The sequence below is a fragment of the Pedobacter sp. SG908 genome (genome assembly GCF_011759615.1).
GTDB classification, from domain to species: domain Bacteria; phylum Bacteroidota; class Bacteroidia; order Sphingobacteriales; family Sphingobacteriaceae; genus Pedobacter; species Pedobacter riviphilus.
On the sequence record NZ_JAAOYY010000003.1, the window covers coordinates 1 to 461,373 of the forward strand.

The following is a 461,373-nucleotide window of genomic DNA, read 5'->3' on the forward strand; positions in this document are numbered from 1 at the left end:
CCATGACAGTGTACCCTGCACTGCCCCTGCAACATAAACCCGATTGCAATGGAAAGCCGCCGCTCCTTCTGCGGCGCTTGGAACGGAAAGCGGGAACAAACCTATATAGTAGCACGAAACCTGATTTACGGAAAAACAAACAACACTATAGTATATAAGCAATACTTATATATGTTAAAATTTGTTAACTGTATATTTGTACTGAATTGCTTTGCATAGCTTTTTTGGGCGCCATGACGGTGTGCCCTGCACTGCCCCTACAGCATAAACCCGATTGCAATGGAAAGCCCGCAGCGCAGCGAGGACTTGAAATGGAAAGCGGGAACAAACCTATATAGTAGTACGAAACCTGCTTTTCCTAAAAAACAAACAACACTATAGTATATAAGCAATACTTATATATATGTTAAAATTTGTTAACTGTATATTTGTACTGAATTGCTTTGCATAGCTTAGCGGCCAATTGTTTTTATTGATGTTATCGTATTATTAATTATCTTTGCAGAATGTTTAAAGTTAAACACTTAATTATTTTAGTATTTGTTGCCGCTTTAGGTATTGCGGGTTGTAAAAGTCGTTTCGAGAAATTGAGAGCGAGTAATGATGTTGCAAAAAAATACCAAGAGGCTCTTCGTTTGTATAATAAACGTGATTACAGCAAAGCTTTGGTACTTTTTGAAGATCTTTCTCAAAAATATAGGGGCCGTGCAGAAGCTGAGGATCTGAACTATTATTATGCTTATACGCTATACAGATTAAGTGATTATACAACTGCAAGATACCAGTTTAAAAGTTTTGCAGAAACCTATCCAGCAAGTAAAAATGCAGAAGAAGCTAGATACATGGGGGCTTATTGTTTCTATTTAGAATCTCCAAATTTCTCGTTAGACCAGGAAAACACTTATAAAGCTATTGATGCGCTACAATTATTTATCAACTTATACCCTACCAGCGATCGTGCTGCAGCTGCTGGCAAATATATTGCCACACTAAGGGGCAAGTTAGAGGATAAAGCATTTGAAAATGCTAAAATGTACTTAACTACAGGGCCTAGTAATGTAGATAACTATAGAGCAGCTGTTATTGCCTTAAAAAATGCGCAGAGAGATTACCCAGATATTAAATATGCTGAGGAAATGGACTACCTGATGATTAAAGCGCAATATTTATACGCAAAAAACAGTTATGTCATTCGCCAGGAAGACCGTTATAATGAAGCACTTGCTTTATATACTGAGTTTACTGAAAACCACCCTGACAGTAAATACACTAAAGACGCAAAGGCGCTTAAGGATGATGTTGAGGCAGGAATTGCGGCTACTAAACAAGAATTGGCATTATATGCCGCTGATCAAGAAAAATACAAGCAGATGCTGATCAGAACCGGGAAGTTAAAAGATACTTCTGCTACAATTAATAAAACGGATATTAAAAACAAGTAATACATGAATACTAACAAACCTGCTGTACCCAATACTACGGTAACCAGAAACGTACACGATTTAGATAAAACTACAGATAACTTATACGAATCTTTAGTGGTAATTGCTAAAAGAGCAAATCAGATTTCGAACAACGTTAAAGAAGAGTTACACGGTAAATTGGCAGAATTTGCTTCAAGCAACGACAATTTAGAAGAAATTTTCGAAAATCGTGAGCAGATTGAAATCAGCAAACATTACGAGCGTATGCCGAAACCTGTTTTGATTGCTATTGATGAATTTTTGAACGAGAAAATCTATCACAGAAATCCTGCTAAAGAACAAAAGTAACTGGCATAGCGCATAGCGTTTAGGGCAAAGCGTTTAATACTACGCTCTATGCTTTATGCCCCATGCCCTAAACACTATGCTCAAAAATAAAAACATAATCCTTGGCGTTTGCGGTAGCATCGCGGCATATAAGTCGGCTATTTTAGTTCGGCTCCTCGTAAAAGCTGGTGCAAACGTAAAGGTTATTCTTACTCCTGATGGTGCTAATTTCATTACACCACTTACCCTTGCTACGCTTTCTAAAAATCCGGTTTATACGCAATACTTCGAAGAAGAAACTGGCGTATGGAGCAACCATGTTGAACTGGGTTTATGGGCCGATTTAATGATCATCGCTCCAATAAGTGCCAATACACTGGCTAAACTGGCAACCGGCATCTGCGATAATTTATTAACCGCTGTTTACCTTTCGGCCAAATGTCCGGTTTATGTAGCCCCGGCAATGGATCTGGATATGTGGAAGCACGAAACTACCCAGGGCAATATCGAACGTATTACTAGCTACAGTAATACAGTTATAGCACCTGCTAATGGCGAACTTGCCAGTGGGCTCTGGGGTGAAGGTCGGATGGCCGAACCTGACGAAATTGTTTCTTTTCTGGATGGTGCCATAAAAAAATCGATGCCACTATTTGGCAAAAAGGTAATGGTTACCGCTGGTCCAACTTACGAGGCCATTGACCCGGTACGTTTTATAGGCAATCATTCATCAGGAAAAATGGGCTTTGCACTGGCTGATGAACTGGCAAGGCTTGGAGCTGATGTTACTTTAATTGCCGGACCAACAGCACAAAAATCTACTCAAACTTTAAAAAGGATTGACGTAATAAGTGCACAGGATATGCTCGATGCTTGTTCATCGGTGTTCCCCGAAACAGATATTACGGTAATGTGTGCAGCCGTGGCAGATTATCGCCCTAAAGTAATTGCCACTCAAAAAATTAAAAAGCAGGACAGCGGATTGGTTTTGGAACTGGAAAAAACAAAGGATATACTCGCCTCCTTAGGTGCGGCAAAAAAAGCACACCAGATTTTGGTTGGTTTTGCTTTAGAAACCAATGATGAAGAGAATTATGCCAAAGGCAAACTAGAAAAGAAAAATCTAGATCTTGTTGTTCTAAATTCTTTAAATGACAAGGGTGCAGGTTTTAAATCAGATACCAATAAAATTACTATTTTTAACAAAGCTTTGGAACGGACTGTATTTGAAATGAAATCGAAAACGGATGTTGCCAAAGATATTTGTACTGCCATTTTAAAAATTGCGAAATGATAAAAAAGATTGTTTGGATATTGATATTGGTTGGTTTCGGAAAACTGCAGGCGCAGGAGTTGAATGCAAGAGTAACTTTGCTGGCGCCCCAGGTTTCGAACATCAGCAAGCCAACTTTAGATGCTTTGCAGAAAACAATCCGCGATTTTTTAAACAATAACAAATTCAGCAACGAAAGTTATCAACCACAGGAACGTATCAATTGTAGTTTTATCATCACCATCAATTCGTGGGATGGTGGTTCTGGATATACTGCAGAAGCACAGATCCAAAGCAGCCGCCCGGTTTTTAACAGCTCTTACAACAGCACTTTGTTAAATATGAGTGATAAGAATTTCGATTTTAATTTCAACGATGGTGCTACAATCGACTTTTCTGATCAGAATTACATTTCCAATATCAGTGCCCTCCTCACCTATTACGCTTATACCATCATCGGAATGGATAAAGATAGTTTTAGCAAGATGGGCGGAACTCCTTTTTATAAAAAAGCACAGAACATCATTAACCTGGCGCAAGCCTCAGGCAATACCGGCTGGAGAGCAGCTGATGGTTTGCGCAATCGCTTTTGGTTTAATGAAAATGTTTTGAATCCTATTTTTAGCGAACTGCGCAATTTCATCTATAGTTACCATTTAAGTGGCCTGGATCAGCTAACCGATAATGATAAGGGCTTAACACAGATTGTTGCTGCCTTACCTGCCCTCCAACAAATGGATAAGCAGAAACTGGGTTCTATTTTCCCTAATGTTTACTTTGCGGCTAAAGCCGAAGAAGTAACGAATGTACTTTCTAAACTAAACGGCCAGGAACGCATGAAAGCTTACAATATGTTGGCAGAAATCGATCCGGCGAATATTGGCAAGTACGAAGTGCTGAAGAAAAATTAATTTTTTGGTTAAGCAGTTAATTGTTTTAATCGGTTAGTTGTACATAATATGGCTAAACAGTTTCAATGGTTAAGCGCTAAGTAGTTTCTCTATTCGTTGCGATTAATTAATTTTAGAAAAGCAATCTCAGCATTTCAATTAAAGCTAGTCCTGCTTTTGTTCATACGCCTACAGGCCTTACACACAGGCCGGTATCCACGTCAATCAGGTTTAATAACTAGAGTCAGTTTTTCATAGGCGGGGTTTTCCTTTCCAAAGCCTAATAGGCATGCAACATTCTACCTGCTCATGCGTCTTATATCACAGTTAACCGGTTAATCAGTTTCAACAATTAACCAATAAAGTTAAAAATTTGTTAAAATATTTTGATTTTACGAATATCTTCGTACATTTGAATACGAAATAATTCGTACAACTTGTAACATATGACTAATCATAACATCAAACCAACAGAAGGTGAAATGGAAATCCTCCAGGTGCTTTGGCAAAAGGGGAATGCGACGGTAAGAGAGGTTCATGAAGCACTGAATAAAAAAGACTCTGGCTATACCACAACTTTAAAACTGATGCAGATTCTGCACGAGAAAGGAATGGTAGAAAGAGATACCAACCAAAAAACGCACATTTATAAAGCGCTTGTTAGTCGGGATAAAACTGAAAAACAATTGGTAAACAAAATGATCGATAACGTATTTAACGGATCGGCAGCGAGATTGGTGATGCAGGCTTTGGGTAACCACAGTGCAAGTGCTGATGAAATTGACGAAATAAAAAAATATTTAGATAGCCTAAAGTAAGGTTAGTGTTGAAGGTTGAAAGGTGTAGGGTTTTGATCCCTAATAAACAGTAAAATTTTCGGATTGTCTCCGTATAAAAAATTAAAATCACCGTTATGGAAACTTTATTACAACAGTTCATCAAAGCATTTGGCTGGAGTATTTTAAACTCACTTTGGCAAAGCGCCATCATTTATGGCATCCTATTTATCGTAATGCTTAGCATTCCGAAGCTGGCGGCAAAACATAAGCACAACCTAGCCTTTGGTGCCATCATTTTAATGTTTATTGGCTTTGGCTATAATTTCATTCATCAATTAACTTTAAATGCAAATAATCAGGCTCCCGCCATTAATGCACAAAATATACAGGTTTACCAATATTTTAACAACCTTCCGCCAAGTTTTAGCAGTAAGGCAGAGCAGTATTTCCCTATAGTAGTTATATTTTATGCCATTGGCATCTTGCTTCAGTTATTCGTTATTATTAAAGGCTATAGTCAGCTTTCAAAACTTAAAAAAGAAAGTTTAAGCGCTATTCCAGATAGTTGGAAAACCATTTTTGAGCAGGTAATTGCTCACCTTAAAATCAACAAAGTTATCCAGTTCCACCTCTCCTCTATTGTTAACGTACCTTTGGTAATCGGTTATTTAAAACCTGTGGTATTATTTCCACTGGCCCTGGTAAACCAATTAGACAACGATCAGGTAGAAGCGATATTAATCCATGAGTTATCACACATCAGAAGAAACGATTTTTTATTAAACCTGATTAAAACCGCCATAGAAACATTATTATTCTATAATCCATTTGTGTGGATGGCAGGTAGATTTATACATATTGAGCGCGAGCATGCCTGCGATGATCTGGTATTAAAAATTACCGGGAAACCGTTGAATTATGCCCATGCCCTACTTAAACTCGAACTATTAAAAGACAAAAACAGTCCGGCTTATGCACTGGCAGCAACAGGCAAGACCCAGAATTTATATCAACGCATAAAAAGAATAACCAACATGAAAACAAATTATTTAAACGCCAAACAACAAATGGCAGCCTTAACTTTAGGCGTAGCCTGCTTGTTTTCTATTGCTTGGATCAATCCAACGGAAAAGAAAAAAGAAACTAAAAAAACACCGAAAACTGAAGTTTTGAGTTTGATTGACCACCATAATGTGAAAACCATCGTTTGCACAGACACCACAAAAAAACGCAAAATTAAAATTGTAACCATTGATGCGGATGGTAAGAAAACAGAGTATAACTCCTTAAAAGAAATGCCTGATAGCTTAAGAAAAGACTTTTATAGAGATGAACTTTTCGCAGGAAAAAACATTTACAGACTGCATACTGATAGTAATTTTAAATTTAAGTTCAACGATTCGTTATTACTGGCCAAAATACATAAAGAGTATAATTCACCAGAAGCGCAAGCTAAATGGAAAAAATTTGGAGAAGATATGGCCAAACAATATAACTCACCAGAGGCACAGGCTAAATGGAAAAAATTCGGTGAAGATATTGCCAAACAATACAATTCGCCGGAAGCACAGGCCAAGTGGAAAAAATTTGGAGAAGAGATGCAAAAGAAAATGAATTCTCCTGAAGCCCAGGCCAAATGGAAAAAAATGGGTGAAGATATGGCGAAAGAGTTTAGCAGCCCCGAAGCGCAAGCAAAATGGAGAAAGATGGGCGAAGAAATGTCTGCCAAAATGAATTCACCTGAGTTTAGAGCGCAGATCGATAACATCAGGATGCAAGCTTTAAAATCTGGAGATATTGCAAAATTATCTGGTTTAAGCAAATTACATACCGATTCTTTATTTAAAACCAAAGGTTACCAGCTTTCTTCAGATGGTGTAATTTTTAAATACAATGATAACTCGAACAGTAAGGTGAGACAAACTGAGGAGTATAAAAAATTGAAAGAAAAATTCGACAACGAAGTAAAAGAGCTGAAAGAAAAGTTGGAGAAAAAAGAGAAAAAAGAAAAGGTAGAAGGTGGTAACAAAAGTTCACAGGTAACTCCCGCAGTAATGTTATACAATAATCAAAATTTTACCAGTGCTGTTAAACCACTGAACACCCTAAATGCGGTAGTAACGTATAAAAAATCTGATTTTACCAATGCCGATCAAACAGCAATAAAAAGTTATGTTCAGGCCGTTAACTTAAAAGTTGATAATGGTAATGTAATTAACATTTCGATAAAATAACAACACATAAACCAAACAGATCATGAGCAGCGAAGATTATTCTTCGCTGTTTTTGTTTTGTATGCACCTGTTGAATAAATTTTAATATTTTTGCTTAGCATGCTACAAAAACTTTCTATACGTAATTACGCATTAATTGATAGTCTCGATATCGAATTCGATAAAGGCTTAAATATTATAACTGGTGAAACAGGAGCTGGTAAATCTATTATTTTAGGAGCATTATCGCTAATTTTAGGACAGCGAGCAGAAAGCAAATACTTTTTTAACCAGGATAAAAAATGTGTTATTGAAGGAAGTTTTGCACTGGCAGATGAAAACCTGAAAGAACTTTTCGAAGAAAATGATTTAGATTTTGCAAACGAAAGTATTTTACGTAGAGAGATATCCATAGATGGTAAAACCAGATCGTTTATTAACGACACCCCGGTTAATTTATCAATTCTTAAACAAATTGGCGAAAAGCTGATCGACATCCATTCTCAGCATGCCACCCAGGAGATTAACGATACCGATTTTCAATTGTTAATTGTCGATTCATTAGCTAACCACCAGTCGCTATTGTTTAATTACCGCAGCGGGTTTAAAAAGCTAAAGCAAGAAACCAACCTATTGAAGAAATTAGTGAGCGAGGCAGACGAGGCAAGAAATAAGCAAGATTATGAGCAGTTTCTATTTAACGAACTCGAGCAGGCAAAACTACAAGATGGTGAACAGGAAGATTTAGAGCAAGAGTTAGAACGTTTAACGCATGCCGAAACCATAAAAAGAGCATTACTTACCGCTTCGGGCTTAATTAACGAAAGTGAACCTTCTGCCCTTCAGATTTTAAAAGAAGCTTCCTTACAACTACAGAATATAGAAAAATTCGATCCTGCAATTAATGTACTGTACGAACGTTTGCGCTCATCAATTATCGAAATAAAAGATATTACCGACGAGGTTTCTGGCATTGAAGAGAATACCATACACAGTGCCGATCGGTTAGAAATTGTAAACCAAAGGTTGGATCTGTTTTATACCCTGCAGCAAAAGCACCGGGTTGCTAATAATACCGAATTACTGGTACTTCAAAAACAATTGGAAGAGAATCTTAACAAACTGTTATCTTCCGATGAGCATATAGAAAAACTACAGAAAGAAATAGATCAACTTAATAAAGAATTGCATAAACAGGCCGAGCAATTAAGTGCCAACCGCAAGAAAGCAATTAAAATGGTTGAGGAACAGACCAGTATTACTTTGAAACAGGTAGGTATGCTTAATGCTAAATTGGTGTTAGAACAAAAAAGCTTGAACGAATTGAATAAAGATGGATTGGATGAAATCAACCTACTCTTTACAGCCAATGCTGGCCAAGCCCCTGCCCCGGTAAATAAAGTAGCATCTGGTGGTGAATTATCACGGCTGATGTTAGCCATAAAAGCTTTATTGGCCAAACATACTTCGTTACCAACCATTATTTTCGATGAGATTGATACCGGGATTTCTGGCGAGACCGCTTTAAAAGTTGGAGAAGTAATTGCCGATTTAGGCCAGAACATGCAGGTAATTTCGATTACACACCTACCACAAATTGCCGCCAAAGGCATATCGCATTACTTTGTTCACAAAAATGAAGACCGTGGAAAAACCACAACCGGCATTCGTAAACTTAAACAAGAAGAACGTATTGGTGTTATTGCCGAAATGTTAAGTGGTAAAAACCCGGGTACATCGGCTATAGAAAATGCACGGGAGTTGCTCGCTTAGTTTATCAATCGGTCGTCGTCACCTTGATTTCATTTCGGGGTCTTGTCATTTGTAAATTTACTGCTAGATTTTACCATTTGGCTATAAGACATATTAATTCCATGGCCTATATTACCACAGGACCATCTTGAGTTGAATAGTATTTAGCCGTCTGTGAGGACACAGACCACGACGATAAACCGAAAAATTTCAAAAAGCACTAATAATTTTACATTCGAGTCTTATTCAAACTAATAAATTAGTTTATATTTAAATAATGAAATCTTTTATACTTCTACTTTCATTATTAATCATCGGTAACTTTTGTGCTGCTCAACAAAGTTATATTCTTTCGGGTATAGTTAAAGATAAACGGGGTGAGGCTCTACCAGGTGCAGGCGTATATGTAAGCGGTTATAAAATTGCGACCGTTTCTAACAATGATGGTGGCTATAGCTTACCGCTAAAACCTGGCAATTACGATATTTTGGTACAGCTTATTGGCTATAAAGCGCTAAATAAAAACGTTATTATTTCAGATAAGGCCATAAAACTCGATCTGATTTTGGAAGAAAGCATTACCCAATTAAATGAAGTAACCATTAAGCCAGATCCGAACAGGGAACATTATATTGCCATGTTCAAAGATTTTTTTATTGGTACTACACCAAATGCCGCACAATGTAAAATGATTAATCCAAATGTGCTGATAATCGATTACGATCAGGACAATGCTTTACTTACTGTAAAATGCAACCAGTTTCTCATCATCGAAAATAAGGCATTGGGCTACCGAATCAAGTACCTGGTTAATAATTTCGAGTACAGCCGTAAAACCAACATTGTTTATTACCAGGGCTTTCCTACCTACGAAGATTTAAAAGGTTCTAAGCACAAAAAGGAAGTTTGGAATAAAATGCGTTTAACAGCCTACCTTGGCTCTCCCCAGCATTTTTTTAAATCGTTATACCATAAAAAGATCACCGAAGAAGGTTTTATCATCAACAAATTAAAAAGTATCCCTAATAGCAACAGGCCCAAAGACAGCCTAATTAATGCTAATATCAGGCAATTTACCCAGGCTCAAACCTTTACAGGTAATATTCACCTCACCATGGGCGATTCGCTAAATTACTGGATCAAAAAGAAAAATCTACCTAAGGAGGTTTCGGTATTGAGCAAAGTTCCTGTGTTGCAGGATACACTGGCCAGACTAACAACCGAACCTGCCATTCAGGAAATTAATTTTACTGATAAACTTTATGTGGTTTATACTAAAGAGCCCGAGAATCCCGCATTTACAGGAAGGATTGGTTTCGCTATTAGCAGGCCACCCGATTATTTTGGCTATCAGGTATCAACTATCACCTTACAGCAACCTCCTATTTATTTTTACGAAAACGGAGGCATTTACAACCCACGATCGATGCTTTTTTCGGGCTATTGGGCCTGGGAAAAAATAGCGGATAGCGTGCCGATGGATTATTTACCTCCTGCTAATTTAGAAGAGAAAAAGTAGAAATGGCATCAGCCCGATTTAAAGCACAACTACGGTAGATTATTTTTTTCCTTTTTTTGGAAAGCAGGCAGTGCTATTGGGTTCAAACGGTCCCGCATTTCGTTACAAATCCTTGCCTTCATGCTTCAGGCAGGGGTTTAGCTGGCAATACCAGTAATACTATTTAGGTACCATGCAAACCTACCTTTGTTAAATAAACGCGACAGAGCGGGTAGCCCACAGTGAAGCCTAGCGCAACGAGGACTACAAGCGATGGCGGGACTGCTCTAGCCATGAAAAACAGGCCTTTCGTTTTCAGAAAACAATATTTGCTATTCACTTGACTTACTTTAATCAAATTTTCTTCTTAAAGATCTTTCGATACACTCAGGATTATAAATTGTATTAGCCCGCTCTCAGCTCAAAATGACGATTATTTGCAAATGTTAAATTTGTTAAAAATCTTGTGCGTTTTTAATAAATATTACGCCTTTTGGTTACATTCGTCTCTATGATTAAAAGCCTTTTAGTAGCCCTTACGCTGATCATATTGGGTACTAATGCCATTGCTCAAAACACCTTCTCAATTAGTGGTTTGGTTAGGGATCAAAAAGATGGATTACCTGGCGCAAGTATCTATTTAAGTGGGTACAAGATTGCTACTGTGGCTGATAACGATGGTCGATTTAAATTATCTAATCTAAAACCGGGCAGTTACGATCTGCTCGTTCAACTGGTTGGTTATCTCCCCTATTCTAAAAGTGTAATCATTTCCGATAAATCGGTACAGGTAGAACTGGTTTTGAAAGAAAATGTTGCGCAACTGGAAGAAGTTGTAATTAGGGCCGATCCCAACCGTCAGAAGTATATCAACCAGTTTAAAGATTTTTTTATTGGGAAAACCCCAAATGCTTTACAGTGCAAGATATTAAATCCGCAGGTGCTAAATATAGATTTCGACATAACCAAAAGTACCTTAACGGTTTCTACAACTGAGTTTCTGATTGTAGAGAATAAAGCTTTGGGTTATCGGCTTAAATATATGCTTGACCGTTTCGAGTATAATTCGAGAACACATATCATTTATTATTCTGGTCACCCGTTTTTTGAAGAATTAAAAGCATCGGCGGCTAAAAAGAAAAAGTATATTGCTGCCAGAGAGGTTGCATATTATGGTTCGTCGCAACATTTCTTCCGTTCGCTTTATGCCAACAAAACGCAAGAAGAAGGGTTTATCATTAATAAGATGATTAAAGTACCCAATCCTAACCGTTATCCTGAATATTTAATTAATGCCAATTTAGAAAAGATTAAGGCTGTACCGGAGAAAACAGGTATCAGACAGAATAAAGGTAAAATAGATACCGCACTGCTCGCTTTTTGGACCAAACAAAAAGAAATGCCCCGAACCATCGACAAATTTTCGAGAGCAGAGGTACTTACCGATACTTTAGTGCACTATTTTAACCAGAATTTGAAATACTTGAGCTATACCGATGCTCTTTTGATTCAATATACAAAAGAAAAAGAATCACTTGCTTATTCTAAAACAGGTTTCTGGATTTTCAGGCCACTGGATGTTCCGGAAAATGAAATTTCAGTAGCGAATTTAACCGGCGAAGGTGTGCGTTTCTACGAAAATGGTGGCATTTATGATTCCCGATCATTGCTTTATGAAGGTTACTGGGCATATGAAAAAGTGGCCGATATGGTACCGATGGATTATGTGCCCCTCCCAAAGAAGTAAACGAATAAGGTTGCTAGTGAAAATAAAAATGTTGAAAAGTAGGCATTCGTAGAAATTAAAATTACTAAAAATATTAGTAATTTTAATTTATGATCGGCGAAGAAGAAAAACAATATTTTAAAGGACGGGGCGCTCAAGTTAATCCACACAATAAATTTTTAAAGGATGTTTATGTAAAGGAACATGATGAAGGAATAGATGACTGGGAGGAGAGCGATCGAAAAACTTCCTTTATTTTTGAAAATTCGAAAACCATTGTAAACAAAGTTGACAGCCCCGATGTAGGCATGGCTTATTCTTTAAATCCATACCAGGGCTGCGAACATGGCTGTACTTATTGTTATGCGCGCAACTCGCATCAATATTGGGGTTATAGCGCAGGAATTGAGTTTGAACGGAAAATAATCGTTAAAAAAGATGCCCCAGCACTATTTAAAAAGTTCTTAGAGAAAAAAGGCTGGGATGCCACCACTATTTCTCTTTCTGGCAATACCGATTGTTACCAGCCTGCTGAAAGAAAGTTTAAACTTACCAGGCAGCTGCTCGAAATTGCATTGGCCTACAAACAGCCCATCGGTATGATTACCAAAAATTCACTTATTCTTCGCGATCGGGATATTCTGCAAGAAATGGCGAAGCTGAATCTCTGCATGGTTTACGTTTCCATCAATAGCTTAAATGAAGATTTGAGGCAGGTGATGGAACCCCGTACAACAACTGCTAAACAGCGCTTAAAGGTTGTGGAGGAACTTAGTAAAGATGGAATCCCTATGGGGGTTATGGTTGCTCCACTTGTGCCTGGTTTAAGCGACCATGAAATTCCTAAAATTTTAAAGGCTATAGCAAATGCTGGCGCTATTAAGGCGGGTTATACAGTGGTGAGGCTAAATGGAGCGATTGGACAAATATTTGAAGACTGGCTACAGAAAAATTTCCCAGATCGTTTTGATAAAGTTTGGCATATGATCCAAAGCTGCCATGGTGGGCATGTTAACGATAGCAGATTTGGCGATAGAATGCGGGGAGATGGTAATATTTCTCAAATGATTAGAGATAATTTTAGGCTGCATTGCCGTTTAAATGGCTTAAATATGAAGGACATTATTTTAGACCACACTTTGTTCAAAATTCCAAGTAACCAGGTGAGTCTGTTTTAAAATTCGGGGAGAAAAATCCCTAGCGCTCAGGCCGTGGTTTTATCATCACGGCCATCTCAATATTTTGGTCCTGATTTGCAATCGGGATGTTAGAACAATCAAAATATTAGATTCTTTATAAACCCAAATTTGTAATCCACATTGATTAAACTTAGTTTTAACCTTATGAATATTGCCTTAATAACCTACCTAGATAAAGGTGCTTACGATACAACTACCGTTGAAAGTGAGGATGATAAACTCTTATATTTTTTAAAAGATAAAGGATTAAATATTGAAAAAATCATCTGGAATGATACAAACATTAAATGGGAAGATTACTCGCTTGCCATTTTAAAATCGCCGTGGGATTACTTTGACCTGATTGAAGAATTTTACGCCTGGCTCGACCTTTTGGAAGCTAAAAAAGTGAGGCTGCTTAACCCAATCGATGTGGTGAGGTGGAATTCGAATAAAAAATATCTTCAGGAGATTGAAACTGCCGGCTTAAAAATTATACCCAGCGCCTTTATCAATAAGCAGGAAGATGTAACGCTTAAACACTTCTTTGAAAAATTTAATACCAATAAATTAATTGTGAAGCCCTGTGTGAGTGGCGGCGCAAAAAATACCTTCAAGGTGACAGCAGAAAATGTTGAAGAAGTAAACCAAAAGCTAAATAAACTTATTCAGGAAGAAGATTTTATTGTTCAACCGTTTTTGCCAGAAATCCTGGAAAGTGGCGAATGGTCTTTCATTTTCTTTAATGGTGTATATAGTCATTCGTTAATCAAACAGGCTAAACCTGGCGATTTCAGGGTACAACCGGCCCACGGTGGCACTGTTCACCCACAAAAACCTAGCGAAGAAGAGGTTGCTACGGCACAGCAATATGTAACGTTGTTTGCTAAAGATTGCCTATATGCACGGGTTGATGGTACTTTTGTTAATGGCAATTTTTTATTGATGGAACTGGAATTGATAGAACCTTTCCTGTTTTTAAATACCGAACCCGAAAATTATATTCGGTATTATAAGGCATTGAAGGAGCTGATGTAAAGAGAATCGTCATTTTGAGCGGAGTGCAACCGAGTCGAGAACCACATTAGTGCTCAGCGAAGCTGAATCTACTGTAAATAGATCTCTCCCCGCCTACACTGGTAGGTATTCCACTACGTTCCAAAAGATGACGATTGTTAGTTTTAGATTACTTAGCGGCAAAAACCTGTACCCAATAGTTATCTGTTTTGGCTGCACCCATTTCTTTAAAAGATGCTGTCATGATGTTTTTGCAGTGACTTTCGCTGGCAATCCAATCATTAAAAACCTGTGCTTCTGTAGTTTGCCCAAATGCAATATTTTCACCCACTGTTGTCCAGTTATAGCCAGTAGCCGTAACCCTCGAACCAACTGTTTCGCCATTTGCAGAGGTATGTACCATGCTTTTAATTGATGCCATGTATTTACTTTGATAAATTGCAGCCGAGGCCAGATTGGCATTCCAGGTTAAAGCTGCAACAGGTGGCATTTTAGTAGTACCGCAATTACAACCGGCCAAACGGGTATCGTTAACCAGTTTTAACAGCACATCGTTGTTAATGTTCGTAGCAGTAGAGTTTTCTATTTTTAATGTTGTATCTGGTGTATTGGAATCAGTTCCTTTTTTACAGGACAATGCACAACATAGCGCTAAACACGCTAAAGAAAAGGTAATTAGTTTCATTAATAAGGAATAGTTTAAGGAAAGGTACAACGATTTTCTTTATAAAAATTAATTTCTACCTATTTTTTTATATTCCAAAAAACAGCTAAGTAGTAGTCTAGTATCCTAAACAAAAAAAACTCCCGATTTTTATCGGGAGTTTCTTACTTATTTACTTGAAGAATCTTCTTCTTGTTTTGGCTCTTCTTTTTTCTTTTCGCCTTTTTTGTGGTTGATCAAAATCTGTTCGGTAGTTTTATCATAATCAATTTCTAAAACGTCACCTTCAGCCAATTCGCCTTTAAGAATCTCTTCAGCAATTGGATCTTCTAAATATTTCTGAATGGCTCTTTTTAACGGACGAGCACCAAAATTACTATCAAAACCTTTATCAGCAATATATTCTTTAGCATTTTCAGTTAATGCAATTTCATAACCAAGGGTATGAACGCGACCAAATAAGGCTTTTAATTCGATATCGATAATTCTGAAGATTTCTTCTTTACCCAAGCTATTAAATACCACTACATCATCAACACGGTTTAAGAACTCAGGAGCAAAAGCACGTTTTAAAGCACTTTCGATTACACCACGGCTGTGAGAATCGGCCTGATTTGTTTTCGCTGTTGTAGAGAAACCAACGCCTTGACCAAAATCTTTTAGCTGACGGGCACCAATATTAGATGTCATAATGATGATTGTATTTCTAAAATCAACTTTACGGCCTAAACTATCGGTTAATTGTCCCTCATCTAAAACCTGTAATAAGATATTGAATACATCAGGGTGCGCTTTCTCAATCTCATCCAATAAGATTACGGCATAAGGTTTTCTTCTAACTTTTTCAGTTAATTGTCCGCCTTCTTCATAACCTACATATCCTGGAGGCGCGCCCACTAAACGTGACACCGCAAATTTCTCCATATACTCACTCATGTCGATCTGGATCAAAGAATCATCACTATCGAACATAAAACGGGCCAGCTCTTTTGCCAATTCTGTTTTACCTACACCAGTTGGGCCTAAGAAAATAAATGAACCAATTGGTTTTTTAGGATCTTTTAATCCAGCTCTTGTACGTTGTATTGCTTTGGTTAATTTTTTGATTGCATCATCCTGACCAATAATTTTCTCGGCCACTTTATCGTACATGTTCAACAGTTTTGCACTGTCTGTTTGCCCCACACGTTGTACCGGAATACCAGTCATCATCGAAACCACTTCGGCTACGTTATCTTCTGATACTTCGTAACGTTTAGTTTTGGTTTCGGCTTCCCACTCCGCTTTAGCTTTATCTAATTCTTCAATTAAATTTTTCTCTGTATCGCGTAGTTTTGCAGCTTCTTCGTATTTCTGGCTACGTACAACCTTGTTTTTCTCTAATTTGATATCTTCAATTTTAGCTTCAATATCAATAATGTTCTGAGGAACGTGGATGTTGGTTAAGTGAACACGTGAACCTGCTTCATCTAAAGCATCAATGGCTTTATCAGGTAAGAAACGATCAGAGATATAACGCGATGTTAAAGTAACGCAAGCTAAAATAGCTTCATCAGTATAAGTTACACCATGGTGTTCTTCGTACTTATCTTTTATACGTGTTAAAATTTCTACAGTTTCATCCGGTGTAGCCGGTTCTACCATCACTTTTTGGAAACGACGGTCTAAAGCACCATCTTTTTCAATGTACTGACGGTATTCATCTAATGTTGTAGCACCAATACATTGAATTTCGCCCCTTGCCAAAGCAGGTTTGAACATATTGGATGCATCTAATGAACCTGATGCGCCACCAGCACCAACAATGGTATGAATCTCATCAATAAATAAAATTACATCTGTAGATTTTTCAAGCTCGTTCATCACGGCTTTCATACGTTCTTCGAACTGGCCACGGTATTTTGTACCGGCCACCAGTGATGCCAAATCTAATGTAACTACACGTTTGCCAAAAAGCACACGCGAAACTTTACGTTGTACAATGCGTAAGGCAAGGCCTTCTGCAATTGCCGATTTACCAACTCCTGGTTCTCCGATTAAAATCGGATTGTTCTTTTTTCTGCGGGATAAAATCTGCGATACACGCTCAATTTCTTTCTCGCGGCCTACAATAGGATCTAAACGACCTTCTTCAGCAGCTTTTGTTAAATCACGGCCGAAGTTATCCAAAACAGGGGTTTTAGATTTTATATCTGAAACCTTTTTAGGCGTACTAAAGCTTTCTTCTTCGCGATAATCATCATCGCCTCCTGTAGAAGCACTATTTGAGATATCATCTCTGAAACCATTTTTATTCACTTCAACCTCCTGTTTAAAAACATCGTAAGTAACACCATACTGCAATAAGATTTGCGAGGCGATGTTATCATCATCTCTCAAAACCGATAATAGCAAATGTTCGGTGCCAATTAAATCGCTTTTAAATATTTTGGCTTCTAAATAAGTGATTTTTAAAACTTTTTCTGCCTGTTTTGTTAATGGAATATTGCCTAAGTTTACTGTAACACTCGAAGTACCGCGAACGGCATCTTCAATTGAGCGGCGCAATTTACCGGTATCAACCCCTAACGATCGTAAAATTTTTATAGCCATGCCATCGCCTTCGCGGATGAGGCCCAATAATAAATGCTCGGTTCCGATGTAATCGTGCCCTAAGCGGAGCGCTTCCTCCCTACTAAAAGAGATTACATCTTTAACCTGTGGTGAAAATTTTGCTTCCATAATACCTTTCTTAACAGCTACGTCCCTAAACTATAAAATAACTTTATAAAAACGAACGTACTGTTTTCTTTATTTTATCAACAATTGCGCCATATGGGTGGATAAAGAGGCTTTTGAATGCCTGAGAACCCAAAATTCAATGTAAGACTATCGCTTCGACAAATATTATTTTATTTATATCTATCTACGTAATAAGTGTTCTATAGGTTTTAAAGGGACATTTGCCAAAAACATCCGATTACAAATATTACATTGTCGGTTTATTGTAAGGATTTTTTCGCCATCAAAAACTGACAATATGTATCTTTTTACTAAGGCAATTTACAAGTTTTGACAGAAAAACAAAAACAACGTGACATCATTTAACAATTTCATTAGATAAAAATCAACAAACGAATCCAATAGACCTACCCTATAATAATCTTAATACGAAATTAACTGTAATTAGGTTGTTTTTGTTTTTTAACATAGTAGTTTATTGTAATTCATTTATCATAAAGAATAAGTATATCCTTTGGTACGTAGCTTTAACAGTTTGGGCTATAAAAACGTTTCAGCAAATTGCGCTTTATTGTTGGAGGATAACTTCTGCAAAAACTGCAACGGAACATCAGTAGCACCAAGTTTATTACATCGTGAAACTAAATCATTTAAATCGAAATGGCCAGATAGCGATTGATAAAGTTCTCCGGCAGCCTGCTCAAACCCCACACTCCAATCTGTAAAACAACGTCGGTCATATTTGCCAATTTGCAGTAAAGCAACTGATTCATGGCGTTCATCATTTACAATTTTTTTAAAAAGTCTGCGGATGATCCGTTCATCCCCTTCCAGCAATTGCATAAACCTTCCTTTACTCTTTGTAATTTGCTGACCTCTTACATACAATAGTATTCCGGTAATATTATTCCGGTTATTAAAATCCTTACACTGATTAAGCAAGACTTTAAGTTCATCGTGATTAAACAAGTCACTCTCTACACTTGTATAAATTAAATAAAAGATGGGTTTTAAAATTTCATTCTCAAATTTCATAGGGATAATTAACGCTATTTTTTATATCTCCGATAAAATACGCCAATTATCTGATTATTCTTAAAAAATTAAATAAAAAAACAACCTCAATCGCTTAAATTCAAGTAAAAAACTATTAATAAACCAATTATTCACCTTCATAGACTAATGAATTAAAAAATTACAAGCATAATTTTCGTTTTTATTTTAGCCACCAAGAAAAAATCGTCTATTTTCTTTAAAACATGATCTATAAAACAAACATTGTTTTGATGATGATAAAACATAAAAGAACATGGGCTTCTCTATACGCTGATGTACGAGTTTTAGATTTTCCCAGTTGCAAAATGGCAACCGGGAAAATCAAAAAATCAGGAAGCTTAAAAATGAATACTAATTTTCATTGTACGATGGAAAATTGACAGATATTACCATTATATCAAATGTAATCATTATGGGATATAGGCACCGCTGAATTCCGTTAAACCATCTTTACGCATGGCTTCGATAATTAAACAGGTATAGGCAAAATCCCAGCTTGAAGTAACCTCTGAATTCTGATTAAGACCATAAGGCCAGTAATGTTGGCTATCACCACTGAGTTGGGCTGTATTGTCATTTGTGATCTGCCTCAATATTGCGGTTACGCTTGGTGCCTGCAGTTTACCATTAACAAGCGTACTCCACCACCACGAAGAAGTTCCGGTACCTAAAGTGTGCGAACCTTCATGAAGCATTGTTCTGAGGTTTTGATAGGAAGAATTGGTTCCAAACCGCATCCAGCCTTGGTTGTTGGCATCGGCCGTTGGTACACCGTCAACATAATTTAAATACACGTGTTTCGTAACAGAGGTATAGTTGTTAAAATACCAAAGTGCACTATCAATGGCCACCTGCAACCTACCATATGCCGCAAGCTCTTCTGCACCAGGGTTTTGAGATTTGTTAAAGGTGTAGGTGAAATTACCTTTTGCAATGGTTTTAAAGGTAATTTCATTACTATAACTCACACCCTTCGCATTAATGGCATAAGCCCTGGCATAATAGGTGGTTTTTGGTGTAAGGTTCTTTAAGCTCACCCTAAACTTACCAAGTCCGGCGTTATTATGCTTCACTTTGCTATTGCTAATGGTAGGATTTGGCGAGGATGCATAAACAATACCTCGTTCTGTAATGGCATCTCCACCATCTGTTAACACTTCAATATCTGCTGCTGCTACCGTTGAGCCTATAATATACATAGGCGAAAAACCAAATGTAGAGCTGGCTATACTGGCTGTGGTGAGTTCGATTTCATTACCGTAAGCAACTCCTGCTTTATTAATGGCGAAGGCTCTGACATAATATTTAGTGGAAGCCGTTAAGCCCGTAAGCTGACTGGTAAAAACACCTGCCCCGTTAATGCTAATAACACCAACCTTCTTGCTGTCAATAGTTGGTTTCGGTGAGGTACTCCAGCAAATTCCCTGATCGGTAACAGCAGAACCTCCCTTATCGGTAATGGTTCCGCCGCCTGTTGCACCAGTGGTTGTAATGGAAGTAAATTCGGTAGTAGTTAAAGTAGCGACAGCACCAGTTACCTCCGTCTTAGTAGTTGTAGGTTCTGCTACTTTTTCAGTTTTTTTACAGCCAACGAATAAAGTAAGAACCATAAACGCCGGGATGAGATATATTTTAGGTTGGTTATTCATTTTTTTTCGTTATCAGAAGTTAATGCCGATAGATTTAAGCACTAATAATTAAGAGGAATGATCATAATCTTACCTACGAATACCTTATTAAGCGTAAGTATTTTTTATAGAAAAACACCCTGGGAAAGTGACTAACCCAAGGTGTTTATTTAATCTATTTAGCCCACTTCAATAATTTGACGCTTTTAACTTTTATATATTGGCCAGAATTATCTATCGATACGCCGAAACCTATTGAGACAGTGGTTTGTTGCGTAAGTGAAAAATTCAATTCACCATCAGCGATATTAGCATAAGCAATAGCCGCAGCCGGAATATCAGTTACATTCGGTAGGGTATTACCGGCAGCAACAGCAATATACCTTGAACCTCCGCTATTCTGATCAATACCAGATAACCTAAAAGTATATCTGCCCGCGGGCAATGTGATGGTTTGATAAATAAGACCATTGGTAACAGGTGTATTGATTCCCCAGCCGGATTCGAAAGATAATACACCAACGCCACTTCTTAACTCATACCCACCATATTGATTGTTGTTGATATTCTTAGCACCTGAACTAGTGGTCCATCCTGCTAATGTTCCCCATCTTGATCCATCGTAAGCAGCTCTTGTAAATGGGCCGGTATTCGATAATAAGCTGGTCATATCTTCATCAACGGAGAGATTGGCCGAATAAGCTACTCTGAAAGTATCTACACAATTTGTATCGGGCAGAAACAAAGTACGGTACTTAAATGTAGAACCACTCTTGTAATTTTTAAGAATTGTTTTGGTAGAATCAATCGGTGTTCTAACCGTAACCAAGGTGTTGCTGGAATTGGTATACTGAAGTTCAGTGGTAAAAACACCGGTTAATTTATCCATACCTAACCACTGGATGGTTGCGTTGCCATCTGTTCCTTTAACCGCTGTGGAAATCCCGCGGTTACTTAGTGAAGCTTTATAACGATCGCCATAAGATCTGGCATTGGCATAAACCGGAATAGACTTATTACCCGCTTTATCATAAGTATATATGGTAAAATTCTGTAAACCTTCTGTACTGATGGGTATAGAGTAATTAAGTGTATCTACGATATTTTTTTTCACAACCGGGATTACTATTGAATCTTTTTTGTTGTTCCAAAATATTTTACAACTTACAACTTTAGGATCTGCCAGAAAAAGTCCTTTTAACACTACTCTCGAATCACCGGAATACATTTTCACAGAATCCAGCTTACCTGTATAAGAAATTTCACCACCTGCTACAAATTTCTTAAAGTCATCCTGTTTGGTACAGGCACTGTAAACACCTGCAACCAATATGAGCAAGGCAAAAACAGTTAACTTTTTATATTTTTTTGATTTATAATTATTCATCTTTATAATTTTTAAATGAAACTTAAATCGCTATCGCGGATCTCCATAACATTGAATCTCAGAAATGGATTGAAAAGTTGTGCCCTGCCAGTTTTTATTAGATTTAATGCGCAGATAACGGAATTTTTTACCAACAGCTCCAAAAGTATAACTGATACCGGCATTGGCAAAGGCATAATCTTCTGATGTTTGAACACCATAAGCACTACCTGATGGTTTTGTAGATTTATATGATCCAATCATTACCCAATTATTAAAGCTACCATCTGCAGGAGGGTTATCCGATGCCCAGATCTCAAAATCCTTTAAATTTCCACCATAATAATACATCCTTCCGGCATTCAGATATTCAGGATAGTTCCACACCACAATTCTGCTTAAAACAGCAGGTTTTCCGATATCGAAAGTTACCCATTGTGGTGTTATCTGTGTTACATCTGTAAGTGAACACCTTGGCCAGTCAATAAAGTTATTATCCCACATATTCTCTAATGCAGTTGAAGTGTAAGTCTGCACTGCATCTGTTGGAAGTTTTAACGCTTTATACAGCGATTTAGAAAGTGCTGTTTCATACAGTGGCTTTAAGGTAGTATATAAGGTATCACTATAATTTAACCACCTGTCGCGAATAGTAATGGCAAATTTACTGCTAAGTGTGTCCAAACCACGAATTGACTGGTTAATATCTGCCGCAGAAGTGTATATGTTTTTACCCAGCGATTCATATTTACCATTTTTCATGATCATTACTTCAATGGATAAATCGGCTTTGGCCGGATTGCTTGATGTAAAGTTAATCCCTGCAAAATCAGGTATCACTTTTAGGTTTCTGAACACCCCCCTAATTGGATTTTCCAAAGGTTTTATTTTAACAATTTTTGGTGCTGAAGCGACCTCACTTCTGTTTACAGCATAAATCATCACTTCATGTTCATTGGTATCGCCAAAGCCTTCTACCAATAGGCTGCTGCTATAATAAGATGCTTTAACTTCAGCCTGCGTACCATTTGCTAGTTTATATACCGCCTTAACATAAAGCAAATCCTTGTCAGTAGGTAAGGTATAGCTAATTTTTGCATTTGCCGGACCGTTCTCTACTAAAATGTTGGAAACCTGCCCTGGTGGCGTTTCATTCTTTTCGAATGGTATAAGTGCCTCCTGCTTACATCCTATAAATGATACTATCATCATTGATAGCACCCAAAAAAATAGTTTATTAATCTTTTTCATATTTTTCTATTGATTAATGATAATTTTACCATCCAGGGTTTTGTACCAGATTAGGGTTAACTGTCAAATCATAAGTTCTAATTGGCCACAAATAATCACGCGGTGCTATAAAATTCTGACTTAATACCGTTCTCACACGATAATAAGACTGCTCGTCAGGCTGGTTTACACTCCATGCTGTAATGGGCTGGTTAAACATCTCGGCTGCACGTTTCCACCTTCTGATGTCCCAATAGCGGCTACCTTCAAAAGCCATTTCAATTAAACGCTCCTGTTGAATAATCTGGCGCATACCATCTTTAGTGGTATATTTTGATGGATTGGTTGAATAGTTCGTCCATGATGTTTCTACACTTTGTAAACCTGCCCTGGTTCTGATTTTATTAATATAATTATATACATCAGAAGAAGGACTTGACAAAGTCTCATTTAATGCTTCCGCATACATCAGATATAAATCTGCTAAACGGACCTCCGGCCATGCATAAGTTCTGTATGTTGCCCCGCTGTTGCTTTGCGACATATTCCAATCCACCACTTTCTTAACAAAATAACCAGTTTCATTATACCAGCCAAAGTTATTTGCGCCGGCCAATTGTGTAGATTTTGCTTCAACTGTATAGGTATTTTCATCAGAGCCTGAAGGGCTGTCATATTTGTACCAGGTAGCGCCGTCAAATGCTAAATCGGCATAGAAACGTGGCTCTCTGTCAAAATTTAATCTTGCAGTATTATACCCTTCTTTGATGTAAAAACGCTCAGCTTTTACCGCTTTCCTAATAGTATAGCGATTACTGAAATCGAGTGTTTTATCTTCATTGATAGGTACTCCGTTTTTTGAATAAAACATCTCTGCAATCTTAATAGGCGGCGCTAATTGTTGTCTGGCTGATCCTACCGGGATCGGATCTGAACCTTTCATTAAACGTGGCATAGCTACCTGTTGCATAAATGATGATAAACTATTTGGGTTAGCCCAAACATGCTCAGAATTTTGAGCAACTCTTTCCGTCAAAGCTCCTCTGATGGTAAGCTGCCTCAATGTACTGTCAGATAATTTAAACTGTGACCCAGGAAATTGATATAATTTAAATCCTGCACTTTCGGCTGCATCTACCGCAGCTTTTGCCGCATCCTTAGCCTTTATCCATTTATTAGCATCGTATGTAGTATTAAAAAGGGCAACTCCATCTTTATCCCTGAAGCCTGCATAATCTGTATTTCCATTAAACAACGGGCTTGCCGCTGTGAGGAGTAATCTAGCCTTAATTGCAAGTGCGATAGGTTTTGTAATACGTCCCAGCTCATTGGTCCTATCGGTAATAATCATGGGTAAGTTGGTTGTCGCTTCATCCAACAAATTATTCACATAATTTACACAATCATCAAAAGGCATCCTTTTAATCCTTACTTCCTCAACAGATGCATCAAGATTCAGATTTTTATCTACGATTGGAATCGGGCCATACATACGCAGCAGCAAAAAGTTATAATATGCTTTTAAAAATTTTACTTCTGCAATCCAGCGCTGTCTTTCATCCAATTTAAGATCCGGAACTTTGGTTTGATCCTGTACATTATCCAAGAAAATATTACAAGTTCTGATCGCTTTGTATAAACCAAAGTTATCATTATATCCTCCTCCCTGATAACGTCCATTCCATGCATCCATTAATGGATTGTCGGCATTCTGGCTACCTCTGGCTATACGCCAACCATAAGAGATAAATTCCCGCTCTTCTATATTTGACCAGATTTCATCCCCAGCCATAAACCCCATATTATATAATGGTTCGCCGTCTTTAGGCAAAAAGGAATAACAGGTAAATAAATACTTTTCTGCCTCACTTCTTAAGGTAAATGCATTGTCTATTGTGGCCACGTTATCAGGAACGATATCCAGATACTTTTTACACGAGCCCAATAAAACTAAACTCAGCATTAAAATGGTGGCAAACCCCATTAAACCAGGCTTCTTTTTATTTTGAAATAATATTTCGGTACTTTTCATTGTATTTTCTTTAACAATCTTTAAAAACTTAAACTCACACCTAAATTGTATACCGTTTGTACAGGGTAACCTAAACCGTTTCCACCCATTTCGACATCCCATAAGCTAAATGAACTAAATGCGGTAGGATTACTGGCATTTAAATAAAACCGGGTAGCCTTGATTCCAAGTTTGTTTTGGATTCTAGTTGGAAGATTATAACCAATCTCTACCGTTTTTAATCTTAAAAATGATCCATTACGCATCCACCAGGTTGATGTTTGATTATTATTAGCAATAAATTTATCGCTCAATCGTGGCCAGAATGCATATATATCACGATTTTCTTCACTCCAATGGCTCTTGGCAATCACATCAAGAAGACCATTTTGCGAACCTCCGTTAAATACAAAAGGAGAAATATTTTGCGGATTGATAAAAAATGATGAACGGGCAGAACCTTGGAAAAAAGCAGAGATATCAAAACCTTTAAAGCCAAATGTTCCTCCAAAACCATAAATAATTTCTGGTGCTTGTGGTAGTCCGATAGGCACAGCATCCGCTTCTGATATGATACCGTCCCCATTTACATCTCTGTATTTGATATCACCACCACCGTAATCAAGTCCAGGTTTACCGGCAAACTGCACAGGTGAATTTTTGGCTTCAGCATCGTCAACAAATAGCCTTTCTGCGATATATCCAAAAGTTTGCGTACTTGGTAGTCCTACACGGGAGCGGTATGCCTCATTTGTATTATAAGCAGGCTCATCGTTGATTAAGATTTTATTAGTAGCATAGGTAAGATTACCTCTTAACTGCAAATACATACCGTTTCCAAAAGACTTGTTATAATTAGCCGAAAAGTCAACTCCCCTGCTTTCCATCTCATTGGTATTGGCCTTAACTGCCGCCTGAAGTCCCATTGTACTTGGCACATATACCCTATCTGTTAAAATATTTGAGCGGTTTTGTTTATATACATCAATATTGAGACTTAATGCATCAAACAGGGTCATGTCCAAACCAAGATTGAGTTGCTTAGATTTTTCCCATGTGATTAAAGGATTTGCATAACGAGAAATAGAGATACCATTTTTATAATAAAAGTTATTCTCTCCAAATGTTCCGCCAAAATCTCCATTATTCATGTTTACCTCTGAAAGATAGAAGAAACGATCCTGAGTTCTTCCAATTTGATCATTACCGGTTATCCCATAAGTGGCTCTTAATTTTACATTGCTTAATACTTTGCTCAATGGTTTGAAGAATTTTTCATTTGAGATCAAATAACCCAAACCAAAGGATGGGAAGAAACCAAAACGATTATTTGCAGCAAAACGCTCCGATCCATTATAACCAAAATTGAATTCTGCCAGATAGCGATTATCATATCCATAAGTTGCACGTCCGGACACGCCCTGATTACGGGATGGCAACGACAACTGAAGACTTCCTGCATTCGCAGCCAGATAATTCCTCATATTGGTAATCAACATTCCGGTTACCGCGTGTTTCTCTTTAAAAGTATGATTATAATTTACAGCTACTTCTGTATAAAAAGTAGAGTTTAAACTTTTAGTTCCTTCTGAATAATTAAGATATTCTGTTCCTGTAAGTCCATATGTTGGAGGTGCACCACTATTTAATAAGTTGAGCATAATATCTCCACCTGCCGGATTAGGAACAGCTGAATAGTAAAAAGGATTATAATTGCGCGCAATATCAAAATAGGAATACCGGATTACGTAAGACATCAGTCGCGCACTTAAACCTGGTAGTACCCCTTTTAAATCTTGCTTTAGTTCAATTTGTGTTTGTAAGGTTGAAGAATTGTTATCCTGATATCCTTTCACCATTTCTGCGTAAGGATTAATATAAAGTGATCCACTAGGAGAAATTGCGTTACCGAATAGAGGATGTTTGGAATAGGGCTGATAACTTGCAGGATAAACTGCAGGGAACATCACCGGATTTGACCAAAGTGCCTGATTAAAAATCTTCTGACCGCCATTGATTTTATTTCCCTTATCATCAAAACCGCCAACCGGGCCTCTGTAATCATCAAACTGACCATAGACCCTCACAATAGCTTCCGTAGTGTTGGTTAGGTTTATATTAACCGTAGATCTCAATGAATAGTTTCTAAGTTTGATGTTACTATTGAAATTATTGAGATCTGCCACTTTCAGTACCCCATTATCAATATTATAAGTACCCGAAATATAATAGCTTGCTTTACTTCCACCACCCGTTACGTTCATATTATAACGTTGGTTAAATGTATAATCCTTAATTAACTCTTTTATCCAGTTATTATTTGGATATAAAAGCGGATTCTCACCAGCCGCGGTAGCATCAATTTTAGTCTGCAGGTAAGGCAATATCGCCAATCTGCTCCTGGTCAAAGCTGCTTCGTTAGCCAATTTCATATAGGTAACATTATCGGCGAATTTGAAATTTTTCGTATTGCCGGATAATGAAGTTTCAGCACGGAAAAAATATTTGGTTTCTCCAGCCTGTCCTGCTTTTGTTAAAATCAAAAGTACACCATTTGCACCCCTGGCCCCATAAACTGCTGAAGCAGTTGCATCCTTCAACACGTTGAATGAGGCAATATCATCAGGCTGTAAACGTGCCATATCATTTTGAGTAGATTCTACACCATCAATCAAAATTAACGGATCTTGCTTACCTGCACCGAAACTACCCAACCCCCGAATAAAAAAAGACGCATTATCTGCACCTGGTTCACCACTACGTTGATAAGCAATCATACCAGCCACTCTTCCTGCCAGCATTGTTGTCAGGTTACTGGTTGGTCCTTTTAGCTCTTTTGGGTTAATGGAAGTGATGGAACTGATCACACTGGTTTTTTTCTGTGTACCAAAACCAACCACAGCAACGTCATTAAGTGTATTCGCATCCGGCTTTAATACTACGCTAATAGTATATACTCCATCACTTCCGCGTTCATAGTCAGCAATGCTTTTTGTTACTGCTTTGTATCCCACTAAGCTAAAAAGTAATTTTCCAGATTTTGCAACCTTAATGGTATAGCGTCCCTGATCATCTGTGGATATTCCACGGCTTGATCCAGATACCTTAACGTTTACCCCGGGTAAACCGCCTACAGTATCTCTCACCACCCCCTTAACAGTTACTTCACTTTGTGCAGAAGCAGAAAAACAAAAGCCCGTGAACATTATTATGCCCACAAGCGTTCGGAAAACGCTTCCACGGAAAAATAAACAGCCCGAATTTTGAGCCTTCTTTTTGTAGATTTTTCTCATTGTTTGATTTTAGTTTGATATAGTTTGTCGATTAGTTTATTCATGAGCATACCAATCACCATATGGTCAAACCTTATGATGGCAGATATTCTTACTTTGCAAAACTCAGCTGAAAGCTTTTCTAGTTAGTGAAAGAGCTTGATGATAAATTAGGCAAAATCATCTATTATAGAGATAACTATAAGCAGATGTTATTCTAATGTTTTTAATAGTTTGGTTTTCTTCATATGTGCATTATTATATTTGGTTGGTTGCAACAAATTAACTACTAAAATCCCTATCCGAGTGAGGGGCAATATGGTAATTTTTAGGGGCCAAATTAATATGAAAAGCCTTTCAACTACTCAATTAAACACATTTCATCAAATTAAAACGTTTAACTAACGTTTATTTTTTTTCGAAAAAAAATTATTACTAACGCACGAAGTTTTGAAGAATACAGCAAATGGTTATAATACTTGTTAAAGTTTAGATACCCTCTGGTTTCGATGACATTATAATATAGCAGGATTCTAAGTCCTTTAATTAGAAATTATGATCCAGCCATCGTCAAAAAGTTATGATATACTTCATAAACCACTTTGTAATGGGCTTGTTGTTCTTATCTTTGTAAGCAATTTTGGCGTTGCCATTATTTGGTTGGGCAAAATCAGTCTGTAAGAAAAACTGTTACCTTCCTTTAATATCAATCTTAGCATTAAAAACTACTTTAAAAACAATACAATTATAATGTCTGACGAAAAAATAATCTTTTCAATGGCAGGAGTAAATAAAATTTACCCTCCACAAAAACAGGTTTTAAAAAATATTTACCTTTCTTTCTTTTACGGGGCTAAAATCGGGGTTATCGGTTTAAACGGCTCTGGTAAGTCATCCCTTTTAAAAATTATTGCCGGTTTAGATAAATCTTATCAGGGCGAAGTAGTTTTCTCGCCAGGTTATTCGGTGGGTTATTTAGCACAAGAACCGATCTTAGATCCAGAAAAAACCGTTCGCGAGGTGGTTGAAGAAGGCGTTGCCGAAGTTACCGCCATTTTAAAAGAATACGAAGAAGTAAATGAGGCCTTTGGTTTGGAAGAAAACTATTCTGATCCTGACAAAATGGATAAGTTAATGGCCAGACAGGGCGAACTTCAGGATAAAATCGATTCTTTGGGCGCCTGGGAAATTGATTCGAAATTGGAAAGAGCCATGGATGCCTTACGTTGCCCTGATCCTGACACTAAAATAGGTGTATTATCGGGAGGTGAACGCCGCCGTGTGGCCATGTGCCGTTTATTGCTTCAGCACCCTGATGTATTATTATTGGATGAGCCTACCAACCACTTGGATGCCGAAAGTATCGATTGGTTAGAGCAATTCTTACAAAACTACGAAGGAACCGTTATTGCAGTTACCCACGATAGGTATTTCTTAGATAATGTAGCCGGATGGATTTTAGAGTTAGACCGCGGTGAGGGTATTCCATGGAAAGGGAATTACAGTAGCTGGTTAGATCAGAAAGCAAAACGTTTATCGCAGGAAGAGAAAACAGAAAGCAAACGCCAGAAAACTTTGGAACGTGAGCTGGAATGGGTACGTATGGCACCAAAAGCACGTCATGCAAAATCTAAAGCACGTTTAGCCAACTACGATAAATTAGCTTCAGAAGATGGCAGAGAAAGAGAAGATAAATTGGAGCTCTTTATTCCTGCAGGCCCACGCCTGGGTAATGTGGTAATTGAAGCAACAAATGTTACCAAAGCTTACGGCGATAAAGTATTGTTCGATAATTTAAACTTCTCCCTTCCTCCAGCAGGTATTGTGGGTATTATTGGTCCCAATGGTGCAGGTAAAACCACATTATTCCGTTTAATTACCGGACAGGAAGAAGCAGATGCCGGTACTTTCCGTGTTGGCGAAACGGTTGAGCTGGGTTATGTAGATCAGATGCATAATGATTTAGATGCCGATAAAACCGTGTACGAAAATATTACCGATGGATTAGACAATATACAATTGGGAAATAAAGCAGTTAACGGACGTGCTTATGTTTCAAAATTCAACTTTAATGGTGGCGATCAGCAGAAAAAAGTGGGTATTTTATCGGGTGGTGAGCGTAACCGTGTGCACTTGGCCATTACCTTGAAAAAAGGAGCCAATGTATTGCTATTGGATGAGCCAACCAACGATATTGACGTGAATACTTTACGTGCACTAGAAGAAGCCTTAGAAAACTTTGGTGGTTGTGCCGTAGTGATCAGTCACGACAGGTGGTTTTTGGATAGGATCTGTACACACATTCTTGCTTTCGAAGGTAACTCTGAAGTTTACTTCTTCGAAGGTAACTATTCAGATTATGAAGAAAACCGCAAAAAGCGCTTGGGCGATGTTACCCCAAAACGCATCAGATATAAAAAATTAAATTAATACAAAGTCCCGATTTTCATCGGGACTTTTTTGTTTGAGAAGCGTAATTTGAAATATATTTCCAATTTCACCGAAGTCAAGTTTAGCGTCATTTTACTATAAAACTTGACTTCTTTTATTGCCACTACATAGATGGTTGAAAAGGATTTGGCCTTTGGTTTTCTTTCGCTTTGCGTTTCCCCCTAAAAAAGAAGTACAGGTTAATAAACAGCATAATTCCAAGATAAATGGCAAAGCCACCAATTTTAGAGCCCAATGCCTCAATTAAATTACGGTAATCGTTAGCGCCAATCGTAATCTTCATAATGAGCAGTGCGAAACCAATGTTCAATAGATAAAAACCCGTTTCGAAGAGCTTGTTCGTCGCATTGGCAATCTCTTCTCTTCCCTTAAAAATATCTAACATATATACCTTACTGTTTTTGAACAGCGTTTTTGAAACATAAAAAGTCAAAAAAAGTGCAACTGGTAAATAAACTGCGTAGCCGATTAAAATTTTTGTCGTTTCCATAATTGAAAATTTTAGATTGTTACTTTATTAATTTATGAATGGTATTGGTAAGCAAATAGATATTTAAATAGTGAAGAACAGACAGGAGGCAAACAATGGTGGCCACTTTTACCGCCATCACTTCTACAAGCTGCTGCGATGAAAGGATTGTCTCCCACCCTATTAACGTCATGGCACAGTAGCCAATATTCACCAAGTAGTAAGAAACCAGTAACGATTTATTAATCTGCTGACAGAGATCGAGATGATCGGGAATGAGTTCGGCTACAAAGATATTTCCGTTACGGTAACATATTTTTCCTACTACTACGATGATGAATACGATAACCGTTATAAAGATGGCATATCCGAGTACATTGTAATCCATAACCAGCAATTTTAAATTATTTAATTTTCAGGAAAAACTGAAAGTATAGATTAAAAAAATACGCCCCTTTGGAGGCATTCTTAAAAATATAGTATACTCTTTTTCCTTTCACCATGTAAAAGTAAGTCAAATTTACTAAACTTTCAAATATTACTGAAAATTAATTACAAAAGATCACTTCGTTACCATTAACAAACTTAATATAAGAAACATCTTTCCTTTGGTTAAGCAAAGGAAAAATGTTTTGATTTACATTGGTCAAATTTCTGCATCATGTTAACTGATGAACTTATAATTAACAAGTGAACTAATGGCCAATGAACTTCTAGCGACTATTTTTCAAGGCTTTTTTCACCGCAGCATCCGTCACTTCCTCCATTATTTTATAACCTGCAAGGTTAGGATGAACACCATCAACTGTTAGTTCAGCCCGCTGTCCTTTCCTTTCGTCTACCAGCGGCGTCCAATAATCCAAAGTGGTGTAATTTCTATCTTTGGCATAGGCCTCAATTTTTTCATTTAAGTTCACAATGGAATCGGCCGCTTTAATACGCTTATTCCATGGATATTCGTAAACAGGCAGATATTTACAGAGTATTACCTTAATATGGTGCAACCGCGCCAGTTCTGCCATCGATTTAATGTTATCCATAATCTTATCAGTGGTAACATGACCAGTATTGCCCGCAATATCATTACTACCCGCCAAAATAATCACCACTTTTGGTTTAAGGTTAATTACATCCTGCCGGAAACGGATCAGTAACTGCGAAGAGATCTGTCCGCTTATTCCCCTATCCACATAAGAATTGTTATTAAAATATTCAGGATCTTTCTGTTTCCAGAATTCAAAAATCGAACTCCCTAAAAATACCACCCGCTTTTCTTTTCGGTTTGGAGGTGGCAAAAGTTCATTCTCTTTCTGGTACTTTGTAAGGGCCGCCCAATCATCGGCAAAGTTTTCTTTTTCAGGTTTATTGTTTAAAGAATCCGCTTTCTGAGCCTGGGCAAACAAACTGCCTGTAGAAATCAGCAAGATAAAAAACAAGAAATTACTTTTCATGGGGATATGTTATTGGTAAACGAGCGAAACGCTAAACTAAATAAACCGGGTTTAATTATTCTATTCGTCGACATTAAAGTTACCATTCGTTTTACCTTTTTTATTTCCAAACTGGCTCAGGTTATAACTCAAGGTAGCTTGTACAAAACGGCTGATAAACCTTGTCCTGTTCTCGGAAATGGAGTTATTGGTAATGCTGGTGCTAAAAAGTGCCCCCTGATTAAATAAATCGTTCGCCTGGACAGAAAAAAGGAGTTTGTTGCCCTTAAGGAACGAAGTATTTATTCCCATGTTTACCAGTAAAGGATTACCGGCATACAAACTATATCCAAAATTCAAGCTTTTAGAAGCCGACGCATTTACCCGAAAATGCTTGTCGGGGATCCAGCTGACACTTCCACTCAAAGCCACAACCTGTACATTTTTAATGTTTTGGTTCATTACCGAATAGGTATTTGAACTGAAACTATATGACGCACTGGTATTAAAAGAATATTTTTTCTGATTGAGGTTAAACCTAAATCCATTCGAAACGTTAATGCCGCTACTCCTGTTCAATACATTATCGGTATAAAAAACATTGTGGCTGTAAGCAACATTCCCATTTATAGATAAAGACAGTTTATTATCAAGCATTCTTTTGTTGAAAGAATAATTTCCTCCCACATTATAAATGCCGTTCACATTTTCGTAGGTGGTTTGTTGCTTTAAGCTGTTCAGCGTATCCCTGAGAAAAACTGTATTGCTTACCACGCTGTTAATGGCGAAAGTTCCCGATAAGCCAGCCATAATACTTAAGCCAGATTTCGTACTAAATTTGTTAAAACTCAGATCAGCAGTGTGGCTCGATGTCGCTTTCAGGTCGGGGTTACCAATAATAAGGTTCTGTACATCATTATTGTTCCTCACTGGCTGCAGTTTATTAAAATCAGGCGAATTGGTATAACCATTATAGCCAAAACTCAAGTTTCCGTTGTCTTTAATCTGATAGCTTAAATTGGCCGAAGGAGAAAAATTCAGCTGATAATTTTTGAGTTCCTGTCCGGTGTTCTGGTATTTACCAATAATGATGCTTGGCGAAAAATTAAGACCAAAATTATAACTGATCCGGTTGCTATTGGTATTGTAACCGATGCTGATGTTCTGGTTAATGAAATTCGATACATAATCCTGCCCTGATGAATCGACCACAAAACTATTTCCCAATGGACTGGTAACGGACGTAGTTTGCAGGTTCCTGCTCCTGCTTACCGAAAAGCGATAGGAAAAATTGATAAAACTGTATCCGCTACTATCATCTACCTTTTTTAAGGAGTTTGAAAACTGGATATTTCCACCAAAGTTCGAATTTGAAGTATTGTTATCTACCAAACGGTTTAATAACGAATCTTTAACCAGTACATTTGTAGTTTCGTTATAATAACGGATAATATCGTTAATGGTACTGTTGCTATTTCCGCCACTGCTGCCAAAATTGAAACCCATGGATAGCGAACGTTTATTATTGGCCAAACGTCTTGACCAGTTGATGCTTCCATTAAGATTTGGATTACTATTGCGGGAAGCCGAATTGGAAATAAGATCCTGTTTGATATAGCCTGTTTTATTGGAGGTGGAAAAAGCATCATTCCTGATATTGGCCAAAGAGCCGGCCAGCGAAGCATTGAAATAATTCTTTTTTGTAGCACCGTTTAACCCCAGGTTAATGTTATTGTTTAAAGAATTAGAGTTATTGGTACTTTCCCTTAAATCGTTAATGGTTCCCTGTGGGTTAAAAGTTTCGAGGTAATTGCTCTGAATGGATTTATTGGTGCCGCTGCTAAAATTATAACTCCCGTTAACGCTAAATTCTTTTGAAATTTTATCCCTGATATTACCATTCAAGGCACCATTATTCATCTGGCTGAACTCATTATTGGTAATGCCATAGCGACCGCTAAAACCAATCTGTTTTGTTTTTTTCCATATACTGCCGTTGGTTCCCAGATTATGCGCATTGTTGGTAGCAGAATTCACATTCATTCCCCCAAAAATACCCTTATCCATGCCAGGCTTGGTAACCAAGTTCAGCATTTTTTGAGGGGTACCGATTTTAATGCCGGTAAAATTAGCTTCATCGCCATAATCATCAATTACCTGTAGTTTGGCAATGATATCTGCTGGTAACTGCCTGATATAATCCTCTACATTGCTGGTAAAAAAATCTTCACCATTCACCCGAAGCTTGGTCATTTTTTTTCCCATTGCCGTAACAGCACCTTTTTCATCAACCTCAATGCCCTGTAACTGTTTTAAAAGGTCTTCAACCTTGTCGTTTTCCCTAATGGTATAAGCGCAGGCATTATACTCGATGGTATCTTTTTTGATTTTAATGGGATCAATCTTTACTTTAACCTCTACATCTTCGAGGCGGATGCTTTCGGTTTTAAGCATAATTGGATCCAGGTTGGAACTTTTTTTGGAAGATTCGACTTCGTAAATTGATGCATAAGGTTTATAGCCCAACGCCTTTATGCTAAGATAGAATTTGTTGTGTCCTACTTTTGGGAATGTAAAATTGCCTTTCGAATCTGAATTAGACCGTAGGGTATCCTTATCGGTAATCAATTGGATACTTACCCCCTCAATAGGCTTTCTTAAAGAATCGGTTACGTGGCCGCTTATTTTAAACTGAGACTGAGCGAGAGCGTTAAAGGAGAAAGTGATCAGTATAAAAAATAATAAAAAGCATAAATTATTGCTTTTTCTCATCCCTCGGACCTCTTTTATAAATTACCAGACCATTTAAAAAATTACGCAGGATCTGATCGCCACAGGGTTTAAAATTTTCGTGGTCTTCATTCCTGAAAATATCGCCCAATTCTGCCTTGGTTACCTTAAATCCAACGAGGTCGCAAATGGTTATAATATCCTCTGTTTTTAATGATAAGGCCACTCTCAGTTTTTTTAATATATCGTTGTTGCTCATTGCTAATTGTTGTAAAGTTATAATGTTGGAATGTTTTAAAGCTGCAGAATACTTAAAACTTTTAGTTGGCTACCCAGACTCCCGATTTCGGATTAATCTAACTCGCTACTTCTAATTTAAGTTTTTTCCCTTTAATTTTTTCGCCGCTTAATGCTTTTAATAATTTCTCTACTTTGCTTCTTTTAACCGCGACGTAACTCGTAGTATCTTTAACTTCGATCAAGCCAAGATCTTCCTTTGTTAAATTACCTTTCTGCAAAAATAAACCTACAATATCAATTTTGTTAATTTTATCCTTTTTGCCATGTGCAAGATATAAAGTTATCCAATCGCTGGCTTCTGGTAATGTATACTGCTCTGATAAAACTTCTTCTTCAATATCATCCGGTAAATATTTATAATGCTCTTCTGTAGTTAAAATAGCGTATGCTGTTCCTTTTGCATGCATCCTGGCCGTTCTACCATTGCGATGGATATAAGCATCTTCAGTGTAGGGCAATTGATAATGTACAATATGCTCTACTTCAGGAATATCTAGACCACGGGCGGCTAAATCTGTTGTAATTAAAATCCGATGGCTACCATTTCTAAATTTAAGCAATGCCTTTTCACGATCGAACTGTTCCATCCCACCGTGAAAAACATCGTGACCTAAACCATTTTCGAAAAGTAAGTCGCTTATCCGATCTACCGTTTCCCTATGGTTACAGAAAACCAATGTATTTTTACTACCTATTTTACTCAGTAATCTGAAAAGGTAATCTAGCTTATCGGCTGCAGGTGCAGTTATTTTTTTAAGCTTTAGATCTGGTTTTGCTTCGATATTTTTTGAAAAATCAACTTCAACAGGCACATTTAACTTTACAAAAGCCGGAATTTCCTCCATTTTGGTAGCAGAAGTAAGTATACGCTGTTTTAACGAAAGCAGTGAGCCGATGATGTAAGACATGTCTTGCTCAAAGCCAAACTCCAGCGCTTTATCAAATTCGTCTAAGATTAAGGTCTCGATAAAAGATTCGTCAAAGTTTTGATGTTCTAAATGGTAAGCTATCCTACCAGGTGTTCCGATCAGGACAGCAGGTGGATGTGCAAGATTATTCTTTTCTATCCGTACGGCATGCCCACCGTAACAGCAGTTTACTTTAAACGGAGTACCCATTTGTTTAAAAACCTGCTCTATTTGTAAGGCAAGCTCTCTCGACGGTACCAAAACTAAGGCTTGCACGCCCTTAACTCCGGCTTTTAGGTTGGAAAGTAATGGCAATAAAAAGGCCAGCGTTTTCCCCGAACCCGTTGGCGCAATCAATATCACATCTTTACCAGTCTTGGCTGCTTTTACAGAAGACTCCTGCATCTCATTAAGTGCAGTAATGTTTAATTTTTTTAAGGCATTTTCTATCATTCCGCCATAAAGGTAATCATTTCTCTTTAGGGCTAAAACGGCATCCTTTTTTAGGGCTTGAAAAATCTTTCCCTGAGTTTCCGCAGGGTAGAAAAGTTTAATCTTTTCTCGAGCAACATTAACATATTACCACGTTTAGACATTGATGATATCACTTTTTCGTTAACCGCATCAACTGATGATAAGATCTTGTCAGCCAGTTCATCTGCAAATTTATTCGCTCTGCTATTTTGTAATAACTGGAACTCTTGAATCAATTCTGCTCTCATAATTAAGATTTTTTAATGAATGTACAAATATTAACGGACCGAATAATAATTTGTTTCAAGAAATAATAAGTCCATCTAAACTATTATCACTAACTTGTTGATAACTAACTTTTTGTTAGCAAATAAACAATCTGCACTTAACACATATTTAATTTTTAGCGCCTATTTTTATAAAAACCTGATTACCATTCGTTAACCTCAAAAACTCAAATGTATGACGTGGAAAAAATTTAGTGGTGAAATTATTCAGTCTTCAATCCTCGAAGAAGTAGAAAATGCGATTATCAGAGAAACAGAAAATGGCTATAAGCTTAAAGTTTGCATCGGTACCGATTCGCAGGTTAAAGGGGCAGTAACCGATTTTGCAACCGTAATTGTTCTGTTAAGAGAACACCATGGTGGTTTTATGTACATCCACCAGGAAAAGAGCTCACAACAGGTAAGCATTAAAGAAAGAATGTTAATGGAAGTACAAAAATCTATTGAAACAGCTTACTCTATTTGCGATTTACTTGACATTTATGACGTAGCGCTTGAAGTACATGCCGATATCAACACGAGTCCATCGTTTAAATCGAACAAGGCACTTAATGATGCAATGGGATACATTTTAAGCATGGGCTTTATCTTTAAAGCTAAACCGGAAGCATTTGCCAGTTCTACCTGTGCGGATAAGATGGTACATTAGCAGAAAAGCTTTGACAAATTTCTTAGTCTAATACTAGAAATTTGTCAAAGCCGATCTTTTTTATAAATAACATATAGTTTTTTTTTGGAAAGCAGTTGCAGTAGCTTTTGATTATTGTAGTCCCGCTCCCGCTTCTGCCGATGAAATATCGGCATCTCGCTCTGATCGGGTTTAGGGGGCTTAAACAGTGCAGCTATCCGGGGTAAAATAAACATAGCCGATATCAATCTCCTTACAAATTATACTGCTAAGTCTTCGACTACGCTCAAACTGACATACATTTAGTATATTTCCCTAACTTTATGCCATCTAGTGGTCTTCGTGGTAAAAAAGATGTAAAATGGATAGCACACTCAACTCTGCGATCTCTGCGCCTTCATTCTGCGAACTTTGCGGTTAAACCTAAACTATTCTCAACAAAACTGCATCTTTGTTGTTGTGCTTTAAAACAAAAACTTGAAAACATATAGATTAGAATTTACCCAAAAACTCCCTGCCGATTTAGATACCGCATGGGACTTTTTCTCTTCACCATTGAATTTAGCCGAGATTACACCGAATAACATGACATTCGAGGTAACCTCCCCAAACATGGCCAATACCAAAATGTATCCCGGCCTGATCATTACTTACAAAGTTTCGCCCTTATTCGGTATCAAACTAAACTGGGTAACAGAAATAACGCATGTTAAGGATAAAGAATATTTTATAGACGAACAGCGGTTTGGTCCATTTTCATTCTGGCATCACCAGCACCATTTCGAAAAGGTACACGACGGTGTATTAATGCACGACATTTTGCATTACGGCATCGGTTGGGGACCAATTGGTAACATTGCAAATGCCTTGATCGTAAATCGTAAAATCAATGAAATTTTTAAATTTCGATCTCAGAAAGTAGAAGAATTATTTGGTAAACTTTAGGCTGAACCAACTACCATTGTTTAGTAGAAATGGTTTCGGCTTTCTTCTTGGCTTTTTCGACTCTGTTGGTGGCTAAATACTTTTTAAAATCATCGCCAAATTTTTCAACTTTAAGATAAGTGCTATTTAAAATATCTTTCCATGCACCTGCGTTCAGCTTACCTGGCGTACGCTCTAAAGGCACACCAATTTTTGTAGTTGGCACAAAATTCCCGTAACGATCTCTCTGGTATGGAATAAACAACATATTAGTTAGCCAGAATCTATATCTTCCATTACGTGCCTCAAAAACAAAACTATAACTTACCTCTCCACTGGGATGGCCAGCAACTAAAATTGTTTTATCAATTACTATCGTGCCTTTAGCTAAAACAGAAGAATCGGTAACACTTTCCTGAATCATCGATTTTTTATAAGCAACATTAACGAAAGCTTTTGCTCTTTGCAGTAAAGTATCTTTGCTCAGCAGTTGGGAATCTACAACCTTATAATAGATAAATTTACCGTTATCATCTTTTGAAAACTGTTTTTGCTGTGCAGATAATTGAATTGAAAAGGCGGCAAGAATAATAAAAAGAAGATATTTCATGTAAAATCGGTTAATAGATAAATCTAAATATTTAAAGGTAAGAAAAAGCCGTCCCGATTTCACATCGGGACGGCCTAATATTATTTATTTCCTTAAAAAGCGTAAACTGCCGCTAAAGAGAACTGACCTCCATTTGGTGCAGCAGCGCCACCTTCTTTAAAGAAAGGTTTATCGCTATTGTGGTCTAATCTTACCTCTGGAATAAAGGTTAAACCACCAGATTTAATGTTTGCGGTAAGTGTTACTGCCGTAAAGGCCGTAGCTGGAACTGCACCTGCTGCTTTAAATTTGAAATATTCACCTCTTAACCCTAAAGTTACCGCATCTAATACAGCGTACTGCGGGTATAAAGCAGCACCAGCATAACTTCCTGGTACAGCACTATCCTTAATATCATAATTAGCGGCATTTAAACCTAATTTAAACTTTTCCGTAATCTGATATGCAGTAGTTAAATCCACAATGGTTCCGTACCCACCGAAACCCGCGCCCGATAAAGCATTAATGTAGGCTGTCCAACCTTCTACCGGTGCAACCATTAACTGACCGCCAATAGCCGAAACACCTCGCGATGCACTGTAAACATTCCAATCATTAAATAAACCAGCCATTAAACTTACTTTATCGCTGAATTTATAAGTTGCTTTAATACCTGCATTTTGGAATGGACCATTAGTAAATAAGTATGAAGTTGAGTAGTTGAAGTTTCCAACCGGAGAAATTACCTCATATCCAATAAAGGTACCCATGTAACCAGCAGTCATGCTAAATTCATTTGTGAACTCGTAGTTAACATATAAATTCTGGATATTAAATGAAGAACCACCAGCAGCGGCATCAGGAATAGATTGCGATTGTCCTCTCGGGCCAAAAGAAAGCTCTCCAACAAATGAAGCCTTGCCTGTTTTTTTCTTCAGCGCAATATCGATCATCCCTAGCGATACTGAGTTGTGATCTGTTACAAAAGATGTCTTTGCATTTAATGGATTCTTAGCAAAATCATATTTAAAGTACGTATCTACCGACCCTGAAATTTCAAGTGGTGATGTAGTGGTTTCTTGAGCCTGGGCACACGTAGTGCTGGCCATTGCAAAAATAGCTGTTAAAAGTTTCTTCATGTTTGAGCTTGATTTGAGTTTAGATATATAAAGTCCTTAAGAAATTGATTCTGTTAATGGGCTGTTTTTTTCGATATAGATGGCTCTCTCTTCTACCAGTAAAGTACCTTGAGAGTATTTTTCATCATGCTGAGAAGCATCAAGACCTAGTTCTTCTTCTTCTTCAGAAACCCTGATTGGATTGATCAGATTTACCAGTTTGAAAATAACGAACGATACAACGAAACTGAAGATGATTACGATTACAGCACCTTTTAGTTGTGTAATAAAGAAAGCTGGGTTACCATAAAATAATCCGTCAGCACCTGCAGCATTTACTGTTTTTGTAGCAAAAACACCAGTTAACAACATACCAACAATACCACCTACACCATGACAAGGGAAAACGTCTAATGTATCATCCAAACTGGTTTTTTGTTTCCATGTAACTACAAGGTTAGAGATAACTGCAGCAATAGCACCAATAAATATACTTGATGAAATACTTACAAAACCTGCACCTGGTGTAATGGCTACCAAACCAACTACTGCACCGATACAAAAGCCTAAAACTGAAGGTTTTTTACCTCTTGCAACATCAAAGAACATCCACGATAAACCTGCAGCACCTGCAGCAGTATTTGTAGTTAAAAATGCCGAAACAGCTAAGCTACCTGCGCTTAATGCAGAACCTGCATTAAATCCAAACCAACCGAACCATAATAAACCAGTACCAATTAATACATATGGAATATTAGCCGGTGGAACTTCTTTATGCTCTAAGTGAGATTTTCTACGTTTTAAAACCAATGCTCCTGCTAAAGCCGCCATACCTGCAGAAATGTGTACTACTGTACCGCCTGCAAAGTCTAACACACCCATTTTAAACAAGAAACCTTGTGGGTGCCATGTCCAGTGAGCCAAAGGAGAATAAACAAATATTGCGAACAAAACAATAAACAGAATGTATGAAGTAAAACGAATACGTTCTGCAACTGCTCCAACTACCAAACCTGGCGTAATAATGGCAAACATTAATTGAAACACAGCAAATAAAGAAAGCGGAATAGTTAAATCCGATCCTCCTTGAAGATGTGGTGCTCCAGAATTTACACCTTTGAAGAACAAAAATGTTGATGGATTTCCGATAAAGCCACCAATAGTATCTCCAAAAGCCAAACTAAAACCAACAACTGTCCACAAAACTGTAATTACTCCTGCCGCTACAACACTTTTAATCATTGTGGATAATACATTTTTACGGTGAACCATACCACCATAAAAGAATGCAAGACCTGGGGTCATTAAAAATACAAGCGCTGCTGCGATTAATATGAATGCAATATCAGGTCCACTATACTTGCCTTCATCAAAATTAGGGAGAAGCGGAATAAATAGAGCGAAAATCGCGACGATCATTAAGATCGCGAAAGGCGCAAACTGTTTAAAGGAGAATTTACTCATAGTTTTTAGTTTAATTTGTTTGTAATATTTAATTATTAATCAAACGTTTGACAATAATTGATCAAACGTTTGATTTATTTTTATAAAAATACGATATATTGTAGTTTTTACACCATTAAATCAAAATATTTTAATAAAAACAAATGATTTTTATAAAATAGAGCAAAAATTAACCGTAAAATTAAAAATAACAAAAAATTCAACGGATTTTAATGTAAGTTTTTAATAAAAACAAAATCACATATTAACCATCATTTATCCAATTTTAGCTAAAATTTGTAATTTTTAACCTAAAAAACTCATCAATAACAGAAAAACCCATGAAATTTCATGGGTTTTTCTAAAAATTATTAAAAATTTTATCTTTTTAAGAAAAATAAGCAGATCCTTGAACTATCCCTCTTTTTTCTATTTCTTTATCCATATACGTTTGAATTGCCGATTTATTAAGCCCCCAGTTTGGTGCAATTAGCAAATCCCAGTCTGAAATACCAAAAAGACGTTGAATAACAATATCTGGACGCAAAAGCGGGATCAACTCGCAAAGCAGATCAGTATATTCTTCGAGTGAAAATAACTTAAAAGGCTCTTTTTTGTATTTAGCCCCCATTATAGAACCCTCTACAACATGAAGATGGTGAAATTTAACAAACTTAATTTGTGGAAAACGGTTAATTTCATGAATATAACCATACATCTGTTCTCTGGTTTCCCAAGGGAAACCAAAAATAGTATGTACACACAAATCAAGCTTACTGTCTTTTAAAAGCTCAACCGCAGCAACAAATTCGCCATGACTACAGCCCCTGTTAATCTGATCAAGGGTTTCATCATAGATAGATTCCATACCCATCTCCAAGTCTACGTCAAAACGATCGGTATAACTTTCTAATAAAGCTACCTTTTCGGCATCGATACAATCAGGACGGGTACCCACTGCAAACCCCACTATATCTTCGGTATTAATAGATAAGACCTCATCGTACATCATCTTTAAATAATGCACCGGAGCGTAAGTATTAGTGTTCGGCTGAAAATAAACAATATACTTATCAGCTTTATAAGAAGTTTTAGCCCTTAACATGCCTTCGGCAAGCTGATCTTTAATATTTGGATTTTTACGCGAAGGTTCTGGTGTAAAAGAATCTACATTACAATAAGTACATCCACCGTAACCCTTGCTACCATCGCGATTAGGGCAGGTAAAACCACCATCTACAATTACTTTAAACACGCGCTGCCCTTTATACTTTTCGCGCAAATACGTGCCGTAATTTTTATACCCCTTTATCCCTGAATCTACAAGTGTTCCCATTAATTGCAAAAATACGCTTTTTGTTCGAGACACGAGGTTAGATTTGAGATATTAGAGCGGAGATGTGAGATTAGGCCTACAATTAGGGTTAGGGGAAAACACACTGCTGCTCATTAAAGTTTAAAAATTCTATCTTTTTTTAGAAAATCAACACCTGTGTTTCATTTTCATGTCAGGCCCGCCGCAGGTGTCTGGCAGGTCTTACACCCAGGCCGGTATTTGCCATGTCGGGTTTAGAATAAGTTCTTACCTGCACAGACCTAAGCTAACTAAACCCGGTAGCAGCGAGCACGAGGCAATAGTTCATTGCCGAAGTAAAGCGGATAACGGGGCTTTCGGAACCTATTGATACAGAACCCTGCTTTTCAAAATGTAAAAATTAGATTTGGGGCGGTAAGATTTAGCATATATATAAGGTAGATGGTTTAGGGTTTAGGTAAACAACCAGCAACTCAACAGCGTTCAAAAATTTAGTTCTTTTTTTAGAAAAGCAAAACCTGTGGTTCTTCGCAGTGCCAGTCCCGCCACATGCTCATACGCCTGCAGGCCTTAGGCGCGGGGCCGGTATCCGCCATGTCGGGTTTAAAATAAGCTGTTACCTGCACAAACCTAAGCTAACTAAACCCGGTAGCAGCGAGCACGAGGCAATAGTTCATTGCCGAAGTAAAGCGGATAACGGGGCTTTCGGAACCGATGGATACCAACTCTTGCTTTTCAAAATCAGATTGAAGGGGTTAATATAAGATTGAGGTCTAAAAGCCGGGTTGACAAGCAGTATTCTTTAATGCAAAAAACCTCGCAGTTTTTAAAGTCTGCGAGGTTCCGTAATAAATTCTTCATCTCGTACCGTCATCCTGAACTTGTTTCAGGATCTATCCTATCACTAAGATGCTGAAACAAGTTCAGCAGGACGACCCTGGCTAACCTTACTGTTCTTTTTTGTTAATGAAAAAGTAGACCGGTACACCTAGCAAAACAATCACAAGCCCAGGCCAGGTATATTGTTGTTTATAAATGAGCAGTAAAATGCAAAATGCCGCCCCTATTAATAAATAAACAATTGGAGTAACTGGATATAACCAGGTTTTGTAAGGTCTTTCAAGTTTAGGTTGTTTTATCCTTAAATAAATAACCCCAAAAACAGTTATCATATAAAAGAGTACTATAACAAAAGAGATCATATCTAACAGATTGCCATACTGCCCACTTAAACATAAAGCAGATGCCCAGATCCCTTGCATCCAAAGCGATTTTTCCGGAACACCATTTTTATTGTTTTTAAGCGCTGCTTTAAAAAACATTCCATCTTTTGCCATAGTCTGAAAAACCCTTGCCCCTGCTAATACAATTCCATTAACGCAGCCAAAAGTAGAAATCATCACCAACAAGGCAATTACAATTGTACCAATTCCATTACCAAAAATTTGTTCTGAAGCGGCAACAGCAACCCGATCATTTAATGCAAAAGCAATACTATCTCTGTTTAGGGTATTGAGATAAATAAAGTTGACCAATAGATAAAGAATCATTACTGCCGAGGTACCTAAAACCATAGAACGTACTACATTTTTTTTAGGATTTTCAATCTCTCCTGAAACGAAAGTTACGTTTTCCCAGGCCACACTCGAAAATACTGAACCTACCATTGCCGCTGCAATTCCACCCATTATAGTCATCCCTGAAATAGATTCCCATCCAGATTTTAAGAAATTTCCACTCGAATCTGTTTTAAGATTATTAAAAGCACTAGACCCAAAACCTAAATTTTCAGTCCAAAAGCTATTTTTTACTAAGAAGAAGCCTAAAATAATTAAAGCAATTAAAGCAACAATTTTAGATCCTGTAAAAATATTCTGCAATATTTTACCACTTTCAACACCCTTTGTATTAATATAAGTTAAAAGCAGAATAACAGCAATGGCAAGAATCTGTATCCAGGTAATTTTATAACCGCCGCTTTGGAAAATCGGAGCAGCATCGTTTAATGCAGGGATTAGATAAGCCGTAAATTTACCAAAAGCAACGGCAACGGCTGCAATAGTTCCGGTTTGGATTACAGTAAACAAGCCCCAACCGTAAAGAAACCCCATCATTTTGCCAAAAATCTCTTTCAGGTAAGTGTATTGTCCGCCCGCTTTAGGAAACATAGAAGAAAGCTCCCCATAAGAAATTGCAGCTGCAACTGTCATCACCCCAGTTATTACCCATACCACAATCAACCAGTAACCAGAACCTAAGTTTCTCATTATATCGGCACTGACAATAAAGATCCCGCTTCCGATCATCGAGCCCATTACCAACATTGTAGCATCAAAAAGGCTTAATTTTCTCTTAGAAGGTCCATCTTCTTTTTCAATTTTCATCTTTAGTTTGGTTTAGTTTGTGGCTAATTTATTTAAAAAAAAGAAAATAGGAGCGCTTCAATTGTATTATTTTAATTGAGCAAAATTTTATTTGTCTTGGCAATGAAAATTTTAATCACAAGAAGAATATTTTATTATCTTGCTAATTATAAGTCCGAAGTCCATAGTAGATTAACGGATTAAAGAAGTTCGGAGTTTAAGCGGGATGCTTGGAGTCGATAAAACAATTAACCGATTTATACAGTTAAGCAATAACAACTAACCAAATATAAAACCAATTATTAACTATGGATTTTTTACAAAACAATTTAATTTACTGTATCCCGGCTCTGGGCCTTGCGGGGATTATAGTTATGATGATTAAAAGTGCCTGGGTAAACAAGCAAGATGCAGGTGATAAGAATATGCAAGAGCTTGCGGGCTACATAGCCGATGGTGCTATGGCCTTTTTAAAAGCCGAATGGAGGGTATTGAGCATTTTTGTCGTTTTTACGGCTGCACTCCTAGCCTACTCGGGAACAATTACTGAAATTAAAGGTGTTCCGATGCACTCGAGCTGGATTATCTCTATCTCTTTTATTATAGGAGCGGTATTTTCTGCAACTGCGGGTTATATCGGAATGAAATCGGCTACAAAAGCCAATGTTAGAACCACGCAAGCGGCCAGAACAAGTTTAAAACAAGCATTAAAAGTTTCATTTACCGGAGGTACGGTAATGGGTTTGGGTGTTGCCGGATTAGCTGTTTTGGGTTTAGGTGGCTTATTCATTGTGTTTTTAAAGCATTTTAACGTAGTATCTGTAAACAGCGTTGAAATGAAAACTGCTATAGAAGTTTTAACCGGATTTTCTTTGGGTGCCGAATCTATTGCCTTATTTGCCCGTGTTGGCGGTGGTATTTATACCAAAGCTGCCGATGTTGGTGCAGATTTAGTGGGTAAAGTTGAGGCTGGTATCCCTGAAGATGATGTACGCAACCCTGCTACCATAGCCGATAACGTTGGCGATAATGTAGGTGATGTTGCGGGCATGGGTGCCGATTTGTTCGGTTCATATGTAGCTACTATATTAGCTACTATGGTTTTAGGACAGGAAATTGATGTGAAGGATAATTTCGGAGGGATGTCTCCTATTCTTCTTCCAATGGTAATCTGTGGTTTGGGTATTATATTTTCGATTATCGGAACCTGGTTTGTAACCATTAAAGACGAAAAATCGAATGTTCAAAATGCGTTAAACCTAGGTAACTGGTCGTCGATTGTGATTACGGCGGTGGCTTCATTCTTTATTGTGAAATGGATGCTACCAGAAACCCTTAACCTTCGTGGTTATGAGTTTTCGAGCATCAATGTATTTTATGCCATTATAGTAGGCTTGGTAGTGGGCACCATTATGAGTATTGTGACCGAATATTTCACCGCAATGGGCAAAGGGCCCGTAAACTCGATTATCCAACAATCTTCAACTGGCCATGCCACCAATATTATTGCAGGTTTATCTGTAGGAATGAAATCTACCGTAATCCCTATCCTGGTATTAGCAGGAGGAATTATGGCTTCCTATCACTTTGCTGGTTTATATGGCGTGGCTATTGCAGCGGCAGGAATGATGGCTACAACAGCTATGCAGCTGGCGATTGATGCTTTCGGACCAATTGCGGATAATGCAGGCGGCATTGCCGAAATGAGTCAATTGCCGCCAGAGGTACGCGAACGTACCGACAATTTAGATGCAGTTGGAAATACAACCGCAGCAACCGGTAAAGGATTTGCTATTGCATCTGCAGCCTTAACATCTTTAGCTTTATTTGCAGCTTTTGTAGGTATTGCGGGTATTAATGCGATAGATATTTATAAAGCGCCAGTTTTGGCCGGACTATTTGTTGGCGGTATGATCCCGTTTATCTTTTCTGCACTTTGTATTCAGGCGGTGGGTAAAGCGGCAATGGATATGGTTCAGGAAGTTCGCCGCCAGTTCCGCGAAATCCCGGGCATTATGGAATACAAAGCTAAACCTGAATACGAAAAATGTGTAGCCATTTCTACCAAGGCTTCTATCCGTGAAATGATGATGCCTGGAGCTATTGCTTTAATTACCCCGGTAATTGTAGGCTTTACCTTTGGGCCAGAAGTTTTGGGTGGCTTATTGGCTGGAGTAACCGTTACTGGTGTATTGATGGGAATTTTCCAAAGTAATGCGGGGGGTGCCTGGGATAATGCCAAAAAATCTTTTGAGCAGGGTGTAATCATTAACGGCGAAACATTTTACAAAAAATCAGAACCGCATAAGGCTTCGGTTACCGGAGATACCGTTGGCGATCCTTTTAAAGATACTTCAGGCCCTTCGATGAATATTTTGATTAAATTAATGTCTATTGTTTCACTAGTTATTGCTCCATACATCGCAGTTAAAGCAATTGCAAGCGAACATAAGCAAGAAGTTCGGAAAGAAATCAGAATTGAGCAAAAAACCGATAGTTTGGGACATATAATTACCGACACTTTAACAAATACAACCGATACATTAAAGTTTTAGTTGTAAAATCATAGATATAATAAAAGTAAAAGGGATTTTTAACCAAAATCCCTTTTACTTTTCCGTAATTTTTAATTACGTTTGAGGCTGAAATAATCTAAACAAAAACTAAAATATGGGTTTATTTACTAAGAAGCCGATGCATTTACTGCTAGAAGAAGCGGGAGATTCAGCCAAAGGCTTAAAGCGTACACTTAGTGCTGGTGCATTAGTGGCATTAGGTGTGGGCGCAATTATTGGTGCTGGTTTATTTGTTAGAACAGCAGCAGCAGCAGCACAAAATGCTGGGCCATCTGTTACCATTGGCTTTATTATAGCCGCAATTGGTTGTGCATTAGCCGGTTTATGCTACGCAGAACTATCATCATCTATTCCGATCTCCGGTAGTGCTTACACTTACACTTATGCCACTATGGGCGAGTTTATGGCCTGGATAATTGGCTGGGATTTAGTGTTAGAATATGCTGTTGGGGCTGCAACAGTAGGTATTGCCTGGAGCGAATACTTAAATAAATTACTGGTCGAAGTATTGCATACCTCGCCCATACCTTACGAGTGGTGCCACTCACCTTTCCAGTCGCATCCAGATGGTACCGTAAATGGAATTATCAACCTTCCTGCATTATTTATTGTAGGCTTATTGAGCTTACTTTTAATTAAAGGAACTTCAGAATCTGCTTTTGTAAACGGTCTGATCGTAATTACTAAAGTAAGTATTGTAATCTTAATCATTGTTTTAGGTTGGGGCTTTATTCATGAAGCCAATCACCATCCATATATTCCAAAAGCAACTACTTATGTAGATCATGCAGGCATCAGCCATAGTTTTGGTGGTTTCTGGGGTGTTCTCGGTGCGGCCGGAACAGTATTCTTTGCCTTCATCGGTTTTGATGCTGTAAGTACTGCAGCACAAGAAACTAAAAACCCTAAAACAGCAATGCCAATTGGTATCTTAGGTTCATTAGCTGTGTGTACTGTTTTATACATCTTATTTGCACACGTTTTAACCGGTATCGCTCCTGTTGAATTCTTTAGAACTAAAGGTGGTGAAGCATCGGTTGTGGCTGCAATTAGCGAATACATGACAGGTTATGGCTGGTTAGCTAAATTGGTTACCGTAGCTATTTTAGCAGGTTTTTCTTCCGTAATTTTGGTAATGTTATTGGGCCAGAGCCGTGTATTTTACTCCATGAGTAAAGATGGTTTATTACCAAAAATGTTCAGCGATTTACACCCTAAATTCAAAACACCTTACAAAGCCAACCTAGTAATTTTGGTAATCGTAGGTTTATTTGCAGCTTTCATCCCTGGTGATGTAGTGGGTGATATGACCAGTATTGGTACTTTATTTGCCTTTATGCTAGTTTGTATCGCAGTAATTATTTTAAGAAAAACTGATCCTGATCTTCCACGTCAGTTCAAGACACCTTGGGTACCTTTAATCCCAATTTTAGGTGTAATTACCTGCGGATTAATGATCCTTGGTTTAGGCTGGACAAACTGGTTAAGGTTATTTGGCTGGTTAGCTTTAGGCTTTATTATCTATTTTGGATACAGCAAACAGCATTCTCATTTAAAAGATTCTAAATAAGCCGAATATTTAAAAAAAATTAAGCCTCGACCAAAAGTCGGGGCTTTTTTTATGTTAAATAATTGTTAATAAAACTACCTTTGCAAAAAATTGATAACATGTACCGCCATCCAGCCAAATTTAAGCGCGTTTATTTCTTCCTAACTATTGTTTTGTTATTCATTTCTGCTGCAGGATACGCACAAAGAACAATTAATGATGTAATGGATTCCACAACAGTAAACCATTTGCTCATTATCTCGAAGAAATATGGTTCATTATCTTTCAGTGGTTATTTACAGCCACAGTTCCAATTGGCGCAATCGAAAGGTACGCAGGCTGAGTTTCAGGGTGGAAATTTTGGCGATTTTACCAATAACAGGTTCAGGTTAAGAAGAGGCCGTTTGAGGGCAGATTACATGATGTTAACGGAAGATGGTGCTCCCTCTACCTACTTCGTACTTCAGTTTGATGGTACAGAACAAGGTGTAGCGATCCGGGATTTCTGGGGACGTTATTACGAGAATAAATGGAAAATATTGGCAGTAACTCTTGGTCTTTCGGGCCGTCCATTTGGTAATGAGCTCCAACTGTCATCATCAGTAAGGGAAGCACCTGAACGTGGTCGAATGTCGCAGATTTTAATGAAAACAGAACGTGATCTGGGTGTAACCTTTACTTTAAACCCACGCTGGAAAGATGCCAAACTCAAAAATTTTGTACTCGATTTTGGTGTTTATAATGGTCAGGGCTTAGCTGGTAACGGAGAATTCGATAACAGCAAGGATTATATTTTAAGGTTAAGCCATAAAACTTATGCATTTAAAAACTTTACCATTGCAGGCGGAATAAGTACGCTTCAGGGAGGCTTAGATCACCGCTTGCCTGTGAGCTATAAGATGGAGCAAATAAATGATACATGGAAAATGGTTAAAGATTCATCTACAGCTACCATAAACAAAGTGGCCCCAAGAAGATATTATGGTGCGGATATACAACTGGCTACCAAAACCAAAAGCTGGAAATCAGAGTTTAGAGCAGAAGTAATATCGGGCTTACAAACAGGTACCTCAACCACATCAACCACACCTGGCTCTTATCCTGTTGATAATAAGGCCGTGGCCTTGCCTTTTTATACACGTACTTTTAATGGTGCCTACTTTACCTTTGTACAAACCTTAAACAGTACAGATAACCAGCTAATTTTGAAATATGACTGGTACGATCCGAATGCTAAAGTAAAAGGCATGGATATTTCTGGCGATAAAGGGCTTTCTCCTGCTGATGTGCGTTTCGACACCTTTGGATTTGGTTTTTTACACCACTTTAATCCACATTTTAAAGCAGTGCTTTATTACGATATTATTAAAAACGAATCGACTCAAATTCAGGGCTATACAGCTGACAGAAAAGACAATGTGCTTACTTTAAGAACACAGTTCTATTTCTAATAAATAACTGTACAATTGAGGAATTGATACAAATTCCACTACCTTTGCTTAAAATTGCGCCGCTATGAAATTCGATTTTATGACGTTCAACTTAAGCCAGATCCTATCGACCACGATGGTACTCTTTGCTATTATCGATATTTTGGGCGCTATTCCCGTTGTGATCGAATTGCGTAGAAAAGCTGGCCATATCGAATCAGAAAAAGCATCATTAGTAGCTACGGGCTTAATGATCCTCTTTCTGTTTGTCGGAGAATCTTTATTGAAAGTGATTGGATTAGATGTAGAATCTTTCGCCATAGCAGGTTCATTTGTGATCTTCTTTATTGCCATGGAAATGGTATTGGGATTAACCATTTTTAAAGAAGAAGCGCCAGAAACGGTTTCTATTGTTCCATTAGCCTTTCCTTTAATTGCCGGAGCAGGTACTATGACAACTTTGCTATCATTAAAAACAGAATACCATACCCAGAATATTTTAGTGGGCATTATACTTAATATGTTGTTTGTTTACTTTGTATTGAAAAATACCAACAGGCTGGAAAAACTTTTCGGAAAATCTGGTTTAAACATCTTACGTAAAGCCTTTGGGGTAATTTTATTGGCTATAGCAATTAAATTATTCAGAAATAATACAGGGCTTTAAAGTACCATTTCAACGATTCATCACTCTGGATTTATTTCAGGGTCTATCTGCAAGAAAGATGCTGAAATAAATGCAGCATGACGATTAATTGAGAGAAATAACGTTTCTAAATGACAATCCTCCAATTTAACTTGTAACAATAATTCCGTATATTCATCTAAACATAAAGCTTACATTATGAACAGCTTTGAAGAATATACCTTAATTATCGGAGCAATAGCCGTTTTAATCGAAGCGGTAAAATACTTTAAAAAGAATTTCAAATCTTGGTTCGAACATACGTAGCGTTACATTATATCGACGTCACCCTGACCTGTAGCGTAGCGGAAAGCTACGAAGTAAATTTATTTCGGGGTCTATTTTACAGGAAAAATGCTGACCACGTAGTAGCTACAAGACCATTGAAAACACTACTTCTACTTGTAAAACAAATTCAGCACGACGATCGCTTTGAGAAAGCACGTTAAAAAATGACCGTTATAAATAAAAATTAGTCGAGCTCAGGTTAATAAGTCACACTTGATCTTAAAATCACAGAATCCTTTAATCTTGGCTATTCCTGACCTTTTTTAATCAACCTCGCTACAAACATCGTATCGGCGTTATTTTCATAACCTTTAATCAGTTCCATTTTTTCCAGCTCTAGCGGCAACTGCTCAATCATATGCTGCACAATGGCTTCGTTTTCTTCGGCAAAGGCGGAGCAGGTAATATAAATTAAAGGCTTACCAGGCTTTAAATATTTTACAATATTTTGGACGATCCCCCTTTGGATGTTTGCAAATTGATTGATTTTCCGTTCCTCAAAAAACGTAAGCATTTCGGGTGTTCTGCCCCATGTTCCGGAACCGGTACAAGGCGCATCCAAAATGATCCCATCAAATTGATAGTGGTGTAAAACCTGATCGTTGTTCTGTAAAAGATCTAGCTCTTTTTTATGGTATTTTTTGATCCCGGCTAAGCGGAAACGTTCATCTAGATTTAAGAGTACACTTTCTCTCAGATCGGAAACCAAAAGCTCGATAACAGGCTCCAAACTGTGCAAAAGCAATGTTTTTCCACCTGATGCCGCACAGCAGTCCCACCATTTATCCCATTTGTTAGGTTTAAAATAATGGCCCGTATGCTGAGAAGATAAATCCTGAACCTGGTAACTGCCTTCTTTTAAAACAGTTTCGAGCTTGGTTCCATTGGGCAAGGCCAAAGCAGTTGGGGAAATAGCTTTAACCTCAATTTTTTCATCTTCTAATTTGGAGATGATGCTTGCAGATTCTTCGGCCCCTACCCTAATAAACAGATCGGGTTGTTTGAAGAATGAGGTATAAAATGCCTCCCGGTTTAATCCATCAGATAGATTTGCATGAAACGGATATACCTCCTGAAAATTAAAATCCGGATACTTCGTTTTGATAATGGATATTTTTTCTTCAAGCTGCAGCGTAATGCTTTCTTTTAGTTCCGGCAAATTTTTCTCCACAATAAGGCTAAGCGTATCGTGGCACAAGAAATCGGCAATACTCAAACGTTCTTCCTGTGGAAGCCCTGATAAAGCCTTACCTAATCTAAAAAAGCTATATATATGACGCGTGGCCCATCTCCTATCGGATGATCCCATTTGTTTATGTTGCTTAAAATAGGTTGGTAGAAAACGATGCAAGGGCAAACTTCCATCATAATTATTCAAAATCTGTTCAAAGGCCCTTAACTGATGATCTGCTCTCATGCAATAATTAAAATGGAAGAAAAATAAATATAGAATTACTCAACTATGTTTAACGCAAAGTTTTTAAACTTCAATAACATTAAACTGGTGTTAATATAGCCTAATTTTTCATCATGGATAAATGAAAAGTTATTATGAAGACCTTTATATTTATCTTTTATCAGATAATCTCTATAATCCTCTCCGTATGTGGTTAACAGTTTACCGAAGTAGTAGCCAACATCAAAGCCCTTAAAAGCGTATTCTCCAGGCTCAAATCCGTATCTGTAGCGATATTTTTTAACAAAGGTAATAACTGCGCTGCTTTTGTAGTCTATTTTATAAGAAGAGCTGATAATCGTATTCAGATCCTGTAATTTATCGGTAGGATAATTCTGTTTTACCCAGTTAGGATGGCCAAACAGATTAATACTATAACCACCTGTAGGTAGATGCTTTAATTTATACAGTTTTTCTACTGTTGGCAATACAAAAGTCCTGTCCGATGAGGTAAGCACCACTACATACTCTTTACCTTTGATCATTTTTGTTTCAAAAGCATAGGCCGAAGCATACTCCTGTACCACAAACTTGGTATTGCTTTGAAAATAGTTCCTTATTGGTGCTGCAAACTGTTCGTCTTCTGTTTTCTTAGGGTTAATCAACACCACTATGGTATTAGCAGGATTATAGTTTTTAGCAATATATGTAGCTATTTTTTTTCCATGTAAGCCAATATTATTTACAATGGACACCAGGTTTGGATTATTAAATTCAGCAGGTTCGGAAGCGGCCAGAGGAGATACAATAATTGCATTATTTTCTTTGGCATAATTGGCGATAAACTTTAATCCATCAGGAAAAACGGGGCCAATAATTAAATTGCTTTGTTTAAACCGCTCATTTTTGTACAAGAGCGATATATGTGCATTATCATCTTGCGTATCGAAAACATTCAGTTTAAAATTTAAGCCCTGGGCCGCTGCAGAATCCAATCCCAATTTAAAACCCTGATAGAAATCAATAGGCATGGCATATTTCTCGATATCGGCTTTTGTGGCTGTTTTTAAATTCAGTTCATCCAATTTAAAGGGAACGAGCAGAGAAATACTTGCCTGCGAAAACTTTTTGATAGGCTTTTTATCTGCTGGCTTTTCTTTTTCAACAGGTTTACCGGCTTCGGGCTTGGGTGTCCTGATTTTAGGCGAACAAGCACCCAAAACTACCGCAAACAAAACCAGCAATCCATAAACCTTCTTGAAATTCATACCTATCATTTTTAACAAAATATGCTAGCAAAGGTTATTCCACCTTGCTAGCATCACCTTTATTTTATGCAGTTCGGACTGAAAATTCCAAACTGAAAACTCCCAACTCAAAACTAAACAACTATTCCCACTCAATAGTTGCAGGTGGTTTAGAGCTGATATCGTATACGACTCTATTGATGCCCTTAACTTTATTGATGATTTCGTTTGAGATTTTAGCCAATACCGGATAAGGTAGGTGGCACCAATCTGCCGTCATTCCATCAAGCGATTCCACAGCTCTTAGTGCAATTACATTTTCGTAAGTACGTTCATCGCCCATTACCCCAACAGATCTCACGGGTAAGAAGATTGCGCCTGCCTGCCACACTTTATCATAAAGGCCTGCTTCTTTTAAATTGTCGATATAAATTTTATCGGCATCTTGTAAAATGGCTACCTTTTCTGGGGTAACCTCTCCAATAATGCGGATACCTAAACCTGGTCCTGGAAATGGGTGGCGGCCTAAAATAAACGATTCTAAACCTAAAGCGGTACCTACTCTTCTTACTTCATCTTTAAACAAAGTTTTAAGTGGTTCTACTACTTTAAGTTTCATGAAATCTGGCAAACCGCCCACATTATGGTGCGATTTAATAGTTGCAGATGGACCTTTAACCGAAACCGACTCAATAATATCTGGGTAAATTGTACCTTGGGCCAACCACTTTACATCTTGAATAAGGTGAGATTCTTCATCGAAAACTTCGATAAACACACGGCCAATAATTTTACGTTTTGTTTCTGGATCTTCTACCCCAGCCAACTGACCCAAGAATTTGTCTTTAGCATCAACGCCTTTAATATTTAAGCCAAAATCTTTGTATTGCTCTAAAACACTTTCATATTCGTTTTTACGCAATAAACCGTTATCAACAAATATACAGTGTAGGTTTGTGCCAATAGCTTTATGCAAAAGCACTGCAGCTACGCTACTATCAACACCACCTGAAAGCGCCAGAACAACTTTATCGTTACCTACAGTAGCTTTAATATCGGCAATTGTAGTTTCAACAAAAGCAGCAGAAGTCCAGTCCTGGCTACATCCGCAGATATCAACCAAGAAGTTTTCTAAAAGAATTTTTCCATCAATACTGTGCGTTACCTCAGGGTGAAATTGGATCGCATAAGTATCAGAATCTTTGATGTGATAGGCCGCTACTTTTACACTATCGGTACTGGCAATCAATTCAAAGTTTTCAGGAATATCGGTAATGGTATCGCCATGGCTCATCCAAACTTGCGAGTCGATGTTTATGCCTTTAAATAATTTGTTCTCCTGATTTACAAAATTCAAGTTAGCACGGCCGTACTCGCGTGTTGAAGATGGCTGAACCGCACCACCCGAATGTTGGGCAATATATTGTGCACCATAACAAACCGCCAATAATGGATATTTTAAATGGTATTTCGATAAATCGATTTGAGGTGCATCTTCCTGACGGACAGAATAAGGACTACCCGAAAAAATAACCCCTTTTACGTCAGGTGTAACCTCAGGAAGATTGTTGTATGGATATATTTCACAGTAAATATTTAATTCGCGAACCCTACGAGCGATGAGTTGTGTAAATTGCGAACCAAAATCGACGATAATGATTTTTTCTTGCATCCGCAAAGGTACCAATTAGATATGAGATTTGAGACCGGAGATTTAAGATTTTTAGCGGAAAAAGTCCGAAGCTGGCAATCAGGAGTCTAAAGTCAAATATGGGGAGATAACTCAAGGAAACGAGCATCCATCTTAATATCAATTATTCGATCAAGCATTACGAGTTATAAGCTAAATTAGACCAAGTAGTTCCTCATCAGTCATGGCAAAATCTCCTCTGAAAATCACTTGAGCTTTTCCATCAAGTAGACCTATTTTTCTTTTTTTACCATTTTTAGATTTTTTAGAAACAAAATAATTGATGATTTCATTTCTCTTCCAATAACCGAAAACGATTCCTACACCTACAATTAAAAAAACCTTATTCATTTAGGTAAAGTACGAAAACTATTTAACCTTATCAATCATGTATTTTTTTCGTTTATGAATTAGCGGCCCCTTACTCTTAAACTTGCGAAGCTCTCCCCTGCTTTCCCTCTGTGAAACTTTGTAAGGCACCACACTATTCACCAATGAACCGATGACAAGTAAACTAATGAACCTCTACGATTCTATCAAAACCACCTCGACACCAAATTTTCTTAAAAAATCTACTCCCTCATCGCTAGGCAAACCTTTATAAGCCGCATATGATTTTGAATAATACACCAATTTAATGCCTGATGATAAAATTAAACGGGCACAGGCAATACAAGGCGACAATGTGGTGTATAAAGTACATCCTTCTATTTTCGATCCATTTTTTGAGGCATACAGTATAGCATTTTCCTCAGCATGTAAAGCCAAAGAACAACTTCCTTTACTATCGCGGGCACAGCCATGCTCTGGCCATTCCTCGTCACAGTTGTGGGTACCGGCCGGCGGGCCATTGTAACCGATAGAAATTATGCGCGTATCTTTTGTTAACACTGCACCTACATGGGCACGCACACAATGTGAGCGGGCAGCCAAATCGGTGGCCAGGTTCATAAATATCGAGTCGAAACTTGGTTTATCTGTCATTATAAAAATTAAAAAAGCCACAAAGAACTAAATCTCTGTGGCTGTAAAATTACTTTATTAAAAATTAATGTCCACCAGAAATTTTCTCATCAAAATTAATTCCCTGTGTCTTCAAAATGGCACTTCCTTTAATTGCATAAAATGCAAGGTATGCAAAACACAGCACCCCAACTAAGTAACTGTATTGGATACCTGTAAACTTTGAAAGGTATCCTTGCGCTAAACTCACAATACCACCACCCATAATCATCATAATTAAAAAACTACTTCCCTGACTGGTGTGTTTACCTAAGCCACTAACAGCCAAAGTAAAAATACATGGCCACAATGTACTGCAGAATAAACCCACGCTAGTAAACGCGTAAACACTAGTCATACCCGTAGTAAACATACCAATAAATAAGGCTATAATGCCCATTACCGAAAAAATTAATAGCATGCGTGCCGGGTTTCCTTTACTGGCCATATCGGCACCAATTAATACAACTATTACTGCTGCATATACATAAAATGGTGTTAAATCGTGTTTAGCGATAGCATTTGCAACTAAGAAAACACCAAAAGCTAAATAAGGTGCTACAAATCTCAATATCTTTTGTAAGGTCATATCTTCAGTAAAAGCTTCTACCGCCCCTGTCCAACGACCAATCATTAAACTAGCCCAATATAAAGAAACATATGGAGCAATATCTTTAATGGCAAATCCTAATTTCTCTTCCATATATGCAGGTAAATTACTGGCAGTAGATACCTCTACACCAACATATAGAAAAATAGCAATCATTCCCAGTACCAACTGGGGGTAATTCAAAGCAGATCCCTTAATCGATTTAGTATCATTTGCTGAAGCTTCTACTAAAGTAGGTCGATCAGGCAAAGAAGACATTTTTAAAAATACAGCTACTAAAAGAAAGGCTACTCCTAATATTAAATATGGAATTTTTACACTTTCGATGCTCACATTGGTAGTAGCGCTTGTAGCAACACCAAAAATAGCGAAGTTTACCAATAGTGGGCCAATGGTTGTACCAAAATTATTAATACCACCTGCAAGCGTTAAACGTTGTGAACCAGTTTTAATTGGCCCCAAGGCAATAGCCAAAGGATTTGCAACAGTTTGTTGTAAAGAGAAACCCAGGGCAACAATAAACAAGCCAGATAACATTAACGGAAATGAGTGCAGATTTGCTGCCGGGTAAAACAAAAGCGTTCCGGCTGCCGAAATAACAAGCCCCAAAGCTAAAGAGTTTTTGTAGCCTAATTTATTTACAATATCCTGGCCCATTACTACCGAAATGCCATTATAAATTAAAGCGCCAACCGTATATGCAATATAAAATGCAAACGATACCAACTGGCTTTGAAATTGAGTTAAATTAAAGGCCTGCTTAAATACCGGTATTAAAATGTCATTACTGGCGGCCACAAAGCCCCAGAAAAAGAATACCGTGACCAAAGGAATAAATTGCCCCCATTTGGTTTGTGTTTGTTCTGAACTCATTTTTTAAATTTAGTTTTAGTGGCTCTAAACATAAATAAAAAAAAATGAAAACCAGTAATTTTATGCAACCTATGCAACAAAAATAAATGTTATATGTTTAGGTATAAAGTTGCATATTCGCATATTATAAACAATACAATGCATGTTTGAAGCCATATTACTCGGTATAGGAGCAGGGATTATTTCGTCGTTTTTAACTGGGCCGGTATTTTTTGCAATGATCAAAACTAGCATAGAAAGGGGCTTCAAAGCTGGGTTTTCTTTAGCTATTGGCGTAATTATTAGTGATGTGATCTTAATTGGCCTGGTTCTTTTTGGTAGCCAGTTTGTTGATTATAAAGCCGAATTTGATAAATACGTTGGCAGCATTGGCGGTGTATTTCTGCTTGCAGTGGGTATTTATTACCTGCTTTCTAAAATTACCGTACATTACGATAGCACCACACTTCAAAAAGTGAGTAAACGGGGTTATGTACTCAAAGGTTTTTTAATGTGCATCCTCACTCCTTCTACCCTTATGTTCTGGATTATTGTAAGTGGGATCATTTCGGTTAAATTGAACAATATGCTGAACGAAAAATTAGTTTGCTTTTTTATCGCCATGGCTACTCAATTAAGCATCGATGGAGCAAAGAGCTTTTACTCCAGTAAACTCCGTTATAAAATAAAAGAAGATGCACTGAAGAAACTCAATAAAATAGCCGGGGTAGTGATTATCTTTTTCGCCTTCTGGCTCATTATTAAAACCTACCTGAAGTTTTACGCATAAAAATTGAACAGACTCAGTACATTAATGTCTGATGTCCGCTGTACCTTTGAGGTTAATATTATTTTTTGGAAAGCAACAGCACTGCTCCTATTAAACGCTAGTCCTGCCAATGCTGCATTCCTCACCCGATAAAAGATCGGGTTCCGGGCTTTCCGCGAATGTCAGGTTTAGATTAGGGAAGATCGTACTCGATCTTACGGTCACCCTGGCAGAAAATGAGCGCAAAAAAATAGCCCATATAAATATGAGCTATTTGTTATTCAAGTACCCTTTAGGGGGATAGGGGCCTAATAAGCCCTTTGGTTATTTCCTTCCTTCCAGTTAACAAAAGCTTTATTAACCACTTTGTTTCCACCTGGGGTAGGATAATTTCCTGAGAAATACCAGTCACCTTTGTTTTTCGGACAGGCTTCATGCAGGTTCTCTAAACTTTGATAAATGACTTCAACCTCAGCAACAGTACCTTTTGGTGTAATAATCTGTGCTATTTTAGCCGAAATTTCTTCTGGAGTAAACGGTTTATAAATTTCCTTAACGTGGTTTACAATTTCCTCTTTTGGTAAAAGTAACGAAGCTTTACATTTGGTGTAAACATCTTCTATTACCTGCCACATGCCACGCTCTGTTAACAACTGAATAGCAGCATCGAAAGCCACGAACTGCCCCATCCTACTCATATCGATACCATAACAATCAGGGTAACGGATCTGAGGTGCAGAAGAAACAATAATAATTTTCTTAGGATGTAAACGGTCAACAATTTTAATGATACTCTGCTTTAAGGTAGTACCACGTACAATCGAATCATCAAGTGCTACTAAAGTATCCTGGTGGTTATTGATAATACCATAAGTAGTATCGTAAACGTGTGCCACCATTTCGCTACGATCAGCATCCTGGGTGATGAAAGTTCTTAGCTTTACATCTTTAACAGCCAGCTTTTCTACACGTGGAGCTAAAGACAACAGGTCTTCAAGCTGTTGATCTGTTAGCGATTCTTTTTTATGTAAAAGTATATCTTTCTGGTGCCTGCGTACATATTGCTGAACACCATCAACCATTCCGAAAAACGCCACTTCTGCCGTATTTGGAATAAATGAGAATACTGTATTTTTTAAATCGTAATTAACGGCCTGAAGAATTTTATCACTCAATAAACGGCCTAACTGCTTGCGTTCGCGGTAAATCTCTACATCACTTCCTTTTGAGAAATAGATGCGCTCGAAAGAGCAAGATAACCTTTCGGTAGGCTCGCGGAATTGCTCCATGCTTACCTCACCATTTTTCTTGATAATTAAAGCATGGCCCGGATCGATCTCTTTAACATCTTTAAACTGAATATTAAATGCAGTTTGCAAGGCTGGTCTTTCAGAGGCCGCTACAACGATCTCATCATCATAATAATAATATGCCGGACGGATACCTGCCGGATCGCGCATAATAAACGAGTCGCCATTACCAACCATACCACAGATAGAATAACCACCATCCCAGGTTTTGGCCGAGCGGCGAAGGATATTGGCAATATCTAAATTATCAGATATTTTGTGTGTAATAGCAACGTTATCGTGCCCTTCTTTTTTATACTGATCGAAAAGCTCCTGGTTCTCATCATCTAAAAAGTGACCGATTTTTTCTAATACTGTAACCGTATCTGCTTTTTCTTTTGGGTGTTGACCTAACTCGTATAATTGTTCCAGTAACTCATCAACATTCGTCATGTTAAAGTTACCTGCAATAACCAGGTTACGTGTCATCCAATTATTTTGCCTTAAAAAAGGGTGGCAATTTTCGATACTGTTTTTACCATGCGTACCATAACGCAAATGGCCCATTAACACCTCGCCGATAAAGCTTACGTTGTTTTTGAGCCATTCTGTATCCTGCATTAATTCAGGCGTGTTTTCTTGGATATCAACAAATTTGTTCTGCACATATTCGAAAATATCGGCTACCGCATTAGATGCCATGCTCCGGTATCGGCTAATGTACCTACTGCCCGGTTTCATATCCAATTTAATGGTGGCAATACCTGCGCCATCCTGGCCCCGGTTATGCTGTTTTTCCATTAAAAGGTATAATTTGTTAAGGCCGTAAAGTGCTGTACCGTACTTTTGCTGGTAGTAAGAAAGTGGTTTTAACAGGCGAATAAAAGCGATTCCGCATTCGTGTTTTATCTGATCACTCATTGTGTGGGTTTGAAGCCGCAAAGTTATCCTTTTAACTTGTTACAACCTAAAGAAAAATACTTTCTTTTGTCACAACGGAGTTAATTTGGAATCATACAATTTAACCATTTAGAATTATTCAAAAATAGCTAAAAACGATAAGTTATTAAAAAGGTCCAAAAAAAGCGCAAAATTCCTTTACCCATCCTTTACCCTTTGTTTACCCTTTCTTGCTACCAAGTTAACCCCAGGGTTACCCCAGGCTTACCTATTCTTTACCTTTTGGTTACCTAAAAGGTAAAGCCAGGGGCTGCTTTGGGCCTTTCTTCGGTATGCCAGGGCCGATGCTGCCCGCCAGCAAGTACGAAGCGCACCTGTTCAAGAATGGCCTTGCAATACATTCCTCCCTGTTTTAAACGAGCATAGATTTGCTAAAGAAAATCTTCAATCCGTTAATATTTCATCTTAATGAAAAGTGCTAAACAGACATGGGTTGCCAGTTAGCAATTTGCAGTTAACCTATTTTAGCTGGCAATTGGCCGTCAACAATCAAAATAATCTGGCAATTTAACAATTCATATCCCTCATAGCTTATTAGATTTCAGCGACTCTCCAAAAAAAACAGAGGCATGTTCATCAAAAGCAATTGGATCGCCACTGGTATAAAAAGATTTCTCTCCCTGCTTACCTAACTTTTGTTCCATTTCAGGGTGTCTCTTTAAATAATCAGCTAAACTATTGGCTACAATCTCGCCTTGCGTTAAAACGCTTATATGATCTGGAAATACTTTCTTCAGTTTAGGCATTAACAAGGGATAATGCGTGCAAGCCAATAGTACACAATCGATATCTGCCGATTGGTTAAGTAATTGATCGCAATACTCACTTATAAAAAAGTCTGCACCAGGCTGTAAGTGTTCGTTGTTTTCGATCAGTGGAACCCACATTGGGCAGCTTTGCTGGTAAACCTTAATTTCAGGAAAAAATTTATTGATCTCTAAAAGATAAGATTGAGAATTAACCGTTCCCCTGGTTCCCATTACACCAACTTGTTTTGTGCTGGTATATCTGTCAATAACCTCTGCGGTAGGCCTAATTACCCCCAATACTCTCCTATCGGGATATTTAGCAGGAAGATCTATTTGCTGGATGGTTCTAAGTGCTTTTGCAGATGCGGTGTTGCATGCCAGGATAACCAAATGGCATCCTTTGGCAAAAAGCCATTCTACGCATTCTAAAGTATATTTATAAATGGTATCAAAAGAATGATCGCCATAGGGCGAACGGGCATTATCGCCTAAATAGATATAATTGTAATCGGGCAATTTATCAGCAATAGAACGGAAAACCGTTAACCCACCATAACCTGAATCGAAAATGCCTATTGGCGAAGAGTTTTGCATGCCTTTGATGTTGGAAAGTTGAAATGTAGGAATATTAGTTGAAATGTTAAAATGATCGCCTTCCTAAACTTGTTTCAGGATATTACCCACAGGAAAGTAGGGCATTAAAGATGCTGAAATAAATCCCAAAGCTCGGATCAGCATGACGAAACTGCGTAAACAAAAAAGCGGAACTAAGTTAGACTTAATTCCGCAGTATCTTTTTATGACTTGAGCCGTATAACTCAAGACTATAGATTGACAAAGGCTATTTCTTAGGAGCAGCTGTTTTTGCAGCGGTTGCTGTAATACCTAATTTAGATTTAACTGCAGCAGTAATATCATCACCACCATCCCAGAATACTAAATTGTTACCACCCTGTCCGTTTGCAATATCGAAAACGTAAGCTAAACCTTTTTCTTTAGCTACAGCAGAAATTGCGGTTGCAACTTTAGCCTGGATTGGTTGGAATAATTCACCTTGTTTAGTACCTATATCTTGTGAAGCTTTAGTGCGCGCATCAGTAATGCGTTTTTCTAAATCCTGTAATTCTTGACCTGCAGCTTGTAATTCTTTACCCACTGTTTCTTTATTAGCCTCGCTTAAAGTTTTTTGTTTAGCTTCTGCAGCAGCCATTTTACTTTGATATTCTTTGATCATTGCATCAATATCTGCTTGCTTTTGTTTTCCTAAGGTTTCTAAAGTGGTTTGAGCTGTTTTAGCTTCTGGTAAATTTGCAAATACCTCCTCAGAATTAATGTGACCCAATTTTTGTTGTGCATTTGCCATATTCGCTGTAAACAATAAACCTGCTGCTACAAAGAATACGTTAATTAACTTTCTCATCGTTTTATTTTACTTTTTTATTTTTTTCTAATTGTTTTTCTTCAAAAATCAGGGGCGAATATACTAATTATTTACAGTCCCCGGTTTATAACCTAATTTTACAATTACATCATTACTAACATCGTAACTGCTACTTGCATAAATCATCATTGTTGCTTCACTGCTCTTGTCGAAAATGAAGTCTAAATATTTAGATTTTGCAATCTGTTTAATCGCCTCGGCTACTTTATCCTGAATAGGTTTAATTAATTTTACCCTGCTTTGAAAAAGATCTCCATCTGGTCCAAACTTAGAACGTTGAAATTCTTTAGCCTGTTTTTCTTTTTCTATGATTTCGTTTTCACGGCGTTTGCGCATATCATCAGTTAACAAAACCTGATCGGCCTGATAAGCTTTGTACATCCTGTCTATTTCAGAAAAATTCTGATCTACTTGTTGTTGCCACTGTTTAGAGGCAACGTCTAATTGAGTTAATGCCGATTTATATTCTGGTAAATGCTTCAAAATATACTCCGTGTCTACATAAGCAAACTTCTGTGCAAAGGCACCAAAAGAAGTGCAAAGTAGGAATGCGATAAAAAGATATTTCTTCATTTTTTGTGTGTGTTAATGATATAGTTAATAACCTAAGCTTTGTTTAAACTCTTATTGCAATGATTTATTGCATAATTAGTTAATTTTTTGTTCTTTATCAATTAAAATCCACCTAATTGTTGTGCGATACTAAAATGGAACTGACCTTTGTTCGCGCTTGGTAAACCAGGAATAGCATCAAAGCCATATCCGTAATCAATACCCAACAAACCAAATATAGGAAGGAAGATCCTTGCACCAACACCAACTGATCTTCTAATGTTGAAAGGATTAAAATCACTAAACCTGTTCCAGGTATTACCACCTTCTGCAAAGGCCAAAACAAATGCAGTAGCTTGTTGACTTGCAATAACCGGATAACGTGCTTCCAATACATATTTAGTGTAAATTGGGCTACCAGACTGTTGTGCCACATTTGGATTAGAACCTACCGGAATTACCGTATTATTAGAATAACCACGCATTGCAATTAACTCAGATCCTTGTAAGAAATCGAATCCTTGCATACCATCACCACCTAGTTTGAAACGCTCGAATGCTGATTGACCAACTGCTTTATTGTATTGACCCAAGAAACCGAACTGTGCTTGTGCTTTAATTACCAGGTTACCTACAACACGTTGATACCATTGTGAATCGAATTTCCATTTATGATATTCTGTAAAACGGTATTTTTCTTTATCAGATGCTGTTGCATAATTCACCTTGTTAAACAGTGAATATGGTGGCGTTGCCTGAATAGTGAAACGTAAGAACGATCCCGATTTAGGAAAGATTGGCGAATCTCTTGAATCGCGGCTAATCTCTTGTGATAAGTTTAAGTTATAAGAAGTACCAGTACTAAATAAATATCCTGAATAATTATTTAAGATATATTGTTGCAGGTTAACCGCATGGCTTAACTGAAAATAGTTATCTGGCCAGTTTAATCTTCTACCCAAGCTAACCGTTACACCATTTAAACGTATTTTTTGGAACTGGGCATTATCAGAACTTAATCCATTAGATTGTAATGAGGTAAATGCACTCACCCCAAAACTTACCGGTTTCTCGCCACCAAACCAAGGTTGTGAGAATGAGAAACTATATGATTGGTAATATTTACCATTCGTCTGTCCACGTAAGCTTAATTTTTGCCCATCTCCTTTTGGCAATGGTTTGTAAGCTTTTAGATTAAATAAGTTACGTAATGAGAAGTTATTGAAAGTTAAACCTAATGTACCAATGATACGGCCACCACCAAAACCACCTGATAGCTCAATCTGATCTGAAGGTTTCTCTTCTACTGCATATTCAATATCTACAGTACCATCTGCCGGGTTAGGACGAGGTGTAGGTACAGTTTTAGACTCATCGAAATTACCTAATTGACCAATTTCGCGAATGGTACGAATTAGATCACTTTTATTAAATTTCTGTCCTGGTTTAGTGCGGATCTCACGTAAAACAACCTTATCGTTCGTAATTGTGTTACCTTTTAACGTAATGCGGTTGTTGGTATACTGTGGTCCTTCGTACATGCGCAATTCCACATCAACAGTATCGCCATAAATTTTGGTCTGTACCGGATCGATATTAAAAGTTAAATATCCGTTATCGGTATACATACTGTTAATGTCGCCACCGTTTTCGCCACCACCGTTTAATTTTTTATTTAATTTCTCTTCGCTAAAAACATCACCTTTTTCGATGGTTAATACTTTTTGCAAAATACTATCCGGATAAATGGCATTACCTGCCCAGGTAATATTACCAAAATAATACTTTTTACCTTCGTAAAGGTCCATTCTAATGTTAACCTTTTTCTTGTTATATTGGTAAATGGTATCTTTTAGTAATTCTGCATCACGATAACCTTTCTCGTGCATTTTAGCAATCATTTTTACCTTATTCTCTTCGTATTTCTCTTTCGCGAATTTTCCTGAGCCCCAAAAACGCCACCATGCAAACTGTTTAGGGTTTTTAAGGTATTTTCTCAGTTTTGCTGATTTGAAATCTTTGTTTCCGGTAAAATCGATATGCTGTACTTTAACACGGTGACCTTTATCTATATTAGCTTCTAATACCACACTGTTTTCTGCATTCGGATCTTTACGTGTTTTGTACTCGATCTGGGTAAAGAAAAAGCCCTTATCCAATAAGTATTTTTTAACAATAGCCGAGGTGGTATTGTACAAGTTATCGTTTACGATTTTACCTGTTTTATCATTTAACTTTTCTTGAATGGCAGTTTTTTCAGATTTGCGAATACCTTTTAAATCGATAGAACTTAAACGTGGGCGTTCTACTACTTCAATTTCAAAATAAACAGAATCCTGAACAATTTTTTCGATGTTAAGTTTAACATCATCAAACAAGCCCTGTGCCCACAACGTTTTAATTGCATCAGAAGTTGCCTCGCCAGGAAGAACGATTTTATCACCTTTAGCTAATTTAGACAAGGTAATTAATACTTCTTTATCTAAATATTGGGTTCCGGTTACTGTGGTACCGCCAATGATATATTCTTTTGGACTAAAATAATCGAGATCTAAGCCACCAACCTTTAAAGAAGGGGTTACCGGTGCCTGACCTTGTGGACGTATTTGAGCGAAGGCCGGAGCGGCTAAAACTAGTAGGATTAAAACTTGAAATATTCTTTTCATTAAAATTAGTTGTTCAGTAATGGCTAAAAGGTAACGATATTTTATAAAGTAAAATTTCTTTACGTTGTTCCCTTATTATGGTTTCATTTATCGTATAAAAGTGGTGCTAAGTTAGTTTAAACGCTTGTTAAAAAGTGTTAAAAGAAAAATTAGTTTAATTGTTCACTAATTTTACCAAAACGGCGTTCGCGTTTTTGATAGTCTACAATAGCCTCGAAAAGATCTTCACGTCTGAAATCCGGCCATAAAACATCAGTAAAATAAAACTCGGTATAAGCCATTTGCCAAAGCAGATAATTGCTAATACGATGTTCGCCACTTGTCCTGATCATCAATTCAGGATCGGGTATATTTACGGTTGTTAGTTTAGATGAAAACAGGTCTTCGTTAATATCATCCAAAGAAATGATATTGTTTTTTACTGCTGATGCAATTTTTTTTGCAGCCTCCAAAATCTCCCACTTTGCACTATAACTTAATGCCAGTGTTAATGTACATTTTTCGTTATGGGCTGTTTTCTCCATAGCTTCTTTTAAATCATCAATACACTCTTGGGGTAAAGATGCAATATTGCCAATTGCATTCAGCTTAATATTATTTTTATTAAGTGTTTCGGTTTCTTTGTTAATGGTAGAAATCAGGATCTGCATTAAAGCATCTACCTCTTCTTTGGGTCTGTTCCAATTTTCGGTAGAAAAAGCATATAAAGTAAGGTATTCAATACCTACTTCAACACAACCTTCTACAATGTCTTTTACAGAAAGCACACCTTGTTCATGTCCGAAAACCCGCACTTTACCCTGGCCTTTTGCCCATCTTCCATTACCATCCATGATTACGGCAATGTGCTTTGGCAGGCGGCTATAGTCTATTTGTTCTTTAAATCCCATTAATTATGTCAAAATCAGCTTAAAAGGAATAGCATTTTGAGGATACAAAGGTAAAAGATATGCCAACACTAACAAATAGATAAGTGTCCCTTTTTCGAAAATCGCCTCTTTGAGTCCCTGGCTGTCCGATTTGATAGCGTGAAGGATCGGATAAATTAACCTGATTTTGGCCTTCTCCAACAAATACAGGATTAACCGGATAACGGCCGCTCACATCGTCTAGATAATCGGTAAATGCTGTCCTATAACCCAATTCGGTAAAAACGCTCCAGGTGTTTTTGTAATTATACCTTAGCCCTAATCCATATGGGATAGTTAAAACAGCATTGTTATAACCATTTTCCTGACCTTCGGTTCTTAGTCGATCTAACCGATATCTTTCACCATCAATTTTTACCGTTGGTTTAAATATAAGTAAACCTGCACCCGTAAAAAGGTATGGTGTAAATTGTCTGTTTCCTCCACCAAGATTAAAATTGAAAAAATTGAAATCAATTAAGCCACTAAATTCGTTCAGCATCGTTTTAAAACGCAGGTTCCTTTCTCGGAACTGCTCATTACTCGAGTAAGAATCATCGGCTTTTATTTGCCCGTAAGTATAATTTAAACGTACGCCAAGGTATTGGTTAAAGTTCCGTTTTACATAAAGCCCGCCCGAGAGACCACTAATTAGCAAAGGATTGTTCTGATTAAGATCGCCCATATAACCTGCACCACCAGCCATAATCCCAACTTCCCAAGAGGGTTCGCCTATTACCGCACGCTGTGCATGAACAAGCTGCCCGCTAAAGATGAAAAAGAGGATAATTAATAACTGTTTGTTTGGCGTCATACTTAGTAGTTACGGGTATCGATGCCCCATAATAATTTATTTCTTAACGTGTTTAAGTAGGTTTCATTATTAAGGCGGATAAGATTTACACAAAAATCTGCCTTTTTTATACTAATTTTTACCGAACGCTCTACAGTAACAGTTCGGCTATCGCAGGAAACCAAAAATTTTGATTCTCTGGCTTCTACCTCAAAAGAGAGCTTATTGTTATCTGGTACGACTACTGGCCTCACATTCAAATTATGTGGCGCAATAGGGGTAATTACGAAGTTTTCAGAATCTGGATAAATAATCGGTCCGCCGCAACTTAATGAGTATGCTGTTGAACCTGTTGGGGTGGCAATAATTAATCCATCGGCCCAATAAGAGTTAATAAACTCATTATTCATTGAAGCATGGATAATCATCATTGCTGAATTATCGCGACGGTGAATGGTAATATCGTTCAATGCAAAATTTTCTTCGCCAAATAAACCATTATCAGATTCTAACGTTAAAAGGGACCTGGAATCTAAGGTATATTCTTTATTGATCAGCGCATTGAGGGCCGATCCAATTTCGTTTTTGTTTATACTGGCCAAGAATCCTAAACGGCCAAAGTTAATTCCGATTACCGGTATGCCCGAATTACGGATTAACGATAGGGTATCGAGTAAGGTACCATCTCCACCTAAGCTCAGCAATACATCGGCAAGTTCCTTTAATTCGGTATGATTGTGAAAAATAACGGTATTTGCAGGCAGTTTAATTTTACCATGAAGCGATGTTTTAAACTTAGAATATAAAACAGGCTGAATACGATGTTCAGCTAAATGATTAAAAACCTCTTGTACATAGGGCAAAACCGTATCATTAAAATCTCTGCCGTAAATTGCAATCCTCATAAAGTAGGTTTATACATTTAAATAGTTCATGAAAGAATCGTAACGCTCCTGCGATCCATCATCAATCTGGGTGTTATTGTATACCTCTTTAACCAGATAATCATATCTTTCGAAAGAGGCTACCAATGAAGTAATTTCTGTTTTGTTTACTTTGAGCGTTACTTCTAAACGTGTAGAATCTTCGAAAGAATTCACATATGAAGAGAGTACCTGCGCATTATCGGCTTCAACAATCTGCGCAATATGTGCCAGAGAATTATCGCGGTTACTAATCTCCAAAACAATAATCCCACCAGGTTCGTTTACCGCATACTGTTCGGCCACCGCATTTACCATGTTATTGATAGAAATTAAACCAACATAATTTTTCTGTTGATCTAAAACCGGAACAGCCGTTAATTTTAGCTGGCTCAATAACCTGATTACATCGTAAGCATGTGCATTACCCAATACGAAAACATTAAGTATGTTTACCGCACTATCGCTTAAAAGGGTATCGTGATTATCAATATTTAATAAATCATCTTCAGAAACCAAACCCAATAAAGTTACCTCGTTAACAACTGGCAAGTGCTTTAGTTTAAAATCGTTCATACGATCTAAAGCTTTCTGTACCGTGTCATCGGTTCTTAGTGATGGAATTGCATCTGATATGATTTCTGCTGCAAACATTTATTTCAACAATATTCTATTTAAAAATTTCTCTAAAAATGCATTAAATATTTCCGGATGCTCCATCATAGGTGCATGACCGCATTTATCAACCCAGTTCAATTCCGAATTCGGCAACAATTCGTGAAATTCTTCTGCCACTTCTGGCGGAGTAACCTTATCGTTTTTGCCCCATATTAAGGAAACCGGTATGGTAATCTTAGACAGTTCTTTAGCCATATTGTGGCGTATTGCCGATTTTGCCATGGTTAAGATACGAATAACCCTCGATCTATCGTTAACTGTTTTAAAAACATCATCAACCAGTTCTTTAGTTGCTGTGGCCGGATCGTAAAAAGTAAATTCTACTTTTTCCTTAATATAATCGTAGCTCTCTCTACGTGGAAAAGATCCTCCAAAAGCATTTTCGTATAAACCAGAGCTACCCGTAAGCACCAGGGCTTTAACAAATTCCTGGTGAGCAACCGTAAATACCAAACCTACGTGGCCACCAAGTGAATTACCAACAAGCACTACCTGGTTTAAATTTTTATATTTTAAAAAGCGATGAAGATACCTCGACAGTGCTTTTACGCCCAATGTTAAAATAGGCAAATCGTAAATTGGTAAAATTGGAATAATTACACGATAGCGATCTTTAAACTGTTCGATAACCAGTTCCCAATTGCTTAGTTCGCCCATTAGGCCATGTAGCAATACCAGTGTCTCGCCTGTTCCAGCTTCGATGTATTTAAATCCGTCTTCTTCTATTATCGGGTAAGTCATATATATTCTAGATGGTATTGTGCTACTAAGTTAGTAGAGTAAAATTAAATTTATGCATTTATATGCCATTTTTCTGAAATAAAATCGAAAACGGTATAAAAACTTCATTTGCAATGCGTAGAGCGATAAGCGACTGGCGATAAATTGGCCTTAAACCTCTTAATCCTCTACCTTTTACCTTAATTAAGCCAGTTTTTCTTTAACAATCTCTGCAATTAATTTACCATCAGCTTTACCTGCAAGTTCCTTATTTGCCATGCCCATTACCTTACCCATATCCTTAACCGATGTAGCACCAGATTGTTTGATTACGGCCTCGATAATTGTAGCAACCTCAGCCCTGTCTAACTGTTTTGGTAAAAATTGATTAATTACTTCAATTTCTTCTTCTTCTACCCGATATAAATCTTCCCGATTTTGTTGTTTGTAAATATCAGCAGATTCGCGGCGTTGTTTAATCAGTTTCTGAAGAATTTTAAGTTCAGCTTCTTCGGTAATTTCTTCCGAAGATCCTTTCTCTGTTTTAGCTAAAAGTAAGGCTGCTTTTATTGCCCTTAAACCTCTTAACTGTGCATTATTTTTAGCCAACATGGCTTTTTTTATTTCCTGATCTATTGTATTTGATATCATTTTTAAGCCCAAAGCCCTAAAGGGGCTTTCCTTTCATTAGTTTAAAATAAAAAAATTATATTGTTATTTCCTCCCCGTATTAATCCCCCCTTCAGGGGACTAGGGGGTTCTATTTATAATCGTTGCTGTAGCCTGTACGGTTGGCATAATCAGCATATCGTTAATATTAACATGCTTCGGCCTGCTTACTACATACCAAATCGCATCGGCAATATCATCGGCAATTAGCGGCTCCAGGTCTTCATACACCTTTTTCGCCCGGTCTTCATCACCTTTAAAGCGCACCACCGAAAATTCGGTTTCTACCATCCCTGGATTAATTTCGGTAACCTTTATGCCATGAGGCAATAAATCGATACGCATACCTTTGCTTAAAGCATCTACAGCATGTTTGCTGGCACAATATACGTTTCCATTTGGATAAACTTCTTTCCCGGCAATAGAACCAATGTTAATAATATGGCCCGATTGATTTGGGATCATCCAGTTGGAAACAATTTTGGTTACGTAAAGCAAGCCTTTTACATTGGTATCAATCATGGTGTCCCAATCGTTGGTATCGCCTTTATCAATGGGGTCTAAACCCTGACTCAAGCCTGCATTGTTAATCAAAACATCAACCTTTTTCCATTCTGCTGGCAAAACTTCTAAAGCATTGGTAAGACTTTCTTTATCGCGAACATCTGCAAAAACCTGTTTGATGGTAATGGCATATTTATCTTCCAAATGATGGGCAATTTTAGCCAACCGATCTTCTCTGCGGGCCAATAATATCAAATTATAACCTTTTTGGGCAAATGTATGTGCGCACGCCTCGCCAATACCAGAAGTTGCACCTGTAATTAATGCGATTTTAGACATTTTTATGAATTTTAAGTCTCGGTAATCCTTTAAGATATCATCTTTGATTTACCTACACCAACAAAGGTAAGTTTTTTTGGATTGCAGGACTATTGAAAAATCAAACTGAATGTTAATTGACGTAATTTCAACTTATCTATCGGATTGGCATAAACAGTATTGTCGTGCTGAAGCAAATCATTGGTTGAATACGAGAGTTTTATTTCGGGCGACATTTTAAAATACTCGAAATAAATATCGAAACCGATACCTGTTTCGTAAGACAGGTAATTTCTTTTATTTTTTAAAAACTTATTTACAGCTGTTTCTCCTTCATCGAAGGTTTTCTTTTTCGAAGCTATATCTATCGAATATTTAACACCGCCCAACCAATATGCCCTAAAATTGTTCATCCGGTTCGACTTTACCTTTATGCCTAACGGAAATTCGAACATCGTGGCCTGAACTTTTCTTTCTACTACTGTTTGAAAGTTTTTTGTTTGTCCGTTGCCAACATTAATCGGCGCCATGGGCTCATACTCGTAAGTTACCACCCTATCGCTAAAAATAAGGGAAGGTGTTGCCCTGATATCGAAGTTATCTGAGATCATCCTATTCATTACAAAACCCAACCCAAAACCCTGAGATGGTGGGCTAGAAATAGAATTTAATGTTGAGGTAACCGGAATACCAGAATTTGGATCGTAAGAGGGATCCAGGGAATTTGGCATCTCATAAAAAGGCGATCGCCAGTTTTGCTTTTTAAGAATTTTGTATTCAGCTGAGATATACTGGAAATTAAAACCAAAACTCCAATCTTCATCATCTATTCCGCCACCCCAATTTTGAGCAAAGGCGGTTGTAGAAATAATAAAAAGTGAAAGAATGAGGCTTAATTTTCTGATCATTTGGTTCCTACATATATCGAACTTATTCCAAACGTTAAAATTCTTTGTTTGGTACTTTTAAAGCCAACTTTTTCCATCAGATTGGTAAAATCTTCCCCGTCTGGAAAAGCTGCTACCGATTCTGGCAAATAAGTGTAGGCTCTGTGGTCTTTAGAAAATAGTTTTCCAAAGAAAGGCGTCACCTGTTTAAAATAAAAACTGTACAATTGTTTTACCGGAAAAACTTTTGGTTTCGAAAATTCCAATATCACCATTTTCCCGTTGGGCTTTAATACCCTGTACATATCTGCCAATCCTTTTTCGAGGTTTTCGAAATTACGCACACCATAAGCGCAGGTAATCGCATCAAAAGTATTATTTTCGAAATGCAGACCTTCGGAATCGCCTACCTGAACAGTAAAAACTTCGTTTAAACTACGCTCGTTAATTTTCTTCTTGGCTACTTCTAACATTCCTTCAGAAATATCAACGCCAATTACCTTTTCGGGATGAAGCTTTTTTATGGATTCAAAAGCAAAATCACCAGTTCCCGTAGCTACATCAAGTAAAGTTCTTGGATGGATGGAAACCAATTCTTTAATGGCTTTCTTGCGCCATAATACATCAATGCCTAAAGAAAGAAAATGATTTAAAAAATCGTAAGTGCCAGAAATGTTGTTAAACATGGTTGCAACCTGCTCTTTTTTAGTTGCATCTTCTACTTGGTATGGAGTGATATTCTGATTCATGATATGGAGCAAAGATAGAGAAAAGTCCGGAGTCTTTAGTCCGGAGTCCGAAGTCTTTGAGGCAAAGTATTCACCATAGTGTCAAAAATTAGATTTAAAATTTCAATTTGTACTTCAGACTTCGGACTTCGGACTTCGGACTCAAAACCCTACCTTTGCACTATGATTATCAAAACGGCAACATTTGTTTGCAGCAACACGCAGATTTCGGCGCTACCCGTACCAACCATGCCCGAATATGCATTTATTGGCCGCTCTAATGTGGGTAAATCTTCATTAATTAATATGTTGGTTAATCAGCATGGATTGGCCAAAACCTCGCAACGTCCGGGAAAAACACAGTTAATTAATCACTTTTTAATTAATGAGGCCTGGTATATTGTCGATTTACCAGGTTATGGTTATGCTAAGGTTTCTAAAACCAGCAGAGAGAAATGGGAGAAATTTATCCGCGCCTATATCACCAAAAGAGAAAGTTTGCAATGCGTTTTTGTTTTGATAGACAGCCGTTTAGAACCTCAGGGAATTGATATTGAATTTTGCTATTGGTTAGGTGAAAAGCAGATACCGTTTTCGCTAATTTTTACCAAAGCCGATAAACAAGGTATGACCACTACCCAGAAAAATGTTGCTGCCTTTAAGAAAAAATTAGGCGAATTTTTCGAAGAAATTCCAGCCACCTTTATCACTTCTGCAGAAAAAGGAAACGGAAAAGATGATGTTTTAAATTTCATCTACGAAGTAAATAAGGATTTTGTTGTACCAACAGATTATAAGAAGTTTTAACCAGTTCAATGGTTCATTAGTCATTAGTTCATGGTTTATAGTCGAATAGATACCTAAGCACCCTATCAATGAACCATTTAGCCATTAACCAAAATAACAAATTAACCAGTTAACCGATTTATACCGTTAACCCTTTCCAATAAATGAAAAAATACTTTTCACTCGTATTATTCGCCCATTCTGTTTTTGCCCTACCATTTGCCATGATTGGTTTCTTTTTGGGCGTAACCACAACAGAAAATCCATTTTCCTGGTATAAGCTGATTTTAGTTTTGCTCTGTATGGTTTTTGCCAGAAACTCGGCTATGGCTTTTAACCGTTATCTCGACAGAAATATTGACGCGAAGAACCCGCGGACTAAAATGCGCGACATACCTGCAGGTAAAGTTTCGGCAAATGAGGCGTTGATTTTCGTTATTGCCAATTGTGTACTTTTCGCCATTACCACCTACTTCATTAACCCGCTTTGTTTCTATTTATCGCCAGTGGCTTTGTTTGTGGTTTTGTTTTATAGCTACACCAAACGCTTCACTGCGCTTTGTCATTTGGTATTGGGTTTAGGCCTGGCGCTTGCTCCCATTGGTGCTTATATTGCCGTAACCGGGCATTTTGCGCTGGTTCCTGTACTTTACTCCTTAACCGTATTATTCTGGGTAAGTGGATTTGATATTATATATGCCCTACAGGACGAAGAATTTGACCGTGAAGAAAAATTACATTCCATCCCATCGGCACTTGGCATTAAAAATGCTTTGAATGTTTCGGTGCTGTTGCATATACTCTCTGCCACCTGTGTTATTTTGCCTGTGTTTTTTACATCCTTCAGTTGGGTTTATTACGTAGGTATTGTGTTTTTCTGTTCGATGTTGATTTATCAGCACTTATTAGTAAAACCAAATGATATTAGCAAAGTAAACAGGGCATTTCAAACCTTAAATGGTTATGCATCGGTAGTATTTGCCATATGCTTTTTAATAGACGCGTATTTGAGACATAAATAAAATGACTGAATTTTGAATGAGACAATATAGCATTGCGCAGTAAACCATTCACTCTTTCAATCATTCTATAATTCAATAATTAATTACTATGATAACTAAGAAACCTAGAACATATATTCCACAGGAATTAAACATTACCTGGGAAAATTTAGAACCACTTTTCACTGAACTGCAAAACCGCGAAATAACCAGCGCTGTGGAATTAGAGCATTGGTTAAAAGACCGTTCTGAGCTGGAAGCAGCTTTGGAAGAAGACTTTGCCTGGAGATACATCAGAATGAGCTGCGATACCGCAAATGAAGAGTTGGTTAAAAACTTTCAATATTTTGCGACTGAAATAGAGCCAAAAATTTCTCCATTAGCCAATGAATTGAACAAAAAATTTGTCGATAGTCCATTTATGGATGATTTGGACAAAGAAAAATATTTCGTTTACAGCCGTGCGATAAAAAAAGCATTAGAGCTTTACCGCGATGAAAACATCGAGCTGTTTACCGAATTACAGGTGAAACAACAAAAATATCAAGGCATTACCGGTGCCATGAGTGTTGAGTTAAATGGTCAGGAATATACTTTGGAACAGGCCTCGATTTTTATTAAAGATTTAAACCGTGAGGTACGCGAAAATGCATGGAAAACAATCCAACAGCGCCGTTTGGTTGATAAAGATGATTTAAATATTTTGTTTGATGAGCTGATTAAACTGCGTAACCAGGTTGCCTTAAATGCGGGTTTTGAGAACTACCGCGATTACATGTTTCAGGCTTTAGGCCGTTTTGATTATACCCCGCAGGATTGTTATGATTTTGCAAATGCCATCGAAAAAGAAATTGTTCCGATTTTAAAAGAACAGGCAGAAAAACGCCGAGAAGCTTTAGGACTAGAAGTATTAAAACCTTGGGATTTAGAAGTAAGCATTAGTGGCAAACCGGCTTTGAAACCTTTTAACAACGGCGAAGAGCTGATTGATAAAAGTATTGCCTGTTTTAATGCTATTGATGAAAAGTTAGGCTCAAAATTGGCAACCATGAAAGCCAATAACCTTTTTGACGTAGAGAGCAGAAAGGGTAAAGCGCCAGGTGGATATAATTACCCATTGGCCGAAACAGGAGCGCCGTTTATCTTCATGAACTCGGCAAATTCGTTGCACGATTTAACCACGATGGTTCACGAAGGCGGTCATGCGATCCATACCTTTTTAACCGCAAATTTAGAGCTAAACGATTTTAAGCACTGCCCATCTGAGGTAGCCGAACTGGCATCAATGAGTATGGAACTCATCTCAATGGATAAGTGGGATGTTTATTTCGATAACGAAGAAGATTTAAACCGTGCTAAAAAAGAACAGTTGGCTGATGTTTTGAAAACATTACCTTGGGTTGCCGTAATTGATCAGTTTCAACACTGGATTTACACCAACCCTAACCATACCGCAGCCGACCGTGAAGAAACCTTTAAGCAGATTTTTAACCGTTTTGGTGCTGGTTTTGCCGATTGGACAGATTTAGAACAACAATTTGGAAATGGCTGGCAAAAGCAGCTGCATTTATTCGAAGTTCCTTTTTATTATATCGAATATGCAATTGCTCAGTTAGGCGCCATTGCCGTTTGGAAAAATTATAAAGAAAATCCAGAAAAGGCTTTAAATCGATACTTGGCGGCACTTTCATTAGGTTATACCAAGCCAATGAACGAAATATATGAAACTGCAGGAATTAAGTTTGATTTCAGTGCAGAATATGTAAAAGAACTGGCAAATTTTGTAAAAACAGAACTGGAAAAACTGGGATAAGGCAGAAGGGTTTTTTCCCTTAAAATGATAAATTAGAAGTCGTGGCATTTAGCCACGACTTTTTTTGTTTGTTGTACTTTTTACCACGGAAACACAGAGGGCACGGAACCGTAATTTACATCACAGGTAATCAAAACCAATGTTTTATGTGCAGCACCCAACTGAATAGACCTGATGGAAGTGAAAATCCCTTTTGGGTATTGGATATATTGTTCTTCCCAAAATTCCCCCAAAAAGGATTGTAACAAACAGAAGGACTGAACCTTACCTATGTATAACAGGCTTTGCTCTCCAAAAAAATATGCTACTTCTTGAGGGAGAAAACACATAATCTCCTATAAATTACGCTTCATCCTTTTTCCTGATCCTTAGTATGACAAACATCACCAAAACCGATAATAGAATCATGATCAGATAACTGTAACTGAGGTTACTTTCATCTTTGGCAGGGATCAGGTTTACGATACCATAACTCAAAAAAGAAACAATCACGTAAGTAATCCCTCCTGTTAATCCACCTGCAATGCCCGCATTTTTCGGGAATTTGCTCAGGCAGAAAGTAAAGTAATTATTAAAGGTAAAGCCTGCTCCTACGTGGATTAAAAAGGCAAAGAAAATTAACGACCAGAGGTTAGAAACAAAATTTAAACTTATAATCATCAGCACAACAAAAGCCACCTGAAACAAAGAATTGATCATTAATCTTTTAAAGAAAGGCCTGTTAATGGTGGCCTTACCGATAAAGCCCCCTACCATCCAGGCGAAACCTAAAAACAGGGAACTATAACCTGCAGTAACCGGCGAAAAATTAAAGTGATGTTCAATGATAAACGGACCAGTCATATTGTAAACCATCACCATACAATAGGCTAAACCCAACATTACAATCCCCAATGTAAAGCTCGTTGTTTTAATCATTTCGATATAAATGCCCGTTATCTTTTTCAGTTGAAAATCGGTAAAATGTTTTAAGGTTTCACCACTGAACAATAATTCCAATACAGCAAAAACAAGTGCAAAACCGGCCAAAAAATAGAAATTAGATTCCCAACCAAATGCCGTTTGGAGATAACCGCCAATAAATGGTGCTACAATTGGCCCGGTAGACCAAATAATGGAAAACATGCTGAGATAGTGTTTTAGCTGGTCGCCTTCATAAAGATCGACAAAGTAAGCCCTTTTTGCCACTACGATTGCGCCTACCGTAAGTCCATGAACAATCCGCATCAGATAAATGAGATAAATGTTTTGGGTAGTGGCGATAATGATACTTGCAGCAGCGAAGATTAATAGCGAGTATAAACAGATCTTATACCTGCCAAAACTATCGAGTACACTCCCGATAAAAAGTTGTGCCACCCCATAACTAATTAAGAAAATACTTAATGTAAGTTGAACCTGAACGCTGCTTACCTGCATTTCGCCAGCCATTGTTGGTAAAGAAGGGATGTAAATATCGGTAGCAAAACCTGATAACGGAATTAAAGCAAAGGCCAGTAAAGTAGCCAAACCCTGGTGACGTTCTTTAATGTATTTTATTTGTGTTGTATCTGCATTCATATTGGTACTATAATCGTTAAAAATATTCAAATCAAACATCTATTTAAGGGCTCTTATATATCTGATTGATTATTGACAACAAAATTAGGGCTTTCACTTATCCGAAAATTATGCGAATCAAACAAAGGATTATTTAAGCCAAATAATTGCAAATTTTTACTTTAATCTAATAATTACCGTTCTTTTCGATGTCGTTATACCATCCAACGAGTAGTGAAATGAAAATTATATCCTGCTTTAAACGTTTTTAACCAAACTTTTTATAAGTTTGAAGAAACAAGCAAATAAAAGATGTTCGAAAAGCTATTCAGAAAGAAATCTATTTCCAAGATATTACAAGATGCGGCAAAAGGCTATGGCGACCATGAAAATACATTACATAAAACACTCGGTGTACGCGATTTAACAGCTTTTGGAATTGCAGCGATTATTGGAGCAGGAATTTTTAGTACGATTGGCAAGGCAAGTGCAGATGGTGGTCCGGCAGTAATCTTTTTATTTATTTTTACGGCAGTAGCCTGCAGCTTTGCGGCCTTTGCTTACGCAGAGTTTGCATCAATGGTGCCCGTTTCTGGTAGTGCTTATACCTATTCTTATGTGGCCTTTGGCGAACTGATTGCCTGGATTATCGGATGGTCGCTCATTATGGAGTATTCCATTGGTAATATTACGGTAGCCATATCCTGGTCTGATTACTTTACGGGACTACTCTCCACCATAAAAATACCTCCCCTGGGCATAGATGGCATCCATGTACCCGACTGGATGACAATGGATTACCTCAGTGCTTATAACGGACATAAACACGCTGAAGCGCTTCTGGCGGCAGGCAAAAACCTGGCAGATTTAGATTCGGCTACAGCTTTAGCCAATAATGCATGGCTTACCGCTCCTAAAATAGGTGGTTTTCACCTCGTTGCAGATATTCCTGCTCTAGGTATTATCATTTTAATTACCTGGTTAATTTACCGCGGTATGAAAGAGAGCCGCAATGCCAGTAACGCCATGGTGGTGGTTAAACTTGCGGTAATTCTTTTGGTATTGGCGGTTGGTATATTTTACGTAGACACAAAAAACTGGGATCCATTTGCGCCAAACGGAGTTTCTGGAATTTTAAAGGGCGTTTCGGCTGTATTTTTTGCATATATCGGTTTCGATGCCATTTCTACAACAGCTGAAGAATGTAAAAACCCACAACGCGATTTACCTCGTGGAATGATGTGGGCAATTATTATCTGCACCATCCTTTATGTAGCTATTGCATTGGTTTTAACCGGTATTGTTAAATCGAATACCTTAGCCGTTGGCGATCCCTTAGCTTTCGTTTTTGATCAGATTAACTTAAAATTAATGAGCGGTATTATTGCCGTAAGTGCGGTATTTGCCATGGCCAGTGTACTTTTGGTTTTCCAAATGGGACAACCACGTATCTGGATGAGCATGAGCAGAGATGGGTTATTACCTAAATCTTTTTCTAAAATTCATCCGAAATACAAAACACCTTCATTTGCAACTATTGTGGTAGGTTTTGTAGTGGCTGTACCATCACTGTTCATGAATCTGACCATCGTTACCGATCTCTGTTCTATCGGAACACTTTTTGCTTTCGTATTGGTTTGTGCAGGGGTTTTAGTATTACAGAACAGGCCTGATGTTCAACGTGGGAAATTCAAAATTCCTTATATAAATAGTAAGTTTATTATTCCGATTATATTAATTGCAACCATAATTTTTGCATTCACCAAATATGGGAAAGAAACAAAAGCATTCTTTTTCAATTCGCCTAAAACCATCCAAACCGTAACTTTTGTTACTTCTTTAAGTGGTGATGAACTGAAAATTGTTAAAGAGGAAATTGTTAAGAATGCTGCGCCACAAATTTTATTGGCGGAAAAAGTAGATGCAGAATCTTATCTAAGTGCATTGCCTGCTGATCGTTACGAGCAGTTTATTTCAGCCTCAAAAGTACCTGTGGAAAAGAAATACGAAAGTGGTTGGGGCTTATTTAAGCACAAAATTCCAATGTGGATTTTCTTGATCATCTGCGTAATCATTACCTACTATTGCATCACTAAAAACTTATCGTTAATTCCAGTTTTAGGGCTGATCAGCTGTTTGTACATGATGTGCGAACTTGGTATTTCAAACTGGATTGGTTTCGGCATCTGGCTGGTAGTAGGGCTTGTGGTTTATTTTGCCTATGGTTACAAGCATAGTAAATTGGCAAATCCGGAGGTTTAAGCTATAGATGAATGATATGACAATTTTTGAGAAAATAGAGAAACATCAGGCAGAGAAAGACTATGTCAAAATTAAAAGAGACGTTGGTAACAAATCTTATGTACTTTCTCATGGTTATATCTTAGATCACTCATTTGATTTTGTTCTCCTTAAAGTGAACGATGATTTTCTATTTAACGGATTTACCATTTTTCCAATATCTTCTATTACCAAAATCAGACACAACGACTATGACCAATTTTTCGATTCCATAATGGAACAGGAGGGCCAGAAAAAGCTGATCGAAATGCCTTACCAAATTAATTTAGAAAGCTGGGAAACCATTTTCAATTCTATAAAAAGCACAAACTTAAACTGTTCGGTAGAAAACGAAAACAATAAGAGATTCTTTTTTAAAATCGGTGAGATTGTAAAAGTGAAGAAAAGAAGTTTAAAAATTTTGAACTTCGATCCCGCAGGTTATCTGGATGATGAGCCGACAAAGATAAAGTATAAGGAAATTTCTGCTATAGACTTTGATGATAACTATGCCAATACAATGGCTAAGTACTTAAGGACAAAGCTATAAATTGTTACTTAATTACTCATTCTGCGTCACGCTGAAATCTATTCATAGTATCTTCTAATTCTTCTGTCAGTGAGACGCCAACCGATAGCCCTCGAGTGGTAAGATCATGAAACAAATTGAGGGTGACGATCTCGCAAATGTCCTTCTAACATTAAATCTTCTTTCTTTAATAAAAAGAAAATTATATTTACTCTATCGGTCGGTGTCTCACCGACCGAAAAAATTTGATAATAATTGTAATATCTGTATTTTGTATAAAAGTTGTCCCTGCAACTCAAATACGAATAAATTATGCACATTTTCCACAAAAGACAGGGACAAATGGATTATCATATTTTTATACCGATACCATCTGCAATTTTGCTCATTTATTAAGCGATGATAACTTGAAAATGATCATCATAAATTCACTTAAATTTTTAGTTTATCAAAAGCTTATTGAGGTATATGGTTATGTTATCATGCCCAATCACATCCATTTAATCTGGAATATGCTCAAATTAAATGGAAAGGAATCTCCAGCAGCCAGCTTTACTAAATTCACAGCACACAAATTTAGAAAGTATCTTTTGGTAAATAATCCTATACTTATAAATCAATACCGTTCTCAAAAGAACGACAGGATTTTTCAGTTCTGGAAAAGAGACCCACTGGCGATTCCTTTAAGTAAGGAAAGTATTATAATACAAAAATTAGATTATATCCATGATAATCCAATTAAAGAAAAATGGAATTTATGTACTCATCCTGAAGATTATAACTGGAGTAGTGCAAACTTTTATGAAACAGGGATTGATCAATTCAAGATACTCACGCATTTTAGGGATTAATCATTTCGGTCGGTGAGACACCAACCGATAGGAAAAATACCGTTCTCAAAAGAACGACAGGATTTTTCAATTCTGGAAAAGAGACCCACTGGCGATTCCTTTAAGTAAGGAAAGTATTATAATACAAAAATTAGATTATATCCATGATAATCCAATTAAAGAAAAATGGAATTTATGCACTCATCCTGAAGATTATAACTGGAGTAGTGCAAACTTTTATGAAACAGGGATTGATCAATTCAAGATACTCACGCATTTTAGGGATTAATCATTTCGGTCGGTGAGACACCAACCGATAGGAAAAAAATGGAATAAGGACAAATTTTATGGATAAAATAAAAATCCCCTTTCTTTAAAAGAAAGAGGATTATATTTATTTCTTCTTTATAAAAGCTAGCGCTGTAATCATCACCAGTCCCAATCCAGATGCAATCATGTAATTATTGGCATGGTCGAGATGATATATTTTAGCTATGGGGCCGGCTAAAAACAAGCCAATTCCCATTATCATGATCGCTTTTCTCATCAATTAAACTGGCAACCTGTTTAATTCAATATCATCTGGTGTAACGAAAATCAATGGAACTTTCTCTACATCAACATAACTGCTATCCAAACCAAAACTCCGCTCCTCAGACAAACTTAATTTCTTAAGGATAAAATAGTAATCCATAATCTGTCTCTCGTAGAAACTCAACTTGGTAAATTTAGATAAATGTTTTTCTAAAAGAACAAACCTGAAATCGCCAGCAATTTTATGTTTGTTTAACGAAGTATACTGGCTCGTAATATCGATCTCTCCATTTTTCACTAACTCTTCAACCACTTTACGGTACAATAAATTTACACGTTGTTCAATCCTGAAACCTAACCTAAAGTCGATCCTGATTAACTTGCCCGGAATTAGGAATTCAACTTTATAATCTAAAGTATATGGCTCATCCATTACATCAACGTGTACCAACCAGTACACATCAGCGCGTTTTGGTTCTTTTTGAATAATGGAATAGATAATCTTCGATTCGATCTCAGTTTTAAAGTTAGCACTCGTTAAATAAACCAGCTGAGACGAGTATTTCGGAACAGATTCATCGCTGCTTAATTCAGTTAAAATCTCATAATAATCTTCAATTTCGACATATTTAACAAAGCGGTTTTTGATTTTTCGGGCCACAAACCAACTCCACATCACTGTAAATAACAAGGACCCGATTAATACCGTTACCCAACCACCATGCAAGAATTTGGTTAAATTACTGATCAAAAATGTACCCTCAATAATAACGTACGTAAAAAAGAATAAGGCTATTAAATATTTCGGGAAACGTTTACTTCTCAAATAAAAACTCACCAAAATAGTGGTCATTAACATGGCTATCGTAATTGATAAACCATAGGCTGCGTCCATTTTCTCTGCTTTTTGGAACAACAATACAATGCCGCAGCAACCAATCCACAACATCCAGTTAATCGAAGGAACGTATAATTGGCCTTTAGAAACTGATGGGTAAACAATTTTAATTTTAGGCCAAAGGTTTAAGCGCACGGCCTCGGCAATTAAGGTAAAAGAGCCGCTAATTAAAGCCTGACTGGCAATTACTGCTGCCATTGTAGCCAGTATAACCATTGGAATCTGAAACTGATCAGGAACGATTTGGAAAAAGGGATTCATCTTTGCCCCAGGAACGTAACTCCCGCTGTTCTGCAAAATCCAAACACCCTGCCCCAAATAGTTTAGAATAAGGGTGAGTTTCACAAAAATCCAACTGATCCTGATGTTATTTCTACCACAGTGCCCCAAGTCAGAATATAAAGCCTCTGCCCCTGTTGTACATAAAAAGACACCACCCAGAATTAAAAATGCTAATTTATTGGTAACCAGTAAATGAATAGCATAGTATGGATTAAATGCCTTTAGGATGCTGAAATCTTTTACAATAAAAGACACGCCTAAAACACCCAAAACAGCAAACCAAACAAACATTACCGGACCAAATAGTTTCCCTACCAAATTGGTTCCGAACTGCTGGATAACAAATAGGATAGTTAAAATGGTTAGTACAATTGGAATAACCGGTACCTCAAATTTATTGGTAAGCCCTTCAATTGCTGATGTTACGGTAATACTGGGCGTGATAATACCATCTGCCAGTAATGCACAGCCACCTACAACAGCTGGAACCACCAGCCACTTAGCCTTTTTGCGCACCAGGGAGAATAAAGAGAAAATACCACCCTCGCCCTTATTATCGGCTCTTAGGGTAATAATAACATACTTAATGGTGGTTTGTAAGGTTAATGTCCAAATGATACAAGATAAAACGCCTAGAACATTTGTTGGATTGATATCTTGCTTGCCCCCTAAAATTGTTGTAAAAATTGCATTTAAGGTATATAGGGGTGATGTACCAATATCACCGAACACAATTCCTAAACTGATTAGAACACCGCCGGCGGTTAACGCGTTGACATTTTTATGATTTGACACTTCGTTGATTATTTTAGTGCGGCAAAAGTAAACTAACTATAACAATTTAACAACCAAATTATTGTGTATTTTCAACACTATGAAAATTAAATTTTATTGTTAAATTGTGTTAAATTATGGGTTTTAAACAAAATGTTTAATTTCTTTGTTTTAAATTAATACATTTGCTATACCAATTTGATGAAACTCTACACTAAGATAACGTTACTCACAAAACTCGCATGCACATTGTGCATCGTTTTGTTGTGCAATGTAAATTCTTGGTCGCAACAAACTGATAGCATTCACATCAGCTTAAAAAACAGAACAAAAAAAACAAGCCGAATTCCTGAAATTAAAGCCAATATTACACCTTACAAGCCACTTTATATGACTGTAGGTGGTTCTGGAATATTCAATACTTACGGTACAGCCCCTAAAAATGCAACAGTTGTAGCGAAAGATAAATTGTTAAGCATTGTAAAAATATATCCTAATCCAGTAGAAGATCAGTTAAATATTATTTTATCTATAGGAAAAGATGGCACCCAAACTACGATCAAAATCATCGATTTATTGGGAAATGAAGTGGCGACACTTCTAAATGAACGCTTAAATGCAGGTGAACAGACCAAAAGTTTTGTCATTCCGAATAGAATTAACCCAGGCATTTACTTTTTAAGGGTTATTGCTGGTTCTGAAAGCCAGGTAAAACGGATCTCAGTTTTATAACACCATTTTCTTTTCTATTTTTGATTGATGTGGATTTAATTCCCGTCTATTTTATCATATTTTATATTCTTAAAAATGAAAATCATCGCCATTGGCAGAAACTATGCCGAACATGCAAAAGAACTGAACAACCCGGTTCCAACCACACCAGTAATTTTTCTAAAACCTGATACAGCAGTTTTAAAAGATAATAAACCTTTTTACCTACCTGATTTTTCTGATGATATTCACTACGAACTAGAGGTGGTGTTAAAAATTTGTAAAGAAGGAAAACACATTGCCGAAAAATTTGCAGCTAATTATTATGATGAAATTGGATTAGGCATCGACTTTACAGCGCGCGATATCCAGAGCAGGCACAAAGAAAAAGGATTACCCTGGGAGCTTGCCAAAGCATTCGACAATTCTGCCCCCATTAGCGTTTTTCTTCCTAAAAGCGATTTTGAAGATCTTTACAATTTAAATTTCGAGTTAAAAATAAACGGCGAAAGCAGGCAGATTGGCCATACTAAAGATTTGTTATTCTCGTTCGAGAAGATAATCAGCTTTGTTTCCCAATATATTACTTTAAAAAAAGGCGATCTAATTTTTACCGGAACACCACAGGGTGTCGGAAAAATAAATAAAGGCGATAAACTGGAAGCCTGGTTAGAAGGAAAGCAACTTTTAAATTTTGATGTAAAGTAACGAATGATTAAAAACCCGATCCACTACAAGTTAAAATTTTCCATTTCAATTTACCTTTTATTTGCTTCAACCTTTGTTCAGGCACAACAGATTTTCAGCACGAATAAGTACCCGATTACAGATTTCAGGCAACCTTTAGATATTAGCCCCCCTGCCCTGGCAGGTTCTTTTGGAGAGATCAGAGGCAACCACTTTCATTCTGGAATTGATTTCAGGACCAACCAGCGCGAAGGTTATCCTGTTTATGCAGTTGCAGACGGATATATTTCGAGGTTAAGGGTTCAGAACAGTGGTTTTGGGCAGGCATTGTACATCAATCATCCTAATGGTTTTACCACGGTTTACGGCCACTTACAGCGTTTCGCCCCAAAAATTGCCACAATTGTTAAAAATCTCGAATATGAAAAGAAGTCTTTTGAGATTGATGAATTTCCTGATGCCACATTAATTCCGGTACATAAAGGCGAAATTATTGCCTGGTCTGGTAACCGTGGCAGCTCTGGCGGTCCACATTTACATTTCGAAATCAGAGATACCAAAACTGAAGAAACCATAAATCCACAGTTTTTCGGGATCATCATACCCGATAATATCCCCCCTGTTATTCATGGCTTATATGTATACCGCTTAAATGGCAAAACCTTTAATGAAAATATACCAAAACAGGCCATTAGCATTAGTGGAACAAATGGCAGTTATAAAACTACTGCACCTATTAGCTTAACTGGTGAGGTTGGCTTCGGTATCGTGGTAACTGACAGACATAATGGTTTATCAGGCACCAATGGAGTATATTCCATTCAGTTAGAGGTAGATGGAAAGAAAGTATATACTTCTGCTCTTGAACGTTTTGCTTTCGAAGACAGTAAAGCAATTAATTCGCATATCGATTACCCTGCTTACTTAAATACTAAAAGAAGTATCCAGAAAAGTTTTATTGAGCCTGGCAACCCTTTAAAAATTTACAGTGGTTTAGTCAATAGCGGACGGATTAATTTCAACGACGGTGCCACACATCAGCTTCGTTATATCGTTACCGATTCCAAAGGAAATTCAGCTGTATTACCTTTTACAGTAAATGCGGGTTTAGAGCCCATAGCAAAAGCAAGTGTTCCTGCAGGGATAATTTATCCGTATAATAAAGTGAATGAATTTAATACCGATGATATTAAGGTGGTTTTCCCACTCGGGACATTGTATAGTGATTTAAACTTCACTTATAAAAAATTGCCTAAACCGGCTGGTAATGCCTGGTCGGCTGTACATCAGATTCACAATAAGTATACGCCACTGCATGTCGGTTTCGATATCTCAATCAAAGCTAATAATCTGCCGGAGAACCTGAGGAGTAAAGCATTAATCGTAAATTCTAATGGTTCATCTCAAGGCGGTTTTTTCGAGAATGGGTATGTTAAGGCTACTCCAAAAAACTTTGGCAGCTTTTATATTGCCATTGATACCATTGCACCGAGGATAGTACCCGTAAATATCTCGGAAGGGAAAAATATGGCCGGTTTATCTAAAATATTTTTTAAGATCAGCGATAATCTATCCGGAATAAAAAGTTTTAATGGCTATATTGATGGCAAGTGGGCATTGATGGAATTCGATGCTAAAACGGCAACGCTATGGCACAGTTTCGACGAAAGAACAGCTTCAGGGAAACATACACTTGAATTGGTTGTGGCAGACATGAAAGAAAATACGCGGAAATACACGGTAACATTTTTTAAATAGATACAAGATTTTGAGGATTGATGGATTTAAAGATCAAGTCGACATCAAAATCCATGTTTTAAACCAAAAAATGTCATCTTTTAACATATATCGAACACTATAACAGCTTAAACTGTTTAAATTGCACTGCGGTTAACAATAGCGATTAACCGATTTAAACCGTTAACCGATTAACCAATAATTATGGCAGAGTTAAAAGAAGGTGATCAGGCACCAGCAATTACATCAAAAGATCAAAATGGTATTGATGTTTCTTTAAGCGATTATAAAGGCAAAACAGTTGTGCTTTACTTTTATCCGAAAGACGATACTCCTGGCTGTACCGCCGAAGCTTGTGATTTCAGAGATAACTATCAAGGTTTACAGGCCAAGGGCATTGTAGTTTTAGGCGTTAGTGTTGATGATGAAAAATCGCACCAGAAATTTGTAACCAAACATAATTTGCCATTTACCTTACTGGCAGATACTGATCAGAAAATTGTAAATGATTATGGTGTTTGGGCAGAGAAAAACATGTATGGCAAAAAATATATGGGTACAGTTCGCACAACCTTTATTATAGATGGCGATGGAAAAATTATCCATATCATCAAAAAAGTTGACACAAAAAACTCAACACAACAAGTACTCAATTTAATCAATAACTAATTATGATATAGCGGGTAAAATATTACCTTTGTTATATAACAACAACCTCTTATTTTAATGAAACATACAATTAAAGAGCTAGAAGATATTGCCTCTCAAATCAGAAGAGATATCGTAAGAATGGTTCATGGATGTCAGTCTGGCCACCCTGGTGCCTCACTTGGATGCGCAGATTTTTTTACTGCATTATACTTTGAAGTAATGAACTACAAAACCGACTTCACGATGGAAGGCGCTGGCGAAGATTTATTCTTCCTTTCGAACGGACATATTTCTCCTGTTTGGTACAGCACATTGGCTCATGCTGGTTTTTTCGATAAAAGTGAACTGGCAACTTTCCGTAAACTAGATTCCAGATTACAAGGTCACCCAACTACACATGAACATTTGCCTGGTATCCGCATCGCTTCAGGTTCATTAGGCCAAGGCTTATCAGTTGCCATTGGTGCTGCATTAGCTAAAAGGCTAAATGGCGATAAATCTACCATTTTTGCCTTATTGGGTGATGGAGAATTACAGGAAGGACAAAACTGGGAAGCAGCTATGTTCGCCCCATTTAATAAAGTTGACCATTTAATCGCATCGGTTGATTACAACGGACAGCAAATTGATGGTCCTACAAGTAAAGTTCTTGCCCTGGATGATTTACAAGCTAAATTCGAAGCTTTCGGATGGCATGTAATTAATACAGACGGTAATGATATGCAAGCTATAGTTGAAGGTTTACATTATGCTAAAACCTTAACCGGAAAAGGCAAGCCGATTTTGAATTTAATGAGCACGCAAATGGGTGCTGGTGTAGATTATATGATGGGTACGCACAAATGGCATGGTACAGCGCCAAATGATGAGCAATTAGCTGCAGCGTTAGCGCAATTACCAGAAACTTTAGGGGACTATTAGCTCCCCTCTCCCCTAAAAGGGGGAGTAAATAACTTTTAATTTTAACTACAAATAGAGCCCCTTTAGGGCTTTGGGGTATGAAAACCTGCGAAGCAATTTTGAACGCAGCTAATTAAAAATATAAAAAACGTGAAAAAATATACATATACAGAAAAAAAAGATACACGTTCGGGTTTTGGTGCTGGCTTGCATGAGGCTGGAAAGAAAAACGAAAATGTGGTTGCCTTATGTGCCGATTTAGTTGGATCGCTTAAAATGGATGCTTTTATTAAAGATTTTCCTGAGCGTTTTACACAAGTTGGTATTGCCGAAGCAAACATGATCGGTATTGCAGCAGGTATGACCATAGGTGGTAAAATTCCTTTCACCGGTACTTTTGCCAACTTCTCTACTGGCCGTGTTTACGATCAAATCCGTCAATCAGTAGCTTATTCTAACAAAAACGTTAAAATCTGTGCATCACATGCTGGTTTAACCTTAGGCGAAGATGGTGCAACACACCAGATCTTAGAAGATATCGGTTTAATGAAAATGTTGCCAGGAATGGTAGTAATCAATCCTTGCGATTACAACCAAACCAAAGCAGCAACAATGGCCATTGCAGAATATGAAGGTCCGGTTTATCTGCGTTTTGGTCGCCCGGTAATCCCTGTTTTTACAGATCCGGATCAAAAATTTGAGATCGGTAAAGCATGGATGGTTAACGAAGGAACAGATGTGACTATTATTGCTACAGGCCATATGGTTTGGAAAGCGATTGAGGCTGGTGAAAAATTAGCTGAATTGGGTATTGACGCTGAAATTATTAATATCCACACCATTAAACCTTTGGATGACGAAGCCATCTTAAAATCGGTTAAGAAAACAGGCTGTGTGGTTACCTGCGAAGAGCACAATAAATTTGGTGGCCTAGGCGAAAGCGTAGCACGTTTGTTAACTACTGAATTGCCAACTCCACAAGAGTTTGTAGCCACTAACGATACTTTTGGCGAAAGCGGAACACCAGATCAGTTAATGTCTAAATATGGCTTAGATGCTGTAAACATTGTTGAAGCTGTTCAAAAAGTAATTGGCAGGAAAAAATAGATTTGAGATAAAGATATGAGATTTGAGACATGAGATCGAATCTCATATCCAATTCTCATATCTCAATTCTCACATCTCAAATCTAGAGATAGAATGAAACAAGTTGAAGATTCAGAAATTCTTACCATGTTTGCTGTCGAGCGCACGCGTAATGAAGCCTTTAACCTGTTGTTAAAAAAATACCAGCAAAAAATATATTGGCACATTAGGAGATTGGTGCTAAACCACGATGACTGCGACGACCTTTTGCAGGAAGTATTTGTTAAAGTTTGGAAAAATCTAGATAAATTCAGAAGTGATTCACAATTGTATACCTGGATATACCGCATCGCTACAAACGAATCGATTACTTTTTTAAACAAGCAAAAACAAAAAAACAATACTCCTTTAGATGAAGTTTCATCTGAACTGGCCGACAATCTGGTGGCATCATCTTATTTTAACGGCGATAAGCTTGAGCTTAAACTGCAAAAAGCAATCCTTACCCTACCTGAAAAACAACGGATTATCTTCAATATGAAATATTTTGATGATATGAAATATGAAGAGATTTCTGAAGTTTTAGGAACCTCGGTAGGTGCGCTAAAGGCATCGTTTCACATTGCCGCAAAAAAAATTGAAGCTTTTATTACAAATGATGAAATAGACTATTAAACCTTTTCACTTTAATTGTATCATATATCTGTGATGAACGAAAATATAGAAAATAACGATTGGATGAACGAAGCCCCTGCACTTGCGGCAATGGGGAAACGCAATCCTTTCTCCGTTCCTGATGGATATTTCGAAAATTGTGATGAGGCCATTTTTTCTGCTGTCTTTTTAAATGGATTGAAACAGAAAACCAGTGACAATAATTTTGAAGTTCCGCAGAATTATTTTGAAGATTTAACGGAACGCATTCAAATCCGGATTGCCCTTTCCGAAATGCCTAAGGCAGAACAAGCCTTTGCAGTACCCGAAAATTATTTCGACACGCTGCAGACTAGAATTGCCGATAGGATTGCAGCATCAGCGCCTAAAAAGGAGGTTAAAGTTATTCCTTTATGGAGACGCAACATTGTTAAATATACAAGTGCAGCATGTTTCTTATTAATGGCCTCGATTGGTGTTTATTTTTACCAGAACAGCTCAATTACGACAACTCAACAGGTACAATCACCGGAAGCAATAAACGAACAACTATTATATGATATTGATGAAAGTACAATCATTGATCATTTAGAAGCGCAAAATACTACATCATCTAATATAAAAACTACTTCTGCCTCAGATACAGAAATGGAAAACTATATCTTGAGTAATTTCTCTTCAAGTGATTTATCTCAGGAACTAAATAATTAAGAAATGAAGAATTTACTTTTTGTTGCTTTAATGTTTTTATTACCTACAAGCCTATTGGCACAAAGACCAAAGGCAGAAGAAATAGAATCACTTAAAATAGCTTTTTTCACTCAAAAACTGGATTTATCGCCAGAAGAGGCTAAGATTTTCTGGCCAATTTATAACGATATGCAGGCAGAACAAGCTGCCTTACGCAAAGAACGGATGCAGAAAATGATCTCTTTCAGAAAAACGACTGAAATAGATAATCTAACCGATGCACAGGTACAAAGTTTAATTACCAGCGAATTCGATTTCAAGCAAAAAGATCTTAATCTTGATAAAAAATATTACAACAAACTTAAATCGGTATTGCCGATAAAAATTGTTGGAAAGTTTTACCGGGCGCAGGAAGGTTTTAAACGCGAGTTACTCAATAGATTTAAAGGCGGACAAAAGCAATAAAGAAAAAGACTTACAGCAATGTAGGTCTTTTTTGTTTTAAAGCACTCTTTCAATTCCGTACTTTTGTACCATGCTTACCCAACGTCAGTTGTTTTTACAACACAATGCACAAACCTCTCCAGAGCCGCTTATGCTCGAATTTGTAAGAGCAAAAGGAATCTACATTTACGATGCACAAAACAAAAAACACATCGATCTTATTGCCGGTATTGGTGTAAGTAATGTTGGCCATTGCCATCCTGCGGTAGTGAAGGCTATTCAAGATCAGGCAGAAACTTATATGCACCTGATGGTTTATGGCGAATATGTACAAACGCCTCAGGTAAATTTTGCCAAAGCCCTTGCCGATATTTTACCCGAAAGTTTAAGTTGCACCTACTTTTTAAACTCAGGAACCGAGGCTGTAGAAGGTGCCATGAAGCTGGCTAAACGGTATACTGGCAGAAAAGGGTTTATTGCCTGCAAAAATGCTTACCACGGCAGTACACAAGGAGCAGAAAGTTTAATGGAAAGTGATTTCTACTCTTCTGGCTATGGTCCTTTCTTGCCCAATGTAAGTTTTATTGAACATAACAAAGTTGATGATCTCGAAAAAATCACTTCAGAAATCGCTGCTGTTTTTATCGAGCCTATACAAGGCGAAGCCGGAATAAGGGTTGCCGATTTAAACTATATGAAGGCTTTGCGGGCAAAATGTATAGAAACCGGAACTTTATTAATCTTCGACGAAATACAATCTGGCTTTGGCCGCAGTGGTAAAATGTTTGCCTTCCAGCATTATAATGTAGTGCCTGATGTACTGCTCCTGGCGAAAGGAATTGGTGGTGGAATGCCAATTGGTGCTTTTATCAGTTCATTGGAAATAATGTCGGTATTATCGCATACACCAATTTTGGGTCACATGACTACTTTTGGTGGTCATCCGGTTTGTTGCGCTGCCGGTTTGGCAACCTTACGTACCTTGGTTGATGATCTCATTGTTGATGAAGTAGAAGAAAAAGGGCAATTATTTAAACAGCTCCTTCAACATCCTGCCATTAAGGAAATTAGAGGAAAAGGTTTGATGCTTGCTGTTGAATTTGAGAATTTCGAGATCAATAAAAAAATCATCGATGCCTGTATCTTAGATGGCGTACTGTCTGACTGGTTTTTACATTGCAGCAATTCTATGCGCATTGCCCCTCCTTTAATTATTACAAAAGAAGAAATTAAAGAAGCTTGCAAGACCATCTTAAAAAATATTAACTTAGTTGCAGGGTAAAAAGCATGGGGCATAGCTTAAAATGCTGAAAAATAGAACTACTAACTGTTAGCTGAAATGAATGTATTAATCGTTGAAGATGAAAAGAGCCTGGCGCTTGAAATGGATGAATTCTTGAGTAAAGAAGGATTTATTGTAGAACATGCCTGGAAAAAATCTTCTGCAGAAGAAAAGATATTTGTAAACAATTACGATTTCATTTTATTAGATCTGGGCTTGCCAGATGGCGATGGCTTCGACATTTTGAAACAATTAAAATCTACGAAAGACCGAGATGATGCCGTAATCATTTTAACTGCCCGTAGTGCTGTTGATGACCGCATTAAAGGCCTTGATGAAGGCGCAGATGATTATTTACCGAAGCCATTTTCGTTAAACGAACTTTTAGCGCGTATGCACGCGATTACCCGTAGGAAACACAAATTGGAGAAAAACGAGGTAAACATCCACAACTTCTTACTCAATATTCAGAATAGAACCGTTTCTTTTGGTGATGAAAGATTAAACCTTACCAAAAAGGAATTCGAAATATTTAACTATTTGGTGTTGAACAAAAACCGAGTGGTATCGAGAATGAGCTTAACTGAACATGTTTGGGGTGATATTTTAGAAGTTAATTCTGATTCGAACTTTGTAGATGTGCATGTTAAAAACCTCCGAAAAAAACTTGCAGGAATTAGCCCAATAGATTGGTTTGAAACCGTAAGGAGTATTGGATACAGGATTAATTGCTAATGAGTTAGAAAGTCGGAGGTGGAAGTTTAGTGAGTTGTAATTTTCAATCAGCAGTTTGCAGTTAGCAATTTAACAAATACAAAAATTTAGTTAACCGATTTAAACAATTAACCAGTTAACCCAACGCCCAATAAAGCATCATGTTAAACATCATCCATATAAATGAAGTTACAGGTTAAATTTTCTTTATATAATGCGATAACCAAAATTGCCATCATTTTGGTATTGGGTGCCATCATTTTATTCTCGCTTGACAGACTTGCCTACAACCAGTTTGATAACCGTCTGATCAAAAAAAAGAATAAAATTATTAAGCACTTAAATGATGATGAAATCGACAGCCTATTAAATAAACAACAATCTTTTACCGATTATAACATATTAAAAGAAGAATTTATTGTTTTAACAGACATTCCAGACAATCAAAAAGATTCTACAGCGAAGGTATTTACCGAAAAGAGGGAAATTGAAGGTGATATTGAGGTATACAGAATACTCAATTATAAATTTTCTTATCATACAAACTGGTATAACCTGGAGATCGGAGAAACAATGACCGCCCTCCAGTCCATTAAAAATTCGATCCGTTTTTACATGCTGATTGTACTGGTTGCGGCCTTACTGATTACCCTTGTAACCGACTTTACTTTTTCCAACTTCTTATTGAAACCCTTTTATCTAATTATCGATAAAAAAATTAATCTGGTTGACGACCCATCTCACTACAACTATCAGAATATACCAACCACTACCAACGATTTTAAAATCTTGGATAACAGCATAAATTCTCTTATGCGTAAAATAAACACACTTTTCGCCTTAGAAAAGCAGTTTATTGCTAACGTTTCGCACGAACTACTTACCCCAATTTCAATTTTAAGTACACGCTTCGAAAATATGCTCAACACACCTGGCATTCCTGTAGAGCACGAAAATAAGATATATGCATCATTAAAAACCCTGAACCGCTTAAAGGTGATCATTAACAGTTTGTTACTTATTTCGAAAGTAGAAAACAATCAATACCTAAAAACAGAAGAAATTAGCCTTAAACGCGAAATAGATGATATATATGAAGATCTGGAAGATCGAATAGCGGATAAAAACATCAGCTATAATGCCAACCTCTCGAAGGATTTTCATTTCACCGGAAATAAAGCACTGATACATACACTTCTAATCAATATTATCAATAATGCGATAAAGTACAATGTTGTGGGCGGTTCCATTACCATAACAGATAAAACCGAAGCAGAAAAATATATCCTTTCTATTAGCGATACCGGATCTGGCATGAGTATGGCACTTGTAGAAAATGCATTCGATCGTTTTAAAAGGGGAAATACCGAAGAAAATGGCTTTGGCTTAGGGCTCGCTATTGTACAAAGTATTGCCCGTTTCCATAAAATAGAGGTCGATATTAAATCTGAAGAGCACAAAGGAACCAGCATTTCGCTGTTTTTTTCAAAATAAAACCAGCTAAAATAAGGGGTACAAAGAAATAGTTTTTTTGTACTCGGTAGAGTTTCGTTAATAAAACAAAAGGTTACACCAATTAAAGATGCAACCTTTTTTAATTTTTTCAACTACTTTACAGCATCGGTTGCTGCTTTCGACCACTCCTCGCTTAACTTAAGCACGTAATCAGAATATTTTTGTATTTCATCTGGCTTTAGCTTACTTGCCCAGCCCGTTGCCTGATTTGCCCAAGCAGTGTATTTATCGCTTATGGCTTTAATTTCAGCAGCGTTTTTACTTTTTACCGCTACAGCATATTCATCTTTTAATTTGCTATATTCAGCAAGGCCTTTATTTACTTCTTCACTTGAGAAAGTCGGAACATCTGTTTTAACGGTTTCAGTTGTTTTTGTAGTTACTTTCTTAATGGTGTCTCCATTAGCAGAAATTTCGCTTGAGTCTTTGGTCGTTTCTGTTTTTTTAGTACTATCGCACGATACTAATGTAGAAGCCAGCAGACCTACTGCAGCAATTGATAAGAAGGTGTTTTTCATGATGGATTTAGTTTTTAGCCGAAAGATGACTAAATATTGTGCCAAATCATTAAAAGCCCGATTAATCAAGAGATAATTTTGTCTATAAATCCTCAAACCGTTCCCAAAACCCATCAACAGGTAATTTGGCGAATATGTTTACAGGTTCTTTTTTTACCGGGTGTATAAACTGTAGGCGCCGCGCATGTAGGCAAATACTTCCTTTTCTGCTTCCTCGCGGATAACCATATTTATTATCACCCATAATCGGGCAGCCCATTGATGATAGCTGAACCCTAATCTGGTGCGAACGGCCTGTTAAAGGATCAACCTCCAAAAGATAATAATCGCCAACCTTGGCTTTTACTTTATAAGAAAGCTCGGCCCGCTGGCTGCCAGTAACTTCTGTATTATAATAAGAAACCACATTTTTCTGTGGGTTTTTCACCAGCCAATGTACCAAAGTAGCCGATTCTTTCTCTGGCTTGTTCTTCACCACTGCCCAATAGGTTTTCTTTACTTCCCTGTTTTTAAAAACAGCATTCATCCGTTCTAAAGCCTTACTGGTTTTAGCAAACAAAATTACACCACTCACCGGTCGATCTAAACGGTGTACAACCCCTAAAAAAGCACCATTGGGTTTATTGTACTTTTTAGCGATATACTTTTTCACCTGTTCATCCAAAGGCTCATCGCCAGTTTCATCAACCTGCACAATATCACCTGCTCTTTTGTTAATAGCGATTAAATGATTGTCTTCAAAAAGGATGTCGTTATCGGTAATTGGCATTTAACCCCTCCGCCCCTAAAGGGGAACTTAAATTTAATTATATATTGATTTATTTTTTAGATATTAACCTCTTGTAATAAAGGCCCATTTAGGGGTTTGAGGTTAATATTGTTCTTTCTCGTTCGGGAAATCATTTCCTTTTACATCGCGGATGTACGATTGCGCCGCACCCAAAATTTCGTCGTAAAGATTTATATACTGGCGTAAAAAACGGGGCTTAAACCCTTTGGTTAAACCAATCATATCATTTACCACCAAAACCTGTCCATCGCAGTTTGGACCAGCACCAATACCAATAGTTGGGATATGCAGGCTTTCTGTAACTTCTTTACCTAGTGCAGCAGGAATTTTTTCCAACACGATTGCAAAGCAACCAGCAGCCTGTAAAGCCAAAACATCTGTTTTTAACTTATTGGCTTCTTCTTCTTCCTTAGCGCGAACAGTATAGGTGCCGAATTTATAAATAGACTGTGGTGTTAAGCCCAAGTGTCCCATTACAGGAATTCCCGCTGTGATGATGCGTTGAACAGATTCGATAATTTCTTCACCGCCTTCCAATTTAACGCCATGAGCCCCCGATTCTTTCATAATCCTTATTGCCGAGTTCAAAGCTTCCTTCGAGTTTCCCTGATAAGAGCCAAAAGGTAAATCAACTACAACGAAAGCCCGTTTAACGGCCCTTATTACGGATGCAGCATGATAAATCATCTGATCTAGGGTTATGGGCAAAGTAGTTTCATGACCAGCCATTACATTTGAAGCAGAATCGCCAACAAGTAAAACGTCTAATCCTGCATCATCTAGGATAGTTGCCATCGAATAATCGTAGGCCGTTAACATAGATATTTTTTCACCACGTTGTTTCATTTCCTGTAAAATGTGCGTGGTGATGCGTTTGATTTCTTTATGTACCGACATGGGATTTGTTTTGTGTTGCCAAAAGTATCGTTTTTTCTTTAAAAAGGTATAAGGTTTGAGGCATAAGGTTTAGGGTTGAGCCATCTTATCCCCTACAGCCTAAACCTTTCACCTTATTTCACTTTTCTCTTTACATTCCCAATCTAAAATCCTATCTTTGTACCCCGAAATGGAAGGGATATATTCATCTTTTTTTGCACCCTGCAAAAACGGCTTTAATGCCGAAAGCCATTCTTTTTTCAACTCTTTTTTAAATCAAAATCCATATTGTAATTACCATGACTAACTACACCAAGTTACCTGCGATTTTATTACTGGCCGATGGCACAGTTTTTTACGGCAAAGCTGCCGGAAAAATTGGCACCACTACTGGCGAAATCTGTTTTAATACCGGGATGACAGGTTACCAGGAAATTTTTACTGATCCAAGTTACTTTGGACAGATAATGGTTACCACCAATGCCCACATTGGTAATTATGGTATCCATAAAGACGAAATCGAATCAGGTTCGATCAAAATTGCTGGTTTAGTTTGCAAAAATTACAACATTGTTTATAGCCGTAAAGAAGCGACAGAATCTATTCAGGATTATTTCCAGAATGATAACCTGGTAGCCATTTCTGATATCGACACCCGTGCATTGGTTCGCCACATTAGAGATAAAGGCGCAATGAATGCAATTATTTCTTCTGAAATCACCGATATTGAAGAGTTAAAACAAAAACTGGCCGAGGTACCTTCAATGGAAGGCTTAGAGCTTTCTTCTAAAGTAAGTACAACTGAACCATATTTTTACGGTAACCCTGAAGCAAGCTTAAAAGTGGCTGCTTTAGATTTAGGTATCAAGAAAAACATTTTGCGCAATTTCGAAAACCGCGATATTTACGTTCAGGTTTTCCCGGCTAAAACTACTTTTGCCGAAATGGAAAAATTTAACCCTGACGGCTACTTTATTTCAAATGGCCCTGGCGATCCATCGGTAATGCCATATGCTGTAGAAACGATCACGGAAATTTTAGCGGCAGACAAGCCATTGTTCGGTATCTGCTTAGGTCACCAGTTATTGGCGGAGGCGAACGGCATTGGCACCATGAAAATGTTTAATGGTCACCGTGGATTAAACCACCCTGTAAAAAACATCATTAAAAATCATTGCGAAGTTACTTCTCAAAACCACGGTTTTGGGGTAATTCCTGATGAGGTTAGAAACTCCGATAAAGTAGAGATTACACACGTTAACTTAAACGATAAATCAATCGAAGGAATCCGTGTTAAAGGTAAAAAAGCATTTTCGGTTCAATATCACCCTGAGTCTTCTCCAGGCCCACATGATTCGCGTTACTTATTTGATGATTTTGTTGAAGTAATGAAAGGTGCGCTAGCGTGGTAGGGTTAAGGTTGAAAGACTAAAACTTAAAGACCAAAGTTTAAAGGCGAAAATACAATAATATGATCTGCGGATTTGCGGCAAAAACAAGCTGTTGATCCGCAGATTTCTTTTATAATCTATTTTCGCCTGTATAAAACATCATTTTACCGACATTTTCGGCTATGTATTCAAAAATTCATTTCCTATTCATTTAAAGCTCCTTACATTCGCAACATGGAAACAAAAAAAGCCATTATCAGTGTGAAAGACCTGGTAAAAAAATACGATGATTTCGTGGCCGTTCAAGGGCTTAGTTTTGAGGTATATGAGCATGAGATTTTCGGTCTGCTTGGCCCTAATGGCGCTGGAAAAACCACGACCCTCGAAATTATTGAAACTTTGAGAGCTAAAACATCGGGTGAAATTATTGTAGATGGTTTTTCTGTAGATAAACAACCACAAGACATTAAACAGATTATAGGTGTACAACTACAGGCTGCGGGTTATTATCCAAACCTAAACCTGATCGAACTGATCGAACTTTTTGCCGGTCTATATGGCGCCAACATCAAACCCATGGAGATGCTGGAGAAAGTAAACCTCCAAGATAAAGCCAAAGCTAAATACAAAGCACTTTCAGGCGGACAAAAGCAGCGTTTTTCTATAGCCACAACACTCATTAACCAACCGAAGATTATTTTTTTGGACGAACCTACAACAGGTCTAGATCCACAGGCTCGCAGAAATCTCTGGGACCTGATTACAGAAATCCGCGATGCAGGAACAACTGTGGTTATTACCACTCACTATATGGACGAAGCCGAACAGCTTTGTGATCGCGTAGCTTTTGTAGAACGTGGTCAGATTATCGCGCTGGATACTCCTGATAATTTAATAGATAAATTAGTGAGCAGCGGTTTTGAACGCAAAAAAGAGGTTAAAAAAGCCAATCTGGAGGATGTTTTCATTAATCTGACAGGTCAGGAATGGAGAGAATAATTTAAATTCTATTTTTTTTGAAAAGCAAGGGCAGCATTCCAATTAATGTTACTCCCGCTTTTCGTTACAATCTTTTTGTAAATCTTATGAACAGGTAATAAAAACATCTAGAACAAAAAGGATTTACACTACAATCGGGTTTAAGAACATAAAACAGCACAACTATTAATCAAATAGTAAATGAAAAAATATAACAACCTTACAGCAACCCTGGCTCTTGCCAAAGCGAGTTTCCGGTCGATTATGCGGAGTCCTTCGGCGGTGGTTTTTACCCTGGCTTTCCCTTTGATATTTATCCTCGTTTTTGGCTTTTTGGGTGGCGGCGGAACACGTATCGATGTAGGCGTTACCCCTGACTCAGACGTTAACAACCCAGTGATGGGCATGCTAGAAAAAACAGGCATGATCCATTTGGTAAAAGATAAATCAAAAGCCGAGTTTGATAAATTACTTGAAAAAGGCAACGTTGATGCCATGATTGATGTGCACAGAAAAGTAAATTCTGCTGCCTATTCGGTTAATGTAGTTTATACTTCTGCATCGAGAGATAAAGGCGGGATTTTAAAATCAGTTTTAAACAATATCTTTTACGATAAAACCTTAAAACCTACAGTAGCAGAAATTAAAGAAAGTACCATTACGGGCAGAGAATATAAAACGATTGATTTTATCCTTCCAGGCCAACTAGGCTTTTCGCTATTAAGCACAGGCGTTTTCGGAACAGCATTCGTATTCTTAAGTCTTCGCCAAACCCTGGTAATTAAGCGCTTTTTTGCAACTCCGGTAAAGCGTTCGAGCATTGTAATTGGTGAAGGGGTTGCCCGTATTGGCTTTGCCTTAATTGGTGCGTTATTTATTATTTTAATTGGCCATTTCTTTTTTGGCTTTACCCTTGTACATGGTGCACTCACGGTCGTCAACATGCTTATACTGGCCACACTTGGTGTTATTGTATTTATGGGCTTTGGTTTTATTATTTCGGGTATTGCCAAAAGCGAAAGCATGGTGCCTCCAATATCGAACATCGTTACTTTACCACAGTTTTTACTTTCGGGAACATTTTTTTCTATAGAAGCTTTTCCAAGCTGGTTACAACCCATTAGCCGGGCCTTACCGCTTACCTATTTAAACGATGCTATGCGCAAAGTAGCCTTTGAAGGTTTAGGTTTGTGGGATGTTAAATTCCAGATTATGATCCTATTAATTTGGGGTATTGGCATTTACGCAGTAGCGGTAAAAGTATTTAAGTGGGAATAAGCACTTTAAAAACATTTTGAAATGATAACATATATGTTATCATTTTTTTTTGGAAAAAAATTTAGTATCGGATATGTTTATTTTTAAGTCTAACCGATAATTATTACCTTTGGAAATGTGGGATTTTGATTTAAGCGATTTAGAAGAGCTATTACCGCAAATAGAAAGGTTATACGAAAAAAAGGCCAAGTTAGAAACTTCAAGGCCATTGCCTAATAGTGCCCTACACCGTATCAAAGAAGATCTTACCCTAGAGTGGACTTATAACTCGAACAGCATAGAAGGAAATACCCTAAGCCTGAAAGAAACCCAAATGGTTTTACAGGAAGGCATGACCGTTAAAGGCAAATCGTTACGAGAACATTTTGAAGCCTATAATCACGAAAAAGCTATTGATTACCTCTACACCTTAGTCAATAAAAACTATACGCTCAGAAGCATTGATATTCTATCGCTTCATGGCCTAGTGCTTAGAAGCATTGAAGATGATTATGCGGGCCGTTTAAGAAATGGCGGTGTGCGCATTGTGGGCGCAAACTTTACACCACCCAATGCCAATAAGGTTTCTGATTTATTAGATCAATTAATCAGCTTTGTAAATGATAACCCATTGGGCTTAAATGATATTCTATTATCTAGTATTTTTCATCATAAACTCGTTTGGATCCATCCTTTTTTTGATGGGAATGGGCGTACCGTGAGGCTTGCCATGAATTTATTGCTCATGCGAAATGGCTTCCCTCCTGCTATTATCCTTAAAAATGACAGAAAGAAATACTACGAAGCACTTAACCAAGCTAATAAAGGCAATTACCATAAACTTTGCTTATTAATGTTACAGGCCTTAGAGCGTTCGTTAAATATCTATGTAAATGCATTGCCTGGAAACAATTATGGCGATTATGAACCAATATCACATATCGTTTCTGAGCCTGATGTTCCCTATGGCCAAGAGTATGTGAGCCTATTGGCCAGACAGGGCAAAATAGATGCCTATAAAGAAGGCAGAGATTGGCTTACTACAAAGTCTGCGGTACAAAGCTATATCAAAACACGCAAAAGAAAACGTTAACCTTTTTTAACTTTTCGGTGGATGGTATTGGCGTAATTTTACCAAAAAAATTTAATGAAAAGTTTGATCATCTTTTGTGGTATTTTACTTATTGCCAATACTTCGGAAGCACAGTTTAAATTCTTGGCAAACAACAGCTCTGACCAATACAAGGCTAAAATTTTTGTTGATAAATGTGAAGGGAATGCCTGTAGTGGGAAAGCCACGATTATTATTTACGATATGGCCACAGATAGAGAAATAGATACTTTCCACTCCGAAGACCTAGATTTTAACTTAACTGAAACTCAAAATGCTAAACTTGGATGGCTGGAACTTGGCAAATACCAAACACCATTAATTTTTGGCGATTTTAATTTTGACGGCTTTGAAGATCTTGCCATCAGAAATGGTAATAATGGTGCTTATGCCAGCCCATCATACCAGGTTTATTTATCATCAAAAGAAAACAAATTCCTGCTTAGCAAGGAACTCACCAAACTGGCCAGCGAAAACCTGGGCATGTTTGATATTGATAAAAAAACAAGGCAAATTGCCATCCATCAAAAAGATGGCTGTTGTTTTGATAAAACCATCAATTACAAATTTGACGCAAAAAATGTATTATACGAAGACTCATCGGTAATTGAAGATTCGAGCATCGCCGATAACGTTACGGTGATTACTCAGAAACTGGTTGATGGAAAAATAAAAAGAACCGTGCAAAAATTCAAGATCAAAGATTATTACAATCAATAATAAGAATTCACTAACCACAGCTTAACACGGATTTCTGCCTTCGTTACCTTTTTATTTTAGCCGTAGCGTCTCGATACGACATACCAATAGTTTATTTTAGTGTCTTTTAATGGGATCCTAAGACCAGATTGTGATGTTATTACTGAGGGTCTATATCGCAGGAAAGATGCTGAAATAAATTCAGCATGACGATCGCTGTCTATGCAGCTCAATAAACTTAAAGGGCTGCTTTTACCAAAAATGGCAGTATTTCTTTCTGGAAACTTACAAAGTTTTTACGAACATCAGAATCGCTAACCGAAGTAAATGCAAAAGAAAACACAATGCTTTTACTTGCTTTTAATAAAAAGGCCAATCCTTCTCTTCTTGCAGGATTATTCTTAAAGTTATCCAATTGCAGATAGGCGGCTAATAATAAGGCCTCAAGCTGATCTGATAAATGCTTTAAAAACTCCTGCGAATTTGCATTTTCACGAACAAAATCCCAGCCGATAAATTCGTTACACGCGGTAAACGATAAGCGGCTTGTTTTCATTACCAGTGCTTTCAAGTGCTCTTCTTCTGAAGTGTAACTTACTTTATTGTGCAATATTTCATAAAGGTTTTGATCCAGGTAATCCATCAGGATACCATCTAAAACCTGTTCCTTACTCTCAAAATATTTGTAAATTGTAGCTTTAGCTATACGGGCCTTTTTTGCAATTTCGTTTACACTGGTTTTATGGTAACCGTATTTTCTAAATAGTTCTTTGGCAGCCTTTTTTACTGTTTCTTTTATTTTTTCAGCTTCCATTTTAATTGCTTACGTGTATTAGTGTGTTGCCTTGCAAAGAAACATTATATGCTTTCAAGCTTCTTTCTGCAGGTGCTTTTTGTGGGCTACCATCAAGCAATGAAAATTTTGCACCCGAACAGGGGTCGGTTGCAGTTACTCCGCTGTCATCAGGCGCTACTTTGCAGATTTTCTCCGGGTTCACAGTACTGCAGCGATCGAAGGCAACATATCCTCCAAGTGGTGTTTTTACAATTAGTAGTCCACCTACCCCATTATTCGAAACTACCAATACATTATTTACCGATTTAAGGCTAAATTCGGTTATGGTTACATTATAATTTACAGCCACATCAGGAATGTAACCTCCATCTTTACCGCAACCTGTAACAATTAGCAGTACAAACAATATGGTATATAGGTATTTCATCATTAAATTAAAGCAGATTTAAATTGCTTTAAGAAACGTGCGTCATTCTCAGAGAATAAGCGCAAATCTTTAATTACGTATTTCAGATTGGCAATACGTTCTATTCCCATCCCAAATGCAAAACCACTGTATTTTTTTGAATCAATACCGCAGTTTTCCAAAACATTTGGATCTACCATACCACAACCCAAAATTTCTACCCAACCACTGTATTTACAAAACTGGCAACCAGCACCTTTACAAATGGTACAAGAAATATCCATCTCTGCAGATGGTTCGGTAAAAGGGAAATATGATGGACGGAAACGCACTTTTGTGCCTTCTCCGTATAACTCTTGAACGAAATAAAACAAGGTCTGCTTTAAATCGGCAAATGAAACATTTTCATCAACATACAAACCTTCCACTTGATGGAAAAAGCAGTGGGCACGGGCAGAAATGGCTTCGTTACGGTAAACACGGCCTGGCATAATTGCCCTGAATGGCGGCTGGCCCTGCTCCATCATACGCACCTGTACCGAAGAAGTATGCGTACGTAAGGCAATATCGCCTTTCTCACCACCTTTTTTTATGAAGAAAGTATCTTGCATATCTCTTGCAGGATGCTCTTCAGGGAAGTTTAGTGCCGAAAAGTTATGCCAATCATCTTCAATTTCAGGACCTTCAGCTACGGTAAAACCTAGTTTAGCAAAAATCTCTACGATTTCTCTCCGTACCAAGGCTAAAGGATGGCGTGAGCCAATCTCGAAACCTTCGCCAGGTAAAGTTAAATCTTGTTGCGTGTTTTCAGTTTTTGCTTCAGAATTTTCAGTAGATTCTTTTAAGGTGAGGTATTTTGATTCAGCAAGTTGCTTAAACTCATTTAAAACCTTACCTAACGACCTTTTTTCTTCAACAGAAACCGATTTGAATTCGTCGAAAATTTCTTTGATTATACCTTTGCTCCCTAAATATTTAATACGGAATTGCTCTAACTCGTCTGCTTTTTCAGTTACGAAAGCATTAATTTTATCGGTATACTGTGCTATTTTATCCTGTAACATGGCTTCAAATATACAGCAAATTATCCAATAATTTTAGGGTTGGTGAGTTCAAATAATCTGTTTACAATACCATTATAAAAGAAAATGAACCCATAAACAACAAAAGCCGCTTAAGCGGCTTTTGTTGTAATCGTAAATCTATGGGTTTTAAATTACCCCCAATTCTTTACCTACTTTGGTAAATGCGGCAATCGCTTTATCTAAGTGATGTTGCTCATGTCCAGCTGATAATTGTACACGAATTCTCGCTTTGCCCTGTGGCACAACTGGATAAAAGAACCCGATTACATAAATACCCTCTTCTAACATTTTAGCAGCGAACTGCTGTGCAATTTTAGCATCATACAACATTACCGGAACAATTGGATGGAAACCTGGTTTAATATCGAAACCAGCCTCGGTCATTTTTTCACGGAAATATTTGGTATTGTTTTCCAATTTATCTCTTAACGATGTGGTTTCGCTTAACATATCCAATACTGCAATAGATGCACCTGCAATTGCTGGCGCTAAGGTATTAGAGAATAAATATGGACGTGAACGTTGGCGCAACATATCGATAATTTCTTTTTTGCCAGAGGTAAAACCACCAGATGCACCACCTAAAGCTTTACCCAAAGTGCCGGTAATAATATCGATACGGTCGATCACATTGAAATGCTCGTGTGTTCCGCGGCCATTTTTACCGATAAAACCTGTACAATGCGATTCATCGATCATAATCAAGGCTTCGTATTTATCAGCCAGATCTGCAATTTTATCCAGCGGAGCAACCGATCCATCCATAGAGAAAGCACCATCAGTAACAATAATTCTATGTCTGCAATCTTTGGCAGCAATTAACTGTTTTTCCAGATCTTCCATATCTGCATTTTTATAACGGAAACGTTGTGCTTTACACAATCTAACACCGTCTATAATTGATGCGTGATTTAACTCATCAGAAATAATAGCATCTTCTGCATTAAATAATGGTTCGAAAACCCCACCATTTGCATCAAATGCGGCAGCATATAAAATGGTATCCTCCGTACCTAAAAATTTAGAAATCTTAGCTTCCAGTTCTTTGTGCACATCTTGTGTTCCGCAGATAAAACGCACTGAAGACATTCCATAGCCATGATCGTCGATTGCTTTCTTAGCTGCTTCTATCACTTTTGGATGAGAAGAAAGACCTAAATAATTATTTGCACAAAAGTTGACTACTTCAGCACCACCACTTACTTTAATGTCGGCACCCTGAGGTGTAATAATTATACGTTCGCGTTTAAATAATCCAGCGTTTTCGATTTCTTCAAGTTCTTTTTGAAGAACAGGTTGTAATGTTTTATACATGGCCTTTTTATATGGTTGATTTTGGGTCCAAAGTTATAAAAAAAAGTCTTTTCCGACCTAAAAACGCAATTTCCATCATAAACCTTACAGACAAACGTTTGATCGATAAACTAATTGACGTTATGCATTTTATTATTATTATAAAACATTGTACCATCACTATTTTTTTTCGATCTTAACAAACTTTAACATGTAACTATGTGTATATGTTAAAAGATATTCGATATTTAGGGTATACTAATTAATTATGATAAGAATTTGCGCACTCCTGTTTTTTTGCGGCTTTACCAATATTATTTTTGCTCAACAATCTACCGTTACAGGTGTAGTTAAAGATAATAGCGGTCAGCCTATTCCTTTTGCCTCAGTTTATTTAAAAAATACAACTAGTGGAACATCTGCAAATATTGATGGAAAATACTCCATGAAGTTAAAAAACGGTGAATATACTTTGAGTTTTAGGGCTGTAGGCTATAAACAGCAAGATCATATCATTAACCTTTCGGCAGATCAATCGCTTAACGTAACATTAACATCAGAAAGTTATACTTTAGAAAACGTAAATATAAGGGCAAATGCTGAGGACCCGGCTTATGCCATTATCCGTAAGGCCATTAAACAGAGAAAAACACATTTAAATGAGGTGAAGGAATTTAGTTGTGATGTTTATATCAAAGGTGTGCAACGTTTAAGGGGTGCCCCTAAAAAGTTCTTTGGTCGGGATATCCAAAAAGTTTTAGAACTCGATACCAATAGAAAAGGCATCATTTATTTATCAGAATCGCAAAGCAAGTTCAATTTCAAAAGGCCCAACGATGTGCATGAAGAAATGATTTCATCAAAAGTTGCAGGCAGAAACAATTCATTTAGTTTTAACAAAGCTTCTGATTTAATTATTAATTTTTATGACAATTATCTACTTGAAAACAAATTAAGCGCCAGGGGGTTCATTTCTCCAATTGCAGACAATGCCTTATTTTATTATAAATATAAATTATTGGGCGAAAGCAAGGAAAACGGGGAGATTATCCATAAAATAGAAGTAATCCCCCGCCGTGAAAATGACCCGGTTTTTAGGGGTATTATTTATATTATTGATGATAGCTGGAGAATTTACAACACTGATGTTTACCTAACCAAGAACGCGGGAATCAATTTTATAGATACTTTAAACATCAGTCAGCAGTTTACCAAGGTTCAGGATATTTATATGCCAACCGCTATTAATTTTCAATTTGCCGGGAATGTGCTGGGCTTTAAAATTGCAGGTTATTATGTGGGTATTTACAATAATTATAACCTGGACCCTAAATTCCCTAAAAACTTTTTTAGCGGCGAGATCTTAAAAATTACCGAAATGGTAAACAAAAAAGATTCTCTTTACTGGAAAAACAACAGGCCTATTCCTTTAACTGAAGATGAAAAAATCAACTATGTTAAAAAAGACAGCATAGCGAAGTTAAAAGAATCGAAAAAGTATCTCGATTCGCTTGAAAAAGACAATAATAAGTTCGGCATAGCTAAATTGTTATTACACGGCTATAGCGTTAACGACCGCTATGATAAGGAATATTGGTCTTTTGATCCAGTACTTAGGGCTATATTTTACAATACCGTAGAAGGTTTTGCAGTAAAATACGGGGTTACCTATAGAAAGGATTTCGAGAACAGGAGATCTTATTACATCCGTCCTGAACTGAGGTATGGTTTTGCCAACCAAAAACTTACCGGAAGCTTAACGGGAAGCTACTACTACAATCCACTTAAAAGGGCTAGTATAGGTGCATCATTCGGAAATGGTATTTTTGATTTGAACAACTTAGGATCAATGACTGCATTGGGTAATACCATTAACTCGTTACTTTATGAAAAAAACTTCTCAAAATTTTATGAGAAGGGTTTTATTAACATTAATACAACCAGAGAACTGGCAACGGGCTTGCAGGGAAGTATAAGTGTAGATTATAGCAAAAATAAAAGCTTAACCAATAATTCTACCTTTAAATTCATCGACGCAAAAGATAGGGAATTCACCTCCAACAATCCTTTCAGCCCAGATACTGAAACGCCACTTTTCCCAACCTATAACTCTTTTAGTGCAACTGCAAGTTTAACTTATACTATTGGGCAGAAATACATTACACGTCCGGATGGGAAGTTTTACACCGAATCTAAATTCCCAAAGATGACCTTATTGTATAAAAAAGGGTTTAACGGAGTATTAAACAGTGATGTTGATTATGATTTTGTAAAACTTGAGGTTTCTCAGGACAGGATCGGGTTGGGCTTATGGGGTTACACTTCATTTTTGGCTGGCGTGGGCAAATTCCTGAACAACAAAAGCATGTTTTATCCTGATTTTAAACACTTTGCAGGTAACATTTCTACCATTTTCCCTCCAAATCTGCGGAAGTTTCAATATTTAGATTTTTACCAGTTCAGTACCAATCAACAATATTTCGAAGCGCATTTAGAACATAATTTCGCAGGCTTTTTCATGAATAAGGTTCCATTATTGCGTAAGGCTAAGTTGGAAGAATTTATTGGAGGCGGCTATCTTTCTTCTCCAGAAAAGCGGAATTATAAAGAATTTTACTTCGGTATCCAACGTTTGGTATTAAGGGCCAGTTATGGTTTTGCGTACGATGGTGCCCGCAAATTAACACAAGGATTTAGAATAGCTTACACCTTATAATAAAGTTTAGGGTTTAGAGGTTAGTGTTGAAAGTATATTTATAGGGCAAAACCTTACACCTTTATCTTTTTACCTTCAAGCTTTTTTGTTATCTTTGCACCGCTTTAAACGCCGTTTGCAACGGTATCAACAGCGTTATGAAAAAATATCAGACACTACTTTACTATTGCTATAGTTACATAGCGGAGGCAGAACAATTTGCTGCTGATCATCTTAAATTTTGTAAATCCTTAGGCCTAGTTGGCCGTATTATCGTTGCCGACGAAGGTTTAAACGGCACTGTTTCGGGAACAGCCGAAGCCTGCGAAGCTTATATGAAAGCAGTACATGCTGACGAAAGGTTTGCAAAAACTGAATTTAAAATCGATAATGTTGAAGAACTTTCGTTCTTGAAAATGCACTGCCGTTACAAATCGGAAATTGTACACTCGGGCTTAAGGGATACATCGATTATTGATCCGAACAAACAAACAGGTAAACACTTAGAGCCAGTCGATTTTATGAAAATGAAAGATGACGAGGATGTGGTTATCCTTGATGTGCGTTCTAATTATGAGCATAACCTTGGTAAGTTTAAGAATGCTGTAACGCTGGATATTGAGAATTTCCGCGATTTCCCTGAACAGATCAACCAGCTTGCCCAATATAAAGACAAAAAAATATTAACCTATTGTACTGGAGGCATTAAATGCGAAAAAGCTTCTGCTTTGCTTTTACACCATGGCTTTAATGATGTTTATCAATTACACGGTGGTATTATTAAATACGGAAAAGAAGCGGGTGGTAAAGACTTTGAAGGCAAATGTTATGTTTTCGATAACCGCATTGCAGTTGATGTAAATGAGGTAAATCCAACTATAGTTTCGGTTTGCTATAATTGTGGTAAAACTACTCCAAAAATGATCAACTGTGCCAATCCGGAGTGTAATGAGCACATTACCCAATGTGATGAATGCGGCGATCAGCTTCAGGGCTGTTGCTCAGTTGAGTGCACTACCAATCCACGCAAGCGCCCTTACGATGGTACAGGCTATTATGTAAAGGTTCCGCAGCCGGTTGCTGTGAAAAGTTAGGTTTTGGTATGATTTTCTATAGTTAATTAATGAAGCTTCAATTGTAGCGATTATACATCATAAGTTTTTTTTGGAGCGCAGTGTCATTGCAAACAACACGGGTTCCGTCCTGCTGTACGTTTTACTTCGCCAATGAAGAATTGGCTTCGTGCCACTGCCATCAGGGCTAGTTGGGGGGTTCCGGCATTCAATTCTTGAATTACTTGACTGCTTAATATTTCTTAATCTCTCAATGGCGAAGGCAATTAACCATTATAATATTGCATAACCACGATCTCTTTTAATAGTGCGATTATTGATCATTTATCAAAAAGCCTTCATTAAACTAATAGTCATGAACTATAGACCATTAACGATCGACTATTAAACAATTTTTCATTTACTTTGTGTATTAATGGCTTTACTTATTAACCATTTTATGCTAAACTATTTCCGGGTCCTTTTATTACTATCCTGCTTCGCTATAAATACCTATGCATCAGAAATTAAAAGCATAGGCGTTCCCTATATCGAAAACTATCCTAAATCTGTTTATTCATCGGGAAACCAGAACTGGAGCATAGCAAAAGATAAAAATGGTGTGATGTACTTTGGCAATGCAGAAGGGTTATTAACTTTCGATGGCCGTTACTGGCAGAAATACCAGATGCCCAACCGACAGATTGTAAGATCAGTAGCTACAGACAATAAGGGAAGAATTTATACGGGTAGTTTTGGTGAGTTTGGCTTCTGGTCTATTAAGAACAACAAACTAAGCTATAGCTCACTTACCAATCTATTACCAAAAGGCATCGAAATCAATGATGAGGTCTGGAAAATTTATGTAGACAAGGATCGGGTAATTTTTCAATCCTTTTCTAAGATTTTCATTTACAAAAACAACAAAATAGAGGTGATAAAATCACCGTCTTCATTTCTGTTCCTACATAAGGTAAACAACAGATATTTTATCGAAGTGCTTGAAAAAGGTTTGTTCGAGCTCGTTGGCAACAAATTAGTCTATATCCCAAACAGCGAAAAGCTAGGCAAAGAGGGTATATTATCCATTCTTCCCTATAAAAACAATGGCCTAATTATCGGAACCAGCAAACAGGGATTATTTACCTACGACGGTAAAGATTTTACACCTTTAAACACACCTGCCAATGCTTACCTAAAAACCTATCAGCTCAACAATGGAGTAAGTTTACTGGGTAAATATTTTGCCTATGGTACCATTCTCAACGGTCTGATCATTATAGATGAAAATGGAAAAGTTGTGCAACGGATCAATAAATCGAGTGGTTTACAGAACAATACTGTTCTAAGTTTATATGCGGATAATGAGCAAAACCTTTGGACTGGACTGGATAACGGAATTGACCGGATAGAACTTAATTCGCCCTTATATTTTTACTTCGATAAAACAGGCCAGTTTGGAACTGTCTATTCCAGTATTATCTTCAATAACAAAATTTACCTCGGCACCAATCAAGGGCTGTTTTATAGTGAGTGGTCGCCTGATAACCTATTGCCTTTTAATTTTAGACTGATCCCAAACTCACAGGGGCAGGTATGGGAACTTACCATTATTGATAACGAGTTAATATGTGGCCATAACAGCGGTACGTTTAAGGTAAATGGTGATAAAATTGAATGGCTATCAAGATCTGCAGGTGGCTGGACCATTAAAAAATTAAATTCAAATCCCAATTACCTTATTCAGGGTACCTATACCGGGCTTTCGCTCTTTATAGAAGCTCCGGCTTCGGGATTAAAGTTTACTACAAAAATTGCGGGCTTTGACGCTCCATCAAGATATGTAGAGCAGGATAACAAAGGCGATATCTGGGTCGCTCATGCCTATAAGGGTTTATATAAATTAAATTTAAGTCCCAGCTACACCAGCGTAATCAGCACTAAATATTTTGATGAAAAGAATGGCCTGCCCGGTAATTACAATATCAACATCTTCAATTTAGAGAATAAGATTGTTTTTTCTTCAGATGCAGGCTTTTACACCTACGATGAGTTAAGTGATAAATTTACCAAGTATGCCGCGTTAAATAAAGAACTTGGTTCGTTCCAGTCATCGAACAAAATCATCAATGCAGGTGGCAAAAAATATTGGTTTATCAATCACGGAAAAACGGCCCTGGTTAACTTTAGTGAGCCAGGTAAGGTGGAAATCGATTCGAACCAGTTCAGTATTTTAGATGGTCGGATGGTTCAATATTATGAAAATATTAGCCGCATAGGCAATTCCATTTACCTCATCAGTGTTGATGATGGTTTTGTGATCTACAGCTCCACTGCCCAACTCAATGCACAAAAGCAAAAACTTCCTGCAGTCTTGATCAGACGGGTAGAGGATATTACGGATAAGTTTTCGCTCATTAGTGAAGCTGGTAATGGTGAGGGAGCTACTGAGATCCAAAACAGCCGTAACAATATCCGCATTTCTTATGCCCTTCCCTATTACCGACAGGCTAAGGTTAAATACCAGTTCTATTTAGAAGGCTATTCGAGAGCATGGTCTGATTGGACTTATGCCACACAAAAAGATTTCACCAACTTAAGTGCAGGTAACTACGTTTTTAAGGTTAGGGCAAAAACGGATGACAGCTCAGTAAGTGAGGAAGCCGTTTACACATTTACCATTTTACGCCCTTGGTATTTAAACAACTGGGCCATTTTGTGCTACACTATATTATTTGTGGTGGTATTGATTCTGGGTAAGAAAATTTACGAAAGAAAACTCTACAGGGATAGTCAGAAAATAAGCGACCGTTTACAGGCCGAGCAGGAAGAAATATTAAGACAAGAAGCAGAAACCAACGAAAAGCAGATTATTAAACTCCAAACAGAAAAACTGCAGGCCGAACTGGCCTCAAAAAACAGGGAACTGGCCAATTCTGCTATGACATTGGTCTATAAAAATGAGCTACTCCAAAAACTTAGCGACGAGATCACCAAGTTAAAGGATGAGAACGGAAAAAAACTTTCTGATGATCAAACCCGCAAAATCCAGAAGGTAATTAATGACGGGATGAACGATGAACGTGATTGGCACCTCTTCGAAAATAGCTTTAACGAGGCGCATGAAAGTTTCTTTAAGAAACTAAAAGCTCAACACCCCGATCTTGTTCCAAACGATTTAAAACTCTGCGCTTACCTTAGGATGAACATGAGCAGTAAGGAAATGTCGTCGTTACTAAATATCAGTTTACGCGGGGTAGAAATCCGCCGATACCGCCTACGTAAAAAACTGGAAGTGCCACACGACAAAAATTTAACAGAGTTTTTGATGGAACTTTAATCTTACACCCCTAATCAAATTCAGCAATCAAAATTGCTTCAATCTGCCTCCGAAACGTCTACAGAAAAAACGGTTTTAGAAGCTTTTTCGTGTTATCTTACCAGATCAAGACTACATCATTACCTCTCATAACGAATTTCTGCACCCCACAAAACACTTAGTGTTATTAATACACTTATGCGTATGTTAATATAATGTTAAAATCCAAAAAAACTACGTTTTTAGGCCAAAATCGCATTTGGTTTTATTAAGTGAGATAGCCCGTCGCCTACTATGATGTATTAATGTTGAGGTAAAAACACTTGCACATCAGCAAAAACAACCCCACATTTAACTAACAATTAAACTAAATTTATAATAAGGCATGAAAAGAATTTTTACAAGAATTTCTGTTCTCGCTGCATTTTGTTTGCTAACAATTAACGTAGCATTAGCGCAAAACATTACCGTAAAAGGTAAAGTAATTGATGGTGGTGATAAGACATCATTACCAGGCGTAACTATCTTAATTAAAGGAACACAAAATGGCACGCAAACAGATGAAAACGGCAACTACTCAATAAGTGCGCCAGCTAACGCCACATTGGTATTTAACTTTGTAGGCTATACAGCATTAGAACAGGCTGTAAATAATCAAACTACACTTAATGTATCACTAACTTCATCAACACAACAATTAGAGCAGGTTGTGGTTGTGGGTTATGGCACGCAGCGGAAAATTGATGTTACTGGATCGGTAGGAACAGTAAAAGGTGAAGATATTTCAAAACAGGCATCAGTAAACCCGGTAAGTGCATTACAGGGTAAAGTTGCAGGTGTATCGATTACCAATAATGGAACCCCAGGTTCTTCTCCACAAATTACTATACGTGGTACAAGTACTATTTATGGAAAAACAGGACCTCTTTACGTGGTAGATGGTGTGTGGTATGATGACATTAACTTTTTAAATCCGGCAGACATTGCTAATATCAGTATTCTAAAAGATGCATCGTCACAATCGATTTATGGTATCCGTGCAGCAAATGGTGTTGTTCTGGTAACCACTGTAAAAGGTAAAAAGGGAAATGCAGTAATTAATTACAATGGATCCGTTGGCCTTCAAAAAGTAACTAACCAGGTAGAAATGGCAAATGCGAGTGAATATGCTACTGCGGTAAACGAAGCATATAGCCTTCAATCTCCACCAGCAGCACCATTATTTGCAAATACAAACCTAGGTACTGGAACCAATTGGTACGATCAGGTATTGAGAACTGCTATGGTTAACAACCACCAATTATCTATTAGTGGTGGATCTGAAAAATCGACTTACAACTTCTCATTAGGTTACCTTGATCAGGATGGTATTGTAAAAAATAATAATTACAAACGTTATACCGTAAGGTTAGCTAACGATTATCAGATTTTTGAACCTTTAAAAATCGGTTATAATGTTGCAGGAACTTATAGTAAATCAAAAGACGCGCCATCAACAATTTTCAGGGCCATGTATGCGGCATCTCCGGTTGTACCTGTTTTTAATGCAGATGGCAGCTACGGTGATCCAAATGCTTTCAACCTGGGTAATGGAAGTAATATGAATCCCCAGGCTACTTTAGATTTCTTTAACCAAAATACAACCAAGTACAAAATCAACGGTAATGTATATGCAGAATTAAAATTTCTTAAAAACTTCACTTTCAAAACCAGTATAGGTGGCGATTTCGGTCAGGAAGAAGTTAGGGGATATGTGCCAAAATACAAAGCTACAAACACCCAATTGAGCACGAACAGTAAACTTGATATAGACCGCATCGAAAACAGGAACTGGCTCGTTGAGAACACTTTAACATTCGACAAAAAGTGGAGTGACCATAGTTTAACAGTATTGGCAGGTCAAACAGCTCAGCGTAATAAAATGTATACTATAAATGCTGATGCACAAAACGTCCCTTATACTTCAGAGGGGGATCTTTATTTGGCTTTAGGTGATGCAGCAAGTAGAAGTATTATCGACAAAGGAGAATTAAGTACATTTTCATCTTACTTTGTAAGGGTTAATTATGGTTACAAAAACAAATATTTGTTAAATGCTTCAATCAGAAGAGACGGGGCATCTCAATTTTTTGGATCTGATAACGTTTGGGGTAATTTCCCTTCAATCGGTGCAGGCTGGGTAATCAGTAACGAAGAATTCATGAAAAACCAAAACATCTTCAGTAATTTAAAATTAAGAGGAAGCTGGGGTAAAGTGGGTAATGCGGGGGTTCCATTTAATCCGTCAACCCAAACTGTTGATCAAACTGCTGCTCTAATTGCAATTTTTGGCGGTATTCCTTACACAGGTGCGAGTATTAGAACCCTTGTACCTCCAACCTTATTTTGGGAAAGAAGTGCAGGAACTGACATTGGCCTTGAAATGGGTTTCTTAAAAAACAGATTAAATGTTGAATTGGATTATTATAACAGAAAAACAGAACAGGCGATATTTGATATTCCGGTTCTAGGAAGTTTAGGAACAGTAAACAGTTCTATCATTGCAAATCAGGCCGACATTCAAAATCGTGGTTTCGAATTTTTAGCAACCTGGGCTGATAAAACATCAGGTGGGTTGACCTATTCGATTAGTGGAAACTTAGGAATAAACAACAATAAAGTATTAAACGTTACTTCTGGAGCAAATCCTATTTACAAAGGTGGCGCTGGCTTAACTAGTGGATATGTATCTACGAGAACTGTTAACAACAGACCTATTGGAGAATTCTATGGTTATCAGGTTGCCGGCATATTCCAAACGGATGCAGAGGCCGCAGCATGGCCTGGATTTAAAAAAGGTGATTTTAAATATGCAGATATTAACGGTGATGGATTGATCGATTTAAGAGACAGGGTTGTTCTTGGTAATCCAAATCCTAAATTCACTTATGGATTAAATACCAACTTCGCTTACAAAAACTTCGATTTAACATTAGATATTCAAGGTGTAGCCGATGTAGATGTATTTAATGCTAACCTGAGTAGCAGATTTGGTAACGAAAACTATACTAAGGATTTCTTTGATCACCGTTGGACTGGTCCTGGCACTTCAAATACCTATCCTTCTGCAGATTTAGCTGGTGGCCTTAACAATGCTCCAAACTCATTTTATGTAGAAAAAGGCGATTATATCAGATTAAGAAATATCCAGCTCGGATATAGCTTACCATCAGCAATTGTTAATAAATGGAAAATGCAACGCTTAAGAATATTCTTAAACGCACAAAATGCGGTTAACATTTTTGGATACAAAGGATTTAGCCCAGAGGTAGGTGGAACACCAACTAATGCAGGTATTGATACTAATGTATATCCTTTGTTCGCTACCTACAACTTTGGAGTTAACGTAACTTTCTAATCGACTTAAAATGAAAAAATATATAAATACACAATCATTTTTTGCTGCAGCTGCAATTAGTGCAGTACTTTTAACGGCATCATGCAAAAAAGATTTTCTAAATGTTCCGCCTCAAGCTCAGCAGCCATCAGTAACCTTTTGGAAAACGCCTGAGGACGCTTTAAAAGGTGTAAACGCAATTTATGCTAACTTACGCAGCTGGAACAATGTTGCTTTTAATGCAATAGCAATTGAAAGTACGGGTTCTGATGAGGCAGACAAAGGGAGTACACCTACTGATGCAACTTTTTTTAATCTTTACGATCAATTTACAGTTACATCCACTCATGGCACACTTCTAGATTTCTGGACAGGTCAGTACCAAAATATTAACCTTTGTAATCAGGTTCTTGATAACATCCCTAATATCAGTATGGATGAGAGTCTTAAAAACAGATATCTTGCAGAGGCCAAATTTGTTAGGGCATATTCTTATTTCAGATTGGTGCGGGCTTATGGTAATGTTGTATTAAGACTGCATGTACCAAAAGATAATAGCGAATATAATCTGCCGCAATCGGATAAAGCTACTGTTTACGCCCAAATCGAGAAAGACCTGAACGAAGCTGCTGCTGTTTTGCCTCAATCTTATGGCGCAGCAGATCTAGGAAGAGCAACCAAAGGAGCAGCTATTGGTTTACATGCCAAAGTAGCCATGTACCAAAACAAATGGGCAGATGTTCTTTCGTTAACTAATCAGGTAATGACTATGGGATATGATTTATTCCCTGACTTCGAAAAAGGTTTCAGAACCCAGAACGAAAATAATATCGAATCGTTATTTGAAGTGCAGGCAGAATTGGTCCCTGGAAACGCTGACGCATCTAATTCGCAGTACAGCCAGGTACAGGGTGTAGCTGGTATTATGGGTTGGGGTTTCAATACGCCATCAGAAGTATTAGCCAATGCTTTTGAAATAGGAGACCCACGTAGGGACGCGACCATATTGTTTAAAAATGAAACTACTCCACAGGGTGATTTAATCCCTAGCTCAGTACCAAATGAAAGATACAATCAAAAATCTTACGTGCCTTTCGCTATGCGTATATCTGGGTTTAATGAAGGCGCGCAACAAAATTTCAGGGTATTAAGATTTGCAGATATTCTTTTAATGAATGCAGAGGCTGCCAACGAGCAAGGCAATACCTCACAAGCATTAACTTCACTAAATAGAGTTCGTGCACGTGCAAGAGGTGGAAATATCAACATTCTTCCAGATGTTACCACTACGGACAAAACTACTTTACGGAATGCGATCTGGAAAGAAAGACAAGTAGAGCTTGCGATGGAAAATGATCGTTACTTCGATGTTATCCGTCAAGGAAGAGGTTTAGCTGTTTTTGGCCCTAAAGGCTGGAAAGCAAATAAAAATGAAGTTTGGCCAATTCCTCAGAACGAAATTGAGCTAAGTGGAAATCTGCTAAAACAAAATCCAGGTTACTAAAATTTAAATCTTTTAATAAAGGTTGTCGGTTAATACTGACAACCTTTCTTTCCTTTGTTCCGTGATATGTTGAAAACCGCCCCAAAGAAAATTACACTTATACTGGTAGCCACGCTTTGCTCCTTTTTGCTTGTTAGCGCTTGTACAAAAACTAAGAACGGCAAGTATAATCCCGATCTCACTATCAAAAAAAACCTTTCCGACATTGAATTATTGGATCTCGTGCAAAAACAGACGTTCCAATATTTTTGGGATGGGGCTGAACCCACATCGGGTGCTGGTAGAGAACGTTTTCATGTGGATAACATATACCCGGAAAATGATAAAAACACCGTAGCTACAGGCGCTACAGGCTTCGGTTTGATGGCCATTTTAAGCGGGATAGATAGAGGTTATGTAACCAAAAAAGAAGGATTAGACCGTTTAAACAAAATATTGGATTTCCTTTCCAAAGCAGACCGCTTTCATGGCGCATGGCCGCATTGGATAATTGGTGAAACAGGAAAAGTACGTCCATTTGGACAAAAAGACAATGGAGGCGATCTTGTAGAAACTTCTTTTGTTGCACAGGCTTTAATCTGTATTAACGAATATTATAAAAATGGGGCCGAACCTGAAAAAGCTTTGGCAAAAAAGGCAGATGAACTTTGGAAAGGAATCGATTTTAATTGGTTCCGCAACGGACAAAATGTGCTATACTGGCATTGGTCGCCAGCGTACAAATGGGAAATGAACTTTCCTGTAAAAGGCTATAATGAATGTTTGATCATGTATGTAATGGCCGCCTCCTCCCCTAGGCATGGTGTTCCTGCAGAGGTTTATCACGAAGGCTGGGCGAGAAACGGGCAGATTAAAACTAATTTCAACTTTTATGGTCATCCTTTTACACTTGATTATCAAGGTCAGAAAAATTCAGTAGGTCCATTATTTTGGGCGCATTACTCTTATCTGGGTTTAAACCCTAGGGGATTGAAAGACCGTTATGCCGATTACTGGGGAAACAATGTAAACCATACCCTTGCCATACACGATTACTGTGTGGCCAACCCAAAGAAATTTAAAGGTTATGGAGAAAATAACTGGGGCTTAACAGCCAGTTATTCGGTAAAAGGTTATGCTGCGCATAACCCTAAGGAAGATTTTGGTGTAATCTCTCCTACCGCAGCTATATCATCAATCCCATACACGCCAAAAGAATCGATGAAGGTAATCAGACATCTTTACGAAGATCTGGGAGATAAAGTTTGGGGGAAATATGGTTTTTACGATGCCTTTTCAGAGCAAGAGAACTGGTATCCGAAAAGATATTTAGGTATCGACCAAGGTCCAATGGTAGTGATGATCGAAAATTACAGATCAGGCCTACTTTGGAAGCTTTTTATGGGAAACAAAGATGTTCAAAGTGGATTAAAGAAACTGGATTTCCAATTTAAGCCATAGTATTCAATAGTATATAAATGTTTAGCCATCATATATTTCAAATTAAATCTACAGAACCATGAAAAGAATAATTTTAATATTAACAGCAATAATAGGATTTGTGACCCTAAATTCGGGCTTCACTACCATACCGGGCGCTAAACATAAAACCATAAAATCAAAGTTTGCAACCGTAAATGTAACTGCAACAAATTCTACCAGCGATGGCGTGTATGTTAGACTAGAAAACAATACCAGTGGTGGTGTTTATTCTTTCTTTATCCCACCAAACTCGCCAAGCGGAACAGTAATCGGACAAATACCAGAAAACGGAGACATTTACACTGTAAAATTAACTTCAACAGGTGGGGCACATGACATGTGGGTTTACTGGGAGCATCAATCGCACGTTACCGGACTAAGCGTTAGCGGAATGGCCATTGGCTGTTCGAGCTGTGCACGAATAAACATTTTTAACTAATCCCCATACGAATAATGGCTAAACATTTATTCAAAATATTTTTAATTTCATTGCTGTTCAGCGGTACTTATGCTGCATACGCCCAGCAAAAAACATATTGCAACCCAATTAATGTAGACTATGGATATACCCCTTTCGAGTCTTTTACCGAATGGGGCAAACACCGCGCCACAGCCGATCCGGTGATCGTAAATTATAAAGGCGATTTTTACCTTTTCAGCACCAACCAATGGGGTTATTGGCACAGCGCCGATATGCTGAACTGGAAATTCCACGAAAGAAAATTTCTCCGTCCATGGAATAAAACCAAAGACGAACTCTGTGCACCGGGCGTTGGCATTATTGGCGATACCATGGTGGTTTTTGGTAGCACTTACACCAAAAACTTCACCTTATGGGGAAGTACCGACCCAAAAGGCAATAAATGGTTTCCATTAGTCGATTCATTAGAAATAGGTGGATGGGATCCATCCTTTTTTACGGACGATGATGGCAAATTTTATATGTATAATGGAAGCAGTAACAACTATCCGATGTATGGTGTAGAATTAGACCGCAAAACTTTTCAACCGAAAGGTACCCGTACCCCCATGTACCTACTCCAAAGCTGGAGATATGGCTGGCAGCGTTTTGGTGAATATATGGACAATACTTTCCTTGATCCTTTTGCCGAAGGTGCCTGGATGACCAAACATAATGGCAAATATTACTTTCAATACGGCGCACCGGGAACCGAATTTAGTGGCTATTCTGACGGCGTGGTAGTTGGAACCAAGCCTTTGTTTTACGATACGCCTACAACCCCACAATCCGATCCTTTAAGTTATAAAGGCGGAGGATTTTCGCGTGGTGCTGGTCATGGAGCGACCTTCCAGGATAATAGCAAAAATTACTGGCATATCTCTACCAGCATTATCTGTGTAAAAAACACCTGGGAACGCAGAATGGGCATTTGGCCAACTGGTTTTGATAAAGACGATGTGATGTGGACGAATACCGCTTTTGGCGATTATCCACTCTATTTACCTTCCGAAAGGAAAGAGGGCGGACCTGCCGGGCCTGGCTGGATGCTCATCAACTATAAAAAACCGGTAACCGTTTCCTCAACTTTGGGAAGCTTTAACGCTAACAACGCCGTTGATGAAAATATAAAAACCTACTGGAGTGCCAAAACCGCCAATAATGGCGAGTGGATCCAGACCGATTTGGGCAGCTTGGCAACGGTAAACGCCATACAGATCAATTATGCAGATCAGGATGCTGAATTTTTAGGAAAACAGATCGGAATTTACCATCAATATAAAATCCTTTCCTCAACAGATGGGAAAAAATGGACTACCTTGGTTGATAAAAGCCAAAATAAAACCGATGTTCCACATGATTACATCGAACTCCAAAAGCCAGTAAAAACCAGGTTCATCAAAATGGTAAACATACATATGCCAACCGGAAAATTCGCCATTAGCGGTTTACGCGTTTTCGGCAATGGAAATGGAGAAAAACCAATAACGGTTAAAAACCTGATTGTATTAAGGACTGAAAAAGACAAGCGCAGCGCCTACATTAAATGGCAGCCTGTTGATAATGCTTTTGCCTACAACCTTTATTACGGTACTGCACCCGATAAACTGTACAACTGCATCATGATCCACGATTTTAACGAATACTGGTTTAAAGCAATGGACAGTCAGAAAACGTATTATTTTGCCATAGAAGCAATAAATGAGAATGGTATATCGGCAAAAACCGAAGTGAAGAAAGTTGATTAATAAAGAATAAACACACATATAATGATAATGAAGAGAGCGAATATCCTGGTTGTTTTTTTAACCCTGTTTGTGCTGAACGGATCGGCACAAACCAAAAAGCCTGTTTCGACAGAAGAAGCGAAGATGAACACTTTCATCAGCAACCTGATGGCGAAAATGACCATTGACGAAAAAATTGGTCAGCTGAACCTGCCTAGTTCTGGCGATATCACCACTGGACAGGCCAACAGCAGTGACATTTCTAAAAAAATAAAAGCAGGACAAGTTGGTGGTTTATTCAACATCAAAGGTGTAGATAAGATCAAGGCTGTTCAAAAAATAGCGGTAGAAAACAGTCGCATGAAAATTCCTTTGCTTTTTGGAATGGACGTTATACACGGCTACAATACCGTTTTCCCGATTCCTTTGGGCGTAAGCTGCATCTGGGATATGGCAACTGTACAAAAATCGGCCCGTATAGCAGCAATAGAAGCCAGTGCGAGCGGCATTAACTGGACCTTCTCTCCTATGGTTGATATTTCGAGAGATCCACGTTGGGGACGTATCTCAGAAGGCAGTGGAGAAGATGCTTATTTAGGCTCGCAGATTGCTGCAGCCATGGTAAAAGGTTATCAGGGTAAACTTCAGGCCAATAATGAGATTTTAGCCTGTGTAAAACACTATGCGCTTTATGGTGCTGCCGAAGCTGGTAGAGATTACAATACCACCGATATGAGCAAAGTACGCATGTACAACGAATATTTTCCACCTTATAAAGCAGCTGTTGATGCAGGAGCTGCCAGCATAATGGCATCCTTTAACGAAGTTGATGGCATTCCTGCAACGGGAAACAAATGGTTAATGACAGATGTTTTACGCAATCAATGGGGTTTTAAAGGCTTTGTGGTAACCGATTATACAGGTATTCCTGAAATGATTGCACATGGTATGGGCGATTTACAGACCGTTTCAGCGTTGGCCTTAAATGCAGGTATTGATATGGACATGGTTGGTGAAGGTTTTTTAGGAACCCTAAAAAAATCATTGGCTGAGAAAAAAGTAGGAATCACGCAGATCGATAGAGCCTGCAGATTGGTACTTCAGGCAAAATACAAACTCGGCTTATTTACCGATCCTTATAAATTCTGTAACGCAGAAAGGGCAGAAAAAGAGGTTTTTAGTCCGGCTAATCGCCAAGTGGCGCGTGAAGTTGCTGGCGAAAGCTTTGTATTGTTAAAAAACAATAACAATATCCTCCCGTTAAAAAAATCGGGCACCATTGGTTTGATTGGTCCACTAGCCGATAATACCGCAAATATGTATGGTACCTGGAGTGTTGCTGCCCTTTTTGATCAATCGGTAACCGTGCTGCAAGGTTTAAAAAATGCTTTGGGTAATAATGCTAAAATATTAACTGCACGTGGTGCCAACTTCCTGTCCGATTCTACCATGGAGCACCGATATGTAAATATCCATAACCCTACTTACAAACGCGATCCACGTACAGAAGCCGAAATGATCAAAGAAGCTTTAGAAGTAGCGAAAAAATCGGATGTAATTGTGGCTACTGTTGGCGAAGGCTCCGAATTTACAGGTGAAAGTAGCAGTGTTACGGATATACAGATACCGGAAACACAGAAAAATTTGTTAAAAGCTTTGGCCAAAACTGGTAAACCAGTAGTATTGGTGCTCTTTACAGGCCGCCCATTGGCATTGAATTGGGAACAAGAGAACATCCCGGCTATTTTGAATGTATGGTTTCCGGGTAGCGAAGCAGGAAATGCCATTGCCGATGTTCTTTTTGGCGATGTGAATCCTTCAGGCAAATTAAGCGCAACCTTTCCTCAAAACGTTGGTCAGGTGCCATTGTACTATGCGCATAAAAATACCGGTCGTCCATTGGCTGAAGGCAAATGGTTCGAAAAATTCCGTTCTAACTATTTAGACGTAAGCAACGATCCATTATATCCATTCGGCTTTGGTTTAAGCTATACCTCATTTAATTATAGTGATGTTAAACTGAGCGCAAATACATTAACCAAAGGGAAATCGATCACTGCATCGGTTACATTAAGCAATACAGGCAAATATGAAGGTAAAGAGGTTGTTCAATTATATACTCAAGACCTTGTGGGTAGCATTACCCGACCGGTAAAAGAGCTAAAAGGTTTTCAAAAAATTAATTTAAAAGCTGGAGAAAGTAAAACCGTTATTTTCAATATTTCCGAAAACGACCTTAAGTTTTACAATTCTGATCTAAAATTTGTTGCAGAACCCGGCGATTTTAAAGTATTTATAGGAACAAATTCGCGTGATGTAAAAGAAGCATCTTTTACACTGAAATAAAGACAATTTGGTTTGGTTATAAACCCTGAGCTATTGTAAAATAGCCAGGGTTTTCTATTTTTGTTAAATGAAAAAGATTATTTTAACTACCTGCATTCTTTTTTCTGTACTCTTTTTAAACGCTCAAGACTTAAAAAAATACGACAGGGGAAGCTATATCAAAGGAAAGGACTCTATTTACTACAGAATCCTGTTTCCAGAGAATTTTAATCCCGACCAAAAATATCCACTCGTAATTTTTCTGCATGGTGTTGGAGAAAGGGGTATCGATAATGGCAATCAATTATTACACGGAGGAAAACTGTTCTTAAAGAACGATGTGCGTAAAAATTTCCCTGCTATTGTGGTTTTCCCTCAGTGCCCACCTAACGATTTTTGGGCAAATGCCAATTTTGAGAAAGATGCCAAAGGTAAAAGGAAAATCAGTTTTGTAGAAGGTGGCAAACCAACTAAAATTATGCATGCGCTACAAGGAATGGTTAGAAATTTCCTTAATAAACCTTATATAAACCAAGATCAAGTATACGTTGGTGGTTTATCTATGGGAGCAATGGGTACCTACGAATTGTTAAGGAGAGAACGCCGTAAATTTGCCGCAGCTATTGCTATTTGTGGTGGAGACAATACCAACAACATTAAAAAATATCAAAAAATACCACTTTGGATCTTTCATGGTGCAAAAGATGATATTGTAGACCCTGTATTTTCGATTGCCATTGCCGAGCGACTAAAAACCGTTGGCGATGAAGTGAAATTCACCCTGTATCCAAATGCAAACCACAATAGCTGGGACAATGCCTTTGCCGAACCGGAGTTGTTAAGCTGGTTGTTTTCGCATAAGCGGTAATAGATAAATCAAACTCTGCGGTTTTCTCGCTATCGTCGCCCTGAATTTATTTTAGGGTCTTTCTTAGATAGATGCTGACCACCTTGTAGCTGTTAGGTATTTAATACAATAGGAAATAACTACTAAAAATAAGTTCAGCATAACGACCAAATGCAAAAAAAGGTCCTGACAATAAAATCAGGACCTTTTCTATACATTTTCTACTTGATATTATTCTGCCATATTATGGTAAACGGCCTGCACATCATCATCTTCCTCCAACTTATCGATTAATTTTAGCACATCAGCAGCCTGCTCTTCTGTAACCTCGTGATGAGATAAAGCAATACGCTCCAATTTAGAGCTTTTTAACTCGATGCCTTTTTCTTCTAAAGCTTTTTGCAATGAACCAAAGTTTTCGAATGCACCCTGTGCTACTGCGATATCATTTCCTTCTTCATCGGCCTCAACATAAAGTTCCTCTAAGCCCGCATCAATTAATTCGAACTCTAGCTCTTCCAGATCTAAACCTTCTGCAGGTACGAAACGGAAAATAGATTTACGGTTAAAAACAAAATCCAACGATCCGGTTTTTCCTAAAGTTCCATTCGTTTTATTAAAATAACTACGAACATTTGCTACGGTACGGTTGGTATTATCAGTAGCTGTTTCAATTAAAACGGCTACGCCATGTGGCGCATAACCTTCGTATACAATTTCTTCATAGTTAGCCAAAGATTTATCAGATGCTCGTTTAATTGCTGCCTCTACCCTATCTTTTGGCATGTTTACGGCTTTCGCATTTTGCATAGCCGTACGTAAACGAGAGTTGGTTTCAGGATGAGGTCCTGATTCCTTAACCGCCATTACGATATCTTTACCAATACGCGTAAACTGAACCGCCATTTTGGCCCAACGCTTAAATTTTCTCTCTTTTCTAAATTCGAATGCTCTTCCCATTGTTTGGAGTATTGAGATATAAGATTTGAGTTGTGAGACCTTAAGCCTTCAACCTTCAAACCCTCTACCTTTACATTATTTTTTTAAATTATTTAACATATCAGTCGTCAGTTTCGATAAATCGAACTCTGGTTTCCATCCCCAATCTTTTGCTGCGTAGTTGTCATCAATAGAACGTGGCCAGCTGTTTGCAATTTGCTGACGAGGATCGTTAGCGCTGTAAGTTAGCGTAAAATCCGGAATATGTTTTCTGATCTCGGCTGCTAAAACCTCTGGTGTAAAACTTACCCCAGCAAAATTATAACTGCTGCGCACTGAAATCTGATCTGCAGGGGCATCCATCAGCTCGATTGTTCCGCGGATAGCATCATCCATATACATCATAGGTAATTCTGTTTCCGCATTTAAGAAACTCTGGTAGCTACCTTTTTTCAACGCATCGTGGAAAATGTGGATGGCATAATCTGTTGTTCCGCCACCTGGTGCAGCTTTCCAGCTGATTAATCCCGGATACCGGATGCTACGTACATCTAATCCGTATTTCTGGTTATAATATTCGCACCAGCGCTCACCTGCCAGTTTACTAATTCCATAAACAGTATTCGGATCCATTACACAATATTGTGAAGTATTATCTTTTGGCGAATTCGGTCCAAATACTGCGATAGAACTTGGCCAATATACTTTTGCAGTTTTATATTCTAAAGCTAAATCTAAAACATTCAATAAGCCATTCATATTCAAATCCCAGGCTAGCTTTGGATTTTGCTCGCCTGTAGCCGATAATAAAGCCGCTAAAAGGTAAACCTGTGTTGGTCTGTATTTATGGAAAATGCCATTGATCATTTCCTTATCAAGTACATTCACAAATTCAAACGGTGCAGAGTTTTTGATATCATAATCAGGCCTGCGTATATCGCATGCAACAACATGATCATCACCATATATTTTACGTAACATGGTTACCAACTCGGTACCAATTTGCCCGTTAGAGCCTAAAACAACAATTTTTTCTTGCATATTTTTTTTGAGATTGAGCAAAGGTAAAAAAATGAGATAAAAGGCGATAAAATATTTATACTTAGTGTATATAATAGTGGAGAATTATTTAAAATAAGCTAATTGGATAAACTGGTTAACTGTTAACTGCAAATTGCCAACTGAAACTTCAACATTAATTTTATACATTTACTACACTCGTACCGTATAACCAAGTAACAAATGACTCACCCTGAGCCTGAAAAATCTGAAGATTTAATTAAACGCCTGAAACTAGGCGATAAGCAGGCTTACGAAAAAATATATTTTACCTACAGTAATGAGCTTTTATTGGCGGCCTACAAAAAAACAGGCGATAAGGTAATTGCTGAAGAACTGGTACAGAATATCTTTATCTCCCTTTGGGAAAAGCGGGAGAGAACAGGAATCAATAACCTCCAGGCTTATTTGTTCGGCGCCTTGAAGTTAAGCGTAATCAACTACATCAGGAGTTTGGTTATGCAAAACAAATACATGGAGTACCAAACCCTAACCTATTCAGAAAACCATCAGGATACCGCAAATCTGGTCGATCTTCACGATCTATCTTCCATCATTGAAGAAGGTATCAACTCACTTCCAGAAAAAACACAAGAAGTTTTCAGGCTTAGCCGGTACCAACACCAATCTACTAAAGATATTTCTACTGGTCTAAATATCTCAGAAAAAGCCGTAGAGTATCATATCACCCAATCTATTAAAAGGATAAAAGAGTACATTAAAAATTTTTACATCTTTTTATAGCTGATTATCAGGTAATTAAAACTTATTTCATTTTTTATCACGCCTAGCTTTAGGGTTTCGCTCCTGTTGCGTTACTTGTGTAATATAAGACCAAATATTCTTTTTTATGGACCAGAAATCATTTTACGATTTACTAAGCCGTTACGAAAACGGAAATTGTACTGAAGCCGAAAGGCTATGGGTAGATAAATGGTACCATAACTTAAATAGCCAGAATTTTAAAGATCTATCGTCAACTGCGCTCGAAGAGATGCAGATAAATACCTGGTTTGGCATCAATAGCATTGGGCAGAAACCAACAAACATATTAAGGGTTAAAAAGCTTTGGCCAAAATTTGCCATTGCAGCATCTATTGTCATTGCATTTTTTATTGCTGGTTTATATTTAACCACTTACAACCATGCCGAACAATCTTTCATTGATGAAAATGATGGTTTAAGCTTAATCAGCAAAACAAATGAGGGCGACAGTAGTCTGGTTATCACACTTAGTGATGAAAGTACGGTAACACTTAAACCGCAGGCAAACATTATTTACCCTAAGGTTTTTGCAACTAACAAAAGAATGGTTTACCTAAAGGGAAGTGCATTTTTCTCGGTAAGCAAAAATCCTAAGCGTCCATTTTATGTATACAATCAAAAATTGGTTGTTCGGGTTTTGGGCACTAGCTTTTGGGTAAAATCATCAACTGATAAACTTCCAGCTCAGGTTGCGGTAAGAACTGGTAAAGTTCAGGTAGCCGAAAATCAGAAAAGTTCGCTGTTTACTTTCGCTAAAGAGAAATTGGCTAAACCAATTCTACTTACGCCAAACCAAAAGGGCATTTTTGCTGATCACAAATTAAACAAAACATTGGTAAGCAAGCCCATCCCATTGGCCGAAGCTTATAATATACCCACAAGTTTGAGCTACAATTTTAAAGAAGAAAGCGTTAAAGAAATTTTCAAAACCTTATCTGAAGCTTATGGGATAGAGATAAAATCGGATAATGAACAGATTTCGACCTATACTTTTACCGGAGATTTAAGCAAGAAAGGGCTATATGAGCAGCTCGACCTGATCTGCGGAACCATCTCAAGCAAATATTATATTCAGGGAACTAGTATTATAGTTTCCAATAAAAACTAACCAATATATAAACATGATGAAGAAGAACCACAACACCAACAGCCCGTAACCGCGGCTCCGCTTTCCATAATATTTTTCTAAAAACAAAGCCGACAATGTGGGGCATTGCCGGCGAGTTAAATACATCAGAAATGTATTCATGGTATTTCTATGTCCAATAAATCCAATCATTTAATGAACAATAACCAAATTTATGAAAAAAAATCAACTTATTTCGCTGGCGATATATGCAATGAGAGTTTCGATTTACCAAATACTTGCAATAATAATTTTTACTTGTGCTGCATTTGCAAATAATGTAGGCGCACAGGATTTTTTGAATATACCCATTTCGATCAAAGCCGATCAAACAGATATTAAAACCATTATTGAAAAAACAGAACACTTAGCCAATGTTAAATTTGTTTACAGTCCACAGTTAATAAACTCTAACCGTAAAGTTTCTATCAATGTGGTTAACCAAAAACTTAAATACTTTCTTGAGAATTCGCTAAAACGTTATGACGTGGGATATAGGATAGTTAAGGATCAGATTCTGCTCTATTCTATTCCCGCAAATAACAACCTCGAACTACTCAGAACCTTCGAAGGTATTGTTACCGGAAAAGTAACAGATAGTAAAGGCAATGCCATTCCCGGTGTATCGATTACCGTTAAGGGGAAATCAATAGGAACCACAACCGACGAAAATGGAGCCTTTGCATTAAAGGGCCTAACTGTTGATAGCCGAATACTCGTGGTAAGATACGTAGGTTTCATTTCTAAGGAGGTAAATCTATCACCAGGCAATGCAGATGAAAACCTGAGCATCAGCCTATCAGAAGATAACCTACAATTGGAAAGTGTGATGGTAACCGGCGGTAACCCAAAGAAAAAATTAGAAAGTAGTGTGGCTTTAACCTCAGTGAGCAATAAAGATATCACCAACAGGGCGCCATTAAACAGCACCGATTTATTAAAGGCGATACCGGGATTAACAGTAGAAAGTACAGGTGGCGATGGCCCAGGTAACGTTTGGGTAAGGGGCTTTCCGCAACAGGGCGGCTACATTTTCTTAGGCATACAAGAAGATGGTTTACCGCTTTTGCCAACAGGTTTCAACACTAACCCATCTGTAGATCAATATTATAAAACAGATTTAACCATCCAGAATATCGAAGCCATTAGAGGTGGTAATGCTTCAATTGTACAGGCCAATACACCAGGTGCTGTGGTAAACAACATCAGTTATGTTGGTGCAGATAAACAGTATGGCCAATTTAAGTTTACAACAGGTTTTTCGCAAGGTTTATACCGTTTTGATGGAAACACTGGCGGCAAAATAAACGATCAGATTAAATATAATATCGGTGGTTTTTACCGTACCGATAATGGCGTGGTAGATCAGGGCTTTAATCCGGCTAACCAGGGCGGGCAGATTAAAGGAAACATGACTTTCAATTTTAAGAACAATAAAGGCTTTATCAGAGTATATGGCAAATACCTGAATGATAAAGTCCAGTTCTTATTAACAAGTTATTATCCTTACGATGGTACCGGAAAACCAACTACTTACCGCGATTATAATATGGCAACGCAATCAATTACACCGATTCAAACCGATTGGAGCTACAATGATCCTACCAACGGGAGCCATAATTTTAGTTTAACAGATGGAATCCACACCAAATTAGGTTCAGGTGGTTTTCAATTCAACTATTTAACTGATAATGGCTGGCAGATTGTGAACAATTTCCGTTACCAAAATACACATACTAATTCTACTTATACTGCCCCTGCAGGAATTGTAGCGAGAACAGCAGCAACACCTTATTACTACCCTGGTGGTTCAGTAGCGCCTTTTGTAGCTGGAGATTATGTAATTACCTCTAATGCGCAGGGACAAATTAACAGTGATGTTCAGATCATTAATTACCTGGATTTAAGAAAAAAAGTAAAAGATCATAGTATTAACATCGGATTGGGCATTCACCAATATAACCGAGATGATTTACGTTATGCTTTCCGTTCATTTACCGAATTTAAAGAACATCCAAGCATTTTATTACAGTCACCAACAGCGGCAGAACGTACCATTCAAACCAAAAATACTTTCATTGGCGATACCAGAACGCTATCTGCTTATGCAGGCGATGAAATTAAAATATCAGAAAAATGGCGTTTGGATATTGGAGTAAGAATTGACAATCAGAATGTTAAAGGCGACCGGCCTTACTACGCACTAAATGCCAATGGTACAGTTAATACAACCGCCAGTGCAACCCCTACAATTTTAGGTTACACGCATTATGATGAAACTTTAACCAATTGGGCAGCTTCGTTAGGGGCAAACTACAAAATAAACACAACATCAAGTATTTTCGCTAGAGCAACCAAAGCTTACAATGCGCCAAACATTGGCGATTATAATGCATCGGCTTATAACGCAGCAAACATAAAAAAACGCCCTGTTTATTTGGGTGAAATTGGTTTTAAATATGCTAAAAACAATCTGGCTATCTTTGCCTCAGGCAGTTACTCAGCAATTAAAAACACATCATTAACCATTAATGTTCCTACAGTTGCATCAGGCTTACAGGCATTGGTGGCATTTGGTTCTACACGTACCTGGAGTGCCGAGTATGAGGTTTCTTACAAAATTGCCAAACCACTAAGCTTACGTTTAACAGGAACATTGCAAGATTCTAAATACACAGATTACGAAGCAAACACAAGTGGAAATGCCGCTGTTGCGGCCGAATTTGGCAATCGTATTTACAGTTTCACTGGCAATAGAACCGAACGTGTTCCGGTACTCAACACAGAACTTGGTGCCAATTACGACTACAAAAACTTTAACCTCTATGTAGCAGCCAATTATGTTGGAAACCGTTTCACTTCACCTAGCGAAAGTTATAAACTACCAAGTTACATAGTAATGAAAGCTGGTGCTGGTTATAACTTTACTAAGAAAATAGCAATAAGATTTTGGGCAGACAACTTGTTAAATGCAAAAGTGTTGACAGAAGGCGATGTTCGCGGAGATCAGTTTAGAGATTTCTCAACAGTAAGCCCTGGTCAATTAATGATTGGCAGAACTTTACTTCAACGTACATTCTGGGGATCATTAGCTTATTCATTCTAACAAATAAAACCGGAGTTTACACTCCGGTTTTTTTAATTCTAAAACATCATGACAACAAGAAGATCATTTTTACAACAGGTAAGCATTGCTGGTGCAACAGCTTTTTTAAGTCCATCTATTATTACAACAGCTTTAGCCCAATCTGCCAAAGTCTCAAAAATCGGAATCGGTCTTTTTACCCTACGCGAACAACTAACTGCAGATGTAAAAGCCACCATCGAGCAGGTTGCCAAAATTGGTTATAATCAGGTAGAAACCTATTATGGTTATCCTGGCAAATATGAAGTAAAAGGCTTTTGGGGTTTGGAGGCGAAAGACTTCAATGCGTTGTTAAAAGCAAATGGACTCTCCTCTCCCAGCGGCCATTACAACGTAACTGAGTTTTTATCCTCAGGTGATGATAAAGTGCTAAAATCGCACATTGAAACTGCGGCTACTGTTGGACAGAAATATTTCGTTATCCCAGCCTTGCCTGCAGATATCAGAGCCAATGGAACATTGGATGATTATAAACGTATGGCCGCAAAATTTAACCAGGCAGCTGAGCTTTGCCGAAAATCAGGTTTAAAACTGGCCTACCACAATCACAACTTCGAATTTAAAGACCAGGGAAACGGTGTTACCGGTTACGAAATCCTGCTCAACGAAACAGATACCAACCTGGTAGGTTTTGAACTCGATATTTTTTGGGCAGTAAATGCAGGCTTAAACCCGGTGGATATGTTCAAGAAAAATCCCGGACGTTTTAAAATGTTTCATGTTAAAGATATGGACAAAACTGATAAAGCGGTTTTTGTAGAAGTGGGTGCCGGAAGGATCGATTTCAAAAGTATTTTTGCAGTGTCGAAACTCGCGGGAGTAGATTATATTTTCACAGAGCAAGACATCATTAAAAAACCACCCTATGAGAGTATAACAGAAAGCTATAATTACATCAAAAAAAATTTACTTTAGGCCGATTTTCTCCCTAAAAAATCTACCTTTTTATATTTATTAGTAAATAATATGCTCGCCTATACTAAATGTACTTTTTACACCAAGTAAAATCCACATAAAAACAGGCTCTAAACCACAATAAAGCAATAAAATACCTGTTATTTAGAATAATTCTACTCAGTAACAATCACATTGCAGACTGATAATTTAACTAAAAAAAGTTATTCTTTCCGTTATATTTTTTCTAATATTACTAATTCAACACGTAAGTAACCAATATATAAAATCATAAAGACGATGCACAGAAGAGAAGCACTCAAAAACGTTGCATTTTTGCTGGGAGGAGCAATCTCGGCAAGTACAATGGGCGTTTTATTTGAAAGTTTTACGCTCCCGGAAAACGAAAAGAATTTTGTACTTTATTCGCTCGAAGATGAAAAGATCTTTGCTGAATTCGCTGATATTATTGTCCCGACGACCAAATCATCTGCTGGAGCCAAAGCTGCAGGCTTAGGAAAGTTTATTCCTATGATGATGAAAGATTGTTATCCTGCTACCATGCAAGCCTCATTTGCACAAGGATTTAAAGATCTTCAGGCTAAATCAATGAAAGATTTCGGAAAAAGCTACATTACCTTAACACCTGCCGACCGTAAAAAACTAATGATCGATTTGAGAACAATTGCACTTGCCCAAAAAGAGAGCAAATCGGAAGAGAACAAAGATTTAGCTTACTTTTTTATTACCGCAAGAGATTTAACCCTACTCGGTTATTATTCTTCAGAAATTGGTTGCACCAAAGCACGCGAATATGTGCTTATTCCAGGCCGATATGATGGCAACGCACCTTTAAAACCTGGCCAAAGATCTTGGGCAACGTAATTTCTAACAACAACTACAAAACATCATGAATTTAAATACTAATTTAAAAGCAGAAAATACTTACGATGCTATTGTTATAGGATCGGGGATTAGTGGCGGCTGGGCTGCGAAAGAACTTACTGAAAAGGGCTTGCGCGTATTAATGCTCGAAAGAGGAATGAACATCGAGCACATTACGGGTTACGAAACAGCTATGAAAAATCCATGGGATTTTAAACATGCAGGTAAACTTACTGAAGAGCAAAAACGTACCCACCCTGTACAAAAAAGAGATTATCCTTACCAGGAAGCAAATGAAAAATGGTGGGTAAACGATTTAGAATGTCCATATACTGAAGATAAACGTTTCGATTGGTACCGTGGTTTCCATGTGGGTGGAAAATCGTTAATGTGGGGTCGCCAAAGTTATCGGTTAAGTGATCATAACTTTGAAGATAATGCAAGAGACGGACATGGAAGCGATTGGCCGATTAGATATGCAGAACTCTCTCCATGGTATGATTATGCTGAGCGTTTTGCTGGGATCAGTGGTTCGAAAGAAAACTGGCCTACCTGTCCTGACGGACAATTTTTACCTCCAATGGATTTAAACATTGTGGAAAAATCGGTAAAAGCACGTATCGAAGAGCATTATAAAAGGGAACGGATTATGATGATTGGCCGTGTTGCCAATCTAACAGTTCCGCATAAAGGCCGTGGTAATTGCCAATACAGAAATTTATGTAGCCGTGGCTGTCCATTTGGTGCATATTTCAGCACGCAGTCTTCTACCCTGCCTGCAGCAATGGCAACCAAACGTTTAACATTAAGGCCATATTCTATCGTAAATCATATTATTTATGATAAAGATACCAAAAAAGCTAAGGGCGTAATGGTTATTGATGCGCAGACCAACAAAACGATGGAATTTTATGCTAAAATTGTTTTTGTAAACGGTTCTACATTAGGTTCAACATTCATTCTGTTAAACTCTACATCAGAAGCACATCCAAACGGACTGGGCAATGGAAGCGGCCAGTTAGGGCACAATTTAATGGATCACCATTTCCGTTGTGGAGCATCAGGCGAAGCAGAAGGTTTTGACGACAAATATACGTATGGTCGCCGTGCAAATGGCATTTACGTACCGAGGTACCAGAACATTGGTAACGATAAACGCGATTACTTGCGTGGATTTGGATATCAGGGCGGTGCAAGCAGGGCCAACTGGCAAAGTGATGTGGCCGAATTATCGTTCGGTGCTGATTTGAAAGAGAAAATGACCAAACCAGGCAAATGGACCATGGGCTTGGGTGGCTTTGGAGAAATGCTTCCTTATTACGAAAACAAGGTTTACATCGACCATAATAAAAAAGATAAATGGGGACAACCTGTATTGGCTATCGATTGCGAATACAAAGAGAACGAGAAAAAAATGCGTGTGGATATGATGAATGATGCAGCTGAAATGTTAGAGAAAGCTGGCATGAAAAATATCCAAACATACGATAATGGCTGTTATCCAGGTATGGCAATCCACGAAATGGGTACCGCTAGAATGGGTAACGATCCAAAAACTTCTGTGCTAAATAAATGGAACCAGATGCACGAAGTAAACAACGTTTTTGTAACTGACGGATCGTGCATGCCATCAATTGCTTGCCAAAACCCTTCATTAACATTTATGGCACTAACTGCACGCGCTGCAGATTACGCAGTAAAAGAATTAAAGAAAAAGAATATCTAGAAAGGTTTAAGGCAAAAGGTTTAAGGTGTAGGGCTGAATGTCTCTATGCCTTAAACCTTTAGCCCTATACCCCATACCTCAAAAATGAAAAGAAAATTAAGAATGGGCATGATAGGCGGCGGAAAAGACGCCTTTATCGGTGCCGTACACCGTTTGGCTGCCAATATGGACGGCCTAATCGAATTATCTGCCGGAGCGCTTAGTATAAATCCCGAAATTGGTTACGAATCAGGAAAGATCCTTTTTCTTCCCGACAATAGGATTTATACCAGTTACGAAGAAATGCTGACAAAAGAAAGTGAATTGCCAGCTGATGAAAGAATTGATTTTGTAACCATTGTTACCCCAAACTTTGCGCACTTTGCACCTGCAATGATGGCATTGGATAAAGGTTTCAATGTGGTAATAGAAAAACCGATGACTTTAACCTTAGAAGAAGCGAAACAGCTACAGGCTAAAGTACAAGAAACCGGATTAACCCTTTGTTTAACACACACTTACTCGGGTTACCCAATGGTTAAGCAGGCCAAACAAATGGTAAATGAAGGCGAATTAGGTGCCATCCGTAAAATTGTGGTAGAATATCCGCAAGGTTGGTTAAGTACGCTTTCTGAGCGCGAAGGCAATGCACAAGCAGCATGGCGTACTGACCCATCTAAAACCGGAAAAAGCGGTTGTATGGGTGATATTGGTACACACGCAGCACACCTTGCTGAATATATTTCGGGATTAAAAATCACTAAAATTTGTGCTGATCTGAATATTGTAGTGCCTGGAAGAGCCATTGATGACGACGGGAACGTACTATTGAAATTTGATAATGGAGCTAACGGTGTATTGGTGGCCTCTCAAATTGCTGCCGGCGAAGAAAACGCACTAAAAATTAGGGTTTATGGCGAAAAAGGTGGTTTGGAATGGCACCAGATGGAACCAAACACACTAATTGTAAGATGGTTAAATGCACCTGCCCAGATCTACAGAACCGGCAACGGCTATATGGGTAGTTTTGCAAAACACAATACCCGTACGCCAGGTGGTCACCCTGAAGGTTATTTAGAGGCATTTGCTAACATTTATAAAAACTTTGCACTTACCGTAAATGCAAAATTAAACAATGAGCAACCAACTGCAGAAATGCTCGATTTCCCTGGTACTTCAGATGGAATCAGAGGAATGGCATTTATAGAAAATGTAGTGGCTTCAAGCCAATCAGATCAAAAATGGTTCGACTTTAAAATATAATCATCAGGCATGACAACGATAAAAGGACCAGCAGTATTTTTAGCACAATTTATAAGCGACGAGGCTCCATTTAATTCACTTGATAGCATTTGCAAATGGGCTGCGGATTTAGGATTCAAAGGTATCCAGATGCCAACACTCGATACCCGCTTTATTGATCTTAAACAAGCAGCTGAAAGCAAAACCTATGCTGATGAATTAAAAGGTAAAATTGCAACTTACGGTTTAGAAATTACTGAACTTTCTACACACTTACAAGGACAGTTAGTTGCAGTTCATCCTGCTTACGACGACTTGTTTGATGCCTTTGCTCCAAAAGAAGTACACAAAAACCCAAAAGCCAGAACGGAATGGGCAGTACAACAGATGAAATATGCTGCCAAAGCATCTCAAAATCTGGGTTTAAATGCACATGCAACCTTTAGTGGTTCGTTATTGTGGCAGTATTTCCACCCTTGGCCACAACGCCCTGCCGGATTAGTTGAAGAAGGTTTTGCAGAATTGGCAAAACGCTGGACCCCCATCTTAAACGAATTCGACCAATGTGGTGTTGATGTTTGCTACGAAATACATCCAGGGGAAGATTTATTTGATGGCGAAACATACGAAATGTTCCTCGCTGCCGTAAATAATCATCCTCGGGCATGCTTATTGTATGATCCATCTCACTTTGTGTTGCAACAATTGGATTACATTCAATACATCGATTTTTACCACGAACGCATAAAAGCTTTCCATGTTAAAGATGCAGAATTTAACCCTACAGGCAAACAAGGCACCTTTGGTGGATACCAAAGCTGGGCAAATCGTGCTGGTCGTTACCGTTCACCTGGCGATGGTCAGGTTGATTTTAAAACCATTTTTAGTAAATTGGCGCAATATGATTTTAAAGGTTGGGCCGTTATGGAATGGGAATGTTGTATCAAAAACCAGCAGGATGGTGCCCGCGAAGGCGCAGCGTTTATCAAAAATAATATCATTAATGTAACCGATAAAGCATTTGACGATTTTGCAGCATCGGGTAGTGATAGCGCTTTTAATAAAAGAATATTAGGATTATAAAAACAACAAAACACACAAAAACCTGCATAAGCATCAACTAACAAACAATACTGCTTGTGCAAAGCTTGAATAGCAATAAAAACAATAAACACACATGAAAAAAACATTTTTAATTTTAGGCGCTGTAGTCATTTTTATGGCGTCGTTTTCAAAAGCAGATTTAGCGAAGGAGAAAACCGTGATTGCAACTGCAACAACAAACCATGCTGCTTTTCAATCAAATCCAGGCGAAAAACTGATCAATAAATCAGATTGTTTAGGTTGCCACAACAAGACCAACAAAATTATTGGCCCTGCTTACGTAGACATTGCAAAAAAATATCCAGCTACAGAGAAAAACATCAACATGTTAGCGGATAAGATTATTAAAGGTGGAACTGGAGTTTGGGGCAATATGCCAATGAGCGCTCATGCTACTCTTAAAAAAGACGATGCAAAATTGATGGTAAAGTATATTTTATCTTTAAAGAAAAAATAATCGAATTCCTTTAGCAACTCGATTTACTACATATGAAAACAGAGCAAGAAAATAAAAACACGAGTAACCGTCGTGATTTTATTAAAACTTCGGCAATCGCTGCCGCTGCCTTTATGATTGTTCCGCGCCATGTTTTGGGCGGAACAGGCTATTTAGCACCAAGCGATCGCTTATTGGTTGCCGGCATTGGTGTTGGCGGAAAAGGTCAAAGCGATTTAGACATGTTTTACAAAAGCGGAAAAGCAGATATCGCTTTTCTGTGTGATGTAGACGATCGCCGTGCAGCCAATAGTGTAAAAGCTTTCCCTAAAGCAAAATATTATAAAGATTGGCGCGAGATGTTGGATAAAGAACATAAAAACTTCGACGCGGTCTCTGTTTCAACTCCTGACCACAACCATGCCATCCAGGCTTTAGCAGCCATGCAGTTGGGCAAACATGTTTACGTTCAAAAGCCTTTAACACACGATATTTATGAAGCGCGTATTCTAACCGCAGCTGCAAAAAAATATAAAGTGGTTACGCAAATGGGTAATCAAGGTGCATCAAATGACGGTCCACGCCAAATGAAAGAATGGTACGAAGCTGGTTTAATCGGCGACGTACATACAGTTTATGCCTGGACTAACCGTCCGGTTTGGCCCCAAGGTATTCCTTGGCCAAGCAAAAAAGCAGAAATTCCTAAAGAATTAGATTGGAATTTATGGTTGGGAACGGCCCCTGAAAAGGATTTTGTAGATAAATTAGTTCCTTTTAACTGGCGTGGCTGGTGGGATTACGGAACCGGTGCCTTGGGCGATATGGGTTGCCACTTAATCGAAGCTCCTTTTAGTGTGTTAAACTTAAAATACGCCAAAGAAGTTGAGGCCAGTGTGGGCTCTGTTTATGTAGATGAGTTTAAACGCGGTTATTTCCCTGAAAGCTGTCCGCCATCAAGCCATGTTACCTTAAAATTTCCTAAAACCGATAAAACCAAAGGTGATGTTACTTTACACTGGATGGATGGTGGTATCCAACCAGAACGCCCAGAGGAGTTAGAAGCAAACGAAACTTTTGGCGATGGCGGTAATGGAACCTTATTTATCGGAACAAAAGGTAAAATGATGTCTGAGACATATAGTGCAAATCCAAAATTATTGCCTTTAAGTAAAAACAAAGACATTAAAGTTGCACCAAAATATGCTCGCGTACCAGATGGCGCAAACGGCCACTACAAACAGTGGGTTGAAGCTGCAATTGCAGGTTATGGCAAGCAAGAGGTGAGTTCGCCTTTCGAAATTGCAGGTCCATTAACAGAAGCTTTATTAATGGCCAACCTGGCAATCAGAAGTTTCGACATCCAAAAAACGGTAAACGATAAGATTACTTACCCAGGCAGGTACATCAAAATGCTATGGGATAACGATAATATGAAAGTGACCAATTTTGATGAAGCAAACCAGTTTGTAAAACGCGAATACCGTAAAGGCTGGAACAATTTAACGCTTTAATAAAAAGTACTTACAAACCTGATGGTTTTTTAAACGACGAAGTCTTCAATGAAGGCTTTGAAAACATTAAAAATCTCGAATTAAACCCATCAGGTTTAAATTTAAAAAAATGAAAAAAATCTTTCTTTCTGCTTTTATCATATTAGCAGTTACGCAAATATCAAAAGCACAAAAAGGCTTTAAACCATTGTTTGATGGTAAAACAACAACAGGTTGGCATACTTACAACAAAACTACTGTTGGTAGTGGTTGGCAAGTTCAGGATGGTGCATTACACTTAGATTTAGCTAAAAAAGGCACTGATGGTGGGGGCGATTTGGTAACCGACAAAGAATACGGCGATTTCCATTTAAAGTATGAGTGGAAAGTGGCTCCAAAAGCAAATAGCGGTTTGATTTTTTATGTTCACGAAGAACCTAAATACCATGCCACCTATTCTACAGGTTTAGAAATGCAGGTTATTGATAACGATGGCCACCCAGATGGAAAAATCACTAAACACCGTGCCGGCGACTTATATGACTTGGTGAAAAGCTCATCAGAACCTGTTAAAGCGGTTGGCGAATGGAATAAAGCAGAAATCATCAGTAAAAAGGGCAAACTAACACTAATTTTAAACGGTGTTGAAGTAGTAAAAACTACCCTTTGGGATGATAATTGGAAAAAGATTGTTGCAGGCAGCAAATTTGCAACATGGGAAAACTGGGGAACCTTTAAAACTGGTAAAATTGCCTTACAGGATCACGGAGATGAGGTTTGGTACAAAAACATTTCTATAAAAGAACTATAACCGAGGTAAAAGGCGTAAGGTAAAAGGTTGAAAGTTTTTCTTCCCTTATACCTTGCACCCTAAACCCTCCGTCCTAACCTAATAACTTTATATAACCAAATGAATAGCACTACCCGCTTCAAACTCTCTGCCATGATGTTCCTGGAATTTTTTATCTGGGGCGCCTGGTTTGTAACACTTGGGACTTTCTTAGGAAACAATCTTAAAGCTACTGGTTCAGAAACCGGAGCTGTATTTTCAACCCAATCGTGGGGCGCCATCATCGCTCCTTTTATTGTAGGCTTAATAGCCGACAGGTATTTTAACGCTGAAAGAATTTTAGGCGTACTTCATATCATTGGTGCTGTATTAATGTATCAAATGTACAACGCTACCGATGTTAGCATTTTTTACCCATACGTGTTGGGTTACATGATCCTTTTTATGCCAACACTAGCTCTGGTCAACTCAGTTTCTTTCAATCAAATGAAAGATCCGGAAAAAGAGTTTTCATCAATCCGCATCTGGGGTACTATAGGCTGGATTGCCGCAGGCTTACTAATCAGTTATTTCTTCCATTGGGATTCAAAAGAAGGTACAGAGGCTGGTTTATTGAAGAATACTTTCTTAATGGCCGGTATAGTATCTTTAGCTTTAGGTTTATTCAGCTTTACCTTGCCAAAAACGCCACCTAAAGTCTCTTCAGATGAAAAAATTACCGTTTCTGATGTTTTAGGCCTTGATGCTTTAAAACTTTTGAAAGACAGAAACTTCTTGATTTTCTTTATTTCATCTATTTTGATCTGTATTCCTCTTGCTTTTTATTATCAAAATGCAAACCCATTCCTTTCAAATATCGGTATGGATAACCCTACAGGAAAAATGACTATAGGCCAAGCTTCAGAAGTTATTTTCTTATTGTTTATCCCTGTATTTTTTAAAAGATTCGGTTTTAAAATGACCATCTTGGTGGGTATGCTGGCATGGGCAGTACGTTATGCATTATTTGCTTATGGTAACGCAGGCGAATTGAGCTTCATGTTAATTTTAGGAATCGCTTTACATGGCGTTTGTTACGATTTCTTTTTCGTTTCAGGGCAGATTTATACCAACTCGAAAGCTGGCGAACGTTTTAAAAGTTCAGCCCAAGGCTTAATTACCTTAGCTACTTATGGTGTAGGCATGTTGATTGGATTTGCTGTAGCAGGTAAAATTTCTGACGCCTACAAAGCTGCAGATGGGGTAATGGATTGGAAAATGATCTGGATTATACCTGCTGGGATTGCCCTGGTGGTATTTTTATTATTTGCACTAGTTTTTAACGATAAAACCAAGTCTGAAATAGACGCTAAAGCAGTTTAATATGGCCTCTAACATAAATAGGAGAAATGCATTAAAGAACATCGTCGCAGGGACCGCTGCGATTGGAGTTTCTTCAGGACTATCAGCCCTCGCAATGGATAAACGAGAATCAAACGAGCCGCTTAGGCTAAAAGGAAATATTAACCACGCCGTATGCCGCTGGTGTTTCAGTAGTTTCGAGGTAGAAGCACTCTGCATCGAAGCAAAAAAAATAGGTATTAAAGGCATTGATTTGGTGGGACCGAAAGATTGGCCTACTTTAAAAAAACATGGTTTGGAATCTACCATGTGTAATGGTGCAGAGATTAATTTAGTAGACGGTTTTAACGACGAAAAATTTCACGAAAAGTTAATTCAAAATTATACCGCAATGATTCCGCTTGTTGCCGAAGCTGGTTATAAAAACCTGATCTGCTTTAGTGGAAACCGTCGGGGTAAAGATGATGAAACCGGTTGGAACAATTGCGTTAAAGGGTTAAAACAGTTAATTCCTTTGGCCGAAAAGCACAATGTAGTATTGGTTATGGAGTTGCTAAATAGCAAAGTTAACCATAAAGATTATCAATGCGATAGAACATCATGGGGAGCTGAGCTTTGCAAACGTGTGGGTTCAGAAAACTTCAAATTGCTTTACGATATTTATCACATGCAAATTGATGAAGGTGACGTAATCAGAAACATCAGAGATTATCACCAGTATATTGCACACTATCACACTGCAGGCGTACCTGGCCGCAATGAAATAGACGATACCCAGGAGCTGTATTACCCAGCTATTATGAAAGCCATTGCCGAAACCGGCTTTAAAGGTTACGTGGCACAAGAATTTATACCTAAACAAGCAGATAAAATTGCCTCATTAAAAAAGGCTGTTGAGATCTGCGATATTTAATCTACATTATGATATCAAGAAGAAATTTTATAATCAACAGCAGCATGGCTGCAGCAGCGGCGCTTTTAGTTCCCTCATTTGTTTTTGCAGCAGCCGATAAAAGAGCAGTTGGCCTCCAATTGTATTCATTAAGAGAAGAATTGCCAAAAGATGTAAAAGGGACATTAGAAAAAATTGCCAAAGCTGGTTTTAAAGAAGTTGAAACATATGGCTTTTCAATAAAGGATCAGTTTTGGGGTTTAACACCTGCCCAGTTTAAAAAACTGCTAGATGATAATGGATTAAAAGCACCAAGTGGTCATTATGGTTTAGGCACTTATTTAAGCGATGGCAATACAACTGAATTAAAAGCTGCAATTGCAGCAGCTAAAGTACTTAAAAGCGAGTATGTAACCATTCCCTGGTTAGATTCAAGCATCAGAAAAAATGCTGAGGATTATAAGAAAATTGCAGCCAGAATAAATGAAGCTGGGAAAATGTGTAAAGCAGCTGGTATCCGTTTAGCTTACCACAACCACAATTTTGAATTCGAAAAAATTGGCAATACTACCGGTTATGAAATTTTGTTAAAAGGTACCGATAAAAAATTAGTTGATTTCGAACTCGATCTGTATTGGGTGGTACGTTCAGGAAACGATCCTATAAAACTGTTTAAAGAAAATCCCGGCCGTTTTACCATGTGGCATGTTAAAGATATGGATAAAGCTAATCCAGCCTTAAATGCTGAAGTAGGAACCGGCGCTATAAATTTCAAACCGATTTTTGCCAATGCTAAACTTTCGGGTATGAAACATTTCTTTGTTGAGCACGAAACCAACTACAAACCAAATCCAATGGCATCTGTTGCAGCAAGCTGCGCTTACATTAAAAAGGAGATCATTTAAAAAGAGATGAATTCAAGAAGAACATTCTTAAAGCAAGCAGGGTTAGCCGCTGGAGCAGCATTCTTAATCCCTTCTTTTGCCTTTGATAAAGCCAGTAAAAATATTGGTTTACAACTGTACTCTTTACGTAATGAATTGCCAAAAGATGTTAAAGGTATTATCGAAAAAGTAGCACAGGCCGGTTATAAAGAAGTTGAAACTTATGGTTTTTCTAACGGAAAATTTTGGGGCTTAACTCCAAAAGAATTTAAAGCATTACTTAATGCCAATGGTTTAAAAGCACCAAGCGGTCATTATGGCATGGATGATTTTTTAAAAACAGGCAAAACTGATAAGTTAAAGGCAGATATCGAATCTTCAGCAGCCATTGGCGGTAAATTTTTTACTATTGCTGGTGCACATGTAGACATGAGCAAAGGTGTGGATGGCTTTAAGAAAACTGCTGAAGCTTTTAACAAAGTTGCCGAAATTGCAAAAGCATCGGGTTTAAAATTTGCTTACCACAACCACGATTTCGAATTTAAAAAATTAGGCGATACCACTGGTTATGATGTTTACTTAAGCGAAACCGATAAAAATCTGGTCAATTTCGAAATGGATTTATACTGGGTTGTACGCTCGGGTAATGATCCGCTAGCTTTGTTTAAAAAATATCCAGGCCGCTTCCCAATGTGGCATGTTAAAGATATGGATAAAGCCAAACCTGAATGGAATACCGAAGTGGGTAAAGGTTCTATTGATTTTAAAAGCATTTTTGCCCAGGCAAAACTTTCAGGCATGCAACATTTCTTTGTCGAGCACGAAACCAACTATCAACCTGATCCTATTCGTTCAATCAAAACAAGCTGCGATTATATCAAAGCCAATTTGATTTAAAACTTATCCAAACCTCGCAGGTTTCTAAAACTTGCGAGGTTTAAATCTCTCCGATCGTCATGCTGAATTTAGTTCAGCATCTTTCTTGCGAAATAGACCTGAAATAAATTACCTTCTGTCAGCTCGGTTTACTTAGTAGCTTTCGTAAACTCAGGTCAGGGCGACGACTCACTCGAGTTGTTACGCGATCTACAACCTAAGGTCACCAAACACCTTCTCATTTAATACACTTCAAGTATAGCTAAATCGAATTATGCCTAATCTTTTTAATCTTATTTTCTATTGAAAAGGTAAGATTTTAAATATTAAAAGCAAATTAAATTGGCAACGATAGGGATATAAGCTTAATTTTTAGCATATTTGGACTTATATCAAATGTTTAATAAAAAATAATTAAAATTTAAAATGAAAGTAGCAGTAGTGGGTGCCACCGGATTGGTCGGCACTGTCATGTTAAAAGTATTGGAGGAAAGAAATTTCCCTTTAACAGAGTTAATTCCCGTAGCATCAGAAAAGAGTGTTGGCAAGGAAATTACTTTTAAGGGTAAGAAGTTCCCAATTGTTAGCATGGGTACTGCAATCAGCATGAAACCAGATATCGCTTTGTTTTCGGCAGGTGGAAATACTTCATTGGAACATGCTCCGCGTTTTAAAGAAGCCGGAACAACCGTTATCGATAACTCTTCTGCATGGCGGATGGATCCTGCAATTAAATTAATTGTACCGGAAGTTAATGCACACGAACTTTCTATCGATAACAAAATCATTGCCAACCCGAATTGTTCTACCATTCAAATGGTTGTGGTTTTAAAACCGTTGCACGATAAATACAAAATTAAACGTGTAATCGTTTCCACCTATCAATCGGTTACAGGTACAGGTGTTAAAGCCGTTGAGCAGCTAATGAACGAGCGTAAAGGCATTGATGGCCCTAAAGCTTATCCATACGAAATTGATTTGAATGTTCTTCCGCATATTGATGTTTTCACAGATAACGGATATACCAAAGAAGAAATGAAAATGGTTAAAGAAACGAACAAAATCATGAGCGATGATAGCATTAAAGTTACCGCTACTACAGTTCGTATTCCGGTTATGGGCGGCCACTCAGAATCAGTAAATATCGAGTTCGAAAATGATTTCGATTTAGCGGAAGTGCGTAGTATTTTAGAAAAAGCACCAGGCGTGATCGTTATTGATGATGTTGCTAACCTAAAATACCCAATGCCTAAAGATGCGCATGAAAAAGATGAAGTTTTTGTAGGCCGTATCCGTAGAGACGAATCGGCACCGAAAGCATTAAACCTTTGGATTGTTGCAGATAATTTGCGCAAAGGCGCTGCAACCAATGCTGTTCAGATTGCCGAATATCTAATTCAGAAAGAATTAGTTTAATCAATAATCCCAAGAAAAGTCTCCCGATGTAAAAAATCGGGAGACTTTTTTTATACCTGCGCTCCAACATGAAACATATTCCAATCGCTTTAATATATTCCAGATTACTGATTGGGTTTATAATAATACTATTAAGCTTTTTCCACACCAATCACTATTCTTTTCTGGCAATCACATTATTATCGATCGGTTTATTAACAGATGTATTCGATGGAATAATAGCCAGAAAACTCAATATCTCCACAGAAAAATTACGACGTTTAGACTCCAGCATCGATCAGGTATTTTTTATTTCAGTTGCGGTTGCTACTTATTTACAATGTCCCGATTTTTTCAAAGTCAACTTGGTAAAACTGATTGTCCTTGGCGCTTTCGAAGCTTCAACCTATACATTAAGCTATATCAAATTCAGAAAAGAAATCGCTACGCATTCTATCGGCGCCAAAATATGGACTTTGACTATATTTACCACTTTGGTTGAAATTATAGTTCATTGCGAATCGGTAATATTATTTGAGTTTTGCTTTTGGATCGGGCTGGCAACGAGATTGGAAATACTCGCCATTGTTTTCACCCTAAAAAAATGGACCAACGACGTACCAAGCATCTATCACGCATTAAAATTGAGAAAGGGAAAAGAAATTAAGCGCAACAAACTGTTTAATGGATAAACGGTATGAAATTAAAAACGTATAATTTGAAGATTATAATCATTAAGTGATGTATAAATTAGTGATTAGCCTTTTAATTTTATCTTTGTTAATCTTCAATGGATAAAATCTCTATGCGATTAAAAATATATTCTCTATTGTTTCTAGTTTTTGCTGCAAACATTACAATTGCCCAAAACCGAGTTCAGAACCTTGAAAAAGCCTTCGATAATTTATTAAATGATGAACAGGCAAAACATGCCATAGCTTCACTTTGCGTTTTAGATGCCAATACAGGCAAAACGCTTTATGCCAAAAATGAGCAAATCGGCCTGGCTACGGCTTCAACCTTAAAAACCATAACTGCAGCCACGGCTTTCAGTATTTTAGGGAAAGATTTTCAATTCCAAACCACATTGGCCTATACCGGAACCATTACTACAGAAGGAATATTAAAAGGAAACCTGATCATTATTGGCAGTGGCGACCCCACTTTGGGCTCCTGGCGATATCAAAACAAAGAGAATGCTGTTTTAACGCAATGGGTTGCTGCAATAAAATCGGCAGGTATCAAAAAAATTGAAGGTACAGTAATTGGAGACGATCGCATTTTCGGTACACAAACAACTCCTGAAGGCTGGGTTTGGCAAGATATTGGCAATTACTATGGTGCAGGAACTTCAGGTTTAGCCTGGCGGGAAAATCAATTCGATATTCAGCTAAGGCCTGGAAGTAGCACAGCAGATGCAGTAAAAATTGTAAAAACAGTTCCGGCTACACCTTATGTTCAAGTTGTAAATGAATTAAAAACAGGCGATCTGGGATCTGGAGATCGGGCTTATGCTTTTTTGCCTCCATATAGCAATACCGCTTATATCCGTGGTAGCTGGGGCATCGGCATAAGTAAATCGGGGATTTCAGTCGCAACACCCGATCCTGCTTTTGATTGTGCTTACCGCTTACAGGATACCCTTAAAAGATTGGGAATCCCGACCAACCAACAAGCAACAACGGCTCGCTTGATGACTTTAAATAACCAGGTAATTCCTTCTATTACACAGAAAATAAGCACCATAAGTTCGCCTAACTTAAGTGAGATCACCTATTGGTTTTTAAAGAAAAGCATCAATTTATATGGCGAATCGCTTTTAAAAACCATTGCGATAAAATCAGGCAAATTGGGTACAACAAGTAAAGGGGCAGAAACTGAAATCAGTTTCTGGGCCGATAAAGGCATTGAAAGAACAGCATTGAATATTATCGACGGCAGCGGGCTTTCTCCAGGTGATAGGATAACCACTTCGGCAATGGCCAGTATACTTTTCCAGATTCAAAAAGAAAATTGGTTTCCTGATTATTATAAAGCCCTGCCAGAATACAATGGCATGAAGATTAAAAGCGGAACGATAAATGACGTTTCGGCGTTTGCAGGTTACCATACTGATGCTGCGGGCAACAAATATGTGGTAGTGATTAATATTAATAATTATAGCGGAAGTGGGATTAACAAGAAGCTGTTTAGGGTATTAGATGAATTGAAGTAATATCAAAACATTACTATCCCATTCCATGATCTGTGTCTTCACAGAACTCCCGTAAAATTAATTATTTACTTTTTACAATATCGCACTCATAAATGGCAGGAAAAATGTTGGCCACACAGTAGCTACAAGGCAATGGAAAGTACTATTTCTACGTGTAAAATAAATTCAACATGATAATCGTGATAGACAAACCCTTACCTTAAATACCTCCCAAATTATCATTCAAATAATTTCTCCTAAACACCATCCAAGCCACAACCATATTTATCGGAATTAGGATTGAGCCTAAGCCAAACATAATAAAGATGTAGAAAAGAAAAAACAGACAAAAAACGCCTATTAAAAACCCTTTAACCCGAATCCCACTCGGTAAAAGCAAACTTCTAAATAACAAAATTGCAGAAAAGGCAAATGCGATTAACTCAAGCGATGTTAAAATACCAAAGTTGGTAAATATCCAACATATTTCGGGCAATAATAAAACGAGATAGTTTAAACAAAAGCTAAAGAATATCTTCGCTTTGGTAAATGGAAAATTTGAGAGGAAAGACAGATAGCGATCGTTAAAGATCTTTTCCTGATAAATGATGGCTACATGCGCCACAACAATACAGGAAGTAATCAGCTTGAGCAACTTATCATTATCTTTAAGATCAGTAAAAACCAAAAACACACTCGAAATCAATACCCATGAAAGCAGCTTGGTAAGCACGTAAGCCAGCTTCGATTGATTGAAAACCTGAAAACTGTATAACAAAAAGACTGGCTTATTCCATTTTCTGTTAATCCTGATCAACCAACTGGGTCTATTAGCCTCGATTAAACAATTATTTTCTTTTAAACAGATATAGGCACCAGCCATAATCAGTAGCAGCTGAAAAAGTAATATAACTATAGAGATAAAGTAGAAACCAAATATCAGTCCAACGGTTATTGCACATAACGTATAACTTAAAACCGGGATGAAAATATATACCTGTACTATAAACCAATTTTTAAACTGCTGTTTTTTACTTGATGCGGTAAAACTATAATAGAGAAACTCTTGTTGGGGCAAAGCAAGCTGGCTTAAAACATATTTTAAGCTTTTATAAGCATAAAATGAACTTCCTATCAGGTAAAAAGTTAAAATAAGTGGATTACTCACTATACTAATGGTAAAGAAAAACTGCCAGAAGTCAATTTGCTCCGGCCGAACAGTGCCCAAAGTATTAATAAACAAACAGTAACTGATCAGTATCACAAAGATGAATACCAACATACCTGCATGGGTACGGTAAAATCCATCAACAAATATTTTCTTTAAGGCAGTATTTGAAAGCAAAGACATTAAAAATTCAATGTTATTTTTTTATCGTCAATATTAATCTGTTTTAATCCAGGCAGTTTCGCTTCATCCAATGATTGATGTGAAGACAATAGAAAACTGATTTTTTCATTTTGATACTTTTCATTGATCCAACGGTATAATATTTCTAAAGATTCTACATCGATTGTATTTAAAGGTTCATCTAATAAGATCAATCTTGGTTGCCCTAAAAAAGCCAAAACCAACGACAGCTTTTTTAACATGCCACTAGAATATGAACCCACCGGGTTATGGATGTATGGCTTCATTCCCATATCAGTTATTAAAGTCTCTCCTTGACTGGAGATAGCTCCTTTTGCTTTAGCAAAAAGATCAACCATTTCAAATCCAGTTAAAAATTCAGGGTATAACGGTTCGGCTTCGGCAAAATTTACAAGCTTTCGATAAGAAACGCCATGATCTTTTAAGTAGACTGTACCAATTGCGATATCGCCCTTAAAAGACAATATTCCAGCAATTGCTTTCAGCAGCGTGCTTTTACCTGCCCCATTGCTACCTTTTATCCAGAAAATGCCTTCAGGAATTTTAATATTATCTATCTTTAAAATAAGATGATTGAAATAAGATTTTTCAAATTGATTGAAGTGTAACATAAAGCCATTTTATTTCTGACTTTAGTTTTAATAAAAAGTTACAATTCTTATTTATCTTGATAAAATTATAAACGATGCAATTAGTTTTACGCCCTTATCAACCTAGTGATGTTGAAAATTTGGTTAAACATGCCAATAATTTCAATATTTCTAAATACCTGACCAATAAATTCCCTTTCCCGTACGAAGAAAAAGATGGAAAGGCTTTTATCCAGTTAGCTTTGAGTCACGATCCCCTACAGATCAAAGCCATTGTGTTGAACGATGAAGTAATCGGATCGATAGGTGTGCATCAACTTGCAGATATCTACAGCAAAAGTGCAGAAATGGGCTATTGGATTGCTGAGGAACATTGGGACAAGGGCATTGCTCCGCTTGTTATAAAAGAAATGCTTAAATATGGTTTCGAAACATTTGATATCGAAAGGATTTTCGCCAGGACTTCACACACCAACCTGGCCTCACAACAGGTTTTAAAAAAAGCAGGTTTTGTTTTCGAGGCGGAGTTGAAAGGAACCATTTTTAAAAATGGCGAATATTTTGATGAATTAATTTTCGGGTTCAGGAAACATCAGCTAAGCTAAGGGCCAAATTAAAACATTTTGTTAAACTCAAAGCTTATTGCGTAAATTCGTACAAACCAAAAACAACAAAACAATGAAATTATCGATCAAATCAGTAGTGCTGTTTATTGCACTTTTAGGTGCAGTAGATCTTGCCAATGCCCAGGGGGTCAAATTCCCGCAAGCCAGTAGCGGACAAACCATTATCCAGGATTTTGGATTGGGCAAAATAACTTTAACCTACTCTCGTCCGAATGTTAAAGGCCGCAAAATTTTTGGCGGTATGGAACCTATGGGCGTAGTTTGGCGCAATGGTGCAAATGCAGCTACACGCATTAAATTTACCGATGATGTTAAAATTGAAGGCAAAGACCTGCCTGCAGGCGAATATGGCCTGTTCAGCATCCCGGGCAAAAACGAATGGACAGTTATTTTTAGCAAAACGCCAGATCAATGGGGTGCCTATACCTATAAAGAAAGTGATGATATACTGCGTGTAAAAGTAAAAACGACAGCTTTAAAGGATAAAGTAGAAACCTTAACCATGCAATTTTCGGCTGTTAGCGAAACTTCGGCTACTTTAAATATGATGTGGGAAAATAGTGCATACGCCATTAATATTACTACTTCTATTGATGAAAAAGTAATGGCTAATATTGCTGAAGCGATGAAAGGTGAAAAGAAACCATATTTTGCGGCCGCACAATATTATTTTCAAAATGGAAAAGATTTAAAACAAGCTTTAGAATGGATGACTGAAGCAGAGAAATCAGATCTAAAGGCACCTTGGTTTAAGCTATGGAAAGGCCGTATCCAGTTGAAAATGGGCGATAAAGCTGGTGCAGCAGCAACGGCGCAACAGGGAATTGAGGCTGCAAAAGCACAAAAGATTGATGAATATGTGCGCTTAAATTCTGAACTTTTGGCTGAAGCTAAAAAATAAGGAAATAAAAAGATCGTCATTGCGAGGAGAAACGACGAAGCAATCTTTCAACTACGGGTTTATAGCGACCGCATTAAGATTGCTTCGTCGGCTGAAAAAGCCTTCTCGCAATGCCGATTTATAGCAGACTATCACCATAATAGAATTCTTCTACAATTTATATTGATTTTTATATAATAAATTAAACCACAGCATTACAGACAGCTCGTATTAACTTAAAATTAAGCATCGGTTAACTCAGACAACTATCGTAACATTAACCCTTAAAACGCTTTATTTATTTAAAAATAATACTAACTTTGATGTTGCGCTTAGTAATTGTACTTTATACACTAAGCAGGTTAAAAAATCAATAAAAAATCAAATAAAAATGAGCATAATCGTTAATGTCCATGCCAGACAGATTCTCGATTCGAGAGGCAATCCAACAGTAGAAGTAGAAGTTGTAACAGAAGCAGGCGCTTTTGGCCGTGCTGCTGTACCAAGCGGTGCATCTACTGGACAATATGAGGCTGTTGAATTACGTGATGGTGATAAATCTACATATTTAGGTAAAGGTGTTTTAAAAGCTGTAGAAAATGTAAATACTAAAATTGCTGATGCATTAAGAGGTATTGATGTTTTTGAGCAAAATACAATTGATAAAATCATGTTAGACCTAGATGGTACCGAAAACAAAGGTAACTTAGGTGCTAATGCTATTTTAGGCGTTTCATTGGCTGCTGCTAAAGCTGCCGCTGACGAAATCGGCCAGCCATTATACCGCTATATTGGTGGTGTTAACGCAAACACTTTACCAATTCCGATGATGAACATCATTAACGGTGGTTCTCACTCTGATGCGCCTATCGCTTTCCAGGAATTTATGATTATGCCGGTTGGTGCTCCTTCTTTCTCTGAGGCTTTACGTTGGGGAACTGAAGTTTTCCATAGCTTGAAAAAAATTCTTCACGATAGAGGTTTATCTACTGCTGTAGGTGATGAAGGTGGTTTTGCACCAACTTTTGATGGTACTGAAGATGCAATTGAAACCGTATTAAAAGCAATTGAAACTGCTGGTTACAAACCAGGTTCTCAAATCTGTTTAGCTTTAGATTGTGCATCATCTGAGTTCTATAAAGATGGTAAATATGACTATACTAAATTTGAAGGCGCTACTGGAGTAATTCGTTCTAGCGAAGAGCAGGCACAGTATTTAGCTGATCTTTCTGCAAAATATCCAATTATCTCTATTGAAGATGGCATGGATGAAAACGACTGGACAGGCTGGAAAAGCTTAACGGATAAAATCGGCGACCATGTTCAATTGGTTGGTGATGATTTATTTGTAACTAACGTTACCCGTTTACAACGTGGTATCGACGAGGCTACTGCTAACTCAATCCTGGTAAAAGTAAACCAGATCGGTTCTTTAACTGAAACCATCAATGCAGTAACTTTAGCACAAAACAATGGCTATACTTCAGTAATGAGTCACCGTTCTGGCGAAACTGAAGATGTTACGATTGCTGATTTAGCCGTTGCATTAAACTGCGGACAGATTAAAACTGGTTCTGCATCACGTTCGGACAGGATCGCAAAATACAATCAATTATTACGTATTGAAGAAGAATTGGGTGAAAATGCACGTTTCATCGGTTCAAAATTCAAATACGCTAAAAAATAACCCATTATGCATTGGGTTTAAACCCAATACGATAGTGTTAACAAGTTGAAAAACTTATTTGCAGAACATCCGGAGATTTTAAATCTTCGGATGTTTTTATTTTAATACTATATTTGCTTGTTGAGATCTGGCTTTTTGCAGATCTCACATCTAAAACTCATATCAATATATGAAACGTTTAATAGACCTGTTCCGCAATAAATATTTCCTTGCAACTGTCGCTTTTGCGATGTGGATGCTATTTTTCGACAAAAACGATATGATGTCGCAATACGAGTACCGCAGTCAGGCCAATAAACTGCAGGAAGAAAAAGAATATTTCGAGAAAGAAACCGCCCAGGTTAAAAAAGATTTAAACGAACTAAATACCAATCTGAATACAGCTGAAAAATTTGCCCGCGAAAAATATTTCATGAAAAAAGACAATGAAGATGTTTTTGTGATTATCCAGGAAGAGAAAAAAGATTAATTTTCAGTTGGCAGTTGACAAGTTCAACTATTAAACAATTCGCCAAACAGTTAACCGATTAACCGATTCAAACAGTTAACCATTCGAATGCTCCACGTCCTTTACATTATCGCCATAACAGCCGAAGCTATGACTGCCGCGCTTTCTGCTGGCAGACGTGATATGGATTGGGTTGGTGTCTGCATTATTGCCTGGGTTACAGCATTAGGTGGTGGAACGGTTAGAAATGTACTGTTTGGGCATTACCCGATGAGTTGGGTAGAACACCCTGAATATCTAGTGATTACCGCTGCCGCAGCCTTACTTGCTGCATTTATTGCTTCGATCATGACTAAGCTTAAAAAGTTATTCCTTTACCTTGATGCTTTAGGTTTAGTGGTATTTACCATTATTGGCTGTCAGGTAGCACAGCAAATCCATTTACCTTATTTAATTGTACTTTTTAGTGGCATGATAACCGGTTGTGCAGGCGGCGTGCTTCGCGATGTACTCTGCAATGAAGTTCCATTTCTTTTTAGAAAAGAGATTTATGCCAGTGCAGCTATCGTTACCGGTGCCATTTATATCGGCATAGAGCATTTTCATGGTTCCGAAATGCTGGCTACTGTTTTGGCTGCCATAGTAGGCTTAACACTAAGGTTGCTTTCCATACGTTTCGAATGGCACATGCCCAAGTTTGTTTACCGGGACGAATGGCACTAGGTTAGTTGGGCGTTTTCAACTTAGCGCTTTTTTCCGTGGTGTCAGGTGTTACCACCTGATACTTTCAAATTATTGAACACCATTCATTATTCTCCGATTTAAGGAGTATTTATCAGTCAGATGGTAACATCTGACTGCACAATGAGATGATAACATATGACTGTACACCCAACTCCAAACTTAAAGTTCCCCGTTTCTTTTTCTTAAAAACCACTCAACTCCTAGCAGAATCATAATTAAACCGAACAGCCATTTCATACTAATCAGTTCGTCGTACTTACGATCTTCGTAGCTGATGGTTTTAATATTTTCGTTTTTAGTAATCTCCTCGGCTATTTTAAGCAGGTTTTCGGGCATAAACAATTTGCCATTGCTTTGTTTAGACATGGTATTTAAAAGCTGGTGATTGGCCGTTGTCTGCTGAAATTCTGCAATCAACGCATTTACATAGAAACTACCGGTAGCTGTGAATTTCTTGCCGCCCAGTTCGGTATTGGCGAGATAAGAATAATTTCCGGCAGGCATGGTTCCTGCATCTAGCTGATAACCATTTTCTGTTTTAGAAAAAATATAATTAAACACTTTACCCGCTTCATTTTTAACCTGAAGATTAACTTCCGACTCATTTACAGGCTGATAGCTATCGTTATAAAGGGTGCCGTTAAACTGGATAGTTTCATTTTCATCGTAAGCAGACTTTGAAGTAAACACCTTAAACCTCCGTTTATCATCTTTAACAGATAGGTATTGAACCGTTTTTGAAATCAGGTCATTTAAAACTGATTGATTGCTTTCATTTTCAGCTTCTGAAAGTTTCCATCTCCAAAGCCCCTCTCCCATCAAATAACCTACCTTTAAGCCATTTTCGTTCGCGAAGAACAGTAATGGCTGCTGCGTGCTTACTTTGCCTATACGCTGATTAAAAACAGGTATTGCGCCTGCATTTACGGTTAACCTTCCAAACGGACTTAGCAAAGGATCGAAAGATGAAAACTGCTTCTTGTTATCTTCCGTAAGATTAAAACTAGTAAATCCATTGGCAAAATCAGCATATACTTCCTGGAGCGAACCATTAGCAGCACTTAAATTCACCTGATTTTGGATTTGGTTAAAAGCATTTATATTACTCTGTGCACCTAAAATATACCAGATCGGTTTTTTTAGGCCAGTCAACTTCTTGAGGAAAGCTGATGAAATATTCTGCGCATCTGGCAATTGATACAATACAATTAAATCGAATTTAGAAGGATCTGTCGCATTTAAATCATCAGCAAGGGCTAGTTTAGCTTCATAATGTTTATTGAGCGAAATGGCCTCTTTTAATACACTTAAATCGGGATGTGGTGCAGCTGCTGCGAGCAATACCTTCTGCCGGCCATCAATAACCTCAACATAAAAAGTCTGGCTATTATTTCTGGTCGTAATTTCATTTTGCAGGGTTCCCAATTGCAATGTATATTTCTGAACGCCAATTTTACCTGTATGAATCTTAACGGGAATCGTTTTAACAAAAGCACTTCCATTAATGGCTATGTTATGTTGCTCAATCTTAGCGCCGTTTTGACTAACCGTTAAAGAAGTGTTTTCGCCGTTGCTTTGAAAAGCCTGCACTTGAACTTCAACCGTGAAGTCATCATCCAAATACACAATATTATTGTAATTCACATTTGAGATCAATATATCACGCTTCGGAATACTATCACCCAAGGCAACCGTGTATACCGGGGCATTGATCTGATTAACGCTATACAGCGGATTTCCACCATGATTAAAAATACCGTCCGTAGCTAAAATAATGGCACCAACATTTCTGTTGGCATATTCATCTCTAACTTTCTGAAAAAAAGCCGAAGCATCGGTTAATTTTCCTTGATTTTTAAAATCGAAACCATCTGCAACCTGATCGCCAAAATGAAGTGTTTTCACTTCGTACTTATCTGATAGTTTATCTTGTAAAGTTTTGAGGTTTTGCTCGTATAATTTTTGGTCGAAACCTGCTGCTTTAATCTGGCCAACAGACAGGGAATTATCCTGTCCGATAATAATTACGGGTTTATCTAACGTATAATTTAAGGTTTTGATGAGCGGTGCAAATATTAACCATGCAATAGTAGTCACTACAATAATCCGCAGTGCGGTTAAACCATACTGAAGTTTTTTATCCAAATTTTTGTTGCCGCGATACAGCAACCAGGCATACAACGCGCCTAAAGCCAAGCAACCGAGAAAAAACAAAATAGATGTACCCGAGAAAAAACTGTTCATACTTTTATAAAGATGGTAATTTTGAGGAAATTTTCAAGAGTATTAACCGCAAATGCGCAAAGAATTTACGCAAAGTATCGCAAAGCGAATGTGCATCCTGCAATTTCTAAACTTAGCGGCCTTTGCGCTATGGTAATTAGGAAATCTCAGCGAACTTTGCGGTTAAAAAAGATAATTTCGTTAGTTTTAACCAAACCAAAATTTATGAAATTAATCTGTTTAACCTTTCTAGTGTTTCTAAATCTTATGGTAAACGCCCAAAATAATTTTAAAGCCACTCAAATTAAATTTGAAAGAGTAGAAAAGGCCTATAATGAAAAATGGGAAACGCTGAAAAAATTTGTTCAGGCCGGTGGTTACGGAGATCAATTCTCGATGATAATCAATGCCTACAAAACAGAAGGAAAACTGGAAGTATGGTTAAAAAATAATTCAGCAAAAACCTATTCGTTGTTTAGAACATATGATTTCTGCGCACATTCTGGCACTATCGGCCCGAAAGTGATTGAAGGAGATGGACAAACACCTGAGGGATTTTATTACATAAATGTTTTCAACCCCATGAGCAACTTTCATTTATCCCTAGGCGTAAACTATCCAAATGCTGTAGATTATGCCAGAACGGGAAAAGATAGAAAATCTGGAGGTGATATCTACATTCATGGCAATTGCGTAACCGTTGGATGCATTCCGTTAACTGACGAAAAAATTAAAGAAGTTTATGTTTTAGGCGTTGAAGCTAAAAATGCTGGCCAGGAAATGATCCCGGTTAACATCTATCCGTTCAAAATGACAGATGGAAATATGAAGAAATACATTGCTCAATTCCCTGCTCAGGCCAGCTTTTGGAAATCGCTGCAGCCAGGGTATTTAGCTTTTGAGAAGAATAAAAAACAGGCTAACATAAGTGAGGTAAAAGGGAATTATGTTGTAAAATAGTTGAAATGTTAAAGGCTGGACTGTTGTAAGGTTCTGCTATTAAATAACGTAAAAACTAAAAGGCGTAAGGTTTAGGGTCATTACCCACCTTACGCCTTTACTATTTTATAGCTTTGGAAAGAAACCCTCCGCCTTAATACCTTATGCCTTCTATCTCCCTACAGCATTCCGCCGCAAACAGATAAAGTTTGACCAGTTACATAAGCGCTCATATCTGATGCCAAGAACACGCAAACATTGGCAATATCTTCAGTCTCACCAGCACGCTTTAACGGAATGTCTTTTTCCCAGCCTTCAACAACTTTAGGGTCCAAAACATCGGTCATTTCGGTGCGGATAAAGCCTGGTGCAACCACATTGGCACGGATATTCCTCGAACCTAATTCTTTAGCTACTGATTTGGTAAAACCAATAATACCTGCTTTAGAAGCCGCGTAATTTGCCTGACCTGCATTACCAGTAATGCCCACGACCGAGCTCATGTTGATAAAAACACCTTTACGCGCTTTCATCATCACTTTAGAAGCCGCTTTGGTTACGTTAAAGATCGATTTTAAGTTAATATTGATTACATCATCCCAGTTCTCTTCGCTCATACGCATTAACAAACCATCTTTGGTAATACCCGCATTGTTAACCACGATATCAATAGTACCAAACTCAGCTACGATATCATTGATCAATTGTTCAGCTTCAGCAAATTTAGAAGCATCAGAACGATAACCTTTTACCTTTGTTCCGAAGCTTTGTAACTCCTGTTCTAAAGCTTCACCTTTTTCTACTGATGATAAATATGTAAAAGCTACATTAGCGCCCTGCTCGGCAAATTTTTCAGCTATTTTACGGCCGATTCCTTTTGATGCGCCTGTAATTAATGCTGTTTTTCCTTCTAATAATTTCATTTGTTATTTTTATTGTTTGTCAGTCTGAGCCTGTCGAAGACCGAACATGTTATTTATTTTTATAGTTTGATAATCTTACAATTTCACTCCAATCTTCTTCGAATAAAGCTTCTTTTTTCTTTCTACTCCAGCCCTTAACCTGCTTTTCAAAATCTATTGCATCTTCTATTTGATAATACCTTAATAGAAGAGGTCGTCTTGCAAAAGTATAAGCAAAAACATTTTCACCATCATTATGCTGAGAAAGTCGAGCCTCTAAATCATTTGTTACTCCTACATAATAACTTTTATCAGCGCATTCCAGGATATAGACAAAATAGTTATGAACTCTTGCCATAGAATATTTTTTAGCAGCTTAAAGTTACAAAAAAATCTTTCTCCAGGATATCATGTTGAATTTATCGAAACGCTTTAAAAAGTCCTTCGACAGGCTCAGGATGACAACCATGCAAGATTGACTGCCAACTCCAAGCTTAAACCGCAGGTTCCTGCTGACTTAGACAATGGAAACTTCCCAATCCCCAGATAATATCTACTGAATTGATACCGATCACTTTTCGGTCAGGGAAACAACCTTGAATAATATCTAAGGCCTTCTGGTCGTTTACATCATCAAAAATTGGCACAATTACAGCCGAATTGGCTATGTAAAAGTTTGCGTACGATGCGGGTAAACGGGTATCTTCATAGATCACTGGAGAAGGCATCGGCAACTCTACAATATTTAACGGTCTGCCGTCTTTCAGTTTCATCGCCTTTAAAGTCTCCAAATTTTCCTGTAACAAGATATAATTTTCATCCAGCGGATTGCTTTCTATGACAGTTAAAACCGTATCCTCGTTTACAAAACGCGTAATATCATCAATATGACCGTCGGTATCGTCGCCAACAATACCATCTCCCAACCATAATACCTGATCTTGACCATAATATTCAAGCAAATATTGCTCAATCTGTTCTTTGGTTAAATGCGGATTACGGTTTTCGTTCAATAAACAGGCCGTAGTGGTTAAGACCGTTCCGGCACCATTAAACTCTACTGAACCTCCCTCCATTACGATATCGGGCGTAAACAAAGGTAAATCGAAATGTTTGGCAATTTTTGTCGGAATCACATCATCCAGGTCAAAAGGGGGATATTTTCCACCCCAGGCGTTGTAACCCCAATCTACAACAGCCTTTTCATTTCCTTTCAGCACAAATGCTGGACCATGGTCGCGGCACCAAGCATCGTTTGTTTCATTAAAATAAAATTCGATCTGGCTTAAATCCGCATCCACTTTTGTTAATTCAGAAACCGCAAAAGCTTTCATTTCTTCATCTTTCACATTGATGCGCACTTTTTCACCTTCGGCAACTACTTTGATGAACTGGCAATATGGTTTGTAAATGGTTTCGATTTTATCTGGCCAAGAGGCTTCTTTATGCGGCCAGCTTAACCAGGTTGCCTCATGTTTAGTCCACTCGGCAGGGAAAGCATAACCTTGCTTCTTCGGTGAGTAATCAAATTGATTGATATTTAAATCTTTTCTTGGAGGAAAGTTTGACATCTAATTTTAATTTATAAAATGAATGGTCCGTGAGCACACGAACCATGGATTTTTATTTATGGGTTTACGATTTAAGCTTTGGTCTTAGCTTAATCCCCGTCAATATATCTTTTCGTAATTGGCTGGTAAGAATCAATTCTTCTGTCTCTTAAAAAAGGCCAATGTTTACGGAAGAAATCAGATTCTGATAAATCCAGCTCAACTACCTCGGTTTCTTCCTGATCGTGAGAACCTAAATAAAGTATTTTGCCCTGTGCATTGGTAGCGAAACTGCCGCCCCAGAATTTCATGGCACCATTTTGCTCAAAACCTACACGGTTTACACTTACTACAGGCACACCGTTTGCAACTGCATGCGAACGTTGAATGGTTTGCCAAGCATTGTATTGATCTTGATTGGTTTCTTCATCCTGATCGGTAGCCCAACCAATTGCAGTTGGATAAAACATGATATCTGCACCCATTAAGGCCGTAATACGTGAAGCTTCAGGATACCATTGATCCCAACAGATCAGGATACCAATTTTAGCAAACTTGGTTTGAAAAACCTTGTAGCCTAAATCGCCTGGCGTGAAGTAAAATTTTTCGTAGAAAGCCGGATCATCCGGAATATGCATTTTACGGTATTTACCTAAATACGAACCATCAGCATCTAAAACAGCTGTGGTATTGTGATACAAACCTTCAGCACGTTTCTCAAACAAAGAAGCAATAATTACCACACCCAATTCTTTGGCTACCACTTGCAAAGCATCAGTAGATGGCCCTGGAATAGCTTCAGCTAAATCGAAATTGTCGTAATCTTCAACATCGCAGAAATACAAAGAAGTAAAAAGCTCTTGCAAACACACAATCTGTGCACCTTTTGCAGCTGCTTCCCTTACTTTAGCAATCGCTTTATCTAAATTCTCTTGTTTATCTTTAGTACAACTCATTTGCACTAAGCCAACTTTTACTTTCTTCATGTTTTTTGAAATGAGAGAATGAGCAAATGATTAATTGAGAGAATGTCGTAAACTGCATTCACTCTTTCAAAAATTCATTCATTCAAAATTAGGCTGCAAAGTTACTATTTTGTTTAAAAGTAGAACGGCATAATTATGTAATTGTTTTTGAAAAGCAAAGGCAGGGGTTCCTATTATTGTTAGCCGGGCTATCCATTATAGCTCCGATGAAAAATCGGAGGCTGCCATTCCTATCCCGTTTAGGTGGAAAAAGTTGTGCTCCTATTTAAGGTAAAACAAAAAGCCCCGATACTTATCGAGGCTTTCCATTCTAATTCAAAACCAGATTAAGGGTTGATATTATCCTTTTTAGGTTTTGCTTTTGTTTCTACAATTTCTGCAACGGCTACTACTTCTTTGCGTTTTTCTGGATCCATTAACTCCATCAATTTCAGTCCAAGTAGGCCATCCATGGCAGAGCCGCCATGATTACCACCATTGCCACCAATCAGCACATCAGGGATCAGTTTCACATTACCTTTTGATAACTCTTCGGTAATTTTGTAACGGGTAAAGTTTTCGCCGCCCAAAGCTTTCACAGCAAGTTCGTAAGCTTCGGCAGTTGATTTACCCACCGCTAAAATTTTACCTGCTTCGGCACTACCAGTTAGCGAAATCTGCTCTGCTTCTGCAGATGCGCGGAGTTTAATCGCTTCAGAATCGGCCTGTGCTCTTGCTTTGGTAGCTTCTGCCTCTGCATGGGCCCTCATTTTAGTAGCCTCGGCCTCTGCTCCCACTGCTAATTTTACACCAGCGGCATCACCTTCCGATTTTTTTACCGTTGCACTTGCAGTACGTTCAGCAATCTCTACACTTTGTTGTGCTTTCACAATATCTTTTTGCATATCTGCAATCGCAGTTTCTTTCTCCATACCCTGACGTGTTTCTTGGGCCTGTTTTTGAGTTTCGTAAGTAACCTTTTGCTCTTCCGCAATTTTACGGTCGGTTAAAGTTTTCATTAACGATTCTGGTGGAACAATATCACCAATTAGCGTATCAACAGCATTTACGTTATATTCGTCAAGCACTTTACGGATATGCTCTTTTGCCGATTCCTGACGCTCTTTACGGGTACTCAAGAAAGCAATCACATCACTTCCCTGTGCCGAGTTACGGAAATAGTTACCGATTGTAGGTTCTAAAACCTGCGAAACCAGATTCACCATATTACCAAAACGGGCAATTACTTTAGGTGCTTCGGTAGTAGGCACGTGGATAATCTGCGCCACATCTAAATTAAACGGGAAACCATCTCTCGAACGCACAGTAATGGTGGATAGGTTTTTATCCAGATTATGTGCTTCGCTGCGCGCTGATGCCCAGTTCAATACCAAATTGGTTGTAGGCACCAGTTCTACCTTCATAATGTATTTATTAATTGGGTATTTACCCGGGCCAAGTGGTTCCAGCCAAACACCTTTCGATCCTTTGGCCACAATATTTCCATGTTTAAAATCAACACCAGTTAAATCATCTCCTTCTTTACCAATGAATGAAATCACCACCCCTACATAACCAATGGCAATTTCGGTCATGGGAATTTCTTCTAACTGAATGGCCCAGGGATTGAGGTTATAAGAACCGGCCAAAATTACCTGCGGCTGCAAACCGCGGTTTCCACCCATTTTGATAAAAGCATCAAAATCCTGAAAGTTGTTATGTCCTTCTACCAGTTTACCCGCAATCTGGTTGGCTTCGATTGGTAAACCGTCCAATGTGGTTACAATGCCCACCATACTTTCCTGAATGCGGATCATATCGGTAACCGATACCTGAAACAGCATGGTATTGATACGATAGGAACCTGAGGTAATATAAGAGGTTTGCCGGCCTCTCTGACCGCCATTTTCGAGGAATTTCACGGCATCCTGAAAGTTATCAGACTCCACCTTTTGTCCGAGGATATTCCCCGTTGGGATCTCCGCCCCATCTTTCGCCATAATCAGCCCGATTTTACCTTCCGGAATAATGGTAAACTGCTCCATGGTTACACTGTACTGCCAGAACCACATCCCGAAATACAACCCTGGCGCCAGTGTTTTTCCCTGGAAACCAGCTTCGCCTTTTATGGCGATAATCCGTCCATCGGGCAGCTCCCGGTCGGAGCCAAAGAGCACGAATTTTTTGGTAATCAACCCAATTCTATCTTCGGGTACAATCACCATCCCGAATAAGAAACGTAAAATATATTTGTATAAAACCACGCACAACAGTGCCACTAAAACCCACCAATAATTAGAAATGAGCGCTTCCATAATGTTTTGTATTTTTCTGTTTTTTAACTCGATAAACCATTTATCAAGCACGATATAGATATCAAACGGTGTGCTTTGTTACTGTTTTTAACACTTATTTTTAAATTATTTTTTGTTGATTTTAAGGCCTAAAAGATGACTCAGGATCAATTATCGCAAGAATACCACCTGCAGATGACATTTTGAAGAATCCCCCAACTGAACGCTTATAAACGCCAAAAACTAACCATTTAGGTTTTACGAAATACCTTGGAGAATTTTAAATGTATAAATTACAATTAATCGAAAAAATATGTCCTTTTTTAGATCTATACAATTGACCAAAAAGGGATACACCGTTTTGTCAGTTCGGATTGCAAAAGAATAAAGATGAGCAAGAGTGAAGCGTTTCCAGAAAGAGCAGAACCCAGGTTAACTAAACCCGATTGCACGAATGCCGATTCTTTCCAATCGGTAGAAGGAAAAGTGGGACCGGAGCCAACCGAAAGGTATAGGAACCTGCTTTTCAAACAACATGATTGATGATGTTTTGATGATCAGAATTTACAAAATGTTAATAAGATCCGGTTTGTGGGCCACAGACCGTGGGAGTTGAGGAGAGTTACACGCCTATTTCTTCTCTATATTCCTGCTGTAATTCGAAAAGGCATTTGGCACATAAGCAACCATCGTAGAGTTCTGAAATGTACTGCACTTCGTTAATGCTAAGCTGCACCACACTACATTGGCATTTGGTATATGAATTTGCCTTGCACTCTATAGCAGTTCCGCATCTTTCGCAGGGAATGATTTCGTGTTTGCTATGTTTTAAAATTCCGTTCATTTGTTCAATGGTCATTAGTTCATTCGTGTTTGGCGCTTTAGAAACTAACGAACCAATGGCTGATGAACTACTGAACTAATACAAAAGTAGCGACAAAAAATAAGGTTTTGAGCGTTTGCCCAAAACCTTACGATATTATTAGATTCTTAAAAGTCCCCTTTAGGGGATTTAGGGGTTAACCCGAGCAGCTGATACAGCCTTCTTCCATCGAACAAACTGGTCCGTCAACGATTTCTTCTGCAACCTGATCTTGTGGAATTTCAGCTGGGATAACGGCTTCAATTGCTTTACCGCCCTGGTTCTCTACCGTAAATTTAACGGCCTGAGAAGCTGCTTGTGTACGCAGATAATACATACCGGTTTTTAAACCTTTTTCCCATGCATAGAAGTGCATTGAAGTTAATTTTGATGTATTTGGTGCGTTTACGAATAAGTTTAACGATTGCGACTGGCAGATATAGGCACCACGATCGGCAGCCATATCGATGATATTACGCATCTTGATCTCCCAAACGGTTTTGTACAATTCTTTAATATAATCTGGAATGGTATCAATAGCCTGAATTGAACCATTAGCCAATATGATCTGGTTTTTCATATCGTTGTTCCATAAACCTAATGCAACCAAATCTTTTAATAAGTGTTTGTTTACCACTACAAACTCTCCACTTAGTACACGGCGGGTGTAAATGTTAGAAGTATATGGCTCGAAACATTCGTTATTACCTAAAATCTGAGAAGTAGATGCAGTTGGCATTGGTGCAACGAGTAATGAGTTGTACACACCATCTTTAACTACTTTTTTACGTAATGCATCCCAGTCCCAACGGCCGCTATCTGGCGTAACATTCCATAAATCGAACTGGAATTTACCTTTTGATAAAGGAGAACCTTTAAAGGTTTGGTAAGGACCATGTTTCACAGCTAAATCATGCGAAGCTGTCATCGAAGCGAAATAAATCGTCTCGAAAATGTCTTTATTTAAACGTTTAGCCTCATCACTTTCGAAAGGTAAACGCAATAAGATAAAGGCATCAGCCAAACCTTGCACTCCTAAACCAACGGGACGATGGCGCATGTTAGAGTTTTCAGCTTCCTGAACAGGGTAATAGTTATGATCGATGATTTTGTTCAGGTTTAAAGTAGCCTGATAGGTTACATCGTATAATTTTTGGTGATCAAATTGTCCGTTGATTACGAAACGAGGCAATGCCAACGATGCTAAGTTACAAACCGCAACTTCATCTTTAGAGGTATACTCTATAATTTCGGTACATAGGTTAGAACTTTTAATGGTACCTAAATTCTGTTGGTTAGATTTGCTGTTCGCTGCATCTTTAAACAACATGTAAGGTGTACCGGTTTCGATTTGCGAATCTAAAATGGCAAACCAAAGTTCTTGTGCTTTAATGGTTTTACGGCCACGGCCTTCTGTTTCGTATTTTGTGTAAAGTTCTTCGAATTCTTTTCCGAAACAATCTGCTAAACCTGGTGCTTCGTGCGGGCAGAATAAGGTCCAATCGCCATTATCTTTAACACGTTGCATAAATAAATCATTAATCCAAAGGGCATAAAACAAATCACGTGCACGCATTTCTTCTTTACCATGGTTTTTACGAAGATCTAAGAATTCGAAAACATCTGCATGCCAAGGCTCTAAATAGATGGCAAAAGCACCTTTACGTTTACCCCCACCCTGATCTACATAACGCGCAGTATCATTAAATACGCGTAACATTGGGATGATACCGTTACTTGTACCATTTGTTCCACCAATGTACGATCCTGTTGCGCGGATATTGTGGATGCTTAGACCAATACCACCAGCACTTTGCGAAATTTTAGCCGTTTGTTTTAAAGTATCGTAAATACCCTCGATGCTATCATCTTGCATGGTTAACAAGAAACATGATGACATTTGAGGTTTTGGTGTGGCTGCGTTAAACAAAGTTGGCGTAGCGTGTGTAAACCAACGCTCGCTCATTAAGTTATAGGTTTTAATGGCGCTCTCGATATCTTCTTTGTGGATACCAACAGAAACACGCATAAACAAATGTTGAGGGCGCTCTACAATCTGACCGTTAACTTTTAAAAGGTAAGATTTTTCTAAAGTTTTAAAACCAAAATAATCGAAGCCGAAATCGCGGTCGTAAATAATAGAACTATCTAAAATATCCTTGTTTTTTTCTATGATCTCATAAACATCATCAGCAATAAGAGGAGCCTCCTTCTGCGCTTTCGGGTCGAAATATTCGTACAACATTTTCATCGTACCCGAGAATGATTTAGTAGTATTTTTATGCAAGTTCGAAACCGCTATACGTGATGCCAGCAAAGCATAATCGGGGTGCTTCGTTGTTAACGATGCTGCAGTTTCTGCGGCAAGGTTATCCAACTCCGACGTGGTTACACCATCATATAAACCTTCGATAACCTTTTTGGCTACATCGATTGGATCTACCAGATCTGAATTTAAACCATAGCACAACTTTTGAATACGAGCTGTGATTTTGTCAAATTGCACCGCTTCTTTGCGGCCATCTCTTTTTAGTACGAACATATTTTATGAGATTTTAAGTTAATATTTAGTAGCGAGTATCAAGCATCAACACTTAATGATCACTTTGTATTTTTTGTTATTTATTTATTAGTATCGAGCAGCAGGTATCAAGTAGCGAGATCAAAACCTTTTGTTTCCCGTCTTTTAACCTTCTACCTTAAAAGTCTTCATCTAAAGAAAACGCCTGTTTGTTATTATCAGCAGCGGTTAATACACCACTTTTCTGATAATCGCCCACACGTTTCTCGAAGAAGTTGGTTTTACCCTGCAACGAAATCATTTCCATAAAATCGAATGGATTGGTTGCATTGTAGATTTTTTTGTAACCTAACTCCTGTAACCATCTATCGGCTACAAACTCGATATATTGACTCATTAATTTTGCATTCATACCAATCAGTGCAACTGGCAAGGCATCAGTAATAAATTCTTTTTCAATTTCTACCGCATCGCTGATGATCGAATGAACCTGTTCTTCGCTTAGTTTATTGCTCAACATGCTGTACAACAAGCAGGCAAATTCACAGTGAGAACCTTCATCTCTCGAGATTAACTCATTACTGAAAGTTAATCCAGGCATCAAGCCACGTTTCTTTAACCAAAAGATAGAGCAGAAACTTCCGCTGAAGAAAATACCTTCAACGGCAGCAAATGCCACTAAACGCTCGGCAAAAGTTCCGTTTTCAATCCAACGTAAAGCCCATTCTGCTTTCCTTTTTACCGCCGGTACGGTATCGATAGCATGGAACAAACGGTCTTTTTCTTCAGGATCTTTAATATAAGTATCGATTAACAGGGCGTAGGTTTCGGCATGAATGTTTTCCATCATAATCTGGAAACCATAAAAACAACGTGCTTCTGGCAATTGAACTTCGCTCATGAAGTTTACGGCAAGATTCTCGTTCACGATACCATCACTAGCAGAAAAGAAAGCAAGGATGTGCGAAATAAAATGTCTTTCGCCATCATTTAAATTGTCCCAGTGTTTCTGATCGTCAGAAAGATCAATCTCTTCTGCTGTCCAAAAACTAGCTTCGGTCTTTTTATACATTTCCCAAATTGCCGGGTATTTAATCGGCAAAAGCACAAATCTATCTTTGTTTTCTTGTAGTAATAATTCCTGTTCCATACGCTGATATTTTTAATTCTATTTTTTTAACAGAGCCGACAAAGGCACGCATCCATCAATTTTATATGATGATTGTAATGTCTTTTATCAAAACGCTGTTGTGAAAGTGCTAACCCTATTGCCTGACAAACAACTGAGTTTTTAGTTAGGAAAATTTAAAATTGCAATCAGGATGATGTACATATAAATTACTAAAAACTAAGCTTTTATATTTGTTTTCAAGCGCAAGAAGTTAAAGAACTTTGTTATAACAAATATATATACGGTGGCCCTTTTTTGTGAACCAAAGTTGTTAACACCCTACCCAATTGATGGGGAAAAACGATCAGTCAAATATCATTTTCAAGCGAAAAAAAAGCTAATCGTTTCTTTTCAAGGGTTTAGCAAACCAAAATGAGTGTTAATAACTTAAATTTGAGGGCTATAATCGGCACTAAATAGCGCTAATAGGAGCATTACTCAACCGTGTAACTGAGTTTCACTTTGGCAATGCCTTTGCGAAAGATACCGATCTGTTTTGCAGCACGTTCAGACAGATCTATGGCCAGTCTTTTAGAAAAAGGACCACGGTCATTTACCTTTACCACTACTGATTTTCCGTTATCTGGATTGGTTACTGTAACCATGGTGCCGAATGGCAGGGTACGATGGGCAGCTGTTAGTTTTTTTGCCTGGTATTTGGCGCCGCTGGTGGTTCGGCGGCCTTCAAATTTTCTGTGATAATAAGTGGCGAGAACTGTTTTTTTGATGCTATCTGGTTCGTTTGATGAATCAGAATCTTGTGCTTTACCTTGTAAAAACAGGAAACAAAAACTTAATAACAGCAGATACTTCATAGGCCAAATTTTCTTTATCGAGCCTGCAAATATAAGTATTTAGTTTAAAATGAAGCTGTTAATTAGTATTCATCTGACTAAACAGGGCTATTTAACCCTATGCCGCGCCATTGCTTTACCCGCAAAATCGCTACATAACACCATGTCAGGTAAGGTTTTTGCCTGTTGAAAAAATTCTCAACACAATACGATAATTTATTTCATTTCCTGCTCTAAAACCGGAATTAAAAAGTTGGATAAAGCTGGGGTGCGGTGCTCCTGCTTACTGATTTTAATCATTTTTTCGACAATATCCGGATGCTTTTCAGCCAGGTCGTTTTCTTCTTTAATGTCGCTCTCCAGATTGTACAAAGCCCACTTGGCATTGCCTTTAAGCATATTGAGGCGTACTCCTTTCCAGTTGCCCAAACGGATAGCCTGCTGGCCACCATACTCAGGGTATTCGAAATACAAATAAGGATGCGTATTTTTCTGCGGTTGCCCAAGCAAAGTAGGCAAAATGCTGATGCCATCAACCTCTCTGGGCGTATTTAAACCAAGCAGATCGCAAAAGGTGGGCATCATATCCATGGTGGAAGCAATCAGATTACTGGTACTACCGGGCTTCACTTTTCCGGGCCACGAAACAATAAAAGGTTCGCGGATACCGCCTTCGTGAACAAAACCTTTACCCCAGCCATAACTGCCTTTAAACGGTCCTGCACTGTTGAAAAAGACAGGATCAACCCCGGCATTAAAAGCTACACCATTATCGGCCGAAAACAGGATGATGGTATTGTCATATACCCCTTTTGCCTTTAGCTCCTTAATCAATTCGCCCACCTGCCTATCAAGCAAGGTAATCATAGCTGCATAAGTAGCGCGCGGGTAACGGCAAGGAAAATAAGATCCATCGCCCAGAAAGGGTTTTTCATCACCAAATTTCTGATGGTAATAAGCGACCAGGTCTTTCGGTGCCTGCAAGGAAACATGCGGTAATGGCGTTGGATAATACAGGAAAAATGGCTTGGTTGCATTTTTATCAATAAATTTTAATGCTGCCTTGATCAAAAAATCTGGGCCATAATCTTTCTGTGCATATTTCTCGTAATTTTTCTCATCCTGGCTGTCCAAATCTTTAGGAAAAGTAGCTGTTGGCGCCTGAATTTTATTATCTAAAGGAACCCTGTTTTCGTTTTCCCACAGGTGACCACTATAATAGGTATGATCTTGCCGCTGGCAGATATAGCCATAAAAATAATCAAAGCCTTGTTGCGTTGGGAAACCAGCAGTAAAGGGTGCGCCTAAGCCCCACTTGCCTACCATACCCGTAGTATAACCTGCACTTTTTAACACTTCGGCTAAGGTAACTGTCGAATCGGGTATTGGATACTGCCCTTCCAGGTAAGGGTTTTCTTCCATGGCCTTAAAATCCCACACAGGTCCGCGTTCGCCCCACTCGTGGTTCCCACGTATAAAGGCTTTTCCGGAATTTTGCCCCGTCATTAAAATATAACGTGAGGGCGCACATACCGGATAGGCATAGTGCTGGGTAAAGCGCATACCGCGTTTGGCCAAAGCATCCAGATTAGGCGTTTCAATTTTCTCCTGCCCATAACAACCCAGTTCGCCATAACCCATATCATCAGCCAGGATATAAACGATATTAGGTTTGGGCCGATTAGCTTTTTTTACCGCTTTTTGGGCAAAGGCTGTGCAAAAAGCAAATAAGCTCAGGGCGAAAAGCAAGAGTTTACGTTTCATTATGGTTTCCTGATAATGGGTTTGTACTGATTAATGCAGCTAAAATAATGCATTCAGCAAACACTCGTATCTTTAAAAAATACGCAAACGATTGACCATTTGAATTATTACAAAAACCCATAAAAAAAGGCGTACAGCTTATCGCTATACGCCTCTACCTAACCCTTCTACATCTACCTTATTTTTTATCTGGCACGAAGTTCAGATTAATAGACTATAATTTAATACATTCCAATGGTATTTTCATATTGACTACCTGTTCCACTACTGATATTGACATTGGTAAAACTTGCATAAGTCCCTTCAATAGCACTTCTACTACCTACGTACATTCTACGTGAATTAGGTGCATTTATGACACTGATATAGACACTATAAATCCCTCCAGGTAATACTAATGAGGAAGAGCCAGGGTTGCATTGAAAGGACTTATTGTATCCGTCGCTTCTTGAAAAACTCACCCCGAAACTATCCGAGGTCGAATTGCTGAACGTGACCGTTACGTTAGGGGCACAAAGACCATTAGCATTGGCATATGCCTGTCCGTTAGCGTCAGCATATGCTTGAGCTTGGGCATCAGCATCTTCCTGAGAGATAATCGAACTGACTGTTTTAGCCGGAACCCGGTAATTTACTGCGTATGTAGTTGTATTTGCCGGGCAATTATTCCTTGTAAACCACTTATTAAAATCAGTATTATAATATACCTTATTACATGTACCATTTGCATTGGCATAAGTTTGCCCATTACCTCCATGCACATCACTCCAAGCTTGTGCATCGGCATCTTCCTGAGAGATTATAGAGCTATACTTACCAGCAGGAATGGTATAAGTTACAGGGGGACCAGGTGTGTAAGGAGCATCTCCAGGAATAGGGGGACAAGTATTTGTAAAACTACCAGACTGTGAAATGCTTAAAAAAGGAGGTTTAAATTGATAAGCATAATTTTTTACACCATTCCTATCCTGATCTTTAATATTTATAAGACGGGCGAACTCGTCATATTCAAAATAGCTGGTGTTCCCCTTAACATCTACGGTATTTTCTATATCATTCGTCTTGTTATAATTGGCAACTGTCATTTGCGCATTTTGCGGACTGAGTGCTACCTGATCAATTAAATTATTATTGGTATTAATACTTACCGAACTAATATCATTTAGATTCCATTTGTATAAGTTCCAACTGTTATTGATAGGTATACCTATGTTATTTACGGTTATGGTACCATTTCCTTTTGCCCATAAACTCACATTGTAATTTCCTAATAATAAATTATCTTTACTTATAGTAGATCCGTTATAACTTTTTGAGCCTGATTTACTTGATGAGGATGAAATGCCACTTGATCCATAATTCCAATTACCTAGATCTTCGGTTTCAAATCCGGTATAGGCAATAGAGCTAAAAGATGCATTATCTGCCTTTGCTAAAACATTCCCTGATTTATCTAAAATAATAGCTGTCCTTATACCTCCCTGATTTTCAAATTCAACTAGCCTACTCTTGTTATCATAAGTATTAAAGGTTAAAACCGGTTTAAAGTTATAATTGGAAGGCAATAAAACAGAATTGGAAAACATAGTACCTGCCGTTCCCAATAAGGGTAGTGCAAGACGGGCTGTATAGGCTTTTAAAGGTCTAATGGTACCATTATTTAGTGTTTGATATTCTATTAAGTCTGCTTGTGTTAAATAATCACTAGAAGCTTTATTTAACCATGTTTCAGTTAGTATGGGCTTATTAATTATATTATTGTCGGTCAATTTAGCTGTAAATGAGGAAGCCCCAAGATTATAGTCAAAAGGATAATAAAAATACTTTTTTACCATATCACCATTGGAATTTGGTTGCGAGGATGTTCTAAGAAAAAAATAATTTGCATCATATGTATTATATGTCGACTGTAATTGAGGAGTAGTTGAGCCTGCAATAGATGGGTAATTATACTCATGAGTTGTCTTTAATTCCACTCTTCCTATAATTGGATAGTAGTTTTTAAATTTATAAATGTACCTAAGTAAATTTGGGTCAGGACTTCCATTTGGTAACCAAACATGTACCTCTCCAATCGACGATATGTATAACGATCTATAATTATCATCAATCTTTTGCTGTTGAAATATATTGTATTCGTTTATAGTTTGCTTCACAATGGCACCTAACGAAGAAAAATAAGTTGTTTTTAAAGGCAGTCCAATAGCCCAATAGGGTCTATCAACAGGACGATAAGGATGGTAATCCTGCGGAGTCCACAGCGTTGTATAGCTCAAATCGGAATATTCATAAACAATTTTACCATTACTTTTATCGCCGTTCTGAAGCAGTTCCTCTACCCTACGGTAGCCGGCAAAACTTCCATCAATGCTGGATAAGGGATTAACTGGATAAGCATAAGAAGTTGTAGTGGTATAATATACATGGGGATTAGAAGGCCACCCTCCATCATCATAATAAGTATTTTGGATAAAAGTAAATTCTGGTTGTTCACCTAAAAAACCTGAAGATAACCCATCTGTTTCCACATACCGGTATTCTTTTATCATATCGTTTTGTGCATTTATTCCATCGTGCAGTATACGTTTCTTTATGCGCAATCCAGCTACAATAATTTTATTGTTTGTACCTTGTTTATCATTTAGCTCATATTCAAATTCTTCAGATCCACCGGTTGGATAGATAATTTTTTTTATGGAACCCAATTTTGCATAATTTAAATCTGGATTTCTATCTGCTGCTGGCCCGAATGCGGTTGCTACCAGATAAGGATGGGCATTATTTTTACCATTATAATAGCCCCAAAAATCATACCCATTCGGTACAGATTCCTCATTTAAGTTTTGATCTAAAAAATAATCAAAAGCATACATGGTCTGGCGATGGTTACTCCCAACAAGATCAATATGATTTAAGTAATTATTTCCATTTGCAGAAAATATGTTATCATTTTTTGTTTCGCGCACTGTATTGGTATAATAAGCTTTATTACCTCTCCAAATCTTATATGTCATATTATATGACTTAACTATTGTTTGCTCAGGATTAAGGATTTCAATTGATTTCAACAGGGGAATATTGGCTGGATAAGGATCGCTATCATCCAAGAAATATTTAAAATTGATTTTGCTCTGATCTGAAAAAACAATACGCTTAATATTTGCCCCTAATACTCCCACTCCACCAACACTTGGGTAATCATCTACTGGTATATCAGATCTTCTTACGTATACGCTATTTACCGGTGCGCCAGCAACAAGTCCCCCTCGTCGTATATATTCATAGGTTATACTTTCTTCGCCAAAAGGGGCTTCAATTTTAGTGAGTAGCCACGATGTTGGATATTGCTTATTTTGAGCCTCCCAATCAATATTTGAAGCATTAGGGCTCGTTACCTCAGTCTGGTTAAAAGAATACTTAATACCTGCTTCATCGATGATTAGGAACGAACCCAATTTAAATTCTGGCAATACACTACTGGTAAAATCAGGGATAATTTTCACTTTACTATCTGTTACTATAATTACCTGCTTGTCTTTGCCAATATAAAATTTGCCTGATTTTCCTGGAATATTAAACTCAAACACATCATGTTCCGAATCTCCATATCCTAAAGCCTGATTAGATACTGGGTCATTTAGGGGTATTCTTGTAACTCCATCAGGCTTATAACTTACAGTATTATATAATAAACCATTAAATCGCGTGTCTGCTGATCCATTATATGGTGTATTAGATTGATAATCATCCGGAACACCCCTTGTATGCCTAATAATAGCGCCGCCTGTATGAAGTAACCACCCCTTACCCACTGTCGAACTACCTGAACCTGCTTTTATCCCACCACCTCCTGTATAAGTAAGCGCCATATTAAAATTCAAAACAGACATTTTCTTCTCATACAAAGGCAGATTAATACTTGCCATACCCGTAAAATTATTCATCGGGATATTATCAATTTTGCTAAACGCAAAAGCCGTGGGAGAATGTATACTAAAATTGCGGGTGTACTCTTCTTTCTTATCTTGAGCATTAAGAGTACCGTTTATCACTATGATAAAAAATAATGCTAGTATTAAATGATAAGAGATGTTTGGTTTTAAAGTAGGCGAGAGAGTCTTTATCATGGTTTAAAATATTGTGGTTATTCAATTATAATCGTTATTATTTTTTATGGACATTTCCTTAAGCTTAATCAACCATCTTTTTAATATCGGATGGAAATTAATATTTTAAATACACCCTCCAAATTATTCTGATGATTTTTTCTATGCTTAGCTCAACCTACCATATTCACTTTTCACACATCTCAGGCTTGCACTAGCGAGGTCAGAACAAATTATTTAACTATATCATAAAAAGCTGCTACATTTAGCCATTTTTATACCGATACCATAGTAATACATCCTTCTAACCTCATAAACAGATCTGTTTATGACTTAGCAAAGCTGCCTTCAAATGTTCAAATAGTTATTAGCATATTGCTTTTGCCGAAGAACTTCATAAAATGAATTCTAATTTCTTACCTAATCTCTAGGAATAATTAGTAATAAATCCAGAAGTCCACTCATCCTTATCAAGTACATTTACAGATATCTCAAATCCTTCATGAAAATCTTTAAACCCATCTAATTGTTTAGCCCGTAGAAGTGCTTCTTCAGCTTTCGTCTCTGTAGAGTATACTCCAATTAATTTTACATCTTCTCCCCCCGAAAGACTTTCATCGTAGTGTGTATGCCATAATAAATAAACAAAAACCATAATTGTATTCTTTTAATATTTGATAAAATTATTTATACCTTCTATCTCCTGCTTTTTTTAGTTTGTTATATTCACTCCTAGGACCTCTATCACTCCAGTTTCCCTCTCCATAATGTCCATTTAACACTCTTTCGGCATATTCTTTACCCGATTCGTTCTCATTTGGTTTTTGCCCATTAGCCCACGACGGTGTATCATCAGCTTTTTCTTTTCCGCTTTTTTTACTTTTCTTTTTATTTGCCTTTTTCTTTACCTTTTTAGCATTATCTACGGTATAATTATCAGCTATATTATATTGGCTTGGTATATTAATATCTTCACCATGAAGTGGGTATTTTTTAAAATATTCAAATGCGGCCCAAGTTGCCAATATAGCTGCTGCTGGAGCTATTAATTCACCTAATTCAGGATTTGAGCTTAACGTTAATCCTCCTGCAACCAATCCGGCCTTTGCATTTTCCTCACCCCTAGGTTTTGCGGCGGTTCCGCTACTGTTGTAAAATATTTGAACTAATAGCTTTTCTCCGCCACTCATCATACGGAAAGCTTCGTTATCGCTACCATCCCCATCTTGATATCTAACTCCTCCACCATTTTCCTGGGCCCTCTGTAAAGCTGTGAAAAAATCCCTAGCTTCCTGAGTATTATCGGCAGTCCAACCATTTACTGTTTGTGTCCACATCCCATTGGGATCAATATTCACAATCGGATTGTTTAATCCATAATTATATGGAGATAAATCATCATAATGGCTGGCGTACGGATCCACAACATTCCATCTTCCAATTACAGGATCATAGAACCTTGCGCCGTAATCGTACTGCCCTAATTCCTCCTGCAACTCCTTACCATTGTAAAGATATTTATTTGTTCCACCAGCTGTAACTTTTCTTAGTCCAAAGGCGTAATAGTCATCACGCTGTATTACTTCTAACTGGCCAGTACTCGGATTTTTATAGAAAGTGGCCCTCACATTACCAAGATGGTCACTCAGGTTATATTCATAACTGTACCTTCCACTAATATTCCTCACAATGCCTTCTTCGGTCTGGATAATCTCAATGGTGCCATCTGGCTTATATTCTATACCATCAACATAGTTCCTAACCGAACCATTGCTGTTCTTCGCCAGTTTGTTACCAGTTGCATCGTAAGTGTACGACAGGTTAACAGGTGTACCCGTTGCACGTATTGCCGTTGCAGGCAGATTAAGATAATTATAGGTTAAACTGATCCCGTTCAGACCATCTTTGGTGGCATTGCCATTGGCATCGTACTCGTAATCCTGTAAGGTCAAACTGCTTACGCTCTGCAGCTTGTTGCTATTGCCCGAATTGTAATAGTTATAAACTTTGGCTCCGTCCCCGTCGCGGTTGAGGCTGGCAATATTGCCCATTACATCGTAGGTCAAGACTTCACTCATTGATACCCCGGCTACTGTAGCAGCCGTACCCAACCTGTTCAGTTTATCATAACCATAGTTGAAGGTGTTTGCCGTCGGGCTGACTGTATTTGTCCAGTCCCAGTATTGCTTGGTAATGTTTCCGTTATAGCCCTGCGCAACACCATCTTCATAATCAAGCTTCATACTGAACTGATCGGATATGCTGTTCTTCAGCCAGCCGCGCTCATTATAGGCAAGGGTTGTCGCCTGGCTATCGTTATGCAGGTTCTTCTTATGTAACTGACCGATCTCGTTATATTCAAGATGACTCAATACCACCTCTTCCTGGTTATTGATCTTCTCGAAAGTAGCCAGCTTACGCCCCATGTGATCGTACTCATAACGGCTTGCAATGATCGTTTCTACCGTGCCTACCGTATGGGTACGTTTGCTTGCTTCCAGGCTGCCATCAAAATTCCACTTATTATCCACTACATCGGTTCCGTTCAGGTGGTTGGTGCTTTTGCGCTGCACCACACGCCCATCAAGGTCGTAATAGTTTACCGTAAGCAGCATCGTGCCGGTCCCCAGGTTCTTTACCTTGGTACCCGTAAGCAGGCTTTTGGTCCGCTCCTTAGGCGCCTGGCTGCCTGAGGGCTGGCCAAAGGTGTTACCTACAAAATCATAATCGTCGTAGTAGTTCAATACATAGTAATCCCCGATACTGCCCTGTGGAATGGCATCGTTACTATAACCGATCTGCGTATTTGATGCATCAGGTTTTTCATAAGCAGCAGTTCCGTTTGCGATATCCTGAAAAGAAACCCTATAATTGGTGCCCGACTGTCCGTTATGAAGATCATCAATATAACGCCCGCTGATCACTATCCTGCCAAAGGCATCATATTTGGTAAAGTTCCACTCCTGCGGGCTCTTGTTACGCTGGTTGGCATCCTGGCTCATTACCACCTGGTCGAGTTTGTTGTACACCATAAACTCCCAGCCCTTGCCCGGTATCTTTTTCTCCACAACCCTTTTATAGCTATCATAACGATAACCATAGATAAAGTGATCGAAAACTGTTTGACTTTCGTCAAAAGTGCTTAATGTTGACTGGCCATTTTCGTTTACCGCAGGTGGAAGTACATAGCGCAGGTTGCCAAGATCATCATAAACATAATAGGTAGATAGGCTTTTAGCATCAGTCTCCCAAATCCGCTTCAGCACTACGCGTCCCTCAAAATCCTTAAACTCTTCTGTGGTGCCAGCCTTTCCATCAGTTGGTTTCCAGTTTTCGTCCTTACTGATGGTTTTGTACAGTTTCCCTGGCAGGTAAACACCTGCTGTTGCACCATTATTGGTACTGTTAATTATCCACACCTTCACCTCATTTTCAAGGTTTGAGCTATATTCTTCCTTTACAGTATGCCCACCACCAATCTGCCAGGCCTCACCGGGAGCGCCCTGCTGTTGTACACGGTTAAGGGGGGAGGCTTCGAACACCGTTTCTGCAAATGGAAAGGCTGTGGCCTTTATCCCGGCTGTTGGGGTATCATAAAAACCAGCCTGTTCGCTGATTGCTGCATCACGAAAACTCCCTGTAGTACCTGTCTGCGCTGCATAAGGTTGATACCTGAATTTTTCTCGTCCAAAAACATCGTAGGCTATAGGCTGTACAATATCCTTAAAACCTGGACTGCCCTGTACCTGAATGGTCTGTAATGGCCTGCCCAGGCCATCGAAATACTGGATGGTCTGGTTTTCATCGCATACATTACGGTTATTGCCGATAGTAGCTTCTGTAATCCCTCGCTGTTTAAAAGTTCGGGTAAGGATAAAGTTTTGGCTGGTACTTGGTGTTGAGGTCAAGGGCACGCAGTTTACATAGCTTAAGCCTGTGGTGAAAATGCGCACAGGGCCCATTGTATGGAAACCGTCGGTCAGCGTTACACTCAACGGTGCACTGATCTCGCTTTCCCCGTTATAAACCGAGACAACCTTTTGGGCAGAAGAGCGGCTGCAGAGCAATAACAGTGCTGCAGCACAGAAATATTTTAGATGTTGTTGCATGGAGGCGTTAATATAGAATGTTAAATATATAAATTTTAATTAAGCAAATATTTAAACAATGAATATTTTTTTTAAAAAAAGTCAACCCTACAAATTATAAAAATAATATACATAACATATTCTTTGCAAGAATAATTGATTGCCACAGAAAAAATATTTATACTTGAACATTTACAATAAAAAGGCGTACAGCTTATCGCTATACGCCCCTACCTAACCCTTCTACATCTACCTTATTTTTTATCTGGCACGAAGTTCATTGAGATCGAATTTACACAATGACGGGTGTCTTTATTGGTAAACCCTTCGCCCAAAAATACGTGACCTAAATGGGCACCACAGTTGGCGCAAACAATTTCTGTACGCGAGCCATCGGCATCAGGAATACGCTTTACAGCACCTTTAATTTCGTCGTCGAAAGCAGGCCAGCCACAATGTGCATCGAACTTGCTTTCTGAACGGTATAAGGCCGCATTACAACGTTTACAGGTATAAGTTCCTTTATCTGTTGTATGCTCATATTTACCTGTACCAGGGTATTCTGTGCCTTTATTTACAATTACTCTTTCTTCTTCGGGTGTTAATGGATTCCAGTTCATTTTCTTCTTTGGTATGATTTGTTCTGTTTCCTTTGGTTGTTTCGCAGCTTCCTTATCCTGTTTTTGAGCGCAGGCAGAAAGACCTGTTATTAAAACAACAGCGGAAAGCAAAAATAGTTTATTTAACATCGTTTTCATACCTCAATATACGCTATAGATTCTGTTTTGGTTTGCTGGTTTAACAGTTTGTATTAGTGTTTACAAAGGGATGATAAATGTGTCATTTTGGCTGGGAATTGAGCGTTTTCAATTGGGAGTTTTGGGTGCAGAAACCTCACCCTGACAAAGTTTTGGTGATATGTTCTTTCTCTGCAGAGGGAAAGGAGGGGTAGTAGTTTTAACTCTATAGTTAAGCTCAGCCAAAGGCATTAAGATTCCCGCCTACGTGGGAATGACGGCATAAGAAGAAAGATGGCAGTAACACCCCACTTTGTGTGCTTTGCGCCTTAGTGGTTGAACACATTCTTCGCGAACTTTGCGGTAAAAAAACAAAAAAAAGCGCCTCGAAATTAATCGAAACGCTTTTATATAAAAAGATTTTTAAATCTTATTTTGCTAATTCTTCTGCCATTGCAGCACCGATTTCAGCAGGACTTTCTACTACACGGATACCACACTCGCGCATGATTTTCATTTTAGCAGCGGCAGTATCATCAGCACCGCCAACAATGGCACCAGCATGTCCCATTCTACGTCCCGGAGGCGCAGTTTGACCAGCGATGAAACCAACAACAGGTTTAGTACCATGTTCTTTGATCCAACGGGCCGCTTCAGCTTCCATTCCACCACCAATTTCACCAATCATGATGATACCGTGCGTTTCAGGATCGTTCATCAACAATTTAACTGCTTCTACAGTTGGCGTTCCAATAATCGGGTCGCCACCGATACCGATAGCCGTTGTAATACCTAAACCAGCTTTAACCACCTGGTCTACCGCTTCGTAAGTTAAAGTTCCTGATTTAGAAACCACACCTACATGACCTTTTTTGAAGATAAAACCTGGCATAATACCAATTTTAGCTTCATCAGCAGTAATTACACCTGGGCAGTTAGGGCCGATAAGTGTAACATCACGGTCAGCAATATATTCTTTAACCTGAATCATATCCTTAGTTGGGATACCTTCAGTAATACAAACAATAACTTTAATACCGCCTTCGGCAGCTTCCATAATTGCATCAGCAGCAAAAGCTGGTGGCACAAAAATGATAGATACATTTGCACCCGTTTTATCAACGGCATCTTTAACAGTATTAAAAACAGGCTTTTCTAAATGCAATTGCCCACCTTTGCCAGGCGTTACACCACCAACTACGTTTGTACCATAGGCCAGCATCTGCTCAGCGTGGTAAGTTCCTTCGTTTCCGGTAAAACCCTGAACGATAACCTTAGAATCTTTATTTACTAAAACGCTCATGTATCAATATTTTTTTTGTGCAAAGCTAATATTATTGAACTGGAATTCAAATCTAAAACCATATTATTTAGTCCGTTTTTTCAGGAAAATGTAAGGAAATGGTTTATGGCTGCTGTAGCCCGCTATATAGATTGCAATAGCAAAATGAATAGGAAACATTTAGGCTAAAGACCAAAGCGGAAAGACTAAAGCTAAAGACGTGATGCAGAATTAACTATCGTGATGTTTCGCGCCTCCGTATGAATAAAAGATAATACCTTTTAGGCACTTCAACAGGAGCAAGCCCTTCGGCTATAAACCTGACAGGAACGGCAGCCTCCGATTTTTTCTATCGGAGCTACAGTGGATGGCAGGGCTTAAAAAGCCAAGAACTGCAAGCCGCTCCTTTTCGAATCAAAAAAAATTAACTTTAAGGATTAGGAAATGGCAGTCTAACGCTTTTGGAGGGCATCAGTCCCGCTCTCCGTTACTTCTGGTGAAGAACCAGAACCACTGCGATCGCGTTTAGTAACAAAGTGCTGGTGCTTGTGGCAACATCCATGCAAAAAGCCTAAATTTACCTTTTGAGCGGAAAGACTAAAGACCAAAGCTGAAAGTCTAAAAGCCCAGACGAAGCTTTAAGCCAATTATAAAACGTATATGATCAAGAAACTAATCCCAATCGTAACCATTTTTGCTGCAACTTTCATTTCCATTAATGCACGTGCTCAAGGTACCGATACGAGTAAATATATCCTTCAAAATGATGTTGATGTAGCGAAAGAAGAACCCGGCACGCACAATGGTGGAGGTACAACCATTGGTTTCAACTTTTTTGGTGAGGCTAAAAACTTAAAAACGGTATTTAAAAAACGTACTTTAAAATCAGGGTCTTCTATAGGTTACCATTTGCAAAAGGAGGATGAAATTTATTACGTGATCAACGGAAATGGCACCATGAAAATGAACGGAAAAACTTTTGCTGTTAAACCTGGTGATGCCATTTTAACCCGACCAGGCAGTTCGCATGGTATTGCCCCTAATGTGGGTAACGACTTAACCATTTTGATTGTTTACGAAAAGAAATGATGATATTAGGGTCTTGGTGAGATGTTATTCCCAGAGCCGGAGGATAAGGATTTTCGGCTACGCGCAAACTGACAACCCATTATAAAAGAAGAACAATGTAAACAATACAACCGCAGCAGTAGTCAGAATCTTACGATGGAATTAGAAAAACATTACACCAATAGAACGGGCTGGCTAAGGGCTGCTGTACTTGGTGCCAATGATGGCATTATTTCTACAACCAGTTTGGTTATCGGTATTGCTGCAGCCAGTGATACGAGGAGTCCGATTGTTCTGGCTGCCCTGGCTGGATTAGTAGCCGGTGCACTATCTATGGCGGCTGGCGAATATGTTTCGGTGAGTTCGCAAGCTGATATTGAAAAGGCAGATCTGGCCCGTGAGAAAATAGAACTCGAAACCATGCCTGAGGTGGAATTGAAAGAACTTGCCAAAATATATGTAGCACAAGGTTTGGATGAAGATTTGGCCATGCAAGTAGCCATAAAGTTGACAGAGAAGGATGCCTTAAACACACATGCCAGGGATGAATTGGGTATTAACGAAATTACGCAGCCAAAACCGCTCCAGGCAGCTTTTGCATCGGGTGCATCTTTTATCAGTGGTGGTATCCTCCCCTTTCTTGTGGCCTTTTTTGCCCCTATAAAATCGATGGTGTTTTATCAATATGGCTTTGCTATCGTTTTCTTAGCGCTATCGGGCGCAATTGCAGCAAAGGCCGGAGGCTCCAGTATCATTAAAGGGGTATTACGGATTTGTTTTTGGGGAACAGTTGCTATGGTAGTAACCGCTTTAGCAGGATATATTTTTGGGGCTAAGACCAGTTAATCAGTAGGTAGTTTACGATTTTCAGTAGGCAGTTCTATATTTGCAGTACTGTGAATTCAAAAGAAAAAGCCAGATTAAAAATTAATCCAGCTTTACTTTATTATTTATTTGAAACGATCGCTAGTCAACTAAAGACTCACGACTATTGGCTCCAAGACTTATTTCCATCCTTTTACCCACTCGGCCTGAGCTGCTTCATTATGGAAAGTCCAGGCTACAAAGCGACTTATTTTTTGTCCCTGGCTCATTTGCACCGTGCGTACTTCAAAGGCATTTTCTTTAACCAAATTTTTATAGATACTTTTTAGGTTTGCACTTTTAGAAACGAGTGAGCTGAACCATAAAACCTGATTTTTGATTTGTGCACTCTGGATAATGATCTGTTCTACAAAGGCACGTTCGCCACCAGGGCACCAAAGTTCGGCCTTGTTACCGCCAAAGTTTAATACATGTTTTACTTCTTTTTCATTTCCGCCCAAGTTACGCCATTTCTGACGGGTACCCTGTTCGGCTTCTTTTAACGATGAGTGAAACGGTGGATTGCAAACAACGGCATCAAAACGCTCAGTTCTGCCTACAATCCCTCTAAAAATACCCATTTTTGATGATTGCTGACGGATTTCTACAGCACCTTGTAAAGGCTTGTTGGCTTCGACAATACGTTTTGCCGATTCAACCGAAAGGGGGTCTATTTCTGAACCCACAAAGCTCCAGCCATATTCCTGGTGGCCAATAATCGGGTAAATACAATTGGCTCCAACGCCGATATCGAGTACATTAATTTTGGCACCTTTTGGATTTTTACCCTTATTACTCGACCCCAAAAGATCGGCTATATAATGGATATAATCTGCCCTGCCCGGAATAGGTGGACAAAGAAAATCTTGCGGAATATCCCACTGCTGGATATCGTAAAAATACTTCAACAATGCTCTATTTAATGCTTTTACAGCATTTTGATCAGCAAAATCAATAGAATCATCATTGTGCTCGTTTTTAAAAACGAAACGTTTTAATTCTTTTGAAGTTGCGGTAAGTTGTTTGAAATTGTAACGCGAACGGTGTTTGTTGCGTGGGTGTAACTCGCTTTTTTCTTTGCGGTTATTTTGTTCTTCTTGAGCCAATGTGCTATGGATTAATTAAACAAGCTGTGTTGCATGTTCCTGATGCAAAGATAGACAAAAAAGGTTGAAGGTGTGAAGGCCGAGGGTTGAAGGGTTATCGGGGTGTTCGTCATGCTGAATTTATTTTACAAGTAGAGACAGTATTTTCAACTGCCTTGTAGCTACTCCATGGTCAGCATCTTGCCTGCTATTAAGACCCTGAAATGAATTCAGGGTGACGCTTCGAGAGGATAGCTCCAAACTACACCTCTTCCGCTTTTTCTATCATTACGGGCTGTATGGCCTTCTTATACTTTTCTTCATCAAACTGGTTTTCGCTTTTAGCAATCACGATGGTAGCTACACCGTTTCCAATTACATTGGTTATGGCTCTGGCTTCACTCATAAAACGGTCTACACCGATTAAGATCGAGATATGTTCAATCGGCATAATTTTTAGAGCGGTTAAGGTTGATACCAAAACCATAAAACCACTTCCTGTTACGCCAGCGGCTCCTTTCGAAGTAACCATCAGGACGCCTAAAATGCTAATCTGCTGCCCCAGTGTTAAATCGACATGAAAAACCTGGCAAAGAAATATAACAGCCATGGCCAGATAAATTGCTGTTCCATCGAGGTTAAATGAATAGCCAGTTGGGATAACCAGGCCAACAACTGATTTATCGCAACCAATGGCCTCCATTTTTTGCATCATACTTGGCAAGGCCGATTCGGAAGAAGAGGTACCCAATACAATTAAAATTTCCTGTCGGATATACTTCAGATAAGCCCATAGGCTAAATTTGTAGTATCGGCAAATTCCATTTAAAACGATAAAAACAAACAGAATACAGGTTAAATAAACCGAGCCCATAAGCTTGGCCATCCCAACTATACTTTCCAGGCCATGAGTACCAATACTGAAAGCCATCCCGCCGAAAGCACCAATTGGCGCCAAACGCATAATCAGCTTCATAATTTTAAACAACACCTTCGATATTTTATCAAAGGCATTCAAAACTACGGTACCATCGGCACCCAGTTTATTCAGTCCATAGCCAAAAAGAATGGCAAATAATAAAATCTGCAAAATATTGCCTTCGGCAAATGAGGCAATAATATTATGTGGGATAATGTGCAGAAAGAACTCAGCCCAGTTCATATCTTTTGCTTGCTCGGCATAACCTGCAATTTTTGTAGCATCGCTGGCTTTAGCAATCATTCCCGCACCTGGCTTTAAAACATTGGCTACCAATAAACCAATTGCAATAGCTACTGTGCTTACAATTTCGAAATATAGCAGTGCTTTGCCACCTACCCTACCTACTTTTTTCATGTCGCCCATATGTGCGATGCCCAAAACAATAGTAAAAAAGATAATTGGCGCAATTAACATACTAATCAGGTTGATAAAACCCTGACTGATTAATTTAGCCGTAGGTGCAAAACCAGGAAAGTAAGCACCAACATAGATTCCTATTATGATGGCAAGTAAAACCTGAAAGGTTAAATTGGAGAATACTTTCTTTGCAAATTCTATAAATGTCATTTACTTGATATGAATAAGGAAATATATGAGTATTTTTCTATTAATAGTACAGTAACTTAAAGCTCAACTTTAAAATAGCCATTTCATTATTTATAAATACTGACTTCAATTTTCCCGTCGGCGGTAATTGCACCTCTATACATTCCCTCGGTATTAAAGGGCATAGTCATATTTCCTTTTTTATCTAAAGCAATTAAACCGCCATCGCCACCCATTTTCCCTACTTTATCTAAGGCAATTTTCGAAGCCTCAGCAACGGATAGGCCTTTATATTCCATTAAATCGGAAATGGTTTTGGCCACCACATTCCGGATATAAAATTCTCCCCAACCCGTACAGGAAATACCAGCCGTTTCATTATTGCAATAAGTACCTGCACCAATAATAGGCGCATCGCCCACCCGCCCGTATTTTTTGTTTGTCATCCCCCCAGTTGAAGTTCCTGCGGCTAAGTTACCTGCTTTATCTAAGGCTACACAGCCCACAGTACCGAATTTATAATCGTGGTTTTTGCTTCCGAGTAATTCCGATTTCTTGTTGCCATGGTCTAATACCGCTTTTGTAGAATCTTCTTTAATTGCTTTTTGCAGACCGTCCCAGCGCTCTTTTGTCCAGAAATATTTTGGATCTACAATTTCCAACCCCACTTCTTTTGCAAACTGTTCAGCACCAGCACCAACCATCATTACATGTTCCGATTTTTCCATTACTGCCCTTGCTGCAGAAATTGGATTTTTAATGGTGGTTACCCCGGCAACCGACCCAGCCATTAAAGTTTTACCATCCATTATTGCTGCATCAAGTTCGTTTCTGCCATCATGTGTAAAAACAGCGCCTTTACCTGCGTTAAAATGTGGATCATTTTCCATCACATGAATAGTGGCTTCAACGGCATCTAAACTGGTTTTCCCAGCTTTAATTTCCGCATAGCCCGCTTGTAAGGCTTGCGTTAAAACAGCAATATAAGAGGCTTCCTTTTCAGCAGTCATATTCTTTTTAAGGATGGTGCCGGCACCGCCGTGAATAACCATTACATATTTTTTCTGCTGTGCCGAAACTTGCAAGGTTAAAGCTAAAAACAAGAATAGGGTAAGTAATTTTAACAGTTTCATCTTCCTATTGGTTTAAGAAGCTGTTAAATTAAGAAAATCCTGGAGAATAAGTACGTCTAAACTTTGGCAATCCCTTTTGACGAGAATTGCAGATCGTAAAGCTTTTTATAGTAGCCGTTTAATTTTAAGAGCTGTTGGTGTGTGCCTTTTTCTTTGATTTCGCCCTTATCGAGCACTATAATCTGATCGGCCTTCTGGATGGTCGACAAACGGTGGGCAATTACAATCGAGGTTCTGCCTTCCATTAAATTATCAATGGCTTTCTGGATCAATAATTCTGTTTCGGTATCAACTGATGAAGTGGCTTCATCTAAAACCAAAATAGCAGGGTTGTGCACCAGCGCACGGATAAAAGAAATTAGCTGCGCCTGACCGGCTGAAAGCGTAGCACCTCTTTCCATCACATTATACTGATAACCGCCGGGTAAACGTTCGATAAAATCGTGTGCACCAACTTTTTTGGCCGCATTAACCACTTCTGCTATCGTAATTTCGGGGTTATTAAGTGTGATATTATTTAAAATGGTATCCGAAAACAAGAAAACGTCCTGAAGTACGGTGGCAATATGGCTTCTCAGGTAATCGAGCTCAAAATCGTCTATACGAATGCCATCAACGGTAATATCTCCTTTTTTCACTTCATAAAAACGGTTCAGGATATTAATGGTAGAAGATTTACCTGCGCCTGTTGCACCAACCAAAGCAACGGTTTCGCCAGCTTTTACCTCAAAATTGAGGTCTTTCAGCACATAGTGATCATCATTGTAAGCAAACCAAACATTTTGGAACTTGATATTACCAACCAATTTTGCAGGTTTTTGTATCCCGTTATTTAGTGTAGTTTCATCCGTATCTAAAACCTTAAAAACACGCTCGGCTCCCACCATGCCCATCTGTAGGGTATTAAACTTATCTGCCAGTTGGCGGATTGGTGTAAATACCATACCCAGGTACATAATAAACTGCGTAATGGTTCCGGGTGTTACATCCAAAGGTTTGGAAAGGATGCTTTTAGCGCCATACCACACCAATAAACCTAAAGACATAGCGGAGATTAGCTCCACTACCGGAAAAAATATAGAATAATACCAGTTAGAACGGATATTGGCATCGCGATAACGTTTATTAATAGCGTAGAATTTTCTGTACTCCTGTTTCTCTCTTGCAAAGTATTGAACAATAGAAACACCTGTTATATGTTCTTGTAAAAAGGTATTCAGATTGGAAACCTCATTCCTGATTTCCTGAAATGCAACCTTAATAGCCTTCTGGAATTTTCGGGTAGCCATAATTAACAGCGGAATGGGCAACAGCACTACTAAACTTAACTGCCAATCGGTGTATAACATTACGCCCACAATTACCAACACCTGCAAACTGTCGCCAATCATAGAAATTAAACCTTCCGAAAAGATATCTGCAATGGTTTCTAAATCAGAAACGGTTCTGGTAATTAATTGTCCTATTGGTGTTTTATCGAAAAATTTAAGGTGGAGTTTGGTAATGTGGTTAAAAACGTTAATCCGCAAATCGCGGATAACCGACTGACCTAGTGTATTGGTTAAAAGCGTATGGTTATATTGGATCAAAGTCTGTAAGATCAGCATAAAGATCATCAGCATGGTCATATTTACCAGGCCAGAATAATTGCCTGTTAAAATATAATGATCGAGTGTATACTTAATCAAAAACGGACGTACGGGCGAAATGGCCGCAAGCAGAATAGTTAAAATAACCGACCATACAAAAACAGCACGATAAGGCTTTACGTATTGAAAAATACGTTTCAGTAATCCGGTGTTATATACGTCGCCTGTAACTGCCATGCTTATGGTTTAAAGTGTAAGGTTTAGGGTTTAAGGCCTGTATGTCTTACACAAGTTTCAAAAAAGGAATAAGTTTATCTTGTAAAGCGGTCTCCAAACCCTTTACCTTACGCCTTCTACCTTATATAAGGATATTCTATCTTCACTAAATACAAACCGCAGGCAGGCACCGATTGCCCGGCGTTACTGCGATTTTTACTTTCTATAATTGCTTTAAAATCTGTTAAATTTATTTCTTTTTTACCAATCTGTACTAAAGTACCCATAATAGCTCTTACCATGTTCCGCAAAAAGCGATCGGCCTGAATGGTAAAAACCAATCCATCTTCTTGCTGTTCAAAAATGGCTTTTGTTACCTTGCAATTGTTGGTAAAAGTTTGGGTATTCGATTTACTAAAACACGAGAAATCGGTGTAATTTAATAAAAGGGCAGCCGCGTTGTTCATCGCTTCTATATCCAATTTATCTTTAACCAACCAAGATAGGTTAAGTTTGAAAGGATTCTTTTCGAAGTGCATATAATATTTATAGGCACGGGCAGTAGCATCAAAGCGGGCATGGGCATCATCATGTACCGGTATAATTTTTTTTACTGCAATTTGATAAGGCAACATGGCATTGATACCGGTTACCGCACTTAAAACCTTTGCCTCTTCTACACCTTCAACATCAAAATGGGCATAAAAATCAGTAGCATGTACGCCGGCATCCGTTCTGCCGCAGCCTAAAGTTTCGATAGGCTGCCTAAAAAAAACAGACATAGCCTTATCTAACAATTCCTGAACGGTAATTGCATTAGGTTGGGTTTGCCAGCCATGGTATAAGCTGCCATCGTAAGCCAATTGGATGAAATACCTTTTTTTACTCAAAGCGATGCAAAAGTACAGTTTAACGGGCAAAGAGCAAAGTGCTAAGGCGAGAGTTTGGCGTTTAGAGTTTGGCGTTCGGAGCAAATTTCAATCATAAACAGTAATTAATGCTTCTTATGAATTCCTGCTCCTATTTGGGAACTTTTATCTTTCTTTCTTTTCTCAAAAAAGGCTAGATTTGTTGCAATATATTTACATTCATGATACAAAGAATACAATCGATCTGGTTTTTTTTAGCCTTTCTGGTTTTAGCATTAATGACTTTCCTACCTCTGGCCACAAAAGAGATTAACGGCTCTGAATCTATTGTCTATACATACGGTTTAAAAAGCCAATTTCTGGCTAGGAGCGGATCTGGGTTCAAAGTAGCATTGTCTCTTCCTTTACTCATTACCAACATCGCTGTTGCACTTATCTGTTTCATCAACATTTTCAACTATAAAAAGAGGAGTTTCCAAAAACGCTTCGCCATTGTTTCAATCATACTGATCGGTGGTTTTGCTTTTTGGTGCAGCATTTACGCCAAAGAACTTCCTGGCGGCATTGACGGCGCTAATTTCGGCATTGGAGCTTATTTACCAGCTGTAGCCATCCTATTTGTTGTACTGGGTATTTTCGGCATTAATAAAGACGAAAGATTGATCCGTTCGGCCGAAAGGTTACGATAATTCTTTAATTTCAACAGGAAATTACCTCTCCATGCAGATTAAATTAAATCATGCTGTTTATGCTTTTACTGTGTTTTTCCTTTGCGGAATCTTATCATGCAACAAAAACATCCATACTTTTGGAAAAACCAAAATCGAAAAAAGTATCGATTCTATCTATCTTAAACAGAGAATAGCCGAAATAAAAAGTTTAAATACCGATGTTTTTGCCAAAGGGTCGTTCAAAGGAGCTGGTGATACACCAATTGTATACCGCTTATTAAAACCAAAAAGCACGAACAGGAAACTTCCACTGGTAATTGTATTTCATGGATCAAACGCGGTTGGAAACGATAATACGAGCCAGCTTGGCATTTTGGCAAAGCTATTTGCCACGGATGAAATACAGGCGAAATACCCAGCCTTTGTTTTAGCACCTCAGTTCCCTTCCCGTTCGTCTAATTATATATTGGATCAAAAAAGGAATGTACTTACTTCTGCACCACAACCTTGCCTAACAACTGCATTACAACTGGTCGACAGCTTAAAAAATACTTTAAATATTGATGAGGACAGGATTTACCTGATCGGTTTTTCGATGGGGGCTTCTTCGGTGATCAATGCCTTATCGTTAAAACCCAATTTATTTGCTGCGGGTATAAGCATTTCGGGAATACCGCAATTCGACAAAGTAAAAACACTAACGAGCATTCCGATTTGGTTGATACACGGAAATATGGATACCGAGAACCCTTTTAATAGTGACGAAAAGTTTTTTGAAGAGGTAAGATACAACAACAGAACGAGGTTTTGGGAATTCGACAATCTGGCCCACAACGATATTTTTGCTCCCGCAATTTTAACTGATGAACTGCCCAAGTGGTTATTCAAAAACAAACGTAAATAGTTGCATTCCCGCAGCCATCTAAACCCGGTTGCAGTGAAAATCCTTTTTAAAACCTGAAAGGGTTAAAAAGATTGAAACGGAAAACGGGACTGAATTAACCCAAGCCCCGCTGCTGCTGCTTTTCAAACAAAAAACACATGCTCCTATTATCGGCACGCTGTCAATCTATACCTATTCCATCCCACCTTTCCCCTCATCCATTTCACCTTCTTCCTTACATCCTTATTTTCAAATATTTAGCTTAAAAAACTATTTACTTGATTATCTGTGAAATACAAAATATTAACCTTACCTTTGCGGCTCAATTAAAAATAAAAAGACGAATGACAAACCCATTTCAATTATTGGGGATAAGTGATGACGTCGTTAATGCCGTAAAGGACCTTGGATTTGAAAATCCAACGCCGATTCAGGAGCAAAGTATTCCTGTACTGTTAGAAGGCACTAATGATTTTGTTGGTTTGGCCCAAACAGGAACAGGAAAAACAGCCGCATTTGGTTTGCCGCTGTTAGAACTAATCGATTTTAAAGTTAACAAACCACAGGCATTAATTTTATGCCCTACCCGTGAGTTATGCTTGCAGATCGCTAACGACCTTAAAAACTTTTCTAAAAACATTGCTAATGCCCACGTTGTTGCCGTTTACGGTGGCGCGAACATTATGCAACAACTACGCGAAATACGCCAAGGCATTCAGATCGTAGTGGCCACGCCCGGCCGTATGTTGGATATCATTGGCCGTAAAGCCATCGATTTTTCAAACGTTAAATATGTTGTGCTTGATGAAGCTGACGAGATGTTGAACATGGGTTTCCAGGACGATATCAACGACATTTTATCAACTACTCCTGATGACAAAAAAACCTGGTTATTCTCGGCAACCATGCCTGCAGAAGTTCGCCGTATAGCTAAAAACTATATGGATAACCCTGTTGAATTAACCATGGGCACAAAAAATACAGGTAACGTAAACATCGAACACGAATATTACATTGTTCGTGCACGTGATAAATATGCTGCCTTAAAACGTATTGTAGATTTTAACCCTGAAATTTTTGCTGTAGTATTTTGCAAAACCAAATTGGATACGCAAGATGTTGCAGAGCATTTAATTAAAGATGGTTACAATGCTGATGCTTTACACGGCGATTTATCGCAACAACAACGTGATAAGGTAATGCAACGTTTCCGTGAGCGTAACATGCAGTTATTAATTGCTACTGATGTTGCCGCACGTGGTATCGATGTAAACAATGTAACACACGTAATTAACTACTCTTTACCTGACGAAATTGAAAGTTATACCCACCGTTCTGGCCGTACCGGTCGTGCTGGTAAAACTGGTATCTCTATCTGTATCATCAACTCTAAAGAATTAGGTAAAATCCGTCAGTTAGAACGCATTATTGGTAAACAATTTACCAAAGCTGAGCTACCAACAGGATTTGACGTTTGTGAAAAACAATTATTCTCTTTGGTACATAAAGTACATAATGTAGAGGTTAATAACGAACAGATCGATCAGTACATCCCTCGTATTATGGATGAATTTGCTGATCTAAGCAAAGAAGACGTGATTAAACGTTTTGCATCTTTAGAGTTTAACCGTTTCTTGGATTACTATTCTAAAGCACCTGACTTAAATGCTGCGGTAGGCGATGATCGTGGTGAAAGAGGTGAGCGTGGCGAAAGACGTGGACGTGGTAGCGAAGGTTACACCCGTTTATTCATTAACTTAGGCTCTGTAGATGAGTTTACCCGTGGAGATATGTTATCATTTATCTGTAATAACGGTAAAATTGGTGGCAAAAGCGTTGGTAAAATTGATTTAAAAGGTGTTTTCTCTTTCTTTGAAGTAGAAGATGCTGTTGCCGACAAGGTTTTTGAAGGCTTTAAATCAGTTGAATTTAACGGTCGCCAGGTACGCATTGAAAAAAGCGGAGACGGTGGTCGTGGTGAAGGTGCTGGAGAGAGACGCGGCGGTGATAGACGAGGCGGTGGTTTCGGCGGTGAACGCAGAGGCGGCGGTGGCGGTGGCTACCGTGGTGGCGACAGAAGATCAGGTGGTGGTAGCGGCAGACGTGAAGGCGGAAACAGCGGTGGCGGTTTCAGAGATTTCTCTGGACGTAGCCGTGACGACAAAGGTGGCAACACCGGAGGTCCACGCAGAGAAGGCGGAAACCGTGAAGGTGGCGAACGCAGAAAAAAATGGTAAATTACTAAACCAAATATTTTATAGCCGTTCTGATTATTCAGAGCGGCTTTTTTATGGGTGAAAGTTTGTTGTAGTGTCAGATATCTCTATCAGACACTGAAAAGATAATTGGTAATGCTTACTTTTTCGAAACAATAATTACGGCTAAAATTAATTATAAAAGAGACATCAAAGTTATCCCTTCGGGAAATGCTTTTTAATTGCGGATGTACTGGAATATAACTGAACATATTGATTTTCAAGCAAAGAATAAGCCACTTTTATTAACCAGATGATAATACCTGTTTGCAAACTTTCTTACTAAATCAATCTCCAGTCAGGTAATATCAGACTTCACACCCAATTTTTGTTTAAAAAACAGCTCTAAAACATTATATTTAACGTTTAGATATACTAAACAACATCATGCGTTATTTTAAGTTTTTTATTGTTTTATTCCCTTTATTTATAGTGAGCAGGCTAAACGCTCAACAAAAAAATTCTGATCAAAAAATGCAATGGTTTGCAGATGCCAAACTGGGTATTTTCATCCATTGGGGCATTTATTCTGTTAATGGCATTTCCGAATCGTGGTCGTTTTTTAACAACTATATTAACCACGATGCTTACATGAAACAACTCAATGGTTTTACCGCCGCAAAATACAAACCAGAAGAATGGGTAAATTTGATTAAAGAAAGTGGTGCTAAATATGCGGTAATTACCACCAAACATCATGATGGCGTTGCCCTTTGGGACAGTAAAATGCCAAATGCCACCACTACAGTAAAGAACAGTGCAGCTAAAAAAGATTTAATTACACCATTTGTGGCTGAACTCAAAAAATCAGGCCTTAAAACAGGTTTATATTTTTCATTACCCGATTGGAGTTATACGGATTATGATGGTTTTACCCGCGATCGTAAACGGTATGATTACAAACAAGATCCTGCCCGCTTTAAAAAATTCCAGAACTATTTTCAGGGACAGTTAAACGAACTTTCTAATCAGTACAATCCCGATTTAGTATGGTTTGATGGCGATTGGGAGCATAGTGGCGAAGAATGGCAAGCCAAAAACATATTGGAAAATTTACGTAAGGTAAACCAGAGCATCATTATCAATTCGCGTTTAAATGGTCATGGTGATTACGATACTCCCGAACAAGGCGTGCCGGTGGTAAGGCCTACATCACCAGAGTGGGAATTGTGTTACACCATGAACGACTCATGGGGCTATCAACCTTACGACAATCACTACAAATCGTCAAATATGATTATCCGTACCCTGGTTGATTGCATTAGCATGGGCGGAAATTTATTGCTTGATATTGGACCAAAAGCAGATGGTACTATTGCGCCAGAACAAGTAAAGATTTTAAAAGATTTGGGTCGCTGGACCAACAAACATGCAGAAGCAATTTACAGTACACAAGCTGGAATTCCGAACGGGCACATCAATGGAAAGACTGCTTTATCCAAAAACAAAGATATATTGTATCTGTATCTCGATTATAAAACAAAAAATGGAATTTTACTGTCGGGAATAAAATCGAGAATCAACAAAATTGAAGTAATTGGGAGCAAAGCACAGGTATATTCGATTCAATTAAATGAAACAGATTATCTGCTTAATTTAAAAGATGCCGATTTTGACAGCGATGTAACCGTTCTAAAAGTATCATTAAACGGCCCTATTCAGCTCGCTGAAGACAAACAGGAAAGCCTTTCGCTGACAGACTTATATGCTGCGCCCAAGCAGCGGGGTTTAACCAACTTAAACCTGAGCAGGCTGGCCATTAACTTAAATGCAGGTACAAATATATTTCAGAATACCAGTTTACCTGCTGATGGCTTAGACTTTAACCCTGGAGTTAAAAACGTAGATCAAAAGATTAGTAACTGGGTAATCAAAAATGCCGAGGTCCTTTACAAAACAGGAAAAGGCATCCCCAGCGGACATTACCAGGGCAATACGGCACTTTCTGCAGATAAACAAACTCTTTACTTATTTGTAGAAGGCGCACCAACCGGCCCAATTGCCATTAAAGGTTTAAAAAATAATATCAGTAGGATTAGGATTGTGGGTGAAGGTACCATGCTTCCGCATGAAATTTATAACAAACTGTACTGGAGCAAAATACCAGGTATTGTTTACATTCCTGTGCCTAAAGATAAATTAGATCCAGAATTAACGGTAATTGCGGTGCTTTTAGATAGCCCGATTGATTTGTACCGTGAAAAAGTTGGTGCCATTGAAAGCAATCTATAATTATTTAACAATTGTAAAATAGTGGTTCAACTTTACGATTATCCTTAAATTGCATTACTTTCGCACATCATGCAGGCAAAATATATCTCATATAAGGAAACCGGATCATTTTCAAAACTGGTTTTAGATTATATTAACGACGAAAAACAGCTTAAATCTTTTTACAGCTATCGTCCTGATATGGAGGGCTTAGCAAAAGCAATTGAGCATAGAAATTTCCTTGGAAACCGGGCAACCCTAGTACAGGTTTTACAAGATCAATATCGGCATTTACAACCCAATAAATCAGTTACCAAAAACATAGAACTTTTAGGTTCAGCGAATACCTTTACAGTTACAACGGGCCACCAGTTGAACCTTTTTACCGGTCCGCTTTATTTTATTTACAAGATTGTAACCACCATTAATTTAGCCATCGAGTTAAAAATGGCTCACCCAGATAAAAACTTTGTTCCGGTTTATTGGATGGCAACAGAAGATCATGATTTTGATGAAATTAACCACGTAAGTGTTGATGAAAAAAACATTAGCTGGATACAAGCTACCAATGGCGCCACCGGAAGATTAAGCACCCAAACCGTTGCTGCTGCAGTAACTGCATATAAAGGATACCTTGGGATTTCTAAAAATGGAAAACGGATTGCCAAATTGGTAGAGCAGGCTTATTTGCAACACGACAATTTAGCCGATGCCACCAGGTTTTTAGTGAATAACTTATTCGAGAAATATGGTTTGGTAATTGTAAATGCAGATAATGCGCAGTTAAAAAAACAATTCGCGAATATCATTACCGAAGATATTATTCAGCACAACAGTGCGAAAAATATAGAAAGCAGCTCGAAAAACCTGGAGGATTTAGGCTATAAAACCCAGGTGAATGGCCGTGATATTAATTTCTTTTACCTGATTGATAATTTGCGTGAGCGTTTGATCTTCGAAAAAGGAAAATACATTGTAAATCATACAGACATTAGTTTTACCGAAGCGGAACTAAAAGCCGAAATCGAATCACATCCTGAGCGGTTTAGTCCGAATGTGGTGATGCGCCCCATGTACCAGGAAGTGATTTTGCCAAACATTGCTTATATAGGTGGCGGTGCAGAAGTAGCTTACTGGATGCAGTTAAAGGCAAATTTCGACTTTTATAAAGTTGATTTCCCAGTTTTATTACTTCGTAACTCAGCTTTATTGATTGATAAACGCAGTGCACAGAATTTATACCACTTAGGTTTTTCTTTAGAAGATATATTTTTACCAGTTGAAGAGTTAAAAAACATTTGGGTAAAGCGAAATACAACTGCCCAATTGAGCTTGGCCGATGAAACCAGGGCCATTAACAGCATATTCGATCAAATTAAGCTAAATGCCTATAAAATAGAGAAAACACTTTCTGTTTCTACTGATACGGCAAAACAACGAACCAACCATTTGTTAGCTAACCTAGAAAAGAAACTGTTCCGTGCAGAGAAAAGGAAACATGAAATGGCATTGCTGCAGATTGACAATGTCAAGAAAAGACTTTTCCCGAATGGAGCACTTCAGGAAAGAACCTTGAATATTGCGCCGATGTATGTGAATTATGGAGAAGATTTTCTTTCTTCATGTATAGAAAACTTTGAACCACTGGGCGGCGATTTTACTGTTTTATTGCCTTAATTTATTTTTAGATTCGTCATGCTGAACTTGTTTCAGCATCTATCAAACAAGCCCCTGAAATAAATTCAGGGTGACGACAAATAGTATATTATGAACTTCATCACTTTTACCGAAACCAACCTCAGAGCTTTTACTTATAACGTTTTTAAAAAAATAGGCTGTTCTGATGAGCATGCCAACTTAGCAACCGATGTATTGATCCGCTCAGATTTACGTGGAATCGACTCGCATGGTGTTGCGCGTTTAAGTGGCTACGTACGCCTTTGGGAAAAGAAAAGGATTAATGCCACACCAGACATTAAAATTGTACATGAAACCCCGACCACAGCAACAGTAGATGGCGATGCCGGATTGGGCCTGGTTGTGGCGCCTTTCGCGATGAAAGTTGCTATCGAAAAAGCAGAAAAATATGGCAGTGGATGGGTGTCGGTTAAAAATTCCAATCACTTCGGTATTGCAGGTTACCATGCTTTAATGGCGGTAGAAAAAGATATGATCGGTATCAGTATGACTAACGCCAGCCCTTTGGTGGCTCCTACTTATGCTAACGAACGTTTACTGGGTACCAACCCCATGTGTTATGCTTTCCCGGCAGGAAAATACCCACCAGTAATTGTAGATATGGCCACGGCAGCCGCAGCTAACGGAAAACTGGAAATAGCCCAACGTGCCAATAAAAGTATCCCTGATGGCTGGGTTCAGGATAAAAGCGGAGAAAATTCTACAGATCCGAACGAATTAAAAAACGGTGGTTCGCTTCTTCCTTTAGGCAGTGATAAAGATCATGGTAGCCATAAAGGTTATGGCCTGAGTGCTACAGTCGATATTTTATCAGCGGTGTTATCTGGCGCTAATTACGGTCCATGGGTGCCCCCTTTTGTCGCATTTTTAGAGCCATCGGCGAATCCGGTTGGAGAAGGACTTGGCCACTTTTTAGGTGCTATGCGTGTAGATGGCTTCAGACCAGCAGCAGACTTTAAAACTCATTTGGATAATTGGGTAGAACGTTTTAAAAGCGCAAAAACGATAGATCCTGATAAAAAAGTAATCATTCCTGGCGAACCTGAACATGAATTTGAGCAGGAAAGGAAAATCAGCGGTATTCCATTAATTGATGTAGTGGTAAAAGACCTGAATGAATTGGCTGTGAAATTGAGGATTGAAGAATTGAAATAATTCATCTTTATTTAACCGCAAAGAGCGCGGAGATAAAGGCGCCAAGTTCGCAAAGCTGGACGGGTAATTCTTTTTTTTACTTTAAAAACCCTTCGACTACGCTACATGACACCCAATCTGTCCGTAGAGTTCCGAAGGGCTCTACGGACAGGAGAATGACAATTTAACTCTTTGAGATTAGATCCTGAAATAAATTCAGGAGGACGGAATCAAGAGAACACACATAAAAAAGCCGCAGATTTAACCAGAATCTGCGGCAACTATTACTTGATATGGTTTATACCCAACCATAAAGGGTGTATTTTTAAGGTTTAACAGTTAAATTATCTTTTAGATAAAGTGTTTTGCTTGATGATCCAATCATCATTCTATATTCGCCTGGAGCCACTTCCCAAACATTATTGATATTTAGTGTTTGAAGCACCTCTTTATCCAGTTTGAATGAAATGATCTTTGTTTCACCGACCTTTAAATGTACTCTTTGGAAAGCTCTCAATGCAAGAACAGGCTGTGCTAGTTTGCTTAAAAGCGGCCTCATGTACAGCTGCACCACTTCTTCACCATCATAATTGCCTGTATTTTTAAGTTCGAAGCTTAAGTTAGCGGTTTCATTTTTAGCAATGCTTTTGCGGTCAAACTTCAAATTTTGGTAAGAAAAGTTGGTATAACTTAATCCATACCCAAACGGAAAAAGCGGTTCGCCACTTAAGTTGTTGTAATCATCGCCTCTTCCGGTAGGTTTGTGGTTGTAAACCAGGGGTAACTGCGATTCGTCAATCGGGTAAGTAATTGGAAGTTTACCCGATGGATTTACTTTTCCGAGCAATACATCAGCAACGGCAGTACCTCCTGCCTCGCCAGGGTACCACACATTTAAAACCGCATTTACTTTATTTAACCAGGGCTGCATGTTGATGGCACTTCCACCAGTTAATACAACGATAATAGGTTTTCCTGTTTTCGCAAGTTCTTCCAACAACAATTCCTGGTTGCCTGGAAGATTTAACATTGCCCGATCTAAAAATTCCCCCTCTTTTATACCCGCAACAAATACGATTGCATCGTTATTCTTGGCTGCAGCTACTGCATCAGTTATTTCGTTGGATTTCGTGATGCCATAATCCCAGATCAATTTGATTTTACCGTTGCCCTTAGGCTCGAAAAACTCGATTTTAATTGCATACTCCTTATTTTTCTCGAAATGAAAAGGAACTGTTTTGGTACTAAAAGACTTTTTGTCCCAATTATCGATCATTAATTGGTTATCGAGGTATAATCGGTAACCATCGTTTCCTTCCAATCCGATATTAACATCAGCATTTTGTGGCACTTTAATTTTACCATCCCACCGCACCGAATAATCATCCAGCTGCAGCTGCTCGTCTGGTGGGTATAATGTCCAACTGAAATTAACAGCTTTATCATTTACTTCTTTAACAGGTTTTCCGGAGAGGTAAAGCCCTTTAAAATAACTTCCGGTTAACCCTGCCTTTTGGTTGACAGAAAGAAACTGGCTATCTACAGGAATATAAGATTGAAGCTCTCGGGTACTGCCTTTTAAATAATTGATTTTAACTTCATTGGATACTGCATTTTTTAGCCCATCCAAAATATTTATTTTATTATTTCCAGTACCACTATATCCACCTAACCTGGCTTCTATTGCATCTTCACCTAATAATAAAATTTGTTTTGCACTTTTTAGCGGAAGTATATTGTTATCGTTTTTTAGGAGCACGAAAGATTTTAAAGCGGCCTCTTTGGCCAGATTGCGATTACTTTGATCGTTCAACATCTTTTCGGCAATACTTTCATCTACGTAAGGATGCTCAAACAGGCCCAATTCGAATTTAGCTTTCAGAACCCTTGCCAATGCATCATCTATTCTCGATTTTGGAATGCTGCCATCTAAAAATGCAGGAAGAAAAAGTTTGTAATGGTTATAATCTACCTGGAAGATTACATCAAGGCCTGCGTTAATTGATTGTGCCGTGGCATCTTTATAATCCTTAGCCGTAAAATGTAATACATTGGCACCTCCAACCGCACCTGCATCAGAAATTACGAAACCTTTAAAGCCCCATTCTGTTTTCAGTTTAGTAGTAAGTAGCCATTTATTTGAAGTTGCCGGAGAGCCAAAAACGCTGTTATAGGAAGTCATTAATGAACGGATGCCTACATTTTTAACTCCGTCTTTAAATGCTGGAAAGTGAATTTCTTCTAAAAAATGTTTATCCATCTCAATCGGGTAGCTATCCCGACCGCCATCGCCAACATTGGCAATAAAATGTTTTGGGGTAACGATGATATTCTGCCTTTCTATGGCATTCATAAAAGCATGGCCCAGCACAGTGGTGAGATAAGGGTCTTCTCCGTAGGTTTCTTCTACCCTGCCCCATCTTACATCTGTAGCCATATTAATTACAGGAGCCAGAAGATCTCTCAAACCACGGGCCCTTGCTTCCTTAGCGATAGCCGTGCCAATCTTGGCCACTAAAAGAGTATCGAAACTTGCAGCTAAACCGATTGATTGTGGAAAAGCTGTAGCGCCCTGCCTAACCAATCCATGTAAAGCCTCATCAAATGGAATAATCGGAATACCCAAACGGGTTTCTTCAATAAAGTATTTTTGAATTTTATTAACCTTTTTAGCAAGAGAAAGTCCATCTTCAGAGGTATTGTAGGTTAACATCTGTTGTGCATTGCCACTTCCTTGTGCCGCCGCACTTACTTGCAAACCAAAAATACCGTGCTTAAACTGTTCTTTATTTGTTTCGGTTACATCACCCGGAATCATAAATAACTGCCAGAATTTCTCTTCAGGAGTCATTCTCGAAATCAGGTCTTTTACCCTTAAATCAATATTTAATTTTGGATTTTTATAGGGCAAAGATTGTCCTTTTTTAACCTGAGCAAAAAGGCTGCTGCATAAAAACAATGCAGGCAATAAATATAGATATCTTCTCTGTTTCAGCATTACTAATTGGTTTCGGGCGTAAAAGAAAAAGTCAAAGCAATTTTCTCCTCGGTTTTTGGAAAATCAAAATGTACTTTGCCATTTATCAGCTTCCATTTTACTTTTTGCTTATTACTTAACAGCATAATAGAAGTCCCTTTTTTAGGAATACTTCCCTGCCAGGAAATTTCTTTAGGCAGGTTACGATCAAGCAAACTGATACCATAAATGGTTTTACCATCTTTACTCTGGGTAAACCAGTTTTGCCCGTCATGATAGTTTTTGGTGATGCGCGTTCCATAAATGGCAGCACCATTTTTTGAGGTCCAGTGCCCAATTTCTTCTAATTTTTTAATTACATCATCAGGTAAAGTTCCATCTGCTTTCGGACCAACACCCAATAACAAACTTCCGCCTTTGGCTACAATTTCTACCAGTTTGTGCACTACTTCAGCTGCAGGTTTATATTGATCATTAGGGACAAAACCCCATGCACCGCCTAAGGTCATACAGCTCTCCCAAGGATAATCCAATTGTTTTTCGGGGATTTTTTGTTCAGGAGTCTGGTAATTTTCGAACTGACCATGTACGGTACGGTCGACCATAATTAACCCAGGCTGTGCTTTCCGGGCATCAGCGGCAATCTTTGGCATATCAATATCCTGGCTCCACGCTGGAATAGGTGCTCCCCATGAAAGTACTTCTTCATTTACCGATGCTAAAGGCCTTACCCAACCGCCATCTAACCACAAAATATCGATGCTTCCGTAATTGTTCATCAACTCGCCAATCTGGTTCTGAGTATAGCTTTTGAACATATTCCACCGCCATGGATTCTTTCTGATGTCGTAGTTGTTATTTCTATCTGCAGTAGCATATTTATCCCACCAATAGTATTGCGAATGCCAGTCGGGCTTTGAAAAATAAGCACCGATCATAAAATTCTGCTTCCGAAAAGCATCGAATACATATTTAGCAACATCTTTTTTAGGGTTGTTGGCAAATGGACCTTTTGCAATGCTAAAATCAGATTGTTTAGTATCGAACATAGCAAAGCCATCATGATGTTTGGTGGTAAAAACCAGGTATTTCATTCCAGCATCTTTACCGGCCTTTGCCCATTGCTCGGGGTTAAATTTTGTTGGGTTAAACTTTTCATTTAATCCCCAATACCATTTCTTGTAATCATCGTACTTTATTGTACTGTCTCTGTCAATCCAGTCTTCCGAACAGATTGACCAAGATTCAATAATTCCAGGAACAGCATATAAACCCCAGTGGATAATCATCCCAAATTTTTGGTCTTGCCAGTATTCTAATTTCTTTTTTACTGCTTCATCTTTGGGCCATTCATATTTGGTTGATTCTTTGAGGATATCGTTTCGTTGAGCAAAAGCGATATTGACGCAACAGATAAAGGCAATTAAAAGGCTAGGTAATTTCATATTTTTAATATAATTAAAAATCCCGGCAGTTTCTGCCGGGATTTAATTTAAAAAGGATTAAGGCATCCAGAATATTTTAGTTTTGCGGGTATCTTTAGCTTGTACAGCCTGATAGTTTGCACTATTTAAAGTTTTCTCTTTTGCTGGATAAACCAATCTTGTTGGAGGGGTCTCATAACCTACTTGTTTTCCGTTTGTAGGGAATGTTAATACAGGGAAACCAGTTCTTCTATACTCCGACCATGCCTCTGTTGATTGTAGAACACCAAAGTGTACCCATTTTTGAGTGTAAATTTTTGTTAATTTATCTGTTGAAGCACCAGTATATGCTGCAGTAGAAGCGTTTACCCAAGTATCTACTGTTGCAGCAGCCGGAGCTTCTAATTTAACATAAGCACCTTGATTTAAATTATTAAGGTAGTAATAGAAAGCAACAGATTGTCTTAAAGCAACATCATATGCCGTTTTTGCATCGGTTGTACTTCCCCAACGCTCAAATGCTTCTGCTTTTAATAAGTTAACCTCTGATGCTGTGATTAAAATTCCAGGAAGTTTTTGGTTGAAAACAAATGTTGCTGAATCTAATACTGAATAATCAGCAAAGCTTGATTCTTGCTGCGCGGTTGTAAAAGTTACTGGCATAGCTCTATAAGTAGCATTCTGGACAAACTTACCTGCTACTGTACGACCGAATTTATCATATAATACAGGAATACGTGGATCATTTGCTGGTAACAAAACGGTATTTAGCATATAATCAGTAGCATACCAGCTACCTTCAAAAAATGCATCATGCAAATCACTTGTACTATTTGTTAAAGGCTGTAATAACACATCTGAGTTACCTGGGTTATAAGTACCAATATTACCTCCATCTACCAATGGATATGCAGTTTGGTTACCTAACATTTGTAAAACAGCAGTTTTTGCAGTCGCTTCATCTGTTTTTGAAATACGCATTAATAATCTTAACCTTAAAGAGTTAGCATAGCGGGTCCACTTGCTAACATCTCCTTTAAGAAGAATATCAGATTTAGCAAATGCTGCCGTAGTAGTAGCAGATTTAAAAAAAGTAGCAGCAGCATCTAAATCAGCAATAAAAGAAGTATATAATGCCTTTTGCTCATCATATTTAGGATTACTAATTGTACTGTTTGTTGGTAAGCTACCTGCGGCTGAATAAGGGATATCACCCCACAAATCTACCATTTTAGCAGCCTGTTCTAATAAAACTACTTTGGCCGCCTGCATAATAATTTTCTGACTAGCTTGATCTGCTGCAGAAAGAGAACTATACTTTCCTTCCATTACTCTATAGATTGTTAACGGGCCACTCCCATTTCCACCAGTGCTGTAAAAATCATCCCAATATTGTTGTGAATAACTATCGCTTTGCTGATAAATGGTATTTCCATTTGAGATATAAGTGGTCTGCGCATAAACTCCCGGCATTTGGCTTAAGAAAGTACGCACATTCCAATATTTAGCAGCTACGCGATCATTGTTTAGCATGGCTGTAAACAATCCTGGCAAGTTCGGGTCTAAAACCTTTTCCGGATTGTTAAATTTTTCATCAATATCTTTTTTGCAACCAAGCACAGTTGTTAGCGACAATAAAAGAAAACTTGCTTTTATGATTAACTTTTTCATAATATCTTATTTGTTTTGACTAAAAATTTGCATTTAATGAGAATCCAAAGTTTCTAGATGCAGCTGTTGAGCCCACATCTACACCTTGCGACCACCATTTGTTTCCAAGCGGTGCCTCTGGATCTAGATCTTTCAAAGTTCTGTGGATGTAAAACAAGTTACGTCCGATCAATGAAAATCTTAAATTAGAAATTTTCAGTTTTTTAGTGAAAGAAGCTGGAATTTTATAGCTCAATACAACCTCTCTCATCTTGATATAATCGTTATCAAAAATCTCTGCTTCGGTTAATGAACCCTCACCCCAGTTATAAGTAGTTAAGTAGTAATCAGCAGCAGAAAGCACTTTAGTGTTTGGCAATCCGGTGGTTTGATTTACACCTTTCAAAACTACACCATCGTTGTAGGTTTTACCATTACTAGTATAACTTAAACCGCCGTTAGCCGCATCTCTAAACTCCATTGAATTCTCTAACATACCTGCACCGCGCATGTATTTCAAATTAGGAGCAATCATTTTACCACCGAAACGATAGTCGATGGTAACATCTAATGCAAAGTTTCCATAGCTAAAAGTATTAGAGAAACCTCCAACTGCTTTCGGCATGATGTTTCCTGCCTTAACATAAACAGAGTTATCCATTACATAGTAACCATCATCACTGATTAAGTAATTGCCATTCGCATCCGTTTTTCTAGGACGGATATAAATGTTACCCAATTCTTCTCCAGCTCTGGCCACGATTTTAGCTGTAGCTTGATCTGAAGAATAGAAATTGATCTCCGAATTGGCATCTTTTAATGAATTTACTTTTGATTTATTGGTTGAAAAGTTTAAACGCGTATCCCATCTAAATTTCCCAGAAACTGGGGTGGCATTTAAGGCAATCTCGAAACCCTTATTCCCAATTTCTCCAACGTTTACAATTTGACTTTGAGCGCCATTTGTAGAACTTACTTCCAATGGTAAAATTTGGTTTTTGATCTTGTTGTCATAATAACTAACATCCAAACCCAATCTTCCATTTAAGAATCTAGTTTCTAAGCCAAACTCGGCTTCATGTTTCTTTTCTGGCATTAAACCTAGGTTACCATAAGCTCTTGCAGGAACTAATGTAGGTACTGAACCGTTAATCGTTTGTTGCGAAGTTTGAGTATAAGAAACATTAGCTTCATAAATTGGAGGGGCATTACCTACCACACCATAAGAAGCTCTCAGTTTACCATAACTCCAGAATTTTGGTAATTTCCAAAGATCACTAAATACAAAACCACTGTTTACTGAATAATAAGAGTATTGATTGTTTCCTGGAGGAAGAGTAGAAACATATTCTTGTCTGGCTGTACCTTCTGCAAATAAGAAATCTTTATAGCTTAAGTTCATAATCCCTAAGTAAGCGTATTTAAGTTGCTCTTTACGAGTTTCAGAAGTTTCAGCAACGCCAAATGAGTTGGATAAAGCAAAAAAGTTCTCTGTAACTAATCCATCTCTGGTATTAGATTTTAAGTCTTTGTAAGTCTCTTTTCTACCTTGGTAACCACCACTTACAGATAAACCAAAATCTTTGCCGATTTTATTAGAATAAGTTAATAACGCATCTCCATAAAGTACTGAATATTGTCCCTGAGTTGTAGTATAAGAACCTGTACTTGTGTTACCGTTTAAAGCTGTAGGAATTTCAGTAAATTGACGATTCTCTGTTTTAGCACTGGTATAATCATTACCAATACGACCTCTTAGTTTTAAATTTTTAGCTACATCATAGTTTAAAGTGAAACTAGATAACAATCTGTTTTCATTTTCGTCATATTGGTTTTTCAATTGTTGCCAATAGAAATCCAACAAATTAGTAGCTCTGATATTGAAAAGGAATGGTTCAGGGCGAGCAGTTTGATCAAAAGTAGCATATTTGTAACCATTACTCGTTTGGAATCTTTCTTTCATCAAGCTCATATCTTCCGCACGGCTGAAAAACCCACCAAATGAACCTAAAACCTGGCCTAATTGATAAGGTCTGTTTTTGGTAATGGTATTTACATAACTCACGATCACATCTGCAGATAATTTTGGTGCAAGTTTAATTGTAGAATTTAAGTTAAAGGTATTTTTAGCACCGGTATTTCCCGGTTGAGTACCTTTATAATCTAAACGAGAAGCAGAGAAGCGATAGTTAACGCCTTCTGTCTGATTAGAAATTGCAACGTTTGCATTAGAAGTATATCCATTTTGGTATACATCTCTGTAGTTATTTGGTTGAGGAGAGTATGAACGAATTGAACCATCCCACCATCTTACTTGTTGGCCTTCCATTTTAGGACCAAAATTCGCATAAGCTCTGAAATACGGTCTGAAACCACTTGGAGAACCTGCATCTGCGATCCAGCCTTCTTCAGTTGCACCGTTTGCTACGTTAGTTTCTCTATCATAACCCGGTCCGTAAGTGTTTTGAAAATTAGGCAAGAAAGCAACCTGATCAATAGAACCTTGGTAGTTAAAATCAACTCCTAAACCTCTGTTCTTTGAACCTTTTTTTGTTGTAATTACTACAACTCCACTAGCTGCATCAGAGCCATAAAGCGCAGATGCACTTGCTCCTTTTAATACGGTTAAACTTTCGATATCTGCAGGGTTAATATCTAAGATACCATTACCACGAACGCGTTGATCATCCCAATAGTTGTTGTTATTAGCACCAGCAGCACCATTTTGTCCATCATTTCTAATCATCACACCATCCACAACATATAAAGGTTGCTGATTGTAGTTAATGGAGTTAATACCCCTGATCTGAACGTTTACAGCACTACTAGCACCACCTGGGGCTGTTGTAATTTTAACTCCAGCTGCTTTACCATATAAAGCGGAAGCAAAGTTAGTATTACCTGCCTCAGTAAGCTGCTTGGCAGTTACCGTGCTTACTGCGTAGCCTAAAGATTTTTCTTGTCTTTTGATACCGAGAGCAGTAGTAACTACATTCACCTCGTCTAATTGATTTGTACTTTCTTTTAAGATTACGCTTATTGAAGATTGATTACCTACACTTAGCTCTTGCCTAGTGTAACCGATTGCAGTAAAAACCAAAACATCGTTTGGATTTACACTAATAGAAAATTTCCCATTCCCATCAGTTTGCGTAACTTTTGCTGTACCCTTAACAGATACACTTACACCTGGCAGCGGCCCCGATGCGTCTTTTACCGTACCGGTAATATTGTTCTGTGCAAAAACTGTTATTGTTAAAAAACACAATAACAGCATACTTAAGCACTTTAAGTATGTCTTTTTCATAATTTTTAGTTTAGTTAGTTTAAAATAAGTTTAAGGTAGTGCGAGACTTAGTAAGTTGATTTTTTATTTTTGCATATATATATTTGTTTTATGTTTAAGAATCTCTTTAGTCAAATTGATTATACTCTACTATCAAACTTCCAGCAGCCAATAATTCAGCTTCATCCGTTAGAGTAGAGAGTTTTATTTTGGTTTGTTCTGCTATTCGTGGAATACAAAATTCATGGATAGCTTGTTGGATTGGCGGCAAAAGCATTTTACCTGCCTTAGCTCCTCTTCCACTTAAAACAATACACTGAGGGTTTAAAAGATGGATTAATGTGGCTACTCCTTTGCCCAGTTGAAAAATAGCTTTAGCCAATACTGATATGGCCACAGGATCTTGCTGACTTACAGCGTATAAGAAATGATCAGCGGGGTGTTTACTTTTGTCTTCAAACAGTTTTTTCATGCTCGATTCAGCACCTCCGGCTATTGCTTCTTCCGCCCGCTTAGCCATTACCAATAACGAAGTATCAACCTCTAAACAGCCTCTTCTGCCACAAGAACACAAATTGTCACTGTTCGAAAGTGGGATGTGACTAAACTCACCTGCACTGCCACTACTACCCCGGTATAATTTACCATTTACAATCATTCCCAAGCCCGTTCCCCAGCCAATATTAACCACCATTACATCTTTTAAATTAACAGCTTCCCCAAAATTTAATTCGGCCAGCGCAATCAAACTAGAATCGTTATCTATATATACAGGTAAATTGATTTTAGAAGAAAGATAATTTTGTAAGGTTGTTCCTTCTTTAACTTTAAGAAAAGAGTGATTAATTCCTTCATCGGCATTAACAAAACCTGGCATACCAATACCAACCCCTAAAATATCTGTCCTGTTGATTTCAGATTGATCGATACTGGTGTTCATGAAATTTACAAGGTCGCCAATATTGCTTTCCTTTGATGACAGCTCAAACTCTAAAGTCCGAATTGGTGTAACCATTGTTCTTGAGAGGTCGTAAATGGTTAACCTAGATGTTAACTGATCCATTGCAATGGCTACAATATATTTTTTCAAATTTGGATTGATCAAGAACATTGCAGCCCTTCTGCCACCTGTTGATGGTGCGAACCCCTCTTCTATAATATAGCCTTCAGCTATTAAATTATTAACTACAGCCGTAACCAAAGGCAAACTCTTTTGCGTCAGCTTACTCAAATCTGTAAGTGATAGCGATTTCTTATAGTATAAATGCTTAATAATACCAGCCCTAAGGCGCTGATTTTTCTCTACAATTACAGACATGATATTTGATTACAGTCCAAACTTAAAAAATATTTTTAAAACATCATAATACTTTTTAATTTTTTTTAAAAGTTAATTATCAATCGACCATAAACAAAAAAGGCGAATAATCTTTGATTATCCGCCTTTTTTAAAGAATTATATTTTATTAATGGATCCCCATAAACAACCTGCTCCATCTTATTTTATGCAAGAAAGATGCAGTACTATCCCAGCTCATCCAAACAAATAAGGCTTTACCTACAATGTGGTCTTCGGGTACAAAACCCCAATAGCGCGAATCGGCTGAGTTGTGGCGGTTATCGCCCATCATCCAATAGTAGTCCATTTTAAAGGTATAAGAAGTAGCCGGTTTATCATTAATATACCAAACGCCCGCTTTTTGCTCTACTTTATTTCCTTCGTAAGTTCTAATTGCCCTATAATACAGCGGCATGGTATTGCTATCGATTTTAACCGTCCATCCTTTTGAAGGAATTTTAATCGGCCCGAAGTTATCCCTGTTCCAAGCTCTGTTTGGATCGTTTGGAAAAACACCGCCTTGAACCGGCCCCGGTGCATCAGGACTTAAGGTTACCGATTTTACAAAATCGAAAGTTTTCAGTTTTTCTGCAATTTCAGGCGAGGCATCTACAACATAGGTCTTATCGGCAATAGGTGGTGTTCCACCTAAATTTAAGTTAAACTCATCAAGTGCGGCATAATTAAAGTCCATGGTTTTAAACTCGATGCGATACGGCATCATACCTGTATTTTTTAAAGGCTCATTTTTGCCATTTACATTGGCAATACCATTGCTCATCGAAATTACATCGCCCGGAATACCAATACATCTTTTAATAAAGTTCTCCCGCTTATCTACAGGGCGGTCTATTATCGTAAATGTACTTCTCACCTGCTGCCGGCCCATACTGCGTTCTAAAGCATAATAACTTTCTGCCTGGTTTTCTACGGCAACCGTATCTCCTTCGGGAAAGTTGAATACCACAACATCGTTTCTCTTAATTTTAGATAAACCTGGTAAACGGTGATATTTCCACTGCACACCATCCCAATAAGCTTTGGTAGAGGTGGTTAAAGGCATTGTATGGTGAGCAAAAGGAAAAGCAATCGGAGTCATCGGGATACGTGCACCGTAATTAACCTTACTTACAAAAAGGAAATCGCCAATAAGCAAAGACCTTTCCATCGAACCAGATGGAATAGTGTAGGCTTCAATAAAGAATACCCTAATCATGGTTGCTGCCACCACAGCAAAAATAATTGCATCAGCCCATTCACGATTTTTTGATTTAATATATTTGTGTTGTTGCTTAAATTCTTCGGTCGCAGACTCGCCCAAATATTTTACACCTTTATCAAATCCCCATAATGGCAAAACAACAAATGAAAGGATAACAGTTGCAGCATGCTCCCAAAATTTGAACTTACCAAAACACTTTACAAAATCTATAGTTACGCCTATAGCAACAAAAAAGTTAACAACAGGAATAAAGTAAAGAATAACCCACCAAGCTGGTCTTCCTGTTATTTTTAACATTACCCAAAAACTATAAATTGGCACTAACGCTTCCCAACCAGGTTTACCCGCCTTTTCAAAAAGTTTCCAAAGACCTATATATTGTAAAATTACTACCGGAGCTAAAAAAATTAATACCCCAAAAAGATGTGCTAATTCCATTTATTTAAATGTATATGTTTAGTTCTATTCAAAAATATCAGTAATGCTGAAAAATCCTTTTTTATCTTTCAACCATTCTGCCGCCACAACCGCACCTAAAGCAAAACCAGCCCTATTATGCGCAGTGTGTTTAATTTCTATTTCATCTACCTCGCTACTGTAAATTACAGTGTGTGTACCTGGAATATTTTCTATCCTATGCGATTCTATCAGTAATTGTTCTGCTTTCGGAAACAATTCAACATCAGTTCCTACCACTTCGTTTAACCACTCTTGTTTTCTGTCCAGGTTGTCTACAATCCCTTCTGCAAGAGTAATGGCCGTACCACTTGGTGCATCCAGTTTTTGTGTATGGTGAATTTCTTCAACCTGAACTTCGTAGGCAGGATAATTATTCATCAGCTTGGCCAAAGTTTGATTAAGCTTAAAGAATAAATTTACGCCAATACTAAAGTTAGACCCATAAAGCAATGTATTGTTACTGCTGTTGCAATCGTTTTTCACTTCTTGAAGTTTGCCATACCAACCGGTTGTACCTACTACTATTGGCACATTAGCATCAAAACAGGCGTCGATATTTTTTAAAACCGAATCAGGTGTGCTAAAATCGATAGCCACATCAGCCGATTTTAAATTTTGTCTGGTTAAATCTTCCTGATTATCGATCGTTATTTTTAAAACAATTTCGTGGCCACGTTCCACAGCAAATTTCTCGATAATCTGCCCCATTTTACCATATCCTAAAAGCGCAAGTTTCATCTGTTTATTTTTAGTTTTAATTGTGATAAAGCGATCAGATTTTTCACCAATGTAGATATTTTTAACGGTGTTCAAGAAGGCTTGAGCCATTTATTCATCACATTGTAGTTTGAAAAACTATGATGGTTTCATCTGTTTATATTTTTTCAGTTTCTATTCTTATTTTTTGTTACTTTTTGTCCTTAACCTTCGAAGTTAATTAGCAAATCATCATGATTTCAATTGTTTATCCTATATTGAGTATCATGATGATTTTCTGTATTAAAATGTTAGCGATAATTTTAACGCAGGCGTTGCATTGAAACCATACATCGAATTGGTATTAATCATGGATGGCATTACCTTAAAAGAAAGGTTATCATCAATATTGAAGAAATGTAATCGGGCTGCAACATAGGCATCTACTATATTGGCGAAATAAACCAAGCCGTAAGAGAACAATACAATCTGTTTATTTCTTCTGTAGGTATCTTTACGCTGGGTTATACCTGAAGTAGAATAACGGCTACCAAAAGGGCCGTTAGGATCAGGCTGATCGCTATGCGAGTCGCGATACTGCAATTCTGTTAATGCTAAATTGTATTGTTTGCTACTTTCGATGTACGACATGGTAAGTACAGTTACACCACCATAAATAGCCGCAATTTTGCCACCGGTATATAACTTTTGAAAAAACTGGCTTTTTCCTGCTCTTGTACCATAACCATCGTTAAGCAACTGCATATTGTACAATTGGCCCCAGCCTGGTATTATCATCGATCTAAAAACAGCTTTTCTACCAGCAATCTTACCCGGATTAACGTATTTGGCTTTCATCGAATCCTTTCTGGTCATCGGTTTTTTAGCCGCAGTATCTAACGATTTAGATAATTTAATTTTCGAAGTATCAGCAGGTTTTAATACCGTATCCTTAACCTGTGCCGAGGCTAAGTTTACAAGAAAAAATGTAAATGCAGCAACCAGTATTAAAAGCTTAGTCTTTTGCATTACCAGTCTAATAACTCTAAAATTCGGTTTAAGTCGTCATCGCTCATAAAGGGAATTTCTATTGCTCCTTTACCGTTCTGGCTAACTTTTAACTTTACGCGGGTAGCAAATTTAGAAGCCAAATCATCCTGCAATTTTTGATATTGAAAAGAAACAGCTTTTTCTTTCGATTTTTCGCTAGCTTTTAAAGGTACATGTTGCAGATTGCGCACAAGCTCCTCTACCTTACGTACAGATAATCCTTTTTCTAAAATTTCCTGGTGAATAAACAATTGTTTGTCAACACCATCAACATTAATTAAGGCTCTTGCATGCCCCATGCTAATTTTCTGATCGCGGATGGAGGCCTGAATAGCTGGCGGAAGTTTTAACAAACGTAGGTAATTGGTAACCGTGGTACGGTTTTTACCTACACGTTCGCCTAATTGCTCTTGTTTTAAGCCTACCTCATCAATCATCCGCTGGAAACTCAACGCCACTTCAATGGCATTTAAATTTTCTCGCTGAATATTTTCAATCAAGGCCATTTCCAACATCTGCTGGTCGTTGGCACTACGGATGTAAGCAGGAATCTGTGTTAAGCCAGCTAGTTTCGAAGCCCTGAACCTACGCTCGCCCGAAATGAGCTGGTATTTATTTGCAGCTAGTTTTCTAACTGTAATGGGTTGTATTAAACCTTGTACTTTTATCGAATCGGCAAGCTCGTTTAAAGCTACCTGGTCAAATTCGGTACGGGGCTGGTACGGATTGGTTTCAACTTCAGTTAAACTTACGTGACTGATATTGCCAATCTGCTCGGTTTCGCTAACAGCATTTACCTGCTGCTTCGGCGGATGAGCAGATTCGCTATCATCTAAAAGCGCACTTAACCCTCTTCCTAAACCTGTTTTTCGCTGAAAAGATGTCATCTATAATTTATAAAGTTGCTGTTCCTATATTTTCTTCTTCCTTTAAAAGGCCGTTTTTCTTTACAATTTCGCGGGCAAGGTTAAGGTAGTTAATGGCACCTTTACAATTCGCATCATGCATAATTACCGAAACGCCATAACTAGGCGCTTCACTTAAACGTGTATTACGCTGAATAATGGTATCGAAAACCAGTTCGTGGAAATGTGTTTTTACCTCTTCTACCACCTGGTTCGATAAACGCAAACGTACATCGTACATGGTAAGCAAAATACCTTCAATTTCCAGATTAGGATTTAAACGGTTCTGAACGATTTTTATGGTGTTTAACAACTTACCCAAACCTTCTAGTGCAAAATACTCACACTGAACAGGAATAATAACCGAATCGGCAGCTGTTAAAGCATTTATGGTGATTAAACCTAAGGACGGAGAACAATCGATAATGATAAAATCATACTGATCTTTGATTTTCTCCAAAACCGCTTTCATTTTATATTCACGGTTGTTCAGGTTAATCATCTCAATTTCTGCACCAACCAGATCAATGTGGGCAGGTAATAAATCTAAATTCGGTGTATCCGTTTTTTGGATGGCCAATAAAGGATCAATGTCATTAATGATACACTCGTAAATACTATCTTTAATGTTCCGGGGGTCGAAACCGATACCTGAAGTCGAATTTGCCTGAGGATCAGCATCTACCAGTAAAGTTTTATATTCTAGTACGGCCAAACTCGCAGCCAGGTTTATAGATGAAGTTGTTTTACCAACACCACCTTTTTGATTTGCTAATGCAATAATTTTGCTCATCTATGTATCCGAAATTTACTTAACGTTTATTTGGGCTGTGTTATTTATGCGTTTTAATTGGCAAAAAGTTCTATTTTTGCGTTGTTTACGGCCTTTTTCACAATCAGCTAAGATACAAACTATATGGCAATTTTAGCAAGAAGCGTATTTGGGTTTTACACATCTTATTAACAATTATCCATGATCACAATTATAGCCGCTACCAACAGGCACAATAGCAATACGCTAAAAGTTGCTAAATATTACCAAAGGCAACTAAAAGAAAAAGGAGTCGATGCCAATTTGTTCAGCCTGGAGCACCTGCCTATAGATGTTTTGAATACGGATATGTATGGCAAAAGATCGGAAGCTTTTCAAGAAATCCAGAACATGATCAATAACACCGAAAAGTTTTTGTTTATCATGCCAGAATACAATGGAAGCTACCCAGGTGTACTAAAAGTGTTAATAGATGCCAGTAATTTCCCTGATAGTTTTTATGATAAAAAGGCTGCTTTAGTTGGAATTTCTTCTGGTAAATATGGCAATATCCGCGGGGTAGATCATTTTACAGGCGTTTGCCATTATATCCACCTCCATATTTTACCCTTACGTTTGCATATTCCTAATATTAAAACAGAGTTAGATGCCGAAGGTAATTTCAATCATCCGGATACTATCAAGTTTACCAACGAGCAGATAGAAAAATTTATCAAATTCTAATCTTACGCTAAATACTTCCAAATCTACTTTCCTAAAAAATTCATTTCTACAAAAACTTCTTTGCTTTCGGAAAGCAAAACCTGTGCTCCATAGGTAGGTTTGTCCCTGTCTTCCGCTCATACACCTGCAGGCCTTAATCACAGGCCGGTATCCGCTTCAACCAGGTTTAAAAATAAAGGAACTGCCGTGGCCTTAAAATCTTTTTTTAAGATTAATTTTCATTTTCTGCACCCTGCAACCTCAAGTAATTATTACCAGACGGGCCACCTAAACCTGATGGAAGCGACACGCAGTAAAGCGGACAGGTACTGCTTTCAAAAAAAATAAAACGCTATTCTTCTTTTGAAAAGCAAAGCCTGTGTTTCATACTTAGCGTCACTCCTGCTTTCTGTTGCAAGTCCTCGCTGCGCTGTGGGCTTTCCACGTCAATCAGGTTTAGAAACACAAAACAGCACTTTGAACTTTAAAAAATCGCAATTTCATTTTGATAAAAACCCTTCCAAAATGAAAAGGTTTTTTTTGCTTAACATAATTACAAAAATACCCTATCAACCTAAAAAACAACAACTTAAATAAAAATTTAATCTACTGGCATAGCTATTGAATACAGGCTAAACAGATGCTATTTATTTAACCTTTCTTATATAATTTAGTTAATCAGGAAACAAATTTAATTATAACCTATTTTTATCACAAAAAAGAGAGAAATTGCTTTACGTTACTTTGCGAAAATCTCTCCGCCCTTTGCAGTTAAACTAAAAAGTCATGAAAATAAAAACCAAGCTCCGCCTCGGATTCGGCTTTCTCTTTATCATCGTTTTATCCTTCGGATTAATTGCGCTCTTTTACTTAAATGAGCTTTCCGATAAATCGAAGGTAATTCTTAAAGACAATTACAAATCATTGAAATATGTTGCTGCCATGCGCAATGTAATCGATCTGAACCAGTTTCCATTAAGCCGTACGCCACTAACAATATTTACCGAAAACCTAAAAAATGAAGGGTTAAACATTACCGAACCCGGCGAAAAGATGGCTTTCCAGAAATTAGAAGTAGCTTTTAACGCGCTGAACAACTCACAATCGTTGGCTATTAAAGAAAATAGCATCAAAAATTTACGTATAGCGCTGCGAAATATCGAAGAATTGAATATGAAGGCCATTTATGATAAAAATGAATTGGCTAACAAAACCTCATCGAGGGCAAATCTCTACATCATAATTGCGGCGACCTTGAGTTTTATTATTCTCTTTACCTTCATTGTAAACTTCCCGGGTTTTGTAGCTAACCCCCTTGCCGAATTTAGTGCGGCTATTAAGCAGATCAGTCATAAAAATTATAAACAACGCTTACATTTCGAAAACGAGGATGAGTTTACAGAACTGGCAAACTCCTTTAACGGAATGGTGGTTAAATTAAACGAATGGGAAAACAGCAACTTATCTAAAATTAAATCTGAAAAGTCGCGTATTGAAGCCATTATTGCGCAAATGCAGGATGCCATAATCGGCCTAAATGAAAAAGGAGAGGTACTCTTTCTAAATCATCTGGCTGCAAAACTAATGAACCTTGATGAAGATAAGGTTATTGGTCAGAACGTGGCCGAGCTCATGCAAAAAAACGAGTTACTTAAACGGATCATTAAACCCGAAACAGATGATAATACCTTAAAAATTTATGCTGATGATAAAGAATCTTATTTCCTGTTGGAAAATCGCGAAATCATCATCCCAAATTATGAAGAACAGGACGAAAACACATTAATTGTTTCTTCTAAATCTGCCGGAAGCGTTTACACGTTAAAAAATATTACGCAATTTAAAGAACTCGATGAAGCCAAAACAAATTTTATCGCAACCGTTTCGCACGAGTTAAAAACACCCCTATCATCCATCAAAATGAGCTTAAAATTGCTTAACGATGAGCGTGTGGGCACTATGAACGAAGAACAACATGAGCTGCTCAACCACATCAAAGAAGATAGCGACAGGCTGCTAAAAATTACCAGTGAGCTTTTAGACCTCTCGCAGGTAGAAACCGGTAATTTAAAACTCACTTTTGCCATCACCAAACCCGAAGAAATTGTGCACTATGCAATTGATGCCGTTAAGTTTCAGGCTGAACAAAAATCAATTCAACTGGTACTTAACTGCAATCAGAACTTACCGAATGTGAATGCCGATATACAGAAAACCGCCTGGGTACTGGTTAACTTCTTATCTAATGCATTACGCTACAGTTCCGAAAAATCGAAAGTAATTATCGATGTTTTGCAAAAAGACAATTTTATTGAATTCTCTGTCCGCGATTTTGGAAAAGGCATTGAGGAAAAGTACCAAAAAAGATTATTCGACAGGTATTTTCAGGTACCAACCGACGGGCAGAATAAATCGGGCTCGGGATTAGGCCTCGCCATTTCTAAAGATTTTATCGAAGCCGAAAATGGAAAAATATGGGTAATTAGTGCCATTGGTGAAGGGAGCAAGTTTTGTTTTAGTTTACCTGTTGTCGTTTAAGTTTCGCTATTTTACCGCAAAGAATGCTAAGTTTTTGGCAAAAAGACGCAGAGTGAAGTGTCCCTGTCTGAGTAGAGTCGAAGACTGACCACAGTGAGCGCGGAGAAAATAAGTAAGGTGGGAAATGGACGATAGAAAACGGTAACGCCAAACGCCTACACAATATAAGGCTCCATTTCCTTATCAATACTTTTACGCAACTCCATTAATTTAATGGCATAGCCATGCATGGCAATTTCTTTTTCGCTTTTTGGCTTAAAGGCTGGTATCGCTTTCGGTTGTCCATTGTCATCTACTGCTACAAAAACAATAATACAGTGTGTGTTCTTAACAAAATCGGTTTGCCCTACTGGTTTAGAAAAAGCATCAACAGCAATATGCATACTGGTTTTACCCGTATAAATAATGCGTGCTTCCATTTTAACCAAATGACCGATATGAACCGGGTGAAAAAATCTGATGCCACCAACATAAACGGTTACACAATAACTTTGACTCCACTGTAAGGCACAGGCAAAAGCAGCCTGATCAATCCACTTCATCATCATGCCACCATGTACCTTACCTCCATAGTTAACATCAGAGGGTTCGCTTAAAAATTGAAGTTCGATATGGTTTTTGGTTCTGGGCATGGTAATAATTATTGAAATTGCTTGGTTTTAATGTCTTTGCTAAGATATTATAAAATAAGATATTTTCATACGATCAGCTGTTATGATCTGTTAGGGAAAGAACTCTCCTATCTATTGCCATCCTAAGTTCATCTCAGGATCTAACCAACATGATGGATACTGAAATAAATTCAGTATGACTAACGGAGAGAGAAAATGCACCGACTGATAGATAACTTGGTGTCAGTTGGTAACAACCGACACCAATTGGTTAAATTATTTCGCTATAATACTAATTGCATATCCTCCACCCGGTGCGCAATATTGAGTCAATTTAGTTTTATTGGTTACTTCCATTTTGCGTATGGTATAAGCTTTTGGATTGGTTTTATAATTTGCATCCTTAGCGTCAGCATAAATAGTAGCCGTATATTTTTTACCAGGGTCCAAGAAGTTAAAATCGATTTTAGATGTTCGCGCCACCTCATCATTGGTACGGCCAACAAACCAGTTGTTTTTGCCCTTGGCTTTACGTGCAAAAGTGATGTAATCACCAGGCTCTGCTTCTAAAACTTTGGTATCATCCCAATCTACAGCAACATCTTTAATAAACTGAAAAGCATCCATATACTTGTTATAAGTTTCTGGCAAATCGGCAGCCATTTGTAAAGGACTATACATTGTTACATAAAGTGCCAACTGGCGAGCTAAGGTACTGTGCACAAATGAAGTATTTTCGGGATTATAAACACTCACTTTAGTTTCGAAAATACCTGGAGTATAATCCATCGGCCCACCAATTAAACGGGTAAATGGTAAAATGGTGGTATGATCTGCATTATTGCCACCAAATGCTTCATATTCAGTTCCCCTAGCCGATTCGTTTCCAATTAAATTTGGATAGGTACGTGCTAAGCCAGTAGGGCGAACAGCCTCATGTGCATTCACCATAATTTTATATTCAGCTGCTTTTTGGATGGCATATAGGTAATGATTGTTTAACCATTGTCCATAGTGATGTTCTCCCCTTGGAATCATGTTGCCTACATAACCACTTTTAACAGCATCGTAACCATTGGCTTTCATAAATTTATACGCTGTATCTAAATGACGCTCATAATTACGTACCGACGAAGAAGTTTCGTGGTGCATAATCATTTTTATGCCCTTACTTGCCGCATATCGGTGCAGTTCTTTTACATCAAAATCAGGGTAAGGCGTTACAAAGTCAAACACATAATCTTTTGTTTTACCAAACCAGTCTTCCCAACCCTCGTTCCAGCCTTCAACCAAAACCGCATCTAAACCATTTTTAGCGGCAAAATCGATGTATTCTTTTACGTGTGCAGTATTTGCAGCGTGTTTTCCGTTAGGTTTTGTTTTGGCATAATCGGTTACACCCAATTGTACACTAGTTAAATCGTTATAGGCCCAGGTACTTTTTCCGGTAATCATTTCCCACCAAACGCCAACGTATTTGGTTGGTTTTATCCACGATACATCTTTAAATTTGGTTGGTTCGTTTAAATTATAGGTTAATTTTGAGGTCAAGATATCAGCAGCTTTATCGCTTACAATAATGGTTCTCCAAGGCGATAAACATGGCGCCTGCATATAACCTTTATCACCAACTGCATCAGGCGTTAACCAAGATTCTAAAACCATGTTTTTATCATCAAGGTTTAACGACATTAAAGAATAGTTAATGAGTGCTGCTTCATGGATATTAATGTACAAACCATCTTTACTCTTCATCATCAAAGGTGTTTGTAAGCCTGTTGGCGAAAAAGTAGTTTGCGATGCATTTGGCGTTATAGCGGCTTTCATTTTGCCACGAACTTCTGACAAATTTGAAGTCACTGTGCTGTATTCCTGTGTATCATAATCGCCTGGAAGCCAAAATGCTTTATGGTCGCCAGCTAAGGCAAACTGGGTTTTCTCTTCTTTGATTACAAAATAATCTAAGTTTTTCTGCTCCGGAAATTCATACCTAAAGCCCAAACCATCGTTAAATAAACGCAGGCGCACAACAATATAACGGTTCGTTTCTTTTTGGGTTAGGGTTACAGCCAGTTCGTTGTAATGGTTTACGACTTCTTTAACCTCGCCCCAAACTGGTTTCCAGGTTTCGTTAAAAGTGCTGGTTTTGGTATCGGTGATGGAGAAACCGTCCATTAAAGATTTGCCGTCTTTAAGTTCCAAACCTAACTTACTCGTTTTAATTACATCTTTGCCCTTATACTTTAAGCTATAAGTTGGCACACCACCATCGGCCAAAGCAAAACTGGCTATCAGATTGCCGTTAGGCGACTTCAAATTCTCTTCGGGAACGTTCCCGAAAACATCCCCAAAAAATAGCACCGCGCATATTAAAGCAAGGATTTTAGAACTGTTAAAGGATTGGTTAGGTTTCTTATTCATGTTATCATTTATTTTTTGTTGTTACTATTAAATATATTAGAACTTGCAGGTTTTGGTTAGTTCAGATATTAATCCGGTTAAAAAAAATTGTTCAGACCTCGCAGATCTCCAAAACCTGCGGGGTTAAACGAAAATAAATTATTCTAAAAGCAAGGTATCATCATCCTCATCGGTTAAGCTCAACTGCACACTATCGCTACCTGCAATACCCTCTATTGAACCACGGATATGCGTGGCGTTTAACAACACTTTCTCCAATTGTTTTTCACGTGCTTTCCATAAACGTTCCATCGCATCACGCTCGCGTTGTATGGATAGTTTCATACTCATAAAACCTTCTCTTATGGCTTTCCATTGCTCAGAAAACTCTGCCCCCATTAAATAATCGTATAACATGTGCATTTTTTCGCCGCGGTTTTCCTGCGATTTTACTGCACCTGCCAAACGCAAAATACCTTCGCGCAGCACATAGGCTACAGCATTTACTTCTTCGAAAGAACAGATCCAAACCCCATCACGCTGCCCGAAACAATCCATGCCCTTTGGATAACACTGACTTACAATTACTGCTACATCAATGCCCATACTACGCATATCTTTCTTCAGTTTTTCGATCCAGTCGCCACCAAAATCTTTGGTACGCTTACTTTCGTAAATAATTTTACCGCATTCCTGCCCAAATTGATTACGCACTACCTGTACACAATCTGCCCCACGCACACCTTTGCCAACTTCTTCAATTAAATCGAAAGGATAATTGCTACGGAGCAATTCTTCCAAGATCAACTCCTGCACCTCGCCCTGCAATTGCATACTACCTTGCTCGGCTTTGCGTTTCATTTCTTCGGCCAATTTTTTCTGGTCGTCTAGCTGTTTTTCTAATTCCTTTAAACGTAATTGATGTTCAGTATCTTTAATGCTATTCTTTTCTGCCTCTTGTTTACGGATCTGTTCTACCAGCTCATTACGCTGTTCTTGCATTTTACGTTGAAATGCAAGTTCCATTTCTTCTTCCTTCACTTTAAGACTTTCTTCACGGCGTAAAAATTCCAGCTCTTTTTCACGGGCTAACTTTAGTTTTTCAGCATTATCTTTCGCATTACCTTCCAGTATTTGCAGTTTAGTTTCAAAATCAGCCGAAATACTTTTACGCAAATTTTCCTCCAGATTATCTTTAAGCTTAGTTTTCTCTTCGGCAAGTTTAGCCTCAAAAGCTTTCAACTGCTGCTGTTTTTCAGACTCAAAAACCTGCAGCTTACGTTGATATTCTTCATCTTTCTGCCTTGCATAAGCAGCCGCTTTCTCACGTAACTCTTTCTTATAATCTTCGGCCATGGCTTCTTCCATCGGAAAAACATGGGCACAGTTGGGGCATTTTATTTCGGTAGGCATTGATTATTATTTTAGCCACCAAGGCGCAAAGCACGCCAAGGTTTTTTATTGGTAAAGATATTAAAGCTTTTTATGAATGTACAAACGAGTTTTACACCATTATCATTAAAGTACTTTCGACCTAATTTCGTGACCAGCGGCCAAAATTTTGCTTACCGGGCATTTTGCCGCAATTTCTTCCAGTCTGATTTTTTGTTCTTCGGTCAGTATTCCAGTACATACAATTTCTTCAAAAAATATAGTTTCTCCATTTTCGGTATCAATGTTTACTTCTACCTCAATCTTATCAATAGGCCATGCTTTTCTATCGGCATACATTCTTAGGGTAATGGCTACACACGATGCTAAAGAAGCCATTAATAATCCTTTAGGGGCAAAACCTTTATGTGTTCCGCCTAGTTCTAAAGGTTCGTCTACTATAATATCATGAGAACCGTTGCTTACCGAACACGCATAATGCTCCTTGTTTATTGTTGCTTTTACCATGTAAATTAATTTTAGTATCCCAAATATTGTGCTTTAACTTTAAACTTAGGTAAAAGTCTGGTCTTTTTTTAAAAATGAATGAAGCTGCTTTAGCAAAAAACTATTGCCGCTGTTCCCTAAAGCAAAAAACATCAAACATTATTACAGGCGAATTGTTCCATTATAAAATCACATGATCATGAAGTACAAAAAGTTAATTGGAAAATATTTAACGCACAAATCGAAAAATAATGCCCAGGTAGCGCTTGCTTTGGTGGCTGGCCTGGCGGCAGGTGCAGTGATTAGTATTTTATTTGCCCCTGATAGTGGTGCAGGTACCCGTGGAAAAATTGCCGGTGGGGCCAGGAACCTGAGATATGGATTCCAGGATAAATATAATCTTTTAAAAGAAAAGGTATTCGGTGTAGAAGCCATTGAAGAAGATATTACCGCACATGAAGTGCCACACTTTAAACATAAAGTAGCAAAGAAACGTAATTCGGATGTGCAGGAGATTTTAGAAAATGCACACGAAAACGGCCAGGTACAGGAAGGGCAAGGATAAAAAATATAAGAAGATTAATAGGTTATTGACATGTATTAATTCCGTTAAACAATTTCTTAGTTTTACAGGATAATATCTGTATATGATTTTTATCCTCTCTAAGATTTTGCTTTTCGTTATTAAACCCATAGTGTGGATTTTTGTGCTTTTGATTTTTGCAATAGCATCAAAACAAGCTAAACAAAGAAAAAGATATTTAATCTGTGCCTTAATTGTTTTCTTTCTTTTCTCTAATGGCTTTATTGTTGGAAAAATAATAAACAGTTACGAAGCTGGCTATCCGAAAGCGGCAAAATACGACATTGGAATAATTCTTGGAGGTTTTTCGGGTTTAAATAAACGAAATAATGAGATTGCTTTTAATTGGGCAGGTGATAGATTGTTCCAAGCCATAGCACTATACAAAAAAGGCCAGATTAAACAGCTACTGCTTAGCAGTGGAAATTCAAATTTAATAGACCGACAGGTAAAAGAAGCCGATTTAGCCATTAAATACTTAAAATTGATTGGTATTCCTGATTCTGCAATTCTGATTGAAAACCAAAGCAGAAATACCATCGAAAATGCCAGGTACAGTTTGGCCCTCATCGCAAAAAGGAACCCTAAAGCTAAAGTTCTGGTAATTACCAGTGCCTGGCACATCCCAAGAGCAAAATTAATTTTTGATAAACAAACTAAGCAGAAAATTGAATATTACCCAACCAATTTTTCAGGAAATACGGAATTTGAATTAGGAGATTTTATCATCCCAAATGCCAGCGCATTAGGCACATGGGAATTATTATTTAAAGAATGGATGGGCTTAATTGTAGATCGTATTAGGGGTTAATCGGTTAACTGATTAATCGTGAACCTTGTAACCTGGCTATGGTAAACAAGCCATGGTTAACTAAACCCAACAGGAGCGGGCATCCAGATTTAAGCATCGGTTTAGGTTATATTTTGATTTGCTTGTTTCACAGGCTTTCTATCGGGATAAAGCGAACGGCGGGGCTACAGTACCTATGAAATGTTGCCCTTTCATTTCCTAAAGAGAAAAAACATTAATAATTAGGAAATGGTTGGTTCTGCGCTTCTAGCAAATCCTGTCCCGCTTTTGGTACGAGTTCCGATGAAGGATCGGAAGCTCTTCCCGACAATCAGGTTTATTTAACCTAGCTAGTGCAATCGGGAGAAATTTTTCATCGGCCAAAATTGACAATTAACCGATTTAAACAAATTATACAATTAACCAGTATTTATTATCCTTCAATCGCTTTCCAAAGCATATCCTTCAGTTCTAAAATATTTTTTTCAGCTACTGACGAAATAAATATAGATGGAATATTTGGCAGGTCCTGCTTCATTTCTTCCATCAGTTCTTCATCTAACATATCTGATTTGGTAATGGCTAAAACATGGGGTTTTTGCATCAATTCAGGATTGTAAGATTCTAATTCACTTTTAAGAATTTCGTATTCTTGTTTGATAGAGCGACTTGTATCGGCCGGAACCATGAACAATAGCACCGAATTACGCTCGATATGACGCAGGAAACGGTAACCTAAACCTTTACCTTTTGATGCACCTTCTATAATTCCAGGGATATCGGCCATTACAAAAGATTTTCCACCTCTGTAACTTACAATACCCAGATTAGGAACAATAGTAGTAAATGGATAATCGGCAATTTCTGGCTTAGCAGCCGAAACTACTGAAAGTAAAGTAGATTTTCCTGCATTTGGGAAGCCAACCAAACCAACATCAGCTAAAACTTTTAACTCTAAAATGTTCCAAACCTCTTGCCCCTGCTCACCTGGTTGTGCAAAACGTGGTGTTTGTTGAACAGAATTTTTAAAATGTGCATTACCCAAACCACCGCGGCCGCCAGCTGTTAAAATCTTCGTTTCGCCATCTTTGGTAATTTCGAAAAGGATTTCTCCGGTTTCAGCATCTTTGGCAATGGTACCAAGCGGAACTTCTAAAATTTCATCCTTACCTTGCTTACCGAATTTATGGGAACTACCACCCGCACCACCATCTTCTGCAATAATATGCTTGCGGTATTTAAGGTGTAATAATGTCCAGATATGAATACTGCCTTTAACGATAATGTGGCCACCGCGACCACCATCACCACCGTCAGGGCCACCCATTGACGTTAAAATATCACGATGCAAATGTGCCGAACCTGCCCCGCCCTTACCAGAACGGCAACAAATTTTTACATAATCTACGAAATTCGAACCCTGTGACATATTTTAATATTGAAATGTTAATACTGGAACGTTGAAACAACAATTCCTTTAAAATTAAAGAGTTATAACGTTTTAACATTATAACTCTTTGTATGTTTTTGAAATATGATCCGGGTAATAAAATTAATCCAAATCCAATTTACTAGATACTTGCTATTTGAACTTTACACTTTATATTGATCAATTACAGCGCAAAGATCGTTATATACTGTTTCTATTTCACCAATTCCATTAACTTTATTCAACTTTCCTTGCTCTTCATAATAAGGCAATACGTGGATGGTTTTATCAAAGTATTCTGAAATCCGTTTTTTCAATTTTTCAGCGTCATCATCAGGGCGACCACTGGTTTTATGACGTTCAGCAATACGTTTTGTTAATTCGTCCTGATCTACATCTAAAGCAATAACGCCTGCTATTTTACTGCCTTTACGCTCTAAAAATAAATCAAGCTCAACTGCTTGCGGAACGGTACGCGGAAACCCATCAAACACAAACCCCTTAGCATCAGGATTTTTATCCACCTCTTCTTCAAGCATGGCAATTGTAATGGCATCAGGAACCAATTCCCCATCAGCTAACAATTGACTTACTTTTTTTCCTAATTCGGTTTCTCCTTTAACGTGTGCTCTAAAAAGATCGCCTGTTGAAACGTGTACCAACTGATATTTTGCAATCAGCTTTTCAGATTGGGTGCCTTTACCCGCCCCTGGAGGGCCAAAGAGAACTAAATTAAGCATTCAAGTTGTTTAGGTTGTCTTCAAAAATTAAAAAAGCCTTATTCCTATGGCTCTGTTAAAAGTAATATTCAAATCACTGATTAATAGGATTAGACATTGCTTACTTTCGAGGCTGCAAATATATAATTATTAATTTAGATGCCATTTAAAATTGATAATTTATTTAAAAAAGGACTATTTTAATGACATTTATCTTATTCTAAGAAGAATCTTGTGCCATTTTTATATTTAACAGAATTTTCTTCAAATAATCGTAAACCTGACCAAACAATTTCTTTTATAAATGCCCCTCCCACTCGGCAGGCAATAATCATTCAACCCCTTTTTTGGGGACATTTGGAAAACAGCCAGAATATCCAGACCGCCGAATTCGCTAACAGCAGCATCTATAATTTATTCGTGTTAGTAAAAGATAGCTATTTGACACAACCTTTCCTTTAAAACCATTTAGAAAAATAGCTTGTTATTTAGGTGACAGCCCATAATCAGGTGAGTTGGCATTTTAGGAGAGATTTAATTTTAAAGGAGAATGGGGGAAATTGTTTCAGCAACCGTAGAGTCCTGTGCAGCGATGCTGATAGATTATCTCGGTTCCATCTAAATTGAATAAGAAAAACTCGCAATTTTACAGCATTAAGATCTGCCGTCAAGTAGTCCTTTTACCAACAATTTCCATTGGGGATAAGATAAACCCAGTTTCGCACTAAAACCAACAATGAGATTCCGCGCCCTGTCGATTAACTTTCCGTCATCAATGTTCGCCTGTTCGTTCCTGCCATGTTCTTCTGCCGATACGGTAATTCTATTCCTGCGGATAATAAAGGTAGAAGTGGCATGATCTTTCAAAAAATGAGCGGTCTGTTTACCCTTGTTAAATGGTGATGAGCACGGACGGACACACATGCTGAGCATTTCGTGATCACCGCCATGCACCCTTTCGATTTCTTCAATCTTTACCCAATCAAACCCACCTCCCGATACTGGTCCAGGCCCAGGGATATCGATACGAATAAAATCTCCCTTTTGGGCTAAACGCATCACTTCCTTCCCATCAGGTGCAAAAATCTTAAAGTCTGAAAGTCCGGAGATTTTGCCCCACTCATTCACTGCAAGTAATCTTTTCGCAGCTGCTGAAAAAAATTCCTGAGCCTGACTGAGACTACTTAACTTACGTTCTTCAACCACATCCATCTGGCTTCCGATAATCTGTTGAGGAACCAGATTGTTAATTAATTTTTCCATCGTCTCTTTCTTTATAGAACCATTTTCCTCTGCTTTTAGTTTAATTATTTACTAAAAACATTACGAGATCAGGATGCTTGCAAAAAAAGAGTAATTGATTAAACAACTATTAATATTAAATTATTAAGGCTCAATTAGTAAGCCAGGAACAGATAGCTTATGCCATGAATTTGGAGCGTTTTTAAATTTCCTGTATTTTTGTATTGAAAGCATAGTGCTAGGCAAGATCGATAAAAACAATTAAACCAAATGGAAATTCTAAGTTTCGTTATCGTGAAGGCCACACAAGAAAAAGGCTACATTCTTCCAGAAGATTTGGAAGTGGGAAAATCAATGGTTCAACATGACGACAGAACAGCTATCTATGATGATACTGAACTCGACTATGATGACCAGATGAACAATCTCAACGGGTTTATAAAATTGTAAAGATAAAATCGCTAAAAACCCTGCTGTTTGACAGCAGGGTTTTTATAGTAAAGGCATAAGGGAGTACCACTTTAACTAACTATAGTAGCTACTTTGTGATAATCCTCATTTATAGATCTATTTTAAATTATTGTTTTTTGAGATAGGTTTTATTACCATTCTTGTTAATGTAATATTTTCCGCCGCGAGGACCTGTTATTACTTGCTCTCCATTCGGACCTGATAGTGTTCTGTCTACCGTTGGTGTATAACTCTTTGTATTGACAGAATTTTCAGCTTGTACTGCTGGAGCTACTTTTTCTTTGGCAGCACTGTAACGCTTATCTGGCGTACCATCTTTCTTAAGTTTTACACCATCAGCATTTGGGCTTGGCGCGGCTTTGCTTGTAGCAGGAACCGCTTCTGTTTTGGGAGCATAACGTTTGTCGGGTGTGCCGTCTTTTTTTAATCTCACTCCACTCGCATTTGGAGCAGCAGGGGCTGCTTCTGTTTTAGAAGCATAACGTTTATCAGGTGTGCCGTCTTTTTTTAATCTCACTCCACTCGCATTTGGACTTGGTGAAGCTTTGCTTGTAGCCGGAACAGCTTCTGTTTTAGAAGCATAGCGTTTATCAGGCGTGCCATCTTTTTTTAGTCTCACTCCATTTGCATTTGGACTAGGTGCAGCTTTGCTTGTAGCAGGGGCTGCTGCTGTTTTAGAAGCATAACGTTTATCAGGCGTGCCATCTTTTTTTAGTTTAACGCCACTAGCTGATTCGGTTTCTTTTTTAGCATTAGCTTTAGTTCCCTTTTTAGCTTTTGCTGAACCTGACTGCGCAGGTATAGTAGTTTGAGCAAAACTCAGGTTTATATAAAAAACCATAATGACTACCAGTGAAAATAATTTTCTCATAACTTTTTGTTTTATATTAATGGTATGTTAATTTTCATCTCAAGCCCGTATCACGATATCAGTGATACAATTTACCAAATTTTCTTTACTATGGTAATAAAATCAAAAATATATTAATGTAGCTAATCTTTGTATGGTTGACGGCAATATGTGCCCTGTTCTGCTATAGCTTTCCAAACATAATAACATCAGTGTAAAGGAAGTCTATATCCAGTACGGTACTCCGCCAGAGCCGAAGAACCTCCTCTCAAGATCCATAAATAATACATTCGAAAAGCGGGAATTTATAGATCTGGTGTTCGATTCAAACCTCTACTATGAAAATGGTATTTATCGAACACCCGGCATGATGAATATTTTCCGTATTAAATACCTAAAAATGAGATAATTATAGGTTAAGACAGTAAACAAAAAAGGGAAGATTTTTCAATCTTCCCTTTAGTGCACTCGTAGGGATTCGAACCCCAAACCTTCTCATCCGTAGTGAGATGCTCTATCCAATTGAGCTACGAATGCGTTTCCGTATCGTTAACGGACTGCAAAGGTATAACTTGATATTTTAATTTCCAATTAAATTTCAAAAAAATCTTAAAATAAATCCTTGCAGGATATGTTTTATGCGTTCAATGCATCATTAATAGCCTTGAAATCAGGTAGATCTTTTGCATTTTCCAAAACTTCAGCATAAGCAATTTTTCCTTCTTCATCGATCACAAAAGCTGCCCTTTTAGAAACCCCCTTCAATCCGAAAACAAATTCTTCGTAAAAAGCACCATAAGCTGCAGATACTTCTTTGTTAAAATCAGACAATAAAGGGAACTGGTAATTTTGCACTTCTTTAAATTTACCTAACGAAAAAGGAGAATCTACAGAAATACCGATTACCTGTGCATCTATTCCTTCGTAATAACTGAAATTATCGCGCATGGTACATAACTGTTCTGTACATGTACCGGTAAAAGCCATCGGAAAAAAGTGGATAATAACTTTTTTACCCTTAAAACCAGAAAGAGAAACTTCAGTTAAATCAGAACTGTATAATTTAAAATCAGGGGCGGTATCGCCAATTTGTAATGCCATTATGTTTTTTAGTTAATGTGTATGTTAAATGGTTTAATTGCTTAATTGTTTGTGACTCATGACTTAAGACTACCGACTCAAATCTATCTTTTCATCTGCTGATCTAAAATTGCCAAACCCTCTTCGAAACTATGAGGATGGTAATCTAAATCTTTAATCGCTTTATCCAAAACGAAACCTGTTCTAATTGGTCGTTTAGCTGCCTGGTTTAAACCTGCAGAACTTATTTCATTAATGAATGATTGTTTAAGCCCCCAATAATCGGCAACTTTTCGCACTAAATCTGCAATACTCATGTAATCTTTACCCGATATGTGGTAAATTCCTTTTGCATTTTTTTCTACAGCTAATAAACAGGCTTCAGCTAAATCTTCGGCCAATGTGGGCATACGCCACTGATCGTTTACTACATTAATAGGTGATGCTTTTTCCAATGCACCTTTAGCCCAAAGTACAATGTTGCTACGGCTCATATCGCTGGTAATCCCATATACTAATATTGTTCTTAAGATCGCCCAGTTTGCTTTTGAATTTTGCAATAGCTCTTCTGCCAATACTTTCGATTCGCCGTAATAACTTACCGGATTAACGGCATCTTCTTCTTTATAAGGTCCGTTGGCGCCATCAAAAACAAAATCGGTACTTAAATGAATAAGCTGAATCTTTTTTTCTTCACATATTGATATTAGCGTTTGAACTGCATCTACATTTAGTTGGCGACAGAGTTCTTTATTGGCTTCGCAAGTATCAACATTGGTCATGGCTGCGGTGTGCACAATGGCATCAGGGCTGTATCTTTCAATAACTTCTCTAACCTGAACAGCATTCAAAATATCCATTTCTGCATATTCATAACCATCCTTTACTGGGTAGCGGTTTACCCCTTTTGAAGTGGCCACCAATTTCAGCTTTCTTTCGGCAAGCACTTTTTCAGTTAATTTTTGCCCTAAAAGACCGTTGCTACCTGTTGTTAAAATGGTTTTCATATGCCTTATTTAGGGCACTAAATTATCCATAAAAACCATGTTGAAAAAATTTATAATATATATTTAAAATTAAGTAAGAATAACTTAACTTTGCCAACCGAATTGGAGCCCCTGTAAACAGCTTTAATTCATTGACTGTAATAAATTTACTCACAACAGATATGCCTAACTTAGGAAAAATAGCACAAATTATCGGCCCAGTGGTTGACGTTAGCTTTGCTAATGATGCCCATCTACCTAAAATTTTTGATGCGTTAGAGATAACGAAAGAAAATGGACAGAAAATTGTTTTAGAAGTTCAACAACACTTAGGTGAAGACCGCGTACGTGCGATCTCGATGGACTCTACAGACGGTTTAGTTCGTGGAATGGACGTAGTTGATACTGGTGCTGCGATTAAAATGCCAGTTGGCGACCAAATTAAAGGTCGTTTATTTAATGTAGTTGGTGAAGCGATTGACGGTATCAACACAGTTGATAAAACAGACGGTCGCCCTATTCATGCAACTCCTCCTAAGTTCGAAGATTTATCTACTGAAACTGAGGTGCTTTTTACAGGTATCAAAGTAATCGATTTATTGGAGCCTTATGCAAAAGGTGGTAAAATTGGTTTATTCGGTGGTGCTGGTGTAGGTAAAACAGTATTAATTATGGAGTTGGTTAACAACATCGCTAAAGCTTATGCTGGTTTATCAGTATTCGCCGGTGTTGGCGAGCGTACTCGTGAGGGTAACGATTTACTTCGTGAGTTTATCGAATCAGGTGTAATCAACTATGGCGACGAATTCTTACACTCAATGGAAAAAGGTGGATGGGATTTGAAAGCTGTTGATACTGAAAAATTAAAAGAATCTAAAGCAACATTGGTTTTCGGACAAATGAACGAGCCTCCTGGTGCACGTGCACGTGTAGCATTATCAGGATTAACTGTTGCAGAATATTTCCGTGATGGTGATGGCGAAGGCGCTGGAAAAGACATCCTTTTCTTCGTTGATAATATCTTCCGTTTTACGCAGGCGGGTTCTGAGGTATCGGCTTTATTAGGTCGTATGCCATCTGCGGTAGGTTACCAACCAACCCTAGCAACTGAGATGGGTTTAATGCAAGAGCGTATTACTTCAACAAAACGTGGATCAATTACATCAGTACAAGCGGTATATGTACCGGCGGATGATTTAACTGACCCGGCTCCGGCAACAACTTTTGCCCACTTAGATGCAACTACGGTACTTTCGCGTAAAATTGCAGAGTTAGGTATTTATCCTGCAGTAGATCCATTAGATTCTACTTCACGTATCCTTTCTCCGGCTGTTTTAGGTGATGAACACTATAATACTGCACAACGTGTTAAAGAAACTTTACAACGTTATAAAGAATTACAGGATATCATCGCAATCTTAGGTATGGACGAATTATCTGAAGAAGATAAATTAGTTGTATCAAGAGCGCGTCGTGTTCAACGTTTCTTATCTCAACCTTTCCACGTAGCTGAGCAATTTACTGGCTTAAAAGGTGTATTGGTTGACATTAAAGATACCATCAAAGGATTTAATATGATCATGGATGGTGAAGTTGATGAGTACCCAGAAGCTGCATTTAACTTGGTTGGTAGCATTGAAGATGCAATCGAAAAAGGTAAAAAATTATTAGCAGAAGCGAACTAGTATCGAAATTTGAATATCAGGTATCAAGACTGAAAATGTAATCTTGATACTTGATATCAGCTACTTGATACTCAAATCTAAAAAAAATGAATTTAGAAATATTAACTCCAGATAAAAAAGTTTTCGAAGGTGAAGTAACAGCAGTTACGGTTCCTGGTACTTTAGGTTCTTTCCAGATTTTAAAAGACCACGCCCCTATCATCTCTACTTTAGAAGATGGAGAAGTTATTATAAAAGCAAATAAAGCCGATGAGCAACGCTTTTTTATTAAAGGCGGTGTGGTTGAAGCTATCCACAACAAAATTGTGGTTTTAGCCGAAGGTATCGCTTAGGTAAAACAATTAACTCATTTAGAAAGCCTTCTGATTTTGAAATCGGGAGGCTTTTTGTTTTATCTTTCTATTTAACAAACGCACAAACAGCCGTAGTAAATTCCTTGTTCTTTTCATAATAGAGCATGTGGGAACCATCTATCTGCGCTACCTTTTGATTCGGAAATCTGTAATTTTTATAATAATCCGGGCCAACTGCATGATCCTCCTTCCCAGTTATAATTAAAGCCGGAATGTTAATTTTACCGGTTAATAAAGCATAATCTCTAAAGTACTCAGGATAATGTTGAACCTTTGTACTATCTACCAACGGCATAAATAATGTCATTCCAAAATCCGATGTGCGCTTATAAGAACTTTCGATGCTATCCATTTTGATAATCGTATTTACATCATTGGCAATATATTTATAACCAAGGTGTGCTGTACTTAACTTTTTTCTAACCAGCGCCGCTTCATCCATTAATTTTTTAAAATCTGTTTCATTTATAGTAGTATCTTTTTTCAGCAACTGGTATCCATATTCAATTTGTTCCTTAACCTGATTTGGGTTCATAAAATGGGCTATTGTATTCGCCATGATGATGCCAGATAAATGTTCGGGATACTTCAGGGCATAATTAATTGCCAGAATGCCACCAAATGAATGACTAAGTAAGTACACTTTTTCTACGCCCAATTTTATCCGCAGTTCTTCTATATCCCTCACAATCCGGTTTAAACTATAATCTTTGGCATTTTGCGAGTGGCCAGATCCTCTTTGATCCAGATAAACCATCGTTAGGCACTTCTCCAGGTTAGCGCCGCCCATTTTTTCAAATGAAAGAAAATCCTGGCCAGGGCCTCCATGCAAATAGATACAAACCAGCCCTTTTCCTGCCACCTTAACAGATAACTTCACAGTATCAGAAGTTAAAATCGTTTGATTGCCTACCTTAAGTCGGAGTGCCGAATCCGATGAAGAACAACTGCTAAATAATCCGGTTAAAAGGATCGAAAAGATACAAATGATTTTCATAGTTATTTTTCTGACAGTAAATTACGCAACTATTTCCAATAAGTAATAAATACATATAATACCAATTGTATACCTAAATTTAAGCAGCGATTTTTCTTTGCTTTTCAACATCAAAATAGCATCAAAATTTTCAATTTTCAGCGCACGCTAAGCCATTTTAGGCAGAAAAATAGAAAATTTATAATGCAAGCATAACAAACAGACTGTATACCGTTTTGATATTTGGTCTAAGGCTATCGGCATTAAATAACTAATACAACACTAATTACGAATAATATTCCGATTAAATATTAATTTAAAGAATAATATTCCGATTTAACTTTTTTATGATTTCTCTTGCATATTAATGAACCAAAAACTAAATTGGTTTTTATAAACAATAAGATAATAATGACCTTTCAGAGCAACACATTTTCCACCTACATTACTGCAAAAGCAGCTGGCAATGTAGTGCTCTTACCTGTCATTTTACTTAACCTTCTACTCCTAAACATTTTATGGGGTAATAAGCGGACGCAGTTTAAATAGATTTTAAAAAACTAAATATACCTAAAGCGTCCCGATACAAACGGGACGCTTTTTTTAAATAACAAAACACAGTATTATGAACTTTCAATGATTAAATAAATCAAAAAACAAATGAAACAATTATTTAATCATGGCAAGCGCCATCTGACTGATGAAAAAACAATAAAATAAACAGATGAAATACTATAATTCTAATACGATTATTTACCTTGATGGACAGTTTGAAAAGGCTGTAAATAGTAGCACTGATCTTTACGGGCAGTCGCTACACTACGGCTATGCTGCTTTCGAGGGTATTAGAGCCTATAAAACACATAACGGCAACCGCATTTTCAAAGCCGCTGCACATTTTGATCGTTTAGAGCGTTCTTGCCAGTTGGCAAATATTCCATTCCCTTGGGATAAACAAGAATTAATTGCTGCAACCTATAAGTTACTTCAGTTAAACAAGCTGAAAGATGCTTATATCCGCCCTTTGGTGTTTTGCCACCCAAACATGAAATTAAACGAACCAAGTGGCGTTTCGATCTTAATCTGTGCCTGGGAATGGGATGCATATTCTGGCAACAAATTGTTAAAATTAACCGTTTCTGACTACGAAAGGCCAAATCCAAAATCGACTCCAATGGAAGCGAAATTGAGTGGAAACTATGTTAATTCGATTTTAGCTACTACAGCAGCAAATATTAAAGGTTACGATGAAGCTTTGCTTTTAGATATGCATGGTTTTGTTGCCGAGGCATCGGGGGCAAATATCTTCCTCGAAAAAGACGGAAAATTATATACCCCATCTCTAGGGAATATTTTACCAGGCATTACACGCGCAACCGTAAAAGAACTTTGCACTGTTCTGGATATTGAATGTATTGAGAAAAAACTAACGATAGAAGATCTTAAAAATGCTGACAGTGCTTTCTTATGTGGAACAGCGACCGAAATAGCAGGTATTGCCTCAATCGACGATATTGTTTATCGTCCTTTATGGAGAGAATCTATTGGTTATACCATACAACGTGCCTATAAAAACCTGGTACTAGAAAAAGTAAATTACGAAGTGATTATATAGTCAGGAACCCTGAAGTAAAAAAATAAAGAGAAAAGCAAGCAAAACAAATGACTGAAGAAATTAATCAGCACTACCCAAAAGCCTATCAACAAATTAATGGTGCAACAAAAGCATCAGGATTTGATATGGCATCTGATGTGTTGACCTGTTCTTTGCTCAGAACACTTGCTGCTACTAAACCTTCAGGTAAATTTCTGGAGCTTGGAACTGGTACAGGTTTGTCTACGTCGTGGATATTAGATGGCCTGGATGAGGCCAGTACATTAACCTCGATAGATAACGATGATAAATTTTTGGCGATTGCGAAAGATTTTCTTGGCAGCGACGATCGTTTAACCTTGGTTGATACCGATGGCGCCGAGTGGATTGAAAAAAATAAAGGAAAAAAATTCGATTACATATTTGCTGATACCTGGCATGGAAAATATTTGCTTTTAGACGAAGCAATAGCCATGCTCAATAAAGGCGGCCTTTATATCATCGATGATATGTTGCCCCAGCAAAATTGGCCTGATGGTCATCAAGATAAAGCAATAAAATTGATCAAAGATTTGGAATCCCGTGATGATCTGCAAATAACCAAACAGGTTTGGGCAACGGGAATTGTAATCGGAGTAAAAAAATAAATAACATTAAAATAGTTCTTTACTTTTTTTAAATAGTTAGTATGTTTGTGATTCAAAGGCATGAATATAAACACAAACATTATTAGCAACTTAATTATTGTCATTTCTCAAAAGAGAGGTGGAAATCGTTGCGTATAATATAAAAAATATACCATATCGAACCGCCTCTTTAAAAAGAGGCGGTTTTTTTTTGCCTCAAAAAGAAATAATTGAAAAACAACAGCATACATACAATTTAAACAATGAGCGAATTAAACAAGTACAGTAAAACATTTACACAAGACCCTACACAACCGGCAGCCCAAGCTATGCTTTACGGAATCGGATTAACTGATGCGGATATGGCTAAAGCACAGGTCGGTATTGCAAGTATGGGTTACGATGGTAACACCTGCAATATGCACCTTAACGATCTTGCTAAAGATGTGAAAAAAGGGGTCTGGAATAATGATTTAGTGGGCTTGGTTTTTAACACTATTGGAGTAAGTGATGGGATGAGCAACGGTACGGATGGTATGCGTTACTCATTGGTAAGCCGCGATGTCATTGCTGATAGCATCGAAACCATTTGTGGCGGGCAATATTATGATGGCGTCATTTCCATCCCGGGCTGTGATAAAAATATGCCGGGCGCTATTATGGCCATGGCACGTCTAAATCGCCCATCAATTATGGTTTATGGCGGTACAATTGCCCCAGGCCATTACAAAGGCGAAGAATTGAATATTGTTTCGGCTTTCGAGGCATTAGGACAAAAAATCTGCGGTAATCTTTCTGATGAAGATTATCAGGGCATTATTAAACACACTTGTCCTGGTGCAGGAGCATGCGGTGGTATGTATACCGCAAATACCATGGCATCGGCAATTGAGGCCTTAGGTATGAGTTTACCATATTCCTCTTCAAATCCAGCTATAAGCCCAGAGAAAAAACAGGAATGTTTAGATGCTGGTAAATATATTAAGGTTTTACTGGAGAAAGATATTAAACCATCAGATATCATGACGCGAAAAGCATTCGAAAATGCCATCCGTTCGATTATCGTATTAGGTGGTAGCACCAATGCTGTTTTACACTTTATCGCCATGGGTAAAGCCATCGGCGTAGAAATTACGCAGGATGATTTCCAGAAAATGAGCGATGTAACTCCGGTACTTGCCGATTTTAAACCTAGCGGAAAATATTTAATGCAGGATTTACACCAATATGGTGGTATCCCTGCTGTACTAAAATATTTATTAAATGAAGGATTATTGCATGGCGATTGCTTAACCGTAACCGGAAAAACTATGGCTGAGAATTTAGCTGATGTGAAATCGATTATGGATTATGATCAGAAAATTGTTCAAAAATTAAGCGAACCCATCAAAGCAACAGGTCACTTGCAGATTCTTTACGGAAACCTTGCAGAAAAGGGTTCTGTAGCAAAAATCAGTGGTAAAGAAGGTGAAAAATTTGAAGGACCTGCTCGTGTTTTTGATGGTGAACATGATTTAATCGCTGGGATTTCGAGCGGCCGTGTTCAACCGGGTGACGTAATCGTAATCAAAAATTCTGGCCCGGTAGGTGCACCAGGTATGCCTGAAATGTTGAAACCAACTTCAGCCATTATTGGTGCTGGTTTAGGTAAATCGGTAGCTTTAATTACCGATGGTCGCTTCTCTGGCGGTACACATGGTTTCGTGGTTGGTCACATCACACCTGAATCTTACAAAGGCGGTTTAATAGGCCTGGTAGAAGACGAAGACCGGATTTTGATCGATGCTGTAAACAATATCATCAGCCTGCAAGTCAGCGAAGAAGTGATTGCTGAGCGTAGAAAAAGATATGTACAACCAGCATTAAAAGTAACAAAAGGTGTTTTATATAAATATGCTAAAACAGTATCGGATGCAGCAAGTGGTTGCGTAACCGACGAATACTAAAATCAAAAAATCATCCCCTCGATTAATTGATTACTAAATAATAGATTATGCAAATAATTAAAAGTATTCAGAACAGGATTTATGAAATCAGGGGTGAAAGAGTAATGCTCGATTTTGATCTGGCATTGCTCTATGAAGTTGAAACTAAGGTATTAAATCAGGCAGTAAAGCGTAACATCAAGCGTTTTCCTGATGATTTTATGTTCAGGCTTACTCAGGTTGAATGGGAAAGTATCCGGTCACAAATTGTGACCGCATCGTCAGAAACGGTTGATCCATCATCACAAATTGTGATGATAAGTCAAAATAAGAGAAATGTGGGTATAACGCCTTATGCCTTTACAGAACAAGGGGTAGCCATGTTAAGCGGCGTTGTAAACAGCAACAAAGCCATTAATATGAACATTGCCATTATGAGAGCCTTTGTTGATGTTCGGAAAATTTTGCTTAAGCAGAGTAACCTTAACGAACAGTTAACAGAAATTAAAGAACGGATTGGCGAACATGATGTTCAGCTCAACGAGCTTTATGATGCAATGGAAAATTTAATAGACGAGAAAATTGCTCAATTAAAATGGAACGACAGACAAAGAATTGGGTTTAAAATTAAAGAATAGTAGAACCGCAAAAACATAACTATGGAAACTGCACAAGATACAATACAACAAAACGAGGCAAAAGCAGAAACCTCAAAAACCTTATTCAAAGGAACAGGCTCGCAGGTTTTGTTGAATGGATTAATTGAAGAAGGTGTAACCACCATTTTCGGTTATCCGGGAGGAGCAATCATGCCTATTTATGATGCTCTTTATGATTATGCTGATAAATTAGAACACATACTGGTTCGCCATGAGCAAGGTGGTATCCATGCTGCTCAGGGTTTTGCACGTGCAAGCGGCGAAGTTGGTGTTGTTTTTGCAACCAGCGGACCAGGCGCAACCAATCTGGTTACCGGTTTGGCAGATGCACAAATCGATAGTACGCCATTGGTTTGTATTACCGGGCAGGTTTTCGCTCACTTATTGGGAACAGATGCTTTCCAGGAAACAGATGTGATTAATATTACTACTCCAGTTACAAAATGGAACTATCAGGTTACTGATGCCAAAGAAATTCAAGAAGTATTGGCTAAAGCTTTTTACATCGCTAAAAGCGGCAGACCAGGTCCTGTATTGATCGATATTACCAAAAATGCACAATTGCAATTGGAAGAATTCCCTGAATATGTAAAATGCAATCACATCCGCAGTTATCGTCCGAAACCAAAAGTTAGGGTTGAATATATCGAGCAGGCAGCCGAATTAATCAATTCAGCAAAAAAACCCTTCATTTTATTTGGACAAGGTGTTATTTTGGGTAACGCTGAAGAAGAATTTAAAGCATTGATTGATAAAACAGGCATTCCAGCCGCATGGACCATTATGGGCGAAGGTGCTATCCCAACTTCACACCCATTAAATGTAGGTATGTTAGGTATGCACGGTAATTACGGACCAAACGTATTAACCAACGAAGCTGATGTAATTATTGCCATCGGTATGCGTTTTGATGATCGTGTAACCGGCCGTTTAGATAAATATGCGAAACAAGCTAAAGTAGTACACTTAGATATCGACCCTGCTGAAATTGATAAAAATGTTAAAGCAGAAGTTGGTGTTTGGGGCGACTGTAAAGAAACTTTACCCCTACTAACCAATTTAGTTAACGAAAATAAACACGAAGACTGGTTAGCCAAGTTTAGAGATTATAACCAACAGGAAATAGATCAGGTCATTACTCCGGAGCTTTATCCAACTGGTGATGAAATGACCATGGGCGAAGTATTGCGCAACATCAACGAAATTTGTGGTGGCGATGCTGTAATCGTTACCGATGTTGGTCAGCACCAAATGGTGGCCTGTCGTTATGCTAAATTCAACAATACCCGCAGCAACATTACTTCTGGTGGTTTAGGTACAATGGGCTTTGGTTTACCAGCTGCCATTGGTGCTAAATATGGTGCTCCTGATAAAACAGTTATTGCCATTATTGGTGATGGTGGTTTCCAGATGACGCCTCAGGAACTGGGTACTATTATGCAATTCGGTGCGGCAGTAAAAATTCTGATCCTGAACAACCGCTTTTTAGGTATGGTTCGTCAATGGCAACAGCTTTTTCATGATAAACGTTATTCTTTCGTGAATATCACCAGTCCTGACTTTGTTGCTTTAGCAAAATCGTACTATATCGAAGCAAGCAAAGTTGATGAACGTGCAAACTTAAGGCAGGCATTAGAAACCATGATCAACCATGAAGGTTCTTATTTATTGGAAGTAATGGTTGGTAGAGAAAACAATGTTTTCCCAATGGTTCCGCAAGGAATGAGTGTAAGCGAAATCAGGTTGAAGTAAGGTAGAGGTTTAAGGTAAAAAAGAAATTATCATGAGTACTGAAAATACAATAGGACATAAAATAGATAAAGCTGATTTGGAAGGTAAGCAAGAATATACCATTACGGTTTATGCCGAAAACCGCATTGGTTTATTAAATAGAATTGCAATTATTTTCTCTAAAAGGAAAATCAATATCGAAAGCCTTAACACCTCTCCTTCTGAGATTGATGGTATCCACCGTTTCAACATCGTGATTCACGAAAGCTATGAAGTGGTACGGAAACTGGCCCGTCAGATTGAGAAGCAAATCGAAGTATTGAAAGTTTATTTTAATACCAACGACGAGATTATCTGGCAAGAACTGGCACTGTACAAAGTTTCTACTGATGAAATTGCAGAAAAAGTAACGGTAGAGCGTTTATTAAGACAATACGGTGCAAGTGCGGTGGTAATCCGTAAAGATTATACTGTTTTTGCAGTAACTGGTCACCGAGAAGAAACTGATGCTTTGGTAAAAGCCTTAGAACCATACGAACTGATTGAATTTGTGAGATCTGCAAGAGTGGCCATTATTAAAGATAGCGCAGGATTCCACGAAAAGTTGAAAGAATTCGAGGCTTTCGAACCAGGTGAAGAATTGGTAGAAAACGAGTTTTTAGATAAAGGACAGAAGATTTTTACGATGTAAGGTAAAAGGTAGAGCGTGTAAGGTTGAAGGCAAAAATACAATGCTCAGCGATCTTTGCGAAAAATGTTTGCGCTCTTTGCGGTTAAAAATCAAAGAAATATGAAATGCAATAAAGCAATACCGATTTTAAGAATGTTCGATTACGATAAGGCAGTTGAATTTTATATAAACTGGCTAGGCTTTAAAATAGACTGGGAGCATACTTTTGAAAAAAATACCCCAGTTTACATGCAGATTTCCTTACATGGTATCGAATTACACTTAAGTGAACACCATGGAGATTGTTCGCCGGGTGCACATATTCATATCGATTGTACAGGTTTAAAAGCATTTCATAAAGAAATTATAGATAAAAAGTACAAGTACAACAGACCAGGTTTGGAGAAAACTTTTTACGGAACCTGGGCGGTAACCGTAAACGATCCCTTCTTTAACAAGATTACATTTAACGAAGAATTAACCGAAGCTGAAAAACAAAACGATAATTAGATAGATACGAAGTATAACATGATAAACCCGATATTTGATTTTATAATAAACTCACGCAAGGCATTTATTAAGTTAGTGGATGGCTTAGCAATCGAAGAATTGAATAAAATTCCTGATGGTTATAACAATAACATCATCTGGAACTTTGGCCATATTGTAGTGAGCACCCAAACACTTTGTTATGTTCGTACAGGGGTATTACAAGACGCTGCTTCTGTAAAGTTTAACGAGTATTATAAAAAGGATACAAAACCTTCTTATATAGTAACGGAAGAAGAAGTAGCAGAATTGAAGACCATCGCATTAGAGAGCATTGAAAGAATAAAAGAAGATTATGCAAATGGAAAATTTTCGAGCACCACGCCCTTTTTAACAGCAACCTACGGTGTACAGTTGAATAGTATTGAAGAGATACTGATTACTACCATCGGACATGATAATGTGCACTTTGGCTACGCCTCTGCTTTAAAGAAACAGGTATAAGGTAAAAAGAAAGAATCGGTAAAATCACTAAATCAGTGCAATCAAACCGAAGGAAAGAAAATATAAACCCGATAATTAAATAGAAATTAACCAATAAAAAACAATGGCAAATTATTTTAACACATTACCTCTTAGAGAAAAATTAAACCAATTAGGTGTTTGCGACTTCATGGACAGTTCTGAATTTTTAGATGGCGTTAGCGCACTAAAAGGCAAAAAACTGGTAATTGTAGGTTGCGGTGCACAAGGCTTAAACCAAGGTTTAAATCTAAGAGATAGTGGTTTAGATGTAAGCTACACTTTACGTAAGGAAGCAATTGAAGGCAAACGTGATTCGTGGAAGAATGCAACTGAAAACAATTTCGCAGTTGGTACTTACGAAGAATTAATTCCGAATGCAGATGTAGTGATCAACCTTACTCCTGATAAACAACATACCGCTGTTGTAAACGCAATTATGCCTTTAATGAAAGAAGGTGCTACTTTATTATATTCTCACGGTTTCAATATCGTAGAAGAAGGTATGCAGATCCGTAAAGATTTAACTGTGATTATGGTTGCACCTAAATGCCCAGGTAGCGAGGTTAGAGCAGAATATGTGCGTGGTTTTGGTGTTCCTACCTTAATTGCAGTTCACCCTGAAAATGATCCTCAAGGTAAAGGATTGGCGCAAGCAAAAGCATATTGCGCTGGTACAGGCGGTCACAGAGCTGGGGTATTAAAATCATCTTTCGTAGCTGAAGTAAAGTCTGATTTAATGGGCGAGCAAACCATCCTTTGTGGTTTATTGCAAACAGGTTCTATCCTATCTTTCGATAAAATGGTAGAAAAAGGAATCGACGCGGGTTATGCTTCTAAATTGGTTCAATATGGTGTTGAGGTAATTACCGAAGCCCTAAAACAAGGTGGTATTACGGCCATGATGGATAGATTAAGCAATGTAGCTAAAATCAAAGCTTTCGAAATTTCGGAAGAATTGAAAGACATTATGCGTCCGTTGTTCCAAAAACACCAGGATGATATTATGAGTGGCGAATTTAGCCGTATCATGATGGAAGATTGGGCAAATGGTGATAAAAACCTATTGGCTTGGAGAGCTGAAACCGGCGAAACTGCTTTCGAAAAAACACCTGCAGGTGATGTTAAAATCGGTGAGCAAGAATATTTCGATAATTATACTTTGATGGTTGCTTTTGTTCGTGCTGGTGTTGAGCTGGCTTTCGAAACAATGGTACAGGCTGGTATTAAACCAGAATCGGCTTACTACGAATCGCTACATGAAACACCACTTATTGCCAATACCATTGCCCGTAAGAAATTGTTCGAAATGAACCGTGTAATTTCTGATACTGCAGAATATGGTTGCTATTTATTCGATCAGGCCTGTAAACCACTTTTAGGCGATTTCATGAAAAAAGTAGATACTGATTTAGTTGGTAAAAACTTCAACGAAGGTAAAGATGGCGCTGTTGACAACAGACAATTAATTGATGTTAATGAGGCTATCCGCTCTCACCAGGTAGAACAAATTGGAGCAACCTTGCGTAAAGCAATGACAGCAATGAAGGCGATTAAAACAGCATAGAAACAAAAAGAATGTCATCCTGAGCCTGTCGAAGGAATTCTTCTCGTTTTCTATAACGGGAAAGTCTTCGACAAGCTCAGACTGACAAACATTAAATAATAACAAAATGTCAAAAACATTAGTAGAAAAAATTTGGGATGCTCACGTTGTAAAAAGTGAAGAAGGATTTCCTGATATTTTATACATTGATACACACTTAATACACGAGGTAACCTCTCCGCAGGCATTTGATGGTTTGCGTAAGAGAGGCTTACCTGTTTTTCGTCCTAAACAGACTGTAGCAACAGCCGATCATAACGTACCTACACTAAATCAATTATTACCAATTAAAGAGGAGCTTTCGCGCTATCAGGTAGATATGTTAACAAAAAACTGTGCAGAATTCGGTATAGAACTGTATGGCTTAGGGCATCCTTTTCAAGGCATTGTACATGTTATCGGCCCTGAGCTGGGTATCACTTTACCTGGTAAAACAATGGTTTGTGGCGATAGTCATACCTCAACCCATGGTGCCTTTGGTGCTATAGCTTTTGGTATCGGTACTTCACAGGTAGAGCAGGTTTTCGCAACCCAATGTTTATTGCAGTCGAAACCTAAAACCATGAAAATCGAGGTAAATGGCGAACTTGGAAAGGGTGTTGGCGCAAAAGATATTATCTTATATATTATTGCCAAAATTTCTGCAGCAGGTGGTACAGGTTATTTTATCGAATATGCAGGTTCGGCAATTGAGGCTTTAAGTATGGAAGCCCGGATGACCATCTGTAATATGAGTATCGAAATGGGCGCACGCGGTGGCTTAATTGCACCAGACCAAACCACTTTCGATTACATTAAAGGAAGAGAATTTGCTCCTGCTGGCGAAGAGTGGGATAAAGCTTTAGCTTATTGGAAAACATTATATAGCGATGCTGACGCGAAATTCGATAGTGTTTTAACTTTCGATGCGGCAGATATCGCACCTATGATTACCTATGGTACCAACCCTGGAATGGGCATGGGTATCCAAGAACACATTCCGGCAACTGGTGCACAACCAGAAAAAGAAAAACTCTCGTACCAGAAAGCGTTAGATTATATGGGCTTTGATGATGATTCTTCATTAATCGGAAAACCAGTTGATTATGTGTTCATCGGAAGCTGTACCAACTCACGCATTGAAGATTTACGCGAAGTTGCCGATTTTGTTAAGGGTAAAAGCAAAGCCGATAACGTTACCGTTTGGATTGTTCCAGGTTCGAAACAGGTTGAGCAACAAGCTAAAAACGAAGGTTTGGATAAAATTTTCGAAGCCGCTGGTTTCCAATTACGCGAACCGGGCTGTAGTGCCTGTTTAGGAATGAACGAAGATAAAATCCCAGCAGGTAAATATTGTGTATCTACATCAAACAGAAACTTTGAAGGTAGACAAGGACAAAATGCACGTACTTTATTAGCCAGTCCACTTACCGCCGCAGCTGCTGCAGTAACCGGAAAAATTACCGATGTAAGGGATTTGCTGGAGAAGGTTTAAGGTAAAAACTAAATGCCAAGCCTAATCGTCATTGCGAGGCACGAAGCAATCTTAATGCGATTGCAAGCTAAGTAGATTACTTCACAATGACGGATAATAAACATATGATACTAGAAGTTGCCGTATTAAATGTAAAAGCTGGATTATCGGCTGATTTTGAAAAAGCTTTTAGCGAAGCCCAAAAAATCATTTCTACAATGGAAGGTTACATTTCGCATCAGCTTCAAAAATGTGTAGAGGTAGAAAATAAATACATCTTGCTTGTAAACTGGAAAACTTTGGAGGCACATACCGAAGGTTTCCGGGGATCAGCAGCATACCGGGATTGGAAAAAGTTATTACATCACTTTTATGATCCTTTCCCAACAGTTGAACACTTTGAGATGGTAGAGGGTTGTAGGGCTTAAGGCGGTGGGTAAAAACTTAAAGCATAAAATTACCCCCATTAAGCAAAAGGCTTAAAAAAATAAGATAAAAAGTGGAATACAAGTCTCGCTACTTGGTACTCCCTACTTGATACTAATTGACATGAAAAAATTCACAAAATTAACATCGGCAGTAGTGCCTTTAAATATAGAAAACATCGATACCGACCAGATTATCCCTGCGCGGTTTCTAAAAGCGACTACGCGTGAGGGCTTTGGCGAAAATTTGTTCCGCGATTGGCGTTATGAGAACGATAACCAGCCTAAAGCCGATTTCGTGATGAATAATCCAACTTACGGTGGTCGGGTATTAGTTGCAGGAAAAAACTTTGGTTGCGGAAGTAGTCGTGAGCATGCAGCTTGGGCCATTCAAGATGCCGGTTTTGATGCAGTAATTAGCAGCTTCTTTGCCGATATTTTTAAAGGAAATGCCTTGAATAACGGTTTATTACCAATCCAGGTAAGTGACGAGTTCTTGGCGCAGATTTTCAAAGCGGTTAACAACAATCCAAAATCGGCCTTAGAAGTTGATTTAGAAAACCAAACGGTTACCATTGTAGAAACTGGTGCTCAAGAATCATTTGAAATCAATCCATACAAAAAATCGTGTTTAATAAATGGTTATGATGATATCGATTTCATCTTGAACCAAAAACAATTAATTGAAGCATTCGAACAAGCAAAGTAATGTTTAAACCATTCCTTCACATACAGGATTTAAACTTAAGTTACCACAACAAAGTGGTGCTCAGGGATTTGTATTGGGAAATAAATATTGGCGAAAGCTATGTAATTGCTGGACAAAGCGGAACAGGAAAAACATCGCTGGGCAAAGCTATTGCAGGCCTGATTCCATATCAGGGAAGTATAGAAATTGATTTCGATCAATTGAGCAAGCTTCCACAAGAGGCCTTTTACGTAGAAAGCTGGTATCAGTTTAAAAACCTAGAAGGAGTTGCCAATTTTTATTACCAACAACGTTATACCAGCCAGCAAGCAAAAGAAACTTTAACGGTTCATGCCGAATTGGTTAGTTATGGCAAAGAAAAAGGCCTTCACTTCGATCAGGTTGAACCTATTTTAGAGGCCTTAGGCTTTGCTACTTTTGCCAGTTCACAACTAATCGAATTATCAAGCGGCGAACATAAAAAGCTGCAGCTGGTTAAAGCCCTATGGTTAAAACCTCAGTTGTTGATTATTGATCAGCCCTATACCGGTTTAGATGCAGCTTCGCGCAAGAACCTGAACATTTTGTTGGATCAGATTGCAGAAGAAGGCGTTCAATTGCTCTTAATCTGTAATGATACCGAACTACCAAGTTGCATTGGTTCTTTTGCTGAAATAAAAAATGGACAATTGGTTAAAGTAGATGCATTAGAAACGTCTGCTAGTACCGAAAGCCATTTGAGAGAAATTCCGGATTTCTTAAAAGAGTCGCCCGTTTACAGTTCTCAGAACATTGTTAAAATGGTTAACGTAAATATTAGCTATGGCGAAAAACAGGTACTGAAGAATATCAACTGGGAAGTAAAGGCTGGAGAAAAATGGCTTTTACAAGGCCCCAACGGATCGGGGAAATCAACATTACTGAGTTTAGTGAATGGCGATCACCCGCAATCTTACGCCAATGAGCTTTATTTATTCGGTAACAGACGCGGAAGTGGCGAAAGCATTTGGGATATTAAACAGCATATCGGTTTAATCTCGCCTGAGTTTCATTGGTATTTCGCCCCTACTGCTACCGTTTGGCAAAGCATTGCCTCGGGCTTTTATGATACAGTAGGACTTTTCCAACAGCTGCCTTATACCAAAAGTACACAGGTAGATAAACTGGTGGAATACTTTGGCCTAACTGAAAATAAAAATGAATTATTAACCGCACTTCCACTCGGTAAACAACGATTGGTATTATTAGCGCGAACAATTATAAAAAATCCCGAACTATTAATTCTGGATGAACCTTGCCAGGGTTTAGACCAACAGCAAACAAAACATTTTAACCAATTGGTTGATGAACTGTGCAGCAATGGGATGACCCTGATTTATGTTGGCCATTTTGAATCGCAGCTGCCAACCTGCATTGAAAAAAGAATATTGTTAGAAAAAGGCGAAGTAAAAGTCGTCGAAACTATACTAGAAAACGTTTAGTACAATGAAGAAGAACATTTTAGTAATACCTGGAGATGGTATTGGACCCGAAGTTACCACTTGGGGAAAAGCAGCATTAGAAAAAATTGGCGAAATTTTCGGACATGAGTTTACATTCGAAGAAGCTTTAATGGGCCACGCAGCTATTGAAGTTACCGGAGAGCCTTTGCCTGATGAAACTTTAGAAAAAGCAAGACAAAGTGATGCTATCCTTTTTGGAGCAATCGGTCACGCCAAATATGACAACGACCCTAGTTTAAAAGTTAGACCAGAACAAGGTCTGCTGAAAATCCGTAAGGAACTGGGTTTATTTGCCAACCTCCGCCCGATATTACTATTTGACGAACTTCTTCAGGCATCGAGTATTAAACCAGAAATTTTAAGGGGAACCGATATTTTGTTCTTCCGCGAATTAACTGGCGATGTTTACTTTGGTGAAAAAACGCGCTCCGAAGACCGTAATACCGCTTCGGATTTAATGATTTATCACCGTTATGAAGTAGAACGTATTGCGCATAAAGCTTACCAGGCCGCACAGCAACGTAACAAAAGATTGTGTTCGGTAGATAAAGCAAATGTTTTAGAAAGTTCTCGCTTATGGCGCGAAACCGTTCAGGAAATTGCAAAACAATATCCTGATGTAGAAACAGAGCACATGTTTATCGATAATGCAGCCATGCAGTTGATCAAAAACCCTAAAAAATTCGATGTGGTTTTAACCGCCAATTTATTTGGTGATATTTTGACAGATGAAGCTTCGCAGATTGCAGGTTCAATGGGTATGCTCGCTTCCGCATCTGTTGGCGAAAGCACAGGTTTCTTCGAACCGATCCACGGTTCTGCACACGATATTGCTGGCAAAGATTTAGCCAATCCATTGGCTTCTATCCTATCGGCAGCATTAATGTTGGAAATTGGATTCGGACTAAAAGAAGAAGCCAAATTATTGGTTGATACTATCGACCAGGTATTGAAAGAAGGTTTTAGAACACACGATATTGCCGACCAAAATACAAACCGGTTTAAAGTTTTAGGCACAGCCGAAATGGGCAAATTGGTTCTTAAATTCTTATCACAAAAATTAATCACTTCCTAAACTTAAGATTATGATTCACGACCCAAACAAAGTTTATATTTTCGACACGACATTGCGTGACGGCGAGCAGGTTCCAGGCTGCCAGTTAGATACAAACCAAAAAGTAGAAATCGCTAAATCACTTGAGCTTTTAGGTGTTGATGTGATTGAAGCAGGTTTCCCGGTATCTAGTCCCGGAGATTTTAACAGTGTAATTGAATTATCAAAAGCGGTTACCAACCCGATTATCTGCGCTTTAACCCGTGCAAATAAAAACGATATCGATGTTGCTGCAGATGCTTTACGTTATGCAAAAAGACCTCGTATTCACACAGGAATTGGCTCATCCGATTTTCACATAAAACATAAATTTAACAGTACCCGTGAAGAAATTTTAGAACGTGCTGTTGAAGCCGTAAGGTATTCGAAAAAATTTGTTGAGGATGTGGAGTTTTATGCTGAAGATGCCGGCCGTGCCGACATCGAATTTTTAGCCAAAATGGTTGAGGCGGTAATTGCTGCCGGTGCAACTGTGGTAAATATTCCAGATACCAATGGCTATTGTTTACCAGACCAATATGGTTCGAAAATTCTTTATTTAAAAGAAAACGTAAAAAATATCGATAAAGCCATTATTTCGGTGCATTGCCACAACGATTTAGGCTTGGCTACAGCGAATTCTATCGCAGGCTTACAGAATGGTGCACGCCAGGTAGAATGTACCATTAACGGTATCGGTGAGCGCGCAGGCAATACATCTATGGAAGAAGTCGTCATGATTTTAAAAACGCATAAGGTTTTAGGTTTAAATACCCAGATTGATGCGACACGTTTTTACGAAATGAGCCATATGGTGCGCAACCAGATGAACATGCCGGTACAACCAAATAAAGCAATTGTTGGTGGAAATGCATTTTCTCACAGCTCAGGTATTCATCAGGATGGTTTCTTAAAAAACCGCGAAAACTATGAAATTATTAAACCAGAAGATGTTGGTTTCCCTGATGCTACAATTGTATTAACAGCAAGAAGTGGCCGCCACGCTTTAAAACACCATTTAGACCGCTTAGGCCATAAATTGGAAAAAGACCATTTAGATATTGTTTACAAACAGTTTCTAGTTTTGGCCGACAGCAAACAAGGTATTAACGACCATGATTTAAATCAATTGGTTGCTTTACATTTAGCTTAATGCGGTTAGGGTTTAGTAAGCGGTTAGCGTTTTAATACAAATGCACTAACTTATTTTTCTAAACCTGATCCGTTAGCTATCGGATAGAATGAGCATGAAGCGCAGCGGAATAAAACGTAAAGCAGGACAGCTGCAACCGATGGAACACCAAACCCTGCTTTACAAAAAACACAAGTGAAATATTAGTCTCGATACTCATATCTCTCTTCTTGATACTAAATTATGAATACTACAACACCAAATACACTAGATTTTCAATCTGCACATCAACGGTTAAAAGGCGTGGTAAAACGCACACCTTTAGAGTTTAACGCCGGACTTTCTGCACATTACAATGCCAATATTTATTTAAAAAGAGAAGACCTGCAGATTGTACGCTCATACAAATTGCGTGGTGCCTACAATAAAATTAGCACGTTGCCGCAAGATGCATTGATTAATGGTGTAGTTTGTGCCAGCGCGGGCAACCATGCACAGGGTGTAGCCTATTCATGCAAGAAACTAGGTATTAAAGGTGTTATTTTTATGCCAGAAATTACCCCAAAGCAAAAGGTAAAACAAACCTATATGTTTGGTGGCGACAGTGTAGAGGTAGTTTTGGTTGGTGATACTTTCGACGATTGTTTGAAAGAGGCTTTGGCTTATAGCGCCGAAAAATCAGCCACTTTTATCCCTCCATTTGATGATGAAAAAGTAATTGAAGGACAAGCAACGGTTGGTGTAGAGATTTACGAAGACCTGCCGGATTTAGACATTTTGATAATGCCTGTTGGCGGTGGTGGTTTGGCCTCAGGCGTAAGTGCTTATATGAAAACCGTTAAACCTGATGTAAAACTGGTTGGTGTTGAGCCGCTGGGTGCACCATCTATGGTTACAGCAATGGAACACGGCGGCCCTTACACTTTAGAAGAAATAGACCGCTTTGTGGATGGTGCCGCTGTAAAAAGAATCGGGCATATTACTTATGAGTACTGCAAGGATCTACTGGATCAGATGCATTTAATCCCAGAAGGAAAAATATGTACCACCATATTAAAATTGTATAACGAAGATGCCATTGTGGTTGAACCTGCAGGAGCACTCTCTGTGGCTGCATTAGATCAGCTTAGAGACCAGATTGTAGGCAAAACGGTAGTTTGTATTGTAAGCGGTGGAAACAACGATATTGAGCGTATGCAGGAGATTAAAGAAAAATCTTTGCTATTCGAAGGTCTGAAACATTATTTCATTGTGCGCTTCCCACAAAGGCCAGGGGCCTTAAAATTATTCGTAAACGAGGTTTTAGGCCCACAGGATGATATTACCCGTTTCGAGTTTATTAAAAAAACGAATAGAGAAAATGGTCCTGCATTGGTTGGTATAGAACTTTCTAATAAAAACGATTATGCAAGTTTATTGCAGCGCATGAAAGATTTTAAATTTGAAATTATTGAACTAAACCAAGACCAAACTTTGTTTGAATATCTGGTTTAAAGATTAACCGCAAAAGACGCAGAATTTAACACGATCGTCATGCTGAATTTATTTCAGCATCTTTCCAATACGGAAAGACCCTGAACTACATTCAGGGTGACGCAAAAATAAAAAAATGAATTTCAAAGACTTAAGCAACCAGGCATTAATTTCAGACGGCGATATCGACTGGGAAAATTTAGGTGCAGGCGTAAAACGCAAAATCATGGCTTACGATAACAACCTGATGTTGGTTAAAGTAGAATTTGAAAAAGACGCCATTGGCACCATTCACAACCACCCACACTTACAGATGAGTTATGTAGCCAAAGGAAGTTTTGAAGTAACGATGGGCGATGACAAAAAGGTGTTAAATGAAGGAGACGTATTTTTTGCATCATCCAATGTATTCCATGGTGTGGTTTGCTTAGAAGCAGGCCTATTAATCGATATTTTTAACCCGCATCGGGAAGATTTTTTGAAATAGGTTTTAATAAATCGTCATGCTGAATTTATTTCAGCATCTATCCTGCAGGTCTGCGAAGTCTTACTTAGTTCACCTTTCGTTAGACCCTGAACTAAATTCCGGGTGACGGTCCATGAACCTCCCCCCTAAACCCTAACCAATAACCTACTCAAAAGTAAACTTCACATTCTTGTAGCCCAGCCCTTCAATAATTGGCTTAAGCACGGTTGTAGCATTAGTTCTCGTCTGCGTTAAAATGGTCGATTTTTTAACTTCAGCAGTAATTTGCCTTTCGGCTGCTTTATACGCTTCATCTACCAGGTCAGCTTCACGAAAGAAAGCCATTTTTGTATCGTAAACACGAGAGTTCTTATGGTCTATTTTTACGTAGCAAATTTCAGGCTGTGGCAAATTTACTACAGCAGTGTCCGCATCAATATCAATATCTTCACGGGTAATTTTTGTTAAGTCGATACAACCTACCGCTTCGGCCTTAACAATCAACAAAACACTAGCTTCGGGCAAAAAGTCTGTTTTATTTTTGTGTTCTAAAACATTGCTGATCTGATACCTCACCAGCTCTAATTTACCAATAGCCTCAATTTTTTCAACCAAAAGCTGATGTTTGCTTTCTACAGAGGTATTGATACTAAACTTTTTAGAGATAAATAAATACCCTGCAACGACTAAAATTAACCAGGGTAAGAGGCGAAAAAAGAGCTTCATATTGATAAAAACTTGGCTGTGAACATTTGTGTATTTAATCTGTTGCACAATAATTAATCCATAAATCTGCAATTATATTTTTTTGGCAGCAGATTTGTAATACCAATATCACACACACAAATAAACACTAATCAACATGAAAAAACTTACCATCTTAATGCTTTGCATTGCCACACTAGGTCTGGCTTCCTGCAAAAAAGAAACTGTTTATCAAGAATTAAGAGCTAAAACTTACAATTTCACTATTAACTCAAATGAATGGGTGCGCAATGCCAATGGGAGTTATTCTGTAAGTAAGCCTTTAGCCGCTATTGATGGCGTAACATTAGATGACGAAGGCGTTCTAGTCTATTTTGAGCACCCAAGTGATCCAAATGGTGATATTCAATTACCTTATACATTCAATTACAATGCTTTTAGTTATAAAGTTTCTAATGGAGGTTTAAGGTTTGATGTTCAAGACACTAATAATTTAACAGCTACAGTTCCACCTAACTATAATACTTTGGTAAAGGTTGTTATTATTCCGTCTGATTATGCTGGAAATTAAATTTTAAAAATCTTTAAAACTCCAAAAAACGACTGATGTTCAATTGAACGTGGTCGTTTTTTTTATGCTCTCCCCTGTTCAGCTGCAAGGCACGGATGTTCACACCATTTCTCTCTAAAAGCAGTTCATCGTAAAAACCTTTATAGTACACATCCTTTACTTCATAGCGCCTGCTGCTCCAACTATTGCTTATTTCGGCCCATTCGGGGTAAAATACAACGAATTCCTTTTCTGTTTTTAAACCAATTTTTTCGGCATCGGCTTTCGATAAAACCACGGCATTACCCAAAATCTGCGCAGTATAAATGTGTTTAGGATGTTGGTAAATTTCGGATGGTTTTCCAGTTTGTAAAAGTTCGCCATTTTTCAGAATCAACAACTGATCTGCCAGGAATAAACCATCGGCAGGATCGTGCGAAACTAAAATTACAGTAACCCCTGTTTCGGAGGCTACACGTTTGATATCAGCTCGTAGCTGGTTTTTAAGCAAAGCATCCACCTGACTAAACGGTTCGTCTAAAAGTAAAACCTGCGTATCGGCAACCATTGCTTTTGCTATGGCCACACGCTGCTGCTCCCCCCCGCTCAGTTCAATAATCTTTTTATTTTGAAGCGGTAAAATCCGTAAATGATCCATAATCGCCAAAGTTTTTTCCGCTTTGGTTTTAAGGTCGGTATTTGATAGTTGTGAGGCAATATTATCATAAACCTTCGCATAAATATTTAATGAAAAATCCTGCGTAACCATTTTCATCTGCTTGTGCCCAGGAATGAGTTGTTCGTCCGGTCCTTTAACCCGCTGATTTTCGAAAAAGATTTCACCTGAATCGGTTTTCAGCAATCCGTAAATGGATTTAAGTAAAGTCGATTTTCCGCTACCACTCTCGCCAATAATAGCTACCACATCGCCCCTTTTAATGTCGAAACTTACATTTTTAATTCCACCGGCCTGTTCCGCCTGATATTGCTTGGTTAAATTTTTAACGCTGATTAGGATATTGCTCACACCGTAAAGATAAGAAAAAGGTAGAGGGTTTTAAGGTGGAAGGCTTAAGTGCAAACAAAATTACACGTGCATTATATTTTATTTTTGCACGTATACAAGCATCTGTGTATCTTTACATCAATACATCTTGACGTCAGCAATTATAAGGCCATGAACACTAAACTAACCTTAACTATAGATAAGTCTGTTATTAAACAGGCAAAAGCTTATGCAGAACAGCAAGGTAGAAGCCTGTCTGCAGTGGTAGAGAATTATTTAAAAGCTGTTATCAAAAAAGAAGAGATTGTAAAAGATGATGATGAGCTTTCTCCAATCATAAAATCTTTGATGCTCCGCCCAAAAGTAGAACTACCTGATAATTATGATTATAAAAAAGAACTGGAGAAAGTCAGGGATGAGAAATATCAAAAATATTTAAATAATAATGAAAGATAACATTCTCATTGATTCTGATGTTTTACTTGATTTTTTTCTGAAACGAGAACCATTTTTTATTGATTCATCAAAAATTCTGAATTTATGTGTCAACCAAAAAATCAATGGTTTTGTTTCGGGTTTAATAATAGCCAACACGTATTATTTGTTGAGAAAACACTTTAGTCATAAAGATATTTTGGCCGACTTTAAGATATTATTTACTTTTTTAGATATTTTAATAATTGACAAAAACGTTATTTTGAATTCAATCGATTCTGAATTCATAGATTTTGAAGATGCACTCCAAAATTTTTCGGCTGAAAACCATGGATCAATTAATGCTATAATTACGCGAAATATTAAAGACTACAAAAGGAGTAAGTTAAGTGTATTAACGCCTGCAATGTTTCTAAAAACATTATAAAACAAAAAACCCTGTCTCGCCTAACCGAAACAGGATCTGTTTTATTTGTGTGTTGCTGTGTTTTAATTTAATCCGAAGGTAACCCCGAAACTCATATTTTTTAAACCAGCTTGTTGAGAAGTGGTAAACATATCGTTAAAGTAATATTTGGTAAACAAGCCTATGCCTCCGTATCCAAATCTAACTGTACCTCCGTAACGAACCGATTGAAAGTGGTAGCTATCGTATTGTTTCTCTTTACCGCGTTCTTCGCTAATCTGTTTAATTTTTCCATTTAACAAAAAGCTAACTTCAGGACCTAAAACCAGGTAAAATCTTTTACCATTTTTGTTTTCATTGGTACGGAATTCAAAATTTAATGGAATATGAACATAACTGCTAGAGAAACGGTTTTTTGAAAAATGTACAGGCGCCTGATCGGTATATACAAATTCATTAGCGTTTTTAGCAATGGTAATATCTTTTCTTAAACGGATTAAAGTCCAATCGAAACCACCAGCCACATACACTTTAAAGTTAGAGTTAAAACGGTAGCCAAGCTGTAACACGTCAAAAGAGAATGTACTGGTTTTGCCGCCTTTATAATCCAAAAAATCGTTGTTTGGAGATAGATTAAAGCTGCCATTGTCGATTAACCTGGAGAAACCCCAGTCAATCCTGGTGAAGGTAATTCCACCTACAAAACGGCCTTTTTTTACTGAGTCTGATTTAGTTTTAAGGATAATGCCATGTCCTTCGCTATAATCGATTTTCTTTTTGGTACTATCTTGTTGAGCAAAAGCACCAGGAGCCATAACACCGGCAAGCCCGCTTACCAAAAGTGTTGTATAAATTAGACGTTTCATATATGTGTGTGTTATTGAGTTATTGAATGAGTGAATTATTGAATGTTATAAAGTTGAATATGTAATATTTAAGGTTCAGATACTAGCAACTGTGAACTGCTAATTGAAAACTGTTTATTTCTTATTTCGTTTACCTATTTTAAATGGACCGATATTGATCGATGCAAGAGAAGAATCATCATCATCCGTACGGAACTGGATCAACTTATCTTTTCTCTTATCCACTTTATTTACAATAAGGTTGATCACATCGCCCATATTACGGACACCTTTATTGCTTTGTTCGTTATCGTTAACAGGTCCTTCAGTTTTAACTTCTGTTGGATTAGCAACTATTACAGTTTCCTCTTTGGGTTGCAGAATCGCCTCTTCAATTTTCGTATTGATATCTTTTTTAGGTTCCTCAACTTTTGCTATAACTATTTCCTGTTTTATCACCTCAGGTGCAGTAATTATGCTTTGTTTTCCCTTTATTGTAACAGGCCTTACGTCCTTTTTAACCTTTGTTTTGGCGATAGTGCTTACTACTTTAGGTAGAGCTGGCAAAACCGGTGCAATATTTTCAACTACTGTAGCTGGGGTATCTTTGGCAACAGGTTCCTGTACCTCAGGTTTAGTTTTTTCAATGGTATTACTGGCCAATTGTTTATGCTCACTGGTTGTATTTTGTTGTTGATAAAGCAAAATCCCAATTGTAGCCACCAGTAAAACCGCTGCAGCCGATAACCAATAAATTGGTAAAGCTCTTTTTTTCTTCGGCATTATTTCGCTTTCTATATTGCTCCATAAATCCCTCGATGGCGTTACTTCTGCATCAGCAAAAGCATCCTTAAACAACTGATCAAAATCTTTATCCCGTATAGGTTGCATAACCAAATCCCTCCATTTTTATAATTTCTTCTTTTAATATTGCCCTAGCCCTTGATAACTGCGATTTACTCGCCCCTTCCGAGATCCCAAGTGTTTCTCCAATTTCTTTGTGCGAGTAGCCTTCTATTACATACATGTTAAAAACCATGCGGTAACCATCTGCTAATTTCTGTATCACTTTCATTAAATCCTGCATACCCAAAGTACCAAAATCAAATCCGGTTGATGGCTGCTCGTAAGCTTCGTCTATTTCTACTACATTTAAGCTGCGTAAATTTTTACGGTAACTTTCAATCGCAGTATTCACCATTACTCTTCTAATCCAGCCTTCAAAAGAACCATCGCCTCTATACTCTTTTATTTTCTGAAAAATTTTAATGTACCCCATCTGCAGCACATCTTCTGCCTCCATTCTATCTTTGGCGTATCGCATACAAACAGCCAACATCTTCGATGCCGTTTGCTTGTAAAGCAGCTCTTGCATCTTCCGGTCGCCAGCTTTGCAGCCTTCCATCAAATCGTTTATTGTATAGCTTCGCGTCAATTTCATTGTGTGTTTGTATATAGAAGATGGCAGATTACAAACAATGGTTGCATGGGGTGAGAAAAAAAGTTAAATAAAGTTAAAATTAGCTCAATAGCAACTGGTTATCAATAAGATATAGTTTAAATAAATTTCAAGAAAGATATATATTTTTATTTGAAAATGAACATGCAGTATTTCACCGGGAGCAGCAGTCCCGTGCCAAAGGCACTCCTTTGGAGCCATTCGCTTCAAAGCCTCGGTTCGTTCCTCACCTTCGTGTTTTCGCTGCTATCGGGTTTAGGAACATAGGCCAGTGGCTTAAAAACAATAAACCCCGCAGGTTCTTGAAACCTATGGGGTTTGAAATTTTATGAGTTTAACCAGCCTAAACCTTACACCTTTTACTGCTCACTCTTCTTCACCTTAAACAATTTAAAATCCTGTTTATAGGTCAAGAAAAACGAGTGGTTAAACTGAAGTTGTTTATCGGTATGATCGAGATCGATATGCGGTTCGAAACGTACATCAAGATAAAAGTGTGGAATCAGTTCTTTTTGGTATGCATAACGCAACGAAACAATGTTTCTAGCACTCTGCTTCAAACCTGGACTGTACAGGTTATCAGAAACCGATTCATAAAGCGGCATACCTTTAATCGAAATAAAGTTATTGCCTTTCCAGTAAGAGGCGACCAAACTTCCCCATTTACTTTCTACACCTGCATTTAGCCATAAACCAAAGCCACCTTCGTAACCTTTTCTTTTATCAGGTGAAAAATCTTTATACACCGCAATATAGTTATCTGTATATACCTGCTTAATATTGGTGTTAATTTCCTTATGAAGTTTTAAACCCGTTGCACCGTTAAACATGGTGGTAATCGGAATTTCTTTAAGCACATCAATTTGTCCACCTTGATGGAAAGCCAAAAATTGGGCAGGCAAACTAAATTTCCAGCCATTTCCTTCAGCAATAGTACTTTCAGTAGATAAACCTCCAATAATTTCTTCTTTGGTCGGATCACCCTTATAGATCATTTTTTGCCAGGCAATCCAGGCATCCAAAGTAAATTTCTTACGTTCCACCAATAACTGCGTACCATACTCAATTGGTGTAGTTATTGTTCTTTCGAAATCGTATAAAGGTTCGATATATTTATGCTGGATATTACCTTCTAAACTACCAAAAATCAAAGTGAGATTCCGTTTATGGTATTTTACGCTGAACAATGGTTTCGCATCAGAAATCCCATTCCTGCCAAAATCCTTTCTGATAAATGCACCAGCAGTGATAGCCAGATTTGGATGTGCATAGTAAACGATTTGCGGCTGCAACTGTGTTCCATAATAAGTGTAACCATCATGAAAATCGTTAGTATACTCGTAATTGCGAACGTAGTTTAAATTATAAAAATTAAAGTGAACCTCATTGGTTAAGCTGCTATCTGGCCGGATCCGATTTTCAAAAGCCAATTGATTAAACTGAGCCGAAGCGAAATAAACACTAAAAAGAAATGGTAGTAAGAGTAAGGCCTTTTTCAGACCTGTATTTGTAGACATGGGCTTGGATTTTATCGCCCAAATTTAGAATAGTTTTTTATTAAATTATCAAGTACAGGGTATCAAGTATCAAGAAGTCGATGCAAGTTTACGCAAAGGAAACAAAGTTAATATAGGTTGACCACCAAGGCACAAAGAACGCAAAGTTTTCTTAACAGCTTTAATTAAAAATAACATTCTTGGCGACTTTGTGGCGAAGATTATTCCCCATGTTTTTTACGATAGTTCTTATACAGCTTAACTGCAATCATAATGGCCATCGCCACGCCCATTATACCAATTAAACCGTAAATCCAGTTAATGGCACTTTTAAGGATGACCACGAATACAATGGCAATCATAAAAATAGTAGCCAGCTCTCGCCATAACCTCAACTGAAAGCTTGTTAGCTTGTATTGATTATTTTTAAGCTGTTTAACGATGTTTTGGCAGATGAAATGATAGATAAGCAAACCAATAACAAAACCCAGCTTAACCCACATCCAATCGGCTTGAAGCAAATCCGAGTTTAAAGTTAACATGGATGCACCCGCCAAAACCGAAATGATCATGGCCGGGGTAGCAATAATTTTCCATAAAGTAGCCTCCATTTTAACAAATTGTTTCTGAAGGATACTTTTTTCAGGTTCAGGTTTATCGTTTGCTTCTGTGTGGTAGATAAAAAGACTAAGGATATAAAACAATCCCGCCATCCAGCTAATTACAAATACAATGTGTACTGCAAGAAAATAGTGGTAATATGGCAATAAGGTTTCTATCATACCAGATTATATTGAACAGGGCTCAATGATATTATTTTTAATTAATACTTAACTGCAAGTTACATTTTAACGTTTCAAAATTATACTCAACGTCATGCTGAACTTGTTTCAGCATCTTTTACTCAAAAAGACCCTGAAATGAATTCAGGGTGACGCATCGTTTTAATATTAATTGAATTTAGTTTAATACCTAAATTCTTTAACAACCTCAATTGCGTACCTCACATTATCGAAAGGAATATCTGGCATAATACCATGACCTAAGTTAAAGATAAATCCTTCAGTACCACGCATACGTTCGAATAACTTATGGATCTGTGCTTTAATTACCGCTTTATCGGCATATAAAATATGTGGATCTAAATTCCCTTGCACGGCAATACCCTTTGGTAAAGCATTTTTAATGTTCAATAAATCAGCATTCCAGTCAACCGAAATTACATCTGGTTTGGCCTCTGCCATAATCGGAGCAAAAACCGAACTTCCTTTACAGAAAGAAATCACCGGAATATCTTTTCTGTTTAAGTTAGCAATGATTTCCTGAATATAACGGTGAGAAAACTCCTGGTAATCATTCCATGATAAAGCAAGTGCCCAACTATCAAAAATCTGAACAGCGTTAACACCAGCAGCAATCTGAAGATTCAGGTAGTCAGCTGTTACTTTAGCAATTTTAGCTAAAAGTTTATGCGCTAGCTCTGGTTGGTTGTGTATAAAGAGTTTGGTTAATTTAAAATCTTTAGATGAACCTCCTTCAATTAAATAACTCATTACGGTAAATGGCGCACCTGCGAAACCGATCAATGGGATTCTGCTATCCAATCGTTGTTGAATCACTTTAATCGCATCGGCAACGTATTGCAATTCATCCAAACAATCAACATTTAAGTTTTCAATGTCTTTAGCGGTACGTACCGGATTTGCAAACTTAGGTCCAACACCCTGAGTAAAACTCAAATCGCCACCCATAGCCTCTCCGGTTACCAGAATATCACAGAATAAAATCGCGGCATCAATATCCAGCAAATCAACTGGTAACATGGTCACATCTGCAGCAATTTCTGGGTTTTTACACATCTCTAAAAAAGAGTATTTGTTTTTAATTTCCCAATATTGTGGCATAAAACGACCTGCCTGACGCATCATCCATACTGGTGGGCGTTCAGTTTGTTTTGAAAATGCTGCGTCTAAAAATAAGTTATTCTTCATGATTTGTATTTGCTGTCTCACTACGCGTCATGCTGAATTTATTTCAGCATCTTTCTTTAGTTAGATCCTGATCCCGAACGTTCGGGACAGGATGACGGGCTGCCTAAATTTTTAATTGCGCAAAGGTATAAATAAAAAAAAAACGAAGTACCTTTTTATCAAAAACTGGTGCTTCGTTTGTTCAAAATGACAATATTAATATTATAACTTGCTTATTTCCTTTTCAATTTTAACGATAATGTCTTTCGAGCGTTGCGTTTCGGCAAGTTCTTTGGCCAATTTCGTATAAGCTTCTGCCCTTTCTTTATCTTTCTTACGCAAAGCCAGATTAGCCAAATGGATCAGTACGTACGATTTCTCATTTTTACCTCCCACGGGAAAGCGGCTTGCCAACTGAAAATGATACTCAGCCTTATCATAGTCCTCTTCCTTCAAAGCCATATTGCCCTGCATGAATTCGTAATAACCCCTTCGGCTTTTAGCCAAGCGCTCTGGCTTAACCACCTCAGCCAATAAGGCTTTGGTTTTACCGAATTCGTTATTTTTGAAATGCTTCGATGCCATTAAAACCGAACTGTGCTTAAAATGACTCCAAACAACAAAGGCAAACAATAATCCTGAAACAGCAGCCAACTGGTATTGATTATAAAAAATACAAACCAACGCAGCCAGCACAAAAACGGCCATTAAAGCATACCTGCCTTTATTATTGTACATTAATGACTATCGGTAAATTTATAGCCTACCCCACGGATAGAGTGGAAATAAACTGGATTTTTTTGATCTGGTTCGAAATACTTACGGAACGTTAAAATAAAGTTATCGATTGTTCTGGTTGATGGGTAAACATCATAATTCCAAACCGTTTCTAAAATCTGCTCTCTTGAAACGGCATCGTTTTTACGCTCGATCAACAGTTTTAACAACATCGTTTCCTTTTTCGTTAACGGCGTGATGGTACCATCATCATGTTTCAGTTCGAAAGAGTTAAAATAGATTGTTTTATCACCGATTTTGTAAGAATTCAATTCTTTTAAATCATCAGATTTTAAACTGCGTTTAACCAAAATACCAACACGAAGAATTAATTCTTCTAAGTTGAAAGGTTTAACCAAATAATCGTCAGCTCCTTTTTTCAAACCTAAAACACGGTCTTCTGAAGTGTTTTTAGCTGTTAAAAACATAATCGGAACTTCTGCATTCTCTAAACGGATTGTTTCGCAAACCTGGAAACCATCCATCTCAGGCAACATTACATCTAAAATAATTAGATTAAAGCGTTCTTCTTTAAAAATTTTAAGAGCGGTTTTTCCGTCTTTAACGGCGTGAACTTTATAACCCTCAAGTTCAAGGTTTAATTTGATAGCGTCTAACAAGTGATCCTCGTCTTCTACCAATAGAATTCTTAATTTTTGTGACATAATTGAGATTAACTAAATGTTACTTCAAAAATACTTCCTTGAGGCAAATTGTCTTTTACTGTAATATCTGCATCATGGTATTGTAAAACCTCTTTCACAATAAACAAGCCTAAACCTGTTCCTTTCGCTTTTCTGACATTCTCGTTACCAACGCGGTAAAACTTATCAAATATCAACATTTTTTCGGCATCTGAAATACCTGGCCCCTGATCCATCACACTTAATTGAATATGCCCATCAACCTTGTTTAAATGCACATTTATCTCATCACATGGGTTCGAATACTTCACCGCATTCTCAATTAAATTCGTTACTACTGACGATAAGGCAAATTTGTCACCTACTATCTGCAAATTTGGCTGAATTTTAGCATTTATGATCTGCTCGCATCCACAAGAATGAACCTGTAGCCTATCTGTAATTTTATACACTAATTCGGAGAAGTTAAATTCTTCCTTCGGAAAAGTATACGAACGGTTTTCAATCTTGGTGGCCAACAGCATATTTTCAACCAGGTCATCCAAACGCTCAATATCTTTTAGCGAATTGTTAAGCAATGAAGTTTGGCGTGCTTTATCCAAATCACGTTTAACAATGGTTTGGATAGAAAGTTTTATCGCTGCCAAAGGCGATTTCAGCTCGTGGGTAATCGACATCAAAAAGTTCTGCTGTTGTTCCCTTAGCTTATCCTCACGTTTTAACGATTGGTGAAGGAAATACCCACCGATGCAGAGCAAAAACAAAAACACCGAACCTTCGCCCATAATCATCGTCATGCGGCTGGGCTGCAAACGCACTACCAAGGTTCCCCATGAAATGAGTTGAATAAGTGCGTAAAGCAATAATGCGTAAAATATGATTATAGATTTCTTCATTCGTCGATTTTTCCTTCGGGTTGATTACACAGATTTTTGGATTTCACAGATTGTTTTCCCTCATCCTAGCTTAAAGAAGCCTTATTTCTTAAAAACCAAATCTAATGCTTCAAAAATAGCACGTTTCGCTTTCTCCAATTCTATCTTCGTATGTGCTGAAGATACGAAACCAACTTCATATCCTGATGGGCCTAAATAAATTCCTCTATTCAATAACTCCCTGTGCATAATTTTGAATTTCTCCATGCTATTGGCATCAATATCATCAGCAGATTGGATTTTATCTTTATCGGTAAAAGCAAACCAGAAGATAGAACCAATGGTAAATACTTTAAATTTATAATTACGCGCCGTTGCAAAACGTTGAATGCTGGCCACAAATTCTTGTGCTTTATTATTCAGATCCTTATAAAAACCAGATTTACTCAATTCGGTCAAGGTTGCAATACCGGCTGCCATGGCTACCGGATTTCCAGATAAAGTACCAGCCTGATAAACACCACCATCAGGGGATATGTGCGCCATAATTTCAGCGCACGCGCCATACATCCCAACAGGCAATCCGCCACCTATGATTTTGCCATAAGTAACAATATCTGGTGTAACGCCATAATGTGCCGCTGCACCTTCAAAACCAACTCTAAATCCGGTAATTACTTCATCAAAAATTAAAAGAGAACCGTTATCGGTACAAATTTTACGCAAGAAATGGATATATTCTTCATCTTGAATAATCAATCCATTATTTGCCGGAATACCTTCTATAATTACCGCAGCAATCTGATCTTTAAACTGCGCAAAAGCCTGCTCTATGGCCGTTTTATCATTTAAAGGAACAACAATGGTTTCTTCGGCAAAAGATTTAGGTACACCGGCAGAAGAAGTTTCGCCAAAAGTAACCAAACCAGAACCTGCTTTAACCAAAAGCGAATCGCTATGGCCGTGGTAACAGCCTTCGAACTTTAAAATTTTATCGCGACCCGTAAAACCTCTGGCCAAACGTATTGCCGACATTACCGCTTCAGTACCAGAACTTGTAAAACGGATTTTCTCCACAAAACGATTGTTTTTGATAATCAGTTCGGCCAATTCGTTTTCCAAAGCTGTTGGCGCACCAAAGCTCATTCCATTCTGCATTACCTCGGTAACTTTTTCGCGGATTTTAGGGTTGTTATGCCCCAAAATTAGCGGTCCCCAGCTTCCGCAAAAATCGATAAACTGATTACCATCGGCATCCCATATATAGCAGCCATCACCTTTTTCGATAAAAAGTGGTGTACCGTAAACAGATTTAAAAGCTCTTACAGGTGAGTTTACGCCACCAGGGAAATACGTTTTTGATTTCTCGTACAGTTCGGCAGATTTTACCCTCGAAATATCAGGCTTACTGCCTGTATTTACCGGAATATCGGCTTCATTGCCTGAAAACATTTTCTTTAATGAATCTAACATTTTTATTAAGCTTAAAGCTGAAAGACTAAAGCTTAAAGCGAAAAGTAAAGCACTATAAAATGGCTTTGGTCTTTTTGCTTTAAGCTTATCTAAATCCAGTTATTATTTAAAATATCTTTTATATGGTAAGTAGTAATAATACTTGCGCCTGCGCGGGCAAAGGCATGCATGGTTTCCATTACTACTTTTTGTTCGTCAATCCATCCGCGTTCGGCGGCAGCTTTTATCATCGAATATTCGCCAGATACATTATAAACAGCAATTGGCAAATTGATATCTTGTTTTAACCGGTGGATAATATCCAGATAAGCTAAACCAGGTTTCACCATTAAAACATCTGCGCCTTCTTGCTCATCCAAAGCAGCTTCGCGTAAAGCCTCTAATGGGTTTCTGAAGTCCATCTGATAAGACTTCCTATCGCCCTTACCCGGTGCACAATCTGCTGCCTCTCTAAAAGGACCATAATATGCGGATGCAAATTTTGTAGCATGGCTCATAATGGCCGCGTTTATAAAACCGTTTTCATCCAACAGGTTTCGCACCACTTCGATACGGCCATCCATCATATCAGATGGAGCTAACATATCAGCACCTGCTTCGGCATGTGTTAAAGCCATCTTGGCAATTACCTCAACCGTTTTATCGTTTTGTACATAATCGTTTTCTAAAATACCGCAATGACCATTTGTGGTGTATGAACAAACGCAAACATCTGTAATTACATACAAATCATCGCCAAATTGTTTTTTTAACTCACGCAACGCCGTTGGCACTAAGGAATGATCGTGGTAAGCAGATTTTGCATCTTCCGATTTTTCATCACCTACACCAAAAAGCATAATCTTGTTGAGCCCTTTTTTCATTCCGTCCTCAACATCTTCTACCAGGGCATCAACCGAATAATGGTTTACCCCGGGCATAACATCAATGGCACGGGTAACATTAGTGCCTGGCACCACAAAATAAGGGTACACAAACATATCTTTTGATAACCGGGTTTCGGCTACCATCTCTCTCACCAACGGGTTTTTCCTTAATCTACGCGGACGATTTAACATATTAATTATCAAGTATTAGTATCAAGACCATAGTATCGGGCATCAAAACTATAGTATTTTCTTTTTTCCTTACGGGGTGGTTACACAGATTTTAGATTTAATGTCAAGATTATAGTATCGGGTATCAAGGCTTAATTATCTTAAACCTTAAACTCTAACCCCTCCACCCTAAACCTTTCTACCCCCTATCTTATCTCAATCCCAAATACCGCCTCAGCTAGTCCAATTTCATCAGGCGAATAAGGCAATACGTACTTCACGCCCATTTCATCAAATTTCTTACCAGTAGAGTTTCCAATAGCAATTACCTGTTGGCCTGGCTCCAATAAATTATCAGCGAAATAGGCATCAACATTTGATGGACTGGTAAAAATGAGCACATCGGCATAACTCTGGTCTATATCATCTTCGATTACCGTTTCGTAAATCGGTAGATCGATTATTTTAGCATCAGCTGGTAACGATTTTTGAATCGACTGCAAAGAATCTTGTGCTCTTGGAAACAATACCTGCTGACCACCTACCAATTGTGCAAAATCTTCTGCAACTTCGGTAATATCGCCACTCTCACCAACAAAATCGGCAATATGCCCGAATTTACGCAAGGCATCTTCCGAACCTCTTCCCACTACACCAAATTTAGTTTTCTTAGGCAGTACAGGTTTTAAGTTGAAAAAATACTCGACACTATTGCGGCTACTGAAGAAAACCCAGTCTACATGTCTTAAGATAAACTGATCTAAAACAGTTACTATTGGAAACGTACGGATTAACGAACGTCCTTCTATTTCAATATTATTATTTTCTAATGCCCTTCGGAAATAACTGTGCTCACCAATTTCACGCGAGATGAAAACCTTTGCCGGTTTCTTTCTGTCTTTATTAAACTTGTCAACAATTTTTTCTGCCAAACCTTCGGTACTGTCTGCACGTAAAAACAAACGCTCAGGAAAATCTTCTGCAGTTTCTGCTTTCGAAGTCCATATTTCGAATTTCCCGTTTTCCTTTTTGCAATAACAGCCTAAAGGCATGTGGCACCCCCCTTCGAAAAGGTTTAACACCTTACGTTCTACAGTTACGGTCTCTGCAGTATCCAGATCGTGCAGTTTTTGCAATGCATCAAAAAGCTCGGTATCATTTTCCCTGATCTGAATAGCCAAAGCGCCTTGTGCAGGTGCCGGGATAAACTCAGTGGTTTCCAATTCTTCCACATGTAAATCGCTCACATCAAGATTTAAACGCTTAACACCTGCTTTTGCGATTAAGATGGCATCGTAATCTTCATCACGGAGTTTTTGGATACGGGTGGGTACATTTCCGCGTAAATCTTCAACCTCTAAATCCGGGCGTAAGCCCAGTAACTGCGCTTTACGTCGGTTAGATGAAGTGCCAACCATTGCACCTTTTTTTAGCGATAGCTTCTGCGAAACATCTACACAATCTTTTAAAATCAAAAGATATTCACTTGCTTCCTCCCGCGGTGGTAAAGCAGCGATAATTAATCCCTCGGGATGCGTAGTAGGTAAATCTTTAAGGCAATGTACAGCCAGATCAATTGTTCCACCCAAAAGCTCTTCTTCCAGTTCTTTGGTAAAAAAGCCCTTGCCTTCCAGTTTGTCCAATCTTAAATTCAGGATTTTATCGCCCTGCGTTTTAATGATTTTTATTTCTGCTTCTATTCCAATTGCAGCCAATTCATCTTTTATATGATTTGCTTGCCATAAAGCCAGGTCGCTACCGCGTGTTCCAATGGTTAATTTCTTCACTATAAAGGTTAAATGAGTTGCAAATTTAATTTAATTAGTGGTTTATACCATGAATTGTTTAAAAATGAGACAGTGAGGTTACAGAATAGGGAATTTAAAGGATTTCTGTGACATTTACGACATGAAAGTATAACGTGGTGTAGATGTGTTACCATCTTACACCTGATCCTTTTAGATATACTATAAGTCAGATGATAATACCTGACTTCACTATGATATGTTAGCTGGTGATTGAACCATATAAAGAATGTAAGTCCATTAAGTTGGTTGCATGAAAGATACTGAAACAAGTTCAGCAGGACGACAAGGGAATTGGCTTCGGGATTTATCTAGAAAAACAAAGATTCTTCACGGCGTTCAGTATAACAAGATGGCGATCTTTGCGGTAAAATTAAGATTGATTTACCAGAATTTCTTTTGCCATTACCATCGGAACGCTGATGTATTTTTTCTCCATGTAATTCATTACACGTTCTAAAACTTCGCGTGAGGCTTCATCCATCTGGCTAATTTCATCGGCAAACACGCCATTTATAGCTGTATTTTTGATTTCTTTAATCTTTCTTGGCACTTCTTGCATGGCCAGTTCGATACGGCGTTGTTTTAAAACAGAGAAAAATTCGGTAATGTTGTTGCTGATAATTTCTTCGGCATGCACCAGTTCGTTATAACGTTCCTGGATATTTTTGCGTGCTACCTCTTTTAGCGATTCTACCTCAATATAATGTACAGGATTGTTATGAATTACTGCAGGTATAACATCATTCGGAATGGCCAAATCTACAATTACCTTTTTGCCCTGATCGCCATTTAAAAGTTTAGCGTATAAAGCTTCGTTAATAATTGCCTCGGTTGAGCCAGTACAGGTAATGATTACATCAAATCCTTCATTAAAATCTTCAAGTGCTGCTAAAGGATAAGCCTTGCCACCTAGTTCTTCTGCCAAAGATTCAGCCTTAGAAAACGTACGGTTAAAAATCGAGAAATTGGAGTATTTATGTTTGTTGAGGTACTTTGCAATGTTCTGATTGGTTTCGCCAGCGCCGATAATCAAGATACGTGAATTGCCACACATATTTAACTCTTTTAGCTTGCGGTAGGCCAATGAAACAACAGAAACAGGATTTTTCGAAATATTGGTATGCGTATAAACTTCTTTTGCGGTTTTAACCACACGATCCATAATCATACGCATGTAATCGCCAGTAAAACCTGCATCGCGACAGTTTTCGTAAGCTTTACGGATCTGGGCAAGAATTTCTTTTTCGCCAACCACCAAACTCTCTAAAGAACACGATGTTCTGAGTAAATGGTTAAAAGCTTCTTCGTTTTCGTATACGGTAACATTATCCAGAAAGCGCTCCATAAATTCAGGAGGCAGGCCCATGTCTAAAACGGTAAGAAATCTGGTTACAAATTCCTTGTCGGTTTTCTCTTTAGTAAGGAAAACAAACTCCACACGGTTACAGGTTCCGATATAGAAAATTTCGCTAACGGGAAGCTCTGCTTGAACATTCTTCAACCTGCTATCTAAACTCTGATCACATATAACTAATTTCCCTAAAGATTTCAGGTCGATGTGGTGATGCGTAAAAGCTATTACTTTTAAATATTCCAAGTGCTTCCGTTATTAACTATTATCGGGATACAAAAGTAACATGGTGAATGCATGTGACTGTCATTAACCTGTAATTTACATCAATTTAGAACGGTTTTAAATAAAGGATTTAAAGATTAAATCAAACCTCATCGATTTACGTTAGCAAACCAATCAGCATAATTTTCTTTAGATTATGTTCCTATTTTACGTTCTAGCAGGGTGTAACCACTTTTTTGTCCACTGCAGTATAATACGTAATTATGCCAAAATGGTTGCCTGCACCTGGCTTTTTAATTTATTTTTTGGGGATATTGGAGATTGTTTTTTGGCTTTTTTTTATTGATTTATCCTGATGTTGATCACTTTTCAGTCGTTATTTATTGATTAAATAATATATGTGCTTTTGAAGCGCAGTAACAGTGCTATTGGGAAAGGCTCCGTCTTGCTGTACATTCCAATCCTTTTGGATAACATCCCTAAATAACAATTTAACTATTCCAAAAGGGATTTCCATTTCCATCAGGGCTATTTAATAGGGGTTGTGATTAATATTTCCCTATTCTAAACCTCAAACACCACAACAAAATTAGATTTCGTAGGTTTATATTTTAAACCAATTCCTTTAAATTATGATTACACAAAGCAATTTTAGCCTTAGTGGTGCTGACGGAAAATTAATTATCGGCGACATCACTTTCGATGAGAAAAATCCCAACACACCTATCATACTTTTTGTCCATGGCTTTAAAGGCTTTAAAGATTGGGGGGCGCACAATTTAGTAGCCAGACATTTTGCCAGCAATGGTTACCGTTACATTAAGTTCAATTTATCGCATAGTGGTGTGCCGGTTAATAACCCAATAGATGTGACCGATATGGATGCCTTTGCCAGCAATACTGTATCGAAAGAACTTTTTGATTTAAACGCTGTACTCGATTTTATTGAAAAAGCATACGGTAAAAACACGAAGGTGAACCTGATCGGCCATAGCCGCGGTGGCGGATTATCCATTATAGAAGCCGCAAACGATTTAAGGATTAACAAACTGATTACCTGGAGTGCCATTGGCGATTTTAGCAGCCTTTGGAAAAAAGAACAGGAAGCTGAATGGAAAAAAACCGGCAAAATATTCGTTACCAATGCCCGCACAAAAGAGCAAATGCCTTTAAACGTAACCTTGTTGGAAGATTTTGAAGAAAATACAGCAACATTGAATATTTTAGAAGCAGCAAAACGGGTAAATATTCCGTGGTTGATTATCCATGGCGATGATGATGTAAATGTTCCTTTCGAAACTGCACAAACCCTGGCAGAGGCCAACTCCGGTAGCAGATTGGTTAAAATTGAAGGTGCCAATCATGTTTATGGGGCAACGCAACCTTATACTAGCGAGACTTTACCACCACTTTTATTTAAGGTTTGCGAAAAGGTAATCACTTTTATAAATGAAGTATAAATTAATTATCTTGGGCTATCATAAATTATGGCTCAAGATAAAATCAGCCTCTCAAGCTTCAATCAAACTATATTTAAGAAGATCTTGATTGGATTAATATTATTTTTCTGTTTTATTATTTTTCTTGACAGCAATTTTTCGCCTGTAAAATCAAATGCTGAATTTATTAATGATTCTGAAGGCTATCGCTCCAAAAACGGAAAAGAACGTATTTTTAGTGTTCAAACCTCCAATAAAAAATACAGGATCTCGGCCCAGCTTTTTAATATTATAAACGAGAAAGATTCCCTGCTAATCTATAGATCAAAAGTAACCGGCATTATCTTATATTATGGCTTGCGGAAATCTAATGTAATTATTGTTTGTAAAACCCGGTTTTTTAAGGATGATTTTTTTGGATTAGTTACCAGTACTTTAGGTGTTTTGCTAGCGTAATTCTCTATTTTAACAGTAAACTAGCACAAAACGTTACCCTCCAAGGAATTTTAGTCTTTTTGATTATCATTTCTTTGGTTTTCCTAAGAAACTACTTTGGTGCACATTATTTATGGGAGTTCTAATTTTTTCAATATTAATCATCCCCTCTCCTCACAAAATTGCGCATATCGCTGCCGCTAGGACTTTGGAAAATCTCCAGATCAAAATAAGGTACCGCAGCTAACAAATGATCAAAAATATCAGCGGCCACTTCTTCGAAACGCTTTAATCCTTTTTCTTTCGAGAATACATAAATCTCAATCGGCAATCCGTTTTCTGTAGCCTGTAACTGGCGCACCATAAAGGTGAGTTCCTTGTTAATGTGTGGATTGCTTTCAAGGTATTTTTCCGCATAAACCCTAAAAGTTCCGATGTTGGTCATGTGGCGGCCGTTAACCAGATTATTGGGATTCACCGTATTTTCGGCATTATAGCGTTCTATAAATTGTTGTGTTTCTTTGAGGTAATCTTTCAAAAAATCGATACTCTGTAGTCTTCCAATCAGCTCTTCATCACAGAATTTAATACTCGAAATCTTGATATTAATATGTCGTTTAATCCTCCTGCCCTCACTTTCTTCCATAGCGCGCCAGTTTTTAAACGATTCGCTCACAATGGCATAACTTGGCACAATGGTTACGGTTTTATCCCAGTTTCGCACTTTAATAGTAGTTAAATTTATTTCAGTTACTTCACCATCGGCACCATATTTCTCTACGGTAATCCAATCTCCTACCCTAACCAGATCAATTGCACTCATTTGTACAGAAGCTACAAAACCTAAAATCGGATCTCTAAAAACCAGAATAAACACAGCGGTAACTGCGCCAAAACCACCGAAAACATACAGCGGCGATTCGCCAAGAATAATCGACAGGATGAGCACAAAACCAACAATATAAAATACAATTTTAGCTACCTGTTTATAACTTCTAATGGGTTTATCGGCATATTTCTTTGATGATTCCATGATGGATACCACAGCATTCAGAAATGCATTTATGGCAAACATCACTGCTAAAACCATGTAGATTTTAGCAAAAATTAAGGCATAAAATAACCCGTTTTTAAAATCGATAAAAAGGTAAGGAACAGCATTGTAAATAATATAAGCCCCAAATATTAATGCAAATGCCCTGAAAACACGGAATTCGAACAGCGCTTTCTGCCAGTCGGATTTTGTCTTTGCACTTTTTACCACACCGATAAAAAGCTGTCGCGTTAAAAATATGGTGATGAACAGAAATAAAATAACACCAAGCAGCCCGATAAAAAAGTAAGCATAAACGAGCTCGCCACCAGCAAGACCTTTGCCAGCAAGCCAGTTTCTGAGTTCGTTAAACAGGGATTGAAACTCCGGGATGTTCATTAAGGCAATTTAGGATTTATTGATCAGAAAATTAAATGTCGCTAAATAAAGCAAAATGGTTTGTGAGACACAAACCATTAGCCTAACTCCTTGGTCTGTGTCATCACAGACCGAAAGTAAAAATAAGTTGATTAAAACATTTATACCGATCTGTGAGGACACAGACCAGGGATGAGAGGACACAAACCTACTGCACGCATTTTAAACCTTTTCTACCCAGTTGCCGTCGTCTTTAATGATATCGATCAGTTCGTCTAAGGCATAAGCGGTAGTTACGTTTTTCTTTACTACTTCTTTACCGCGGTATAAAGTAATTTTATCAGGCCCGGTGCCTACATAACCGTAATCGGCATCGGCCATTTCGCCTGGACCGTTAACTATACAGCCCATGATACCGATTTTTATCCCTTTTAAATGGTCGGTACGTGAACGGATTAATTGAGTGGTTTCTTGTAAATCGAAAAGTGTTCTTCCACAACTTGGGCAAGAAATATATTCTGTTTTACTAATACGCGTACGTGTAGCCTGTAAAATCCCAAAACTGGCAGCATTAATCAACGAAAGGTTTTGACCTTGTGCATCAATCCACACACCATCTCCAAAGCCATCGGTAAATAAAGCGCCAATATCGGTTGCAGCATAAAGCATTAAATGATCGGCATCAACATCCTGGTAAGTTCTTTTTATAATGACAGGAATCTGGATGTTTTCCTCCTGTAGAGCAACAAAAAAGGCTCTTTGTTCGGCCATTCCGTGTGTTGCAGCGGTTTCGAGGATTAGAACAACCGTATTATCCAATTGTGCAATTGTTGCATTGCTAAATTGTTTTGAATCAATCTGTACGAAATTCAAAAAATCGTCTTTAATATCCGCCGAACCATATTCTGCAAGCGTATATAAAGGGTGACAGTTGTTTTTATCGTTAAGTTTTAGCCACGTTTGGTAGTTGTAAACCTGTTTTAAATTTCCAGGGAAAGAGAACGATGGTAAATTATCACCCAAGAAGGCTAAATCGCAAGCCTGATCGGCCAAATTATATTTATCTAAACCTGCACTGTAATGGTAACCAACTGAACTTAAAAAGTAAGGATCTTTTAAATTTTCTTTAGAAACATCGATCATTACTACTGGGTGGTGATGCCCCCCGATATGTTGTACAGGTGTGGTGATACGGCGGCTGTACTCGTAAGGACTATATGTTGAGCGGAGGGCATGGGTCGTGGACCGTAGATTAATCGACTCTTGACTTCCGACTTCGGACTTCGGACTTCTTAAAGCATAACGATCTGCCAGGGCTTTAGCTACAGGTGCTTCAAATTCGGGATCTTCGGTTAACGAAACACGGATGGTATCACCAAGTCCATCTTCTAATAAAGTTCCAATACCAACGGCTGATTTAATGCGTCCGTCCTCACCATCACCGGCTTCGGTAACGCCTAAATGCAAAGGATAATTCATCCCCTCTTTAGCCATAGTTTCTACCAACAAGCGATAGGCTTGAACCATTACCTGGGTATTGCTGGCTTTCATCGAGATCACCAGGTTATAATAATTCTGGTCTTCGCACATGCGGATAAACTCCATTGCCGATTCAACCATTCCGCGGGGAGTATCGCCATAATGGCTCATAATCCGGTCGGAAAGCGATCCGTGGTTTGTACCAATGCGCATGGCCGTGCCGTACTCTTTACAGATTTTAACTAGAGGGATAAACTTTTTGTAAATCCGGCTTAACTCTGCATTGTAAGCATCCTGTGTATATTCTATATTCTCGAATTTCTTTTTATCTGCATAATTGCCAGGGTTAACCCTTACTTTTTCTACAATACGCGCAGCCATTTCTGCAGCATTAGGTGTAAAATGGATATCGGCAATTAATGGCACATGATAACCTCGGAAACGTAGTTCTTTTTTAATATTGGCCAGATTTTCGGCTTCTTTAATGCTTGGTGCAGTGATACGAACATATTCGCAGCCAGATTCTACCATGCGGATCGTCTGCGCTACAGTACCCAAAGTATCCATGGTATCGGTGGTTGTCATCGATTGAATCCGGATCGGATTGTGCCCACCTAAAGCAATATCACCTATGTTAACTTCTCGGGTTAAATACCTAGAATAAGCGGTTAAACTGTTGCAATATCCGCCAGCCAGATCATGTTTTGCCAATATATTTTCCATCTACCGGCAAAGATAAGGATTGTTGGAATTTTTGATGTTGTAATGTTGTAATTAAATCGGTTGATTATAAAGGAATAATTTGATTTTTTTTGGAAACGGAAGGGCAGCAGTACCTGGGAAATGCAGTCCCGCTTTACGCTTTACTCCGTTGCACTTCGTGTTCGCTTCAATCGGGTTTATTTTTAACGGTGGGTGGGTTTGGCATCATTGCACCAGCCCAAGTTTCATAAACGGGATGGAAGCGGCATCCTCCGATTTAAGCATTGTTATTTATTATTTGTGGTATGCTTGCTTGTTTCACAGGTTTCATCGGAGATATAGCGAACAGCTCGGGTAACTAAAATAGTTGTATTGACTTTGCTTTTCTAACTTATATCAAACGATCCTTTATCACCAAAGTATTGGCAGCAATATCGTGCCAGCATTGGTTTTTCTTATTGAGGAAGCTGTACAGGTAACCAAAGAAAACAGGAATTACAGATAAGATTTTAGATAAATTGCGGATTAAAGAAATACCAAAAGAAACCCGGCTGCCTTCTAAATCGGTTACTTTAATGTTAAGGAGTTTTTTACCTATAGTGGCTTGACTGGCCGATGCCTCTGCAATACTGCCATAAATTAGTTTAATAATAAATATGGATGGGAATGGAATTAGAAAAGCCATAATCCGCTGATCTTTTCCTTGGATAAAAATATAGCTTGTTAAAATAACAATGCTATATATCCCAAAAATAATAAAATGATCAATCACCGATGCCAGCAATCTTTGGTCGAAGGCGGCAAAATATTGTGGAGCTGTTTTTTGATAACTAAAACCCAAAAGCTCACGCAATTCGGGAATTGCGTGAGCTTCTCTATAATCATCCATCCCAGGTTTACGGATAAATGTATTGGGTTTGATGTCTAAATCTTTAAGTTCGGTTAAGCTATAAGGCCCTTGTGGCTTACCGTTAACTACAACTACGTATTCTTTATCAGGACTCATTTAAAATCAGGATTGTTTGGTTTTAAGGATTACAGGATCTGTGCTGTATAAAAGTTAGATCGGATAAAGCCTTCGGCCTTTCACCTTAAAACCTTCCGTCTCCTAGTATCTGCTCACCTCAAAGTTACTCAATCCGCCATCTAAATTGATAAAGATTTTTTTGGTTGAGGTTTTATAATTTGAAGTTTCGTAAACACCATCGCTCAATTTTTCAAAACCATCGAAATCTTTAGCTGATAAACCTGTTTTGGTTTTAATTCGGCAGCCTGAATTGGTAGGCACCTTAATTTTAACATCTGCCACACCAGATTTCACAATTACATCAGTTATTGGCAATAAATCTCCCAATTTAATATCCAAAGCTGCTGCTCCACCATCAAAGCGGAAAGTACGTACTTTGTAATTGGCAAAATCAAAGTTTGCTTCACCAGCGCCGAGTTTCATTAAAATATCCCAGTTGGCCTCTTTGTTCAATTTAAAGTTAACATCGTTACCACCATCACCAAAATTCCATTTGCTCTTTTTATCGTCCATTTGGAAAGTAAGTACCGTAGCACTATCGGTAAGCAATTTCTTTAAAGAGAAGTTACCATGTCTTTTCTTTACGTCGGCATTGATCAATTCCGATGTTTCACCATCAAGATTAAATGAAATGCCACCTCCAGAAATATTTAATATCGTTTTTTTCGTATTATCTGCAGCTACAAATGGTTCAGATAACCTTAAGTGATTATATGATGTGTCGTTATCCTTATCATCTTCGTCGTTATCATCATTGTTGTGTTCGATATTAATGTCGACATCTTTTTTAAATTGACGCCCCCACCAATTGCCATGTTCGGGAACCTGCTGGCCTTTATAAAAAAGGAAACAAAGGGCAACTACTAAAACACCAATAGAAATAATACTGCCTGTTTGCGAATTGTTTTTATTAAACAGGATATTTAAACCTGCTATGATTAAGAATACTGGCCAAAAGCTCCAAACGTTGCGCCAATAAAAATTGATTACGCCAAAGTTTTCGAGTAGAAGTACACCGCCGATAAAAAGCAGGATAATACCCCAAATTAATCTATCTAATTTCATTTTATTTATACTTGAGGGTTAGCGGATGTTGAATTATCGTCTTTATTAACAGGTGCTGTCGGTTCATTTTCTACAATAGCTTCAGAAAAATCAGCTGTTTTTTGTTGTTCAGCCTCCTGCTGGTGCTGAAAAGCAGCCCAGTCGTTTTTTCTTTTTGATTTGGCTATAATGCTTATACCTAAAGCAATAAATATTAATGGCCACATGTACCTGAATAAATTGCGGATACTAAACCAATCAGGTATAAAATCCATTTCGCGCATCAGGAAAAAACATCCTATTACCAGCAATACCAACCCGCCTATGGTGCGGCCGGTATCATTAGATTTATTGAATTTACTGAAATCAGGCTGTGTTTCGAAAGGTGTTTTCTGTGTGCCGTCTACAGGTTGTGTCCAATTCTGATTTCCCTGATTAGCAGGTCCTGCAAAAGGATCGGCAGTTCCAAACGGTTGTGTATTTGGATTTTTATTACCAAAGTAATCGTTAAATTTAGAAAATCTTGCTGTCGGATCGTTGTTCACCGGAACAATAATCCACATTACAATATAGGCAACTAAGCCACCTCCAGCCATAAATATAGCCGATAATGCAAACAATAATCTGATTATGGTAACCTCAACTTGCATGTAATCTGCAAGTCCCGAAGCTACACCGGCAATCATCTTATCGTGTTCGTTTCTAAAAAGCTTCTTTTCCATAACGTTGTTCATTTTGTGTTTAAAAATCAAGCGGAGTAATTAAAACCTCATCTACATTTACCCCTTTACTTAAGTTTAAGATGGTAAACAAAGTTTCTGCAATATCTTCAGGCTGCACAAATTTTTCATCTGGAATTGTTGTGCCTTCCCAAGATGAAGTTTTAGTAGAACCTGGCAAAAATGCTGTTACTTTAACATTGTGAGGTGCTAACTCTTGCCGCAATACATGATTTAGACTTAACATCGCTGCTTTTGTTACACTATAACTACCACCATCTTTTACAGGTGCTTTACTGGCCACTGAACAGATATTGAATATATGGCCTCGCTTTGCTGAGCGCATTTTTTTTCCAATAAACTTACTGATATAATAACCGGCATTCGTATTTAAATGCTGTTGTTTTTCGAAAGTTTCGTCATCCTCATCGAGCATACTGCCAGGCAAAAAAATCCCCACATTATTTACCAAAACATCTATTTGATCAAGATTTATAGCTGTCGAATTTAAAAAAGCGTACACCTCTTCTTTAACCGAACAATCTGCTGCCTGGATAAAAACAACATTCCCATAGGGGGCTAATTCTTGTCGAAGCCTTTCGAGTTCGTCTAAACCTCTTGCTATCAAAACTAAATCGCACCCATTTTGGGCAAATTTAAAGGCAATAGCTCTACCAATTCCTTTAGTTGCACCGGTTATTACAGCTTTCATTATTTATGGTTTAATTTTTGTTAACAAAAAACCATATTTATATTCAAAACCACGAATATTTTTGCAATTAGCTAAGCGCTCCAACTTTTTTATCGTTTCTTTGTAGTATTATAAATGATCATTTAAATTAAGCAAATATATACGGAATGAATTTTACCAATTTCGGCAGATACATCCTGCTACTCAAGTCTGTATTCAGAAGGCCGGAAAAACTGAAAATATACCTGAAAGAAATAGCCAAACAAATGGATTATGTTGGTGTAGGCTCTTTAGGTTTAATTGCTATTATCTCTACTTTTATCGGTGCAGTAATGACTTTACAAATTGCTTTCCAGCTGGTTAGTGATTTTATTCCAAAAACAATTATCGGTTCTGTAAACCGCGATTCGAGTATATTAGAGTTAAGTCCAACTATTAGTGCAATTGTTTTGGCAGGAAAAATCGGGTCGGCCATTTCATCGGAAATTGGTTCGATGCGTGTTACCGAACAGATTGACGCTTTAGAAATTATGGGTATAAATGCCCCAGGCTACCTCATCCTCCCTAAAATTATTTCAGGCATAACCATGGTACCTATGCTGGTTATCATTTCTATGTTTTTAAGTATTACCGGTGGATATATTGGCGGTTCTATTTCAGGTGCTGTTACACCTGCCGAATATATTCAGGGCATCACAACCGATTTTAACCCTTATACCATAACCGTAGCTTTGGTAAAAGCATTTGTGTTTGGTTTTATTATTACTTCAGTTCCGGCGTACGAAGGTTTTTATGTGCGTGGTGGTGCTTTAGAAGTTTCGCAGGCCAGTACAAGGGCTGTTGTAATTAGCTGTATTTCTATTTTAGCTTGCGATTATATCGTGACCCAATTGTTATTGTAATGATCGAAATTAAAGATATTTATAAATCGTTCTCCGGCAATGATGTATTACAAGGCATTTCTGGAAAGTTTGAAGAAGGTGTAACCAATTTAATTATCGGTGGCTCGGGATCAGGAAAGACAACTTTGTTAAAATGTATGGTGGGTTTACACCAGCCAGATTCAGGTTCAGTGTTGTACGATGGTCGTGATTTTACACCAATGACCTACGAACAACGGATTGAAGTGCGTAAAGAAATCGGTATGTTATTTCAAGGCTCTGCCTTGTTTGATAGTATGACCGTTGAAGAAAACATCATGTTCCCCTTAAACATGTTTACTGATCAAAGCAGAAAAGAAAAACTAGAAAGGGTTGATTTTTGTTTAGAGCGGGTAAACCTTGCAGGTAAGAACAAATTGTTTCCGGCAGAATTATCGGGCGGAATGAAAAAACGTGTAGGTATTGCACGTGCTATTTCCATGAACCCGAAGTATCTGTTCTGTGATGAGCCGAACTCGGGATTAGATCCGAAAACTTCGATCGTAATTGATGAGTTGATTCAGGAAATTACCGAAGAATACAAAACCACCACCATTGTGGTAACGCACGATATGAACTCGGTAATGGGGATTGGTGATTATATTTTATTCTTACACGAAGGAAAAAAATTCTGGGAAGGCAGCAATAAAGAAATCGCACATACCGACATTAAAGAGCTGAACGACTTTGTGTTTGCCAGCCGCTTCATGAAAGCTGCAAAAGATAAGTTTTAAGAAAATTCTTATATTTGCAATATGACTACGGCTACAAAAAATATCATTCACAAGTTGGAAACCTTACCAGAAAGCATGGTAAACGAGGTAGAAGATTTTATTGATTTTTTAAAAGCTAAACATTCAAAGACTTTTCCAAAGTCAAAAAGCGAAGAAAAAAATATTGTTGAAGAACCAAAAGGCCTTTATGGCGCTGCCAAAGGAACAATTCTTTATATTTCTGATGATTTTAACGAGCCATTAGACGAGCTAAAGGATTATATGTAATGCGTTTTTTATTAGACACACACATATTTCTATTTTTTATTAATGGAGATAATGCCATTTCAAAAAAGATTATAGAGGTCATAAACAATCCTGATACCGAAAAACATATAAGTATTGTTAGCATTTGGGAAATTACAATAAAGCTAAATATTGGAAAGCTGAAGTTAAAAGATGATATAAACTCAATTTATCAATTGCTCGATAAGTATCAGGTAAAAATTCTTCAACCTTCTAAATACGATTTTATCACTTATTCTAAATTACCATTAATACATAAAGACCCTTTTGATAGGCTTATTATTTCACAAGCAATAGCTAATGATTTAATGCTGATAACAGATGATCAATATATCAAAAGCTATCCAAATTTAAAGTTATTTTAACACATGATACAATTACTTGCCCCCACCCACTGGAAAGATTATGAACTGATCGATTGCGGGGATTTTGAAAAATTAGAACGTTTTGGAAATGTCATACTGATCCGTCCTGAGCCGCAGGCGGTATGGAAAAAAACATACTCAGAACAGGATTGGAAAAAAACAGCCAACATCACTTTTAGGGGGCGTTCAGCTACTTCTGGCGAATGGGTAAAGAAAAATCTATCCATTCCAGACCGTTGGTATGTAGCATATGAAAATAATGAAGTAGCCATTAAACTCCGTTTAGGTTTAACTTCTTTTAAACATGTTGGCGTATTCCCAGAACAGGCCGTAAATTGGGATTTTATCTCGTCATCGATTAAAAAATTTAAAACACCGCAACCTAAGGTTTTAAATCTTTTCGCTTACACTGGTGCGGCATCGCTAATTGCAAATGCGGCAGGCGCAGAAACTACCCACGTAGATTCGATTAAGCAGGTAGTAACCTGGGCAAATGAAAATCAGGAGCTTTCGGGATTGAAAGATACCCGTTGGATGGTTGAGGATGCGCTAAAGTTTGTAAAGAAAGAATTAAAAAGAGGCAAAAAATACAACGGTATTATTCTAGATCCACCAGCTTATGGCCATGGCCCTAATGGCGAAAAATGGAAACTGGAAGACCATATCCAGGAAATGATGCAGGATGTTGTACAGCTGCTGGATGAAAAAGAACATTTTCTTATCCTAAACACCTACTCACTTGGTTTTTCTTCGGTAATTGTTGAAAATTTAATCCGTACATCATTCCCATCAGTACAAAACCTTGAGACTGGAGAACTGTTTCTACAGGCTACATCAGGCGTCAAATTACCATTGGGTGTATTTGGCAAATTCTGCAATGTGTAAATGTTGATTACTTTATTTTAAACTACCAGATTTCCACCCTACTTTCATCAAAACAGATTCGGAAAACTGTTTAACTTTAATTATCTATAATATATTTATGAAATTCCCTCAATTAGCAGGCACACTAATACTTGGTTTTGCCGCAATCAGCTTATTTGCCAACTGTAACTCAGATGGCAAGAGTAGTGGCGGTATCGGTAAAATCTTTTCTTCTGATTCGACTAAAAAGAAAACGGACTCAACGGTAAACGTAATGAAACCGGTTGATCCAAAGCTTTATGATTCTTTGGTAAAAAAATTGGCAAACGGAGATACTACCGGGAAATGGCCAGTAAAAAAGCAACCATATCCTTTGGCTGGAGCTATTTTACCTTTTAAACGTATAGTTGTTTATTATGGAAACCTGCATTCGAAAAAAATGGGTGCACTTGGTGAATATGCGCCTAAAGAAATGTGGCAACGCTTAAATGCTGAAGTTAAACATTGGGAAAAGGCCGATCCTTCTACCCCGGTACAACCAGGATTACATTATATTGCCGCAGTAGCAAGTGGAACACCTGGGAAAGATGGAAAATACATCAACAGGATGGGCAATAAACAGATCGACTCTGTTCTGAAAATTGCCAAAATGCAACCTAACACGATAGTATTTTTAGATCTTCAGGTAGCTTTAAGTACTATAAAAGCAGAATTACCTCATATCGCAAAATACCTGGAATTGCCATACGTTCATTTAGGTATTGATCCAGAATTTTCAATGAAAGACGGAACATTACCAGGCAAAAAAATTGGCACCTACGATGCTGCAGATGTTAATTATGTAACCGGATATTTAGCAGACATTGTTAAAAAATACAATTTACCTCCAAAAGTATTTGTATTACACCGTTTTACAAAGAAGATGGTAACTAATTCAGCTAACATTAAATTACGTCCTGAGGTGCAGGTGGTGGTGCATATGGATGGATGGGGCGAACCTGAACTGAAAAAAGGAACCTATCGCCATTTCATTCAGGCAGAGCCTGTACAGTTTACAGGCTTCAAGCTGTTTTACAAAAATGACCTGAAGAAAGATCCTAAACGGTTAATGACTCCTGAAGAGCTGTTAAAGCTTACACCAAAACCGATATATGTTCAATATCAATAATTTAAAGAGGATGTATCATGAGTTAAACAAACAGGTTAATGTAGCTACATCTCTATAAAGAATTAAAAGCAATAAAGCGGCAATTTTCAAATCGAAAATTGCCGCTTTTTATTTAAGCAAAAGATAGTCTTCAAGTTTAATCTGGCATCCTAAGGCTAAAAATGACTTATGATGCAACCTCTTTTTTTGTTTCTGGGCCAACAGAATATCTATTTTTCAACACATTTAACCCTAAATTACTGTCTAAAAAGCGCCTACTTAAAACTTATAGGAATAATCGCTATCCAATCAATGTTTAATATCAAAAAAATGTCTTTTTTTGATTTATTTAAAAATTGGAATAAATATATAATGTAGGATATGCAAACAGCAACATTTGGCGGAGGCTGCTTTTGGTGCACTGAAGCCGTTTTTCAGACGTTAAATGGAGTAAGCCAGGTTACAGCGGGCTATATGGGAGGAGATTTAAAGCACCCTACCTATATGGAAATTTGTAATGGCGATACCGGGCATGCAGAAGTAATTCAAATCACATTCGATGAAAGCATTATCTCGTTCAGTGAGCTTCTATTGGTATTCTTTAAAACCCATAATCCAACAACCTTAAACAGGCAGGGGAATGATGTTGGTACACAATACCGCTCGGTGGTTTTTTACGAAAATGAAGAGCAAAAAAAACTAACAGAGGAAATAATCGAAGATTTAACCCAACAACATATTTTCAACAAGCCAATTGCGACAGAAGTTTCTCCTATAGCCGAATTTTATGAGGCTGAAGACTATCATCAGAACTATTTTAATAACAATCAGGGAAAACCCTATTGCGCTTTTGTGATACAACCAAAGTTGAATAAGTTTGCTACTGATTTTAAAGATAAAATTAAACCAGAGCTTTTGGAATAATTAAATTTCGAAGGTAAGCAGGGCATGCTGACTAGCCGTATGAATATCTCTCCAAACCCTATTAATTTCTGATTCTTTTTTTGCGGCTTCTAAGCCACAGTATGGAAATAAAGTAGCTGCCGATTTCCAACAGGTATGGGCCAATTTACGACTGATTAAACTCACCTCGCTTAATTTCTCATCAGCAATTTCCCCATTACCCATTAACTGATCCCAAGACTCGTCAAACGCATCATAGAATTTTGTACGAAGGCCCAGTACTTCTGCTTTACAACGGTTAAGTTCGCTATTAAAAAACAAAATTTGCGCCTCGCTATACCTGCCCAATCCGGAACGCGAATAAAAAGATTGTTCTACCAGTTTAATGAAATGATTGGTCATTCCTAAACTATTTACGGTTAACGTGGTTTCTGCGAGCTGTAAAAAAGGGTAATCAAAGCCAGCATCTGCTACTTCAATTTGTTGATTAATTTTAAAGGTCCTATTTTCGTCAACGCTTAAATCGCAAACTTCAAAAGCATGGCTCCCTGTAGCTATTAAACCAAAGTAAGACCAACCGGGCAAAATATTTACTTCTTCTTTTTTAAGGATGAACGATTTAATTTCAGGCGCTCCATTTTCATCCAAAATATCATCGCCATTTTCGTTTTTAAGTGTGCAGTTAGCTGTAAATATAGTAGCATGTAATGCACCACTGGCATAACTCCATTTTCCATTGAGCAGATAGCCTCCCTTGGTTTTAATGGCTACCCCACCAACAGCACCACTCCCTGCAAAACAAACCTCACGGTCGGCAAAAATCTCTGCTGCCAATCCAGGATTTAAAAACCCGGCAAACCAGCCTGCGCCGGCGCAAAGGGTTATGGTCCAACCTAAACTTCCGTCGGCTTCTGCCAGTTCTTCTTCCAATCTTAAAATTTCAGGAAGTTTTTTGTTTGGCCCACCATAAATTTCGGGTACAAAAAGCTTAAACCAGTTCTCCTGATAGGCCAGTTCTAAAATTTCGGGGTGAAGTTTACCCATTTTTTCAGAAAGTGCTGCATAAGCTTTTACTTTCTCCTGCCAGGTGATGGTTAATGTTTCTTGCATAATTATTTTTTGCTTTGCGTACGAAAGTAGTTAAGCCAGTTTGAGCCTGCTTTTGTTAATGATCTTCTTCCAGTCTAAAAATCCAAATATGGCAACTATAAACAAAAATGTAGTTAAACAGGCCATAAGTGGAAGCTTTTTATGAAACAGCAATGGAATGGCAACAATATTCGAAATGTTCAGGAATATCCAGTTTTCTATTTTGCGTCTGGCTAACAGCCACATGCCTGCCCAGGCGGTAGAAGAAACAAATGCATCGAATAAGGGCACATCCGAATCAGTATAATGCCTTAATACAAGATAAAGCGCTCCAAATCCGATCACAGCAATTAAAACAGCAATGATTAATTCTTTATTGCTCGACCATGAAACCTGGTTTTCTCCATCCAACTTCCTTTTTTTCCAGATTATCCATCCGTAAATGCTCATCACCAGATAATAAATATTTAAAAGCACCTCAGCATATAATTTAACACCTAGCAATAAAAACATCCACAATAAAACAGAAATTATTCCCGTTGGATAAAGCCAGATACTATTCTTCTTCGCCAATAAAACTTCAGATACTCCAAAACCAACAGCCAACCATTCGATTAATGAGGTGTGTATAATCTGCTCCTGAAAAAGCTTAAACCAATCTTGAAAATTCATTTACAATAATTTGCCTGCGACCAGTAAAAATAATTAGACACCGTTTTCGGGGCGAAACAGTTTTGTAAATTTTAACCTCTTCCTACGGCGGCATTACCCGCATCAGGTTCATTTAAGGTTGAGGGCTGGAGGGTTGTAAGGTCGAGGGGAAACCCTCTGCCTTCTACCTATCTACCTTTCACCTCAAAATGGGTATAATCTCAGCAAATTGATGGCAACAGAAATTGCAGCATCAACAAGCACCCCTTTGAGCAAGGCAAATATAGGTTTAAAAATGAAATGTTTTGATTGAAATGTGGAGAGTTGTCAACTTTCTTGCCACCAGGCCATTAAAGTTGACAACTCTCAGGTCTATTTAAAACAAGCCCAGCTGCCCCTTATCATCAATATCGATATCATCAGGATTGGTGATTTCAAAATCTATCTTTTTGGCAGGTTTTTCTTCTGCTTGGGGTTTATCTTCGGCTTTAACTTCTTCTTTTTTAACCGGCTCGGCTTCTGGCTTTGCTTTTTCTACCACAGGCTTTTCTACCGCAGCAGGTTTTTCCTTTACCTCGGGTTCATCAGCCTTAACCACAGGAGCTTCTGCCCGTTCGAATTTTGGTTTTGGCTGCGTTACAACAGGTTTGTCTACTGCCTCTTCCGGCACTTCTGCGTCTGTTACTGTTTCCTCATTCGCAATCATCTCTTCGTTTGTAACCGCTTCATCTAGTGTTTCTTCACCATCTTCTCTCTCGTCAATTGCTGCTACCTCAACCTCTTCAATTTCTATTTCAGGCTCTTCTAATACTACTTTTTGAACATCGTGCGGCGACAGTCTATTGCCATTTGCTTTTAGTCCTTTAACATCAATCAGTTCTGCCAAGGTTAAATCCAGTGTTTCCGGAATTTGGGTTTTACCCTTTAAAACATCAACAATAACTTTTGCTGCCGGATTTGAAGTAAGGTGCAACAATCTCGATTTCTGCTCTTCGCTAATGAAAATAGTTTTCCTTCCGTTGGCTTGCAGTTCGAATGCAAAACGTTTGATAAAATAGTTTTGTGCTTTGCCTTCAAAATGGACTGCAGCAAAAATCAGCTCCGGATCAAACTTCTGAATCAAGATTAATCCATCATCAAAGTGATTGCTGAGTTCGAAAGAACTTAATTCGTAATATCCATCTTTGTGTACCTGTAAAATACGATCGTCGCCATCAAATTCACCCAGGTATTTTCCACGGCCATCAACATTTAAGCGCTTTAATAAATCATCGTACCAGATTTTAAGCCCCGATAAGGTAGAAACGCCCTTGCTCTTCAAAATAATTTTCTTAATTGGATATTTCGAAATGATATTCCCCTGCGATCCGCGCCCTTTAATAGCCACTTCTGCAAAATCCTGATCGAACTGAAGCTTGCGCAATTTAGAATGCGGTTTCAGCGCAACATTTACGACCTCAGCCTCACCGTTAGGGTTCGCGGTAAAATATAAAACCTTTGAGCCTTTCGATCCCTTGGTTAAATCGTATTCCTTATCGCGTGTTACCCCAACTACGGCAAACCTTTTAATATACGAAGTACCACTTGCACCATCTTTATAAATCATGTTGTAAATGGTACGCTCGTCGTTTTTCTTAAATACCTGGGCGTGAATAATGCCTTTGCCTACAAAGGTTTTATCGGCCACCTTGGTGATGATACATTTACCATCTTCACGGAAAACAATTACTTCGTCTATATCCGAACAGTCTGCTACGAATTCATCTTTACGTAAACCCGATCCGATAAATCCATCTTCACGGTTCATATACAGTTTCACGTTCGCCAATGCTACTTTCGATGCCTCTACCCGATCGAACAAACGGATTTCGGTTTTACGTTCCCTTCCTTTTCCGTATTTATCTTTTAGTTTCTGGTACCAGGCAATGGCATAATCGGTAAGGTGTTTTAAGTGGTTTTTAACTACTTTAATCTCATCTTCCAGGTTTTTCATCTGCTCATCAGCCTTTTTCACATCAAAACGGGTGATGCTACTCATTGGCTTATCAATCAGCTTCTTAAAATCTTCAGGTAATATTTCGCGGTAAAGCGATGGTTTAAACGGATCGAATAAAATGTGTAATACCTCAACTACGGTTTCAAAATTGGATGAGTTTTCATATTCAGGATTTTTGTACATCCCTTCCTGAATAAATATTTTAAGTAACGAACTAAAGAAAATCTTCTCCTGCAATTCGTGCAGGCGGATTTCGAGCTCTTTTTTGAGTAAACCCTTGGTGTGTTTTGTATTTTCGATCAGGATATCGTTCACACTTAAAAAGTGCGGTTTATCTCCCTGGATGATACAGGTGTTTGGTGAGATCGATACTTCGCAGGCCGTAAAGGCATAAAGCGCATCAATGGTAACATCGGGCGAAATCCCTGGTGCAAGGTGCACTACAATTTCTACATTGGCCGCGGTATTATCCTCAATCTTTTTAATCTTGATTTTACCTTTATCATTGGCCGATAAAATGCTATCGATAACAGAACCTGTTGTGGTACTGAACGGGACTTCGCTAATCACCAAAGTTTTTTTATCCTTCTCGGTAATTTTCGCCCGCACACGGATTTTACCTCCACGCTGTCCTTCATTATAATTCGAGAAATCGGCCATACCGCCCGTAAAAAAATCGGGCAATATATTGGGGCGCACGCCTTTCAATGCTTCTATCGATGCATCTAATAATTCGATAAAATTGTGCGGCATTACCTTGGTAGCTAAACCTACAGCAATACCTTCAGCCCCCTGCGCCAATAACAAAGGGAATTTTACAGGTAAAGTTATCGGTTCGTTGTTACGTCCATCATAACTTAGCTGCCATTCGGTAGTATCAGGATTAAATACCACCTCGTTGGCAAATTTGGATAAACGTGCCTCAATATAACGGGGTGCCGCAGCGCTATCGCCAGTAACCGGATCGCCCCAGTTACCCTGCATATCAATCAATAAATCTTTTTGTCCAATCTGCACCATCGCATCACCAATAGAGGCGTCACCATGCGGGTGATACTTCATGGTGTTACCGATTACGTTGGCTGCCTTATTAAAACGCCCATCATCCATCTCCTTAAGCGAGTGCATAATGCGCCGTTGAACAGGCTTTAATCCATCGTTAATGTGCGGAACTGCCCTATCGAGAATTACATAAGACGCATAATCGAGAAACCAGTTTTCGTATAAACCGTTGATTGGGGTTATGGTATGTTTGTGCTCTTCGTTTACGTTTTGATCTAATTCTTCACTCATTTATCTACAAAAATTGGCAGCTGTAAATATAATAAAAATGATTGCATAGAATAAAGAGAGGTTATTCACATTTCGAGATGGGAAATTTATTAAAAAACAAGGGCAAGGTGTGTTTTGCTTAGCTCTTGCCGTCATTCCCGCGCAGGCGGGAATCTTAATGCCTGCATATTATAAAATGATTTCTCATCCTATCGGCTGGTGTTTCACCTGCCCAAATCTAAATTTGTTTGTGTTGATTTGGAAAGCAGGGTTCCGTAGGTTTGATTAATGTTTCCTCCGGCTTTCCGGTACGATCTTTTTTACACTCAACCCTACGCTCAGGCGGCAAAAAAGGATCTCCCCTTCAATCCGGTTTAGAAAAATAGTTTTGTGCTGCTATTTAGGGTTGCAGGAGGATACTCATCCCCCGAAAAAATATTGCACTATTCTACCCCCAACAGCACGCCCGAAACATTCCATGCACTAGAGCTGGAGCCTTCTGGTTTACCCATTGGGATGGTTACTTTTATAGTGTGCGTACCTGCCTTTAAATCTCCTAAACTAATCCATTCAGGATTGGTAACTGTACCTGGACACCAGTTAGAACGGCTTAAATCAGATGAAGAAAGACCAGTTTCGAAATTTCCAGAGGCAGGGTTCGATAATCGGTACGAACCGCAATCCTGTCGCCATGGTGTAAAAGCGAATGCTTCTTTTTCGTCCAGCCAGATGGTATTTTTCCGTGGCACAAACTCATCGCCATTTCCCCAGCCGCCGTGACCTGTTGTAATGTAACGCAGTTTCGCATCTTTTAGGTCTTTTGCTAAGGTAAAAGAAACTTCCAAACCTTTATCACTGCTAAACATGGTGGCATACTCTTGTCCAGCCATTTCCATTACATTAGTCGAATTAAATAAGGGCAAAATCACTTCTTTGGCTTCCTTTTGTCTTCCACCGTTGTGCAGAGTAATATTTAAAGAAACTTTATGTCCGCCCTTATCATAGTTTCCAACAAAAACAGCTATCCAAACCTCTTTGCCATTTACCAGCGGAAACAATTCCGAAATATCCTGTCTATAGTAAACTTTTTCTGCCCAATTTTTATCCTTCAATTTTAAAGTATTGTATTTACCAACGCCGAAAGGGGTAAAAAAACGCATCAACTCTATAACGGGGTTATAATTTGCTGTGGCTACAACACCTTGGTATTGCTTTCCATTGCCATTATCGTAAACCGGTAGGTTTTTAACAGAGTTTTTAAGTGCATCCATTAAACTGATCTGTTTATCAGTCGGAATAATAAATACCGATCCTGTTCTATCGTATGCATCGCCGTTGGATTGTTCGGTTAAATCGACAAAAACATTGGGGTTAGACTGAAACTCGGGAAATTTAACTTTCCTGGCAATCACTGTCCCTCCCGCAAAACGGAATACAGAATCGTTCGATTGTGGTTTATCAATAAAATTAATCGTTTCGTTATTAAAAACACTAAGTGTGGTAAATCTGCTTTTCCAGAGTAAATCTTTATAAGTTAATCCATCAGTTAGTTTAGCACTTATTTTTTGCAGATCGATTGGTTTCGAATTTTTAACTTCTTCAATTTTTGTAGCAGTTACAAAGCTACTGCCATTACGCACCTGCTCCAACACCAATCCAAGATTCTGTCCTAAACTGGTTGGCGCGGCTTTTATACCGGCATCGTTAGTATACCATAGGTCTATTCTATTGGAATTAACAACTGTTGTGGCTTTTTTACAGGTGTAACCCAAAATCACTTTGGTTTCGTTGCTCAACTCAAAAGTTTGCTTACCAACTGCAACACTATCAGCAGTTGCAATCTGCTTATTTGCACCTAAATCGGCAACCTGAAATAAAATTTGTGCAGGCTTAGCAACAATGCTTTGTTCGTAAGGATATTTCGCCTTATTATCGAGGATGCTAGCATTGCTGATTAAATTTTGACTTGCCGAAGCCAATACCACTATAGCATTCTGGTCTTCTTTTGGTTTTCCATCTGAAGATCGGAAATAAATTATTTTATAAACCGCATTACTTTTAAGTACGGCTTGAGCTTGCAGTTTAAAAGAAAGAAAAATCGAAAAAATAAGGATGCAGATATGCTTCATATGGTTAAAAAACCAAATATAAGTATAAAAGTCAGAGGTCCGGAGTTGGAAGGAATAATTACATTCTAATAGAAAAGTCGTCTTTGCGAGGAGGAACAACGAAGCAATCTTACAACTATGGGTTATAGCGACCGCATTAAGATTGCTTCGTCAGCTGAAAAAGCCTTCTCGCAATGACGACCCGTCGAGAGGTGCTACTTCGTTACCGCTCCAACCTATCTTCTACGAAGGCAAAGGGCAGTAAACTTTTCACACTTGGTACTTTTAACACTTCTCCGTTTAGGCAATAAAAAATCACTTCAATTGGTGTATTTTGTTTACGTTCAAACTCTGCCATTACCTGTAAACAGCCCCCACAGGAGGTAATAGGTTTTAAAATCTCAAAATTATCAGTCTGGGCAGTTATGGCCATACTTTCTATAACTGCATTTGGGTAGGTAGCACCAATGGTAAAAAGTGCAACACGCTCTGCACAAAGTCCTGATGGATAGGCTAAATTTTCTTGGTTACTGCCCAATATGGTTTCGCCAGAGGCCAAACGGATTGCCGTACCTACTCTAAACTTGGAATATGGGGAATAAGACGTATTTAAAGCCTGCTTTGCAAGTTCACAAAGCGTTCTATCTGCTGATGTTAATTCTATAATACTTTCGTATTGTTCAAAAGTTATATTTAGATTTATTGAATTCATTTGTAACCGATTATTAAACCGCCAATATTAAATTTTTATAGCGGGCGAACAATTTAAGTTATTTTTTGTATTATTTAGTAAAAATCGCCGTAAAATTAATTTTAATGGCATGCATTTATCAAACACCAAACACACTTAGCTTTGAATAAATACGTACGCAAAAGTCTAAAAATTTTATTGTGGGTAATTGCTTCCATCATTATTCTGGTTGTTGGTTTAGCCCTATCTTTAAATATCCCGGCGGTTCAGAATTTTGTTAAAGAAAAAGCTATAAACTACCTTAAAAGCAAAACCAAAACTGAAGTAAGTTTAGAAAGCATTAAAATCGCCTTGCCAAAAGATGTGGTTTTAAACAAATTTTACATCGAAGACCGTAAAGGTGATACCTTATTGTATGCGGAAAAACTGGCCGTTGATATCAGTTTATTTAAACTGTTAAAAAACACCATAGAGGTTAACAATATTGAGCTGAAAAACATACGTGCAAATGTTAAGCGTATTAGTCCTGATACAACTTTCAACTTTTCGTTTCTGGTTGATGCTTTTATGAGCGATCAGAAAAAGACTGAAGAAAAAGTAGATAAAGACACTACCTCTACCCTTAAATTCTCTGTTGATAAAGTTTCTTTCGAAGATATAGGCATCAACTATCGTGATGATGTGGCGGGTAATGATGTAAAATTATACCTGGGTGCATTTAAAACCAAAATCAAAGATTTTGATCTGGCCAATCAGCATTATGTAATTAAAGAATTAAGTTTAGTGAACACTTCTTTACGTTATCTACAGCAAAAACCACTGGTACACCTCGTGCAGCATATTACCAATAGTGTTGATAGCAGTGAGAAAAAACAGGGAAAGTTACCATTAATAGAAGTGCAGAACTTCATTTTCAGTAAGGTAAAAGTAAATTACGACGATCAGCTATCCACTACCAAAGCTGTTGCCGACGTAAACGACCTGGGGTTGGTAAACCTGAAAGTAGATTTAACCAACAGTAAATATGCTGTTGATAATGCACATTTAAACAAATCAAATATTCTTTTTGCTTTTAAACCAGCGCCAAGTAACGATTTAAAGAAAGTTAAAGATACGGTAGTGCCCGAAAAATCGCCTTTGGGTTTAATTATTAAGAATATCAGCTTAGCGGACAACCATGTACAATTCGATAATCTTGGCGCTAAACCTACCCCAAAAGGCATGGACTTTAACCACCTAAAAATTAACCAGCTCAATTTAGGCGCCAGTGATATAAGTTACAGCGCTGCAGGTATAAAGGCCAATGTTAAAAATGGATCTTTAAAGGAAAAAAGTGGTTTCGTCTTGGATCAATTAAGAGGTGATGCAGTTTATAATGACAAACAGATCAAACTGAGCAATTTCATTTTAAAAACGCCTAACACTTCGATCGAAAATGCGACTGAATTAAATTTTACTTCGATGGAGGATTTAACCAAACATCCTGAACGCGTAAAATTGAATTTGGCTTTTAAGAACACCACCATCGGATTAAAAGATGCTGGCTTTTTCAGCGATGCCGTTCCAGCAAATTACCGTAACGAAAAAATAAAACTAACAGCAAATGTTAATGGTTATCTGAATAACCTGAATATCCCAAAACTGCAGATCAGCGGCTTGAAAAATACCCAGATTGATATTAGTGGAAGGGCAAAGGGACTGCCAGATATCAAGAAAACTTATCTCGATTTAAACATTAAAAAACTTCATGTTACCAAAGGAGATATCCTGGTGGCTGTACCTAAAAAATCTTTACCCCCAACAATCGAATTGCCAAACGTAATTGATGCGAAAGGTAATTTTACGGGCTCAATGACCGATTTTAATACCAACATGAACATTAATACCGATATGGGTGGTGCAGTTGTGGTAGCAGGAATGAAAGGTCCTAAAGGTAAAGAAAGTTATAAGGCAGACATTAGTTTAAATAACTTCAATGTAGGTAGACTCTTAAAAATGCAGCCAAAATTGGGTAGGATTTCGGTTAAAGCAAATGTTGCAGGTACAGGGCTCGATCCTAAAAAGATTAATGCAAAATTTAACGCAAAGGTTATTAGTGCTTACTATAATAAATATACCTATCGCAATTTAAGCCTTGCCGGCAATTACAGCAACCAAAACATCAGCATTAAAAGTAGCATGCCAGATAGCAATGCCAACTTTAATTTAGCTGCTAAAGTGAACATGACAGGTAAATATCCGGCGGTAAAAGCCGATTTAAATTTAAAACAGGTAAACCTACAGGCATTAAACTTTAGTCCAACGGTATTAAGTGCTGCAGGCATAGTTAAAGTAGACCTCGCCACTGCCGATGCCGATTATTTAAACGGATCGGTTGATATTACCAGCTTACAATTGGTAAAAGACAAACAAAAAATCAATGTAGATACGATTTCCATCCGGGCAAAATCGACCGCTACAGAAAATGAGCTGACCTTAAAATCTGAAATACTATCAGCTAAAATTGATGGCAAATACCAGCTCACCAAAGTAGGTGACGCCATTATCAACGAAATTAATAAATACTACGCCTTTGGTACCGTTGCTAAAGTTCCCGATCAGAGGTTAAGGTTTTTTGTACAAGTATATGATTCTAAATTATTAAAAGAATTTGTACCGGAGTTAACAGTATTCAAGCCATCACAGTTTTATGGATTAATCGATACACAAAAAGATAGCTTACAGATTAAGGGAAATTTCCCACAGGTGGTATATGGTGATTTTAAGGTAGATACCACCGTGTTAAACATCAATAACGACAACAGCAAATTAGGTTATAGTTTAACCGTTAAGCGTCTTCAAAGCCCATCTATTGCACTCTTCAATACCGAAGTAAGTGGCGAAGCAGCCAGCAATAATTTGGGCGTAAATGTTTTCTTACGAGACAGGCAGCGTAAAAACAAATATGTAATTGGTGGTAATTTCCAATCTATAAACAAAGATTTTAAATTCACCCTCGATCCACAGAAACTTCTGCTCGATTACCAGAAATGGGTGGTTTCGCAAGATAATTATATCCAGTTCGGTGCTTCAGGTGTATTGGTTAATCAATTTCAGATCAGCAATAGCGGCCAATCACTTTCCATCAATAGTAATCCTACCGAAGCAAATGCGCCATTGGCAGTAGAATTTAAAGATTTCCAACTAGAAACCTTAACCAAATTTGCAGAAACCGATACTACTTTGGTTGGTGGCCGTTTAAATGGAACTGCGAATGTTAAAGACCTGGCCAGCACACCAAAATTTGAAGCTAACTTAACCGTCGATCAGTTACGTTACCAAAAAGATCAACTGGGTACCTTGCGCCTGGCTGTAAACAATAATACCGAAAATGCCTTCGAGGTAAATGTGGCGCTAACCGGCGTGCATGAGTTAAGGGTTAACGGCTTCTATTATACTGCACCAGAAAGCGCTTTGGATCTTACGGTAAACGTCGATAAGATTGAAATGAAAAACATCGAAAGTTTATCTGCAGGCCAGCTTAAAAACGGTACAGGTACCTTAACCGGGGCACTTACTGTTAAAGGCGCGCTAACAGCTCCGAAAATTCTAGGCGACTTAACCTTCAACAATGCAGGAATCAAAGTGGCTTATGTAAACTCATATTTCCGTATGCCGAATGAGAAAATATCGTTTACAAATGAAGGCATCAGTTTTAATAACTTTACACTAATTGATTCCTTAAATCAAAAAGCAACAGTAAACGGAAAGGTTTACACCACCGATTTTAAAAACTACCGCTTCGGTTTAGATATCCGAACAAACAATTTCAGGGCAATCAATTCTACCGCAGCCGATAACGATATGATTTATGGCACGGTGTTTTTAACCAGCAATGTTAAGGTGCGTGGAGATTTGAACCAACCAGATGTAAACATGAACATCAAGGTAAATAAGGGTACAAAATTTTTCTTTGCTTTACCTTCAAGTGATCCGGCAATTATTGATCAGGAAGGTATAGTGCAATTTATTGATGCCGATGCTCCTCCCTTTAACGGGCAAAAAGCTTTAAAGGTTGACAGTATTAGCAAATCACCCATCAAAGGCTTAAACCTTGTGGCGGCAGTAACGGTCGACCCAGAAGCAGAACTAAACGTTGTGGTAGATCCCTCTACTGGTGATAATTTAAAAGTTAGAGGTGATGCAGATTTAAATGTAACAATGGATCCTAGTGGTAAAATCAGTATGACCGGCAGGTACGAGATTGTTGATGGTTCATACAATTTAACACTGGCCGTTGTAAAAAAAGAATTTAAACTGGTTAAAGGGAGTACCATTGTGTGGACAGGCGAACCTACTTCTGCTACTGCAAATATCACGGCACTATACGAAGTTAACGCGGCACCTATCGATCTGTTAAATCAACCAGATCTTTACGAAGCCAGAACCAAATTGCCTTTCCAGGTTTATTTGATGATAAAAGGGGAATTGTTGAAACCTACGATTTCCTTTAAGCTCGATCTGCCAGAAAATGAGCGTGGGGCTTTAAGTGGTCAGGTTTATACCAAATTGATTAATGTAAACCGCGATGAGAGCGAATTGAACAAACAGGTTCTTTCTTTACTTGCCTTAAACCGGTTTATTGCAAACAACCCCTTCCAAAGTTTGGCGGGCGGCGGCGGCGGTGTTTCTACGCTTGCCCGTTCGAGTGTAAGTAAACTGTTAACCGAGCAATTGAATAATTTAACCTCCGATCTAATTCAGGGTGTTGATCTAAACTTCGGTGTAAATTCATCTGAAGATTATTCAACCGGCTCAATGCAGCAAAAAACCGATCTGGAAGTTGGCTTATCGAAAAAACTTTTAAACGACAGGTTAACCGTTAGCGTAGGAAGCTCTTTTGCATTAGAAGGGCCACAGGCTCCAGGAGAAAAATCGACCAATATTGCGGGGAATGTAAACGTAGAATATGCACTTTCTGCTGATGGACGCTACCGTTTAAGGGCCTATCGCCGAAACCAGAACGATATGATTGTACAGGGACAGATTGTTGAAACAGGCCTAGGCTTTACACTAGTAGTAGATTACAATAAATTTGGAGAGATTTTCCAAAAGAAAAGGATCAGAAGAATAAGAAACATTGAACAGAAAGCACAAGATGAGAAAACTAATTAGACCGCTTTTATTTTTATTGGCCTGTTTAGTTTGGGCAGCTTGCAGCAGTACCAAATCTTTAAAACCAGGCCAGATTTTGTATACCGGTGCTGAGGTAAAAATCAATCCTGATTCATCCGGAAAAATTGACAATGAAAAACAGGTTAAAACCGATCTGGAAGCTAAAACAAGGCCACGTCCCAATAAATCTATTTTGGGTATAAAATTTAAACTGGGCATTTACAATCTTGCTGGCGAACCCAAAAAGCCAAAAGGTTTTAGAAACTGGTTGCGCAGACAAGGAGAAGCCCCAGTGTTATTGAATGATGTAAAACTGAAATACAACAACGATGTATTATCCAGTTACCTCATTAGCGAAGGATATTTACAGGCAAATGTTACCGGCGATACCGTTGTTAAAGAAAAAAAGGGTAAGGCCATTTATACTGCAGTTACTGGGCAACGGTATAAAATCAACAAAATTAATTTCCCGCCAGATACAGGAGTACTCACAAAAATCATTAATGCAAACAAAGACAAAACCTTGCTAAAAGTTGGCGATTATTATGATATCGATACCTATAAAAATGAGCGGATCAGGATTGATAACGATTTAAAAGAAAATGGCTATTTCTATTTCAGTCCAGATTATTTAATTATGCAGGTAGATAGTACCATTGGTAAAAACCTGGTTAATGTTTCGGTTAAGGTAAAAGATATCGCTCCTGATGCGGCATTAAAGCCTTATACCATTAAAAATATTAACATATATCCTAACTATTCTTTAAGGAGAGATAATACATTAAGAAAGCTAAAACCACTTCAGTATAATGATTTCAATATATTCGATGACCGAAACACCTTTAAACCAAGGCTTTTCGATCGCTTGGTGTTCTTCCAAAAAGGCGAACCTTATAACCGTAAAGATCATAACCAATCGTTAAACCGAATGGTAAATGTAGGTGCATTTCAAGATGTGAGGGCCGAATTTTTACCAGTTGATAGTTTCAAAAACAATCAGCTCGATCTGAACATTTATTTAACACCTTTAAAGAAAAACTCACTTACCTTTTCTGTTACCGGAACAAGTAAATCAAACAATTTCGTCGGCTCAGAGGTAAAGGTTACACAAACCACCAGAAACCTATTTAGAAATGCCGAGCAGTTAGACATCAGTTTAAGTGGTGGTTTCGAAACACAAACCAAAGGAACTTCATTAGGCAAAAACTCCCTGTCGTTAACCGCCGAAGGAAAGCTGACCTTCCCCAGGTTTATTGTGCCCTTTTACAAACCGAATAGTACCAATGCCTTTATCCCGAAAACCATTGCCTCGCTTTCTTACCAAATGCTTAACCGTGGTTCTGAATATACCTTACATGCATTTAAGGGGCAATATGGTTACAACTTTAAAGAGAATCAGTACAAAGAGCATAATTTCAACCCAATATCAATAAGTTACGTTTCAACCAGTTTTCCTGATACAGCAACCAGAGATAAAATATACGAACAAAATCCACTCTTAAGAACTACGTTAGAAAGTCAGTTTATTATTGGCAGCAATTATAATTTCACCTATACCAACCAGATGGAAGATAGCCGGAGAAATAACACCTATTTCTTTGGTGGTTTAGAAACCGGAGGTAATGTTTGGGGGTTATTTACCCCAAAGGATGAAAATGGCCAACGATCTATCTTTAACAAACCGTTAACGCAGTTTATCAGGGTAGAAGCCGATTTAAGAGACTATTATAAAATTACCAGAAACTTAATCTGGGCAAACAGGTTAAACTTAGGTTATGGTTATGCTTATGGAAACTCCAGCTCGATGCCATTTGTTAAACAGTTTTTTGCAGGCGGCAGTAACGATATCAGGGCTTTTCCGGCCAGAACACTAGGTCCGGGTACTTATAAAGTTCGAGACGATGCTATTTTTGCCGATCAGGGTGGTGATATTAAGTTAATGCTCAACTCAGAACTGCGTTTTAAGATAGTGAGCGTACTCTATGGAGCACTGTTTGTAGATGCCGGAAATATCTGGCTAAGGAAAGAAGATCTTGGAGAACCTGGCAAACCAGAGACGGCAAGACTTGGATCTGGTTTTAAGCTGAAAAATGCTTTTAATGAACTGGCTGTTGGTACAGGTGCAGGCTTACGGGTAGATGTCAGCATTTTTGTAGTCCGCTTAGATGTGGCTTTCCCTGTACGTAAACCATACTTACCAGAAGGACAAAGATGGGTATTTGATGATATCGCATTCGGGAATAAGGATTGGCGTAAACAGAATTTAATTTTTAACATTGGGATAGGATATCCTTTTTAATTTTTCGATGAAAAGAGTAAGAGTATTACATAAAATCAAATATTTTTTTGTTGCCATTTATCACCTTTTTATAGCCGCAGGAAAAGGTTTTATGGAAGATAGGGTAACTAAATTAAGTGCTTCACTTGCTTATTACACCATTTTTTCGCTTACACCGCTTATTATAATCCTCCTCTCTGCCGCCACTCTATTTTTGGGTGATAAAAAAAATGAGGAAACACGAGGGAAATTTTTTGGTCAGGTTACCGAATTGGTGGGTAAAGATGCAGCGGGCCAGATCCAGGGTTTTGTAGAACATGCCAACAAAACAGGTCAATCAACATTTAGTTTAGTAGTGGGAATTGTTGCACTTATTATCGGATCGACGGCTATTTTTATTGAAATACAGGATAGCATCAATATGATCTGGAAAGTAAAAGCTGTGCCCAAAAAAGGTTGGTTAAAAATGCTTTCTAACAGGTTATTGTCTTTTTCTTTAATCGTGTCGATGGGCTTTCTGTTACTGGTATCATTGGTTGTAAACAGTGTAGTGGTGGGTTTAGGTTCTAAATTGGCCAATCTGCTTTCGCAAAGCAATATAAACGAAGTGATTCCGGTTGCAAATGATACCATGGCATTGTTGATTTATATTTTAAACAATGTAATTACATTAGCTGCCGTAACGGCTGTATTTGCAGTGATATTTAAAGTATTACCAGATGTGATCATCCGATGGAAATCGGCAATAATTGGCGCTTTATTCACGGCTGTTCTGTTCAGTTTAGGTAAATATCTGATCGGGATTTATATTGAAAAAGGTAATCCAGGTTCGGCCTTTGGTGCAGCCAGTTCAATCATCGTTATTTTATTGTGGATTTATTATACTTCTATTATACTCTACTTCGGCGCAGAATTTACACAGGCTTATGCCGAAAAGTACGATAATGGCATTTCACCTAGTAAGTATGCCGTATTTACCAAAATTACTATTGTAGAAAAAAAGGTAGATGTATTGCCCCCACAACACCCGGAAGATACCGTAAAAGTACCTAAAGAATAAGTCGGTCGTCATCCTGAACTTGTTTCAGGATCTTTTCTACGCAACGCATTAACTAAGAAGTCAAGTTTTAAAAACTTGACTCTTTTTTTATGCTACTTCTTCCGTAATCACTTTAGGCTCTTCAGTTACTTCATCCTTCTCTATTCTTAGGTTACGGATAATGTGCTGTTGCCTGTCTGGCGTGTTTTTACCCATGTAATATTCCAGCAAACTTTTAATCGTTTGATCCTTCAAAATAACAGGGTCTAACCTGATATCTTTTCCGATAAATAACCCAAATTCATCAGGAGAAATTTCTCCTAAACCTTTAAATCGGGTAATTTCTGGTTTATTGCCTAGTTTTTCAATTGCATTTTTACGTTCTTCGTCGCTATAGCAATAAATGGTTTCCTTTTTATTGCGCACCCTAAAAAGCGGTGTCTGCAAAATATAAACATGGCCTGCTTTTACCAGATCAGGGAAAAACTGAAGAAAGAAAGTCATCATCAGCAAACGGATGTGCATACCATCCACATCGGCATCTGTAGCAATAACGATATTATTATAGTGTAAGCCATCTAAACCATCTTCGATATTTAAAGCGTGTTGCAGTAGGTTAAACTCTTCATTTTCGTACACTACTTTTTTTGTCAGCTCGTAACAGTTTAGCGGCTTCCCCTTTAAACTGAATACCGCCTGGGTATCTACATCACGCGATTTTGTGATTGAGCCTGAAGCCGAATCGCCCTCAGTAATAAATAAGGTGGTTTCGTAACGTTTCTCGTGCGTAGTATTAAAATGCACCTTACAATCACGCAGTTTTTTATTGTGTAACGAAGCTTTTTTGGCCCTGTCATTAGCCAGTTTTTTAATTCCTGCAATATCTTTACGCTCCCGTTCCGATTGAATAATGCGTTTTAAAAGTGCATCAGCAACGTCAGGATGTTTGTGCAAGTAATCATCAAGCTCTTTTTTAACAAAATCGTTAATAAAAGTAGCTACCGATGGACCTTCAGGCCCCATATTCTGTGAGCCTAGTTTTGTTTTAGTCTGCGATTCGAAAACAGGCTCCTGTACGCGCACAGAAATTGCCGCTATAATAGATGAACGCACATCGGCCGCATCAAACTCTTTTTTGAAAAACTCCCGAACGGTTTTCACTACCGCAGCTCTAAATGCCGCCTGGTGGGTTCCGCCCTGTGTAGTGTGCTGTCCATTCACAAAAGAGTGGTAATCTTCGCCATACTGTTGACCATGGGTCATGGCAATTTCGATATCTGGCCCAATCATATGGATAATCGGGTAACGAATTTCTTCCGGCTTATTAAATTTAGAAAGCAAATCGTATAGACCTCTTTCCGAAAAATATTTCTGGTTATTGAAATTTATAGTTAAACCAGTATTTAAGAACACGTAGTTCCAAACCATACTCTCTACAAAATCAGGAATGTAGTGGTAGTTTCTGAAAATGGTTTCATCCGGATAAAAAGTAATGGCTGTACCGTTACGCTGAGTAGTATCAATAACGGGTTGTTCGTTTACAATTTCTCCTTTAGAGAATTCTACCTTTTTTGTTTTTCCATCACGGTACGATTGTACGGTAAAACTGGTAGAAAGCGCGTTAACTGCCTTGGTACCCACACCATTTAAACCTACCGATTTTTGGAAGGCATTACTATCATATTTACCGCCAGTATTTATTTTGCTTACACAATCGATTACCTTACCCAATGGTATACCACGGCCGTAATCGCGTACATTCACTTTTTGCTCCGAAAGCGTAATTTCGATGGTTTTTCCGGTACCCATTACAAACTCATCGATAGAGTTATCTACAATTTCTTTTAGCAAAACATAAATACCATCGTCTTGAGCAGAACCATCGCCAAGTTTACCAATGTACATCCCCGGACGAAGCCTGATGTGCTCTTTCCAATCTAATGAACGAATACTGTCGTCGTTATAAACTACTTCTGCCATACTGTTTTTATCTGTTCTTCAATGAAAACCCCTGCATTTTTGGTTTGCAAAGCGATGAAGAATTTGTAGAAATAACCCTGATGATTGAAATAAAAATATTTTTAAATACGTTCTTCAGAATTATTATACAATAATAGATTTATTCTTTGAGGCTCGCAAAAGAAAATTTCCACATGTAAACAATGGATGGCGAGGTTTCATTTGCTTATCGGTTTAATTACCTTTGAAAACTGCCAATCGGCAATTGCCAACTGATTATGCTCATAGTCTCTTTTCCATCTTACATCATTCTCTCACTCAATCATTCAAATTTCCCTATCTTCAACCCAATATTCATAATTCTATTTAATGCAACAAAAGAAGCAACTTTCGCTATTCGATTTATCCATGATTGTGGTGAGTTTGGTTATTGGAATGGGGGTATTCCGTACGCCTGTAAATGTAGCGGCGAAAGCACAAATTCCGGAGTTATTTTACCTGGCTTGGTTTATTGGTGGCTTTGTGGCTTTTTGCGGTGCATTAACCTATGCCGAAATTGGTTCGCGTTTTCCGGTAACAGGCGGGTATTACAAAATATTTTCAGCGGCTTATCACCCTTCTATTGCCTTTGCCATTAATTGTATTGTAATCATTTCGAGCGCCGCATCTGTAGCGGCAATTTCAATTATTGGTGCAGAATACCTGAGCAAAATTATTTTACCTATCGATAAACAGAATGAAACCTACCGCGTTACCATTGCCATTACCACCATTTTGGTGTTTTATTTCATTAATCTGTTAGGCTTAAAAGCGAGTGCTAAAACACAGAATGTATTAACGGTCATTAAAATTGGAATGATTTTAACACTCATCTGCGCTGTATTTTTCGGCGGAAAAACACAAACCATTACGCCAATTTTTAAAACAGCAAACAGCACTTTACCAACCTGGTCTGATTACGGAAAAGCATTAGGTTTATGTTTAATTGCCGTTTCTTTCTCTTATGCGGGTTATGCACAGACCATTAATTTTGGTGGCGAGGTTAAAGAAGCCAAGAAAGTAATCCCGCGTTCCATCATTATCGGCTTAACTATTATTGTGATCCTTTATTTGGCTATTAACTATGTATACGTAAAGGTTATCGGCTTCGAAGAATTAAAATCAGCAGAAAGTATCGCGGCGATATTAGCCTCGAAAATATTTGGTCCGGCAGGATTCAACGCCCTTTCTGTAATTATTTTTTTCTCGGTAATGGGTTATGTAAATGTAAACCTATTGAGCAACCCTAGAGCAATGTTTGCCATGGGCGAAGAAGGTGCCCTGCCAAAAATATTCAGCAGAATAAATAAAAAAACAGCGGTAATTACCATTAGCTTAACAGTTTTTACATTAATTGCCGTGGTAATTATTTTCTATGCAAAAACCTTCGACAAGATTTTAAACTATACCATTTTCCTGGAAAGCATTAGCATGGCCAGTTCTGCAGCCACGATTTTTATCCTCAGAAAAAGAACAGCACATCTTGATAAAAAAACCATCTATACTGTTCCTTTATATCCTATATTGCCTATCATATTTATTGCCGCTTATACCTTTGTTGCCTTCAGTATTTATGCTGATGATCAAAATGCGGCACTTAATGGTTTATATATTTTTGTTGGCTTTCTCGCGATTTATTTTGTGAGCAGGTGGTTTAAGAAAAAATAGTTTTAATTTGAAAAGCAATTGCAGTGCTAGTCGGTTTCGATAGTCCCGCCATACGCTACAATCTTTTTGTTATTGTCATCCTGAGCCTGTCGAAGGAGCTACAAAAAGTATTTCTGCTCCTGTCGGGTTTAAGATAGAAAGGCAGACCTAAGTAAAATAAACCTGATTGGAATGAACATGAAGCGCAGCGGAATAAAATGGAAAGCAGGACTGATTTAACTGATTAACACAGAAACCTGCTTTACAAAAAACATAAAAGAACTTAAAATAATTAATGAACAAAACACTCTCCTTAAAACAAGAAATTGCTTACGCCGCAGGTATGATTGGTTGGAGCACGATGACAAATATTATCATTGTAATGCTTCCTTATTTCTACCTTCCGCCAAGTAATGCTGGTTTACCACCCTTGGTGCCGCAGCTTGTTTTATTGGGTGCATTTAATATTCTTTCTATTATTGCTGCCTCAGGTAGATTGGTAGATGCCATTTACGACCCCTTTATTGCATCTAAAAGCGATGCAAGCACCAATAAAAATGGCCGTAGAATGCCTTTTATGAAATGGGCTATTATCCCAGCAATGCTTTTCTGCGGACTGGTTTTCTATCCGGTCCAAAAAACCGAAAGCCTGCACAATGCCTGGTGGTTAACCATTACGCTTTGTTTGTTTTTTGTATCGGTTACCACTTATATTATCCCCTATAACGCTTTACTGGCCGAAGTAACCAATACGCCAAGACAGAAAGTTAAGCTGTCCAGCTATCAACAGGTGGGCTTTGTCATCGGCATTATTTTATCGGCTTGCACCAACAATTTTGCCGATCTCGTTGAAGACAATTTCCACGTGGCCAACCGTAGCGAGGCCATCCAGATTGCCATATGGGGTTTATGTATTTTATCGGGCCTGGTGATGTTATTACCGATTTTTTTCATCAACGAAAAAGAATTTTCGACGGCCAAACCTACCCATATACCTTTATGGCCTGCAATAAGGAGTACCTTTAAAAACAGCAATTTTAAATATTACCTGATCTCTGATTTTGCTTTTTATACCGCATTGAGTATTATATCAAGCGGTTTATTATTTTTCTGTACCGTTTTATTGGGACTGCCAGAATCAGAAGGTGGAAAATTTATGGGTGCCATGGTTTTGGCTTCCTTGCTGTTTTACCCGCTGGTTAATTTTGGCTCTGCTAAAATTGGTAAAAAACCTTTTGTATTACTGGCCTTCGGTGTACTTTGCTTAATCTTTGTAACCATTTTCTTTTTGGGCAAATTACCATTAGGTCCGCATACACAGATTTACATCCTGGTACTATCCGCTTCATTCCCCTTAGCGGCGCTCGGTATTTTACCCACGGCGATCTTAGCCGATATTGCCCAAAGAGATACTTTAGAAACCGGTGAAAACCATGAAGGTATGTTTTTCGCCGTGAAATACCTTTTTGTAAAACTCGGTCAAACCTTAGGCATAGCTATTTTCGCCATGCTTACCATTTACGGCAAAGATCCAGGAAACGATTTCGGGTTACGATTGAATGGAATTGTAGGTTTCGGACTTTGTTTAATTGCCTTATTGTTTTTTAGCAGGTTTAAAGAGGAGAAATAATCCGTCCGTAAAATACTATAAAAAAACGCATGGACAGACATCAGCCATCCATGCGTTTCATTTAAACAAATCAGGATTAATAACCCGGGCTTTGTTTTAGAGTACCGTTACTTCTATCAATCTGATCTTGAGGCAAAGGAAAATAATCATCCCTGGCTTCAATGGTAATGCCTTTTAAGTAGTTAAAGTAGCCACCTTCAAAAGAAAAATAACTCTCGAGGGTTTGTTTGGCTATACCCCAACGTACCAAATCAAAGAAGCGATGGCCTTCCATTGCCAATTCCAATCTGCGCTCGAAACGCACCGCATTTCTGGCGTAGGTATCATTTGGAAATGAGATGTACTGGCTAACTTTGTAGGCCGCCGCTGGCGTTCCATTTATATCACGAGGGGTTATTTTAGCTGCCCTGGCCCTTACTGCGTTTACCAAAGTTAAGGCCCTGGGCAAATCGCCTTTTTCTACCGCACATTCTGCCGCCATCAGATAAACATCAGCTAAGCGGATCAGGTTTACGTTTAATCCGGTTACGTTAGAACTCCCCGGGGCTGTTCCGCTAGAAATCTGCGAAGCATCAATGGTATTCTTAACAGCCAGAAAAGGGCCGCCATTGCTGGCATCGCGAATCCAGGTATCGCCAGGCATTAAACCCCAATCGCGATATGGAACGCCACGTCTTCCTATTGTCGATTCGATTCGTGGATCTAAAGCTAAAGTCTTATCTACTGCATAATTTGTTTTATCGGTTCCGGTTAATCCATAATCAGATTTATATGGATTAGTCCGATAGCTGCCATCCAGTAGCGGTAAGCCAAGGGCATCTACCTTAAAGGAGTTGGCCAGATCTATGGTTGGCTGGAAGAAACCACAACAGTTAATCGGCGCATTGCCGTACGGGAAGTTAAGCATATCGCCTACATTCCCATTATCTCCGCCAGTACCATCGGTTCCAACTGAATGTTGAACAGACATAATCGTTTCTGGTCCGTCTTCTTTGGTAATATCAAAATTATCGGTATAAGGCATATCAACCAAGCTCGGCCTTGCCAAAATTACGGCATTCAACAAGTCATAAGCTTCAGTATATTTCTTTTGGTATAAAAATACCTTGCCAAGATAAGCCTGAGCAGCATATTTATCGACCCTACCTTTTTGATTTTTTGGTTTGGTTGTACTTAAATTGGCTACGGCAAACTGAAGATCATCTATAATATTAGGATAAATGTCTTTATCATTAGGAACAAAAGTACCGCTATTGGCCTCGGTAACATAAGGTACCATTTTAAATATACGAACCAAAAAGAAATAATAATGTCCGCGTAACAATCTGGCTTCGCCTTGAATTTCTTTTGCACGGGCATCATCAAATTTGGTCGATCCCGAACCTGCCTGTAAGCTAGCAAGGACTTTTAAAGTACGGTTACAGCGTTGAATTCCTTCAAAACATCTGTTCCAGATATTCGATAAATTATCATTTGTACTGGTTGGCGAATGCTGTTCAATGGCATTCATAGGCGGCTGATCTCCTGTGCTACTCCCTTTATGCGCATTATCAGATGCAACCTCGCCAAATAACCATTGGCTTGGTGCGGCACCATAATTACCCCATGTTCCGTCTAAATTACCATTAAGTAAACTATAGGAGCCTATTAAAAGTCCTTCAACCCCCTCCTGGCTCATTAACTGTTCCTCGGTGAGTTCGCCCTGCGGTTGCAATGCTAAAAAATCCTTCTTGCAGGAAAAAGTACTGCAAATTAATAAGGAAAGAAGAATATATTTTATATGTTTCATTTTGATAACTTTTAATTAAAATCCAACATTAATACCGATTAAAAACTGACGTGGTGAAGGGTAAACACCCTGATCTACTCCTGGAGCAGAGAAGCCATCTACAATTTGACTTATTTCCGGATCCAATCCGGTGTATTTAGTGATGGTAAATACATTGGTTGCACTAACATACACCCTAATTTTACTGATGCCAGAATTTGGCCCAAAAGTTTTAGCGGTTGGGATAGAGTAGCCAATTTGCAAATTTTTCAACCTTAAAAAACTTCCGTTCTGAATGTAATAACTCGAAGAAGCAAACTCCAGATCAGAGGCTCCGGCATAAGCAGAAGGAATCAGGCTTGATGTATTGGTTGGACTCCAGGCATCAAGTAATCTAACACTTTTTGCTCCATCAAAAGAAGGAAAATCTGTAAAATAGCGTGTAGCTTCAAATATATCATTTCCTTTTACACCATATAAGAAAGCCGAAATATCAAAATTCTTGTAAGATGCGTTCAAATTTATACCATAAGTGAAATCAGGATGTGGACTCCCAATAATAGTCCGATCTTTTGGATCAATAATACCATCACCATTAATATCCTGATAACGTAATCCACCAACCCTGGCACCCGAATAAGAAGGGTTATTCTGGATATCGGCGGCACTCTGATAAATTCCTGCAGTTTTATATCCAAAAAATGAACCCAGTGGCGCACCTTCCTGTAAAACACTGGTTTGTAAGCTCCTATAATTGCCATAAACCTGATTGAGAATACCTGGTGCCAACCTTACGATTTTATTGTTATTTTTTGAGAAATTTGCACCAATATCAAATTTAAAAGGGCTATCAGCGCTTCTTCCATAATGATAAGCGACATTAAATTCGACCCCTTTATTACTCATATCACCAATATTTACAAAAGGTGAACTTCCCATTCCTACAATGCTTGCTGGTAGCGGTACCGGGTAAAGCATATCAGTCGTTTTCTTGTTATACCAATCTACTGATCCATCAACAGCTCCACCTAACAAAGTAAAATCAAGACCAATATTTAGGGAGTTTACAGCTTCCCATTTTATATCAGGGTTTTGATAGGCATTTTGTCGCACACCAGTTGTAAGACCATTACCGCCACCAAGAGCATAAGCTGAATTAACAATAGAACTTTGAAATCTATTGATATATTGATACCCTGGTATCCGTTGGTTTCCGGTTTGGCCATATCCAACACGAAGTTTCAAATCGCTAATCCATTTGATACTTTTCATAAACTCCTCTTCAGATAACCTCCATGCAGCACTTGCTGCCGGGAAATTACCATACTTATTAGCAGAACCGAAGTTAGATGAACCATCCCTACGGATAGTAAAACTGGCGAGATAACGATCATTAAAGGAATAATCGAGCTTTGCAAACACGGAGAATAGTGACCCTATTGCTCCGCTACTGGCATTGCTGATGTTTGAAGAACCTGTATTCAAATAATAATAATCCGGATTGCCCAAAAGAAAGAAATCATTTCTTCCTCCAGTTAATTGTCTGGTTCTGGATCTGATTGCCTCCGTACCAATTAATGCATTTAAACTGTGTTTTTCAGCAAATTTTTTGTTATAATTTAAAGTATTAGTCCAGGTCCATTCCGTATTATATCCTTGGATTTCGCTTAAATTATTTGAATTATTGCCTTCAGAGAATTCCAAATTTGGATAACGCATAGATAAGCTATTGTAATTCTCGTAACGTATCCCAAAATTGGTTTTTAATACTAAACCCGGAATAATATCACCCTCACCGAAGATATTCCCAAAAAAGAAGTTGTTTTTATTAACATTATCCTTTGCTCTGAATAGAAATGCGAGTGGATTCTCTGCATTTCCCAACTGACTACCGCGGCTACCGGCAAAATTTCCGGCAATGTCGTAAACCGGGATAATTGTTGGGATCCGGTATGCCCATCCTAAAGCACTTCCCTGATCCTGATAACCACCGGGAGTATTCGGGTTAACGCCAAACCCAACACCTTCAGAGTAACTATATTGTGCATTTTCTCCGAAACGTACTCTTTTATTAAAAGCAGATATCGCAGTATTGGATCTAAAACTATAACGTTTAAAACCTGTGTATTTTATTGTTCCTTTTTGGTTCAGGTATCCGGCACTAATAGAATAGGTTGCATTGTCTGAACCACCCAGCGCGCTAATATTATAATTCTGAACTGGTGCAGATTCGGTTATCTCATCAAACCAATTGGTACCTTGCTTATTTGCTTTTGTAATCTGATAAAACAGATTTGGATCACGGCTATAGTTGTACTTGGAAGGATCTGCATCTGCGGCAGTAACATTCTGACCAAGTTTTAAACCTGCCACCAAATATTCAGGCAATACCGGTACCGTACCCGAACCATAGTTATCTCCAGCAGCAACAGGCTTTCCGGCATTAGTATACCCATTAAATACATATTGAGCATATTGTTGAGGATTCATCATTTTTGGGAAGCTATTTTTTCTTGGCAACTGTGTGCCATAGTAAGAATCAAGCGTAATTTTTGGTACTCCGGCCAAGCCTTTTTTAGTGGTAATAATTACCACACCATTATTTGCTCTTGAACCATAAATAGAAGCCGAAGAAGCATCTTTCAATACCTGCATGCTTTCGATATCATTCTGGTTAAGCCATGATAGTTTTCCCTCAAACGGAACTCCATCAATTACGTAGAGTGGGTCATTATTATTAATGGTACTAAAGCCCCGGATTCTGATTTGTGGCGTTGAACCAGGAGCCCCGTCATTTACAATTTGTACCCCTGTTGCTTTTCCTTGCAATGCTTCTACAGCGCTGGCTGCAGGCTGGGCCTTTAACAGTTCCATGCTTACCACAGCCACAGAACCAGTTAAGTCTTTCTTCCGCTGAGAAGAATAGCCAGTCACTACAACCTCTGTTAGGTTATTATTGTCGGCTTGTAAAGTAACGGAGATATTGGTTTGATTTCCTACAGCAATTTCTTTACTGCCGTAACCTACAAAGGAGATAACCAACACATCGGTAGGTTTTACGCTCAGCGAGAAGGCGCCATTTTCATCAGTAGAGGTACCACCGCTGCCATTTTTAATTTTGATTGTGGCACCAACCACAGGTAATTTGTCATCACTGGCAATAACTTTACCAGTGATTTTTGATTGGGCCATGGCGCCAAGGGCAAATAACATCCCCAAACACAAGAGAAGAAAACTCCTCTTGATACAAGATAGATTTTGTTTCATAGGTTTATATTGATTAGGTGAAATAATGCGTACTCGTACAGCCGATGCGCTTTTAGATTAATAAGCTAACAGCATCAGTTTATCGCCATCAGTTACGACGACATATTTAAGTGGCTTAGTTTGCCGGATTGCGGCATACAAGAAGAATGGATTTCTCCTGTCAATAGGTAATTTTTTCTCATAAGTAGGTGGTTAGATAGGCTTGTAGATATTATTTTATTTATGATTACATAGTGATATTTTTTAGTAAACAATGCATTAGTGTATAATGTACACTTCAATAAAAATAAATATACATATAAAAAATAATTATAATACAAAAAAATACATTTATAAATAGACTATAAAATACTAACTAAAAGGATTAATGCGTTAAATCAATAACAGCTACGTGTAATAAACAACGATTTGAGGTTACATTTACCAAATAACATATTGTCATACATTTTTTGTATCTTTGCCGCCGAAGCAGGAATAAGGGCTTGCCATTCTGAATGGCATATTCTCTCCGCAAGTTAGTCCTTCAATAAATGATTGTTCTAGCTTCTTCGATAAATATTACACAGAAACATACATGTTATTCAAAGAATTAAACCTCATTGAGCCTATTCTAAAGGCCCTTGAGACAGAAGGTTATACACAACCAACACCAATACAGGAGCAGTCTATTCCAACGATATTAAAAGGTAAAGATTTATTAGGCTGCGCACAAACCGGCACCGGAAAAACAGCAGCCTTTGCCATCCCGATGTTGCAGTTACTGCACGAAAAACACATCAACACCAAAGCAACCAAAAATATAAAGGCGCTAGTTTTAACACCTACACGCGAGCTGGCCATCCAGATTGAAGAAAGTTTTAAAGCTTATGGCCGTCATTTAAATCTACGCCATCTGGTAATTTTTGGCGGTGTAAATCAACACTCGCAGGTAGAAGCCTTAAGAAAAGGTGTTGATATTTTAGTGGCAACACCTGGCCGTTTATTAGATTTAATGAACCAGGGTTTCATTAGCTTAAACACCATCGAATTATTCGTATTGGATGAGGCCGATCGTATGCTCGATATGGGCTTTATTCACGACGTAAAAAGAGTGGTGGCTAAATTACCAGCTAAACGTCAGACTTTATTTTTCTCGGCAACCATGCCTGATGAAATCCAGAAGTTGGCCAATACGATTTTATCTAGTCCGACAAAAGTAGAAGTTACCCCTATTTCTTCTACGGCCGAAACGATTGTTCAATCGGTTTATTTTGTAGACAAACCTGATAAAAAGAAATTATTGATCCACCTTCTTGAGGATAAAAAGATCGAAACTGCTTTGGTTTTTACCCGTACCAAACATGGTGCAGATCGTATTGTTAAGGATTTGGCCCATGCAGGCATTAAAGCCGCCGCCATTCACGGTAATAAATCGCAAAATGCCAGACAAAGGGCATTAACTGATTTTAAGGACAGAAAAATCCGCGTTTTGGTCGCTACTGATATTGCTGCACGCGGTATTGACATTGATCAGTTATCACATGTTTTCAATTTCGAATTGCCGAATATCCCTGAGTCTTATGTACACAGAATTGGCCGTACAGGCCGTGCTGGTGCAAATGGTATTGCCATTTCTTTCTGCGATGCGGAAGAAAACGAATACTTATTGGATATCCAGAAGCTAATCAAAATTACACTTCCGGTTGTAGATGATCATCCTTATCCATTAAGCTGGGAAAGTATGCTGGCTAAAAACCAGGTTAAACGTAAACCACAAGCCCAATCTAAAGGTGGTGGCGGTGCTAAAAAAGGTGGTGATGGCAATATGAGCGGCAAACCACGCAACGCCAGCAACAACAGAAGATTTGGTGGCAATAGGAGAAAAAGAGACTAGATCATATCAACCGTCATTCTGAACTTGTTTCAGAATCGTACTTGAAGATAGATGCTGACCACGTAGTAGCTACAAGGCAATTGAAAATACTATGTCTACTTGTAAAATAAATTCAGCATGATGTATTGTGAGCATGACCACAATTTTATTAGACAAAAACCCGGATTACGAAACGTAGTCCGGGTTTTGTTTTTTATCGCTTTAGTCTAATCTGATCATCAATGAATTAAAACGCTGCGTCATCCCCAACTCAACTTGATTGGGAATCGCAATCCGATAGCTTTAAGATTAGCTTCGCTGAGCACTTCGTGGTTCCCGCCTGCGCGGGAATGACGGAACTTTTTATATTTCTAGCTTAGGCAAGCGCAGGGAAACCTTTCCGCTTTAGTCTTTTAGCTTTAGACTCCTTAAACAACTACATTAATAATCTTTCCTTTAACAAAAATGATCTTTTTGGTTGGTTTTCCGTCTAAGAATTTCTGGAATTGCTCATCGGCCAATAAAATGCTTTCAACTTCAGGCTGAGCCAATGTTAAACTCAAATTCAGGTTCATTTTCATTTTGCCATTAATTGAAACCGGATAGGCAAACTCATCTTCAACCAGATATTCAGGTTTAAATGTTGGGAAAGCAGTATAAGATAAAGTTCCGGCTTCATTACCTAACAACAGCCAAAGTTCTTCGCAAATATGTGGTGCATAAGGCGAAAGGATAATTACCATATCTTCCAAGATCTGACGGTTTTTACATTTCAGATCCGTTAATTCATTTACCGCAATCATAAAGCTCGATACAGAGGTATTGAATGAAAAACGCTCAATATCATCCTGTACTTTTTTAATGATTTTATGCAGCGATTTTAACTCCGCTTTTGTAGGTACCGCATCGTTTACGTGGAAAGTCCAGTCTTCATTGTGGAACAAACGCCAGAATTTACGCAAGAATTTAAATACACCTTCAATACCATTGGTGTTCCAGGGTTTGCTTTGCTCTAACGGGCCCAAAAACATTTCATACATCCGTAAAGTATCTGCCCCGTAACGCTCAATCAAATCATCGGGATTAACCACATTGAATTTTGATTTCGACATTTTTTCTACTTCAACACCGCAAATGTATTTTCCACCTTCCAGAATAAATTCTGCATTGGCATATTCTTCTCTCCAGGCCTTGAATTTAGCAATATCTAAAGTATCGTTTTCAACAATGTTCACATCAACGTGTAATGCCGAGGTTTTATATTCTTTTCTTAATCCAGCTGATACGTAGGTATTGGTAGGTTTTCCGTTCTCATCGTTAATGCGGTAAACAAAATTACTTCTACCCTGGATCATGCCCTGGTTAATCAGTTTTTTGAAAGGCTCTTCTTCTTTGGTATAACCTAAATCTTTCAAAAATTTATTCCAGAAACGGCTGTACAGTAAGTGACCCGTTGCGTGTTCAGAACCACCGATATACAAATCGACATCTTTCCAGTACTCAACCGCTTCTTTTGAAGCAAAATCGTTATTGTTATTGGCATCCATATAACGGTACCAGTACCAGCTGCTTCCTGCCCAACCCGGCATGGTGCTTAACTCATAATGTCCACCATCTTTAGGAACCCAGTCTTCGGCCCTGGCCAAAGGTGGTTCACCTGTTTCGGTTGGTAAATATTTATCTATTTCGGGTAATAACAATGGCAATTCCTCTTCCTGTACCAGATAAGGCAATCCATCTTTAAAGTAAACCGGAATTGGCTCTCCCCAATAGCGCTGGCGGCCAAAAATCGCATCACGCTGACGGAAATTTACTTTTGCCTTGCCTGCGCCACGTTCTTCTAACCAGTTATTTAAAAAGGCAACAGCCTCTTTATAGTCCATTCCGTTAATGAAACCAGAATTGATATATTTTCCTTCCTTTGTTGGATCCGCCTGCACATCAATATCTTTCTGTGCGTCTAAAATCTGTACAATCGGCAAATTAAAATGTTTAGCAAATAACCAGTCGCGTTGGTCGCCACTCGGAACGCCCATCACCGCACCAGTTCCGTAACCTGCCAATACATAATCGGCAATCCATAACTGAATGCGTTCACCGCTTACCGGATTGATAACATATGTACCTGTAAAAGCGCCAGATACCGTTTTGGTATCGGCCATACGGTCTAACTCTGATTTCTTTTTGGTTAAAGAAATATAATCTTCGATAGCCTGTTTTTGTTCTGGAGTGGTTAATTCTGCCACCCACTCATGCTCTGGGGCCAAAACCAGGTAAGAAACCCCAAAAATGGTATCAACTCGGGTGGTAAAAACTTCAATCTGTTTATCGTTTCCTTCTACCTGAAACTTCACTGATGCACCTACGCTTTTACCAATCCAGTTGCGTTGCATTTCTTTAATCGGTTCTGGCCAATCGATGGTATCTAAACCTTGCAAAAGCCTGTCAGAATAAGCGGTAATCCGCATGCTCCATTGCATCATTTTCTTTTGCTCAACAGGGAAACCGCCACGTTCAGAGAAACCATCTTTAACTTCATCGTTCGCCAAAACGGTTCCTAAAGCCGGGCACCAGTTTACAGTACTCTCGCGAAGATAAGTTAAGCGGTATTTTAACAATTCAATCTGTTTCTCTTCATCGGTAAAGGTTGCCCAATCGCTAGGCATAAATTCTTTAGTATCCTCATCACAAACGGCTTTAACATCAGCTGTACCGGAAGCATTGAACTTTTCTATTAAAGTGGTAATATCTTCTGCCCTATCGTTTTCGAGGTTGTACCATGAGTTGAACAACTGCATAAAAATCCATTGCGTCCACTTATAATAAGAAGGCTCGCTGGTACGCACTTCTCTACTCCAATCGAAAGAAAAACCAATCTGATCCAACTGCCTGCGGTAGGTTGCAATGTTTGCTTCGGTGGTAATGGCTGGATGCTGTCCGGTTTGTATGGCGTATTGCTCTGCTGGTAGTCCGAACGAATCGTATCCCATCGGATGCAGTACATTAAAGCCCTTAAGGCGTTTATATCTTGAAAAAATATCTGATGCAATGTAACCCAGTGGGTGACCAACGTGCAGGCCTGCTCCTGATGGATAAGGAAACATATCTAACACATAATATTTTGGTTTTTCAGAATTGTTTTCGGCTTTAAACGTTTGATGATCTGCCCAAAATTTCTGCCACTTTTGTTCTATTTCTTTGAATTGGTAATCCATTGCAAGTTTTAAATTTTTAAAGGGGCGAAAATACGGAAATTAAGGGGCTTAAAAAAGCAGATTAATGATAATATTTTGCCGGCAGAAATGCAGAATCAGAAGAGGTTAAGGATAAAACCTCGGCTCCTTTTGTGCAGTCAGATGTTACCATTTAACTATCGGTTATTTAAAATAAGGGAATATCTAGAATATGTGTTTTTAGTCAGTTGGCAACAACAGACACCACAATTAGGAGCTGACATCACCACTAGCCACCTGTATCACTACAAAAAAATACGCCATTGATTTTAAAACCAATGGCGCAGCAAATAATCGAGGGATTAAGATCTTATCTGGATAAAGAATATACTTTAGTAACGTTTGTTTTATCAATTTTAGCAGTAAACTCTAATTTGTTTGCAGTAATACTGTTTACTTTACAATAATTCAATCCATCGTTAATGTCCATACTAAATTGATCTGAGTAAATAATTACATACGTTCCAATTGTTCTGTTACCCGATAAACTTAGCTCTACCTGGTCATCGTTATTTGATTTGTAGTCAATATAATCACTTGTTGTACCGTAGGTAACCGTGCCATTAACCTTTTTTGGATCTTTCAATGTTTCTTCAGCAGTATAACCGGAAGTTACAATTTTATTTAAGGTCCAACGCCCCATCATTTGGGCTTTTAAAGAAGTATCATCTTTTTTGCAAGAAACAATTGTAGAGGCGATAAGTAAGAATAGGCTTAGAATAGTAATTTGTCTTTTCATAGTTAAATTTAGTTTTAAGATATCTATAATTAACGCCGTATCAACAAATTTCGTACCGCCTTTCAAAAAAAAGCAAATTTTGTTTAAGAATTTAATCCTCAAACTAAAAGCGAATCGCGTACGTTAGTATTCATTTAGCAATCATTAATTGGTGTTTATCAGGTATAATTTATATTTTCGCAGAAACAAAAATGAAATACATGGAAGAATTCGAAGTAAGTGATGCATCCAAGAAAACCAAAACCGTTTATATTTCTACTATAATCAGTATTGCCTTGGTTTTACTAATGCTGGGGCTGCTTGGTTTGGTACTTGTACATGCCAAAAACCTGTCTAACTACGTTAAAGAAAACATCGTTTTAAACATTATTGTTGATGAAGGTGCAAAAGAAGCCGATGTTTTAGCCTTTCAGAAAGAGTTAAATGCAAATCCTGCAGTGAAACAAACTCAATATGTAAATAAAGAGCTTGCCGCAAGAAATTTAACCCAGGATTTAGGTGAAGATTTTGTTAACTTTTTAGGATACAACCCACTAACTTCTACCTTTGATGTGTATTTAAAAGCAGAATATGCGAATAATAAAAGTATTGATGCCTTAAAAGCAAATATTTCTAAAAACCCTGTGGTTAAAGAAGTGGTTTACCAAAGTTCTTTAATTGATATGGTAAATAAAAACATTAATACTATCGGTTTAATTATTTTAGCCTTTGCAGCATTACTACTGATTATCTCTATAGCACTGATTAACAACACAATAAGATTAGCGATCTACTCGCAGCGCTTTTTAATTAAAAGTATGCAGCTGGTTGGTGCAACGAAAAACTTTATTAGACGTCCTTTCTTATTGTATGCTGCTTTGCACGGCCTAATTGCCGCATTTATTGCCATTATCATTTTATTGGCAACTTTAATTTATGCCCGCAAAGAGGTACCAGAGATTATTATTTTAAATAACTACCAGGAATTTGGCTTCGTATTTATAGGCCTTTTAATTGTGGGTATTTTTATAACAGGTATTAGTACATGGTTTGCAGTAAGCAGATATTTACGTTTAAAATCTTATCATCTTTATAGATAATGGCAGAAAAAAAAACAGGTCCGGTTGTAAAGGACGTTAAAAGCGAATTGGTTTTTACCAAGAAAAACTACCAGTTATTGTTAATCAGCATTGCAATTGTAGCAGTTGGCTTTATTTTAATGATGGGTACCACTGGCAATATTTATGATTTCAGAAGAACTTTACTGGCACCGATAGTGGTGTTAGCGGGTTTTGCTTTTGGTATTTATGCTATCCTAAAAAAATAATTTTATCCTAAAGGATTATACTTGAAAACGCTTAATTTACTGGTTAAGCGTTTTCTTTATTTCTTATCTTTTCTAAAAATATGAACTCTTTTGAAGCCATCGTCCTCGCTATTGTTGAAGGATTAACTGAATTTTTGCCTGTATCGAGCACCGGACACATGATTATTGCCTCGTCTTTAATGGGCATTGCATCAGAACCATTTGTAAAACTTTTCACCATTGCGATACAATTGGGTGCAATACTTTCGGTTGTTGTACTCTATTTCAAAAGATTTTTCAAATCAATAAATTTCTACATTAAATTAATAGTCGCATTTATTCCGGCGGCAGTATTTGGCCTGCTATTAAGCAAAAAAATCGACGAGTTACTGGAAAGCCCAATGGCTGTTGGTATTTCGCTATTAGTTGGCGGTGTTATCCTATTATTTGTTGATAAATGGTTCAACAAACCAACTATTAATGAAGAGGAGAACGTAACCTATTTAACGGCATTGAAAATCGGTTTCTTCCAATGTATTGCCATGATACCGGGCGTATCGCGCTCTGGAGCCACGATTGTTGGTGGTATGAGTCAAAAATTAAGCAGAAAAGTTGCCGCAGAATTTTCATTCTTCTTAGCAGTACCTACCATGTTTGCTGCAACAGCGAAAAAACTTTACGATTTTTATAAAGAAGGGCACGCCATTACCCATGAGCAAACGAACCTCTTAATTATTGGTAATGTAGTTGCTTTTGTAGTGGCACTTTTAGCGATAAAAAGTTTTATCGGGTACTTAAACAAAAATGGTTTCAAGGTTTTTGGATGGTATAGAATTGCTGCTGGTTTAATTATTATCATCTTATTGCTCAGCGGACACAAATTACAGATTATATAATCCCGGAATATTAACTACAGATATGCACAGATGATGGTTATCTGTGTGCATCCTTTTCATCTGTGGTAAAAAACGACATTGAATCCGTATCTTTGCGCAAAAAAGATTTGTGAGTACCGAAAATTCAAAATTCAAAGATTTCAATTTTGCTGAAGGCGAATTGCTTTTAATTAACAAACCATACAAATGGACTTCATTTGATGTGGTGGGCAAAATCCGTAATTCTTTAAAACCGTTAAAACTAAAGGTTGGTCATGCCGGCACCTTAGATCCACTTGCTACAGGCTTGCTAATTATCTGTACAGGAAAATTAACTAAACAGATAGATACTTTCCAGGCTGAAGAAAAAGAATATACAGGTACTATGATTTTGGGTGCTACTACCCCATCATTCGATATGGAGACTGAGGTAGATCAAAGTTTTGACATCAGTAATATTACCAAAGACGAAATTTACGCTGCATGTAAACCATTTATTGGCGATATAGAACAATATCCACCCGCACACTCTGCTGTAAAGATAAATGGCGAACGGTTATATGTAAAAGCAAGATTAGGCGAAGAAGTAGAGCTGCGCAAACGTTTTGTAAGTGTTCCTGAATTTGAAATTACCCGGATCGAACTGCCGGAGATCGATTTTAGAATTGTATGTAGTAAAGGCACTTACATCCGTTCATTAATATCCGATTTTGGTAAAACTTTAAATAGCGGGGCTTATCTTTCCAAACTTACCCGTACCCGAAGCGGAAACTTTTTGTTAAAAGATGCGTTTGAGGTATTAGAACTTGTTAATTATATTCGTACGAAGAAAGAAGAAGCTAAAACTGAAGCAGAGGCATGAACCACGTCAAAAACAGGAATACCAGGTTTATAAAAGAAATTCTTTTAATTATTGCAGGTGTAACTTCGGCATGTTTCGGCTTAAAAAGCTTTTTAATGCCCAGCCATTTTATTGATGGCGGTGTTACGGGTATTTCTCTTTTGCTAAGCACCTTAACTGGCTGGAACTTATCGTACCTTATTGCCATAATCAATATTCCATTTGTTATTTTAGGTTACAGGCAGATTGGTAAAGGCTTTGCCCTTAAAACTGCTATTGCCATTGCTGCACTCTCATTGGCGCTAATTATCCTACCCTTTCAGCCCATTACACACGATAAATTGCTTATTGCATTTTTTGGCGGTTTATTTTTAGGCGGGGGGATTGGATTGGCCATGCGTGGTGGCTGCGTAATTGATGGTACAGAGGTTTTAGCACTTTACATTAGTAAAAACAGCATTTTAACTGTTGGAAATATCATCCTGATTTTAAATATCATTATTTTTGCTTTCGCTGCTTATTTCTTAAACATCGAAACGGCGCTGTATGCCATTCTAACGTATTTATCGGCGTCGAGCACTATCGATTTCATCGTAAACGGTATAGAACAATACACGGGTGTGACCATTATTTCAGAACATCAGGAAGCCATAAAGGGGTTCATTATTAACGAAATGAAACGTGGTGTAACCATTTATAAAGGCGAAGGTGGTTACGGAGAAAAGAAAGATATCGACATTATTTTCACCGTTGTTACCAAGTTAGAGATGAGCAAGTTACAAACCGCTATCCGGCAGATTGATTCGGATGCCTTTGTAATACAACAACAGATTGCCGATTTAAAAGGCGGGGTGGTTAAACGCCATGCCTTACATTAATTTCTTATCCCATTGAAGATATACAATAACCTTTCGGATTTTAAAAAATTAGATAATGCCATTGTAACCATTGGCACTTTTGACGGTGTGCACTTCGGACACCAAAAAATCATTAAACAACTGGTACAAAAGGCGAAGGCCGATAATGGAGAAAGTGTAATATTAACTTTTTTCCCCCACCCGAGAATGATTATCGATCCAGAAAACCAGGATCTGAAGATGATCAATACCATTAATGAAAAAGCCGAGATTTTAAAAGGTCTGGGTGTAGATCATTTAATCATCACGCCATTTACAAGAGACTTCTCTAACCAGCTACCTGAAGATTATATAAAAAACACATTGGTGAATAACATTGGCACCAAGCATATTATTATTGGTTACGACCACCGTTTTGGTAAAGACCGTTCTGGAAATTTAAGCGATTTAAAAGCCGCTGGTTTACATTATGGTTTTAGTGTTGAAGAAATTATGGAGCAGGATATTCATGATGTTGCGGTAAGCTCGACCAAAATCCGTCAGGCATTACTCGCTGGAGATGTAAGTTTAGCCAATGATTATCTGGGTTATCCGTTTTCTATTTTTGGAAGGGTAATTAAAGGTGATAAAATTGGCAGAACAATTGGTTTCCCAACAGCTAATATCTTTGTCGAAGAAACTTATAAATTGATTCCTGGCGATGGCATTTATGCGGTTACTGTTGATATGAGTGCCGAATTTAAAGAAGAAGGTCCAGAATCGACAAACAGACTTCAGACTTCAGACTCTGGACTTCGAACTTATAAAGGAATGGCCTACATTGGGCAGCGACCAACCATTAACGGGATGACCAGAAATATTGAAGTAAATATTTTCGATTTTAACCAGGAAATTTATGGCCAGGATATTAAAATGAACTTTTTGAAATTCCTTCGTCACGACGTAAAATTTACCGGATTAGAAGCCCTAACCATTCAGTTACAAAAAGACAAGGAGGCTACTTTAGCTTATTTTAATGGGTAATTACTACTGTGGATACAAAATTAAATCACTAATAAATCTAAAATCTTTTTGATTATAAGTAAATAGTTTTAGCTTAGTTTCTATCGCTGTTGCGGCAATTAACGAATCAGGTATTGCAAGTCCATGGCTTAATTTAAAACCCTGCATTAAATTAATTGCAGTTAAATTTATTCTTTCATTAATTAATATAATACTAAATCTACTCAGTTTTTTATTAATAGTGTTAAGATCTAACTTATTAGTGGCTCCAAACAATAATTCCATTTTGGTAACGGATGAAATGATAACATTATCTAATCCTATATCCGTTTCTAGTAGCACTGTTGCTGATGCATTCCTACTTTTATTTTTATCAAAATAATCTATTAATACATCCGTATCGCAAATTATTTTTTCCTTTGCCATGCAGTATTTCTTAATTCCTCAGCCCTTAGATCCTTTCCTGTAAAAACATCATGTAATTTGGAGATATCAATCGATCCATCTCCAATGATTACAGGAATACCATTAATACTTGCTTCTTTTTTAATCTTTGCTTTAGCTTTATGATCCGCAACAGAAAAATTCAAGTATTTGCCTAACTCCTTAAGTGCTTCCAAAGTTTTATTGCTTTTATATTTAATTGTTACTTCTTTCATTAGATTCAATTTTTTTCAATGTTCACAAATCATCTACATACAAATTTAATCAATATTTCTTATAATAATACTCCTAGCGTTTTGTGGCTAATAAGCATTATATCCGAAAGACTGCATCAATTTAAATCCAATTTTTCTTTCAAAAAAGCCTCATTTTCGTTATATTAGCGGCAATGAGGCTTTTTTACATCATCTTTTTTCTATCTATCTCCATTAATTTTGCGGCCTTCGCATCGCAGGAAAAAAGAAATGATGTACCATTAAAAAACACCAAAATAAGTTTCATTTCGAGCAAAAAAAATATTAAATCCAATTCCGATTTCAATCAGGGCAGTGAAAGTCTGCAAAAAGATTTTATCAACAACCCTATTATAAAAATATCTTCCAGTGCGTTTGTACTGATTACTTTTTTGTTGTTCCTTTTTTTCAAGAACAAAACCATCAATACCAAAGTTATAATCAAGAGATTAAAATATAATTATTGGTGTTTGTTTAAAATGCTCTATCCAAAACATGTTTTTTGGTAAGTAATTTCATTTTTAACCACAATGTGGAGTTTTCAATAAAATGCCAAGTAATAATACTTGGAAATAAATTATTTAATCATCAATACCCATTTTTTATAGATGCATTTACCCGATTTAATTGCCGATTTAGGATTAATCCTTGCAGCTGCAGGGATAACCACCCTCATATTTAAACGAATTAAACAACCCCTGGTTTTAGGTTACATACTGGCTGGCCTGTTGGTTGGCTCACATTTAGATTTTTTTCCTTCAGTTACCGATACAAAAAGCATTAACATTTGGGGTGAAATAGGCGTAATTTTCCTTTTATTCAGCTTAGGTTTAGAATTCAGTTTTAAAAAACTGGTTAAAGTTGGTGGTTCAGCCTCCATTACGGCGATTGTAAAAGTCCTTTTTATCATTCTGGCGGGCTACTTAGTCGGTAAAGCAATGGGCTGGAAGGACATGGATAGTTTATTCTTAGGGGGGATTTTGTCTATCTCATCAACAATGATTACCATTAAGGCCTTTGAAGAACTTGGTTTAAAACATAAAAAGTTTGCTGGCCTGGTTTTCGGGGTTTTAATTGTTGAAGATCTGGTGGCCATCTTGTTACTGGTATTATTCTCTACCCTGGCGGTTAGTCAGCAATCGGCAGGTACGGAAATGCTTTATTCCATCTTAAAACTGGCTTTTTTCCTGGTACTTTGGTTCCTGGGCGGAATATTCCTGGTTCCATCATTTCTCAAAGCAACCAAGAAATTAATGAATGACGAAACCATGTTGGTGGTATCGTTAGCCTTATGTTTGGTAATGGTATTACTGGCCGATAAGGTGGGCTTCTCTCCTGCCCTGGGTGCATTTATTATGGGTTCCATTTTAGCAGAAACCACACAGGCAGAAAGAATCGAACATTTAACTAAATCAGTAAAGGATTTATTCGCAGCAGTATTTTTTGTTTCAGTTGGTATGCTGATTGATCCTTCCATGCTGGTTAAGTATTGGGTTCCAATTTTAGTAGCTACCGTGGTTATTATCTTCGGGAAAATCATATTTACCATTTTAGGTGCATTATTATCTGGCCAGCCGCTAAAAACTTCGGTACAATCAGGCATGAGTTTGGCGCAGATTGGCGAGTTTTCATTCATCATTGCCTCATTAGGTTTAACACTTAAAGTAACCAGCGATTTCCTCTATCCTATCGCGGTAGCAGCTGCGGCGATCACGACCTTTACTACACCATATTTAATTAAACTATCCGAACCTTTTTACCAGTATTTGAACCGTGTTTTACCAAAAAAATGGCTTAATGGTATCGAAAGATATAGCTCCAGTACCGAAGGAATTACCACGTTAAGCGATTGGAAGGTTTTATTGAGGTCTTATATCTTTAATACGATTATCCACTCGGTAATCATCATAGCAATCATATTTCTGGCTTACCGATATGTTCAGCCTTTTATTGTGAGCAATATTTCCGATAGTTTAACTTCTATTATTATCAGCGTAGTGGTTTCGTTTATTTTAATGTCACCATTTTTATGGGCATTATCTATCCGAAGGATCCAGCGAACAGCCTATTCCCACCTTTGGCTGAACAAAAAATATACCCGGGGCCCGTTAATTGCCATCGAATTTTTCAGAATAGCCTTAGGGATTTTCTTTGTAGGTTTTTTAATGTATGAGTTTTTTGATACCTGGATTGCCGCTGTAATTGCATTGGGTTTAATTGTCATTGGTATGATCATTTTCTCGCGAAAATTACAGTCATTTTATGATAAACTGGAAAGGCGTTTCATGTTGAACCTGAACGCCCGTGAAAGCCAAAAACCGAATATTTTACCTTGGGATACCCACTTAACTGAACTCATTGTTTCTCCCGAATCGGAAGTGGTTGGAAAAACACTCACCGAATTAATGATCAGGGAAAAATATGGCGTTAACATTGCTTTAATAGAACGAGGAAGAAATAACATTCCAACGCCTGGAAGAGATGAGCGGCTTTATCCAAACGATAAACTGCTATTAATTGGTGCTGATGATCAATTGGCTGCTGTTAAAGCACTTTTAGAAGTTGATGCTCCAGAAACAGCTGAAGAAAGTAATTTTCCAAATAAAGAAATGACCTTGCAAAAGGTAGTTGTTCATGCCGAATCGCCGGTTTATGGATTAAGTATTAGAAATGCAGGTATCCGCGAAAAAGCACAGGCATTAATTGTTGGTATAGAAAGGGGTACTGATCGGATATTGAATCCTTCATCTGACTTTGTATTCGACAATGGCGATGTAATTTGGATTGTAGGCAATAACAAGAAGATCAAGGAGGTTATATAGATAGTCTGGAGTCCTTAGTCCGAAGCCGGAAGTCTATTGACTGAGGACTTTTGACTAAGGACTAAAAAACATATCTTCGTACATAACCTAACCTATGAAAGTCGATAGAGAAAAGAGTGAGTTTCTTGATGATATGATTGAGCAATGGCAAAGTGACGGCTTAATTAATAATGAAACAGGCGATAAACTCCGTAAAAGTTATGAAGCAAAAAACTTCGATTGGTTACGCCTGGCGCAGTATGCTTTTTGGGTAGCCCTGGCTTGCGGTTTTATTGCACTTGGATCGCTCCTCATTGATAATTCGATCTTAAACTATTTAAAACGGGTTTACAATACACCAAACATTGTAATTGCTATTGTTTCCGGCGGATTGGCAGCATGGCTTTACATTCTAGGTTTTAAGCGAAAAAAGAAACTGGCCCATTTAAAGTTTAGTAATGAGGCCATCGTTTTTTCAGCCATTTTACTTACTGCGAATGCCATTGCCTATTTCGGGAAAGCGCTGGATAATGGATCTGGCAATTTCTCCATCCTGATTTTAATATCTGTTTTCATTTATGGGGCTTTGGGTTATATCTTCAATTCGCGTTTAATCTGGATTTTTGCTTTGATATCTTTAGGTGCCTGGTTTGGTACCGAAACAGGTTATTTAAGCCGTTGGAATTATTACTTCCTTGGCATGAATTATCCTTTGCGCTTTGTGGTTTTTGGCGCTGCATTAACCGCAGCATCGTTCATTATGAAAATTTTCCCAAAAACACAGAACTTCTTTCAGGTCACCTATATCGCAGGGATGGTGTACTTGTTTGTATCACTTTGGGCCTTATCGGTGTTCGGCAATTTTGCCAGTTTAGAAGAATGGTACAAAGTTAGGCAGCTGAGTTTGTTTTATTGGGCGTTAATTTCAGGAGCCATTTGTGTAGCAAGCACTTTATTTGGTTTAAAATACCGTGATGATATTGCCCGCGAATTCGGGATCACTTTTCTTTTTATTAACCTTTACACACGCTATTTCGAATACTTTTGGGACAGCTGGCATAAAGCTTTATTCTTTTCAGTCCTGGCAGCCTCTTTTTGGTTGATTGGAAGAAAAGCAGAGAAAATATGGAATGTGGAGTTTTTGAAGTAATGGTTAATACCAGTTTGAAGTGAAAAAACTATTCTTCAATTTATAAGATTAATACATTTTATTGTGATAAGCATGCAAGTTGAAAGGCAAAATTTATATACTAAGATTATTGAACTGCTTAACCAAGCGAGGCAAAATGTAGCACAAACCATTAATAATACAATGGCTACCACTTACTTCGAAATTGGCAGAATGATTGTTGAAGAAGAGCAGCAAGGAAAAGAAAAAGCAGAATATGGCAAACGAGTTTTAAAAGAACTCTCGGGAAAACTGGTTGTAAAGTTTGGCAAAGGCTTTTCTGAAACAAATTTGAGGCAAATACGCAATTTTTATTTACTGTATTCAATTCAGCAGACAGTGTCTGCTGAATTGGGAAAAGATCAGACAGCCCCCAACGAATTCAAAAATGAAGAAATTGCCGATACAGTACCTCGTAAATCTATAAATCAGCAGACACTGTCTGCGCAATTCAAACTTACATGGTCTCATTACCTTAAGTTAATGAGAATAACCGATGTAAACGAACGTAATTTCTACGAAGTAGAGGCAATCAAAAACAATTGGAGTCTACGGGAGCTACAACGTCAATACGATTCAGCACTATATGCACGATTAGCGCTAAGTAAAAATAAAGAAGAGCTAATATCACTTGGGCAAAAGGGACAGATTATCGAAAAAAGTAAGGACTTAATAAAAGATCCTTATGTATTAGAGTTTTTAGGCTTGCCCGAAAAAAGTTTTTATTCAGAAAATGACTTAGAGCAAAGGTTAATAGATAAACTTGAACATTTTTTATTAGAATTAGGCAATGGCTTTACCTTTGTAGCACGTCAAAAAAGAATAACTTTCGAAGAAAAACATTTCAAAATAGATTTAGTTTTCTATAACCGTATCTTAAAGTGTTTCGTACTTATCGATTTAAAAATCGGAGAATTAAAACATCAAGATATAGGCCAGATGCAGATGTATGTGAACTATTTCGATAGAGAAGTAAAACTTGAGGATGAAAACAAAACCATCGGTATTATCCTTTGTCAAGATAAAAGTGAATCCGTAGTAAGATATACACTTCCAGAAAACAACGAACAAATTTTCGCAAGTAAGTATTTAACGGTTTTACCTAGTGAAAAGGATTTCATTAAAATCATTGAGAATTAATTCAAATGAAAATATACCAGCAAGCTTTAGCTCTTAGAGAACGAAGAAGAGGTTTTCATATCATTACCGACGAAATTGAAGATGCCTTACCGCAGCTTGATGAGATTAACATTGGCATTTGCCAGGTTTTTATACAGCATACTTCCGCTTCTCTTACCATCAACGAAAATGCAGATCCTACGGTTCGGGCTGATTTTGAAATGTTCTTTAATAAAACCGTAAAAGAAAACGATCCCGATTATGAGCATGACTATGAAGGATCGGATGATATGCCTGCGCACTTAAAATCGGCACTTTTGGGCAGTTCTGTAACCATTCCAATCAGAAATGGCCGATTGGCGCTTGGTACCTGGCAGGGCATTTATCTTTGCGAACATCGCAACCATGGCGGGCAAAGAAGATTAATTATTACAGCTTGGGGCGAATAAAATTAGCTCTTCTTAAATTTCAAACAAAAAAAGCTCCGAATTTTAGTCGGAGCTGTATTCTTTGTCGATAGGCGAGATTTATGTTATTTGGCCTTAATCCACGATGCAATATCGTTCACTAAAGTGTCGGATACACTTACGGCAGCCTGATATTGGGCCATCGTACCCTTTTCTGTTTGAGAACTTAACAGGTGGTTTAAATCTGGGTAAAATTTAAGAACCACATTTTTCTTTTTACTCAAGGCAGTATTCCATAAATCAAAATCTACTTTACCCACCTGAAAATCATTACCGCCCTGCAATACATATATTTTAGGTTTCGAAAGGCTTTTTGCTACAGCAACCTGATTGTAGGTATTTAAATCTGCCCAATATTTTGCAGGCAGTCCTAAAATTAAAGAATCAGGCTTTATGGTAGTTCCCAACTGCGAAATTCTACTTTTATCAATTTCCAAATTAGCATCTGCCAATTGTTTTTTAAAGGCAGCTGTTGTATCGTTAGCCTGATCGAACATATACTTATTCTGATCAACAATAATATCTGTTAGTTTTCGTGCAGGTGCTGCTGCCAAAATAATCCCTTCTAAATCAGGTGTAAGCGTTGCTATTTTAGGCGCTAACATCCCGCCTAAACTATGACCGAATACATAAACGGCTTTAGGATTAGCGCCAGCAACCGTTTTTGCAAGTGCAATAGCTGCAGTTGCATCATCCAATACCTCTTCTTTTACAGTAAACGCTTTATTAAATTCGTTTGGATAGATTAAGGTTCGTTTTACATAACGAACAGAAGCAATTCCTTTAGAGGCTAAACCACCGGCCAAATCTTTAAAAGGTTTATTCGCACCAACTGTTTCATCCATATCGGCAGGGCCAGAGCCGTGAACAAATACCACTACAGGGAAATTTTTGACATTTTTGGGGGTGGTGATAATAGCTGCCAATTGTTTTCCTGCGGGGCCAATATATACTGACTTTTCCTGGTATAAACTGGTATCAACATAAGTGGGTTTTAAATAACTGGCCGCCTTTCGGGAAGGTGCAAGGAAGATTCCAACTATTTTCTGCTGTTTATTAAAACCTAAAATAAAGTTCTGATCACCGTTGGCAAATTTACCTTCTACCGTTACCGCGAAAAACTCGCCCTGGGCTTTACTTTGGATGGCATCTAACGATTCTGCCTTTCCGTACTTTGTTCCAATATCGCCCCAGAGTTTCTTTAAACTCTCTTCTGTTAATTTCGTTTTTAAAGTATCGTCAAAGAAGGCATGGGCATCTTTAAATTTCTCTTCCTGCAACAGTTTAAAAAAGTCGTTTGCACCATTGAAGAGCTGGATTACATTTTGAGAAAATGCAGTGGTTGTAAATAATAAAGCAATTATGAATAAAAGGCTCTTTTTCATCCGTATGTTTTTGTTTTAATGGTAATGAGATTTCACGATTTATCCTTTTCTGGATCTGAAAATCATGATGCTTTCATGTATTGTGTTTGGTTGTTTACAATACCCAAAGTTAACAATATTTGGTTCTGAAAAGCCTTTAACTAAACTAGCCGTTTAGTTTTAACTAATTTTAACATTTGATGCCAGTTTCTTCCATAAAACATATGGGATAAACATAATTACCAGGGCAATAAGCGGTGGAATTAAAAGCGACATGCCATCGCCAACAAATGCCCTGGAGGCAAAGGCACCAATAAAATTAATGGCAAAACCGGCATAAGCCCATTCTTTAAGAGTAATAAATTTATTTTGTAAGATAGATGCCGCCCCAAGCAATTTTGCTATACCAACAATGATAAGCAGATACATCGGATAGCCAAGGTGCTTAAGTACTTCTTTGCCTGCTTCCTGCTGAGTAATTCCTCCAATGCCATCCATAATCATCATTAATGCAAAAATAATGGTGGCAATCCAATACCATGTTTTTAACCTCTTCATATTATCTGTTTTTATCGTAATTAATTAACCAATTATTCCCAAAGCGATCTGTTAAATCGCCAAAAAGTGCTCCCCAAAATGTTTCCTGTAGCGGGTGCGATACCTTCCCTCCTGCTGAAAGTTTATGGTAAAAAGACTGGGCCTCTTCTTCCGAGCTGCAATTCAACATCATAGAAATTGAATTGCCTTTAATTAATCCACGTTCTTCTACCATATCTGTTGCCATAATCACCAAATCATCTTTAGCCAAAACAGCATGCATAATGCTCCGTTTCATAATATTGGGCATTTTATCAACAATAACCGATTCGCCGATGGTTTCGAGGGTCAATTCTCCCCCCAAACATTCCTGATAAAATATCATTGCTTCACGGCAGTTTCCGTTAAAAGTGAGATATGAATTTATACTTGCCAATTGAATTTATTTTTTGATGCCTACCATTAAGCGCACATCTGTTTCGTTCATATACATTTCAAGGCAATAGCCTTTTGGATCAATGTTGGATTGATCAAGCAATTTTTCGAAGGTCTTCCCAATTTGGCTAACATCTTTCATAAAATCGGGAACCAGTTCACTAATAAATGTTCCTTTCTTTATGGTAAAAGTTTCGATACCAAATTTCTCAGCTTCGCCATCTGTTATTTCTTCAACGGCAGCCTTATAAATAATCTCTCGCTTTTCATTAGGTCTGCTTATTCCAAAATACCTGCGTTGCTGATCAGGGGGAAACAGTGCGTGAAGTTTTTGGTGCGCCGCTAATACTCCGTTTGGGAAAGATTCTGCAGTAATGCACATTACCTTAATGTCCTCATTTAAAATATACTCTTCCATTGTCATTATCGGCATTACCGCTTTAAAGATTAACTGTAAACGATTAACAACACAAACATACGGGCAGAAATCAACATGCTAAATATGCAGAAACGACAATTGCGGGGGTTGTTTACGACAAATAGCCTCGTTATATTTGAATTATGAAACATGTATCTATCTTAATTCCAGAGACTGCCGTGATTGAAGCCATTGCAGATCCCCGCTATCTATTTACCGCTGTTAACGAATTTTTACAAGCATCGGGCAAACTCCCGCTTTTTAAAGTTGAGCTTATAGGAATGACGAAAGAGGTGAGGTTGAACAACAGCCTTTTTTCTGTGCACGCCGATAAACTGTTACATGAGGTTGAACATACCGACCTTATATTTGTACCAGCCATTAGCGGCAACATAGGTTATGCGATGGAAGCCAACCAGGATCTACTACCATGGATTATAAAACAGCATGCTAAAGGTGCAGAAGTAGCCTCACTCTGTATGGGTGCTTTTTTACTGGCTGCAACCGGTTTGTTAAATGGAAGAAAGTGTTCAACACATTGGTTGTTTGCCAACCAATTCAGAGAAATGTTTCCTGAAGTAGAGCTGGTAGATGGTAGTATTATTACCGATGCTCAGGGTTTATACTCTAGCGGTGGTGCAAACTCTTACTGGAATTTACTTTTATACCTGGTTGAAAAGCATACAGATAGGGATACCGCCATTTTAGCCGCTAAATACTTCGCTATTGATATCGATCGCGAGAGTCAGCTGGCTTTTATGATGTTTCAAGGGCAAAAGGGGCATGAGGATGCAAAAATTAAAAAAGCACAGGAATTTATTGATGGCAATTACCAAGACCGGATTACGGTAGATCAACTGGCTGATATGTTGGCATTGGGTAGAAGAAGTTTTGAACGGAGATTTAAAAGTGCGACCAAAAATACAGTAATCGAGTACATTCAAAGGGTTAAAATTGAGGCTGCCAAGCGAAGTTTCGAGTCGAGCCGAAAAAACATAACTGAGGTAATGTTTGATGTAGGTTATACAGATACAAAATCGTTCAGGGATGTTTTCAAAAAAATAACGGGTTTAACACCCATTGAATACCGGAACAAATACCATAAAGCCGTACCTGTTTTGCAGGTTTAAATAGATTTTCAGAAAAAAATAAAAAAAATTTAAGCTGTACACAATATATTCTATTTACAGCGTTTATGTATGTGAGAGCGTTAATTTAGATGACGGGGATACTGCCTAAGGGTGGAATCCCCGTTTCTTTTTTTTCTGTTATCCTGAGGGATAATTTATTGTATAAAAGTCAATACAGATGACAGGAGAGATTTTTTTCCAGTAATAGGATGCGAGGAATCGTCATTGCGAGAAGGCTTTTTCAGCCGACGAAGCAATCTTACAACGATCGCTACTAGCGTGCGCTTTAAGATTCCCGCCTACGCGGAAATGACGATGCTTTTTATTGAAAGTCTATCAATGGTAGTAGTCGAAGGATCTTTTGAACAGATCTCTCCGTTCCGCTCCACTTTAATCGAAAAGACGGCAAAGTAGCTAAATAATCTATCATGCATTTCTAGGCACATTTGTTTCAAATAAAAAAAAGGGACATTGTTAAAAAACGTCCCTTTTTAGATATATGATAGAGTTAAGAATTTTAGCTTTCTTTATCAGTAAAATCAACTGGTTTCTTTTCAAAATACTGATCGAAGTTTTGTACTTTTTTAGGTTTTAAGATTACATATAAGCCTAAGCCGATCAATACCATTGGAATACTAATCCTAAACAGATCGAAATCAAATATATTTATCGCTTTAAAAGTGAATAAGCCTCCAATAATGGTTAATGCCAACCAGCCACTTCCCTGAAAGTTTTTACGGTAACCCATCCACAAACCGATACCTAACATAATGGTGTGCCATTTCAATATCCAATGTGGAACATCTATCCCTGAGTTTCTTAACAAGAACACCGAACCGATTACTATAATTAAAACACCTAAACCAAATTGTTTATCTGTGTGATTTTTTTTGATTAAATTTTCCATGACCGTTTGTTTTTATGATTCAAATGTATCACGAATACCAATGCTGGCGAATGGCTTTTCCCCTAATTGTAATGTTTTATCGGTGAGTGAAATAAAACTGTCGGTAAAAAAATTAAGAAGATCTAAGAAAGGGAGGATTTATCGGTGAAACTGTTATTAGTCCGAAGTCAGTAGTCCTAAGTCGATGAATCGATGTAAACAATAAACCAATGCCTAATGAACCAGTGAACCAACTATCATTCGAAAATGATAATATCTGCCCCTTCGCTCATGATTACTTTCGAAGTGATGTTAATGAATAAACCATGGGCCAATAATCCGTTAATCTGATTGAGATCAGAAGATAGTTTTGCAGGATCATCAATGAGGCCAAAATCGGCGTCGATAATCAGGTTACCATTGTCGGTAATAAATGTTTTGTCACCTACAGACCTCAATATGCCTTTTCCACCGAGTTTATTAATCTGATCGAATACATATTGATAGGCCAATGGTATTACTTCGACAGGAACAGTAAAAGCACCCAGCTTTTTAACTTTTTTAGAAGCATCGGTAATGATGATGGCATTTTGACTAAGTGAAGCAATTATCTTCTCTCTAAACAGTGCCCCGCCCCCGCCTTTAATCAGATCGAGTGATTCAGTAAATTCGTCGGCTCCATCGATACTGATATCTATTTTGCTTAACCGTCCAAGATCAAGCATTTCGATGCCCAGAGATTTTGCGAGTTCTTCTGTTCGGATGGAACTTGCAGCAGCCTTTATCTTAAGCCCTTCTTTTACACGTTTACCTAATTCTTTAATGGCAAAGGTTGTGGTAGATCCCGTACCCAAGCCTACTACATCGCCATCTTTAACAAATTTTACTGCAGCCAAGGCAGCTGCCAATTTCTCCGCATCTTGTTGTGTTTTATCTGTAGTAGCCATAAAGTAAAAATAGGTTTAAATGATAAACATCCCAAAAATGAAAAAAATTTCATAGCTGATGCAATAAATCGTTTTTATAGCGTTTATGTATATGAGAGCGTTAATTTAGATGATGGGGATTCTGCGATAGTGGAATCCCCATTTCTTTTGAATGATATTCAAATAGAATGATCACAAACGTCGTTAATGGCGATTCCGTTGTGATGCGACAAGGAGAAAATTTCTTAAAAAAACAAAGGTTTTTGTTTACCTATCCTGTACCTGTTCTTTACCCTTTCTTGCTACCAAGTTAACCCCAGGTTAACCTCTGGGTTACCTTTTCTTTACCTTTTGGTTACCTAAAAGGTAAAGCCATGGGCTGCTTTGGGCCTTTCTTCGGTGAGTCAGGGCCGATGCTCCCCGCCAGCAGGTACCTAGGATAAGTATTATTGGCAGTAGGTTAATAACGCATATTTTATTGGGTAAGGACAGATCTTGCTACATCCTGTTGGGCCATATCTGTAGTGGCATAATTAAGAATAGGCTTATGAAAACATCCCGAAACGAAAAAAAATTACTGCTGATGCAATAAATCGTTTTTATAGCGTTTATGTATATGAGAGCGTTAATTTAGATGATGGGGATTCTGCGATAGTGGAATCCCCATTTCTTTTTCCCATGAATTATGCCATCCTGAGCGTAGTCGAAGGACCATTTCATTTAATAGGCCCTGAAATAAATTCAGGGTGACGGGCTAACACGTAAAATTCTCCATTTCGCTGTGCTTCATCCGATAGCTATCAGATCGAAATGACGATGCCCCACAACGACTCAACTACCCCACACTAATCAAGGCGAAAAAATTTTACGCACAATACAATAAATCATATTTACAGCGTTTATATATGTGAGAGCGTTAATTTAGATGATGGGGATTCTGCAATAGTGGAATCCCCATTTCTTTTATAATAAAAAAAACGGCTGGCATTTCTACCAACCGTTTCCTAACAATTAAACTAACTTATTTATTTAAGGAATTTATCCAGCCTGCAATTTTTAAAGCCTCTGCTTTGGTTACCTGCGGCATTGGAGGCATTTCTGTTGAATAACCCGGCCAGTTTTGTGGTTGTGGGTTGTGGATCAATTGAAATATTTTCTCAGGCGAATACTTACGTTTCGCAATTTCTGCGAATGGCGGACCAATTTGTCTTTTGGTTTGATTATGACACGCTAGGCAAGTGTTTTTAGTTAACAATCCCTCAACTTCTTTAAAGGAAGGTGCTTTAGCCGTAGCAGCAGGCTTAGCTGGAGTAGCCGTTCCTTTTGCTTCAGGCGCTTTTCCGGTTGTTGCCTTTGGAGCAACTGTTTTCTTAGCAGGAACATTTACTGGTGCCGCTGAGTTTTTGGTACTTACTTCACTTGCAGAAAGTTTATTTCCATCAGGAATTTGGTTCAAGGTATAATAAGCGACCGGATGAACTAAAGAATAAAAGCCATCTTGAGATCTTAAACCATCTAATGTTAAAGTATGGATATAATATTGACGAAGGTTTTGTACAATAATCCTGGCTTTTAATCCATCTGCCGAAACTTTAACCCCAGAGATTTTTAATTTCTCGGTGTTTACAGGAGGTGAACCATACACCGGATGATATTTGTAAATAAAACTTTCTGCATCATATGAAGCTAAATCTTCAGCCGATTTACGATCAACAGGCATGGTAAATTCTACTTCAAAACCATCAGGCATTGCCCTAACGGCTTTCATTTCGAAAGGGGTTTTATTGTTGTATACCAATCTTTCCAAACCTTCATTGGCATCACCTGCCGATCCCCAACCACGGTTGGTTTCTCCAACAAATAGCGAACCATCAGTACCCCACTCTAATCTCAATACGCCTGAACGGAAACCTTTACGGAAAAGGAAGGCAGCGCCTTGTTCCTCACCTTTCACCGTCTCCATAAAAATCCTCGAAATAATACTCATTCCCTGATCGCCAACTAAAATCTGACCAGCAAATGGCCCAAATGTATTGGCAGGAATTTTAACAGGTTCTGCAGAAGAAATACCTAAGATACCATAAGGCAACCAAACTGATGGCAAACGTAGTTCAGGGAATACTTTCTTCATTTCAAATAAGGTTTTAAACGTTTCGTTTACCCTATTTTCTGGTTTAATGTATCTTCCTTGTTCGTTTTTGGTTCTGCGCTCGTCTATTTGCGAGTAAAAGAAATCTGATTGCAGCTTAACTGGAGAGTTTGGCAGGTTAGTCCACCGTAAACTGGCTGGATGCCCCATAAAATCACCTTTATTTACTTTCCATAAACCACCTGAGCCTACCCAGTCGCCTTGGTTTTCGGTATAATAAAACTGACCATCGATACTACCAATACCTGCTGGCGAACGGAAGCCCGCAGCATAAGGGCTCATTTTACCATCTTCGGTAATGTTCATGGCCCAACCACGCATCGGTACACGACTTTCTGCGCGCCACCATTCTTCGTCGCCAAAAGCCACATTTGCGGTAACCATAAAAGTACCATCAGGCATTAACTTCGGACCAAAACTATATTCGTGGTAGTGACCGCTTAAAGGCCATGCATAAATGGTTTCGTACACATCGGCTTTGCCATCCTGATCTTTATCGATCAATTTTGTCAACTCGCCACGCTGCGCTACATAAATTGCACCATTTTTATAAGCAATGCCCAAAATTTCGTGCAAACCATAGGCAAATCTGCGCCAGTAAGGCTTGGCGCTTGTAGGATTTTCTACAATGTACACTTCTCCTCTACGGGTAGAAATTCCTAAATCGCCATTTGGTAGGGTAACCAGGCCACCCACTTCTAATATAGGACCTTCGGGTACGCGTACTTTATTTATCTTGAAAAAATCTTCTTCTTTCGGTGTTTCCTGTGCAAAAACTGTAGTAAAGCTAAAACTCAATGCCAGTATTGCTAATTTTTTAAATGTATTTCTCATTATTTTCACAATTAAAACAAAATGGTATAATTCAACTTACTTCCAATAGCTGCGATCATTTCCCATTTACCATCAACATTTCTAATAATTGGTTTTGCAGTACCTTCACCAAGCTGTATGTAATACGCTTTATCATCAATTAAGTACAAACCTTTGCCAGCTTCTTCAATATTTGAAGCAGTAGCCAAAAGGAAATACAAATCTTTTGATGGCTTATCAACAGTAATTTCTCTGGTTAAACCTTGTCCGTTTTCCATCACTTTTACCGCATCGGTAACATTTGTTCCATTAATGATATACTTAAACTCTGGGCGGTCTTGTTTATCCATTACGTAACCTTTGGTTCTGAAACCAGTACCAGCCGTGTCTGCAATCCACTTAGCCTGATCATTTGCCAACTTTGATATAGCCAAAATAGGCTTTTTGGTGAAACGGGTAACACTGCCCAAAGCACGCGAGGTACCATTTCCGCGGCCATCCCACATTGGTGTAGCATCGATAAAATCACCATGCCATCCCTGTAATAATGTACCATTATCTAAGTCATAACTATAAGCAGTTTTTTCTGGTCCACCTACAGAAATGGCGTGTACCGAACGTACTCTTGGCGCAACATCAACAAAACTTCTGATCATGTTGTTGCTTGCTGCTTCAATGTATATTGGATCTGCCCCGCCGTTTTGGTTTGGTTTTGGAATTTCTGATAATTCGTTAATCTGGATATTTCTGAACGCTACCGAACCATGATCGCCCTGTAAGCGTAAAGGTCCTTTTGCTTTTTCAGCGCTTGCAGCACCTCTGGTTGCACCGAATAATTCGACATTTTCATGGATCAGCACGCCGTTTAGTTCTGCACTGATGATTTTAGCATTTTGCGTTTTCTTTCCCGATGCATCAAATTTTGGTGCCTGGAATATAATTTTAATATGCTGCCATAAACCTGGTGCCTTGCTTGCGTTCTGACGGGGTGCAACACCGCCAAACCCTTTTTCGGCTTCAGGTTTGCTATCGTCCCAGCGCTGGTAAATACCACCGTTGTTTGACGAACTAGCGTTTTTAAGTCCCCACGCATCGTCAATCTGGATTTCATAATTACCCTGAAGATAAATACCAGAATTTGTTCCTTTTGCAGTTAAATAATCTAATTCTATCGCTACATCACCGTATTCATTTATAGTGTATAAATCGGAACCGGCTTTTTTTGCTGTAGATTGGTTAACCAATATCCCTTCGCCTTTAACTGTTTTTAAAACATTTTCGGCGTTTAGGTCGACCACTACATTTTGTGCCAACGACCATGAATTTGAAGGGTTTTTAAAGGCTGAAAGATCTTTGAGATCAATACGCTGGCCAAATGCCAACAGGGTTCCGCAAAGCCATAAAATGGCTGTAAAACCCGTCTTTGAGATGTTCATATGTTTGATTTATTAGTTTTAGCTCAAAGCTAAATTTTGTTTAAAATCCATCGGATAGTTGCTTTATCCGATGGATAATTATCTTCTCTATTTTTCTGTTGATAATGAATAAGGGAAATCAGCAGGATTCGAACCCCTGGTTTTATTTGGCGTTGCTGTCATATTAAAATTTAACACCGCGCCTTTTTGTATACCACTGTGGCTGATCCAGTTTTTGGAATATGGTTTACCGTTCATCTGTAATGATTGAACATAACGGTTATTGTCGCTATTGGCAGCTGCATTAATCACCACAGTTTTACCATTTTCTAAAGTAATGGTTACCTTTTTAAACAAAGGAGCGCCCAAAACATACTGATCAACGGCTGGTGTTACCGGGTAAAAGCCCATTGCCGAGAAAACGTACCAGGCAGAAGTTTGCCCGTTATCCTCATCACCACAATATCCATCTGGAGTAGCTTTATACATCCTGTTCATGGTTTCTCTTACCCAATATTGTGTTTTATAAGGCGCACCGCCGTAATTATACAAGTAAATCATGTGTTGTATAGGTTGGTTACCGTGCGCATACTGGCCCATGTTGGCAATCTGCATTTCGCGGATTTCGTGGATTACACCACCGTAAGCACTCTCATCAAATACCGGAGGCATAGAGAAAACCGAATCCAATTTGGTTACAAATTTACTGTGGCCACCCATTAATTTGGCTAAACCATCAACATCCTGGAAAACCGACCAGGTATAATGCCAGCTGTTGCCTTCGGTAAATGCACCGCCCCATTTAAATGGGCTGAACGGGCTTTGGAAAGTTCCATCCTGATTTTTGCCACGCATTAAGCCAGAAGCCGGATCGAAAAGATTCTTGTAGTTCATGGCTCTTTTCTTATAGATATCAATCTCTGAGGCTGGTTTACCTAAAGCTCTACCCAACTGGTAAATGGTAAAATCATCATAAGCATACTCTAATGTTTTAGCGGCATTTTCATTCTTTTTCACATCGAAAGGTACATAACCCAATTCGTTGTAATATTTAACACCATCGCGGCCAACTGCCTCCATCGGGCCTTCGTTGTTGGCGCCATGTTTTACCGCCTGCCATAAGGTTTCGATATCATAACCACGCATCCCTTTAATATAGGCATCAGAAACTACCGAGGCAGAGTTGTTACCCACCATAATGTTGGCATAACCCGGACTGCTCCACTCAGGCAACCAACCACCTTCTTTGTAATCGTTGATTAAACCTTGCTGCATTTCTTTGTTGATAGAAGGATAAACCAGGTTTAAGAAAGGATATAATGCCCTAAACGTATCCCAGAAACCTGTACCAGCGAACATATATCCTGGTAAAACCTGTCCGTTGTAAGGACTCCAGTGCACAATCTGGTTTTGTGCATCAACTTCGTATAATTTGTTCGGGAAAAATAAAGTGCGGTACATTGCAGAATAAAATGTACGGGTTTGATCGATAGTACCTCCTTCAACCGAAATTTTGCTTAAAGTTTTGTTCCAGGTTGCTCTACCTTTTGCTTTGGTTGCATCGAAGCCATCGTTAGCCAATTCTCTTTTTAGGTTTAAATCGGCCTGCTCAAAACTGATAAATGAAGAGGCCACTTTTGCAGTTACCTGCTCGCCTTTTTGTGTAGCGAAACCAATAACGGCACCAGCATGATCTACAGTTAATTCTAAATCTTTATCGTTAAGCTTTTTATCATCCCAGGTTTTGGCCAATTTGAAATCTTTGTTGAAATAGATTACAAAGTAATTTTTGAAATTTTTAGGCAGTGGGCCACGGGCATATTTCGTGGTATAACCAATAATTTTTCTTTCTGCCGGTATAATTTTAATGTAGGAGCCTTTATTCTGTGCATCTACTACCACATAAGCACTATCCGTTTTAGGGAAGGTAAACCTGAATTGGGCAGCACGTTCTGTTGGGGTAATTTCGGTGGTTACATCTGCATCTGCTAAATAAACACTGTAATAATATGGTTTAGAAACCTCCGCTTTATGGCTGAACCAACTTGCGCGGTCATCATCTGTGAATCTTAATTTACCCGTAACAGGCATAATGGAAAAAGCGCCGTAATCGTTCATCCAGGGCGAAGGTTGATGTGTTTGTTTAAAACCACGGATTTTGTCGGCATCGTAAACATAAGCCCATCCATCGCCGTTTTTACCCGTTTGTGGTGTCCACATGTTCATTCCCCAAGGCAAACCAATTGCCGGGTAGGTGTTTCCGTTAGATAATGATGGTTTGGATGCTGTCCCCATTAAAGGGTTTATCCAATCTACCGGATCTGTAATTTTGCCTATTGTTTGTGCGAAGCTGGTTGACGCCGCAACACTCAATAAGGCGATAAATAATCTTTTCATTTGTTTGTGTTTGTGTTTTTTATATGCTTGTACTTATTTTTTAAACTTCCGAATTTTTAACGTAATCTGCCCAAAGTGCATCTAAATCTTTACCTGTTAATTTTACCCAGATATCTTTCGTATAAGTGTGATCTCTTAAAGAAGCATCAACGGTTTTGATTATACCTGGTTTTACACTTTTCTCCATCCAGGCGAAAAAACCTGCGGTAATGCGATAGCTGTTTTTATAACTGTGGTCTGGTTTTAAAGCAGGAAGCGACCATTTGGCGCTAGCATTATCTACACCAAATTTATAACGGGCATAATCTGCAATCCCCTCTGTTAACCAACCCGGGCCAACGCTTCGGCCATAGTCTTGCACAATATGCATCACCTCATGGGTTACGACATCAATATCTTCAGGATGTTTTGTCATCCAGATCGAACTGAAAGTTACTTTACCATCAGCAGTTGCTGCCACACCTTTGTATGCCGTATCTACAAAAAATTTCACTTCTTTTATGGTAGCTGGATTATACGCTTTGGCCAGTTTTGGATAAACTTCGAAAAAAGTTTTGATTAACCGTTTCTTCAATTGCGGATCAAGTTCTGCGAAATTGCTTTCGAAAGATAAAGTGTAACCACTCTTTTTAATAATTTCCTGTGCTTTTAGCTGTGCATAAAAAGCCGAGATCAGCACTGCACAAATCGAAATGGTGAATATTTTTTTCATTAATCAGTGATTTATGGCTTTGGTTAGGGTATTTGGTTCTGCAAAATAAATATAATATGTAAAACGTTTTACTAAATGATCAAAAATTTTACTTTATAGATGAATTATTTTATATAACATGCATTAGAAAAGTTAAGTTTGCCTGGCCACGAGCCTATAAAACTTTAACTTCTCTATAACTATTTTTTACTGCTATAAGTAAGACTTACTTTTTGGGGTTCTTTACCGTAATCTTCCCAAAGCTGATCGACAGTTTTACCAGTTAAAGCGGCCCATGATTGTTCGGTAAACTGATGTGCCCTTAACTGTTGGTCTAAAGTAGCAATTAAACCCGGTTTTACATTTTGTTCTAACCAGGCAAAAAAACGCGCTGTAATGCGGTAGCTATTTTTATAACTCTGCTTTGCATTATAATCTGGCAAACTCCATTTAGAGCCCACATTATCTACACCATATTTATAGCGTATATAATCGGCTATGCCTTCGGTTAGCCAAACCGGGCCTGCGCTATAGCCATATCCCTGCACAATGTGCATGGTTTCGTGCGTTACCACATCTATATCAGTTGGGTGTGCCTTCATATAACCTGCACTAAACAAAATTCTATTTCCACTTGCTTCTGCAACCGCTTTATAGGCTGTATCTACCACAAATAGCACCTCGTGTGTAGATTGATTGTTAAATGTTTTAACCAAAGTTGGATAGATTTCGAAATAAGTAGCAATTAACTTCTTTCTTACTGTTGGATCTAAATCCGGGTCTTTGCTGATGAAAGTTAATTCATAACCTTTGTGCTTTTCTTTGCTGTAAGAAACCCAGTTTTTTGAAAGTGCCGCGAACAGTTCTTTTTGTATTTTCTTTTGAGATTTATTTTTAACCCATTGGCTGTTTACTTTAATTTCTCCGGCTTTGGCCTTAATTGTAGGGGTTTCGTCGGTTACCAAATCCAATACAACATTTCTTTTGGTACGATAACCATCGGCCTGAGCAAAAAACGGATAAACCTCAAAAAACGCTGTTCTGAGTCTACCATGCAATGTTGCGTTGGCTATGCTATCCGCATCATTAATAGTAATTTTATATTCTCTCTGGCCCCGGTTCTGAGCAAAAGCAGCAGCACCTAAAAACGAGACTAATGCAACGAGTAAAAATTTCTTTTTCATTTGGTTTGTTTGGTGTATGATAAAATGACAATTGGAGTTACAAAAATCACTTCCCATAAAGCATCAGTTATAATAGCAAGTACTGTCGTGCTAAACTAAAATACAGCTTTATAACTAAACTAAAACGTTTAAGTAAACAATAATAAGCATATTACTACGTAAGCGAAAATTAAATTCATGTTTTTGCGATAGAAATTTTCATTAAACGCACAGCGTAGTGCCACAGTGGCCATTAGAAATAAAAATATTACAAAAAAATTTTGTAATCGGCAGGGCGTCTTTGCGAGGCACGAAGCAATCTTTGCACACTAGTAGTGATCGTTGTAAGATTGCCTCGAAAGCTGAAAAAGCTCGCCCGCAATGTATACCCCTCCGCAGTCAATAATCTACAAAAAGACCATCTGTCATTTAGGTGATTTTTGTTGAGTGTAATTTTCTAAATGACGATAATCGGGAAAGAAAGATAAAAACTAAACTTAAGTAAGACTCAAATCGCAGCAGCTTGCAGCACCAATTAACGCGGCATGTTCTTTTAGTTCTGAAATTTTGATTTCAGTATCTATTCCATTGCCTTTAAGTGCTGCAATTAATTCAGGTGCAAATGCGCTAAAAGATTGCGCGATATTACCACCAACTATTACTGTGTCTATTTTGTGTTTCTTAATAATAGGGATCAGGAATTGCGCCAGGTTATAGCCAAATTCCATAAAAACCATAGTCGCAAAATGATCAGTTTCCACTAATTCCACCAGTTCTTTCACCCCATCTACCGTTTTGCCACTAAGTTGGTTAAAACGTTTTACGAACCAGCGCGTAGAAAGGTAATCTTCCGCAATTCCGTCTAAAAATTCTGAGTTCCAGAGGTCAGCATCAAAAGCTTTATCATTGAGACAAAGCGATGAGCCTAGTCCCGTACCAAGCGTTAAGCCCAATACACTCACATTTCCTTTGGCAGCGCCGGCAAAAACCTCACCTTGTAAAAAACCCGCCGCATCGTTTATAAAGTGAATATGCTCCGCAGGGATATCCAATCTTTCAGACAATTCTTCTTTTACATTGATCTGGTAAAGAGATTTAAACTTATCCTGATCTTTAATTAATGAAATGCCCTCACTATAATTAAAGGGACCTGGCATGGCAATTCCAACATTTCGGGCACCGTTTTTAATATTTTTAAAAGCCTTATTGATGATATCGCACCATGCCGATAAAATCACTTCTTTACTCTCCTGCGAATTCACAGGGCTACGTTTGATCGAATTCTTCACCAAAGTTCTTGTTTCCAAATCTACCAATGCGGCCGTAATATGCGAGCCGCCAATATCTACACCTAATGCAACAGGCTTTTCCATTCTATATATTTCTGTTATCTATTCTTTAATCTGAATTAATCGCCAAAAGTAGCAATTCAATTTTATTTACTGATCGAAAATGGCTTATCTTCCTCTAATAATCCCCTATTTAACGAAGGTTTAACATTCATCTCTAATTTTAACACCCCACCTTTTAATAAATCGCTATGATTTATAAAGTTTCTGGTATAATTTTTACCATTTAGCCTTGCCGATTTTATATAAACATGATGAACATCATTTGCAGGCGCTTCGATGACGAATTTTTTACCATTTTCTAGGTTTATAGTTGTTTTTTTGAATATCGGGCTTCCTAAAACATACTCACCAGTACCAGGGGTTACACTATAAAACCCTAAAGCGCTTAATACATACCAGGAAGAAGTTTGCCCCTGATCTTCATCTCCCGGATAACCATTTTCTGTTGCATTGTACAGTTTATGCATCACCTCGCGGGCATAAAATTGTGCTTTCCAGGGTTGGTTGGCGTAGTTGTATAAATAAACCATGTGTTGTATGGGTTGGTTGCCATGTGCATATTGCCCCATGTTGGCCATTACCATTTCGGTCATTTCATGGATCATCCCACCGTACGAACCCACATTTACTTTATTGGGTTCGCTAAAAACAGAATCTAGTTTTGCAGTGAAATTGCTGTTGCCCCCCATCAAATTAATTAAACCTTTGGTATCATGAAAAACCGACCATTGCCAATGCCAGGCATTTCCTTCTGTAAATGGGCCTCCCCATTCGGTTGGATCAAAATTTGGCGACCATTTGCCCTCCGCGTTCCTCCCCCTCATAAAACGCGTAGATGGATCGTAAACATTTTTATAATTGAACATCGGTTTCTCAAAAACCTCCATATAATGTTTATCTCCAATCATTTTGGCTAAAGCGTAAGCACAATAGTCGTCGTAAGCATATTCTAGTGTTTTGGCTGTAGCTTCTCTATATTTTGGATAAGGCACATAACCCAGTTGGTTATACTCGGTTACACCGTCTCTACCATTTGCCGGCCCCCACGGCCCTTTGTTCATCGCTTCGTGATAATAAGCGTCTAGCGCCTTTTTTGGATCAAATGTTCTGATTCCTTTGGCCCAGGCATCGGTTAACAAAGAAATAGCATGGTTCCCAATCATACTTCCAGCTTCGCTGGGAAAAGACCACGAGGGCAACCAACCGCATTGTTCATAGGCATCGAGCATAGCCTGCATATAACGACCGTGCATTTCTGGGTGCACCAGTGTATTTAGTGGAAATTGTGCACGGAAGGTATCCCAGAAACCCGTATCGGTAAACATATATCCATCATGTACTTTACCGTCATACGGACTAAAGTAATATGGTTTTCCGGCTTCATTTATTTCATAAAACTTTCTGGAGAACAGGCTTGCCCTAAAAAAGCAAGAATAAAAAGTTTCCATATCTGCTTTCGATCCACCTTCTACTTCTATCTTGCCAAGCAATTTATTCCATACCGCAGCGGCATTTGCTTTCGTATCCTCCAGCGTTTTATCATTGCCCAGTTCTCTTTTTAAATTGAGTTCGGCCTGCTGTAAACTGATATAAGATGAAGCTGTTTTCACCTGAACTTTTGTCCCGGATTCGAACTGTACAAATGCACCTTTTCCCAATCCTTCGGCAGAAATAGAATCTTTTGCAACGGTATTCCGTTTATTCTCCCAAGTACCGTAAGATTTAATCGGTTGATCGAACTGGATGACGAAATAACTTTTCCAACCTCTTTTAAAACCTTCGCCGTTGTTTACCCAGCCCGTTATTTTATTTTCTTTAGGGTAGATCTGAACACCACTTAACCTGTTGTATCCATCTAAAATTAAAAAACTTCTTTTGCCTTTTGGATAGCTGAACCTGAGGTGTGCGCCACGTTCTGATGGCGAAATCTCAGTGGTAATTTCGTTTTCAAATGTTACTTTGTAATAATTTGGTTTAGCAACCTCATCCAGATGACTAAACTTGGTTTCGCGTTTATCTTCATTTACAATCAGTTCATCAATCATGGGCATTAAAGAAAATACGGCATAATCCCTCGTCCACGAACTGCATTGGTGCGCTTGCTGAAAGCCTCTGATTTTATCTTTAAAGTATTGATATTTCCAGCCATCACCATTTCTACCGGTTTGTGGGGTCCAGGTATGCATGCCAAATGGTAATGCCGTTGTTGGATAGGTATTCCCTCGGGTAAGTTCGTGTTTAGAGTTGGTGCCCTGCAGTGTGTTCACATAGTGGACCCAATCTTTCTGCTGCGACAATAACCCTTTGGCAATAAGGCAGCATAAAATGGATGCAATTAATTTAAGTTTCATTTGTTTGTGTGTTTGCTTTATTCCCTTAAAACCAATAATATTTATCATCAATCTTTATAAAGACAGCTCCTTCCATTCCGATGTTTAATAGCCGATTGGTTGAGTCCATCACCGAAAGACCAAATACTGAAATAGGCATCATTTGTAATGAATAGATAGGCAGGTGCTTTATCTTGTACTTTTGTAATTAAATTAAAAAAAGACAAAGAGCCGCTAAGGAAATTTTTCTCATAAATTAATATTTGGCTTTATTCCGTAAATCGTTTTACCAAATTATCTACTAAATATCTCATGCCAGGCTTAAATAAGCGGAGAAAGATATGCTGGTTTAAATTGGATTTTCAGGTGGTAAAAGCCTGAGCAAAGTAAAACGTTTTACTAGTTTCAATATTAGTAAAAATATCTTCATGTTTAGACTTGTTAGATTGTAACATATAGGTTACGAAGTATTGATTTAAAAATGGAAGAAAAAACAATCATCATCAATACTATAAGAATTGAAAATGAAAATATAATACCTCTTTTTAGCTATAAATTAAGGTATATATTAGAAATTACGGAAGTTAGTCTATCAAAATTATAATTGCATATTCCGTAAAAAAGCCGTACCACACAATCTCTTATGGTACGGCTTTTTATGTTTTACCCTACCTACATTAATTATAGCCTGGGTTTTGTGCTAAGTTTTCATTCAGTGTACGTTGAACTTGTGGAATTGGAAATAAGTTCCTAAACGTTGCTGAAGGCGTATGATCCCACCAGCTTTCGGTCGTAAATTTACCAAATCTGATCAGGTCATTTCTTCTGAAACCTTCAAAAATAAACTCCCTGCCTCTTTCATTTAGCAATTCGTTAAGTGTTAATGTTGCAGGCGTGTATGCTCTTGTTGCCCAATTTGCATCAGTAAAAGCTCTTTTTTTACAATCATTGATCAGTTGTACTGCCTCTGCTGTTGCTACTCCCCCATTCTTACGCATAATGGCTTCTGCTTTCGCAAAATATACCCAGGTTAACCGATAAATATTCCAATCCGTATTGTTGTAATTAGCATCAATAGGCACAGCTACGCCATTTACAATACCTGCAACCTGATTACCTAATTTGTATTTATTGAAACGAACACCACTATTTTCTTCACCTTCGCTCATATTGGATACGGTAGATCCGGTTTTATTTTTGCGGATGTTATCTACAAAAACAATCTGTTGTCCATCATATTCATTTCCTCCTCTGGCAAGGGACGGTTGGCCATTGTCAAACCTCACCATTGGACCTTCTAAGAGCCAGGTTCTCTTTCTTAAATCTTCATCCTCGTATTTTGTAAAATTTCCGGGTACTACAACAATACCATCGTTACCATTTCTGGCACCACCATAAATTTGATCTTGCTGGAAGTGAAAGAATTCACCTGTCCAAGAGGGTTGAAAAGAAGCTTTTGCAAACTCATAAGCGATTGAAAAAATCACTTCTTTGGATAAATCGTTGGTAGACTTGAATGGATCGGTGATGTTTGGATCTAATTGCATAGTACCGTTCTGCCCGCCACCATCGCCTGCAATCAGTTTATTTGCCGCGGCAATACAATCGTCCCACCTTGCTGTACCTGTCCAAATTTCAGCATTTAGGTAAAGCTCTACCAACATGGCATACGCACCAGCTTGACTCATCCTACCAATCATATTTCTTGATAACTTTGGTGCTTTTTCGATGTTTTCTTTAATCTCTTTTTCTATGAAAGAAAAAACAGCTGCTCTGGGCTGTGTTGCTGGCTTTGCAGGAATACCAACCTGTGTAACAATTGGAATATTGCCAAAAAGATCCATTAGCTTTAAGTAGTGAAAAGCTCTTAACAATTTTAACTCGGCAATGTAGGCATCCTTTTCTGCCTGTGTAATCCCCATATCTACAATACTCCTTCTTTCAAGGTTTCCGATAGGGTCGTTACATAAACCCATACCCCAGTACATTAACACCCAGGCATTGTTTAATGGTCCGTCATCACTTAACCAGGTATGATAGTGTAATCTTTTCCATTTACCACCGTCTTCTCCATGACGGCCTTTAGTTGGCCAGGCCAGTTGATCTCCTGAGAGTTCAGCCGGCCTCCACCATCCATCCTGACCTGACGGCGTAACCCAGGCATTAGCATGTGTATATGGCCTCAAAACGGCTGATAGAACCTCGTTTTTATTATTATAAAAATTATCTGCAATCAACTGATCATAAATCGGTTGATCTAGTTTTGAACAGCTATTTAATAGCAGTGTTGGTGCTGCCACAAGCACTGCTAATATTATTTTTTTATATCTTTTCATTGCTTAAAAATTAAAATCCGAAATTAACGCCAAATAAGAATTGTCTTGTTGCAGGGTAAGGGCTTCTGGTGTCGATACCTAAGCTTCTGCCGTTGATTTCTTGTCCCAAACCTGTATCTTGAATATAGTCTGGGTCATTTCCTGTGTAACCAGTAATGGTTACTAGATTTTGTCCGGTCAGGTTTAACCTTAATGTTCTCACATATTTAGTTTTAAGTTTAAAGGTATAGCCAAGCGTAACCTCATCAAGTTTAAGAAAGCTACCACTCTCCAGGTAATAATCAGTGTACATATAAGTATCTTTCAGTTCAGCATATTTGGTGAAAGCACTATTTAGCAGGTTTGTAGAGGCCCCGTTTTTATTACCATAAGAAATAGCCATCGTATTGAGCACATCAAAATCAAGCTTACTTCTGAGGAATACCCTCAAATCGAATCCTTTATAGGTAAAGTTGTTTGTTAGGGACAAATAATACTTAGGAACAGCATTACCAAGTACGGCAAAGTCAGTCTGGTCTCTGAATACAGAGGTGTTAATTTCAGCATTGGTTACTACCTCATTATTTCTGTTGTAAAACCTCCATTTACCATCTGGTGTGAAATTGGCAAAACGTTTGCCCCAAAATTCGCCGACTTTTCTACCTTCGTAAGTTCTAAATGCATCTCCTAGTGCTCCGAAACCACCAATCGAGCCAAAAGTTCTCATGTCTCTGCGATATTCGCTGTTTGAATAAGTGTCCAGGATATTTTCTGTCGTACTACCTGCAAAATCTACGCTCCAACTGAAATTTTTATTTTTAATAGCCGCGTAGCTTAAAGAAAGCTCAATACCTTTAGCTGAAATTGATCCAACGTTTGTTGTAATTGATGAAGTTACAAAAGGAGGTTGTGGAGAAGTATATGTATCTATGAGGTCCTTCGTTTTTCGTTTATATACATCTATTGAACCAGTTAATTTATTGTTCAGGATAGTAAAGTCTATACCAATATTGGTTTCTTGTTTAGTTTCCCACCTCAAATCAGGATTAGGGTTTTTATTTGGGCCATAAGTTTGCAGATACTCACCTGTTGGGAAAAGATAGATCCCTCCACCGCTTAAGGTTACCAGAGCAGCGTCATTTCCCATACCCGAATTACCTGTTTCGCCATATCCTACTCTTAGCTTCAAATTGTTCACCCAGCTTACATTCTTCATGAATTCTTCCTGTGTAATATTCCAGCCTCCGGAAATAGCAGGGAAGTTAGCCCATTTGTTGTTTGCGCCAAACTTAGAAGAACCTTCTCTTCTGAAGATAGCTTGAGCAAAGTATTTATCATTCAGGGAATAGTTTAATCTTGCAAAAACAGCAATCAACGTATTCTCATTTTTAAAGCTTCCTATCCCTATTGTAGTAACCTTTACTGGCACACTTCCCAGGTTGTTATCTTCAAACAAATCATTCACATAGCCCCGGTTATTGGCGTTAAACCCCTCATTGGTTTCCCGACGGAAACTGTAACCACCAATTCCAGAGAGTTTGTGTTTCCCAAAAGTCTTTGTGTACTCAATAGTAGGTTCGAAGTTGATATTTTGATTTAATTCGGTAGTTTTTGCAGCATATCCACCATTAGGGGCATCACCGTTCTCAACTGAATTTTGACTTGCTTTATCACGATATTCACTCCAAATTCTATTATTTCTTTGGGCTGCAAAGAATGCACTCAATTTCAGATCTTTCAGAACTTCGAAATCCAGTTTACCATCTACTGAGGTAGTTTGCTGCTGTACGCCATAGCGTTCCTGTTCTAAACGGGCAAGCTCGTTGGTGATTGTTCTGGTGAAAAGGTAAGAACCATCAGGGTTAAAATAAGATTCGGTTGGATTCTTAGTCAATACATTTTCCCAACCGCCACCACCAAGTAGGTTGGCATTGTTGAAATTGGTAGATACATTAAATTGTGCCTGAAGTTTATCCTGAAATCCCTTTTGAGTCAAGCTCGCACGAATACCATATTCTTTTCGTCCATTTTCCTTTGCAAACCCCTGCAGCTCTCTATAGTTTGCACTAACTCTATAATTAGAATTATCACTGCCTCCAGATACGGCCAGGTTGTGGTTGTTGGAGATATTGTTTTTATTGATAAGATCCTGGAAGTAATCAAAATCGCCCCCTTTATCAACTACGTTGTACTCACCGCTTGCTATACGCGCTCTCCATTCGGTAGCATTCATAAAGTCGGGCCTTTTTACAAGGGTTTCAGTTCTAACATAGGCATTGTAATCAAAACGAGCAGGTCCTTTTTTGCCTTTTTTAGTTGTTACGATAATTACCCCTGCATTTGCTCTTGTTCCGTAGATTGCGGCACCCGATCCATCTTTTAAAACACTAAACGATTCAATATCGTCTTGTTGTAAAAGATCAAGGTTACCTCCCGGAATTCCATCAATAATGATTAAAGGACTTGCGGTACCAGATACAGAAGTAACTCCCCTTAATTGAATACCTACTCCACTGTTAGGATTAGAACTATTTCTAGAGATTTGTAAACCTGCTACCTTTCCTACCAATAAATCCAATGGGTTTCTCGACCCGCTCTGTCTGAATTTAGTAGAATCTACTTTAGCGATAGCCGAGGTAATCTCTTTCTCTCTTAATGTACCATAACCAACCACCACAACATCATCCAGCTTAGTATCAGAAGATAAAGCCAATTTGACGTTTAATCTGGTTTGATCGGAAATTGTAATGCTCTGCGATACATAACCTATATAACTGAACCTGATCACATCACCTACATTTGCTTCTATACTAAATTTTCCGGTAACATCAGTTACAACACCTTTACCAGAAGTTACATTCTTAATACCCACACCTGGTATAGGCTGGTTATTTTCGTCAAGAACTGTCCCCGAAATTGTTTTTTGTACCCGAGCATGTTGCAATAGCTTGCTCTCGTTAAAGCGCCTCCCCGCAACTCCCAACTTTGCGTTCATTGAAAACGCAGGACTATTTAGCAATACAATTGCAGCCGACAGCCCCGTAATTTTAAGTAAATTAATTTTCATTAACGGTTTTGTTAAATTATAAATGATTAGTTATTTTTTCCCTGGTAATATTTTATCTGTGTTGAAAATGACCGGACTGGATGAGTTGCCGAACATTTTCAGGTATATTATTGGTTTAAAGATTTGATTTGATAAAGACAGAAACCGACTTCAACAACCGGGTTTATTTCTGCTGTTTAGTAAACCCTGTTAAAATTCAGTAAGGAGTGCTGTAATTCTCATAATAATTGGTTTAGTTAAGCTAAAACGTTTTAGTGATTCAATAATAACTATTATAAATAATAATAAAACGTTTTAGCATGTAAAAAAAATATTACAGCGCCTGGAAGAATGGTTTTTTATTAGTCTCTAAGAACTAAGCGGGTAGGGATAATTACCTCTTCAGCAGGTAATTTACCTTTTGAGGAAAGCTGGTTTAAAATGAGTTTAATAATGGTTTCAGCTATTTCTTCCAGGGGTTGTTGGACAGCAGAAATACGGGGGGTATGCAGTTCGAATGCTTCATGATCATCATATGCGATAACTCCTAAATCATCTCCTACTTTTTTATTGATTTGTTTTAGCGCCTTTAAACCACTAATCGCTAAATAATTGGTTGCAAATAACACTGCATCGATTTTTTTATTTTCGAAGAGTTCTTGAATCTGAGCAATCGTTTCGTCTTCTTCCTGGTTAAAGTGGATCTTTAAAACCAGGTTGTCATCATATTTGATTCCGTTATCTTCCAATGCTTTTTTATAACCATCGTATCGCTCAATAATTTGTTCCACATTTATATCAGTGGTAACCAAAGCGATGTTTTTTTTGCCCTGATCGATAAAACTTTGTATTGATTGGTATGAAGCATTAAAATGATCGGCACCAACATAACAGGTATTAATGTCTGGCAAATTTCTATCGAAAAGAATTACCGGATTTCCATCATCAAGGAGCATCTGAATATCTTCTTCTATTCCTTTTATCGGAGAGATGATATAGGCATCAACTTTTCGCGATTTGAACATATTGATCAGCTCCTTTGCTTTGTCGATGCTATTTTCTGTGCTGGAATAAATAATTTTATATCCTCTTTTATAGGCTTTATCTTCGATTAACCTTGCAATCCTCGAGAAGAATGAATTGGAAATATCCTCGATAATCAAGCCGATGATATTGGAGTTACCAGTTCTTAAACTTCTTGCAATCTGATTAGGCTTATAACCACTTTCTTCTATAATTTTTTTTACTTTCTCTATTACTGCTTCGCTTATCGATTTCTCTTTTGCTTTACCGTTAATAATGAATGAAACTGTGGTAATGGATACGTTTGCTTTTACGGCTATATCTTTGATAGAAAGCGATTTCATTTGGTTGGGATTTCTTTAAATTAATCAATTCAAAGCTAAATAAAAATTGTAGCTTTTAAATTTTTGCCTGTTATAAAAACGCAATTTAACATTTTTTATATTAATCGTTTTAGAAACGCTTATTAAAGGATGGCATTGTGTAATTATAAAATTTAAAACAAAAGATATCTTACAACAAACTCAGGGAGATAATTTATACTTGTGATACGGCCTTGTGAAAATTTATATCCCGGTTTTAGGAAGTTTCGTATGTAAATTTCTTTTAAATTGTTTATTTTAGATAGGTAGAAATTAGCTTCGCCGTTTTTGCCGAAGCGCCAGGTTTTCCCATAAGCAAAAGCAGCTCATCATAATCCTTTAACATCTGGTTCCTGCTGGCTCCTTCCATGATGATTTTAAGCGCTTCATTCACTTTTTGGGTATTGCAATCTTCCTGGATCAGTTCGGTTACAATCTTTTTGTTTACGATAAGGTTAACCAATGAGATGAACTTTATTTTCACCAACATCCTGGCAATGGCAATTGAAATGGTCCCTCCCTTGTAAACCACCACTTGCGGAACTTTAAATAAAGCAGTTTCTAGCGTAGCTGTTCCAGAAGCTACAATTGCTGCATGGGCGTAGTGCAATAAATTATAGGTATTATTAAAAAGAAGTTTAACTTTTTTATCTCCCATAAACTGGTAGTAATAAGCTTCGGTAAAGGTTGGTGCGGCAGCAATGGCGAATATGTAGTGGGGATAACTTTCGGTAATGCTTAACATCACAGGCAATAAACGCTCTATTTCTTGCTTGCGGCTACCGGGCAATAGGGCTATAATTTTTTCACCTCCCAGTTGATTGTTTTCGCGGAAGTTTACATCTGGGGTAAACTGTGCAATTTCGTCCAATAGCGGATTGCCTACATAATCTGCCTTCATGCCCCATTCTTTGTAAAAATCGACCTCGAAAGGTAGAATACAGAACATATGATCGACAACCTTTTTGATTTTCAGCACCCGCTTCTGGTTCCAGGCCCAAACCTTAGGTGAAATGTAATAACATACTTTAATGCCATTGGTCTTTGCAAATTCTGCAATTTTTAAATTAAAGCCCGGAAAATCGATCAGAATTAATACATCAGGCTTCCAATTTAAAATATCGTCCTTACAAGCTTTGAGGTTTCTGAAAATGGTTCTTAAATTTAAAATCACCTCGGTAAAGCCCATAAAAGCCATATCGGCGTAGTGTTTAACCAGCTCTCCTCCTTCAGTTTTCATTTTATCGCCCCCGAAATACCTGAACACAGCTTCGCCGTCCTCAGTTTTTAAGGCTTTCATTAAGTTGGCACCATGTAAATCGCCTGAGGCTTCTCCGGCTACGAGGTAGTACTTCATAGTTTCTTTTGTTATCACAATATCGTCAATTGCGAGGAGGCACGACGAAGCAATCTTTTATGTTATTGTTTATTCCTTAATTTTCCTTTGTCTTGGAAAGATTGCTTCACCCTAGTCCACAATCCCCTTCTTCAGTTCGCAATGACGCCCGTTTCATTAAAACACTTTATAAGCAAAAAACACAAAAGCGCACAAAAACGTTGCGGCCAATATGCCTCTGCCAATATTTTCTTTATTGTATTTAAAAAAGTACTGCATGGTATAAGCATTTATGGCAATACCTCCAATGTATAATAAATCTGCCTTGGCAAGAGAAGCCACGTGATGAATAATATACCAGGCAATGGAACAAAATATTGCTGGTACAAGCAAACCAATTCCCAAGCCGATCCATACAGAATTATTTAATCTTTTCAATCGATCAATCATAATTGCAGCACCTAACCTAAATTAATGCCATCGGGCGCTGAAACTTTGGTACCCGCAGATTTCGAATCTTTGTTACCTATGAAATCCCAGCTGTTTAAGGCCTGTATAGCGTGATGCGCCGTTAAATCAAACTGAACCGGAACGATAGAAACATAATGATGTTCCAAAGCCCAAACATCGGTATCTTCACCCTTATCAAAATTTTCGAAAACACCGGTTAACCAGTAGTATGGGCGTTTGTAAGGATCGGTTCTCTCATCAAATTCTTCCATCCACTTCGCATTGGCCTGGCGGCAAACTTTAACACCTTTTAGATTGTCACCTTTCGGGAAATTCACATTTAAAAGTGTGCCTTCGGGTAAACCATTCGCTAAAACCTGCTCACAGATATTTTTAATGTATTTTTTAGTATGGCTAAAATCGGCATCGGCAGCAAAATCATCGAGTGAGAAACCAATAGATGGAATTTTTTCTATCGCACCTTCTACCGCGGCAGACATGGTACCTGAATACAGCACGTTAATCGAATTATTTAATCCGTGGTTAATTCCTGATACACACAGATCAGGTTTTTTACCTTTAAAGATTTTATTTACAGCAATTTTAACACAATCAACTGGGGTTCCACTGCATTTATACATTTCTACGCCTGCATAAAGATCAACCTTATCAAAACGGATCGGTTTACCTATGGTAATAGCATGCCCCATTCCACTCTGCGGACTATCTGGAGCAACTACAACCACATTGCCCAGCTCCTGCATTACCTCCATTAAATTTTTTATACCTGTAGCTGTAATCCCATCATCATTTACAACTAAAATATTTGGTTTTGTGCCCTGCTTTGTCATGTCGGTAAAAATACAGATTATAAATTCAAGGCACAATAAAGCAAGGTTTATATGCAAAAATCATTTATTCCTATATTTTTAGTTTTGAGATCAAAATTATTTCGTTCCCTGCAAGAAAGCATCTATATTTGAATAAATAACTTATTAAAAATGAATGCTGTATTTGAGATCATGCTTAAACTAACAGGTACACATTCATGATCATAAACCAAAACCAATTCAATGAAATTCAAACTATTTACTTTGGCTTGTTTTCTAATTACGGGTTCTTTCGCGAAGGCACAAACAACCTACCAATGGAAAACAGGAACTTCTGGTGGCTTTACCTACAAATATGTAACTAACGATCCGACCAAAACACGTTTTTATACTTTAAAAAACGGTTTGACAGTAATTTTATCACAGAACAACAAAGAGCCGAACATTACCTATAAAATGGCGGTAAGAGCGGGCAGTAATACCGATCCTCGTACCAATACCGGTTTGGCGCATTACTTAGAACACCTTTTGTTTAAAGGAACGGACAAATTCGGAACGCTAAATTATGCCAAAGAAAAACCACTTTTAAATAAGATCGAAGCACTTTACGAAACTTACAACAAAACTACCGATCCGGCTAAACGTAAAGAGATTTATAAGGAAATTGACAAAACTTCGGGCGAAGCTTCAAATTATTCTATCGCAAATGAATATGATAAAATGATGAAATCGATCGGAAGTAATTCTACCAACGCACACACTTCGGTAGAAGAAACCGTTTATGAAGAGGATCTTCCATCCAATGCCATTGATAAATTTTTGGCTGTGCAGGCAGAACGTTTCCGTGCCCCTGTTTTCCGCATCTTCCATACGGAGTTAGAAGCTGTGTACGAAGAGAAAAACATCGGTATGGATAACGATGGCCGTAAAATGTATGAGAAAATGCTATATGCTTTATTCCCAACACATAACTACGGACAACAAACCACCATAGGTACTATTGAGCATTTAAAAAACCCATCTTTAGTCGAAATCAGAAAATATTACGATAAATATTATGTGCCTAATAATATGGCCCTAATTATGAGCGGTGATATTAATTATGATGATTTAATCAAAAAAATCGACAAAGATTTTGCCTACATGGTCCCAAAACCTTTGTCGCTTTATAATCCTGCACCAGAAAAACCATTAACGCAGGTTCAAACGGTTGATATTTACGGTCCAAGTGCAGAAAACTTATATGTTGCTTACAGGGGTTTTGCCCAAAATACGCACCAAAGTTTATTGTTAGATTTAATCGGCAGCATTTTATCCAACGGTAAAGCGGGTTTAATGGATATCAACATCAATAAACAGCAAAAAATGTTGAGGGCAGGTGCTGGTTATAACTCGATGAAAGATTATGGAATCTTCATTTTATCTGGCTCACCTAAAGCCGGACAAAGTTTAGAAGAAGCGCAAAAATTATTGTTAGAGCAGGTAGAACTGCTTAAAAAAGGCGAATTCGACGAAAGTTTGATTAAAGCAACTGTTGCGAACATCAAATTAGCTGAATTACAAAGCTTCGATAATAACGATGTGCGAGCAGATTTCGCGATGAATGCTTTTATCCAAAACCGCGGTACAGAATGGGATAAAACCCTGGCATCAACTGACGCAATGGCTAAAGTAACCAAAAAAGAAATTGTAGATTTTGCCAATAAATTTTTCATCAACAACTATGTTTCCATCTTAAAACATAAAGGCGAAGATAAGAGCATTGTTAAAGTAGAAAAACCAGCCATTACGGCGGTAAAAACAAATGCTAATGAGGTTTCTCCATTTACAAAAGATATTATTGCTGCTCCGGTAAAACCGATTGCGCCTAAGTTTTTAGATTATACCAAAGATCTTAATTTCGGTAAAGCAGGCATTGCTGATGTAATTGCAGTTCAAAACACCGAAAACGGAATTTTCCGTTTAGGCTACCGTTTTGATATGGGCTCTTACAATTATAAATTATTGCCTTATGCTGCCCAATATTTAGCATTCTTAAGTACTGATAAATATTCGGCAGAAGATATCAGCAAGGCTTTTTACAACATCGCCTGTACCTATAGCATTAATGTAGGTACCGATGTAACTACAGTTTCGATCAGCGGTTTACAAGAAAACTTTGATAAAGCTGTTGCCTTGGTAGAAGATGTACTGGCACATTGCAAACCAAACGAAAAAGCCTTAGAAGATTTAAAAGGACGTCTGTTAAAATCGAGAGAAAATGCAAAATTGAACAAAAGTTCGATATTGAGTGGTTTAATGAGTTATGCACAATATGGTTCTGATAACCCTTTTAATTATGGATTAAGCAATGATGAGATCAAAAATATGAAATCGGCAGATTTGATCTACATCTTACATAACCTTACCAATTACAAACACACCATTACTTATTACGGTCCTAAAACTTTGGCAGCATTTTCTGCTGATATTGTAAAAGCACATCCGTTGGCTAAAGAATTTACTGATGCTGCACCGATTAAGAAATTTGTGTACACAAAAACCGATTCGAACAAAGTTTACTTTGCTGATTATGATATGGTTCAGGCGGAGATTCGCTGGGTACGCAACAGCGGCTTGTACGATCCGGCTAATGCAGCCAAAATTGCCTTATTTAACAACTATTTCGGTGGTGGTATGGGCTCAGTAGTATTCCAGACCATCCGCGAATCTAAAGCCTTGGCTTATTCTACTTTTGCAGTGTATTCTTCTCCAAACACTAAAGAGAAAGAGAATACTGTTATCGCTTATGTAGGTACACAGGCAGATAAAATGAATGAAGCAGTTGCTGGCATGAACGAGTTATTAATCACTTTACCTGAGTCGGATAAGTCATTTGCATTATCAAAAACCAATTCGTTAAATGGCTTAGAAACTAGCCGTATTACCAAAGACGGGATTATCTATACCTATTTGGCAGATAAAAAATTAGGTTTCGATCATGACTCTAGAATTGATGAATATGCAAACTTAAAACCATTAACTTTTAATGATGTAAAATCATTCCATCAAGCTAATCTTTCAGGTAAACCTTACAACTATTGTATCGTGGCTTCTGAAAAGAAAATCAACATGGCCGATCTAGCAAAATTTGGTCCGGTAACTAAATTAAACCTGGAGCAGATTTTTGGATACTAATAAGCCGGAAGGTAAAAGGTTAAAAGCTTAAGAAGGGCCTAATACCTTAATATCAAAATTACTAGCGATTCTCGGAAACGGGGATCGCTTTTTTGTTTGTCGATTAGTTCATTGGCCATTAGTTCATTGGTTAGTATGTTGCAGAAAAGTTCGTTAATTAATTTTCATTAATAGCTATCGATAATGACTCCAATCAATTTTACTCATTAAATAAAAAGCAAAAATAAGATTTATGATTACTGCTGTTATTACTATCCCAACCAAAAATGATCCCCTATTATTTCTTTCTATAGGCCAAGCATCAAATCTTACAACTATTTCTTTCCACTGATTTTTATGATGAAATATGAAATAATTAATTAGCGAAATTGAAATACAGATAATAATAACAGATAAATTAGAATCACCAAAATGAAAATATCTATTAACAAAAATCTTATAGTAAACTAAAATAGATGCGCCTAAAAGCAGGATTAAAGCATCAATACATAGTTCTGCTTTCCAGTCACTCCAAATCTTTGGTGTTGATACAACTTGCCAAAATTTATACAGTTTATAAAACAAATAATAATAAGATTTTTTTATTGTCATGCTGATTAAAATTAAAAACTAAATCTTGGATAAGAGTCTTTATAATATTCTCCAGAATCTTGTAAATAATTGTTTATTCCGCCTGGATAAAACGCATCAATACCAAAATAAGTTATAGCCGGAATTGTTCCTACACCTGAAAGCCCTAACAGTCCCATTCCTGTATTCGTTGCGGCTTTTGCGGGATGTACAGCATTTCGACTATTAGGATTATCATAATAAGTAAATACCCCCTTAACATCCATACCAACACCAATCAATAAAGAAGCTTTACCAGCTAAACCACCTATCTTAGACAAACTAAATGTTTTAACAAATTGATTACCATAAAAAACTCTCCCTGCTCTCGTTGCATTATATAATTTTAGATTACTTCCCACCTGGGTAATCCCTGAAAATTTTTCAGAAGCGATAGCAGCTACACCAAAAGTCCAATTTAACTTTCCTCCTGGTCCATACCAATCTGTTTCCTCTCTTGGTTTAGCATTCGTTCCAAAACGCCCTCCCCTGGCCTTGGCATTGTATGTTGCTTCGTTTCGGGCTCTTAAAGCAGCCCGTTCTGCAGCCAGTTCTCTGGCCTTACGCTGTTCTGGCGTCTCTATAATACTATACGACCAACTAGACATTTCACTCATGGCACTAAAAAATGTCCCCCCAAAAAATGCCTGGCTTTTCGCAAAGGTAGCAGCAGCAGCAGCATTATTTTGGTCTCTTAAGCCATCTCTTTCGTTATTGTAATGAATATCAACATGGAGACCATCTCCATCCCACCAAGTGTTTCTAAACCATTCACCTCCCCGATAATTGTCGCTGTTACCAACAGGAACCATTCCACTGGGATCAATAAACATTAATGGATTATTGAACACATAACTATATGGGCTTATACCAGAATACTTTTCACTCATAGGGTCTATAGCACTCCACCGCCCAATGGTTGCATCATAAAAACGGGCTTCAGAATCATACTGATTTAATTCGGCATCTAATTCTTTTCCATTGTAAAGGTAGTTATTTGCCTCTCCACTTGCAAAATTGATATCGGCACCGGGCATCGTAGCACCAAAAGGATAATAGCTATGCTCCTGTAGAACTCTTGCTGTTAACTGTGTTGGATCTGCTGGATCAGCATCAATAGTGGCCCTTACATTGCCCAGGTTATCGGTCAGATAATATTCATATACAAAAGCGGTCCCGTTAAAACGTGCCCGCCCTTCGGGTGTTTGTATAAATTTTAACATGGGTGCACCATCGTTAACCACAGCATATTCTAAACCGCTGTTATATAATTTCCCCTCACTGGTACCGTTAACAGTATGCTGCCAGCCTAGTTTTGTACCATCGGCACTATAAGTATATTCGGTAGTCCGGCCAGTCCCGGGCCAGGTAATGAGCTTGGGTAACGAAGCAGCGTTGTAAGCTATTGTAATGTTTTTATTCTTGTCGCTAATCACCCTTCCAAAGCCGTCATAACCATATTCATCATCTGTTTGTATTTCTTCGCTAAAACCAAGTGGGTTTCCTGTAGCATCATCTATGCGGGTATGTCTGCCCCCTTGGTACTGGTAAATTAGGCTATCTATTTGGGTACGTACCCCATTTATATTGGCGTAGCGCCCAAGATTACGGATATTACCCAATTGATCGTACTTAATATATTCGCTGTAATTCTTATCCTTGCTACCATTAGTCAAAGATTCGGCAGCAACAACGCGTCCAATAGCATCAAACTGGTAATCGTAGCCCATTTTAGGCGAAGTGCTGGTGCGGGCCACTTTCCATTGGCTTGCGCCAATATTACCGTTATATTGTGGTATGGCAGCATCTTCATATTTAAGTTCCATTCCAAACTTGGCATTGTCACCTCCTGTAATATCAGCACTATTTATCATTTTCAAGGCGCCTTGGTCATTATAACTGTAAGATTGGGTTTGCAAGAAGTTTGTACCATCTACCGAGTGTAATTTCTTTTGCGCTACCTGCCCCAGTTCGTTATACACCAGTTCTGAAAGTAAAATTTCGGATTGGTTGTTTATTTTTTCCCAGGTCTGCAATAATCTGCCACCATCATCGTACACATAACGTTCGCCAATACTAACACTCGAATTGGCCGTAGTACTTATCCGTTGAGCATTTTCCAACTGCCCTGTAAATGCGTAAGTATTAGTCAACTCATCAGTACCATTTATATTATTCTCTGCATATACTTTTATAGGTTGCCCATCCTCATCATAATAATTTACCGTCCATAGCATTTTCTGTGTATCCAGTACGCGTGTCAGACTTGCAGTAGGTAAGCCTGTAACTATGGGCGTACTCCCCGCAGGCGCCGTAGCAAACGGACAGGATGATGGTAAGTCGTAATCATCATAATAAATTACTTTATATACTTCTGTACTGTTACCCGTTGGGAAGGAAACATTACTATAGCCATAAGTACTATTCACATCACGTTTTTCCCAATTATTTACTGCAGCATCTAACTGAGCTTGTAAGGTTATTCGATCAGCAGTTGTTGCATATTTTCCGTTAAGTATAATTCGCCCTTGTACATCGTACTTTACATAACTCCATTCGTTAGAGATACGCTGAACCGAATCCTGAGTGGCTACTGGTTGATCCAGCTGGTTATAAACCATATGCAGCCAACCTGCCCCAGGAATCTTCTTGGCAATTGTACGGTTACGCTGGTCATAACGGTAAGCATAAACATAACGATTAAAAGTGCTATCGCCCAATACAATCTGCTGGGCATTAAATCCTGGCGAAAGTATATAGAGTAATCTATCTGGTTTAATCTGGTCGTAAACATAGTAAGTGGTGGCAGACTGGTTCTCTGTTATAAAAAAACGATCAGCCATTCTTCTTCCATTGCCATCGGTAAAACTTTCCTTGGTACCTGCCCGCCCCGATACCCAATTAGCATCTTTTGCAATTTCTTTAATCAATCCTTCTAAAACATTGTTACCTGAAGCACTCAAACCATTACTGGTAAGTTGCCAATTCAACACACCATCAGCGGTTGTACTGAGGGTTAAACTCGTTTTAGTAGTATGCCCGCCAGCAAGCTGATGTGTTGCTCCCACACTCCCCTGTTCAGTCTGGTTAAGCCCCAAAGGATCCAAGCGTGCTTCAGCATAGGGGAAAGTAGTAGATTTAAAGTTCCCAGTAGTGCCACTTTGGTAGAAATTATATTGTTCTCCAGATGCATATCCGCTACCGCCATCCAGTGCCTGAGCATTATATTGCCCTTGATTATTAGCTTTGGAATAAGCAAGGTATCGTTTGGGTTGTCTTCCTGCGTTATCGTAAGCAATGGGCTGTACGACATCTTTACCTGTAGGCGATGCATAAAGTGCAACCTGTTGTACCGGTCTGCCTAATCCGTCCTGATACTCGATAACCTGCGAAACCTGATTGGTCAGGAAATTTTGTTGATTAGCCTGAACGGCAGTTTTAATTCCAGGTATTTTAAATATTTTTATACTTACATAAGTCCGGTTAACACTGGGCTGGGCAGCAAAAGGCTGGCTTTGGCTAATTCCAGAAATATAGGCTCTGAAACTATTGCCTTGTGGCACAAAAAAACCCGGAACCAAAGTAATAGAACCCGATGCCATAATTTCTGGTTGCAGCGGATTATACACACTTATAATTTTAGCTTCCTGTGCCTTTACGCCTGAAGAAATTACTCCCGACAGCAAAAAAAATGCAGCCAGGTATTTGGTTATTCTTTTCATTTTGAGCGTTAATTTTTAATATGATAATCGTATGATTTGACAATATTTTTATCTCTATCCAATTCAAACTTTGGTCTTTGAAGCGCATCGTATTCCCAATACTGGGTATTACCGCGGGTATCACATTCAGATATTTTACCAAAAAGGGGCCGGTAGCAATAACTTACCATCATCGCATCTTTAGGATGCAGGCGAACCTCATCGATATAGCCGCTTCCGCTCAGGCTTACCGTTCCGTTTACTGAGAGTTGTACTACTACGTATTCCCATCCATTTAACTGCCTGCCAGTTACTGTTTTAACAACCGTTGCACCATTTATATTAATACTAGCTCCTGCCTTTTTCCAATAACTTAATTGATAAATTTTATTAACAGGTAAGCCTGCTTTACTAAGTGCACCACCCGAAAGTTCGTAACATTGTGTACCCATTGGAGCAGTTTCGTCTATGCTGGCAACGCCTGAGAATTGCCATGTTCCGGGAGATCTTTTTTCAAAACTGGTGTATGCAACCTCTTCTTCTTTTGCATTAGTAATCTCTGCAATTGTATAAAGGCTATTGTACCCCATCACATAGCTAGTTGTAGTGCCTCCTATTATTGTTTTCTGCAATATCTGCTGTTTATCGTTATATTTATCAAGCGTGACTTTAACTTTGTAATGTGGGTCGGGATTGAGACCATATACCCAGCCCGAAGGTTCAGGATATGGAGTATAATTAGAATAGGCAAAAGTTTGCGTTATACCTGCTGAGGGAATTTCCAGTGCCATAACCTCTTTCGGCATTAATTTCCCTGAGGGATAAAAAGTAGTAATGGAGCCATCAACGACGTTTCCATGATCATAATGTATTGTTTCTAGTGGAACAAAATAATAGCCATTGACCACGAGGCTATCTATGAAAGGAGTGCCCTGATTATATTCGTATGGCCTGATGTAGACATTAACTTTGTCAATGGAACCATTTGGAGAAGTTATTAATTCACGGCTTAACATATCGAAGTACATATACTCATACCGATAACTTGTTTTAAGTGAATCAGAGAAGAGATTTAATGCACTCGCGTTAGAAGTTATCACTACACAAATTTGTAGCAATATCAAATAGAAAATTATTTTTTTGCACATAGTTTATTCCGTATAGTTAGTAACCGTTTTGTTCAGCAGTTTTCTCGGGCCAGTAATTATCAGATCATAAAAATGAAAATCAAAAATAGAATCGATATTGGTATTGGAGTACAAATCTTCTAAACCCATACCAGCGGTATAATCCTGATTATGAATGGCAAAATTACTAATACTCAGATTCTTATATGAAGAGTAGTTTTCGGGAGTAAACGACCGGTATTTATACTCTTCTTTCAGCTGTTTTTTCCAGGTACCATTAATAAAAACATAACTGTTCTTTTCTTTGAGTTCTGGTCTATAACCTAACATCACAGATGTTACGGCCATTGGAACGTATTGGCGAGAAATCGTTCCACGACCTGCAATTAATGGAGAGAGATTTCTGGTATAAGGAGCAGCTTCCACAATGTTCTGCGCAGTATCAAAAACAAATTCTATCTTCGTTAGGGGTACCTGTCCATTATAAATGCGCTCTGTAACACGATTGTAATAAACTCCATTTTCGTTAATTCCTGCAAGTTCTTTTTCGGCCTCAGATTGATTGTTTATGTTGTAGGTATTGAATAACATCCAGTTTGACGGATCACCAAGATTATCGGGCAAAACCCCTATTTCAACCCCTTGCCGTATATAATTTGATAATGGGGTTGCAAAATAGCTGTTTGAAACGTAGCCACTTCCTAGAGGATCTGGATGAACTGTGTCATCATCGTTATCACCATAGGTATAGGTTTTTCTTTGATAATTCCCTGCCCCATCTGTTTGTTTAATCTCCCTAATCCTATATCCATTAGTAATAGAATTATAAGCCACATTGTTCTCAAACTCATAAGTAGTTTTTCCGCCAAAGGGATTGGTGATTTCGCTAAGCATATATTTGGGTTTATGCGTAGATACTTCATAAGCGCTTCCAATATCAAGCGGTGATATAAACCAAGAAAGCAAATGAGACGTAGGCGAGAGTGGACTAAGCCCGTTTCCATTTGGATCAAAAATTGAAAGTATGGGTACATTGTCTCCAAATGGGACTGATTCCTTTTTAGTTGAACCAGTTACATTGTTCCGGCCCGAAATATATCCCCATTGATTCGGCGACATGGGAATTTCATCAAGCAGCTGGTTATTTTCGTTGGAGAGATTATAATTAAAATTATAGACCAAAGGTTCTTCGCTTCCACCAGAAATTTCCAATGTGCTTAAAAGTGCATATCGTGTACCGACCTGGTATATGAATTTTATCTTTCTTACCAGGTTTTGATCCCAATCTAAAACCTGTAACTCTTTTAATAGCACTTCATTAATCCCATTCACTACTGTATTATCATAGCTATACATTAAGTGTCCCTCAGGAAAATCGATAGAATATAATTTATCGTTACTGGCAATATCTACAACTTTTGCTGTATCTCTTCTAAAATAATTAGGAATTGAATTGTTATAAGGCAGACATTCTCGGCAACCTTCTTTTACATAAATATGTTCACCAAAGGCCTTATTGGTTATAGACTGATAATCATAATTGAATTTCAAGGTATCCCCCGATTTAGACCGTACATTCGATAAAGACCAAACATTTGTTGCAACAGAGCCTTGTGTAGCACGAAATTCATATCTATTACCATTAATATCATTAGCGATAAAAAAATTCCCCTCACTAGGGGCAGAACCCTTATAATACTTCAAATTGAAAATAAAATTATTTTCATCAAGTTGCTGAACTGTAAAATTTGGAGCCCTATCTACAAAAATGAATCGACCTGAATAGTTTAAAGCAGTATACCTGAAAATATCAGATTCTGAATCCAGTATTTCGCTATCAAGCTGATATAGTTCGCTATTATAGATACTAGTTGGAGCATCGCCATTCGCAACGTCGGGTTTCATGAATTTAGAGAGATAAACATCCCGCCACTTACGAGAAGGAAGTGCACCTGGCATATAAGCTTGTGGAGCTTCCGCTTGTGTTTTCTCCAGATATACCCCATCAAAGGAAGGTTTTTGATACAGTTCATCAGGTCGACCACGAACTGTTCTTGATATCTGATAATTTGTAGAAAGCGACCAACCTGCACCAACAGGGCCCGACATTTGTCCCAAAGCCAGGCCTGTTGCACCATAGTTTAGGGAAATAGGTATTTTCATACCGGCAAAATCGATTTCGTAAAGTGGAATCTGAATATTTGGCCGACCAGTTGAGTAGCTGATCTGGTGATCCATTAACTGCTCTACGATCTTAGCATTTCCACTAGGGGTAACCTGTGCCCTAGCACATACAGTTGCACACAAGAGAAACAATAAAAGGCATTTTTTTTTCATTTTAGAGCTTAATTTAAGTTTTATTTTATTAAGGTTTTAGTATGTGATTTTATACATTTTGGTCAGTGTATATTAAATGACACCTATAAAATTCACTATTAGAATGCAAGCAAAATTTCAAAAAATTCAACAATACTACTGGGCAATGATCTTATACTCTCAGAATGCCGGAGGAGGACCAACAATTTTTTATACTGTAGTGATGAGAGTAATGTCAACTCTAACTTAATATTGTTCACTGTAAACAGAAAAGTTCTTTAAAGCGGCAAACTTCAAATCATATCATCCTGAAAAATTGATTCTGATATTAGTTAATTGACAAACTTTTATTTGCGCAAAAGATGCACTAATTTTGACCGTTACTGAGAGCAGTAGTAACATTTTTTTCATCATCAAATGATTATTGATTATGTATTAACTACTCTAAGTTAGAATAAAAGCGTATCGTATTATTAAAAAAAAAAGCGCAAACGTTTGCGGTCATTTATATCATGCTAGGTTAATAAAAACACTGATACAACGCCAAAAAACGCAAAATAAAACTAATAGATATAGTAAAAGCCTACATAATATATCTTTTTATTACACAGAATCACACACAAACGTTTGCGTGAAAATAGTATATCTTTTTAGGCAATAAATAATAGAGATTGAAGTAGAGTTAAATTCCGAGAATTTTATGAGGCACGAGCTTAAAATATTTTTCTCACACAAATTTGTATTCAAGAATTTCTTTTGCCGCTTAACTCTAGCTTTAATAGATTTATAATTGACTTTAGGCAAAAAAACTTCCGTTTATAGAACTATATAAACTTTCCTTCTTGATTTTTATAGATCCAAAGAAACTTTAGAATCTATAAAACCATTCTGTTTTAGAAGCAATTCATTAGTTGATTAGTTATTTGATTACTACAATAAAAAGAGCCTGACAATTAGTTGCTCAATCATTAAAATACACCAACTCACTCAAAATTTCATTCACTGAAAATTTAGCCCCGCAAACAAACTCATCGGCTGCACCATAATAAATCGTTAATTCATCTCCATTAACGATGTGGCCATTTGTAAATACTACTTCACCAAAGAAACCATGCAGTTCGTAATCCTCTTTTGGTACCATAATCGGATTTTCGGTTCTAGCCAGCACTTTCGATGGATCATTTAAATCCATTAGAAATGCGCCTAAACAATACTGATGTTTTTCATTTGCTCCGTGATATATTTCGAGCCATCCTTCTGCGGTTTTTATAGGTGCTGCACCGGCGCCCACACGGGTACTATCCCAGAGGTTAGGTCTGGTTTTAATAATACACCTGTGTTTGCCCCAATGAATCCCATCAGGAGATTCGGCCAACCAGATATAATTACCACCCAAAGCTACACTGCTGGGGCGGTGCAAAGCGTAAAATTTACCATTAACACATTCTTCAAATATGGCGCAGTCTTTATTGTGGGGAGGGATAATCATACCATAATGCTGAAAGTTTTTCCAATCTTCTGTAGTCCGCATCCCCACACCAACGCCATGCTCGGAAACAGCGGTATAGGTTAAATAATACTTATCTCCTATTAAAGCTACTCGGCAGTCTTCAATTCCAAACATTTCATCTTTGCCCTCTCCCTGTAGCGAAGGAAAGCCTTCGGGTTCATCAAAATGAATACCATCAGTGCTACAAACCAATCTTAAATGAGATAGTGTGGTTAGGTAATCAGTTCCTTTGTAAGTGATCACTCTCGGGTCGCTGGCATTGAGACCCGGATCGTTTTCTTCGATGGCTATAATTTCTATCCCAGCTTCGTTTAATACCGGAAACGAAATGATGCCTTCCTTTTGCTTTGGTCTTTCGGCTACACGGATCAATAGCCAAATTTTCCCTTCAAACTTAAAAACACCGGGGTTTAGCAGACAAACAATCTCCAGTCCTTCCCTACTGGGTACGAGATCTTTTGGAGATAATATCGGATTTTGACGAAACCGCTGAGCAATATCGGCCATAAAATGATTTTAAAATAAACAGGCGACCAAAATTTTGACCGCCTGTTTTGCTATTGAATTGATATTATAATGAGTTTATCCATTTAACTAGCTCACCTCTTCCTTTTCCTGTTTTTTGTTGCAGTTTCCCCAACAATTCATCGTCTTGACCTTCTACATGTTTTAAATCATCATCAGTTAAATCAGCATAAGCTTGTTTAACCTTTCCTTTTATTTCATTCCACTTTCCTTTTAACTCTAACTTATCCATACTCGTGTTTTTCGTGGGCAATAATGTATTTTATCCATTAATTAACAATCTTATCGCCTTTTTGTTTCGTTTTTTTAGCCCTTTACCTAAAAAAATTAGCTTATTCTACTTTATTCCCGAAGGTTTTATGTATATTTTAATTATATTAACCGTATCATTTCTATTCATAATTAAACATTACTAATTAAACTACCAATTTGATGAAAAAACTACTCTTAAGTATGATTTTATCACTTAGTGTAATTTCGTTTGCTTTCGCACAAGGCAAAGTAATTACCGGAAAAGTGACGTCAACCTCAGGACCAATTCCTGGCGTTAGCGTATTTGTAAAAGGCTCACCAGCTAACGGCACACAGAGCGACGCCTCGGGAGCTTTTAAATTAACTGTTTCGGATGACGCTAAAACACTTGTTTTTAGCTTTATCGGTTACAAAACCAAAGAAGTGCCTATTACAGGGCAAACCATTAATGTAAGCCTCGATGAGGAAAATAATACCCTATCTGATGTAGTTGTGGTGGGTTACGGTACGCAGAACAAGCGTGATGTAACAGGATCCATTGCAAAGGTTACCGCTGATGATTTTAAAGACAGACCTGTGCCAACCGTTGAGGGTGCGTTGCAGGGTAAAGCGCCTGGTGTTTTTATTAACTCAGGTAGTGGTAAACTGGGGCAGGCACTTCAAATTCGGGTTAGGGGTATTTCTTCTATTTCGGCAAGTAACCAGCCATTATTTGTAATAGATGGTGTTCCAATTGTAAGTGAAGCCTTGGGAACTTATACTGAGGCTGATAACCCGCTTGCAGCCATCAGTCCTGATGACATAGAATCGATGGAAGTATTAAAAGATGCAGCTTCAGCAGCTATTTATGGAGCAAGAGGATCGAATGGAGTGGTACTCATCACTACAAAAAAGGGCAAGCAAGGAAGAACCAACATTGATTTTGGATACTATGCAGGATTTAGCGATCCAACCAAAAAGGGTGAATTTTTAAACGCCGATCAATACCGCCAATTATTAGATGCATCTTTTAAGTATAACAATTATGATAAGGGCGACTATGCCAATGCAGCAGAAATGTGGAAAGATTATACCGGTACTGATGATTGGACAAGCAACAACAATACCAATTGGGTAAATGAAGCTTTTAGAAAAGGGCATACGCAGCAATATAGCTTAAATATTAATGGTGGTGATGCAAAAACCAGGTTTATGCTTTCAGGCAACTATAATAATAATGATGGAATTATTGTTAGTAACCGTTATGTACGTACGGGCGGCCGGTTAAGTTTAGATCATACCGTTTCGAAAATTTTAGATGTCGGAGGATCAATTAACGTCTCTAAAGTGGATAATTATCGTATACCTACTGATAATGCCTTCTCTAATCCATTACAATTAAATGCCTTGCCTCCAATTCAGCCTGTACGCGATGCATCAGGTCAATTAAATGGTTCTACCGTTTACTATAACAGCTTAATCGATTATGAAAATGGTAAAAATCTATCAACAACGTACAGAACTTTTGCCAATGCTTATGCAAGTTTAAAAATCACGCCTGATTTAGTTTTTAGAAGTGAATACGGCTTTGATTTCAACAATTTAGAAGAAGAACAGTTTTTGGGGTCGAAAACACAGGATGGAGGTAGCACAGGAGGTTCTTCTACAGATTACATGGCCAAATCCATCAATTTCAACACAAATAATACCCTTAACTATACCAAAACTTTTAACGAAAAACATAACCTAAATGCGATGGCTGGTTTCGCCTTTCAAGATACCAAATTTAGGTATTCTTCAGTAACAGGAACTACTTTACCATCAGACAGTTTTACCAAGATTGCAAGTGCAGCGGTAATTTCTGCGGGAGAGTCTTCTGAAACGAGACATACTTTTGTTTCTTATCTGGCCAGGGTAAATTATAAATATGAAGATAAATACCTGTTAAGCGCATCGATAAGAACCGATGGTTCATCAAGATTTGGGGTGAACAACCGTTACGGAACTTTCCCCGCGGCTTCAGCAGGCTGGATCATTAATCAGGAAGATTTCCTAAAATCGAGCAGCTGGTTAAGCCTATTAAAACTTAGAGGAAGTTATGGTTTAACAGGTAATGCAGAAATCGGAGATTTTGCCTCAAGGAATCTGTATCGTGGTGTTAACTATGCTGGTGTAGGAGGTACACGTCCAAGCCAGTTAGGAGACCCCAATTTAAGTTGGGAAAACACAACCAATTATAACGTAGGTTTAGATTTTGGTTTATTCTCAGACCGGATTTCGGGTACAGTTGAATATTATAAAAAGAAAACAACCGATTTATTGTTAAATGCACCAATTGCCGCAACAAACGGGTTTTCGTCTATTACGCAGAATATTGGTGATATGCAGAACCGCGGATTTGAATTCTCTATCAATACCAGAAATTTTGTTGGGGAGTTTAAATGGTCTACCTCTTTTAATATCTCTTTTAACAGAAATAAGGTTTTACGTTTGGTTGATGACCAACCTATTTATACCGGTGGAAGATTTTTAGGCAGGGTGGCGGTTGGAGAACCTTTAGGTTACTTTTATGGCAAAGCGTATGCAGGCGTAGATCCGGCCAATGGTGATGCGCTTTATTATATTGATGCATCGAGAACAGCAACGACCAATGACTATTCCCTTGCGCAAAACCAAAAACTGGGCGATCCCAATCCCAAATCCTTTGGTGGCTTTGGAAACCACTTTTCTTTCAAAAACTTCGATCTTGACATTCAGGCACAGTTTGTTTCTGGCAATGACATTTATAACATGGCAGGCGTTTTCCAATCGGCCAATGGAGACTATTTTGATAATCAAACCATTGATCAGTTAAATTATTGGACACCGACAAACACTATTACGAGCATTCCACAGCCAAGATTTGGCGAAGGAAACGGAACAAGCCCATCATCAAGATGGATACAGGATGGTTCTTACTTTAGAATAAAAAGTGTGGTTTTCAGCTATAATGTGCCTAAAGCATTTGCCAATAAATATAAATTGCAGAATGTAAAAATATTTGCATCAGCCCTTAATCTATTTACCATAACAGGTTACAAAGGTTACGATCCTGAAGTAAATACTCCTAGTGGCGGCAATCTCCAGTCTGATAACATTCAACTGGGCCACGATTTTTATACTCCCCCACAGGCAAGAACTATCACATTTGGCGTAAACATTGGCTTATAAAAACATTAGTATATGAAAAATTATAAAAATATATTGGCTGGATTTTTCCTTTTGTTAAGCATATCCAGCTGCAAAAAGCAATTAGAAATAGATCCTAAACAAAATATTGATGCCAATGTGGCACTCAATACAACTGCAGATGTTCAGAATGCTCTAATAGGAGCCTATACTTTTATGGCTACAGGCGATCTATATGGAAATAACCTTGTATTTATACCAGATCTTTATGCAAGCGATAATTACCTTACCTGGCGTGGCACTTTTACTACTTACCGCAACATTTCAAGCAAGGCCATTGTAGCGGATAATGCTGACGTAAGAAGAACCTGGGTAACCGCTTACAGTACAATTAATACCGCAAATATTGTACTTTCTGCATTAAATGTAGTAAGCAATGCCGATACTAAAAACATAATAGAAGGTAAAGCTTTATTTATCAGGGGAATCATGCATTTTGAACTGGTAAGGCTTTATGGTTTACCTTATGATGCCTCTGGTACCAATACAAATCTTGGGGTTCCGATTATTACCAAAGCGGTAAAAACCATAGACAATGTAACCAATTCGGTTGCGCGAAATACGGTTGCCGAGGTGTATGTTGCGGTAGAAAATGATTTAAAATCGGCTATCACAAAATTGGCTACAGTTGATGATCAATATGCTGCCAAAGCTTTTTTGGCAAGGGTTTATCTGCAGGAAGGTAAATATGCCTTAGCAAGAGATATAGCAAACGATATTATTACCAACAGTCCGTATCACTTAATTACCAATTCTCTTGAAGCTCCCTTCAGAACCAAAAACTCAAGTGAAGGCATTTTTGAAATTAAACAGAACGAACAAAGTAATGCAGGTACTTCAAACGATGGGCTAGCTACCTTTTATGCCAGCTATCAAAATGCTACAGGTGGGAATGTGGGCCGGGCTGATGCCTTAGTAAATAGCACGTTTTACGACTCATTTGAAACAGGTGATAAAAGACAAACTGAAATGATTTACGAAGGTACTGGTGCAAGAACAGGCCTTTTTACTAAAAAATGGTATAGCTTTTATGATAACATACCCGTTTGCAGAGTTACAGAACAATATCTGATCCGTGCAGAATGTAATTTCAGATTAGGTACATCTGTTGGTGCCACACCGGCTAGCGATATCAATACCTTGAGGACAAGAGCTGGATTAGGGGATATCGTACCCACCCTAGACATTATTTTAAATGAACGCGAAAAGGAATTGGATTATGAAGGTTTCAGACTTCATGATTATAAACGTACCAAACGTTCTATAGGCACTTTTGCTTATGATGATCCTAAATTGGTTTTCCCAATTCCAGATCGTGAAATAAATGTAAATAAAGCTTTGAAACAAAACCCAGGTTACTAGTCATAGTTGATTAAAAACAAGAAAGCCTCCCAATATAAAATTGGAAAGCTTTCTTGTTTATCACATACTAAAGCTTTTTAGCCGCTTCAATAATCTCTTCTACCACTCCCGGATCAAGCAGTGTAGAAGTATCACCTAAATTACTGGTATCACCTTCGGCAATCTTGCGCAGAATTCTGCGCATAATTTTGCCCGAACGTGTTTTCGGCAAACCAGAAACAAATAATATTTTATCTGGCTTTGCAATGGCTCCAATTACACGGGTAACGGTCTGCAATATATCTTTTTTAGATAAATCTGCTTCGCCATGCATGTCTGGATAAATAACAAAAGCATAAATCCCCTGCCCTTTTACATCATGTGGATAACCCACAACAGCACTTTCTACCACGCCCGCATGCATATTAATGGCATTTTCTACTTCTGCGGTTCCAATTCGATGTCCTGAAACATTTAATACGTCATCTACACGTCCGGTAATTCTATAATATCCATCTTCATCACGTAAACAGCCATCACCGGTGAAATATAAATTATCGTAGGTAGAGAAATAAGTCTGTTTGCAACGCTCATGGTCGCCATAAGTAGTACGCAACATGCCTGGCCAAGGAAATTTAATACAAAGATTACCCATTACCCCATTTCCTTCAATTTCGTTCCCATTTTCATCAACTAAAATTGGCTGAATTCCTGGTAAAGGTAATGTAGCAAAACTTGGTTTAGTTGGGGTTACCGTAGCAATAGGCGAAATCATAATCCCCCCGGTTTCTGTTTGCCACCAGGTATCAACAATAGGCGCTTTGCCTTGACCAATTTTTTCATCAAACCAATGCCATGCTTCTTCGTTAATTGGCTCGCCCACTGACCCCAAAACGCGGATCGAACTCAAATCTTTTCCATTAAGTGGGTCGTCGCCATAACTCATTAAAGAACGGATGGCTGTAGGTGCGGTGTATAAGGTATTTACTTTATGTTTTTCTACAATATCCCAAAAACGAGATGGGCTTGGGTAAGTTGGAATTCCTTCGAACAAAACAGATGTTGCTCCTTGCGAAAGCGGCCCATAAACGATATAAGAGTGGCCCGTAATCCAGCCAATATCTGCCGTACAGAAATAAACTTCACCCGGCTGGTAATTAAACACATTTGAAAAAGTATAACCCGCATAAACCATATAACCACCACAGGTATGCACCACACCTTTAGGTTTGCCGGTAGAGCCAGATGTGTAGAGAATAAACAGCATATCTTCTGCATCCATTTCTTCTGCTTCGCAGATATCATTTACGTGTTTAACTTCATCTTCCCACCATACATCTCTACCTTTCAACATCGAAACAGGCGTACGGATATGGGTTAGCACGATACATTTCTCTACAGTTGGGCAACCAATCAAGGCATCATCAATTACATCTTTTAAAGGAATTTGTTTGTTTCCACGGTATGAGCCATCTGCAGTAATCACTACTTTACATTGCGAGTCGTTAATCCTATCGGCGATAGATTTAGCAGAAAATCCACCAAAAATAACCGAGTGAACGGCACCAATTCTTGCACAGGCTAAAACAGCAATAGCCAGTTCTGGCACCATTGGCATATAAATACAAATACGATCGCCTTTTTTAGCTCCATTACGTTTTAAAACATTGGCAAAACGACAAACGCGTTCGTGCAACATTTTATAAGTATAAGTAACACTTTCTTCTTCTGGGTTATTCGGTTCCCAAACAATGGCTGGTTTATTTCCATTGGTTGCTAGGTGACGATCTAAACAATTTTCGGTGATATTAAGTTTTGCACCTTCAAACCATTTGATATTGGGTTCGTTAAAGTTCCAGGATAATACCTTGAACCAAGGCTTGCGCCATTGAAAGTTTTGCGCTACTTCGCCCCAAAACTGCTCTGGGTTTTCTACGCTTTTCTTATAATCTTCTTCGTATTGCTTAAAAGATGTAATTTGCATTGCTTGTTTTTATATTTTGGATTAGTGACGGCTAATTTAAATAAATAATAATAAGGAAAAACAGTCTAATCGTATCAAAATGAATATCAAACGTTTGCCAGGGAATAATTATTTCTTAACATTTCCAATATATTAAGAATTTATAGTCGGCATAACAAACCTTTTATCGCTTACGGATATTAATTAACCTAAATTCGATAATTATTCTCGAAACCTTGTATGATAAGCACCATGTTATAAAGCCCGTGCTTCCTGCCAATTGCAAACCTGATTAAGCAAAGGCCGAGGCTGCTGTAACCGAAGAAGCAAAGGCGCGGCTTTCCTTAAAAAATCAACGACCACTTTAATCCAGAACCGCTATTAAATGCTTAAAATCAAAATTAACGATCTAAGCCAGGTTAATTATAAAAATAATTAGCTAGGCTATTGTCTTTTACAATTATTATTCAGATATTTGCACACTCTTAAAAAAATTAAGCGGACGATATTAACAACTATATTTACAAGTCATGTCAAGAGTTTGTGATTTAACAGGAAAAAAAGCAATGGTAGGTAACAACGTTTCTCACTCAAACGTTAAAACCAAACGCAAATTTTACCCAAACCTACAACTTCAGAAATTTTATATTCCTGAAGAAAACCGTTGGATTACGTTGAAAGTTTCTACTTCAGCGATTAAAACCATCAATAAAGTGGGCATTAGCGAAGCAATTAACCGTTTCGTAAAAAAAGGATTTTTGTAAAAAACATTAACTGTTGAGATTAACAGTTTTCAATTTATATTAAAATGGCAAAAAAAGGTAACAGAGTTCAGGTTATTTTAGAATGTACTGAACATAAAGAAAGTGGCATGCCAGGTATGTCTAGATATATTTCTACCAAGAACCGTAAAAACACTACTGAAAGATTAGAATTGAAAAAATTCAATCCAGTATTGAGAAAAGTAACCGTACATAAAGAAATTAAATAGGTTTAGAATAAAAGACCAAAGCTTAAAGACTAAAGCATTTGCAAGTCTCAAATCTAATGTCTGATATCTCAAATCTAATAATTAAAATTATAAGAACATGGCAAAGAAAGTAGTTGCAACCCTTAAAACAGGTACAGGTAAAGAATATTCGAAAGTAATTACAATGGTAAAATCACCAAAAACTGGTGCTTACTCATTCAAAGAACTTATCGTACACAACGACCACGTAAAAGATGCTATCGCATCTAAATAAGGTTAATATTTTTTAATATAAAAATATTAAAGGCCGTTCCGTTTTAACCGGAAGGGCTTTTTTTGTTATAGCAAATTTTAGATATGGGTTTATTCGATTTTTTCAAAAAGAAAGAAACTGCACCTGAAGCTCAGGAAGCGCTGGATAAAGGTTTAGAGAAAACCAAAGACGGTTTCTTTAATAAAATTACCAAAGCCGTAGCAGGAAAATCTTCTGTTGATGATGAAGTTCTCGATAATCTGGAAGAAGTTTTGGTTACTTCTGATGTAGGCGTAAGCACTACATTAAAAATCATCAAACGTATTGAAGAACGTGTTGCTAAAGACAAATACCTCAATACCTCAGAGTTAAATTTTATCCTGCGGGATGAAATCCAGTTGCTGTTATCTGAAAACAATAGTAACGATTTCCGTCAGTTCGAATATGGCGATCATAAACCATATGTTATCATGGTGGTTGGCGTAAATGGTGTTGGTAAAACAACTACTATCGGAAAGCTGGCACATAAACTTAAAGAATCAGGACTTAAAGTAGTATTAGGCGCTGCCGATACCTTTAGAGCCGCAGCTGTTGATCAGATTAAACTTTGGGGCGAACGTGTTGGCGTACGGGTTGTAGCACAGGCCATGGGTTCTGATCCTGCTTCAGTTGCTTTTGATACCTTACAGTCTGCCGTGGCCAATAATGAAGATGTAGTAATTATCGATACTGCCGGACGTTTACACAACAAAATCGGCTTGATGAACGAGTTGGGTAAAATTAAGCAGGTGATGCAAAAGGTAGTACCAGGTGCACCACACGAAATTTTACTGGTATTAGATGCCTCAACCGGACAAAACGCTTTTGAGCAGTGCAAACAGTTTACCGAAGCAACAGATGTTAATGCATTGGCCATTACAAAATTAGATGGAACAGCGAAAGGTGGTGTAGTAATCGGAATTTCAGATCAGTTCAGGATTCCTGTTAAATACATTGGCGTGGGCGAAAAAATAGGCGATTTACAGCTTTTTGACAAGAAAGAGTTTGTGAATAGTTTGTTTAAGTAACACTTCTTGTGTGAATATACTGGAGATTTAGCTACAGGTTCACTTCGTGGGTGATTACACCGATTAGTGGATTTCACAGATTTTATATAGATTTATATATATGATCGAATATGAAAAAGACACCTTAACACAAACCATTATAGGCTGTTGTTATGAAGTTCATAATCAGTTAGGTCCAGGATTTCTGGAAAAAATATACGTGAATGCGCTAAAAATCAAACTTCAACAAGCAGGCTTAATTTACACAGCAGAAAAAGAGTTCAGTGTTGTATTTGAGCGCATTATTGTAGGAAAATTTAGGTGTGATCTTTTTGTTGAAGATAAAGTAATTGTAGAATTAAAATCAGTGACAGGATATCAACCTAAGTTATTTCAAAGTCAACTTATATCATACTTAAAAGCAAGCAAAATTAAAACCGGATTATTGATTAACTTTGGAAACACAAGCTGTGAGGTAAAACGCTTATCTATTTAACAGTATAATAGGCATAAAAACCTTAATCTATTAATCCAATCATAAGATTAATCACCGAAATCATTAGTAATCGGTGGAATCATACACAATATGAATACCAAAATAGTAAGAAGTAAAAGCGCAGTTAAACAACCAAAAATTAATGTAATTACATTAGGTTGTTCAAAAAACATATACGATTCGGAAGTGTTGATGGGGCAGTTGCGTGGCAACAATTTGAATGTTGTTCACGAATCAGACAAGATGGGCAAAGATGATATCGTGGTAATCAATACCTGCGGTTTTATTGATAATGCTAAACAAGAATCAATTGATACCATTCTACAGTTCAGTGAGCTGAAAGAAGCTGGTAAAATTGGTAAAGTGGTGGTTACAGGCTGCCTTTCTGAACGCTACAAACCTGAACTGGAATCAGAAATTACCAATGTAGATGCCTTTTTTGGCACCAACGATTTACAAAATATTCTGCACGAACTTGGAGCTAATTACAAACATGAACTGATTGGCGAACGTTTACTCACTACCCCATCTCATTTTGCCTATTTCAAAATTGCTGAAGGCTGTAACCGTCCCTGCTCTTTCTGTGCCATCCCTTTAATGCGTGGCAAACACTTGAGCAAACCAATGGAAGAATTGGTTAACGAAGCTAAAATATTGGCCAAAAACGGCACTAAGGAGTTGATTTTAATTGCACAGGACCTTACCTATTATGGTTTAGACCTTTATGGTGTGCGTAAACTCGATGAGTTGATGCGTCGCCTGTCAGATGTTCCTGGAATTGAATGGATCCGTTTGCAGTATGCCTACCCTTCTGGTTTCCCGATGGAAATTTTGGACGCTATGAACGAACGCGACAACATCTGCAAATATCTGGATATGCCATTACAGCACATTACCGATAACATGCTAAAATCGATGCGCCGTGGCACAACCAAACAAAAAACCATCGATTTAGTTAACCAGATTAGGGATAAGGTACCCAACATTGCCATGCGCACCACCCTAATATGCGGATATCCAGGCGAAACAGAACGCGATTTTGAAGAAATGAAGGAATGGGTTGCCGAAACTAAATTCGATCGTTTAGGCTGCTTTACCTATTCGCACGAAGAAAAAACGCACGCACATACTTTAGTTGATGATATTCCGGAAGAAGTTAAGCAACAACGTGTGGATGATATTATGGAAATACAACAAGGCATTTCATTTGATATTAACCAGGAAAAAGTAGGCAAAACCTTCAAAGTACTGGTTGATAAAAAAGAAGGCGATTTCTTTGTAGGCAGAACCGAGTTTGATTCGCCTGAAGTTGATAACGAAGTTTTAATCGACGCTGCAACAGGTTATGCCGCCAATGGAAGTTTTGTTAATGTGAAGATAGACAGGGCTGAAGATTTCGATTTATACGGAACTATAGTTTAAAAAATATAAAAGATAAGAAACCCCAGAAGCAGTGCTTCTGGGGTTTTTGTTTTTATAAACATTAAAATATTCGCTTTTAGCTGTAGCAAATACCGCCGCATCATCGTTTAAAGAATAGAACCAGATATGGAAGCGCTAAACTGGATTAACCAAACGATTGCGGTTAATTGCAATTAAACAGAATATACCTTCCTTAAAAGTATAACTATTCAATAATTTAAACCAAATGAAAAAAATTCTATTTGTTCTCGTACTAATTTTCATCACCAATTTAGGTTGCAAAAAAATAACTAACGGCGGTGGACTATGTGCCTGCTCCCCTATAAATTATGACACAAGCTTGGGGCTGGTGATTAAAAACAGTACAGATGCGGATCTTCTTAATCCTAAAACTACAGGTTTTTTAGACAAAACCCAGATACAACTTTATTCTAAAGATGCCAACAATGTAATTAAACAACTCCATTTTGACATTCGCCAGCCCTTTACCTATACAAATAATTTGAAAATGGATTATTATCAGCTTGTTTCTTCTGAAATAGGCCAACAAGCGAAAAGTATTGATAATACCTTTTATCTTAAACTTGGCGATAAGCTTTATGAGCTTAATTTAAAGGTAAATAACCAGGCAGTAGAAAAATTACTGATCGATAAAAACGATGCACCTAAAGAGCTTCCGAATGCAAACAGTCAGTACCTCAATAGCATCTATACCTTAAAAGTTTAAAGTGTGGTACTTCAGGTATAACTGATTTACATAAAAAATCCCGGTGAGTAAAGTTCATCGGGATTTTTTAGACTTATTTTTTAGATGCAGGTCTGTTTTTAATCTGACTAGGTTTTAACCAAATTTTAGCACCTTTCGAGTTTACATAATATTTTTCATTTTTTGCATTGATATAAACATCAGAACCATCTGGTGCCATTTTACCTTTCCAGGTTTTATCTGCAATTTTCGAACTGCCCTTTACCGCTACTTCAGCAGTTTTATTACCAACCGATTTGGCACCTTTACTAATTGCCTTTCCGGTATGGTCTAGTGCCTTACCAACTTCGCTTTTTTTCTTTTCTTGTGCATTTACACTAAGAGCAACGCCGCCAACTAAGGTCAGCGCTAATAAACCCATTACAAATTTCTTTTTCATAACCGCTAATTTTTATTTAAATGTTAAATTACAACGAGTTAACTGGTAGTTTTGTTTTGCAGGAGTACAATTATTTTTTCGGTGGTTAAACTTTTTGCTGCAGGATCAAAATACTCACTAACCTTCACAAAAAGATAATAGCGAAAAGAAGGGCTACTCCAACCGAAAAGCAAGAAACCTGCATACAATAAATTTAAATTATTTTTTTTAAGCGCAGGGCCAGAGCAGCTATTTAAGCCTGTTCCCGTGCTCCACTATATCCTTTCGCTGCGCTTCAGGGATGCCGCTGCGCCCGGGGCTAAGACATTCGGTAGTGCAGGTAGAACGAAACGTATAATATTTGACAAAATGCGGCTTCTTTTCTTCCACTGCCCCACGTTAAATAAACCTTATTGCAGCGGCTATACTTTTTGGTGCGCCACCTAAAAATACTCACTAACCTTCACAAAAAGATAATAGCGAAAAGAAGGGCTACCCCAACCGAAAAGCAAGAAACCTGCTTACAATAAATTTAAATTATTTTTTTGAAGCGCAGGGCCAGAGCAGCTATTTAAGCCAGTTCCCGTGCTCCACTATATCCTTTCGCTGCGCTTCAGGGATGCCGCTGTGCCCGGGGCTAAGACACTCGGTAGTGCAGGTAGAGCGAAACGTATAATATTTGGCAAAATGTGGCTTCTTTTCTTCCACTGCCCCACCTTAAATAAACCTTATTGCAGCGGCTATACTTTTTGGTGCGCTACCTAAAAATACTCACTAACCTTCACAAAAAGATAATAGCGAAAAGAAGGGCTACCCCAACCGAAAAGCAAGAAACCTGCTTTACAATAAATTTAAATTATTTTTTTGAAATGGATAGCCAATACTTTAAGAGTATGGCCTTAATTTAACTTCTCGGCTAATAATTTCATTTCGATATGCGGCGAACGGTTTTCGTAGATAATGCTATGCACCGCTTTACAAATTGGCATATCTACATTGTATGCCTGGTTTTTAATATGCATACATTTCACAGCATAATATCCCTCGGCAATCATATTCATTTCCAACTGGGCAGATTTTACGGTGTAACCTTTCCCTACCATATTACCAAACGTACGGTTGCGGCTGAACTGCGAATACGCGGTAACCAACAAATCGCCAAGATATGCCGACTCCATAATATCTCTAGTAATAGGATGAACAATATCAACGAAACGTTTAATCTCACGGATGGCATTACTGATCAATACCGCCTGGAAATTATCGCCATAACCTATGCCATGGCAAATGCCACTGGCAACGGCATAAATATTTTTTAAGACTGCTGCATATTCTGTCCCGAAAATATCATCCGAAACATTAGTTTTAATGTAACGGGTATTTAAAAATGAAGCAAATGTTGATGCCTGCTCCACATTGGTACAAGCAATGGTGAGATAAGATAATTTTTCTAACGCTACCTCTTCGGCATGGCAAGGCCCGCTAACCACCAAAATATCGTGATAGGGAATGCCGTATTTTTCGTGCATAAATTCACCGATAATCAGATTATCTTCCGGTACAATACCTTTTATCGCCGAAACAATTTTTTTCCCTTTTAAATCTTCTGGAGTAATAGAAGATAGCGTAGTTTTTAAAAATGCCGCCGGAACGTTTAAAATCACAAAATCGGCAGATTTTATAATAGAATTGATATCAGATGAAATATGGTCATCCTCATCCAATTTAATTTCAACCGAACTGATATAGTTAGGATTATGCCTAAATTTCTTGATATGCTCGATAGCAGTTTCATTGCGCATCCACCAAAAAATTTCCTTTTCAGCTAAATTGTCTGCAAGCATTTTTACAATGGCAGTCGCCCAGCTCCCGCCCCCTATCATTGCTATTTTAGGTACCATGTTTATAAAAAAGGTTTAAGGTAAAGGTGTAAGACCTTATTTTAAAGGTATAAGGCAAAAGGTGTAAGGCTTAAGGTAAAGACTAATGCCCAATACCTTAAACCTTACACCCTAAACCTTAGGAATACACCTTAAACAGCGCAAGTTACTATTTCTTGCGATTAATTATAAACTACTTTTTAGCGTCTTTGTTAAACAACTGGTCTTTAGATGTTTTTTCTACAACCATTCCATCTTTTAATTTGTTTTGGATAGCAGAGTAAGGACCTGTTACAATTTCTTCGCCAGCTTTAACACCAGATTTCACAATAATGAACTGATCATTTTGGATGCCGGTAGTTACCTCTGTTTTTTTAACCTTTTTGGTTTTAGCATCGTAGGCATAAACGTATTGTTTCACCTTTTTATCGGTTAATTTAGTTTTTTGCTTATCGGCATTTGCCTGGTTACCCTGGTTCTGGCTAGCATCGGCAGTTTTTGCATTATCAGTAAATACCGCTTGGATAGGAATAGCCAAACCAGTTAACGATTCACTTTCTATATCAACAGTAGCCGACATTCCTGGTCGGAAAATAGACTGTTGTTTACCCGCTAATTCTTCTGTAATTCTAATTTTTACCGAAAAATTGGTTACCTGATCTACAGAGGTAGATACGGCAGTACCCACTGCTGTTGATGAACTTGCAATTTCGGTTACCTCTCCTCGAAATTTTTTATCAGAAAAGGCATCAACCTCGATAGAAGCTTTATCTCCAACTTTAACGCGGGTAATATCATTTTCGTTAACATCAACATTAACCTCCATTGATGATAGGTTAGAAATACGCATAATTTCTGTACCTGCCATTTGCGAAGTTCCTAAAATACGATCTCCCAGTTCGATTGACAGTTTCGAAACCACACCATCAACTGGTGCATAAATAGTAGTTTTAGCCAGGTTTGCACCAGCTTCTTTAACGTTTGCCCCAGTTTGTTCTAAAGTAAATTTAGCACCTACTACACTCTCTTTCGCACTGGCTAAATTTGCTTTAGCTGTTAAATAGGCCGCTTTAGCTGCATCGAACTCGGATGCAGAGATTACTTTTTTATTAAACAGTTCAACATTACGTTTATAAGTTGCCTCTGCGTTTACAAAGTTCGCCTGGTTCTGTACCAATTGTTGTTGGGCAGAAGCCACACTCGCTTTTTGTGCATTAAAGCTAGCTACCGTTCTTTCATATCCCGATTGTAAAACATCAGGGCGTACTTTACAAAGTAATTGACCAGCTTTAACAATATCGCCCTCTTTTACTTTTAACTCTACTACCTCTCCCGATACCTCAGAGCTTAATTTAACTTCTGTTTCTGGCTGTATCTTACCACTTGCTGTTACTGTTTCTACAACAGTTTTATCTGACGCTTTTTCTGTAGTTACTTTTTCGGTCTTATCACCACCAATAACTCCGGCCAGTTTTAATATCACTAGAAGGGCTACAATAGCAACTACGGTAATAATAATATGCTTCAGTTTCATAATTTATTGTATTTCGTTTGTTTAAAGTTGTAATATTTTAAGGTTAAAATGCTATAAAGTTGAAAGACGTAGTGTTATGTGTAACTAGCTTTCAGCTTTAACCTAAAAAACAATCTGTTTGCCCAAATAATAGTCGATTACTTTGGCACGGAACAGTAAATCGTATTTCGCTAAGATAAAATCTATCTCGGCTTTATTTCTATTGGTTTGTGCTGTACTGTAATCTAAAGAGTTTACCAACCCAACAGCGTAACGCTGCTCGATTACATAAAAAGCGTCTTTTTGTGCCTGAAAAGCGTTTTGAGTAGAAGTATACCTGCTCTGTGCGGCGTTTAAGTCGGCAACAGCCTGGTTGATTACCTTGATCAGGTTATTTTTAGCCAATCGTTCATCAGTGATACGCTGTTGGAATACTATTTTAGCCTTTCTTACATTTGATCTTGCAGTAAAACCATTGAAAATCGGTATTGAAATACCCATATTGACTGATTGAGCAAAGTTATCAGACAATTGAGTAAAAAATGGATGATTCCCAGGTATACTAAACTGGTATTGATAGAAGGATCCTAAGCCTCCTCCAAATGTAACCCTGGGATAATAACTTCCTTTGGCAACATCAATTGCTTTTTCCGCAGCTTTTGTATTCAAATTTGCCAATTTGATATCGGGGAAGGTATTTAAAGCTTGATTATAAATATCAGTAGGAACATAGTTAGATTGAATGTTATTCATTTCACTAACCAACGGTGCCTGAACTTTAAATGTCATAGGAGGTTGAATCTCCATCAATTGCCCTAAAGTTAGATAAGATATAGTTAACTGGTTTTGAGCATTAGTTAAATTAAGCTCGGCCGTTGCCGCTTGTGATTTCGCCTGAGATATATCGGCCAGGGTTTTATTTCCAACGTCCAAAAGTGCTTGTTCCCTTTTTAGGGTAGAGTTGGCTACATCCAATTGTTGTTTTGTCGCTTTAACCTGATCCTCATTATTTAATACCTGCAAATAAGCTGTTACTACCTGCAAAATAAGATCATTTTTTACTTTTTCTACATTGGTTTGATCCGAAGCTAACAATAACTTATTCTGTCTGATCTGATTAAGTTGAGCTCCCCCTCCAAACACAAGCACATTAGTAGATAAACTGGGACTTAAGCTATAATTCTGAGTGTTTAGAAATAAACCTGATGTTACCTGACTTCTTCCCCACCTCATAGATTGATCAATACCTCCACTCACTGTAGGCAACAGCGCATTTTTAGATTGGCGAACGTTTTCTTCACTGAGAGCAGCATTGAAAGCGGCTTGTTTAATATTTAAATTATTTTTTAATGTGTTTTCAACTGCCTGCTGAATGCTGATCACTTCTTGAGCCCTTATTTGCTGACTAAAACTTAATGTCACTAATAACGCAGATCCGGTAATTAACTTCTTCTTGGTAAACATCTTCATAATTTGTTTCAAATCTATATAAACAACTTTAATAATTTCAATCTGTACAGGCATTTAGTAACTTTGCAGCTAAAATGTACCTGATCAAATCACCGCTTCTGCTAAAATGGTATTATCCATCACTATTATGGAATAAATCCCGCACCGAAAAAGTTATTTATTTGACCTTTGACGATGGACCTATACCCAATGTTACAGATTTTGTATTAAAAACTTTAAAAGTCTTTAATGCTAAAGCTACATTTTTTTGCATTGGAGATAATATTGTAAAACACCCCGAAGTTTTTGAACATGTAAAAAACGACGGACATGCTATTGGCAACCATACTTTTAATCATTTAAAAGGCTGGAAAACCGATAATGAAACCTACCTTCAAAATACACTAAAATGCCAGGAGCTTACACAAACCAATCTTTTCCGCCCCCCTTACGGAAGGATTAGAAAAAGTCAGATTAAAAGTCTGAAGTCCAAAGTCCAAAGTCCGAAGTCCGACTCAAGACTTAAGACTATCGACTCAGGACTGAAAATCATAATGTGGGATGTACTCAGCGGCGATTTCGACATTAAGCTCTCTCCCGAAAAATGTTATCAAAACGTGATTAAACATACCGAAAATGGCTCTATAATTGTATTTCACGATAGTTTAAAAGCATTTGATCGTTTAGCATACGCACTTCCTAAGGTTTTAGCCTATTTTACCGAAAAGGGTTTCACTTTCGCTACACTTTAGCCATTGTTATGCCAGAACAGCCTGTGCTTACTTTAGCAAGCTAAAACAAGCTTTAAGTTAGATAACAAATTTTCAGTTGTTCAAAAACGGACAAAACTGTACGGAATCGAACAGTTAACCTAGCTATTAAGATCCTATCACTGATAATTACTTTTTAACTAACAGCAGTACCGATTAACACGATTTTGTAGAGGCCAGTTTTTAGTGCCTTTTCTTAACGCTATGGTTATAAATCCTACCTTGATTTATGGGATTTTATGGCCTTTAATTCCCTTTCTTTTTTGTTGTTTAGAACGATTCCAAATTGTTTAATCACCTGCCTAAATTGCATTTAAGGGTTGTTTTTTGCTATTTTTGTTTTAACCAAAAAACTGTGCCCTATTGGCTCAGTAAAAGCAAATTAATATACAAAAACTTATTCTTTTTTTGTAAAAAGCGGGTGTACATTTGTTGCACAATCTTATAAAAAAGAATAAAATAGCTAAGATGAGTATTTATAACGATTATATCCAGGAGATTGAAGACAGAAAAGCTCAAGGTCTTCATCCCAAACCTATTGATGGAGCAGAATTACTGAGTGAAATCATCGATCAAATCAAAAATGTAAATAATTTTAACAGGGCAGATGCTGTTAATTTTTTCATATACAACACCTTGCCGGGTACTACCGGAGCTGCAGGTGTAAAAGCAGAGTTTTTAAAAGAAATTATTTTAGGCGGAACTATCGTTGCAGAAATCACACCTGATTTTGCTTTCGAACTATTATCGCACATGAAGGGTGGTCCTTCTATCAAAGTTTTGTTAGATATCGCTTTGGCAGATAATGGCGATAAAGCTAAAAAAGCAGCAGACGTTCTTAAAACACAGGTTTACTTGTATGATGCCGATACCGATCGTTTGAAAGATGCTTACAACAATGGCAATGCTATCGCTAAAGAAATATTAGAAAGCTACGCCAAGGCCGAATTCTTTACCAAACTTCCTGAAGTAGCAGAAGAAATTAAAGTAGTAACTTTTATCGCTGGTATTGGTGATATTTCTACTGATTTATTATCTCCAGGAAACCAGGCTCACTCTCGTTCAGATCGCGAATTGCATGGCAAATGTATGATTACGCCAGAGGCACAGGAGGAAATCAAAGCGTTGCAAGCACAACATCCTGATAAAAGTGTAATGTTAGTGGCTGAAAAAGGCACCATGGGTGTAGGTTCTTCACGCATGTCGGGCGTTAACAACGTGGCCCTTTGGACAGGTAAACAATCGAGTCCGTATGTTCCGTTTGTAAATATTGCACCAATTGTTGGTGGTACCAATGGGATCTCGCCAATTTTTTTAACCACAGTTGATGTAACAGGCGGTATTGGTATCGACCTTAAAAACTGGGTAAAGAAAACTGACGAGAACGGTAATGTTGTGCGCAATGAAAACGACGAGCCAATTTTAGAGCAGGTGTTTTCTGTTGAAACCGGAACCGTGCTTACAATCAATACCAGAACTAAAAAATTATATAACGGAAATCAGGAACTGATTGATATTGCGAAAGCATTGACTCCTCAAAAAATGGAGTTTATCAAAGCGGGTGGTTCATACGCCATTGTTTTTGGTAAAAAAATCCAAACATTTGCGGCCAAAACGTTAGGTATTGAAGCTCCTGTAGTATTTGCACCAGCTAAAGAAGTATCTGTTGAAGGCCAAGGTTTAACTGCTGTAGAAAAAATATTTAACAGAAATGCAGTAGGTTTAACACCAGGTAAGGTGCTTCATGCAGGTTCTGATGTGCGCGTAGAAGTAAACATTGTAGGTTCGCAAGATACTACCGGTTTAATGACCGCTCAGGAGTTAGAGGCGATGGCTGCTACAGTTATTTCTCCGATTGTTGATGGCGCTTACCAGTCAGGCTGCCACACGGCATCTGTTTGGGATAAAAAAGCACAGGCAAACATCCCTAAACTAATGAAGTTTATGAATGATTTTGGTGTGATTACTGCCCGCGATCCTAAAGGCGAATACCATTCAATGACCGATGTTATCCACAAGGTATTGAATGACATTACTATTGATGAGTGGGCTATTATCATAGGTGGTGACTCGCACACACGTATGTCAAAAGGAGTGGCTTTCGGTGCCGATTCTGGTACCGTAGCATTAGCATTGGCAACCGGTGAGGCTTCTATGCCAATTCCCGAGTCAGTAAAAGTTACTTTCAAAGGTGAAATGAAACAACACATGGATTTCCGTGATGTGGTTCATGCTACGCAATTGCAAATGCTGCAGCAATTTGATGGTGAAAACGTATTCCAAGGCCGTATTATCGAGGTGCACATCGGCACTTTATTAGCCGACCAGGCCTTTACTTTTACCGACTGGACTGCTGAGATGAAAGCAAAAGCATCGATCTGTATTTCGCAGGACGATACTTTAATTCAATCGCTAGAAATTGCTAAAAACCGTATTCAAATTATGATAGACAAGGGTATGGACAACCATAACCAGGTTTTACAAGGTTTGATCAACAAAGCAAACAAACGTATTGAAGAAATTAAAACCGGTATTAAGCCAGCTTTAATGCCTGATGACAATGCCAAATACTATGCAGAAGTAGTAATTGATCTTGATCTTATTCAAGAGCCAATGATTGCCGATCCGGATGTGAACAACGCCGATGTTTCTAAACGTTATACGCATGATACTATCAGAGACTTAACCTTTTATGGTGGCGATAAAAAAGTAGACCTTGGTTTCGTAGGTTCTTGTATGGTACATAAAGACGATTTAAAAATCGTTTCTCAATTATTGAAAAACGTAGAGAGCCAAACCGGTAAAGTAGAATTTAAAGCACCATTGGTAGTTGCAGCCCCAACTTACAATATTATTGATGAGTTGAAAGCAGAAGGCGACTGGGAGTATTTACAAAAATACTCCGGATTTGAGTTTAGCGACGCGCTACCTAAAAGCACAGCACGTACTGAGTACGAAAACATCATGTATTTAGAACGCCCTGGTTGTAACCTGTGCATGGGTAACCAAGAGAAAGCGGCTAAAGGAGATACTGTAATGGCTACATCAACACGTTTATTCCAGGGCCGTGTAGTGGAAGATAGAGATGGTAAAAAAGGAGAGTCTTTATTGGCATCTACACCAGTAGTGGTTCTTTCTGCTATCTTAGGTCGTATACCGAGCATTGAGGAATACAAAGTAGCAGTAGAAGGCATCAACTTAACCAAGTTTACACCTATTTCTACAAAACAATAAGAAACAAATAAACATATTTTTTGTTAATAAGGCAGGAGGCTATCCGATAATCGGGTAGCCTTTTTATTTACATTAACAATTGAATAGAATGGTTTTAAATAACATAATTTGACAAATCTTAAAAATAAGTCTATTAAAAATTGTTTAATTTAGTTAGCATTGTTATTGACAATAATTTAAAAAAAAATAAAGTATGGCTTTTGATATAGACATGATTAAAAAGGTTTATGCAAACTTTAGCAGCCGCGTTGAAGCTGCACGCAAAATAGTTGGCAGGCCTTTAACATTATCTGAGAAAATATTGTATGCACACCTTTGGGATGGAGATCCTAAAACGGCGTTTAAACGTGGCTCTGACTATGTAGACTTTGCACCAGATCGTGTTGCGATGCAAGATGCAACGGCTCAGATGGCCTTATTGCAGTTTATGCAAGCTGGCCGCCCAAAAGTAGCTGTGCCTTCTACTGTGCATTGCGATCACTTAATTACAGCTAAAGAAGGTGCTGCAATCGATTTACCTCATGCTAAAACAGAAAGTGCCGAAGTTTTTGATTTCTTATCATCTGTTTCGAACAAATATGGTATCGGTTTTTGGAAACCAGGTGCTGGTATTATTCACCAGGTAGTTTTAGAAAATTATGCTTTCCCGGGTGGAATGATGATCGGAACGGACTCGCATACCGTAAATGCAGGTGGTTTGGGAATGGTTGCTATTGGGGTTGGTGGTGCTGATGCCTGCGATGTAATGGCTGGTTTACCTTGGGAGCTTAAATTCCCTAAGTTAATCGGCGTTAAATTAACAGGTAAATTAAACGGCTGGACTGCTGCTAAGGATGTAATTCTTAAAGTTGCGGGTATCCTTACTGTAAAAGGTGGTACCGGTGCAATTGTAGAATATTTTGGTGATGGTGCTGTTAACTTAAGCTGTACGGGTAAAGGTACCATTTGCAATATGGGTGCCGAAATTGGTGCAACTACATCTACTTTCGGTTATGATGAAAGTATGGAACGTTATTTACGTGCTACCGGTAGAAATGAAGTTGCTGATGAAGCAAACAAAATTGCAGCATATTTAACTGGTGATGATGAAGTTTATGCTGATCCGGAAAACTATTTCGATCAGGTTATTGAGATCGATTTAGATACTTTAGAACCATATTTAAACGGTCCATTTACACCAGATTTAGCCACTCCTGTTTCTCAGATGAAAGTTGAGGCAGAGAAAAATGGATGGCCTTTAAAAGTAGAATGGGGCTTAATTGGTTCTTGTACCAACTCTTCTTACGAGGATTTATCAAGAGCAGCTTCTATTGCCAACCAGGCTATTGCAAAAGGTTTAGTAACCAAATCGGCTTTCGGTATCAACCCAGGGTCTGAGCAGGTGCGCTATACTGCAGACCGCGATGGTTTCTTAAAAACTTTCGAAGATTTAGATGCAACCATTTTTACAAATGCTTGCGGGCCATGTATTGGTATGTGGGATCGTACTGGTGCAGAAAAAGCAGAAAAAAACACTATCGTACACTCGTTTAACAGAAATTTTGCTAAACGTGCAGATGGCAATCCCAATACTTTTGCATTCGTAGCGTCGCCAGAAATGGTTGCTGCAATTGCCATTTCTGGTAATTTAGGTTTTAATCCATTAACCGATACATTAACAAACGATAAGGGAGAACAGGTTAAATTAGACCCGCCTACTGGTTTTGAATTACCAACAAAAGGTTTCGCTGTAGACGATGCAGGTTATCAGGCACCGGCTGTTGATGGCTCATCTGTTCAGGTTTTAGTTTCTCCAACTTCGCACCGTTTACAATTACTAGATCCATTTACCCCTTGGGAAGGCACCGACTTAAAAGGTTTAAAACTTTTAATCAAAGCCAAAGGTAAATGTACAACCGATCATATTTCTATGGCTGGTCCATGGTTAAAATTCCGCGGCCACTTAGATAACATTTCTAACAACATGCTTATTGGTGCGGTTAACTACTTTAACGATAAAACAGATAACGTTAAAAATGAATTAACCGGCGAATACGGGCCTGTTCCTGCAACTCAACGCGATTATAAAGCGGCTGGCTTAGGATCTATTGTTGTTGGCGACGAAAACTATGGTGAAGGTTCATCACGTGAACACGCTGCTATGGAGCCCCGCCATTTAGGTGTACGTGCTGTATTGGTAAAATCTTTTGCCCGTATACACGAAACCAATCTTAAAAAACAAGGTATGCTGGCCTTAACTTTCACGGATAAAGATGATTACGATAAAATTTTGGAAGATGACACTATCGATATCCTAGGCTTAACAGAATTTGCTCCAGATAAACCATTAACTTTAGTATTACACCACGCTAATGGCTCACAAGAATCATTTCCTGTTAATCATAGTTATAATGCACAACAAATAGACTGGTTTAAAGCTGGTGGTGCACTAAATATTATTCGGGCTGAGGCAGCAGCCAAGGCAGCTCTTTAAATAGTCATGAGTCTCTAGTCCTAAGTCTAGAGTTTAAAATATCAATCCCGTTTTGTTAAATCAGAACGGGATTTTTTTTTATAGCAAAAACCCGTTATTGCAATGATAATTCCTCAAGGGGGATCCATACTATAATTTAAGATCAACCACTTCATTTTTTTGGAAAGCAATTGCAGTAGTTCTTAGGACGAGGCTAGTCCCGCTAATGCTGCTGCTGGTTGAAAAAACCAGCATTCGCGTATATCGGGTTTAGATGGCAGAGACAGGAACACTATAAGGGAAGATTTCGCCTTACTTGTAGTAAAAGAACCTTCTAGCCCCGGGCGCAGCGGCATCCCTGAAGCGTAGCGAAAGGATACAGCGAAGCACGGGAACGAGCCTTAATAGTTACCCCTGTCACTGCGCTTCAAAATGAAACAATGAATAATTGTCCTATTTTCTTGGAAAGCAATTGCAATAGTTCTTAGGTTTGGGCTAGTCCCGCTAATGCTGCTGGTTGAAAAAACCAGCATTCGCGTATATCGGGTTTAGATGGCAAAGACAGGAACGTTTTTCACCTAAAAAGTACTTTACCAATAGGCGGCTGCTTGAGCACTATGAGGGAAGACTTTGCCTTACTTGCGGTAAAATGACTTTATAGCCCCGGGCGCAGCGGCATCCCTGAAGCGCAGCGAAAGGATACAGCGAAGCACGGGAACGAGCCTTAATAGTTGCCCCTGTCACTGCGCTTCAAAATGAAACAATGAATAATTGTCCTATTTTCTTGGAAAGCAATTGCAATAGTTCTTAGGTTTGGGTTAGCCCCGCTAATGCTGCTGCTGGTTGAAAAAACCAGCATTCGCGTATATCGGGTTTAGATGGCAGAGACAGGAACGTTTTTCACCTAAAAAGTACTTTACCAATAGGCGGCTGCTTGAGCACTATGAGGGAAGACTTTGCCTTACTTGCGGTAAAATGACTTTATAGCCCCGGGCGCAGCGGCATCCCTGAAGCGCAGCGTAAGGATACAGCGAAGCACGGGAACAAATTTTAATAGCTGCCTCTGGCCCTGCGCTTCAAAATGAAACAATGAATAATTGACCTATTTTCTTGGAAAGCAATTGCAATAGTTCTTAGGCTTGGATTAGCCCACTAATGCCGCTGCTGATTAGAAAAAAACAACACTTGCGTATATCCGGTTTAGAGCAATAAGTCTGTTCAAAAATTATTCAAACTCATAACCACAATCATAACAATGATGGCATTTATTGGCCTTAATTGGAGTACTTAGTGTTAAAAAGGCAAGTATAGTTGCCCAAATACTATATTTTTTATCGGTAGCCATTCCATAACCTACATTTGTAGATCCACATTGTGCACAAACCGTTTTATCATCACCTGATTCTTCTTCGTCGATAATTTCCTCTGATGGATCAAAGTTCAAACTATTGTCTTCAACCAATAAAGCATTAATGGCTTCTACATCTCTTTCAAAAACAATGAGTTTTACACCTCCAATGGCCTGATTGTAAAGTGGGTTTAAGGTTGCAACATTTTCATCTGCCAGGAAACAGGCAAACCCACTATCTTCCAATTTAGCTTTAATAATATTGGCCTCCATCGGATTGTAATAGGTGCTGTAAACTACTGTTCTATCATTCATCAACCAAACTTAAGAATTTGTTTAGTATTGAAAGAGAAAACAGCGGTATATAAACTAACTTTTCAGGAAGTTTTGCCACCAATAGCCCGAATCTTTAATGCTACGTTCCTGAGTTTTGAAATCGTTATAAATCAGTCCAAACCTTGCCGTAAAACCCTCTGCCCATTCAAAATTATCCATTAATGTCCAAGCCATGTAGCCTGTTATATTTATGCCTTCCCTTTTGAGTTTTAGCAGTGCATTTAAATAAAGCTTAAAATATTCAATACGTTCAGGGTCTTCTACTTTGCCATTGATCAGTTTATCATGATAAGCAGCACCATTCTCTGTGATCAGGATATTTTTGATATTTGGATAAGTGGCAAACTGTTTAACAATATTATAAAAACTATCTGCATTTACCTCCCAGCCCATTGCAGTATGTGGCTTTTTTCTGCTTTTGGCTTTAACTTCCCAGGCCTGGACCACTGGAATAAAAGCATTGTATTTCACCGTCAACGGAAAATAATTTTGAAGACCGATAAAATCAAAGTCGAATTTCATTCTTTCTTGCAATCGCCAGGTACCATACTCGATCTGAAATTTCTCCAGCACATCCCAATCGGCTGTAGGAAAGCCCATGCCTAGTGTAGGTTCTATAAACAGGCGGTTCATGAGGCAATCTACACGTTTAGCGATAAGGATATCACTGTCACCTTGTGTATTCGGGATCACTTCCGAACAGGAAAAAGTAGTGCCAATGTTGGCCTTACCAATTTCGGCACGCAAAATCTTTCCACCATCTGCCTGGGCCAGTGCAGTATGCAGCACGGCAGAAAAGAAATTACTCAACCCAGTTTTCCCCGGGGCATGAACCCCAAGCATATAACCTAAAGAAGTATAACCGAAAGGCTCATTCAAAACAATCCAATTTTTTACCTTATCGCCATACTCTAAAGCACAGATGCTTACAAAAGCATTAAAGGCAGCGTTAATGCTAAAACTTGTCCAGCCGCCCTCATCTTCTAACGCCTGTGGCAAATCCCAATGATAAAGTGTAACGTAGGGAGTTATTCCATGGGTTAAACATTCATCAATGAGGTTATGATAAAAACGGATACCTTCCTGATTAATGTCTCCCCTACCTGCGGGTAAAATCCGCGACCAGGCAATCGAGAATCTAAAAACTTTAAAACCCAGCAGTTTAACTAAAGCTATATCTTCGGTATAACGGTGGTAAAAATCGCAGGCAGGATCTAATTTGTGATTCTTTTTTATTTTTCCATTTTTTGATGTAAATGTATCCCAAATAGAAGGGCCTTTACCATATTGGGTGGCTGTACCTTCTATTTGAGCAGCAGCAGTAGCCACACCCCATAAAAAATTTTGGCCAAAATCACTTGCATTAATCATTCGTTATCAATTAATTGCCATAAGTTGCGAGTTTAATATTAATAAATCGTTAATAAAGAACAGAAAAGACTTTTCGGAAACAATTAATCAGCAGTACGCCTAATGGACCTACGGTGCCTTAACCACAGCTGTATCTTGCGCTATCATTGGCACCTTATAATTTCCGGTATCCAAACTTACTTTAGGCAATATTCTTTTTATACTGGCTAAATCTGCTTTACCTATGCCGGTTTGATATACATACAGAAATTTTAAATTTTTCAGTTTCTTTAATTGATTAATCCCTTTTACCGTAATTTTTGTCCCAACTAAACTCAATGATTGTAACTGTTCTAAATCTTTAAGCGATGCCAAACCTGCATCCGTTATGTTAGTATTATTTAGATTTAACCTGGTTAAGTTTTTGCAACCTTTTATTGCAGTTAAAGTTTGATCGTTTACTTTATTGTTTTCTAGCTTTAGCCAAAGAAGTTGTTTTTCGATTGATTTTATCAGATCCAAAACATCTTTCCCCATCGATTGTGCATTGACAAAATTGGCTGAAAGATAGTTGGTGTTCTGGGCAACAGGAAATACGGTAATTCCTGCATCGGTAAACTTTTTTAATATTTTAATATCAACTACCGAAACCTCTTGCGCCGGAATATCGCTGGCTTTGATTTGTCCGGTCTCACTTTCGCCTTTTTGTAAACTGGCTAAAATTGCTTTTATATTTTCTGGTTGAGGAATATCTTTAAATTTCTTCCTAAAATCGGCACCATTATCTATCCACCATTTTAACAGGGCAATCTCATTGGTAGTAAGTTGAGGCTTTTCTTTAGGCGCCATATGGTCTTCATCATTCAGTGGCAGTAAAATCCGCTTCATCAGCTCACTATCTTCTGCTTTACCCTTTACAACAGTGTGCCCATCTTCCCCACCTTTTAAAATATATTCTTCTTGGTCTAACCTTAGCTTACCTTTCTGCTTTTCGCTGCCATGGCAACTATAACATCTATTCTGAAAGAGTGGTTGAATGGCATTTTGATAAATAAAGGCTTCTTGCACATTGGGAATTGGTGGAATAGCTGCACCACCTTTTGTACTGCCCGATTTTAATGGCGCAGTTAAATAATCAGAACCATGGGTTAAAGAGCCCCCCAGGTGTCCTGTTATGGAAATGAGGACGATAAGAACTATAGCAATTGTGCCCAATATTGCATTCGATTTAACCTTTTGATAAATAATCCACAATATAAAAGATAACACAGCTACACTAATGCCCATCCATTGGTGATTGCTAACGAGTTTCCCATCATAATCGCCTCCGTTGGCCAATAAATAACCAGTAATGCAGGATATTACAGCGCTCAACGCACCCAAAAGTAGCATGATAGGAATGGCTGGCTTTAAGTTGATAAACTTTGCAGCAAATGATAAAAGAATACAAATACAGCCAAGTAACAAAATCCCAATAGGAAGGTGGACAAAAACAGGGTGAAAGCGGCCAAAAAATTCTAACATCTTATTGATATCTCTTTCTTAATAAATTCATCATGTAAACATTTATTGCCCATTGATCGGCAAGGGGCTGGCGCGTATAAGGCAGGGTAGGCATATAATCTGCTGGACCAAATTCGGTAAGAATGGTCATACGTTCGCCGTTTTTCTTTTTGCGTGCTATAATTTTATCCCACCAGCCCAGGTGTGCTTCTACCACTTTCGCCCATTCTGGAGCCCGTGGATCGTTTACCTGTGGCCCTTCGGGGTGCCCAACGCGCGAGTGAATATGTTCTGCCTTCTCTAAAATAAAATCGATGGTTTGCTTCTGATCAGACAATAAACTTTCATGCACATTACACCAATGTGAAATATCTAAAGTAAATTTTAATTCAGGATTTTTCTCCGCAAAATTTTTGGCAACATGCGCTGCAAACATCATACGGCTACGGTGTGTTTCGTGATAAATCGGTATGCCCGACGATTTGCTCTTGGCCGTTGCGTAATCGATAATCTGTTTATTCTCTTCGTAAGTGAAATAATCTTTTCCAGAATGGCAGTTGATGTAAATGGGTTTTTGATAAGTATTGGCACAAATAGCATCTAAACTTTTTTTGAAAGAAGCTAAGTGCTCAGTTATGTTCGACTGCGATCCGGCGCATAAAAACCCAATTTCTAGTTTATATTTCTTAACCGCATCAAAAAGCTCTTTTATCGCTTTATCTTCACCTGGCCACCATACTTCAATACCTTCATACCCTTCTTTTTTTGCTGCTGCACAAAATTCATCTCTTGTACCTCCAAAACCCCAATCGGTTTGCATAAATAATAATTCGTATCCTGCTTTAGCTTTTATATCCTTAACGGGGATAGCGTTGATATTTTGTATTGGAGCTAACATTGAAGCCGCCGTTACAACCGCTGTATTTTGTAAGAATTTTCTTCTTGTTTGGTTCATTGGTTTAATAGTTCATTGGTTCACTTGTCGTTAGTTGATTGGTTCATAGTTCACATCCAATTGCTTATTGAACTTTGACTATTGGTAATTCTTCTATTGTTATCGCTTTAAGCCACAATCTCTGATATCACCTTACCTGCCACATCAGTTAACCTAAACGGCCGCCCTTGGAAAGGATAGGTAAATTGTTCATGATCAAAGCCCAACTGGTTTAAAATAGTGGCTTGAATATCGAAAGCATCAACTTTTCCACTCACAGCACTGTATCCAATTTCGTCTGTTTCGCCGTGTGTGAATCCTTTTTTCACACCTCCACCAGCCATCCATATGGTAAATGCTTCTGTATGATGATCTCTGCCTTTAAATGGATTCTGAATACCATTTCTGTTTTCCATCATGGGAGTACGTCCGAATTCGCCACCCCAAACCACCAGGGTTTCTTCTAATAAACCGCGTTGTTTTAAATCGAGTAATAAAGCTGTAATTGGTCTGTCAATGGCCCTGCATTTATTCTTCAGTCCAATGTTAAGTGAATTGTTTGGATTATCACCGTGCGCATCCCATCCCCAATCGAATAATTGAATATAACGTACACCTTTTTCAACCAGTTTTCTTGCAAGCAGTACGTTATTGGCAAAACAGGCTTTACCGGGTTGTGTGCCATACATTTCATGAATGTAGGCAGGCTCATCATTAATATTCATCACTTCTGGTGCCGATATCTGCATGCGGTAGGCCATTTCATATTGGGCTATCCGCGATAAAATCTCAGGATCGTTATACTCTTGATATTGTTGCTCGTTGGCCTTATTAATGGCTTCGATAGACGCTTTTCTTAAATCCCTGTTCATCCCATCCGGATCTTTTATAAACAGCACCGGGTCTCCCTCACTTCTACATTGTACACCTTGATAAACAGATGGTAAGAAACCACTCCCCCAAACACTCTTTCCGGCATCAGGAAAACTACCGCCACTGGTGAGCACTACATATCCCGGTAAATTTTGGTTTTCTGATCCCAAACCATAGGTTACCCAACTTCCCATACTCGGTCTGCCCAAACGCGGTGAACCTGTATGCACCAACAACTGCGCAGGAGCATGGTTAAATTGATCTGTTTTTACAGCTTTCAAAAAGCTTACCTCATCTACCATGGTAGAAAAGTGTGGTAAATTATCACTCACCAAGGCGCCTGATTGTCCATATTTAGCGAAATTGGCCTGTGGACCCAGCATTTTAGGTACTCCTGTTATAAAAGCAAATTTTTTCCCAGCGAGCAACGATGGAGGGCAATCCTGACCGTCCATTTTCATTAACTCCGGTTTAAAATCAAACAATTCTAATTGAGATGGAGCACCTGCCATGTGCAGATAAATTACGCTTCGGGCCTTACCCACAAGTGGTGGGGATTTTGGTAGTAATGGATGTGCAGGATCATAAGCGATTTTGGTTTGTGGACTTGAAAAAAGATTACAGCTACCCAATAACGAACCCATTGCCAAAGCACCCAAACCCATCGCACTTTCTTTTAAAAAATGGCGTCGTGAGTGCAGGCGTGCATTTGCTTCGTGTGCCTCTTTAATCAACCGATGTGCATTTAATTCGTCTCTCGTCATAACCTGATCAGATTAATTTTTAGTAACTACTTCATCCAGATTAAGCATGGCATTGGCCACTAACACCATTGCTGCCTCTTCTGGCTTATATTTCTTCTGTTTATCGCCCATAAATGCTGATACACTTGCCGAATTTTTTCTAAACTCATCAAAAGCCTTGACATACAGGTCTTCGAATACTTTTAATCTGTTTTGAGGGATCGTTTTATATAAGATCAATTCATAACCCTTTGCTATTTTCGATTTGCTGTTATTTCCACCTATTTTATCCATACGTACCGCCAGTTTTCTGGCTAAATCGATATAAACACTATCATTTAAGGTTACCAGGGCCTGCAATGGGGTATTAGTTCGGATACGGCGCGGGCTGCAAACCACCCGCGATGCACCATCGAAAGCAATAGCTGATGGATATGGCGCTGTTCTTTTCCAATAGGTATAAATTCCCCTGCGGTATTGTTCTTCTCCACTACCTAGCACCCACTTGGCTCCGTTATAAGGTGAAAACCAAATTCCTTCAGGTTGCCAAGGCATTACCGGTGGTCCGTACATTTTACTACTTAATACACCACAAACTGCAAGACTCTGATCTCTTATTTGTTCTGCGCTTAATCTAACCCGCGAGCCCCTGGCGTAAAACTTATTAAACAGATCTTTTTCTTTCAGTTCTTCTGTTACCTTACTGTCTTGCCTGTAAGTAGCCATCATTACCAGTTCCTTTAACATTTTTTTAACGCTCCAGTTGTATTTGTACATAAACTGATAAGCCATAAAATCTAAAAGTTCCTGGTGGGTAGGCGCCATTCCCTGGGTTCCCATGTCTTCTAAAGTTTCTACCAATCCTGCTCCGTACAATTGTTCCCATAGTCTGTTTACCATTGTTCTCGATACGAGCGGGTTTCTTTTATCAGTAAGCCACATGGCTAAACCCATCCTGTTATCAGGTGCATTTTTAGGCATGGCAAAAGCTAAAGAATTAGGTACACCAACTTTAACTTCTTTGCCCTTCGAAGTCCACGCACCACGCTCAAACACATAGTTTTTGCGCTGCATGCTCAATGGATTTTCGATCATAATCGGCGTTGTTGGCACCTTTGCGTTCATTAAATCAGTAAATCTTTTTTTATTGGCCAAATATTCTGGTTTGCCTTTTCCAGGAAACTGTCTGGTAAAATAAAACCAATCGAAGTACACCATAAATTCATCAGGATTTTTTACCGAAGGGTTGGTGTATTTTAAATACACATCTTTTAAGCCACTTTGTTTAGGGAAATCGATCTCTACGTTTTGATAACCCTGTGTTTGAGCAAGTTTCCATGATTTGATTATGGGTCCGTTTGGCGAACTCAGATGTAAACTCATTGTACCATTTGGCTGGCTGCAGTTATAACGCATAATCAATTGATCTACATTTTCGAGGCTTACAGATTTTAACCTTGCAGACGAGCTATTTTTAAAATACAGCGCAATGTTATTGTTGCCAATTACCGAATTAACCAGCTCATCAGCCGTGGTAGAGTTTATTGTAGGCTCACCAGTTTTTAAAAACAAGCTTACCTGATCGGCTCTTTCTTTACCCGCAACAGTTTTAACCCAGCTGGTTAAATGATTAAGCTCGTTTTTAAGGCTATCGTTAAAATCTTTAAATAATGGGTATTCTGCGGAAACATCTTCATCCCTCGTATTGTTAAAATACGACATGAATTTATAATATTCATCATGTTTAAAGGGATCGTATGGATGACTGTGGCACTGTACGCAAGAAAAAGTTGTACTCATTAGCCCTTCCCAGGTGGCATTTACACGATCTAAAACCGCCGCCGTTCTAAACTCTTCATTGTTGGTACCACCCTCATCGTTGGTTGGCGTATTCCTGCTAAAAGCGGTGGCAATATATTGGGCATCGGTTGGATTGGGAAATAAATCTCCGGCAATCTGATCGGTAATAAATCGATCATATGGCATATCATGGTTAAAGGCCTTAATCACCCAGTCGCGATAGCTCCAGATATTTCGGTTAGGATCACTTTCGTAACCTTTAGTATCAGCATAACGCGCTATATCCAGCCACATCGATGCCCAGCGCTCGCCAAATTTAGGCGAAGCCAGCAAGCTATCAACCAACACATTGTAGGCTGCCTGTTCATCTTTATTGTTCAAATAAAATTTGGCCAGTTTATCTGATGGGTAAGTACCGATCAAATCTAAACTTACCCTCCTCAACAAGGTAGCCCTATCGGCAGTTTTAGAGGGCTCCAGTTTATTTTCTTCAAGCTTTGCAAAAATAAATTTATCCAGATCGTTGCGCACCCAATTATTATCTACATCTGGCAATTCAGTCGGTTTTACACTAACATAAGCCCAGTGGTTACCCCATTTTGCACCTTGTTTTATCCAACTGCTAAGAATATCAATTTCATCATTATTTAAAGCGGGGTGCTTATAAGGCATTCTTTCTTCAGGATCGTTAGATTTTAGGCGTTTAATAAACTCGCTATCCTCCGGATTACCAGGAATGATGGCTGGTTTACCACTTTTGGTTTTAGCTAAGGCTTCTTCTCTGAATAATACACTAAAGCCACCTTGTTGCTTAACACCGCCATGGCATGAAATGCATTTTTTATTTAAAATGGGTTTAACCTGTGCGTTAAAATCAATCTGTTTCTCCGAAGAAAAAAGTGAAAAGGCAATTAAGGCGATTGCCACCAGCACAAAGCCAGAGGCAAATAGTATTTTCTTGTTCAATAACATTTGGTTAAAAATAAACTTATGCTAATTTTTAGCGGTTTTGTATTTATATACAAAGTTAAATTAAGCTAAACATTAAACAACGGAACGATCATTAGACTAAATCGCTAAATTGTTGTTGCACTTAACCAAAGATCAAAAAAATATAAAACATAAAAATGTATTAACTTGCTCAAAAAATGGATTATATTACTTTTTTTTATGAATTAAACATGGAGAAACGCCAGATTAAACCAAAAAATAGTTTTGATTTACTAAAATCCATCATTATTCCAAAAAATGTACTTCTAAAACAATGCATGGGGAATGGAATCATAAGCAACATATTCATTACCGACATTGGCTATTACCGTAAAGCACTGAACCACTATATACAAAGAAACAATGGTGCCGAACAGCATATTTTGATTTATTGTGTAGAGGGAATGGGAACTGTTGAATTTCAGGGTAGTGTATACCATATCGAGGCCGGAAACTTCATCATCATCCCTAAAAAAATGCCACATACTTACCAAGCAAACTCCAGTTTACCATGGACTATTTATTGGTTCCATTTTTTAGGGAGCGGTGCCGACCAACTTATAGCGTCGTTACAGCACTATAAGGCTTATGCAGGTTTTAGTGAAGAACGAAACATGATGTTTGATACTATTTACAACCGATTGGAAAGAGGCTTTAGTAGAGAAAATCTAATCTACGCCAATTTATGTTTTCACCATTATATTGCTGAAGTTGTTTATACCGATAAACTTCTCAATAATGATAAAATTAAGGAACCTGATAAAGTGGAGGAGGTTATAGATTTTATGCGGAGCAACATCGAAAAGACACTCAGTTTAAAAGAAATGGCTTTAGCCGTTTATCTTTCTCCGTCTTATTTATCGGCCATTTTTAAAAAGAAAACCGGAACCTCTCCTATCGATTACTTTAACCAGCTTAAAATTCAGAAAACCACCCAGTATTTACTTTTTACCAATTTAAGGATCAACGAAATTGCACTAAAAATCGGCATTAACGATCCTTATTATTTTAGCAGGCTCTTTTCAAGCATCATGGGCATTTCGCCAAAACAATACCGCGACAATAGGTTTAATTAATTAGATGGCGTGGAGTGCTGGCAGGAAGTAATATTTGCCAGAATTTTCGTGTTATATTTATTGCTAAAACATCCTTACTGTGTCAGATAGCAATATCTGACACCAAATTAATCCAAAGTTAAACCGATTTCCTTCAATAAGATTGCGGCATTAAAAGTTTTACATGGGCCTAATTTTAGTAAATAATCAAACTTCATCTCGCCTGCAGTAATCTGGATATCGAAATGGAAATTACGAACGGTTTCAGAGTGATCGATAATCAGATCTGCCAGTTGTAAATCGTGTGTAGCAAAAAGTGCAGGTGTTTTTTCGGCAATCAGCTTTTGTATAAAAACCTTTGAGCCCAAATATTTATCCCGACTGTTTGTACCCCGCAGCATTTCGTCAATCAGTACAAAAGTATCTTTGTCTTTAACCACATTATCTAAGATCATTTTTAGCCGGTTTAGCTCGGCTTTAAAAGTAGAGGTACTTTCGTTTAGCGAATCTTTGATCCGCATATAGGTATTAATCGAAAAAACAGATAATTGCATCGTTTCTGCACAAACAGGTGCACCAGCATAAGCCAGTACCATGTTAATCCCCAAAGTACGCAGAAAGGTACTTTTACCTGCCATGTTAGAGCCCGTTACAATATCTACAGTTGGTTTTGCTTCTAAATGAAAATCATTGCTTACCCTTAAGTTCTCGTTTATGAGTGGATGGCCAATTTGTATACCTGACAATGAAAACCCATCTGATAATACCGGGAAAGCCCAATCTGGTTGATTGTAGGCTGTTGTAGCCAATGAGATCAGTTCTTCAAAATCACCCAGATGATCGAGAGCAGAAATTACATCCTTCGATGAAGATTTATACCAGATATCGAGGTTGATACAACATTTTAAATCCCAAAGCAAAAGCGCATTTAATACTCCACCCACAATGATATTCAATCGGGCATCAAAATTTTCGATAATCTTAGTAAGACCTTTAATTTCTTTGCTTACCGGGATTTTCGAATCGAGCAAATCTAACGTATAGCTACTTTTCCAGTTTTGATTTTCTGTCCATAAAATAGCGCTGGCATAGCCGTTAAGCAGGTTAGAACTTCCACCAAAGCTATAAAATACCTTGTTGATTTTTGAGCCCAATAATACATTCCATCCGATATGGATAACAACCAAAAGTGCCAATACTTTCCAAAAAGCACCACTAATAAGCAGTGCTGCTAAAATTAAAACAATAGAAATATAAGGCACCATTTTAACGTAAAACTTTAAAAAACTGCTCTTTACAAATTCCAATTGTGCACCCAGCTGGTGTTTAAGCTGTATTTTAATCTGCTCTATTTTATCGGGATCATAACCATGCAGATTAGCTCTGAAGCTATAAGTTTCTGCTATTTTATCTGTTATTTCTTTTATGGCTTCCTGGCGGCGTAATATCTTATCACTTGTTGATTTTTCTGCAAAATTTTTAGCCAAAAGCTTATTTCCACTTTTAGTACTACAACGGTTAATTAAGGCAAACAACGATGAGGTACCAAAAATATCAAGATCGGAAGTATAAGGATGCAGTTCAGATTCGAAAGCTTTACCATGGTCGTATCCGTTAGCTGCACCATTTAAAATATTCCATTCGTTCTGATAAATCCATAAAAGTTGTTTTTTATAATCGATTTCACGATCGAGCTGGCTTTGTCTGCGAACGACAAAGGCGAAGGCAATAACCGGCAGTAATAAACAAATCTGGATTAATGTGCGCAGGCTATCATCTGCTGAGCGCAACAACAAAACAAAAAATAAAATTTCGGCCAGGAACAGACCAATCCTGATGAAGGAAAGTTGATCGATTATTTTTTTGCGCTCTACTATATCAGCGGTAACCTGCTTAATTTTTAGGTCGTAATCGGCTATTATTTCTGCTTGTTGTTTTAACATGATCTATCTTAAAGGTGTAATTCTCCAAAGATATTAGAACCGACAGATAAATCGTTTTTAACTTTCTTTTTTTCCAAAATACTGGTTTCACGAGCAATAACTTTGTGCGAAAAATATAGGAATTGACGTATTACAAATTCTAATTTAAATCGAATCTTCATCGGACTTTCATCGGAGTTCAATCGGAATAATTAGGTATTGATCAGTTAAAAACCTGTGTTTATTTTGTTTATGATTAATTTTTTAAATAAATTAGATCAACACAATATCTATCGTTATGGCAAGATTAAAAGATGGTGCATTAGGAGGTTTTTCTGGAAAAGTTGGATCTGTAATTGGTTACAGCTACAGGAATAAAGATTACATCAGGAGTATACCTGTTCCATCTAAAAAGCCGCCTACATTAAAACAATTGGCCAGTAGAGCCCGGTTTAAATTCTTTAACGAGTGGAGAAATCCATTATCTGGTTTTTTTAACGTCACGTTTAAAAATCAAACCAATACACATTCGGCCCAAAATGCCGCACATCAATTAAATAAGGACATTATAACCGGAGAATATCCAGACTTTATAATCGATTATACTAAAGTAATCATTAGCAAGGGTTCATTGCCACCCGTGCTTGATCTGCAAATGCAGCACGAAAATGATATGTTATATTTTACCTGGCAACCAAACCTGATTAACACAGCCATGGGTACTGATTTACTGGCCATATTGGTCTGTTACACTAACAATATTAATCACTTTCAGGCCAGCTTAAATGCAGCAGAGCGCGGTAGCGGCAACTGCGCCTTTAAATTGGATTATACTGCACCAGGCGAAAAAATAGAAATTTACGCTACCTTTTTATCGAATAACCGCGAGAGGGCAAGCGACAGCCATTATATGGGCAGCATTGAATTTTAGTTTAAACTGTTTTTTCATTTGTTCTGATGAATGCCTACAATTTACCTAAGTTTGAAATCCAAACGTTAAGACAAAGGAATATTAAATGAAGATTACACTGATCGCCATTGGCAAAACAGAAGATAAATATCTAATTGAAGGAATTGATAAATATATCAACCGCCTCAAACATTATATTAATTTTAGTTTTTTAGCCATACCTGATGTAAAAAACGTTAAAAACCTAAGCGAGGCTCAGCAAAAGACAAAGGAGGCAGAATTACTACATAAACAAATTAACAATGGCGACGTTGTTATTTTGTTGGATGAAAAAGGGAAAAAATATTCATCTGTAGAATTTTCAAACTACTTAAATAAACAGATGGTGGGCAGTGTACAACATTTAATTTTTATTATTGGCGGCCCTTATGGATTTGATGAAACGATTTATAAACGAGCAAACGGTTTAATTTCACTGTCTGACATGACCTTTTCGCACCAAATGATCAGATTGTTTTTTGTAGAACAGCTTTACCGTGGATTTAGCATTTTAAAGGGCGAACCTTATCATCACGCATAAGTTATATATTTCGAGATTAAAATCTTCAAAGCAAACTTTATCATTCATGAATAGAATTTTATTAACATTCTCCATCTTATTCATCACCAACTTTAATACTTTCGCACAAAAAGCAAAGGAGTATTACGAAAAAGGGTTAAATGCCTTTGAAAAGAAATTAGACAACCAAGCTTTACTTTACCTTGATTCATCTATAAATCTTAAAAATGATGAATATATGAGTTATCAACTTAGAGGCTTTGTAAAATCTTCACAAGGTAAATTCGTTGATGCTATTGCAGATTTTGATAAAGCAATAGGGCTTAATCCCAATGATGCTGATAATTTTGCTTACAGAGCTTCTGCAAAAGGTTCGAATACAGATACTAATGGTGCAGTACAAGATTTAAGCCAGGCCATTAAAATTTCACCAAGGAAATGTCAATATTATCGAGATAGAGCAAAGTTGTACGCAAAATTAAAAGATACCCTTTCGGCGAAGTTGGATTTCGATAAAGCCATAACACTCGATCCGGAAGATGCTTATAATTTTATAGAAAGAGCGATGATTAAAGAAGCAGCCAATGATCTTCGTGGTGCTTTGCAAGATTTAAACGAGGGCATTCTCATTGATCCCAATCAATCTCCATTTTATAGGCATAGAGCAGAATTGCACCTCAAACTTCGCGATACAACTTCAGCGTTATCAGATTATGATAATGATATTAGGCTGATCAAAAAAGATGATCCAATGTTTTATTGGGATCATTATGATAGAGCTACCGCACGGTTTAATAAAGCTTATTACCAAGGCTGTATTGAAGATTGTAGTATTGTAATTTCAGGTTTAACAACCGATAGTGATACCTCTTTAATAAAATTTGTTTACAAATGCAGGGCACTTGCCAATCTTAAAAGCACTAATTATTTTGCTGCCATCGCAGATTGTGATGAATTTTATAAACACGACCCAAAAGATATCAGCATATACCTCGCCAAAGCGGAGGCTTACTATATGCTTAGCGAATTTAGCAATTGTATTACAACAATAAATAAAGCTATTGCTATCCACCCTACAGCAGAAGCTTATTTTTATAAATCGATGGCTAATGTTAAACTGAATAACCTAAAGGAAGTTGAAAACGATCTAACCAAAGCAATTAATTTAAATCCCAGTTATTTTTTAGCGTACAGGAATCGGGCACTGCTTAGAGGGGTACAGGCAAATTATAAAGGTGCCGTTTCTGATGCCAATGTTTTTTTAAAAAACGATCCAACAGACGTTAAGGTATTAACGACTAAGGGAATGGCACTATATTTTCTTAATAATAAAAAAGAAGGTTGCGCAATTGTAAAAAGAGCAATAAGCTTAGGTGATCAGACGGCAAAACAATTTGCAAAGGAAAAATGCAAATAAAGAAAGCTTATGGAATAATTATGTTATAATCATCATTAAATAAAAGAAATTATGCTATTAGATAAATATAAACGGGAATACAGGTATAAAAGCGATCAGAACCGCAATAACAAATACTTATGGATCAGTATTATTGCTTCATTGGTGATTGTAGCGCTGCTTTGGTATTTTTTCGATTAATTTCATAAAAAAACACCAGACAAATTTGGCCTGGTGTTTCTCTATAGTGAAGTAAATAAAGCTTAAACGCCTTTTTTACTAGTCATACTTGCTTTTTTAGCAGGAGCTGAAGTTTTTGTAGTTGCTTTTGCACTTGCTGATGCTTTTGCTCCACTGGCTTTAGGTTTCTTCTCTGAAGCTGATTTTTCTTCTGATAACTTAACTTCTGCTGGTGTACCCGGAGTTTCTGGAGTTTCTTCAGTAAACAAAGGCAGATCTTTTAACAAATTATACCAGGTAATGATTTTCTTCATATCAGAAGCATAAACTTTCTCCTGATCGTGACCTGGAGCTACCTCAAGGAAATAAGCACGTAAATCGCCTTTCAAATCTGGAGTAGATCCTTTTGCAGAAATTTTGGCAAAAATATCTGCCAATTTAATTTCCTCATCTTCACCATATACAGTTATATCTTCTAACGAAGCTAATTTTGTATTGGTAATGTTGGCAACAATTTTAGTTTTTTGAGCGTCCAAGCTCTCTAAAATGTAACCCACTTTATTTTGTCCAACCAGTTTAAACAAACCCGGTCTGCCAGATACGGCAACAATTCCTCTTAAATTCATATGATGTGTGTTTAGCGGTTAGCGGTTGGGGTTTAGCGCAACAAATCGCCTACCACCAAACGCATAACGTATTTCTAATGTTTTAAAATCTAAATATGAGCAATTAGCGCTTTAAACGCTTATCGCCAAACGCATTGCGTATTAATCTTCTAAAACTTCAATGTTTAAAATTTTATCACCTTGGCGAATATCATCTACAAGGTCTACATTCTCAACTACTTTACCAAAGCAGGTATGGTTACGGTCTAAATGCGCTGTATTTGTTCTGCTATGACAGATAAAAAACTGTGAACCACCAGTATTGCGGCCAGCATGAGCCATAGATAAAACACCACGATCGTGATATTGATTTTCTCCGTCTAATTCGCAATCAATTTTATAACCTGGGCCACCAGTACCTGCCAAATGTGCTTTAGCCGGATCTTTTGAATTTGGACATCCGCCCTGAACCATAAAGTTAGGAATTACGCGGTGAAAAGTTACACCATCATAAAAGCCTTCTTTAGCTAATTTTTTAAAGTTTGCAACGGCTTTTGGCGCATCATTTTCGTAGAATTCTACGGTCATATCGCCTTTTTCTGTTTTTATTATTGCTTTACTCATATCAATATCGGTACTAATTTTAAATTTCGTTCGCCTAAAAAACTTTCATATTTTTTTAGTAGAGGGCAAAAATAACAAAATTGTATAACTTATAACATCATTAAATTTTTCTATACAGTTTAAATGCGGTATTTTAGTGTTTTAAGTATACCGATTTGATAAAGAAATCTTATATTCTATTTATTTGCCTGCTTTGCTCCCTGGGCCTTAGGGCTTCTTCTTTGTTAATTTACATGGATGAAGATCAAAAAAACCACCTTAAAGCGTATGGTATAGCCTATTGGACGATCAGCAAACAGCTGGAGGTTGATTGGCTCTTAAATTATCGTGGCGGAAGCTTTTTAATTAAATACAATAAAACCGTTGAGGATGAGCTTAAAATCCGTGGAGTCTCTTACGAAGTAATGGCTGATGGAAAAGTGGTGAGTTTATTAAACGAAATCAGTGATCCTGCTGTGAATATGGAGATGGTTAAACTGGAGAAAACGCCAAAAATTGCAGTTTATTCTCCAAAAAGCAAATTACCATGGGATGATGCGGTTACACTCGTTTTAACCTACGCCGAAATTCCATACGATGTAATTTATGACGACGATATCCTTCAGGATAAATTGAGCAAATATGATTGGCTTCACCTGCACCACGAAGATTTTACCGGGCAATATGGCCGTTTCTGGGCCAATTTCAGGTATGCAACCTGGTACCAGGAAGATGTTAAAAACCAGGAAAATTTGGCCAAACGTATGGGCTATAAAAAGGTTTCGGAAATGAAATTAGCCGTTGCTAAACACATTAAAGAATACTGTGCTGGTGGAGGTTTTTTGTTTGCCATGTGCTCTGGTACCGATAGTTTCGACATTGCCCTTGCCGCCGAAGGTGTTGATATTTGCGCGCAAATGTTTGATGGCGATCCTGCGGATCCAAATGCACAAAGTAAACTGGATTTTAATAAAACGCTAGCCTTCCAGAATTTCAAGTTAGACAATAACCCGATGAACTATGAATTTTCGGATATAGATGCTACCCAAACCCGTACACTTAACCAAACCAACGATTATTTTACTTTATTCGATTTTTCGGCCAAATGGGACCTCGTTCCAACCATGCTTACCCAAGACCACGACAAGGTTATTAAAGGTTTTATGGGGCAAACCACAGCATTCAGAAAGAGCTTAGTGAAAACGAGTGTAACCGTTTTAGGTGAAAATAAAGGCGCGGCAGAGGTAAGATATTTACATGGCGAAATTGGCAAAGGTCAGTTTACTTTTTACGGCGGTCACGATCCAGAAGATTATCAGCATGCTGTAGGCGATCCGCCAACAGATTTAAGCTTGCATCCAAATTCGCCGGGGTATCGCCTGATCCTCAATAATGTGCTTTTTCCTGCGGCAAAAAAGAAACCTCAAAAAACGTAATTTATCAAAATTTAACTTTTGGCATTATTCCTTTTGAGTTTAAAAAATTGTTAATTCTCCGCTATATTCCTGTTATGTATACAGTAAATGGCTCCTCATACCATTTCTGATTTGGATTATAGCTACCCTTAAATCCTCCAAAAATCACACTGATAGCCAATGTATTAGCTACCAAATTGTAACACTCTTGATACTTTGGCACAGCTTTTGGATTAGCACAGGTAATTAACAAACAGGGTAAAACCTGAAAATTTAAACAAGATTTTTATAAAAGAAAAATATCATGAAAAAGTTACTATTAAGCGCATCAGTTATTTTATTAGCAACAGGTGCATTTGCACAAACAAAAATGACAGGTGAAACTTCACGTTTTGGAATTAAAGCTGGCGTTAACCTTTCAAAGTTTCATGCAGGTGGAGATGATAATGCTGCCAATGCTTTTAACGATAATGCAAAAAACAATGTTGGGTTTAATGTTACCGCATTTGGTGATTTTGGTGTAGGAAACAATTTCTTTATCCAACCAGGAGTATCATTACAGAACAAGGGTAATAAGTTTGAATCAACAGGTACATCAACAGTTGGTAATAATACAATTACAACTACCTCATCTATTAAAACAAATCTAATGGCCATTGAAGTTCCGATTAATGCCGTATTCAGAATCCCAACAGGAGATGCTGGTGCAGTACAGATCAGTGCTGGTCCTTACATTGGCTTTAATATCTCTGGTAAAGACAAAGGACAAACTACCATCACAACGGTTAACAATAGCAACAACACAAGTGCAACTGTAACTAACTCTAATGATAGAGATCTTTCTTTTGGTAGTGCAAACGACAAAAATTATGGCAGTACAGACTTTGGTGCAAACTTTGGTTTAGCTTACCGTACAAATTCTGGATTTTTAGTAGGTGCTAACTATGGTTTAGGTTTAACCGATTTAACACCAAAAGACAGACAAGCCAATTCGAATAAATTAACTAACCGTGTGTTAGGTTTCTCAGTTGGTTATTCATTCTAAGAAAAGCCTTAAAAGCAAAAAACCTTCCCGATGTAAAATCGGGAAGGTTTTTTTATGCTTTGTTTTAGTCGTAAAAGTTCCAGCTTACCCCAAATTTTAGTAAGGCATCTTGCATAGGGTATCTGTTTACAGTGTAATAACCTGGTTGAAACAACCCTTGATTTACAAAATCATATTTAACAAAAATATTAGCCCGCTTTAAATTTGCTTTAAAAAAAACATCAATTACTGGTCTTGAAACCAGGTTTGTTGGATTGCGTTCATCAATATAAAACTGAGCTGTTGCCGGCGAATATAAGTAGTTTGCATATTCAGAATTATACCTCACATCAAATCCCACATTGGCCTTTAATACTTTGAAAAAAGTATTATCAAAATAAATGCTGTTATAAGTATAAAGTTCTGGTGTTCTTAATACTGTATTTTTATCTGTTTTTTGATAAGCGATATAATTTTCCATCACAAACTTACCAAACCTGGTTTTCTTTGATACATCTAGCCTAATTAAGCTAATATCTGCAGTGGCCTGTTCTGGTAAAATGGCGGTTGTACCATTGGTATGGTCTGCAGCAAAATAAACGTAGTTACTGGTCAAGAAATACTTAGCACCTGCATTAAAACCATACTTATCGTTGATATAATTAAATGATAAATTGGCAATTTTAGTATTTTTAAAATCGCTGTTTGTCCATTGGTAATGATTACCATGATAGTAGTTAAAAATAGCCGCCGGGGTTTGGTTTTGTACATAGGCTCCCAATTCAATCCTTCCTATGGTTTTACTTAAAAGAATTTTACTTTTTGCCTCGTATAAATAATCTCCTGCGTTTTCACCTTGCAAAATTTGTTGCAGGTCTAAATTGAAATCAATATTGTTGGAGAAACGATAGCCCGCTGCGCCTAAAATGGTAATGTTTTGATAAGCAAACCTACTGTGTTCGTAATTGGTTGCATCTTGCTTTATACCAAAATATTCATGTTTGTAATAATCGTGCCTTATGCCCGCATCAACCTTTAATTCATTTTTAATAACCGAACTATTTTTTGGCCGTAAAAAGAAACTATAAATAAATTCATTTTTAATATGTTTTACATGGGTCGAATCATTCGTAAATACTGTACTAGCAATTCCCGGAGGCAGTACATTATTAACATCAGCTCCATTTTTGTAAAAATCGAAACTGTCATTATTATACTCAAATGTATACGAAACCTTATTGGTTGGTAAAACTGAATTGTTAACATTTGCAGAGGTATCTATCCGGCCTACATAATAGGTTTGTTTTAAGAAAATGGTATTTTTACGGTACATATTTCTTGAGTCTGCTAAATTTACAGGCTCTGCCTCTCTTGCAATTTTAGTATAATTAGGATCGAATAAACCTGTAGCTACTGTAGAACCATTCTCGTAGGCGCGCATGGTGTTAAAAATTGCCGATGCCCACATATTATAACGTTTGCTCGGCGATTGATACCATGAAAACACGGCAACATTTAAATTATCGCCACGTTGCCTGGTATAAAAACCTCTAGAATCGCCACGGTTAAAATTAACTCCAACATTCCAGTTTTTTTTAATATTCTGCGTATGGATAGCCCTAAAAAGCTGTTCTTTTTGACCTGCACTAACAAAATATAAACTGGTAAAGGGGGTTCTGGCCTGATAGTAAATAATATCTTCAGGTGTTAGAGCATAATAATCGAGTGAATGAAATCCTACATCAAAGCCAATCCTTTTACTAGGTTCATACAATAAAGGCCTGGCAGCCAAACCCATATTACCGTTGCTAATGGTTGGGTGCAGGGGTTGTAAAAGCGGACTATAATTCTGGATATTGGTGGTTGAAGTATCTAAAGGCAGCAGTACAATACTATCCTTAGTTAGCGACAATTTGGTAAACCGTATATATTTGGCTGTAAAAACTACGGAATCTTTACCCCCATCTAGCTTTTTCCTAACCGAATCAAGTTCTTTATTGGTACCAACACTTGTTTTTAAATCTTGAGCAAAGACATTATTAATGCCTAACAGTAGCAAGAAAAAAAAACAGATTTTAACGGCTTTATGCATCTTATAGTTCAGAAATTAAACGGGTTAAAATCTCTGTCATTTTAGGTTCGGCTTTAGCTGCTGCCGCTAAAATTTCATCTAAATTAAAAGGCTGCAGGTCTTCTGGAAAACCTTCGTCTGTTAATACGGAGATGGCAAAAACAGGTAAACCAGCGTGGTTGGCCACAATAACCTCGGGTACAGTACTCATGCCAACTGCATCAGCACCAATTAAACGCAGGTATTTGTATTCCGCTTTAGTTTCTAAGTTCGGGCCAGAAACCGCAACATACACCCCTTTATGGCATTTAATATCAACATCTTTAGCTATTTCTAACGCTTTGGCTATAATATCGCGTTTATAGGGCTGGCTCATATCTGGAAAACGTGGCCCTAATTCGCTCTCAATTAAACCTCGCAACGGGTTATCTGGCTGCAGATTAATATGATCGTCGATAATCATTAAATCACCCTTTTTAAACTCAGGGTTTAACGAGCCCGCAGCATTAGATACAATTAAGTTTTCAATCCCCAAGCCTTTCATTACCCTAACCGGAAAGGTAATCTGCTGCATGCTGTAACCTTCGTAATAATGTAAGCGCCCTTGCATGGCAATAATTTTCTTCCCGTTTAATGTTCCAAAAATCAATTTCCCACTATGGAACTCTAAAGTAGAAATTGGAAAATTTGGAATATTAGAATACATCAATTGATGCTCAACTTCGATTTCTTTTACCAAGCCACCCAAGCCAGTACCTAAAATAATGCCTATTTCTGGCTTAAAGTTCTCTGTTTTACGTTTTATATATTCAACGGTTTCTTCTATTGCTCTTAACATAATTTAAAATGAGTTCGTCAAAGGTAATCTTATCTTTTTCAAATAATTCAACCTCAATGGGTAAATAATATACAGGTAAATCTACCAGTAAATCTTCAAATCCGGTAGCTCTTAAACGCTTGCTATCCTTTTCTGTTGTGATAATGATTTTATCTTTTTTAATATTGGCTGTAAAAACCGATTTAAACTTCTTAATATCATCATTTTTAAAAGCATAATGATCAGGAAATTCTTCGTGTTTTATGGTTTTGGCATATTTTTCAAGCTCTTCTATTAACGGAGCTGGATTTGCAATTCCGGTGAGCAGGAAAATTTCGAAACCTTTAATCGACTCGAGCGTACGGCTTTCGTTTTGGTATAGATGTATAAGATCGCCATACTTTAAATAAGAATGTAATACAAGTTGATTTGCATTTGGCTGTAGCTCATTTATCGAAGCCTGCTGGGCAACATGTAACAAGGGAACTGGCGATTTTGTGACCAACAATACATCTGCTCTTTTACGCGAGGAGAAAACATCTCTTAAATTACCGGCAGGTAATAAAAACTGTAAAGTACCCAACTTTCTAAACTCGAAAAGCAAAATATTAAACCCTGCATTTACTGCGCGGTGCTGAAAGGCATCATCAAGGATAATTAAATCATGATTGTCTTTCAATTGCTTAATGCCATTTACGCGGTCTTCGCAAACGGCAACGGTAACAGCTGCAAATTTTTGATGATACTGTAATGGCTCATCCCCTATCCTTTCGGCCGTTGCAGTACCATCGGCAACAATAAAACCTTTCGTTTTTCGGCCATATCCCCTGCTTAGTATGGCTATTTTATAACCGGCTAGCAACTTCACCAAATATTCTGTTGTTGGTGTTTTGCCCGATCCGCCAACGGCTAAATTGCCTACACAGATTACCGGTAAATCGAACTTTACAGATCGCATCAATCCCCAATCATAAAGTTTTTTACGGAGTAGAATAGCCATTCCATAAATGATCGAAAAAGGAAGTAGTAAAAGGCGTAGATAGTTCAGTAGCATATCGTGGTTTCAAAAATACTGATTATTTAAAAAAGAAAGGCATGGCTTAGGCCAAATGCCCAATAGCGCAACCATTAGGCAAGTGAAATGGTTTGTAAGGATTTTATGTTAATGGGCATAATTGCAGACTAGATACCTAAATTTTTAATTTTTTCTTTTTAGAAAAGCAGTAGTATAATTAACGTTAGTCGGGCTTTTTGCTAAATCTCTTGTTTTAAAGCAAACAAGAGGATACCGCTGCAATCCCGTTTAATCAAAACTGGCGCTGTTGCTATTAAAGGTTTTTGAACCTATTAGAAGAACAACTCCAGACTCATAACATTCCAACCAGATGATAACATCTGACAGCCCGTTAGCAAACTCAACTCCGCGCCTTCATTGTTTTTTTCTACAATCTCTGTGGTTAAAGAAACTCAAATGGAACAAACCCGAATTTTAAATGTTATATTAGGGTTCCATCTTATAATATGCACGCCGAAACAGAAATTTTAATTATTGGTGGTGGATTGGCAGGTTTAACAGCTGCACTTCACCTTAATAAGGTGGGTTTAAATGTTACATTGATCGAGAAAGATAGTTATCCCCGCCATAAAGTTTGTGGCGAATATATTTCTAATGAAGTGCTCCCTTATTTTGAATGGCTTGGTTTGGATATCAAAAATCTTGCACCTACCTTCATCAACGATCTGCTTTTCACTTCAAATCTTGGCAAAAGTATACAGACAAAATTGCCATTAGGTGGTTTTGGTTTAAGCAGATATACCATCGATCATTATTTGTATAGCGAGCTGATCAGGAGAAAAGTAAACATAGTTCAAGATTGCGTAATAGAAATAAATTTTGCCAATAACCAATTTACAGTAGCAACTGCAAATCATACCTTTGCTGCTGCTTACGTTATTGGCGCTTATGGAAAAAGATCGGGCATTGATATTAAACTTAACCGGAGTTTCATTAACAACCAATCGCCCTATCTGGCAGTTAAAGCACATTACAAAGCCAACTTTCCGAATAACCTGGTTAGCCTGCATAATTTTGAAGGTGGTTATTGTGGCGTTTCAAAGGTCGAAAATGACCGATTAAACATCTGTTATCTAGCCAACTATGAGCATTTTAAAAAGTACAAAAACATACTTACCTTTCAAGAAAATGTACTCTATAAAAACAGGTATCTAAGGACTATTTTCGAAAATGCAACAAGTTTATTCGATATTCCGTTAACCATCGGTCAGATTTCTTTTGAGCGTAAGGAACCCGTGCATAACCATATTTTAATGATTGGTGATACTGCCGGATTAATTCATCCACTTTGCGGAAATGGCATGGCCATGGCTATTCACGCTGCCAAAATTGTTTCGGAACTTTTGCATCAAAGAATAGAAGGTCGCATAAGCTCTCGTGCAGCACTGGAAGAAAGTTACACCGCACATTGGAACAGCGAATTTAAAAGCCGCTTAAAAATGGGAAGAATGTTATCTTCCCTGCTACGGAGTACTAACTTTGAAAGTTTAGCCATAAATGCATTGATTAAAATGCCTTTTCTACTTAATAAAATAATAAAACAAACACACGGCAAACCCATCACAACTTCATCATAAATGCAAGTAGATACCACATATAGAAGCACCGCACCAGAGATTATGGATGATTTTGCTATGGAAGGTGAAATATTGCGCGATGCACTTGATAAAATAGCCAGCATTAACCAACTTCTTGGGGGTAATAAAGTTACACTCGCAGGGGTTAAAATCTTAATCGCCAACAAACCATTGGATCAAGTTATACGTATTACTGATATTGGTTGCGGAAATGGAGATATGTTACGCACTTTGGCCGATTATGCAAAAAAACAAGGTTTACATTTTATTTTAAAAGGGGTAGATGCCAATCAATTTACAATAAGTCATGCGCAAAGTTTGTCTGCCAACTACCCAAATATAACCTATGCCTGCAGCAATATTTTTGATGATTTAAGTAAAACAGAACCTTGCGATATTATGCTCTGTACTTTAACGTTACATCATTTTAAAGATGAAGAAATTATTGACCTGTTAAACAATTTTAAAAAATCGGCAACAATGGGTATGGTAATAAACGACCTGCAAAGAAGTGCAATAGCATATTACCTTTTTAAAGCGCTATGTTATGTTTTTCGTTTAAATGATATGTCGAGAGCAGATGGTTTAATATCAATTCTACGTGGATTTAAAAGAGCAGATTTGCTTAAATATACCAAACAATTAAAGGTAAAGTCGAGTTCGATAAAATGGAAATGGGCTTTCCGCTACCAATGGATAATTAAAACAACATGAGCGTAACCGTAAAAGCCGTAAGTAAAGCCTTGCCAGAATTTTGGCGATCAACTGCTGATATTTTACCATTTTTAGATATTTGGCTAAAAGATCAGGATGATCGTTTTATCAGAAAGGTAAAAAAGATTTTTGAAAGCGCCGCAGTAGATAAAAGATACTCGATCATGTCGCCCGAAGAGGTTTTTAGTGATTTAAGTTTTGAGGAGCGAAACAACATTTATGTCAGCGAAGGAATAAAGCTGGGGGCCAAATGTCTGGAAAACGCACTCGAAAAAGCCAATTGGCAAGCTCAGGATTTAGACTACATCATTACAGTAAGCTGTACAGGAATCATGATCCCTTCTTTAGATGCTTATCTGATTAATCAGCTCAAACTGCGTCAGGATATTGTTCGTTTACCTGTAACCGAAATGGGTTGCGCGGCTGGTGTATCAGGTATGATTTACGCCAAGAATTTTCTGAAAGCCAATCCAAGTAAACGCGCAGCAGTTATTGCGGTAGAATCGCCTACGGCAACCTTTCAATTAAACGATTTTTCGATGGCCAACATTGTAAGTGCAGCAATATTTGGCGATGGTGCTGCCTGTGTATTATTAAGTTCGGATCAAGCAGATACCGGACCAGCGCTTTTGGATGAAGAAATGTACCATTTTTATGATGCTGAAGAGATGATGGGCTTTAAACTTACCAATACCGGACTGCAAATGGTACTGGATGTGGCAGTTCCGGAAACCATTGCCAATCATTTCCCTGCTATTATTCATCCATTTTTGACAAAAAACGGATTCGAAATTAACGATATAGACCATTTGATCTTCCATCCGGGTGGAAAAAAGATTATCCAGATTGTTGAAGAATTATTTGGTCAACTAGGCAAAAATATAAACGAAACGAAAGAAGTTTTAAGGCTTTACGGAAACATGAGCAGCGCAACAGTTCTCTATGTTTTAGAGCAGATTATGGATAAAAAGCCTTTGCCTGGAGAAAAAGGGCTAATGTTAAGCTTCGGACCGGGGTTTTCGGCACAACGCATACTTTTACAATGGTAATATTACCCATTCAATAACCTGATCATGACAACACCAGAAATATTAGATAAACTACCATATGGTAAATCTTTTCTTTTTGTTGATGAGTTATTACACATTGATGAAAATGGCGCAAAGGGCACTTATACTTATGTTAAAGATCTCCCCTTTTACAAAGGTCACTTTAAAAACCACCCGGTTACCCCGGCAGTGATCCTCACCGAAACCATGGCGCAGATTGGACTGGTCTGTTTAGGCATTTACCTGTTAAAAGATATTGATCAAAATATATCCATTGCCATGACATCAAACACTATTGACTTTTTAAAACCGGTTTACCCAGATGAGCAGGTTACGGTAACGAGTGAGAAAATATATTTTAGGTTTAATAAACTGAGTTGCAAGGTAAAAATGGAAAATGCAGCCGGCGAAACGGTTTGCAAAGGAAATATTTCTGGCATGTTAATTTCGAAAGAAAATGGGTAACAGAGTCGTAATTACCGGTTTAGGTGTATGTGCCCCCAATGGCACAACCATTGATGAGTTTTCTGATGCCATAAAAAAAGGACTTTCAGGCATCCGTCATCAGCCCGATCTGGAAGCCTTAAACTTCTCTTGCCAGATCGCAGGTAAACCATTACTAAGCGAAGAACGGATCAATCAATATTTTACACCGCTTGAATTGCGAAACCTAAACAGTACAGGAATTATATATGGTATTATTGCTGGTTTGGATGCCTGGAAGGATGCAGGTTTAACCATCGAAAATAATAACGAGCCTGACTGGGATAGCGGTACCATTTTCGGAGCGGGTACTTCTGGTATAGATAAATTTAGATGGGCAATTAATAAGATAGATGCGCTTGAAATTAAAAAATTAGGAAGCTCGGTAGTAATACAGACCATGGCCAGTGGCGTAAGTGCTTTTATCAGTGGCAAACTCGGCCTGGGTAATCAGGTAAGCACCAATTCATCTGCCTGCGCTACAGGAGCAGAAAGTATACTGCTGGCTTACGAGAGAATTAAAACAGGTCAGGCCACAAGAATGTTAGCAGGAAGTACCAGCGACAGCGGCCCTTATATTTGGGGTGGTTTTGATGCCATGAAAGTTTGCACCTTTAAACATAACCATGAACCCGAAAAAGGAAGCCGCCCAATGAGTGCATGCGCAAGTGGTTTTGTACCTGGAAGTGGCGCCGGCGCCCTGGTATTAGAATCGCTCGAAAGCGCGCTAAAAAGGAAAGCTAAAATTTACGGCGAAGTGCTCGGAGGGCATATCAATTCTGGTGGTCAGCGGGGCCTAGGTACTATGACTGCACCAAATCCTACCGCTGTACAGCGATGTATCCAAACAGCATTAAAAAATGCTGGTATTGAAGCCCAGGAAATAGATGTGATTAATGGCCACCTTACCGCAACAACTAAAGATGCGCTAGAAATTGAAAACTGGAAAACAGCGCTACAACTACCAGCTAATGAGTTTCCGTATATCAATTCTATAAAAGGCATGATTGGCCATTGTATTGCAGCATCAGGGAGTATAGAATGCGTGGCCTCGGTACTTGAACTTTCAGAAGGTTTTATTTTCCCCAATATTAATTGCGAAGACTTAAATCCCGAAATTACCGCTTTAATTAATGCGAAATGCATTCCGCAAACAGTAATTCATCAACCATTTAATATCTTAGCTAAAGCCAGTTTTGGTTTTGGCGATATTAATGCCTGCATTATTTTTAAAAAATACACTCATGAATAAAGAAGAAATCATCGAAGCTTTAAAAACAATTGTTGAACCTTACAGCGAAGAGGCATCAGCCCTGGCACATATTGACGAAAACACCGATTTTATAAACGATTTAAAAATAAATTCGGCTAACCTGGTTGATATTGTTTTAGATATCGAAGAGAAATTCAACATCGAAATAGACAACGATTCGATGGCTAAAATGCTCAACGTAAAAGCCACAACTGAAATTATAGCTGCTAAATTAGAAGCACATGCTGGGCAATGATATTGTTGATTTAAACCTGGCCAAAACCCAGAGCAACTGGCGCCGTAAAAATTATCTGGATAAGATTTTTACTACGGAAGAACAGTTACTGATTTCTGCTGCAGAAAATCCCGATATGATGGTGTGGTTACTTTGGAGCATGAAAGAATCGGCTTATAAAATTTATAACCGTAAAACTGGTGTCCGGAATTTTGCCCCCAAAAGTTTAAGCTGTACGATCCATCCTAACGCTTATGCCGAGGTAAATATTGATGGTAACGTCTATTTCACTAAAAGTAGCTTACATACAGCATTTGTACATACTATCGCTGTTCCAAATTACCATCAACTGGAGGAAATTAAGATTGCGATCTACGAAGCACCTAATCATCTTTTCGATTACAAAAGCACCAAACCAGGCTGTGTAAGCCATCATGGCCGGTATTTGGCTTTGGTTTATTAAACGATTATTGTCTGCCGCCAAAACCATTTAGGTGCGCAATATCAATTAACTGTTAAACTAGAAGAAACTACGAGCTGATATTTGATGTTTAGTTTTAAAATTTTTCAACTCATCACAATTTCCTGTCTGCTCTACATATTTTTCCAATCCACATTTATTTGCATCAAAATTCCATTTGCCTGAGTCACTACCGCTTTGCTTAAATATAAATATTTCATCATTGGTTGAGTATGAATTCCGGCCAATAACCTGTTTTGCACTGATCAACGCCGAATAGAGTTCGTAATCCCGGTAGGCATAATCATAAAAGAAAAAAAACTTTTTATTTACATATTGCTCATAATACTGACTTTGCTTTAAAGCATTGGTTTTTTGATCCAAAATCCATATATACGATACCTCAACCTTTTCTTTTAACGCCAGATTTCCTTTAACCTGAATAATCGTATTCACACTATCTGATTTAATGCTTTTTTCGGTAATATTCAGTTTTACAAGCTCATAGAAATGTCCCGGCAACAATCCCAAACGTAATTTAATCTGGGGGTTACTACCATAAGTTATTCTGGGGCCAACCTTAGTATTAATCAGATTACAGCTATAATCAACATTTAATTTTACTTTTTTACTGCTGCCTACCACAACAAGCTCTTTTAAATCAGGACTGTTAACACTTAACAAGCCTTCATTTAATAAGCGAACTTTTTCATCATTCTGTATCACAGATTGCCTTAAAAACACTTTAGCGTTAAACGGATCCGACTTTAATTGCGAAAAGGATATATTCAACAAAGAGTCAATGGTTTTTCCTTTGTTAAAATTGACCTGAACATCGTCCAACTGAAATGTTTTTGCAGTTAAATTTATTTTTTTATGCAGCGAATCGGTTAAAATAAGTGTTGCGACTTCGTAAAAAGGAAAGTTTATTTTCAGTGTATCGCCCAATTTGGCGCCGACCTCAAAATAGCCAGAAGCATCACTATTGCCTACGTGCTTATTGGAGATTAAAATGGAAGCACCCGTTAAAGGCGCTTTGCCATCAAAAACATGTCCTGTAAGATAAAAGGATTGGGCGTTTATTTTCGTCATCGACAGAAAAAACAAAATCGCTAAAGAGATATTCTTAGCGTTGCAAATATTGTTAATCATAAGGTTTTTGTAAAAGCAAAATAGAAAGAGCAGGATAAATAACCTGCTCTTCCGGTTTAATTATTTTCCATGTGCTCCATCTGAGCCTAAGGTAATTCCAAGATTATCCTGTAACCAGTGGTAAGCATCATCTAAAGCATCGCCAATAGCTTCAAATGCCCTGCTGAACCAGCTACCACCTTCAATAGATTTCATTTCTGTTAAAGATAATTCTTCAACCTTATATTTTTTAGATTTTTCTTAATGCTATCGATGTATTCTAATAGTTTCATAGTAAAACTGATGATGATTAAATGCTATCTTTTACAAACTCCAGCGCGGGTGTTATCAAACTTGTTAGGTCATCATCTCCAAACTGTTGTTTCCATAAATTGGCGTAATGGCCATTTGCAATCATCATTTCAGTATGGCTCGCGTGCATTTTGAATCTGCTCCGCGTATTGTTGCCAACTTGCCGCATACAGGCCGGTTCGCAATGCAGGTTGCCCTGCATTGCTTAAGTCGACCAGTTTTAAAACGAGGAGCGCATCATTTAATAAATTTTTTAAATCACCAGAACGATTATTCAAAATCACATTTTGTGTTTCGGGTATAGTAGGGTCTATATTTAAAAGGAGTTGCCCTTTTTTTATTTTTTTGTTATCGGTTAAATTAATCAAGGTAATTTTCCCTGCCACAGGTGCTAGCAATTCTGTTCTTTCGATATTACTCTGCAAAGAACCATTGCCCTTAACGCTTACTGTTGTATAAATAAAAGGTAAGGCAGCTAAAGCCACAAGAATGAATAGGATTGTGGCAGAATAAATAATTTGTGTTCGTACCTTGGTATCGTGTAAAAAAATGATGGAGTTATCTTCGAAATTGGCATCTTCTATAAAAGGCATAATCATCAATTGGCTTGGTTAAGGCCAAGTTTGTGATTATTAATTTATACCAGAAAAAAGATACACGAAATGGGGGATTGTAGGGATGAAAAGGCTGAAATAGTCCAGTTATTTCAGGGTATTTGCAACTAAGACACGGAATCTACTAAAGTTAATATTAGGCTTCGTGCATTTCAGGAGTTAAGACCTCCTAATTTCTAAAGACCAAACATTCCTTCAATTGTAAATACAGTATTGCTAATACTTATTGGTGGCTAACATAATAGGCTGCCTTACCAACAAAATAACCACTTAAATAAATTATTCCTATTAGGGTAAAAGCCAGAAAGATAAATAGAAGAAGATTGTTTTTCATAGCAATTTTAGATGTGTTAATTAAAAATCATTACGGCAATAAAATATCGAAATCTTTAATGCCTTGTATTACTCCGTTTATAAAATATGTTCTCTGATCAAAAAGATAGATACATATCAGAATAGCAATAAATAAGATATTTACCATTCTTTGATTTTTTTTGACAGCTGTTTTTTCCATGGTGAAAAGCATATTTCAGAATTACTTAATATTTAATAAGTCACTAAAAAGAACTAATGAGTTATGTATCAAATGAATGATAAAAACAATTATAAATTTATTTAGCTTCAATCCTTCCCAATAAATGTAAGCTGTAATTAATACAATTCCTGCAAAAAAGCCATATAACATATATGCAAAACTTGAAAAGTGGACTAATCCAAATAAAGAACTTGAGATCAATATTATCATCCATTTTTTAGCATTTTTCTTTTTCAGGATATCATAAGGTGCTTTCTGAAAGAAATAAGTTTCAATTATTGGAGCTAAAAAACACGATAAAACTAATTTATAAGAAAACTCTTTATTGGTTATTCTACTAGTGTAAATAATTTTAGTTCCATACTTAAATTCGATTAATTCAGTAAAATAATCAAATAAAAAACTGACGATGAATAAAAAAAAAGAAAATGTTATAATAAATGCAGCTGGATTTTTCATTATACTTTCCAACCTTATTTTAACTGTACTATTGAACATATAGAGAATTTAAAACTTATATAGGATTAATGAAATTGCAAATTAAAGGAATTATCTCTAGGATATCTAAAAGACTATCCTAGAGATAAAATTTACTTTTTCAATCCAGATGGTAGTGATTGTTGGTAACGCCCCCCTTCTTGCCCTGCATAATACCATATTTCTACCCAAGCATCTAATACATGTCCTACTAAATAATCACCTAAACTGAATCCTCCTCCGTTTGTCATCTTAATTTCTTTAGCATCCAGTTCCTGAACACCAAAACTTTTTAATCTTGAGCTTTTCATTTCGTTTAATTTAAATTTTTGGTTCTTACTCATTAAGGCTTTTCAGATTCCGCCTATGTTGGCCTAACATGAAACAAGTATTGGATATTAAATTTCAATCAAAAAAAAAGATACACTAAAAGGCTTTTTATAAGGACAAAAAGAGATAATAACGTCCGAAATAGTCAATTTCGAATCAAACAAGATGCTACATTAACCCATACAGAAGATAATACAAATGTGTATTTTAAAATAGTTCATCCTTTAAATATAAATATCGACTATAATTGTAATTGAAAACTATGAAACCATCATGATTTTTCAAACCACAGCGGGGTGAATAAATGGTTCAAGCCTCTTTGAACACCATTAAACACATCTACATTGGTAAAAAATCTGATCGCTTCATCACCTTTAAAAAACAAACTATCTATAGATGAAAAAAATAATCTTCTACTTATTGCTCTTATTTCCATTTTACAACTTACAAGCCCAGAACTGTAATTGCGGTGATAACTTTAGTTATCTTACCAATAGAATAACAAAAAATTATGTAGGTTATACCGATAAAGTAACACCCGCAAATAGCCTGCAGTTTAAAAGATTCACCGATAGTCTACAACAGGTAGCGAATAAAGCTAATCCCTATAAATGCCTGAGTGTATGCCGAGAATGGATAGATTTTTTTAAAGATAAACACATGGCTTTTGGCATGGACTTCGATAAGCTCACCGCTGATTCGGTAAGGACATTTTTTGCAAACGAAGAAAAAACCACCTGGACCGAAAACAGTTTTAAATCTTACCTGCACCAGAATAAAACCAAACTCGATAGTATAGAAGGGATTTGGAGTGCTGGTATATATGAAGTTGGGGTAGTTAAAGACACTAGCCCTAATCAGTTTATGGGATTTGTATTAAAGGCTGATTCGATAAGATGGATGACCCAGCAAGTCAAATTCAGGTTAGTAAAAAAGGATGGACGATATGAAATGATTTATTTCAGCGGAGGAGACCATTCGGAACAGCACCCCAAATTATCAAAGCAAAAAGATACCATAACCCTTGGCATATTCGGTAAATGGATAAAGGCACCCAAGCCAACTGCAGCTATTACACCAAAAAAAGAGATAGATCTTTCGCCAAAATTTAGGGTTTTAGATCATGAAACGGCTTTATTCGAAATGCCCTCTTTTGGCAAAATGGAATATGTTGCCCCTACCGCTGCATTAATTAAAAAGAACGAAAGCATATTAAAAAACACCAAACATTTAATTATCGATTTAAGGAATAATAGCGGTGGCACTGTTTTAGTGTACGAAAAACTGATACCCTACCTGTACACCAACCCTATTTTAAAAGAAGGGGGGCTTGTATTGGCAACATCCGAAAATATTAAAGACGGTTATTCTAAAGAATACCCTGAGACTTCGGATAGCATGAAGAATGTTTTTATGAAAGAGCGCCAAAAACTGAAAGCTCATGTGGGAGAACTTTATAAACTATACCCTATCGATACCATTAAATTACAAACGGTGTATAAAAACCCTGAGCGAGTTTCCTTTCTTGTTAATAAAGGTACAGGTAGTGCTGCCGAAATGTTTTTACTTGAAGCTAAACAGAGTAAAAAAGTAAAGCTATATGGCACAAATAGTTCGGGGGCAGTAGACTATACTGAGTATGTAAAAATACTAATGCCATGTAAATTCTACACGCTTTATTACCCAGCCTGCAAATCTTTGCGATTACCTGATTATCCATTGGATAATATTGGCATTAAACCCGATGTAGAAATACCTGCCGATGTTACCGACTGGATTGATTTTGTAAAGAAGTATAAAACTAAATAACAGTCACTATTTAAGCCCTACAATCTATTGGTTTGGTACAGACAAAAGGCCAATTGGTGTATATTTTTTGGCAATTGCATCCAAAAATACATTGCTCCAGATCTAATGCCTAGTTTTAAAGTTTTGGATGAACAGACTTCACTTCTTGTACTGCCATCATTTGATTTTAAATATAAACTAAGGATAGATAGCCTAATTGATAGTAACAAAGATAATTTGGCAAATACAGAACATTTGATTATCGATATGCGCGATAATCCGGGAGGAATAACAGGTTGTTTTGACAAACTCCTTCCTTATTTATATACCAACCCAATATACGTTGATGGGGGGATTGTGTTAGCAACAGAAGATAATATCCATGATGGTTTTGAAAAGAATTATCCTTACGCCACTACTGCTTTAAAAAAAACAATGAAAAAGAATGCTAAAAAATTAAGAGCGCATCAAGGAGAATTTTACAAGCTTTATACTGGTAGAACCATAAAATTTTCAAAAATTTTAAAAAGCCCCTCCCGTATATCTATCTTAATTAACGAACATACGGCCAGCAGTGGAGAGTTTTTTATTTTAAGAGCAGAGCAAAGTAAAAAAGTAACACTATTTGGCCAAAATACAGCTGGTTGTGTTGATTATGCAGATGTAATAATTACTCATCCACCATGTGACTTTTTTACATTAACTTATCCCGTAACAAAATCATTGCATGCTATAAAACGACCGTTAGATAATATAGGAATAGCTCCAAATGTTAGGATACCTGATAGCGAAAAAGATTGGGTAAGTTTTGTAAAAAACTATAAAAATAATTAACTGTGAAAAATAAACATAAAAAAATAATTATCTATCATATCCTTTTTTGGATTGCATACATGTTGCTAGGCAATCTTTTAGAATATGCAAAAGATCCAACAACCTATTTTTTTAGCATTGCGGATGTCTTTTTCACTCAATTCCCTAATATTTGTACAGTTTATTTATGCATTTTGGTCTGTTCTAAATATGGCAATCCATTAAAACCCTTGCTGTTAATATTAGGGCTAATTCTAGCCTTTGCCTTCTCTTTTGGAAATTGGTATATTACGGGGCATCATATAAGGCCGCTTATAAGTGCAGTTGGTCCACCCCCACCCCCATTTAATTTCATACATTTTGGTGCCTCAGTATTATGGGTCTTTATTAGGTATTCTATTTTAGGTATCGGTTACTATTTCGCGAATGAGGGAATTAAACATCAAAAAAAACTACGCCTCATCGAAAAAGAGAAACATGAAGCAGAATATGCTTTTCTCCGGGCACAGATTAATCCACACTTTTTAAACAATACGCTCAACTTCTTTTTTGCAAAATCGTTACCCTTATCGCAAGAATTAGCTGATGGCATTATGACCCTGAGTGAAATTATGCGCTATTCGCTCGAAATGGACAAAGATGACCGTATGACTTTAATCGACGAAGAAATTGGGCATATTAACAACGTGATTAAAATTAATCAGCTTCGTTTCAATAACAAGTTACAGATTGATTTTAGTGTGAATGGAAGTACCGACAATGTAAGACTGATTCCATTAATTCTAATTACTATTGTAGAGAATATCTTAAAACATGGCAATTGTACAGATCAAGCGCATCCAGTTAAAATAGCCTTAAGCATTGATGAAATAAACCAAAACATCCAACTCAGTACATGGAATAAAAAGAAAAACGGACCTAAAGAACTGTCAAGCGGTATAGGCATGGAAAACATAAAAAAACGTCTTGCCAATCACTACAAAAAGGGCTTTGCATTAACAATTAACGAAACTGAGATTGATTATAGTCTCGAATTAATTTTACCTTACAATAAAGCAACCGATCATCAAGAAAAACCCAGTTCACTTGATAATTTACGTTTTTTAGAACATTTCAAGTTACCACAAATTAAACCTCAACCATACACCTCATGATTAACTGCATTATTGTTGATGACGAAGACCATGCTATTGAAGTAATACAACATTATCTAAAATCTGTTGCTGCAATACAGATTACTGCAACATTTACCAATCCGATTGATGCCCTGAGTTTTTTAAGCAGCAACCCAGTCGATCTCATTTTTTTAGATATTCATATGCCAGAGATATCAGGCATTGATTTCATCCAAACGATGAATAACAAAGAGGTACAGGTAATACTCACTACTGCATATAAGGAGTTTGCCACTGCTGGTTTTGATCTTGATGTAGTTGATTATTTAGTTAAGCCTATCCCCCTGCCCCGTTTTTTACAAGCCATAAACAAGGCCCAAAAGATTATTAACACCAAAAAAGTTAATATATCAGTTATCCAGCAGGATGATGATTATTTCATGGTTAAGACAGAGGCTAAAGGTAAAATGCTGAAAATTAATATTGCCGAAATCGATTTTGTTGAAGGCATGAAAAATTATATTGCTTTCCACCACAATGGCATCAGAACGCTTGCACTCCTAACCATGAAAGATGTAGAGGAAAGATTGCCCAAAGCGCAATTTATCCGGGTGCAGAAATCGTTTATAGTGGCGCTAAATAAAATCACCTCAATAGACGGAAACAGGATTATCTTAAAAGGGATTTCTGCAGAAATATTGATCGGAGAAACTTACCGGAAAGATTTTTTAGAGATGATGAAACAAAAGCTGATTTCCTGATCATAGAGAAAAGCGCATAACATTAGAAAAGTTACTTAAGCTATCCATATTTTAACCACAACTTCTTTAAAATTACCCTTTCATTGGCTTCGGCCTCCAGACTTCTATCTCTGACTATTCCAGTCAAACGTTTGCTCTATTTTTCTTTACAGAATAATAGAATTGCCTACCCCAAAAAGCATTATCTTTGTCCAAATCATAAAAAATAAAATATGCTTAAAGGATTTTTTAACGTACCTACCCCGGTTAACGAGCCCATTAACAGCTATGCGCCAGGCACAAAAGAACGTTTGCTTTTAAAAGAGGCTATTGCCGATGCCCGTTCTAAACAATTGGATATTCCGATGTTTATTGGCGGACAAGAGGTACATACTAATAATAAAAAGAAAGTAGTCGCTCCACACGATCACCAACATGTACTGGCTACCTTTAGTTATGGCGATAAAAGCCATGTAAAACAAGCCATAGACGCTGCTTTGGCCGCCAAGGCAGATTGGGAAGCTTTAGCTTGGGAACATAGAGCTGCTATTTTTATGAAAGCTGCCGATTTGTTTGCTACAAAATACCGCTACCAAATTAATGCAGCAACCATGCTTGGGCAAAGTAAAAATGCCTACCAGGCTGAAATTGATGCTGCTTGCGAACTGGTTGATTTCTTGCGTTTTAACGTAAGTTACATGCATGATATTTATGGCCAACAACCGCCTGTATCGCCAAATGGCATGTGGAACAGAACAGAACAACGTCCTTTAGAGGGTTTTATATTTGCTTTAACACCTTTCAACTTTACCGCAATTGCTGGTAATTTACCTGCTTGTGTAGCTATGATGGGTAATGTGGTTGTTTGGAAACCTGCAGATACCCAAGTTTACGCTGCTAACGTAATTATGCAGGTTTTCCGCGAAGCAGGCTTACCTAACGGTGTAATTAATCTTATTTTTGCTGATGGTCCTGAAGTTGGCGATGTGATTTTTAATCATGCTGATTTTGCTGGTATCCACTTTACAGGCTCAACAAAAGTTTTTCAGGAAATTTGGAAAACAATCGGAACAAACATCCATAAATACAAATCATATCCACGCATAGTTGGCGAAACTGGTGGTAAAGATTTTATCCTGGTTCATCCAAGTGCAGATGTTGCTGCTTCGGTTACTGCAATTGTTAGAGGTGCGTTCGAATATCAGGGCCAAAAATGTTCTGCTGCTAGCCGCACTTATATCCCAAAAAGTCTGTGGCCTGAGATTAAAAAATTAATAATCAGAGATTTAGCTTCGTTTAAAATGGGCGGAACAGAAGATTTCAGCAACTTTATTAATGCAGTTATTGATGAGCGTTCTTTCGATAAATTGGCTAAATATATTGATCAGGCTAAAAAAGATAAAGGTGTAGAAGTTATTGCCGGTGGCAATTACGATAAAAGCAAAGGTTATTTTATTGAACCTACCGTATTAGTTGTTGACGATCCGAAATACACCACCATGTGTGAGGAACTTTTTGGTCCGGTATTATCTGTATACGTATATGAAGATCAAGAATTTGACCAGATTTTAGAAATAATCGATACCACTTCACCTTATGCATTAACGGGGGCTATTTTATCACAAGATAGATATGCTATAGAAAAAGCCAGTTACGCATTACGCAACTCAGCCGGTAATTTTTACATTAACGATAAATGTACAGGCGCAGTAGTTGGACAACAGCCATTTGGCGGTGCCAGAGGATCGGGCACAAACGACAAAGCTGGTGCGATGATTAATTTGTTGCGTTGGGTTTCTCCTCGTACCATTAAAGAAACCTTTAACCCTCCAACAGATTACCGTTATCCATTCTTAGCAGAAGATTAATATTTACATACAAGGCCAAGCATGATTGTTTGGCCTTTTTTATGCCTAACCAGATATCCTTTTCTAACCATGAACCACAAATTTTTATTATCCCTCATTATTGGCCTCGCCAGCTTTAACTTTTACGCTACCGCACAAAAGAAACCCAATGTAATTATCATCTATGCCGACGATTTGGGTTATGGCGATCTTAGCTGTTATGGCGCAACAAAAATAAAAACCCCAAACATCGACGCATTGGCGAAGCAAGGACTGCGGTTTACCAATGGTCACGCTACCGCATCAACCTGTACCCCTTCGCGCTATTCTCTAATGACTGGCAGATATGCATGGCGTAAAAAAGGAACAGGCATTTTACCGGGCGATGCCGCACTAATTATCCCAACAGATAATAGTTCCCTTCCATCAATCTTTCAGCAGGCAGGCTATAAAACAGGACTTGTTGGCAAATGGCACTTGGGCTTGGGCAATGCCGTAGAAAAAGACTGGAATAAAGAGTTAAAGCCTGGACCAAAAGAAGTCGGCTTTGATTATTCGTTTATTTTCCCGGCTACGGCCGATAGAGTTCCGACCGTTTTTATGGAAAATCAACTGGTAGTAGGTTTAGACCCTAATGATCCGATTACAGTTGATTATAAAAATCAAATCGGTACCGATCCAACAGGAAAAGACCACCCAGAACTGTTAAAAATGCCTGCTGAAGCTAACCATGGACACAACCAAACCATTGTAAACGGTATTGGCCGTATCGGTTACATGCAAGGAGGTAAACTGGCCCGCTGGACTGACGAGGAAATTCCATTTACCTTTTTAACCAAAGCGAAAAATTTTATCGAGGATCACAAACAAGAACCTTTTTTCCTTTACTATGCTTTAACCGAACCGCATGTACCACGTTTATCCACTACCATGTTTAAAGGCAAAAGTGAATTGGGCAATCGCGGCGACGTAATTTTACAACTCGATTGGGCTGTTGGCGAAATAACAAAACAACTAAAATACCTGGGCCTTGATAAAAATACCATAATCATTTTTAGCAGCGATAACGGTCCGGTAATTATGGATGGTTACGAAGACCAAGGTTTCGAAAAATTAAACGGTCATACACCTGCAGGTAGTTTACGTGGAGGAAAATATAGTATTTTAGAAGGTGGTACGCGCGAGCCTTTTATTATTTCGTGGCCCGCAAAAATCAAACCCGGTGTTTCTGGAGCCTTAGTTTCACAAATTGATTTTTTAGCCTCATTTGCCAGTTTTTTCAATTTAGAAAGCAGAAATGCAATTGATAGTAAAAATGTATGGGATGCCTTTACTGGAAAGGACCAAAAAGGCCGCGACTTCTTTATCGAACAGAGCAACCAATTGGCAATTGTTAAAGACAACTGGAAATACATCAGGCCATCAAAAGGAGAAGCATTTTATAAGCTTACCTATACCGATAGCGGAAACCTGCCTGCGGCGCAGCTGTACAACCTAACAGATGATTTGGGTGAAAAAAATAACCTCGCTTTAAAATATCCGGAAAAGGTGAAAGAATTGGAAAATTTATTAAGTACCGAAGAAGCGAAAACTAAATAAAACAGATCGATTGGTTGGTTTTTCTAACCGACCAGATCTATACCACTCCAGTTTAAAGATGTAAAACTAATCTTCTTTTATTCTGTTTTATATAACAGCTTAAAAGAAGATCATGAAAAACGCAAAAGATAACAACGAAAATCTGGATAATAAAAAGGCAGATAACACTGCTGATAAAACCAACATGCCAGATCAATTGGTTCCCCGCCACCGAAGTAATGCTAAAGAAAATAAAAACACGGTAGAAACTGATGCTGGTAACCTTGGCCGAAATTTTGGAGTGGGCGATTTTGGATCTGAAGAAGCAAGAACAGATGCCGAAAAAGGCAACAAGGGACATGCGGGGAATATGCCGGATAGCGCAGAAAAATAAAAACCCGGATAAATCCGGGCTTTTCCTAACAACTAAAAAATAACATCTATGGAGATGTTTTATCCTACTTTAAACGCAGGAGCAACGTCATCAAGACAAGTACAGGTTACTTTCATGTCTTTAATGATTCCTGTTTTTAAACTGTATACCCAGGCATGTACAGCTAATTCCTGACCATTGGCCCAGGCACTCTGTACAATTGATGTATTGGTTACATTTGCAGCACCTTCAATGGCGTTTAGTTCAACTAAGCGGTCAAAACGCTGATCAGGATCTTTGATTGTAGCCATTTCACGCTCGTGCGTACGGTATACATCGCGGATATTTCTCAGCCAATTGTCTATAATACCAACCTGTTTATTGCCTAATGCAGCTTTTACGCCACCGCAGCCGTAATGACCACAAACAATAACATGTTTAACCTTTAATACATTAATGGAATAATCCAGTACGGAAAGTAAATTCATATCCGTATGCACTACCACGTTGGCAATATTTCTATGTACAAAAATATCGCCCGGTTTAGTGTTTGTGATCTGGTTTGCAGGCACGCGGCTATCAGAACAACCAATCCACAATACCGGTGGACTTTGGCCTTCAGAAAGTTTATCAAAAAAGGCAGGATCGCTGTCGATCGTATCTTTAACCCAGTCCTTATTTCCTTGCAATAAGCTATCGTATGTTATATCTTTCGTTTCTATTGTTTTTGCGCACATAACTATAATTTATTAATATCTTCTTCTACTTTAATATTTAATTTTGGTACTGTATAATGTTTTTGGATATTCTCCAACGTTACGATAATACCCTTGGTATAGGCATTATGTTTGTAATTATAAATCGTTTCCAATACATCAGGATCGATATACCTGGCATTCGAACCATCAATAATTACATCTGTTTCTTTTGGAATATTCGTTAAAACTACTTGTATCGCTGCTTTATTTAAGAAAGAAACTTCCTCTGCCAGTTTAATCCTGATATGCTTTTTATCGCCATCATTCGATATCCTATAAAAGAACGGATTACGCATATTGGTACGTAATAAATAGAAAATCGAAACCAACATACCAACAGCTACGCCTTTTAACAGATCGGTAAATAATACGGCTAATACCGTAACCACAAATGGCACAAACTGATCCCAGCCTTTGTGGTACATGTGTTTAAATAAGCTGATTCGCGTTAATTTGTATCCCGTTACCAAAAGAATTGCAGCTAAACACGATAATGGAATCATGTTAATTAGTCCTGGAATAAACAACAGCGATAACAGCAACCAAACACCATGAAAAATAGCCGACATCTTGGTTCTGGCACCAGCATTTACGTTTGCCGAACTACGAACAATTACCGATGTCATAGGTAAACCACCCACCATACCGCTGGCAACATTACCTAAGCCCTGAGCAATTAGCTCTCTGTTTGTTGGCGATACACGCTTAATCGGATCTATTTTATCAACAGCTTCAATGCTTAATAAAGTTTCTAAACTTGCAACAACAGCGATAGTTGCTGCTGTAATATAAACATTTTTATTAGCCAACTGAGAGAAATCGGGCATGGTAAATAGACCTAAAAATTCGCCAAAACCACTTACCACGGGGATTTTTACCATCTGATCAGCACGTAATGGGTGATCTGTACCGGCAAAAAGTATAGTTCCAAGAACGCCTAAAGCAACAACTAACAATGGAGCAGGTACAACCGCCAATTTTGGAAATTTAGGCCAAACGATCAGAATAGCTATCGATAATAAACTGATAACCACCGCGGCCAAACTAAAATGGCTTAATGCTGCAGTAATCGCAGAAAAAGTATTTTCGTGATCTTGTTGAAAGAATCCTTCGTCGCCACTAAAATCGGTATCAACACCCAACGCATGTGGCAGCTGTTTTAAAATCAAAATCAGTCCGATTGCTGCAAGCATCCCCTCAATTACACTCGAAGGAAAGTAATTACCAATAGTTCCGGCTTTAACCAGGCCTAAAATCATTTGGAATACTCCTGCCAGTACAACTGCAAGTAAAAAGGTTTGATAACTACCCAATGATGTGATGGCACCTAATACAATAACGGTTAAACCCGCGGCAGGGCCACTCACACTTAGTTGCGAGCCGCTAAAAGAGGCAACCACTACCCCGCCAATAATTCCGGTGATTAAACCCGCAAATAACGGTGCACCTGAGGCCAGTGCAATACCTAAACACAATGGCAACGCCACCAAAAACACTACAATACTTGCAGGTAAATCTTTCTTTAAATTCTTTTTAAGAATATATTTCTTCACGTCCGAACCTGAAAAGGCCGGGTTAAACTTTTGCATAACGATATAATTATCTAGTAAATTTTAACGAATAAATCGCGGGGGAAATCTTAATGCATATTCTGAAAGCGCAGCAATACAGTGTAAAAATTTTAACACAGCATTTATGCTCAATTCAAGTGAGTAGGCACAACAATTACCCCAAATAATAAAAAACTAGATAAAGTTAGGCGGCGGTGTTGGAACAGTAGGATGATATGGGTCTACATATCTTTTAAAATGTTCGATAAAACTGCTCTTCAAAAAGAAATGGCTTGAAGAGAACTCGTAAGAAAAGATTGGATGATTAAGTTCAACAAGTTTGAAATCGGTAAACTTTGCAGTGTCTTTGGCGGTATCTTTCCCGCCTTCATGCTCTAACTCAATTTGCATGATTACGGCATTCATGATTTCCTTGTCAATACTTGTACAAAATACCGGCGCACCAGATATACCCATCTTTGCCATGAAGATGAACATGAATGAGGCAACTATTAAATACTTGTATTTCCTTAAAAACATCTAAAATTATAATGTTGTTTTAATTCTTATGGTTACAAAAATAAACGGATTATTGGTTTTTCAATGTTTTAAGCTGTAAAAAAAATGTAATATAACAAATAGACCGCTACATTTTTTACAAAAGCGGGGCAGGATTTGCCAAAAGCGCAGAACCAGCCATTTCCTATTCTTTAATATTTTCTCTTTTTAGGAAATGAAAGGACAGCAGTTTATAGGTACTGGAGCCCCGCCATTCGCTTTATCCCGATTTGAAAATAATTGGGATGCCTGCTACTGCCGGGTTTAGTTCACAATGGTCTGTTTACCACCACAGGTTTTTATTATGGCGGATAAAATCCACTGTTCCCTGCACTAGCCCAGGTTAAATAAACCCGATTGCCGGGAAGAGCTTCCGATCCTTCAATCGGAACTCGTACCAAAAAGCGGGGCTGAAACTGCCAAAAGCACAGAACCAACCATTTCCTATTCTTTAATATTTTCTCCTTTTAGGAAATGAAAGGGCAGCATTTTATGGGTACTGGAGCCCCACCATTCGCTTTATCCCGATTGAAAATAATGGGGATGCCTGCTACTGCCTGGTTTAGTTCACAATGGCCTGTTTACCATAGCGGGTTTTTATTATGGCGGATAAAATCCACTGTTCCCTGCACTAGCCCAGGTTAAATAAACCCGATTGCCGGGAAGAGCTTCCGATCCTTCAATCGGAACTCGTACCAAAAAGCGGGGCTGAAACTGCCAAAAGCACAGAACCAGCCGTTTCCTATTAATACTAATGTTTTTTCTTTTTGGGAAATGCAAGGTCAGTTTCAGTGGTACCGTAGTCCGGCCATCTGCTTTACTCAAAATTGCGTGTTAGGCTCGGATAAAATAACACCTCGCTTATCTTGTATTACCGCTAGTAATTTTTAATTTTAAAATCTCATAGCATTGCAATGGACAAAAAAATAGCATTACTTAAAGATAAAATCAACCAGGCAAACCATGGTGGTGGACAGGCCCGAATCGACAGTCAGCATAAAAAAGGTAAACTTACAGCTCGGGAGCGCATCCATTTTTTAATGGATGAAGGGAGCTTCGAAGAAATTGGTATGATGGTTACCCATCGAAGTACCGACTTTGGCATGGAACGGGAAAAATATCTGGGTGATGGTGTGGTAACGGGTTACGGAACAATTAATGGCAGGTTAACTTATCTATTCTCTCAGGATTTCACCGTGTTTGGAGGTTCACTCTCTGAAACCCACGCAGAGAAAATTTGCAAGCTTATGGATATGGCCATGAAAAATGGGGCACCATTAATTGGCTTAAATGATAGCGGTGGTGCACGTATTCAGGAAGGGGTTGTTTCTTTGGGCGGTTATGCCGATATCTTTTATAAAAATGTACAGGCTTCGGGTGTAATTCCGCAGCTATCGGCCATAATGGGGCCATGTGCAGGTGGCGCTGTTTATTCGCCAGCCATTACCGATTTTATTTTGATGGTAGAAAATACTTCTTATATGTTTGTTACGGGCCCAAATGTGGTTAAAACGGTAACGCATGAAGAAGTAACCTCCGAAGAATTAGGAGGTGCCAGCACGCATGCTACAAAATCAGGCGTTACCCACTTCGCCTGTGCCAATGAAATTGAGGCCATTAACCATGTAAAGAAACTACTGAGTTATATGCCGCAAAATTGTGAGGAAATAGCCGATCATTTACCTTATGAGGCAGCCGATGAAAGCCGACCGGAACTAAACACTTTTATGCCCGAAAATGCTTCACAGCCTTATGATATACGTGAAGTAATTGCAGCCGTAGCCGATATTGATAGCTTTTTAGAAGTGCATGCCGCTTATGCTGAAAATATTGTGGTAGGTTTTGCCCGCCTTGCAGGGAGAAGTATTGGTATAGTAGCCAATCAGCCCGCTTACTTGGCTGGTGTTTTAGATAGTAATTCTTCTACCAAGGCCGCTCGTTTTGTGCGCTTTTGCGATTGCTTTAATATTCCATTATTGGTATTTGAAGATGTTCCGGGATTTTTACCGGGTACAGACCAAGAGTGGAATGGCATTATCACCAATGGTGCAAAATTATTATACGCTTTTAGCGAGGCTACTGTACCACGCATTACTGTAATTACCCGAAAAGCTTATGGTGGTGCTTATGATGTAATGAACAGCAAACATATTGGTGCAGATATGAACTATGCCTGGCCAAGTGCAGAAATTGCGGTAATGGGTGCAAAAGGTGCCGCGGAAATTATTTTTAAAAGAGAAATTACTTCAGCAGAAAACCCTGAAGAAAAATGGCTGGAGAAAGAAAAATTATATTCAGACATCTTTGCCAACCCCTATCGTGCGGCAGAACGCGGCTTTGTTGATGAGGTAATTGAACCAGCCCACACCCGCATAAAGTTGATAAAAGCTTTTAAGATGTTAGAAAATAAGGTGGTGAATAATCCAAGAAAGAAACATGGAAATATACCTTTGTAGAAAACAGTCCATAGTCATTAGTCCATAGTTAGGTTTGTATCAATCCAGACTATTAATACTCAAGGCTGAGGACTTCCGACTCAAGACTCACATGCAGATTACTCAGAAATTATCACGCGCCGATATCCTCCTCATGGCTTTTTGCACAGGCCTAATTGTTGCAAATATTTACTACTGCCAACCTTTGGTAATTTTAATTGCAAAAGATTTTAATCTTACCGAAACCGATGCGGGAAGGATTACCTACCTTACACAGATTGGTTATGCTTTAGGCCTTTTCCTGCTAGTGCCACTGGGTGATATGTTTGAACGTAAAAAACAGATCCTCGTAATTACCGGACTTGCGATTTTCGCCTTACTGGTTGCTGCGATTTCCCATACCTTTTTTGTACTCGAAGTTGCTTCAATTTTAATTGGTACCTGCTCGATTGTACCTCAATTGATTTTACCCTTAGCGGCTAATCTAAGTACTGACGAGAATCGAGGGGCCAATATTGGGATGATTATGAGTGGTTTGCTGGTTGGAATTTTAGCCTCACGGGCGGTAAGTGGTAGTATTGGCTTTTGGCTAGGCTGGAGAGCTGTTTACTATATCGCAGCGGGAATATGCGGATTGCTGATCTTTTTAATGGCCAAACGTTTTCCACAAAGCCATCCCGCTTTTAAAGGTACCTATAAAGAACTCATGCGTTCGATGTTCGGTTACATTAAAACCCAACCTGCCTTAAGGGAGACCTCGATTATTAACTTCCTGGCTTTTGCCATAATTAGTGCATTTTGGACTACCATGGTATTGTTTTTAGCCAGCCCACCATTTAATTTCCAGACTTTACAGATCGGGTTATTTGGAATTGCAGGAGCGGCAGGCGCATTGGCGGCACCATTGGTTGGAAAATTAAGCGATGGTAACAATCCGCGCAAAAACTTAATGATTGGTTTTATATTACAAATCGTTAGTATCGCTTTGTTTTATTTTACGGGCAGCCATTTATATCTGTTTGTAATCGGCATAGTACTCATAGACATCGGTCAGCAGGCCATACATGTAACCAACCAGACCCGAATTTACACCTTAATACCAGAAGCCAGAAACAGACTGAACACCATTTTTATGTCGGTAAGTTTTATTGGTGCCAGCTGTGGCTCTGCCTTGGGCCTATGGCTTTGGGATCAAGGTGGATGGACATTGTTCTGTTATGGAATGACGGGTATAATTGTTCTCAATATTTTAATCTATCAGTTTTACGGAAGAAAAAACAAATAACTAATCGATAAAAATCTCATGAAATCTAAAAACGCAAGGCTTTAACTTTTTATTATAAGTATGGTCCAGATTGAACAGATATTTCCTTCTTTAACCTGGCGGATCAGGCATGAGGCCATGTATCCGGAATTACCTTTTGATCGTGTTAAGCTTCCTGATGATTTTGATGGCATCCATTTTGGGTTATATCTCGATCATAAGTTAACCGGAGTAGTTTCTCTGTTTCATGATGGGGATGTTTATCAGTTCCGTAAACTTGCCATTCTGCCCGATACTCAAAAAGCAGGTTATGGCTCTCAACTAATGGCCTATATCCTTGATTTTTGTAAAATTCAAAAAGCGACAAAACTATGGTGCAATGCACGTGTAAATGCTAAGGAATTTTATTTTAAATTTGGCTTCCACGAAACCGATAAAACCTTTTTTAAAGATGGTTACGATTTTGTGGTAATGGAAAAAGAATTATCAAGTTAAGTTAAAAGTGAGTATGATGTCTCAAATCTGAATACTCAAATCTCATATCTATTAATATGGCTAAGAAAAAAGACGACGAAAAGAAAAAACATGTTGCTGTGGTTACTAAAAAATCGCTGCAGTTTCTTGAAGAATACATCAATAATCCTGCACCTACGGGCTACGAATGGGAAGGACAAAAGCTTTGGTTAAACTATTTAAAACCATATATCGACGAACATTTTATCGATAACTACGGTACCGCTGTAGGTGTTATTAATCCTAAAGCTGCTTTTAAAGTAGTTATAGAAGCACATGCCGATGAAATTTCGTGGTATGTAAATTACATTACTGCAGATGGTTTAATATATGTAATCCGTAATGGCGGTTCAGATCATCAGATTGCACCTTCAAAACGCGTAAATATTCATACCGAAAAAGGATTGGTTAAAGCGGTATTCGGTTGGCCAGCAATCCATACCCGCCATGGCGAAAAAGAACAGGCACCAGAATTAAAAAATATCTTTTTAGACTGTGGCTGTACTACAAAAGAAGAGGTAGAAAAATTAGGCATCCATGTTGGCTGTGTAATTACTTACGAAGATGAGTTTATGGTTTTGAACGACCGCTATTATGTTGGCCGTGCCTTAGATAACCGTGTGGGTGGCTTTATGATTGCCGAAGTAGCGCGTTTATTAAAAGAGAACAAGAAAAAACTTCCTTTTGGCTTATACATTGTAAACTCTGTACAGGAAGAAATTGGTTTACGTGGTGCTGAGATGATTGCGCAGCGCATTAAACCAAATGTGGCCATTATTACCGATGTAACGCACGATACCACTACGCCGATGATTAATAAAAACATTCAAGGTGATTTATCGGCAGGTAAAGGGCCTGTGGTTTCGTATGCCCCGGCTGTGCAAACCAATTTAAATAAACTATTGATTAAAACGGCTGAGAAAAACCATATTCCATTTCAACGCCAGGCATCTTCGCGTTCTACCGGAACCGATACCGATGCTTTTGCCTATTCGAATGGTGGTGTACCATCAGCATTAATTTCGCTGCCGCTACGCTATATGCATACTACCGTAGAAATGGTACACAAAGAGGATGTTGACAACGTAATCAGCCTCATTTATGAAAGCCTATTGAACATTACCAACGGTCAGGATTTCAGAGAGTTTAAATAATGGAAAAAGTAAACCACCAAAAAATCATTATCAGCACCTTTTTAAAGGTTTTACTGATGATCTTTGTTATTTTCATTCTTAACTCCTGGCCGAATATTAAACAGAGTTTTAGTGGTAATGTGCCACCACTTAATTATTGGCTTGATCATAGTTTTAAATTCAGTAATATCATCCTCATCTTAGGATTTGGTGGTTATTTCTACTATAAGGATTTAACAGCTCAAAAAGAGACGATTGAAAAGGCAAAAAAATAAGCAAGAGGTGAGACAATATAGAGGTTTGAGGATTTATCTTCAAACCTTTTTAATTTAAAGCTGAGGTTCCATATAAAGATAAATAAATGAAAAAAATCGTACTCATTCGACATGGACAGAGTGTTTGGAATCAGGAAAACCGTTTTACAGGTTGGACTGATGTTGATTTATCAGAAAATGGTTATCAGGAGGCCAAAAAAGCAGGCGAAATCTTAAAAAAACACGATTACAATTTTGATATTGCTTTTACTTCATTACTAAAAAGGGCGATAAAAACGCTCCATATTATTCTTGAAGACCTCGATCACCTTTGGATACCGGAACATAAAAGCTGGCATTTAAACGAGCGCTTTTATGGAGCCTTACAAGGTTTAAATAAAGCGGAAACTGCAGAGAGATATGGTGAAGCTCGGGTTTATAAGTGGAGAAGGGATCCTGATGAAGAACCACCTCAAATTACAAGAGATGATGAACGGTTTCCGGGAAACGACCTTCGCTATCAGCTTTTAAAACCAGAAGAATTACCGCTAACTGAAAACTTGAGTGATACCATCGCCAGGGTGCTCCCCTATTGGAACGAATCTATAGTTCCAGCTATAAGTAGAAATGAAAAAGTAATTATATCCGCACATGGAAATAGCCTAAGAGCGCTTATAAAATATATCGATAATTTATCAAACGAAGAAGTTACGGCTTTAGAAATTCCCACAGGTATTCCGTTGATCTACGAGCTCGACGATGATCTCAAAAAAATCAGGCACTATTACTTAAGGTAATTTAAACCGAAACCTTCTGTTTGCTTATCCTTTGTTATAAAACCAACAAGTATATTCCAAAAGAAAATTATGCTCACTATCCGACTTAAATAACTGAGCATCAGGTTATTTTTACTAATACTCAAAATATCTTTACATTGTTTGTGTAATTTGCCCAAATAGTTTATCCTTTATTTATGAGTACAAATAAAAAAAATATTGATCTATCCATTATTTGCGATGATCATTGGGATGTGGTATTCGACCATGTTGGTCTTGGTTTTTGGGAGTTGAGTATATCAACAGGCATACTCCGTTCAACCCGGTCATTTAAAAAAAACTTAGGTTGCCCGCCAGATAGGGTTTTAACTTATGAAACCGTTTTAGGTTTAATCTTGCCAGAAGATCTCGATCATGTTCAGGATGAAATCGAACTTACGGTTTCGAGAGAAAAAAACAGTTACCGCTCGGTATACAGAATTTGTAGGCCTGACGGAGAAATTAGATGGATTAAAGCCGATGGAATACTATCTCAGCAGGATGGCGAGTGCTTAAAATTAATAGGAACAATTTTAGATGTAACCGATTTAAAAGAATAACCTGCTATAGTTTATACCTCACTTAGTTCAATCCATACCGGACCGTGATCGCTTGTTTTTTCCCAGCCCCTCACTTGCTTATCTACTCCCGCAGATTTTAAGCGATCACTAACCTGAGGACTCAATAAAAAATGATCAATTCTTAATCCCGCATCTCTACCATATGCATTCCTGAAATAATCCCAAAAGGTATATATCGTTTCGGTAGGGTATAATTTCCTGATCGCATCTGTCCAGCCTTGCGCCATTAAATTTTGAAATGCCAGACGGGTTTCTGGACGGAATAAAGCATCCTCAACCCAGCGTTCTGGTTTATATGCATCCAGCTCAGTAGGTATTACATTATAATCGCCACATAAAACTACTGGTAAATTATATTCCAATAGTTTTGCTGCATGGGCCGTAAAACGCTCAAACCATCGTAACTTATACTCAAATTTAGGGCCAGGCGCCGGGTTGCCGTTCGGAAGGTAAAGGCAACCAATAATTACATTATTAACCATTGCTTCGATGTATCGGCTATGCAAATCTTCCGGATCACCATCCAGATTTCTCTTTAACTCCTTTATTTCCAGATTTCGAGCTAATATAGCAACGCCATTCCAACTTTTCTGTCCATGCCAAATGGCATTATAACCAACATCTTTAATAGCCTGCTCAGGAAATTTTTCTTGCGGTGCTTTTAATTCCTGTAAACACACTACATCGGGCTGGGTTTCTTCCAGCCAGCGTAACAGAACAGGTAAGCGACCGTTTATTCCGTTTACATTATATGTTGCTATTTTCATCTGTATCAATATGTTTTTAGGTAATGAAACCCTACCTGCGGGTAGGTATCATAATTAATCTGCAGTAAGATTTTTGAAAACCATAACGGTTTCATTTTATAAATCTCAGCAATAAAACTCAAAAATGAAACTAAGTATTTCACATAGTAAATTAAAAATGGTGAAAATGTACTTATAACATGCAATCATTTACACTATTTTTAAAACTAATAACAAATTAAAATGTTTAATTTTGAAGATTCATTCATGTTTGAGCGCATGTTTGAGTTTAGATATAGGGATAGGCTGTTAGTCTATCCCTTTTTTTGTTCGAACAAGCTTTAAGAAGATTTATTCAGCGATGCTTTCACTTTCTGCCGGAGGTCCATAATATCGAAAGGTTTTCCGATGGTATCATTAGGCGAGCAGCATAAATTATCCATGTTCATGACTGAAAGCAATATAACAGGCAAGTAGGCTGTTTTAGGATTATGCTTCAATTTATTGCAAATATCCCGACCATCATACTTACCAATAAGTATATCCAATAAAATAATATCTGGCAGAAAATTAGCTATTGTTGCTTCTAAATCACAGGCATCTAAAACACCTTTTATTTGATAATGTTCTTCCTCAAAAATTAAGTTTATGATGTCATGAATATTCTCATCATCATCAACCACAAGAATTTTCTTAACTAGCGTATTGCTCATTTGCAACAAATCTAATTGAAGTTAATTTGCTCGGATGACGTATTTATACCTGAATTTACCGAATAAATAAAAAGAATATTAGGCAGCCAAACCAGATTTATAATTTTTAAGCATCTTTTTCAAAAGACCTCTTGCTACGTGTATTTTGGTTTTTACGGTACCTAGGGGGATATCGAGCTCGGCAGCAATTTCATGATATTTATAACCTTCAAAGTAACGGCAAAAGCAAAAACGGCAGTCCTCCGGTAAGGCATTTAATGATTTTTGGATGTCCTCCATCATAAACTTAGCAGCACCACCATTCGAAGATGCACTTGGAACCAGTTGAACAGAAGTTAAATCCTCTTCTTGCTGGATCATTTCATTTTTGCGCTTTACCTTATAGTAATGATTAAGAAAGGTATTTTTTAGGATGGTAAAAAGCCAGGCACGCACATTGCTTCCCATTTCAAACTTAGCAGAAAACCTAAAAGCCTTCATAAAGGTATCTTGAACTAAATCGGCCGCATCGTCTTCATCACGCGTATATGCTAATGCGCGATCGAAAAGTGGTTGTCTGTACTGGTATATGTCGCAATTAAAATTTAATGTATCCATGATTCGTTTTAGGGCTGATGTAGATATTCAACAAGTAACAGCACTCAATGTTATTTGTAGAAATACGCGATTTTTTACGGTTTATTTAAAATACCCTAAAAAGCACCATAAAACGACCAAAAATACTAGCTTACATAACCATTTCGCATGGCAAAACGAACTAAAGATGCAGAGTTTTTTGTGCCGCTTTTGCTAATTAAAGCTTCTCTTTGGCTCTCTACAGTTCGCCTGCTTAAGTACAGTTTATCAGCTATTTCTTGATTCGTCAACCCATCAGCAATAAGTTTTAACACGTTAATTTCGCGCTCTGAAAAGTTAATTTCGGTATTCATTTTTCGCGAAAGCATATTCAACTCAGTATTAAAACGCTCTAAAATGGAAATGCATAAATTAGAAGAAAGGTACCGTTTTCCTTTCATTACATGCTTTAGGCAAAACAGCAATTCATCTTCTTCAATATCTTTCGACAAGTAAGCAGAAACTCCTGATATAAAGGAATTTGACGCATACTTTTCATCATCTAAAATAGACAAAGCAACTACCTTTGTGGTGTATCCACGCTCTTTAATAGTACTGGCTAAGGCTATCCCATCAAGCCTTGGCATTACAATATCTGATAAAATGATATCAGCTTTTACTCCCTTTTCCAGAAGCTCCAAAACCGCTAAACCGTCTGATACTTCCGCAACAACTTTGATGCCTTCGTGTTTTTCTATAAGTACTTTAAGTGAGGCCCGTATAATGTGGTGATCATCGGCAAGAATAATGTTAATCATAATTCAAATATAACTTACGCCATTTTAAAATTAAAAACGGCTACTTAGGTAGCTCGATATAGAAGGTGGTTCCAACACCGATTTTGCTCTTAAACCAGATTTTTCCCTGATGTAAGTCAACAATGGCCTTGATTATGCCCATACCAAACCCTCCCGATTCTTCACCCTTAAGGCCTGGTCTTAACGTTTCCGGCAAATGGTTAAAAAGCCCCGCTTGTAGCTCTTCCGGAATTCCGATCCCATCATCAGCCACCGTAATTAAAACGGTACTTTCATATTCTTCGGCATGTAAAGTAATATTTCCATAATCGGCAGTAAATTTTATTGCGTTCGAGATTAGGTTATTTATGACCTGCAAAAACTTCATACTATCAAGGCGCAGATAAATATGTTCAGCAGCGCTTGTAAATTTAATGTTCTTCATTTTACCTAGCTTCGATCGTTTATAAAAACGAACCACATCTCTAAGTTCCCAAACCAAATCAGCCCGTTCCTTGCCAATTTCTACGATCGATGATTTTAAAAACTCGCGGTTAATCATGCTGCGTACCAGAAGCAGATTACGTTCGCACATCTCCTTAATAAAGGCTAATGAATTCATCATTTGTTCATCACCCGTTTGTGCTATACCATCTTCCATTGATGAAGCTGTTAATTTCATCATGCCAAGTGGTTCTTTTAAATCATGCGCCAATACCTCTAAGGTTATGTTTTTCCGGGCATTTATTTGTTCGATATGGATTTTATTATGGCGCATTACCGTAGTATCTTCTACCGTACCTACTAAATACTTTACGCCTCCATCTGCAACTACAAAAACAATTACCCGCACATATTTCTCTCTATCAGCAAAAAGCAAACGGAATTCATATTTTTTCTCTGTACCATCTTCTTCAACGCATTCTTGGTAACAGGATATTACATGTGTCAAATCTTCAGTGTGTACTTGCTCTGCCAGTAATCGTGGATTGGCCATAATTTCATCGAGGCCGAGTTCCCAGATATTACTGATAGATTTATTGAGGTACGAGAAATTTTGCGCCGTGCAGTTAAAAATAAAATAACCATCAACAGAACGGTCGCCAAGATTACAAAAAAGCGCTTTATTCAATTCGACCATAACCTAATGTTTGATAATTTGCCAAAAACGATATAAATAACGAATCAGCGGTCAGATCTCAAACAGTATAGGAGTGAAAAAGTTTTATACAAAAAAATGCATTTAACTATTTAGCATACGATGATGTAGATAGCTAGTGATCCACTTTCTGAGATATTAACATTTTCCACACGATGTGCAAAATTATTTTGCGAATAAAAACCAACTATTGCCTAAATTGTTAAGCATAAAAGAAAGATAAAAAAGTCCTGTGAGCGGGAGATCCGCGGAGGGCAGGCACACCATAGAGAGGACAGTATCCTTCTTATCAATAGCCATCGCACAGGTGGCTATTTTGTTATATGCGATTATTTTTAAAACAAATAACCCATTTAATGGGGATAGAAAAATCTAACGGGATGATTTATCGTATTTATCTTGGTTAAAAGTTAGGTTTATTGATATAAAAATGTTTCAGATTTTTTATTTCTAAGTGGAAACTCCTTATTAATTGGATCGAGCTCTTGATGCTCTTCTGTAATTAGAAGGTCGTTGTATTTTTCTAACAGATGAATATATTTATTCATCCAGAAATACACAGAATTATTATCCGAACCGATTTGCTTACCAGGATCTGCAGTTTGATTGACGGATTCGGGGCTGTACTTAGGGAAAGCTTCTGGAAATGCAGAAGAAAGATCCTGACCTAATAACTTGCCTACCTGCCAAATTACTTCATGCCCAATTCTGTCTTGACCAAACCAGTTGTAAATTGTTCTGCGGCTTACATGAAGCTTCCTCGAAAGCTCACTGATGCCCATGCGATCTCTGCGCACTAAGCGCTCAAGAATTTCTCCTTGTTTTAGTTGTTGTGTTGTCATTGAGATAATTAATTTTTAAAAAATGAAAAAAATAATTAAATCAGCTATCGGGGACGATTGACAATTCAAATGTAAGAATAAGTGTAAAAGGTTGTGTAAAAGGGGCTATTTTTTTGACATTTGTCAAGCTACATTAACAAATTATTGTAAACAACCTCAAAAACAGGCCATTTGAACCTTACTTTTTTCAACAAATAACGTCTCATTTTAAATACAATTGTTACCAAAATTGAAATTATTTTATTAAACTTTTATATTCATAATAAAAAAAGATATGGCACAGAATAAAACTACAGAAAACGATTTAAGCGTTCCAGCATTTTTAAATACCATTCCTGACGAAAATAAAAGAGCCGATTGTTTTAACCTGTCGGATATGCTAAGCCAAACCACAGGCTTTAAAGCGAAAATGTGGGGAAATGCCATTGTTGGTTTTGGAAGTTACCATTACAAATATGAAAGCGGCCGAGAAGGTGACGCTCCCCTTGTTGGTTTCTCGCCACGTAAAGAGGCCATTGCACTTTATCTCTCTACCCAGTTTAAAAACCGCGATGAACTGCTGGCCAGGTTCGGTAAACATAAAACCGCCAAAGCCTGTATTTATGTAAAAAAAATGAGCGATATCAATGTGGAGGTATTAAAAGAAATGGTTACAAATTCTGTCGCGAGGATTAGTAGTTTGTATCCATAAGCCCGAAGAGTGAGGAGACAGAAGACTGAGGACTATAGTACAAATTTAACATTCCATATTTTCAACTCTATATCTCTGTTTTTTATGCGGCACAAGCTGTAATTTTTTCATGCTCAAAGCTTTCCGGTTAAATCTCTGAGAGCGATTTGTCAGTCTGAGCGGAGTCGAAGACCAGATAGATAAATCAATAAAAGATTTTCCGTTCCATTCAGAATGACAGAAATAAATGCCTCACTAAGAAGTTACGCAGCAATAATTTAAATTTTACAATATTTGATTATCCCTTATTTCGAACAAAAAACCGGAAATGATTAAAAAACTACACTTTTATTTATTGATAGCAGGCGCTTGCATTTCGCTTAATTCGGCCGCACAAGATGCAATAAGCTACCAAACACCGCCAAAAGAAATTGCTGATTTATTACTGGCCAAACCAACACCCGGTGTAAGCATAGATGGCAAAGCAGAATGGATCTTATTTAGCGAGCGCAACTCCTATCCTTCGGTAGAAGAGCTGGCCATGCCTGAATACAGAATTGCAGGCTTAAGGTTAAATCCTAATAACTACTCGCCAAGCAGACAAACCTATATTAACAACCTTAGTTTAAAAAACATCAAATCCAACCAAACGTTTCAGGTTGCAGGATTGCCAACACCATTATACGCCAGCAATATTAGTTGGAACCCATCGGAAAACAAAATTGCCTTTACCCATACTACGCAGAAAGGAGTAGATCTTTATATCATTGATCTGGCTACAAAAAAAGCAGTTAAAACCAATAAGGCTTTTTTAAATGTAGTTTTAGGTAGTGGCCTTACCTGGTTAAATGATAATACCATTATTTACCGCACGATAACGAAACCAGCAAGCGCCGCACCTACAAAACCACTAATGCCTAAAGGACCAACTATTCAGCAAAACTTAGGCAAAGCTGCACCTAGTGCCACTTTTCAAGATCTAATTAAATCACCATTTGAGGAACAATTGTTTGAGTTTTTTGCAACCTCACAATTGGTAAAAAACACAGCAGGTATAGAAACAGCCATTGGAAAACCAGCCATTTATGGTTCGACAAGTTTATCACCAGATAAAAATTATATGATGATCGAAACCATACGTAAACCTTTTTCTTACTTGGTTACGGCAAACGGTTTTCCATCCACAATAAGCATTACCGATTTAACCGGTAAAACCATTAAAGTTATTGCCGAGTTACCTTCATCAGAGGGTACCCCATCTGGTTATGATAATACGCAAAATGTACCACGTGGTTTCAATTGGAGGGATGATGAACCTGCTACACTGATTTGGAGCAAGCCATTAGACAGTGGATTAATTAAAAAAGATGTTCCCTTTCATGACGCAGTTTATGCACTAAGCGCACCTTTTACAGGGTCAGAAAAAGAATTATTTAAAACCACTACCCGTTTCCGTGGTGTACAATGGGGCGATGCCAACCTTGCCCTGATTATGGAAGGTTTACGTAGCAAACAAACCAACAAAGTGAGCCGTTACAACCCTACAACAGGTGCAGTAGAAGAATTGTACAGCCGTAACCAAACAGATGCCTACGGTAACCCAGGTTCGCCTGTTACTACAAAAAACAAATATGGCAGGCAGGTAATTAAAACGGTTGACAATGGCACTAAACTGTTAATGAATAACGCGGTAGGTTCATCAGAAAAAGGAGATTTGCCTTTCTTAGCCAAATTCGATTTAACGACTAAAAAGAACGAAATTATCTGGCGCAGCGCCGAAGGAACCTTCGAATATGTAAGTGAGGTGATTAACCCTGACAAACTGGTTTTACTTACCCGTAAAGAGAGTCAAAAATTAGCACCTAACTACTTTATTAAAAACCTGATACTTCGCATAGCCGATCAACCGATTACTAATTTCACCAATCCATATCCATCTTTAGAAGGCATTACCAAACAGAAAATTTCTTACAAACGTGCTGATGGCGTAGATTTAACAGGCGACCTTTATTTACCTAAAGGATATGATAAAGATAAAGACGGGCCATTGCCTACATTAATTTGGGCTTACCCACGCGAATTTAACTCTGCAGCTGATGCCGCACAGATCAGAGGCTCGAAAGATAAATTTACAACCATTAGCTGGGCCTCTCCTATTTTCTGGGTAACCCGTGGTTATGCTGTTTTAGATAACGCAGAAATGCCAATTGTAGCTAAAGATGGTAAAAAACCTAACGATACCTTTGTAGATCAATTACAGCTTAATGCTGAAGCCGCTATTAATAAATTAGCGGAATTGGGCGTTGGCGATAAAAAACGTATGGCCGTTGGAGGACATAGTTATGGCGCATTTATGACCGCAAATCTATTGGCCCATACCAATCTTTTTGGTGCAGGTATTGCACGTAGCGGAGCTTATAACCGTACGCTTACGCCATTTGGTTTTCAAAACGAAGAACGTACATACTGGCAAGTACCTCAGTTATATTACGAGATGAGCCCTTTCAGTTATGCAGATAAAATTAAAACGCCAATATTGCTCATCCACGGCGATTCTGACGATAACCCGGGTACTTTTCCTATTAATAGCGAACGCTTGTTCAACGCCATTAAAGGAGCTGGTGGTACTACCCGTTTTGTATTTTTACCATACGAAGCACACAGCTACCGTGGCAAAGAAAACTTGTTGCATATGCTTTGGGAGCAAGACCAATGGTTAGAAAAATATGTAAAAAACAAAAAATAATCTCTCTCTACCTTTATCGATTAAAGTGCCTCAGTTCGGGGCACTTTTTTTGTTTAACGAGTTTTTTTCTCGTGGTGTCAGATATTCGTATCTGAAACCATACTGAAAGACAATTTGATACTTTCCGCGTTAATATTTTAGACAGTTAACTTTTTATTGTTTATCAATCAGTCAGATGGCAACATCTGACTGCACATATAATTAATTTCTTAATGGTAAAGCATCTCAAACTATAAACAAACTACCCTGCTAAATGGTTAAGACAATTTCCATTGAAATAAACCATTATAAAACCTACATTTATACAATAAAATTGAACATTCCCTTTATTTATTTGTTAAGCGATTATGGACTACATAGACTATTATAAAATCCTCGATTTAAAAAAAGACGCAACACCTGAGGATATTAAAAAAGCTTATAGAAAATTAGCCCGAAAACACCATCCCGATCTTAACCCCAACAACGAAGAAGCCAATAAAAAATTTCAACAAATTAATGAGGCCAATGAGGTTTTAAGTGATCCTGAGAAACGGAAGAAATATGACAAGTATGGTAAAGATTGGCAGCATGCCGATCAGTTAGATGCCCAGCAACAGCAGCAAAGGCAATACCAATCGCAAGGTGGCGGTTATGGTGGAGGCAGCAGTTACTCAGGAGGCTTTGGCGGCGAAGATTTTTCTGAATTCTTTTCTTCCATGTTTGGTGGTGGAGGTAGAAGCAGTAGAAATTCTCCTTTTAAAGGTCAGGATTATAATGCCGATTTGCAACTAAACTTACTTGATGCCTACACTACCCATAAGCAAACACTTACGGTAAATGGGAAACAGGTACGTATTACTATCCCGGCAGGTGTAGAAAACGGACAGAAAATTAAACTGCCCGGTTATGGTGCCCCTGGCGTAAATAATGGCCCTCCAGGAGATTTATTTATCAAATTTAATATTAAGGATGATCCTAAATTTAAACGTAAAGGAAACGATATCTACATACAGGAAGAAATAGATGTTTATAAGGCTGTATTAGGTGGAGAAAAAATTGTAGAAACCTTAAACGGCAAAGTTAAACTTAAAGTACCGGAAGGTACACAGCCCGGTGCAACTTTAAGATTAAAAGGCAAAGGCTTTCCTGTTTATAAAAAAGAAAACCAGTTTGGCGATTTATACATCAATTGGCAGGTAAAACTACCAACCAATCTAAACGTCGAACAAAAAGAACTATTCGAAAAACTTTCCAAATTCTAACCATTATGGGAACTAATCTAATACCTGTAGAAGACATATGTGCTTATCACCATGTGGAAATTAACTTTATTCAATCGTTGGAGGATTTTGGCCTGATCCATACAACAATTAAAAAACAATCGCTCTTTTTGCCAGTTGATGAATTGACCAAATTGGAGCAGTATCTTCGCTTGGCACAAGATCTGGAAATCAACTTAGAAGGCATCCACGCTGTTTCTCATCTGCTTAATCAGGTACAACAGATGCAGGAAAAAATAACCGCGCTACAAAACGAGCTAAATTATTATAAGCAATTTAACCAGCATCATTAAACAATCGTTTGTGCATACTTTTGCACCAAAACTAGAAACAAAAAAGCAACCTTTTTAAGATTTGTTTCTTAAATTGGCAATCTAATTTTAAAAAATGAGTGATCTTTCTTCAAAATTCATCGAAAAAATAAAATCATCCTATGCTCCTACAGGCTCATATATTTATTTAGGCGCCGGAATTTTAGACGGTCAGGTTTATAGCGAAGCTGAGGTTAATTTGTCTTTAAAAATGATGAACAGACACGGCTTAATTGCAGGGGCAACTGGAACAGGTAAAACACGAACCCTTCAATTATTAGCAGAGCAACTGTCAGATGCCGGCGTTCCTGTTTTTATGTTGGATGTAAAAGGCGATTTATCGGGTTTAAACCAACCAGGTTCTATTAATCCTAAAATAGAAGAAAGAGCGCAACAGCTCAACAAACCTTTTTCTCCTTCTGGTTTCCCTGTCGAAATTTATTCGCTTTCGGGCAAAATGGGTGCCCAGATGCGAGCAACAGTATTGGAGTTCGGCCCAACACTTTTATCGAAAGTGTTAGATTTAAACGATACACAGGCAGGTGTTATGGCAGTAATATTCAAATATGCCGATGATAACAAAATGCCTATTATTGATTTAAATGATTTAAAGAAACTGGTTTCTTATCTATCAGAAGGTGCTGGTGCAGCCGAAATAAAAAGCAGTTATGGCACCATTTCAACTGCTACTTCTGGTACTATATTAAGAAAAATTGTAGCCATAGAGCAGCAGGGATTAGCAGGTATGTTTGGCGAAAAGTCTTTTGATATTGAAGATCTCTTCGAACGTGTTGATGGCAAAGGAACCATAAGTTTATTAAACATTGCCGATGTTCAAAATCAACCTGTACTGTATTCTACATTTTTGTTAAGCTTACTGGCTGAGTTATTTAATACCATGCCTGAGGTTGGCGATTTAGATAAGCCAAAACTAGTCTTCTTTTTTGATGAGGCGCATTTATTGTTCAAAAACTCTTCAAAAGCATTCTTAGAGCAGATTGAAACTATCATCAGGTTAATCCGTTCGAAAGGAATTGGTGTTTTCTTCTGTACCCAGGCACCTACTGATGTGCCTGAAAGTGTTTTAGGACAACTTGGTAACCGTGTACAGCATGCATTAAGGGCATTTACGCCAAATGATGTAGATGCTTTGAAAAAAACAGTTAATACCTATCCAAAATCAGATTTTTATGAGATCGATAAAATATTAACCTCATTGGGAACAGGTCAGGCATTGGTTACCGTATTAAATGAAAAAGGTATTCCAACGGAAGTATCTGCTACCATGCTTACCCCGCCAAGGGCTGTAATGGGGCCACTTACAGCAGCAGATTTCGATCAGCTTGTTCACGCCAGCCCAATGTACACCAAATATAAAGACCCAATCGATCCTGAAAGTGCTTATGATATTTTAACTAAACGCATTAATGAGCAAACTGCAGCAGCAGAGCAGGAAAAACAGGCAGCTGAAGCTCAAAAACAAGCAGAACAAGAAAGCAAACCTAAACCGGGCGAAAAGAGTCTTGTTGAACAGGTAATGGGAGCAACAATAACCCGTCAAATTGGTAAAGAAATTGTTAGAGGTATATTTGGCATGCTTACAGGAAAGAAAACACGTTCAAAAACCGGTGGTGGTTTATTTGGATTTTAATTATATAGAATAATGAAATATCTAATCATTTTGCTCTCAATTTGTTCAATTACCGTCCAGGCACAAATAAATTATTTAAATGAGCAATAAATATGGTTAAAACAAGGAGCGCTTTCTAGTAAGATCAAATGCCTATTACTATTTTCGCAATACGAATATGATATGATTAAAGTATTTTTTAATCAAGAATCTCAAAAATAAAAATAACAATAAATGAAACCCACCCTATTAATATTGGCTGCAGGTATGGCAAGCCGTTATGGAAGTATGAAACAAATTGATGGTTTTGGCCCAAACGGCGAAACTATTATCGATTATTCAATATATGATGCAATTAATGCTGGCTTTGGCAAAGTTGTATTTATTATAAAAGAAGAATTTGTAAAAGAATTCAAAGCCATTTTCGAGCCTAAACTTGAGGGAAGAATTGAAACAGAATATGTTTTCCAAAACTTCGATCTTAAACAATTTGGCATAGAAGAAGAAATATACAGGGAGAAACCTTGGGGTACCGCACATGCAATCCTTTCTGGAAGAAACGTAATTAAAGAACCGTTCTGTGTAATTAACGCCGATGATTACTATGGTTTTGATGCCTTTAAAAAAATGGTTGATTTCTTAACTACAGAGGTGACTGACAGCAACTATGCCATTATTGGTTATGAGGTTGGCAAAACTTTATCAGAATTTGGTGCGGTTTCGCGTGGTGTCTGCAAAGTAGATGCTTCAGGCAATCTTGAAGAGATTATAGAACGTACAAAAGTTTATCCTAAAGACGGTAATATTTTTTACGAAGAAAATGGCGAAGAATTTCCCTTAGCTTATGAAACTCCGGTTTCAATGAATTTCTGGGGATTTACACCAGCGGTTTTCAAAATTACGGAAGAATTGTTCAGAGAGTTTGCTGAAGCAAACAAAGATAAACCGAAGGCAGAATTCTTTATCCCATTAATTGGCGAGAACCTTGTAAAAAGTAATATTGCAAGCTTTAAAGTAGTGCCAACCTCTAACAAATGGTTCGGTGTAACATATAAAGAAGATAAACCGTATGTTCAGGATAGTATTGACCAATTGGTTAAAAACGGAACATATCCAGAAAAACTATGGAACTAAATTTAGATTCCGAAGTTTTAAAAGCCTACGGATACGCTAAAGAAAACACAAGAATTACACAAATAGGTACGGGTTTAATTAACCGTACTTATTTGCTTTCACCTTTGTCAGAAGAAAAAAAATATATTCTTCAAAACATTAATACCTCGGTTTTTAAACAACCACAAGCTATTGCAAATAATCTTCGTGCAATTGCCGACTATCTTAATTTTGCTTACCCTGAATATCTTTTCATAAAGCCAGTTTCCACCACCAATGGTGAAGAAATGGCCCATATCCGCGATGAATATTGGCGGATGCTTCCCTTTGTGCCCAATACCATTTCATTAGATGTGCTGGCCGACCCAAAACAAGCTTATGAAGCCGCTAAACAATTTGGGAAACTGAGCAGGCTGTTAGATAACTTTGACGCGAAAACGCTTCAACCCACAATTCCAGGCTTCCACGATTTAGGCCTAAGGTACGAACAGTTTACATTGGCACTGAACAAGATCGTAGAAGCATTAAAAGAACAGGCAAAATCAGAAATTGAAGGTGCTTTAGCGCACAAGTATATCCTAGATTATTATACTTCCTATTCACATAGAAAAGATTTCCCAGACCGGGTAATGCACCACGACACCAAGATCAGTAATGTGTTACTGGATGATGAAACCTACGAGGGGATTTGCGTAATTGACCTGGACACCGTTATGCCTGGCAAGTTTATTTCTGATCTGGGTGATATGATGCGTACTTACCTATGTGCCTTTTCAGAAAATGAGACTGATCTGGATAAGATAAAAATACGCTTGCCTTATTTCGAAGCGATGATAAAAGGTTATTTATCAGAAATGAAAAGTATTTTGACAGAAACAGAAAAAGAGCTTATTCTATTTTCTGGTAAGTATATAATTTATATGCAGGCACTACGTTTTTTAACCGATTTTTTAAGTGGCAATAATTATTATCCTACAAATTACCCCACGCAAAATTTAGATCGGGCCAAGAATCAATTTAAGCTATTGCATGAAATATCTGTAAACGAAAAAGAATTACAGGATATTATTGAAGAGAATTTGGTCTAACAATTCTCTGATACAAAAGACTATCAAGCTAAAAGAACATGAGTGCGATGAAAAGAAATGGTTTTAAAGTTTTTTCTTTTATTTCTGCAACGATCATTTTTTGTGTTTTCGCTTTTGTAACACTCATTGCCGCCGCAGCTGTTGACGAAGGTACAGATGGAAATAACTTTGTAATACAAGCGATGGCAAAAATATATTACATTTTTCGCTTTCCTATACATACCTTATTCTTTAGGTTTATTGAAGGGCCCTTCTTCTTCTTCGTTGGATTATTGCTCAACTGTTTATTTTACGGATTTCTAACAGAAAGGATTGTCTTTATATTTGATAGAAAAAAATCAAATTGACATCTTTCGATCATATGAGACATTTAAAGAACGTGTAAGTAGCGATCGCTATAAAAACTCTCCGAAAAGCACTAATCCCTCCTTCCTAAACCCGACAGCAGCGACAGCCCCGAATTTTTCATGAGGGCTATAGCGCATGGCGGGGCTGAAGTTCCAGAAAAGTACTGAACCGTTCGTTTTCATAAAAACAAAAAATATTATTTCAAACCTCACAGATTTTAAAAACCTGCAAGGTTTATAGCGCACAAAAAAAGCGTTCCTGAATAATCAGGGACGCTTTTTATTTTTATCTTTCCCAAGGCTTTCCGCTCAGGGCTGAAGACTCAAAGACTTATTTCTCTTCTTTTACTTCTTCAAAATCAACGTCAGTAACGTTATCGCCACCACCTTGAGGTTGACCATCAGCTTGTGCTTGTTCGCCACCTTGAGGCTGCTCGCCAGCTTTGTACATCTCTTCAGAAGCAACATTCCATGCAGCTTGCAATTCAGCCGAAGCTGCATCGATATCTGCAAAGTTACGCGCTGAGTGAGCTGCTTTCAATTTCTCTAAACCAGCTTCGATTGGTGCTTTTTTATCAGCAGATAATTTATCACCAAACTCTTTTAGTTGTTTCTCAGTAGAGAAAATTAAAGCATCAGCTCCGTTAATTTTATCCGCTTCTTCTTTCTGTTTAGCATCATCTGCCGCATTAGCTTCAGCTTCTTCTTTCATTTTTTTGATCTCAGCATCAGTTAAACCTGAAGATGCTTCGATACGGATTTTTTGCTCTTTACCAGTAGCCTTATCTTTAGCACTTACGTGTAAGATACCATTGGCATCAATATCAAACGATACTTCTACCTGAGGCACACCACGAGGTGCTGGTGGAATACCATCTAAAATGAAACGGCCAATAGTACGGTTTTGAGCAGCCATTGGACGCTCACCTTGTAAAATATGGATTTCTACTGAAGGCTGGTTATCAGCTGCAGTTGAGAAAGTTTCCGATTTTTTAGTTGGGATAGTTGTGTTAGACTCGATTAATTTAGTCATTACACCACCCATAGTTTCGATACCTAATGATAAAGGCGTAACGTCTAACAACAATACATCTTTCACATCACCAGTTAATACACCACCTTGAATAGCAGCACCGATAGCTACAACCTCATCAGGATTAACACCTTTACTTGGCTCTTTACCGAAGAAAGCTTTAACCGCTTCCTGAATAGCAGGGATACGTGTAGAACCCCCTACCAGGATAATTTCGTCGATATCGCCTGTGCTTAAACCAGCATTTTTCAAAGCAGATTTACAAGGATCGATAGTACGTTTGATTAAGCTATCAGCTAATTGCTCAAATTTAGCACGTGATAATGTACGTACTAAGTGTTTAGGGCCGCTAGCATCAGCAGTAATGTATGGTAAGTTGATTTCAGTAGAAGTTGTGCTTGATAACTCAATTTTAGCTTTCTCAGCAGCTTCTTTTAAACGTTGTAAAGCCATTGGATCTTTAGAAAGGTCCATGTTGTTTTCTGCTTTAAACTCTTCAGTTAACCAGTCGATAATAATGTGGTCAAAGTCATCACCACCCAAGTGTGTATCACCGTCAGTAGATTTTACTTCGAAAACGCCATCACCTAATTCCAATACAGAAACGTCATGTGTACCACCACCACAGTCGAACACAACGATCTTCATGTCTTTGTGTGCTTTATCTAAACCATAAGCTAAAGCAGCCGCAGTTGGCTCGTTAATGATACGTTTTACAGATAAACCTGCAATTTCTCCTGCTTCTTTAGTAGCCTGACGTTGTGCATCGTTAAAATAAGCTGGTACGGTAATTACCGCTTCAGTTACTTCCTGACCCAAGAAATCTTCAGCAGTTTTTTTCATTTTCTGCAAAATCATTGCAGAAATCTCCTGTGGAGTGTATTTTCTGTCGTCGATTTCAACACGTGGAGTGTTGTTATCACCTTTTACTACTTTATAAGGTACGCGTGCAATTTCTTTAGCACATTCATCGTAGCTGTTACCCATAAAGCGTTTAATCGAATATATCGTTTTTGTTGGGTTGGTTATAGCCTGACGTTTAGCAGGCTCGCCAACTTTACGCTCACCGTTTTCTGCAAAAGCAACAATAGACGGTGTAGTACGTTTACCCTCACTGTTTGCGATAACTACAGGCTCATTGCCCTCCATTACACTCACGCAAGAGTTTGTTGTTCCTAAGTCTATTCCAATAATTTTTCCCATTGTATTTTTAATTTCTCTTTTTAAAGTATTATAATTTCTACTGCTATTAAACAATGCTTGTGCCAATTGGTTTTTGGCAGAAAATATCGGTAAAAGACTGATAAAATGTAAAAAAAGAGGCTGGAGTTTACTGACAGCATGACAGAAGAGTATGGTAAATGTGGGATGGCAGATCGATGAAGGGGCGACCAAAGACTAAAGCAGAATGAATTATTTAAAATAATATGAAAATGAATGTCAGTAATACTTCGGAAATACCAGCCCCGCTATACGCTTTACTTCGTTGCACTACGTGTTCGCTCCTATCGGGTTTAATTATCAGCGGCCAGTGCAAAAAATCTACTAACGGGTTAAAACATACCCCATACAATAATCCTCAAAGTTTTATATCTTTATTATCGCATAAGTTAATCGGTTTAATCATTTTATCTATGCAATCATTTATCCATTGTAACTACTTAACCTAAAAATCCTTATAATCATCAAAAAATGCAAGTAGCAGCACAAATCATGATCGGGCTTGTTGCCCTTATTCACATTTATATCCTTTGGCTAGAAATGTTCGCCTGGACAACCAAAGCCCCCAAGGTATTTAAAACCATTCCAAAAGATTTATTTGGTCCGACCAAAACATTGGCCGCTAACCAGGGCTTGTACAATGGATTTTTAGCAGCAGGCTTAATATGGTCGCTATGCATAACCGACCATCACTGGCGCTTGTATGTAGCCATATTCTTTTTAACCTGCGTAATTATTGCAGGGATTTACGGTGCTGCTACAGCCAGTAAAAAAATTCTTTATGTGCAGTCGATACCGGCTTTAGTAGCCTTGATTTTATTGCATCTGTAAATTTGATCCTATCGGTCGGTGCCTCACCGGCCGAAAACACCAAGGTTGGCATAATAGATTCTGAACAAGTTCAGAATGAAGATAACCTCAATAGGCATATCATATAATTAGTCATCGCTTTGCATTTCTTTGCGAAAAACCTTGTGCTCTTTGCGGTTAAACTACAGCCCCAACAATTTTTCTAAATGATGGTAGCCAATCCCAAAATATTCTTTACTCGCCTTAATTTTTTTCAAAACCTCCGTTTTTCGCTCTGCACTTAGCACTTTGCCCTTAATCCCCACCACAAGCACATTCTTGGGCGTATGCGCATCGGATATAAACTCAAAAACCTTGGTTTTATAGCCAAAATACTCTAAAATCAAAGCGCGTATCCCATCGGTAACCATCTCAGCCTGGCGTTCTAAGAAAATGCCATATTTAGTTAAAAAAGAAACATCATTTTTCACTTTGTGCTGTTCAATTTCCCGGCGTATTTGTTTGTGGCAACAAGGCGCAACTACAATCAGTTCGGCATTGGCTTTAATTCCCTTAAAAATAGCATCATCCGTTGCCGTATCGCAGGCATGTAATGCAATTAAAAGGTTTACATTATCTGCTTTGTAATCCTCAATCGTTCCCTGTACAAAGTTCAGTTGAGAAAAATCAGATTTAACCGCAACCTGGTTACATAAATCCACCATGTCCTGCCTATACTCTACTCCAACTACCTCAGTTTCCAACTTTAAAACCGAATGGAGGTAATCGTACAATGCAAAAGTTAAATAGCCCTTGCCAGAGCCCATATCGGCAACCTTTTTTACGGTTCCTGCCGGCAGTTCTTTAATTAAAGCACTTAAAATTTCAATGTAATGGTTAATTTGTCTGAATTTATCCTGTGCATTTTTAAAAACCTTACCATCGGTATCAGTAATTTTCAACTCCGTTAAATATGACTTCGCATCAGGCTTAATTAACCTCGTCTTTTCTTTATCATGACTGCCGGATGGAGCCTCCTTGCTCGAAGCTTTGTTTTCCCTCATCACTACCTTTCCATTGTTCAGTTCCTCCAAAATCAGATCCTTTTCTGTGGTAAACAAAGTACCAATTTTAAAACCCTTATTCAGATAATCAGAAATCAAATTTATCGCTTCATCAACGGTATAGTTTTTCACCACATCGCGTGTTTTGTAGCGATAAGTAAAAGCCAGTTTATCTTCACGTTTAATCACAACTTTGCGAATAAGAATTTGCTTTAATGCTTCTTCTTCACCTTTGTAGTTCCCTAAAGATACCTTTACAAAAGTTGCTGCATCAACACTTTCTTTTAAAACCGCAGTAAATTGTTTTATATATTCTAGCACTGGCATTGATAAATTTTAGCAACAAAGATAATCAAGTTTATCTGGAGCAGAACATATTCATGATAATGTAACAATAGAGCGACTATGCAAAGGCTTATTTCACTAAAAAACGACTTATACGATATTGACGTAATACGATTTAGAAATACGCAAGGGCAATATTATCTATATTGATTCCAAAATAGCCGAACACTTTTTTTTCAAAAAATTAAGCTTTAGATTAGAGTATATAAAACACCTAACCATAATCAATGAGTGACTTTCAGATAAAAAAATCGCCCACCGTTTACGATGCCATTATTGTTGGCTCTGGAGCTGGTGGCGGCATGGCAGCCTATGTTTTGGCGCACGCAGGTCAAAAGGTTTTAATGCTCGAGGCTGGTCAAAATTTCGATCCAAGATTAGATTCTCACCAGTTAAAATGGCCTTGGGAATCGCCTCGTCGTGGCGCCAGTACTACGCGTCCATTTGGAGATTTCGATGCTTCTTATGGAGGCTGGGAATTAGAAGGCGAACCATATACCCAGAAAAACAAAAGCGAATTCGAATGGTTCCGCTCGCGTATGCTCGGCGGCCGTACCAACCACTGGGGAAGAATTTCCTTACGCATGGGGCCTGAAGATTTTAAACCTAAAGATGGTTTAACCGATAGCTGGCCTATTACCTATGCGGATGTAAAGCCATTTTATGATAAAGTTGACCGCATGATTGGTATTTATGGTACTGTTGAAGGGATCGAAAGCGAACCCGATGGAATTTTCATGAAACCACCCAAACCGCGTTTAAATGAACTATTCATTAAAAAAGGGGCTGAAAAAGCCGGTGTAAAAGTAATTGCCGGTCGTGGTTCGGTGCTTACCGAAGCTCTACCCAACAACAGCGACCGTGCACCTTGTTTTTACTGTGGCCAGTGCGGCAGGAGCTGCAAGGTTTATGGCGATTTTTCTTCTTCTTCATGTTTGGTAAATCCTGCCGTAAAAACGGGCAACCTTACGGTAATTACCGACGCCATGGTGCGAGAAGTAATTACCGATAAAGATGGTACAGCAAAAGGCGTTTCATA

376 protein-coding genes and 1 tRNA gene (1 of these 377 only partly in view) are annotated in these 461,373 nt (G+C 37.9%); 189 read left to right on the top strand and 188 right to left on the bottom strand.

Going from position 1 to position 461,373, the window contains the following annotated elements; translation table 11 throughout:
• Nucleotides 1-506: 506 nt before the first annotated feature.
• The 11 genes from bamD (at nt 507) to FHT21_RS20780 (ending at nt 14,098) form a co-directional block, all read left to right on the top strand.
• Nucleotides 507-1,442, top strand: coding sequence for an outer membrane protein assembly factor BamD (gene bamD, locus FHT21_RS20730; RefSeq protein WP_167296658.1), 936 nt, complete (start codon nt 507-509; stop codon nt 1,440-1,442).
• Between the two features lie 3 nt (nt 1,443-1,445).
• The gene (locus tag FHT21_RS20735; RefSeq protein WP_167296659.1) at nt 1,446-1,772 is read left to right on the top strand and encodes a DNA-directed RNA polymerase subunit omega; all 327 of its coding nucleotides are present in this window, start codon (nt 1,446-1,448) and stop codon (nt 1,770-1,772) included.
• 76 nt (nt 1,773-1,848) lie between these two features.
• Nucleotides 1,849-3,045: a bifunctional phosphopantothenoylcysteine decarboxylase/phosphopantothenate--cysteine ligase CoaBC gene (coaBC, locus tag FHT21_RS20740; RefSeq protein ID WP_167296660.1), complete on the top strand. Its 1,197-nt coding sequence runs from the start codon at nt 1,849-1,851 to the stop codon at nt 3,043-3,045.
• Entirely contained in the window at nt 3,042-3,935 is an 894-nt protein-coding gene (locus tag FHT21_RS20745; protein ID WP_167296661.1) for a DUF4835 family protein, read from the top strand. The genes coaBC and FHT21_RS20745 overlap by 4 nt, the downstream gene beginning before the upstream one ends.
• Nucleotides 3,936-4,360: 425 nt before the next feature.
• The gene (locus FHT21_RS20750; protein ID WP_167296662.1) at nt 4,361-4,732 is read left to right on the top strand and encodes a BlaI/MecI/CopY family transcriptional regulator; all 372 of its coding nucleotides are present in this window, start codon (nt 4,361-4,363) and stop codon (nt 4,730-4,732) included.
• 95 nt (nt 4,733-4,827) lie between these two features.
• Nucleotides 4,828-6,927, top strand: a complete 2,100-nt coding sequence (locus FHT21_RS20755; RefSeq protein ID WP_167296663.1) for a M56 family metallopeptidase — start codon at nt 4,828-4,830, stop codon at nt 6,925-6,927.
• A 99-nt stretch (nt 6,928-7,026) separates the two neighbouring features.
• The gene (gene recN / locus FHT21_RS20760) at nt 7,027-8,679 is read left to right on the top strand and encodes a DNA repair protein RecN (RefSeq protein WP_167296664.1); all 1,653 of its coding nucleotides are present in this window, start codon (nt 7,027-7,029) and stop codon (nt 8,677-8,679) included.
• Nucleotides 8,680-8,935: 256 nt separating this feature from the next.
• A complete protein-coding gene (locus FHT21_RS20765) occupies nt 8,936-10,177 on the top strand; it encodes a carboxypeptidase-like regulatory domain-containing protein (protein WP_167296665.1) in 1,242 nt (413 codons plus the stop codon).
• A 490-nt stretch (nt 10,178-10,667) separates the two neighbouring features.
• Nucleotides 10,668-11,903, top strand: coding sequence for a carboxypeptidase-like regulatory domain-containing protein (locus FHT21_RS20770; protein WP_167296666.1), 1,236 nt, complete (start codon nt 10,668-10,670; stop codon nt 11,901-11,903).
• An 89-nt stretch (nt 11,904-11,992) separates the two neighbouring features.
• Nucleotides 11,993-13,060 carry a PA0069 family radical SAM protein gene (locus tag FHT21_RS20775; protein ID WP_167296667.1) on the top strand — a complete coding sequence of 356 codons (1,068 nt, stop codon included), beginning with the start codon at nt 11,993-11,995 and terminating at the stop codon, nt 13,058-13,060.
• 165 nt (nt 13,061-13,225) lie between these two features.
• Nucleotides 13,226-14,098 carry a hypothetical protein gene (locus FHT21_RS20780; RefSeq protein ID WP_167296668.1) on the top strand — a complete coding sequence of 291 codons (873 nt, stop codon included), beginning with the start codon at nt 13,226-13,228 and terminating at the stop codon, nt 14,096-14,098.
• Nucleotides 14,099-14,246: 148 nt separating this feature from the next.
• Here FHT21_RS20780 and FHT21_RS20785 read toward each other — a convergent pair whose 3' ends face one another.
• The 8 genes from FHT21_RS20785 to FHT21_RS20820 form a co-directional block, all read right to left on the bottom strand.
• The gene (locus tag FHT21_RS20785; protein ID WP_167296669.1) at nt 14,247-14,762 is read right to left on the bottom strand and encodes a CAP domain-containing protein; all 516 of its coding nucleotides are present in this window, start codon (nt 14,760-14,762) and stop codon (nt 14,247-14,249) included.
• Between the two features lie 147 nt (nt 14,763-14,909).
• Nucleotides 14,910-17,462 (bottom strand): ATP-dependent Clp protease ATP-binding subunit, encoded by a 2,553-nt coding sequence (locus tag FHT21_RS20790; RefSeq protein ID WP_167296670.1) that lies wholly within the window; start codon nt 17,460-17,462, stop codon nt 14,910-14,912.
• Between the two features lie 540 nt (nt 17,463-18,002).
• Nucleotides 18,003-18,497 carry a BLUF domain-containing protein gene (locus tag FHT21_RS20795; protein WP_167296671.1) on the bottom strand — a complete coding sequence of 165 codons (495 nt, stop codon included), beginning with the start codon at nt 18,495-18,497 and terminating at the stop codon, nt 18,003-18,005.
• A 431-nt stretch (nt 18,498-18,928) separates the two neighbouring features.
• Nucleotides 18,929-20,167: a hypothetical protein gene (locus FHT21_RS20800; protein WP_167296672.1), complete on the bottom strand. Its 1,239-nt coding sequence runs from the start codon at nt 20,165-20,167 to the stop codon at nt 18,929-18,931.
• 154 nt (nt 20,168-20,321) lie between these two features.
• Nucleotides 20,322-21,533, bottom strand: a complete 1,212-nt coding sequence (locus tag FHT21_RS20805) for a DUF4998 domain-containing protein (RefSeq protein ID WP_167296673.1) — start codon at nt 21,531-21,533, stop codon at nt 20,322-20,324.
• Between the two features lie 30 nt (nt 21,534-21,563).
• Nucleotides 21,564-22,763 carry a DUF4959 domain-containing protein gene (locus tag FHT21_RS20810; protein ID WP_167296674.1) on the bottom strand — a complete coding sequence of 400 codons (1,200 nt, stop codon included), beginning with the start codon at nt 22,761-22,763 and terminating at the stop codon, nt 21,564-21,566.
• Nucleotides 22,764-22,788: 25 nt separating this feature from the next.
• Nucleotides 22,789-24,774, bottom strand: coding sequence for a RagB/SusD family nutrient uptake outer membrane protein (locus FHT21_RS20815; RefSeq protein WP_243854072.1), 1,986 nt, complete (start codon nt 24,772-24,774; stop codon nt 22,789-22,791).
• 20 nt (nt 24,775-24,794) lie between these two features.
• Nucleotides 24,795-28,046 carry a TonB-dependent receptor gene (locus tag FHT21_RS20820; RefSeq protein ID WP_167296675.1) on the bottom strand — a complete coding sequence of 1,084 codons (3,252 nt, stop codon included), beginning with the start codon at nt 28,044-28,046 and terminating at the stop codon, nt 24,795-24,797.
• A gap of 729 nt (nt 28,047-28,775) precedes the next feature.
• Here FHT21_RS20820 and ettA point away from each other — a divergent pair.
• Entirely contained in the window at nt 28,776-30,455 is a 1,680-nt protein-coding gene (gene ettA, locus FHT21_RS20825; RefSeq protein ID WP_167296676.1) for an energy-dependent translational throttle protein EttA, read from the top strand.
• Between the two features lie 124 nt (nt 30,456-30,579).
• Here ettA and FHT21_RS20830 read toward each other — a convergent pair whose 3' ends face one another.
• The 7 genes from FHT21_RS20830 to FHT21_RS20860 form a co-directional block, all read right to left on the bottom strand.
• Nucleotides 30,580-30,966, bottom strand: a complete 387-nt coding sequence (locus tag FHT21_RS20830; RefSeq protein WP_167296677.1) for a hypothetical protein — start codon at nt 30,964-30,966, stop codon at nt 30,580-30,582.
• A 19-nt stretch (nt 30,967-30,985) separates the two neighbouring features.
• On the bottom strand, nt 30,986-31,333 hold the full coding sequence (locus tag FHT21_RS20835) for a hypothetical protein (RefSeq protein WP_167296678.1): 348 nt from the start codon (nt 31,331-31,333) through the stop codon (nt 30,986-30,988).
• A gap of 325 nt (nt 31,334-31,658) precedes the next feature.
• Complete coding sequence (locus FHT21_RS20840; RefSeq protein WP_167296679.1) at nt 31,659-32,396, bottom strand: GDSL-type esterase/lipase family protein; 738 nt, start codon at nt 32,394-32,396, stop codon at nt 31,659-31,661.
• A gap of 60 nt (nt 32,397-32,456) precedes the next feature.
• On the bottom strand, nt 32,457-35,147 hold the full coding sequence (locus FHT21_RS20845; protein WP_167296680.1) for an outer membrane beta-barrel protein: 2,691 nt from the start codon (nt 35,145-35,147) through the stop codon (nt 32,457-32,459).
• Entirely contained in the window at nt 35,131-35,364 is a 234-nt protein-coding gene (locus FHT21_RS20850) for a DUF1456 family protein (protein WP_029274124.1), read from the bottom strand. The genes FHT21_RS20845 and FHT21_RS20850 overlap by 17 nt, the downstream gene beginning before the upstream one ends.
• A 97-nt stretch (nt 35,365-35,461) precedes the next feature.
• A complete protein-coding gene (locus FHT21_RS20855) occupies nt 35,462-36,766 on the bottom strand; it encodes a DEAD/DEAH box helicase (protein WP_167296681.1) in 1,305 nt (434 codons plus the stop codon).
• 50 nt (nt 36,767-36,816) lie between these two features.
• The gene (locus tag FHT21_RS20860) at nt 36,817-37,035 is read right to left on the bottom strand and encodes a hypothetical protein (protein WP_167296682.1); all 219 of its coding nucleotides are present in this window, start codon (nt 37,033-37,035) and stop codon (nt 36,817-36,819) included.
• Between the two features lie 214 nt (nt 37,036-37,249).
• Between FHT21_RS20860 and FHT21_RS20865 the strand changes: the two genes are divergently transcribed.
• Both FHT21_RS20865 and FHT21_RS20870 read left to right on the top strand, forming a co-directional pair.
• Nucleotides 37,250-37,723 (top strand): ribonuclease H-like YkuK family protein, encoded by a 474-nt coding sequence (locus tag FHT21_RS20865; protein WP_167296683.1) that lies wholly within the window; start codon nt 37,250-37,252, stop codon nt 37,721-37,723.
• A 456-nt stretch (nt 37,724-38,179) separates the two neighbouring features.
• Complete coding sequence (locus FHT21_RS20870) at nt 38,180-38,647, top strand: SRPBCC family protein (protein ID WP_167296684.1); 468 nt, start codon at nt 38,180-38,182, stop codon at nt 38,645-38,647.
• Nucleotides 38,648-38,657: 10 nt separating this feature from the next.
• On the opposite strand, the gene FHT21_RS20875 is transcribed toward FHT21_RS20870, so the two are convergent.
• The 5 genes from FHT21_RS20875 to FHT21_RS20895 all read right to left on the bottom strand — a co-directional run bounded on the left by FHT21_RS20875 (nt 38,658) and on the right by FHT21_RS20895 (nt 45,475).
• Nucleotides 38,658-39,236, bottom strand: coding sequence for a DUF4468 domain-containing protein (locus FHT21_RS20875; RefSeq protein WP_167296685.1), 579 nt, complete (start codon nt 39,234-39,236; stop codon nt 38,658-38,660).
• Between the two features lie 92 nt (nt 39,237-39,328).
• Entirely contained in the window at nt 39,329-40,354 is a 1,026-nt protein-coding gene (locus tag FHT21_RS20880) for a porin (protein ID WP_167296686.1), read from the bottom strand.
• Between the two features lie 36 nt (nt 40,355-40,390).
• Nucleotides 40,391-41,797, bottom strand: coding sequence for an ammonium transporter (locus FHT21_RS20885; protein WP_167296687.1), 1,407 nt, complete (start codon nt 41,795-41,797; stop codon nt 40,391-40,393).
• Nucleotides 41,798-42,164: 367 nt separating this feature from the next.
• Nucleotides 42,165-43,112, bottom strand: a complete 948-nt coding sequence (locus tag FHT21_RS20890) for a TIGR01212 family radical SAM protein (RefSeq protein WP_167296688.1) — start codon at nt 43,110-43,112, stop codon at nt 42,165-42,167.
• 926 nt (nt 43,113-44,038) lie between these two features.
• The gene (locus tag FHT21_RS20895; protein WP_167296689.1) at nt 44,039-45,475 is read right to left on the bottom strand and encodes an amino acid permease; all 1,437 of its coding nucleotides are present in this window, start codon (nt 45,473-45,475) and stop codon (nt 44,039-44,041) included.
• A gap of 287 nt (nt 45,476-45,762) precedes the next feature.
• Here FHT21_RS20895 and FHT21_RS20900 point away from each other — a divergent pair, with 287 nt between their 5' ends.
• From FHT21_RS20900 to FHT21_RS20915, 4 genes are all read left to right on the top strand, one after another.
• Nucleotides 45,763-48,009 (top strand): sodium-translocating pyrophosphatase, encoded by a 2,247-nt coding sequence (locus FHT21_RS20900; protein WP_167296690.1) that lies wholly within the window; start codon nt 45,763-45,765, stop codon nt 48,007-48,009.
• Between the two features lie 115 nt (nt 48,010-48,124).
• Nucleotides 48,125-49,600: an amino acid permease gene (locus FHT21_RS20905; RefSeq protein ID WP_167296691.1), complete on the top strand. Its 1,476-nt coding sequence runs from the start codon at nt 48,125-48,127 to the stop codon at nt 49,598-49,600.
• A gap of 98 nt (nt 49,601-49,698) precedes the next feature.
• Nucleotides 49,699-51,030, top strand: a complete 1,332-nt coding sequence (locus tag FHT21_RS20910) for a porin (RefSeq protein WP_167296692.1) — start codon at nt 49,699-49,701, stop codon at nt 51,028-51,030.
• 79 nt (nt 51,031-51,109) lie between these two features.
• Nucleotides 51,110-51,676 carry a MarC family protein gene (locus tag FHT21_RS20915; RefSeq protein ID WP_029274105.1) on the top strand — a complete coding sequence of 189 codons (567 nt, stop codon included), beginning with the start codon at nt 51,110-51,112 and terminating at the stop codon, nt 51,674-51,676.
• A gap of 553 nt (nt 51,677-52,229) precedes the next feature.
• On the opposite strand, the gene FHT21_RS20920 is transcribed toward FHT21_RS20915, so the two are convergent.
• From FHT21_RS20920 to FHT21_RS20945, 6 genes are all read right to left on the bottom strand, one after another.
• Complete coding sequence (locus tag FHT21_RS20920; RefSeq protein WP_167296693.1) at nt 52,230-53,399, bottom strand: RsmB/NOP family class I SAM-dependent RNA methyltransferase; 1,170 nt, start codon at nt 53,397-53,399, stop codon at nt 52,230-52,232.
• A 35-nt stretch (nt 53,400-53,434) separates the two neighbouring features.
• Nucleotides 53,435-54,646, bottom strand: a complete 1,212-nt coding sequence (locus FHT21_RS20925) for an amino acid ABC transporter substrate-binding protein (RefSeq protein ID WP_167296694.1) — start codon at nt 54,644-54,646, stop codon at nt 53,435-53,437.
• A 121-nt stretch (nt 54,647-54,767) separates the two neighbouring features.
• A complete protein-coding gene (gene guaA, locus FHT21_RS20930; RefSeq protein ID WP_167296695.1) occupies nt 54,768-56,297 on the bottom strand; it encodes a glutamine-hydrolyzing GMP synthase in 1,530 nt (509 codons plus the stop codon).
• A gap of 171 nt (nt 56,298-56,468) precedes the next feature.
• A complete protein-coding gene (locus FHT21_RS20935; protein ID WP_167296696.1) occupies nt 56,469-56,666 on the bottom strand; it encodes a prevent-host-death protein in 198 nt (65 codons plus the stop codon).
• A gap of 174 nt (nt 56,667-56,840) precedes the next feature.
• On the bottom strand, nt 56,841-57,299 hold the full coding sequence (locus FHT21_RS20940; protein WP_086547433.1) for a dCMP deaminase family protein: 459 nt from the start codon (nt 57,297-57,299) through the stop codon (nt 56,841-56,843).
• Between the two features lie 64 nt (nt 57,300-57,363).
• Nucleotides 57,364-58,800 (bottom strand): MFS transporter, encoded by a 1,437-nt coding sequence (locus tag FHT21_RS20945; RefSeq protein ID WP_167296697.1) that lies wholly within the window; start codon nt 58,798-58,800, stop codon nt 57,364-57,366.
• A 142-nt stretch (nt 58,801-58,942) separates the two neighbouring features.
• On the opposite strand from FHT21_RS20945, the gene FHT21_RS20950 reads away from it, so the two are divergent.
• The gene (locus FHT21_RS20950) at nt 58,943-59,569 is read left to right on the top strand and encodes a LysE family transporter (RefSeq protein WP_167296698.1); all 627 of its coding nucleotides are present in this window, start codon (nt 58,943-58,945) and stop codon (nt 59,567-59,569) included.
• A gap of 287 nt (nt 59,570-59,856) precedes the next feature.
• Here the strand turns inward: FHT21_RS20950 and FHT21_RS20955 are convergent, their stop codons facing one another.
• The 14 genes from FHT21_RS20955 to ubiE all read right to left on the bottom strand — a co-directional run bounded on the left by FHT21_RS20955 (nt 59,857) and on the right by ubiE (nt 74,354).
• Nucleotides 59,857-61,758 carry a class II glutamine amidotransferase gene (locus FHT21_RS20955; RefSeq protein WP_167296699.1) on the bottom strand — a complete coding sequence of 634 codons (1,902 nt, stop codon included), beginning with the start codon at nt 61,756-61,758 and terminating at the stop codon, nt 59,857-59,859.
• 563 nt (nt 61,759-62,321) lie between these two features.
• On the bottom strand, nt 62,322-63,140 hold the full coding sequence (gene murI, locus FHT21_RS20960) for a glutamate racemase (protein ID WP_167296700.1): 819 nt from the start codon (nt 63,138-63,140) through the stop codon (nt 62,322-62,324).
• 247 nt (nt 63,141-63,387) lie between these two features.
• Complete coding sequence (locus tag FHT21_RS20965) at nt 63,388-63,909, bottom strand: OmpH family outer membrane protein (RefSeq protein ID WP_223833393.1); 522 nt, start codon at nt 63,907-63,909, stop codon at nt 63,388-63,390.
• Between the two features lie 120 nt (nt 63,910-64,029).
• Nucleotides 64,030-64,560, bottom strand: coding sequence for an OmpH family outer membrane protein (locus FHT21_RS20970; protein WP_167296702.1), 531 nt, complete (start codon nt 64,558-64,560; stop codon nt 64,030-64,032).
• A gap of 101 nt (nt 64,561-64,661) precedes the next feature.
• Complete coding sequence (bamA, locus tag FHT21_RS20975) at nt 64,662-67,205, bottom strand: outer membrane protein assembly factor BamA (protein WP_167296703.1); 2,544 nt, start codon at nt 67,203-67,205, stop codon at nt 64,662-64,664.
• 149 nt (nt 67,206-67,354) lie between these two features.
• Complete coding sequence (locus FHT21_RS20980; RefSeq protein ID WP_167296704.1) at nt 67,355-68,095, bottom strand: isoprenyl transferase; 741 nt, start codon at nt 68,093-68,095, stop codon at nt 67,355-67,357.
• Nucleotides 68,096-68,114: 19 nt separating this feature from the next.
• The gene (locus FHT21_RS20985; protein ID WP_167296705.1) at nt 68,115-68,927 is read right to left on the bottom strand and encodes a DUF6089 family protein; all 813 of its coding nucleotides are present in this window, start codon (nt 68,925-68,927) and stop codon (nt 68,115-68,117) included.
• Between the two features lie 2 nt (nt 68,928-68,929).
• On the bottom strand, nt 68,930-69,811 hold the full coding sequence (locus FHT21_RS20990; protein ID WP_167296706.1) for an NAD kinase: 882 nt from the start codon (nt 69,809-69,811) through the stop codon (nt 68,930-68,932).
• Nucleotides 69,812-69,820: 9 nt separating this feature from the next.
• The gene (locus tag FHT21_RS20995) at nt 69,821-70,483 is read right to left on the bottom strand and encodes a CBS domain-containing protein (RefSeq protein WP_167296707.1); all 663 of its coding nucleotides are present in this window, start codon (nt 70,481-70,483) and stop codon (nt 69,821-69,823) included.
• The gene (locus FHT21_RS21000; RefSeq protein WP_167296708.1) at nt 70,484-71,248 is read right to left on the bottom strand and encodes an alpha/beta hydrolase; all 765 of its coding nucleotides are present in this window, start codon (nt 71,246-71,248) and stop codon (nt 70,484-70,486) included.
• Nucleotides 71,249-71,431: 183 nt separating this feature from the next.
• On the bottom strand, nt 71,432-71,878 hold the full coding sequence (locus FHT21_RS21005) for a GatB/YqeY domain-containing protein (RefSeq protein ID WP_167296709.1): 447 nt from the start codon (nt 71,876-71,878) through the stop codon (nt 71,432-71,434).
• A gap of 99 nt (nt 71,879-71,977) precedes the next feature.
• The gene (locus tag FHT21_RS21010) at nt 71,978-72,739 is read right to left on the bottom strand and encodes an SDR family oxidoreductase (protein WP_167296710.1); all 762 of its coding nucleotides are present in this window, start codon (nt 72,737-72,739) and stop codon (nt 71,978-71,980) included.
• Between the two features lie 89 nt (nt 72,740-72,828).
• Entirely contained in the window at nt 72,829-73,626 is a 798-nt protein-coding gene (locus FHT21_RS21015; RefSeq protein WP_167296711.1) for an outer membrane beta-barrel protein, read from the bottom strand.
• Complete coding sequence (gene ubiE, locus FHT21_RS21020; RefSeq protein ID WP_190326382.1) at nt 73,623-74,354, bottom strand: bifunctional demethylmenaquinone methyltransferase/2-methoxy-6-polyprenyl-1,4-benzoquinol methylase UbiE; 732 nt, start codon at nt 74,352-74,354, stop codon at nt 73,623-73,625. The genes FHT21_RS21015 and ubiE overlap by 4 nt, the downstream gene beginning before the upstream one ends.
• Before the next feature lie 162 nt (nt 74,355-74,516).
• Between ubiE and yihA the strand changes: the two genes are divergently transcribed.
• The 3 genes from yihA (at nt 74,517) to FHT21_RS21035 (ending at nt 77,933) form a co-directional block, all read left to right on the top strand.
• Nucleotides 74,517-75,140 (top strand): ribosome biogenesis GTP-binding protein YihA/YsxC, encoded by a 624-nt coding sequence (gene yihA, locus FHT21_RS21025; RefSeq protein WP_167296712.1) that lies wholly within the window; start codon nt 74,517-74,519, stop codon nt 75,138-75,140.
• 143 nt (nt 75,141-75,283) lie between these two features.
• The gene (locus tag FHT21_RS21030; protein WP_029274080.1) at nt 75,284-76,141 is read left to right on the top strand and encodes a UbiA-like polyprenyltransferase; all 858 of its coding nucleotides are present in this window, start codon (nt 75,284-75,286) and stop codon (nt 76,139-76,141) included.
• A gap of 88 nt (nt 76,142-76,229) precedes the next feature.
• Nucleotides 76,230-77,933, top strand: coding sequence for a M3 family oligoendopeptidase (locus FHT21_RS21035; RefSeq protein WP_167296713.1), 1,704 nt, complete (start codon nt 76,230-76,232; stop codon nt 77,931-77,933).
• Nucleotides 77,934-78,275: 342 nt separating this feature from the next.
• Here the strand turns inward: FHT21_RS21035 and FHT21_RS21040 are convergent, their stop codons facing one another.
• A complete protein-coding gene (locus FHT21_RS21040; protein WP_167297362.1) occupies nt 78,276-79,493 on the bottom strand; it encodes an MFS transporter in 1,218 nt (405 codons plus the stop codon).
• A gap of 291 nt (nt 79,494-79,784) precedes the next feature.
• Between FHT21_RS21040 and FHT21_RS21045 the strand changes: the two genes are divergently transcribed.
• From FHT21_RS21045 to FHT21_RS21055, 3 genes are all read left to right on the top strand, one after another.
• Nucleotides 79,785-81,734 carry an amino acid permease gene (locus tag FHT21_RS21045; protein ID WP_167296714.1) on the top strand — a complete coding sequence of 650 codons (1,950 nt, stop codon included), beginning with the start codon at nt 79,785-79,787 and terminating at the stop codon, nt 81,732-81,734.
• A 16-nt stretch (nt 81,735-81,750) separates the two neighbouring features.
• Nucleotides 81,751-82,302, top strand: a complete 552-nt coding sequence (locus FHT21_RS21050; RefSeq protein WP_167296715.1) for a hypothetical protein — start codon at nt 81,751-81,753, stop codon at nt 82,300-82,302.
• 224 nt (nt 82,303-82,526) lie between these two features.
• The gene (locus FHT21_RS21055) at nt 82,527-83,132 is read left to right on the top strand and encodes a transposase (protein ID WP_167296716.1); all 606 of its coding nucleotides are present in this window, start codon (nt 82,527-82,529) and stop codon (nt 83,130-83,132) included.
• Between the two features lie 373 nt (nt 83,133-83,505).
• Here the strand turns inward: FHT21_RS21055 and FHT21_RS21060 are convergent, their stop codons facing one another.
• Nucleotides 83,506-83,658: a hypothetical protein gene (locus tag FHT21_RS21060; protein WP_167296717.1), complete on the bottom strand. Its 153-nt coding sequence runs from the start codon at nt 83,656-83,658 to the stop codon at nt 83,506-83,508.
• 3 nt (nt 83,659-83,661) lie between these two features.
• A complete protein-coding gene (locus tag FHT21_RS21065; RefSeq protein ID WP_167296718.1) occupies nt 83,662-85,620 on the bottom strand; it encodes a KUP/HAK/KT family potassium transporter in 1,959 nt (652 codons plus the stop codon).
• A 180-nt stretch (nt 85,621-85,800) separates the two neighbouring features.
• On the opposite strand from FHT21_RS21065, the gene FHT21_RS21070 reads away from it, so the two are divergent.
• From FHT21_RS21070 to FHT21_RS21125, 12 genes are all read left to right on the top strand, one after another.
• The gene (locus tag FHT21_RS21070; protein ID WP_208399009.1) at nt 85,801-86,331 is read left to right on the top strand and encodes a T9SS type A sorting domain-containing protein; all 531 of its coding nucleotides are present in this window, start codon (nt 85,801-85,803) and stop codon (nt 86,329-86,331) included.
• 75 nt (nt 86,332-86,406) lie between these two features.
• Entirely contained in the window at nt 86,407-87,018 is a 612-nt protein-coding gene (locus tag FHT21_RS21075; RefSeq protein ID WP_167296719.1) for a fumarylacetoacetate hydrolase family protein, read from the top strand.
• 3 nt (nt 87,019-87,021) lie between these two features.
• Nucleotides 87,022-88,755 (top strand): M23 family metallopeptidase, encoded by a 1,734-nt coding sequence (locus FHT21_RS21080; RefSeq protein ID WP_167296720.1) that lies wholly within the window; start codon nt 87,022-87,024, stop codon nt 88,753-88,755.
• 183 nt (nt 88,756-88,938) lie between these two features.
• The gene (bcp, locus tag FHT21_RS21085; RefSeq protein ID WP_167296721.1) at nt 88,939-89,403 is read left to right on the top strand and encodes a thioredoxin-dependent thiol peroxidase; all 465 of its coding nucleotides are present in this window, start codon (nt 88,939-88,941) and stop codon (nt 89,401-89,403) included.
• A 57-nt stretch (nt 89,404-89,460) separates the two neighbouring features.
• Nucleotides 89,461-90,306: a transketolase gene (locus FHT21_RS21090; protein ID WP_167296722.1), complete on the top strand. Its 846-nt coding sequence runs from the start codon at nt 89,461-89,463 to the stop codon at nt 90,304-90,306.
• A 129-nt stretch (nt 90,307-90,435) separates the two neighbouring features.
• Complete coding sequence (locus tag FHT21_RS21095; RefSeq protein ID WP_029274068.1) at nt 90,436-91,392, top strand: transketolase family protein; 957 nt, start codon at nt 90,436-90,438, stop codon at nt 91,390-91,392.
• 93 nt (nt 91,393-91,485) lie between these two features.
• The gene (locus tag FHT21_RS21100; RefSeq protein ID WP_167296723.1) at nt 91,486-92,046 is read left to right on the top strand and encodes a sigma-70 family RNA polymerase sigma factor; all 561 of its coding nucleotides are present in this window, start codon (nt 91,486-91,488) and stop codon (nt 92,044-92,046) included.
• Nucleotides 92,047-92,079: 33 nt separating this feature from the next.
• A complete protein-coding gene (locus tag FHT21_RS21105; RefSeq protein WP_167296724.1) occupies nt 92,080-92,736 on the top strand; it encodes a hypothetical protein in 657 nt (218 codons plus the stop codon).
• 3 nt (nt 92,737-92,739) lie between these two features.
• A complete protein-coding gene (locus FHT21_RS21110) occupies nt 92,740-93,180 on the top strand; it encodes a hypothetical protein (protein WP_167296725.1) in 441 nt (146 codons plus the stop codon).
• A gap of 70 nt (nt 93,181-93,250) precedes the next feature.
• Complete coding sequence (locus FHT21_RS21115) at nt 93,251-94,441, top strand: aspartate aminotransferase family protein (protein ID WP_167296726.1); 1,191 nt, start codon at nt 93,251-93,253, stop codon at nt 94,439-94,441.
• Nucleotides 94,442-94,498: 57 nt separating this feature from the next.
• Complete coding sequence (locus FHT21_RS21120) at nt 94,499-95,176, top strand: response regulator transcription factor (RefSeq protein WP_167296727.1); 678 nt, start codon at nt 94,499-94,501, stop codon at nt 95,174-95,176.
• Between the two features lie 162 nt (nt 95,177-95,338).
• Nucleotides 95,339-96,649 carry a HAMP domain-containing sensor histidine kinase gene (locus tag FHT21_RS21125; protein ID WP_167296728.1) on the top strand — a complete coding sequence of 437 codons (1,311 nt, stop codon included), beginning with the start codon at nt 95,339-95,341 and terminating at the stop codon, nt 96,647-96,649.
• A 113-nt stretch (nt 96,650-96,762) separates the two neighbouring features.
• Here the strand turns inward: FHT21_RS21125 and FHT21_RS21130 are convergent, their stop codons facing one another.
• The 3 genes from FHT21_RS21130 to panB form a co-directional block, all read right to left on the bottom strand.
• Nucleotides 96,763-97,188 carry a hypothetical protein gene (locus tag FHT21_RS21130; RefSeq protein ID WP_167296729.1) on the bottom strand — a complete coding sequence of 142 codons (426 nt, stop codon included), beginning with the start codon at nt 97,186-97,188 and terminating at the stop codon, nt 96,763-96,765.
• A gap of 82 nt (nt 97,189-97,270) precedes the next feature.
• Nucleotides 97,271-97,957: an RluA family pseudouridine synthase gene (locus FHT21_RS21135; RefSeq protein ID WP_086547465.1), complete on the bottom strand. Its 687-nt coding sequence runs from the start codon at nt 97,955-97,957 to the stop codon at nt 97,271-97,273.
• A 102-nt stretch (nt 97,958-98,059) separates the two neighbouring features.
• On the bottom strand, nt 98,060-98,875 hold the full coding sequence (gene panB, locus FHT21_RS21140; RefSeq protein WP_167296730.1) for a 3-methyl-2-oxobutanoate hydroxymethyltransferase: 816 nt from the start codon (nt 98,873-98,875) through the stop codon (nt 98,060-98,062).
• Nucleotides 98,876-99,153: 278 nt separating this feature from the next.
• On the opposite strand from panB, the gene carA reads away from it, so the two are divergent.
• The 5 genes from carA to FHT21_RS21165 all read left to right on the top strand — a co-directional run bounded on the left by carA (nt 99,154) and on the right by FHT21_RS21165 (nt 104,311).
• On the top strand, nt 99,154-100,266 hold the full coding sequence (carA, locus tag FHT21_RS21145) for a glutamine-hydrolyzing carbamoyl-phosphate synthase small subunit (protein ID WP_167296731.1): 1,113 nt from the start codon (nt 99,154-99,156) through the stop codon (nt 100,264-100,266).
• Nucleotides 100,267-100,479: 213 nt separating this feature from the next.
• A complete protein-coding gene (locus tag FHT21_RS21150) occupies nt 100,480-101,244 on the top strand; it encodes an ABC transporter ATP-binding protein (RefSeq protein WP_167296732.1) in 765 nt (254 codons plus the stop codon).
• 180 nt (nt 101,245-101,424) lie between these two features.
• Complete coding sequence (locus FHT21_RS21155; RefSeq protein WP_167296733.1) at nt 101,425-102,501, top strand: ABC transporter permease; 1,077 nt, start codon at nt 101,425-101,427, stop codon at nt 102,499-102,501.
• Between the two features lie 115 nt (nt 102,502-102,616).
• Nucleotides 102,617-103,573 carry a Fic family protein gene (locus FHT21_RS21160; protein ID WP_167296734.1) on the top strand — a complete coding sequence of 319 codons (957 nt, stop codon included), beginning with the start codon at nt 102,617-102,619 and terminating at the stop codon, nt 103,571-103,573.
• Between the two features lie 54 nt (nt 103,574-103,627).
• On the top strand, nt 103,628-104,311 hold the full coding sequence (locus FHT21_RS21165; protein ID WP_167296735.1) for an FG-GAP repeat protein: 684 nt from the start codon (nt 103,628-103,630) through the stop codon (nt 104,309-104,311).
• 217 nt (nt 104,312-104,528) lie between these two features.
• Here FHT21_RS21165 and FHT21_RS21170 read toward each other — a convergent pair whose 3' ends face one another.
• The 4 genes from FHT21_RS21170 to kbl form a co-directional block, all read right to left on the bottom strand.
• Nucleotides 104,529-105,104, bottom strand: a complete 576-nt coding sequence (locus tag FHT21_RS21170; RefSeq protein ID WP_167296736.1) for a TetR/AcrR family transcriptional regulator — start codon at nt 105,102-105,104, stop codon at nt 104,529-104,531.
• Between the two features lies 1 nt (nt 105,105).
• Nucleotides 105,106-105,516, bottom strand: a complete 411-nt coding sequence (locus FHT21_RS21175) for a hypothetical protein (RefSeq protein WP_167296737.1) — start codon at nt 105,514-105,516, stop codon at nt 105,106-105,108.
• On the bottom strand, nt 105,516-106,556 hold the full coding sequence (pheS, locus tag FHT21_RS21180) for a phenylalanine--tRNA ligase subunit alpha (protein WP_167296738.1): 1,041 nt from the start codon (nt 106,554-106,556) through the stop codon (nt 105,516-105,518). Before pheS ends, FHT21_RS21175 begins: the two co-directional genes overlap by 1 nt.
• Before the next feature lie 147 nt (nt 106,557-106,703).
• Nucleotides 106,704-107,891: a glycine C-acetyltransferase gene (kbl, locus tag FHT21_RS21185; protein ID WP_086547474.1), complete on the bottom strand. Its 1,188-nt coding sequence runs from the start codon at nt 107,889-107,891 to the stop codon at nt 106,704-106,706.
• 247 nt (nt 107,892-108,138) lie between these two features.
• Here kbl and FHT21_RS21190 point away from each other — a divergent pair, with 247 nt between their 5' ends.
• The 10 genes from FHT21_RS21190 to FHT21_RS21235 all read left to right on the top strand — a co-directional run bounded on the left by FHT21_RS21190 (nt 108,139) and on the right by FHT21_RS21235 (nt 126,657).
• Nucleotides 108,139-110,586, top strand: a complete 2,448-nt coding sequence (locus tag FHT21_RS21190) for a DUF5686 and carboxypeptidase regulatory-like domain-containing protein (RefSeq protein WP_167296739.1) — start codon at nt 108,139-108,141, stop codon at nt 110,584-110,586.
• 137 nt (nt 110,587-110,723) lie between these two features.
• Entirely contained in the window at nt 110,724-111,659 is a 936-nt protein-coding gene (locus FHT21_RS21195) for a rhodanese-related sulfurtransferase (protein ID WP_167296740.1), read from the top strand.
• 418 nt (nt 111,660-112,077) lie between these two features.
• On the top strand, nt 112,078-114,957 hold the full coding sequence (locus FHT21_RS21200; protein ID WP_167296741.1) for a triple tyrosine motif-containing protein: 2,880 nt from the start codon (nt 112,078-112,080) through the stop codon (nt 114,955-114,957).
• 364 nt (nt 114,958-115,321) lie between these two features.
• The gene (locus FHT21_RS21205; protein WP_167296742.1) at nt 115,322-118,333 is read left to right on the top strand and encodes a TonB-dependent receptor; all 3,012 of its coding nucleotides are present in this window, start codon (nt 115,322-115,324) and stop codon (nt 118,331-118,333) included.
• Between the two features lie 10 nt (nt 118,334-118,343).
• Nucleotides 118,344-119,816 carry a RagB/SusD family nutrient uptake outer membrane protein gene (locus FHT21_RS21210; RefSeq protein WP_167296743.1) on the top strand — a complete coding sequence of 491 codons (1,473 nt, stop codon included), beginning with the start codon at nt 118,344-118,346 and terminating at the stop codon, nt 119,814-119,816.
• Between the two features lie 66 nt (nt 119,817-119,882).
• Complete coding sequence (locus tag FHT21_RS21215; protein WP_167296744.1) at nt 119,883-121,256, top strand: glucoamylase family protein; 1,374 nt, start codon at nt 119,883-119,885, stop codon at nt 121,254-121,256.
• 58 nt (nt 121,257-121,314) lie between these two features.
• Entirely contained in the window at nt 121,315-121,716 is a 402-nt protein-coding gene (locus FHT21_RS21220) for a hypothetical protein (protein WP_167296745.1), read from the top strand.
• Nucleotides 121,717-121,730: 14 nt separating this feature from the next.
• Complete coding sequence (locus tag FHT21_RS21225) at nt 121,731-123,485, top strand: discoidin domain-containing protein (protein ID WP_167296746.1); 1,755 nt, start codon at nt 121,731-121,733, stop codon at nt 123,483-123,485.
• A 27-nt stretch (nt 123,486-123,512) separates the two neighbouring features.
• Entirely contained in the window at nt 123,513-125,810 is a 2,298-nt protein-coding gene (gene bglX / locus FHT21_RS21230; protein ID WP_167296747.1) for a beta-glucosidase BglX, read from the top strand.
• A 67-nt stretch (nt 125,811-125,877) separates the two neighbouring features.
• The gene (locus FHT21_RS21235; protein WP_167296748.1) at nt 125,878-126,657 is read left to right on the top strand and encodes a dienelactone hydrolase family protein; all 780 of its coding nucleotides are present in this window, start codon (nt 125,878-125,880) and stop codon (nt 126,655-126,657) included.
• A gap of 210 nt (nt 126,658-126,867) precedes the next feature.
• Here FHT21_RS21235 and FHT21_RS21240 read toward each other — a convergent pair whose 3' ends face one another.
• Nucleotides 126,868-127,596, bottom strand: coding sequence for a YebC/PmpR family DNA-binding transcriptional regulator (locus FHT21_RS21240; RefSeq protein WP_167296749.1), 729 nt, complete (start codon nt 127,594-127,596; stop codon nt 126,868-126,870).
• Between the two features lie 75 nt (nt 127,597-127,671).
• Entirely contained in the window at nt 127,672-128,616 is a 945-nt protein-coding gene (locus tag FHT21_RS21245; protein ID WP_167296750.1) for an NAD-dependent epimerase/dehydratase family protein, read from the bottom strand.
• Nucleotides 128,617-128,817: 201 nt separating this feature from the next.
• Between FHT21_RS21245 and FHT21_RS21250 the strand changes: the two genes are divergently transcribed.
• The 18 genes from FHT21_RS21250 (at nt 128,818) to dacB (ending at nt 149,819) form a co-directional block, all read left to right on the top strand.
• Nucleotides 128,818-129,378, top strand: coding sequence for a sigma-70 family RNA polymerase sigma factor (locus FHT21_RS21250; RefSeq protein WP_167296751.1), 561 nt, complete (start codon nt 128,818-128,820; stop codon nt 129,376-129,378).
• A 106-nt stretch (nt 129,379-129,484) separates the two neighbouring features.
• On the top strand, nt 129,485-130,507 hold the full coding sequence (locus tag FHT21_RS21255) for a FecR family protein (protein WP_167296752.1): 1,023 nt from the start codon (nt 129,485-129,487) through the stop codon (nt 130,505-130,507).
• A 193-nt stretch (nt 130,508-130,700) separates the two neighbouring features.
• On the top strand, nt 130,701-133,631 hold the full coding sequence (locus FHT21_RS21260) for a TonB-dependent receptor (RefSeq protein ID WP_167296753.1): 2,931 nt from the start codon (nt 130,701-130,703) through the stop codon (nt 133,629-133,631).
• A 48-nt stretch (nt 133,632-133,679) separates the two neighbouring features.
• Nucleotides 133,680-134,585 (top strand): sugar phosphate isomerase/epimerase, encoded by a 906-nt coding sequence (locus tag FHT21_RS21265; RefSeq protein ID WP_167296754.1) that lies wholly within the window; start codon nt 133,680-133,682, stop codon nt 134,583-134,585.
• Nucleotides 134,586-134,864: 279 nt separating this feature from the next.
• A complete protein-coding gene (locus tag FHT21_RS21270) occupies nt 134,865-135,449 on the top strand; it encodes a gluconate 2-dehydrogenase subunit 3 family protein (protein WP_167296755.1) in 585 nt (194 codons plus the stop codon).
• A gap of 25 nt (nt 135,450-135,474) precedes the next feature.
• Nucleotides 135,475-137,175, top strand: coding sequence for a GMC family oxidoreductase (locus FHT21_RS21275; protein ID WP_190326412.1), 1,701 nt, complete (start codon nt 135,475-135,477; stop codon nt 137,173-137,175).
• A gap of 84 nt (nt 137,176-137,259) precedes the next feature.
• Nucleotides 137,260-138,417, top strand: a complete 1,158-nt coding sequence (locus FHT21_RS21280) for a Gfo/Idh/MocA family oxidoreductase (RefSeq protein WP_167296756.1) — start codon at nt 137,260-137,262, stop codon at nt 138,415-138,417.
• 9 nt (nt 138,418-138,426) lie between these two features.
• Complete coding sequence (locus tag FHT21_RS21285; protein WP_167296757.1) at nt 138,427-139,479, top strand: sugar phosphate isomerase/epimerase; 1,053 nt, start codon at nt 138,427-138,429, stop codon at nt 139,477-139,479.
• 94 nt (nt 139,480-139,573) lie between these two features.
• On the top strand, nt 139,574-139,957 hold the full coding sequence (locus tag FHT21_RS21290; protein WP_167296758.1) for a c-type cytochrome: 384 nt from the start codon (nt 139,574-139,576) through the stop codon (nt 139,955-139,957).
• Between the two features lie 32 nt (nt 139,958-139,989).
• Nucleotides 139,990-141,447, top strand: a complete 1,458-nt coding sequence (locus FHT21_RS21295) for a Gfo/Idh/MocA family oxidoreductase (protein WP_167296759.1) — start codon at nt 139,990-139,992, stop codon at nt 141,445-141,447.
• Nucleotides 141,448-141,556: 109 nt separating this feature from the next.
• The gene (locus tag FHT21_RS21300; RefSeq protein WP_167296760.1) at nt 141,557-142,237 is read left to right on the top strand and encodes a DUF1080 domain-containing protein; all 681 of its coding nucleotides are present in this window, start codon (nt 141,557-141,559) and stop codon (nt 142,235-142,237) included.
• Nucleotides 142,238-142,336: 99 nt separating this feature from the next.
• On the top strand, nt 142,337-143,578 hold the full coding sequence (locus FHT21_RS21305) for a nucleoside permease (RefSeq protein WP_167296761.1): 1,242 nt from the start codon (nt 142,337-142,339) through the stop codon (nt 143,576-143,578).
• A gap of 1 nt (nt 143,579) precedes the next feature.
• Nucleotides 143,580-144,470, top strand: a complete 891-nt coding sequence (locus tag FHT21_RS21310; protein ID WP_167296762.1) for a TIM barrel protein — start codon at nt 143,580-143,582, stop codon at nt 144,468-144,470.
• Between the two features lie 8 nt (nt 144,471-144,478).
• Nucleotides 144,479-145,354, top strand: a complete 876-nt coding sequence (locus FHT21_RS21315) for a sugar phosphate isomerase/epimerase (RefSeq protein WP_167296763.1) — start codon at nt 144,479-144,481, stop codon at nt 145,352-145,354.
• A 6-nt stretch (nt 145,355-145,360) separates the two neighbouring features.
• The gene (locus FHT21_RS21320; protein ID WP_167296764.1) at nt 145,361-146,230 is read left to right on the top strand and encodes a sugar phosphate isomerase/epimerase; all 870 of its coding nucleotides are present in this window, start codon (nt 145,361-145,363) and stop codon (nt 146,228-146,230) included.
• Between the two features lie 405 nt (nt 146,231-146,635).
• On the top strand, nt 146,636-147,625 hold the full coding sequence (locus FHT21_RS21325) for an aspartate-semialdehyde dehydrogenase (protein WP_167296765.1): 990 nt from the start codon (nt 146,636-146,638) through the stop codon (nt 147,623-147,625).
• Between the two features lie 68 nt (nt 147,626-147,693).
• Nucleotides 147,694-148,296, top strand: coding sequence for a CDP-alcohol phosphatidyltransferase family protein (locus tag FHT21_RS21330; RefSeq protein ID WP_167296766.1), 603 nt, complete (start codon nt 147,694-147,696; stop codon nt 148,294-148,296).
• 98 nt (nt 148,297-148,394) lie between these two features.
• Nucleotides 148,395-149,819 (top strand): D-alanyl-D-alanine carboxypeptidase/D-alanyl-D-alanine-endopeptidase, encoded by a 1,425-nt coding sequence (dacB, locus tag FHT21_RS21335; protein ID WP_167296767.1) that lies wholly within the window; start codon nt 148,395-148,397, stop codon nt 149,817-149,819.
• 199 nt (nt 149,820-150,018) lie between these two features.
• Here the strand turns inward: dacB and FHT21_RS21340 are convergent, their stop codons facing one another.
• Both FHT21_RS21340 and FHT21_RS21345 read right to left on the bottom strand, forming a co-directional pair.
• A complete protein-coding gene (locus FHT21_RS21340; protein ID WP_167296768.1) occupies nt 150,019-151,149 on the bottom strand; it encodes a hypothetical protein in 1,131 nt (376 codons plus the stop codon).
• Nucleotides 151,149-151,781 carry an ATP-binding cassette domain-containing protein gene (locus FHT21_RS21345; protein ID WP_167296769.1) on the bottom strand — a complete coding sequence of 211 codons (633 nt, stop codon included), beginning with the start codon at nt 151,779-151,781 and terminating at the stop codon, nt 151,149-151,151. The genes FHT21_RS21340 and FHT21_RS21345 overlap by 1 nt, the downstream gene beginning before the upstream one ends.
• 74 nt (nt 151,782-151,855) lie before the next feature.
• On the opposite strand from FHT21_RS21345, the gene FHT21_RS21350 reads away from it, so the two are divergent.
• The 5 genes from FHT21_RS21350 to FHT21_RS21370 all read left to right on the top strand — a co-directional run bounded on the left by FHT21_RS21350 (nt 151,856) and on the right by FHT21_RS21370 (nt 156,124).
• A complete protein-coding gene (locus FHT21_RS21350) occupies nt 151,856-152,365 on the top strand; it encodes a GNAT family N-acetyltransferase (protein ID WP_167296770.1) in 510 nt (169 codons plus the stop codon).
• Between the two features lie 73 nt (nt 152,366-152,438).
• A complete protein-coding gene (locus tag FHT21_RS21355; RefSeq protein WP_167296771.1) occupies nt 152,439-153,287 on the top strand; it encodes a DUF2911 domain-containing protein in 849 nt (282 codons plus the stop codon).
• Between the two features lie 370 nt (nt 153,288-153,657).
• Entirely contained in the window at nt 153,658-154,953 is a 1,296-nt protein-coding gene (gene eno, locus FHT21_RS21360) for a phosphopyruvate hydratase (protein WP_029278432.1), read from the top strand.
• A 169-nt stretch (nt 154,954-155,122) separates the two neighbouring features.
• Nucleotides 155,123-155,422, top strand: coding sequence for a septum formation initiator family protein (locus FHT21_RS21365; protein WP_025145767.1), 300 nt, complete (start codon nt 155,123-155,125; stop codon nt 155,420-155,422).
• Nucleotides 155,423-155,509: 87 nt separating this feature from the next.
• Nucleotides 155,510-156,124: a trimeric intracellular cation channel family protein gene (locus tag FHT21_RS21370; RefSeq protein WP_167296772.1), complete on the top strand. Its 615-nt coding sequence runs from the start codon at nt 155,510-155,512 to the stop codon at nt 156,122-156,124.
• 180 nt (nt 156,125-156,304) lie between these two features.
• Here the strand turns inward: FHT21_RS21370 and FHT21_RS21375 are convergent, their stop codons facing one another.
• The gene (locus FHT21_RS21375; protein WP_167296773.1) at nt 156,305-158,389 is read right to left on the bottom strand and encodes a hypothetical protein; all 2,085 of its coding nucleotides are present in this window, start codon (nt 158,387-158,389) and stop codon (nt 156,305-156,307) included.
• Between the two features lie 204 nt (nt 158,390-158,593).
• On the opposite strand from FHT21_RS21375, the gene FHT21_RS21380 reads away from it, so the two are divergent.
• The gene (locus FHT21_RS21380; RefSeq protein WP_167296774.1) at nt 158,594-159,328 is read left to right on the top strand and encodes a L,D-transpeptidase family protein; all 735 of its coding nucleotides are present in this window, start codon (nt 158,594-158,596) and stop codon (nt 159,326-159,328) included.
• Nucleotides 159,329-159,486: 158 nt separating this feature from the next.
• On the opposite strand, the gene fabG is transcribed toward FHT21_RS21380, so the two are convergent.
• The 5 genes from fabG to FHT21_RS21405 all read right to left on the bottom strand — a co-directional run bounded on the left by fabG (nt 159,487) and on the right by FHT21_RS21405 (nt 165,039).
• Entirely contained in the window at nt 159,487-160,230 is a 744-nt protein-coding gene (gene fabG, locus FHT21_RS21385; RefSeq protein ID WP_167296775.1) for a 3-oxoacyl-[acyl-carrier-protein] reductase, read from the bottom strand.
• A gap of 49 nt (nt 160,231-160,279) precedes the next feature.
• Entirely contained in the window at nt 160,280-160,567 is a 288-nt protein-coding gene (locus FHT21_RS21390) for a GIY-YIG nuclease family protein (RefSeq protein WP_167296776.1), read from the bottom strand.
• Nucleotides 160,568-160,703: 136 nt separating this feature from the next.
• Nucleotides 160,704-161,780 (bottom strand): agmatine deiminase family protein, encoded by a 1,077-nt coding sequence (locus FHT21_RS21395; protein ID WP_167296777.1) that lies wholly within the window; start codon nt 161,778-161,780, stop codon nt 160,704-160,706.
• A gap of 89 nt (nt 161,781-161,869) precedes the next feature.
• Complete coding sequence (locus FHT21_RS21400) at nt 161,870-162,745, bottom strand: carbon-nitrogen hydrolase (protein ID WP_167296778.1); 876 nt, start codon at nt 162,743-162,745, stop codon at nt 161,870-161,872.
• 326 nt (nt 162,746-163,071) lie between these two features.
• A complete protein-coding gene (locus tag FHT21_RS21405) occupies nt 163,072-165,039 on the bottom strand; it encodes an SPFH domain-containing protein (protein WP_167296779.1) in 1,968 nt (655 codons plus the stop codon).
• A gap of 369 nt (nt 165,040-165,408) precedes the next feature.
• Between FHT21_RS21405 and FHT21_RS21410 the strand changes: the two genes are divergently transcribed.
• Nucleotides 165,409-165,561: a hypothetical protein gene (locus FHT21_RS21410; RefSeq protein ID WP_167296780.1), complete on the top strand. Its 153-nt coding sequence runs from the start codon at nt 165,409-165,411 to the stop codon at nt 165,559-165,561.
• 79 nt (nt 165,562-165,640) lie between these two features.
• On the opposite strand, the gene FHT21_RS21415 is transcribed toward FHT21_RS21410, so the two are convergent.
• From FHT21_RS21415 to sucD, 10 genes are all read right to left on the bottom strand, one after another.
• Nucleotides 165,641-165,877: a cysteine-rich CWC family protein gene (locus tag FHT21_RS21415; protein ID WP_223833398.1), complete on the bottom strand. Its 237-nt coding sequence runs from the start codon at nt 165,875-165,877 to the stop codon at nt 165,641-165,643.
• A 160-nt stretch (nt 165,878-166,037) separates the two neighbouring features.
• Complete coding sequence (locus tag FHT21_RS21420; protein WP_167296781.1) at nt 166,038-168,422, bottom strand: ribonucleoside-diphosphate reductase subunit alpha; 2,385 nt, start codon at nt 168,420-168,422, stop codon at nt 166,038-166,040.
• A 157-nt stretch (nt 168,423-168,579) separates the two neighbouring features.
• The gene (locus FHT21_RS21425) at nt 168,580-169,551 is read right to left on the bottom strand and encodes a ribonucleoside-diphosphate reductase small subunit (RefSeq protein ID WP_167296782.1); all 972 of its coding nucleotides are present in this window, start codon (nt 169,549-169,551) and stop codon (nt 168,580-168,582) included.
• A gap of 455 nt (nt 169,552-170,006) precedes the next feature.
• Nucleotides 170,007-170,387 carry a septal ring lytic transglycosylase RlpA family protein gene (locus FHT21_RS21430; RefSeq protein ID WP_167296783.1) on the bottom strand — a complete coding sequence of 127 codons (381 nt, stop codon included), beginning with the start codon at nt 170,385-170,387 and terminating at the stop codon, nt 170,007-170,009.
• Nucleotides 170,388-170,582: 195 nt separating this feature from the next.
• Nucleotides 170,583-172,130, bottom strand: coding sequence for an arylsulfatase (locus FHT21_RS21435; RefSeq protein WP_167296784.1), 1,548 nt, complete (start codon nt 172,128-172,130; stop codon nt 170,583-170,585).
• A gap of 221 nt (nt 172,131-172,351) precedes the next feature.
• Nucleotides 172,352-176,257, bottom strand: a complete 3,906-nt coding sequence (locus FHT21_RS21440) for a DUF5977 domain-containing protein (protein WP_167296785.1) — start codon at nt 176,255-176,257, stop codon at nt 172,352-172,354.
• Nucleotides 176,258-176,663: 406 nt separating this feature from the next.
• Nucleotides 176,664-176,891 (bottom strand): hypothetical protein, encoded by a 228-nt coding sequence (locus FHT21_RS21445; protein WP_167296786.1) that lies wholly within the window; start codon nt 176,889-176,891, stop codon nt 176,664-176,666.
• Nucleotides 176,892-176,919: 28 nt separating this feature from the next.
• A complete protein-coding gene (locus FHT21_RS21450; protein WP_167296787.1) occupies nt 176,920-180,345 on the bottom strand; it encodes a DUF6443 domain-containing protein in 3,426 nt (1,141 codons plus the stop codon).
• 233 nt (nt 180,346-180,578) lie between these two features.
• A complete protein-coding gene (locus FHT21_RS21455; RefSeq protein WP_167296788.1) occupies nt 180,579-181,082 on the bottom strand; it encodes a methionine-R-sulfoxide reductase in 504 nt (167 codons plus the stop codon).
• Between the two features lie 409 nt (nt 181,083-181,491).
• Entirely contained in the window at nt 181,492-182,364 is an 873-nt protein-coding gene (gene sucD, locus FHT21_RS21460) for a succinate--CoA ligase subunit alpha (RefSeq protein ID WP_025145781.1), read from the bottom strand.
• A gap of 639 nt (nt 182,365-183,003) precedes the next feature.
• On the opposite strand from sucD, the gene FHT21_RS21465 reads away from it, so the two are divergent.
• A complete protein-coding gene (locus FHT21_RS21465) occupies nt 183,004-183,432 on the top strand; it encodes a cupin domain-containing protein (RefSeq protein ID WP_167296789.1) in 429 nt (142 codons plus the stop codon).
• Between the two features lie 135 nt (nt 183,433-183,567).
• Nucleotides 183,568-184,257 carry a VIT family protein gene (locus FHT21_RS21470; protein WP_167296790.1) on the top strand — a complete coding sequence of 230 codons (690 nt, stop codon included), beginning with the start codon at nt 183,568-183,570 and terminating at the stop codon, nt 184,255-184,257.
• Between the two features lie 158 nt (nt 184,258-184,415).
• Here FHT21_RS21470 and rlmF read toward each other — a convergent pair whose 3' ends face one another.
• From rlmF to truA, 5 genes are all read right to left on the bottom strand, one after another.
• Complete coding sequence (rlmF, locus tag FHT21_RS21475; RefSeq protein WP_167296791.1) at nt 184,416-185,381, bottom strand: 23S rRNA (adenine(1618)-N(6))-methyltransferase RlmF; 966 nt, start codon at nt 185,379-185,381, stop codon at nt 184,416-184,418.
• A gap of 241 nt (nt 185,382-185,622) precedes the next feature.
• Nucleotides 185,623-186,909: a C4-dicarboxylate transporter DctA gene (gene dctA / locus FHT21_RS21480; RefSeq protein WP_167296792.1), complete on the bottom strand. Its 1,287-nt coding sequence runs from the start codon at nt 186,907-186,909 to the stop codon at nt 185,623-185,625.
• Between the two features lie 86 nt (nt 186,910-186,995).
• Complete coding sequence (locus tag FHT21_RS21485) at nt 186,996-188,021, bottom strand: isoaspartyl peptidase/L-asparaginase (RefSeq protein WP_167296793.1); 1,026 nt, start codon at nt 188,019-188,021, stop codon at nt 186,996-186,998.
• Between the two features lie 56 nt (nt 188,022-188,077).
• A complete protein-coding gene (locus tag FHT21_RS21490) occupies nt 188,078-189,847 on the bottom strand; it encodes an ABC transporter ATP-binding protein (protein ID WP_167296794.1) in 1,770 nt (589 codons plus the stop codon).
• 116 nt (nt 189,848-189,963) lie between these two features.
• Nucleotides 189,964-190,716 carry a tRNA pseudouridine(38-40) synthase TruA gene (gene truA / locus FHT21_RS21495; protein ID WP_167296795.1) on the bottom strand — a complete coding sequence of 251 codons (753 nt, stop codon included), beginning with the start codon at nt 190,714-190,716 and terminating at the stop codon, nt 189,964-189,966.
• A gap of 200 nt (nt 190,717-190,916) precedes the next feature.
• On the opposite strand from truA, the gene FHT21_RS21500 reads away from it, so the two are divergent.
• From FHT21_RS21500 to FHT21_RS21525, 6 genes are all read left to right on the top strand, one after another.
• Entirely contained in the window at nt 190,917-191,384 is a 468-nt protein-coding gene (locus tag FHT21_RS21500) for a DUF4293 domain-containing protein (RefSeq protein ID WP_167296796.1), read from the top strand.
• Between the two features lie 31 nt (nt 191,385-191,415).
• Nucleotides 191,416-192,270 (top strand): alpha/beta hydrolase-fold protein, encoded by an 855-nt coding sequence (locus FHT21_RS21505; protein WP_167296797.1) that lies wholly within the window; start codon nt 191,416-191,418, stop codon nt 192,268-192,270.
• A 323-nt stretch (nt 192,271-192,593) separates the two neighbouring features.
• Entirely contained in the window at nt 192,594-194,486 is a 1,893-nt protein-coding gene (locus tag FHT21_RS21510; protein ID WP_167296798.1) for a DEAD/DEAH box helicase, read from the top strand.
• Nucleotides 194,487-194,891: 405 nt separating this feature from the next.
• Entirely contained in the window at nt 194,892-196,736 is a 1,845-nt protein-coding gene (locus FHT21_RS21515; protein WP_167296799.1) for an alpha-L-fucosidase, read from the top strand.
• A gap of 69 nt (nt 196,737-196,805) precedes the next feature.
• Nucleotides 196,806-198,392, top strand: coding sequence for a bacillithiol biosynthesis cysteine-adding enzyme BshC (gene bshC / locus FHT21_RS21520; protein WP_167296800.1), 1,587 nt, complete (start codon nt 196,806-196,808; stop codon nt 198,390-198,392).
• 90 nt (nt 198,393-198,482) lie between these two features.
• A complete protein-coding gene (locus FHT21_RS21525) occupies nt 198,483-199,568 on the top strand; it encodes an Ldh family oxidoreductase (protein WP_167296801.1) in 1,086 nt (361 codons plus the stop codon).
• 304 nt (nt 199,569-199,872) lie between these two features.
• Here the strand turns inward: FHT21_RS21525 and FHT21_RS21530 are convergent, their stop codons facing one another.
• The 10 genes from FHT21_RS21530 to FHT21_RS21575 form a co-directional block, all read right to left on the bottom strand.
• Entirely contained in the window at nt 199,873-202,545 is a 2,673-nt protein-coding gene (locus tag FHT21_RS21530) for a glycoside hydrolase family 3 C-terminal domain-containing protein (RefSeq protein ID WP_167296802.1), read from the bottom strand.
• Between the two features lie 2 nt (nt 202,546-202,547).
• The gene (locus tag FHT21_RS21535) at nt 202,548-203,969 is read right to left on the bottom strand and encodes an alpha-L-fucosidase (protein WP_167296803.1); all 1,422 of its coding nucleotides are present in this window, start codon (nt 203,967-203,969) and stop codon (nt 202,548-202,550) included.
• Between the two features lie 57 nt (nt 203,970-204,026).
• A complete protein-coding gene (locus FHT21_RS21540; protein WP_167296804.1) occupies nt 204,027-205,619 on the bottom strand; it encodes a SusD/RagB family nutrient-binding outer membrane lipoprotein in 1,593 nt (530 codons plus the stop codon).
• Between the two features lie 19 nt (nt 205,620-205,638).
• On the bottom strand, nt 205,639-208,905 hold the full coding sequence (locus FHT21_RS21545) for a SusC/RagA family TonB-linked outer membrane protein (protein WP_167296805.1): 3,267 nt from the start codon (nt 208,903-208,905) through the stop codon (nt 205,639-205,641).
• A gap of 106 nt (nt 208,906-209,011) precedes the next feature.
• A complete protein-coding gene (locus FHT21_RS21550) occupies nt 209,012-210,202 on the bottom strand; it encodes an ROK family protein (RefSeq protein ID WP_167296806.1) in 1,191 nt (396 codons plus the stop codon).
• A 148-nt stretch (nt 210,203-210,350) separates the two neighbouring features.
• Entirely contained in the window at nt 210,351-211,883 is a 1,533-nt protein-coding gene (gene lepB, locus FHT21_RS21555; RefSeq protein WP_167296807.1) for a signal peptidase I, read from the bottom strand.
• A 24-nt stretch (nt 211,884-211,907) separates the two neighbouring features.
• A complete protein-coding gene (dapB, locus tag FHT21_RS21560) occupies nt 211,908-212,642 on the bottom strand; it encodes a 4-hydroxy-tetrahydrodipicolinate reductase (RefSeq protein ID WP_167296808.1) in 735 nt (244 codons plus the stop codon).
• 261 nt (nt 212,643-212,903) lie between these two features.
• The gene (locus FHT21_RS21565) at nt 212,904-213,629 is read right to left on the bottom strand and encodes a DUF5683 domain-containing protein (protein WP_167296809.1); all 726 of its coding nucleotides are present in this window, start codon (nt 213,627-213,629) and stop codon (nt 212,904-212,906) included.
• Nucleotides 213,629-214,537 carry a ParB/RepB/Spo0J family partition protein gene (locus FHT21_RS21570; protein ID WP_167296810.1) on the bottom strand — a complete coding sequence of 303 codons (909 nt, stop codon included), beginning with the start codon at nt 214,535-214,537 and terminating at the stop codon, nt 213,629-213,631. The genes FHT21_RS21565 and FHT21_RS21570 overlap by 1 nt, the downstream gene beginning before the upstream one ends.
• 7 nt (nt 214,538-214,544) lie before the next feature.
• Nucleotides 214,545-215,348: an AAA family ATPase gene (locus FHT21_RS21575; protein ID WP_167296811.1), complete on the bottom strand. Its 804-nt coding sequence runs from the start codon at nt 215,346-215,348 to the stop codon at nt 214,545-214,547.
• A 180-nt stretch (nt 215,349-215,528) separates the two neighbouring features.
• On the opposite strand from FHT21_RS21575, the gene FHT21_RS21580 reads away from it, so the two are divergent.
• On the top strand, nt 215,529-216,050 hold the full coding sequence (locus FHT21_RS21580; RefSeq protein WP_167296812.1) for an NAD(P)H-dependent oxidoreductase: 522 nt from the start codon (nt 215,529-215,531) through the stop codon (nt 216,048-216,050).
• A 765-nt stretch (nt 216,051-216,815) separates the two neighbouring features.
• Complete coding sequence (locus FHT21_RS21585; protein ID WP_167296813.1) at nt 216,816-218,567, top strand: ATP-binding protein; 1,752 nt, start codon at nt 216,816-216,818, stop codon at nt 218,565-218,567.
• A 155-nt stretch (nt 218,568-218,722) separates the two neighbouring features.
• Here the strand turns inward: FHT21_RS21585 and FHT21_RS21590 are convergent, their stop codons facing one another.
• From FHT21_RS21590 to FHT21_RS21605, 4 genes are all read right to left on the bottom strand, one after another.
• Nucleotides 218,723-219,199, bottom strand: a complete 477-nt coding sequence (locus FHT21_RS21590) for an acyl-CoA thioesterase (protein WP_167296814.1) — start codon at nt 219,197-219,199, stop codon at nt 218,723-218,725.
• Between the two features lie 255 nt (nt 219,200-219,454).
• Nucleotides 219,455-221,599 carry a glycoside hydrolase family 97 protein gene (locus FHT21_RS21595; RefSeq protein ID WP_208399010.1) on the bottom strand — a complete coding sequence of 715 codons (2,145 nt, stop codon included), beginning with the start codon at nt 221,597-221,599 and terminating at the stop codon, nt 219,455-219,457.
• Nucleotides 221,600-221,737: 138 nt separating this feature from the next.
• Nucleotides 221,738-222,991, bottom strand: a complete 1,254-nt coding sequence (locus FHT21_RS21600) for a DUF2130 domain-containing protein (RefSeq protein WP_167296815.1) — start codon at nt 222,989-222,991, stop codon at nt 221,738-221,740.
• 105 nt (nt 222,992-223,096) lie between these two features.
• Nucleotides 223,097-223,477 (bottom strand): OsmC family protein, encoded by a 381-nt coding sequence (locus FHT21_RS21605; RefSeq protein ID WP_167296816.1) that lies wholly within the window; start codon nt 223,475-223,477, stop codon nt 223,097-223,099.
• 178 nt (nt 223,478-223,655) lie between these two features.
• Here FHT21_RS21605 and FHT21_RS21610 point away from each other — a divergent pair, with 178 nt between their 5' ends.
• Entirely contained in the window at nt 223,656-224,021 is a 366-nt protein-coding gene (locus FHT21_RS21610; RefSeq protein ID WP_167296817.1) for a YtxH domain-containing protein, read from the top strand.
• A gap of 82 nt (nt 224,022-224,103) precedes the next feature.
• Nucleotides 224,104-224,850 carry a YdcF family protein gene (locus FHT21_RS21615; RefSeq protein WP_167296818.1) on the top strand — a complete coding sequence of 249 codons (747 nt, stop codon included), beginning with the start codon at nt 224,104-224,106 and terminating at the stop codon, nt 224,848-224,850.
• A 412-nt stretch (nt 224,851-225,262) separates the two neighbouring features.
• On the opposite strand, the gene obgE is transcribed toward FHT21_RS21615, so the two are convergent.
• The 3 genes from obgE to FHT21_RS21630 all read right to left on the bottom strand — a co-directional run bounded on the left by obgE (nt 225,263) and on the right by FHT21_RS21630 (nt 228,240).
• Nucleotides 225,263-226,258 carry a GTPase ObgE gene (gene obgE, locus FHT21_RS21620; protein WP_167296819.1) on the bottom strand — a complete coding sequence of 332 codons (996 nt, stop codon included), beginning with the start codon at nt 226,256-226,258 and terminating at the stop codon, nt 225,263-225,265.
• Between the two features lie 164 nt (nt 226,259-226,422).
• The gene (locus FHT21_RS21625) at nt 226,423-226,998 is read right to left on the bottom strand and encodes an adenylate kinase (RefSeq protein WP_167296820.1); all 576 of its coding nucleotides are present in this window, start codon (nt 226,996-226,998) and stop codon (nt 226,423-226,425) included.
• A 633-nt stretch (nt 226,999-227,631) separates the two neighbouring features.
• Complete coding sequence (locus FHT21_RS21630; protein ID WP_167296821.1) at nt 227,632-228,240, bottom strand: hypothetical protein; 609 nt, start codon at nt 228,238-228,240, stop codon at nt 227,632-227,634.
• Nucleotides 228,241-228,489: 249 nt separating this feature from the next.
• Here FHT21_RS21630 and FHT21_RS21635 point away from each other — a divergent pair, with 249 nt between their 5' ends.
• Nucleotides 228,490-228,669 carry a hypothetical protein gene (locus tag FHT21_RS21635; RefSeq protein WP_167296822.1) on the top strand — a complete coding sequence of 60 codons (180 nt, stop codon included), beginning with the start codon at nt 228,490-228,492 and terminating at the stop codon, nt 228,667-228,669.
• 127 nt (nt 228,670-228,796) lie between these two features.
• On the opposite strand, the gene FHT21_RS24885 is transcribed toward FHT21_RS21635, so the two are convergent.
• From FHT21_RS24885 to FHT21_RS21655, 4 genes are all read right to left on the bottom strand, one after another.
• Entirely contained in the window at nt 228,797-229,561 is a 765-nt protein-coding gene (locus FHT21_RS24885; protein WP_208399011.1) for a hypothetical protein, read from the bottom strand.
• Between the two features lie 442 nt (nt 229,562-230,003).
• Nucleotides 230,004-230,077 (bottom strand) — tRNA-Arg (locus FHT21_RS21645).
• A gap of 99 nt (nt 230,078-230,176) precedes the next feature.
• Complete coding sequence (locus tag FHT21_RS21650) at nt 230,177-230,641, bottom strand: redoxin domain-containing protein (RefSeq protein ID WP_167296823.1); 465 nt, start codon at nt 230,639-230,641, stop codon at nt 230,177-230,179.
• 83 nt (nt 230,642-230,724) lie between these two features.
• A complete protein-coding gene (locus FHT21_RS21655) occupies nt 230,725-231,627 on the bottom strand; it encodes an SDR family oxidoreductase (RefSeq protein WP_167296824.1) in 903 nt (300 codons plus the stop codon).
• 161 nt (nt 231,628-231,788) lie between these two features.
• Between FHT21_RS21655 and atpD the strand changes: the two genes are divergently transcribed.
• Both atpD and atpC read left to right on the top strand, forming a co-directional pair.
• Nucleotides 231,789-233,291, top strand: a complete 1,503-nt coding sequence (atpD, locus tag FHT21_RS21660) for a F0F1 ATP synthase subunit beta (RefSeq protein ID WP_029276465.1) — start codon at nt 231,789-231,791, stop codon at nt 233,289-233,291.
• An 86-nt stretch (nt 233,292-233,377) separates the two neighbouring features.
• Nucleotides 233,378-233,623, top strand: a complete 246-nt coding sequence (atpC, locus tag FHT21_RS21665; RefSeq protein WP_055912620.1) for an ATP synthase F1 subunit epsilon — start codon at nt 233,378-233,380, stop codon at nt 233,621-233,623.
• Nucleotides 233,624-233,690: 67 nt separating this feature from the next.
• Here the strand turns inward: atpC and FHT21_RS21670 are convergent, their stop codons facing one another.
• Nucleotides 233,691-234,641: an alpha/beta hydrolase gene (locus FHT21_RS21670; protein WP_167296825.1), complete on the bottom strand. Its 951-nt coding sequence runs from the start codon at nt 234,639-234,641 to the stop codon at nt 233,691-233,693.
• A 703-nt stretch (nt 234,642-235,344) separates the two neighbouring features.
• On the opposite strand from FHT21_RS21670, the gene ilvE reads away from it, so the two are divergent.
• The 17 genes from ilvE (at nt 235,345) to FHT21_RS21755 (ending at nt 252,695) form a co-directional block, all read left to right on the top strand.
• Complete coding sequence (gene ilvE / locus FHT21_RS21675; protein WP_167296826.1) at nt 235,345-236,235, top strand: branched-chain-amino-acid transaminase; 891 nt, start codon at nt 235,345-235,347, stop codon at nt 236,233-236,235.
• Nucleotides 236,236-236,282: 47 nt separating this feature from the next.
• Nucleotides 236,283-236,861, top strand: coding sequence for a class I SAM-dependent methyltransferase (locus FHT21_RS21680; protein WP_167296827.1), 579 nt, complete (start codon nt 236,283-236,285; stop codon nt 236,859-236,861).
• Nucleotides 236,862-237,103: 242 nt separating this feature from the next.
• Complete coding sequence (gene ilvD, locus FHT21_RS21685) at nt 237,104-238,786, top strand: dihydroxy-acid dehydratase (RefSeq protein ID WP_167296828.1); 1,683 nt, start codon at nt 237,104-237,106, stop codon at nt 238,784-238,786.
• Between the two features lie 47 nt (nt 238,787-238,833).
• Entirely contained in the window at nt 238,834-239,403 is a 570-nt protein-coding gene (locus FHT21_RS21690) for an ORF6N domain-containing protein (RefSeq protein WP_167296829.1), read from the top strand.
• Between the two features lie 21 nt (nt 239,404-239,424).
• On the top strand, nt 239,425-241,176 hold the full coding sequence (ilvB, locus tag FHT21_RS21695; RefSeq protein ID WP_167296830.1) for a biosynthetic-type acetolactate synthase large subunit: 1,752 nt from the start codon (nt 239,425-239,427) through the stop codon (nt 241,174-241,176).
• 31 nt (nt 241,177-241,207) lie between these two features.
• Entirely contained in the window at nt 241,208-241,846 is a 639-nt protein-coding gene (gene ilvN, locus FHT21_RS21700) for an acetolactate synthase small subunit (RefSeq protein ID WP_167296831.1), read from the top strand.
• Nucleotides 241,847-241,945: 99 nt separating this feature from the next.
• Nucleotides 241,946-242,335 (top strand): glyoxalase superfamily protein, encoded by a 390-nt coding sequence (locus FHT21_RS21705; protein WP_167296832.1) that lies wholly within the window; start codon nt 241,946-241,948, stop codon nt 242,333-242,335.
• An 18-nt stretch (nt 242,336-242,353) separates the two neighbouring features.
• On the top strand, nt 242,354-242,818 hold the full coding sequence (locus FHT21_RS21710; RefSeq protein WP_167296833.1) for a DinB family protein: 465 nt from the start codon (nt 242,354-242,356) through the stop codon (nt 242,816-242,818).
• Nucleotides 242,819-242,921: 103 nt separating this feature from the next.
• A complete protein-coding gene (gene ilvC, locus FHT21_RS21715; protein ID WP_167296834.1) occupies nt 242,922-244,403 on the top strand; it encodes a ketol-acid reductoisomerase in 1,482 nt (493 codons plus the stop codon).
• Nucleotides 244,404-244,509: 106 nt separating this feature from the next.
• Nucleotides 244,510-245,916, top strand: coding sequence for a 3-isopropylmalate dehydratase large subunit (gene leuC, locus FHT21_RS21720; RefSeq protein WP_167296835.1), 1,407 nt, complete (start codon nt 244,510-244,512; stop codon nt 245,914-245,916).
• 104 nt (nt 245,917-246,020) lie between these two features.
• Nucleotides 246,021-246,323 carry an antibiotic biosynthesis monooxygenase gene (locus FHT21_RS21725; protein WP_167296836.1) on the top strand — a complete coding sequence of 101 codons (303 nt, stop codon included), beginning with the start codon at nt 246,021-246,023 and terminating at the stop codon, nt 246,321-246,323.
• A gap of 121 nt (nt 246,324-246,444) precedes the next feature.
• Nucleotides 246,445-247,029 carry a 3-isopropylmalate dehydratase small subunit gene (leuD, locus tag FHT21_RS21730; RefSeq protein ID WP_167296837.1) on the top strand — a complete coding sequence of 195 codons (585 nt, stop codon included), beginning with the start codon at nt 246,445-246,447 and terminating at the stop codon, nt 247,027-247,029.
• Nucleotides 247,029-248,489 (top strand): ATP-binding cassette domain-containing protein, encoded by a 1,461-nt coding sequence (locus FHT21_RS21735; RefSeq protein ID WP_167296838.1) that lies wholly within the window; start codon nt 247,029-247,031, stop codon nt 248,487-248,489. The genes leuD and FHT21_RS21735 overlap by 1 nt, the downstream gene beginning before the upstream one ends.
• Nucleotides 248,490-248,493: 4 nt before the next feature.
• Nucleotides 248,494-249,585 carry a 3-isopropylmalate dehydrogenase gene (leuB, locus tag FHT21_RS21740; RefSeq protein ID WP_167296839.1) on the top strand — a complete coding sequence of 364 codons (1,092 nt, stop codon included), beginning with the start codon at nt 248,494-248,496 and terminating at the stop codon, nt 249,583-249,585.
• A gap of 10 nt (nt 249,586-249,595) precedes the next feature.
• Nucleotides 249,596-250,756 carry a 2-isopropylmalate synthase gene (locus FHT21_RS21745; protein ID WP_147224933.1) on the top strand — a complete coding sequence of 387 codons (1,161 nt, stop codon included), beginning with the start codon at nt 249,596-249,598 and terminating at the stop codon, nt 250,754-250,756.
• 222 nt (nt 250,757-250,978) lie between these two features.
• Nucleotides 250,979-252,229, top strand: coding sequence for a threonine ammonia-lyase IlvA (ilvA, locus tag FHT21_RS21750; RefSeq protein ID WP_167296840.1), 1,251 nt, complete (start codon nt 250,979-250,981; stop codon nt 252,227-252,229).
• A 115-nt stretch (nt 252,230-252,344) separates the two neighbouring features.
• Nucleotides 252,345-252,695, top strand: a complete 351-nt coding sequence (locus tag FHT21_RS21755) for a cupin domain-containing protein (RefSeq protein ID WP_167296841.1) — start codon at nt 252,345-252,347, stop codon at nt 252,693-252,695.
• Between the two features lie 144 nt (nt 252,696-252,839).
• On the opposite strand, the gene FHT21_RS21760 is transcribed toward FHT21_RS21755, so the two are convergent.
• The gene (locus tag FHT21_RS21760; protein WP_167296842.1) at nt 252,840-253,400 is read right to left on the bottom strand and encodes a DUF4230 domain-containing protein; all 561 of its coding nucleotides are present in this window, start codon (nt 253,398-253,400) and stop codon (nt 252,840-252,842) included.
• Nucleotides 253,401-253,536: 136 nt separating this feature from the next.
• Between FHT21_RS21760 and FHT21_RS21765 the strand changes: the two genes are divergently transcribed.
• Entirely contained in the window at nt 253,537-253,950 is a 414-nt protein-coding gene (locus FHT21_RS21765) for a hypothetical protein (protein ID WP_167296843.1), read from the top strand.
• Nucleotides 253,951-253,963: 13 nt separating this feature from the next.
• Here the strand turns inward: FHT21_RS21765 and FHT21_RS21770 are convergent, their stop codons facing one another.
• Entirely contained in the window at nt 253,964-254,956 is a 993-nt protein-coding gene (locus tag FHT21_RS21770) for an ABC transporter ATP-binding protein (protein ID WP_167296844.1), read from the bottom strand.
• Between the two features lie 150 nt (nt 254,957-255,106).
• Here FHT21_RS21770 and FHT21_RS21775 point away from each other — a divergent pair, with 150 nt between their 5' ends.
• Together FHT21_RS21775 and FHT21_RS21780 are read left to right on the top strand one after the other, a co-directional pair.
• Nucleotides 255,107-255,391, top strand: coding sequence for a DUF6364 family protein (locus tag FHT21_RS21775; protein ID WP_167296845.1), 285 nt, complete (start codon nt 255,107-255,109; stop codon nt 255,389-255,391).
• Complete coding sequence (locus FHT21_RS21780; RefSeq protein ID WP_167296846.1) at nt 255,381-255,797, top strand: PIN domain-containing protein; 417 nt, start codon at nt 255,381-255,383, stop codon at nt 255,795-255,797. Before FHT21_RS21775 ends, FHT21_RS21780 begins: the two co-directional genes overlap by 11 nt.
• A 62-nt stretch (nt 255,798-255,859) precedes the next feature.
• Here FHT21_RS21780 and FHT21_RS21785 read toward each other — a convergent pair whose 3' ends face one another.
• The 13 genes from FHT21_RS21785 to hemA form a co-directional block, all read right to left on the bottom strand.
• Nucleotides 255,860-256,642 (bottom strand): outer membrane beta-barrel protein, encoded by a 783-nt coding sequence (locus FHT21_RS21785; protein ID WP_167296847.1) that lies wholly within the window; start codon nt 256,640-256,642, stop codon nt 255,860-255,862.
• 114 nt (nt 256,643-256,756) lie between these two features.
• Nucleotides 256,757-257,512 carry a hypothetical protein gene (locus FHT21_RS21790; RefSeq protein ID WP_167296848.1) on the bottom strand — a complete coding sequence of 252 codons (756 nt, stop codon included), beginning with the start codon at nt 257,510-257,512 and terminating at the stop codon, nt 256,757-256,759.
• The gene (locus FHT21_RS21795; protein ID WP_025146912.1) at nt 257,493-258,062 is read right to left on the bottom strand and encodes an RNA polymerase sigma factor; all 570 of its coding nucleotides are present in this window, start codon (nt 258,060-258,062) and stop codon (nt 257,493-257,495) included. Before FHT21_RS21795 ends, FHT21_RS21790 begins: the two co-directional genes overlap by 20 nt.
• 377 nt (nt 258,063-258,439) lie before the next feature.
• Entirely contained in the window at nt 258,440-259,597 is a 1,158-nt protein-coding gene (locus FHT21_RS21800; RefSeq protein WP_167296849.1) for a hypothetical protein, read from the bottom strand.
• Between the two features lie 200 nt (nt 259,598-259,797).
• Nucleotides 259,798-260,358, bottom strand: a complete 561-nt coding sequence (locus tag FHT21_RS21805; RefSeq protein ID WP_167296850.1) for a CopD family protein — start codon at nt 260,356-260,358, stop codon at nt 259,798-259,800.
• Between the two features lie 183 nt (nt 260,359-260,541).
• Nucleotides 260,542-261,567 (bottom strand): uroporphyrinogen decarboxylase, encoded by a 1,026-nt coding sequence (gene hemE / locus FHT21_RS21810; RefSeq protein ID WP_167296851.1) that lies wholly within the window; start codon nt 261,565-261,567, stop codon nt 260,542-260,544.
• A gap of 201 nt (nt 261,568-261,768) precedes the next feature.
• Nucleotides 261,769-262,284, bottom strand: coding sequence for a hypothetical protein (locus FHT21_RS21815; RefSeq protein WP_167296852.1), 516 nt, complete (start codon nt 262,282-262,284; stop codon nt 261,769-261,771).
• On the bottom strand, nt 262,284-262,988 hold the full coding sequence (locus FHT21_RS21820) for a response regulator transcription factor (protein ID WP_025146905.1): 705 nt from the start codon (nt 262,986-262,988) through the stop codon (nt 262,284-262,286). The genes FHT21_RS21815 and FHT21_RS21820 overlap by 1 nt, the downstream gene beginning before the upstream one ends.
• Before the next feature lie 8 nt (nt 262,989-262,996).
• Nucleotides 262,997-263,863 carry an ATP-binding protein gene (locus tag FHT21_RS21825; protein WP_167296853.1) on the bottom strand — a complete coding sequence of 289 codons (867 nt, stop codon included), beginning with the start codon at nt 263,861-263,863 and terminating at the stop codon, nt 262,997-262,999.
• Between the two features lie 81 nt (nt 263,864-263,944).
• Nucleotides 263,945-265,315 carry a glutamate-1-semialdehyde 2,1-aminomutase gene (hemL, locus tag FHT21_RS21830; protein ID WP_167296854.1) on the bottom strand — a complete coding sequence of 457 codons (1,371 nt, stop codon included), beginning with the start codon at nt 265,313-265,315 and terminating at the stop codon, nt 263,945-263,947.
• A gap of 89 nt (nt 265,316-265,404) precedes the next feature.
• Entirely contained in the window at nt 265,405-266,373 is a 969-nt protein-coding gene (gene hemB / locus FHT21_RS21835; protein WP_208399013.1) for a porphobilinogen synthase, read from the bottom strand.
• A 185-nt stretch (nt 266,374-266,558) separates the two neighbouring features.
• Nucleotides 266,559-268,139: a hydroxymethylbilane synthase gene (hemC, locus tag FHT21_RS21840; RefSeq protein ID WP_317169978.1), complete on the bottom strand. Its 1,581-nt coding sequence runs from the start codon at nt 268,137-268,139 to the stop codon at nt 266,559-266,561.
• Nucleotides 268,140-268,530: 391 nt separating this feature from the next.
• Nucleotides 268,531-269,757, bottom strand: a complete 1,227-nt coding sequence (gene hemA / locus FHT21_RS21845; RefSeq protein WP_167296855.1) for a glutamyl-tRNA reductase — start codon at nt 269,755-269,757, stop codon at nt 268,531-268,533.
• 611 nt (nt 269,758-270,368) lie between these two features.
• Between hemA and FHT21_RS21850 the strand changes: the two genes are divergently transcribed.
• Nucleotides 270,369-271,196 (top strand): alpha/beta hydrolase, encoded by an 828-nt coding sequence (locus FHT21_RS21850; protein ID WP_167296856.1) that lies wholly within the window; start codon nt 270,369-270,371, stop codon nt 271,194-271,196.
• 27 nt (nt 271,197-271,223) lie between these two features.
• On the top strand, nt 271,224-271,631 hold the full coding sequence (locus FHT21_RS21855) for a hypothetical protein (RefSeq protein WP_167296857.1): 408 nt from the start codon (nt 271,224-271,226) through the stop codon (nt 271,629-271,631).
• Between the two features lie 136 nt (nt 271,632-271,767).
• Here the strand turns inward: FHT21_RS21855 and FHT21_RS21860 are convergent, their stop codons facing one another.
• The 6 genes from FHT21_RS21860 to FHT21_RS21885 form a co-directional block, all read right to left on the bottom strand.
• Entirely contained in the window at nt 271,768-273,042 is a 1,275-nt protein-coding gene (locus FHT21_RS21860; protein ID WP_167296858.1) for a mechanosensitive ion channel domain-containing protein, read from the bottom strand.
• A 201-nt stretch (nt 273,043-273,243) separates the two neighbouring features.
• Complete coding sequence (gene ispG, locus FHT21_RS21865; protein ID WP_167296859.1) at nt 273,244-275,223, bottom strand: (E)-4-hydroxy-3-methylbut-2-enyl-diphosphate synthase; 1,980 nt, start codon at nt 275,221-275,223, stop codon at nt 273,244-273,246.
• A gap of 370 nt (nt 275,224-275,593) precedes the next feature.
• Nucleotides 275,594-276,208 (bottom strand): RDD family protein, encoded by a 615-nt coding sequence (locus tag FHT21_RS21870; protein ID WP_167296860.1) that lies wholly within the window; start codon nt 276,206-276,208, stop codon nt 275,594-275,596.
• A 102-nt stretch (nt 276,209-276,310) separates the two neighbouring features.
• Nucleotides 276,311-277,294, bottom strand: a complete 984-nt coding sequence (locus FHT21_RS21875) for a DUF5668 domain-containing protein (protein ID WP_167296861.1) — start codon at nt 277,292-277,294, stop codon at nt 276,311-276,313.
• Nucleotides 277,295-277,299: 5 nt separating this feature from the next.
• On the bottom strand, nt 277,300-277,995 hold the full coding sequence (locus FHT21_RS21880) for a PspC domain-containing protein (RefSeq protein WP_167296862.1): 696 nt from the start codon (nt 277,993-277,995) through the stop codon (nt 277,300-277,302).
• Nucleotides 277,996-278,014: 19 nt separating this feature from the next.
• Entirely contained in the window at nt 278,015-278,704 is a 690-nt protein-coding gene (locus FHT21_RS21885) for an SDR family oxidoreductase (RefSeq protein ID WP_167296863.1), read from the bottom strand.
• 146 nt (nt 278,705-278,850) lie between these two features.
• Between FHT21_RS21885 and FHT21_RS21890 the strand changes: the two genes are divergently transcribed.
• From FHT21_RS21890 to msrA, 7 genes are all read left to right on the top strand, one after another.
• Nucleotides 278,851-279,585 (top strand): ABC transporter permease, encoded by a 735-nt coding sequence (locus FHT21_RS21890; RefSeq protein ID WP_167296864.1) that lies wholly within the window; start codon nt 278,851-278,853, stop codon nt 279,583-279,585.
• Nucleotides 279,585-280,337, top strand: a complete 753-nt coding sequence (locus FHT21_RS21895) for an ATP-binding cassette domain-containing protein (RefSeq protein ID WP_086547603.1) — start codon at nt 279,585-279,587, stop codon at nt 280,335-280,337. The genes FHT21_RS21890 and FHT21_RS21895 overlap by 1 nt, the downstream gene beginning before the upstream one ends.
• 21 nt (nt 280,338-280,358) lie before the next feature.
• Nucleotides 280,359-280,604, top strand: a complete 246-nt coding sequence (locus FHT21_RS21900) for a DUF2281 domain-containing protein (protein WP_167296865.1) — start codon at nt 280,359-280,361, stop codon at nt 280,602-280,604.
• Complete coding sequence (locus tag FHT21_RS21905) at nt 280,604-280,987, top strand: type II toxin-antitoxin system VapC family toxin (protein WP_167296866.1); 384 nt, start codon at nt 280,604-280,606, stop codon at nt 280,985-280,987. Before FHT21_RS21900 ends, FHT21_RS21905 begins: the two co-directional genes overlap by 1 nt.
• A gap of 3 nt (nt 280,988-280,990) precedes the next feature.
• Nucleotides 280,991-281,872: a class I SAM-dependent methyltransferase gene (locus FHT21_RS21910; RefSeq protein WP_167296867.1), complete on the top strand. Its 882-nt coding sequence runs from the start codon at nt 280,991-280,993 to the stop codon at nt 281,870-281,872.
• 97 nt (nt 281,873-281,969) lie between these two features.
• The gene (locus tag FHT21_RS21915) at nt 281,970-283,019 is read left to right on the top strand and encodes a hypothetical protein (RefSeq protein WP_167296868.1); all 1,050 of its coding nucleotides are present in this window, start codon (nt 281,970-281,972) and stop codon (nt 283,017-283,019) included.
• Between the two features lie 360 nt (nt 283,020-283,379).
• The gene (gene msrA, locus FHT21_RS21920; protein ID WP_167296869.1) at nt 283,380-283,922 is read left to right on the top strand and encodes a peptide-methionine (S)-S-oxide reductase MsrA; all 543 of its coding nucleotides are present in this window, start codon (nt 283,380-283,382) and stop codon (nt 283,920-283,922) included.
• Here msrA and FHT21_RS21925 read toward each other — a convergent pair whose 3' ends face one another.
• The 5 genes from FHT21_RS21925 to FHT21_RS21945 all read right to left on the bottom strand — a co-directional run bounded on the left by FHT21_RS21925 (nt 283,923) and on the right by FHT21_RS21945 (nt 291,729).
• Complete coding sequence (locus tag FHT21_RS21925) at nt 283,923-285,011, bottom strand: acyl-CoA dehydrogenase (RefSeq protein WP_167296870.1); 1,089 nt, start codon at nt 285,009-285,011, stop codon at nt 283,923-283,925.
• Between the two features lie 30 nt (nt 285,012-285,041).
• A complete protein-coding gene (pnuC, locus tag FHT21_RS21930) occupies nt 285,042-285,662 on the bottom strand; it encodes a nicotinamide riboside transporter PnuC (RefSeq protein ID WP_167296871.1) in 621 nt (206 codons plus the stop codon).
• A gap of 355 nt (nt 285,663-286,017) precedes the next feature.
• Entirely contained in the window at nt 286,018-288,930 is a 2,913-nt protein-coding gene (locus FHT21_RS21935; RefSeq protein WP_167296872.1) for a DNA gyrase/topoisomerase IV subunit A, read from the bottom strand.
• A gap of 422 nt (nt 288,931-289,352) precedes the next feature.
• Nucleotides 289,353-291,038, bottom strand: coding sequence for a PNGase F N-terminal domain-containing protein (locus FHT21_RS21940; RefSeq protein WP_208399014.1), 1,686 nt, complete (start codon nt 291,036-291,038; stop codon nt 289,353-289,355).
• Between the two features lie 202 nt (nt 291,039-291,240).
• Nucleotides 291,241-291,729: a cytidine deaminase gene (locus FHT21_RS21945; RefSeq protein WP_167296873.1), complete on the bottom strand. Its 489-nt coding sequence runs from the start codon at nt 291,727-291,729 to the stop codon at nt 291,241-291,243.
• Between the two features lie 141 nt (nt 291,730-291,870).
• Here FHT21_RS21945 and FHT21_RS21950 point away from each other — a divergent pair, with 141 nt between their 5' ends.
• The 3 genes from FHT21_RS21950 to FHT21_RS21960 are packed head-to-tail and all read left to right on the top strand — an operon-like array spanning nt 291,871 to nt 300,200.
• On the top strand, nt 291,871-296,862 hold the full coding sequence (locus FHT21_RS21950) for a translocation/assembly module TamB domain-containing protein (protein ID WP_167296874.1): 4,992 nt from the start codon (nt 291,871-291,873) through the stop codon (nt 296,860-296,862).
• A complete protein-coding gene (locus tag FHT21_RS21955; protein ID WP_167296875.1) occupies nt 296,846-299,161 on the top strand; it encodes a BamA/TamA family outer membrane protein in 2,316 nt (771 codons plus the stop codon). Before FHT21_RS21950 ends, FHT21_RS21955 begins: the two co-directional genes overlap by 17 nt.
• Nucleotides 299,162-299,168: 7 nt before the next feature.
• Entirely contained in the window at nt 299,169-300,200 is a 1,032-nt protein-coding gene (locus FHT21_RS21960; protein WP_167296876.1) for a YihY/virulence factor BrkB family protein, read from the top strand.
• 87 nt (nt 300,201-300,287) lie between these two features.
• Here FHT21_RS21960 and FHT21_RS21965 read toward each other — a convergent pair whose 3' ends face one another.
• Complete coding sequence (locus FHT21_RS21965; RefSeq protein WP_167296877.1) at nt 300,288-302,159, bottom strand: DNA topoisomerase IV subunit B; 1,872 nt, start codon at nt 302,157-302,159, stop codon at nt 300,288-300,290.
• Between the two features lie 348 nt (nt 302,160-302,507).
• Between FHT21_RS21965 and FHT21_RS21970 the strand changes: the two genes are divergently transcribed.
• Both FHT21_RS21970 and FHT21_RS21975 read left to right on the top strand, forming a co-directional pair.
• Complete coding sequence (locus FHT21_RS21970) at nt 302,508-303,845, top strand: APC family permease (protein ID WP_167296878.1); 1,338 nt, start codon at nt 302,508-302,510, stop codon at nt 303,843-303,845.
• A gap of 274 nt (nt 303,846-304,119) precedes the next feature.
• A complete protein-coding gene (locus FHT21_RS21975) occupies nt 304,120-305,454 on the top strand; it encodes an MFS transporter (RefSeq protein ID WP_167296879.1) in 1,335 nt (444 codons plus the stop codon).
• 76 nt (nt 305,455-305,530) lie between these two features.
• Here the strand turns inward: FHT21_RS21975 and FHT21_RS21980 are convergent, their stop codons facing one another.
• Together FHT21_RS21980 and FHT21_RS21985 are read right to left on the bottom strand one after the other, a co-directional pair.
• Complete coding sequence (locus FHT21_RS21980; protein WP_167296880.1) at nt 305,531-307,243, bottom strand: RagB/SusD family nutrient uptake outer membrane protein; 1,713 nt, start codon at nt 307,241-307,243, stop codon at nt 305,531-305,533.
• A 15-nt stretch (nt 307,244-307,258) separates the two neighbouring features.
• A complete protein-coding gene (locus FHT21_RS21985; protein ID WP_167296881.1) occupies nt 307,259-310,489 on the bottom strand; it encodes a TonB-dependent receptor in 3,231 nt (1,076 codons plus the stop codon).
• Between the two features lie 574 nt (nt 310,490-311,063).
• On the opposite strand from FHT21_RS21985, the gene FHT21_RS21990 reads away from it, so the two are divergent.
• Nucleotides 311,064-312,362: a DEAD/DEAH box helicase gene (locus FHT21_RS21990; protein WP_167296882.1), complete on the top strand. Its 1,299-nt coding sequence runs from the start codon at nt 311,064-311,066 to the stop codon at nt 312,360-312,362.
• Between the two features lie 407 nt (nt 312,363-312,769).
• Here the strand turns inward: FHT21_RS21990 and leuS are convergent, their stop codons facing one another.
• Nucleotides 312,770-315,556 carry a leucine--tRNA ligase gene (gene leuS / locus FHT21_RS21995; protein WP_167296883.1) on the bottom strand — a complete coding sequence of 929 codons (2,787 nt, stop codon included), beginning with the start codon at nt 315,554-315,556 and terminating at the stop codon, nt 312,770-312,772.
• Between the two features lie 328 nt (nt 315,557-315,884).
• A complete protein-coding gene (locus FHT21_RS22000) occupies nt 315,885-316,313 on the bottom strand; it encodes a hypothetical protein (RefSeq protein WP_167296884.1) in 429 nt (142 codons plus the stop codon).
• A 200-nt stretch (nt 316,314-316,513) separates the two neighbouring features.
• On the opposite strand from FHT21_RS22000, the gene FHT21_RS22005 reads away from it, so the two are divergent.
• From FHT21_RS22005 to FHT21_RS22030, 6 genes are all read left to right on the top strand, one after another.
• Entirely contained in the window at nt 316,514-317,392 is an 879-nt protein-coding gene (locus tag FHT21_RS22005) for a permease-like cell division protein FtsX (protein WP_167296885.1), read from the top strand.
• Entirely contained in the window at nt 317,392-317,619 is a 228-nt protein-coding gene (locus FHT21_RS22010; protein WP_167296886.1) for a DUF3098 domain-containing protein, read from the top strand. The genes FHT21_RS22005 and FHT21_RS22010 overlap by 1 nt, the downstream gene beginning before the upstream one ends.
• Before the next feature lie 80 nt (nt 317,620-317,699).
• Nucleotides 317,700-318,494, top strand: a complete 795-nt coding sequence (locus FHT21_RS22015; RefSeq protein WP_167296887.1) for an undecaprenyl-diphosphate phosphatase — start codon at nt 317,700-317,702, stop codon at nt 318,492-318,494.
• 109 nt (nt 318,495-318,603) lie between these two features.
• The gene (gene truB, locus FHT21_RS22020) at nt 318,604-319,335 is read left to right on the top strand and encodes a tRNA pseudouridine(55) synthase TruB (protein WP_167296888.1); all 732 of its coding nucleotides are present in this window, start codon (nt 318,604-318,606) and stop codon (nt 319,333-319,335) included.
• Nucleotides 319,332-320,192, top strand: coding sequence for a YitT family protein (locus tag FHT21_RS22025; protein WP_167296889.1), 861 nt, complete (start codon nt 319,332-319,334; stop codon nt 320,190-320,192). Before truB ends, FHT21_RS22025 begins: the two co-directional genes overlap by 4 nt.
• 12 nt (nt 320,193-320,204) lie before the next feature.
• Nucleotides 320,205-321,194, top strand: a complete 990-nt coding sequence (locus tag FHT21_RS22030) for a bifunctional riboflavin kinase/FAD synthetase (protein WP_167296890.1) — start codon at nt 320,205-320,207, stop codon at nt 321,192-321,194.
• A 3-nt stretch (nt 321,195-321,197) separates the two neighbouring features.
• On the opposite strand, the gene FHT21_RS22035 is transcribed toward FHT21_RS22030, so the two are convergent.
• Complete coding sequence (locus FHT21_RS22035; protein WP_167296891.1) at nt 321,198-321,599, bottom strand: type II toxin-antitoxin system VapC family toxin; 402 nt, start codon at nt 321,597-321,599, stop codon at nt 321,198-321,200.
• On the bottom strand, nt 321,581-321,832 hold the full coding sequence (locus FHT21_RS22040) for a hypothetical protein (RefSeq protein ID WP_167296892.1): 252 nt from the start codon (nt 321,830-321,832) through the stop codon (nt 321,581-321,583). The genes FHT21_RS22035 and FHT21_RS22040 overlap by 19 nt, the downstream gene beginning before the upstream one ends.
• Nucleotides 321,833-322,458: 626 nt before the next feature.
• Here FHT21_RS22040 and FHT21_RS22045 point away from each other — a divergent pair.
• From FHT21_RS22045 to FHT21_RS22060, 4 genes are all read left to right on the top strand, one after another.
• On the top strand, nt 322,459-324,672 hold the full coding sequence (locus FHT21_RS22045) for a cation:proton antiporter (RefSeq protein WP_167296893.1): 2,214 nt from the start codon (nt 322,459-322,461) through the stop codon (nt 324,670-324,672).
• Between the two features lie 94 nt (nt 324,673-324,766).
• Nucleotides 324,767-325,801, top strand: coding sequence for a DUF2157 domain-containing protein (locus FHT21_RS22050; protein ID WP_167296894.1), 1,035 nt, complete (start codon nt 324,767-324,769; stop codon nt 325,799-325,801).
• 72 nt (nt 325,802-325,873) lie between these two features.
• On the top strand, nt 325,874-326,959 hold the full coding sequence (locus FHT21_RS22055; protein WP_167296895.1) for a PDDEXK nuclease domain-containing protein: 1,086 nt from the start codon (nt 325,874-325,876) through the stop codon (nt 326,957-326,959).
• Nucleotides 326,960-326,964: 5 nt separating this feature from the next.
• On the top strand, nt 326,965-327,387 hold the full coding sequence (locus tag FHT21_RS22060) for a secondary thiamine-phosphate synthase enzyme YjbQ (protein ID WP_167296896.1): 423 nt from the start codon (nt 326,965-326,967) through the stop codon (nt 327,385-327,387).
• 83 nt (nt 327,388-327,470) lie between these two features.
• On the opposite strand, the gene FHT21_RS22065 is transcribed toward FHT21_RS22060, so the two are convergent.
• The 4 genes from FHT21_RS22065 to FHT21_RS22080 form a co-directional block, all read right to left on the bottom strand.
• Complete coding sequence (locus FHT21_RS22065; protein WP_167296897.1) at nt 327,471-328,790, bottom strand: DUF3887 domain-containing protein; 1,320 nt, start codon at nt 328,788-328,790, stop codon at nt 327,471-327,473.
• 159 nt (nt 328,791-328,949) lie between these two features.
• The gene (locus tag FHT21_RS22070; RefSeq protein WP_167296898.1) at nt 328,950-329,327 is read right to left on the bottom strand and encodes a DoxX family protein; all 378 of its coding nucleotides are present in this window, start codon (nt 329,325-329,327) and stop codon (nt 328,950-328,952) included.
• A 1-nt stretch (nt 329,328) separates the two neighbouring features.
• The gene (locus tag FHT21_RS22075) at nt 329,329-329,742 is read right to left on the bottom strand and encodes a VOC family protein (RefSeq protein WP_167296899.1); all 414 of its coding nucleotides are present in this window, start codon (nt 329,740-329,742) and stop codon (nt 329,329-329,331) included.
• Nucleotides 329,743-329,748: 6 nt separating this feature from the next.
• Nucleotides 329,749-330,159, bottom strand: a complete 411-nt coding sequence (locus tag FHT21_RS22080) for a transcriptional regulator (RefSeq protein WP_167296900.1) — start codon at nt 330,157-330,159, stop codon at nt 329,749-329,751.
• A 143-nt stretch (nt 330,160-330,302) separates the two neighbouring features.
• Here FHT21_RS22080 and FHT21_RS22085 point away from each other — a divergent pair, with 143 nt between their 5' ends.
• Complete coding sequence (locus FHT21_RS22085) at nt 330,303-331,289, top strand: helix-turn-helix domain-containing protein (RefSeq protein WP_167296901.1); 987 nt, start codon at nt 330,303-330,305, stop codon at nt 331,287-331,289.
• Between the two features lie 517 nt (nt 331,290-331,806).
• Here the strand turns inward: FHT21_RS22085 and FHT21_RS22090 are convergent.
• From FHT21_RS22090 to surE, 15 genes are all read right to left on the bottom strand, one after another.
• Nucleotides 331,807-332,196 carry a DUF5668 domain-containing protein gene (locus FHT21_RS22090; RefSeq protein ID WP_167296902.1) on the bottom strand — a complete coding sequence of 130 codons (390 nt, stop codon included), beginning with the start codon at nt 332,194-332,196 and terminating at the stop codon, nt 331,807-331,809.
• Nucleotides 332,197-332,432: 236 nt separating this feature from the next.
• Nucleotides 332,433-333,122 (bottom strand): ribose-5-phosphate isomerase RpiA, encoded by a 690-nt coding sequence (gene rpiA / locus FHT21_RS22095; RefSeq protein ID WP_167296903.1) that lies wholly within the window; start codon nt 333,120-333,122, stop codon nt 332,433-332,435.
• A 1,000-nt stretch (nt 333,123-334,122) separates the two neighbouring features.
• Nucleotides 334,123-336,084, bottom strand: a complete 1,962-nt coding sequence (locus FHT21_RS22100; RefSeq protein ID WP_167296904.1) for a hypothetical protein — start codon at nt 336,082-336,084, stop codon at nt 334,123-334,125.
• 11 nt (nt 336,085-336,095) lie between these two features.
• A complete protein-coding gene (locus FHT21_RS22105) occupies nt 336,096-337,499 on the bottom strand; it encodes a DUF1080 domain-containing protein (protein WP_167296905.1) in 1,404 nt (467 codons plus the stop codon).
• An 87-nt stretch (nt 337,500-337,586) separates the two neighbouring features.
• Nucleotides 337,587-339,875 carry a GH92 family glycosyl hydrolase gene (locus tag FHT21_RS22110; protein WP_167296906.1) on the bottom strand — a complete coding sequence of 763 codons (2,289 nt, stop codon included), beginning with the start codon at nt 339,873-339,875 and terminating at the stop codon, nt 337,587-337,589.
• Between the two features lie 40 nt (nt 339,876-339,915).
• Nucleotides 339,916-340,587: a basic secretory protein-like protein gene (locus FHT21_RS22115; protein WP_167296907.1), complete on the bottom strand. Its 672-nt coding sequence runs from the start codon at nt 340,585-340,587 to the stop codon at nt 339,916-339,918.
• Nucleotides 340,588-340,766: 179 nt separating this feature from the next.
• Nucleotides 340,767-341,750 carry a basic secretory protein-like protein gene (locus FHT21_RS22120; protein ID WP_167296908.1) on the bottom strand — a complete coding sequence of 328 codons (984 nt, stop codon included), beginning with the start codon at nt 341,748-341,750 and terminating at the stop codon, nt 340,767-340,769.
• Nucleotides 341,751-342,226: 476 nt separating this feature from the next.
• Nucleotides 342,227-343,102: an ROK family protein gene (locus tag FHT21_RS22125; protein ID WP_167296909.1), complete on the bottom strand. Its 876-nt coding sequence runs from the start codon at nt 343,100-343,102 to the stop codon at nt 342,227-342,229.
• 62 nt (nt 343,103-343,164) lie between these two features.
• A complete protein-coding gene (locus FHT21_RS22130; RefSeq protein WP_167296910.1) occupies nt 343,165-345,432 on the bottom strand; it encodes a GH92 family glycosyl hydrolase in 2,268 nt (755 codons plus the stop codon).
• Nucleotides 345,433-346,088: 656 nt separating this feature from the next.
• Entirely contained in the window at nt 346,089-347,747 is a 1,659-nt protein-coding gene (locus FHT21_RS22140; RefSeq protein WP_167296912.1) for a RagB/SusD family nutrient uptake outer membrane protein, read from the bottom strand.
• Between the two features lie 10 nt (nt 347,748-347,757).
• Entirely contained in the window at nt 347,758-350,793 is a 3,036-nt protein-coding gene (locus FHT21_RS22145; protein ID WP_167296913.1) for a SusC/RagA family TonB-linked outer membrane protein, read from the bottom strand.
• A gap of 341 nt (nt 350,794-351,134) precedes the next feature.
• A complete protein-coding gene (locus FHT21_RS22150; RefSeq protein WP_167296914.1) occupies nt 351,135-352,139 on the bottom strand; it encodes a LacI family DNA-binding transcriptional regulator in 1,005 nt (334 codons plus the stop codon).
• Nucleotides 352,140-352,410: 271 nt separating this feature from the next.
• On the bottom strand, nt 352,411-353,514 hold the full coding sequence (gene lpxB / locus FHT21_RS22155) for a lipid-A-disaccharide synthase (protein ID WP_167296915.1): 1,104 nt from the start codon (nt 353,512-353,514) through the stop codon (nt 352,411-352,413).
• Nucleotides 353,515-353,670: 156 nt separating this feature from the next.
• On the bottom strand, nt 353,671-353,931 hold the full coding sequence (locus FHT21_RS22160; RefSeq protein ID WP_243854075.1) for a stationary phase survival protein SurE: 261 nt from the start codon (nt 353,929-353,931) through the stop codon (nt 353,671-353,673).
• A 23-nt stretch (nt 353,932-353,954) separates the two neighbouring features.
• The gene (surE, locus tag FHT21_RS22165) at nt 353,955-354,794 is read right to left on the bottom strand and encodes a 5'/3'-nucleotidase SurE (RefSeq protein ID WP_167296917.1); all 840 of its coding nucleotides are present in this window, start codon (nt 354,792-354,794) and stop codon (nt 353,955-353,957) included.
• Nucleotides 354,795-355,016: 222 nt separating this feature from the next.
• Between surE and FHT21_RS22170 the strand changes: the two genes are divergently transcribed.
• Nucleotides 355,017-357,950 carry a M16 family metallopeptidase gene (locus tag FHT21_RS22170; protein WP_167296918.1) on the top strand — a complete coding sequence of 978 codons (2,934 nt, stop codon included), beginning with the start codon at nt 355,017-355,019 and terminating at the stop codon, nt 357,948-357,950.
• Between the two features lie 174 nt (nt 357,951-358,124).
• Here FHT21_RS22170 and FHT21_RS22175 read toward each other — a convergent pair whose 3' ends face one another.
• From FHT21_RS22175 to FHT21_RS22200, 6 genes are all read right to left on the bottom strand, one after another.
• Nucleotides 358,125-358,541 (bottom strand): hypothetical protein, encoded by a 417-nt coding sequence (locus FHT21_RS22175; RefSeq protein ID WP_167296919.1) that lies wholly within the window; start codon nt 358,539-358,541, stop codon nt 358,125-358,127.
• 11 nt (nt 358,542-358,552) lie between these two features.
• Nucleotides 358,553-362,281, bottom strand: coding sequence for a DUF6443 domain-containing protein (locus tag FHT21_RS22180; protein ID WP_167296920.1), 3,729 nt, complete (start codon nt 362,279-362,281; stop codon nt 358,553-358,555).
• Nucleotides 362,282-362,289: 8 nt separating this feature from the next.
• Entirely contained in the window at nt 362,290-363,360 is a 1,071-nt protein-coding gene (locus FHT21_RS22185) for a hypothetical protein (RefSeq protein WP_167296921.1), read from the bottom strand.
• 51 nt (nt 363,361-363,411) lie between these two features.
• Nucleotides 363,412-365,724 carry a hypothetical protein gene (locus FHT21_RS22190; protein ID WP_167296922.1) on the bottom strand — a complete coding sequence of 771 codons (2,313 nt, stop codon included), beginning with the start codon at nt 365,722-365,724 and terminating at the stop codon, nt 363,412-363,414.
• Between the two features lie 940 nt (nt 365,725-366,664).
• Nucleotides 366,665-367,720, bottom strand: a complete 1,056-nt coding sequence (locus tag FHT21_RS22195; protein WP_167296923.1) for a glycoside hydrolase family 130 protein — start codon at nt 367,718-367,720, stop codon at nt 366,665-366,667.
• Between the two features lie 64 nt (nt 367,721-367,784).
• A complete protein-coding gene (locus FHT21_RS22200; protein ID WP_167296924.1) occupies nt 367,785-367,970 on the bottom strand; it encodes a CsbD family protein in 186 nt (61 codons plus the stop codon).
• Nucleotides 367,971-368,170: 200 nt separating this feature from the next.
• On the opposite strand from FHT21_RS22200, the gene FHT21_RS22205 reads away from it, so the two are divergent.
• Entirely contained in the window at nt 368,171-371,179 is a 3,009-nt protein-coding gene (locus FHT21_RS22205) for a TonB-dependent receptor (protein ID WP_167296925.1), read from the top strand.
• A gap of 12 nt (nt 371,180-371,191) precedes the next feature.
• Nucleotides 371,192-372,559, top strand: a complete 1,368-nt coding sequence (locus FHT21_RS22210) for a RagB/SusD family nutrient uptake outer membrane protein (protein WP_167296926.1) — start codon at nt 371,192-371,194, stop codon at nt 372,557-372,559.
• Between the two features lie 67 nt (nt 372,560-372,626).
• Here the strand turns inward: FHT21_RS22210 and acs are convergent, their stop codons facing one another.
• Nucleotides 372,627-374,522: an acetate--CoA ligase gene (gene acs / locus FHT21_RS22215; protein WP_167296927.1), complete on the bottom strand. Its 1,896-nt coding sequence runs from the start codon at nt 374,520-374,522 to the stop codon at nt 372,627-372,629.
• Between the two features lie 509 nt (nt 374,523-375,031).
• Between acs and rpmB the strand changes: the two genes are divergently transcribed.
• The 7 genes from rpmB (at nt 375,032) to FHT21_RS22250 (ending at nt 379,415) form a co-directional block, all read left to right on the top strand.
• Nucleotides 375,032-375,265: a 50S ribosomal protein L28 gene (rpmB, locus tag FHT21_RS22220; RefSeq protein WP_025145121.1), complete on the top strand. Its 234-nt coding sequence runs from the start codon at nt 375,032-375,034 to the stop codon at nt 375,263-375,265.
• A gap of 44 nt (nt 375,266-375,309) precedes the next feature.
• Complete coding sequence (rpmG, locus tag FHT21_RS22225) at nt 375,310-375,492, top strand: 50S ribosomal protein L33 (protein WP_010599807.1); 183 nt, start codon at nt 375,310-375,312, stop codon at nt 375,490-375,492.
• 97 nt (nt 375,493-375,589) lie between these two features.
• Entirely contained in the window at nt 375,590-375,745 is a 156-nt protein-coding gene (locus FHT21_RS22230) for a DUF4295 domain-containing protein (RefSeq protein WP_010599808.1), read from the top strand.
• Between the two features lie 83 nt (nt 375,746-375,828).
• Nucleotides 375,829-376,791, top strand: coding sequence for a signal recognition particle-docking protein FtsY (gene ftsY / locus FHT21_RS22235; protein WP_029276206.1), 963 nt, complete (start codon nt 375,829-375,831; stop codon nt 376,789-376,791).
• 100 nt (nt 376,792-376,891) lie between these two features.
• Nucleotides 376,892-377,266: a GxxExxY protein gene (locus tag FHT21_RS22240; protein ID WP_167296928.1), complete on the top strand. Its 375-nt coding sequence runs from the start codon at nt 376,892-376,894 to the stop codon at nt 377,264-377,266.
• Between the two features lie 90 nt (nt 377,267-377,356).
• Nucleotides 377,357-378,688 carry a 30S ribosomal protein S12 methylthiotransferase RimO gene (gene rimO / locus FHT21_RS22245; RefSeq protein ID WP_167296929.1) on the top strand — a complete coding sequence of 444 codons (1,332 nt, stop codon included), beginning with the start codon at nt 377,357-377,359 and terminating at the stop codon, nt 378,686-378,688.
• Between the two features lie 226 nt (nt 378,689-378,914).
• The gene (locus FHT21_RS22250; RefSeq protein WP_167296930.1) at nt 378,915-379,415 is read left to right on the top strand and encodes a hypothetical protein; all 501 of its coding nucleotides are present in this window, start codon (nt 378,915-378,917) and stop codon (nt 379,413-379,415) included.
• 73 nt (nt 379,416-379,488) lie between these two features.
• On the opposite strand, the gene FHT21_RS22255 is transcribed toward FHT21_RS22250, so the two are convergent.
• From FHT21_RS22255 to FHT21_RS22270, 4 genes are all read right to left on the bottom strand, one after another.
• Nucleotides 379,489-379,833 carry a hypothetical protein gene (locus FHT21_RS22255; protein WP_167296931.1) on the bottom strand — a complete coding sequence of 115 codons (345 nt, stop codon included), beginning with the start codon at nt 379,831-379,833 and terminating at the stop codon, nt 379,489-379,491.
• An 878-nt stretch (nt 379,834-380,711) separates the two neighbouring features.
• Nucleotides 380,712-381,713 carry an NAD(P)H-dependent glycerol-3-phosphate dehydrogenase gene (locus FHT21_RS22260; RefSeq protein ID WP_243854076.1) on the bottom strand — a complete coding sequence of 334 codons (1,002 nt, stop codon included), beginning with the start codon at nt 381,711-381,713 and terminating at the stop codon, nt 380,712-380,714.
• A 172-nt stretch (nt 381,714-381,885) separates the two neighbouring features.
• Nucleotides 381,886-383,226 carry an efflux RND transporter periplasmic adaptor subunit gene (locus FHT21_RS22265; protein ID WP_167296932.1) on the bottom strand — a complete coding sequence of 447 codons (1,341 nt, stop codon included), beginning with the start codon at nt 383,224-383,226 and terminating at the stop codon, nt 381,886-381,888.
• A gap of 102 nt (nt 383,227-383,328) precedes the next feature.
• Nucleotides 383,329-384,729 carry a TolC family protein gene (locus FHT21_RS22270; protein ID WP_243854077.1) on the bottom strand — a complete coding sequence of 467 codons (1,401 nt, stop codon included), beginning with the start codon at nt 384,727-384,729 and terminating at the stop codon, nt 383,329-383,331.
• 20 nt (nt 384,730-384,749) lie between these two features.
• On the opposite strand from FHT21_RS22270, the gene FHT21_RS22275 reads away from it, so the two are divergent.
• The 3 genes from FHT21_RS22275 to FHT21_RS22285 all read left to right on the top strand — a co-directional run bounded on the left by FHT21_RS22275 (nt 384,750) and on the right by FHT21_RS22285 (nt 391,131).
• Nucleotides 384,750-385,406: a polysaccharide deacetylase family protein gene (locus tag FHT21_RS22275; RefSeq protein WP_167296933.1), complete on the top strand. Its 657-nt coding sequence runs from the start codon at nt 384,750-384,752 to the stop codon at nt 385,404-385,406.
• Nucleotides 385,407-385,892: 486 nt separating this feature from the next.
• Nucleotides 385,893-388,658, top strand: coding sequence for a bifunctional aconitate hydratase 2/2-methylisocitrate dehydratase (locus FHT21_RS22280; protein ID WP_167296934.1), 2,766 nt, complete (start codon nt 385,893-385,895; stop codon nt 388,656-388,658).
• 193 nt (nt 388,659-388,851) lie between these two features.
• Complete coding sequence (locus tag FHT21_RS22285; protein ID WP_167296935.1) at nt 388,852-391,131, top strand: aconitate hydratase; 2,280 nt, start codon at nt 388,852-388,854, stop codon at nt 391,129-391,131.
• 1,204 nt (nt 391,132-392,335) lie between these two features.
• On the opposite strand, the gene FHT21_RS22290 is transcribed toward FHT21_RS22285, so the two are convergent.
• The 6 genes from FHT21_RS22290 to FHT21_RS22315 all read right to left on the bottom strand — a co-directional run bounded on the left by FHT21_RS22290 (nt 392,336) and on the right by FHT21_RS22315 (nt 400,969).
• Nucleotides 392,336-392,773, bottom strand: a complete 438-nt coding sequence (locus FHT21_RS22290; RefSeq protein WP_167296936.1) for a DUF2007 domain-containing protein — start codon at nt 392,771-392,773, stop codon at nt 392,336-392,338.
• A 54-nt stretch (nt 392,774-392,827) separates the two neighbouring features.
• Complete coding sequence (locus FHT21_RS22295; RefSeq protein ID WP_167296937.1) at nt 392,828-394,165, bottom strand: GH1 family beta-glucosidase; 1,338 nt, start codon at nt 394,163-394,165, stop codon at nt 392,828-392,830.
• A 108-nt stretch (nt 394,166-394,273) separates the two neighbouring features.
• Entirely contained in the window at nt 394,274-395,668 is a 1,395-nt protein-coding gene (locus tag FHT21_RS22300) for a c-type cytochrome domain-containing protein (protein WP_167296938.1), read from the bottom strand.
• 1 nt (nt 395,669) lies between these two features.
• The gene (locus tag FHT21_RS22305) at nt 395,670-396,602 is read right to left on the bottom strand and encodes a sugar phosphate isomerase/epimerase (protein ID WP_208399015.1); all 933 of its coding nucleotides are present in this window, start codon (nt 396,600-396,602) and stop codon (nt 395,670-395,672) included.
• A 107-nt stretch (nt 396,603-396,709) separates the two neighbouring features.
• Complete coding sequence (locus tag FHT21_RS22310) at nt 396,710-398,218, bottom strand: DUF1501 domain-containing protein (RefSeq protein WP_167296939.1); 1,509 nt, start codon at nt 398,216-398,218, stop codon at nt 396,710-396,712.
• A gap of 12 nt (nt 398,219-398,230) precedes the next feature.
• The gene (locus FHT21_RS22315) at nt 398,231-400,969 is read right to left on the bottom strand and encodes a DUF1553 domain-containing protein (RefSeq protein ID WP_167296940.1); all 2,739 of its coding nucleotides are present in this window, start codon (nt 400,967-400,969) and stop codon (nt 398,231-398,233) included.
• 209 nt (nt 400,970-401,178) lie between these two features.
• Here FHT21_RS22315 and FHT21_RS22320 point away from each other — a divergent pair, with 209 nt between their 5' ends.
• Entirely contained in the window at nt 401,179-402,063 is an 885-nt protein-coding gene (locus FHT21_RS22320) for an AraC family transcriptional regulator (protein ID WP_167296941.1), read from the top strand.
• A gap of 107 nt (nt 402,064-402,170) precedes the next feature.
• Here the strand turns inward: FHT21_RS22320 and FHT21_RS22325 are convergent, their stop codons facing one another.
• A complete protein-coding gene (locus FHT21_RS22325) occupies nt 402,171-403,985 on the bottom strand; it encodes a DNA mismatch repair protein MutS (protein ID WP_167296942.1) in 1,815 nt (604 codons plus the stop codon).
• A gap of 277 nt (nt 403,986-404,262) precedes the next feature.
• Here FHT21_RS22325 and FHT21_RS22330 point away from each other — a divergent pair, with 277 nt between their 5' ends.
• The 4 genes from FHT21_RS22330 (at nt 404,263) to FHT21_RS25080 (ending at nt 407,030) form a co-directional block, all read left to right on the top strand.
• Nucleotides 404,263-404,895 (top strand): DUF6266 family protein, encoded by a 633-nt coding sequence (locus tag FHT21_RS22330; RefSeq protein ID WP_167296943.1) that lies wholly within the window; start codon nt 404,263-404,265, stop codon nt 404,893-404,895.
• A gap of 85 nt (nt 404,896-404,980) precedes the next feature.
• A complete protein-coding gene (gene rlmH, locus FHT21_RS22335; protein WP_167296944.1) occupies nt 404,981-405,454 on the top strand; it encodes a 23S rRNA (pseudouridine(1915)-N(3))-methyltransferase RlmH in 474 nt (157 codons plus the stop codon).
• A 46-nt stretch (nt 405,455-405,500) separates the two neighbouring features.
• The gene (locus FHT21_RS22340) at nt 405,501-406,850 is read left to right on the top strand and encodes a hypothetical protein (protein WP_167296945.1); all 1,350 of its coding nucleotides are present in this window, start codon (nt 405,501-405,503) and stop codon (nt 406,848-406,850) included.
• Between the two features lie 51 nt (nt 406,851-406,901).
• Entirely contained in the window at nt 406,902-407,030 is a 129-nt protein-coding gene (locus tag FHT21_RS25080; protein ID WP_255497459.1) for a hypothetical protein, read from the top strand.
• Between the two features lie 62 nt (nt 407,031-407,092).
• Here FHT21_RS25080 and FHT21_RS22345 read toward each other — a convergent pair whose 3' ends face one another.
• Complete coding sequence (locus FHT21_RS22345) at nt 407,093-407,635, bottom strand: DUF5606 domain-containing protein (protein WP_167296946.1); 543 nt, start codon at nt 407,633-407,635, stop codon at nt 407,093-407,095.
• Between the two features lie 141 nt (nt 407,636-407,776).
• A complete protein-coding gene (locus FHT21_RS22350) occupies nt 407,777-408,238 on the bottom strand; it encodes a peptidylprolyl isomerase (protein ID WP_086547682.1) in 462 nt (153 codons plus the stop codon).
• A gap of 233 nt (nt 408,239-408,471) precedes the next feature.
• Between FHT21_RS22350 and FHT21_RS22355 the strand changes: the two genes are divergently transcribed.
• Both FHT21_RS22355 and FHT21_RS22360 read left to right on the top strand, forming a co-directional pair.
• Entirely contained in the window at nt 408,472-409,653 is a 1,182-nt protein-coding gene (locus FHT21_RS22355; protein ID WP_208399016.1) for an asparagine synthetase B, read from the top strand.
• A gap of 283 nt (nt 409,654-409,936) precedes the next feature.
• Nucleotides 409,937-410,677 (top strand): outer membrane beta-barrel protein, encoded by a 741-nt coding sequence (locus tag FHT21_RS22360; protein ID WP_167296947.1) that lies wholly within the window; start codon nt 409,937-409,939, stop codon nt 410,675-410,677.
• Between the two features lie 64 nt (nt 410,678-410,741).
• Here FHT21_RS22360 and FHT21_RS22365 read toward each other — a convergent pair whose 3' ends face one another.
• From FHT21_RS22365 to lpxK, 3 genes are read right to left on the bottom strand one after another with little or no spacing between them, the layout of a single operon-like run.
• The gene (locus FHT21_RS22365; RefSeq protein WP_167296948.1) at nt 410,742-412,748 is read right to left on the bottom strand and encodes a putative porin; all 2,007 of its coding nucleotides are present in this window, start codon (nt 412,746-412,748) and stop codon (nt 410,742-410,744) included.
• 1 nt (nt 412,749) lies between these two features.
• Nucleotides 412,750-413,565, bottom strand: coding sequence for a purine-nucleoside phosphorylase (locus FHT21_RS22370; RefSeq protein WP_167296949.1), 816 nt, complete (start codon nt 413,563-413,565; stop codon nt 412,750-412,752).
• A complete protein-coding gene (gene lpxK, locus FHT21_RS22375) occupies nt 413,537-414,598 on the bottom strand; it encodes a tetraacyldisaccharide 4'-kinase (RefSeq protein ID WP_167296950.1) in 1,062 nt (353 codons plus the stop codon). Before lpxK ends, FHT21_RS22370 begins: the two co-directional genes overlap by 29 nt.
• A 467-nt stretch (nt 414,599-415,065) precedes the next feature.
• Here lpxK and FHT21_RS22380 point away from each other — a divergent pair, with 467 nt between their 5' ends.
• Genes FHT21_RS22380 through FHT21_RS22410 form a run of 7 tightly spaced genes read left to right on the top strand, consistent with a single transcriptional unit; the run spans nt 415,066 to nt 420,392 of the window.
• Nucleotides 415,066-416,196: an NAD(P)/FAD-dependent oxidoreductase gene (locus tag FHT21_RS22380; RefSeq protein ID WP_167296951.1), complete on the top strand. Its 1,131-nt coding sequence runs from the start codon at nt 415,066-415,068 to the stop codon at nt 416,194-416,196.
• Nucleotides 416,197-416,910, top strand: coding sequence for a methyltransferase domain-containing protein (locus FHT21_RS22385; RefSeq protein WP_167296952.1), 714 nt, complete (start codon nt 416,197-416,199; stop codon nt 416,908-416,910). It abuts the gene before it with no gap.
• Complete coding sequence (locus tag FHT21_RS22390) at nt 416,907-417,959, top strand: type III polyketide synthase (protein ID WP_167296953.1); 1,053 nt, start codon at nt 416,907-416,909, stop codon at nt 417,957-417,959. Before FHT21_RS22385 ends, FHT21_RS22390 begins: the two co-directional genes overlap by 4 nt.
• Before the next feature lie 24 nt (nt 417,960-417,983).
• A complete protein-coding gene (locus FHT21_RS22395; RefSeq protein WP_167296954.1) occupies nt 417,984-418,424 on the top strand; it encodes a 3-hydroxyacyl-ACP dehydratase FabZ family protein in 441 nt (146 codons plus the stop codon).
• Nucleotides 418,417-419,694, top strand: a complete 1,278-nt coding sequence (locus FHT21_RS22400; protein WP_167296955.1) for a beta-ketoacyl-[acyl-carrier-protein] synthase family protein — start codon at nt 418,417-418,419, stop codon at nt 419,692-419,694. The genes FHT21_RS22395 and FHT21_RS22400 overlap by 8 nt, the downstream gene beginning before the upstream one ends.
• A complete protein-coding gene (locus FHT21_RS22405; RefSeq protein ID WP_167296956.1) occupies nt 419,687-419,950 on the top strand; it encodes a phosphopantetheine-binding protein in 264 nt (87 codons plus the stop codon). Before FHT21_RS22400 ends, FHT21_RS22405 begins: the two co-directional genes overlap by 8 nt.
• Nucleotides 419,937-420,392 (top strand): 4'-phosphopantetheinyl transferase superfamily protein, encoded by a 456-nt coding sequence (locus tag FHT21_RS22410; protein ID WP_167296957.1) that lies wholly within the window; start codon nt 419,937-419,939, stop codon nt 420,390-420,392. The genes FHT21_RS22405 and FHT21_RS22410 overlap by 14 nt, the downstream gene beginning before the upstream one ends.
• A gap of 57 nt (nt 420,393-420,449) precedes the next feature.
• On the opposite strand, the gene FHT21_RS22415 is transcribed toward FHT21_RS22410, so the two are convergent.
• The 5 genes from FHT21_RS22415 to FHT21_RS22430 form a co-directional block, all read right to left on the bottom strand.
• A complete protein-coding gene (locus FHT21_RS22415) occupies nt 420,450-421,541 on the bottom strand; it encodes a carboxypeptidase-like regulatory domain-containing protein (RefSeq protein WP_167296958.1) in 1,092 nt (363 codons plus the stop codon).
• Between the two features lie 60 nt (nt 421,542-421,601).
• Nucleotides 421,602-421,736, bottom strand: coding sequence for a hypothetical protein (locus tag FHT21_RS25085; protein ID WP_262889383.1), 135 nt, complete (start codon nt 421,734-421,736; stop codon nt 421,602-421,604).
• A gap of 206 nt (nt 421,737-421,942) precedes the next feature.
• Nucleotides 421,943-422,425: a biotin/lipoyl-binding protein gene (locus FHT21_RS22420; RefSeq protein WP_167296959.1), complete on the bottom strand. Its 483-nt coding sequence runs from the start codon at nt 422,423-422,425 to the stop codon at nt 421,943-421,945.
• 556 nt (nt 422,426-422,981) lie between these two features.
• Entirely contained in the window at nt 422,982-423,440 is a 459-nt protein-coding gene (locus FHT21_RS22425; protein ID WP_167296960.1) for a CPBP family intramembrane glutamic endopeptidase, read from the bottom strand.
• Nucleotides 423,441-423,571: 131 nt separating this feature from the next.
• On the bottom strand, nt 423,572-423,802 hold the full coding sequence (locus FHT21_RS22430; RefSeq protein ID WP_167296961.1) for a hypothetical protein: 231 nt from the start codon (nt 423,800-423,802) through the stop codon (nt 423,572-423,574).
• A 382-nt stretch (nt 423,803-424,184) separates the two neighbouring features.
• Between FHT21_RS22430 and FHT21_RS22435 the strand changes: the two genes are divergently transcribed.
• The 7 genes from FHT21_RS22435 (at nt 424,185) to FHT21_RS22465 (ending at nt 432,063) form a co-directional block, all read left to right on the top strand.
• Nucleotides 424,185-425,597 (top strand): S41 family peptidase, encoded by a 1,413-nt coding sequence (locus tag FHT21_RS22435; protein WP_167296962.1) that lies wholly within the window; start codon nt 424,185-424,187, stop codon nt 425,595-425,597.
• A 105-nt stretch (nt 425,598-425,702) separates the two neighbouring features.
• The gene (locus tag FHT21_RS22440) at nt 425,703-426,410 is read left to right on the top strand and encodes a S41 family peptidase (protein WP_167296963.1); all 708 of its coding nucleotides are present in this window, start codon (nt 425,703-425,705) and stop codon (nt 426,408-426,410) included.
• 209 nt (nt 426,411-426,619) lie between these two features.
• Entirely contained in the window at nt 426,620-427,543 is a 924-nt protein-coding gene (locus FHT21_RS22445; RefSeq protein WP_167296964.1) for a histidine kinase, read from the top strand.
• A complete protein-coding gene (locus FHT21_RS22450) occupies nt 427,540-428,265 on the top strand; it encodes a LytTR family DNA-binding domain-containing protein (RefSeq protein ID WP_167296965.1) in 726 nt (241 codons plus the stop codon). Before FHT21_RS22445 ends, FHT21_RS22450 begins: the two co-directional genes overlap by 4 nt.
• Before the next feature lie 212 nt (nt 428,266-428,477).
• Nucleotides 428,478-430,112, top strand: a complete 1,635-nt coding sequence (gene pruA / locus FHT21_RS22455; RefSeq protein WP_167296966.1) for an L-glutamate gamma-semialdehyde dehydrogenase — start codon at nt 428,478-428,480, stop codon at nt 430,110-430,112.
• 69 nt (nt 430,113-430,181) lie between these two features.
• Complete coding sequence (locus tag FHT21_RS22460) at nt 430,182-431,690, top strand: arylsulfatase (protein WP_167296967.1); 1,509 nt, start codon at nt 430,182-430,184, stop codon at nt 431,688-431,690.
• 112 nt (nt 431,691-431,802) lie between these two features.
• On the top strand, nt 431,803-432,063 hold the full coding sequence (locus FHT21_RS22465) for a hypothetical protein (protein WP_167296968.1): 261 nt from the start codon (nt 431,803-431,805) through the stop codon (nt 432,061-432,063).
• Between the two features lie 59 nt (nt 432,064-432,122).
• On the opposite strand, the gene can is transcribed toward FHT21_RS22465, so the two are convergent.
• From can to FHT21_RS22480, 3 genes are all read right to left on the bottom strand, one after another.
• Nucleotides 432,123-432,779 (bottom strand): carbonate dehydratase, encoded by a 657-nt coding sequence (gene can, locus FHT21_RS22470; RefSeq protein ID WP_167296969.1) that lies wholly within the window; start codon nt 432,777-432,779, stop codon nt 432,123-432,125.
• Nucleotides 432,780-432,781: 2 nt separating this feature from the next.
• The gene (locus tag FHT21_RS22475) at nt 432,782-434,389 is read right to left on the bottom strand and encodes a SulP family inorganic anion transporter (RefSeq protein ID WP_167296970.1); all 1,608 of its coding nucleotides are present in this window, start codon (nt 434,387-434,389) and stop codon (nt 432,782-432,784) included.
• A 156-nt stretch (nt 434,390-434,545) separates the two neighbouring features.
• On the bottom strand, nt 434,546-434,848 hold the full coding sequence (locus FHT21_RS22480) for a hypothetical protein (protein ID WP_223833410.1): 303 nt from the start codon (nt 434,846-434,848) through the stop codon (nt 434,546-434,548).
• A 974-nt stretch (nt 434,849-435,822) separates the two neighbouring features.
• Here FHT21_RS22480 and FHT21_RS22485 point away from each other — a divergent pair.
• The 7 genes from FHT21_RS22485 (at nt 435,823) to FHT21_RS22515 (ending at nt 441,882) form a co-directional block, all read left to right on the top strand.
• Nucleotides 435,823-437,364: an acyl-CoA carboxylase subunit beta gene (locus FHT21_RS22485; RefSeq protein ID WP_167296972.1), complete on the top strand. Its 1,542-nt coding sequence runs from the start codon at nt 435,823-435,825 to the stop codon at nt 437,362-437,364.
• Nucleotides 437,365-437,455: 91 nt separating this feature from the next.
• A complete protein-coding gene (locus FHT21_RS22490) occupies nt 437,456-438,628 on the top strand; it encodes an MFS transporter (RefSeq protein ID WP_243854078.1) in 1,173 nt (390 codons plus the stop codon).
• Nucleotides 438,629-438,688: 60 nt separating this feature from the next.
• A complete protein-coding gene (locus tag FHT21_RS22495) occupies nt 438,689-439,102 on the top strand; it encodes a GNAT family N-acetyltransferase (protein WP_208399017.1) in 414 nt (137 codons plus the stop codon).
• A 56-nt stretch (nt 439,103-439,158) separates the two neighbouring features.
• On the top strand, nt 439,159-440,274 hold the full coding sequence (locus FHT21_RS22500; protein ID WP_167296973.1) for a M42 family metallopeptidase: 1,116 nt from the start codon (nt 439,159-439,161) through the stop codon (nt 440,272-440,274).
• Nucleotides 440,274-440,528 carry a hypothetical protein gene (locus FHT21_RS22505; protein ID WP_167296974.1) on the top strand — a complete coding sequence of 85 codons (255 nt, stop codon included), beginning with the start codon at nt 440,274-440,276 and terminating at the stop codon, nt 440,526-440,528. Before FHT21_RS22500 ends, FHT21_RS22505 begins: the two co-directional genes overlap by 1 nt.
• An 86-nt stretch (nt 440,529-440,614) precedes the next feature.
• Entirely contained in the window at nt 440,615-441,304 is a 690-nt protein-coding gene (gene gpmA / locus FHT21_RS22510; RefSeq protein ID WP_167296975.1) for a 2,3-diphosphoglycerate-dependent phosphoglycerate mutase, read from the top strand.
• A 176-nt stretch (nt 441,305-441,480) separates the two neighbouring features.
• Nucleotides 441,481-441,882 (top strand): PAS domain-containing protein, encoded by a 402-nt coding sequence (locus FHT21_RS22515; protein WP_167296976.1) that lies wholly within the window; start codon nt 441,481-441,483, stop codon nt 441,880-441,882.
• A gap of 11 nt (nt 441,883-441,893) precedes the next feature.
• Here FHT21_RS22515 and xth read toward each other — a convergent pair whose 3' ends face one another.
• The 6 genes from xth to FHT21_RS22545 form a co-directional block, all read right to left on the bottom strand.
• Nucleotides 441,894-442,670: an exodeoxyribonuclease III gene (gene xth / locus FHT21_RS22520; RefSeq protein ID WP_167296977.1), complete on the bottom strand. Its 777-nt coding sequence runs from the start codon at nt 442,668-442,670 to the stop codon at nt 441,894-441,896.
• A gap of 320 nt (nt 442,671-442,990) precedes the next feature.
• Nucleotides 442,991-443,362, bottom strand: coding sequence for a response regulator (locus FHT21_RS22525; protein ID WP_167296978.1), 372 nt, complete (start codon nt 443,360-443,362; stop codon nt 442,991-442,993).
• 78 nt (nt 443,363-443,440) lie between these two features.
• Complete coding sequence (locus FHT21_RS22530) at nt 443,441-443,959, bottom strand: sigma-70 family RNA polymerase sigma factor (protein WP_167296979.1); 519 nt, start codon at nt 443,957-443,959, stop codon at nt 443,441-443,443.
• Nucleotides 443,960-444,084: 125 nt separating this feature from the next.
• Nucleotides 444,085-444,735 carry a response regulator transcription factor gene (locus FHT21_RS22535; RefSeq protein ID WP_167296980.1) on the bottom strand — a complete coding sequence of 217 codons (651 nt, stop codon included), beginning with the start codon at nt 444,733-444,735 and terminating at the stop codon, nt 444,085-444,087.
• Nucleotides 444,736-444,775: 40 nt separating this feature from the next.
• Nucleotides 444,776-445,855: a PAS domain-containing sensor histidine kinase gene (locus FHT21_RS22540; RefSeq protein ID WP_167296981.1), complete on the bottom strand. Its 1,080-nt coding sequence runs from the start codon at nt 445,853-445,855 to the stop codon at nt 444,776-444,778.
• Between the two features lie 434 nt (nt 445,856-446,289).
• Entirely contained in the window at nt 446,290-446,715 is a 426-nt protein-coding gene (locus tag FHT21_RS22545) for a bacteriophage CI repressor (protein ID WP_167296982.1), read from the bottom strand.
• 274 nt (nt 446,716-446,989) lie between these two features.
• Here FHT21_RS22545 and FHT21_RS22550 point away from each other — a divergent pair, with 274 nt between their 5' ends.
• From FHT21_RS22550 to FHT21_RS22585, 8 genes are all read left to right on the top strand, one after another.
• A complete protein-coding gene (locus FHT21_RS22550) occupies nt 446,990-447,406 on the top strand; it encodes a DUF1801 domain-containing protein (protein WP_167296983.1) in 417 nt (138 codons plus the stop codon).
• A gap of 307 nt (nt 447,407-447,713) precedes the next feature.
• Nucleotides 447,714-450,131, top strand: coding sequence for a prolyl oligopeptidase family serine peptidase (locus FHT21_RS22555; protein WP_167296984.1), 2,418 nt, complete (start codon nt 447,714-447,716; stop codon nt 450,129-450,131).
• A 347-nt stretch (nt 450,132-450,478) separates the two neighbouring features.
• Nucleotides 450,479-451,375, top strand: a complete 897-nt coding sequence (locus FHT21_RS22560) for a J domain-containing protein (RefSeq protein ID WP_167296985.1) — start codon at nt 450,479-450,481, stop codon at nt 451,373-451,375.
• 5 nt (nt 451,376-451,380) lie between these two features.
• Nucleotides 451,381-451,686 carry a chaperone modulator CbpM gene (locus FHT21_RS22565; protein WP_167296986.1) on the top strand — a complete coding sequence of 102 codons (306 nt, stop codon included), beginning with the start codon at nt 451,381-451,383 and terminating at the stop codon, nt 451,684-451,686.
• A 94-nt stretch (nt 451,687-451,780) separates the two neighbouring features.
• On the top strand, nt 451,781-453,355 hold the full coding sequence (locus FHT21_RS22570; RefSeq protein WP_167296987.1) for a helicase HerA-like domain-containing protein: 1,575 nt from the start codon (nt 451,781-451,783) through the stop codon (nt 453,353-453,355).
• Between the two features lie 213 nt (nt 453,356-453,568).
• A complete protein-coding gene (locus tag FHT21_RS22575) occupies nt 453,569-454,468 on the top strand; it encodes a sugar phosphate nucleotidyltransferase (protein WP_167296988.1) in 900 nt (299 codons plus the stop codon).
• Complete coding sequence (locus FHT21_RS22580; RefSeq protein ID WP_167296989.1) at nt 454,459-455,535, top strand: aminoglycoside phosphotransferase family protein; 1,077 nt, start codon at nt 454,459-454,461, stop codon at nt 455,533-455,535. The genes FHT21_RS22575 and FHT21_RS22580 overlap by 10 nt, the downstream gene beginning before the upstream one ends.
• A gap of 47 nt (nt 455,536-455,582) precedes the next feature.
• Nucleotides 455,583-455,882, top strand: a complete 300-nt coding sequence (locus FHT21_RS22585) for a hypothetical protein (RefSeq protein WP_167296990.1) — start codon at nt 455,583-455,585, stop codon at nt 455,880-455,882.
• Between the two features lie 331 nt (nt 455,883-456,213).
• Here FHT21_RS22585 and dnaK read toward each other — a convergent pair whose 3' ends face one another.
• Entirely contained in the window at nt 456,214-458,118 is a 1,905-nt protein-coding gene (gene dnaK / locus FHT21_RS22590) for a molecular chaperone DnaK (RefSeq protein WP_167296991.1), read from the bottom strand.
• Nucleotides 458,119-458,607: 489 nt separating this feature from the next.
• On the opposite strand from dnaK, the gene FHT21_RS22595 reads away from it, so the two are divergent.
• The gene (locus FHT21_RS22595; protein ID WP_167296992.1) at nt 458,608-458,967 is read left to right on the top strand and encodes a DUF1304 domain-containing protein; all 360 of its coding nucleotides are present in this window, start codon (nt 458,608-458,610) and stop codon (nt 458,965-458,967) included.
• Nucleotides 458,968-459,128: 161 nt separating this feature from the next.
• On the opposite strand, the gene FHT21_RS22600 is transcribed toward FHT21_RS22595, so the two are convergent.
• On the bottom strand, nt 459,129-460,316 hold the full coding sequence (locus FHT21_RS22600) for an SAM-dependent methyltransferase (RefSeq protein WP_167296993.1): 1,188 nt from the start codon (nt 460,314-460,316) through the stop codon (nt 459,129-459,131).
• Nucleotides 460,317-460,561: 245 nt separating this feature from the next.
• Between FHT21_RS22600 and FHT21_RS22605 the strand changes: the two genes are divergently transcribed.
• On the top strand, nt 460,562-461,373 hold the start of the coding sequence (locus FHT21_RS22605) for a GMC family oxidoreductase (RefSeq protein ID WP_167296994.1). The gene runs 925 nt beyond the window's last position; the window shows 812 of its 1,737 coding nt (coding positions 1-812); it begins with the start codon at nt 460,562-460,564; its stop codon lies beyond the right edge, outside the window.

Excerpts from the sequence above, each read along its gene's own strand:
- pheS (WP_167296738.1), bottom strand. The coding sequence starts at position 106,556 with ATGTTACAGGATAAAATAGCACAGTATACCGATAAAATTAATGCTTTC.
- FHT21_RS22300 (WP_167296938.1), bottom strand. The coding sequence starts at position 395,668 with ATGTTAGAATTTTTTGGCCGCTTTCACCCTGTTTTTGTCCACCTTCCT.
- FHT21_RS22065 (WP_167296897.1), bottom strand. The coding sequence starts at position 328,790 with ATGAAAAAGAGCCTTTTATTCATAATTGCTTTATTATTTACAACCACT.
- FHT21_RS25085 (WP_262889383.1), bottom strand. The coding sequence starts at position 421,736 with ATGAAATCTATTGAAGGTGGTAGCTGGTTCAGCAGGGCATTTGAAGCT.
- FHT21_RS22545 (WP_167296982.1), bottom strand. The coding sequence starts at position 446,715 with ATGACAACACAACAACTAAAACAAGGAGAAATTCTTGAGCGCTTAGTG.
- FHT21_RS21435 (WP_167296784.1), bottom strand. The coding sequence starts at position 172,130 with ATGAAACGTAAACTCTTGCTTTTCGCCCTGAGCTTATTTGCTTTTTGC.
- FHT21_RS21290 (WP_167296758.1), top strand. The coding sequence starts at position 139,574 with ATGAAAAAAACATTTTTAATTTTAGGCGCTGTAGTCATTTTTATGGCG.
- FHT21_RS22355 (WP_208399016.1), top strand. The coding sequence starts at position 408,472 with ATGGATGAAGATCAAAAAAACCACCTTAAAGCGTATGGTATAGCCTAT.
- FHT21_RS22270 (WP_243854077.1), bottom strand. The coding sequence starts at position 384,729 with ATGCCTGTACAGATTGAAATTATTAAAGTTGTTTATATAGATTTGAAA.
- FHT21_RS22570 (WP_167296987.1), top strand. The coding sequence starts at position 451,781 with ATGAGTGATCTTTCTTCAAAATTCATCGAAAAAATAAAATCATCCTAT.
- FHT21_RS20970 (WP_167296702.1), bottom strand. The coding sequence starts at position 64,560 with ATGAAGAAATATCTTTTTATCGCATTCCTACTTTGCACTTCTTTTGGT.
- eno (WP_029278432.1), top strand. The coding sequence starts at position 153,658 with ATGAGCATAATCGTTAATGTCCATGCCAGACAGATTCTCGATTCGAGA.
- FHT21_RS20810 (WP_167296674.1), bottom strand. The coding sequence starts at position 22,763 with ATGAAAAAGATTAATAAACTATTTTTTTGGGTGCTATCAATGATGATA.
- FHT21_RS22010 (WP_167296886.1), top strand. The coding sequence starts at position 317,392 with ATGGCAGAAAAAAAAACAGGTCCGGTTGTAAAGGACGTTAAAAGCGAA.
- FHT21_RS21240 (WP_167296749.1), bottom strand. The coding sequence starts at position 127,596 with ATGGGAAGAGCATTCGAATTTAGAAAAGAGAGAAAATTTAAGCGTTGG.
- murI (WP_167296700.1), bottom strand. The coding sequence starts at position 63,140 with ATGCAAAACTCTTCGCCAATAGGCATTTTCGATTCAGGTTATGGTGGG.
- FHT21_RS20750 (WP_167296662.1), top strand. The coding sequence starts at position 4,361 with ATGACTAATCATAACATCAAACCAACAGAAGGTGAAATGGAAATCCTC.
- FHT21_RS21935 (WP_167296872.1), bottom strand. The coding sequence starts at position 288,930 with ATGAGTGAAGAATTAGATCAAAACGTAAACGAAGAGCACAAACATACC.
- FHT21_RS21630 (WP_167296821.1), bottom strand. The coding sequence starts at position 228,240 with ATGGAAAAATTAATTAACAATCTGGTTCCTCAACAGATTATCGGAAGC.
- FHT21_RS20745 (WP_167296661.1), top strand. The coding sequence starts at position 3,042 with ATGATAAAAAAGATTGTTTGGATATTGATATTGGTTGGTTTCGGAAAA.
- FHT21_RS20815 (WP_243854072.1), bottom strand. The coding sequence starts at position 24,774 with ATGAAAAGTACCGAAATATTATTTCAAAATAAAAAGAAGCCTGGTTTA.
- FHT21_RS25080 (WP_255497459.1), top strand. The coding sequence starts at position 406,902 with ATGCTATTAGATAAATATAAACGGGAATACAGGTATAAAAGCGATCAG.
- recN (WP_167296664.1), top strand. The coding sequence starts at position 7,027 with ATGCTACAAAAACTTTCTATACGTAATTACGCATTAATTGATAGTCTC.
- FHT21_RS22005 (WP_167296885.1), top strand. The coding sequence starts at position 316,514 with ATGGAAGAATTCGAAGTAAGTGATGCATCCAAGAAAACCAAAACCGTT.
- FHT21_RS20925 (WP_167296694.1), bottom strand. The coding sequence starts at position 54,646 with ATGAATTTCAAGAAGGTTTATGGATTGCTGGTTTTGTTTGCGGTAGTT.
- FHT21_RS21570 (WP_167296810.1), bottom strand. The coding sequence starts at position 214,537 with ATGACATCTTTTCAGCGAAAAACAGGTTTAGGAAGAGGGTTAAGTGCG.
- rpmG (WP_010599807.1), top strand. The coding sequence starts at position 375,310 with ATGGCAAAAAAAGGTAACAGAGTTCAGGTTATTTTAGAATGTACTGAA.
- FHT21_RS22500 (WP_167296973.1), top strand. The coding sequence starts at position 439,159 with ATGGCTAAGAAAAAAGACGACGAAAAGAAAAAACATGTTGCTGTGGTT.
- FHT21_RS21060 (WP_167296717.1), bottom strand. The coding sequence starts at position 83,658 with ATGAGAAAAGCGATCATGATAATGGGAATTGGCTTGTTTTTAGCCGGC.
- hemE (WP_167296851.1), bottom strand. The coding sequence starts at position 261,567 with ATGAAGAATAACTTATTTTTAGACGCAGCATTTTCAAAACAAACTGAA.
- FHT21_RS21105 (WP_167296724.1), top strand. The coding sequence starts at position 92,080 with ATGAACGAAAATATAGAAAATAACGATTGGATGAACGAAGCCCCTGCA.
- FHT21_RS22530 (WP_167296979.1), bottom strand. The coding sequence starts at position 443,959 with ATGGATACATTAAATTTTAATTGCGACATATACCAGTACAGACAACCA.
- FHT21_RS21090 (WP_167296722.1), top strand. The coding sequence starts at position 89,461 with ATGAAACATACAATTAAAGAGCTAGAAGATATTGCCTCTCAAATCAGA.
- FHT21_RS21270 (WP_167296755.1), top strand. The coding sequence starts at position 134,865 with ATGCACAGAAGAGAAGCACTCAAAAACGTTGCATTTTTGCTGGGAGGA.
- FHT21_RS21755 (WP_167296841.1), top strand. The coding sequence starts at position 252,345 with ATGAATTTCAAAGACTTAAGCAACCAGGCATTAATTTCAGACGGCGAT.
- FHT21_RS22190 (WP_167296922.1), bottom strand. The coding sequence starts at position 365,724 with ATGAAAAAAAAATGCCTTTTATTGTTTCTCTTGTGTGCAACTGTATGT.
- FHT21_RS21165 (WP_167296735.1), top strand. The coding sequence starts at position 103,628 with ATGAAAAGTTTGATCATCTTTTGTGGTATTTTACTTATTGCCAATACT.
- FHT21_RS21690 (WP_167296829.1), top strand. The coding sequence starts at position 238,834 with ATGCAAATAATTAAAAGTATTCAGAACAGGATTTATGAAATCAGGGGT.
- FHT21_RS22200 (WP_167296924.1), bottom strand. The coding sequence starts at position 367,970 with ATGGATAAGTTAGAGTTAAAAGGAAAGTGGAATGAAATAAAAGGAAAG.
- FHT21_RS22315 (WP_167296940.1), bottom strand. The coding sequence starts at position 400,969 with ATGTTATTGAACAAGAAAATACTATTTGCCTCTGGCTTTGTGCTGGTG.
- FHT21_RS20935 (WP_167296696.1), bottom strand. The coding sequence starts at position 56,666 with ATGAATAAGGTTTTTTTAATTGTAGGTGTAGGAATCGTTTTCGGTTAT.
- FHT21_RS21960 (WP_167296876.1), top strand. The coding sequence starts at position 299,169 with ATGAAAAGAGTAAGAGTATTACATAAAATCAAATATTTTTTTGTTGCC.
- FHT21_RS21205 (WP_167296742.1), top strand. The coding sequence starts at position 115,322 with ATGAAAAGAATTTTTACAAGAATTTCTGTTCTCGCTGCATTTTGTTTG.
- FHT21_RS22435 (WP_167296962.1), top strand. The coding sequence starts at position 424,185 with ATGAAAAAAATAATCTTCTACTTATTGCTCTTATTTCCATTTTACAAC.
- FHT21_RS20805 (WP_167296673.1), bottom strand. The coding sequence starts at position 21,533 with ATGAATAATTATAAATCAAAAAAATATAAAAAGTTAACTGTTTTTGCC.
- FHT21_RS22365 (WP_167296948.1), bottom strand. The coding sequence starts at position 412,748 with ATGCATAAAGCCGTTAAAATCTGTTTTTTTTTCTTGCTACTGTTAGGC.
- FHT21_RS20955 (WP_167296699.1), bottom strand. The coding sequence starts at position 61,758 with ATGAGTGATCAGATAAAACACGAATGCGGAATCGCTTTTATTCGCCTG.
- FHT21_RS22535 (WP_167296980.1), bottom strand. The coding sequence starts at position 444,735 with ATGATTAACATTATTCTTGCCGATGATCACCACATTATACGGGCCTCA.
- FHT21_RS21195 (WP_167296740.1), top strand. The coding sequence starts at position 110,724 with ATGAAAAAATATCAGACACTACTTTACTATTGCTATAGTTACATAGCG.
- FHT21_RS22420 (WP_167296959.1), bottom strand. The coding sequence starts at position 422,425 with ATGCCTTTTATAGAAGATGCCAATTTCGAAGATAACTCCATCATTTTT.
- FHT21_RS22525 (WP_167296978.1), bottom strand. The coding sequence starts at position 443,362 with ATGAGCAATACGCTAGTTAAGAAAATTCTTGTGGTTGATGATGATGAG.
- FHT21_RS20830 (WP_167296677.1), bottom strand. The coding sequence starts at position 30,966 with ATGGAAACGACAAAAATTTTAATCGGCTACGCAGTTTATTTACCAGTT.
- FHT21_RS21880 (WP_167296862.1), bottom strand. The coding sequence starts at position 277,995 with ATGGAAAAGAAGCTTTTTAGAAACGAACACGATAAGATGATTGCCGGT.
- FHT21_RS20890 (WP_167296688.1), bottom strand. The coding sequence starts at position 43,112 with ATGGGAACACTTGTAGATTCAGGGATAAAGGGGTATAAAAATTACGGC.
- gpmA (WP_167296975.1), top strand. The coding sequence starts at position 440,615 with ATGAAAAAAATCGTACTCATTCGACATGGACAGAGTGTTTGGAATCAG.
- pnuC (WP_167296871.1), bottom strand. The coding sequence starts at position 285,662 with ATGAATTTTCAAGATTGGTTTAAGCTTTTTCAGGAGCAGATTATACAC.
- FHT21_RS21860 (WP_167296858.1), bottom strand. The coding sequence starts at position 273,042 with ATGAACATCCCGGAGTTTCAATCCCTGTTTAACGAACTCAGAAACTGG.
- FHT21_RS22240 (WP_167296928.1), top strand. The coding sequence starts at position 376,892 with ATGATCGAATATGAAAAAGACACCTTAACACAAACCATTATAGGCTGT.
- FHT21_RS21370 (WP_167296772.1), top strand. The coding sequence starts at position 155,510 with ATGCTCCACGTCCTTTACATTATCGCCATAACAGCCGAAGCTATGACT.
- FHT21_RS22415 (WP_167296958.1), bottom strand. The coding sequence starts at position 421,541 with ATGATTAACAATATTTGCAACGCTAAGAATATCTCTTTAGCGATTTTG.
- FHT21_RS21580 (WP_167296812.1), top strand. The coding sequence starts at position 215,529 with ATGATCACAATTATAGCCGCTACCAACAGGCACAATAGCAATACGCTA.
- FHT21_RS20915 (WP_029274105.1), top strand. The coding sequence starts at position 51,110 with ATGACGTTCAACTTAAGCCAGATCCTATCGACCACGATGGTACTCTTT.
- FHT21_RS22285 (WP_167296935.1), top strand. The coding sequence starts at position 388,852 with ATGGCTTTTGATATAGACATGATTAAAAAGGTTTATGCAAACTTTAGC.
- rimO (WP_167296929.1), top strand. The coding sequence starts at position 377,357 with ATGAATACCAAAATAGTAAGAAGTAAAAGCGCAGTTAAACAACCAAAA.
- kbl (WP_086547474.1), bottom strand. The coding sequence starts at position 107,891 with ATGTATAAAACATTACAACCTGTTCTTCAAAAAGAACTTGAAGAAATC.
- FHT21_RS21415 (WP_223833398.1), bottom strand. The coding sequence starts at position 165,877 with ATGACCATTGAACAAATGAACGGAATTTTAAAACATAGCAAACACGAA.
- lepB (WP_167296807.1), bottom strand. The coding sequence starts at position 211,883 with ATGGAATTAGCACATCTTTTTGGGGTATTAATTTTTTTAGCTCCGGTA.
- FHT21_RS21905 (WP_167296866.1), top strand. The coding sequence starts at position 280,604 with ATGCGTTTTTTATTAGACACACACATATTTCTATTTTTTATTAATGGA.
- FHT21_RS22320 (WP_167296941.1), top strand. The coding sequence starts at position 401,179 with ATGGAGAAACGCCAGATTAAACCAAAAAATAGTTTTGATTTACTAAAA.
- FHT21_RS21565 (WP_167296809.1), bottom strand. The coding sequence starts at position 213,629 with ATGCAAAAGACTAAGCTTTTAATACTGGTTGCTGCATTTACATTTTTT.
- FHT21_RS21525 (WP_167296801.1), top strand. The coding sequence starts at position 198,483 with ATGAACTTCATCACTTTTACCGAAACCAACCTCAGAGCTTTTACTTAT.
- FHT21_RS22140 (WP_167296912.1), bottom strand. The coding sequence starts at position 347,747 with ATGAAAAGATATAAAAAAATAATATTAGCAGTGCTTGTGGCAGCACCA.
- FHT21_RS22180 (WP_167296920.1), bottom strand. The coding sequence starts at position 362,281 with ATGAAAAGAATAACCAAATACCTGGCTGCATTTTTTTTGCTGTCGGGA.
- FHT21_RS22585 (WP_167296990.1), top strand. The coding sequence starts at position 455,583 with ATGAAAAGAAATGGTTTTAAAGTTTTTTCTTTTATTTCTGCAACGATC.
- FHT21_RS21535 (WP_167296803.1), bottom strand. The coding sequence starts at position 203,969 with ATGAAATTACCTAGCCTTTTAATTGCCTTTATCTGTTGCGTCAATATC.
- FHT21_RS22110 (WP_167296906.1), bottom strand. The coding sequence starts at position 339,875 with ATGAAAAGATTATTTATCGCCTTATTGAGTGTTGCGGCGTCAACCAGC.
- FHT21_RS21395 (WP_167296777.1), bottom strand. The coding sequence starts at position 161,780 with ATGTCAAACTTTCCTCCAAGAAAAGATTTAAATATCAATCAATTTGAT.
- FHT21_RS21820 (WP_025146905.1), bottom strand. The coding sequence starts at position 262,988 with ATGTCACAAAAATTAAGAATTCTATTGGTAGAAGACGAGGATCACTTG.
- FHT21_RS21375 (WP_167296773.1), bottom strand. The coding sequence starts at position 158,389 with ATGAACAGTTTTTTCTCGGGTACATCTATTTTGTTTTTTCTCGGTTGC.
- FHT21_RS21315 (WP_167296763.1), top strand. The coding sequence starts at position 144,479 with ATGATATCAAGAAGAAATTTTATAATCAACAGCAGCATGGCTGCAGCA.
- FHT21_RS21990 (WP_167296882.1), top strand. The coding sequence starts at position 311,064 with ATGTTATTCAAAGAATTAAACCTCATTGAGCCTATTCTAAAGGCCCTT.
- FHT21_RS22280 (WP_167296934.1), top strand. The coding sequence starts at position 385,893 with ATGAGTATTTATAACGATTATATCCAGGAGATTGAAGACAGAAAAGCT.
- FHT21_RS21945 (WP_167296873.1), bottom strand. The coding sequence starts at position 291,729 with ATGAATTCAATAAATCTAAATATAACTTTTGAACAATACGAAAGTATT.
- yihA (WP_167296712.1), top strand. The coding sequence starts at position 74,517 with ATGATTATCAAAACGGCAACATTTGTTTGCAGCAACACGCAGATTTCG.
- FHT21_RS21470 (WP_167296790.1), top strand. The coding sequence starts at position 183,568 with ATGGAATTAGAAAAACATTACACCAATAGAACGGGCTGGCTAAGGGCT.
- leuD (WP_167296837.1), top strand. The coding sequence starts at position 246,445 with ATGAAAAAATTCACAAAATTAACATCGGCAGTAGTGCCTTTAAATATA.
- FHT21_RS20765 (WP_167296665.1), top strand. The coding sequence starts at position 8,936 with ATGAAATCTTTTATACTTCTACTTTCATTATTAATCATCGGTAACTTT.
- FHT21_RS21680 (WP_167296827.1), top strand. The coding sequence starts at position 236,283 with ATGACTGAAGAAATTAATCAGCACTACCCAAAAGCCTATCAACAAATT.
- pruA (WP_167296966.1), top strand. The coding sequence starts at position 428,478 with ATGCTTAAAGGATTTTTTAACGTACCTACCCCGGTTAACGAGCCCATT.
- msrA (WP_167296869.1), top strand. The coding sequence starts at position 283,380 with ATGCAAACAGCAACATTTGGCGGAGGCTGCTTTTGGTGCACTGAAGCC.
- FHT21_RS22040 (WP_167296892.1), bottom strand. The coding sequence starts at position 321,832 with ATGAAAGAAGTAACAATTAAATATAAAAGCAATAAAACTTTGGAAGCA.
- FHT21_RS20755 (WP_167296663.1), top strand. The coding sequence starts at position 4,828 with ATGGAAACTTTATTACAACAGTTCATCAAAGCATTTGGCTGGAGTATT.
- atpC (WP_055912620.1), top strand. The coding sequence starts at position 233,378 with ATGAATTTAGAAATATTAACTCCAGATAAAAAAGTTTTCGAAGGTGAA.
- FHT21_RS22145 (WP_167296913.1), bottom strand. The coding sequence starts at position 350,793 with ATGAAAATTAATTTACTTAAAATTACGGGGCTGTCGGCTGCAATTGTA.
- panB (WP_167296730.1), bottom strand. The coding sequence starts at position 98,875 with ATGTCGGTACATAAAGAAATCAAACGCATCACCACGCACATTTTACAG.
- FHT21_RS21910 (WP_167296867.1), top strand. The coding sequence starts at position 280,991 with ATGATACAATTACTTGCCCCCACCCACTGGAAAGATTATGAACTGATC.
- FHT21_RS22430 (WP_167296961.1), bottom strand. The coding sequence starts at position 423,802 with ATGAGTAAGAACCAAAAATTTAAATTAAACGAAATGAAAAGCTCAAGA.
- FHT21_RS20875 (WP_167296685.1), bottom strand. The coding sequence starts at position 39,236 with ATGAAATATCTTCTTTTTATTATTCTTGCCGCCTTTTCAATTCAATTA.
- FHT21_RS21225 (WP_167296746.1), top strand. The coding sequence starts at position 121,731 with ATGGCTAAACATTTATTCAAAATATTTTTAATTTCATTGCTGTTCAGC.
- FHT21_RS21260 (WP_167296753.1), top strand. The coding sequence starts at position 130,701 with ATGAAAAAAAATCAACTTATTTCGCTGGCGATATATGCAATGAGAGTT.
- FHT21_RS22475 (WP_167296970.1), bottom strand. The coding sequence starts at position 434,389 with ATGCAAAAGTTTAACCCGGCCTTTTCAGGTTCGGACGTGAAGAAATAT.
- FHT21_RS20840 (WP_167296679.1), bottom strand. The coding sequence starts at position 32,396 with ATGAAAAGTAATTTCTTGTTTTTTATCTTGCTGATTTCTACAGGCAGT.
- atpD (WP_029276465.1), top strand. The coding sequence starts at position 231,789 with ATGCCTAACTTAGGAAAAATAGCACAAATTATCGGCCCAGTGGTTGAC.
- ilvA (WP_167296840.1), top strand. The coding sequence starts at position 250,979 with ATGAATACTACAACACCAAATACACTAGATTTTCAATCTGCACATCAA.
- FHT21_RS20950 (WP_167296698.1), top strand. The coding sequence starts at position 58,943 with ATGTTTGAAGCCATATTACTCGGTATAGGAGCAGGGATTATTTCGTCG.
- FHT21_RS21285 (WP_167296757.1), top strand. The coding sequence starts at position 138,427 with ATGACAACGATAAAAGGACCAGCAGTATTTTTAGCACAATTTATAAGC.
- FHT21_RS21540 (WP_167296804.1), bottom strand. The coding sequence starts at position 205,619 with ATGAAAAAGTTAATCATAAAAGCAAGTTTTCTTTTATTGTCGCTAACA.
- FHT21_RS21745 (WP_147224933.1), top strand. The coding sequence starts at position 249,596 with ATGATTCACGACCCAAACAAAGTTTATATTTTCGACACGACATTGCGT.
- FHT21_RS21325 (WP_167296765.1), top strand. The coding sequence starts at position 146,636 with ATGAAAGTAGCAGTAGTGGGTGCCACCGGATTGGTCGGCACTGTCATG.
- FHT21_RS21890 (WP_167296864.1), top strand. The coding sequence starts at position 278,851 with ATGAATTTTACCAATTTCGGCAGATACATCCTGCTACTCAAGTCTGTA.
- FHT21_RS22595 (WP_167296992.1), top strand. The coding sequence starts at position 458,608 with ATGCAAGTAGCAGCACAAATCATGATCGGGCTTGTTGCCCTTATTCAC.
- FHT21_RS22600 (WP_167296993.1), bottom strand. The coding sequence starts at position 460,316 with ATGCCAGTGCTAGAATATATAAAACAATTTACTGCGGTTTTAAAAGAA.
- FHT21_RS21515 (WP_167296799.1), top strand. The coding sequence starts at position 194,892 with ATGCGTTATTTTAAGTTTTTTATTGTTTTATTCCCTTTATTTATAGTG.
- FHT21_RS21345 (WP_167296769.1), bottom strand. The coding sequence starts at position 151,781 with ATGTTACACTTCAATCAATTTGAAAAATCTTATTTCAATCATCTTATT.
- FHT21_RS22540 (WP_167296981.1), bottom strand. The coding sequence starts at position 445,855 with ATGGTCGAATTGAATAAAGCGCTTTTTTGTAATCTTGGCGACCGTTCT.
- acs (WP_167296927.1), bottom strand. The coding sequence starts at position 374,522 with ATGCAAATTACATCTTTTAAGCAATACGAAGAAGATTATAAGAAAAGC.
- FHT21_RS20965 (WP_223833393.1), bottom strand. The coding sequence starts at position 63,909 with ATGGCAAATGCACAACAAAAATTGGGTCACATTAATTCTGAGGAGGTA.
- FHT21_RS21340 (WP_167296768.1), bottom strand. The coding sequence starts at position 151,149 with ATGTCTTTGCTTTCAAATACTGCCTTAAAGAAAATATTTGTTGATGGA.
- FHT21_RS22090 (WP_167296902.1), bottom strand. The coding sequence starts at position 332,196 with ATGGAAAATTTAATCAAAAAAAATCACACAGATAAACAATTTGGTTTA.
- FHT21_RS22295 (WP_167296937.1), bottom strand. The coding sequence starts at position 394,165 with ATGATTAATGCAAGTGATTTTGGCCAAAATTTTTTATGGGGTGTGGCT.
- xth (WP_167296977.1), bottom strand. The coding sequence starts at position 442,670 with ATGAAAATAGCAACATATAATGTAAACGGAATAAACGGTCGCTTACCT.
- FHT21_RS21380 (WP_167296774.1), top strand. The coding sequence starts at position 158,594 with ATGAAATTAATCTGTTTAACCTTTCTAGTGTTTCTAAATCTTATGGTA.
- FHT21_RS21575 (WP_167296811.1), bottom strand. The coding sequence starts at position 215,348 with ATGAGCAAAATTATTGCATTAGCAAATCAAAAAGGTGGTGTTGGTAAA.
- FHT21_RS22390 (WP_167296953.1), top strand. The coding sequence starts at position 416,907 with ATGAGCGTAACCGTAAAAGCCGTAAGTAAAGCCTTGCCAGAATTTTGG.
- FHT21_RS21490 (WP_167296794.1), bottom strand. The coding sequence starts at position 189,847 with ATGGCAGTTACAGGCGACGTATATAACACCGGATTACTGAAACGTATT.
- FHT21_RS21785 (WP_167296847.1), bottom strand. The coding sequence starts at position 256,642 with ATGAAACGTCTAATTTATACAACACTTTTGGTAAGCGGGCTTGCCGGT.
- FHT21_RS20775 (WP_167296667.1), top strand. The coding sequence starts at position 11,993 with ATGATCGGCGAAGAAGAAAAACAATATTTTAAAGGACGGGGCGCTCAA.
- surE (WP_167296917.1), bottom strand. The coding sequence starts at position 354,794 with ATGACAAAGCAGGGCACAAAACCAAATATTTTAGTTGTAAATGATGAT.
- FHT21_RS20735 (WP_167296659.1), top strand. The coding sequence starts at position 1,446 with ATGAATACTAACAAACCTGCTGTACCCAATACTACGGTAACCAGAAAC.
- FHT21_RS20995 (WP_167296707.1), bottom strand. The coding sequence starts at position 70,483 with ATGTTTGCAGCAGAAATCATATCAGATGCAATTCCATCACTAAGAACC.
- FHT21_RS22400 (WP_167296955.1), top strand. The coding sequence starts at position 418,417 with ATGGGTAACAGAGTCGTAATTACCGGTTTAGGTGTATGTGCCCCCAAT.
- FHT21_RS20980 (WP_167296704.1), bottom strand. The coding sequence starts at position 68,095 with ATGGGATTTAAAGAACAAATAGACTATAGCCGCCTGCCAAAGCACATT.
- FHT21_RS22330 (WP_167296943.1), top strand. The coding sequence starts at position 404,263 with ATGGCAAGATTAAAAGATGGTGCATTAGGAGGTTTTTCTGGAAAAGTT.
- FHT21_RS22305 (WP_208399015.1), bottom strand. The coding sequence starts at position 396,602 with ATGAACCAAACAAGAAGAAAATTCTTACAAAATACAGCGGTTGTAACG.
- dctA (WP_167296792.1), bottom strand. The coding sequence starts at position 186,909 with ATGACATTTATAGAATTTGCAAAGAAAGTATTCTCCAATTTAACCTTT.
- FHT21_RS22055 (WP_167296895.1), top strand. The coding sequence starts at position 325,874 with ATGCAAGTTGAAAGGCAAAATTTATATACTAAGATTATTGAACTGCTT.
- FHT21_RS21280 (WP_167296756.1), top strand. The coding sequence starts at position 137,260 with ATGAAAAGAAAATTAAGAATGGGCATGATAGGCGGCGGAAAAGACGCC.
- FHT21_RS20780 (WP_167296668.1), top strand. The coding sequence starts at position 13,226 with ATGAATATTGCCTTAATAACCTACCTAGATAAAGGTGCTTACGATACA.
- FHT21_RS21800 (WP_167296849.1), bottom strand. The coding sequence starts at position 259,597 with ATGTCTACAAATACAGGTCTGAAAAAGGCCTTACTCTTACTACCATTT.
- FHT21_RS21160 (WP_167296734.1), top strand. The coding sequence starts at position 102,617 with ATGTGGGATTTTGATTTAAGCGATTTAGAAGAGCTATTACCGCAAATA.
- FHT21_RS21980 (WP_167296880.1), bottom strand. The coding sequence starts at position 307,243 with ATGAAACATATAAAATATATTCTTCTTTCCTTATTAATTTGCAGTACT.
- FHT21_RS22210 (WP_167296926.1), top strand. The coding sequence starts at position 371,192 with ATGAAAAATTATAAAAATATATTGGCTGGATTTTTCCTTTTGTTAAGC.
- FHT21_RS21825 (WP_167296853.1), bottom strand. The coding sequence starts at position 263,863 with ATGAAGAAATCTATAATCATATTTTACGCATTATTGCTTTACGCACTT.
- FHT21_RS20790 (WP_167296670.1), bottom strand. The coding sequence starts at position 17,462 with ATGGAAGCAAAATTTTCACCACAGGTTAAAGATGTAATCTCTTTTAGT.
- FHT21_RS21975 (WP_167296879.1), top strand. The coding sequence starts at position 304,120 with ATGAACAAAACACTCTCCTTAAAACAAGAAATTGCTTACGCCGCAGGT.
- FHT21_RS21010 (WP_167296710.1), bottom strand. The coding sequence starts at position 72,739 with ATGTCTAAAATCGCATTAATTACAGGTGCAACTTCTGGTATTGGCGAG.
- FHT21_RS21125 (WP_167296728.1), top strand. The coding sequence starts at position 95,339 with ATGAAGTTACAGGTTAAATTTTCTTTATATAATGCGATAACCAAAATT.
- hemL (WP_167296854.1), bottom strand. The coding sequence starts at position 265,315 with ATGTTAGATTCATTAAAGAAAATGTTTTCAGGCAATGAAGCCGATATT.
- FHT21_RS21050 (WP_167296715.1), top strand. The coding sequence starts at position 81,751 with ATGACAATTTTTGAGAAAATAGAGAAACATCAGGCAGAGAAAGACTAT.
- FHT21_RS22115 (WP_167296907.1), bottom strand. The coding sequence starts at position 340,587 with ATGAAAAAAATATTCACCATTTCGATTTGTGCAGTGCTGATCTCGGCT.
- FHT21_RS21760 (WP_167296842.1), bottom strand. The coding sequence starts at position 253,400 with ATGAAGCTCTTTTTTCGCCTCTTACCCTGGTTAATTTTAGTCGTTGCA.
- FHT21_RS20880 (WP_167296686.1), bottom strand. The coding sequence starts at position 40,354 with ATGAAGAAACTTTTAACAGCTATTTTTGCAATGGCCAGCACTACGTGT.
- FHT21_RS20905 (WP_167296691.1), top strand. The coding sequence starts at position 48,125 with ATGGGTTTATTTACTAAGAAGCCGATGCATTTACTGCTAGAAGAAGCG.
- FHT21_RS21780 (WP_167296846.1), top strand. The coding sequence starts at position 255,381 with ATGAAAGATAACATTCTCATTGATTCTGATGTTTTACTTGATTTTTTT.
- FHT21_RS21175 (WP_167296737.1), bottom strand. The coding sequence starts at position 105,516 with ATGATGAAATACCTATATACCATATTGTTTGTACTGCTAATTGTTACA.
- FHT21_RS21765 (WP_167296843.1), top strand. The coding sequence starts at position 253,537 with ATGAAAAAACTTACCATCTTAATGCTTTGCATTGCCACACTAGGTCTG.
- FHT21_RS21600 (WP_167296815.1), bottom strand. The coding sequence starts at position 222,991 with ATGCCTACCGAAATAAAATGCCCCAACTGTGCCCATGTTTTTCCGATG.
- FHT21_RS22100 (WP_167296904.1), bottom strand. The coding sequence starts at position 336,084 with ATGAGAAATACATTTAAAAAATTAGCAATACTGGCATTGAGTTTTAGC.
- ilvE (WP_167296826.1), top strand. The coding sequence starts at position 235,345 with ATGAAATACTATAATTCTAATACGATTATTTACCTTGATGGACAGTTT.
- FHT21_RS21585 (WP_167296813.1), top strand. The coding sequence starts at position 216,816 with ATGAAAATAAAAACCAAGCTCCGCCTCGGATTCGGCTTTCTCTTTATC.
- FHT21_RS21965 (WP_167296877.1), bottom strand. The coding sequence starts at position 302,159 with ATGGCAGAAGTAGTTTATAACGACGACAGTATTCGTTCATTAGATTGG.
- ettA (WP_167296676.1), top strand. The coding sequence starts at position 28,776 with ATGTCTGACGAAAAAATAATCTTTTCAATGGCAGGAGTAAATAAAATT.
- FHT21_RS21045 (WP_167296714.1), top strand. The coding sequence starts at position 79,785 with ATGTTCGAAAAGCTATTCAGAAAGAAATCTATTTCCAAGATATTACAA.
- ftsY (WP_029276206.1), top strand. The coding sequence starts at position 375,829 with ATGGGTTTATTCGATTTTTTCAAAAAGAAAGAAACTGCACCTGAAGCT.
- FHT21_RS21795 (WP_025146912.1), bottom strand. The coding sequence starts at position 258,062 with ATGAAATTGACGCGAAGCTATACAATAAACGATTTGATGGAAGGCTGC.
- FHT21_RS20945 (WP_167296697.1), bottom strand. The coding sequence starts at position 58,800 with ATGAGTTCAGAACAAACACAAACCAAATGGGGGCAATTTATTCCTTTG.
- FHT21_RS21440 (WP_167296785.1), bottom strand. The coding sequence starts at position 176,257 with ATGATAAAGACTCTCTCGCCTACTTTAAAACCAAACATCTCTTATCAT.
- FHT21_RS21120 (WP_167296727.1), top strand. The coding sequence starts at position 94,499 with ATGAATGTATTAATCGTTGAAGATGAAAAGAGCCTGGCGCTTGAAATG.
- lpxK (WP_167296950.1), bottom strand. The coding sequence starts at position 414,598 with ATGCTACTGAACTATCTACGCCTTTTACTACTTCCTTTTTCGATCATT.
- FHT21_RS22370 (WP_167296949.1), bottom strand. The coding sequence starts at position 413,565 with ATGTTAAGAGCAATAGAAGAAACCGTTGAATATATAAAACGTAAAACA.
- FHT21_RS22070 (WP_167296898.1), bottom strand. The coding sequence starts at position 329,327 with ATGAAGAGGTTAAAAACATGGTATTGGATTGCCACCATTATTTTTGCA.
- FHT21_RS22230 (WP_010599808.1), top strand. The coding sequence starts at position 375,590 with ATGGCAAAGAAAGTAGTTGCAACCCTTAAAACAGGTACAGGTAAAGAA.
- FHT21_RS20895 (WP_167296689.1), bottom strand. The coding sequence starts at position 45,475 with ATGAAAATTGAAAAAGAAGATGGACCTTCTAAGAGAAAATTAAGCCTT.
- FHT21_RS21430 (WP_167296783.1), bottom strand. The coding sequence starts at position 170,387 with ATGAAGTATCTGCTGTTATTAAGTTTTTGTTTCCTGTTTTTACAAGGT.
- FHT21_RS21100 (WP_167296723.1), top strand. The coding sequence starts at position 91,486 with ATGAAACAAGTTGAAGATTCAGAAATTCTTACCATGTTTGCTGTCGAG.
- FHT21_RS20920 (WP_167296693.1), bottom strand. The coding sequence starts at position 53,399 with ATGAGAGCAGATCATCAGTTAAGGGCCTTTGAACAGATTTTGAATAAT.
- FHT21_RS21365 (WP_025145767.1), top strand. The coding sequence starts at position 155,123 with ATGAAACGTTTAATAGACCTGTTCCGCAATAAATATTTCCTTGCAACT.
- dapB (WP_167296808.1), bottom strand. The coding sequence starts at position 212,642 with ATGAAACTTGCGCTTTTAGGATATGGTAAAATGGGGCAGATTATCGAG.
- FHT21_RS21420 (WP_167296781.1), bottom strand. The coding sequence starts at position 168,422 with ATGTTCGTACTAAAAAGAGATGGCCGCAAAGAAGCGGTGCAATTTGAC.
- FHT21_RS21970 (WP_167296878.1), top strand. The coding sequence starts at position 302,508 with ATGCAACAAAAGAAGCAACTTTCGCTATTCGATTTATCCATGATTGTG.
- FHT21_RS22495 (WP_208399017.1), top strand. The coding sequence starts at position 438,689 with ATGGTCCAGATTGAACAGATATTTCCTTCTTTAACCTGGCGGATCAGG.
- leuC (WP_167296835.1), top strand. The coding sequence starts at position 244,510 with ATGTCAAAAACATTAGTAGAAAAAATTTGGGATGCTCACGTTGTAAAA.
- FHT21_RS21650 (WP_167296823.1), bottom strand. The coding sequence starts at position 230,641 with ATGGCATTACAAATTGGCGATACCGCCCCTGATTTTAAATTATACAGT.
- FHT21_RS21595 (WP_208399010.1), bottom strand. The coding sequence starts at position 221,599 with ATGAATAAGAAACCTAACCAATCCTTTAACAGTTCTAAAATCCTTGCT.
- FHT21_RS21505 (WP_167296797.1), top strand. The coding sequence starts at position 191,416 with ATGCAGATTAAATTAAATCATGCTGTTTATGCTTTTACTGTGTTTTTC.
- FHT21_RS22035 (WP_167296891.1), bottom strand. The coding sequence starts at position 321,599 with ATGGCAAAGGAAAAAATAATTTGCGATACGGATGTATTAATAGATTAT.
- FHT21_RS22025 (WP_167296889.1), top strand. The coding sequence starts at position 319,332 with ATGAACCACGTCAAAAACAGGAATACCAGGTTTATAAAAGAAATTCTT.
- FHT21_RS21445 (WP_167296786.1), bottom strand. The coding sequence starts at position 176,891 with ATGGTTTTTGTTTATTTATTATGGCATACACACTACGATGAAAGTCTT.
- FHT21_RS21210 (WP_167296743.1), top strand. The coding sequence starts at position 118,344 with ATGAAAAAATATATAAATACACAATCATTTTTTGCTGCAGCTGCAATT.
- FHT21_RS21400 (WP_167296778.1), bottom strand. The coding sequence starts at position 162,745 with ATGAAGAAAGTAAAAGTTGGCTTAGTGCAAATGAGTTGTACTAAAGAT.
- FHT21_RS21035 (WP_167296713.1), top strand. The coding sequence starts at position 76,230 with ATGATAACTAAGAAACCTAGAACATATATTCCACAGGAATTAAACATT.
- FHT21_RS20820 (WP_167296675.1), bottom strand. The coding sequence starts at position 28,046 with ATGAGAAAAATCTACAAAAAGAAGGCTCAAAATTCGGGCTGTTTATTT.
- bshC (WP_167296800.1), top strand. The coding sequence starts at position 196,806 with ATGCAGGCAAAATATATCTCATATAAGGAAACCGGATCATTTTCAAAA.
- FHT21_RS22560 (WP_167296985.1), top strand. The coding sequence starts at position 450,479 with ATGGACTACATAGACTATTATAAAATCCTCGATTTAAAAAAAGACGCA.
- FHT21_RS21255 (WP_167296752.1), top strand. The coding sequence starts at position 129,485 with ATGGACCAGAAATCATTTTACGATTTACTAAGCCGTTACGAAAACGGA.
- ilvD (WP_167296828.1), top strand. The coding sequence starts at position 237,104 with ATGAGCGAATTAAACAAGTACAGTAAAACATTTACACAAGACCCTACA.
- FHT21_RS21425 (WP_167296782.1), bottom strand. The coding sequence starts at position 169,551 with ATGGAACAGGAATTATTACTACAAGAAAACAAAGATAGATTTGTGCTT.
- FHT21_RS21455 (WP_167296788.1), bottom strand. The coding sequence starts at position 181,082 with ATGAAAACGATGTTAAATAAACTATTTTTGCTTTCCGCTGTTGTTTTA.
- FHT21_RS22260 (WP_243854076.1), bottom strand. The coding sequence starts at position 381,713 with ATGGTACCTAAAATAGCAATGATAGGGGGCGGGAGCTGGGCGACTGCC.
- FHT21_RS22130 (WP_167296910.1), bottom strand. The coding sequence starts at position 345,432 with ATGAAACTTAAATTAATTGCATCCATTTTATGCTGCCTTATTGCCAAA.
- FHT21_RS22310 (WP_167296939.1), bottom strand. The coding sequence starts at position 398,218 with ATGACGAGAGACGAATTAAATGCACATCGGTTGATTAAAGAGGCACAC.
- FHT21_RS21870 (WP_167296860.1), bottom strand. The coding sequence starts at position 276,208 with ATGAGTCCTGATAAAGAATACGTAGTTGTAGTTAACGGTAAGCCACAA.
- dnaK (WP_167296991.1), bottom strand. The coding sequence starts at position 458,118 with ATGGGAAAAATTATTGGAATAGACTTAGGAACAACAAACTCTTGCGTG.
- FHT21_RS21705 (WP_167296832.1), top strand. The coding sequence starts at position 241,946 with ATGAAATGCAATAAAGCAATACCGATTTTAAGAATGTTCGATTACGAT.
- guaA (WP_167296695.1), bottom strand. The coding sequence starts at position 56,297 with ATGCAAGAAAAAATCATTATCGTCGATTTTGGTTCGCAATTTACACAA.
- FHT21_RS21265 (WP_167296754.1), top strand. The coding sequence starts at position 133,680 with ATGACAACAAGAAGATCATTTTTACAACAGGTAAGCATTGCTGGTGCA.
- FHT21_RS21530 (WP_167296802.1), bottom strand. The coding sequence starts at position 202,545 with ATGCTGAAACAGAGAAGATATCTATATTTATTGCCTGCATTGTTTTTA.
- FHT21_RS22085 (WP_167296901.1), top strand. The coding sequence starts at position 330,303 with ATGAAACATGTATCTATCTTAATTCCAGAGACTGCCGTGATTGAAGCC.
- rpmB (WP_025145121.1), top strand. The coding sequence starts at position 375,032 with ATGTCAAGAGTTTGTGATTTAACAGGAAAAAAAGCAATGGTAGGTAAC.
- FHT21_RS21220 (WP_167296745.1), top strand. The coding sequence starts at position 121,315 with ATGAAAAGAATAATTTTAATATTAACAGCAATAATAGGATTTGTGACC.
- fabG (WP_167296775.1), bottom strand. The coding sequence starts at position 160,230 with ATGAAATTATTAGAAGGAAAAACAGCATTAATTACAGGCGCATCAAAA.
- FHT21_RS21250 (WP_167296751.1), top strand. The coding sequence starts at position 128,818 with ATGACTCACCCTGAGCCTGAAAAATCTGAAGATTTAATTAAACGCCTG.
- FHT21_RS20845 (WP_167296680.1), bottom strand. The coding sequence starts at position 35,147 with ATGAGAAAAAGCAATAATTTATGCTTTTTATTATTTTTTATACTGATC.
- FHT21_RS22395 (WP_167296954.1), top strand. The coding sequence starts at position 417,984 with ATGACAACACCAGAAATATTAGATAAACTACCATATGGTAAATCTTTT.
- FHT21_RS22175 (WP_167296919.1), bottom strand. The coding sequence starts at position 358,541 with ATGACAATAAAAAAATCTTATTATTATTTGTTTTATAAACTGTATAAA.
- FHT21_RS22045 (WP_167296893.1), top strand. The coding sequence starts at position 322,459 with ATGCATTTACCCGATTTAATTGCCGATTTAGGATTAATCCTTGCAGCT.
- FHT21_RS21300 (WP_167296760.1), top strand. The coding sequence starts at position 141,557 with ATGAAAAAAATCTTTCTTTCTGCTTTTATCATATTAGCAGTTACGCAA.
- FHT21_RS21080 (WP_167296720.1), top strand. The coding sequence starts at position 87,022 with ATGATTAAAAACCCGATCCACTACAAGTTAAAATTTTCCATTTCAATT.
- FHT21_RS22480 (WP_223833410.1), bottom strand. The coding sequence starts at position 434,848 with ATGTTCATCTTCATGGCAAAGATGGGTATATCTGGTGCGCCGGTATTT.
- FHT21_RS21075 (WP_167296719.1), top strand. The coding sequence starts at position 86,407 with ATGAAAATCATCGCCATTGGCAGAAACTATGCCGAACATGCAAAAGAA.
- sucD (WP_025145781.1), bottom strand. The coding sequence starts at position 182,364 with ATGAGCGTTTTAGTAAATAAAGATTCTAAGGTTATCGTTCAGGGTTTT.
- FHT21_RS21940 (WP_208399014.1), bottom strand. The coding sequence starts at position 291,038 with ATGAAGCATATCTGCATCCTTATTTTTTCGATTTTTCTTTCTTTTAAA.
- FHT21_RS21295 (WP_167296759.1), top strand. The coding sequence starts at position 139,990 with ATGAAAACAGAGCAAGAAAATAAAAACACGAGTAACCGTCGTGATTTT.
- FHT21_RS22555 (WP_167296984.1), top strand. The coding sequence starts at position 447,714 with ATGATTAAAAAACTACACTTTTATTTATTGATAGCAGGCGCTTGCATT.
- FHT21_RS22015 (WP_167296887.1), top strand. The coding sequence starts at position 317,700 with ATGAACTCTTTTGAAGCCATCGTCCTCGCTATTGTTGAAGGATTAACT.
- FHT21_RS22440 (WP_167296963.1), top strand. The coding sequence starts at position 425,703 with ATGCCTAGTTTTAAAGTTTTGGATGAACAGACTTCACTTCTTGTACTG.
- FHT21_RS22450 (WP_167296965.1), top strand. The coding sequence starts at position 427,540 with ATGATTAACTGCATTATTGTTGATGACGAAGACCATGCTATTGAAGTA.
- rpiA (WP_167296903.1), bottom strand. The coding sequence starts at position 333,122 with ATGGCTACTACAGATAAAACACAACAAGATGCGGAGAAATTGGCAGCT.
- FHT21_RS21320 (WP_167296764.1), top strand. The coding sequence starts at position 145,361 with ATGAATTCAAGAAGAACATTCTTAAAGCAAGCAGGGTTAGCCGCTGGA.
- FHT21_RS24885 (WP_208399011.1), bottom strand. The coding sequence starts at position 229,561 with ATGAGAAAATTATTTTCACTGGTAGTCATTATGGTTTTTTATATAAAC.
- FHT21_RS21170 (WP_167296736.1), bottom strand. The coding sequence starts at position 105,104 with ATGGAAGCTGAAAAAATAAAAGAAACAGTAAAAAAGGCTGCCAAAGAA.
- FHT21_RS22345 (WP_167296946.1), bottom strand. The coding sequence starts at position 407,635 with ATGAATTTAAGAGGAATTGTTGCCGTATCTGGCAGACCGGGTTTGTTT.
- FHT21_RS21390 (WP_167296776.1), bottom strand. The coding sequence starts at position 160,567 with ATGGCAAGAGTTCATAACTATTTTGTCTATATCCTGGAATGCGCTGAT.
- FHT21_RS21410 (WP_167296780.1), top strand. The coding sequence starts at position 165,409 with ATGAGCAAGAGTGAAGCGTTTCCAGAAAGAGCAGAACCCAGGTTAACT.
- FHT21_RS21305 (WP_167296761.1), top strand. The coding sequence starts at position 142,337 with ATGAATAGCACTACCCGCTTCAAACTCTCTGCCATGATGTTCCTGGAA.
- FHT21_RS22385 (WP_167296952.1), top strand. The coding sequence starts at position 416,197 with ATGCAAGTAGATACCACATATAGAAGCACCGCACCAGAGATTATGGAT.
- FHT21_RS20940 (WP_086547433.1), bottom strand. The coding sequence starts at position 57,299 with ATGACAGATAAACCAAGTTTCGACTCGATATTTATGAACCTGGCCACC.
- FHT21_RS21545 (WP_167296805.1), bottom strand. The coding sequence starts at position 208,905 with ATGAAAAAGACATACTTAAAGTGCTTAAGTATGCTGTTATTGTGTTTT.
- FHT21_RS22205 (WP_167296925.1), top strand. The coding sequence starts at position 368,171 with ATGAAAAAACTACTCTTAAGTATGATTTTATCACTTAGTGTAATTTCG.
- ubiE (WP_190326382.1), bottom strand. The coding sequence starts at position 74,354 with ATGAATCAGAATATCACTCCATACCAAGTAGAAGATGCAACTAAAAAA.
- rlmH (WP_167296944.1), top strand. The coding sequence starts at position 404,981 with ATGAAGATTACACTGATCGCCATTGGCAAAACAGAAGATAAATATCTA.
- FHT21_RS21030 (WP_029274080.1), top strand. The coding sequence starts at position 75,284 with ATGAAAAAATACTTTTCACTCGTATTATTCGCCCATTCTGTTTTTGCC.
- FHT21_RS21000 (WP_167296708.1), bottom strand. The coding sequence starts at position 71,248 with ATGACTTACCCGATAATAGAAGAAGACGGATTTAAATACATCGAAGCT.
- FHT21_RS21725 (WP_167296836.1), top strand. The coding sequence starts at position 246,021 with ATGATACTAGAAGTTGCCGTATTAAATGTAAAAGCTGGATTATCGGCT.
- FHT21_RS21900 (WP_167296865.1), top strand. The coding sequence starts at position 280,359 with ATGACTACGGCTACAAAAAATATCATTCACAAGTTGGAAACCTTACCA.
- FHT21_RS21310 (WP_167296762.1), top strand. The coding sequence starts at position 143,580 with ATGGCCTCTAACATAAATAGGAGAAATGCATTAAAGAACATCGTCGCA.
- FHT21_RS22250 (WP_167296930.1), top strand. The coding sequence starts at position 378,915 with ATGAAAAAAATTCTATTTGTTCTCGTACTAATTTTCATCACCAATTTA.
- FHT21_RS22360 (WP_167296947.1), top strand. The coding sequence starts at position 409,937 with ATGAAAAAGTTACTATTAAGCGCATCAGTTATTTTATTAGCAACAGGT.
- hemB (WP_208399013.1), bottom strand. The coding sequence starts at position 266,373 with ATGTTAAATCGTCCGCGTAGATTAAGGAAAAACCCGTTGGTGAGAGAG.
- coaBC (WP_167296660.1), top strand. The coding sequence starts at position 1,849 with ATGCTCAAAAATAAAAACATAATCCTTGGCGTTTGCGGTAGCATCGCG.
- FHT21_RS21955 (WP_167296875.1), top strand. The coding sequence starts at position 296,846 with ATGAGAAAACTAATTAGACCGCTTTTATTTTTATTGGCCTGTTTAGTT.
- FHT21_RS22350 (WP_086547682.1), bottom strand. The coding sequence starts at position 408,238 with ATGAGTAAAGCAATAATAAAAACAGAAAAAGGCGATATGACCGTAGAA.
- FHT21_RS21465 (WP_167296789.1), top strand. The coding sequence starts at position 183,004 with ATGATCAAGAAACTAATCCCAATCGTAACCATTTTTGCTGCAACTTTC.
- can (WP_167296969.1), bottom strand. The coding sequence starts at position 432,779 with ATGTGCGCAAAAACAATAGAAACGAAAGATATAACATACGATAGCTTA.
- FHT21_RS21115 (WP_167296726.1), top strand. The coding sequence starts at position 93,251 with ATGCTTACCCAACGTCAGTTGTTTTTACAACACAATGCACAAACCTCT.
- FHT21_RS21670 (WP_167296825.1), bottom strand. The coding sequence starts at position 234,641 with ATGAAAATCATTTGTATCTTTTCGATCCTTTTAACCGGATTATTTAGC.
- FHT21_RS22000 (WP_167296884.1), bottom strand. The coding sequence starts at position 316,313 with ATGAAAAGACAAATTACTATTCTAAGCCTATTCTTACTTATCGCCTCT.
- FHT21_RS20885 (WP_167296687.1), bottom strand. The coding sequence starts at position 41,797 with ATGAGTAAATTCTCCTTTAAACAGTTTGCGCCTTTCGCGATCTTAATG.
- bamD (WP_167296658.1), top strand. The coding sequence starts at position 507 with ATGTTTAAAGTTAAACACTTAATTATTTTAGTATTTGTTGCCGCTTTA.
- FHT21_RS20795 (WP_167296671.1), bottom strand. The coding sequence starts at position 18,497 with ATGAAATTTGAGAATGAAATTTTAAAACCCATCTTTTATTTAATTTAT.
- FHT21_RS20900 (WP_167296690.1), top strand. The coding sequence starts at position 45,763 with ATGGATTTTTTACAAAACAATTTAATTTACTGTATCCCGGCTCTGGGC.
- FHT21_RS21200 (WP_167296741.1), top strand. The coding sequence starts at position 112,078 with ATGCTAAACTATTTCCGGGTCCTTTTATTACTATCCTGCTTCGCTATA.
- FHT21_RS21485 (WP_167296793.1), bottom strand. The coding sequence starts at position 188,021 with ATGAAACTGTTAAAATTACTTACCCTATTCTTGTTTTTAGCTTTAACC.
- FHT21_RS22515 (WP_167296976.1), top strand. The coding sequence starts at position 441,481 with ATGAGTACAAATAAAAAAAATATTGATCTATCCATTATTTGCGATGAT.
- FHT21_RS20910 (WP_167296692.1), top strand. The coding sequence starts at position 49,699 with ATGTACCGCCATCCAGCCAAATTTAAGCGCGTTTATTTCTTCCTAACT.
- FHT21_RS21590 (WP_167296814.1), bottom strand. The coding sequence starts at position 219,199 with ATGCCCAGAACCAAAAACCATATCGAACTTCAATTTTTAAGCGAACCC.
- FHT21_RS20865 (WP_167296683.1), top strand. The coding sequence starts at position 37,250 with ATGACGTGGAAAAAATTTAGTGGTGAAATTATTCAGTCTTCAATCCTC.
- FHT21_RS21005 (WP_167296709.1), bottom strand. The coding sequence starts at position 71,878 with ATGATATCAAATACAATAGATCAGGAAATAAAAAAAGCCATGTTGGCT.
- FHT21_RS21150 (WP_167296732.1), top strand. The coding sequence starts at position 100,480 with ATGGAAACAAAAAAAGCCATTATCAGTGTGAAAGACCTGGTAAAAAAA.
- FHT21_RS21625 (WP_167296820.1), bottom strand. The coding sequence starts at position 226,998 with ATGCTTAATTTAGTTCTCTTTGGCCCTCCAGGGGCGGGTAAAGGCACC.
- FHT21_RS22465 (WP_167296968.1), top strand. The coding sequence starts at position 431,803 with ATGAAAAACGCAAAAGATAACAACGAAAATCTGGATAATAAAAAGGCA.
- FHT21_RS21040 (WP_167297362.1), bottom strand. The coding sequence starts at position 79,493 with ATGAATGCAGATACAACACAAATAAAATACATTAAAGAACGTCACCAG.
- FHT21_RS21070 (WP_208399009.1), top strand. The coding sequence starts at position 85,801 with ATGAAACTCTACACTAAGATAACGTTACTCACAAAACTCGCATGCACA.
- lpxB (WP_167296915.1), bottom strand. The coding sequence starts at position 353,514 with ATGAAGTACTACCTCGTAGCCGGAGAAGCCTCAGGCGATTTACATGGT.
- FHT21_RS20800 (WP_167296672.1), bottom strand. The coding sequence starts at position 20,167 with ATGAATAACCAACCTAAAATATATCTCATCCCGGCGTTTATGGTTCTT.
- FHT21_RS22265 (WP_167296932.1), bottom strand. The coding sequence starts at position 383,226 with ATGAAACTGAAGCATATTATTATTACCGTAGTTGCTATTGTAGCCCTT.
- FHT21_RS22050 (WP_167296894.1), top strand. The coding sequence starts at position 324,767 with ATGAAAGTCGATAGAGAAAAGAGTGAGTTTCTTGATGATATGATTGAG.
- FHT21_RS21925 (WP_167296870.1), bottom strand. The coding sequence starts at position 285,011 with ATGCAAGAAACATTAACCATCACCTGGCAGGAGAAAGTAAAAGCTTAT.
- FHT21_RS20785 (WP_167296669.1), bottom strand. The coding sequence starts at position 14,762 with ATGAAACTAATTACCTTTTCTTTAGCGTGTTTAGCGCTATGTTGTGCA.
- FHT21_RS22550 (WP_167296983.1), top strand. The coding sequence starts at position 446,990 with ATGGCACAGAATAAAACTACAGAAAACGATTTAAGCGTTCCAGCATTT.
- FHT21_RS21450 (WP_167296787.1), bottom strand. The coding sequence starts at position 180,345 with ATGCAACAACATCTAAAATATTTCTGTGCTGCAGCACTGTTATTGCTC.
- FHT21_RS22325 (WP_167296942.1), bottom strand. The coding sequence starts at position 403,985 with ATGTTAAAACAACAAGCAGAAATAATAGCCGATTACGACCTAAAAATT.
- FHT21_RS22125 (WP_167296909.1), bottom strand. The coding sequence starts at position 343,102 with ATGGAAAAGCCTGTTGCATTAGGTGTAGATATTGGCGGCTCGCATATT.
- FHT21_RS22405 (WP_167296956.1), top strand. The coding sequence starts at position 419,687 with ATGAATAAAGAAGAAATCATCGAAGCTTTAAAAACAATTGTTGAACCT.
- FHT21_RS21805 (WP_167296850.1), bottom strand. The coding sequence starts at position 260,358 with ATGATAGAAACCTTATTGCCATATTACCACTATTTTCTTGCAGTACAC.
- FHT21_RS21885 (WP_167296863.1), bottom strand. The coding sequence starts at position 278,704 with ATGAAAGCTGTAATAACCGGTGCAACTAAAGGAATTGGTAGAGCTATT.
- FHT21_RS21790 (WP_167296848.1), bottom strand. The coding sequence starts at position 257,512 with ATGCAACCTATACGGGATAAAGATTTTGATCAGTTGTTTAAGGATGCT.
- FHT21_RS21815 (WP_167296852.1), bottom strand. The coding sequence starts at position 262,284 with ATGTACAATAATAAAGGCAGGTATGCTTTAATGGCCGTTTTTGTGCTG.
- FHT21_RS21775 (WP_167296845.1), top strand. The coding sequence starts at position 255,107 with ATGAACACTAAACTAACCTTAACTATAGATAAGTCTGTTATTAAACAG.
- bcp (WP_167296721.1), top strand. The coding sequence starts at position 88,939 with ATGGCAGAGTTAAAAGAAGGTGATCAGGCACCAGCAATTACATCAAAA.
- FHT21_RS20835 (WP_167296678.1), bottom strand. The coding sequence starts at position 31,333 with ATGGATTACAATGTACTCGGATATGCCATCTTTATAACGGTTATCGTA.
- FHT21_RS22410 (WP_167296957.1), top strand. The coding sequence starts at position 419,937 with ATGCTGGGCAATGATATTGTTGATTTAAACCTGGCCAAAACCCAGAGC.
- FHT21_RS20770 (WP_167296666.1), top strand. The coding sequence starts at position 10,668 with ATGATTAAAAGCCTTTTAGTAGCCCTTACGCTGATCATATTGGGTACT.
- FHT21_RS21635 (WP_167296822.1), top strand. The coding sequence starts at position 228,490 with ATGGAAATTCTAAGTTTCGTTATCGTGAAGGCCACACAAGAAAAAGGC.
- FHT21_RS22080 (WP_167296900.1), bottom strand. The coding sequence starts at position 330,159 with ATGGAAGAGTATATTTTAAATGAGGACATTAAGGTAATGTGCATTACT.
- FHT21_RS21985 (WP_167296881.1), bottom strand. The coding sequence starts at position 310,489 with ATGAAACAAAATCTATCTTGTATCAAGAGGAGTTTTCTTCTCTTGTGT.
- FHT21_RS22275 (WP_167296933.1), top strand. The coding sequence starts at position 384,750 with ATGTACCTGATCAAATCACCGCTTCTGCTAAAATGGTATTATCCATCA.
- FHT21_RS21875 (WP_167296861.1), bottom strand. The coding sequence starts at position 277,294 with ATGAAATTAGATAGATTAATTTGGGGTATTATCCTGCTTTTTATCGGC.
- FHT21_RS22505 (WP_167296974.1), top strand. The coding sequence starts at position 440,274 with ATGGAAAAAGTAAACCACCAAAAAATCATTATCAGCACCTTTTTAAAG.
- FHT21_RS22170 (WP_167296918.1), top strand. The coding sequence starts at position 355,017 with ATGAAATTCAAACTATTTACTTTGGCTTGTTTTCTAATTACGGGTTCT.
- FHT21_RS22565 (WP_167296986.1), top strand. The coding sequence starts at position 451,381 with ATGGGAACTAATCTAATACCTGTAGAAGACATATGTGCTTATCACCAT.
- ilvC (WP_167296834.1), top strand. The coding sequence starts at position 242,922 with ATGGCAAATTATTTTAACACATTACCTCTTAGAGAAAAATTAAACCAA.
- FHT21_RS22340 (WP_167296945.1), top strand. The coding sequence starts at position 405,501 with ATGAATAGAATTTTATTAACATTCTCCATCTTATTCATCACCAACTTT.
- FHT21_RS22255 (WP_167296931.1), bottom strand. The coding sequence starts at position 379,833 with ATGAAAAAGAAATTTGTAATGGGTTTATTAGCGCTGACCTTAGTTGGC.
- FHT21_RS21510 (WP_167296798.1), top strand. The coding sequence starts at position 192,594 with ATGACAAACCCATTTCAATTATTGGGGATAAGTGATGACGTCGTTAAT.
- FHT21_RS22490 (WP_243854078.1), top strand. The coding sequence starts at position 437,456 with ATGCAGATTACTCAGAAATTATCACGCGCCGATATCCTCCTCATGGCT.
- FHT21_RS22380 (WP_167296951.1), top strand. The coding sequence starts at position 415,066 with ATGCACGCCGAAACAGAAATTTTAATTATTGGTGGTGGATTGGCAGGT.
- FHT21_RS21350 (WP_167296770.1), top strand. The coding sequence starts at position 151,856 with ATGCAATTAGTTTTACGCCCTTATCAACCTAGTGATGTTGAAAATTTG.
- FHT21_RS20860 (WP_167296682.1), bottom strand. The coding sequence starts at position 37,035 with ATGAGAGCAGAATTGATTCAAGAGTTCCAGTTATTACAAAATAGCAGA.
- FHT21_RS21615 (WP_167296818.1), top strand. The coding sequence starts at position 224,104 with ATGATTTTTATCCTCTCTAAGATTTTGCTTTTCGTTATTAAACCCATA.
- FHT21_RS21110 (WP_167296725.1), top strand. The coding sequence starts at position 92,740 with ATGAAGAATTTACTTTTTGTTGCTTTAATGTTTTTATTACCTACAAGC.
- FHT21_RS22195 (WP_167296923.1), bottom strand. The coding sequence starts at position 367,720 with ATGGCCGATATTGCTCAGCGGTTTCGTCAAAATCCGATATTATCTCCA.
- FHT21_RS21605 (WP_167296816.1), bottom strand. The coding sequence starts at position 223,477 with ATGGTAAAAGCAACAATAAACAAGGAGCATTATGCGTGTTCGGTAAGC.
- FHT21_RS21850 (WP_167296856.1), top strand. The coding sequence starts at position 270,369 with ATGATTACACAAAGCAATTTTAGCCTTAGTGGTGCTGACGGAAAATTA.
- FHT21_RS21500 (WP_167296796.1), top strand. The coding sequence starts at position 190,917 with ATGATACAAAGAATACAATCGATCTGGTTTTTTTTAGCCTTTCTGGTT.
- FHT21_RS21015 (WP_167296711.1), bottom strand. The coding sequence starts at position 73,626 with ATGATCAGAAAATTAAGCCTCATTCTTTCACTTTTTATTATTTCTACA.
- FHT21_RS21610 (WP_167296817.1), top strand. The coding sequence starts at position 223,656 with ATGAAGTACAAAAAGTTAATTGGAAAATATTTAACGCACAAATCGAAA.
- FHT21_RS21355 (WP_167296771.1), top strand. The coding sequence starts at position 152,439 with ATGAAATTATCGATCAAATCAGTAGTGCTGTTTATTGCACTTTTAGGT.
- FHT21_RS21895 (WP_086547603.1), top strand. The coding sequence starts at position 279,585 with ATGATCGAAATTAAAGATATTTATAAATCGTTCTCCGGCAATGATGTA.
- FHT21_RS21130 (WP_167296729.1), bottom strand. The coding sequence starts at position 97,188 with ATGAAAAACACCTTCTTATCAATTGCTGCAGTAGGTCTGCTGGCTTCT.
- carA (WP_167296731.1), top strand. The coding sequence starts at position 99,154 with ATGACTAACTACACCAAGTTACCTGCGATTTTATTACTGGCCGATGGC.
- FHT21_RS22290 (WP_167296936.1), bottom strand. The coding sequence starts at position 392,773 with ATGAATGATAGAACAGTAGTTTACAGCACCTATTACAATCCGATGGAG.
- leuB (WP_167296839.1), top strand. The coding sequence starts at position 248,494 with ATGAAGAAGAACATTTTAGTAATACCTGGAGATGGTATTGGACCCGAA.
- FHT21_RS21275 (WP_190326412.1), top strand. The coding sequence starts at position 135,475 with ATGAATTTAAATACTAATTTAAAAGCAGAAAATACTTACGATGCTATT.
- FHT21_RS21550 (WP_167296806.1), bottom strand. The coding sequence starts at position 210,202 with ATGTCTGTAATTGTAGAGAAAAATCAGCGCCTTAGGGCTGGTATTATT.
- FHT21_RS22580 (WP_167296989.1), top strand. The coding sequence starts at position 454,459 with ATGGAACTAAATTTAGATTCCGAAGTTTTAAAAGCCTACGGATACGCT.
- FHT21_RS21215 (WP_167296744.1), top strand. The coding sequence starts at position 119,883 with ATGTTGAAAACCGCCCCAAAGAAAATTACACTTATACTGGTAGCCACG.
- FHT21_RS20850 (WP_029274124.1), bottom strand. The coding sequence starts at position 35,364 with ATGAGCAACAACGATATATTAAAAAAACTGAGAGTGGCCTTATCATTA.
- FHT21_RS22150 (WP_167296914.1), bottom strand. The coding sequence starts at position 352,139 with ATGAAATCGCTTTCTATCAAAGATATAGCCGTAAAAGCAAACGTATCC.
- FHT21_RS22425 (WP_167296960.1), bottom strand. The coding sequence starts at position 423,440 with ATGAAAAATCCAGCTGCATTTATTATAACATTTTCTTTTTTTTTATTC.
- ilvB (WP_167296830.1), top strand. The coding sequence starts at position 239,425 with ATGGAAACTGCACAAGATACAATACAACAAAACGAGGCAAAAGCAGAA.
- FHT21_RS22105 (WP_167296905.1), bottom strand. The coding sequence starts at position 337,499 with ATGAACATCTCAAAGACGGGTTTTACAGCCATTTTATGGCTTTGCGGA.
- FHT21_RS21915 (WP_167296868.1), top strand. The coding sequence starts at position 281,970 with ATGAAATTCCCTCAATTAGCAGGCACACTAATACTTGGTTTTGCCGCA.
- FHT21_RS22460 (WP_167296967.1), top strand. The coding sequence starts at position 430,182 with ATGAACCACAAATTTTTATTATCCCTCATTATTGGCCTCGCCAGCTTT.
- FHT21_RS20990 (WP_167296706.1), bottom strand. The coding sequence starts at position 69,811 with ATGAGGATTGCAATTTACGGCAGAGATTTTAATGATACGGTTTTGCCC.
- FHT21_RS21735 (WP_167296838.1), top strand. The coding sequence starts at position 247,029 with ATGTTTAAACCATTCCTTCACATACAGGATTTAAACTTAAGTTACCAC.
- FHT21_RS21405 (WP_167296779.1), bottom strand. The coding sequence starts at position 165,039 with ATGGAAGCGCTCATTTCTAATTATTGGTGGGTTTTAGTGGCACTGTTG.
- obgE (WP_167296819.1), bottom strand. The coding sequence starts at position 226,258 with ATGTCACAGGGTTCGAATTTCGTAGATTATGTAAAAATTTGTTGCCGT.
- bamA (WP_167296703.1), bottom strand. The coding sequence starts at position 67,205 with ATGAAAAGAATATTTCAAGTTTTAATCCTACTAGTTTTAGCCGCTCCG.
- FHT21_RS21710 (WP_167296833.1), top strand. The coding sequence starts at position 242,354 with ATGATAAACCCGATATTTGATTTTATAATAAACTCACGCAAGGCATTT.
- FHT21_RS22485 (WP_167296972.1), top strand. The coding sequence starts at position 435,823 with ATGGACAAAAAAATAGCATTACTTAAAGATAAAATCAACCAGGCAAAC.
- FHT21_RS21155 (WP_167296733.1), top strand. The coding sequence starts at position 101,425 with ATGAAAAAATATAACAACCTTACAGCAACCCTGGCTCTTGCCAAAGCG.
- dacB (WP_167296767.1), top strand. The coding sequence starts at position 148,395 with ATGGATAAAATCTCTATGCGATTAAAAATATATTCTCTATTGTTTCTA.
- FHT21_RS21655 (WP_167296824.1), bottom strand. The coding sequence starts at position 231,627 with ATGAAAACCATTTTAACAACAGGTAGCAACGGTCTTTTAGGGCAAAAA.
- FHT21_RS21190 (WP_167296739.1), top strand. The coding sequence starts at position 108,139 with ATGATAAGAATTTGCGCACTCCTGTTTTTTTGCGGCTTTACCAATATT.
- bglX (WP_167296747.1), top strand. The coding sequence starts at position 123,513 with ATGAAGAGAGCGAATATCCTGGTTGTTTTTTTAACCCTGTTTGTGCTG.
- FHT21_RS21235 (WP_167296748.1), top strand. The coding sequence starts at position 125,878 with ATGAAAAAGATTATTTTAACTACCTGCATTCTTTTTTCTGTACTCTTT.
- FHT21_RS22575 (WP_167296988.1), top strand. The coding sequence starts at position 453,569 with ATGAAACCCACCCTATTAATATTGGCTGCAGGTATGGCAAGCCGTTAT.
- FHT21_RS21245 (WP_167296750.1), bottom strand. The coding sequence starts at position 128,616 with ATGCAAGAAAAAATTGTTGTTTTAGGCTCTAACGGGCAAATTGGTACC.
- FHT21_RS21330 (WP_167296766.1), top strand. The coding sequence starts at position 147,694 with ATGAAACATATTCCAATCGCTTTAATATATTCCAGATTACTGATTGGG.
- FHT21_RS20855 (WP_167296681.1), bottom strand. The coding sequence starts at position 36,766 with ATGATAGAAAATGCCTTAAAAAAATTAAACATTACTGCACTTAATGAG.
- FHT21_RS21135 (WP_086547465.1), bottom strand. The coding sequence starts at position 97,957 with ATGCCAATTACCGATAACGACATCCTTTTTGAAGACAATCATTTAATC.
- leuS (WP_167296883.1), bottom strand. The coding sequence starts at position 315,556 with ATGGATTACCAATTCAAAGAAATAGAACAAAAGTGGCAGAAATTTTGG.
- ispG (WP_167296859.1), bottom strand. The coding sequence starts at position 275,223 with ATGGAAAATATATTGGCAAAACATGATCTGGCTGGCGGATATTGCAAC.
- FHT21_RS20985 (WP_167296705.1), bottom strand. The coding sequence starts at position 68,927 with ATGACGCCAAACAAACAGTTATTAATTATCCTCTTTTTCATCTTTAGC.
- FHT21_RS22120 (WP_167296908.1), bottom strand. The coding sequence starts at position 341,750 with ATGAAAAAGAAATTTTTACTCGTTGCATTAGTCTCGTTTTTAGGTGCT.
- FHT21_RS22060 (WP_167296896.1), top strand. The coding sequence starts at position 326,965 with ATGAAAATATACCAGCAAGCTTTAGCTCTTAGAGAACGAAGAAGAGGT.
- FHT21_RS21855 (WP_167296857.1), top strand. The coding sequence starts at position 271,224 with ATGGCTCAAGATAAAATCAGCCTCTCAAGCTTCAATCAAACTATATTT.
- ilvN (WP_167296831.1), top strand. The coding sequence starts at position 241,208 with ATGAGTACTGAAAATACAATAGGACATAAAATAGATAAAGCTGATTTG.